Below are 461,373 nucleotides of genomic sequence, written 5' to 3'. Positions count from 1 at the left end.
TGGTGTTGATGGCCACGACGGACGGCTCGTTCAGGACGATGCCGCGCCCCCTGACGTACACCAGCGTGTTGGCAGTCCCGAGGTCGATAGCCATGTCACGGCCGATGAACGACATTGAGTTCCCCTTGTTCCCCATGAGGATGCGTCGGGCCTTCCCAGGAAGCGAAAAATGGCTTGTTCTAGGTAGGCGAGGGTGGCGCTGCGGGCCTGGAAGCTTCCATCGTAGTGCCGTATGCGCGGACACAGCGCGAGGGTCCTTCGCCATGGCGAGTGGAACGGCTGCCCGCTCCACCCATGGTGACGTTACGTCGGGGGGATGCGTTCCCGCGATACGTGACCCTATGCCGAAGGGCGACCGAATTACTTCGGTCGCCCCAGGTCATGAGCGCTGATTGGCGGAGCCGAAGTCAGGAAAGTCCGGGAAAGAAAAGCTTGAGTTCTCGCTCTGCGGACTCCTCGGAGTCCGAGGCGTGGATGAGGTTCTCCCGGGTGACCGTGCCGAAGTCACCACGGATCGAGCCGGGCGCGGCGGCGATCGGGTCGGTGGGGCCGGCCAGGGCGCGGACGCCTTCGATGACCCGCTCACCTTCGGCCACCAGGGCGACGACGGGGCCGGAAGCCATGAACTCGACGAGCGGCTCGTAGAACGGGCGGCCCTTGTGCTCGCCGTAGTGCTGCTCCAGGGTCTCCTGGTCGAGCGTGCGCAGCTCCAGCGCGGTGATCGTCCAGCCGGCCTTGCGTTCGATGCGGCCGACGATCTCGCCGATCAGCCCACGCCGTACGGCGTCGGGCTTGAGAAGGACGAGGGTGCGCTGAGTCATGTACGGCTCCTTGCAGACTTCCGGTGCGGGTGAGGGCGAGATTACAGGGGTACGCGACCGGCCTTACGCCCGGGCTTACGCTGCGTCATCCTTGGGCCGGGGCCTGCGGGCTCTCCTGCGCCCCGGCCTGGGCCGCCCACCGCGCCTTGGCCTCGTCGATCCTGCGGCCGTAGTGCACCGAGGCCCACCACAGGGCACCGAAGATCACGCCGAGGATGAACATCATCGGGACGAAGAAGCCGCTCAGCACGAGCAGGACCTGGAGCGCCCAGCCGAGCTGAATACCACCCGGCCGGGTGATCACACCGCAGAGCAGGACGGACAGCAGCATGCCGATGCCGCAGACCGTCCACACCGTGGTCATGGAGAGGTCGTCGGACTTCATCGCCACGAGTCCGGCGAAGCCGATGACGAAGAACTCACCGATCAGCGTCGATGCGCAGAGCACACGCACAGGTCAGCGCCTTCCCAGGAGGAGTCGGGCCTCGCCGACCGTGATCACGGATCCGGTCACCAGGACCCCGGCGCCCGCGTATTCGGCCTCTTCCTCGGCGAGGGTGATCGCCGCCTCCAGCGCGTCGTCCAGACGCGGCTCGACCTGGACGCGTTCGTGGCCGAACACCTCGACGGCGACCGCCGCCAGGGCGTCCGCGTCCATGGCGCGCGGGCTGGAGTTCTGGGTGACGACCACCTCGGCGAAGATCGGCTCGAAGGCTTCGAGGAGCCCCCGGACGTCCTTGCCGTCACTCGCACCGACGACCCCGATCAGCCGGGAGAAGCTGAACGCCTCCGAGATCCCCTCGGCGGCGGCGAGGCCGCCGGCCGGGTTGTGCGCCGCGTCGAGCACGACGGTCGGGCTGGACCGCACGACCTCCAGGCGACCCGGCGAGAGCACCGAGAGGAAGGCCTTGCGGACCACTTCGGCGTCGAGGCTGCGTGCCTGCTCCGCGCCGATGCCGAAGAACGCCTCGACGGCGGCGAGCGCCACCGCGGCGTTGTGCGCCTGGTGCGCCCCGTAGAGCGGCAGGAAGATGTTGTCGTACTCGCCGCCCAGGCCCCGCAGGGTGAGCAGCTGGCCGCCGACCGCGATCTCGCGGGAGACGACGCCGAACTCCATGCCCTCGCGGGCGACGGTGGCGTCCACCTCGACGGCCTTCTTCAGCATGACCTGCGCGGCGTCGACCGGCTGCTGAGCCAGGATCACCGTCGCGTCCTGCTTGACGATGCCGGCCTTCTCACCGGCGATCTCCGCCGCGGTGGAACCGAGGCGGTCCGTGTGGTCCAGCGAGATGGGGGTGACGACGGCGACCGAGGCGTCGATGACGTTCGTCGCGTCCCAGGTGCCTCCCATGCCGACCTCGACGACCGCGACGTCGACCGGCGCGTCGGCGAAGGCCGCGTACGCCATGCCCGTCAGCACCTCGAAGAACGAGAGCCGGTAGGGCTGCTGCGCGTCGACCATCTCGACGTACGGCTTGATGTCGTTGTACGTCTCGATGAAGCGCTCGGGATCGATCGGATCGCCGTCGAGGCTGATCCGCTCGGTGATCGACTGGACGTGCGGGGAGGTGTACCGGCCGGTGCGGAGCTCGAAGGCGCCCAGCAGGGCCTCGATCATGCGGGCCGTGCTGGTCTTGCCGTTCGTACCCGTGATGTGGATCGAGGGGTAGGCGCGCTGGGGCTCGCCCAGCACGTCCATCAGGGCAGCGATGCGGTCCACCGAGGGCTCGAGCTTGGTCTCGCCCCATCGGCCGGCGAGCTCCTGTTCCACCTCGCGCAGCGCCCGGTCGGTCTCGGGATCGGCGGGGCGGTCGGGGACCGCCTGTCCCTGGGGCGGGCCCGACTGGGCGCGCAGCGTCCGGCTCCCGGCCTCGATCACCGCCAGGTCGGGGTCGCGCTGGGTCTCTTCGTCGACGATCTCCGCGAAGGTGTCGTCGGGATCTGACGCGTCGTGCCGGTCTGAAGGGCGGGGCTCACTCACAGGGCCAGTCTACGGATGGCCACGGACATCGCACGCAGCGCCCGCTGCCGCGCTCCCCGCGGGTACGGCGAAGCCCCCGCGCACCCGGTCGGTCGGGGGCGCGGGGGCTCCGTACTCAGGTCATCAGCCCTTCGGGAGATTCGCCAGCTGGGCCGCGATCCGCTCGATGTCGGCCTCCGCCTTGGCGAGCCGGCCACGGATCTTGTCGACCACGTTGTCCGGGGCCTTGGCGAGGAACGCCTCGTTGCCGAGCTTGCCGGTGGCCTGCGCCTTCTCCTTCTCGGCGGCGCCCAGGTCCTTCGTGAGGCGCTTGCGCTCGGCCTCGACATCGATCGTGCCGGACAGGTCGAGCGCGACCGTGGCCCCGGCGACCGGCAGCGTGGCCGTGGCGTGGAAGCCGTCGCCGGCGGGCTGCAGGCGCAGCAACTGGCGGATGGCCGCCTCGTGCGGGGCGAGCACCGTGCCGGTGACCGTCAGCTCGGCCGGGACCTTCTGGCCGGGCTGCAGGCCCTGGTCGGAGCGGAAGCGGCGGACCTCGGTGACGACCTGCTGGACGAGCTCGATCTCCTTCTCGGCAGCCTCGTCACGGAAGCCGCTGTCCTTGGGCCAGTCGGCGATGACGACGGACTCCTGACCGGTGAGCGTGGTCCAGAGCGACTCGGTCACGAACGGGACGATCGGGTGGAGCAGCCGCAGCGTGACGTCCAGGACCTCACCGAGGACCCGGGCGGACACCCTCGCCTGCTCGCCGCCCGCGAAGAACGTGGTCTTCGACAGTTCGACGTACCAGTCGAAGACCTCGTCCCACGCGAAGTGGTAGAGGGCGTCGCTGAGCTTGGCGAACTGGAAGTCCTCGTAGAACGCGTCGACGTCGGCGACCGTCTTGTTCAGCCGGGACAGGATCCAGCGGTCGGTGGCCGAGAGCTGCTCGACGGGCGGGAGTTCGCCCTCCACCGTCGCGCCGTTCATCATCGCGAAGCGGGTCGCGTTCCAGATCTTGTTGGCGAAGTTGCGGGAGGCCTGGACCCAGTCCTCGCCGATCGGGACGTCGGTACCCGGGTTGGCGCCCCTGGCGAGGGTGAAGCGGACGGCGTCGGAGCCGTACGTGTCCATCCAGTCCAGCGGGTCGACGACGTTGCCGAAGGACTTCGACATCTTCTTGCCGCGCTCGTCACGGACCAGGCCGGTGAGAGCGATGGTCTTGAACGGGGCCTCGCCGTCCATGACGTACAGGCCGAACATCATCATCCGGGCGACCCAGAAGAAGATGATGTCGTGGCCGGTGACGAGGACGTCGGTCGGATAGAACTTCTTGAGGTCCGGCGTCTCCTCCGGCCACCCGAGCGTGGAGAACGGCCACAGTCCGGACGAGAACCACGTGTCCAGGACGTCGGAGTCCTGCGTCCAGCCCTCACCGGTGGGCGGCTGCTCGTCGGGACCGACGCAGACGACCTCACCGTCGGGGCCGTACCAGACGGGGATGCGGTGGCCCCACCAGAGCTGGCGCGAGATGCACCAGTCGCGGAGGTTGTCGACCCAGTCGAAGTACCGCTGCTCCATCTCCTTGGGGTGGATCGCGACCCGGCCGTCACGGACCGCGTCACCGGCCGCCTTGGCGAGGGTCTCGACCTTGACCCACCACTGGAGGGAGAGCCGGGGCTCGACCGTCGTGCGGCAGCGGGAGCAGTGGCCGACGGAGTGGACGTACGGACGCTTCTCCGCGACGATCCGGCCCTGCTCCCGCAGCGCGCCGACGATGGTCGAACGGGCCTCGAAGCGGTCCAGGCCCTCGAACGGGCCGGCGACGGTGATGACTCCCCGCTCGTCCATGACGGTCATCGACTCCAGGCCGTGACGCTGGCCGATCGCGAAGTCGTTCGGGTCGTGGGCCGGGGTCACCTTGACCGCGCCGGTGCCGAACTCCGGGTCGACGTGGTGGTCGGCGACGACGGGGATCGTACGGTCGGTGAGGGGCAGCTTGATCCGCTTGCCGATGAGGTGCGTGTACCGCGCGTCGTCCGGGTGGACGGCGACCGCGGTGTCACCGAGCATCGTCTCGGCGCGGGTGGTGGCGACGACCAGTGTCTCGTCGCCCTCGCCGTACCGGATGGAGACGAGCTCGCCGTCGTCGTCCTGGTAGTCGACCTCGATGTCGGAGATCGCGGTGAGACAGCGGGGGCACCAGTTGATGATGCGCTCGGCGCGGTAGATCAGCCCGTCGTCGTACAGCCGCTTGAAGATCGTCTGGACGGCCGCGGACAGCCCCTCGTCCATGGTGAAGCGCTCACGGGACCAGTCGACGCCGTCGCCGAGACGGCGCATCTGGCCGAGGATCTTGCCGCCGTACTCTTCCTTCCACTGCCAGACGCGCTCGACGAACTCCTCGCGTCCAAGGTCGTGACGGGACTTGCCCTCCTCGCCGAGCTGCTGCTCGACCTTGTTCTGGGTGGCGATCCCGGCGTGGTCCATGCCGGGCAGCCACAGCGCCTCGTGACCCTGCATCCGCTTGCGGCGCGTGAGGGCGTCCATGAGCGTGTGCTGGAAGGCGTGGCCCAGGTGGAGGGATCCGGTGACGTTGGGCGGCGGGATGACGATCGTGTACGGAGGCTTCTCGCTCTCCGGGTCGGCCGTGAAGTAACCGCGCTCCACCCAGCGCTCGTACAGCTTCCCCTCTACCTCGGCCGGCGCGTACTGGGTCGGCAGTTCGGGGGTGCTGGCTGGCTGCTGCGCTGCGTTCTCGGTCACGGCACACAGTTTAGGGGCGTCACAGTCGTGCACTGAAACCGGTTTGTTGAGTAACGGTGTACGACCGGATGCACTGAGAGGGCGCGGCTTCCGTCAGGATGTTCGGAACGCATAAGCATTCTGGAGGGGACAGCGCATGAGCCACAACCAGCCGGGTCCGTACGGCGGGCAGCCGCCGCAGGGCCAGCCCGGACCGTACGGCCAGCAGCCGGGGCCGTACGGGCAGCAGCCGGGCCCCTACGGTGGCCCTCCGCCGCAGGGACCGCCGCAGGGCCAGCCCGGCTACGGCTACCCGCAGCAGGCCCCTCAGGGCGTCCCGCCGCAGCAGCAGCCCCCGCAGGGTTACGGCTACCCGCAGGGCCAGCAGCCGGGGCCGTACGGCCAGCAGCCGCCCACGCCGCCGTACGGCGGCCAGCAGGCGTACCCCGGCATGCCGCCGCAGGGCGCGCCGAAGAAGAAGACCGGGCTGATCGTCGGCGCGGCCGTGGTCGCCCTGGCGGTCGTCGCGGGAGGGGTCTGGTTCCTGACCTCGGGCGGCGGCAGCAGCGACGTGGCCGATTCGACCAAGGGCTACAAGCTGACCCCGGCCGCGTCGGTGGACGACTACAAGAAGGGTGAGAAGACCTCCTCCTCGGACACGATGACGAGCAAGGAGAAGTCGGAGGCCGAGGCACTGGGCATCAAGGACGCCCACAAGGCCGAGGCCCAGTACCAGAGCGGCGACCTGGAGAAGAACCCCCTCACGGCCAAGATGCTGATGATGTACGGCAACTGGGGCGAGGTCAGCGACCCCGCCAAGGCCCTCGACGGTATGTTCGCGCAGGCCAAGCTGGGAATGGCCAAGAGTGACGAAGACGCCAAGACCTCATTGGTCGGCAGCCCCAAGAGCGTCACGCCCGCGGGCTTCGAGGGTGCGCTCATGAAGTGCCAGGACATCAAGACGGTGAACGACAAGGCCGACGGCACTCCGGCCGGCGGCCCCAAGGAAATGATCATGCCCGTCTGCATCTGGGCCGACCACAGCACTGTCGCTGCGGTCATCGGCGTCGACATCGGCGCGGCCATGACCAACAAGTCGATGTCGCAGGACGAGGTGGCGGCCCTCACGGCCAAGCTCTACAACACCTCGCGCACCAAGGTCTGATCCTCGACGCCGAAGGGGCGCCCGGCCGGTGGCCGGGCGCCCCTTCATGTGTGCCGCTTGCCGCTAGGCGGACTTCTCGTGGCGGCCGCCGTCGTTCTTGCCGATCGTGCGCGGCTCGCGCGGGACCAGCGTCGGGTTGACGTTGTTGCGGACGACGTCCGGGGTGATGACGACGCGGGCCACGTCCTTGCGGGACGGCACCTCGTACATCACGGACTGGAGGACCTCCTCCATGATGGCGCGCAGACCGCGCGCGCCCGTCTGACGGAGGATCGCCTGGTCGGCGATGGCCTCGAGCGCCTCACGCTCGAAGTCCAGCTCCACGCCGTCGAGTTCGAACAGGCGCTGGTACTGCTTGACCAGCGCGTTGCGCGGCTCGATCAGGATCTGGAGCAGTGCCTCGCGGTCCAGGTTGTGGACCGAGGTCAGCACGGGCAGACGGCCGATGAACTCGGGGATCATCCCGAACTTCACCAGGTCCTCCGGCATGACCTCCTGGAACTGGTCGCTCGCCTGGATCTCCAGCTTGGAGCGGATCGTCGCGCCGAAGCCGATGCCCTTGGCGCCGGCCCGCGACTCGATGATCTTCTCCAGGCCCGAGAAGGCGCCGCCCACGATGAACAGCACGTTCGTCGTGTCGATCTGGATGAACTCCTGGTGCGGGTGCTTCCGTCCGCCCTGCGGCGGTACGGAGGCGGTGGTGCCCTCCAGGATCTTCAGCAGGGCCTGCTGGACGCCCTCACCGGAGACATCGCGGGTGATCGACGGGTTCTCGCTCTTGCGGGCGACCTTGTCGATCTCGTCGATGTAGATGATCCCGGTCTCGGCCTTCTTGACGTCGTAGTCCGCGGCCTGGATCAGCTTCAGCAGGATGTTCTCGACGTCCTCGCCGACGTAGCCGGCCTCCGTCAGCGCCGTCGCGTCCGCGATGGCGAACGGGACGTTGAGCATGCGGGCCAGCGTCTGCGCGAGAAGCGTCTTGCCGGAGCCCGTGGGGCCCAGCAGCAGGATGTTGGACTTGGCCAGCTCGATCGCGTCGTCGCGATTCGCGCCGCCGCCGTTCTCCCCGGCCTGGACCCGCTTGTAGTGGTTGTACACAGCGACCGAGAGGGCCTTCTTCGCGGGCTCCTGCCCGACGACGTACCCCTCGAGGAACTCGTAGATCTCGCGCGGCTTGGGGAGCTCCTCCCACCGCACCTCGGAGGTCTCGGCGAGCTCCTCCTCGATGATCTCGTTGCAGAGATCGATGCACTCGTCGCAGATGTACACACCGGGTCCCGCGATGAGCTTCTTCACCTGCTTCTGGCTCTTTCCGCAGAACGAGCACTTGAGCAGGTCGCCGCCATCACCGATGCGTGCCACGAGGTGCTTCCCCTTCGCCTGGGAGCAGCCTGGTTCAGCGGCTCCTGGTGCCTCTCTCCGACGGTACCTTGCCTGGCCCCCCGTTCGGGCCCCCCTTGGCACGGTTCACACGGCCGGGGCCGTGCGGGTGGAACGTGCCAAGGGGAAAATACCGACGTCAGACGGACGCGCCGGCTGTGGTCTTACGGGTGGAGACAATCTGGTCCACCAGACCGTACGCGAGTGCGTCGTCGGCGGTAAGGATCTTGTCGCGCTCGATGTCCTCGCTGATCTTCTCCAGCGGGGTGGTCGAGTGCTTGGCCAGCATCTCCTCGAGCTGGGTGCGCATCCGCAGGATCTCGTTGGCCGCGATCTCCAGGTCGGAGAGCTGCTCACGGCCGGTCTGCGAGGACGGCTGGTGGATCAGCACACGGGCGTGCGGGAGCGCCATGCGCTTGCCCGGGGTGCCCGCGGCCAGCAGGACGGCGGCGGCGGAGGCCGCCTGGCCCATGCAGACCGTCTGGATGTCCGGCTTCACGAACTGCATGGTGTCGTAGATCGCGGTGAGCGCGGTGAACGAGCCGCCGGGGCTGTTGATGTAGATCGAGATGTCACGGTCCGGGTCCATCGACTCCAGGCACAGCAGCTGCGCCATGACGTCGTTGGCCGAGGCGTCGTCGATCTGGACGCCGAGGAAGATCACGCGCTCCTCGAAGAGCTTCGCGTACGGGTCGTACTCACGCACACCCTGCGAGGTGCGCTCCACGAAGCGCGGGACGACGTAGCGGTTGTCCACCTGCGGGCCGGTGTAGAGGCCGCTCGCAGAGGCGCCGGAGAAGTTGTTCATGTGGGTGTTCACCATCCTGGTGGCGTATCTGTGGGCTGGAGGTCTCGGCGTACGAGAGGGTGCGGGGTCGTGCACGCCCGGATCAGGCGCCGGTGCCGCCGCCGCCCGGGATGCCCGACGCGACCGAGATGATCTCGTCGATGAGGCCGTAGTCCTTGGCCTCCTCCGCCGTGTACCAGCGGTCGCGGTCGCCGTCGCGGATGATCGTCTCCACGGTCTGGCCGGAGTGGCGGGCCGTGATCTCGGCCATCCGCGTCTTCGTGCGGAGCAGGTACTGCGCCTGGATCTTGATGTCTGAGGCGGTGCCGCCGATGCCGGCCGAACCCTGGTGCATGAGGATGTCGGTGTTCGGGAGCGCGAAGCGCTTGCCCGCCGTACCACCGGTGAGCAGGAACTGGCCCATCGAGGCCGCCATGCCCATACCGATGGTGACCACGTCGTTCGGGATGTACTGCATGGTGTCGTAGACCGCCATGCCGGCCGTCACCGAGCCGCCGGGGCTGTTGATGTAGAGGTAGATGTCCTTGTCGGGTTCTGCGGCAAGGAGCAGCAGCTGTGCGGTGATCTTGTTGGCGATGTCATCGTCGACCTGCTGACCGAGGAAGATGATGCGCTCGCCGAGCAGTCGGCTGTAGACCTGGTCACCGAGGCCTCCACCGAGGGACGGCTCTCCGGCGGCGTAGGGCATCAGATTCGTCACGTATCCACCTGCTCGTCTCTGACGGCTCCGGCCGTCTCAGCGTCTTCGTACCGGGTGGGCCGGGACTACCCGACCCTTCCTCTTCATGGACCCTAACGCGCAGGTGGGACAACGCCATCCCGCTTCCCCAACTGTTCGCTGGGAGCGCAAGGTAAGCAGTCCGCACAAGGGTTCCACGGGTGCGCCACCGGGGCGCGGGCACCGATACGACGGCGGGCCCCGGACGCGCTACGTCCGGGGCCCGCCGTGCGGATCAGATCAACGATCGGAGCGGGGCTCAGGCCTCGTTCTTCTCGTCCTTCTTCTCGTCGGCGGCCTCGGTGGTGTCCTCGGCTGCCTCGACCGTCCCGGTGGTCTCGTCCGTGGTGTCCTCGGTGTCCTCGGTGTCCTCATCGTCTTCGAGATCGACGATCTCACCGTTGGTGTCGGTGACCTTGGCGGCCTCGACGACGACGGCGAGCGCCTTGCCGCGGGCGACCTCGCCGACGAGCATCGGCACCTGGCCGCCTTCGACGACGGCCTGGGCGAACTGGTCGGGGCTCATGCCGGAGGACTGCGCGCGCCGCATGAGGTGCTCGGTGAGCTCCTCCTGGTTGACGTTCAGCTTCTCCTTGTTGACGAGCTCGTCCAGGATGAACTGGGTCTTGATGCCCTTGACGGCCTGCTCGGAGGTCTCGTTCTCGAACTCCTCCAGGGTCTTGCCCTGGATCTCGAGGTACTTCTCGAGGTCGAGACCCATCTGGCCGAGCTGGTGGTGCTCCAGGTTGTGCTTGCGGGTCTGGACCTCGTCCGCGAGAAGCTTCTCGGGGATCGGGACCTCGGCCAGCTTCAGCAGCTCCTCGAGGACGCGCTCCTGGGCCTGGGTGGCCTGGTCGTACTGCTTGGTGTTCTCGAGACGCTTGCGGCTGTCCTCGCGGAGCTCGGCGAGCGTGTCGAACTCGCTCGCCATCTGCGCGAAGTCGTCGTCCAGCTCGGGCAGTTCGCGGGAGGCGACGGCGGTGACCTTGACGGTGACCTCCGCCTCCTTGCCCTCGGCGGAGCCGCCCTTCAGCTCGGAGGTGAAGGTGGCCTCGCCACCGGCCTCCAGGCCGGTCACGGCCTCGTCGATGCCTTCGAGGAGCTCGCCGGAACCGATGGTGTACGAGACACCCGCGGCCACGCCGTCCTCGAGGACCTCTCCGTCGACCTTGGCCTCCAGGTCGATCGTCACGACGTCGCCCTCGGCGGCGGCGCGCTCGACCGGGTTGGTCGAGGCGAAGCGCTCGCGGAGCTGCTCCACGGCCTTCTCGACCTCTTCGTCGGTGACTTCGAGTGCGTCCACGGTGACCTCGATGCCGGAGTAGTCCGGAATCTCGATCTCGGGACGGACATCCACCTCGGCGGTGAAGGCCAGCAGTTCGCCGTCCTTGAGCTCGGTGATGTCAACCTCGGGCTGGCCCAGAACGTTGAGCTCACCCTCGTTGACAGCCTCGGTGTAGAACTTCGGAAGGGCGTCGTTGACGGCCTCCTCCAGCACAGCACCACGGCCGAACCGCTGGTCGATGACGCGGTTGGGGATCTTGCCCTTACGGAAGCCCTTCACCGTGACCTGCTGGTTGATCTTCTTGTACGCCGCGTCGAGGCTGTCCTTGAGCTCCTCGAAGGGCACCTCGATGCTGAGCCGAACCCGAGTCGGGTTCAGGGTCTCCACGGCGCTCTTCACGGTTCGGTCTCCTTGGTGGCTGACTTCTTGGGGTTCTGCTGGGCCGCCGAGAGGCGGCTTCGCGGATCGAGCCCGGTACATCAGACACACGGGCACGCAATTTGCATAGTAACGGCAAGGTGGAGGACTCCCACAATGCGATCTTGCTGGTGGTCGGGGTGGCCGGATTCGAACCGACGACCTTCCGCTCCCAAAGCGGACGCGCTACCAAGCTGCGCCACACCCCGTCGGTGCGACACGAAGGGTACATGCAGACGCGGGCCGCGTCGGCCGCTTTGCTCCGGTCGTCGCCCGGGCCGTCACGGGGCACACCGATACGGGTGTGCGCGCACCGCCCCCGACCCGCTACGATGCTTCCCGTACCGCGGTCCACCGGACCAGCGACGCGGTGCTTGCGGGCGTAGCTCAATGGTAGAGCCCTAGTCTTCCAAACTAGCTACGCGGGTTCGATTCCCGTCGCCCGCTCCAACGGCTCAGGGCCAGGCAGGGGATTTCTTCCCCTGCCTGGCCCTGAGTGTTTCCCGGGGCCGTTCCCTGCGCCGCGCGCCGGCGGGAGGGGTGGCGGACGCCTCATGACCGCGGTGCCGCGCCCCCCGCCGGTCACCCGGGAGGCAGGGCGTCCCGGAACGCCTTGACGGTGGCGGCGGGATCGTAGCCCTCGGGGACACCGTCGACCAGGATGATGTCGCCCTCTATGTGCCGCGAGCGCAGCGGTGCGATCTCCCGGTACGCGGGCGAGTCCCACCAGGCACGGGCCTCGGCGATCCCGGGGAAGCCGATCACCACGACGTGACCGGGCCAGCTGCCCTCCTTCACCTCGTGCGGCGTGGCGTGCACGAGGAAACGCCCTCCGTGCTCCTCGAAGGTCGCGGGGAGCCGTTCGATGTACTCGGCGATCTCCGGGTGCGGTGCGGCCTCTTGCAGGTGAGCTATGGCATAGGCGGGCATGACGTCCTTCCGGTGGGCCGGTCTCCTGGGTCGGGAGCATGGCAGCCCGCGCACCGGGGGTCGATGACCTTTCAGGTAATCGGCAGTCCGGTCCGGGAGCGGCCGTCCGGAACGCCCACGCGGCGTCGTTCCCCCTCGCCCGCGCATGACTGCGGCCCGGCCGGCGGTCTGCTGCCGGGCCGGGCTCCGCCGCGTCGTCTCAGAAACTGATCTGATTGATCGTGTCGGCTATCGAGTTCATGAATCTGTTGATCGAGGGCGCCATGCCCGTCGAAGCGAGGAAGAAGCCGAACAGCACGGCGACGATCGCCGGCCCGCCCTTGATGGATCCGCCGCGGATGAACACCACCAGGACGATCCCCAGCAGAAGCACCACAGACAGTGAAATGGCCACGACTGATCACACCCTTGGTCGGTCCGCCTTGCCGGCCCGGTGGTGTGCGGCCCAGCACGCCACCGTCGCGACCATCGTGCCACCAACTCCCCGGTGTCTGCTGCCGGGTGATGGAGAGGGATGGCCGGATCGCGTCATCTTCATGCCCGCCCGCGCCCTGGTGCAACCCGCCGCGCGCCGCACCCGGCGGGGGCAGCACAGGCCCCGGGGAAAACTGTGCGCCCGCTGTGCGCAGGACGGTTCGAATATCGGCCGATGTGATCGTTTCCATATCCCCACACTTCATTCACAGCGCTTTGCCGGCAGTTCGTGCGACGAAATTCACTCTCACCAACCACTCGCCGATATGCACCATTTAAGCCGGATGAATCACCACGTAACGGTCGGTTGCCGGTGGTTTCGCTTTCGAATGACAGGGAACGCGCGATATTCCCTGAGGGTTTTACGCATACCGATCGACGGGTCTAAGGTGCATGAGATGTCCCAAGCTCCGAGCGAAATTCAGCGGGCCCCGATCACCCCGGAGAGCCGGGAGTCGGAGCCGAGACACCAGCAGACCCTGACGGCCTCCAGGGCGCCCTCCCCCGCATCGGAGACGGCTCCGGCCCGCACCGCCCCGCCCGCACCGGCCAAGCGCCGTGACGCGTACTTCGACAATGTGAAGTACCTCGCGATCGTGCTCGTCGCCGTGGCTCACGCGTGGGAGCCGGTGATGGACGGGAGCCGCACGACGCGAGCGCTGTACATGGTCGTGTACACGTTCCACATGCCGGCGTTCATCCTCGTCTCCGGCTACTTCTCACGGTCGTTCGACATGAGCTCGGCCAAGGTGAAGCGACTCGTCACCGGGGTCGTGGTGCCCTACGTGCTCTTCGAGACCGCGTACTCGCTCTTCAAGCGGTACGCCGGCGGCGTGCACGACACGTCCATCACCCTGCTCGACCCGCTGTTCCTCACCTGGTTCCTGATCGCCCTGTTCATCTGGCGGGTCACCACGCCGCTGTGGCAGTCACTGCGCCACCCGCTGCCGGTCGCTCTCGCCATCGCCGCGCTCGCCTCGGTGACTCCGGGCATCACCGACGACCTCGACCTCCAACGCGTCTGCCAGCTCCTGCCGTTCTTCGTGCTCGGTCTGCTGATGAAGCCCGAGCACTTCCAGCTGATTCGGCGGCGCGAGGTGCGGATGCTCGCCCTGCCTCTGGCCGCCGGGGCCCTGGCCTTCGCCTACTGGGCGGCGCCGCGCATGCAGCTCGGCTGGTTCTACCGCAGCAACAGCGCCCAGGAGATGGACTTCCAGTGGTGGACGGGGCCCGTGATGACCCTGGCGATGTTCGGCTGCGCGCTGCTCCTCACGATCGCCTTCCTCGCCTGGGTGCCGCGCCGCCACATGTGGTTCACCGCGCTGGGCGCCGGGACGATCTGCGGGTACCTGCTGCACGGTTTCCTGGTGAAGGGGGCGGGATACTACGGCCTGTTCGACCGCTACGAGTGGCTCACCGGGCCCGTGGGACTCGTCGTCGTCTCCCTCGTCGCGGCCGTTGCCGTGACCCTGCTCTGCACCCCACCGGTCCGGCGTGTGCTGCGCTTCGCGACCGAACCGGACATGAACTGGGCCTTCCGCCGGAGCCCGGTCAAGCGCTGAGCCTGTCCGGATCGGCCCCCTTCGGCCGGGGGCAGGTCCCGGCAGCGCGTCAGCCCGTGGCAGGGTTGGCTTGATCCCGCCGCTCAAGGGGCCTGACGCCACTGTCCAGCCCCAACAGGCCCCGCACCTGCGCATACTTGTCGGTCAGCCGGGTACGGGTCGCCGGCTCCAGCATCGCGAGCCGGTCCGGGTCCGCGTTGTGCGCCAGGTCCGCCTCCTTGATCAGCAGCGCGCCGGGCGTGGCGAGAATCCGCCCGGTGTACGTGGAGAGGTCCTCGCCGTCCCGCTTGGTGACGGCGAGGACCATGTGCTTCACCCGCCCGGGCAGTGACGCCTCGTCCAGCCACTGCCGGGACAGGACGCCGTCCTCGACCGCGTCGTGCAGCCAGGCGGCGGCCATCTGCTCCTCGCTGCCGCCCCGGACACGTACGCCCTCGGCCACCGCGGCCAGGTGCTCCGCATACGGACGCCCCGCCTTGTCGGTCTGTGCGCGATGGGCCTCGCGGGCGATCGCCTCCACCTGGGACAGGGTCAGATACGGGGTCGGCATGGACCGACTGTACGCCGGGCGGTGCGGCGCTCCGACGTCTCCACGGGGGCACCCCGAATCGTTCGGTAAACTAATTACTGACGATTTCTTGACGCGCCCTTGACCGATTGAAGGAGACAGGCTCATCGGACACGCAGACACGCTCATCGCCATGGGGGGCGCCTTCCTCGCCGCCGCCGTCCTCGCCCGCGTCGGCGGCCGCATCGGGCTGCCGACCATCCCCCTGTTCATCCTCGCCGGGATCCTGCTCGGCCCGTACACCCCCGGGGTCGTCCTCCTCGACGATCCGCATGACCTGGAGATGCTCTCCGCGCTCGGTCTGGTGCTGCTGCTCTTCTACCTCGGCCTCGAGTTCCACCTGGACGACCTGAAGACGGGCGGGCGCAAGATGGCGCTCGCCGGCGGCACCTATCTCGCCCTGAACGTCGGCGCGGGTCTCGGCTTCGGCTTCGCGCTGGGCTGGGGCACCTCGGAAGCCCTGGTGCTCGCGGGTGTGCTCGGCATCTCGTCGTCGGCCATCGTCACGAAGGTCCTGGTGGACCTCAACCGGATCGGCAATCCGGAGACGCGTCCGATCCTCGGCATCATCGTCGTCGAGGACGTCTTCCTCGCCCTCTACCTGGCCGCGCTGCAGCCGATCCTCTCCGGTGCGGACAGCCTCGGGGCGGCGGTGCTCGACGGAGGCAAGGCCTTCGGCTTCCTGCTGCTGCTCGCCCTCGCTGCCCGGTTCGGTACGAAGCTCATCGGCAAGCTGATGAACACCAGGGACGACGAGCTCCTCGTCATCTCCTTCCTCGGCGTCGCCGTCTTCGTGGCCGGGGTCTCGGAGTGGTTCGGGGTCGCCGACGCGATCGGCGCGTTCATGGTCGGTCTGATGCTGGGCAGCACCACCTCGGGCCCGCGCATCATGAAGCTGGTGCATCCCCTGCGGGACGCGTTCGGCGCGATCTTCTTCTTCGCCTTCGGGCTGTCCATCAACCCCGGCGACCTGCCGAGCGTGGTGTGGCCCGTGCTGGCGGCCGTCGCCGTGACCGTGGCGATGAACGTCTTCGCCGGGATGGCCACGGCCAGGATCTACGCCTTCGGCCCGAAGGCCACGGCGAACGTCTCCACCACCCTGCTGGCCCGCGGTGAGTTCGCCCTGATCCTCGCCACGATGGCGGCGGGCGCGGGCCTGGACGAACGGCTCTCCCCGTTCATCGCCGGCTACGTGCTCGTGCTCGCGGTCCTGTCACCTCTGGCGGCCGGCCGCTCGCACTGGCTCGCCCGGATCCTGCCCGGTGGGCGCACCCGCGACCAGGAGGCCGACAAAGAGGCGGTACCGGTCTGAGGTGCGGACGACCCGGGTGCGGGGACTCCGTCCGCGCACCCGGGATGACGCATCAGGGAGACGTGCCAGGGATGACCTGTCAGGGATGACGACTCCGGCTCGACGTGTCCGTGATGCCGCGTCGGAGACGCTCCGGATCGACGGAGACGGACTGGCTTCTCGTTCGGGTGACAGCTGAGCGCTCCGCTTGACGCCTGTACCGTTTCACCCGGTTCGCACCGTTCAGCCCCGGCGGGACAGCAGCAGGAGAGCACGGTCGTCGTTGACGTCCTTCGCGCAGGCCTCGATCAGATGCCACGCGGCGCCCTCGAAGCCCGTCGCGACATAGCGGTCCGCCTCGCCGGTCAGGCGGTCGATGCCCTCGGCGATGTCCCTGTCGGACGCCTCCACCAGGCCGTCCGTGAAGAGCATCAGGACGTCCCCGGGCGCCAGCGAGCCCTTCACCGCGTCGAACTGCGCTCCGTCGTACACACCGAGCAGGGGGCCCTCGGCGGCCATCTCCTCCCACCGTCCGCTGCCTGCGTGCAGCTGGAGCGCGGGGGGATGGCCTGCCGAGAGGAGTTCGTAGTCGCCGGAGTCGAGGTCCAGGACGAGATGGATGGAGGTGGCGAAACCCTCGTCCCAGTCCTGGCGCAGCAGGTAGCCGTTGGCGGCGGGCAGGAAGCCGTGCGGCGGCAGGGAGCCCAGGAGGCCGCCGAAGGCTCCGGAGAGCAGCAGGGCGCGGGAACCCGCGTCCATGCCCTTGCCCGAGACATCGGTGAGCACCACTTCCAGGGTGCGTCCGCCGTGGGTACGGGCGGCGACGACGAAGTCGCCGGAGAACGACTGGCCGCCCGCAGGGCGCAGCGCCATCTCGCGGTGCCAGCCCTCGGGCAGCCGCGGCAGGGCGCTCTGTACCCGGATCCGCTCGCGCAGGTCGAAGAGCATGGTGCCGCCGCGTCGCCACGGCACTCCGACCCGGGCCCGGAACTGGGCGAGGACCAGTCCGAAGAAGCCGCAGGCCGCGACGACCAGGACGGTGCCAGGCGTGACCCGGGCAGGCCCGTCCGCGTACGGGCCGAGGGCGATGGACTCCACGATCAGGGCGGCGGCGGCGGTCGCGTAGAGGCTCAGCAGGCTGGCCGGCCGCAGCAGCAGGCCGCCCGCGACGATCGGCAGGGCCAGGGCGGTCGGTGAGCACCAGACCGGGTTGAGCAGCGTGGTGGCGGTGATCACCGGAATGACGATCAGCAGACCGGCCAGGGCTATCCAGTCGGAGCCGTCACCGCGGAAGTAGTCGACGCCGGACCTGCGCAGCGCGATGCGCGCCCGGTGCGCCGATCTTCGCCACCGGGCGGTGTAGGTCTCTGCTCCTCTGCGACGGGCCATTGCCGGGACCTTATCCACCCGACGGCCTCCGGTGCAGGGGGACCCCGTGACAATGTGTTCGAAACTGGGTCGCCCGCGCCGCGCGGTCCTGGTAAGCAGGGGGCATGACCACGGAATTGCGGGTGCTGTCGGAGGCGGAACGGGACGCCTGGTTCGGCTGTCTCGAGTTGGCGTTCGGGGGCGTCCCCTTCTCTCCCGAGAGCCGCGAGATGTACGCCGCCCTCGCCGAGCCGCAGCGTGCCATCGGCCACTGGGACGGCGCGGACTGCGTGGGGACGGCCGGTGCGTACAGCTTCCGGCTGACCGTGCCCGGCGGGGCCGCGGTCCCGGCCGCCGGGGTCACGGGGGTGAGCGTCTCCGCGACGCACCGCAGACAGGGGCTGCTGACGTCGATGATGCGGCGCCAGCTGGACGACGTCCGCTCCTGGGGCGAGCCGCTCGCGGTGCTGCTGGCGTCGGAGCCCGGCATCTACGGCAGGTTCGGCTACGGTGCGGCCACGACGGAGATGAACCTGCGGATCGACACCTCCCGGGTCCGCCTCGCACTGCCCCCGGGCACGGACGGCGTGCGGGTGCGCCGGTCGTCCCCGGCGCAGGCGCTCGACGCCTGCGAGGCGGTGTACGGACGGCTGGCGGCGGACCGGCCCGGCACCCCCGTGCGTCAGCCCGGCTGGGAGCGGGTGCCGGTGAACGACCCGGAGAGCGGCCGGAAGGGCGGCTCCCCGCTGCAGTGCGTGCTCGCGGAGCGGGACGGCGAGGTGACGGGGTACGCGACGTTCCATCTGCGGCCCGCCTGGGACGATGCCGGCCCCCGGGGCGCGGTGGCGGTGCGTGACCTGGCGGCGCTGGACCCCGCCTCGTACGCGGCGCTGTGGCGCTTCCTGTTCGGGATCGACCTGACATCGGTGGTCGAGTGCCACAACCGGCCGGCGGACGACGCCGTGCTGCGGCTGGTCTCCGACGTCCGGCGCTGCGAGGTACGGCTGCGGGACGGGCTGTACGTGCGCCTGGTCGAGCTGGGCGCGGCGCTGGAGGCCAGGAGCTACCGGGCCCCGGTCGACGTGGTGCTGGAGGTGGAGGACGCCTTCTGCCCGTGGAACGCGGGGCGTTGGCGGCTGACGGTCGACGAGAAGGGTGCGGCCGTCTGCAGGCGGACGGACGAAGATCCCGAACTGGCCCTGTCGGTGAACGAGTTGGGCGCCGCCTATCTGGGCGGGGTGTCGCTGACCACTCTGGCGGCGGCCGGGCGGGTGCGGGAACTGCGAGCGGGTGCGCTGGCGGAGGCCGCTCTGGCGTTCTCCTCGGACGCGCAGCCGTGGTGCCCCCACGGTTTCTGAACCCGGACGGTCCTAGCGGCCCGGTACGGACGGCTGGCAGACCGGGCACCAGAAGAGGTTGCGGGCCGCGAGGCCGGCCGTACGGATCCCGGCGCCGCAGACGTGGCACGCCTGCCCGGTCCGGCGGTAGACGTACACCTCGCCGCCGTGGTCGTCGACCCGCGGAGGCCTGCCCATGGCCTCCGGCAGATGCTCGGGCCGGACGGTGTCGATGCGGTTGTTCCGCACGCCCTCGCGCATGAGGACGCCGAGGTCGGCCCAGACCGCGTCCCACTCGCCCCGCGTGAGGTCCCGGCCCGCGCGGTACGGGTCGATGCCGTGCCGGAAGAGGACTTCGGCGCGGTAGACGTTGCCGACGCCCGCGACGACCTTCTGGTCCATCAGCAGGGCGGCGACCGTGACGCGGCTGCGGGAGATGCGCTGCCAGGCCCGCTCGCCGTCCTCGTCGGCGCGCAGCGGGTCCGGGCCCAGCCGGTCGTGTATCGCGCGCTTCTCGGGGCCCGTGATCAGGGCGCAGGTGGTGGGGCCGCGCAGATCGGCGTGGTGGGTCTCGTTGACCAGGCGCAGCCGGACCGTGTCCGTGGGGGGCGGCGGCGGGGTCGTGCCGAAGCCGAGCTTGCCGAAGAGGCCGAGGTGGATGTGGACCCAGACCGATCCCTCGAAGCCGAGGAAGAGGTGCTTGCCGTGGGCGTCGACGCCGGTGAGGATCCGGCCGTCCAGCAGGGCCGCGCTGTCGGAGAACTTGCCCTGGGGGCTGCTCACCCGCACCGGGTCGCCCGCGAAGCGCTCGTGGTGGTCGGCGGCGAGGCGGTGGATCGTATGCCCCTCGGGCACGGCAGGTCTCCTGGTGACGCGCTTGTGCCGCCGGGCAGGGCCCGGCGGCACGGAGGAAGGGGTGCGGGCTGGAGGCCTGGCTCAGCCCTGCTGCGGGTGGTGGGCCGGGACCGGGGGGAGCTCGCCCGTGGCCTCGTACGCCGAGAGCATGTCGATGCGGCGGGTGTGGCGCTCCTCACCCGAGTACGGGGTGGCGAGGAAGATCTCGACGAACTTGGTGGACTCCTCCACCGTGTGCATCCGTCCTCCGATGGCCACCACGTTGGCGTCGTTGTGCTCACGGCCGAGCGCGGCGGTCTGCTCGCTCCAGGCGAGCGCGGCACGGACGCCCTTGACCTTGTTCGCGGCGATCTGCTCGCCGTTCCCGGAGCCGCCGATGACGATCCCGAGGCTGTCCTTGTCCGCGGCCGTCCGCTCGGCGGCGCGGAGGCAGAACGGCGGGTAGTCGTCCTGGGCGTCGTAGATGTGGGGACCACAGTCGACGGCCTCGTGGCCGTGGGCCGTGAGCCACTCGACGAGGTGGTTCTTCAGTTCGAAACCGGCATGGTCGGAGCCGAGGTACACGCGCATGGTGCGAAGTGTGGCACGGACCGGGCGGGGTAACCGTCAGCGGGGTCGGGACCCACACGGGTTCTGCGCGCGGGGTTCGGACCCGGAGCCTGTGTGCGATGCCACTCGGGCAACGATCGGGTCAAGGAACCGGATGAGGGGGTTCCGTTTCCTGTGCCGATCGGGCTTGAATGCGTGGCCTTGCCTCCGCACCACCCCCCGCGGAGGCAACACCGACCCACGTGATCAGAAAACGTAAGGATTCGATCCATGACGTCGCAGTCGACTCTGGCTGGACCGGGCCAACAGCCCGGTGAGCCGGGTAAGCCGGACTCCCCGGACGGTCTTCAGGCCGGTCTCAAGAACCGTCATCTCTCGATGATCGCCATCGGCGGCGTGATCGGGGCGGGCCTCTTCGTGGGCTCCGGCGCCGGCATCGCCGCCGCGGGACCGGCCATTCTGCTGTCGTACGCGCTGGTCGGCCTGATGGTCGTCTTCGTCATGCGGATGCTCGGCGAGATGGCCGTCGCCCGGCCGAGCTCCGGTTCCTTCTCCGCGTACGCCGACCGCGCCCTGGGCCGCTGGGCCGGCTTCTCCATCGGCTGGCTGTACTGGTTCTTCTGGGTCGTGGTGCTCGCCGTCGAGGCCACGGCGGGTGCCAAGATCCTGGAGAGCTGGGTCCCCGGCGTACCGCAGTGGGCGTGGGCCCTGATCGTCATGGTGGTGCTGACGGCGACCAACCTGGTCTCCGTCGGCTCGTACGGTGAGTTCGAGTTCTGGTTCGCCGGGATCAAGGTCGTGGCGATCGGCGCGTTCGTCGTCGTCGGCCTGCTCGCCGTCTTCGGCGTCCTGCCGGGCGCGGACAACGCGGGGTCGGGCCTCGCCCACCTCACGGACACCGGCGGGTTCTTCCCCGAAGGGCCGGGGGCCATCCTCACGGGTGTGCTGATGGTCGTCTTCTCCTTCATGGGCAGCGAGATCGTGACCCTGGCGGCCGGTGAGTCCGAGGACCCGCGGCGTGCCGTCTCCAAGGCGACCAACAGTGTGATCTGGCGTATCGCCATCTTCTACCTGGGCTCGATCTTCGTCGTCCTCACCCTGCTGCCGTGGAACGACCCCTCGATCGTCGAGGACGGTTCGTACGTCGCCGCACTGAACGTCATCGGCATCCCGCACGCCGGCCAGGTCATGGACGTCATCGTGCTGACCGCTGTGCTGTCCTGTCTCAACTCCGGCCTCTACACGGCCTCGCGCATGGCCTTCTCGCTGGGACAGCGGGGAGACGCACCCAAGGCGTTCGCCCGGGTCAACAAGCGGGGTGTGCCGCAGGCGGCGATCCTGTCGTCCGTCGTGTTCGGCTTCGTCGCCGTGTTCTTCAACTACCAGTGGCCCGACACGGTGTTCGCGTTCCTGCTGAACAGCTCCGGCGCCGTGGCCCTCTTCGTGTGGCTGGTGATCTGCTTCACGCAGCTGCGGATGCGCGGCATCATCCTGCGCGAGTCGCCCGAGAAGCTCGTCGTGCGGATGTGGCTCTTCCCGTATCTGACCTGGGCGACGATCGCGATGATCTCCTTCGTCCTCGTCTACATGCTGACCGACGACGCCGGGCGCGAGCAGGTGCTGCTCTCGCTGCTGGTCGCGGCCCTGGTCGTGGGGATCTCGCTGGTGCGCGAAGCCCGCAGCCGGAAGGCGAAGGCGGCGGCGCCGGTCGAGTGACCGTCACGCACGCCTGACGGCGGATGTCAGGCCCCCGGAAGGCTCTCCGCCGCCCGCGATCCCGCGGGCGGCGGAGGGCCTTCCGCATGCCCCGCCACGGTCGACAGCGTCCGGAGCGGCTTCAGACCGGCCCCGTCCCGGCCTCCTGCGTGGAGGCGGCCGGGGGGGCGCACGAGGCTCCACGAACCCCGCACGCGCGAGAGGCCCGCCGGTCCGTGTCGTGTCACGGTCCGGCGAGCCTCTTCGGGGAGTGCCTGCGGCGTCAGCCGCGACGTCCGATGAGCTTCCAGGAAGCGGGCAGCGCACCCATGGCCAGCGCGGCCTTGAGGGCGTCGCCGATGAGGAACGGCACCAGGCCGGCCGCGACGGCGGCGCTCATCGACATGCCGGTGGAGAGTGCCAGGTAGGGCACTCCGACCGCGTAGATGATCAGTGAGCCGACCGCCATGGTCCCCGCGGTGCGCAGGACGGAGCGGTCGCCGCCCCGGCGTGCGAGGCCGCCGACGACGGTGGCGGCGAGCAGCATGCCGAGGACGTAGCCGAACGACGCGCCGCCCGGGCCGGAGGTGCCCTCGGAGAACCACGGCATGCCGGCCATGCCGACGAGCGCGTACAGGGCCAGCGAGAGGAAGCCGCGGCGGGCGCCGAGCGCGGTGCCGATGAGCAGTGCGGCGAAGGTCTGGCCGGTGACGGGGACCGGGGAACCGGGGACGGGCACGGCGATCTGGGCCGCTATGCCGGTGAGGGCGGCACCGCCGACGACCAGCGCCGTGTCCACGGCGTAGCGGTGCCGGGCTGCGGGCAGCAGGTCGGCGAGGACCGCTCCGGAACGGACGGGGGCGGCAGCAGTACTCATCGGGACTCCGCGGGTGAGGTCGGCAGGCAGGGACGGACTGAGGGTGACGTTAGCCGACGCGATATCGCCGGAACACCATCAGCCGCCCACAAAGCGGCGGTTGAGGGGTTAGTCGGGTTCGGACAAAGAACGTCGCGCAATCACTCGTCGGCGTGATGCTGGTCACGGAGGTCGGGGTACGCCCGGCCCTCCGTTCGGTAAGGGATGTCGGCCCGTGAGACTGTAGGTTCCCCATAAATGATCCGAGAGTGATCCGCAGCTCATGCACGACGCGCCCCCCACGCACTCCCCCGTACCGTCCGAGCCCCTGGCCCACGGCCTGAAGCAGCGCCACCTGACGATGCTCGGCCTGGGCGGGGTGATCGGTGCCGGTCTCTTCGTCGGGTCCGGCGCCGGGATCGCGGTCGCCGGGCCCGCCGTCGTCGTCTCGTACCTGATCGCGGGCGCGCTCGCCATGCTGGTGATGCGGATGCTCGGCGAGATGTCGGCGGCGATGCCCGCGTCCGGGTCCTTCTCCGTCCACGCCGAGCGCGCACTGGGCCGCTGGGCCGGTTTCAGCGTGGGCTGGCTCTACTGGTTCATGCTGGTGGTGGTGCTCGCCGTGGAGGCGACGGCGGCCGCGCAGATCGCGCACGGCTGGGTGCCCGCGGTGGACCAGTGGCTCTGGGTACTGCTGTTCATGGTGGTGTTCACCGTGGCCAACCTGACGGCCGTGAAGAACTTCGGCGAGTTCGAGTTCTGGTTCGCCGCGCTGAAGGTGGCCGCGATCGTGGTCTTCCTGGCGCTCGGACTGCTGGCCGTCCTCGGCGTCCTCCCGGACACCGAACCCGTGGGGCTGACGAACCTCACCGGTCAGGGCGGCTTCCTGCCGAACGGCTGGGACGGTGTGGTCTCCGGTGTGCTCACCGTGGTGTTCGCCTTCGGCGGGCTGGAGGTCGTGACGATCGCGGCTGCCGAGACCGACGATCCGGCGCGCGCCGTGGGGCGTGCGGTGCGCAGTGCGGTGGTGCGCATCCTCTTCTTCTACGTGGGTTCGATGCTGGTGATCGTGACCGTTCTGCCCTGGACCGCGCAGCAGGCGGGTCTCAGCCCGTATGTGAAGGTCCTGGACTCGATGGGAGTGCCGTCGGCCGGGCAGATCATGAACATCGTGGTCTTCGTGGCACTGCTCTCGGCGCTCAACGCCAACCTGTACGGCTCGTCCCGGATGATCTTCTCGCTCGCCGAGCGCGGCGAGGCACCGCGCGGGCTGCTGAAGGTGTCGGGCGGACGGGGCGGCGGGGGCGGGGTGCCCCGTCGGGCGGTCCTGGCCTCGGTGGCCTTCGGCTTCGTCTCCGTACTGCTCAATCTGAAGTGGCCCGACACCGTCTTCCTCTACATGCTCAACTCGGTGGGGGCGGTCCTGCTCTTCGTCTGGGGCCTGATCGCCGCCTCGCAGCTGCGGCTGCGGCGCCTGCTGGAGCGTGATGCGCCGGGCGCCCTGGCGCTGCGGATGTGGTGCTTCCCGTACCTGACCTGGGTGACCCTGGCCGGTCTGCTGGCCGTCCTGCTGCTGATGCTCACCGACGACGTGGCCCGTCCGCAGGTCCTGTGGTCGGCCGGGGCCACCGGCCTCGTGCTGCTCGTCGCCTGGGTACGGGAGCTGCGGGCGAAGGCGTAGGCACGTGCACACCATGTGTGAGCCCGGTGACCGTATAGCGGACACCGGTTCCCCGTGGTCGGGGCGCGTGGCCAGACTGTGGGCCGATCCCTGTCCCGACCAGTGAACAGAGCCTGTCCATGTCCCGGACCTCCGCGCCGCCCCCCACGGACGCCGCCGCCCCCACGGCCGACTCCGCGCTCACCCACGGCCTCAAGCAGCGCCACCTGTCGATGATCGCCCTGGGCGGTGTGATCGGGGCCGGGCTGTTCGTCGGCTCGGGCGCGGGCATCGCCGCGGCCGGACCCTCGATCGTCGTCGCGTACGGCATCTCCGGCCTGCTGGTCATGTTCGTCATGCGGATGCTCGGCGAGATGTCCGCGGCCAACCCCGCGTCCGGTTCCTTCTCCGTCCACGCCGAACGGGCGATCGGTCCGTGGGCGGGTTTCACCGCCGGCTGGTCGTTCTGGGTGCTGCTCTGCGTCGCCGTCGGCCTGGAGGGCATCGGCGCCGCGCAGATCGTCTCGGGCTGGCTCCCCGGTACGCCGGAGTGGGCCTGGGTCGCGCTGTTCATGGTGATCTTCCTCGGCACGAATCTCGCCGCGGTCAAGAACTTCGGTGAGTTCGAGTTCTGGTTCGCGGCGCTCAAGGTCATCGCGATCACGCTCTTCCTGGTGCTGGGTCTCCTCGCGATCCTGGGCGTGCTGCCCGGCACGGACTCGCCCGGCACGAAGAACCTGACCGGGGACGGCGGCTTCATGCCGAACGGCTCCGAGGGCCTCATCATCGGTCTGCTCGCCTCCGTCTTCGCGTACGGCGGTCTCGAGACCGTCACCATCGCGGCGGCCGAGTCCGAGAACCCGGTGCAGGGCGTCGCCAAGGCGGTCCGTACGGCGATGTGGCGCATCGCGGTCTTCTACATCGGCTCGATGGCGGTCATCGTGACCCTCGTGCCGTGGGACGCCCCCGAGGTCGCCGAGGTCGGCCCGTTCTACGCGATGCTCGACCACCTCGGCATCAGCGGCGCCGCGGAGATCATGAACGTGGTCATCCTGGTCGCCCTCCTCTCCGCGATGAACGCCAACATCTACGGCTCCTCGCGCATGGCCTGCTCACTCGTCGCCCGCGGCCAGGGCCCGAAGGTGCTCGGCAGGATCTCCTCCTCGGGTGTCCCCCGGAACGCGGTGCTCGCCTCCTCCGTGTTCGGCTTCCTGTGCGTTCTGCTCAGCTACTGGCGGCCCGACGACGTCTTCCCGTGGCTCCTCAACATGATCGGCGCGGTGATCCTGGTCGTCTGGATCTTCATCGCCGTCTCCCAGCTGATCCTGCGCAAGCGGACGGAGCGCGAGGCCCCGGACCGGCTCGTCGTCCGGATGTGGCTGTTCCCGGTCCTGACGATCGTGGCGCTGGCGGCCATGGCCGGCATCTTCGTCCTGATGCTGCGGCAGCCCGACACCCGTGACCAGCTGTTGGCGACCGGTGCGCTCACCGCGCTGCTGATCGTGATCGGCCTGGTACGGCAGAAGCGGGCGGAGCGCGGCGCGCGCGCCGAAAACTGAGTGCACGAGGCACGGTCCTCCTGCGAGGGTGCCCCCTATGAATCCCCTCCCCGCAGATCCGACCGTGCTGCACCCGATGCCCGGTCAGCCGCGTGTGGTGCAGCTCCAGCCGCTGGTCACGTCCCCGCTCATCGAGGTCGGCGCGTACTCGTACTACGACGACCCCGATGACGCGACCGCGTTCGAGACCCGCAACGTGCTGTACCACTACGGCCCCGAGAAGCTCGTGATCGGCCGCTTCTGCGCGCTGGGCACCGGGGTGCGGTTCATCATGAACGGCGCCAACCACCGCATGGACGGGCCGTCCACGTTCCCGTTCCCCACCATGGGCGGCTCCTGGGCCGACCACTTCGACCTGCTGACCGGGCTCCCCGGCCGGGGCGACACCGTGGTCGGCCACGACGTGTGGTTCGGCTACCGGGTGACGGTGATGCCGGGCGTACGGATCGGGAACGGCGCGATCATCGCGGCCGGCTCCGTCGTCACCTCCGACGTACCGGACTACGGCATCGTCGGCGGCAACCCGGGGAAGCTGCTCCGCACCCGCTACGACGACGCGGACATCGCCCGGCTCCTCGCCGTCGCCTGGTGGGACTGGCCGGCCGAGCACATCACGGCGCACATCCGCACCATCATGTCCGGCACCGTCGACGACCTGGAGGCCGCCGCGCCGCAGCCCGGCTGAGCCCGCGGGACCGGTTCTCCTCCCCGGCGCGGTGCGTCGCTCAGGAGAACCGGCCGAGCGCGATCCTGAGCAGCGGCAGGTCGCGCCCCGGGATCGAATGCGACGGGGTCGCTCCGATCCGGGCGGCCCCCATCGCCGTGTAGAACGGCTCGGCGTTCGGGTCGGCGTCGATGGTGAGCGCCTCGAAGCCGAGCCGGCGGGCCTGCGCCATGGTGTGCTCGAACAGAAGCCTGCCCACGCCTCTGCCGATGGTGTCCGGCTCGACGAACATCATGCCGAGGGCGCCCTCGGGCGGTTCCCCGGACAGGGTGGTGAAGCCCAGGACACGGCCCCCCTCCTCCGCGACGGCCGTACGCCCGCCCGCCGTGTCGGCGGGACGGACGGTGAGTTCGTCGCGGCAGGCGGCCATGAACACCTCGTCGTAGCCCCAGTGGGCCTTGGAACGCAGAGCCAGCGCGGTCAGCGCCCCGGCCTCCCCCGGCCGCCCCGGTCGCAGCTTCATGGCCCGCCCCCTCCGTCGCCTGCCGACGAGCGTACCCCCGGGCGTACATGAGGCGGCAGGACGCCGTCCGTCCCGGCGTAACCCCGTGTGGCTTCGGTGGTTGTTCCGCGCCTACCGAGGAGCCCGCATGTCCTTCCCGCACCCGCGACGCCGCTCGATCCTCCTGGCCACCGCGGCCGTCTCCGCCGCCGCGGCGGCACCGGCCGCCGCCTCCGCACCGCACCGGGGCGGGGGAGGCCCGCTCGTCATCGGCCACCGGGGCGCCGCCGGGTGGCGGCCCGAACACACCGCCTCCGCCTACGCCTACGCGGTGCGGGCCGGGGCCGACTGGATCGAGCCCGACCTGGTCGCCACCAAGGACCACGTCCTGGTGGTCCGCCACGAGAACGAGATCTCCGGCACCACGGACGTGTCCCGGCATCCGGAGTTCGCCGCCCGCCGCACCACGAAGACGGTGGACGGCCGCGCGGTCACCGGCTGGTTCACCGAGGACTTCACCCTCGCCGAGCTGAGGACGCTGCGCGCGGTGGAACGGCTCCCCCTGGTCCGCAACCGCAACACGGTCTTCGACGGCCGGGAGCGGATCATGACCTTCCAGGAGGTCGTCGACCTGGCCCGGAGCCTGTCGAAGGAGCACGGCCGCCGGATCACGGTCTTCCCGGAGACGAAGCACCCGGCGTACTTCCGCTCGGTCGGCCTGCCCCTGGAACCGGAGCTCATCCGGACCGTCCGCCGCAACCGGCTGACCGCCCGCGACTGCGTCGTCCAGTCCTTCGACCCGGCCAGTCTCCGTCAGGTGGCCGCGGCACGCCTCGGTCTCCCGCTGTGGCAGGCGCTCGGGACGAGCGGCGCCCCGTACGGCCACCCGGTCACGTACAGGGAGATGATGACGCCGGCCGGGCTGCGCGAGATCGCCTCGTACGCCCGGTGGATAGGACCGGACAAGTCCTCGCTGGTCCCTCCGCTCACCCTGCTGGACGACGCCCACGCGGCCGGGCTCAAGGTCGGGGCGTACACCTTCCGCGCCGAGAACCAGTACCTCCCGGCCGAGTACCGGAAGGGCACCGCCCCGGCGGACTTCGGTGACGCGTTCGCCGAGTACGCCTTCCACTTCGGCCGGGGCGTGGACGCCGTCGTGACGGACTTCCCCGATCTCGCGGCGGCCGCACGTGACGGTTTCCGGTCCTAGGACGAACGGCTGATCACCTCCGGACCCTCCTCCTGCTAGCCTGCAATTGCGAACGACTTGCAATAACAACCAGGTAGCAGTTGGAGGGTCCGAACCCATGGCCACGTACACGCTTCCGGAACTCCCGTACGACTACGCGGCGCTCGAACCGGTCATCAACCCGCAGATCGTCGAGCTCCATCACGACAAGCACCACGCCGCGTACGTCAAGGGTGCGAACGACACCCTGGAGCAGCTGGAAGAGGCGCGCGACAAGGAGGCCTGGGGCGCGATCAACGGCCTCCAGAAGAACCTCGCGTTCCATCTCTCCGGCCACATCCTGCACTCGATCTACTGGCACAACATGACCGGCGACGGCGGCGGCGAGCCCCTCGCGGCTGACGGTGTGGGCGATCTGGCCGACGCGATCACGGAGTCGTTCGGTTCGTACGCCGGCTTCAAGTCCCAGCTGACGAAGGCCGCGGCGACGACGCAGGGCTCCGGCTGGGGCGTTCTCGCCTACGAGCCGGTCAGCGGGAAGCTGATCGTCGAACAGGTCTACGACCACCAGGGCAACGTCGGCCAGGGCTCGGTCCCGATCCTGGTCTTCGACGCCTGGGAGCACGCCTTCTACCTGCAGTACAAGAACCAGAAGGTGGACTTCATCGAGGCCATGTGGCGCGTCGTCAACTGGCAGGACGTGGCGAAGCGCTACGCCGCCGCCAAGGAGCGCGCGGACGTGCTGCTGCTCGCTCCCTGACGGAGCGGCCCGAGCGTCCTGCCTCGTGATCGTCTTCTCAACCTTCACCCGGCAGGCGGATGGACGGAGAACCCCCGCGAGGACGTGACTCGCGGGGGTTCTCCCGTGTTCCGGGCCCGTACCGCCTCAGATCCGGAAGACGGAACCGATGAACTCCGAGAGCAGCCGTTCCTTGAGCGCTCCCGGCAGCGCGTCCAGCAGCACCAGCACCGGTGCCATCCGTCCGGGCAGTCCCGCTCCCCCGCCCAGGCCGGCGAAGGCCAGGACGGCCGCCACCTCGTCCGGTCCGAGCGTCTCGGGGTCGAGCCCGGCGGCCAGTTCGGCGAGACCCGGGTCCACGGACACCGGTTCCAGGGTGCGGGCCTTCGCCAGGGCGGTCGCGATGTCGTCGAGCAGGGCGTCGACCTGGCCGGCCGTGGCGGGAGTGAGCGTGAGGTGGAGGTTGGGCGGAAGGCCGTCGAAGGAGAGCTGCGGCTGGAGGTACCAGCCCAGCTCGCGCATCTCGTCGGCGAGATGGAGCAGCAGGCCGAGATCCGGGGTGCCGCCCTCGTACCGTGCGACGGTGAACGCGACCAGCCCGGCGGCGGGTTCGCCCAGCACCCGTATGCCCTCGCTCGCCCGCAGCCCCGCGAGCAGCCGGTCCGACGCCTCGGCGACCCGGCCCGCCAGCGCGGTGTAGCCCTCCTCGCCCACGTACTGCAGGACCGCCCAGGCCTGGGCCAGCAGACCGCCGGACTTGGTGCCCTGCACGGTGGGGTTGACGACCGGATAGCCGGGCCAGCGGGCGTGCGCGAAGTACTGGTGCCTGCGGAGCCCGGCGTCGCGGTGGAGGAGCACGGACGCGCCCTTGTCGGCGTACGCGTACTTGTGCAGGTCGACCGAGAGGGAGGTGACGCCGGGCACGGAGAGGTCGAAGGGTTCCACCTCGCGCCCCGCGCGCCGCAGGTAGGGCAGGATCCAGCCGCCGATGCACGCGTCCACGTGGCAGAGCACCCCGCGTGCGGCGGCCGCCGCGGCGATCTCGGCGACGGGGTCGAGGACCCCGTGGGCGTACGAGGGTGCGGAGGCGACCACCAGTACGGTCCGGTCCGTCAGCGCGGCGGCCGTCGCGGGCGCGTCCGCGCGGAAGGTGACGGGGTCCACGGGTACGACGACCGGTTCCACGCCCAGGTAGGCGGCGGCCTTGTGGAAGGCGGCGTGGGCGGTGGACGGCAGCACCAGCTGGGGTTCGGTGATGCCGCGTACGGAACGGGCATGGTCGCGGGCGGTCTTGACGGCGAGCAGGATGCTCTCCGTGCCGCCGCTGGTGAACGTCCCCTGGGCTCCGGGGGCGCCGAGCAGCGCGGCGACGGCGCCGACCACGGCGTTCTCCAGCCGGGCCACGCTCGGGAAGACGGTGGGGTCGAGTCCGTTGACCGTCGCGAACGCGGTGTACGCCTCGGCGGCCAGCTCGTCGAGGCCCTCCAGCCCGGCGTCGTAGACGTAGGCGAAGGTGCGGCCCCCGCGGGTGGGCGCGTCCGCCCGTCGCAGGGCGCGCAGCTCGGCGAGCACCTCGGCCGCGGGACGGCCGTGGGGCAGGGCGGGATCAGTCGGCACGGGCGGGCCCTTCCTGGAGGGGGCGGGACACGGTCGAGGGCTCGCGGTAGCGGTGCAGCAGCAGGAGGCTCGCCGCGGCGAGCAGGGCGGGCAGCACGCTCATCCCGGCGGTGATCCCCGTCAGGGCGGCGGCCGGCTGATCCGCCTGGTGCGCGGCGTCGGAGGAACGGAAACCGGTCACGGTCAGGACGAGGGCGAAGACCCCCGCGCCCAGGGCGAAGGCGAGGGTCTCGGCCGCCGTCCAGAGCCCGGTGAACGTCGCGGCCCTGCGCCTGCCGGTGGCGAGGGCGTCGGCGGCCAGGGTGTCCGCGAGCATCGTCAACGGCAACAGCTGTAGCCCGGCGTAGGCGGTTCCCACGAGGACGACCGCCGCGTAGCCGACGGCGGGGCCCCCGATACCGGTGAAGGCGAGGAGCACCGCGCCGGCCGTGTAGAGCAGTGACGCACTCCACTGTGCGTACGTCGCGCCCTTGCGGCGGGCCAGCCGGTTCCACAGCGGCATGAAGAGGACGAGCGGGCCGATCAGGCAGGCGAACAGCGGGGTGACCGCGCCCGCCGAACCGAGCGTGTACGTCGCGAAGTACTGGACTCCGGCGAGCATCACGCCGATGGCGAGCGCCTGCAGCGTCCACATGCCGGCGAGATGGAGGAACGGTGTGCTGGAGCGGGCCGCGGCGAGCTGGGCCCGGAGCGAGGGTTCGGCCTCGCTGCGGGCGACGGCGGGGGCGCGGCGGGTGGCCGCCCACGCCCCGAACATGCCGAGGGCCAGCAGCACGGCGACGACGGCACCCATGAGCCGGTAGCTCTCCGGGGTGTCGCCGTCGGCGTGCGCGATCGCCGGGGCGAGCGCACCGGACAGCAGGATGGCCACGCCGAGGAACCCCACCCGCCAGCCGAGGACGCGGCCGCGTTCGTGCGGGTCCTCGGTCATCTCGGCGGGCATGGTCACGTACGGCACCTGGAAGACGGCGTAGGCGGTGGCGGCGAGCAGGAACAGGACCGCGACGTATCCGGCGGCCGGGGCGCCCCGCAGCGGCGGTGCGGCGAAGACGAGCGCGAAGAGCGGCGGCAGGGTGCAGGCGCCGATCAGCAGGAACGGCCGGCGCTGCCCGCCGCGGAACCGGCTGCGGTCGCAGACCGCGCCGACCAGCGGATTGATCAGGACGTCCCAGGCCTTGGGCAGGAAGACGGCGGCTCCCGCGACGGCGGCGGGCACGGCGAGCACGTCGGTGAGGTAGTAGAGCAGGATCAGGCCCGGCACGGTCGCGAAGGTGCCGGTACAGAGGGATCCGAGCCCGTATCCGATCCGCACGGTGCGCGGCAGGGGCGGAGCCGCGTGGTGATCCGTACCGGCAGCTGGCATGCGCAGATCATGAGGGACGTTCCACGCGGGCGGCAATACCCGGGCCGCGCCCGGCACATGGCCTCCGCCGCCCGGCCGCGCGGACACCCTCGGCCAGGTGGCTCAGGGGCCCCGCCCCGCGGCCGCGCGCACCGGACCCCGCTCCCTGATCCGGACGGAAGACCCCGGCCGTCCGCTCGGCGGAGCGCCTGCCGGACCGGCCGGTGGCCGATGTCCTGCTTCCCGTCGCGACCGGTGCCAGACTGGCAGGGTGACGGCGGACGAACGGCAGACGGACCGGCGCCTGGAACGAGCGATCCTGGAGCTGCTGGAGCGTCGTGCGCCGACCTCGACGATCTGTCCCTCCGATGCCGCGCGAGCGGTGTACGGAGGGGACGACGACGGCTGGCGGGCGCTCATGGAACCGGCCCGCCGCGCGGCCCGGCGGCTGGTCACGGCCGGCGAGGTGGAGATCACCCAGGGCGGCCGCCGCGTCGAACCGGCGGAGGCCCGCGGTCCGATCCGCATCCGCCGCGCCCGCTGACGCGCCACGGGCGTGGCACTGCCCGAACGGGCCGGGCCGCGGCCCGAACCCCGTCGGCTCGCCGGCCGGGGGCGGCTCCCCCGCCGTGTCCGGGACGCCCGGTGCGGGCTCCGGAGCCCGCACCGGCCGGCCGGGTCAGTCGAAGATCGGGCCCTGCGTACGGGTCCGCTTGATCTCGTAGAAGCCGGGGATGGACGCCACCAGCAGCGTGCCGTCCCAGAGCTTCGCCGCCTCCTCGCCCTTGGGGGCGGGGGTCACGACCGGGCCGAAGAAGGCGATCTGCTCACCGTCGGCCCCGGGCACGGCGATGACCGGGGTGCCGACGTCCTGGCCGACCTTGTCGATGCCCACCTGGTGGGAGGCGCGCAGCTCCTTGTCGTACGCGTCGGAGTCCGCGTACTCCAGGAGCTCCGCCGGCAGGCCGACGTCGGCCAGCGCGCCCGCAATCGCCTCACGGGTCGGGCCCTCGCCGTTGTTGTGGATGCGGGTGCCGAGGGCCGTGTACAGCGGGCCGACCACCTCGTCGCCGTGCTTCTGCTGGGCGGCGACGACGACACGGACCGGGGCCCACGCCTGGGTGCGCATCATGTCCTGGTATTCCTCGGGCAGCTCGTCCAGCCGGGGCTCGTTGAGCACCGCCAGGCTCATCACGTGCCAGCGCACCTCCACGTCACGGACCTTCTCCACCTCCAGCATCCAGCGGGAGGTCATCCAGGCCCAGGGACAGAGCGGGTCGAACCAGAAGTCGGCCGGGACCTTGCCGGACGTGCTGTTCTCGGGCATGTCTCTCCTCGTGAGGTCGGTCTGCACCTGAGAGTCCGAACACCACCGGCCCCTTCCGCCATTCCCGTGCGCCGCCTCCGATGCCCGCATGCGAGGATCAAAGGTCTGAGAACGAGACACAAAGGAGTGCTCCGTGCCCGGTGAGAACCTGTCCCGCGACGAGGCCCGCGAGAGGGCCGAGCTGCTGACCGTCGACGGTTACGAGGTCGCTCTCGACCTCCGCTCCGCCGTCGGTGAGCCCGACGGGGGCGACGAGGCCGGTCCGCGCACCTTCCGCTCGCAGACCACGATCCGTTTCCGCGCCGCCCGCTCCGGGGCCTCGACCTTCGCCGATCTGCTGGCCCCGTCCGTGAACGCGGTGACGCTGAACGGCAAGGACCTGGACCCCGCGTCCGTCTTCGACGGCACCAGGATCGCCCTGGAGGACCTCGCCGGCGGTGAGAACGTCCTGGTGGTCGACGCGCAGTGCGCGTACAGCCGGACCGGCGAGGGCATGCACCGCTTCGTCGACCCGGAGGACGGCGAGGTCTACCTCTACACGCAGTACGAGCCGGCCGACGCGCGACGCGTCTTCGCCAACTTCGAGCAGCCCGACCTCAAGGCGCCCTACCGCTTCGAGGTGACGGCGCCCGAGGGCTGGCAGGTCCGGAGCAACGGCGCGGAGGAGTCGCAGGAGGGCGAGGTCCACCGGTTCGCGGAGACCCTGCCGATCTCGACGTACATCACCGTGGTCGTCGCGGGCCCGTACCACTACGTGAGCGACCGCTACACCCGTACGTTCGACGACGGGTCGAAGCTGGAGATCCCGCTCGGCGCGATGTGCCGCAAGGGGCTCGCGCCCCACTTCGACGCGGACGACGTCTTCCTGATCACCAAGCAGGGCCTGGACTTCTTCCACGACCACTTCGACTACCCGTACCCCTTCGGGAAGTACGACCAGGCGTTCGTGCCCGAGTACAACCTCGGCGCCATGGAGAACCCGGGCCTCGTCACCTTCCGCGAGGAGTACATCTACCGGGGGAAGGTCACCTCGGCCTCCTACGAACGCCGCGCCAACGTCATCCTGCACGAGATGGCGCACATGTGGTTCGGCGACCTGGTCACCATGCAGTGGTGGGACGACCTGTGGCTGAAGGAGTCCTTCGCCGACTTCATGGGGACGTTCTCGATGGTGGAGGCGACCCGCTTCACCGACGGCTGGATCACCTTCGCCAACAACCGCAAGGCATGGGCCTACCGCGCCGACCAGCTGCCGTCCACGCACCCGGTCACGGCCGACATCCGTGACCTGGAGGACGCGAAGCTGAACTTCGACGGCATCACGTACGCCAAGGGCGCCTCGGTGCTCAAGCAGCTCGTGGCGTACGTGGGACGGGACGCGTTCCTGGAGGGCGCGCGCCGCTACTTCAAGCGGCACGCCTACGGCAACACACAGCTGGGCGACCTGCTGTCGGTGCTGGCCGAGACGTCCGGGCGCGACATGACGGCCTGGTCGCGCTCGTGGCTGCAGACGGCGGGGGTCAACGTCCTCACGCCGGTCGTGACCTACGACGGTGACGGCCGCATCGCGGAGCTCGCCGTGACCCAGGAGGCCGCCGCCTCCCACCCGGAGCTCAGGCCGCACCGGGTCGCGGTGGGCCTGTACCGGCTCTCGCCGGAGGGCGAGCTGGTGCGGTACGCCCGAGCCGAGACCGATGTCGCCGGGGAGCGCACGGTGGTCGCGGAGCTCGCCGGGGCCGGGAAGCCCGATCTGGTCCTCGTCAACGACGACGACCTCACGTACTGCAAGGTCCGCTTCGACGAGGTCTCCCTGGCCACCCTGCGCGAGCACCTCGGTGACATCACGGACCCGCTGGCCCGCGCGCTGTGCTGGTCCGCGCTGTGGAACCTGACGCGTGACGCGGTCCTGCCGGCCCGGGACTTCGTCTCCCTGGTGCTGTCGTTCGCCGGCCGTGAGTCGGACATCGGCGTCCTGCAGATGCTGCACGCCTGGGCCCGGTCGGCGCTGGTGCACTACGTGGCACCGGCCTGGCGTGAGGAGGGCGGCCGGGCGCTGGCCGAGGGCGCGCTGGCGGAGCTGCGGCGCGCGGAGCCGGGCAGCCAGCACCAGCTGACGTGGGCCCGGTTCTTCGCCGCCGTCGCGGCGTCGGACGCGGACTTCCGGCTGCTGGGCGAGCTGCTCGACGGTTCGGCCGTGATCGACGGCCTGGACGTCGACCAGGAGCTGCGGTGGGCGTTCCTGTCCCCGCTGGCCTCGCACGGCAAGGCCGACGAGACGGCCGTGGACGCCGAACTCGCCCGGGACGACACGGCGTCGGGCAAGCGGCACCACGTGCGGTGCCTGGCCTCACGCCCCTCTGCGGCGGTCAAGGCGCAGGCGTGGGCGACGGTGGTCGAGTCGGACAAGCTGTCCAACGCGCTCGCCGGGGCGACGATCGCGGGCTTCGAGCAGCCCTCGCAGCGTGAACTGCTGGCTCCGTACACGGCCTCGTACTTCGAGGCGATCGAACGGGTGTGGGCGGAGCGCTCCATCCAGATCGGCATCGACGTGGTCAAGGGCCTGTTCCCCGGACTGCAGGACGACCCCGCGACCCTCACCGCGACGGACGCGTGGCTGACCTCGCACCCGGACGCGGCACCGGCGCTCCGGCGGCTGGTCCTGGAGGCGCGGGACGATCTGGCACGGGCCCTGCGGGGGCAGGAGCGCGACGCGAGGGCGTGAGATTCCGGCGCACGCCCCGCACACGCGTGCGGGGCGTGCGCCGCCCAATCCTCGCGCGACCACCCTTTTCGGCATTCGAACTGCCGTACTTCAGGACGGCGTTGTCCTGAAATGTCGACGGACGTGTAACAGGGGTTAGCTCGCGACGGACCTGCGGGAACCTCCCCGGCATGAACCGGAACACCCCCTTGTCCCCGCGCCCCGTCCACGAAGTGAGCCACCGCGTGCAGTCCGCCGCGCAGCTGCGCGCCAACGGTGTGACCGCCGCGCGGACCGCCGCCCAGTGCCTGCCCGGCGGCCCGTGGCAGCAACTGCTCCCCGGCGTGTACCTCCTGCACCCGGGAACGCCCACGGACGACGACAGGGTGCGCGGCGCCCTGCTGTACGCCGGGCGGCCCCCGGCCGGCGCCCGCCGTACCGTGCCGGACCGGTCCGGGCCCGGCTACGGCGAGGCCATGGTCACGGGCCTGGCGGCCCTCGCCCTGTACGGCTTCACGTCCGCGCCCCCGGTGATCGCGCTGCACCGGATCGACGTGCTCGTGCCGCGTACCAGGCGGCTGCGCTCCACCCGGTTCGTCGAGGTGACCCGGGCCACCGTCCTGCCCCGTCCGCAGCACCGGCTCGGGGTGCCGCTGGCCCCGGTGGAGCGAGCCCTGGCCGACGCGGTGGCCTCGCTCACGGACGCCTCGACGGTGCGCCGGATCCTGACGGAGGCGGTGCGTGGCGGGCACTGCGAACCCACGTCCGTCGTGAGGGAGCTGAACGCCGCCGAGCTGCTCGGCCGCGCACACGTGGTGGACGCCGTCGACGCGTTGCTCATCGAGGGACGGGCCGTGGCGGAGGGCCGCCTGTACGAGACGGTGCGTACCCACGGCCTGCCCGAGCCGCTGTGGAACGTGGAACTGTCACTGCCGGGCGGCGGCTTCCTGGGCGGGGTCGACGCGTACTGGCCGGAGCAGGCGGTCGCGCTCGAACTGGGCACCCGCTCACCCCGTGAGGAGCGCGTCGCCTTCGCCGCGGAGCGGGAGCACCTGGAGCGGCTCGGCGTCACGGTCGTGCGGGTGACGCCGAAGCAGCTGCGGGAGTCGACGGCCCGGCTGTCGGTGGTGCTGCGCACGGCGATGATGGCGGCCGAGGACCGTGAACCGGCGGCGTACGTGGTGGTCCTGCCCCGGTAAGTGGCGCAATGACACAGGTGGCGGATCTACGCCATGTCCCGTTCTCGTCCTCGCCAACTCTCCACAAACACCTGTCTTTTACGAAATGCTGAGCGGTCATCGGGTACCGAATTCCGGACTCTCTCTTTCTTTCACAAAACAGGGATGCTGATGACCAAGGAATCCCCCAGCTCCATACCCGGGGCGAGACGCGCGGCACGCATCGCGGCCGCAGCCGGTCTGGCGGCCGCGCTGGCCGCCTCCGGCGCCGCGCCGGCCTTCGCGGCCGACGACCCGGCCACCTCCCCGGTGAAGCCCGCCGCCGCGAGCGCGAAGGGCGACAAGCTGGGCGAGGCGGACGCCGACGTGCTGGCGAAGGCCGAGGCCAAGGGCGAGAAGACCATCACGATGATGGTCGCCACCACCCCCGGCGCGACCGAGAAGGTCGCCGCCCAGCTGGACGCCGTCAAGGGGTCCGTGCCGGGGCGGACGTACGACAAGCTCGGCTACGTCCGGGCGACCGTGCCGACCGCGACCGCCGAGGCCACCATCAAGGCGGCACAGAAGCTGTCGTCCGTCCTCGGCATCGATCTCGAGCAGGAGGTCGAGCTCGACGACCCGACGCCCTCGGGCGACCGGGCAGCCGGGGTGAAGCAGCCCAAGGCAACCGGCAGTTACCCGGCACCGGACAGGAACACCCCGGCGAAGAACCCGTACAACCCGTCCTTCGAGACGGGCGCGGTCGACTTCGTCAAGCAGCACCCGAAGGCCGACGGCCGCGGGATCACCATCGGCGTCCTGGACTCCGGTGTCGACCTCGGCCACCCCGCGCTGCGGAAGACCACCACCGGCGAGCGCAAGATCGTCGACTGGGTGACGGCGACCGACCCCGTGGGCGACGACGACGGCACCTGGCTGCGGATGGACCAGGCCGTGTCCGGCCCGACGTTCACCAGCGGCGGCACGACGTACTCCGCGCCGGAGGGCTCGTACGGCTTCCGCGTCTTCAAGGAGTCCGCCACGCGCGGCGGCGACATGGCCGGCGACCTCAACCGCGACGGTGACACCACCGACCAGTGGGGCGTGCTCTACGACCCGGTCGCCGGCACCGCACGCGTGGACCTGAACGGCAACGCGGACTTCGGCGACGACACCGCCCTGAAGCCCTACAAGGACAAGCACCAGGTCTCCTACTTCGGTACGGACGACCCGCGGACACAGGTCGTCGAGCGCATCCCGTTCGTCATCGAGACCCGCAAGGACGTCGTCCTCGACGCGGCCGGCAACACCGCCGACTACGTCAACATCGGAGTCATCCAGAGCGAGCACGGCACGCACGTCGCCGGCATCACCGCGGCCAACGGCCTGTTCGGCGGCAAGATGAACGGCGCGGCGCCCGGCGCCAAGGTCGTCTCCTCCCGCGCCTGCACCTGGTCCGGCGGCTGCACCAACATCGCGCTGACCGAGGGCATGATCGACCTCGTCGTCAACCGCGGTGTCGACGTCGTGAACATGTCGATCGGCGGCCTGCCGCCCCTCAACGACGGCAACAACGCCCGCGCCGAGCTCTACAAGCGGCTCATCGACATCTACGGTGTCCAGCTGGTCATCTCGGCCGGCAACGAGGGCCCCGGCGTCAACACCATCGGTGACCCCGCCCTCGCCGACCACGTCATCTCCGTCGGTGCGTCCATCTCCAAGGAGACCTGGGCCGCCAACTACGGCTCGAACGTCTCCAAGAAGTACGACATGCTGCCCTTCTCCTCGCGCGGTCCGCGTGAGGACGGCGGCTTCGCGCCGATCCTGACGGCTCCGGGCGCGTCCATCAACACCACCCAGACCTGGATCCCCGGCGGTCCGGTCAAGGAGGCGGGTTACTCGCTCCCCGCCGGCTACTCCATGCTGCAGGGCACCTCGATGTCCTCGCCGCAGGCCGCCGGTGCGACGGCGCTGCTCCTGTCCGCCGCGAAGCAGAAGAACATCGAGCTGCCCCCGGCCGACCTGCGGACCGCGCTGACCAGCACCGCCACCCACATCGACGGCGTGCCCGCGCACGCCCAGGGTGCCGGTCTGATCGACATCGTCGGCGCCTGGAAGCAGATCGAGAAGAAGGGCGCCCCGGCACACGAGTACACGGTGAAGGCCCCGGTCGACACCGCGATCGACTTCGCGCTGAAGACCCCGGGCTTCGGCACCGGCCTGTACGACCGTGAGGGCGGCCTGAAGGCCGGCCAGAAGAAGTCGTACGACGTCACCGTCACCCGCACCACCGGTCCGGACAAGGCCGTGAAGCACAAGCTGTCCTGGAGGAACAACGACGGCACCTTCAGCCTGACGGGTCCGAGCACCGTCTCGCTGCCGCTCGGCAAGCCGGTGACCGTCAAGGTCCAGGCGAAGGCCCGCGCGGCGGGCGTCCACAGCGCGATCCTGCTGGTGGACGACGCGAAGACCGTCGGTGTGGACCACCAGGTCCTCTCCACGGTGGTCGTCGCCAAGGACCTGGTGAAGCCGGGTTACACGTTCTCGACGACCGGCTCGGTGAAGCGCAACGGCACCACGTCGTACTTCGTGAACGTCCCGGAGGGCGCAGAGACCCTCGAGGTCGCGATGAGCGCCCTGCGTTCGGGCAGCCAGACGCGGTTCATCTCCCTGCACCCGTACGGAGTGGCGGTGGAGGACAGCTCCACGATCTACTGCTACCCGAACTACGAGAACCCGGCCAACACCTGCCGCCCGGACACGCGCTCCTACAAGGACCCGCAGCCCGGCGTCTGGGAGATCGAGGTCGAGTCCCGCCGCACGTCGCCGCTGCTGGACAACCCGTACAAGCTGGATGTCTCGCTGCTCGGCGCCACCTTCGACCCGGCGGTGCAGACCATCGCCGAGGCGAAGATCGGCACCCCGGCCGCGGTGGACTGGACGGTCACCAACAACGCCGGTGACCTGGAGGGCTCCCTGAAGGGCGGCTCGCTGGGTTCGGCCGACGTCGAGCGCCCGTCGATCGCCACGGGTGAGGGGTACACCAAGGAGGTCACCATCGGTGAGGGCGTCGAGAAGCTGGACGTCGCCATCGGCAACACCTCGGACGCCAACGCGGACATCGACCTGTACGTCTACAAGGGCGACACCGAGGTCGGTGCCTCGACGACCGCGGGCTCGGAGGAGTCGGTCAGCCTGGTGAAGCCTGCGGCCGGCACGTACACCGTCGTCATCGAGGGCTACTCGGTCCCGGCCGGGACCACCGAGTACGACTACCGGGACGTGTACTACGCCCCGTCGCTCGGCGCGATCAAGGTCGACGAGTCCAAGGCCGTGAACCTGGCCAACGGCGCGTCCGCCCAGGTCGGCGCCGAGGTCCTGGTCGCCGGAGCGGCTCCCGAGGGCCGGCAGTTCTTCGGCGAGGTCCAGCTGGTGAACGCCCGCGGCACCGCGGCGGGCACCGGCAGCGTCGTGATCGAGAAGGTCGCGCCGTAACCACCGCGCCCGTGTGATCCGCACGACACGCGCGGACTGTGGGGCGGGGGCTCGCAAGGGCTCCCGCCCCACAGCTCTGTCCGGACCGCGTCCGCCTGGCGGACAATGGATTGGACAAGGGAGCCGTGGACATACGCATCATGGACCGGCAATCGTGCCCGTTCGCATCCGTGAGGGAGTTCCAGTGAAGGTCGGAATCGTCGGCGCCACCGGTCAGGTCGGCACAGTCATGCGCAGCATCCTGGCCGAGCGGAAGTTCCCCGTCGCCGAGCTGCGGCTCTTCGCCTCCGCGCGCTCCGCGGGCTCCACGATCGCTTACGAGGGCACGGACATCACGGTCGAGGACGCCTCCACCGCGGACTACACCGGTCTCGACATCGTGCTGTTCTCCGCGGGCGGCGCGACCTCGAAGGCGCTGGCCGAGAAGGTCGCCGCCCAGGGCGCCGTGGTGATCGACAACTCCTCCGCCTGGCGCAAGGACCCCGAGGTCCCGCTGGTGGTCTCCGAGGTCAACGCCCACGCGATCAGGAACCGCCCCAAGGGCATCATCGCCAACCCGAACTGCACCACGATGGCGGCCATGCCCGTGCTGCGCCCCCTGCACCAGGAAGCGCAGCTCGACGCGCTGACCGTCGCCACCTACCAGGCGGTGTCCGGTTCCGGTGTCGCCGGTGTCGCGGAGCTGCACGGCCAGGCGTCCAAGGTCGTCGCCGACGCGGACAAGCTGACGCACGACGGCGGCGCGGTCGACTTCCCCGAGCCGGGCGTGTACAAGCGCCCGATCGCCTTCAACGTTCTGCCGCTGGCCGGTTCGATCGTCGACGACGGTTCGTTCGAGACGGACGAGGAGCAGAAGCTCCGCAACGAGTCCCGCAAGATCCTGGAGATCCCGGAGCTCAAGGTGTCCGGCACCTGTGTCCGGGTCCCGGTCTTCTCCGGCCACTCGCTCCAGATCAACGCCCGCTTCGCCCGCCCGATCAGCGTCGAGCGCGCCTACGAGCTGCTGAAGGACGCCGAGGGCGTCGAGCTCTCCGAGATCCCGACCCCGCTCCAGGCGGCCGGCAAGGACGCCTCCTACGTGGGCCGCATCCGGGCCGACGAGACCGTCGAGCACGGCCTCGCGCTGTTCGTCTCCAACGACAACCTCCGCAAGGGCGCCGCGCTGAACGCGGTGCAGATCGCGGAGCTGGTGGCGGCGGAGCTCAAGGGCTGACACCCACACCACTCGCCACGAAAGGGCGGCCCCCGATGCCCGGGAGCCGCCCTTTCGCATGTCTCACAGGGCGAGGTGACGCCTCAGTGCGGTGTCGATGTCGACCATGCGCTGACGGGGGACGGTGCCGACGCGCCGGAGGAACCGCTCGTGAGCCATGGCACGCACCTGCTCGCACTGCACTTTGGAGTCCTTGGGCAGACCGGACTCGCCCGCCTGCAGCATCACCTGAAAGGGATAGACCCGCGAGGTGTTGGAGGTCAACGGCACCACCGTGACCACTCCTCGCCCGGTCCGGTCCACCACGGCGTTCGCGCCGTCGTTCGAGACGATCACCGAGGGGCGGGCCTTGTCGGCCTCGCCTCCACGCACCGGTTCGTATGCGACCAGGTAGATGTCACCGCGCTTCATCGGTCAACCCGTCCCCGGAGAACCGGTCCCAGAACGCGGCGTCCTCGCTCGCGTCCCACTCCGCGAAAGCCGCCTCGTAGTCGGCTTCCAGGTTGGAGGCGCGCAGAGCCTCGATGGCGGCGTGTATCACCGCCGAGCGGGAGTCCGCCTCGGTCTTCGCGGCGTACTCGTCGACGAAAGCGACATCCTCCTGCGGCAAGCTCACACTGATCTTCATGCCATCCATCCTACCGCGAGTAGGAAGGCTGTGCCCACCCGAATGCTACCGCTCTCGACGCGCCCGCACCTCGAAGTGGAAGCACCCGTACTCCACGGCCCGCACGTGCACCAGCGCCACCTCCGGGTCCGCGAAGGCTTCCGCGAACGCCTCGTCGTACCCCCTCTCCTCGTCGGCCGGGATCTCCAGCAGCCGGCCGCCCACGATCTCGCCCTCCGCGTTGTAGCGCCGGACCGTGCGCAGGGCGCCTGCCCGCGAGAACGGGTAGCCGGCCCGGTCCTCCGACGGGCCCTCGCAGTCGTCGGCGTGGATGAACACCGGCCCCTGCTCGTCGTACGCCCCCGGGCGCGCCCAGGTCTCCGCCGCCCAGCGCCGCAGCGGCGCGTAGGAGACCAGGGCGATCCGCTCCCCCGGCTCGGCGCCGCGCAGGCAGCAGCGCAGGGGGTCGCCGCCTTCCGCGGCCGTGTACGGGACGCAGGGGCGTCCGGCGTCGTCGGCCGTGCGGAGCTCTTTCAGGGTCCCTGGCCCGATGGCCCGTGCCTCGTAGATGGTCATGGTCCGAGGGTGGCCCGGATGCCTGCGCCGGTCCGGCGGAAAACGGACATCGCGCTGCGCCTGCCCCACGTGGAAGGATGACCAAAAACGTCGCATATCAAGGAGATGACCGCGTGCCTGGCACGAATCTGACCCGCGAAGAGGCACAGGAGCGGGCGCGCCTGCTGACCGTGGACGCGTACGAGATCGATCTCGACCTCTCCGGCGCGCAGGAGGGCGGCACCTACCGGTCCGTCACCACCGTGCGCTTCGACTCCGCCGAGGCCGGTGCGGAGACCTTCATCGACCTGGTCGCACCGGCCGTGCACGACATCGTGCTGAACGGCAAGGACCTGGACATCGCCGCCGTGTTCCGGGACTCCCGGATCGCGCTGAAGCACCTCCGGGCCGGCGCCAACGAGCTGAAGGTCGTCGCCGACTGCTCGTACACGAACACCGGCGAGGGCCTGCACCGGTTCGTCGACCCGGTGGACGAACAGGCCTACCTGTACACCCAGTTCGAGGTGCCTGACGCCCGCAGGGTGTTCGCCAGCTTCGAGCAGCCCGACCTCAAGGCGGCCTTCCGGTTCACCGTGAAGGCGCCGCCCGGCTGGACGGTGATCTCCAACTCGCCGACGCCCGAACCCCAGGACGACGTCTGGTCCTTCGAGCCGACACCGCGCATCTCCACCTACATCACGGCCCTGATCGCCGGTCCGTACCACGCGGTGCACAGCAGCTACGAGAAGGACGGCCAGTCCGTGCCGCTCGGCATCTACTGCCGGCCGTCGCTCGCCGAGTACCTCGACGCGGACGAGATCTTCGCGGTCACCCGGCAGGGCTTCGAGTGGTTCCAGGAGAAGTTCGACTACGCGTACCCCTTCGCCAAGTACGACCAGCTCTTCGTACCGGAGTTCAACGCCGGCGCGATGGAGAACGCGGGCGCGGTGACCATCCGCGACCAGTACGTGTTCCGTTCGAAGGTCACGGACGCGGCGTACGAGACGCGCGCCGAGACCATCCTCCACGAGCTGGCCCACATGTGGTTCGGCGACCTGGTCACCATGGAGTGGTGGAACGACCTGTGGCTGAACGAGTCGTTCGCCACGTACACCTCCATCGCGTGCCAGGCGGACGCCGAGGGGTCGAAGTGGCCGCACTCCTGGACCACGTTCGCCAACTCCATGAAGACGTGGGCCTACCGCCAGGACCAGCTGCCCTCGACGCACCCGATCATGGCGGACATCCAGGACCTCGACGACGTCCTGGTGAACTTCGACGGGATCACGTACGCGAAGGGCGCCTCGGTCCTGAAGCAGCTCGTGGCGTACGTCGGCAAGGACGCGTTCTTCCAGGGCGTGCAGGCGTACTTCAAGGCGCACGCGTTCGGGAACACGCGCCTGTCGGACCTGCTGGGCGCGCTGGAGGAGACCTCCGGCCGTGATCTGAAGGCCTGGTCGAAGGCGTGGCTGGAGACGGCCGGCATCAACATCCTGCGCCCGGAGATCGAGACCGACGAGAACGGCCACGTCACCTCGTTCACCGTCCTCCAGGAGGCCCCCGCGCTCCCCGCCGGGGCGAAGGGCGAGCCCACGCTGCGCCCGCACCGGATCGCCATCGGCTGCTACGACCTCGACGCGGCCGGGAAACTGGTCCGCACGGACCGGATCGAGCTGGACGTCGACGGCGAGCGCACCACCGTGCCGTTCCCGTCCGGCACGGCGCGCCCGGCGGTCGTCCTGCTCAACGACGACGACCTCTCGTACGCGAAGGTCCGCCTCGACGAGGAGTCGCTGCGGGTCGTCACCGAGCACCTCGGGGACTTCGCCGAGTCCCTGCCGCGCGCCCTGAGCTGGGCCTCGGCCTGGGACATGACGCGTGACGGCGAGCTGGCGACGCGCGACTACCTGGCGCTGGTCCTCTCCGGGATCGGCAAGGAGTCCGACATCGGCGTGGTCCAGTCGCTGCACCGTCAGGTGAAGCTGGCCCTGGACCTCTACGCCGCCCCGGAATGGCGCGAGGCGGGCCTGAACCAGTGGACCGAGGCGACGCTGGCGCATCTGCGCGCGGCGGAACCGTCCAGTGACCACCAGCTGGCCTGGGCCCGCGCCTTCGCCGCGACGGCGCGCAGCCCGCTCCACCTCGACGTGCTCCAGTCGCTGCTGGACGGCACCCAGGAGATCGAGGGGCTCGCCGTCGACACGGAGCTGCGCTGGGCCTTCGTGCAGCGCCTGGCCGCGACGGGTCTCCTCGACGAGGAGGAGATCGCCGCCGAGTACGAGCGCGACAGGACGGCGGCGGGCGAGCGCCACGCGGCGTCCGCACGCGCGGCCCAGCCCTCCGAGGAGGCGAAGGCCGAGGCGTGGGCATCCGTCGTCGAGTCGGACAAGCTGCCGAACTCCCTGCAGGAGTCGGTCATCGGCGGATTCGTGCAGACCGACCAGCGTGACCTGCTGGCTCCGTACACTGAGAGGTACTTCACGGCCGTCAAGGACGTCTGGGACTCGCGCAGCCACGAGATGGCCCAGCAGATCGCGGTCGGCCTGTACCCCTCGCTCCAGGTCTCGCAGGAGACCCTGGACGCCACGGACGCGTGGCTGGAGTCGGCACGGCCGAGCGCCGCGCTGCGTCGGCTGATGTCGGAGTCCCGGGCGGGCGTGGAGCGCGCGCTGAAGGCTCAGGCGGCTGACGCGGCGGCGGCCACCGCGTAGCGGACCGGCGCACGGACGGTGGGGGCGCTCCCGGTGGGGCGCCCCCTTCGCGTCGGCCGCACGCCCGGCACCTCGCCCCACCGGGCGGGCGACGTCGGCCCGACGCCTTCGTCGGATTCCTGCCGGACCCGACCGTCCTCGCCTGCTGGACTCGGAGCCCGAAGCGGCACCTCCGGCGACAGGACGAATCCATGCCCGCAGTCACCCCGGCCCTGGCCGTTCCCGCCCGTTCACCCGTGGCCGGCTGGCTGGGGGTGGTGTCCGTCATGGTGGGCATCTTCTCCCTGGTCACCACCGAGATCCTGCCGATCGGCCTGCTGACGCCCATCGGCGCCACCTTCGGGATCTCGGACGGCGGCGCGGGTCTGATGATGACCGTGCCCGGCGTGCTGGCCGCCGTCGCCGCCCCCGTCGTGACCGTCGTCACCCGGCGGATCGACCGGCGGGTGATGCTCTGCGCCCTGATGCTCCTGCTGACGGTGGCCGACTTCCTCGCCGCCGCGGCTCCCGCCTACTGGGTCATGATCTCGTCGCGTGTCCTCGTCGGACTGGCCATCGGCGCCTTCTGGTCCATCGGCGCGGGGATCGCGCCACGCCTGGTCCCCCCGCACCAGGTCGGGAGGGCGACCGCGGTGATCTTCTCCGCGGTTCCGCTCGGCTCGGTGATCGGCGTGCCCCTCGGGGTCCTTCTCGGCGACGCCGCCGGGTGGCGCACCGCGTTCACCGCGATGGGGATCCTCACGTCGGTCGTGTGCGGGGCTCTCGTCGTGCTGATGCCTCCGCTGCCGCCGGAGAGCACCACCGGGCTCGGCGTCCTGACCGGCCTGATCGGTGTGGCCCGGATCCGCGCCGGCCTGCTCGTCACGTTCCTCGTCGTACTCGCGCACTTCGGCGCGTACACCTACGTCACGCCCTTCCTGGAGCAGGAGACGCACGCGGGCCCGCGGTTCGTCACCGTGGTGCTGCTCGTCTACGGCACGGCGGGCGTGGTCGGCAACTTCGCCGCGGGCGCGCTGGTGCGGCGCTCACTGCGCGCCACCTTCGGCGTGGCGGCGGGCATGACGGCGGCCTCGACGCTGCTGTTGCCGGTCATCGGAACGGCCGAGGGCGGAGCGGTGGTACTGCTGATCGTCTGGGGACTGGCGTACGGCGCGGTGCCCGTGTGCAGTCAGATGTGGTTCCTGACATCGGCGCCCCGGACGCCCGAAGCGGCGTCCGTGCTGTTCACCTCGTCGTTCCAGGCGACCATCGCGCTCGGCGCGCTGGCGGGCGGAGTCGTGGTGGACGCGGTCTCCCCGGCGGCGGTGATGCTCCTGGGCGGTGCCACCGCGGCCCTCGCGCCGGTGCTGCTGCGGGTGACCGGCGGCCCGTACGGGCGCCCGTACCCATGACCGCCCGGCGGACGGGCGCCGGAGCGCAGCCGTCCGCCGGGCGGGAACCGGGGGGTGAGGGGTTACGCCGCCGACTCCTCGTACCGGCCGGCCAGTTCGGCCGCGCCCGCCTCGGTCAGGGATCCGTGGAGTCGCATCCGGGCCACTCCCCCGTCGGGGTACGTGTCCAGGCGTACGTGGGTGACCACGGCCTCGGTGTCCAGGACGAAGCGGTGCAGGGTGTCGGGCTGGAGCCGGGTGCGGGGAATGATCTCGGACCAATCGCCCGACTCGCCGTCGCGGCCGTGGAGGCTGATCCAGCCGGCCGCGTTGCCCTTCAGGTACGCGGTGTCGATCTCGACCGCCCGTACCGCACCCTGGGCGGGGAGCCGGAAACGCACCCAGTCGTTCGTGTCGCGGACCCTGCGGCGCCGGTTCTCCCAGCCGTCGTCCATCTTGCGGGAGGTGCCCGGCAGGATGATCTGGGCCGGCGAGGAGTAGAAGCGGTCCGAGGCGTCCTCGTACGTGCCGCCGTTCAGGATCGAGATCAGGTCGATCGTGCCCAGCGCCGCGAGCCAGGCCGGGTCGGGGACGACCTCACCGTGGACGCGGAGGCGGGCGATGCCGCCGTCGGGGTGCTGGCAGATCCGCAGATGGGTGTAGCGGCGGCCGCCCGTGATCTCGAAGCCGTTGGCGGCGTGGCCGCGCACGGGGGTCTGCGGGACCAGCTCCTCCCACTTCACGTCGTCGGCGAGAAGCTCCTCCGGCCCGGGGGCGCCTTCCACGGCCGTCGCCTGGACGGAGACGCGCTGGGGGTAGTTGCCGCGGAAGTGGGCGGTGTCGACGACGATGCCGCGGATGATCCCGGGCGTGCCCAGCCGGACGATCGCCCAGTCGTGGTCCTCGGGCGCGGGGAAGGGGTGCTCCGCGTCCGTGCCCCGGCGACGGCGGGTCTCCCAGCCGTCCATGATCTTGCCCTTGTGGCCGAAGCGCTCGGGGTCGAAGACGGCGGGCTCGCGGATCAGGAGGTTCTCCCGCTCGGCGAAGAACTCGTCGTTGGCCGCGATCACACCGGCGCCCAGGCGGCGGTCCGCGAGGTCGACCAGCTCGGTGAAGGGGAAGTCGCCCGCACGGTAGTCGGCGTACGGGTCGCCACCGCCGTAGGGGGCCGCGTCGTTGGCGTGCGGGTCGGTGGAATCGGGCTCCGTCTGGATCTTGTCGGTCGGCATGCGTCCACTGTGCCGCCGGACCACCGATCAGGTCCATCGAAAGTTTCCACACGGTTCATTCAGTTTCGCTTAACGAATGCCCGCTGCCACCTCCTGGAGGGCCGACAGCACCCGTGCGACCGCCGGGCCCCGTTCCGCACCCCGTCGCACCGCCGCCACGACGTGGCGGTACGGCTGGTCCGCCTCCAGGACCCGCATCACGACGCCGTCGCGGGGCCGGTCGGACGCCGAGACCATCCGGGGGACGAGGGCGACCCCCATGCCCGCCCTCACCATGGCGAGGATCGCCGTCCATCCGGCGGCGCTGTGAGCCTGCTCGGGGACGAAGCCCGCGGCCTCGCACGCGGCGGTGGTGATCTCCGACCACGGGCCGGACCCGCCGAAGATCCAGGCCTCCCGGGAGAGGTCCGCCAGCCGCAGGGCGGGCGCCGCGGCGAGAGGGTGAGCGGCGGGCAGTGCCACGTCGAGGGGGTCGGCCAGGAGCGGCAGCAGGGTGAAGCGGGGGTCCCCGGCCGTCGGGGCGTGCGCGGCCAGGGAGAGCGCGAGGTCCACCTCGCCGGCCGACAGCAGCTCGTAGGCCTGGGCCGCCTCCGCCTCGCGTACGCGCACCTGAGGGCCGGGCCTGTCCTCACCGCCCAGGAGCTGCACGGCCGGTACGACGAGGGCGGCCACCGCGGTCGAGAAGGCGCCGACCCGCACCTGCCCGGCCTCACCCCGCAGATAGCCGGTCAGTTCGGCGTCGGCCCGCTCCAGCTGGGCGAACACCGCCTCGGCGTGACGCAGCACCAGATGCGCCGCGTCGGTGAGCCGGACGCGGCGGCCCTGCGCCTCCAGCAGCGGCACGCCGAGCTGCCTGGCCAGGTTGGTGAGCTGCTGCGAGACGGCCGACGGGGTCATGAGAAGGGCTTCGGCCGTGGCTGTGACCGTGCCCCGGTCGCGCAGGGTGCGCAGGATGCGGAGCTTCTTGACGTCCCACTCGGTCATGGCCGAAACCTACCGGGCGTCCGGACATGCCGGTGCGCCGCGCGGTACGTCGTACCGGCGGCGCACGCGTCAGAACGAGGCGGTCAGGCCTGCTTCTTGGACTTGTCGAGGACCATGACGAGTCCCGCGATCACCAGGAACAGGACGATCGGTGCCGCGACGTAGAGACCGAGGGTCTCCATCACGTTCAGGCCCGGGCCCGGGTCGTCGCCGTCGTCGCGGGTCAGCGCGAGAGCGGGGGACGACATGAGCAGCATCATCAGCGTCGTACCGGCCGCGACGGCGCCGGCGCGCATAGCGTTCTTCTTGTCCACGGTGCAAACGTAGCGAACGCCTACGAGGGGCGCGCGCCCGGGGGTGCCGTACGAGCCTCGGCACCGTCCGTCAGGACGGCCATCAGCCTGTGCAGCCGGGGCGACGCGGCGATCTCCTCCAGGGTGACGGGGTGCCCCTCCGCGTCGGCGACCGGCAGGCGCCAGTTGGGGTACTGGTCCCAGGTCCCGGGAAGGTTCTGCGGGCGGCGGTCGCCCACGGTGTCCGGCAGCCAGACCCCGGCCATCCGGGCCGGGGTCCGTAGCAGGAAGCGGTGGACGGCGCGGACGGCCGCCTCCTCGTCGCCGTCGCCCTCGGGGAGCAGCCGGAGACGGGCCAGGTAGCCCAGCCACTCGGCCGTGTCGGCGGCGTCCTCGGCCAGCTCCTGCTCCAGGCCCCGGGTGAGCAGCCCGAGCCGGTGGCGGAGCGTCACGTGCTCGCCCGTCAGCCGGGCGGCGGTGGACGGCAGGTCGTGGGTGGTCGCCGTGGCCACGCAGTCCTCACGCCACTCCTCGGGGGCGAGCGGGCGCCCGGTGCCCGCCCAGTCGCGCTCGAACCAGAGCACGGAGGTGCCGAGCACCCCGCGCCGGGCGAGCGCCTCGCGTACACCGGGCTCGACCGTGCCCAGGTCCTCCCCTATGACGACGGCACCGGCCCGGTGTGCCTCCAGGACGAGGACGGCGAGCATCGCCTCGGCGTCCTGGCTGACGTACGCGCCATCGGTGGGCGGGCGCCCCTCGGGCACCCACCAGAGCCGGAAGAGGCCCATGACGTGGTCGATGCGCAGGGCTCCGGCATGGGCGAGGAGGCCGCGCAGGAGATGGCGGTAGGGCGCGTAGCCGGACGCCGCGAGGGCGTCGGGACGCCAGGGGGGCAGTCCCCAGTCCTGGCCGTGGGCGTTGAACGCGTCGGGCGGCGCGCCGACGGACATGCCGTGCGCGAAGGCGTCCTGCTGGGCCCAGGCGTCGGCGCCGTCGGGGTGGACGCCGACGGCCAGGTCGTGGACGATCCCGACGGTCATTCCGGACTCCCGCGCGGCGCTCTGGGCGGTGGCGAGCTGGGTGTCCGTGAGCCAGGCGAGACGGCAGTGGAAGTCGACCCGGTCCAGCAGGTCCGTGCGGGCCCGGGCGCTCTGCGGGGAGCGGGGGTCGCGCAGCCCGTCGGGCCAGTCGCGCCACCGGGGGCCGTGGACCTCGGCCAGGGCGCACCACAGGGCGTGGTCCTCCAGGGCCTGTCCCTGCTCGGCGAGGAAGTCGCAGTAGGCGGCACGGCGGCCGGGGGTCAGGGGGACCTCGTGGATGAGCTCGAGGGCCTGCTTCTTGAGGTCCCAGACGGCGTCCCGGTCGATCAGCGCGCCCTTGTTCAGCACGGCCTCGCGCAGTGCCGCGGCCTCCTGGCGCAGGTCGTCCAGGGCCGCCCTGCCGGGCTCGGCGACGTGGCCGTACTCCGGGACCGACTCGATGTGCAGATGGACGGGGTCGGGGAAGCGGCGCGAGGAGGGGCGGTACGGGGAGGGGTCGGTCGGCCTGCCGGGCACGGCGGCGTGCAGCGGGTTGACCTGGACGAAACCGCACCCGAGGGCCCGTCCCGCCCAGGCGGCGAGGTCGGCCAGGTCCGCCAGGTCACCCATGCCCCAGGAGCGGGCGGAGAGCATCGAGTAGAGCTGGACGAGGAATCCGTGCGTGCGTGCGGGTGCCTGGGGTACGCGGTCCGGAGCGACGACGAGCGTGGCGGTGGCCTGGCGGCGGTCCGGCGTACGGACGGTCAGCCGGTGGACGCCCAGGGGTGGTCCGGTCCACCAGGAGGGCGTCACCGGCGTGTTCCCGGCCGGGTCCGGTGCCGGGGACGGGAGCACGCGCATGCGCAGGGGCGGCTGCGGTCCGGCGGTCCCCGGCTCGGGGTCGACGGTCAGGACCGCGCCGGGCGGCAGTCCGGTGAGCGCGGCCGGCAGCGGCTCTCCCGACCAGGCGACCACCGTCGGCGGAAGCAGTCGGGAGGCCGCCGCCGATTCGGCTGCGGCGAGTGATCTCCCTACCGCCGCGGGTGTGGCGGCGTCGACGCCCAGCGCGGCGAGCACGGCCGTGACCGTGTCGTCGGGGACGGACACCGTGACATCCGCGGACGGGGAGAAGGAGGTGGCGACGCCGTGCAGTGCGGCGAGCCGGGACAAGCCCATTCAGACTCCTGGGGACTCCATGCCCCCTGCGGTGCCGGGTGCTGTCGGCTCGCTGGTCAGAGGGGCGACGGCGGCGAGCGGTGGCTCGCTCGTGAGAGGTGTGGCGTCGGCGAGCGGAGGCTCGCTGGTGAGCGGCGGCTCGCTGAGGAGCGGCGCACTGTCGGCGAACGCGGGGTCGCCGATCAGATGGGAGACGTCGGCGAGCGGCAGCTCACTGATCATCGGAGGGGTGGTGAGGGTCGGGGACTTCTCGCCTGCCAGCGGATCGGGGCCCGTGGGGCTCGGCACCTGTTTGGAGAGGGCGGAGAGCAGAAGCTGCGCGGAAGCGGGCATGTCGGCCTCCTGGCCGTGGACAACAGGACACAGCAGGCCTACCCAGCGGGCGCGGTAGCAGGCGTGGAAGTGACATAGGCGTTATGACAACGAGCCCAACGTGCCGTGGGTCACACTTCGTTCCCCCGCATGCCGGGTATGGGCTGTTTTCGGCCACTCGTCGAGTCTTCCCCGAACACCCACGCGCCACGCCTCACAACACACCGGGCATTTCCGGCGAAACGGCCACGCGCATTGACACCCCCGCCCCCGGGTGGTGGGCTCGGACGTCACTGCCGGGGCGAGGTCAGACGAAGGAGTACGGCGTGCAGCTCGGGCGCAGGAGGCATGCGACAGCCGTTGCCGTCGCTGTGATCGGCGGGCTGCTCGGCCCGTTCGTTCCGGCCGCCGTCGCGGCCCCCGTCACACCCCCCGGTCCCGCCGCGACCACGCCGGACCGCGCCGGTGACGCGCGGCTGCCCGACGTCTGGCCCCGGCCGCAGTCCATCAAGGCGTCCGGACAGGCCGTCGCCCTGGGGACCGAGGTCACCCTCCTCGCCGGACCGGAGGCCGATCCGTACGCCGTGGAGTCGCTCAGGGCACTCCTGCGCGACGCGGGTGTACGCACGGTGCACGAGGCCCTGCCCGGCAGGGGACCGGTGATCAGGCTCGGCGGCACCGACGCGGGCCGGGCGCTGCGGGCCCTGCGGGCACCTGAGCGCGCCGACCTGCCGTCCGGGGGCTACCGCGTCGGCGTGGGCCGGGTCGAGGACCGTCCCACGGTCGCCCTGGACGGCGTCGGTGAGGACGGCCTGTTCCACGGGGTCCAGACCCTGCGCCAGCTCGTCGGGAGCGGCACCGTCGCCGGGGTGGTCGTCCGCGACTGGCCGGGAACCGCCGTGCGCGGGACGGCCGAGGGCTTCTACGGGCAGCCGTGGACCCGCGAGGAGCGGCTCGCCCAGCTCGGCTTCATGGGGCGTACGAAGCAGAACCGCTACCTCTACGCGGCCGGCGACGACCCCTACCGGCAGGCCCGCTGGCGCGAGCCCTACCCCGCCGGCGAGCGCGCGGACTTCCGTGCACTGGCGGAGAAGGCGCGGGCCGAGCACGTGACCCTCGGCTGGGCCGTCTCGCCCGGGCAGGCCATGTGCATGGCTTCCGACGAGGACGTGCGCGCACTGACCCGGAAGACCGACGCGATGTGGGCACTGGGGGTGCGGGCCTTCCAGCTGCAGTTCCAGGACGTCAGCTACAGCGAGTGGCACTGCGACCTCGACGCGGAGACGTTCGGCAGCGGACCGGAGGCGGCGGCCAGGGCGCAGGCCCGGGTCGCGAGCGCGCTCGCCCGGCACCTCGCGGACCGGCATCCGGAGGCGGAGCCCCTGTCGGTGATGCCGACCGAGTTCTACCAGGACGGCGCCACCGACTACCGCACGGCGCTCGCCGCGGAGCTGGACGACCGTGTGCAGGTGGCCTGGACCGGCGTCGGGGTCGTACCGAAGACGATCACCGGGCGCGAGCTGGCCGGCGCGCGGGCGGCCTTCCGCCGCCCGCTGGTCACCATGGACAACTACCCGGTCAACGACTACGCGCAGGACCGCATCTTCCTCGGCCCGTACACCGGCCGCGACCCCGCGGTGGCAGGCGGGTCGGCGGCGCTGCTCGCCAACGCCATGGAGCAGCCCTCGGCGTCCAGGATCCCGCTGTTCACGGCAGCGGACTTCGCCTGGAACCCGAAGGGCTACCGGCCGCAGGAGTCCTGGCAGGCGGCGATGGACGACCTGGCGGACGGCGACCCGGCCGCCCGGTCTGCCCTGGGGGCCCTGGCGGGCAACAGCGCCACCTCGCTGCTGGGCGGGGACGAGTCCGCGTACCTCCGGCCGCTGCTGACCGCGTTCTGGACGTCACGCGCGGCCGCGGACACGCAGGACGCGGCGGTCCGCGACAAGGCGGCACGTGAGCTGCGCGCCGCCTTCGGTGTGATGCGGCAGGCCCCGGAGAAGCTGAAGGCGACCGCGAGCGGCCGGCTCCAGGACGAGGTGCGGCCGTGGACCGGGCAGCTGGCCCGGTACGGCGAGGCGGGCGAGCTCGCCGTCGACCTGCTGCGGGCGCAGGAACGCGGCGACGGGGCGGCGGCGTGGAAGGCGCAGCTGGCCCTCGAGTCGCTGCGCAAGAAGATCGGGTCGAGCACGGCGACGGTCGGCGAGGGTGTCCTGGACCCGTTCCTCGACCGGGTCGTTGAGGAGGCCGGCGCCTGGAACGGCACGGACCGCGACGCGGGGACGGTGAGCCGGGACGCGCACAGCCACACGCTCCGGCTCGACCGCGCCCGCCCGCTGGAGGCCGTCACCACGCTGACCCGGCCGGGTGACGGGTCAGCGGCCTCGGTGCTGGAGGCCCACGTCCCGGGCGAGGGATGGCGCCGCCTCGGCCCCCTGTCCGCGGAGGGCTGGACACAGACGGCGGTGAAGGGACTGCGGGTGGACGCGCTGCGGGTCACCGACCCGTCCGCCCGCCCGGTCCTCGTGAGCCCCCCGGCCCCGGGCATCCCGGGCACGCCCCCGACCTCGGAGACCCCTGACGTGCGGGCGCTCGTCCCGTGGTTCGGTGACGAGCCGGCGGCCCGGCTCGCGCTCGTCCGGGACCGGACGGACGCCGTGATCGGCGGCGGTCCGCAGCGGATCGAGGCCCGGCTGGCCGGAGGGCGCCCCGGCAAGGTGAAGGGGACGCTCACCGCGAAGGCGCCCAAGGGCATCGAGGTGACCCTGCCGGAGCAGACGACGGTGACGCGAGGCTCCCGCACCGACGTCCCCGTGGACATCACCGTGCCGGACGGCACCCCGGCCGGTGAGTACGAGGTACCGCTGCGCTTCGAGGGCGAGGAGAGCACGCTGACCGTACGTGCGTTCCCACGCACGGCGGGCCCCGATCTGGCGCGTACCGCCGAGGCGTCCTCGTCCGGCGACGAGACCCCCGACTTCCCGGCGGCGGCGGCCTCCGACGGCGACCCGGAGACCCGCTGGTCCTCACCCGTGGAGGACGGCGCCTGGTGGCAGGCCGAGCTGCCCGGACCGGTCCGCCTGGGCCAGGTCGTGCTGCGGTGGCAGGACGCCTACGCCTCCCGCTACCGCGTGCAGGTCTCGTCGGACGGCCGTACCTGGCGCACGGCGGCCACCGTGCGCGAGGGCCGGGGCGGGCGCGAGTCGGTCCGGATGGACGCGAAGGACACCCGGTTCATCCGGGTCCAGGGCGACGGCCGCGCCACGCAGTACGGCTACTCGCTCTGGTCGGTCGAGGCCTACGCCGTCGCCGGAGGGGACCAGGAGGCCCCCTGAGGGCCCGGAGAACGCGGAAGGCCCGGTTCCTCAGGCGGAGACGCCGTCGATCCGGGCCATCACGTCGTCCGCGCCGAACGGCTGCAAGTAGGGCAGCCAGCGCGGATCCCGGTGTCCGGTTCCGATGATCCGCCAGGCGAGACCGCTGGGCGGCGCCGGCTCGTGCCGCAGCCGCCACCCCAGCTCGGGCAGATGGCGGTCCGCCTTGACGTGGTTGCAGCGGCGGCATGCCGCCACCACGTTGTCCCAGGCGTGCCGCCCGCCGCGGCTGCGCGGGATGACGTGGTCGACGCTGGTCGCGGCGGCCCCGCAGTACATGCAGCGACCGCCGTCCCTCGCGAAGAGTGCCCGGCGGGTGAGCGGGACGGGCCCTCGGTAGGGGACCCGTACGAACCGCTTGAGGCGGACGACGCTGGGCGCCGGCACGGCACGGGTGGCACTGTGCATGAAGGCGCCGGACTCCTCGAGGCAGATGGCCTTGTTCTCGAGGACGAGGACGAGCGCGCGGCGGAGAGGTACGACGCCGAGCGGCTCGTACGAAGCGTTGAGAACCAGGACGTGCGGCACGGTGGATGCCTCCTTGTACGCCGGCGACGCGTGGCTCGCGCCGGGACGATCCGATCTCAGTCTCTCCTCATGCCTGGTCCGAGCGCCACCACGTGCGGGTAACGGGCCGGAAGGATTTTTCTCACCACGCGAGGGCCCGCACGGCCCCCACGCACCGGAACAGGTGCTTCCGCGGGCCGGCCGGGGGCCCTGTGGGATCGGCCACACCCCCCGCGCCCCTTGGTGAGACGTGTCTCTCCCTCATCGACGGCAACGAACCACTCCCCCCGCTTCGTTACTGTGGTTGGTCTGCCGTCGCCCCACCTGGAGGTCCCCGTCGTGTCCCTGTCCGCCCTCTTGACCGCGACTCCGTCACCCGGTGCCGCGGGCTCGCTGGACGAAGCCGCCGAGCGGGCCGGGAACGCCGCAGGCTGGGTCGAGGAGAACTGGTCCACCTGGCTGAACACCGGGCTTCGCATCATCCTCATCGCCGCCATCGCGATCGTGCTGCGCTACCTGATCCGGCGTGCCCTGACCAACCTCATCGACCGGATGAACCGCAGCGCCCAGGCGGTGGAGGGCACTGCCCTCGGCGGCCTGCTGGTCAACGCGGAACGCCGCCGCCAGCGCTCCGAGGCCATCGGTTCCGTGCTCCGCTCGGTCACCTCGTTCCTCATCCTCGGCACCGCGGCCCTGATGATCCTGGGAGCCTTCCAGATCAACCTGGCTCCGCTGCTGGCGTCCGCCGGGGTCGCCGGTGTGGCGCTGGGCTTCGGCGCGCGCAACCTCGTCACCGACTTCCTCTCCGGCGTCTTCATGATCCTCGAGGACCAGTACGGCGTCGGTGACACGGTCGACGCGGGTGTCGCCTCCGGCGAGGTCATCGAGGTCGGTCTGCGGGTCACCAAACTGCGCGGCGACAACGGCGAGATCTGGTACGTCCGCAACGGTGAGGTGAAGCGGATCGGCAACCTCAGTCAGGGCTGGTCCACGGCCGGGGTCGACGTCACGGTCCGCCCGACGGAGGACCTCGACCTGGTCCGCAAGACGATCGCCGAGGCCGGCGAGACCATGACCAAGGAAGAGCCCTGGTCGGAGCGGCTGTGGGGCCCGGTGGAGATCCTCGGCCTCGACGCGGTGCTGCTCGACTCCATGACCGTACGGGTCACCGCGAAGACCATGCCCGGCAAGTCGCTGGGCGTCGAGCGCGAGCTGCGCTGGCGGATCAAGCAGGCCCTCGACGCGGCCGGCATCCGGATGATCGGCCCCCTCCCCCTCCAGACCGACGGGGAGTCCACCGCCGACCCGACGGCGGCCATGGCTGCCCCCTCGGCGTACGCGTCGGCGACGTCACCGCAGTCGCTGGCGGCGACCCCGATACCGCCGCCGAACCTGTCCAAGTGACCGGTCGCGCACAGCGCCCCCGCAGGTAACGCTTTGGTTGCCTCGGGGGCGCTTCCCATTGACGGCTCCGTCACACCGTCCTACCTTCCTCTCATCGATAGGAAAGTTTACTAACAGAAGGCGGGCGTCGCTCATGGCCGGAACCACACCCGGTACCCCCCGCGTTCTGCGCGCCATGAACGACCGGGCGGCGCTCGATCTCCTGGTGAGCCAGGGGCCCCTCACCCGCACGCGCATCGGCGAGCTGACCGGGCTCTCCAAGCCCACCGCCTCCCAGCTCCTGGCGAGGCTGGAGGACGCGGGCCTGGTGCGCTCGACAGGCAGCCAGAGCGGGCGTCCCGGGCCCAATGCCGTGCTCTACGAGATCAACCCGGCCGCCGCCCACGTCGCGGCGCTCTCCGTCGGCCCCACCGGCATAGACGCCGTGGTCGCCGACATCACCGGCACCGTGGTCGGCTCCTGCCGCGTGGAGGCCGACGCCGTCGCGGAGGACGTACGCCACCGCACCGCGCAGCTCGTCGCCGAGGCCGTGGACGGCGCTCTGCGTCCGACCGGTCTCGGACACGACGACCTCGACGGCGTGGTGGTGGGAACACCGGGCGCGATCGACCCGCACACCGGACAGCTGCGCTACGCGCCCCATCTGCCCGGCTGGCACTCCCGCACCCTGCTCGCCGACCTCGCCGAGGTGGTCGGCAGACCGGTCGTCATCGAGAACGACGTGAATCTCGCGGCCGTGGCGGAACAGTACGAGGGCGTGGCCCAGGACCACGACCACTTCGTGCTCGTCTGGCTCGACGAGGGCGTGGGCGCCGCGATCGTGCTGGGCGGCACCCTCCTGCGCGGCGCCACGGGAGGCGCCGGGGAGATCGGCTACATGCCGCTGCCCGGCGCCCCGCTCGCCCGCGGCGGCGCGGCCGACTGGGCGGGCCCCGACGCGGGCGGCGGCTTCCAGAGCCAGGTCTCCTGCCCCGCCGTCCGCGACCTGGCCGGAGGCAGGTCCCTGCCGGATGCCCTCGCCGACGAAGCCGTCCGCGCCGAGGTCGCGCGCAGACTGGCCGTCGGCCTCGCCTCCGTGGTCGCCGTGATCGATCCCGAACTGGTCGTCCTCTCCGGACTCGTGGCCCAGGCCGGCGGGGAGGAGCTCCGCGAGCGGGTCGAGGCCGAGATGACCGGTCTGGCGCTGCCGAGGCCGCTGCTCCGCATCAGCGACATCGAGGGCGATCCGATACTGACCGGCGCGTTGCGGACCGCCCTCGCACAGGCGCGCGACAGCGTCTTCGACACAGCCTGACCACGCGTCTTCCCTGCCGTGCCGCCCGTCCGTGGCGGTGCGTACGGCACCCCCATGCCCCGTGAGCCTCTCCCCCGCTCCCCCGTCCCCTCCCCGCGAAGGAAGTCCGCCATGGCGCTCCGGCGCATTCGCACCCGCGTGCCCCTGGCGCTCGGCGCAGCCGTGTTGCTGCTGTCCGGGTGCGCCAATCCGAGTACCGGAAGCAATACCGACGACCCCACGAAGCCGGTCACGCTGAAGTTCTGGCACGGCTGGTCGGCCCCCGGCGAGGTCGAGGCGATCAACGAGAACATCGCCCGGTTCGAGAAGCTCCACCCCAACATCGACGTCGTCCCCACCGGCAACGTGAGTGACGAGACGATCAACCAGGCCCTGCGCGCCGGGGGCGGCGACGCACCCGACGTCGTCACGTCCTTCACCACCAACAACGTCGGGCAGTACTGCTCGTCGGGCATGTGGGTGGATCTCGACCCCTTCATGAAGAAGAGCGGGATCGACAAGGCGGAGGTCTTCCCCAAGACCCTGCTGGACTACACGCGGTACGAGGGCGTCCAGTGCGCGACACCCCTGCTCGCCGACGCCTTCGGCATGTACTACAACAAGGACGTCTTCGAGGCGGCGGGCATCACCCGGCCGCCGCGCACCATGTCCGAGATGAAGGCCGCCGCGGTCAAGCTGACGCAGAAGAACGAGGACGGCTCGCTGAAGCGCGCCGGCTTCATGCCGAACTTCCAGCTCTACCAGAACTCCCCCGACCGGATGTTCGCGCAGTGGGGGCCGGAGTACTTCGACGACGAGGGCAAGGCGAAGCTCGCCGACGAGCCCCGGACCGAGGACTTCTTCACCACCCTGCGCGAACTCAGCGACGCGCAGGGCGGATACGCCGCCCTGGAGCGGCTCCGCGCCCGCTTCGGTGACGAGATGTCGTCCCAGAACGCCTTCCTCACCGGGAAGCTGGCCATGCACCTGGACGGGGAGTGGCGCGGGCTGATGCTGGAGGAGGCCGGGGCCGGCTTCGACTGGGCGGTCGCCCCGCTGCCGGTCCCCGACGACCAGGCCGACACCTACGGACGCGGATACCTGACCGGCACCGTGGCCGGCATCGCGCACAGCAGCCGGCACCAGAACGCGGCGTGGGAGCTGGTGAGGTACCTGACGATCGACACCGAGGCGGTCGTCCACTTCGCCAACGCGATCCACAACGTGCCGTCCACGTTCGACGCGCTCGAATCGCCCGACCTGGACGCCGATCCGGCCTTCCGCGCCTTCATCGAGATCGCGCAGAACCCGCACAGCCAGGCCGTTCCGCCCTCGAACAACGGTGGTCAGTACATCACCTCGTTCGGCGACTTCTCGCACTCCGTCGAGGCGGGCAGGACGAAGGACCTGCACCGTGCCCTGAAGGAACTCGACGAACAGATCGACGCCGACAACGTCCAGTCGGAGAACTGAGGAGCCGAGTCATGGCAGTGTCCCTCTCCACCTCGGCGAAGTCCGCCGGGCGGGCGGCCGGACCGGCCCCCCGCAACTCCCCCCTGCGGCGCAAGCGGAACCGTCAGCGGTTGCGCACGCTGGGGTTCCTCTCCCCCTGGCTGGTCGGCTTCTCCGTCTTCTTCGGGTACCCGCTGATCGCGACCGTCTACTTCTCCTTCATGCACTACAACCAGATCAAGGAGCCCACCTTCGTCGGGCTGAGGAACTGGCGGTACGTGCTGGAGCAGATGCCGCTCTTCGGCCCCGCACTGTGGAACACGCTGTGGCTGGTCGTCGTGATGGTCGCCCTGCGCGTGGTGTTCGGCCTCGGAATCGGCCTGCTGATCACGAAGATCAAGTCGGGGGTCGGACTGTTCCGCACGGCCTTCTACATCCCGTACCTGGCCCCGCCGGTCGCCGCCACCGTCGCCTTCGTCTTCCTCCTCAACCCGTCCACCGGACCGGTCAACGAGATGCTGTCGTGGATCGGCCTGCAGGGGCCGGGCTGGTTCAACGACCCGGACTGGTCGAAGCCCTCGCTCGTGATGCTCTCCCTGTGGGGCATCGGCGACCTGATGGTCATCTTCATGGCCTCGCTGCTGGACGTGCCGAAGGAGCAGTACGAGGCCGCCGAGCTGGACGGCGCGGGCGCGTGGACGAAGTTCCGCTACGTCACCTGGCCCGCCATCACCCCGATCGTGCTGTTCGCCGTCGTCACCGGCGTCGTACAGACGATGCAGTACTACACGCAGGCCCTCGTCGCCGGGAAGCTCGCCTCGGGCGTCTCCATCGGTCCCGGCACGGTGATCCAGCCCGGGTATCCGGACCACTCCACGCTGACGGTGCCGCAGCTCGTCTATTCGATGGGCTTCCAGAACTTCAACACCGGTGCCGCGTGCGTGCTCTCGCTCGTGCTCTTCGCCATCGCCATGGCCGTCACCCTTCTGCTGATGCGCAAGAGCGTCGGCCTCATCCCGGCGGAGGACTGAGATGACCACCACCACCCTGACCAGGCCGGAAGCCGCCGTGCCCGGCCGGTCGAGCGGCTCCGACGCCGCCGGACACCGCCGCAGGCGCGTCCTCCACTGGATCGCGGTCCACTCCGTGGCCGTCGCACTCGCCCTGTTCTTCGTCCTGCCGTTCGTCTTCGTCTTCCTCACCTCGGTGATGAGCGACGGACAGGCGATGAGCGGTGACCTGTGGCCGGACTCCTGGCACTGGTCGAACTACACGGCCGTCCTCGACACCCCGGGTTTCCTCGGCTGGTGGCGCAACTCGCTGATGTACGCGCTGCTGGGCACCGTGTTCACCGTGTGCTCGTCGGTGCCGGTCGCCTACGCGCTGGCCAAGTTCCGCTTCCGTGGCCGGCGTACCGCGATGATCCTCGTCATCTCCACGATGATGCTGCCGCCGCAGGTCATCATCATCCCGATGTACCTGGTGTGGGCCCAGCAGTTCCACCTCTCGGGCTCCCTGTGGCCGCTGATCATCCCCATGGCGTTCGGCGACGCCTACTCGATCTTCCTGCTGCGGCAGTTCCTGCTCACCATTCCGCAGGAGTACATCGAGTCGGCGAAGGTCGACGGGTGCGGTGAGTTCCGCACGCTGCTCAAGATCGTCGTACCGATGGCGAAGCCGGGCATCGCGGCCGTCGCGCTCTTCCAGTTCTTCTACTGCTGGAACGACTACTTCGGCCCGCAGATCTACGCCGCGCAGAACCCGGGCGCCTGGACGCTGAGCTACGGCCTGGAATCCTTCAAGAGCGCCCACGCGGTCAACTGGAACCTGACCATGGCCGCGACGCTGCTCGTCATGGCGCCGGTCATCATCGTGTTCTTCTTCGCACAGAAGGCCTTCGTAGAAGGCGTCACCCTCACCGGAGTAAAGGGCTGAGATCCATGAAGCTCGCAGTAGTTGGTGGCGGGTCCACCTACACCCCCGAACTGATCGACGGATTCGCGCGGCTGCGGGACACCCTGCCGGTCGAGGAACTCGTGCTCGTCGACCCGGCCGCCGACCGGCTGGAACTGGTCGGCGGCCTGGCACGGCGGATCTTCGCCAAGCAGGGCCACCCGGGGAGGATCGTCACCACCTCGGACCTGGACGCCGGGGTCGCCGGCGCCGACGCGGTGCTGCTCCAGCTCCGGGTCGGCGGACAGGCCGCCCGCAACCAGGACGAGACCTGGCCGCTCGAGTGCGGCTGCGTCGGCCAGGAGACCACCGGGGCGGGCGGTCTCGCCAAGGCCATGCGCACGGTGCCGGTCGTCCTCGACATCGCGGAGCGGGTGCGCCGCGCCAACCCCGACGCCTGGATCATCGACTTCACCAATCCGGTCGGGATCGTCACCCGGGCGCTGCTCCAGGCCGGGCACAAGGCCGTCGGACTGTGCAACGTGGCGATCGGCTTCCAGCGCAAGTTCGCCGCGCTGCTCGACGTGACGCCCGCCGAGGTGCACCTCGACCACGTGGGGCTCAACCACCTGACGTGGGAGCTCGGCGTGCGCCTGGGCGGGCCGGACGGCGAGGACGTCCTGCCGAAGCTGCTCGCGGAGCACGGCGACGCGATCGCCGGCGACCTTCGCATGCCCCGGCAGGTCGTCGACCGCCTGGGCGTGGTCCCCTCGTACTACCTGCGGTACTTCTACGCGCACGACGAGGTCGTGAGGGAGCTCGGCACGAAGCCGTCCCGCGCCGCCGAGGTCGCCGCCATGGAGAAGGAACTCCTGGAGATGTACGGGGACCCGGCGCTGGACGAGAAGCCCGCGCTGCTGGGCAAGCGGGGCGGCGCCTTCTACTCGGAGGCGGCCGTGGACCTGGCGTCCTCGCTGCTCGGCGGGGGCGGTTCCGCGGTGCAGGTGGTCAACACGTACAACAAGGGCACGCTGCCCTTCCTGCCGGACGACGCGGTGATCGAGGTCCAGGCGAGGGTCGACTCCACGGGTGCGACGCCGCTCGCCGTGCCCGCGCTGGACCCGCTGTACGCCGGGCTGATCGGGCACGTCACCGCCTACGAGGACCTGGCCCTGGAAGCCGCCCTGCACGGGGGCCGCGACCGGGTCTTCAAGGCACTGCTGGCCCACCCGCTGACCGGTCAGTTCGAGTACGCCGAGGCGCTCACGGACAAGCTGATCGCGCACAACAGGGAGCACCTGGCGTGGGCCTGACCGCACACGTGCTCGCGATCGACGCGGGCAACAGCAAGACCGACGTGGCCGTGATCGGCGCCGACGGCACGGTTCTCGGTACCGCACGCGGGGGTGGCTTCCAGCCGCCCGTCGTCGGGGTCGGCGCGGCCATGGACGGGCTGGCGGAGGCGGTCCTGCCCGCGCTGGCCCGAGCCGGGGCGGACGGTGTCGGGCACGTGTCGGCCTGTCTCGCCAACGCCGATCTCCCGGTCGAGGAGCAGGGGCTGGCGGAGGCGCTGCGCGTCCGCGGCTGGGGCCGCACGGTCGAGGTGCGCAACGACACCTTCGCGATACTGCGTGCCGGGGTCGACGAGCCCCGTGGCGTGGCCGTGGTCTGCGGCGCGGGGATCAACTGTGTCGGCATGCGGCCGGACGGCGCCACCGCCCGCTTCCCCGCGATCGGCCGGATGTCCGGTGACTGGGGCGGCGGTTCGGGGCTCGCGGAGGAGGCGATGTGGTTCGCGGCGCGGGCCGAGGACGGCCGCGGTGAACCGACCGAGCTGGTACGCACGTTGCCCGGGCACTTCGGGCTCGACTCGATGTACGCGCTGATCGAGGCACTCCACCTGGGACACATCCCGTACGGACGCCGGCACGAGCTGACACCGGTGCTCTTCTCCACCGGCGCGGCCGGGGACCGCGTCGCGCGCGATCTGGTGGACCGGCTCGGCGACGAGGTCGTGGCGATGGCCTCGGTCTCGCTGGCCCGGCTCGGCCTGCTGGAGGAGGAGGTGCCCGTGGTGCTGGGCGGCGGTGTACTGGCGGCCCGTCACCCGGCGCTGGACGACCGGATCGCCGGACTCCTCGCCGTCCGCGCGCCGAAGGCCGTGATCCGGGTGGTCTCGGCTCCCCCGGTGCTGGGCGCCGCGCTCCTGGGTCTGGACCACACGGGGGCCGCGCCCGAGGTGCACGACAGGCTGCGGGCACAGTACGCCTGAGGGTTCCGCGGCGTCGGCGTCCCGTGGCGGTGCCGCCACGGGACGCTCTCGCGTGAGGGAACCGATCAGACGTCCCGGACGTGTTCATGATGGGGGGACAGACCACCGGAGGTGCGCCCGAGGCCTGCCCGGCCGAACCGCCTTGATCGCCCGCGCTCGTCCTGATCGAATACGGGGGACGACGCGGGATCCGGGCATTCCTGGTGGCCGGGGGTTCCGGGGGCGCATACTTCTGGCCAGGACCAGTCGTCCCCCGATCGGCCGGGGGGATCCGGCGTCGTCAGTGACCGAGGGGGAGGTCAAGTGACATACCCGCCGAGCGGGACCGCGCTGCGGGAGCCGGAGCCGGATCAGTCGTCCGCGCCCCCGGCCGTGCCCGCGCAGCGCCGTGGCGTCCCGTCCGTGGCCGTCGAGCGCCTGCGCGCCGCCGCCACGACCGAGCCGGGCAGGCTGCAGATCATCGGCGCCGCGCTGGCACTCCTGGTCGTGGTGTTCGGAGCGGTCACCTACCTGGAGATCTCCGGACGGGCCTCGGCCGCCCATGACGTGGTGGAGCGCAGTCAGCCGCTGAGCGCGGACGCCGCGAGCATCTACCGTTCGCTGGCCGACGCCGACACGATGGCCGCGAGCGGTTTCCTTGCCGGGACGGAGGAGCCGAAGGCGGTCCACGACCGGTACGAGGCGGACATCAAGGAGGCCTCGCGGCTGCTGGTGAAGGCCGCGGCGAGCACCGACGCCTCGACCTCGTCGCACCGGGAGATCACCACGCTGGGCGAGCTGCTCCCCGAGTACACGGGGCTGATCGAGCGGGCCAGGGCCAACAACCGGCAGGGACTGCCGCTGGGCGGCGCCTACCTCCGCTACGCCAACCAGAAGATGACAGCCGAACTCCTGCCTGCGGCCGAGCGGTTGTACGCGGCGGAGACCGGCAGGCTCGGCACCGACTCGGCCGACGCGCGGCGGTGGCCCTTCTTCTCGCTGTGCGTCGGGATCGTGGCGCTGGCCGCGCTGGTGTGGATGCAGCGGCGCAACTACCGCAGGACGAACCGTGTGTTCAACCGCGGGCTGGTCGCCGCGACCGCCGCGGCCACGGTGGTGCTGCTGTGGCTGGCCGTGGGACACACGGTGGCCAGGGCGGAGCTGCACGGCGCGATGGTGCACGGGCAGGAGTCCCTCGATGTCCTCAACAAGGCACGGATCAACTCCCTCAAGGCACGCGCCAACGAGAACCTCACGCTGGTCGCCCGAGGTGCGGTCCTCACCCCGGACGGCACACGGGACCAGTACGAGACCGACTACAGCACGGGCATGAAGGCCCTCGGCGCACAGCTCGAGAGCGCGGAGAAGCTCGCCGACGACGACACGGGGAGCAAGCCGGTGGCGGTCGCCATCGACACCGTGTCCGAGTGGCAGGACCGCCACAGGAAGGCCAGGGCGACGGACGACCGGGGCGAGTACGACAGCGCGCTCCAGCAGATCATCGGCGCGGAGGACTCCACGGGTGAGTCCTTCGAGAAGGTCGACGACGCGCTGGAGCAGGCGCTCGCCCTCGAACAGGACGATTTCGACGTGGCGGCCGAGGACGGGCGCAGGGCGCTGGGCGGGCTGCCGGCCGGGGCCGCCGTCCTCGCCGTCCTGGGCGCGGGCGCCGCGATCGCCGGGGTCAACCGCAGGCTCTCGGAGTACCGGTGAGGGGACGAGGGATGACGAGGGCGAGGAGCCGGGCCGCACGCGGCGGACTGCGCGGCTGGGGCGGCGTGACGGGCATGGCGGTGGCCTGTGCCGTCACCGCCTCGCTCACCCTGCTGCCGCTGGCGCACGGGGACGGGACGTTCGGCGGGCACAGCGCGGGCCATGGCACGACCTCCACGGTGCCCACCGAGGCCGAGGAGTGCGTGGACCCGGAGGCCAGCCTGCCGGCGTCGGACGCCGACGGGCCGAGCATCCGGAAGATCAGGGAGCGCGGGAAGCTGATCGCCGGTGTGGACCAGAACAGCTTCCAGTGGGGCTATCGGAACCCCCACCGGAATCCGGAGGCCGGCGGCACGCTCGAAGGCTTCGACATCGACCTGGTGCGGGCCATCGCGAAGGACATCCTCGGCGACCCGCAAGCGGTGATCTTCCGTGCCATCCCCACCAACCAGCGCATCGCGGCACTGGAGCACGACAAGGTGGACGTGGTCGTGCGCACGATGACGATCAACTGCAGGCGTGCCACCCAGGTGTCGTTCTCCACGGCCTACTTCCAGGCCGGCCAGCAGGTCCTGGCCCCAAAGGGATCTACGATCAGCGGGTACGACGAGTCGCTGAAGGGCAAACGGGTGTGCACGGCGGAGGGCTCGACCGCGTACGACGCGCTCGACGAGCAGTCCTTCGGCGCGGTCTACAAGGACGAGCACGACGAGACCGAGCTGGACGAGGACCTGCTGACCGTCCCCAACCAGCTGGACTGCCTGGTGCGGCTGCAGCTCGGTGAGGTCGACGCGGTGGTCACGGACAACGCCCTGGCGGCCGGCCAGGCCGCCCAGGACCCGGCCGTGGAGCTGAAGGGCGCCGGACCGTTCACCACCGAGTACTACGGCGTCGCCGCGAAGCTCGGTGCCGACGATCTGGTGGCGAGGATCAACCACGTGCTGGTCGCCTACCGCCAGGGCGGTGACAACAGTCCCTGGATGAAGTCGTACCGCGCGTGGCTGTCGGAGGGCCTGCCGGGGATCACGGGTCCCCCGGCGCCCAAGTACCGGAGCAACTGAGCCTGCCCGGGCCCCCGGGCCCGGCGGAACGAGCGGAGAGGTGATCGATGGGCGTCGCGGGTTCCTTCCCCAGCTTCGCGGGGAGGCCCCCCGACCCGGTCATGAACCGGGACGAGGCGGACCGTACGCTGGCCCGGCTCGGTGCGGAACACGAGGCCATCGAGTCCTCGCTCCTCGCCCTGGAGGAACATGCCGGCCGCCGGCTCCTGGAGGGCGCCACGCTGGCCGGTGTCACCAAGGAGCGCTGGGGCTCCACCAAGCGGTCGATCACGCTGCTCTGGCGGTACTTCGACGCCTACGCCGGGGCGCTGGCCTCGGCCCGTGAGATCCGGGCCAGGCGCCGCTACCCCGGCAGGAGCGACCTGGTGGCCCTGACCGACCTGCTGCGCGGCGACGGTGTGACCGTGGCGGACCAGGGAGCCGCCGGACCGGGCGTCTCGCTCACCCGTCCGGCCCGGCTCTCCGAGCGGTTCACGCTGGAGGAGCTGGTCGCCCGGATGAACGACCTGTACGCCCAGGCGCTGGACATGATCCTCGCGTCGGACTCCGTATGGTCGGCGCTGCCCGCCCGGATAGACCTGCTGGCCGCCGAGCTGCGCCGCACCGGCTCGCTGGCGCACTCGGTGGGGGTGCGGCCCGGTGAGCATCCGGCCGGTGACGACCTGGAGTCGATCGCCGAGGAGCTGGCCTTGCTGCGGGAGCAGGTGATCTCGGATCCGCTGGCGTTCTGGCTCCCGGGCCCCGGCAGTGCCGCGCCCGGCGGAGGGCGGCCCGACACCACGCGCTACGACCGTGCGGCCCGCGCGCTGGAGGAGGTGCGCCGGGAGATCGAGGCGGTGCTGGCGGTCCGGCAGGACGCCGAGCACCGCCTGCTCCAGGTGCGTGACCTGCTGTCGCGCGCGAACCGTACGCTCGCCGAGGCCCGGTTGGCGCGCGGCGAGGTGCTCGCCAAGATCGCCGCGTCGGAGGTGCCCGCCGTCAGCGGGCCTCCGACCGCGCTGCACGAGCGGCTGGCCACCGCCTCCGAGTACCGCAGGCACGCCCAGTGGAACCGGCTGTCGCCGCTGCTCGAGTCGCTGGAGCGGGAGGCCGAGGACGAACTGCTGCGCGCCCGTGACTCGCTGACGTCCGTCACCGCGCCGCTCGCGGTCCGGGCTGAGCTGCGCGGCAGGCTGGACGCGTACAAGGCGAAGGTGGCCCGGCACGGCCTGGCGGAGGACCCGCTCCTGATCGAGCGGTACGACGCGGCCCGCCGGAGGCTGTGGAGCGCCCCGTGCGATCTGCGCGTCGCCGAACAGGCGGTGCTGCGCTACCAGCAGGCCGCCACCGACCTGCTGGCACCGCGCCCGGCGGGCGAGCACGACGGACAGGGGGAGACACCATGAGTACGGAGTGCCAGCGCCCCTCGTGCGAGGGACGCTACGAGGACATGGGCGGAGGCGAGCTGTACTGCGACACCTGCGGCCTCGCCCCGGTCGTGTCACCGACGGGCATGGTGAGTTCGCCGCCCACCGGCATCGCGGGCGGCGGCAGGGCGAGCGGCAGCGGGGGAAGCGGCAGCACCTCACGGCGGACCGGTTCGCAGGCGTCCGCGCGCTCCTCGTCCCGCTCGTCGACCTCCCGGCGTTCGGTCTCGGGGCGGGTCTCCCTCTCCTTGTCGGGAAGCTCCACGTCCCGCTCCGTCTCGGTGCGCTCCTCCGGCACCTCCACGAGCTCCGCCTCGGGGCGCGGCAGGCTGGGCGCGGGACTCGTACTCGTGCCCGACGTACCGAGGCCCGACCCCCACACCGCGGTGATGGCGAACCCCGAGGTCCCCGAGCGGAAGCGGTTCTGCTCGCGCTCCGACTGCGGTGCGCCGGTGGGCCGGGCCCGGGGGGATCGGCCGGGCCGCACCGAGGGGTTCTGCACCAAGTGCGGTCACCCCTACTCCTTCGTGCCCAAGCTGCGCGGCGGCGACATCGTCCACGGGCAGTACGAGGTGGCGGGCTGCCTGGCGCACGGCGGGCTCGGCTGGGTCTATCTCGCGGTGGACCGCGCGGTCTCCGACCGCTGGGTGGTCCTCAAGGGCCTGCTGGACACCGGGGACCAGGACGCCATGGCGGCGGCCATCTCGGAGCGGCGCTTCCTCGCGGAGATCGAGCACTCCAACATCGTCCGCATCTACAACTTCGTGGAACACCTGGACCAGCGCACCGGTTCGCTCGACGGCTACATAGTGATGGAGTACGTCGGCGGGAAGTCGCTCAAGGAGATCGCCAACGAGCGCCGCACACCGGCCGGCAAGCGGGACCCGCTGCCGGTCGAGCAGGCCTGCGCGTACGGGATCGAGGCGCTGGAGGCGCTCGGCCATCTGCACAGCCGCAACGTGCTGTACTGCGACTTCAAGGTCGACAACGCCATCCAGACCGAGGACCAGCTCAAGCTCATCGACATGGGCGCGGTGCGCAGGATGGACGACGACCAGTCGGCCATCTACGGCACGGTCGGCTACCAGGCGCCCGAGGTCGCCGAGGTGGGCCCGTCCGTGGCCTCCGACCTCTACACGGTCGCCCGGACGCTCGCGGTGCTCACCTTCGACTTCCAGGGCTACACGAACGTCTTCGCCGACTCGCTGCCCGATCCTGACAACATCGACGTCTTCCGGAGGTACGAGTCGTTCTACCGGCTGCTCGTGCGCGCCACGGACCCCGATCCGGCACGCCGGTTCTCCTCGGCCGCGGAGATGGCGGAGCAGCTGACGGGTGTGCTGCGTGAGGTGGTGGCCCTGCAGACGGGGCGTCCGCGCCCGGCGCTCTCGACGCTGTTCGGTGTGGAGATGCGCGTGACGGACACGGCCTTGTTCGCCGAGCTGACCGACGAGGTGTCACGGCTCGGCGTCCGGACGGGCCCGTCCGGAGGCACGGGACGCTTCGGACGCCGCCGCGGGGCCGCCTCCACGGCAGCGGTCCTCCCCGCCACGGCCCTGACGGGCGCCCCCGCCGTCGCGCCCGCTCTCCCCGCCGCGTCCGCCGGCGCCGGTCCGCTGTACGCCCCGGACACCCATGTCCAGGGCAGCACAGGAGGCGGGGCCGCGGGCGGCGCGTCGCCGTACGCGCGGTCCCGGGCGGCGGTTCCGGTTCCGGCCCCCCGCGCGGCGGCCCAGGCCGCCGGGGCGCCCCCGGCGGCGTACGCGGGCACCGGCCCCCGGCTCGCCGCGTTCGACGCGCGGGCGACCTCGCTGGCCCTGCCGGTCCCCCGGGTCGACCCGAACGACCCGAACGCGGGGTTCCTCGCGGGGGTGATGGCCTCGGCGCCCGCGGAGTTGCTCTCCGCCCTGCACTCCGTGCCCGCCGCCTCGCTCGAGACCCGGCTGCGAGAACTCCGTGCCCGGCTGGAGATGGGCGAGACCGGATCCGCCTCGCGGGCGCTGACAGCGGTGGAGGCCGAGCACCCCGATGACTGGCGGGTCGTCTGGTACCGCGGGATCACCTCGCTGGTGACCGGTGACAACGAGGCCGCCGCGCTGTCCTTCGACGCGGTCTACGACGCCTTCCCCGGCGAGCCCGCGCCGAAGCTCGCCCTGGGTGTCTGCGCGGAGGTGCTGGGGCAGTTGGACAACGCCGCGGAGTACTACCGTCTGGTGTGGACGACCGACCCGGGCTTCGTCAGTTCGGCGTTCGGTCTGGCCCGCGTGCAGATCGCGGCCGGTGACCGGGTAGCGGCGGTGCGCACCCTGGAGTCCGTACCCGAGTCGTCGATCCACTACACGGCGGCCCGGGTGGCCGCGGTGCGGGCGCGGCTCCGTGAACGGTCCCCGCACGAGCCCCTCGTCGACGATCTGTCCGCCGCGGCCGACCAGGTGACGGCGCTCCAGGGATACGGCCTGGACGCGGTGAGACGTGAACAGTTGTCGACCGAGGTTCTGGGTACGGCACTTGACTGGGTACTCTCCGGTAGTCCCACGGCTCAGCCGGCGGTACCGGCCTCCCCCGCGACCGCGGGTCCGAGGAAGGTGCTGGGCAGCGAGCTGGACGAGCGGGGCCTCAGGTTCGGTCTCGAACGCTCGTACAGGATGCTCGCCCGGCTCGCGCAGCGGGGCGACGAGAGGATCGAACTGGTGGAGCGGGCCAACCGTCTCCGCCCCCGGACCTGGGTGTGAAGATGTCACAGAGCCACCAGCAGGCCTCCTTGCCGGGGTGCCCCAGCTGTGAGGAACCGCTGGAGCCGGGAGACCTGTTCTGCGGAGCGTGCGGGTACGACCTCTCGGCCGTGCCGGCGCCGCCCGGCGACCGTCCGACGGTCGCCATCACGGTGCCCGCGCAGGGTGCGGCGGAGCCCTCCGCCGCTCCCGTGGAGTGGCCTCCCGCCGCCGGGACGGACGGCTCCGACCGGTCGGCTCCCACGCACCGCCCGGCCGACCTGCCGGGCGTGGACTCGGGCGGCAGGCCCCTGGTCTCCGGGGAGCGGGCGGCTGTCCGCTTCGACGAGCCGGGCGCTCCGGTGGGCTCCCCGCCAGGTGCTCCGGACGACGTCCCGGGCGACTTCGAACTGGCCGCGCCGGACCCCCGTACGGTGGAGCACGCCCCCGCCGGCGCCTCGGCTGCTGGCGCCAAGGTCTGCGTCGCCTGCCGCTCGGGCCGGGTGGACACCGACGGCTACTGCGAGAACTGCGGCCACGCCCAGCCCCGCGAGCGCGACCACATGGAGGAGGAGCTGGGCGGGGTCGCGGCGGTCAGCGACCGGGGCCTGCGCCACCACCGCAACGAGGACTCGTTCGCGGTGTCCTGCACCGCCCTGCCGGACGGCTCACCCGCCGTCGTCGCGATCGTGTGCGACGGCGTCTCGTCGGCGAGCCGCCCCGACGAGGCATCGGCCGCGGCGGCGAGTGCCGCCAACGAGTCACTGCTGGAGTCGCTTCCCCGCGGAGCACATCCCCAGCAGGCGATGCACGAGGCGATCCTGGCCGCGTCCGAAGCCGTCAACGCGCTCGCGCAGGACCCCGGTCAGGCGATGGAGCACGATCAGCACCGCCATCAGAACGCCCCGGCCTGCACCCTGGTGGGCGCGATCATGGCAGGCGGTCTGCTCGTCGTCGGCTGGGTCGGCGACAGCCGTGTCTACTGGGTCCCCGAGGACCGCTCCAACCCGCCGGCCCGGCTCACGGAGGACGACTCCTGGGCCGCGCAGATGGTGGCGGCGGGTCTGATGAACGAGGCGGAGGCCTACGCCGACGAGCGCGCGCACGCCATCACGGGGTGGCTCGGCGCCGACGCGTACGAACTGGAGCCGCACACCGCGTCCTTCAAGCCGGACAGGCCCGGTCTGGTGGTGGTGTGCACCGACGGCCTGTGGAACTACGCGGAGGCGGCGGCGGAGATGGCCGCGGCCGTTCCGCCCGAGGCCCACGAACGCCCCCTGCACGGCGCCCAGGTGCTGGTCGGCCACGCGCTCGACGGTGGGGGCCACGACAACGTAACAGTGGCGCTGCTGCCGTTCGCCGTGACGGCACGAGGGGCAGGATCGGCCTGAGCCGCACTCGGTCCGCCGGCGCCCTGCCCGGCGGACCGCCCTGTACGTTCCCGCCCGCACCCCGCAACCCCGCGTCCGCGTCACCTTCCCGCCCGCACCCCGCGTCCGCGTTCCGCGACCCGGATCCTGACCGCACGTCTCTCTTCGTCTGACTCATGTGGAGCCTCAAGGAGCCGATCAGATGGCCAACTTCTCCAAGTCCAGCGTGCCGCAGTTCTCCGTCGAGGTGTACCAGAACGAGTTCCTGCCCGAGGGCGGCCGCGACGTCAACGCGATCGTCACCGTCACGTCCACCGGCGGGGGGACGACCGGCGGCGTGCCGCTGGCCGCCGGTGCCCCGGCGTCCGCGCGCGTCCCGGGGCGGGCTCCCGCCGCCGCCGTCGTGCTCATGGTCGACTGTTCGGGGTCGATGGACTACCCCCCGACGAAGATGCGCAACGCACGCGACGCGACGGCGGCGGCCATCGACACGCTGCGCGACGGCACGCGATTCGCCGTGGTCGCGGGAACGCATGTGGCCGACGACGTGTACCCGGGCAACGGGCGGCTGGCGACGGCAGGCCCGCAGACCAAGGCCCAGGCGAAGGAGGCCCTGCGCAGGCTGAGTGCGGGCGGGGGTACCGCGATCGGGACCTGGCTGCGCCTGGCCGACCGTCTGCTCGGGGCCGCCGAGGTGGACATCCGGCACGGCATCCTCCTCACCGACGGGCGCAACGAACACGAGTCCCCGGAGGACCTCCGGGCCGCTCTGGACTCCTGTGCGGGCCGGTTCACCTGTGACGCGAGAGGGGTCGGCACCGACTGGGAGGTGAAAGAGGTCACAGAGATCGCCGGCTCCCTGCTCGGATCGGCCGACATCGTGGCCGATCCGGCAGGCCTCGCCGCGGACTTCACACGGATGATGGAGAACGCGATGGGCAAGGAGGTCGCGGACGTCGCTCTGCGGCTCTGGACGCCCGTCGGTGCCGAGATCGTGTTCGTCAAGCAGGTCGCCCCCACGGTCGCCGACCTGAGCGGTCGCCGCACCGAGGCGGGGCCGCGCGCGGGCGACTATCCGACCGGCTCCTGGGGTGACGAGTCCCGGGACTACCACGTGTGCGTCAGGGTCCCGGAGGCCGGGATCGGCCAGGAGATGCTGGCGGCCCGGGTCTCGCTGATCCTGCCCCCGTCCCCGTCGGCCGGCGGCGTCCCGCAGACCCTCTCCCAGGGCCTCGTACGCGCCGTCTGGACGGACGACATGGCCGCGTCCACCTCGATCAACCCCCAGGTGGCGCACTACACAGGACAGGCGGAACTGGCGCAAGTCATCCAGCAGGGACTGGATGCGCGTAAATCGGGAGACTTCGACGGAGCGACGGCGAAACTGGGCCGCGCGGTGCAGCTCGCGTCGGCCTCCGGAAACGCGGATACTGCGAAGCTGCTTTCGAAGGTGGTCGACGTCGTCGACGCGGCGACCGGTACTGTGCGACTGAAAGCGAGGGTCGCGGAAGCGGACGAGATGACACTCGAAACGCGCTCGACCAAGACGGTTCGCGTCAAGAAATAGCGACTCGAACGACAACCCACCATCGTTCGGAGAGCCGCCCCGGCCGACCGGACGGTGCACCGACAAGCATGGCGGCCTCCGGGCCGGACGAGGAGAGGGGGAAGCGCCGACATGCCGACCTGCCCGAACGGACACCAGTCGGGTTCCGAGGACTGGTGCGAGGTCTGCGGACACCGCATGGCCGGGACGGGCGCGCCCACGGGCGCGGTCCCGCCGCCGCCTCCTCCGCCCCCCGCGCGCGGTTACGGCTACCCCCACGGTCCCGGCACCGGGGAGCCGACCGCACAGGCCGAGCTCTGCCCGCAGTGCCGCACCCCGCGTGAGGCGATGGCGCCGTACTGCGAGGAGTGCCGCTGGAACTTCCTCACGAACACGGCGACGTCGTACACGCCGCTGGCCCCGCAGGGCGGCGGCCCGGCGCCCGGCCTGAATCTGCCGCCCGGCTTCCAGGCGCAGCAGGGTCCGCCGCAGCAGCAACAGCAGCGGGACTCGTTCGAGTACCAGAGCTCCCGGCCCTCACAGATGAACCGGCCGGCGGAGCCGCTCTCGTCGGAGGAGGGCGGCCGCCCTGGTCCGCCGCCGCCCCCGCCCTCCTTCCAGCAGGGGCCGCCGCCTCCGCCGTCGTTCCAGCAGCAGTCGCCGTCCCCCTTCGAGGCGCAGGGCCGGCAGGGTCCCCCGCCGCAGTTCGATCCGCAGGGACGGCCGGGCCTGCAGGCCCCTGGCGAGAACGGCCCCGGTCCGCAGGGACCCGGCCCGCAGCGACAGGCCCCGCACGGCCCCGGCCCGCAGGGACCCGGCCCGCAGGGACAGGCACCACAGGAACAGGCACCGCACGGCCCCGGCCCGCAGGCGGGGCCTCCGTCGCCGTTCGAGCCGTCGCGGCAGGGGCCGCCTCCCCCGCCTTCGTTCCAGCAGCAGTCCGCACCTCCGGCGCCCCAGCGGCCCCAGGCGCCGCAGCCCGGTGGGGGTGACGACTGGATGCTGCCGCCGCCCTCGCAGCAGCAGCCTCCGCAGGCCTTCCAGCAGGGGCCGCAGACGCCGCAGGGGCCTCAGGCTTCCCAGGCGCCGCAGCAGCAGTTCCCCGGTCAGGGGCCCGGCCAAGGCCCAGCCCAGGGTGGAAGGGACCAGGGGCCTGGCAGTTGGTCTGCCGTGATCGCCCCGGACCGCGACTACTTCCTGGCGATGATGCAGCGCAGCGGTCCGGAGGCGACCGGGCTCAACCTGCCCGCGTACTCTCCGGAGCAGCACCTCCCGCTCAACGGCAGCCAGATCACCATCGGCCGCCGCCGGCACAGCACCGGCGAGTCCCCCGACATCGATCTCGCCGTGCCGCCCGAGGACCCGGGCGTCTCGCACCAGCACGCCGTGCTGGTGCAGCAGCCGGACGGCAGTTGGGCCGTCGTCGACCAGAACTCCACCAACGGCACCACGCTCAACGGTGCCGAGGACCCGATCCAGCCCTATGTCCCCGTCCCGCTCCAGGACGGGGACCGGGTCCACGTCGGGGCCTGGACGACCATCACGGTCCGCCGCGACTGATCCGGCGGGACCGCGACGCCCGCCGGCACGGACCGGGGTCCTAGGACCCCGGTCCTCGGCCGGCGCGTCTGCGACGATGGACGGGTGACAGAGATTCCGCGCGACACGCTTCAGGAGCAGACCTTCTACGAGCAGGTCGGCGGCGAGGAGACCTTCCGTCGCCTGGTCCACCGCTTCTACCAGGGCGTCGCGGACGACCCGCTGCTGCGGCCGATGTACCCGGAGGCGGATCTGGGCCCGGCCGAGGAACGGTTCGCGTTGTTCCTCATGCAGTACTGGGGCGGGCCCCGCACCTACAGCGACCAGCGGGGACATCCCCGGCTGCGGATGCGGCACGCCCCGTTCCAGGTGGACCGTGCGGCGCACGACGCCTGGCTCGGGCACATGCGGGCGGCCGTCGACGAACTCGGCCTTCCTCCCGAGCACGAGCGGCAGTTGTGGGACTACCTCGTCTACGCCGCCGCCTCGATGGTGAACACCCCGGACTGACCGTGTGCGGAATTCGGCGCTCCGTAACCGCATAACGGTCACGATCCCATCAAGGTGCCTCCACAAGCGGTTTCCAGGAGCCCGTGCCCTCTGAAAGCATCCGGTACACGCTGCGGGGCGTGCGGCTGCTGAGGGTGCGGGGGATCAGGTGACGGGGTTCGTCTTTCTGCGGGTGCGGGCGCACGGGCTCCTGCTCTCCGCAGCCGTCCTGGCCGTGCTGCTCACCACCTGTGTGCTCGCCGCGCTCACCGCGTTCTCCGGCTCCATGGGCGACGCCGCGCTCCGGCACACGCTCACCCACCGCTCCGCCGAGCAGGCCGCCCTCTTCGTCTCCGCCGACGTGGACCGTGAACGGCGCGCGGAGGCCGACGCCACGGTGCGCAGGGCGGCCCACGACACGTTCGACGGACTGCCGGTGACCGTACGGAAGCTGGAGAGCTCGGGGCCGTACGCCCTTCCGCCCGGCCTCCGGACCCCCGCCGCGCAGCGCGGTGAGCCCGATCTGACGCATCTCGCCTCGCTCGACCGCAGCCGTGTCCGCCTCGTCGCCGGCCGCATGCCGGATGCCGGGGCCGGGGGCCCGAAGGAGCCCGTGCAGGTGGCACTGCCCCGCGCCGCCGCGGAGGCACTGAAGCTGGAGCCTGGCTCCGCCCTCACGCTCACCGACCGGTTGAGCGAAGCGCCGCTGCCGGTCGAGATCACCGGTATCTACGAGGCGTCCGACCTGGACGACCCGTACTGGCGGCTGGACCCGCTGGGCGGGCGCGGTGCCCGCAAGGTCGTCTTCACCACCTACGGCCCTCTGCTCGCCGATCCCGCCGTGCTCGGTTCCGGCCGGACCAGCGCCGGCCCGGTGTCCTGGCTGGCCGGCGCCGACTTCCGCGCGGTGACGACCGACAGGACCGAGGCGCTGCGCCGGGCGTCGGCGGACGGGCCGAAGGCACTGTCCGCCTCCGCGGTGCTCGGGGGCGCGGCCACGGTGCGGACGGCGCTGCCGACCGTCATCGACCAGATCGACCGGGCGCTGCTGGTGTCCCGCTCGACGATCATGATCGTCGCCGTGCAGCTGGTCCTGCTCGCGGGATACACCCTGCTGCTCGTGGCCAGGCTGCTGAGCAGCGAGCGGGGCGGTGAGACCGAGCTGCTGCGCGCCCGGGGCGCTTCCAGGGGCCGGATCGCCTCGTCCGCCGCGATAGAGGCGCTGCTGCTCGCGGTGCCCGCCGCCGTCGTCGCGCCGTTGCTCGCCGGTCCCCTGACCAGGCTGCTCGCGGACCGGAGCGAGCTCGGCCGCATCGGGCTGCGCCTCGACGGCGGAGTGGACGGCACCGTCTGGCTGGTGGCGGGCGCCGTCGCGCTGGTGTGCGCGCTCGCCGTGGTCGCGCCCGCTCTGGCACCGGGGGCGGGCGGGCTCCGGGGGGCGCGCGCCTCGTCGCTGCCCACCCCGGTGCGAGCGGGCGCCGACATCGGGCTGCTGCTGATCGCCGGGGTCGCGTACTGGCAGCTGGACCGGCAGACCGGGGCGTCCGGCAGCGGTGCGCTCAGCGGCGACAGGGAAGGCGATCTGGGCGTCGATCCGCTGCTCGTCGCCGCCCCCGCGCTGGCCCTGCTCGCGGGTACCGTCCTGACCCTGCGCCTGCTCCCGCCCGCCGCCCGGCTCGCCGAGCGCAGGGCGGCGGGCGGCCGCGGGCTGTCCGCCGCCCTGGCGGGCTGGCAGTTCAGCCGGCGTCCGCTGCGGGGCGCGGGCCCGGTGCTGCTGCTGGTCCTGTCGGTCGCGATGGGCATGCTGGCCATAGGTCAGAGCGCGTCCTGGGACCGTTCGCAGCGTGACCAGGCCGATTTCAGGTCGGGTGCTTCGGTGCGCATCGTGGGCACCCTGTCCGGCGACCCGGCGAAGGCGGCCGCCTACACGGACCTGCCCGGCGTACGGGAGGCGGCTCCGGCGTTCCGCACGACGGCCGAGCTGTCCGGCGGGCGGACGGCCGAGGTGCTCGCCCTGGACACCGCGCACGCGGACGAGCGGATGCTGATGCGTGAGGACCTGGCCGGCACGTCACCGCGGGGGCTGTTCGAGGCGATCGCACCGCCGAGGACCGCCCGGACCGGGGTCGTCCTGCCCGACGGCAGTGAACGGGTGCTGTTCGATCTGCGCATCCGCGACACCTCGGCGCCCGGCGGGAAGTCCCCCTCGGACGCGACGGCGCTGGTCAGCGTGTTGCTGGAGGACCGTTACGGCATCGGGTACCGGGTCGGGGCGGGCACCGTCCCCGTCGACGGCCGTACGCACGCCGTGGCCTTCCCCGTGGCGGCGTCGGGCGAGCTGGCGGTGACCGGGTTCGAGCTGGACGGTGACGTACCCGCGGTCCGCTCCGAGGAGCGGCTGGTCTCCGTGACCCGGCTCCGCGCCCTGACCGCGGACGGCAGCGAGCGGCCGGCACCGGCTTCGCAGGGGGTGCGCTGGCGGGCCACGGCGACCGTGTCCCAGGAGGGTGAGACGCGCCCCGGCGAGACGGTCCGGGAGGTGACCGGCTCGGGGGCCTCCCCGGCCTTCCGGTACGGCACCGGAGCCACCTTGCCGGACGACTCGTTCTTCGGCAGCGGCGCCGCCTCCGGCACCCTCCGCATCACGGCGGCCCGTCCGGCGGCGCCCGCGCTGAAGGCCGTGGCCACCGACGCGTATCTGACGTACGCGGGGGCGAAGCCCGGCCAGGAGACCGACCTCACGCTGGCGGGCCACACGGTCCGGGTGACTCTGGTGGAGTCGGTGCGGCACCTCCCGACCACCGGCCCCGGAGCGGCCGCCGGCGCGCCCGAAGGCGCGCCCGAAGGCGCGCCCGAAGGCGCCTCGGACAGCACGGCCACGAAGACGGGTGGCGGTCTGCTGCTGGACCTCAAGGCGGTGTCGGAGGTGCTCGCCCACCGGCCGGGGGCCACCCTCGCGCCCACCGAGTGGTGGCTGAGCACCGCGCCCGGCGACGTCCCGGAGGTGGCGGCCGGGCTGCGCGGGCTGCCCGGCACCGATCCGGCGCAGGTGCGGGTGCGTGACGAGGTGGCACGGGAGCTGTCGGACGACCCGCTGGGGGCGGGGCCGCAGTCCGCGCTGCTGGCCGTCGCCGTGGTGGCCGGCGCGCTCGCCGCGGTCGGATTCGCCGTCGGCCTCGTGGGCTCGCAGCGCGAACGGGCCGCCGAACTGGCCGTGTTGCGGGCCCTGGGCGCGCCCCGCCGCCGGCTGGCCCGGATGATGGCCGCCGAACAGGGCGTGCTGATCACCCTCGCCCTGCTGATCGGCCTGGCCCTGGGGGCGGTGCTCACCCGGGCCGTCGTACCGCTCGTCGTGCTGACCGGCCAGGCCGCCAGGCCGGTGCCGGATGTGCTGGTGCTGCTGCCGGCCGGACAGGTCGCGGTCCTGCTCGCCTCGGTCGCCGCACTGCCGCTGCTGATCGTCGCCGCGATCACACTGCGCGGCACCGATCCGGCGGTATCGCTGCGCCACCGAGGGGACAACTGACATGAACGCCGCCAAGGTCCCTGCCGCCTGCGCGCCCTGGGTGCGTACGAGGCTGCGCACCGCCCCCGGCATCTCCGCCGCCCTCGCGGTCCTGGTGTTGTCGACCGCCTTCCTCGCCGCCGCGTTCACACGTTCCGTGGACGCGTACGAGACGCAGGCACTGCGCCACGACATCAGGACCGCCTCACCGGGGCAGAGCGTGCTCGAAGTCACGACGCCGCCGCCCCCGCTCGGGCAGACGCCCGCGGTCCGTGAGGGCGCGATGCGGGAGAACGCCCTCTCGTCGGCGCACGGTGCGCTGATCGGGGCGCTCCCGGACCCCGTGCGCGCCGATGTTCCCCGCTCCTCGTACGGGGTGCACACCACGAAGCCCCTGGTCGCCGATGAGGCCTGGCTGCCCCGCCCCGACGCCCTGCCACCGCAGCTCACGTACGCCGCCCCGTCGGCGCTCCCCGGCCACAGCACCCTGCGGTCGGGGCGGTGGCCCGTGGCACGGGGGACGGTGACGCCGAGGACCCGTGAGGTGGAGGCCGCCGTCACCGTGGAGACGGCGGCGGAGCTGAGGATGAAGCCGGGCTCCGCGGTCGCGGTGCCCACCCAGGGCGGTGGGACGCTCACCGTGCGCGTCACCGGCATCGTCGAGCCACTGCGTCCCGAGTCGGGCTACTGGGCGGTGGACCCGCTGTTGCGCGCCCCCTCCCTGGTCAGGGACCCCGGGTCCCCGACGCCCGTCTACTACTGGCGGGCGACGCTGCTGCTGCCCCCGGACACCGGTCCGGCGCTGCTGGGCACCACGGGCGAACCCGAGCTGTACTGGCGGCTCGCCCCCGACGCGTCGGGGCTGACCGCGTCCGACGTCACCGGGTTGCGGACCGGCGTCGCGGCCGTGGAGAACGGCCCCGGGCTGCTGAAGCTGCGCGGGATCACCGGGCCGAACACCACGCTCACCACCGACCTGGACGCGATCCTCGACGCCTACTCCGCGATGCGTCACGCCATCGGCCCCGTCGTCACCGTCGCCGCGGTCGGGATCGGGGCGGTCGCCGGCGTCGTCCTGCTGATGACGGGCGGGCTGATCAGCGCCCGCCGCCACCACGAGCTGGCCCTGCTGCGCTCCCGCGGTGGCTCGCTGAAGGGCATCGGCGGGCGGCTGCTGGCCGAGACGGCGGTGGCGGTCCTGCCCGCGGCGGCGCTCGGGCTGCTGCTGGCCGTCCTGCTCGTCCGCGAGGCCCGTTTCGTGCCCTCCCTGGCCGGTGCCGGTGCCGTCGCGGCGCTCGTGTGCGTGGTGCTGCCGCTCCGCACCGCGCTGCAGCACCGCAGGCCGTCGCTGCACGGCGCCCGCGACGACCTGATGAACGCCCGGCCCGGCAGGCGGCGCACGGTGGCCGAACTGACCCTGCTCGTCCTCGCGGCCGGAGCCGTCGCGGCGCTGCGCCGCCGGGGTACGTCGACGGGCTCGGGCACGGACCTGCTGGTCAGTTCAGCGCCCGTCCTGGTGGGGCTGATCGCCGCGCTCGTTCTCGTACGGCTGTACCCCCTGCCTCTGCGGCTGGCGGCCCGCCCCGTGGCCCGTCTGCGGGGAGCGGTCGGCTTCCTCTCGCTGGCCCGCGCGGGCCGGGCCTCGTCGAACGGCACGCTGCCCCTGCTCGCCCTTCTCGTCGCACTGACCACGGCCGCGTTCGGCGGTTCGGTGCTCGCGGGGGTCGCGGACGCCCGCGACGAGGCCGCGCTGCGGGCCGTCGGCGCGGATGCCCGGCTCAGCGGGGAGGGCGCGCTCTCCCCGGTCTCCGACGGGGTCCTCCGTCAGGTCCGGGCGGTGGACGGCGTCCAGGACGTCGCGGCCGTCCGCATCGAGTACAGAACGCCGCTGGCGTCCGGCCAGGACACCAGGTCCGACACGGAACGCGTGACCCTGATGGGCGTCGAACCGGAGTCGTACGCACGGCTGGCCCGCGGCACCGGGCTGCCCCCCTTCCCGACGGCCGAGCTGCGGAACGGGCCGGGGCAGGACGAGGTTCTCCCCGCGATCGTCTCGCCCGCGGTCGCCGAGCGGCTCGGTGAGCGGCCGCAGACCATCCGGTCGCAGGCGGGGGACATCACGGTGCGGGTCGCGGGGGTGCTCTCGCGGACGTCCGCGGTGAGCGGTTCGGACTTCCTGATCGTCGACGCGGAGGGGCTGGCGCTTCCGGATCCCACGACGCTGCTGGTCACCGGGACCTCGCTCGACGGACAGGAGCTGCGGGCCGCCGCGCGCGAGGCGGGTCCGGAGTTCGGGGTGCGGCTGCGATCGGCGGAGCGCGAGAGGTTCGTGGACACCCCGATGCAGTCGGGTGCCGAACGGATCTACGGGGCGGCCGTCGTGGCGGGCGCCGGGTACGCGCTGCTCGCCGTGCTCCTCTCCCTGCTGCAGACCGCGCCGGAGCGCACCACTCTCCTGGCACGGCTGCGCACCATGGGGCTCACCACCCGCCAGGGGCGGCGGCTGCTCGCGTTCGAGGCGATGCCGCAGGCACTGCTGGCCGCGTTCGGCGGGCTCCTCGTCGGCTGGGCGACCGTCGCCCTGCTGGCACCCGGCATCGATCTGGGCGCGCTGGCACTGGCCGGCGGCGACCCCTCGACGCCGGCCACCGCTTCCCTGCGGGCCGACCTCCGGTCGCTGGTGCCCCCGGCGGCCGGGGTGGTCCTCCTCGCCGCCACCGTCGCCGGCGTCCAGGCGTGGTGGGCGAGCCGTCGTGGATCGATCAAGGAACTCAGGGCAGGAGACACCCGGTGACGTCATCGACAGAGACCACCCTCGCGGAACTCGAACAACGGGCCGCCGCGCGCCGTGACAGGCCGTCGTACGGGCACGACGCCCTGATCGCCTGCGACAGGCTGGTCCGCATCTTCTCGACGGACGGCGTGGAGGTGCAGGCGCTCCAGGGGCTCGATCTGCTGGTCACCGAGGGGGAGTTGATGGCCCTGGTCGGCGCCTCGGGCAGCGGGAAGTCGACGCTGATGAACATCCTGGCCGGCCTGGACGTCCCCACGGCCGGCTCGGCGAAGGTGGCGGGCTGCGACCTGCTGGCGATGGGGCAGAAGGAGCGGCTGCGCTACCGCCGCGACGTCGTCGGTTTCGTCTGGCAGCAGACCTCCCGCAACCTGCTGTCCTACCTGACCGCCGCACAGAACATCACGCTCCCCATGCAGCTGCGCGGGGGCGGCCGGAACCGCGAACGGGCCGCGCGGGCCGAGGCGTTGCTGGAGATGCTGGACGTCGCGGACTGCCGCGACCGCCGCCCCGCCCAGATGTCCGGCGGGCAGCAGCAGCGGGTCGCGATCGCGGTGGCCCTGGCCAACAACCCCTCGGTGCTGCTCGCCGACGAGCCGACCGGTGAGCTGGACTCCGCGACCGGCGAGCAGGTGTTCGCCGCGTTCCGCCGCGCCAACGAGGAGCTCGGCACGACGATCGTGATCGTCACCCACGACCAGGCGGTGGCGGACGAGGTACGCCGTACGGTCGCCATCCGCGACGGCCGTACGTCCTCCGAGGTGCTGCGGCGCACCGAGGTGGACGCGGCGACGGGCAAGGAGTCCCAGGTGGCGAGGGAGTACGCGATGCTCGACCGTGCGGGCCGGCTGCAACTGCCCGCCGAGTACACCGAGGCGCTGGGGATGGAGCACCGGGTGGTGCTGGAGCTGGAGCAGGACCACATCGGGGTGTGGCCGGACGCGCCGAAGGAGCAGGGCGCGTCGAAGGAGTAGGACGCGCTCGAGGCCCGAGGAAGCCGTGTCAGCCTCGCGGCAGCGAGGACCGTGGGCGGGCGCTTCGGCTCTCCCGGCTGGGGGGACCGAGGGCTTCCTGGCGTCCGGGGCCTCGTGCGAGCGCGCCGGACACCCTGCCCGGCGACCTTCAGACGGTCCCGACGGTCACCGCGAGCGTGCCGAGGCCGCCGGAGCCCGCGCTCCTCAGGGCGATCGAACCGAACGGCGTCCGCAGCCGCAGCCATGAACCCGTCGTGAGCAGCGCGACGGGGAAGCCCGGCTCCTGGCGCAGGAAGCCGAGGGACTGGGCGGCGTGCACGGCGCGCAGGGGGAGTTCCGTGTCCCCGACCGTCCGGGACCAGATGTCACGGCCGATCAGGTCGCGTTCCGCGCGGGTGCGCCGCTCCTCGGGCAGCGCCGCGTCGCGGGCCCGGAACTCGGCCACGGCGTCGGCGAGCTCGGTGCGCAGGTCGACGGGGCCCGGCAGCCCGCGGCACTCCTGCCAGCCGCCGCGCGGCGGCAGCATCCCGGCCCAGGGCGGCCCGGTTACCGGCGCCGGCAGGGCGCTCACGCCGGCCGCCTCGTCGGCCCCGTCCGTGTTCAGCGCTTCGAGGAGTTCACCGGCCGAGACCGTGATGTCGAAGTCGTGGGACCCGGACAGCCGGACCGTCCGGATCGCCAGGACCTCGAACGACGGCGGGCGGCCGAAGACGGCCAGCGCACCGCCGCCCGCCTGGAGGCGGACGGCGGCGGCCCGGTCGTAGTGCAGCAGCCGGCCGAGGAAGGCGGCGAGGTCCGCCGCCTCCCTCGCGTCGGCGAACCGCGGCGACCGTACGGGCACTGTCATACGACGGCCGGCTCCTGGTCGAGGTACTCCTGGAGGAAGAGCTTCTCCTCGGCGGTGATCCGCCGGGGCCGCTCCTCGGCCAGGTTGTAGGGCACGACGACCGTCGACGCCCGTACGTAGACCTGGTCGGGGTCCTTGACCTCGTAGGCGATCGTCAGCGACGCCGCGGTTATCTTCGTGACCCAGGACTCGATGGTCACCGGCGCGTGCCGGTGGACGAGCGGGCGCACGTAGTCGATCTCGTGACGGGCCACGACGGAGCCGCCCGAGAAGGACGGCGAGCCGTCCCCTGGCGCCAGCCGGAACATGAAGTCGATGCGCGCCTCCTCCAAATAGCGGAGGAAGACCACGTTGTTCACGTGGCCGAAGGCATCCATGTCCGACCAGCGCAGGGGGCAGCTGTAGATGTGACGGGCCAAGTCGATCAGCCTCGCGTGAGCTTCTTGTACGTGGCACGGTGCGGGCGGGCCGCGTCCGCACCGAGGCGCTCGATCTTGTTCTTCTCGTACGACTCGAAGTTGCCCTCGAACCAGTACCACTTGGAGTCGCCCTCGTACGCCAGGATGTGCGTGGCGACGCGGTCCAGGAACCAGCGGTCGTGGGAGATGACCACAGCGGCTCCGGGGAACTCCAGCAGCGCGTTCTCGAGCGAGGACAGGGTCTCGACGTCGAGGTCGTTGGTGGGCTCGTCGAGGAGCAGCAGGTTGCCGCCCTCCTTGAGCGTCAGCGCCAGGTTCAGGCGGTTGCGCTCACCACCGGACAGGACCCCGGCCGGCTTCTGCTGGTCCGGGCCCTTGAAGCCGAACGCGGAGACGTACGCCCGCGAGGGCATCTCGACCTGTCCGACGTTGATGTAGTCCAGCTCGTCCGACACGACGGCCCAGAGGGTCTTCTTCGGGTCGATGTTGGCGCGGGACTGGTCGACGTACGAGATCTTGACCGTGTCACCGACCTTGATGGCGCCGGAGTCCGGCGTCTCCAGGCCCTGGATCATCTTGAACAGCGTGGTCTTGCCCGCGCCGTTCGGACCGATGACACCGACGATGCCGTTGCGCGGGAGCGTGAACGACAGGTCGTCGATGAGGACCTTGTCGCCGAAGGCCTTCGAGAGGTTCTCGACCTCGACGACGATGGAACCGAGCCGCGGGCCCGGCGGGATCTGGATCTCCTCGAAGTCCAGCTTCCGCATCTTGTCCGCCTCGGCCGCCATCTCCTCGTAACGGGCGAGACGTGCCTTGGACTTGGTCTGACGGCCCTTGGCGTTGGAGCGGACCCACTCCAGCTCTTCCTTGAGCCGCTTGGCGCGCTTCTCGTCCTTGCGGCCCTCGACCTTGAGGCGGGTCGCCTTCTTGTCGAGGTACGTCGAGTAGTTGCCCTCGTAGGGCAGCGCGCGGCCGCGGTCGAGCTCGAGGATCCACTCGGCGACGTTGTTCAGGAAGTACCGGTCGTGCGTGACGGCGACGACGGCGCCCGGGTACTTCGAGAGGTGCTGCTCCAGCCAGTTCACCGACTCGGCGTCGAGGTGGTTGGTGGGCTCGTCGAGGAGGAGCAGGTCCGGGGCCTCGATGAGCAGCTTGCAGAGCGCCACACGGCGCTTCTCGCCGCCGGAGAGGTTGTTGACGGGCCAGTCGCCGGGCGGGCAGCCCAGGGCGTCCATGGCCTGCTCCAGCTGGGCGTCGAGGTCCCACGCGTTGGCGTGGTCCAGGTCCTCCTGGAGCTTGCCCATCTCGTCCATGAGCGCGTCGGAGTAGTCCGTCGCCATGAGCTCGGCGACCTCGTTGAAGCGCTTGAGCTTGCCCATGATCTCGGCGGCGCCGTCCTGGACGTTCTCGAGGACGGTCTTGCTCTCGTCGAGCTTCGGCTCCTGCATGAGGATGCCGACGCTGAACCCGGGCGACAGGAAGGCGTCACCGTTGGACGGCTGCTCCAGGCCCGCCATGATCTTCAGCACCGTGGACTTACCGGCACCGTTGGGCCCCACGACACCGATCTTCGCGCCGGGCAGGAAGTTCAGATTGACGTCATCGAGAATCACCTTGTCGCCGTGCGCTTTGCGCGTCTTGCGCATGGTGTAGATGTACTCAGCCAAGAGAAACCGTCCGGCAGCAATAGAGGTGTGGGCAGATACACCCATCTTGCCTGACGTCCGCACCCGGATGGAAACCCGTCCGGCCCCCGGTGCGGTCCCGGTGCGTCCGCCCGGGCCGGCGGAGCGGCTCGTGGGACGACGTCGCAACGGGCTCCGGTACAGCTCAGGGGCCGGGGGCGGAACGCGCGGAGCCCGGCACGGAGGTCCGTACCGGGCTCCTCACCGGCGCAATTCCCGCTGCGCCTGTGGTCAGTCACTCACCGCTGTCCTGCGGCTGCTTGCGGCGGAGCAGGAAGACGGCGCCGCCGCCGAGGACGACGAGGGCGATGGCGACACCCGCGATGACGGGGGTGGCACTGGAGCCGCCGGTCTCGGCGAGGTCGCCCTCGGCTCCGGTGGAGCTGGTGCCGGTCTGGGCGGGAACGGGCTCCGCGCCACTCTGGGTGCTGATGTCGTCACCGGGGACGGGGGCGCCGGCGGTCGCGCAGTCGAGGACGCCCCTGAAGTTCTTGCTGAAGCCGCCGGGGCCGGTGATCGTGAAGTCGTACGCCTGGTCCTCGGCGACCGGGATCGTCACCGTGCGGGTCTCGCCCGCCGCGATGGTGTGTTCGGTGCCGGCCAGCTCGAAGGTGAAGGCCTCGTCGCCCTTGTTGCCCACCGTGATGTCCACGCCGCCCTCGGCGCAGTTCTTCCGGGCGGTGAGCGCGGGCACCGCGCCCTTCTCCGCCCAGGTGGCGCTCGCCGTCGCGGTGACCGTGGACTCGCTCGAGCCGGCGAGGATCATGGTCTGGCTCTTGGTCAGCCCGGCGAAGACCCGGCCGACGGGCACGGACGTGCTGGCCTGGACGGTCAGCGAGGCCGAACCGTCCGCGGCGTCCTCGGGGATGTCGAAGTAGAGGCCGGTGCCGTCGGCCGCTTGGGTGATGGGCTTGCCGTCCTTGTCGGTGACCTCGACCCCGCTCGCGGCGGCGTCGGCGGGCGGGGTCACGGAGACCTGGCCCGCGTCGGTACGCACGGTGACCGGGCCGACCCGCTCACCCGCCTTGCCGGAGACCGCAGCGGGTTCCAGCGCCACGGAGGCCTTGGGCTCCGCGACGCTCTTCGCCTCCTTCTCGAGCCAGTCGGCCAGCTTCTCCGCGTGCGCGTCCTTGGCCTCGACATCGGCCTCGTCGGAGAAGCGCCAGATCGCGACCTGGGTGCCCGCCGCCGCGGTCTTCGCGGTCAGCGGCCCGGTTCCGGCCTCGTCGGCGAGCTCGGCGAGGTCGTCGACCTGCGGGTACGAGTGCTGCAGGATCCAGCGGATCCTGCCGGCGTTCCCGTTGGCGCCGAGCGAGGTCTGGTCCCAGGGGGTCTCCAGATACTTCGCCTGGTCCTGGGTGGGGTTGTGGATGTCGATGCAGTACGTCTTCAGCTGGCCGCCGCCGTCGACGTCCAGCTCGAACAGGCCCGCGGGAAGCTCCTGCGTCGCGCCCGCCGCGCCGTCCTCACCGCCGGTGTGGAGCACGGCGGTGTCATAGGTCTTCAGCCCGTCCAGCACGGCGGTCGCCCCGCCCTGGTGCTGGCCCGCCTCGTCCGCCGTCGCCGCCGTGGCGCCGACGAGGGTGCCGGCGGCGACCAGCCCGCCGGCCAGCACCGCGGCTGCCGCTCTGACGAGACCGCGGCCCCGGCCGCCACCGGCAGGCCCCTGGCCGTGCCGCCCGCTTCCGCTCCGGCTCCCGCGGGAGCCCTCCGTCGCCGCCGTCGACGACGAAGTGGACGCTGAAGACACAGAAAACACAGAATTCCCCTCCGGGCGAGACCTCACGCATGATGCGCGTGTGGGAGGTGTCTCGCCAGCAAACTCAAGTGCCGCATGAGTACTGGGGAATCGTAAGGAGCGAGCGAAGAGGAATCCCCCGTCATGCCGTCAGACAACCATTCCGACTCATAATCGTTATAGCCCTGTTCGGCGCGCCCCCTCCCCTTCAGGACATCGATGCCATTTCTGTGGCCGGTTTCTGACGATGCGTAGGCGCCGTCAGTGCGGGATCACCTCTGACCACCCGCCGGAACGCCGCCGTTCCCCTGGTCAGGTCGTGCCCCACCGCCAGGGCGTCGATGTCCACGGAGGTCTTCCACGCCCCCTCGCGCTCCTCCTCACGCACCTTCAGCCGTCCGTGCACGACGAGCGGCTCCCCGACGGAGACCGAGCCGGACAGATTCGCCGCGAGTGTCCTCCGTGCCCATACCGTGTAGAAACTGGTGCGGCCGTCAGCCCAGATCTGCTGCTCCCGGTCCCACCGCCGGGGCGTCACCGCCAATCGGAATCGCGCCGTCGATCCGGCCGCCGTCTCCCGGAAGTCCACCGGCGTCGCGGCGTTTCCCACCAGCGTCACCAAGGTCTCGTTCATTTCCCGTCCCCCGATTCCCTGCCGTAATCCGTCCGCTTTCCGTACCGCTGCCCGCCCTGCACCGATGCGGTGCGATGGTGTGCGATCCGGTGCGTCTGTCTGATCCGCTGCGAACCATGCTGTACGGAAACCGGGAATCCCGCGGGGCCTGTGGATTACCCGCCGGTTGTGGAGAACTCCGTCACCGCCACATAGCGCTCCCGCACCTCGCGGTAGCGCGCCAGTTCCGCCGCCACCGGGTCCAGGACCCTTGCCCTGCCGCAGCCGGCCGCGACTTCACGGAGCCGCCGTTCCGCCTCCTGCCCGTACCGGCGGGCGGGCCCCCGGGCCGCGGCCGCGCAGGCCCACTCGACGAGCGGCCCGCCGACCACCCCGGCCAGCATGAGCAGCGCCGGGGTGAGCAGACCGGGTTCGAGGACCCCCACGATCTGGCCGAGCAGCCACAGACCACCGAAGAGCTGGAGCAACGTCATCGAGGCCTGGGCGAGCACCGCCGCCGGCCACCACGCCGGGCGCGGGGGCCTGGCACCACGGCCGCCCGGCACCCCCGCGACGGGGGTCACCGCTCTGCCCACGGAGCCGGGACCGCGCTTCGCCTGCCCCGCCGACGTACCCGGCCCCCCGCTCCGCCCGCCGGACACCCGCCCGCCCGAGCCCGTGGGAGCGGCCCCCGCGTCGCCCTTCCCCCCACGGCCCCGGCCGCCTGCCTGCGCGCTCCGCGCCAGCTCGTCCAGCGCCTCGGGCAGCCCCTCCGCCCCGTTCACCGCCGCCTCACGCACGGCCTGCGCCCACGGAGTGGGCAGCCCGTCCACCGCGTCGTCCGCCAGCTTCCGCACGGCCTGCTCCACACGCTGCCTGGCCGTGAGCTCCTCCTCCGGCGGCGCGAGCGCCTGCGCCATGAGGTCGAGGCCGCCCAGCTGCCGGCTGGACTCGTACCAGCGCCACAGCCGCAGCCAGGGTGTCCCGCAGGCCCGCCCCGCGTTCCTGCGCCACTCCCGCTCCGCCGCCTGCCCGGCCGCCGCCGCACCGACCGCTTCCGCGAGCCGGTCGGTGAACTCCTCGCGGGCCCGCTCGCCCAGCCCCGGCCGCCCCTCGGCGACGTACACCGGCCGGAGCCGCGCGGCGGCCGCGTCCACATCGGCGGACAGCCTGCGGGCCGCCGCCGTACGGTCCTGGACGAACCTGCCGAGCACCTCGCGCAGGTCGCCCACACCCGCGCCGGTGAGCGCGGACAGGGACATGACCGTGGCGCCCGGCTCGCCGTGCTCCCCCACCGCCATGCCGTCCTCGTCGATCAGCCGGCGCAGATCGTCCAGGATCAGGTCGGCGGCGTCGCCGGAGAGCCGGTCGATCTGGTTGAGCACGACGAAGGTGATCTCGGCGTGCCCGGCGAGGGGACGCAGATAGCGCTCGTGCAGGGCCGCGTCGGCGTACTTCTCCGGATCGACGACCCAGATCACGGCGTCGACCAGGGCCAGCACCCGGTCCACCTGCTCCCGGTGGCCGGTCGCCGCCGAGTCGTGGTCGGGCAGGTCCACCAGGACAAGCCCCTGCAACGCCTCGTCGATGGCCGTGCCGCCCTGCACCGGCCTGCGCCGGAGCCTGCCCGGGATGGCCAGCCGGTCGAGCAGCCCGGCGGCGCCGTCGGTCCAGCTGCAGGCGATCGGAGCCGAGGTGGTCGGCCTGCGCAGCCCCGTGTCGGAGATCTGGACACCCGCGAGCGCGTTGAAGAGGGTGGACTTCCCGCTGCCGGTGGCCCCGGCGACGGCGACGACCGTGTGCCGGGAGGAGAGCCGCTGACGGGCCGACGCCTCGTCGAGCACGCGTCCCGCCTCGGCGAGGGTGCTCCCGTCGAGGCGGGCGCGGGAGAGCCCGACCAGTTCACGCAGCGCGTCCAGCCGGGGCCGCAGGGGGCTGCCGGGGAGACCGTACGCCTCGACCTGGGGCTCGGGGTCGTCCTGGGCGGCGGGGCCCGTGCCGGCCTCCACGCTCTCCTGTGCGGCCTCGGCGGCACGGCGCGCGATGAGCCCGTCGTCCCAGCGCCGCCCGTCGTCACCCCGGGCCTCCCCCGCGCCTTCGCGCTCCGGTCGCCCGTCGTCCCGGCTCTGGTCAGTGACGGCAGTCATCGCTGCCACCTCTCCTTCTGCAGTACGGACAGCGCGGCGATCAGTTCGGCCTGCGGCTCGGGGGCGACTTCGAGCGCGTCGAGCGGGGCGAGCCGCCGGTCGCGTTCACCGTGCATGACCTGGTCCAGGCACTCGGTGAGCAGCGCCCCGCCCTTGTCACGGAGGCGCAGCGCCCCCTGGGCGCCGATCCGTTCGGCCAGTTGCTCCCCGGCACCCCGGGCGCGCCGACCGCCGAGGAGGGCGGCGGCGAGCAGCGCCGCCACCGTCTCGGCGTCGGGCGCGGCGTTGCGGTCGAGCAGCCGCGCCTCCTCCTCGGCCAGTTCCTCCAGCACACGCCGCCAGCGCCGCGCGGCCATGCCGATCCGGCCCTGGATGTCCTCGGCGGGCCCCCACCCGCCGGCCTCCCGGCCGGCGTCCTCGAACCGGAAGACCCCGGCGGCGGGCTCGCGCCGCCAGGTCGTCCGGATCTGCTCGTCGGAGGCCGCCACCGCGCACTGCAGCAGGGCCACCAGGCTCTCCACGAGCGCGTCCAGCAGCTCCCCCGCGGTGCTGTACAGCGGATATCCGCGCCAGCGGGTGCGGGCGCCGCCGGCGAGCACGGCCCCGTTCCGGAGCCGCCGCTGCACGCGTGCCAGCTCCTTCGCGTACGCCTCCTCGACCACGCCGGTCAGCCGCACGGCCGCGGCGTACTGCGCGGCCACCGCCCCGGCCAGCTCGGGCATCCGTACGTCGAGCGAGTCGATCACCCCGGACGCCGTGCGTCCCACGGCCTGCTGACGGGCCGCCGGGTCCTGGGCCCGGTGGGTGAGCCAGGCGCGCAGGGGTGCGACGGCGGTGGTGGGCAGGAGTCCGCTGCCGCCGCCCGCGGACTCGGGCAGCTCCGGAATGGTGAAGCGGGGAACCTCGCCCAGGCCGGCCCGGGTGAGCAGGGCCGCGTACTGCCGGGACACCTCGGCGATCACCTGGTGCGGTACCCGGTCGAGGACGGTGACCAGGGAGGCGTCGTACTCCTTGGCGGTACGCAGCAGATGCCACGGCACCGCATCCGCGTACCTGGACGCGGTGGTCACCATGACCCAGATGTCGGCGGCACAGATGAGTTCGGCGGCCAGGACCCGGTTGCGTACGACGAGTGAGTCGATGTCGGGGGCGTCCAGGAGCGCGAGCCCCCGGGGCAGGGTCGCCGCCGTCTCCACACGCAGCACGGTGTCGTCCCGGTCCCCCTCCACCCCGAGGTGGTCCAGCCCGTCCGGGTCCGGGACCTGCCCCGGGGGCAGCCACACCCGGGTCAGCTGCGGCAGCACCCGCACCCCGGCGAACCAGTGGTGGTCGTCGGGGTGGCAGACGAGTACGGGGGTCCGTGTGGTCGGGCGCAGCACCCCTGCCTCACTGACCCGGCAGCCCACCAGCGAGTTGACGAGAGTCGACTTGCCCGCGCCGGTGCTCCCCCCGATCACCGCGAGCAGCGGTGCCTCGGGGTCCTTGAGACGGGGTACGAGGTAGTCGTCGAGCTGGGCGAGCAGCTCGGTCCGCGTCTGCCGGGCGCGCGGGGCACCCGGCAGCGGAAGTGGAAGACGCACGGCAGCGACACGGTCGCGCAGGGCGGAAAGTGCGTCGATGAGCTGGGGCCGTACATCCATGGTTACCACATGTGAAGAATGCCCAATTTTGACGTCTTTTTGAAGCGTATAGGCCCCTCTGCGCGGCGGATCCATCCCGGGGGACAGAGGGGACGAGTGGGGCGCAGGCATAACGAGTGCACAACACCCGGGGCGCGAGGCGCGAAAAGCGATGCATGAATCGCACCTACCTGCGATTATCGGTTCGCTTCACCGAACCTCCACATCGTGCCACGCAGGTGAAGCAACCGGGACGAGGTGATCTGAGCCCTATCCTTGTCCCGGCAAGGTCACGAATGGCTTGAACCAACGCCCTCCGGGGCACCAGGCCGTCACCCGGCCCCCGTAGCTCAGTGGATAGAGCAGGCGCCTTCTAAGCGCTTGGCCGCAGGTTCGAGTCCTGCCGGGGGCGCACATCGCGCACCACTGTGAGGCCCTCCACCCCGGAGGGCCTTCTCGCTGCTCGGACGCACACTAGAGAGTCGCTCGTAGAGCGCGCGTAAGCGCCGGGCCGGCCTCGGGCAGCTGCGGGCGGTCCGGCGCTGTCCGGCTGTCACCAGGTTTCCACGGGTGGCCACGGAGAATGCACGGAGAAGCTCTCCGCACCCCCGTGGCCCTCGTCAGCAGCGCGGGGAGGTCTTCCCCGGCTTCCATCCGCTTCTTGAGTTCGGCGAGCTGACCGGATACGCAGCGGACGTACACGGCCAGGAGCACCGGCAGGCTGTTGTCCCAGGTCGTGGACACGCTTGCCTGCCCAGGGCGAGGCGCACCAGGGGTGATCGGGGATTCACCCTGGGCGAGGTTCACCCTGGGCGAGGAGTCCGCGCTTCGCCCGGACGACGCGGTCGCGACCTCGCCGCTTCACCGGCGGGCACGTACCCGTGTCCTCACCGATGGAATTGATCTCGGCGTTCGAGCGCGAGTCGCCCGCGTAGTCCACCTGGTCCGTGCACTTCGTACCGGGGTCCTTCGGCGTACCCGACGCCTCGTCGGAGCTCTGCACCGGCGGGCACGTACCCGTGTCCTCACCGATGGAATTGATCTCGGCGTTCGAACGGGAGTCGCCCGCGTAGTCCACCTGGTCCGTGCACTTCGTACCGGGGTCCTCTTCACCGGCGGGCACGTACCCGTGTCCTCACCGATGGAATTGATCTCGGCGTTCGAGCGCGAGTCGCCCGCGTAGTCCACCTGGTCCGTGCACTTCGTGCCGGACTCGGCGGGCGTGCCGGACGACTTGCCCTCCGCGGTGTCGGACTGCGGGGTGCTCGCGGCCGTCGCCGTCGCCGACGAGCTGCTCGCGGAAGAGGACGCGTTGTCGCCCCCGTCGTTGTTGCATGCCGTCAGCGCCAGGCTGAGGGCCACCGCGGTCATGGTCAGTGCCGAGATCTTGCGAGTGCGCATGCTGGTGTACGTCCTCTGTGTGGGGGCTGTCGCTCCTGGGGAGCGGGCGAGTGAGCGGGGCGACCGTTCGCCCGTGTGGCTTGCTGATTTCCCAGACGGCCGGTGTGGTTGCCCGAGTTGCCTCTTGATCGTCTTCAGGACACGTTCGTGACATGGCAGTTGTCGCGTCGTGAAGTCCGCATCGGGCGTGCCGCCCACTGAAGGATCACCTCGACCCGGGGTCACAGCGCGGTGGCGAGGGCGCCGTGGCGAACGCGTGAGCGCCGGGCCCCTCCCGTGGTCCGGGACGGGAAGGGTCCGGCGCGGACGTCCGGCTGTCACCGGGGTCCTGCCGTCACGCCGGGTAGGGATTCGCCTCCCGTGCCGTCCGGAGGGCGCCCGCCCACCAGGCCAACTGCTCGAGCAGCGTCGTGGCGTACCCGGGGGCCTCGGGGTCGAGAGGACAACCGTCCTCCCACGCCGTGCAGTAGTCGCCGTGGTGACCAACCGGCTGGGCGACGTCCTCGCCCGCACCAGCGCGTACGAGTCGGTGGCGGAGGGGACCGGGCTGCTCGACACCGACACCCCGGACCTCACCCGCTATGTCTTCACCGACCCCCGCGCCCGGACGTTCTTCGCCGACTGGGACGACGTCGCGGACGAGCAGGCCTTCGCCCCCTGGCTCGCACCCTCCGTCGGGAACACCGAGTGGTTCACATCGGGACTCGCCCCCGTCGCCGGCCCCCACTTCACCGGCCGCCTGAACGGTCATGTGGTCCTGCCACGCGGGGTCCTGCGTCTCAACCACCCGTCCAGGTGCGAACTCCGGCTGCTCCGCGAGACGCTCGACCTCCCCTCCGACTCCCAGCGGCTGGTCGTCCTCCACCCCTCGGACGGGAGAACAGCCCGGGCCGTGGACGGGCTGCGAGGCCTGCCAACGCACGGCCGGCTCCGGGCCGTCCAGCGCCCTGCCGAAGCGCGTCTCGTGGAGTGCCACGGATCTCGGCTCAGCGCCCCAGCCCTTCCAGCAGTGCGGGAACATCCGCGAACGAGTCCACCACGTGGTCCGGGGTGCCGTCCGCCGCCGCCTGGGTCTCGGGCCGGTACTTGCCGGTTCTGACCAGGACCCCGGTGATGCCGTGCCGCTGGGCGGCGAGCACGTCCGTGTCGATGTCGTCGCCGACCATCAGCGTCCTGCCCGGGTCGGCGCCGAGGTGGGTCAGCGCTGCGGCGAAGAAGGCCCGGGCGGGCTTGCCGGTGACGACGGCCTCGGTGCGGGCCGCGCGTTCCAGGCCGAGGAGGAAGGCCCCGGTGTCCAGGTCGTATCCGCCGGCGGTGCGCCAGTACAGGTTGCGGTGCATGGCGACGAGGGGCGCGCCCTGCTGGAGGAGGCGGAACGCGCGGTTGAGCGCCGCGTACGTGAAGGCGCCGCCCGCGCCGCCCAGGACGACGACGTCGGGCGCGGCACCCTCGGCGTCCTCCTCCTCGACGAGAGTCACTCCGGACAGGTCGCCCCGGACGTCACCGTCGTTGATCAGCAGGCATCGGGCTCCGGGGTGGTGCGCGCGGAGGTGCGCGGCGGTCACGGCGGGCGCGGTGAGGATGTCGTCGGGGCCGACGGGAAAGCCCGCGCCCGCGAGACGCTCGGCGATCCGGGCGCGCGTCCGCGACGTGGTGTTGGTGACCAGCGCCAGCGGGATGCCCTCGGCGCGCAGCCGTTCCATGGCTTCCACGGCGCCGGGCAGCGGCTCCCAGGACACCGTGAGTACGCCGTCGATGTCGATCAGGGCCGCGCCGGTTCGCTCCATACGACCGACCGTCCCCGACTTGCCGAACCGGCGCAAATGGGATTGTTTCGAAAGGTGGGGGTACGTGCGCGTGTTCCGCTCCCCCCCTCTGCTGGAGGTGAACCACCGTGCTGTTCACCGATCGCACGGATGCCGGGCGGCGGCTCGGCGTGGCACTGGGGCATCTGGAACGGCGCGATCCCGTCGTCCTGGGACTGCCGCGCGGCGGAGTCCCGGTGGCGTACGAGGTGGCACAGGCCCTCCGCGCCCCGCTCGACGTGATCGTCGTCCGCAAGCTCGGGGTGCCGCACCACCCGGAGCTGGGGTTCGGCGCCATCGGCGAGGGCGGGGTACGGGTCATCAGCGACGAGATCGTCCGTCACGCCGGGGTGCGGGAGAAGGATCTCGTGGCCGTCGAGCGCGCCGAGGAGGCGGAGCTCGCGCGACGGGCTCGCGCCTACCGTGAGGGCCGGCCCCGCCTGCCGCTGAAGGGACGGGCGGTGGTCGTGGTGGACGACGGGGTCGCCACCGGAGCGACCGCCAGGGCGGCCTGCCAGGTGGTGCGGGCGCAGGGCGCCGCCCACGTCGTCCTGGCCGTGCCGGTCGCGTCGCCGGATGTCGCCGTCAGGCTGCGCGACGACGTCGACGAGGTCGTGTGCCTCTCCACCCCGAGCCTGTTCTCCGCCGTGGGTGAGTGGTACCGGGACTTCTCCCAGACCTCCGACGAGGAGGTCATCTCCCTGCTGGCCCGGGTGTCGGGAGGCATCACCGCGTCCGAGGAGGTCGAGGTCGACGCGGGCGGGGTCCCGCTCCCCGGGGATCTCACCCTCCCCGGGAACGCGGGGGCGGTCGTGGTGTTCGCCCACGGCTCGGGCAGCAGCCGCCTCAGTCCGCGCAACCGCTCCGTGGCCTCGGCGCTGAACCGCGCCGGCCTGGGGACCCTGCTCTTCGACCTGCTCACGCCCGGGGAGGAGGTCTACCGGGCCAACGTCTTCGACATCGGCCTGCTGGCGGGACGGCTGGCGGACACCACCGGCTGGCTGAGGCGGCGCGTACCGCTTCCGGTCGGTTCCTTCGGCGCGAGTACGGGGGCGGCGGCGGCGCTGCGGGCCGCCGCAGCGGCGGACTCGGGTGTCGGCGCCGTGGTCTCCCGCGGCGGGCGGCCCGATCTGGCCGGGGCCGATCTGTCAGGGGTGCGTGCGCCCACCCTGCTCGTCGTGGGCGGTGACGACACCACGGTGGTCGATCTCAACCGGCAGGCGCAGGCGGCCCTGCGGTGCGAGAACCGGCTGGAGATCGTCCCGGGCGCCTCGCACCTGTTCGAGGAGCCGGGCACCCTGGACCGGGTCGCGGACCTGGCACGGGACTGGTTCACGGAGCACCTCCTCCAGGAGCCGTCCTAGCCTCCGCTCCCCTCCGGATCGGAGGGGAGCGGAGGTCCGGAGGGCCGGATCCGGCCCTGGCTACGGGAACGCGGGTCCCCGGGAGGGCCGGGCTCGTCGTCCTCCCGGGGCCGGACCATCCGGCGGCTGCCGGCCTCGCTCGCCCGCCGTGAACAAGGAACACCTGGTGCGCACGTATGAGTGGACCGATGCACGAGCACTCCATGAATCGATTCAAAAAGCGCGAAGATAGTGGTCCACCCTGACGACTGTCAAGGGCGCCTACCCATTCCCTCCCTTCAGCCCGCAGGTCGCTTCTCCCCCTGGAACTTCTCGCCTTCAACCCATTGACTGCGCCCGCAATCCCCGTTTAGCTTCCGAGCAACCTCATTGAAACCTTTCATGACAGGTGGAGCGACACGGTCCCACCGCTGAGGAGCTCCCATGAACCAGTCCGCCCCGGACCCGGTCCCGGTCCTGGCCCTGAAGGGCGTGAGCAAGTCCTTCGGTGCCGTACGGGCCCTGCAGGACGTGTCGCTGATGCTGCTCCCCGGCGAGGCCCACGCACTCGCCGGGGAGAACGGCGCGGGCAAGTCGACCCTGATCAAGGCCCTGGCCGGAGTGCACCGTCCGGACGGCGGCGAGGTGCTCCTCGACGGTGAACCCGTCGTCTTCCACGGCCCGGCGGACGCGCGTGACGCCGGCATCGCCGTCATCTACCAGGAGCCGACGCTCTTCCCCGACCTGTCCGTCGCCGAGAACATCTTCATGGGCCGTCAGCCCCGGCGTTCACTGGGCAGGATCGACCGCAAGGCCGTGCACGACACCACCGCCGCGTTGATGCGGAGGCTCGGGGTCGACCTGGCACCGGACCGGCCCGCCCGCGGACTGTCGATCGCCGACCAGCAGATCGTCGAGATCGCCAAGGCGCTCTCCTTCGACGCCCGCGTCCTGATCATGGACGAACCGACGGCCGCCCTGACCGGCAGCGAGACCTCCAGACTCTTCTCCGTGGTCCGTACGCTCCGCTCCGAGGGCGCGGCGGTGCTGTTCATCTCGCACCGCCTGGACGAGATCTTCGCACTGTGCCAGCGAGTCACGACCCTGCGCGACGGCCGGTGGATCTCCTCCGAGCCCCTGGAGGGGCTCACCGAGGACGACCTGGTGCGCCGGATGGTCGGCCGTGACCTCGACGACCTCTATCCGAAGCAGGACGCCGAGGTCGGCGAAGTGGCCCTCTCGGTCCACCGGCTGACCCGCGAGGGTGTCTTCCGCGACGTGTCCTTCGACGTCCGGCGCGGCGAGATCGTCGCGCTCGCCGGACTCGTCGGCGCCGGGCGCACCGAGGTCGCCCAGGCGGTCTTCGGTGTCGACCGCGCCGACGCGGGCGAGGTGAAGGTGGCGGGCACGGTGCTGCGCCCGGGTTCGCCGACCGCCGCGATGGACGCCGGGCTCGCGCTCGTACCGGAGGACCGGCGCCAGCGCGGACTGGTCATGGATATGTCGATCGAGCGCAACATCGGGCTCACCGGCCTCGGCGAGGTCCGCAGGCGCGGGCTCGTCAGCCGGGCCCTGGAGCACGACCGCGCCGCGGACTGGGCGGTGCGTCTGCAGCTCAAGTACAGCCGGCTGGCCGACACCGTGGGCGTGCTGTCCGGCGGCAACCAGCAGAAGGTCGTGCTGGCCAAGTGGCTCGCGACCGGCCCCGCCGTACTGATCGTCGACGAACCGACCCGCGGGATCGACGTCGGCACCAAGGCGGAGGTCCACCGGCTGCTCTCCTCGCTCGCGGCGGACGGCCTGGCCGTACTGATGATCTCCTCCGACCTCCCCGAGGTCATCGGCATGGCCGACCGGGTGCTCGTGATGCACGAGGGCCGGCTCGTCGCCGAGATCCCGCGCGGGAGCGCCACCGAGGAGTCGGTCATGGCCGCGGCAACCGGACGCAGCGAGAGGGCAGCGGCATGACCACCACCGTCGAGAGCCCCCCGGACACCGCGAAAGCGCCGGAGCGGAGTGCCTCCTCGCTCGTGGACGCGGTCTTCCGGGCGCGCGAGATCTCCATCGCCGGGGCGCTGGCCCTGCTGATCCTGGGCACCTACCTGGCCAACCCGCGTTTCCTGTCCGACCAGGGCATCAAGGATCTGCTGCTCAACGCGTCGATCCTGGTGCTGCTCGCGGTCGGCCAGTCCGCCGTCGTGGTCACCCGCAACATCGACCTGTCCGTCGGCTCCGTCGTCGGCCTGTCCGCCTTCGCCTGCGGCAAGTTCGTCGCGGGGAGCGACCACGGTGTGCTGACCGTGATGCTGCTCGGCATCGCGATCGGCGTGGTCTGCGGCCTGGTCTCGGGCGCCCTCGTCAGCTTCGGCAAGGTACCGGCGCTCGTCGTGACCCTGGGGATGCTCTACATCATCCAGGGCGTCGACTACTGGTGGGCGCAGGGCGAGCAGATCAGCGCGTCCGACGTGCCGGAGGCCGTCCTTGGCCTCGGGAGCGGCAGCGTGCTGGGCATCCCGTATCTGCCGTTGATCGCACTGGTCCTGCTCGCGGCGACCGCGTACTTCATGCGCAGCTACCGCTCGGGGCGCGAGCTGTACGCCATCGGGTCGAGCCCGGAGGCTGCCCGTCTCGCCGGCATCCCGATCCGCCGCCGGGTGCTCGCCGCGTACGCCTTCTCCGGGGCCGTCGCCGGCTTCGCCGGTGCCCTGTGGCTGGCCCGCTTCGGCACCGTCGTCGCGGACAACGCGCACGGCTGGGAGCTGACCGTCGTGAGCGCCGTCGTCGTCGGCGGTGTCGCGATCACCGGCGGCACCGGCACCGTCTGGGGGGCCGCGCTCGGTGCCCTGCTGCTCACCACCATCGGCAGCGTCCTGGTCGTGCTGAAGGTGGACTCCTTCTGGCAGGGCGCCATCACCGGTGCGCTCCTTCTGCTGGCCATCAGCGTCGACCGGATCGTGAACCTGCGGATGACCGCCGCACTGAGGAAGAGGAACGCCCGTCATGACCACGGCGCCTGACACCAAGACGGCTCCCGCTCCCCGGGCCGGCGGGAATCCCTCTCCCGTGCGCAGCCTGGCGCTGCGCTGGGACACCGCGGTCGGTGTCCTGCTGGTGGCGGTCCTCGTCGTCGGGCTCGGGAGCACCGAGGGCTTCGGCTCAGCTGAGAACCTCGCGTTCGCCTTCAACGACATCGCCGAAGTCGCCGTCATCGCGCTCCCGATGACCCTCCTGGTCGTCGCCGGGCAGGTCGACCTGTCGGTGGCCTCCATGCTGGGTCTGGGGAGCGCGCTGACCGGTGCGCTGTGGGAAGCGGGGTGGGCCTTCGAGATGATCGTGCCGGTGGTGCTCCTGGCGGGCGTCGCCGGAGGACTCCTCAACGGCTGGCTGGTCACCAAGGTTGGACTGCCGTCCCTGGCCGTCACCATCGGAACCCTGGCGCTCTACCGGGGTCTGGCCTCGGTGGCGCTCGGCAGCGACGCGGTGACGGACTTCCCGCAGGTGTACGCGGACTGGGCCGTCGACACCACGACCGTCCCCGGCACCTTCCTCACCTATCCGGTGCTGCTCTTCGTCATCCTGGCCGCGGTCACCGCGGTGGTGCTGCACGCCACGGGACTCGGCCGTGCGCTCTTCGCGATCGGGGCCCAGGAGGAGGCCGCGTACTTCGCCGGCATCCGGGTCAAGCGGATCAAGCTGCTGCTCTTCGTCGTGACGGGACTCTTCTCCGCCTTCGCGGGCGTCGTCTTCACCCTGCGGTACGGAAGTGCCCGCGCGGACAACGGACTCGGCTTCGAGATGCTCGTCATCGCGTCCGTCCTGCTCGGCGGCGTCGACTTCGACGGCGGGAAGGGCACGCTCTTCGGCGCGGTCGCCGGTGTGCTGCTGATCGGGCTGCTGCGGAACCTGCTGACGCTCAACGACATCGCCAACGAGGTGCAGGTCATCGTGACCGGGCTGCTGCTCGTGGCGTCGGTCCTGACCCCCCGGGTCATCGCCACGGTCGTCGAACGACGGCACAGGCGGGCCGCGAACGCCCCCGCATCCCCGTCGTCATAACGGCCCCTCCCCTCATACCTCTTCGAAAGGCACACCCCGCCATGATGCTCCGCAATGCCGCTGGGCGCCGCGCCGTCGCGACCGCAGCCACCGCCGTCTCCCTCGCCCTCGCCCTCACCGCCTGTTCCGGCACCACGAAGGACAGCGAGGTGAGCGGGAGCGCGAAGGCCGGCAGCTCCGCGAAGGCCGACCCGGACGCCCCGCTGAAGAAGGGCCTGAAGATCGCCTTCCTGCCCAAGCAGATCAACAACCCGTACGAGAAGATCGTCGACGAGGCGGGCATCGCGGCGGCCGAGGAGTACGGCGGCACGGGCAAGGAGGTGGGTCCGTCCGACGCGAACGCCTCCTCGCAGGTCTCCTACATCAACACCCTGATCCAGCAGCGCCAGGACGCCATCCTCATCGCGGCGAACGACCCCAACGCGGTGTGCGGTCCGCTCAAACAGGCCATGAAGAAGGGCATCAAGGTCGTCGCGTACGACTCCGACACGGCGAAGGACTGCCGTCAGCTCTTCATCAACCAGGCCAGCTCCGAGGAGATCGGCCGCAGCCTGGTCCAGCACCTCGGCGAGCAGATCGGCCACAAGGGCAAGATCGCGATCCTGTCGGCCACGCAGAACGCGACGAACCAGAACACCTGGATCGAGTACATGAAGGAGGAGCTGAAGCTCCCCGCGTACAAGGACATGGAGCTGGTGAAGGTCGCCTACGGCGACGACGCCGACCAGAAGTCCTTCCAGCAGACGCAGGGCCTCATGCAGGCCTATCCCGACCTCAAGGGCATCATCTCCCCGACGACGGTCGGCATCGCCGCCGCGGCACGCTACCTGAGCGACTCCTCGTACAAGGGCAAGGTCGTGCTCAACGGGCTCGGCACGCCGAACCAGATGCGCAAGTACGTCAAGGACGGCACCGTCGAGCAGTTCTCGCTCTGGAACCCGGAGGAGCTCGGCCACCTCGGCTCGTACGCGGCCGCCGCGCTGGCGTCGGGGCAGATCACCGGTGCGGAGGGCGAGAAGTTCGAGGCGGGGAAGCTCGGCGAGTACACCATCGGCAAGGACGGCGAGGTCATCCTCGGGGAGCCCACCGTCTTCGACTCCAAGAACATCGACACGTTCGACTTCTGATCGGGAGGATCTGTTCCATGCAGCGCGTCTGCTTTCTGCTGAAGGTCCGTGAGGACCGCAAGGACGAATACCGCGAGCGCCACGCCGCGGTGTGGCCGGACATGCTCGCCGCACTGTCGGAGGCGGGCTGGCACAACTACTCGCTGTTCCTGCGCGAGGACGGCCTGCTGGTCGGCTACCTGGAGACGGAGGACTTCGACGCGGCCCGGGAGGCGATGGCGGCCACGGACGTCAACGCGCGGTGGCAGCGGGAGATGGGTGAGTTCTTCGAGCAGTCGGAGGCCGCCGACGAGGCCATGGTCCCGCTGACCGAGGTGTTCCACCTGGCCTGAGCGGTGTCCGCCCCGGCTGTCCCCGACAGCCGGGGCGGACGTCCGTCGGGACGCGGCCGGAGCCCCCGCGCCTCCAGGGCTCCCCCTGGCCGGGGGGCGCGTGGCCGGGCACGGCGGACCCGGCGGCGTCGTCCGCGGGGCTCGGACCCTCCGGGGTCGCGCCGCGCAGGACCTTCCCGGGGGCGTCACTGCCTGGCCCGGACGGCGGCTGTGGAGGGCGCTCGCCCCGGCCGGACCCGTGTCAGCCGACTTCGCCTTCGTCCCCGTCACCCGTCGGTTCGTCGCCGCCGCCGTTCCTGATCCGGTCGGCCTGTTCGATCATCGTCGCGAGCTTCCCCACCGAGCTGTCCTCGGTCGAGGAGGCCAGCGCCTTCGCACGGGTCGCGAGTTCGCCCAGAGCGGGGGTGCCGGGCAGGTCACCGCCGCGCAGGGTGTCCGCGAAGTAGGCGGCCACCGCGGTCACCTGGAGCCGCTCGCTGCCACCGCCCCAGAGCTTCCCGTCGATCGCGCCGGTCTCCACCGACCCGGTCTCCTCGTGCGCCTTCCTCGTCCTCGGGTCGAGCCAGCGCACCGTCGCCGTCGCCACGTGGCCGGAGGCGCCCTCACGCAGCCGTACGGCATAGAGCGCGGTCACCGTGTGACCGGGGCCGACCTCGCCGCCGTCGACGCCGTCGTCCCTGAAGTCGTCGTCGGCGACCTTGCGGTTCTCGTAGCCCACGAGCCTGAACTGCTGGACCGTCTCACGGTCGAAGGCCACCTGGGCCTTGGCGTCCCGGGCCCGGAGTTCGACATGGGCGGGCAGCTGGTCGACGAAGACCTTCCGGGCCTGGGTCTCGTCGGCGATGTAGGTGGTGTTGCCGTCGCCCTTATTGGTGAGGCGCTCCATCAGCTCGTCGCCGTAGTCGCTGCCCACTCCGACGCCGAACAGGGTGATGCCGTACTCCTCGCGGGCGCCCCCGATCCGTTCCAGGATCGCGTCGGCGTCCGTCTCGCCGGTGTTCGCGAGCGCGTCGGAAAGCAGGACGACCCGGTTGGTGGCGCCCTTGCGATGGCCCTCGACAGCCTCGTCGTAGCCCCGCTCGACGCCGGCCGCCACATTCGTGGAGTCGGCGGGCTCCATCTCCTCGATGGCGTCCCGGACCTTGGTGCGGTTGCCCTGGAGGCGGGTCATCGGCAGCCGGGTCTCGGCCTGGTCGCTGAAGGTGATCAGGGATACGGAGTCGTCGTCGCGCAGTTCGTCGGCGAGGATGCCCAGCGAGGTCTTCGCCAGGTCGAGTCGGCCCGGTTCGGACATCGATCCGGAGATGTCGACGACGAAGGTCAGTGCGGCGGGCGGGCGTTCGCCGGAGTCCGGGGCGGCCTTGGTGGCCAGCCCGACCCGGACGAGCGACCAGTCGGCGGCGCCGGGCCGCGCACCGTCGACGCTCACCGAGAAGCCGTTGCCCTCCGGCCGCTCGTAGCCCTGCCGGAAGCTGTTGACGAATTCCTCGGGGCGCACCGTGCCGGCTGCGGGCAGCTGCCCGTCGCCCAGCGTGCGGCGCGCGTACCCGTAGCTCGCGGTGTCCACGTCGAGGGCGAAGGTCGACAGGTAGTCGGGCGCCTCGCTCTCGCGCGCCGCCCCGTCCTCCGCCCGGCTCGCCCCGTCCGCGTCCTGGCCCGGTACGGCGGACGGAGCGGCGGGAGGCTGTTTGCCCCCGGCCGGTCCGCCGCTGCCGGCGACGCCGCGTTCGGCCGCGGAGTCGTTGCTCGTACCCGTGCCACCGCAGCCGGTGATCAGGATCCCGCCCGCCAGGAGAAGCGCGAGCGCTCCCCGGTATGTCCGAGCCCTGCGTTCCATCGGTACCCCCCACGTCGTGGACATCTGTGAATGTGACGTGTGAAGCGGCCGGGCGGAGTCGTCAGAAGCGTTGCGGAACAGTCTCGATGGCGCAACAGCGGGCTCCGACGTGGCGGAACATCAACGTCAGGACACGATGTCCTTACGACTGAACCCGCGGAAGGCGAAGGCGAACAGGATCAGGGCATAGGTCACCGACACCGCAGCGCCCTTGACCATCCCGCCCCATTCGAGATCGGGCTGGAGGGCGTCGGCCCAGGCGAACTGCCAGTGCGCGGGCAGGAACTCGCGCCAGGTCCCGAGGGCGGTGACCGCGTCCAGGACGTTGCCGACGATGGTCAGTCCGACCGCGCCGCCCACCGCGCCGAGCGGTGCGTCCGTCTTCGTGGACAGCCAGAACGCCAGCCCCGCCGTGACGAGCTGGGAGACGAAGACGAAGGCGACCACCAGCGCGAGGCGCGGCACGGTGTCCGAGGAGCTCAGCGCACCCCCGGTGGGGAGCTTCAGCGGCCCCCAGCCGTACGCGACGGCTCCCGCGCCCAGTGCGACGAGCGGCAGCAGCACCATCGCGGCGAGGCTGAAGCCGAGCGCCACGACGAGCTTGCTCCACAGCAGCCTGGCCCGGGGCACGGGCGCCGCGAGCAGATAGCGCAACGAGGACCAGCTGGCCTCGGAGGCCACGGTGTCCCCGCAGAACAGGGCGACGGGCACCACGAGCAGGAAGCCGGCGGAGACGAAGAGGCAGGTCGCCGCGAAGTTCGCCGCGGACTCCGTCGCGACGTCCATGAGGTTGATCCGCGAGCCGCCTCCGCCGCCCCCTTCACCGCCGCCCGGGGTGCCGCCGATCGCGAAGGCGACGATCAGGACGAACGGCAGGGCGGCCAGCACCCCGCCCATGAGCAGGGTGCGGCGCCTGCGCAGCTGCCTCATCGCCTCCACGCGCAGCGGCAGGGTGCGTCGGGCGTGGTATCCGGGGGCTTCGGCCAGGGCCTGGATCTCTGTTGCGGAGCTCATGCGGATCCTTGGGAGATGAGGGTGAGGAACGCGTCCTCCAGGCGGCGGTGCGGCCCGACACCCGTCACCGGCACGTCGAGGCGCACCAGTTCGGAGACCAGCTGTGAGGCGGTGGCGCCGTCGAGACGGACCAGGAGGCCGTGACCGTCGTCCAGGCGGACGGCGGAGCCGATGCCCGGGAGGGCGGCCACCTTGTCCACGAGCGGTTCGGTCACCTCGGCGTCCGTGGTGACGAGCAGCATGTCGCCGGAGCCGGTGATCTCGTCGACCGGGCCGGCCTGGACGAGCTGCCCCCGGTCCATGACCACGAGGTGGGTGCAGGACTGTTCGACCTCGGAGAGGAGGTGGCTGGAGACGATCACGGTGCGGCCGCCGGCCGCGTACCGGATCATCACGTCACGCATCTCGCGGATCTGGGGCGGGTCCAGTCCGTTGGTCGGTTCGTCGAGGATGAGGAGGTCCGGCATGCCGAGCATGGCCTGGGCGATGGCGAGGCGCTGCCGCATGCCCTGGGAGTACGTGCGCACCGCGCGGGCCAGGGCGTCGCCGAGTCCGGCGATCTCCAGGGCCTCGTCGATGTGGGCGTCCTCGGCGGGCCGTCCGGTGGCCTGCCAGTACAGCTCCAGGTTGGAGCGGCCCGAGAGGTGCGGGAGGAAACCCGCGCCCTCGACGAAGGACCCCACGCGTGACAGCACGGGCGCGCCGGGGCGGATCGCGTGCCCGAAGACGCGGATCTCACCGGCGTCGGGGGTGATGAGCCCCATCAGCATGCGCAGGGTGGTGGTCTTGCCCGCGCCGTTCGGCCCGAGGAGACCGAGGACCTGGCCCTTCTCGACACGGAATCCGAGGTCGCGCACCGCGTACCGGTCGGTGGACTTGGCGTACTTCTTGGACAGGCCCGTGATCTGCAGCGGCACGCCGGTCAGTGCCGGGTCGGGGGCCGGGGTGGCGGTGCGCCGGCGTGCGGTGAGCAGGAGGACGGCGGCGACGACGAGCGCTGCCGCCGGGAGTCCCCAGGTCCACCAGGGCAGGGTGGCCGCCGCCGTCTTCACCGCGGGTGCGGTGGGGACGGTCAGCGGGCCGTCGAGGGAGACGCTGTACGTCGCGGGCTCGGCGGGGGACGCGTAGGCGAGGTCGGTGGCGGAGAGGACGAGGCGGAGACGGTGCCCCGCGTCGACCTCGTGGTCGACGGCGGGCAGTGTCAGCTCGACCGGCTTGCCCTGCTCGTCGGGGGTGATCCGGTAGGGGGAGACCAGCTGGGACGGCAGCACCTGCTGTTTCCCGTCGGGCGAGACGTCGTAGACCTTGCCGAACAGCACCGCGTCGCCCTGGTCCGCCTTCACGTTCACGCGGACCGTGGGCGATCCGGTGACGTGTACGGCGCTGTCCAGCGGGGCGGACTCGAAGCGCGCGTACTGCCCGGGGAAGTCGAGGGAGAGCCCCACGCCGAGCGAGGACAGCTGGGAGAGCCCGCCCCCGATGCCGGGGACGGCGGAGATGGAGGGCGGGTTCGCCCCGGCGGGGTTGCGGAAGGTCTGTGTCAGGCCGCCGGCGGGGGTGTCCTGTCCACCGGCCCCGAGCTCGTCCCGTCCGTCACCCGTTGCCGGGGCGCCCTGTCCTCCACCGGTCGCTGCTCCGTTCCCGCCACCGCCGGTCGCGGGTTCGTCCTGCTTGCCGCCGGCCGCGGGTTCGTCCTGCTGGCCGCCCGGCACGGGCTGCTGCCCTGCGCCGGTCAGGGCGATCTTCCGTCCGCCGCTGGTCAGGCCGGGGTACGTGGCACTGCTCGCGCCGCGCTTCAGGGCGGCGCCGTCGGTGGAGTCGACCCCGCCGGTCCGGGTCACACGGAACCCCGGCCCGGTGCCGGCGCCCTCGTCCTCCTTCAGGTACCGGTCGAACCAGTCACCGACCCGGCTCTGGACACGATCACCCTCGTCGTCCCCTCCGTCGTGCCCGCCGGAGATCCAGTCGACGGACACGGGCGCGCCGTTGGCCTTGATGGCCTTGGCCATGGCGTCGGCCTGACCGAGCGGGAAGAGCGAGTCGCTCTGGCCCTGGAGGATGAGCGCGGGTACGTCGATCCGGTCGGCCACGGCCTCGGGGGAACGTTCCGTCAGGAGTTCACGCGCTGCGGCGTCCGGCTTGCCGCTGACGGCGACCCGCTCGTACATCTCGCACAGCTGCTCCTGGAACTTCTCGCAGCCGCCGCCGGACGACACGAAGATCCCGGCCCAGAGTTTCTTGAACACTCCGTCCGGGAAGAGCGCGTCGGCCAGGTTCCAGTAGCTGATCACCGGTGCGATGGCGTCGACCCGCTCGTCGTGACCTGCGGCGAGCAGCGACACGGCGCCACCGTACGAAGCGCCCGTGACGCCGACGCGCGGGTCGCCCTTCGCGTCGAGCTCCACCTCGGGCCGGTCCGCCAGCCAGTCGATGAGCCCGGAGACGTCCTTGACCTCACCGTCGGGGGCGTTGAGCGTGATCTCCCCGCTCGTCCTCCCGAAGCCGCGGGCGGACCAGGTCATGACGGCGTACCCGTCGGCGGCCAGCTTCTCGGCCTGGGCGCGCACGTCGTCCTTGCTGCCGCCGAAGCCGTGGCCGATGAGGACGGCGGGCCGTCGCTGTGTGCCTCCGGACGTGAAGTACGAGGTGTCGACCGACACCCCGTTCATCTTCATCATCCGGTCGTGCCGCTGCACGGGCGGCACACTGTCGTCGGCGGCGGCGGTCCAGGTACCGGCACCCACGAGCACGGCGAGGGCGGCGACGACCGCGGCCCACCGGCCTCGGGTACGGGGCAGCCGGTGCCGCCACCGGGAAGTCGGGTTCTCCATGACTCGACCCTAAACGGAGCGGTGGCAGGGCCGAGGTGCCCCCGGGGTGAGGTACACGGCATCCCTGGGAGGTACGGCGGGCCCCTCCTCGTACTCCGCCTGCGGTACACCGCCGTCACGAAAGGCCCATAGATGGACATCCGTATCCGCCCCGCCACCACCACGGCGGAACTCCTGGCCGCCGCACATCTCCATGACGCCCCGCCCCGCCCCGAGTGGGCGGCCCGCTTCCTGGCGGCGGAGGGTCATCTGATGCTGATCGCGTACGCGGACGGCGCCCCGGCCGGATTCGTCTCGGGCATCGAGATGCTCCACCCGGACAAGGGCACGGAGATGTGCCTGTACGAACTCTCCGTCGACGAGTCGTACCGCCGGCGCGGCATCGGGCGTGCGCTGACGGAGGCCCTGGCCGCGGAGGCCCGGGAGCGCGGCTGCTACGACATGTGGGTGGGGGTGGAGCGGGACAACGAGGCGGCGCTCGCCACCTACCGCTCGGCAGGGGCGGCGGGCGACGGCGTGTTCGCCATGCTGACCTGGGAGTTCGGTGTCACGGGCGCTTGCGGGCGGGTCTGAGCGCAGGCGTCACCCCTGACGATCGACCAGTACGGGTCATGCCGTTCGGCGCGGGTGCCCGGCCTGCCGGCGCTCGTACGTTCGGCGGCATGAAGAACCCACATCCCCGGGCCACCCGCCTGCTGTGCGCGGCAGCCCTTCTGGCGGTGGCCGCCGGCTCCGTCGCACTCCTGTCACCGGGCGGGCTCGGCCGGGCCGAACCGACCGAGGTGACCCAGGGCGCCTCCGTCTCCCTGTACCGGTCGTTGACTGCGTGGGTCGCGGACGCGCCCGCCCCGCTGACTCGTCTCCTGGAACCGGTCACCGAGCTCACCCTGGTCGCCCTGGGCCTGCTGCTGCTCCTGCTCGGCTGGAGGGCGGTACGCCGCAAGGACGTACGCCTGGCGGCCGGAGCCGTCCTGACCGGAGCCGGGACGGTGGCGGCGTACGCCGTCAGCGAGGCGCTGAAGCTGGTGGTCGACGAGGAACGCCCGTGCCGGGCCGTGCCCGGGGCCGAGGCGGTCGCCGCGTGCCCGGAGGCCGGCGACTGGTCGTTCCCCAGCAACCACGCCACGCTCGCCACCGCGCTGGCGGTCGGGCTGGCGCTCCGGCGGCCTCGCCTGGCCGCCGTCGCCCTGCCGTTGGCCGTGGCAGCGGCCCTGCTGCGGGTCCTGACAGGAGTCCACTACCCGCACGACGTACTGGCCGGCGCACTGCTCGGCGCGGCCGTGGCGGCTGCCGTCCTGATCGTTGTCCGACAGCCGGCGGAGCGCGCCGCCTCAGCCGTCTTCCGCCGCATGCGCGGGCACGACGCCGGCCTCATGGGCCATGACGGCGGCAGCGGCCCGGTTGTCCACCCCGAGGCGGGACAGGACGGAGCTGACATGCGCCTTGACGGTCCCCTCCACCACATGGAGTCGCCGGGCGATCTGCCCGTTGGACAGCCCGCTGCCGAGGAAGGACAGCACCTGGCGTTCCCTCGGCGTCAGTCCGGCGACCTTCTCCCGGGCTGCGGCCCGGCGCCCGGCCCGGGCCCCGGCTCCGCCCGACGCCAGGTGCGCGACCACACGCGCGGCGACCTTCGGTGACAGATAGGCGGCGCCGTCGGCCACCGCCCGTACGCCCGCGATGAGTTCCTCGGGCTCACCCGATTTGATCAGGAAGCCGGCGGCTCCGCAGCCGAGCGCACGGAGGATGTAGTCGTCCTCACCGAAGGTCGTCAGCATGATGATGCCGGTGCCGGAAACGGTCCGGCTGATCTCCGCCGCGGCGTCGATGCCGTTGGTCCTCGGCATCCGTACGTCGAGCACGGCCACATCGGGACGGTGGAGCCGCACGAGCTCCACCGCCTCGTGGCCGTCGCCCGCCTCGGCGACGATCTCGATGTCCGGGTCGGTGGAGAGCACGGCCCGCACCCCCGCCCGGATCATCGGCTCGTCGTCGGCGATCAGCACCCGGGTCATCGCGCGCTCACCTGTCGAGCGTGTCGAGGGAGACCAGCGTGTCCTCGCGGAAGCAGAGCCGGTACACGTGCCCGGACCGGCTGTCGAAGCGGTCGGCCGTCACCGCGTAGTACTCGCACGTCACTCCTCGTCCGTCGGGCCCCTCGCCATACGGCGGCCGGTGGACCGACTGGCGCTTCGGCAGCACCTGTTCCACCTCCGCACGATCCTGCCCCACCCGCAGCCGGGCGTAGTCACCCGGATCGAGTGTCGACCGGGCCGCCGACACCATGTCCCACCCCGTCACCACGGCGCCCAGGACCGCGCCCGCGCCCAGCGGGACCAGGAGCGCGGCGGCCAGGGTGCGGCGCGCGCGCCGCCTTGCCGTGCGGAACTCGGCCGGAGCACCGTCCGCGCGGCCCCCGCCCCGGGCCGGCGCGGGGCGGTCCGGCAACCGTGCGGGGAGGCGGTGCGGCAGCCGGGCGGACACGGCGAAGCCGCCGTCGTCCCGGGGACCGTGCTCGAAGGTCCCGCCGGCGAGCCGGACCCGCTCGTCGAGCCCGATGAGCCCACGACCCCCCTGCCCCGGGGGCCGTCCGGCCGGAGTCTTCGGGGCACCGTTGACCACGACCACCTCGGTCTCGGTCTCCGTGTGGCTGACCTGGACGGTCGTCAGCGCGCGGGGCGCGTGCCTGGCCACATTGGTCAGTGCTTCCTGTACGACCCGGTGCACGGCCCGCCCGACGACGGGCGGAAGCCCGTCCGCCTTCCCTTCCTCCCGCAGTTCGACGCTGAGCCCGGACTCCGCGGCCTCCCCGACCAGCTCGGTCAGCTCCCGCCCTCGCGGCCGCAACGGCGGCCCCTCCGCGCTCTCGCCGTTCTCGCTCAGGACCCCGATCACTTCCCCCAGGCGCTCGACCGCCATGGCCGCCCGCGCCCTGATGTCCTGGGCGGCACGCCGCTGCTGCTCGTCGAGACCGGGTGCGAGCGTGAGCGCTCCCGCCGACAGGGCGATCAGGCTGAGGTCGTGGCCGAGCACGTCGTGCATGTCCTGGGCGATACGCGCCCGCTCCGCCATCCGGGCCTGTCCGGCGACCAGCTGCCGCTCACGTTCGAGCCGTTCGGCCTTCTCCCAGCCGGCCCGGACCAGCTCCTGGTACTGCCGCCAGAACCGCCCGGCGAACCAGGGCAGCAGGACGCCCAGAACCATCACCGAGACGAACCGGGTACCGAGAGCGAGCAGGGGCGGCACCAGTGAGGCGGCCACGACCCCTGCGGCGAGCACGGCGGCCAGTGACCGGACGACGGCTCCGGTGCGCCCGGGGCCCCGCCCCGCCAGGAACGCGGCGACCACCGTCGGCACGGCACACCACGGACTCGCCATGCTGAGTCCGCCGAACACGACGACAGCCGCCGGCACCAGGACAGCCGCCGCACGTGCCCGGCGCGGATTCGGGTTGGAGTTCACCGACCCGACGCTACGGAATCCTGGGCCCGCCCGGCACTGCCGAAAGTCAGGGGTGCCTCCGGCTACCCGATACCACCGTTGCTGTTCAGCAGCTGACCGTTGATCCATCCGCCCTCGGCCGAGCAGAGGAACGTGACCAGGTTCGCGCAGTCCTGCGGCACTCCGAGCCGCCCCAGGGGCGTGTAGCCGGCCGTCTCGGCCTTCTGTTCCTCGGTCATCCACCCCGTGTCGGTCGGCCCGGGGTTGATGGCGTTGCACGTCACTCCCAGGTGGGCGAGCTCGTGTGAGGCGGCCAGCGTGATCCGGTCCATCGCCCCCTTGCTCGCCCCGTACGGCAGGTTGCCGGCCGTGTGGTCGCTGGTCAGACTGACGACCCGTCCGGTTCCGTGCTGTCCCCGGAACCGGAGCCCGTACTCCCGGATCAGCAGCCAGGTCGCCCGTGCGTTGACCGCGAAGTGCAGGTCGAAGCTCTCCACCGTGGTGTCCAGCAGTCCGGAGTCGACCGACTCGGCGTGGCAGAGCACCAGAGCGGTGACGTTCCCCAGCTCGCCCTCGACGCTGTCGAAGAGCTGGGCCGGCACGGCCGGGTCGCTCAGGTCCGCCTCGACCGCGAAGGTACGCGCCCCGAGGGACGATGCAGCCTCGCGCAGCTCCCCGGGCGCGCCGGGGTCCTTGCCCCACCGCATCCTCGCGTCATATGGGGTCCAGTACGTGAAGGCCACGTCCCAGCCGGCCCGTGCCAGGTCCAGCACCACGGTGGCCGCGATACCCGCCGAACGTCCCGCGCCCGTGACCAGGGCCGACGGGCGGCTTGCGGCACTCATCGGCCGGCCAGGGCGGGGAGAGGCGCGCCGAGATCCGCGAGCGGGCTCTCCGCCGGGAGCAGGCGGGCCGCCCCGTCCAGGTCGCCCGACCGGACGAGCCCGTGGATCTCATGGGCCAGCGGCGTGACATCGGTGACGGAGACGAGCCACTCGTCCGCGTAACGCCGTACCGCCTCACCGCTCAGCCCGAGCTGGAGGGAGCGGTACGGCAACGGGTTCAGGTGCAGATCACGCTCCGGGTCCCACTGGACCCGGGCGGGGCTACGGCGCAGGCTGCGCTTCCAGTCGGCCTGGTCGGCGTGCACTCCCCGTACGTAGTGCGAGAGTTCGGCGTTCTCCAGCGCCCAGGCGAGACCATCGCGGGTGATCTCGACGGCGAGCACGGTCTCCTGGCCCTCCTTGGTGCCCCAGCCGCAGCGGTACATCATCCACAGGAAGCTCGGCTTGATCCAGGTCATGCGGTCGCGCTTCCAGGCAGGCGGGAAGCGCCCGTCACGGGCGGCGGGCAGTCCGATGGCCGGCCGGTAGGCCTGGTACACGGTGACGGTGGAGTCGGTGTGCTGCGCGCGGATCTCGTAACGGGGCGGACGGATCTGGTCGTTCATACGCCCCAGGATGCGGGAGCCCGGCGCAACCCAGCACCTGGTTTTCGCCGCGCGGAGCGGCCTCGCGGCTGACCGCGCCGATGACGCCTTCGACCCGCACCGTCATCATGACGGCGGAGGAGGTCCCGGTCGTGCTCCGTCATTCCTACTACCTCGGGCGCGAAAAGTACGAGGCACTGATGAGCCTCATGAGCGGTGCGATGGAAAACGCGGAGAACTGCTTCGTCCGGCCCCCGGGGAGCTAAGGGCGCCGCTTCGGCACGGGCCGCACCGCCGGCCAGCGGTCCATGACGGCGCGGCGCAGGTCCGCCGCGAGGGCGCCGAGGTTTCGCAGGTCCCCGTCGCCCGCAGCCAGGTCGGCGCCCGCAGCCATGCTGTCGCCCGTAGCCAGGTCGGCGACCACGCCGAGCCGGTGGGCGAGGCGCTGGCGGGCGGTGGCCGTGCCCCAGGTCCAGTCCTCGTCCGGGACACGGGCCAGGTGGTCGGTGGCGCCCCGGTGCGCTCGCTCGACCAGGGCGTCGCCGCGGATCAGCCAGCCCGCGCAGGCGTCGGCGAGGCCGGCGTCCGGGAGTACCGTGCCGGTCTCGGCGTGCCAGGCCGTGCGGTAGGCGATCTCCGCCCGCTCCAGCAGGGGGGCGGATGCCCTCGTGACGCACCAGCAGGTCGGGAAGCCGATGCGGAGGTACGCGAGTTCCATCAGGCCGCTGCCCAGGGAGGCCTGCTCGAAGTCGATGAACCTGACGCCGTCCGGGGTGTGCAGATCGTTTCCGGGGCACGGGTCGCCGTGGAGCAGGGCGGTTCCTTCCGCCCGGCCGAGGCGCTCCACCAAGGCGTCGAGCTCGTCCCGGGCTGCCGGTGGCGCTGGGACCCCGAGGGCCTCGGCAAAGGTGAGGAACGAGGTGGCGTCGGCACCGGTCGGGCCCTGCCAGCGTGGCAGGGCTCCGGTGTCGCCGGGGCCGGCGGTGGCGTGCAGCCGCGCGAGGGCGGCGGCGTAGTCGACGATCCAGTCGGCGGACGGCCGCCGGTGACCGAGGTGTTCGAGGACCAGGACCCGCTCGGCCGGATCGGTGCCGAGGAGCGCGGGTACGACCGGGGTGCCGGAGGCCCGGCCGGCGATGCTCAGGGCGGCCACTTCACGGGCGTACCGCTCGTCCGCCCCGGGGCCTGCCACCAGCTGTTTCAGCACGGCCGGGCGCCCGGCCAGCTCGATGCGCCAGACCTGTGAACGGGGGCTGCTCTCCAGGACGGAGGCGTGCGCGGGCGGGCCCAGACGGTCCCGCAGGGTCTCGCCGAACGGAAGCTGCGACGCCGTCTCCATGCGGTCAGTCTTCCATTCGGCGAGCGGCCGCGTCCGCCGTGTCAGTGATTGCGGGGGAAGCCGAGGTCCACGCCCGCCGGGGCGTCGGCCGGGTCGGGCCAGCGGGTGGTGACGACCTTGCCGCGGGTGTAGAAGTGCACGCCGTCGTTGCCGTAGATGTGGTGGTCCCCGAAGAGGGAGTCCTTCCAGCCGCCGAAGGAGTGGTAGCCCACCGGCACCGGGATCGGGACGTTGACGCCCACCATGCCGGCCTCGATCTCCAGCTGGAAGCGGCGGGCCGCACCGCCGTCCCGCGTGAAGATCGCGGTGCCGTTACCGAAGGGCGACGCGTTCATCAGGGCGACGCCGTCCTCGTACGTGTCGACGCGCAGGACGCACAGGACCGGGCCGAAGATCTCGTCGCGGTAGGCGTCGGAGTCGGTGGAGACGTTGTCCAGGAGCGACAGGCCGATCCAGTGTCCGTCCTCGAAGCCCTCGACCGTGTGGCCCGTGCCGTCGAGGACGACGTCGGCGCCCTGCGCGGCGGCCCCGGTCACGTAGGAGGCGACCTTGTCACGGTGTGCGGCGGTGATCAGCGGGCCCATCTCGGACGTGGGGTCCGTCCCGGGGCCGATCTTGATCTTCTCGGCGCGCTCGCGGATCTTCGCCACCAGCTCGTCGGCGACGGAACGCACGGCGACGACCGCGGAGATGGCCATGCAGCGCTCACCGGCGGAGCCGTACGCCGCCGACACGGCCGCGTCGGCCGCGGCGTCCAGGTCGGCGTCCGGGAGGACCAGCATGTGGTTCTTCGCTCCGCCGAGTGCCTGGACCCGCTTGCCGTTGGCGGAGGCGGTGGCGTGGATGTACCGGGCGATCGGGGTGGAACCGACGAAGGAGACCGCCGCGACGTCGGGGTGCGCGAGGAGCCCGTCCACGGCGACCTTGTCACCGTGCAGGACGTTCAGCACGCCGTCGGGCAGCCCGGCCTCCGCGGCCAGCTCGGCCAGCAGGACGGCGGCCGACGGGTCCTTCTCGCTGGGCTTGAGGACGAAGGTGTTGCCGCACGCGATGGCCAGCGGGAACATCCACATCGGCACCATGGCCGGGAAGTTGAACGGCGTGATGCCGGCGACGACACCGAGCGGCTGACGGATCGAGGAGACGTCGACGCGGCTGGAGACCTGGGTCGACAGCTCACCCTTGAGCTGCGTGGTGATACCGCAGGCCAGCTCGACGATCTCCAGGCCGCGGGCGACCTCGCCCAGCGCGTCGGAGTGCACCTTGCCGTGCTCGGCGGTGATCAGCGCGGCGATCTCGTCACGGTGGGAGTCGAGGAGGGCGCGGTAGCGGAAGAGGACGGCGGTACGGGCGGAGAGCGAGGAGGTGCCCCAGGTCTCGTACGCCGTCCTCGCGGCCTGGACCGCGGCGTCGACCTCCTCGGTGGAGGCGAGCGCCACCCGGGTCGTGACGGCTCCGGTCGCCGGGTCGGTGACCGGACCGAAATTGCCCGACGTGCCCTCGACGGTCTTTCCACCGATCCAGTGGTTGACGGTCTTCATGACAGTGCTCCTTCACAGGTGGCGGCGTCGGGCTGCGATCTGCCGGTCGTACTCTTTCCTGGCCTCGACCGCCGACGGGCGGGTCGCGGTTTCGGCTACGGGAACATCCCACCACGCCTGTGCCGGGGGAGGCCCCGACACTGTGTCTGCCGTTTCGGTCTCGACGTAGACACAAGTGGGACGGTCCGCGCCGCGCGCCTCGGCGAGAGCCCGGCGCAGCTCCCCCACCGATCCGGCGCGCAGGACCCGCATGCCGAGCGAGGCCGCGTTGGCGGCGAGGTCCACGGGCAGCGGGGTGCCGGTGAACGCGCCCTCCGCGGTGCGGTGCCGGTAGGCGGTGCCGAAGCGTTCGGCGCCGACGGACTCGGAGAGGCCGCCGATGGACGCGTATCCGTGGTTCTGCAGGATGACGAGCTTCACGGGCAGGCCTTCCTGCACGGCGGTGACGATCTCGGTGGGGTTCATGAGATAGGTGCCGTCGCCGACGAGGGCCCAGACGGGCCGGTCCGGGGCCGCGAGCTGGACCCCGAGGGCGGCGGGGATCTCGTATCCCATGCAGGAGTAGCCGTATTCGACGTGGTACTGGCGCGGGGAGCGGGCCCTCCACAGTTTGTGCAGGTCGCCGGGGAGGGAGCCCGCCGCGTTGATCAGGATGTCGTCCTCGGTGACCAGCTCGTCCAGCAGTCCGAGGACCTGCGCCTGGGTGGGGCGGGCGTCGGGGTCGCCGGCGGCGAAGGCCGCGTCGACGCGCTGCTCCCAGCGGTCCTTGGCGTCGGTGTACTCGCTCTCGTAAGCCGGGTCGACGCGGTGTCCACATGCGCCGAGGGCCTCGCAGAGCGCTTCGATCGCGGTGCGGGCGTCCGCGACGAGAGGGAGGGCGGCGAGCTTGTGGGCGTCGAAGCCGGTGATGTTGATGTTGAGGAAGCGGACGGACGGGTCGGCGAAGAGCGTGCCGGAGGCGGTCGTGAAGTCGGTGTAGCGGGTGCCGACACCGATCACCAGATCGGCCTCCCGGGCGAGCGCGTCGGCCGTGGCGGTGCCGGTGTGGCCGATGCCGCCCACATCGGCGGGGTGGTCGTGGCGCAGGGAGCCCTTGCCGGCCTGCGTGGAGGTGACGGGGATGCGGGTGGCGGCGGCGAACGCGGCGAGGGTCTCCTCGGCTCCGCTGTGGTGGACGCCGCCACCCGCGACGATCAGGGGGCGGCGTGCCGTACGCACCGCGCGGACGGCCTGTTCGAGTTCGGCACGGTCCGGGGCCGGCCGGCGGACGTTCCAGACGCGCGTCGCGAAGAACTCCGCCGGCCAGTCGTACGCCTCGGCCTGCACGTCCTGGGGCAGCGCCAGGGTGACGGCGCCCGTGTCCGCCGGATCGGCGAGGGTCCTCATGGCCTGCAGGGCTGCCGGGATGAGCGCCTCGGGGCGGGTGATCCGGTCGAAGTACCGGGAGACGGGCCGCAGGCAGTCGTTGACCGACACGTCGCCCGCGTGGGGCACTTCCAGCTGCTGGAGCACGGGGTCGGCGGGGCGGGTCGCGAAGGTGTCTCCGGGCAGGAGCAGCACGGGCAGATGGTTGACGGTGGCGAGCGCTGCACCGGTGACGAGGTTGGTGGCGCCGGGGCCGATGGAGGTCGTGACGGCGTGGGCCGAGAGCCGCCCCGACTGGCGGGCGTATCCGACGGCGGCGTGCACCATGGCCTGTTCGCTGCGGCCCTGGAGATAGGGCATCGCGGGGCCGGCTTCGACGAGCGCCTGCCCGATGCCGGCGACGTTGCCGTGTCCGAAGATGCCCCAGGTGGCGTCGATCAGGCGGTGGCGGCGGCCGTCGCGCTCGGTGTACTGGCGGGCCAGGAAGGCGATGAGGGCCTGGGCGGTGGTGAGCCTGCGGGTGGGCTGCGCGCCGGTGCGGGCCGGGGTGCGTGGTGTGGTCACCGGGCGGCCTCCGTGCCGTCGAGCGGCAGTCGTGGATCGACGGGCTGTGCGGGCCAGGTGTCGCGGATCCAGCGGTGGTCCGGGTGGTCGCGGATCAGCCACTCGCGCTGCTCCCCCGGGCCCGCCATCACGTTCAGGTAGTAGAGGGTGCGGCCGGGAGGGGCGATGGACGGGCCGTGCCAGCCGTCGGGGATGAGGACGGCGTCACCCGTGGCGACTTCGGCGAGGACGTCGGTGCCTCCGGGCCGGGACGGCGACACCCGGTGGTAGCCGAGGCCGTCGCCCTCGACCTCGAAGTAGTAGATCTCCTCCAGCACGGACTCGGTACCGGGGTGGTGCTCGTCGTGCTTGTGCGGCGGGTACGAGGACCAGTTGCCGCCGGGGGTGAGGACCTCGACAGCGATGAGCCGGTCGCAGTCGAACGTGTCGGCGGCGGCGAAGTTGTTCACCTGGCGCGAGCAGGTGCCGGCACCGCGGAGCTCGACCGGTACCTCCGGCGCGGGGCCGTAGCGAGCGGGGAGTCGTCGCTCGCACTTCGCTCCTGCCAGGGCGAAGCGGCCTCCTGCGCCGGAGGAGATCTGGGCGCGGGTGTCACGTGGGACGTAGGCGAAATCGGTTACTGAGCCGAACACGTCTTTCCTGCCCAGCAGTTCAAAGATCTCACCTGCCGCCTGCACCGTACAGCCACCGGACAACGGCAGAATGATCCATTCGCTCTCCCCGGTTACCAGGGTGTGAACGCCACCCGGCTCGAGCTCCAGGACGCGCAGGCTCGACCGCTCCCAGCCGGCCCGCTCCGGGTCGATGTCGAGGGCGTACGGGCCACGCGCGGCCCGGCCGGCCCTGAGGTGGTGCCTCTGCTGCTCGTCGGTCGTCGTCATGGCTCCATCCCTACCCGTCGTCCCGCCCGTTCACAGGAGTCCCGCGGTCGTGCGTCCGGGAAGCCCCCGGCCGCGCGGTCACAGAAGCCCCACGGCCGTGTCGACCGCGCCCGCCACGTCTCCGTCGGCGGGGTAGAGCAGCGAGCGCCCCACCACCAGCCCCTGGACGGTCGGCAGCCGCAGCGCCCCACGCCATTTCTCGTACGCCGTGTCCGGGTCCCCACCGACCTCGCCACCGAGCAGGACGGCGGGGAGGGTCGAGGCCCGCATCACCCGGTCCATGTCGTCGGGGTCGTCGGTGACGGGGACCTTGAGCCAGGTGTACGCGGACGTCCCGCCCAGGCCCGAGGCGATGGCGATGGAAGTGGTGACGGCGGTGGCGCCCAGGTCGGTGCGGAGCCCCTCACGGGTGCGGTGGCAGAGGAACGGCTCGATGAACACCGGCAGCCGGAGGGCGGCCATCTCGTCCACCGTGCGCGCGGCGGTGTGCAGGGTGTCCAGCGAGCCCGGGTCGTCGTGGTCGATCCTCAGCAGGAGTTTGCCGGCGTCGTAGCCGTGGCTCGCGAGGTCGGCGGGGCGGTGGCCGGTGAAGCGGTCGTCGAGCTCGAACGCGGCTCCCGCGAGACCGCCGCGGTTCATGGAACCGAGGACGACCTTGTCCTCCAGGGCGCCGAGGAGCAGCAGGTCCTCCAGGACGTCGGCGCCCGCGAGCACGCCGTCGACGCCCGGCCGGGCGAGGGCGAGGCGGAGGCGTTCGAGCAGGTCGAAGCGGTCGGCCATGGCCAGGTCGTCGTCACCGACGGCGAGGGCACCACGGGCCGGGTGATCGGCGGCGATGATCATCAGGCGGCCGGTGGGGCCGAGGAGGGGCCTTCTGCGGCGGGCGGCGGCAGCCTCCGCGACGGCCTCGGGGCGGTGGGCGCGGAGCCGGACGAGGTCGGTGAGGCCGGCGGCGGGCGGGGTCACGAGGTGTCTCCCACGGCTGCGCCGACCGCTCCGTCGGCGAGGGCCTGCTCGACCTCGTGCGGGAACGGCATCGCGGACGAACAGGCGAGGCGGGAGGCGACGATGGCGCCGGCCGCGTTGGCGTAGCGCATGACGTGTTCGGTGTCCCACCCCGCGAGGAGGCCGTGGCAGAGGGCGCCTCCGAAGGCGTCGCCTGCGCCCAGACCGTTGACGACGTCGACGGGGAGGGGCGGGATCTCCGCGGTCGTGCCGTCGCGGTGGGCGGCGAGGACGCCCGCCGGCCCCTGTTTGACGACGGCGAGTTCGGGACCGGCGGCGAGCAGGGCGCGGGCGGCAGCGTGCGGTTCGCGTTCTCCGGTGGCGATCTCGCACTCGTCGAGGTTGCCGACGGCGACCGTGGCGTGGGCGAGCGCCTCCCGGTAGCGGGCGCGGGCGGGCCCGTCACCGCCGTCCCCTTCCCCGCCCCAGAACATGGGGCGCCAGTCGAGGTCGAAGACGGTGATGCGAGGGGGGCCGGGCACATCCGGTGCCGGTGCCTCGCTGCGGGCCCGGAGCGCGGAGAGGGTCGCGGTGCGGCTGGGTTCGGCGCACAGTCCGGTGCCGGTCATCCAGAAGACGCGGGCGTCCCGCACGGCGTCCAGGTCGAGTTCCCCGCTGTGGATCTCCAGGTCCGGTGCCTTGGGCTGCCGGTAGAAGTAGAGCGGGAAGTGGTCCGGCGGGAAGATCTCGCAGAAGGTGACCGGGGTCGGGTACTCCGCCACGGCGCTCACCCACCGGTCGTCCACCCCGAACTCCGCCAGCGCCTGGTGGAGATAGTCGCCGAAGGCGTCCCTGCCGGTCCGGGTGATCACAGCCGTGCGCCGTCCCAGACGGGCGGCGGCCACTGCCACGTTAGACGGCGAGCCGCCGAGGAATTTACCGAAGGTCTCGACCCGGGACAGCGGTACACCGGTCTGCAGGGGGTAGATGTCCACCCCGATGCGCCCCATGGTGATCACGTCGTACGGCTCAGGCATACGCATCCCTTCGACCCGGTGCTCCGGCCCCGCACTCGCCCGGGAGCCGGCCACGGCCGGACGGCCGCTCCCAGGTGTAGCCCTCGCCCGGAACGCTGTCAACACTTTGTCCGGACATTCGGACGAACTCTTGACACCCCTCCCCGAGGACTGGAGGGTGGGCGATATGACCTCCTCCGTACCTTCTCCGGCCCGCATCCGCATCGGCTCGGCACCCGATTCGTGGGGAGTGTGGTTCCCCGACGATCCGCAACAGGTGCCCTGGGAGCGATTCCTCGACGAGGTCTGCGAGGCCGGCTACGAGTGGATCGAGCTCGGCCCGTACGGCTATCTGCCGACCGAACCCGCCCGGCTCGCGGACGAGACCGCCCGCCGGAATCTCGCCGTCTCCGCGGGCACCGTCTTCACCGGATTGCACCACGGTCCGGCGGTCTGGGACCGGACCTGGGAGCATGTCGCGGGCATCGCGGCACTCACCCGGGCGATGGGCGCCGGGTATCTGGTGGTCATCCCGTCGTTCTGGCGGGACGACAAGACGGGTGCGGTGCTGGAGGACCGCACGCTCACCCCCGCACAGTGGCGTGACCTCACCACCCAGACGGAACGTCTGGCCCGCGAGGTGCAGGACCGCTACGGGCTGCGGATCGTGGTGCATCCGCACGCCGACACGCACATCGACAGCGAGGAGAACGTCAACCGCTTCCTCGACGCGACCGACCCCGGCCTGGTCTCCCTCTGCCTCGACACCGGCCACTACGCGTACTGCGGCGGGGACAGCGTGAAGCTCATCCAGACCTACGGCGAACGGATCGGTTACCTGCACCTCAAGCAGGTCGATCCGGCGGTGCTGGCCGACGTCGTGGCGGACGAGGTGCCGTTCGGACCGGCCGTCGCACGTGGCGTGATGTGCGAACCGCCCGGCGGAGTGCCCGCACTGGAGCCCGTACTGGATGCCGCGCGTGCCCTGGGCACCGACCTGTTCGCCATCGTCGAGCAGGACATGTATCCCTGTCCGCCTGACAAGCCGCTGCCGATCGCCCGCCGTACCCGCGAGTTCCTCCGCACCTGCGGGCCCGCACGGCCGTCCTCCTGAGCCTCCTGGCCCCCTCCCGCCAGAACAGTCACTTCTCTGTCACGTATGTCCGCGTTCGGCTGAGCCTGTGTCACGGGCTCGCGACGCCCCCTGCCTCGTGGAGGACGCCCTCGTTCACCGGGACAGAGACGCACGGGCGTGCGGAGACACCGGCGTACGGGGGCACGGGTGCACAGAGAGGTGTCACACATGACGGACAGAACGCTCTGGTCGTACAAGGACATTGCGGCGCACATCCGGGTCCGGACGGACACGATCCGCTCGTACCGCAAGCACGGGCTTCTTCCGCCACCCGACGACGTCCGGAACGGGAAGCCCTACTGGTACGTGGACACCGTCCTGGCGTGGATCGCGTCCCGGCCCAGCAACCGGGGCCGTTGAGCCTCGCCGGCCCGGGAAGCTGAGCCCGGCCGGCCCGGGAAGCCTCAGGGCGCCTTCGCCGGTTCGATGATCGTGACGCCCGCTCCGGGCGCGGTGCCCATCGCGGTGAGGGCAGCCGGTGCGGCGTCCAGGGTGATGGTGGAGGTCACCAGCAGGTCCGGCCGCAGGGTGCCGGCCCGGACCATGTCCATCATCGGCGGGTAGTCGTGAGCGGCCATGCCGTGACTGCCGAGGATCTCCAGCTCCAGGGCGATCACCCGCGCCATGGGGACGACGGGGTCCCCGGCCGCCGACGGCAGCAGCCCGACCTGGACATGGCGGCCCTGCCGGCGCAGGCTCCGCACCGAGGCCGCGCAGGTGACGGGCGAACCCAGCGCGTCGAGCGACAGATGCACACCGCCTCCGGTCAGTTCGCGAACGGCCTCGTCCGCACCGGCGGGGTGCGCCGAGGCGTCCACGCACGCGGACGCGCCGAACGCCCGCGCCAGCTCCAGTGCCTGCCGCGAGATGTCGACCGCGACGACCCGGGCTCCGCACGCCACCGCGATCATCACCGCGGACAGCCCGGCCCCGCCGCATCCGTGCACGGCGACCCACTCCCCCGGCGACACCCGCCCCTGCCCCACCACGGCCCGGAACGCGGTGGCGAACCGGCACCCGAGACCGGCCGCCGTGGCGGACGACAGCCCTTCGGGCACCTCGACCAGGTTGACGTCGGCCTGTTCCAGCGCCACGTACTCGGCGAAGGACCCCCAGTGGGTGAAGCCGGGCTGTGTCTGCCGTTCACAGACCTGCTGGGCGCCGGCCGCGCAGGCGGAGCACCGGCCGCAGGCGCAGACGAAGGGCACGGTGACCCGGTCGCCGGCACGCCAGTTGTGGACGCCGGATCCCACCGCCTCGACCACTCCGGCCAGTTCGTGTCCGGGTACGTGAGGGAGGACGATGTCCGGATCGTGGCCCATCCAGCCGTGCCAGTCGCTCCGGCACAGCCCCGTGGCCTCGACCCGGACCACGGCGCCCCCGGCCGAGGGGGTGGGCTCCGGCAGGTCCCGGACACGGGCCTCCTGCCCGAACTCCTCGAACACCACTGCCCGCATCGGCCCCGCCTCCCCTGGTCCCGGCTCGCACCGTCCGGCTCCTCGCCCGCCGAATCTACGCCCCGTCCGTGACCTTGTCCCGCTCCCGGTCGCCCGCTCCGGAGACGCCCTGGACGACCCGGGACTCGGCCGCGGCCGGCCTGCCGTACGTCTGGCGCGGTTCCACCTTGCGCACCCCGTGTCCCGTTCTCCTTGACCGACCCGGCCCGGGCCGCGACGGTGCGGGAGGCGGTGAGGGCGGCAGGGGCAGGGCGGAGGTCAGCGGCGCAGGGTGAGGGGCAGCGCCTCCAAGCCGCGCAGCATCATCGTGTTGCGCCAGCGGAGGTCGCTCTCCTGGCAGGCCAGGGTCGTTCCGGGGAAGCGGGCGAGGAGCGCGGTGAGCGCGATCTCGGTCTCCAGCTTGCCGAGCAGGGCCCCGAGGCAGCGGTGGATGCCACCGCCGAAGGCGAGATGGCCGGCGTCCGGGCGGTCGAGGATGAGGCGGTCGGGGTCCTGGAAGCGCGCCGGGTCGCGGTTGGCCGCGCCGAGGGACAGCAGCACGAACTCGTCCTGCGGGATCTCCACCCCGCCGACGTCCACCGGCTCGGTGGTGAAGCGGGTGGTGGCCATACAGATGGGGGAGTCGTAGCGCAGGAACTCCTCGACGGCCCTGGGCATCCGGGTGGGATCGGCGCGCAGCCAGGCGGCCTGGCCGGGATCGCGCAGCAGCGCGAGGCAGGAGGTGCCCAGCAGGTTCACGGTGGTCTCATGCCCGCCGATCAGCAGCAGGGCGACCATGCCCACGATCTCGTCGTCCGTCAGCTCCCCGCGCTCGCGGGCCGCCAGCAGCTCGGTGAGCAGATCGGCGGGACGGTCATCGCGGCGGATACGCCGGTCGGCGATGGCCAGGACGTACGAGCCCATCTCCTGGACGGCTCGCCGGAACGCCGCGTGGCCGCCCTCCTGGGTGACGATGGCGGTCGACCACTTCCGGTAGAGGTCGCGGTCCTCGGGCGGGAAGCCGAGCAGTTCGCAGACGACAAGGATCGGCAGCGGGAAGGCGAAGTCACGTACCAGGTCCACCGTGGCGGTGGTGGTGCGGGTCGTGTGGCGCGCGGCTGCCGCGTCCAGCCCGTCGAGGAGTTCGAGGGTGATGCGCTCGACCATCGGCCGCATCGCCTCGACCCGCTTGCGGCTGAACGCCGCCTGGACCACGCGGCGGAGGCGGGTGTGGTCGGGCGGATCGCTGCTGAGCATATGGGTGATCTCGGCGCCCAGGTTGACGCCCTCGACCCGGCTGTCGGCCAGGGCCTGGGCGCGCCGCACGTCCTGCGCGAAGCGGCGGTCGACGAGCGCGGCCCGGACATCGGCGTAGCGCGGGATGATCCACAACCGCAGGCCGCCGTCGCTGTGCAGCACGGAGACCGGGGCCGATTGCCGCATCCTGGCCAGGGTCGGGTACGGGTCGCTGAGGAACGTCGGCGGGTTCTGGCGCGGTTCTGTCGTCTCGGGCTTGTCCGGCCGGGGACTGTTCGGCCGGGGTGCTGCCGTAGCTGTGGTCATGATGTTTTCCTGTCCTCACCGGTACGGCCGGCGCCGTAGCGGGGTGCCGGGCGTGGCACCCCGCTACGGCGCTGCCTGGGCTCACTGCAGAGGCGACTTCTTCTCCGTGTTCTTCTTCGTGCGGGTGGTGCAGCTCCGCGCCGGGGCGTTCGGCCGGACCGGGACCGCCTTGTCCAGGGCGGCCTGGGTGTCCGGATGAATGATGATCCCGCGCTCCCGCTCGGTGGCGCTGATGGGGTCGACGCGCAGTCCGTGACGCTTCATGGGGTTGACCTTTCTTCGGTATGGTGGACGGGGTGGTACGAGCCGGTCCGCCCGCTGTTGCGGCGGTCGGCGGTTCTGGGGGAGGCGCGCAGCGTGTCATCGGCGTAGCGCACCATGGCGGCCCAGGCGGCGGCGTGTCCGGCTGGGTCACGGCCCACGTCGTGTCCGCCGCCGAGCCACCGGACGCGATGCGGGACGTCACGGCGCCGCAGCGCGGCGAGATAGCGCTCGATCTGCTCCGGAGGGCACTTCTCGTCGTCCGCCGAGGCGGCGAGGAAGAGCGGGCCGCGTACGCGGCCCACATAGGTCATCGGGCAGGCCGCGCGATAGCGGTGTGGCACCTGCTCGGGGGTGCCGCCGAAGAGGCGGTCGTCGACCTCCCGCAGCGCCGGCGTCGTCGCCCGGTACGCCGCCGTGTAGTCGGCCACCGGGGCGACGGCCAGCCCCACGTCCCACAGCCGGGGCTGGACGCCCATCGCCAGCAGCGTCAGATAGCCGCCCCAGGAGTAGCCGCACAGGCCGGTACGGCCCGGCTCCGAGACTCCCGTGTCGATGAGGTGGCCGCGCACCGCGGCGAGGTCTTCGAGCTGGGCGAGGCCGACCCGGTGGCCGAAGTCGTCCCGCCAGCGGGGGCCGTAGCCCGTCGAGCCGCGGTAGTTGGTGCGCACCACGGCGAATCCGGCCCGGACCAGGGCCTCGGTCCGGGCGTCATAGGCGTCCCGGTCGTGGGTGTGGGGCCCGCCGTGGACGAGGAAGACCGTCGGCCAGGGGCGGTGGCCCGCCCTGCGGCCGGGCGGGGTGGCCACAAAGCTGTGGATCTGCCCGTACGGCCGACGTGTCCACAGCTCGCGGCGCCTGGATCCGGTCGTTCCGCCGGGCGCCGTGCCGCGTGACGCCGTCGTGGAGCGGCCGGAGCGGCCGGAGCGGTCGGGACGTTCCGGGGGTTCCGGGTGCTCCGCACTGTCCGGTCTTTCGGGGCTTTCCGGGCCTTCCGGGTGGCAGATCAGTGGCCGGGGCGGTTCGCCGTCGCGGCTCCACAGGCAGTGGACCGTGCGGTCGGGTGCGCAGGAGAAGTCGATGATCGTGCCCTCGGGCGTGGGAAGCACCGTCGTCGTACCGCGGTCGAGGTCGGCGAGGAGCAGGCGGCTGCGGCCCGCCCGGTCCTGCTGGACCAGCGCCGTGCGGTCGCGCCCGTACCAGCAGGCGGTGATCTCCGTATCGAAGTCGAGGGCGGAGCCGGGACCGTGCGTACGGATCCCCTCGCCCTGTCGCCAGAAGGCCAGGGTGTAGCGGCCCGCGCGTTCGAGGACGAGCAGCAGTTCCGGCCGTGCGGTGGTGAGGTCCGGGCGGAAGCCCAGCGCCCACACCGCGCCGCCGTCGCCGTCCTCCGCTGCACCGGGGATGGCGTCCACGAGGACGCCGGAGGCCGGTGACCACAGCCGGACCGCGGCCGGTCCGGCCGGGCACCCCGCGGTGGCCAGCAGTCGGCCGCCGGGGGCCAGGCCCACCACTGCCGCATAGCCGGGCTGTTCGGCCACCAGGCGGGCGCGCTCGCCCGGTCGGCCGAGGTAGTACCGCGAGCGGTCCGCGACCCCGACGCCGACGGCGGCGAGGCCGCTGCGGGGGTCGAAGGCCAGGCCGTGCATCCGTCCGGCGGGGACGCCGTCGAGCGCCGGGCGCGGGTGCCCGCCCTCGAACGGCCCGCGCAGCCAGCGTCCTTGACCGCTGGGAGCGGCGTCGAACCACCACAGGCCGTGGCCATCCGGCTCGATGGTGGCGGTCTCCACACCCAGCGGTGCGGTGGTCGCCTGGCGGCGATGGCCTGTCGTCAGATCCCAGGCCACGATCTGCGGGAGACCGTCCACATACCGGGTCTCGACCGCTCGCCGTACGTCGCGGGCGGCGAAGGACGGGACGTGCACCGGCGTTCCGATACCGCCGCTCATCGCCGTCCCTCCCTTCGTCGGTGTCCGCTTCCGCCGCCGGTGGCCTTGGCTGTGGTGGGCTCCGACGGCCATCACACTGCCGGACGGGCGGGCTGCGTGGCAGGGAAGAAAGCGCAGCGGCACCGACAGTGAGCTGCTGCCGGCCCTTCCCTGGCACCGGACGGTGGACGGGCGACAGGGTGCGGGGGCGACCACATGGCCCGGACCCACCGAGGAGAAAGGGGCGACCCGATGACGATCGCGGCGACCCGGCCCGGCGCAGCCCCCGTCCCACCCGGCGGAGCGCCGAAGGGCACAGCGGGTGGCAGGCCGAGCCGTGCGCTGACGACGGTCTATGTCGCGGGCGCGGTGTCGGCGTTGGGCACCCAGATGACCATGCTCGCGCTGCCCTGGCTGGTGCTGGAGACCACCGGCTCGGCCACCCGGGCCGGCCTGGTCTTCGCGGTCCAGGTGCTGCCCATGGCGCTGCTCGGCTTCGCGGGCGGAGAGGTCATCCAGCGCCTGGGCGCCCGCCGGACCATGGTCGTCTCCGATCTCGCCCGCGCTCCGGTGGTGGCGCTGATCCCGCTGCTGCAGACCATGGGCGCGCTCAATCTGGCCGTCCTCGTGGCGATCGTCGCGGCGCTCGGGGCGCTGGCCGTTCCGTACCACGCGGCACAGCGGGTGCTGGCGATGGAACTGCTGAGCCCGCACGCCCGCTCTCTGGCCCGCGCCAACAGCGCGCTGACAGGTGTGCAGCACGGCTCCGCGTTCGCCGGACCGGCGCTCGCGGGCGCGCTGATTCCGCTGGTGGGGACCACATCGGTGGTGTGGCTGGACGCGGCCACGTTCGCCTTCTCCGGGTTGCTGCTGCTGCGCCGCGTCCCGGCAGGGGGTGGCGGGGCCGGAGGGTCCGCGGCCGGGCCCCGCGGCCTGTGGGCGGGGGTGCGGCATCTGTGCGGCGACTGGTTCCTGAGCCGGGCGATGCTGTCCACCGTGGTGTTCGGGCTGATGCTGCGAACCCTGATGATCACCATGCCGGTGCTGGCGTTCGCCCGGTTCGAGGGGGACGCCAGGGTCGGCGGCCTGCTGATCGCCACCCTTGGTGCCGGTGGCCTGGTGGGCTCGGTGGCCGCCTATGTGCTGGCGGCACGGGTCGCCCCCGTACGACTCGCCTGTACGGCCCTGGTCTGCGTCGCTCTGCCCCTGTGGACGCTCCTGGTGCCCGTGCCGGCCAGCGTGCTCGTCGTCGCCGTCGGCCTGTCATCGGCCGCCGCGCCCCTGGCGAACGCGCCGCTGATGGGCCTGCTCTCCGCCCGGCTGCCGGACGGCTTCGGGCCCAAGGTGTTGCAGGCCGTGGTCACGATCAGCACCCTGGCCGGGCCGCTGGGCTTCCTGGCCGCGGGCGTCGTGCTGGACCGGGCCGGTGTCGCGGCGGCCCTGTGGGGCGTCGCCGCGCTCGCGACGTTCGGCAGCGGCAATCTGATCCTGGCCCTGCGCCGCCTCCAGGCCACCGGGGACCCGGACTGACCTGGCTGCCGCTCGACCGGATGCTGGACACGGTCCTCGACCCGTTGATCGCCTTCAACTGCGAGAACCCGGCCTTCGCCGTCCTCACCCACGGCTCCGAGATCCCGGGCGTGATCACCCGGGAGCACGACGCCGTGCACGCCACCATGCCCAGCAGGACCGAACAGCTCCTCAGCGCCTACCTGCCGGAACTCCCGGCCGGCCAGGCCGCGCGCACCGCCGAGATGGCCTTCGTCCTGTTCAAGGCCGGCCTCGACCTGAGCATGTCGCACGAGGGCGCCGAACGAGAGGCCCGTATCAAGGAGTTGAAGACCGTGGTGTACCGCTACCCGGAGCCCTTGGTGTGCGACTCGCCCGATGCGGGGACGTCGAGGGACGTCGATACCCCCTAGGGGTATAATTGAATGCGAGCAGGCGCACCGGGCTCCCCGGCGCCCTCTCGTGCCACACCCGCCACACCCGCCATATCTGCCACATTCACTGTGCCTGCGAAGAGGAGAACGTCATGACCGCCGAAACCGACACGCCCCGGACCACCGGCTCCTGCTGCTCGTCCACCGGTTCCTGCGACGACGGGGCGGCCGACGTCCAGGTGGGCGTCACCACCGTCTACGAGGTGAAGGGCATGACCTGCGGTCACTGCGAGGGGGCGGTGTCCGAGGAGATCTCCGGGATCGAGGGGGTCAGCTCCGTGAAGGCGGAGGCCGCGACCGGCCGCGTGACCGTCGCCTCCGCCGCGCCGCTGACCGAGGACGCCGTACGCGCCGCCGTCGACGAGGCCGGCTACGAGCTCGTGGGCCTCGCCTGAGACCCGCCGCCCACGGCAGGCGCGCACCGGCAGCCGGTGGCCGCGCGTCCCGCGCGCCGTCCAGCACCTCCCGTCGGGCCGGTTCCGTCACCAGGGACAGCGGATACTGGTGGGGAAACGGCCCGACTGCTCGACCCAGGAGTCCGCACACATGGCCAGCACCACGGCAGCCGAGGCCCCGGCCGCGGAGACCTCCGATGCCGAGCTCACGATCGGCGGGATGACCTGCGCCTCGTGCGCGGCCCGCGTCGAGAAGAAGCTCAACCGGATGGACGGAGTCACCGCCACCGTCAACTACGCGACCGAGAAGGCCCGCGTGTCCTACGGCGCCGGTACCACGCTGGACGATCTCGTCAGCACCGTCGAGAAGACCGGCTACACAGCCCGGCCCGTAGCCCGCCCCGCACCCGCGCCGCACGGCCCGGCACCCCAGGGCGAAGCTCCGGCCCGCACCACCTCGGCGGACCGGGCGGGCGAAGGCGTGAATCCCCGCGACGCGGCAGACCGCGAGGGCGCCGATGCCCCCGCCACGGCCGGCCACCACGCTCCCGAACCCGGCACCGCGGCCGGCCATCACACCGCCGATGCCTCCGTCGCTGCCGGCCACCACGCCACCGAACCCGGCGCCACAACCGAGAAGCACGCCGACGAACCCGGCGCCACAGCCGAAGAGCACGCCGAGGACCGGGAGGCCGACCTCGGCCTCACCGCGCTCCGGCAGCGCCTCCAGGTCTCGGGGCTGCTCGCCGTGCCGGTCGTCCTGATGGCCATGGTCCCCGCCCTCCAGTTCGACAACTGGCAGTGGCTCTCCCTCACTCTCGCCGCCCCCGTCGTCGTCTGGGGCGGGCTGCCCTTCCACCGCGCCGCCTGGGCGAACCTGCGGCACGGGGCCGCGACGATGGACACCCTGGTGTCGATCGGCACGCTGGCCGCCTTCTGCTGGTCGGTCTGGGCCCTGTTCCTCGGGGACGCGGGCATGCCCGAGATGCGGCACGGGTTCGACGTCACCGCCTCCGGGTCCGACCCCTCCTCGACCATCTACCTGGAGGTGGCGGCAGGCGTCGTCGGCTTCATCCTGCTGGGCCGCTATCTGGAAGCACGGGCCAAGCGGAAGGCGGGCTCCGCACTGCGCGCCCTGCTCCGTATGGGCGCGAAGGACGTCACGGTCCTCCGCCCGGCCGGGCCACCGGGGCACGGGACCACGGAGGTGCGCATCCCCGTCGGCCGTCTGCTCGTCGGCGACCGCTTCGTCGTGCGGCCCGGTGAGAAGATCGCCACCGACGGGACGGTCGTCGAAGGCTCCTCCGCCGTCGACGCCTCCATGCTCACCGGGGAATCCCTTCCGGTGGACGCCGCCCCCGGCGACTCCGTCACCGGCGCCACCCTCAACGTGTCCGGACGGCTGGTCGTCGAGGCCACCCGTGTCGGCGCCGACACCCAGCTGGCCCGGATGTCCCGGCTCGTCGAGGACGCACAGAGCGGCAAGGCGGCCGCCCAGCGCCTCGCGGACCGCATCTCCGCGGTCTTCGTCCCCGTGGTCCTGCTGATCGCCCTGGGGACTCTGGTCGCCCAGCTGCTCGCCACCGACGACATCACGGGCTCGTTCACCGCCGCCGTGGCCGTACTGATCATCGCCTGTCCCTGCGCCCTGGGGCTCGCCACGCCCACGGCCCTCATGGCGGGCACCGGCCGGGGCGCCCAGCTCGGCATCCTCATCAAGGGCCCCGAGGTCCTTGAGACCGCCCGGAGGGTCGACACGGTCGTCCTCGACAAGACCGGAACGGTCACCACGGGGCACATGACCCTCGGACGCGTCCACACCGCGCCCGGCACGGCCGAGGCCGACGTACTCCGCCTCGCCGGGGCCCTCGAACACGCCTCCGCGCACCCGGTGGCCCGCGCGGTCGCCGCCGGAGCCGCGGCCCGCACGGGCGCGACGCTCGCGGCCTCGGTGGACTTCACCGACGTCCCCGGCCTCGGGGTACGCGGCACCGTCGAAGGACACCACGTACTGGCCGGCCGGCCGCAGCTCCTCGCCGACGCCCGGATCGCCCTCCCGTCCTCCCTGGCCGACGCCCTTGCCGACGCGGCGGGCCAGGGACGCACGACCGTCGTCGTGGCCTGGGACGGACTGGCCAGGGCCGTGCTGGAGGTGGCCGACACGGTGAAGGAGAGCAGCGCAGAGGCCGTCGCGGAACTCCGCGCGCTGGGCCTCGACCCGATCCTGCTGACCGGCGACAACCGGGCCGCCGCGGACGCCGTTGCCCGCGCGGTCGGAATCGACACGGTCCACGCGGAGGTGCTGCCGGAGGACAAGGTCGAGGTCGTGCGGCGCCTCCAGGCCGAGGGCCGGTCCGTCGCGATGGTCGGGGACGGCGTGAACGACGCGGCGGCCCTCGCCGTGGCCGATCTGGGCCTGTCGATGGGGACCGGGACCGATGCCGCGATCGAGGCGGGCGACCTCACGCTGGTTCGTGGAGATCTCAAGGTGGCCCCTGCCGCCATCCGGCTGTCGAGGCGTACCCTGTCCACCATCAGAAGCAACCTCTTCTGGGCGTTCGGCTACAACGTGGCCGCACTGCCACTCGCCGCGTTCGGGCTGCTCAGCCCCATGATCGCGGGTGCGGCAATGGCGTTCTCGTCGGTCTTCGTCGTGACGAACAGCCTGAGGTTGCGCTCCTTCACATGATTTCCACAAAGAGACTTAGATCACACCGATTTGAGGGTAACCATCTGATGGGTTGGTGAGTCTAAGAGTGCGATGCCAAGGATGTCTTGGGGGACGTCCGATGGAGTGTCTTGGGGGACGCTCCTGGCAAGTGTTGGCCGGGGCACGTGCACCGGGGAGCTTTGAGCGGCCCTCCCGTACGTACCCCGGCGGCCGCACAGCAGGACCGAACTGAATACGTACCACCTGAATAACAACGGGAGTTCAGGCTCCCTGCAGACGCCCGGCCGGATCCCGTGGGGGGAATCCGCTCCGGGATATGGGAAACGCCCTGTCCGTCGACCCGTGGGGGGATCGACGGCGGGGCGTTTCTCGCGTGCGCGGCGCGAGCGCGGCAGCCGGGGCAGCCGGCTACCCGTGGAGCCGCGGAGCCTCCGTCGGACCGGGAGCCGCGCCCGGAACGCCGAATCGCCCCGGACACCGCGCTCTGGCTGGAACGAGCGCGGCACGCGGGGCGAAGGATGCCCGGCCGGAGCGGCCGGGGTACAGCAGCGGTTCTAAGGGCTTCAGCGGCCCTCGACCGGGACGAAGTCACGCAGGACCTCGCCGGTGTAGATCTGGCGCGGGCGTCCGATGCGGGATCCCGGCTCCTTGATCATCTCGTGCCACTGGGCGATCCAGCCGGGGAGCCGGCCGAGCGCGAACAGCACGGTGAACATCTCGGTCGGGAAGCCCATGGCCCGGTAGATAAGGCCCGTGTAGAAGTCCACGTTGGGGTAGAGGTTGCGCGAGACGAAGTACTCGTCGGAGAGCGCGTGCTCCTCCAGCTTGAGCGCGATGTCCAGCAGCTCGTCGGACTTGCCGAGCGACGACAGCACGTCGTGGGCGGCAGCCTTGATGATCTTCGCGCGGGGGTCGAAGGACTTGTACACCCGGTGGCCGAAGCCCATCAGGCGGACGCCGTCCTCCTTGTTCTTCACCTTCTGGATGAAGGAGTCGACGTCGCCGCCGTTGGCCTGGATGCCCTCGAGCATCTCCAGTACCGACTGGTTGGCGCCACCGTGCAGCGGGCCCCACAGGGCCGAGATGCCGGCGGAGATCGAGGCGAACATGTTCGCCTGCGAGGAGCCGACCAGACGCACGGTGGAGGTCGAACAGTTCTGCTCGTGGTCCGCGTGCAGGATGAGCAGCTTCTCGAGCGCGGAGACCACGACCGGGTCCGGCACGTACTCCTGGGCCGGGACGGAGAAGGTCATGCGCAGGAAGTTCTCGACGTAGCCGAGGTCGTTGCGCGGGTAGACGAACGGGTGACCGATCGACTTCTTGTACGCGTACGCGGCGATCGTCGGGAGCTTGGCCAGCAGCCGGATCGTCGAGAGGTGGCGCTGCTCCTCGTCGAACGGGTTGTGGCTGTCCTGGTAGAACGTGGACAGCGCGCTGACGACCGAGGACAGCATGGCCATCGGGTGGGCGTCGCGCGGGAAGCCGTCGAAGAAGCGCTTGACGTCCTCGTGCAGCAGCGTGTGCTGGGTGATCTCGTTCTTGAAGGCCGACAGTTCGTCGACCTTCGGAAGGTCACCGTTGATCAGCGTGTAGGCGACCTCGAGGAACGTCGAGCTCTCGGCGAGCTGCTCGATCGGGTATCCGCGGTACCGCAGGATGCCCTGCTCGCCGTCGAGGTAGGTGATGGCGGATTTGTACGCGGCCGTGTTGCCGTATCCGCTGTCCAGCGTGACCAGGCCCGTATTGGCCCGGAGCTTCCCGATATCGAAGCCCTTGTCGCCGACGGTGCTGTCGATCACCGGGTAGGTGTACTCGTCATCGCCGTACCGCAGTACTACAGAGTTGTCGCTCTCGCTCACGTCATCCCTCACCGACGTAGTGCCTCTTCTTCGAGGTGCCCTGACTGTCTCCACCCTCCCCCATTTGGCTCAGGAGAGTGCACTCGGGGTCGTCCATTGGACCTACTGGCGGCACTGAGTGCCGTCAACTTTCTCATCCTGCCCCCTGAGATCCGGTTCCGGAAGGGCTCAGTGATGTTTCCCACCGTTTTGATCGATCATTTTTTCGGAGGAGTCTTCGACCGTTCCGCCGCGGAGCCGGAAATCCAGCGCCGTACAGCGTCTGCCTGCGGAAACAGTGCGGACGGCCTGGCCGATGGCCTTGCGCGAACCGACGAGTACGACCAGCTTCTTGGCCCTGGTCACAGCGGTGTACAGCAGGTTCCGCTGGAGCATCATCCAGGCGCTGGTGGTGACCGGGATGACGACCGCCGGGTACTCGCTGCCCTGCGAGCGGTGGATGGTCATCGCGTAGGCGTGGGCGAGTTCGTCCAGTTCGTCGAAGTCGTACGCGATCTCCTCCTCCTCGTCCGTGAGGACCGTCAGCTTCTGCTCGTCGGCGTCGAGAGCGGTGACGACGCCGACCGTGCCGTTGAAGACGCCGTTCTCCCCCTTGTCGTAGTTGTTCCGGATCTGGGTCACCTTGTCGCCGACCCGGAAGACCCGGCCGCCGAACCGCTTCTCCGGCAGGTCGGGGCGGCCCGGGGTGATGGCCTGCTGGAGCAGCCCGTTGAGATGGCCGGCACCTGCCGGTCCCCGGTGCATCGGGGCGAGAACCTGCACGTCACGGCGGGGGTTCAGGCCGAACTTGGCCGGGATCCGACGGGCCGCGACATCCACGGCGAGCACCCCGGCGTCCTCCGTCTCGTCCTCCACGAAGAGGAAGAAGTCGTCCAGCCCCTGGGTCAGCGGCGGCACTCCGGAGTTGATGCGGTGGGCGTTGGTGACGACGCCGGACTTCTGGGCCTGCCGGAAGATGGTGGTCAGCCGGACCGCCGGGACCGGGCCGCCGTCGGCGAGCAGATCCCGCAGCACCTCCCCCGCTCCGACCGAGGGCAGCTGGTCCACATCGCCGACCAGCAGCAGATGGGCACCGGGTGCCACCGCCTTGACGAGCTTGTTGGCGAGCAGCAGGTCGAGCATCGACGCCTCGTCGACGACGACCAGATCGGCGTCCAGCGGCCGGTCACGGTCGTACGCGGCGTCCCCGCCCGGCTTCAGCTCCAGCAACCGGTGAACGGTGGACGCCTCGGCACCGGTCAGCTCCGAGAGCCGCTTCGCGGCCCGTCCGGTGGGGGCGGCCAGCACCACCTTGGCGTTCTTCGCGCGGGCCAGCTCGACCACGGAACGGACGGTGAACGACTTCCCGCAGCCGGGGCCGCCCGTGAGGACGGCGACCTTCTTGCTGAGCGCGAGCCGGACGGCCGCCTCCTGCTCGGGGGCCAGCGTCGCCCCCGTACGCCGCGCGAGCCAGGCCAGCGCCTTCTCCCAGTCGACGTCCTGGAAGCCCGGCATACGGTCCTCCGGCGTCCGCAGCAGGCGCTGCACCTGGGCGGCCAGGGAGATCTCGGCGCGGTGGAAGGGGACCAGGTACACGGCGGTGACGGGCTGCCCGTCCTCGGGACCCGGCACCTTCTCCCGCACGACGCCCTCGGGGTCCTCCGCGAGCTCGGCCAGGCAGTCGATGACGAGCCCGGTGTCGACCTGGAGCAGCTTCACCCCGTCGGCGATCAGCCGCTCCTCGGGGAGGAAGCAGTGCCCCTGGTCCGTGGACTGCGAGAGGGCGTACTGGAGGCCCGCCTTGACCCGCTCGGGACTGTCGTGCGGGATCCCGACGGCCTGGGCGATGCGGTCGGCGGTGAGGAATCCGATGCCCCAGACGTCGGCGGCCAGCCGGTACGGCTGGTTCTTCACGACCGAGATCGAGGCGTCCTCGTACTTCTTGTAGATGCGGACGGCGATGGAGGTGGAGACGCCGACGCTCTGGAGGAAGACCATCACCTCCTTGATCGCCTTCTGTTCCTCCCAGGCCGCGGCGATCATCTTCGTCCGCTTCGGGCCCAGTCCGGGCACCTCGACGAGCCTTTTGGGATGCTGCTCGATGATGTCCAGGGTGTCGACACCGAAGTGGGTGGTGATCCGGTCGGCCATGACCGGCCCGATCCCCTTGATCAGGCCGGAACCGAGGTAGCGGCGGATGCCCTGGATGGTGGCCGGGAGGATCGTCGTGTAGTTCTCGACGGTGAACTGCTTGCCGAACTGCGGGTGGGAACCCCAACGGCCCTCCATGCGCAGCGACTCACCGGGCTGCGCGCCCAGCAGCGAGCCGACGACGGTGAGCAGATCGCCCGCCCCACGGCCGGTGTCGACGCGGGCGACCGTGTACCCGTTCTCCTCGTTGGCGTAGGTGATCCGCTCCAGGACGCCTTCGAGGACGGCGGTGTTGGACATGGTGCCGACGGTACCGGGCGGGTCCGACAGCGGGACGCATCGGCCCGGAGCCGGTCGCCCGGATCCCGTCCGCCGGGCACGGACCGGCGGACGCCGGTCGCGTGTCAACGCGACCGTACGGGAGGGGGACGTACGAGCAGGGCCGATAAGCGCTGGTCCAGAACGCGCCCGACGGCCAATGATGTGCCCATGGCTCTGACCGACACCCTGCGGCGCGTGGACGCCGACCTTGCCGCCGGACGCATACCCATGGCCCGCATGCGTCTTCGCGGGCTGGTGGCCGCCTACCCCGCGAGCCGGGAGGTGCGCCGGCGCCTGGGGGAGATCTACCGCCTCTACGGCGAACCGGAGCAGGCCGGCCGGTGGATGTACCTGGAGGAGGACCGCGACCCGGCCGAGACGGCCGCCTTCGAGCAGCGGTACCACCTGCCCGCGCCGCGTATGAAGGCCGTGGCCTGGCGCGGACCGGAGTCCCTGGCCGGATCCGCCTTCGCCGAGGAGCAGTTGGCCGCGCTCCGCACAGCGTGCTCGACGGCGGCGGGCCGGCCCGTCGACTGGGACACGGTCACCGGTGAGGAGCAGCCGGAGAGGAGTGCCGCGCTACGTGCCGCAGGGTGCACGGGAGCGTTCCTGCTGGTCGCGGGCTTCCTGGCGATCTGGGTGAACGGGCTTGTCGACCTCTTCGACTGATCTCGCGGTCATGGATCTCGCCTTGCGGGGCTCTCGGTGTCCGGATCGAGGCTGTTCGCGTCCGGCCACGCCCCTCGGCACTCAGCGACCTGGAGAACCTCCCGCAGTGACTCACTGAGGCGACTGGCGAGGAAGTGCAGTTCCACCCCGGTGACCTTCCTGTCCGCCAGCAGGTCGGCGGCGTGGTCGATTAGGTCACCCGCCATGCCGAGCCGGATGTCTTCGATGCTCGCGGCCATCCGTGACACGGGACCGGTGCCGTCCCCCAGCACATAGCTGGGCTTCCCCTCCGCCCCCGTCCCGGGCAGCAACCTGAACGTGTGGCCTTCGTACCGCTTCCCGGTCACGCGGCTGCCTCCGCTCCGTGGGCGGACAGGACCAGCCCCACGTCCACACCCTGCACCGCGTGCCAGACGGTGCGCCGCCCGCGTCGGGCCTCGGCCACCTGCCGCTCGTGCGCGGCGAGGTAGGGCCGCACCAGCGGGCTGTCCTCCCCGCGCAGCGGACGTCGCCCGCTGCCGCGGGTGGTGGGGCCGGCCGCCTGCATGCCGGGTTCCGGTGGGGCGGGGGCGGGTGCGAGTGCCTTGCACAGCCGCCGCAACGGCGACTCTGCGAAGCGACGGACGAGTTCTCTCATGACGGCGTGCTCCTCACTCTGACTGCTTACCCACGAACGGATGCGTTCCGTAGCGAACTCATCACAGGGTGGGGCTGCGCGTGACTACGCTCCAGGGGTTCGGGCTTGACAGCCTGCCTGTCAGGAAAGGAACTGAGCCGGTGGCGGAGGAGCGGAAACCCCGCACGCAGAGGGAGAAGTACGGCGAGGAGATCAGGCTGCGACGAGTGGCGGCGGGCCTGACACAGGAGGCTCTGGGCGGCCAAGTCGTATGCTCACCGACGCTGATCAGCCACTACGAGGCGGGGCGACGGCTGCCGAAGCCGGACGACGCTCGCCGTATCGATGTCGCGCTGAACACTGATGGCTTCTTCGCCCGCTGGACGGAGGATCTGGAATCCAAGTTCCCCCACTACTTCGCGGAGGTGGCGGAACTGGAGCGCGAAGCTACGGAGATCCGTCAGTACGGAGCGGCGCTCATCCCTGGTCTGCTGCAAACAAGGGACTACGCCAGAGCCGTCTACAGGGCGTATCACCCCAACTATCGAACCGACGACCTTGACGAGTTCCTTGTCAACCGTCTTCAGCGCGGCCAGTTGCTCACCTCATCATCAACTCCCATCGCCTGGACACTGCTCGACGAGGCAGCGCTGAGGCGAAGGATCGGCGGACGTCAGACCATGGCGGACCAGCTGCACAAGGTGGCCGACATGGCCGAATCGGGTCGCCTGCGCCTTCACGTCCTGCCGTTCGCATCTGGGGCTCATCCGCTTCTCGAAGGTTCTGTCTACTTGCTGAAGTTCTCGGACGCAGCACCGCTGGCATACGTCGAGGGGCTGCACAGTGGACAACTGCTCGACAGTCCAGCACGGGTTGACGCCTGCCACACCGCCTACACACTCGCCCTGGGCGCTGCGGCCCCGAGCGAGGATTCCGTGGCCCTCGTCAGATCCATCGCAGAGGAGCACGAGCATGCCTAGCACCGACCATGGCATTGCCTACGCCGGAACACTCGGCAGTTGGCGCAAGTCCAGCTACAGCGGGGGATCGGGCGCCGAGTGCCTGGAAGTCGCCGTCGGAAACCCCGATGTCCCCGTGCGTGACAGCAACTCTCCACACGGGCCCGTCATCACCTTCTCCGCCCCCCACTGGACAACTTTCGTCGCCGCCGTCGTGGACGGTCAGTTCGACATCTGAGTGCCCCCGGCGCTCGGGCCCCGAAGCTCGGGATTCGAAGGCCGGAACGGGCCGGTTCACTCTTTCGTGGGTACGGGGACGAGTCCGGGCCCGACGCTTGAGCTTCGGGATTCGGGGGCCGGGACACGGGCCCCGAGGTTCGAGCGATGCTTACTTCCGGGAGGGAAAGGAAGGGGGTTGGGAAAACCTCCCCACCCTCCCGAACCCGTCACGGCCAGCAAGTATGACTAATCGTGACCAACTTGCAGCGCGGCGTCACGACTGCTTACGGTGCGCTCAACGAATCGACCCCGACGCGGTGTTGTCGCACCGGCCGGGGCCTCACCCCAAGATCGAAAGAGCGATCTCGTGGCTACCGAGAACCTTAGTCCCGCCCTGCCTGCACCCGCAGCTTCGCGCCCTTACGCCAAGGCTCACCCCGGCTACGGCAAGCGCACCACACCCGAACAACGATCGCCCCGACCCGATGACTTCGCGCTGCTCCCGGAGCGGGAGCGGTACGTCGCCGGGTACGTCGACCGGCTGCCCGAGGGGGGCGCCATGGACGTCAAGTCGCTGGCCAAGTCACTCCCCCTGTACGGCCAGATGGCCGTCGGCAGCGCGTTGCGCGCCCTGGGCGTGGCCGGTCATCTGCGGCGCGTACGGTGCCAGGTCGTGGGCGAGGGCGGCCAGAGCCGGTGGGTCACCCGCACCTTCTGGTCCCGCACCGCCCACGACAGCGAGTGGTGGGACACCTTCACCCGGACCGGTACCGTCGGCCACCAAGCCGCCTCAGTGAGCGGCCCGGATGAAGGCGAGCCGGTAAAGCCACCGCAGTCCTCCCCCGCATCGCCCCCGCCTCTCGTACCCCCGCAGCGGGCAGCCTCCACGAAGAGCCAGGCCGGTCACTCACCCGCCTACCTCGCCCTCGCCCGACTCGGCCGTACCGACCCGCGCCTGACCCTGTCCGCAGCTGACTGCACGGTGCTCGAAGGGCTGGCCGCCGCATGGCTGGACCGGGGCGTGAACACGGACTACCTCGTCCAGGCCCTCACCGCCGGACTTCCCGCCCAGGTCGGCTCGCCCATCGGCTTCGTACGCCGTCGGCTCACCGACAAGATCCCGCCACGCCTCCCTGTTGAGAATTCGACAGCCGCCCATGCGGCACATGTTCACCGCGTCATGATGGAGTGCACCGAATGCGGTGTGCCCGGCCCGCCCGAAGCCCTCCCCGACGGCCTCTGTCGCCCCTGCCGCACGTCGTCCGCGCCGAATGTTGACGCAGCAGCCTCGAGCGCCACCGCCGAAGGACCCGCAGGCCCGGACATCCACGCAACGGTCGCCAACCTCCGCAACCTGATGCGAACACCCTGACCCTGCCCGAAACCGGACGGCAACCCGGGCCGGCCTCGGGCAGACGGTAAAACTCGGCGATACCGTCTTGGTATGGCAACCGAGCGCTTCTCGATCAGCATGCCCGCCGAAATTCGTGACCGGATCAGAGAACACGCCGCAGACGCCGGACTCGATGTCTCCACATTCCTGACCATTGCCGCGCAGGCACAAATGGATCAACAGGATCGCGTCAGGGAGATCTTCAAGCCCTACAAGGAAGCCCGCACGGAAGCCGAGAAGCTGGCGGGTACCGGCACATGGGCAGGGGACGAGATCGAGCTGAGCAGGCAGGAGCAGGCGGAGGTGGACGCGCTTTTCGGCCGTCCGTCACAGGGTGAGGCCACGGCGTGAACCTGGTCGCCTACGACGGGGGCATGCTGCTGGCTCTGGTGGACCAGAACCCTCGGGCGCCCGCCCCGCACAAGGGCTTCGTCGCGGCCGGCGGGCACCAGCCGATCGTGCCCGGCCCCGCCCTGTCACAAGCCTGGCGTACGAGCCCGAAAACCGCTTACGCCTGGCGGTGGCGGCGGGAACGCACACCCGCCGCCACCGCCACCAGGCCGTCACGAAGCCCCGTCGGCTACGGGCGCTTCCCCTTCGCGTCCACGACCGCACGCTGGAGGACCGCTGTGGTCCCCAGCACCTGGCCGGCCTCGATCTTGTCGATCGCCTTCGTCGCCACGTTGCGCACCCCGATGAGTTCGAGGGTCTTCTTGTCGAAGATCAGCTCATCGCGGACCCCCGGGTTGTACGAGTCGTAGCGCGCCACCGCGACACCGTGACGGCCCTCTGCGTTGACCGCGTCGGGCACGACGACCACACCGGGGATCTTCGCGGCGGCGCGGAAGAACGCGGCGCTGACGTCCGGCGGCATCATCGACTCGTGGAGGAGGTCACCGACGAGGACGAACGCGTCCTGGTCGGGATTGCGCTCCTCGTCGCTCTCGTCCCCCTGGGAGCGCAGCCACTTCAGCATGGCGTCCGCGTCCGTCGGCAGCGCCTGGAGGCGCCGGTAGTGGGTGCTCGTCCCGTAGCCGGGCTCACCGGGCGCCGGGGCGGGTTCCAGCTCCCTCCCGTCGCTGAACTCGTCGCCCGGCTCCCGGGTCAGTCCCGGGCGGGTGCCGTCCACGGACCTCCAGATCTCGCGCTCGTGGAGGGGCTCGAGCTCGGCACCGATGTCGTCCGACATCGTCGCGTAGGCGACCAGGCTCCGGATGTAGACGAACTGGTCGTCCCGGATGTCGTCCGCCGGTGACTGCGCCGCGACCGTCGCGATGCGGTCGAGCAACGCCGCCGCACCGCCCTTGGTGTCGCCGTTGACCAGGGGGGCGAAGGCGTAGGTCGCCCTGCCGTCCCTGCCCACCGGGGTGCCGGAGCCGGAGCCGCCGTCCCCTCCGGTCACCGTCACTCCCGTGATCACGGCGAGGGCCAGTACGACCGCGATCGCGGGTCCCGCGACGACCGGCCGCGACCACCTCCTACGGCGGTTCGTCGTCCCGTCCTCGGCGTGGGCCTGCCTGATCTCGCGCATCACATGCTCCTTGAGCTGACGGTGACGGCCCGGGGGGAGGTCCCTCTCGGGGAGCGACGAGGTGTCGTGCGTCATCGGTTTCCCTCCTGCATGGGCAGGGCCGCATCGGTGCGGCCCTCTTTCATCTGTCCGGCGGCGCGCAGCGGTTCCCCCCGCTCGGCGGCTGCCGCGAGCTTCCGCCGGGCCCTGGACAGCCGCGAGCGCACCGTTCCCGTGGGAATGCCGAGCGCCTCGCCGGCCGCCGTGTAGTCGAGGCCCTCCCACACACAGAGCGCCAGCACCTCGCGCTCGTTGCGCCGCAGCGTGTCCAGGGCCAGCCGGACGGCGGCCAGCAACTCCGTGTCGTCGATCCGGCTCGCGACCTCGTCGGCGAAGTCCCCGACCGCGCCGCCCTGGGGGCCCGGGGGCAGACGTGACATCGCGGCGGCGTGCCGGGCCGCAGCCCGCCTGGTGTTGCGCACCATGTTCGTCGCGACCCCCAGTAACCAGGGGCGCAACGATCCGCCTTCGGCGTTCACCCGGCCCCGCAGCCTCCACGCTTCGAAGAACGTCAACGAGACCACGTCCTCGGCCATGGACCAGTTCCCCGTCAGCCGGAACGCGTGGTTGTAGACGGAACGCGCGTATCTGTCGAACAGGTCGGCGAAGGCATCCTCGTCGCCGTCCCGGATGCGGACCCGCAGTGGTCTCTCCATGTCCCCTTATCTGTCCGGGGGTTCGGGACGGTTCCCGTGACTCAAGTCACTGCAGCGGCTTCGGCCGACAGCATCTTCTGTGGGGTGGAACAAGCTGCCACCCTGGCCCCCTGGTGTCAGTGGGGACGTCTATCTTCGGCCCATGACACAGGTGGACACCGCAGCGTTCGATCACGAGTGGGCTCGCTTCGAGTCATGGCTTTCGGCGCATTCGCCCGCCGATCGAGCGGCCTTGAGAGAGCCGGCGGCCCCCAAGGCGATAGCCGGGCTGGAATCGCGGCTGGGCTTCGCCCTGCACCCGGAGCTGAGGAGGCTTCTGGAGCTTCATGACGGCGCGGCCCCGCCTGTTGCCGAGCCGGGCTCGTTCCCTCTGCCCGCCGGGACCTTTCTGCCGTTGGGGCACCGCCTGAGCGGTGTGGACGACATGGCGATGATGCACGAGATCCTCGTGGGCGTCGGCGAGAGCAACATCGAAGCCGATCTGTGGGAGGACGAGGAACTGGCTGTGAATCTGCACCTGTGCGTGCCGATCGCCCTGCCGAACGACGGGGGCGTCGCCTTCGTCGATCACCGCCCGGGGCCTTCGTACGGGCACGTGTACGAGATGGGCATCGGGTCGGGCGACCTCGACGGCACGCTCTGGGCCACCGGTCCGGCAGAGCTCTTCCGGGTCCTGGCCGACTCCCTGGAGACGGGTTCCCCCTTTCTGTACTACCGGCCGTCGACCTACGAACACGAGTCGGGCCACCACTGCGTCGAGTGGGAGATCGAAGCCTGACCCCCGGCACCCCCGGCACCCCCGGCACCAAGGCGACCGGGAGGCCGCTTCTCCCCTCAGGGCCCTTCGCGTGCGAAGGGGTCGAGAAACACACCTCGGCCACACCCAGGAAGGGCCCTCATCGGTCCTCGGACGGGTCTTGGGCAAGGGAACGAGTCCCGCACGGGGGGTCAGACCCTGGCGCTCCCCGGACGCTCCCGAACGGGACCCCAGGCAGCTCCCACACCGGCCCTGAGCTGCACAAATGGCCTCTCAGAGACTAGAGTCGGGGTCTCGGGAAGGGGGTTCCGGGTGGACCGGAACATACGCTCGGTGGACGACGTACTGAAGCTCATGGACAGCCTGTTCACGCCGGAGGCCGACCGGTGGACCGATGACGCGAGCGGCTGGTGGGACGGGTTCTACGAGGACCGCTCGAAGCCCGTGCCGTTCTTCGTGGCGAAGCCGGACGAGAGCCTCGTGTCCTACCTCGGCCAAGGTCTGATCACGCCCGGCCGTGCCCTCGATCTCGGCTGCGGACCGGGACGCAACGCGCTGCACCTCGCCTCGCGGGGGTTCGAGGTGGACGCCGTCGATCTGTCACCCCGGGCCATCGCCTGGGCCGGGGAGCGGGCCGGTGAGGCAGGAGCGGACATCCGCTTCCACTGCGGGGACGCCTTCGCCGAGGACGCGCCTGCCGGGCCGTACGACCTGGTCTACGACTCGGGCTGCTTCCACCACCTGCCGCCCCATCGGCGCGTCAGCTACCTCCAGTTGGTGGAGCGCAGCCTCGTCCCCGGCGGCCATCTCGCCCTCAGCTGCTTCGCGTCCGGCGCGATGGGTTCCGAGCTGCCCGACGCCGACTTCTACGGCGGTACGGGGCTTCAGGGCGGCCTCGCCTACACACCCGATTCACTGCGCTGGATCTTCTCCGGGATGGAGGAGATCGAACTGCGTCGGATGCGGGACGAACCGGCCGACTCCCCGTGCTTCGGTGAGGACTTCCTCTGGACCGCGCTGTTCAGGAAGCCGAACGGGCCCGATTCCCTCAGGCGTTGACCGTCGTGGCCTCGACCAGTCGTTGACCGTCGTGGCCTCGACCCCGGTGTGCAGCACGCGCAGCGGCAGCAGCGTGAGCGACGCCGCGCTCCTGGCGCTCGCTCCGGCGTGGTCCGCGTCCCCCGGGGGCCGGGCACGGCGAGCCCCCCGGTGACGACCAGGGGGCTCCTCCTCGCGGGCCGAAGCCCAGCGGTCACACCGTGAGCTTCACAGCCTCGAACCAGCTCTTGTTGTCGGTGGTGCCGACGAACATGTACTCGGGCCGGCTGTTCTTGCAGTACTGCGGGCCCCAGCCGCCGCCGCGCAACCTGGCCGAGTGGCAGACGCTGCCCTTGCCGACGTTCATGGCGAAGCCCGTCATGTACGGGGCGCCCTGCTTCGAACTGCCTATGTAGTTGTTCTTGCCGTCTGCGACGAGCGCCGTCCAGCTCGGGGCCCACTTGGCGTTGCCGCTCGTCGAACCCTGGTCGTGCAGCAGGGCGTTGGCGGAGGACCCGCCGACGTTCCACACCGCGATGTTGAGGGCCGTGATCCGCTTGCCCTGGCCCGCCGTCCCGGCCATCGTCCCGTCGCACACCGGAGCCTGCCAGCCGCTCCCGGACACGAAGGCCCGGTAACAGATGTGCCGCCCCTCGGGGTCGGCCTCGGCGAGGCTGCTCAGCGCGCCGGCAGCCGTGTTCGACGGCGCCTTCGCCGTCACGGTGGCAGGGGGCTTCCGCTCAGGCGTGACCGGCGGCGGTACGACCGCCGGTTTGGTGACCGGTGACTCGGACGGCTTCTCCTTCACCTTCACCTCCACCTGCTCCTTCTCCTTCTCCTTCTCCTTGCTCGGAGTCACGGAGGGGCTCGGCGACTTGCTGGTGTAGGTCTCCGGGTGCTCGGAGCGTTCGGTGCCCACGACCGTGCCTGCCACGTTCTGGGTGCGGTCCTTCTCGGGCTCGGGATCGTCCTGGCCCGCCACGAGGAACGGTACGGAGACCAGGATCGCGCCGATGATCGCCGCCGCCGCCAGTATCGATTTCTTCGGCCGGCTGCCGAGCGGCTCGGTTTCCGTGCGCGTACCCGCGCCCGCGCTGCCGCTGACCGCCGCCGCCGCGACTGCGGTGTCCGGGGACCCGTCGACGGTACCGGTGGCCGCGGGCGCCGCGGCCGGGTCGGAGGCGGACGCCGCCGGAGCCGAAGCCGGCTTGGTCTCCTCGGAGTTGGCCGGTGCCGGTTCTGGCGCCTCTGCCGCCGACGGCTCCGGGACACCGGTGCCCCGCGTGCCACCGGTGCCGGAAGCCGTGGCGGCGGCTCCGGCGGCACCCGCCCGCTTCGCGGTCCGCGTCCGGGCGTCCGCACCCTCGAGAGCCCCGCTCTCGGGGCCCCCGGTCTCGGGGCCCCCGCTCGTCATGCCCTGTGCGCCGGCGTCCGGGTCGGCCGCCGTGGACGACGTGTCCTTGCGGCCGGCCGTGCCGCCCGGCCTCAGGGCGTCACCGGGGTCCCCGGCCGCCCCTTCCCTCGGCACCGCCCGGCGGGCCGGATCCGGCGGGCTCCCGGACGCACCGGACGCACCGGAGGACGTGCCCGAACTCGGCGGTATGCGTCTGGAAGGATCATGCTCACGTGCCATGCAATTTCCTTACTCATATGTGGGTCCGGCGTCGTGCCGCACTCCGCACCCACGGACGACCGGACCTCAGTCTCCCCCGGCAGACAGGTGAGCGAAGTCCCCGGCTGAGCAAGCATATTGGCAGGCAGTGAGGGCTGCCACGCATGAACGGTCCGGGCCCGGGACGACGGTACGGGAACTCCGTCGGCCATGGTCGGCCGGCCGAGCCTGCCACCGGTGGCCGGCCGGCCCGGCACGCCGGCTGACCGGAGTCGGTGGAGCCCCCCTCGTCCCCGGCGGGGGACGGACCCGGTCGGGGACGGACCCGGCCGCCTCAGTCGATGACCGCCGTGACCTCGATCTCGACCAGGTGCTCCGGGATGTCCAGGGCGGCCACGCCCAGCATCGTGGCCGGCGGTGCCGAGGTGGTCCCCAGCCGTGCGGCCCCCCGGGAGATTCCCTCCAGGAGCAGGGGCATCTTGTCGGGGGTCCAGTCGACGACGTGGACGTTCAGCTTCGCCACGTCGTCGAAGGAGGCTCCGACACTCTTCAGCGCGGTGCCGACGTTCACGTAGCACTGCTCGACCTGGGCCGCGAGGTCGCCTTCGCCGACCGTGACGCCGTCGGCGTCCCAGGCGACCTGTCCGGCGACGTAGACCAGCTTCGAACCGGTCGAGACCGAGACCTGCCGGTAGACATCGATCTCCGGGAGTCCCGTGGGGTTGGTCATGGTGACGGCCATGCTGTTCTCCTCCTTGCCGCGAAGCCCTGACGGGCCGCACGTGCTCTCTTGTGGTTACTCAGGAACTGTAGGAGAGTGGCGGCTGACATGGAAGAACGCACTTTTTAGTGACAGGGGAACCTCATGGTGACCAAGCAGCTCAGCGGCTCGCCCGAGGAACAGGCCGACCTCAGGCGTGCGGATTCGCTGGCGCGGGAGATCTTCTCGGACGTCGCCAACAAGTGGGCGCTCCTGATCATCGAGGCCCTGGGCGACGGCACCCTGCGCTTCAGCGAGCTGCGGAGCGCGGTGGAGGGGATCAGCCACAAGATGCTCACCCAGAACCTGCGCATGCTGGAGCGCAACGGCCTGGTCGAGCGCACCGTGTACCCCACGGTCCCGCCGAAGGTCGAGTACACCCTGACCGGACCGGGTCAGGGGCTGCGGAAGACGGTCGACGTGATGTGCGACTGGACCCACCGGCACATCGGCCACATCGAGGCGGCCAGGAGCGGCTTCGACGGCGACTGAGGTCACGGACGAGTGCAGGGAGGTTCCGCGGACCGCCCGCCCCGGAACCCGGTCACCCGCCGCTCAGGGAAACGTCAGACCGAGGTGCCGGTGGAGCGCTTCCCTCTGCCCGGGTGTGGCGAGGACCATGATGCTGTCGTAGCCGGCGCCCGGCTCGCGCGCGAAGCCGACGTTCCGCCATGAGCGCGGGTCGTCGCCGTGTGCGGTTACGGCGATGGCCCGGCAGGCCGCCTCGTGGTCGTAGTAGTCCACTGCGAAGTGCTCGGCCGAGAGGGACACCGGCTCGCCGTCCCTCTCGAACTCGAGGGTGTCGAAGCGGCCGCCCTCGAATCCGCCTTCGCCCTCGACGACCCGGACCCCGGAAATGGCGACTCTGCCGCCGGCGGCCTCGGCGGCGTCCGCCAGAAGGCTCGCGTAACCGTCATGGATGGAGTCGATGTCGTCGGCGTGGACCGAGACCGCCACGCCGAAGCTCTCCAGCGCCTGGGCCGCCGCGTACTGGTCCAGTTCGTCGTCCGCGTAGACGGCGGCGCGATCGAGGACGCTGCGCATCTTCTCCTCGGACACCATGCCGGTCTCGTGGAGGAGCGCGCCGACGCGCCTGTAGGTCATTGACGGATGCTTCGGCATGCCGGTGATCCTGCCAGACCCGCGCCGGGCTCCGCCGCACCGCGGACGTACCAGGAAAGCGGAATGGGGCCCGGCCCACAGGCCGGACCCCCCTCGCTATCCCCCTCCGTCGGGCTTCCCGATCCCCCCGGACCCCTCCCCGGAAGTCCCGACGCTGAGTACGACCGGGGAGGGTACGCAAAGGTTGCACGCCTTTGCGATCTCTTTACCTCCGGTCGTTCGAACCGCTCTCAGCAGGCATGTTCCAGGTACCGGGCGGCGACCTCGCCGATCACTTCGGCGCCGTCACGGGCCCAGAGCTCCTCGTTGAAGATCTCGACCTCGATCGGCCCGTCGAAGCCCGTCGCCTCGACCTGCCGGCGCATCGTACGGAAGTCCACGCAGCCGTCGCCCAGTTGGCCACGGCCCACCAGGACGCCCGCCGGGAGCGGAGTGATCCAGTCGGCCAGCTGGAAGGAGTGGATCCGCCCGCCCGCGCCCGCCCGCGCGATCTGCGCGGGCACCTGGTCGTCCCACCAGATGTGGTAGGCGTCGACGACCACACCGACCTGCTCGGCCGGGAAGCGCTCCGCGAGGTCCAGGGCCTGGGAGAGGGTGGAGACCACGCAGCGGTCCGAGGCGAACATCGGGTGCAGCGGCTCGATCGCGAGACGGATGCCCCTCTCGTACGCGTACGGAGCCAACTCGCCCAGTGCGTCGGCGATGCGCTCCCGGGCGGCGTACAGGTCCTTCTCCCCTTCGGGGAGTCCGCCGGAGACCAGGACCAGGGTGTCGGTGTTCACGCCCGCGGCCTCGTCGACCGCCGCACGGTTGTCGTCCAGCGCGCGGGCGCGCTCGGCGGGGTCGGTCGCGGTGAGGAAGCCGCCGCGGCAGAGGCTGGTGACGGTGAGGCCCGCGTCCTTCATCAGCTGCCCGGCGCGCTCGACGCCGTACTCCTGCACAGGAGCGCGCCACAGGCCGACCTGGCCGATGCCGGCCTTGGCGCAGCCTTCGACGAGCTCCGGCAGGGACAGCTGCCGGACCGTCTCCTGGTTGATGGACAGGCGGGACAGCTCGGTGCTCATCGGCTTCCTCCTTGGACGGTCAGCAGCGCGCGCATGCGCGCCTCGGCCAGCTCGGGGTCCGGGAACAGGCCGAGACGGTCGGCCAGTTCGTACGCCTTCGCCAGGTGCGGCAGCGAGCGGGCGGACTGCAGGCCTCCGACCATCGTGAAGTGGTCCTGGTGGCCCGCCAGCCAGGCGAGGAGGACGACGCCCGTCTTGTAGAAGCGGGTCGGGGCCTTGAACAGATGGCGGGAGAGCTCCACCGTCGGGTCCAGGAGGGCACGGAAGCCGTCGACGTCCCCGGTGTCCAGGACCCGCACCGCGTGGGCGGCCAGCGGGCCGAGCGGGTCGAAGATACCGAGCAGGGCGTGACTGAAGCCCCGGTCGTCGCCCGCGATCAGCTCGGGGTAGTTGAAGTCGTCGCCGGTGTAGCAGCGCACCCCGCTCGGAAGCCGGCGCCGTACGTCGATCTCACGCTCGGCGTCCAGGAGCGAGATCTTGATGCCGTCGACCTTGTCCGGGTGCTCGCCGATGACCTTCAGGAAGGTGTCCGTGGCGGCGTCGAGGTCCGAGCTGCCCCAGTAACCCTCCAGTGCCGGGTCGAACATGGGGCCGAGCCAGTGCAGGACGACCGGTTCCGTGGCCTGGCGCAGCAGGTGCGCGTAGGTCTCCAGGTAGTCCTCGGGGCCCTTCGCGGCGGCGGCCAGCGCGCGGGAGGCCATCAGGATGGCCTGGGCCCCGGAGGCCTCGACCAGGGCGAGCTGCTCCTCGTACGCGGCACGCACCTCGGGCAGGGTCGCGGGCCCCGTGAGCTGGTCGGTGCCCACACCGCAGGCGATCCTGCCGCCGACGGACTTCGCCTCGGCGGCCGAGCGGCGGATCAGCTCCGCCGCGCCGGCCCAGTCCAGGCCCATGCCCCGCTGGGCGGTGTCCATGGCCTCGGCGACGCCCAGGCCGTGGGACCAGAGGTGGCGGCGGAAGGCGAGGGTGGCGTCCCAGTCGACGGCGACGGGGTCGTCGGGGCTGATGTCGGCGTACGGGTCCGCGACGACGTGCGCGGCGGAGAAGACCGTACGGGAGGCGAGCGGCGCCCCGGACGGCGCGAGGTCGAGCGGGGTGGCCCTGGGTTCGTACGGGCCCTGCGGCAGGTGGATGGTCACAGGCTCAGCTCCGGGACGTCGAAGCGGCGGCCCTCGGCGGAGGACTTGAGGCCGAGCTCGGCGAGCTGGACGCCCCGGGCTCCGGCCATGAGGTCCCAGGTGTAGGGCTCGTCGAGGACGATGTGGCGCAGGAAGAGCTCCCACTGGGCCTTGAAGCCGTTGTCGAACTCGGCGTTGTCGGGCACTTCCTGCCACTGGTCGCGGAACGGCTCGGTGACCGGGAGGTCCGGGTTCCAGACCGGCTTGGGAGTGGCCGAGCGGTGCTGGACACGGCAGTTGCGGAGGCCCGCGACGGCGGAACCGTGGGTCCCGTCGACCTGGAACTCGACGAGCTCGTCGCGGTTGACGCGGACCGCCCAGGAGGAGTTGATCTGGGCGACGGCTCCGCCCGCCAGCTGGAAGGTTCCGTACGCGGCGTCGTCGGCGGTGGCGGCGTAGGGCTTGCCCTGCTCGTCCCAGCGCTGCGGGATGTGCGTCTGCACGTGCGCGGAGACGCTCGTGACCTGGCCGAACAGCTCGTGCAGGACGTACTCCCAGTGCGGGAACATGTCGACGACGATGCCTCCGCCGTCCTCCGCGCGGTAGTTCCAGGAGGGACGCTGGGCGTCCTGCCAGTCGCCCTCGAAGACCCAGTAGCCGAACTCGCCGCGCACGGAGAGGATCTCGCCGAAGAAGCCGCCGTCGATGAGGCGCTTCAGCTTGAGCAGGCCCGGGAGGAAGATCTTGTCCTGGACGACGCCGTGCTTGATGCCGGCGTCGCGGGCGAGGCGGGCCAGGTCGAGTGCGCCCTCGACGTCGGTGGCGGTGGGCTTCTCGGTGTAGATGTGCTTGCCCGCGGCGATCGCCTTCTTGATCGCCTCGACGCGGGCCGAGGTGACCTGGGCGTCGAAGTAGATGTCGATCGATTCGTCGGCGAGCACCGCGTCCAGGTCGGTCGACCACTCGGTGAGGCCGTGCTGCTCGGCGAGCGCCTCCAGCGCGTGGGCGCGGCGGCCGACGAGGACGGGTTCCGGCCACAGCACCTCGCCGTCACCGAGATCGAGGCCGCCCTGCTCGCGGATCGCGAGGATCGAGCGCACCAGGTGCTGCCGGTATCCCATGCGTCCCGTGACGCCGTTCATGGCGATGCGCACTGTCCTGCGTGTCACGAAGTTCCTCCATACAGCCGTAGCAAGCGCTTTCTATGCGGTATGACGCTAGCCTGCCGACAGCGGCCCGGACAAGGGGGGCGCTCCACAACTCCTCGGAGGAGAGCGATGACAGTCACCCTGGCGGACGTCGCGGCCCGCGCCCGGGTGTCCCCGGCCACCGTGTCCCGTGTCCTGAACGGCAACTACCCGGTGGCCTCGTCCACGCGGGAGCGGGTCCTGCGCGCGGTGGACGAACTGGACTACGTGCTGAACGGCCCGGCCAGCTCACTCGCCGCCGCCACGTCCGATCTGGTGGGCATCCTGGTCAACGACATCGCCGACCCGTTCTTCGGCATCATGGCCGGGGCCGCGCAGAGCGAGATCGGCGGCCCGGGTGACGGATCGGGGCGCGGGGGCGGCGAGAAGCTCGCCGTCGTCTGCAACACCGGCGGCTCCCCCGAGCGCGAACTCACCTACCTCACCCTGCTGCAGCGCCAGCGCGCCGCGGCCGTCGTCCTCACCGGCGGCGCGCTGGAGGACCCGGCCCACCAGGCCGCCATGGCCGTCAAACTGGCCAGGCTCGCGGACGCCGGCACCCGCATCGTCTTCTGCGGACGCCCCCCGTTGCCGGACACCGACGCGGTGGTCGCCGCGCTGGCCTTCGACAACCGGGGCGGCGCCAGGCGTCTCACCGAGCACCTGATCGCCCTGGGACACCGCCGGATCGGCTACGTCGCCGGGCCGCTGGAACGCACCACGACCCGCCACCGGCTGGAGGGCCACCGCGAGGCCATGAAGGCGGCGGGGCTCTACGGGGACGAGGAGAGCGTCACCGTGCACGGCCCGTACGACCGGAGCTCCGGCTACGACGCCACCCTCGAACTCCTGCGCCGCGAACCCGAGGTGACGGCCGTGGTGGCCGCCAACGACACCGTGGCCCTGGGTGCCTGCGCGGCGGTGCGGGACCGCGGGCTGCGCATCCCCCAGGACATCTCGGTGGCCGGCTTCGACGACCTGCCGTTCTCGGTGGACGCCGTTCCCGCCCTGACGACCGTACGACTGCCGCTGTTCGAGGCGGGTGCGCGGGCCGGACGGCTGGCCATGGGCAAGGAGACGCCTCCTCCGGGAGGCATGGCGACCATCGCCGCGGAGCTGATGGAGCGGGGATCGACGGCGGCACCCGCCCGCTGACCGCGGACACCCCTGAACGCGGACGCCTCTGACCGCGGACGCCCCTGACCCCGCCCCCTGAACCCATGACCGCGGACGCCCCTGACCGCCCGCCCCCTGAACTCCTGGCCGCGGACGCCCCTGAGACCCGACCGCCCGGACGGAGGCACCTACGCGCCGGCGCGCCGAACCGGTACCGCCCGTACGGCTCGGGGCGCCGCGGACGGAAAGATGGGGGCCACTCCCCCATGTGCCCGTCCCGGCAGCCCTCCAGGATGGTCATCGGGAGAACCGCTGGGGCCTCCCTCGACCGGGGAGGTGAACGCGGTGGTGGAGAAGGAAGCGATCGGCGGAACGGACAGGGCGTCCGCACCACGCGTACCGGTGACCGCCGACGGCTCCGGACACGCCCCGGCGCCGGACCTGGCCCCGTTCTTCGCCCCCACGGAGCACGGTGACCCCTGGTGGGTCCCCGGCACCGTCGGACCGCGTCCGGCCGCCGAGCCCGACTGGGCCCGGTTCGTCCGGGAAGCAGTGGCCCTGGCGCCTCGGGAGGCACGGATCGCGGACCGGGCGTACCCGGACCTGACCGGCTTCGCCCTGGTCGTCGCGCCGTTCGCGTCCCGGGCCGCGGACCGGATGACGGACACGGTCGCGTCCCAGGCCGCGGACCGGGCGACGGACACGGCCGCCGGCCGGATGACGGGCACGGCGGACAGGGGAGCCGCACGACGGCGGACGGCCCCTTGCCCCGCCGGCGTGCTGGACGGTTTCCGGCACCACGTCGCGCGGCGTCTGGCCCTGCTGGCCGCGAGGACCCTCGTATCGGAGCTGCACGGGGCCCGGACCGGCGGCAGGCTGAGCGGTGCGGGGCCGCGTGAGCGCTTCCGCGACTTCCTGCGGCTGACCTCCGGCCGGGCCGGCCTCGCGAACCTGGTCACCGGGTATCCCGTCCTCGCCCGGATCCTCGCGCAGGGCGCCATGAACGCGGCCGACGCGTTCGCCGAGATGCTCGGCAGGCTCGCGGCCGACGGGGAGCTCCTGGGCTCCTCCGCGGTACTCGGAGACCGGGGCACGGGACGGTCCACCGCCTACGGGCCGCACACCCTGACCGGGGTCGACGCCGGCACGGGCGACAGCCATCGCGGGGGCCGGTCGGTGATGCTGCTGCGGTTCGCCGACGGAGCCCGGCTGGTCTACAAGCCGCGCCCGCCGGCCGCCCACCGGCACTTCGACACGCTGGTGGAGTGGTTCAACTCCCACACCGGAACGCCGGATCTGCGGGCGCCCCGGGTCCTCGACCGCGGTGCGTACGGCTGGGCCGAGTTCGTCGAGGAAGCGCCCTGCCGCTCGACGGCCGAGACCACGCTCTTCTACCGGCGGCTGGGCGCGCTGCTCGCACTGCTGCACGTCCTGGACGGCACGGACCTGCACCACGAGAACCTCATCGCCTGCGGGCCGCATCCGGTCCTGGTGGACGTGGAGACGCTGTTCCACCCGCCCCTGACCCAGACCCCGCCCACCGACCCGGCGGCCCGTGCCCTGCACGCCTCCGTCCACCGTGTGGGGCTGCTCCCGCAGTTGCTGGTCGGGGACGCCACCGCGCTCGACATGTCCGCCGTCGGCGGCGGACAGGCCGCCTCCTCCCCGCTGGAGACCGCCTCCTGGGCGGCGGCGGGCACCGACACCATGCACCTGGTGCGCACCACCGGGCGGTTCACCGAATCGGCCAACCGCCCCACCCTCGACGGGGCGCCGGCCGACCCGTTCCGGTTCACCGACGCGCTGTGCGACGGTTTCCGCAGCGCGTACACGACGGTCAGCGAGTCGCGCGACGAACTGCTCGGCCCGAAGGGGCTGTTGCGCCTCTTCGCCGACGACGAGATCCGCTTCGTCCCCAGGCCGACCTGGACGTACGCCACGATGCTGCACGAGTCGACCCACCCCGATCTGATGCGGGACGCCGCCGAGCGCCAGCAGGTGTTCGCGCTGCTGCGCACCGGGGCCCTGGGCACACCCGCGCTGCCCGGCCTGGAGGACGAGGAGATCGCGGAGCTGTGGCAGGGCGACGTACCGGTGTTCACCACCCGCCCGGACGTCACCGAGGTGTGGGGCGGCACCGGGCGGCCGATGCCCGGGCCCGCCGGGCCCACCGGCCTGGCGCGGGTGGAGGCCAAGATCCGCGCCCTGGACACGGTGGACCGGCAGGACCAGGAGCGGGTCATCCGCACCGCCATGGTGAGCACCTCCACCGAGCCCCCGCACCGGGCCGTCGGGGACGGCAGGCCGCGGACCGAGGCGACCGCACCGGAGCCCGAACACCTGCTCTCCGCCGCGCGCTCGGTGGGCGACCAGCTCGTCTCGCTCGCCTACCACAGCGGCAGCCGGACCAACTGGATCGGCCTGGAGCTGCTCGGCGAACGCTACTGGCGCCTCACGCCGCTGGCGGCCGACCTCGCGGGCGGCTACACCGGGCCCGCGCTGTTCCTGGCACAGCTGGCGTCCCTGACCGGGGCGCCCCGGTACGCCGACGCGGCCCGGGCCGCGCTGGCGCCCGTACCGGGCCTGTTGGACGCGTTGCACCAGCGCGGAGACGACCTCGGGCTGCTCGGTTCCGGCGCGTTCTCCGGCCTCGGCGGGATCGCGTACGCCCTGGCCGAGATCGGGACGCTGCTGGACGACAGCAGTGTCCTGGACTGGGCAGGCCCCGCCACCCGGCTGGCCTGTGCGGCGAGTTCCGCGGAGGAGGGGCTCGGGGTGCGCGGCGGTGCGGCCGGCGGCCTGGTGTCGCTGCTCGCCGTGCACCGGGCCACCGGCCGGGCCGAGGCGTGGCGTGGCGCGGAGCGCTGCGCCGAACGGCTCGCGGCGGCTCCGCCCCCCGCGCCCGGGGGGTTCGCGGACGGGGCAGCCGGCATCGGCTGGGCACTGCTGCGGTTCGCCGGGGCCGGCGGCGGCCCGCGCCACCTGAGCGCCGGGCTGCACGCCCTGCGGAGCGCGGCGCGCGACGCCGGCGGCGGTCAGGCCTGGTGCGAGGGGACGGCGGGGGTCGCACTGGCGGTCGCCGACAGCCCCGAGGCCCTGGCCGATCCGGAGCTGGGCGACTGGCTGGCGGTACGGGCCGATGACGTGGCCCGGTCCGCCCCGCCCGGGGACGACAGCCTCTGCCACGGCGAGCTGGGCGTGCTGGAACTGCTCGGCCACGCCGCCCTGCCCCTGCTGCGGCCCCACTGGCTGCGCCGTACCGGCACCTTGCTGGCCGCCGCCGACCGGGCGCAGGCGCACTGCGGGACGCCCGGACACACACCTCACCCGGGGCTGCTCACAGGGCTTTCGGGGATCGGACACGGGTTGCTGCGGGCGGGGTTCCCCGACCGTATCGGCCCGGTACTGCTCATGCGCCACTCCACGGGGGCCGACCGGTCCTCCGCACCCATGACGTTGTCGACCAACGACCAGTAGATGAGGCAGAGATGACGCAGATCAGCGATTCGGCCGGATACGCGGACGTCACCGCGGCGCACGAGGGAGTCCTGGAGCACCCCGCCGGCAAGATATCGCTCGGCAACCGCGGCGGGCTCGGTCTGCGCAGCCGGCTTCTGAGCGCCACGGACGGGGACCCCTCCGGCCCTGACCTCCCGTGGACCACCTTCACGGTCCCGATGTAGCCCTTTCCCCCGGGTCGCACCGTGATGCGCGGGAATATGCCTACTGCCGTACTCTGTACGGCTCCAGTAGCCTGCGGCCATGCGTGCGAATTCGCCGGTCGTCGTCGGACGTGACGAGGAGATCGGTTTACTGAGCAGCGCCCTGGACGCCGCACGACGGCGTTCGGGGCGCGCGCTGTTCCTCGTCGGTGAAGCGGGGATCGGCAAGTCCCGGCTGGTGGGTGAGTGCGCCTACCGGGCCTACGGGCTGGGCATGCCGGTGCTGCGCGGCCGGGCGGGGTCCACCGGCCTGGTGGTACCCCTCCGTCCCCTGGTGGAGGCCCTCTCGTCGCACTTCCGGGCCGCGGGCACGCCGACCGACCCGGAACTGGCGCCGTACCACCCGGCGTTGGCCAGGCTCGTGCCGGAGTGGCGGAGCGGGGCGTCCGCCGGCTACACGGAGACCGTCGTCGAGCTGGCCGAGGCCCTGCTGCGGCTGCTGTCGGTCCTGGGCCGGGAGACCGGCTGCGTGATGCTGCTGGAGGATCTGCACGACTGCGACACGGAGACCGTCGCGGTCGTCGAGTACGTCATCGACAACCTGGCGAACCTCCCGGTCCTGCTGCTGGGCACCCTGCGCCCCGAGCCGGGGACCGCGCTGGACCTCGTACGCTCCGCCGAGCAGCGTCACACCGCGGCGGTGCTGGAGTTACGGGGGCTGGCCGAGGCACAGGTGCGCACCCTGACCGGGGCCTGCCTGGAGACACCGCCCGAGCGTATCCCCGAGGCGGTCCAGCAGCGTCTGGTGGAACGGGCGGCAGGCAACCCCTACCTGGTCGAGGTGCTGCTCGACGACCTGCTCGACACGGGCAGGCTGCGGCGCGCGGGGGACGGCTGGGAAGTGGCGGACCAGCCGGACGGCACCCTGCCGTCGCGCATCCTCCGGAGCTGGTCCCACCGGCTCGACCGGATGGACGAGCCGGTCCGGGACCTTCTGCTGACGGCGGCCACCCTGGGCAGCCAGTTCTCCGTGTCGGTCCTCCAGACCGTCACCGGGCTGGAGGACCGCGCCCTGTTCACCCATCTGAGATCCGCCGTGGAGACGGGCGTGATCGCCCCCGACGGAGCGGCCCCCGACCGCTACACCTTCCGGCACACCCTGACCGCGGAGGCGCTGGTCTCCTCCCTCGCCCCGGCCGAGCGCGCCGCACTCGCCCGGCGTGCCGCCGCGGCCGTCGAGCACTCGGGGGAGCCGCTCGACGAGGACCGGCGGCAGCTGGTGGCCTCGCTGGAGCTCGCGGCGGGCAACCGCGCCGGTGCGGCCCTCCAGTTCGCCGAGGCGGGGCGCCGGATGCTCGCGTCGGGTGCGCACGGTTCCGCCGTGGTGCTGCTGGAACGTTCCCGCTCCCTGGCGGCGGAGGGCGACCTGGGCGCCGTCACCGAGTCCCTGGCGGTGGCCAGGGCCGAAGGCGGCGACCTGGACGGTGCCCTGGCGCTGGCCGACGCGCTGCCCCCGGTCCCCGCGCGCTCCGATGCGGCAGCCCGGCGGGGGGACGCCCACATCAAGATCGCCTGGGTGGCCGTCATGGCGGAGCGGGCCTCCGACACGGCCCGTCAGATCGACGCGGCACGAGCCCTGTTCGGACCATCGCCGTCCCCGGCGCGCCTCGCGTCACTCTCGGTCGTCGACGGTCACCTCTCGCTGCTCCCGGGCGAGGACCGGCGGGACGCGGAGGCGGCCGAGCGGGCCGCCCGCACGGCCGCGGAGACCGCCGAGGCGGAGGGACTCCCCGTGGTGGCCTGCCAGGCCTGGCAGTTGCTGGCGCTGCTCTCCAGGGAGAGGGGTTTCGACGCCGCCGACGCGTGCCTGGAGCGGATGCTGACCCTGTCCACCGAGCACTCCCTGCCGCTGTGGCGGGTGGAGGCGCTCGTCCGCCTGGGGGTGAACAGCTTCATGCGGACCGGTGACGCGGCCCGTCTCCACTCGGCGCGGGCGGCGGCGGCCGAGCTGGGTTCGCTGCTGCTGGCGCAGACGGTCGACGGACTGCTCGCGATGAACGCGGTGATGTGCGCCCGGTGGGACGAGGCGGAGGAGATCACCGGGCGGTCGGTGGAGGCGAGCGCCAGGATCGGCAACCACGGCGCCCACCGGTACCTGCTGCTGGCCGGAGCGGCGGCCGCGGCCCACCGTGGCCGCCGTCGGGAGACGGAGCGGTCCCTGACGGCGTTCCGCAGGGCGGGCGGCGACCGTTCCGCGCTGGTGCCCCTGCGCCTGGGCTTCTGCGGGGCGATCGGGGCGCTGCTGGAGGAGGACCGCCCCCGGGCCCTGGCCGAGCTGGACGCCGCCCTCGCGTGGGAGCGCGACCACCCGAGCTACTACTACCTGAGCGGCCGGTACGGACTGCGCCCGCTCCTGCGGGTGCTGGCGGGTGAGTCGGCGCGCGGGGAGTACGAGGAGGTGGCCGCTGCGCCCGGTGCCGCCCTGGCCTGGAACCGCCAGTTCCTCGAGCTGGCGGAGGCGGTGCTGCTCGGCCGGGAGGGCGACCCGGCCGGCGCCGCACGGCGGATGACCGCCTTCCACGCCCGGTCCGCGGCCTTTCCGGTGGCCCGCCATCTCGGTCTGCGGCTCGTCGCGGACCCCGCGCTCGCCGACGGGTGGGGCGAGCCGGTCCTGTGGCTGCGCACGGCGGAGGAGTACTTCCACGGGGCGGGGGTGCAGTCGGCGGCGTCGGCATGCCGGGCGGCTCTGCGGCAGGCCGGGGTGAGCGTGACCCAGCACCGCGGTGGCCGGGAACGGATCCCGCCACCGCTGCGGACGAGCGGGGTGACTCCGCGCGAGTACGAGGTGTTCGTGCTGCTGGCGGAGCGGCCGGGCAACCAGCAGATCGCCCAGCGGCTGTCCATCTCGCCCCGGACGGTGGAGAAGCACCTGGCCAGTCTGCTGAGCAAGACGGGACGGGCCAACCGCACGGCCCTGTGCGAGTTCGCCGCGGAGTGCGTGGTCGACCAGTCCTGAGCGCAAGGGCTTCCCCGCCGTCCTGAGCGCAGGGGCTCCCCGCCGTCCTGAGCGCAGGGGCTCCCCGCCCCGGTCGCGCGGGGGCGGGCCACCCCTACCGGGCACACGGCAGGCGGACGCCGCCGGAGCCCTTTCGGGCGCAGGGCACCCCTGATGCGGTCACCGGTCTCCGGGCAGGGGCGGCAGCCCGGCCGCGGTCAGGGGCTCCCGGGTACGGGGAGCCGGCCGGCAGGGTGGGGGAACGGCCCCGCAACATGGGGGCCTCGGGCGGCGGGGGCCGGGTGCGCGGCCCGGAAGATGCGGGGTGCACACCGATGTGTCCCGTTCCGCGTCGCGACAGGATCGACGGTGTACGGCAGCTCTTCGCCCCTCCCCAGGCCAGGAGGCCCGCTGATGCCCTTACCTCCCGTTCGCCCCGGCTCCGCCGGCACGGTGTACTTCTCGCTGCTCGGGCCGCTCTCGGCGGTGATCGACGGCAGACCGCTGCCGCTCGGACCACGGAAGCAGAGGCTGGTCCTGGCCACCCTGCTGTCGCGCCCCAACACCCCCGTGCCGGTCGGCGTGCTGACCGACGTGGTCTGGCCGGAGGGGCCGCCACGGACGGCGCGCAAGAACCTGCAGGTCTATGTCAGCGCCGCCCGTGGGCTGTTCGGGGCCGTGGACGGCGACGACCGGAACCGCGTGGTGCACGACTGCGGCGGCTACCGGCTGCGGGTGGAGGAGGGCGAGCTCGACACCCTGCGCTTCCGGGCGCTGGCCCGGGCCGGCCGCGCGGCCGGGGAGCGGGGGGACCTGCGCACCGCCGCACGGCTGCTCCGGGAGGCACTGGACCTGTGGGGGGAGCGTCCGCCGCTGCACGACCTCCGGGACTCCGCCGGGGTGGCGGAGGAGGCCGAGCGTCTGGAGGCCCGCTGCCTCACGGTCTACGAGGACTGGGCGGAGGCCGAGATCGAGACGGGCCGGGCCGGTGTGGCACTGGACGGCCTGCGGGACCTGGTGGAGCGCCACCCGTTCCGGGAGCGGCTCCGGGCGGCGTGGATGAACTCCCTGCACCAGACGGGGCGGCAGGCGGAGGCGCTGGAGGTGTACGACGACTACCGGCAGCTCCTCGCCAGGGAGCTGGGTCTCGAGCCCAGTCCGGCGATGGCGGCCCTCTACCGGGCGATGCTCGGCGGGGGCAGGGCCTCCCGTCCCGCCGCCTCCCGTAACGCCGCGTGCGGTGTGTCGCTGCCCGCGGACAGCAGGCGCTTCACCGGCCGGGGCGACGAACTGGCCCAGCTGCTCGACGTCGCGGGCGGCCCCGACGGCGCCGTGGTGATCGTCTCCGGACCCGCCGGGGTCGGGAAGTCGGCGCTGGCGGTCCGGGCGGCCCACCTGCTCGCCGAAGGCTTCCCCGACGGACGCGTCCATCTCCGGGCCCGGCGGGAGGACGGTACGGCACGCGCCCGCAACGACATGCTGGACGAGCTGGGGCGGCTGTGCGAGGTGGGCGGCGCGGGCCGGCCGGATCCGGCTCGGGCCGAGAACGCCTGGCAGGACTGGCTGTCGCGGCACCGGGCGCTGATCGTGCTGGACGACGTGGCGGACGAGGCGTCGGTGCGCGGGCTGCTGCCCCGGTCCGGACGGTGTTCGGTCCTGCTCACCGCCCGCGGTCAGCTGGCCGGGCTGGAGGCCGTGCACCGGACGGCGCTGGCGGCGCCCGAGGACGGCGAGGCGCTGGAGCTGCTGGGGAGGCTGATCGGTGAGGACCGGCTGCGGACGGACCCGTCGGCGGCCCTGCGTATCGTGCGGGCCTGCGGAGGACTGCCGTTGGCGGTGTCGGTGAGCGGGATGCGTCTGGCGGTGCTGCGGCACCTGCCGCTGGCGGAGTACGCGGACCGGCTCGACGACCCGACGGCGGCCCTGGACGAACTGGTGGCCGGAGACGTGTCCGTACGCTCCCGCCTCGCCGCGGGCTGGCAGGACCTGAGCGCCCGCGACCGGGGGGCGCTGGTCAGGCTCGCGGGCCTCGGGTGCGACGGGGTCTTCACCCTGGAGCGGGCGATGGCGGCGCTGGACAGCGACGAGCGGGGCACCATACGCGCGGTCGAGGCGCTCATCGACACCGGTGCGGTGACCTCCCCCGCGGGCGAGGTCACCGCTCACGCCGCGCTGTACGAGGTGCCGCGCCTGCTCTGTCTGTACGCCCGCGAGAACGTGGGCGTCGGTGAGGGTTCTCCCGGGGCGGTCCTGCCGGGCCGGGAGCCGGCCCGGCCTGCCGGGAGCGGTGCGTCCCGGCTCCTCAGCCGAGGGTGAGCAGGTCCAGCAGGCCCGGGAGGCTCCCGCCGGTCGCGTCACCGCCCGCCGTGTCCCGGCCCCCGGAGAGGAAGTTCAGGGCGAGCAGCAGCCCCGCCGCCCCGGTGGCGAGGTCGGCGGAGAAGCGCCGCAGCGTCGCGCCCGGGACGAGCAGCCGGTCCTCGTCGGCGACGAGATGCCAGGTGAGGTTGCGTACGGAGGCCAGGACCGCGGGCCCGGTCCGGGTCCCGGATCCGAGCTGGCCGGCGGCGGCGACGAGGCCCGCACGGCCGGTGAACAGCCCTGGTTCACGGACGAACTCCATGGCGCAGCCCTTGCGCACCCCTGGGATCAGGGCACTCAGGGAAGCGTCCTCGTACCGGGCGGTGTAGGCCTGGGCCACCAGCGCGACCCCTGAGCTGCCCTGGCCGAGGTAGAGCAGGTGGCGTCGGCCGTCCTTCACCTGGAGGGTGCCGTCGGGCATGGTGACGATGTGCCCGGCCTCGCGGTCGAGGGCGGTGCGTGCGGCCCGGCGCAGCCACCTCTCGCCCGTCAGTTCGTGCAGTTCCAGGTGGAGCAGGGCGGCGCCGCTCAGCCCGCGCAGCAGTCCCGCCGACTCGGGGAGGCGTACCCCGTCCACCTGCTCGCCCCGCACCAGCCGGTCCAGCTCCCGGGCGGTGCTGAGGGCCGTGTCGACCAGCCGCGTGTCGGGGGCCGTGCCGCCGGCACGGGCCATGCGGAGAGCGGCGAGCGCGAGGCCCGCGCGCCCGGTGAGCAGGTCCGCCGATGACGTCCGGGGGGCCTCGGACATCGCACGGTCCCACAGCTCCCGCCCCTGCTCGGTGCGGCCGAGGAGGGAGAGCACCAGGGCTGTGCCCGGCAGCCCGTCGAAGAGCCCGCCCGCCCCGGCGGGGTCCCTGCGGAGCGCCGCCGACGCCAGCCAGTCGGTCCACTCCCCGGGGACGGGGGCGCCCGCCCGGTGCAGGGCGTACAGGACACCGGCCGCACCGTTCGCGAGGTCGGTCCCCCCGGTGGCGAAGAGGTCGGGGCTGCCGGGGAAGAGGCGGTCCGCCCGTTCGGGGGTGGCTCCGGCGTGGATGCCGGCCAGGAGCCGGGTGCGGATCCCCGCCCAGTCCACCTCCGGCCCCTCGAACAGGGCGGCCACCTCGGCCTCGCGCCGTCGTGCGGCGTCCAGGCCGCTGAGCAGGCCGGGCCGGCGCGGGCCCGCACCGGCCGGCAGGCCGTACCTCCCGCGGGCCCAGGCCTCCAGGGTGAGGGCCTTCCCCTTCTCCAGTCCGGCCATCTCCATGACCGGCATCAGCATGGTGAGCCAGGTCGCCCAGAGCGCGTAGGCGTCGGCCTCCTCCCCGGGGGTGCCGGGGGGCGCCTGGAGACCCTGGGCACCGGCCAGGGGGGTGTCCTCGTCGTCGAGCGCGGTCGCGTACTCGAAGTCGACGAGGACGATCCGCCCGTCGGGCCGGACGATGATGTTGGAGGGGTGCAGGTCCCCGAAGCGCAGACCGCGCGCGTGGATCGCCTCCAGCGCCCGGGAGAGCTGGTCCGTCACCGCCTCGGTCCAGGCGACGTAGGGGGCGAGTTCGTCCGCCGAGTCCGCCCCCCGGACGAGGGCGAACCGGGCGACGATCTCCTCCAGCAGCGTGTTCCCCTCGATGTGCTCCTCGATCAGGAAGTGGTGCTCCCAGACGGTCCGTACGCCGTACACCTGGGGGACGCAGTCCAGTCCGGCCAGCACCGTCAGCGCCTGGTGCTCGCGGGTCAGGCGGGTGACGGCGTCGTCGCCGGCGGCGTCGAGGCCGCAGTGCGGGCGCGCCTCCCTCAGCACCACGCGCCGGCCCGTCTCCCGGTCCTCGGCCAGATAGATCCCGCCGGCGTTGGAGAACTGGAGGGCCTCGGTGACCGTGTACGGGAAGGTGTCGTCGCGGGCGGCGGCGCGCGCCGCGAGGTGCGGCCGCAGCACAGCGGGTACCTCGACCCAGTCGGGCACCCGGAAGACCACCCCGCGTTCGTCCGGTACGAGCTTCCCGGAGGGGTGCCGCAGGGCGAGGACCCGGTGCCCCTCGGCATCGAGGCACCAGCGGGGGAGGAAGGCGCCGTAGCGGGTGTACACGGGTGCGTCGCCGATCCGCAGGTCGCTGAGGACGTAGGGGCCGCTGCGCCCGGCCAGGGCCCGTGACAGTTCGCCGGCCAACGCCAGGAACACGGTCTCGTCGGGCGGGTAGACCGCGACGAACTTGCCCGCACCGCTGCGGTTCATGTGCTTGTCCGCCATCAGCCGCAACGCCTTCTCGCTGCGCAGGAACTTGAAGGGCACTCCGTGGCTGAGGCAGATGCGGGCGGTGTCGCGCAGGGTGGCCTCGGCCTCGTCGGGGACGGTGGACACGTGGATCTTCCAGCCCTGCTCGGCCGGCCGGACGTGCTCGGGTGTCAGCGAGGTCCACAGGCCCACGGCCTCGCGGCGCCAGCCCGCCGGGGGCGGGTCGGTGTCGAGCCGGTACCGCGACTCCTCGTCGGGCAGCCGGGCCGGCGTGTCGAAGTACCTGCGGTCGGCGAGGCAGTAGAGCTGGATTTCCTGGATGCCTGGCACGCTCGGCTCTCTCTTCTCGAAGCCCGCCGGAAGCGCGGACGGTGGGGTCGGACGGCGTGGGACTCTCCGGTGCGCTCGTCAGCCGCCCGGGGCGGCACGGTTCGCGCCGGCGGGTGTGTGACCGGCCTCCGGGACGTGGCCGGATCCGGGCCCCCGTGCGGGTTCGGCGACGGGCTCCGGCGGGCCGGCGGGCTCCCCCGCGTCGTGCGGGGACGGTTCCGCCCGCGCCGACGGGGCGAAGGTGACGAAGAGGGCGGACACGGCCAGTACGCAACCGGTCAGGCCGAAGGCCCAGCGGGCGCCGAAAGCGGTCAGCAGGGCTCCGCCGGCCAGCGGCCCGAAGGGCTGCACCATCGAGGACAGGAAACCGGCGGCGCTCTGCACCCGGCCGACCCGGTCCTCCGGGGTCACGATCAGGAGCTTCGAGAGGAATCCGATGCTGGCGATCGTCGACAGACACATGCAGAGCGCGCACATGACCCCGGCCACCAGGGGGACGCTGATCCAGGCCATCACCCCGGCGGCCGCCACACAGGTCCAGCAGGTGGCGACGATCAGGACCCGGGAGTGCCGGTCGGGGCTGATCCTCGGCGCGAGCAGCGCCCCGATCAGTGCCCCGGCGGAGACGCAGGTGATGACGAACCCGCCGCCGATGCCGGAGCGGCCCCCTTCGGAGAACGCGGTCAGGGCGGTGAACGTGAGGGCCCCGAACGCGAAGTTCATGCCCAGGCCGAAGACGAGAAGGACCGTACGCAGATAGGGGATCCGCCACAGGAACGTGAGGCCCGCCATGAGTTCGCCCTTGCTGAACACGGCGCCCGCGGTCTTCCGGGCCCGGGAGCGGGTGCGGACGAGGGCAACGCAGACGGTCGACAGGAGCAGGCCCAGTGCCTGGGCCGCGAACGGCAGGGCCGGGTGGATGCCGAACAGCGCGCCGCCGACGAGCGGTCCGACCAGCCGGGCCGTCTGGGTGCGTGCCTGGAGCCGTGCGGTGGCGGTGCCCATCTGTCCGGCCGGGACGACGGCGCGCATCAGGCCGAAGACGGCCGGCCCGTAGACGCTGCTGATCACCGCGCCCGCCCCGGCGACGAGCAGGACGAGGGGCATGGGTGCGTGCCCGGACCACACGGCCGCGGCGAGGACGGTGACGACGGTCAGGCTGCCGACGTCGCACACCCTCATCAGCCGACGGCGTTCGACACGGTCCGCCATCACCCCGCCGGGGAGCATGGTGATCAGTACGGCTCCCACGGACACCGTGCCGACGACTCCGGCCTGCACCGCGGAACCGGTCTCCTTGAGTACCAGCAGGGGAAGGGCGAGGGCACTCATCTGCCCTCCGAGGACGGCGAAGAGGCCGCTCAGCCAGAGCAGCCGGAAATCCCTGTTGCCGCGCAGCGGCATGGTCATCGTGAACTCCCGGTGGTGGTCGGGGTCGTGAGGAGCGGTGCCGGCCCGTTCGGCCGGTGGCGGAGGCGGGACGGGGTCCGGCGGGGAGCTGCTCGCACCGCGCGGAGCAGGAACCCGCGAAGAGCACGGGAGGGCCCGAGGACGGAACCGACGGCGGGGCGGCTCCGTCACGACGGAACCGACGGCGGGGCGGCTCCGTCACGACGGAACCGCCCCACATCACCGGTCGGCCGGGCGCCACGGCGGGAGGGCCTGCCTCAGCCTCCGTGGCGCCGCCGCGGTGCGTCCGGTCAGCCCCCCATGACGACGCTGATCACGCTGACACAGCTGCCCGGAGCCTCGATCTCCTTGTCGACGGACGTCTCCTGGAGGTCCAGCACGGAGTGCGCCTCGACCTCGGGGGTCTCGGTCTCGTTGTTGTCGTCGGCCGCGGGCTTCGTGTTCTCGGACATGGTGGTCTCCGTCCACTCGTGACTGCGCTGGTTCCGGGAGCCCTGAGGTGCCGGGTCCGGTGAGGCGGGCCGTTGCCTGCCGTTGCCGAGAAAGTTAGGAGGCCCCGCCTGGCGATCGCTTCGGCGGTGGTATGGCTCCGGTATCGGTCCAGCTCACAGCGGCTTCCCCCCGCCGGCCGCCAGGCCCCGAGGCGGGCCCGCACCCCGGCTGAGCTGGGCACATACCGCTCCTGAAGCGTTCGTGGACCGCCGTCGAACCGCCACGTCACACCCTGGGGACTCCGCGCACGCCGGCCGGGTCCACGGGAACCGGCCCTTCGGTACGCGCGCTCCCGGCCCCGAGAAGGAGGCGGCCCCGCATGGAACTCGGCGAACTCGTCGGACGGCGGCCCTTCCCCGCCGCCGGCGTGCTGCTCTGCCTCACCCGGCGCTGCCCGCTGAGCTGCGCCCACTGCTCGACCGGTTCGTCACTGACGTCACGCGAGGAACCGGGCGCGGACCGTCTGCTGCGCTTCGTCGGCTCGTTCACCGAGGAGAACCGTCCCGACGTGGTGATGCTGACCGGCGGTGAACCGCTGCTGCTGCCCTCACTCGTCGAGCGGCTGAGCGCACGGGCCCGCGCCGCCGGGTCCCGTACGGCGCTGCTCAGCGGCATGTTCTTCGCCCGCTCCCGGGACATTCCCGCTCCGCTCCTGCGTGCGATCACGGGGGTCGACCACTTCTCCGCCAGTCTCGACGCCCACCACGAGCGGGAGATCCCCCGTGCCGACGTCTTCCGTGCCGTGCACCGGGTCCGGGAGACGGGCGTGGCGGTGAGCTTCCACCTCACCGGCACGGGAGCCGGCGATCCCTATCTGGCGGACGTCACCCGGGACATCGAGAAGGAGTTCGGCGGCCGGGTGCCTTCGCTGGTCAACGAGGTGCGGGCGTTCGGACGGGCGGCTTCCTGGGCCGCGCCCGCCCGCACCGGCCCGGAGGCGGGCGCGGTCTCCCCGTGCGCCATGGCCGCCTGGCCGGTGGTCGCCTTCGACGGGGCGGTGCTGGCCTGCTGCAACCAGGACACCGTGGACCTGCGGCCGGCCCCCGCCCACCTGTACCTCGGGCACGTGGCCACCGACGACTGGGCGTCCGTCCGCCGGCGCGCGCTGGAGTCGCCCGTCCTGCGCATGATCCGCACGGTCGGCCCCGCGCATCTGGCCGCGCGCTCCGGTCTCCCCCCGCGCGGCGGTTCCTACTGCGACGGCTGCCGGGCCCTGGGCTCCGACGGCCGGGTGGCGGCCGACGCCGGTTCGGTCGCGGCGGGGGCCCCGGGAGCGCTGCTGGACCTGGCCGCCGCCCACCGCGGCGCGGCGGACGGGCCGGTGGGCGTCGTACGGCAGCACGGCTGCGCCCCGTACGCGCCCCTGGTCCTGGCGCGCGTCCCGGGCACGGACACGGTGCCCGCCGCGGGGGGTTCCCGGTGAGCGCCGCCGGGCCGAGCTCCTCGGCACGGCTGCGGGTCACCCTGCGCCTGGTGGACGCGGACCTGCTGCACGCGATGGAGCACATGTGGCGCGCCGAGGACCTGCTGCCGCGCTACCGCCGCTATCTGTGCACCATGCACGCGGTGGTGCGGGCCTCCGTTCCGCTGATGCTGCGCGCCCTGGAGCGGGCCAGGCTGCTGGAGGACCGCGGCGACCCGCTGGCCGGTCCGCTGGCGGCGTACCTGCGTGAGCACATCCAGGAGGAGGAGGGCCACGACGTCTGGCTGCTGGAGGACATCAGGGCGGCGGGATCGCTGCCGGGGGACGCGCTGGGCCCGATGCCGGGGCCGGTCGTCGCCGCCCTCGCCGGCTCCCAGTACTACTGGATCGAGCACCACCACCCGGTGGCCCTGCTCGGCTACATCGCGGTGCTGGAGGGCTACGCGCCCGCCGCCGGCCTCACCTCCCGCATCGCGCACACGACCGGCCTTCCGGACGCCGCCCTGCGGACGGTGCGGGAGCACGCGGCGCTGGACACGGGGCACCTGGACGAGCTGTACGCGCTGCTGGACCGGCTGCCGCTGACCCGTGGTCAGGAGTCCGACGTGACGGTCAGCGCCATGCACTCCCTCGACGCGCTCACCCGGCTGTTCGTCCGGCTCGGGCGCTCCGCGGCGGCGCCGCTGCCGCGGGGGGCCGGACCTTCCTCACCGACGGGAGTCACCCCATGACCCGACCACCCCCAGACGGCACCGGCGGCCCCCGGGCGCCGGGAGACGGTGAACGGCCGGTGCTGCCGGCCGCGTTGTACGAGGCGGGCCTGCCGGTGGACCTGCTCACCGACGAACAGCGCCTCGTCCTCAGCGAGCTCACGGAGGAGGAACTCGCGGTGCTGCTGGACATCAAGAGCCGTCTGGACGCGGTGGAGCCCGAGGTCCAGGCCCACGGAGAGATCGCCGGCGGCGCCCTGTTCTGAGCCGGGGCCGCGCGGCCCGCCCCGTCCCGGTCCGCACCGCTCCCGGACGGGTGCGGGCCGGCGTGGCCGGCCCACGGACGCACCGGCCCTGCCCGGCAGCGCAGCCCCACTTCCGGAGAGAAGGGATCGTCATGAACTGCCCCACGTGCCGCCAGGACCTGCCGGAGGACGCCAGGTTCTGCTCGTCCTGCGGGACGCCGTGCGCCGTCGCCGCCGCTCCCGTGGAGGACGAACGCAAGCCGGTGACGGTGCTCTTCTGCGATCTCGTCGGTTCCACCGCCCTGTCGGGCGTGCTGGACCCGGAGACCCTGCGCACGGTGACGCTCCGGTACTTCGAGGCGATGAGCTCGCAGATCGTGGCTCAGGGCGGCACTCCGGAGAAGTTCATCGGCGACGCCGTGATGGCGGTGTTCGGTGTGCCGGTGGTGCGGGAGGACGACGCCCGGCGCGCACTGGCCGCGGCGCTCGGCATGCGGGACGCGCTGGCCGCGCTCAACGAGGAACTGCACACCACGCTCGGCATCAGGCTCGCCACCCGGATCGGCGTCAACACCGGCCAGGTGGTGGCCGGCGGCGACGCGACGGCCCGCCAGGCCCTGGTGTCCGGGGAGACCGTCAACATCGCCGCGCGCCTGGAGCAGAACGCGGGCGCCGGGGAGATCCTCCTCGGGCCGGAGACCCTGCTCGCCGCCGGGCCCACGGTCTCCGCCGAGCCCACCGGGCCGCTCCGGCTCAAGGGCAAGCAGGACAGCGTCGAGGCCTACCGGCTGCTGGCCCTGGGAGCGGACGATCCGGCGCTGCTGCGCCGCTTCGACGTGCCCTTCGTCGGACGTCACGCCGAGCAGGGCGCACTGGACGCGGCCCTGTCGGACACGGTGAGCGAGGGGCGGGCCGGCCTGCTGCGCCTCACCGGCGAGCCCGGTATCGGCAAGACCCGGCTGGTGCGGGAGTGGCTGGCGCGGCGCTCCGCCTCGGGACTCCTCTCCTACGGTGCCGGCCGGTGCCGTGGCCACGGGGACCAGGGCACGCTCACTCCCCTCGCCGACGCCCTGCGCACCCTGCCGGCGCTCGCCGTTCCCCCGGAGCCGTCGGAGGGCGGCGCCCGTTCCGGCGCGGCGGCCGACGACGCGATGACCCTGCTGTCCGCGGGACTGCTGCGCGACGGTACGCCGAACGCCCCCTTCGAGGACATGTGCGCCGCGCTGGCGACGGCGCTGGGCCGGGCCGCCCGGAGACGGCCCTTCGTGCTGGTGCTCGACGACACGCACGAGGCGGCTCCCCTGCTGATGCGGACGCTGGAACGCCTGTCGGAGGGTCCGGGGCCCGCCGGTGTGCTGATGGTCTGTGTGGGCCGCCCGGACGGGACGGCCCACACGGAGGGCTGCCTCCAGCTGACGGGCCTGCCCCGCGAGGAGAGTGTCCGGCTCGCCGGCCTGCTGACCCGGCTCGACGGTGGTGCCGGGCCGGTGGACGAGCGGCTCCTGGTCCGCGCCGAGGGCAATCCGCTCCACCTGGAACAGCTGCTGGTCGGCGGCCGGGCGGACAAGGTCGCCTCGGACGGCCCCGACGCCGGACTGCCGCCCACGCTCCAGGCCCTGCTCGGCGCCCGGATCGGGGCGCTGGCGCGGACGGAGCGGGCCGTGGTCGACCTGGCCGCGGTCATCGGCCGCGAGTTCACCGCTGCGGAGCTCCTGCTGCTGGAGACGTCCGCGCGGCTGGCGGAGCGGCGGGGCCCAGCGGTGGTGAACGTCTCCTCCGCCGAGCGGGCACACCGGCTGGGGCGCATCGAGGAGGTGCTGGTCGCACTGACCAGGCGACGCCTCGTGGAGCCGGCGGGGACCGGCCCGGAGCCGGCGGCCTACCGGTTCAGCAGCGGGCTGGTGCACGAGGTGACGTACGCGTCGCTGTCCAAGCGCGCCAAGGCGGACCGCCACGCCTGGGCGGCGGAGTTGCCCAGGGTGCTGCGGGCCGGGGACGGCGCCGTCGGCGGCCACCTCGAACGCGCCTGCCGCTACCGGGCCGAGCTCGGGCTGCTGGACGACCGGACCGGGCGGTTGCGCGGCCGTGCGGCCGCCGCGCTGGGCCGCGCGGGGGCCCAGGCCGCGTCCCGGTCCGACCTGGCCTGGGCGGACGACCTGCTGGAGCGGGCGGTCGAACTGGACCCCGACGACGCGGGCTCGGTGCGCAGGCTCGGTGAGGTCAAGGTGGCTCTCGGGCAGACCGGGAGCGGGGCCGGTCTGCTGCGCCGGGTACGCGAGCTGGACTCGGCTCCGGTGGAGTCCGCGCACGCCAGGCTCGCACTCGCCGTGCTGGATCCGTCAGGCCCGGGCCCCGGGCCCGCGGCGACGGCGCGGGCCGTGCTGCCGGTCTTCGAAGCGGCCGGGGACGCGCTCGGCCGGGCCAGGTCGCACCTGAGGCTCGCCCAGCACCTCCAGCAGGCCGGCCGGCACGAGGAGGCGGAACGCGATCAGGCACGTGCCCTGGAGCAGGCTGTGCTGGCCGGCGCCGAGCCGGAGCGGGCGGGCGCCCTCGGAGCCATCGGCGTCTCCCTGTGGCGGGGTCCGGTGCCCGCCCCCGAGGCGGTGGCCCGCTGCCGCGCGCTGCTGGCCGCGCACGGGGAGGGCCGCCCGACGGTCAGGCTCACCCTCAACTGCCCCCTGGCGGTGCTGTACGCACTCCAGGACCGGCCCCGCGAGGCGCGCTCCTGCCTCTCCGAGGCCCAGGAGCTGGCCGGGAAGCTGCGGTTCGCCGAGGCCGAGGTGTTCCTCCCGGTGTTCCGGGCCCAGGTGGAGGCGTTGCTCGGACGCGGGGACGCCGCGCTGGAGCTGCTGGCGAGGGCGGACGAGGCGGCCCGGGACGCCGACGCGGGCGGGATGCGGACGGCCGTGGCGCTGGACGCGGCCCGGATCGAGCTCGACGAGGGCCGGACACGGCAGGCGGCGGCCTGGATCGCGGGCGTCGGGGAGGCGGCGGACCTGAGCCATGCGGACGCCGTCGACCTGAACGGGCTCCGGGGCCGGCTGGCCGCCGCCGGCGGGCGCCCGTCGGAGGCGGCCGACCACGCGGAACAGGCCGTGCGGGCATCGCTGCTCACGGACTCCCCGCTGGTACGGGCGACGGCCGAACTGGACCGCGCCCGCACCCTGTCCGTGCTGGGGCACAGGGCTCCCGCCCTCACCGCGGCCCGTACGGCACGGGAGTACTTCGCGGGCAAGGGGCACCTGCCGGGGGCCCGCCGGGCCGCCTCCTGCGTCCCGGCCGAAGCCATGGTCACCACGACGGAGAGGAGCTGACCGATGGGAACCAGCGGAACGGGCACGGTGCCGGGGCAGGGACTCACCTGGAGCCTGCGGGGGCGAGGACCGGAGGACCTGCCGGTACCCGCTGACGAGGGACCACCGGGCGGCCGGCCCGCGCGGCAGGCGACAGGACGCGGCGTGCGGGTGTGCGTGGTGGACTCCGGCGTGGAGCGCGACCATCCGCTGGTCGGCCCGGTGGAGAGCTCCTGGGTGGTCGTCAAGGACCCGGAGAGCCAGGAGATCACGGTCGAGCCGACCACCACGGGTGACACCTGCGGCCACGGGACGGCGTGCGCGGGCATCATCCGCCGTACCGCCCCCGACTGCGAGATCCACAGCGTCCGGGTCCTCGGTGAGCGCTTCTCCGGCACCGGAGACGTCCTGATGGCCGGGCTCCGGTGGGCCGTGGAGCAGCGCTTCGACATCGTGAACCTGAGCCTGTCGACCACCCGCTCCCGGTTCGCCGCCGAGCTGCACCAGCTGGCCGACAGCGCCTACTTCGGCCGCACGGTGATCGTGGCGTCGGCGCACAACACCCCGGTGGAGAGCTTTCCCTGGCGGTTCGCCTCGGTGATCTCCGTGGGGAGCCACCAGGAGGACGACGAGCTGCACCTCTACAACCCGGACCCCCCGGTGGAGTTCTTCGGCCCGGGGCAGAACGTGTCCGTGCCCTGGCTGGGCGGAAAGACGATCCGCACCACCGGCAACAGCTTCGCCACCCCCTACGTCGCGGGGCTCTGCGCCCGTGTCCTGTCCGGCCACCCCCGCATGACGGCCTTCCAGCTCAAGAACGCCCTCTATCTGTCCGCGGCCAACGTGCACGCCGGCCCGCGTCCTTCCACAGCGGCAGGAGATACCCGTGATGACTCCGAGAACTGATGCCACTCTCCCCTCCGCGTCCTTGCCCGCCCCGGGTGACGCCGCCCGGCACGAGCTGCTCCAGTCCGTGGTCGACGTGGCGCGCGCGATCTTCGGGGCCGCGGCCGGCTCCGTCTGTCTGCTGGACGAGGAAGCGGACGAACTGGTCTTCCAGGCGGTCTCGGGGAAGGGCGAGGAGTTCCTCGTGGGGCGCAGGTTCCCGGCGGGGCGTGGCATCGCCGGCTGGGTGGTGACCTCGGGTGAGCCGATGGTGGTGGACGACCTGAGCCAGAACGCGTCCTTCGACCGCTCCCTGGCGGAGTCCACCGAGTACGTCCCGGACGCCTTGATGGCCGCCCCGCTGATCAGTGACGGGCGCGTCCTCGGAGTGCTGGAGGTACTGGATCCTTCGCCCCAGGCCCGCTCGGGCGTCCGCGAACTGGACCTGCTGGCGATGTTCGCCCGGCAGGCGGCGGCCGCCCTGCGGGTGCTCGCCCCGCACCCCGCGGGCGCCGGAGGGCGGGCCCTGGACGGCGAGCGGCGTGAGGACGCGTTGCAGCTGCTCGGCAGCCTGGAGCGACTGCTGCGGGGCACGGACTGAGGGGCCCGTACGCTGGGGCGGCGCGCGGGAGTGACGGCCGGGTCCGGAGGGCAGGAGCCGGGAGAGTGCCGGGCCGTTCCCGCGCCGGCCCCCAGCGGAAGGACACATCGTGAAGCTCGCTTTCTCGACCCTCGGAGTGCCGGGCATGCCCGTCGCGGACGTGGTGCGGCTCGCCGCCGGGAACGGATACCAGGGGGTCGAGCTGCGCGCCCATCCGGAGGAGCCGGTCAACACCGGCCTCAGCCCGCTCGAACGGGCCTCCGTCGCCGAGGAGTTCAAGCGGGGCGGGGTCGAGATCCTGACCGTCGCCGGCTATGTGAGGGTGGCCGCCGGGGGTGAGGACGGGCCGGTGCTCGCCGAGCTCGCCGAGCTGGTGGAACTGGCACGCGACCTGGGCGCGGCGAACGTCCGGGTCTTCCCCGGTGGCGGGGACCAGGACCCCGCGGACGCCGACGCGATCGCCGCGCGGCGGCTGGGAGCCGCCGCCCCGCACGCCGCCGACCTGGGTGTGCGGATCCTCCTGGAGACCCATGACTCGCACCGCGCCGGTGCCGACGTGGCCCGGGTGGTGGGGACCGTCGGGCACGGGCAGATCGGTGCGATCTGGGACGTGATGCACGCCTGGCTGGCCGGGGAGGAACCCGCGGCCAGCCATGCGGTGCTGGCCCCGCACCTGGGATACGTACAGGTGAAGGACATCGCCTCCGCCGAGGACACCACGCCGCTGGCGCTCGGCACGGGGGTGCTCCCGCTGAAGGCGTGCCTGGACGCACTGGACCCGGAGAGCTGGGTGTGCTGGGAGTACGAGAAGCGCTGGTACGCCGAGGCGGCCGGTCTTCCCGAGCTGCTGGCGGCGGGGCGGGAGCACCTGCTGCGGCTCGGCGCGCCGAAGCAGTAGGCGGGACCCCCGTCTCCCGGCGGGTGCGGCGCCCCGCCGGGAGACCAGCCGCCTTCCGTGTGTCGTGCCCGTTCTCGGGCCGCCCCCTTGACTGGTAGTTACTTTCCATATATCCGTACCTTCTTGGAAGTTTCTTTCAGCATCGGAAGGGGCTCACGTGCACTACCGCACCTCCAGACGCACCCTCCTCACCGCCACCGCGGCAACCGCCGCGGCAGCGGCGACCGGCGTCGCCGCTCTGCCCGGTACGGCACAGGCGGCCGTCTCCGGCACCTCCACGGACAGCCGTCTCAAGCGGCTCATCGCCCGGATGAGCCTGGAGGAGAAGGTCGGCCAGCTCTTCGTGATGCGGGTGTACGGGCACTCCGCGACCGACCCCGACCAGGCGGACGTCGACGCCAACCTCGCCGAGATCGGCGTCCGCGACGCGGCCGAGCTGATCTCCACGTACCACGTCGGCGGCATCATCTACTTCGCCTGGGCGCACAACACCCGCGACCCGCACCAGATCGCCGACCTCTCCAACGGCATCCAGCGGGCCGGGCTCGCCGGACCCACTCCGCTGCCGCTCCTCGTCTCCACCGACCAGGAGCACGGCATCGTGTGCCGCGTCGGCGAGCCCGCGACGCTGCTGCCGGGAGCGATGGCACTCGGGGCGGGCGGTTCACGGACCGACGCGCGCACGGCGGGCCGGATCGCCGGGGCCGAGCTGGCGGCGCTGGGCATCAACCAGAACTACGCGCCGGACGCGGACGTCAACGTCAACCCGGCCAACCCCGTCATCGGTGTGCGCTCCTTCGGCTCCGACCCGGAGTCGGTCGCCGGGCTGGTCGCCGCGCAGGTGAAGGGGTATCAGAGCGCGGGTATCGCCTCCACCGCCAAGCACTTCCCCGGCCACGGGGACACCAGCACCGACAGCCACACCGGTCTGCCCGTCATCCACCACACCCGGGAGCAGTGGGCCGAGCTGGACGCCCCGCCGTTCCGGGCGGCCGTCGCCGCCGGTATCGACTCGATCATGACGGCCCACATCGTGGTGCCCGCCCTGGACCCGTCGGAGGACCCCGCCACCCTGTCCCGCCCGATCCTCACCGGCATCCTGCGCGAGGAGCTCGGCTACGACGGTGTGGTGGTCACCGACGCCCTGGGGATGGAGGGCGTCCGCACGAAGTACGGCGACGAGCGCGTCCCGGTCCTCGCACTGCTGGCCGGCGTCGACCAGCTGCTCAACCCGCCGGATCTCGGGGTCGCCTGGAACGCCGTCCTGAACGCCGTGAAGAGCGGCGAGATCAGCGAGGCCCGCGTCGAGGAATCGATCCTGCGCATCCTGCGGCTGAAGACGAAGCTCGGGCTGTTCCGCGACCCGTACGTCACCCACCGGGGCGTCGACCGCACGGTCGGCATCCGGTCGCACCTGGCCGCCGCCGACCGGATCGCCGAGCGCACGACCACGCTGCTGGCCAACACCGGCTCGCTGCTGCCCCTCTCCCGCCGGTCCCACAAGAACCTCCTGGTGGTCGGCGCCGATCCGGCCTCCCCCTCCGGCACGACCGGCCCCCCGACCACGACGATCGCCGGGGCCTTCGAGGAGCTGGGATACGCGGCGACCGCGCTGTCCACCGGCACGGCACCGTCCGCCGCGAAGATCGCCGAAGCCGTGGCGGCGGCCGAGGGCAAGGACGCGGTGATCGTGGGTACGTACAACGTCACGGCGACCAGCTCCCAGCGCACCCTGGTCAGCGCCCTCTCGGCGACCGGCGTGCCCGTGGTCACCCTCGCGATCCGCAATCCGTACGACATCGCCCACCTGGCCGGGACGGGGCATGCCGCGAGCCTCGCCTCGTACTCCTGGACGGACGTCGAGCTGCGGGCCGCCGCTCGCGTGATCGCGGGGCGGGCCCGGCCGGAGGGCAGGCTGCCGGTCCCGGTGCAGCGGGCGGACGCCCCCACGCAGGCGCTGTACCCGGTCGGCTACGGACTGTCGTACCGGAGTTACGCCCCACCCTCGCCGTAACCACCCCTATGAGCTAAAAACCCCCGTGCACCTGGCGTGTGCCCGCTCCGGCGGGTCACGCTGGGTGCACGTCCGTGTGGACGCACCGGGGGGTCGTTCGTGGAGAAACGCCGTGTCGCGGGGGTGGTGCACGCCCTGCTGCCCGTCGTCGTGGTGCTCTGCCTGGCGGCCTGCCTGCCGGGGGACGGCGCACCGGGCACGCCCGCCGGGGGACCGCAGGGCAGCGCCGGCCCTTCGGGGTACGGGCCGGTGTTCCTGGGGCCGGCCGACTGCAGCTCACGCGGAGAGGCGTTCCGTGAGGTGTGGTGCGGCAGCGAGAAGGCGGCCGCGCGGGTGCTGGCGCGTTACACCGGGGCGCCCGCCGACGGGCCGTCGTGTCCGCCCGCGACCGACTTCGTCCTGCACATCTCCCCGGGCCGCCCCCCTCCCCCGCAGGACGCCCCGGCCCCCTCGCGGAGCAGCCAGGCCCCCGCGCCGAGCAGCCCCGCCACGCCCCGCGGATACGCCTGCATGCGCAACCTGGAGTCCCCGCACCCGGGCGATCCGGGGCAGGGCGGCGGCCCGCTGACGGTCGTCGGGGACTGTGTCCACGGCTTCCGCGAGGGGGAGGTCAGGGAGACCGCCTGCGACGGCTCGGGCGAGCACCCGCCGGAGTTCGAGGTCGGCTCGGCGGTGGCACGACGCGCCCTCTGTCCCGGCACGACGGACCTGTACGTGGCGCTGGGCGGGGACAGACCGGTGGGCTGTGCGCACCGGGTGTGAGCGACACCCGGTGCGCACAGCCCACTTCGGCCCGGCGCGGTCCGTCCTACGGCCGCAGCGTGCCCCGGTCCCGCTGGAGTTCGGCATCCCGCACGTCGAGGCGCGCGTCGAACTTCGCGAGGGGCTTCGCCTTCGCCGGATCGGCCTGGACAGCCGCGGGTGCGACCCCCGCCCAGCGCAGGATGGCCGCGGTGGCCCTGGCCTTCTCGTCGGTGACCAGGCCGGCGACCTTGGCCCCGTGGTTCGCGCCCGGCGCGGTGTAGACGTAACTGTCCCGGGCGCCCTTGCCGAGACGGAAGGGCTCGGCGCCCCACGGGTCGTTCTCGCCGTAGACGTACAGCATCTGCCGGGCGTTGTTCCTGACCCAGCTGTCCACGTCCCGCATGGCCGAGGGCTGGAACTTCATCGGGATGGAGCGCGGCACGAAGTTGCGCGGCGGCTGGTAGCCGTAGCGGCTCAGGTCTCCGAGCCAGGGCTGCTCGATGTCGGGCGAACCGAGCTGGGTCCCCGCCTGGTAGTAGTACGGCGTGTAGGTCCCCAGGCCCTGGTCGGCGTAGGCGGAGAAGCCCGAGATGCCGTCGATGGAGTCCCAGATCTCCTGGTCGGTGGCGTTCGGGGCGTCGGCCGGGATCGACGCGCAGTCGGCGACCAGGCTGTACTGCCAGAACGCCCAGACGTAGTCCATGACGACGGCCTCGTACGCCTTGTCGAGCGTGCCGACGGTGTCGAAGGTCAGGCCGTTCTCGGCGGCGTACGCCTCGTACTTCTTCTCCAGCGGCTCACGGCGGACGAGGGCCTCGCGCTGGACGCCGCTCAGCCGGTCCCGGCACTCCTGGGTGCCGACGCGTGCGAAGAACCGGTCGTACGCCGAGTCCTCCTTGTTGACCACGTCGTTGGGGGCGACGTAGGCGACGACGCCGTCCATGTCCTTCGGGTAGAAGCGCTCGAAGTAGGTGGCGGTCATGCCGCCCTTGGAGCCGCCGGTGCTGAGCCAGTTCTCGGAGTAGATCTTCTTGAGCGCCTTGAAGACCCGGTGCTGGTCGCTGGCGGCCTGCCAGATGTCCAGCTTCGACCAGTCGGCGGGCGCCGGACGGGACGGGGTGAAGAACCGGTACTCCAGGGAGACCTGGTTGCCGTCGATGATCTGCGTCGGCTCGCTGCGGCTCGGGTTGGTCGAGACGTTGTAGCCGCTGGTGAAGAAGACCGTGGGCCGGGTCGTGTCCTTGTGCAGCAGGGTGACGCGCTGCTTGAAGGTGCCCTTCGACGGGCGCCTGTGGTCGACCGGCTGGGTGTAGCTGAGGACGAAGAAGCGGTAGCCGGGGTAGGGCTTCTCCTCGATCAGGCTCATTCCCGGGATGGCCAGGATGCGGTCCTTGATGTCCTCGCTGCTGGTGGAGCTGCTCTGCTTCGCGGCCGGTTCCGCGGCGGTGGCCGCTCCGGCCGAGGCTCCGGTCGCACTCACTGTGCCTATGAGCACCGCGAGCGACAGAACGCCTCTGAGCACCTTGCGCATGCACCCTCCCCTTGATTCACGACAGTCGCCGTGAACCTAGCGGGGGTACCACCTGCCACGCCAGACCCACCCGCACGTCAGCACAGGATCCACCCCGTCGAGCCGGAGGAGCTGCCGACGGAGCCCGTGGCGCGGACACAGCGGTTCAGGGCGTGCACCGTGACCGGGCCGGCCAGCTTGGTGAACCTGCCGCTGTCGACGGCCGCCCGGCCGCCGCGCGGCTGGAGCGACACCTTCATCGCCCGGCGTGCCCCCGGCTTCTTGGCGACGGTGACGGCGCACGCGTAGGCGCGGCTCTTGTAGACGCGCAGGGACCCGGTGGAGAACGTCACCGTCTTGACGAGCCGCCCCGAGCAGGCCGACGCGGCCTGCGCCGGTGCCGTCCCGGCGGGCCCCAGCACCAGGACGAGGGCCCCGAGCACCGGCAGGACCAGGAGCGCGGCCGCCAGGCGCCTGCCTGCTCGCCGCCCCTGCCGCCCCGATGACCTCAGCGGTCTCACCACACCGTCCACACCAACCACTCCGCCCGCTTCATCGAACACGCTGCCCCTCACCGGACACACGTACGCATGGGTGTACGACGCAGGAAGAGGGCCGCCGGGTTCCGGCGCGGCGGTACCGGGACGGCGACCGCACGGCGGACGTCATACGCCTGCCGGGGTGCCCTCCCCTATGTCCTCCCCTATGAAGGTGCGCCACAGCCGGGCGTACGCGCCTTCCCTGGCCAGCAGCTCGTCGTGCGTGCCGTCCTCGGCGACCCTGCCCCGGTCCATCACCACGACCCGGTCGGCGCGTGCGGCCGTCGTCAGCCGGTGGGCGACCACCAGGGTGGTGCGCCGGCCGGCCAGCCGGTCGGTCGCCTGGTTGACCTGTGCCTCACTGGCGAGGTCGAGGGAGGCGGTCGCCTCGTCGAGCAGCAGGATGTCGGGGTCGACGAGCTCGGCGCGGGCGAGCGCGATCAGCTGGCGCTGGCCGGCCGAGAGGTTGCGGCCCCGCTCGGCGACCTCGTGCAGATAGCCGTCCTCCAGGGTGGCGATCATGTCGTGCGCGCCGACCGCCCGGGCCGCCGCCTCCACCTGCGCGTCGGTGGCGTCCGGGAGCCCGTACGCGATGGCGTCGCGGACCGTCCCCTCGAAGAGGTAGGCCTCCTGCGGTACGACTCCGAGCCGGTGCCGGTACGCCGTCCTGTCGAGCCGGCGCAGATCCGTACCGTCCGCCGTGACCCGGCCGCTGGTCGGGTCGTAGAAGCGGGCGACGAGCTTGACCAGCGTGGACTTGCCCGCCCCCGTCTCGCCGACGAACGCGACCGTCTGGCCGGCCGGGATCCGCAGGTCGATCCCGGTGAGGGCCTCCTCCTCGCCGGCGTAGGCGAACGACACGTCCTCGAACGCGATCTCGCCGCGCAGCGACGTGACGTCCATCGGATCCTCGTGGTCGGCCGTGGACGTCGGCTCCCGCAGGAGTTCCTGGATCCGGCCGAGGGAGACACTGGCCTGCTGGTAGCCGTCGAAGACCTGGGACAGCTGCTGCACCGGGGCGAAGAACAGGTCGATGTAGAGCAGGTAGGCGACCAGCGCGCCCGTGGTCAGCGTGCCGTTGTCCACACGGCCCGCGCCGACGATCAGCACGGCGGCCGCCGCGACCGAGGCCAGCAGTTGCACGAACGGGAAGTAGACGGAGATCAGCCACTGCCCCCGCACCCTCGCCTGGCGGTAGTGGTCACTGCGCGCCGCGAACCGCTCGGCGCCGTCACGCTCGCGCCGGAACGCCTGGACGATCCGGAGCCCGGAGACGGACTCCTGGAGGTCGGCGTTGACGACGCTGATGCGTGTCCGGGCGAGCTCGTACGCCTTGACGCTCTTGCGGCGGAAGAAGAACGTGCCGACGATCAGCAGCGGAAGCGTCGCGAAGACGACCAGGGCCAGCTGGATGTCGAGGACGAGGAGCACGACCGTGATGCCGAAGAAGGTGACGAGGGAGACGAAGGCGGTGACCAGGCCGGTCTGCAGGAACGTGGACAGCGCGTCCACGTCCGTCGTCATCCGGGTCATGATGCGGCCCGTCAGCTCGCGCTCGTAGTAGTCGAGGCCGAGCCGCTGGAGCTGCGCGAAGATCTTGAGGCGCAGGGAGTACAGGACGCGTTCGCCGGTGCGGCCCGTCATCCGGGTCTCACCGATCTGGGCGGCCCACTGGACGAGGACGGCCAGCAGACCGAGTGCAGCCGCCGCCCAGACCGCGCCGAGCGCCATCTTCGTGACGCCGTCGTCGATGCCGTGCCGGATCAGCACCGGCAGGAGCAGGCCCATGCCCGCGTCGACCGCGACCAGGGCCAGGCTCACCAGCAGCGGACGGCCGAAGCCGTGCAGCAGCCTGCGAAGTCCGTACGACTTCTCGGGGCGCACCGCGCTCGCCTCGTCGATGCCGGGGGCGTCGGTGGCGGGCGGCAGCGCGTCGACCTGGGCGAGCAGCTCGGGAGTGGCGGGCATGCCGGCCGCCGCCGCGTCGCGCTCCTCCTCCTTGCGGATCCACAACCCGGGGGTGACACCGCGCTCGGCGTCGAACTCGGCGTCCAGCTCCTCCTGGAGCGCACGGTCGTCCTCGGGTGCCACGGCCGTTGCCGGCCGGTGCCCCGGGGAGGTGCCGCCCAGCTCGTCCGGGTCGGTGAGGAGCCGCCGGTAGAGAGCCGAGCGGCGCTCCAGCTCGGCGTGCGTACCGATGTCGGCGAGCCGCCCGTGGTCGAGGACCGCGATGCGGTCGGCGAGGCCGAGCGTGGACCGGCGGTGGGCTATCAGCAGGGTCGTGCGGCCGTCCATGACCCGCGCCAGGACCTCGTGGATCTCGTGTTCGACCCGCGCGTCGACCGCCGAGGTGGCGTCGTCGAGCAGCAGGAGGCGGGGGTCGGTGAGGAGGGCGCGGGCGAGCGCCACGCGCTGGCGCTGTCCGCCGGAGAGGGTGAGCCCGTGCTCGCCGACCTTGGTGTCGTAGCCCTCGGGGAGCGCGGAGATGAAGCCGTGCGCCTGGGCGGCACGGGCGGCCGTCTCGATCTGCTCCTGGGTGGCGCCCGGGTATCCGTACGCGATGTTGGCGCCGACGGATTCGGAGAAGAGGAAGCTGTCCTCGGGCACGAGCCCGATGGCGGCCCGCAGCGAGTCCTGGGTCAGCTCACGGACGTCGTGGCCGCCGACCAGGACCGCGCCGTGCGACACGTCGTAGAAGCGGGGCAGCAGGAGCGAGACGGTCGACTTGCCGCTGCCTGAGGCGCCGACCACGGCAACGGTCTCGCCCGGCTCGATGGTGAGCGAGAACCCGTCGAGGACGGGACGGTCCTCGTCGTAGCCGAAGCGGACGTCGTCGAACTCGACGCGCGCGGGGGCGTCGGCCGGGAGCGTCCTGGTGCCGTCCTCCATGGACGGCTCGGTGTCGATCAGCTCCAGGACGCGTTCCACACCGGCCCGTGCCTGCTGGCCGACGGTGAGGACCATGGCGAGCATCCGGACCGGGCCGACGAGCTGGGCGAGGTAGGTGGAGAAGGCGACGAACGTGCCGAGCGTGATCTCACCCCGGGTGGCGAGCCAGCCGCCGAGGGCCAGCATCGCGACCTGGCCGAGCGCGGGAACGGCCTGCAGCGCCGGGGTGTAGCGGGAGTTCAGCCGGATCGTGCGCAGCCTGCCCGCGAAGAGCCTGCGGCTGACCTCGCGGAGCTTGCCGGTCTCCTGCTCCTCCTGGCCGAACCCCTTGACGACCCGGACCCCGGAGACGGCCCCGTCGACCACTCCGGCGACGGCGGCGGCCTGGCTCTGGGCGTACCAGGTGGCGGGGAAGAGCCGGGCCTTCGAGCGGCGGGCGATGAACCACAGCGCGGGGGCGACGGCGAGGGCGACGAGGGTCAGGGGCAGCGAGAGCCACGCCATGATCACCAGGGAGATGACGAAGAGCAGGATGTTCCCGATGGTCATCGGGAGCATGAAGAGGAGCCCCTGGATCAGCTGCAGGTCACTGGTGGCCCGCCCGACGACCTGCCCGGTGGAGAGCTCGTCCTGCCGCTTCCCGTCGAGCCGGGTGAGGGTGCCGTACATCTCGGTCCGGAGATCGTGCTGTACGTCCAGGGCGAGCCGCCCGCCGTAGTAGCGGCGGACGAAGGTGGCGACGTAGACGATGACGGCCGCCCCGATGAGCAGTCCGGTCCACACGCCGAGGGAGCGGGTGTGGCTGCCGACGACGTCGTCGATGATCACCTTGGTGATGAGCGGAACGAGGGCCATCACGGCCATTCCCGCGAGCGACGACCCCAGAGCCAGCACGACGTTGCGGCGGTAGCGCCAGGCGTATCCGGTCAGCCGCCGGCCCCAGCCCTGTTCCTCTGCGGCCTGCTTCCGCGCGCCCTGCTGCCCTGCGCCCTGTTCCTCCGCGCCCTGCTGCCCTGCGCCCTGCTTCTCCGCGCCCTGTTTCTCCGCGCCCACCGCCCGTGCCTCCTGTTTCGCCCCGTCGCCCCGCCTGACCTACCGCATGTCCCCAACGCCGTCAGCTGCGGATTTCATCCTCCCGCAACAATTCCCGGCCGATCGGCCGAGTCGGCGCCGGGGTGGTCCCAGGACCGGCGGGGTAGGGATGACCGCCCGCAACGGGATCAAGGAACGGGGAAGCGGATGGCGAACGACCTCAACGCGGAGGCCTACCTCTGCGGCCGGCTGTACGCGGCGCTGGCGGAGCTGGAGAGACTCGGCGAGGGGGAGCATCACTCGCTCGGCCGGCCGGACGTCCTGCGGAAGCTCGCCCTGGAGCCGTCGAAGCACCTGACCAAGCACCTGCACGCGGCGGGGAAGTACCTGCTGGCGGCCCGGAACAGGGGGCAGGGTCGACCGGCGGCCACCGTGTTCAGGTCCCTCCCGGACCTGCTGCCCTGCGGAAGGGACCTGCCGGGCTCCCTGCGCGACACCGCGCTCCAGGAGCGCTTCCACGAGGGCCGCACGGCGCAGGAGGCCGCGATCGGCAGGACCGTCGGCACGGGGTGAGACGGGCCGGCCCCGGGGCTGTCGCGCCCCGGGGCCGGCACAGCCATCCGCTACAGATGCGTCGGCTCGAACATCCTCAGCAGCGCGGGGAGCACCACCACCGAGGGGCCGGGTGCCGCCAGGGCCCTGCCGAGGTCGGCGGCCAGGGTCTCGGGCGTCGTACGGACCGCGGGGACGCCGAAGGACTCGGCGAGGGCCACGAAGTCCGGGCGGGAGAGCTCGGTGGCCGTGGCTTCGCCGAAGGCGCCCGTCATGTACTCCCGCAGGATGCCGTAGCCCCCGTCGTCGACGATCAGCCAGGTGACGGGCAGGTCGTACTGCCGCACGGTGGCGAGTTCGGCGATCGAGTACATCGCGCCGCCGTCGCCGGAGACCGCGAGCACCGGCTTGGTCCGGTCGGCGGCGGCGGCACCGATGGCCGCCGGGAAGCCGTAGCCGAGGCCGCCCGCGCCCTGCGCCGAGTGCATCGTGTTCGGGTGGCGGGCGTCGAAGGCGGACCAGGCCCAGTAGGCGAGGATCGTCATGTCCCAGAAGCTGGGGGACGTGTCGGGCAGCGCCTCGCGGACCGAGGCCAGCACCTGCTGCTCCAGCGTGAGGTCCTGTGCGGCGATCCGGTCGTGGACCTTCTCCAGCAGCGCCCGGACACGCTCCGGCGCGGTGTCGTCCTCACGGGGCTCCACGGCGTCCAGGAGGTCGGCGAGGGCCTCGCGGGCGTCGGAGTGGATGCCGAGCGCGGGGTGGTTGGACTCCAGCTTCCCCGCGTCGGCCTCGATCTGGATGATCCGGCCGCGCGGGGCGAACGTGTGGTAGTTCGAGGAGAGCTCACCGAGTCCGGAGCCGACGACCAGCAGCACGTCCGCGGACTCCAGGAAGTCCGTGGTGTACCGGTCCTCCAGCCAGGACCGGAGCGAGAGCGGGTGTTCCCAGGGGAAGGCGCCCTTGCCGCCGAAGGTGGTGACGACCGGGGCGTCGATCTTCTCCGCGAGCGCGCGCAGCTTGCCGGCCGCGTCGGAGCGTACGACCCCGCCGCCCGCGATGATCGCCGGACGCTCGGCGTTCGACAGCAGGTGGGCCGCCGCGAGCGTCAGCTCGGGGCGCGGGTACAGCTCGCGCGGGGTGGCGTCGAGGGCGCTGACCACGGGGAGGACGGTCTCGGCGAGCAGTACGTCCTGCGGGATCTCCACCCAGACCGGGCCGTGCGGGGCGGTCAGCGCGGACTCCCAGGCGGCGGCGATCGCGGACGGGATCTGCGACGCCGTGCGCACGGTGTGGACGGACTTCACGATGTCGCGGAAGGACGCCTTCTGGTCGCGGAGCTCGTGCAGGTACCCGTGGCGCCCGCCGCCGAGCCCGGCGGTGGGGATCTGGCTGGAGATCGCCAGCACGGGTGCCGATGCGGCCGCCGCCTCCTGGAGCGCGGCCAGGGAGGTCAGGGCCCCGGGGCCGGTGGAGAGGAGCAGGGGCGCCACCTCCCCGGTGATCCGGCCGTAGGCGTCGGCGGCGAAACCCGCGTTGTTCTCGACGCGCAGTCCGACGTACGAGAGCGAGGAGCGGCGCAGGGCGTCGAACATCCCGAGCGCGTGCTGGCCGGGCAGCCCGAAGACGGTGGTGGCGCCGAGGCCCTGGAGGGTCTCGACGACGAGGTCACCGCCGTTGCGGCCGGGCGGAGGGTTCAGTGCCGCCTCGGCCTGCGCGGCCGTGAGCTGCGGCCTGTCGTCGTGGTCGTGACTCACTGGGTGCGGCCCTCCGCGATCTGGCGGGACATGATCGTCGTCAGCTCGTACGCCGTGTGCGAGGCCGCGACGGAGGTGATCTCCGCGTGGTCGTACGCCGGGGCCACCTCGACCAGGTCGGCCGAGACGAGGTGGCAGGAGGACAGCCCGCGCAGGATCTCCAGCAGCTCGCGCGAGGTGAGGCCGCCCGCCTCGGGGGTCCCGGTGCCGGGGGCGTGGGCCGGGTCGAGCACGTCGATGTCGATGGAGATGTAGAGCGGGCGGTCACCGATGCGCTGGCGCAGCTGGTCGGCGATCTCGTCGACGCCGCGCCGCATGACGTCGGCGGAGGTGACGATGCCGAAGCCCATCTTGGCGTCGTCGGTGAGGTCCTGCTTGCCGTACAGCGGGCCGCGCGTGCCGACGTGGGACAGCGCCTCCGTGTCGAGGATGCCCTCCTCGACGGCCCGCCGGAACGGCGTGCCGTGGGTGTACTCGGCGCCGAAGTAGGTGTCCCAGGTGTCCAGGTGGGCGTCGAAGTGGAGCAGGGCGACGGGGCCGTGCTTCTTGGCGACGGAACGCAGCAGGGGCAGCGCGATGGTGTGGTCACCGCCGAGCGTCATCAGCCGGGCACCGGTTCCGAGCAGGTCGTCGGCGGCGGCCTCGACGGTCTCGACGGCCTCGTTGATGTTGAAGGGGTTCGCGGCGATGTCACCCGCGTCGGCGACCTGGGCGAGCGCGAAGGGCGAGGCGTCCTGCGCCGGGTTGTAGGGGCGCAGGAGCCGCGAGGCCTCGCGGATCGCGTTGCCGCCGAAGCGGGCGCCGGGGCGGTAGGAGACCCCGCTGTCGAAGGGCACGCCGACGACGGCGACATCCGCGGAGCCGACCTCGTCGAGCCGGGGCAGCCGCGCGAACGTCGCGGGTCCGGCGTACCGCGGGACGCGGGAGGAGTCGACGGGGCCGCGCGGCGCTTCGTTGCTGCTCATGGGTGCGGGTGCCTTTCGTTGGGCCATGCACGCCTTGTGGGCGTTCATACGCTGTTGAGTCTCTCAGGAGCCGGAGCGGCCCCCTGTACCGGTGGACGCTCAGACGGAGACCGGATCCGGGGTGGCCGGATCGTGGTCGGTCCCCCGCCCGGCCAGCCGCTCGCGCCAGGCCGCCAGCACGGCGGCGTCGGTCGGCTTCGTCGCCAGTGAGACGACGACGTAGACGGCGAGCGAGGCGAGCAGCCCGTAGTAGACCGGCTGGTTGGCGAGGATTCCGTAGGCCGCCATCAGCGCGATCACCGCGACGCCGCCGACGCCCACGGCCGCCAGCGCGCCCGCCGCGGTGCCCCGGCGCCAGAGCAGACCACCGATGATCGGCACCAGCAGCCCGCCGACCAGGAGGTTGTAGGCGACGGTCAGCGCCTCGACGACGTCGTTGAGCGCGATGGCGATCACGATGACGGCGACGCCCATGATGAGGATGAACGCCCGGTTGCCCTTCACCTCGTCGCGTTCCTCGCCGCCGTCCTTCACCACCACACCGCGCAGCCGCGACCAGATGTCGTTGTTGGCCACGGTCGCGCAGGCGATCAGGGCGCCGGAGGAGGTGGACATCACCGCGGCGAGCGCGGCGGCCAGCACCAGCCCACGCACGCCGACGGGCAGTTCGTCCTTCACGATCGTCGCGAAGGCCGCGTCGGCGCTGGGCAGCGTCGGGTACATCACCTTGGCCGCGGTGCCGATGACGGCCCCGGCGACCGCGTAGACCAGGCAGTACGTGCCGGCGACGGTGCCGCCCCAGCGTGCCGTCCGGTCACTGCGGGCGGTGAACACGCGCTGCCAGATGTCCTGGCCGATCAGCATGCCGAAGGTGTAGATCAGGACGTAGGTGAAGATCGTCTCGCCGCCTATGCCCAGCGGGTCGAAGTACTCCGTGGGCAGCTGCGCCTTCATCTCGCTGAAGCCGCCGGCCTTGACCACGGCGATCGGCAGGAGGAGGAGCAGGACACCGATGGTCTTGACGACGAACTGCACCATGTCGGTGATCGTGATCGACCACATGCCGCCGAGCGTCGAGTACGCGACGACGATCGTGCCGCCCAGGATGATCGCGACGGTCCGGTTCACGTCGAACAGGACGTCGAAGATGGTGGCGTAGGCGATCGTCGAGGTGACCGCGAGCATCAGCGTGTACGCCCACATGACGACACCGGAGATGACCCCGGCCCGGCCGCCGTAGCGCAGGTCCAGCATCTCGGAGACGGTGTAGACCTTCAGCCGGGCGATGCGGGCCGAGAAGAAGACGGACAGGGCGAGCAGTCCGAGGCCGATCGTGAAGACCATCCAGGCGCCGGAGAGCCCGTACTGGTAGCCGAGGCCCACGCCGCCGATCGTCGAGGCACCGCCGAGGACGATCGCGGCCATGGTGCCGGAGTACATCCAGGGGCCGAGCCGCCGCCCGGCGACCAGGAACTCGCTCTTGGACTTGGCGCGGCGCATGCCCCACCAGCCCATGGCGAGCATGCCGGCCAGATAGACCACGATCACCGCGTAGTCGACAGCCATGGGCCTTCCTCCGTCTCGTCTTCGCTCAGGGGGTGTGGTGAGGAAGACGGTAGGTGGCCGGAAGCCGACGCTGAAGTGTACGTTTCATCCATCCTCAAGCCGCCGAGTGGATGGACCATCCATGCCGGACTCCCCAGCCGGGCCTCCCGCCCCTCCCATCCCCCTGGCCGAACTGCTCGGCCGGGAGGAGCTCGGACTGCGCCGTATCGCCGGTCCGGACCACGCGGATCTGCTGTGGGTGCACACCTCGGAGATGGCCGACCCGTATCCGTACCTGCTCGGCGGCGAGCTCCTGCTGACCGCCGGGGTCCAGCTCACGGACGCGGACACCTACGTGGCCCGGCTCGTGGAGGCGGGGGCGGCGGCCCTCGGCTTCGGGGTGGCGCCGGTGCACGACACGGTGCCGGCCGCCCTGGTGGAGGCCTGCGACAGGCACGGGCTGCCGTTGCTGGAGGTGCCTCGCGAGACCCGCTTCGCCGCGGTCGCCCGGGCGGTGTGGCGGCTCATGGCGGAGGCGCGCCACCGGGAGCTGCGCCGGGTGACCCGGGCCCAGCAGGCCCTGGCGACGGCGGCGGCCCGCCCGGACCCGGTGCCCGCGGTGCTGCGGCAGCTCGCCGTCCAGCTGGAGGGCCGGGTCGCGCTGCTCACGGTGGACGGCGGTGTGCTGCACGCGGCGGGCGGGCGCCCGGCACCGGACGCGCAGACGGCACTGGCCCGGCTGGCCCGGGTGGTGGCTCCCGCCACACCGTCCGCCGCCTCCCCCGCCACGCCGCCCGCCGCCTCCCCCGGCCGGAAGCCGAACCCGTCGTCGGCGACCGACACCCGGGGCGGCACCCACCTGTTCGCGTACGCGCTCGGCGGCGGGCGGGGACTGGCCCTCACCCTGGCGACGCCCCGGCGCGACTCCGGCGACCACACCGTCGCGGGAATCGCCGTCGTGCTGCTCTCCCTGCTCACCGCCCCGCACCAGGGCGCCGACGCCGCGGGCCGTTCGGCGGCGCTCGTACGGCTGCTGCTGGGCGCGGCCCCGCAGGACGTGGCGCCGCTGCTGGGCGACGGCGACTCGTGGACGGTGGTCCACGCCCGTCGCGCCGACGGCGCCCCGGCGGACCCGCTCAGCGCCGGGGCCCTCGGCACGGCGCTGGGCTCCGCACTGTCGGACGTGGACCGGGAGACCGTACGGGTCCTGCTCCCCGGCCCCCACGAGCCGGTGACCGCACAGCCCGGCTGGACCCTCGGCGTCTCCGAACGGGTCCCGGTCACCGCCCTGCCCGACGCCGACACCCAGGCGTCCCGCGCCCTGGGCCACGCGGAGGCGACCCGCACCCCGCTGACCGCGCACCGCCCCGGCGCCGGAGGCCTGGCCGGCCTGATCCCGGCCGACCGCGCCGAAGCCCATGCCCGCGCCCTGCTGGCCCCTCTCTCCGAGCCGTTGCCGGAGACCTTGCGCTGCTGGCTGAGCCTGCACGGCAGCTGGGACCGCACGGCGGTGGCCCTGCGCGTCCACCGCAACACGGTCCGCCAGCGCATCGCCCGGTGCGCGGCGCTGCTGGACATGGACCTGGACGACATGGACGTGCGGACGGAGCTGTGGTTCGCGCTGCGGGGGCGCGGGCCGGCGGGCTACGGCGGACGAGCTCACGGCCGATGAGGAACCCGGGCACGGTGACAGTGGCCCGGCCCGTCACCGCGTGGGCTCCGGACACCCGGCCGGCAGAGGTGCGGAAACCAGGCCGGCCGGCACTCGCGGCGTCAGCTCTTGACCGGCCACGACGCGCCCCCCCGCCTCGCCGCCGTCCATCAGACCTGAGCAGACTCCGGTCGACGCGTGCGAGGCCATCCGCATGGCCCACCACCCGCCCCTGTCTCCCGGCATGTACTCCCGCTCCCCCGTGCCTTATGTTTCGGAGCGAGGACGACTGACGTTACGGACGGCTGGGGCGCGGACGACGCATGGCACGGAATCACGACAGCCAACTGCCCGAATCGGTGGGGATACGCCGTCGGCGGATGCGGAACGCGCTCCTGTTCGGTGCGCAGAGGGCCGGGCGTACGGCGGACGAACGGCTCGGGAAGGCATTCGCGGGGATCGTCGTCACGGCCGTCCTGTGCGCGGGTTGCGTGGGATGGTCCTTTCTCCAGCACACCTGACGAAACAGCAGGCGGGGCGGGACGGACAGCGGCGTCGGGCCAGGAGTGCGAACAGCGCGTGAATACCCCGGAAACGGCGGGCCCCCTGCCCGGAGGCAATTCCGCGAAAGGGGCCGGGAAGAGGGCCCGGCTTCCCGTGCTCGCGGCAACCCTCATGGAATGGCCGGAGTCCGTGGGCAGTTGGCCCGGGAACTCCCCGAATCGCGATGATAGGTTGCCGTAAGTGGCGAGCACAGCAATGACATCCCGTTCGGAAGTGAGCCGGGTGACCCTGGTCGGCGAGCGGCGCCGGGCCGACGTCGTCCTGCCCTCCGACACCCCGATCGGGCAATTGCTGCCGGATATTCTCCAGTTGCTCGACGACCAGATCGCATCGCGCCCGCTGACACGGCAGTTGCTGACGTCCGCCGGCTCGGCCCTGGCGCACGACAGCACCCTGGCATCGGCCGGGATATCCGACGGCGCCGTGCTCCGGCTCGTCAGGTCCCGGGCCGCGCTTCCCGCCCCCGTCGTGCACGACGTCGCGGACCATGTGGCCGACGACCTCGATCTGCGGGCCTGGCGCCGGCGCCCTGCCGCGCGCCGGGCGGTCGCGGGCGCGGCGACCACCGTTCTCACGCTGACTGCCGCACTGCTCGCCCGCCGGGAGTTCCCGCTCGGTTCCCTCGCCGGCGTGCTCACCCTGCTCACGTCCGCTCTCCTGGCGGCGGGTGTGCTCGCCGCCAGGGCCCGGCAGGGCCACCGCACGCTCGCGACCGCGCTGCTGTCCGTCTCCGGCGGTCTCGGCGTGCTCACCGCGTGGACCGCGGCCGATGCGTACGACTGGCCACCAGCCGTGCGCCTGGGCGCCGTCTCGGGCGCGCTGGTCCTGACGCTGGTGCTCCTCGGCTGTTTCTCGCCGCTCGGCCGCGGCGGGCTGATCGGCGCCGCGGCGACCGCTTCGCTCACCGTGGTCTGGGAGGGCGCAGCAGCCGTCCAGCAGGACCCGGCCCGGCTCGGAGCCGTCATGGCGGTCCTCTCCGTCGTGCTGCTGGGACTGCTGCCGAGGATCGCCCTGACGGCGTCCGGACTCACCGCACTCGACGACCGCCGCGCCACCGGCGTCTCCGTCAGCCGTCACGAGGTGGGCAACGCTCTCGCGGCCACCCACCGGGGCCTGGCCCTCGCGACCCTGGTCACCGCGGTGTCGGCGGGCGCGGCGGGCTGGCTGCTCGCCTCGGCCGAGCGGTCGACCGCGTGGACGGTGGTGCTGGCCTCGGTCGTCGCCGTGCTGCTCCTGTCCGGGGCACGAGCGTTCCCCCTGGTCGTGGAGGTGGTGGCGCTCGTAGCCGTCGCCGGGATCCTCCTCGTACGCCTGATGATGCTGTGGATGCAGCACGCCGGGGGCGCGGGGGCGATCGCCGTGCTCGGTGCGGCAGCGCTGCTCCCCCTGCTGGTGCTGGCGGTGGAGCCGCCGGAGCACGTGCGGGTCCGGCTGCGCCGCGCCGCGGACCTGGTCGAATCCGCCGGCACGGTGGCGCTCTTCCCGCTCGCCGCAGGGGTGTTCGGCGTGTTCGGACAGCTGCTCGACAAGTTCTGAGTCAACGTGCGGGGCGCTCCGCCATGGCGGTGCGGTGGAGGGGAAAGGCAGACATGCCGAACACGGACAACTGGCAGGGCGACGTGCGGCGCGACAGGAGAGGCGCTGCGGCGTCCGCCGTGCGGAGCGACACCGGTCCGGCGCGGGGCACCGGCACCCCCGCACCGGGCCCCGGCCTGCCCCCGCCCGGCAGCAGGCCGCCCCGTACCGCGCCCGACGCCCGGCCCGTGATGGACGACGGCCTGGCCGAAGCGGTACGCGGACCGCGGCACGGAGAGCCCCTCGCGGCGCGGGTCGCACGCGGACTGCGCCGAATCGTTTCCTCCTCGGCGGCCCGCGAGGTCGCCGAGATCACCCGCACCGCCGAGCAACTCCAGCAGCCCGTGACGACCGGCCGGCAGATCGCCGTCACCTCGATCAGGGGCGGCGCGGGCAAGTCGACCGTCGCCGCGCTGCTCGGCACCACGTACGCGCATTACAGGCAGGACCCGGTGCTGCTCGTCGAGGCGGATCCGGCGCTCGGCTCACTGCCGCTGCGGCTCGGCGCCCGGTCGCTGCGCTGGACCGCCGGCGACATGGCGCACATCGTCGAACCGCAGATGTCCCTGCTCGACGTGACCGGCTACCTCGTCCAGCTCCCCGGCAACGCCTGGCTGCTGCCCGGCAGTCAGGGCCGGATCGGCGCGATGCTGGACGCCAGGGCGTACGAGCGGGTCATGGTCTCCCTGCGCCGCTACTTCGGTGTGACGGTCGTCGACTGCGAGACACTGCCCGCCGAGGTCGCCCGGGTCGCGCTCTCCGCGTCCCAGGCCCGTGTGCTGACCGCCCCGGCCACGCCGGAGGGCGTCACGAGCGCCCACAACGTGCTCGAGTGGATCCAGGCACTGCCCCGCCGTGTGATCGACGGCACGGTCGTCGTACTCACCGAACAGACGCCCCGTGCGGGGATCGACCTCGACAAGGCCGTGCAGAAGCTCGCGTCCACCGGAGCGAGCGTGCAGGTCCTCCCGTACGACCGTCACCTGGCCGCCGGCGGAGCGATCCGTACCGAACTGCTCGCTCTCCCGACACGGCAGGCCGCCACCCGCATCGCCGCGGACGTCTTCCAGCTGTCGCAGAAGCATCGCTGACCCCTTGCCGAGCCCGACCGTGAGTGACGGACGCCCATGAGCACCCGACTGATACACCGCCCGGCCAGGGCCACCCGGCCCCCGGCCGCCGCCCCTTCACGCACCATCGAGGCGCCGCCCACCCTCCCCGGGGGGAAGGCGGGCAGCGTCGCGGTGCCGTTGCTTCCCGTCGCGGCGGTCGTGTCGTCCCTCGTGCTGATGACCGCCGTACGCGACAGCAGGGTCGCCGCACTGGGCGCGATCGTCCTCGCCGTGACCGTCATCGGCTCCGGCGCGCTCCTCCTCTCCCCGTACGGCAGGGCCCGGCGCGCCCTCCGCGCCCGGCGGGAGGCCTACCTCGCCTACGTCGAGGGCCTGCGCGCAGAACTCTCCGCGGAGGAGCGCGCGCGCCGGGAGCGCGCCGACGTGCTCGATCCGCCGCCGTACGCCCTGTACGACATCGTGCGGGACCCCGCCCGCCGGTGGGAACGCCGCCGAGACGACCCGGACTTCCTGCGGGTGCGGGCCGGCATCGGGGAGATGCCCGTGTGCGACCTGCAGATCGCCGATGCGGGCTCCTCCGTCCTCACTCCGCCGGACCCGTTCATGCTCAACGAGGCCTCGGCGCTGCTCAGCCAGTTCCGTACGGGGGCCGAACTGCCCCTCACGGTGCCGCTCGACCGGGCCGGGAACATCAGCGTCATCGGCCCCCGCGAGGACTGCCTGCGGGTGGCCCGCGCCCTGCTCGTCCAGACCGCCGCGACGCACGCCCCCGACGACGTGGCGATGGCGCTCGCCGTGCCCGGCGACCGGATCGCCGACTGGGAGTGGGCGAAGTGGCTTCCGCACCTCCTGGACGCCGAACAGCTGGACGGGCAGGTCGCCGCGCGGCGTATCGCCCCGTCGGTCCTCCAGCTCGCGGACGGGATCGGCGCCGACCTGGGCCGCCGCGCGTCGCACGCGGCAGAGGCGAGCCGAGGCCTGGCCGGGCACACTGCCGAGCCCCCGGGGCCCCGGCTCCTCGTCGTCGCGGACGGACACGGCGAGTACGCCGTCGATCTGCCCCGCCCGGACGACGCGGTCGGCCTGCCTGACATGGGCGTCACCGTCCTGCACCTGCTCGAACAGCGCGTCCAGGAGCCGGGACACATCGGCATCCGGGTCACCGTCGAGGGCACCCAGCTGGTCATCGAGGATCTGCGCGGGCCCGAACCGGTCAGTGCGCACGGCACCGTCGACGAGGTCGGCCGCCCCTTCGCCGAGGGCCTGGCCCGGATGCTGGCGCCGCTGCGGCTGTCCGCCGAGGCCCTGGAGGGCGCCCCTCCGCCGGACACCGTCGACCTGGCCGGTCTGCTCGGCATCGACGACGTGGCGCGCCTCGACCTGTCACGGCTGTGGGCTCCACGCGGCGAACGCGCTTTCCTGCGCGTGCCCATCGGCATCGGCGACACGCACGAGCCGGTGCTGCTCGACCTCAAGGATTCCTCGGAGCTCGGCATGGGCCCTCACGGCCTGTGTGCCGGCGCCAGCGGTCCGGAAAGGTCCGAGCTGCTGCGCTCCCTGATCCTCGCCCTGGTGACCACACACCCGCCCGAGGACCTCGCCCTGCTCCTCATCGACTACGAGGACGGTGCGACCTTCGCGCCGTTCTCGATGCTTCCGCACGTCGCCGGTGTCATCACCGACCTGGAGAACGAGGCAGGCCTCGTCGAGCGCGTCGACGCCGCCCTCGCCGGTGAGGTGAACCGCCGCCGGCAGGCCCTCGAGGACGCGGGTGACGTCGCCGACATCGGTGCGTACGCCGTGCTGCGCTCCGGGGAACGGCCCGAACTGGAGCCGCTGCCGCACCTGTTCGTCGTCATCGACGAGTTCGGCGAGCTCCTGTCCGCCAAGCCCGACTTCGTCGACCTGCTCCTGTCCATCGGCCGCACCGGCGGCCCCCTCGGTGTGCATCTGCTCCTGTCCGGCCAACGGGTCGAGGGCGTCGGCCTCAAGGGCCTGGACGCCTGCCTCTCGTACCGGATCGGTCTGCGCACCTTCTCCGCCGAGGAGTCGCGCTCCGTCCTGGACACCACGGACGCGGTCCACCTGCCGCCGGGCTTCGGCTATGTCAAGGAGGGCACCGGTCTTTACGAGCGCTTCAGGACGGGCCATGTCTCCGGCGACCACCAGGAGCCCCCGCAGCGGGCGGCCGGGACGAGGAGCGGGCCCCTCGCGCTGGAGTACGCGGCCTTCAACAGCACGTCCGCACCGGCCGGTGCGGGCCAGGGGGAGCCGGCGCCCGGACGCCCCGGGACGGGGCCGACCGTCCTGGAAGCCGTGGTCGAACAGCTGGAGGACGCCGCCGCGGCGGTACGCGGCATCTGGCTGCCACCGCTGCCCGCAGCACTCGCCCTCGACAAGGCCGCCGGTCCGCTGGCAACCGGCCCGCGCGGACTGCAGCTGGCCGGGCGGCGGAGCCCGCTCCGGGTTCCGCTCGGCCTGCTCGACGATCCGACCGGTCAGTGGCAGGGACAGTGGTACCTGGACCTCACGGAGGGCGGTGGCCACGCCGCCGTCATCGGTGGTCCGGAGTCCGGGAAGACGACGCTCCTGCGCACGCTGGTCCTGTCGCTCGCGCTCACCCACACCCCGCAGGAGATCGGTGTCTACGGCCTCGACCTGAGCGGCGACGAACTCCAGGTCCTCTCCGGACTGCCGCACGTCGGCGGCATCGCGGACCGCGCCGAACCCGAACGCGCGGTGCGTACGGTCGAGATGGTGCGGAGCATGCTCGAAGCACGCGAGGATCTCTTCCGCGAGCACGCCGTCGACTCCGTCGAGCACCTGCGCACCCTGCACCGTGCGGGCCGGCTGCCCCAGCTGGCGTCCGCGGAGATCGTGCTGGTCGTCGACGGTTTCGACGCACTGCGCGAGGACTTCGGCGAGCTGTACGACTCGGTCGTCGACATCCTGGAACGGGGCGGTGACCACGGCATCCACGTCGTCGCCGGGATGCTCCACCGGAACGACGTGGACTTGGCCACCCAGGCGTCGTTCGGCACCCGGGTCGAGCTCTGTCTGAACGACCCCGGCGAATCCGGCATCGACCGCAGGCTCGCCGGGACGCTGTCACCCGACGTGCCCGGCCGCGTCCTGACCGACGGCGGGCTCTTCGCCCACACCGCGCTCCCCCGTACGGACGGGCTGGCGGACGACACCGGTCTGGACGCGGCCCTCGACCGCACGGCTCGTACGGTCCGCGCCGCCTGGAGCGGTGACGCCGCCCCGCCTGTCCACGTGCTGCCCCACGTCCTGGAACCGCACCTGCTCCCCGGCCCGGCCGCCGAGCCCCGGCGGGTGCCGATCGGCCTGGACCAGGACGCACTCGCTCCTGCTCTGCTCGATCTCTTCGACGAGGACCAGCACCTGCTGGTCCTGGGCGACAGCGAGTGCGGCAAGACGACTCTCCTCAGGACCGTCGCCGACGGTCTCATCGACCGCTACGACGAGGGCGAGCTGATCTTCGCCGTCATGGACCCGAGGCAGGGTCTGCGTGGCGCGATCCCCAAGGAGTTCGACGGCGGTTACGCCCACAACGCCAAACTGTGCGAGGGTCTCGCGGCCCGGATCGCCACCGAGCTGGAGAAGCGGCTGCCCGACGACACCACTCCCCCCGAGGCCCTGGAGCCCGGCGACCAGGGCACCGGCCCACGGATCGTGGTGCTCGTCGACGACTACGACGTACTGATGGCGGACGGCCATTCACCGCTCGCCGCGTTCGTGCCGTACATCCACGCGGCGCCGGCCATCGGCCTCCACTTCGTCCTGTCGCGCCAGGTGGCCGGAGCGTCGTGGGGCATGTACGAGCCGCTGGTGCACGGTCTGCGCGAGTCGGGAGCGACCGCCGTCCTCATGGACGGCGACCACAGCGAAGGCCGGCTGTTCCCCGGGGTGTACGCGAGCCGGCAGCCGGCGGGCCGAGGCCTGCTCATCCGCAAGGGCGAGTCGAGCCGCCTGATCCAGACGGTGTACACGCCCGGATGACACCCGCCTGCCGGTCGGCTCACCTCTGCCGATCATGCTCGGCACGGGTGAACCGCTCGCCGGACCGGCGCGGTCACGCCCCGGCCTTCGTCATCAGCTCCACCAGGCTGGAGAAGCTGTCCGCGGCGTGGCCGGAATCCATGCCGCGCCGGAAGAGGTCAACGACCGCGGCAGGAAGGGCGGTGTCGACGGCCGCGTCGGCCCTCGCAGAGCGCCCGGGAACTGGCGACCACCGTCATCTCCGCCCTGGAAGGCCCCGAAGTCACCGCCCAGGTCAACCGCAGCGAGGAACCACTACAGGTGACGGGCCGGCAACTCGCCCGCCTCGTACGCTCGTACGAGGTCTAGAACCTGCCCGGCCGATCTGGACCGGCAGGCGAGCTGCACTCATGTCACCCATCCTGGCAGCCTGTTCCTTCGCGGTGGGCAGGGAAAATGAAGGGCGTCCCCAAGCGGGATCTGCTAGGTATACGAGTTCCCGCCAACCGCCAGGACTTGGATGCCATGCCCCGCGCCGTCACGCTCATCCGTTCCACCGCCCTGTCCGACGTGGCGGAGTACGCCTACGCCGCCACCGCCCCCGCGGACGCACGGCTGATCTTCCTCGCCGGGGCGTGCCCGCTGAACGAGGACGGGTCCACAGCGGCCGTCGGTGACTACGCCGGCCAGGCGGCGAAGGCCGTCGAGAACATGAGGACCGCGCTCGGAGCGGCGGGGGCCGGCTTGGATGACGTCATCAGCACGCGCGTGCTGGTCGCCTCCGCGCGGCAGGAGGACCTGGTGACTGCCTGGAAGGTGGTCCGGAACGCGTTCGGTGACCACGACGTCCCGAGCACCTTGCTCGGCGTCACCGTTCTCGGGTACGCCGACCAGCTGGTGGAGATCGAAGGCGTGGCTGCCGTGCTCGACTCCTGACATCCCGGTCCTCCGCCGTGCCCCGGACAGGGTGCAGAGCGCTGCCTCGACCGGCCTGGGCCTACTGGCTCAACCCCACGACGCCCCACCTCCGCCGCGCGGCTTCGGCGAGGACGCGGCCCCAGTCCTCCAGCAGGGCCGTGAACTCGCCGAACTCGCCGACCCACCCTCCGGGAACGGCAGCGTGCTCGGCGAAGACCGGCCTCAGCCCACCGAGCAACTCGACCCGCTCCCAGGTCGCGGCCAGCTCCCGCACGCTCTCCGGCGACCGGGCCAGCAGCACGCCGTAGGAGACCTTGGGATCGTCGCAGAAGAAGCCCGGATCGGTGTGCGGCGCCTCACCGTCCGTCCCGTCCCAGACCAGCCCGAGCAGCAACGCCTCCAGGCCGGCGCGCACCTGCGGATCGGCGTGGTCACGGAGGGACTCCCACCTTTGCCCGGCCCAGAAGTGCGCCTTGAACGAGCCCAGGGTGCCGCGGAACTCGTAGAGGGCGAAGAAGGCACCATCGGGGCCCTGCGGCCACGTGAAGTCACCTTCGGGCTGCGGCGTTCCGTCATCCCACAGTCCCGTCTCGTCGGCGTACCAAGCGTCCCTCAGACGCACGAGCCGCTCAGGGGGCGGAACCTCCGCCAGCCAGGACCAGTCGGCGATCATCACGCTGATGTCCAACCCCATGGGGTGAGGTTACCGATCCGATCAGCCGGTGGCTCCCGGCTCCCCCGCCGCCACTCAAGCGGACGGGGCGGCAGGGGGCGGTGCGCCCCCGAGTCGCGCACCCCGGCTCTCCGCGATCCGGAGTACGTCGCGCAGCGCTTCGGCCATGCGTGCCACCACATAGCGGAGTTGCGCCGCCGAGACCTGGCGGTCGTCGAGCATGTCGACCGCGTGGTCGAGCAGTTCGACAGCCATCCCGAGCTGGATGCTCTCGACGTCGTCAGCGACCCGAGAGACGTATCCCGACCCGTCACCGAGGACGTAGCAGGGCTTGTCGTCCAGGCCGGCCCACGGCAGAAGTCGAGCCGCGCGGGGCTCGTGCCCGGTCACACCGCCCCCCTCGCACCACAGGTCGGGCAGGGCCTGGTGTCGATGCCGTACATCGCGAGCCACAGTCCTCGCTCCGGGGCGGGGTCGAGGCGCACGTCGGGTTCGGACGTCACATAGGCAGGAGGAGGGATGAGGTACGCCGGTGGGGCGGGCTGCAGATGCCGCAGCAGTGTCTCGAGCATGCGAATGATGCAGGGCAGCACGTCTTCAACTCCGTTGGGTGGGGGCGCGAGGGCGACGGCGGCAGCCGCGCCCAAGGGCCGGCACCTCGCCATCTGTCGCTGGGTAGTGATCCACTCACAGAGTGAGACGAGTCGGGCTAGGCTCGCCAGGGGGTCGGTGGTGACAAATGCTTCGTCACATGGGAGTCGACGTTGAGTAACATTTATGGGGAATGGCTCAAGGCGCAACGTCTGGCGGCAGAGCTGACCCAGCAGGAGCTGGCCGACGCATCGGTGATGACCCGTTCGCACATCTCGCACATCGAAGCGGGACGTCGCATTCCCTCGAAGGAGGACGCGCGACGGCTGGACATGGCCCTGAACACGGGAAATGTGCTGAGCAGCTTCCTGCCGGACGACGATGCGGCGGTGGCCGACTACTTCGAAGCGGCTCTGCTGCTCGAACAACAGGCGCTGATGCTTCGTGAGTTCGCGCTCTCGTTCGTCCCGGGCATCCTCCAGACGGAAAGGTACGCGCGTGCGGTCCTGAGCACGTCGTTCCCTCCGGTGAGTGAAGAGGAATGTGACAGGCTCGTTGTCACACGGCTCGATCGGGCGAAGGTCCTTGCCGGTCCGGTACGGCCTGTAGTTTGGGCGCTGCTCGACGAGGCGGTACTACGTCGTACCGTCGGTGGGCCGGATGTCATGGCAGAGCAGATCATGCACATCGTGGACCTGGTGGAGAGGCGGCGCGCACGCGTCTACGTGCTGCCCTTCGGCCTCGGCGTCCACCCACTCATGCAGGGCATGCTCACTCTGATGCGCTTCGAGGGCCAACCGCCTGTGGCCTACTCGGAAGGCGTACAGGTAGGCAAGGTGCACGACTCCCCGGCCATGGTCGAGCGGCTCGAAGGCGCCTACGATCTTGCGTTGGGCGACGCGATGCCGCTGCAGGAGTCATTGGCTTTCATGAGGGCTACCGCAAAGGACTACGGACACCGTGACCGAACACACCATCCCTGACGCCTCCGCCCTCGCCGGTTGGCGCAAGTCCACCTACAGCGGCAACGAGGGCGGCAGCTGCGTAGAGGTCCTGGACGGCCACCCCTCCGGCGTCCCCGTCCGCGACTCCAAGTCACCTCAGGGGCCCGCCCTGTTGATAGCGGCCGCAAGCTGGTCGTCCTTCGCCTCCGCCGTGAAGGCCGGGCACTTCTGCGTCTGAACCGCCCTGCTCCGCACCATGCGCCGAGACCATGACCGCCGAAGCAGGTCAGCGCAGCGCCTGCGGGCCGATGACCGCGAGGAGGCGCAGTCTGTCGTGGCTCTCGCTGCCCGGGACCGCCGTGTAGACGACCAGGCGGTGTGACTGTTCCGGGTCGAGGAGGGTCTGACAGTTCAGTTCGAGGGCGCCGACCTCCGGGTGGATGAAGCGCTTGACGTGATGGGGGTAGACGCCGACCAGCGCGGCGCATCTGGCAGGTCTCGGAGGAACTCGTGGGCGTCCGCTCCTGGGTGTAGGGCCGATCTCGCTGCGGCTCCGGACAGCGCCCGTTCACCCGGCTCGCCGGGAACAGCTCTGCTTCGCCGAGAACAGTCCTGCTCCCTCGGGCGAGACACCGAACACCTCCCCGCTCGACCCCACGACCCGCCCAGGCCCGAGCGGCGCGCCCCGCCCTCTGAGGTCACCGGCGTGCGTGGTGTGCGCATGACCCTCACCGAACGCCGCCCGAAATGTCGGGTCATCCAGCATGTGCAACCAGGGGTTGACCATTCCTTCCCCCGCCCCTAGGTTTCTCGCAACCCGCTGGTACATCGATTAACCACCCCGGTCAACGTCCTGGTTGGAGACATCCCGCTGTGCGCTCACCCCTGAGTCGGCGCGGTTTCCTTGTCGCTGGTTCCGGCCTCGCCGCCGCTACCGCGCTGCCCGCAATGTCCGGCTGTTCCACGCTCGCCTCGGCCGATTCCGACCCCGGCTCCCTACTCGTCCACACCCAGCTCGGCACCACCGCGCCGGGCTCCGCCACGTACACCGCCGTCGTCAAGGCCTTCGAGAAGGAGAACCCGGACATCCGGGTCAAGAACCTCGTCAACGGCGACGACCTCCCCCAGGTCTACGAGACCTCACGGCTGGCCCGTAAGGAGCCGGACGTGGTCATGGTCAACCTGTACGACAAGACGCTCGCCTGGACCGACGTCGGCGCCACCGTCGACGTGAAGGGCTACCTCGACGACTGGGGACTGCGCGAGCGCGTCCTGCCCGCCGCCCTGAGTGAGTGGACCGACGGCAAGGGCAGGCTCCGCGCCTTCCCGTACTTCGCCACCAACTGGCCCGTCGCCTACAACACCCACCTGCTCGACCGGGCCGGCATCGGTTCCGTCCCCACCACCGGGGACCAGCTCATCGGTGCCGCCCGGAAGCTGCGCGCGAAGGGCATCGCCCCCGTCACCGTCGGCGGCAACGACTGGACGGGGCAGAAGCTGCTCGCCCAGATCATCCAGACCTTCCTCACCCCCGAGGAGGCCCGGAAGGTCTACTCGACCGGGGACTTCAGCGGCAGCCGGGGCGCCCGCGAGGGCATCGACTACTTCGTGACCCTGCGGGACGCCGGAGTCTTCGCGGACAAGGCACAGGGGCTGACCTCCGACACGATGACCACGCAGTACAACACCGAGGCGGCGGCCATCCAGTCCGCGATGTCCTCCGCGCTGGCGAAGGTCCCCGCGAAGGCGGCCGGGCACACCGAGATCGGCGGCTGGCCGCTCGCCCCGGGCGCCGTCCACGAGAAGCCGACCATCCTGCGCTCGTACACCCTCATCGGTTTCTGGATCAGCCCCAACGGCGTGAAGAAGCTGTCCTCCGTCGAGAAGTTCATCCGCTTCATGTACCGCCCCGACGTGGTGTCGCGCTTCATCACCGAGAGCGGCCGGGACATGGCGCTCGTGACCGACACGGTCAGCAGGGACTTCCCTCTGGTGGCGAAGGCCCAGCAGCTCGGCGACCGGGTCGGCCAGGCGCTCCTGCCCGACCTGTACGTCCCTCCGACCGCCACCCAGCCGCTGATCACCGCCACCAGCACCGCCTTCACCCGGGGGACGAGCGCGGCCTCCGTGCGCTCCGCCCTGGAATCCGCCTACCGCACGGCCTGATCCGCGCGCCCGAGCCTTTGCGAGTCCTCCCATGACGATGCTCTCGTCCGCCCCGGGCGGCGCCTCGGTCCGCGGACCGGTCACTCCCCCGCCGTCCGCCCTCACCACGAAGCGCCGTACGCAGGGCGGGGTCATCCTCGCCGTGCCCGCGCTGGTCTGGTACCTGGTCTTCATGGTCGGCCCGCTGGTCGCCATCTTCGTGATCGCCGCCCTGCACTGGCCCGGCATGCTCCAGCCGGTCTCGTTCGCCGGCACCGGCAACATCAGCGCGGTCCTGGACGACCCGGTGTTCTGGGACGCGGTGCGCAACACCGCCGTACAGCTCGCCGTGGCCGTGCCCCTGATGATCATCGGGGCGTACATGCTCGGGTACTACGTCGCCCAGAAACCGCCGGGGCACCGCGTCCTGCGGTATCTGCTCTTCATCCCCGGGCTGATCTCGACCCCCGCCAAGGCGATGGTGTTCTACGCGGTCCTCTCCCCGGACGGCCTGCTCAACGGCGCCCTGGACAAGGCCGGCCTCGGCTCGCTGACCGACGCCTGGCTCGCCTCCCCCTCCACCGCGCTCGGCTCCCTCATCCTCCTCGACGTGTGGAGCGGCATCGGGTTCACCGCCGTGCTGTTCGCGGCCCGGCTCGGCAGCGTCCCGGACGAGATCGGTGAGGCCGCTCAGCTCGACGGCGCCGGCCACTGGCGCGCCATGTGGCGCATCCACTTCCCCGTCATCCGTGACTTCGTGGGCGTCGTGACGATGCTCCAGTTCCTCTGGACGCTCTTCGGCTCCGCGCAGAACGTGCTGCTGCTGACCCAGGGCGGCCCGGGGAGCTCATCGACGACGTTGTCCTTCCTGGTCTACCAGAAGGCGTTCATCGCGGCCGACCTCGGCTACAGCCAGACCGTGGGCGTGGCCCTGTTCCTGGTCGGTCTGGCCGGGCTGCTGACCATCCGTCGCGTCTTCCGCCAGAACTACTGATCGGAGCTGGTCCCATGAAGTTCGGAAGGTCCTGGCTGCCGGCGCACATCTTCGCCTGGCTGTACATGGTGCTGCTGGTCGTCCCCCTCTACTACCTGCTGGTCTCGGCGTTCAAGACGAACGACCAGATCTTCGGAAGCCCGTTCTCCCTCCCCACCTCCCTCTCCACGGCCAACTTCACCGAGTCGTTCTCCTCGGCGCACCTCGGGCCGGCGATCCTCAACTCGATGCTCGTGACCGTGCTGGCACTGGCCCTCACCCTGGTGCTCGCCATACCGGCCGCCTTCGCCATCGCCCGCGCGGAAGGCCGGCTCGGAGCCCTGGTGGAGCGGGTGTTCTCGCTCGGCTTCCTGATCCCGACGTTCGCCGCGCTCTTCCCGACGTTCCTGCTGGCCGCCGCCACCGGGCTGTTCCACACCCGCGCGTTCATGGTGCTGTTCCTGCCGGCCACGGCGATGCCGCTGTCCGTCGTCATCCTGGTGCAGTTCATGCGGACCATCCCGCGTGAGATGGAGGAGGCGGCGCGCATGGACGGCGCGTCCACCTTCGCCGTCCTGCGGCACGTCTACACACCGATGTGCATGCCGGGGATCGCGACGATCCTGCTGCTCAACTTCCTGACCTTCTGGAACGAGTACCTCTACTCGCTCGTCATCATCGGCCCCGACCCGGACCTGCGGACCGTGCAGGTCGCCCTGCCCACGCTCAAGTCCCTGACGGGTACGGACTACGGCATCCTTACGGCGGGCACGGTGCTGACCCTGGTCCCGGTCTGGGTGGTCTACACCGTGCTCCAGAAGCGGATGCAGCAGGCCCTCGTCAGCGGAGCGGTGAAAATGTGAACAAGCCCCTCGAAGGGCGTACCGCCGTACGCCCCACCATCAAGGCCGTGGCCGCCGCGGCGGGGGTGTCCACCGCCGCGGTCTCCCAGGCCGTCAACGGCACCGGCCGGATCTCGGAGGCCACCCGCCGCCGGGTCCTGGACGCGGCCACCGAGCTGGGCTGGTCCCCCAGCGCCTCCGCGACGGCGCTGCGCCGCGCGCGTACCCGTACGATCGCGCTCGTCGTCCGGCGTCCCACCGATGTGCTGGGCTCCGACCCGCACTTCAGTGAGCTGATCACGGGTCTGGAGGGCGAGCTGGCGCCGCGTGGCTACGGTCTGCTGCTCCACCTGGTCGCCGACATGGCGCAGGAGAACGCCCTGTACGAGCGGCTGGTCGCGGAGGGCCGCATAGACGGCGCCGTGCTCACCGACGCCCGCGCCGACGACCCGCGCCCGGCCCTGCTCCGGGGCCTCGGGCTGCCGGCCGTCCTGCTGGGTGCCCCCGACGCCGCCTCGCCCGTGCCCCGGGTGGGGCTCGGACAGCAGGGCGCGGGCATCCGGGAGGCGGTCGTTCATCTGCTGGAGCTCGGCCACCGCCGCATGGCCTACATCGCGGGCCCGGCCGAACTGCTGCACACCCGGCTGCGGTTGCACGCCTTCGAGGAGGCCCTCGCCGAGGCGGGGCTGCCCCCCGTCGCCGTACGGCACAGCGACTTCACCGAGCAGGCCGCCGTCGACGTCACCGAGAAGCTGCTCGCCCTGCCCGACCGGCCCACCGCCCTCGTGTTCCCCAACGACTCCATGGCCGTCTGCGGCATCGGCACGGCGCAGCGCGCCGGGCTCCGGGTGCCCGGCGACCTGTCGGTGGTCGGGTACGACAACCTCTCGCTCGGCCGCTGGGTCCACCCCCGGCTCACCACCGTGGACCAGCAGGTGCAGCGCGTCGGTGCCGCCGCCGCCCGCACCCTGCTCGCCGGGTGCGGGGAGGACGTACCCCCACCGGAGCTCGACGGCCGTCCCCGTCTGGTCGTACGGGAGTCGACCGGCCCGCTGACACCCCCGGCCTGAACCGCCGCACCACCCCGGCACCCCCCGCACATCGAAGAGGACCAGAACACCATGCGACGCCACAGCGCCCAGCTCACCCACGACTCCGCCGTCCTCCCGTGGCTCGGCGCCAACTTCTGGTCCCGCACCGGCGGTCCGCTGATGTGGCGGAACTACGAACCGAAGACGGTCCGCGAGGAGCTGGCCGTGCTCCGGGAGCACGGGCTGAACATGACCCGGTCGTTCTTCTACTGGCCCGACTTCCACCCGGAGCCCGGGCGGATCGACGAGGAGCTCTGCGACCGCTTCCGGGACTTCCTGGACGCCCACCAGGAGCTGGGGATGGGGACGGTCCCCACGTTCATCGTCGGCCACATGTCGGGCGAGAACTGGGACCCGGCCTGGCGCGGTGACCGGGACCTGTACGAGGACGTGTGGCTGGTCGGCCGGCAGGCGTGGTTCGTCGCCCAGATGACCCGCCGCTTCAAGGACCACCCCGCGGTCACCGGCTGGCTGATCACCAACGAGATGCCGGGTTACGGCCGGATATACCAGGTCGACCCGCCGTCCGGCGACGTCGTCACCGCCTGGGCGCAGTTCATGTGCGACGCCGTGCGCGCGGCGGGCGGCACCCAGCCGGTCTCGCTCGGCGACGGCGCCTGGGGCATCGAGGTGACCGGCCGGGACAACGGCTTCTCGCTGCGGGAGACCGCCGAGTACGTCGACTTCGTCGGGCCGCACGTCTACCGCTCCGACACGGACCGGCCGCGCCAGCACTACCGGGCCGCGTTCGAGTGCGAGCTGGCCGCCGTCACGGGTCAGCCGGTCGTCCTGGAGGAGTTCGGGCTCTCCACCGACACGGTCTCGGCCGCGAACGCCGGGATCTTCTACCGGCAGACCCTGCACAACTCGCTGCTCGGTGGCGCCACCGGCTGGATGGCCTGGAACAACACGGACTACGACGGCCTGTGGGAGCAGTCGCCGTACGACCACCACCCCTTCGAGATGCACTTCGGGATCACCGACGGTGCCGGCCGTCCGAAGGAGCCGCTGCGCGAACTGGCCGCCTTCGCGAAGGTCCTCGAGCAGGTCGACTTCCCGCGCTGCCGCCGCACCGACGCGGACGCGGCCCTCGTCGTGCCGGCCTTCCTGGAGCGCGGCTACCCCTACAGCCGGCCCGCCGACCGCCCGCTGATCTTCACCTCGCTGCACCAGGGTTACGTGGCCGCGCGCGGCGCTGATCTGCCGGTCGCGTTCGCCCGGGAGGCGGACGGGCTGCCGGACGACGCCTCGCTGTACCTGCTGCCGTCGACCCGTCAGCTGACCACCCGCACCCGCCGCGAGCTGGAGCGCCGGGCGAGGGAGGGGGCCACGGTCTACCTGTCCTTCTGCTCGGGCGAGTACCCGACGACGCGCGGCCCGTGGTTCCACGACCTCGACGGCCTCTTCGGGGTGGAGCTCCAGCTGTCCTACGGTGTCGCCGAGCCGATCGAGGACGACGTCCTGGAGATGACGTTCACCGAGGACTTCGGCTCGATATCCGCGGGCGAGGTGCTGACCTTCCCGGTCGCGGGCAACGAGGACAGCCGCGCCTATCTGCCCGTCGTCCCGGACGGCGCCCGGGTCGTCGCCACGGACGCGCACGGCCGTCCGGCTCTCCTGCGCTACGAGACGGGCACGGGACGCACCGTCCTGGCCACGTATCCGCTGGAGCACATGGCCGCCCGTACGGCCCGTGCCAACCCTGAGCAGACCCACCGGCTGTACGCGGCTCTCGCCGAACTCGCGGGGGCCGCACGCCCGGTGACGGTCGACACCCCCTACGTCAGCGCCGACACGCTCGTCCGCGAGGACGGCGCGCGTTTCGTGTGGCTGGTGAGCCAGTCCGGCGAGGAGCTGACCGTGCGCCCGTCGGCGGACGGGGAGCTGCGCGAGCTCTCCGGCGGGGACCCGGTGCGGGACGTGACCCTCGCCCCGTACGGCGTCCGCGTGCTCGAACTGCGCTGACGTTCCCGGACCCGTCTCTACTTCCGAGGTGAGCCACCCCATGTCCGAACCGCTGTTCCGCGACCCCGAGGCGTCGGTCGCCGACCGGGTGCGGGATCTCCTGTCGCGGATGACGCTCACCGAGAAGGTGGGCCAGGTCAACCAGCGGATGTACGGATGGGACGCGTACGAGCGCACTCCGTCCGGTCACCGGCTGACGGACGCGTTCCGCGCGGAGGTGGCGGCCTACGACGGGATGGGCGCGCTGTACGGACTCCAGCGCGCCGACCCCTGGTCGGGTGTGACGGCGGAGACGGGGATCGGCGCGGCGGACGGGGCGCGGGTCTCCGACGCCGTCCAGCGGCACGTCGTGGAGAACACCCGGCTGGGTGTCCCCGTCCTGCTCGTCGAGGAGATGCCGCACGGCATCCAGGCGCTGGACGGGACCGTGCTGCCGGTGAACCTGGCGGTCGGCGCCACCTGGAACCCGGAGCTGTACGAGGAGGCGGCGGCCCTCGCCGCGGCTCAGCTCCGGTCCCGTGGCGGCCATGTCGCGCTGGTCTCCGCGCTCGACCTGGTGCGGGACCCGCGCTGGGGCCGCGCGGAGGAGTGCTTCGGGGAGGACCCGTATCTGGCGGCGCGGTTCACCGAGGCACTGGTGCGCGGGGTGCAGGGTCCGGCCGGGGAGCGTATCGGGCCGGACCGCGCGGCAGTCGTGCTCAAGCACTTCGCCGGACAGGGCGCCACGGTCGGCGGCCGCAACAGCGCGGCCACCGAGCTGGGCGCGAGGGAACTGCACGAGATCCATCTCGTGGCGGCGCTGGCGGGCGTACGGGCGGGAGCGGCGGGCCTCATGGCCGCGTACAACGAGTTCGACGGCGTCCCGTGTGCGGCGAACCGCCACCTGCTGACCGGGATCCTGCGGGAACAGTGGGGCTTCGGCGGCCTGGTGATGGCCGACGGGCTCGCGGTCGACCGCCTGGTGCGGATGGCGGGTGATCCGGTGGCGGCGGGCGCGCTGGCGCTGCGGGCGGGGACCGACCTGAGCCTGTGGGACGACTGCTACCCGCGGCTGGCGGAGGCGGTCGGGCGGGGGCTGGTCGAGGAGTCCACGCTGGACACGGCGGTCGGACGCGTCCTGGCGCTGAAGTTCCGCCTCGGCCTCTTCGAGCATCCGTACGCCGGGGCCCGGGGTGCGGACCCCGCGCGCATGGAGGAGCTGAGCGAGCGTCTCGCCCGCGAGTCCGTCACCCTTCTCGAACACGACGGGGTGACGCTGCCGCTCGCCGGGCGCCGCGTCGGGACCGTCGCGGTCATCGGCCCGAACGCCGATTCCGTGCCGCAGCAGCTCGGCGACTACACCGCGCCGCAACGGCCCGGCACGGGCGGCAGCGTGCTCGCCGGCATCCGGGCCGCGGCGCCCGACGGCACCGTGGTCTCGTACGCCCGGGGCTGCGGCCTCATCGGCGGCGACCGGCCGGACCTGCCCGAGGCGGTGGCGCTGGCCTCCGCCGCCGATGTGGCGGTGCTGGTCCTCGGTGGTTCGAGCGCCCGCGAGTCGGACACGCGTTTCGACGCCAACGGGGCAGCCGTCGTCGCCTCCGGCAATCCGGTGGAGATGACCTGCGGCGAAGGCGTCGACCTGGCCGAACTCGGCCTGCCGGAGGGACAGTCGGCCCTGCTGGAGGCAGTCACCGCGACGGGGACACCGGTGGTCGTCGTGCTGGTCCAGGGCCGGCCGCACGCACTGCCGGATCTCACGGACAAGGCGGCGGCGGTGCTGAGCGCCTGGTATCCCGGCCCCTGGGGCGGCAGGGCGGTCGCGGACGTGCTGTTCGGCGCGGCAGGACCACAGGGGCGGCTGCCGGTCTCCGTGCCCCGCTCGGCAGCCCAACTGCCCGTCTTCTACAACGGCAAGGACCACGGTTACCGGGGTTACGTCGACCAGCCCGCCACGCCTCGCCATCCCTTCGGCCACGGGCTGTCCTACACGACGGTCGCATACGGCACGCCCCGGTTGTCCCTGCCGTCCGTGGCGGTGGACCGGTTCGACGGAGCGGCACCGACGAGCTGCACGGTCGGCGTCGTCAACACCGGCGGCCGGCCGGTGCGGGAGACCGTACAGCTCTACGTGCGCCGGGTGCTGGGCGGTACCTCCTGGCCCCGGGTACGCGAGCTGCGCGGCTTCGTCCGGGTGGAGCTGGCACCCGGCGAGAGCACCGAGGTCACCTTCCCGGTGGACGCGCCGGCCCTGGCCTCGTTCACGCAGGCCGGGGAATGGGCCGTGGAACCGGGCGAGTTCGCGATCGAGACGGGACCGTCCTCGCAGCGCACCAGGGCGGCCAGGCTCACGGTGACGGCGTGACCGGACGGCGTGACCGGACGGCGCGGAGTCCGTCTGCCGCCGCCTACCAGTCCCTGGGAGCGATGAGCTCCTCGACGTCCGCGTCCGTGAAGCCGTACGCCATGGCCACGGCCCAGAAGTCCTCGGCTATCTCCTCGCGTGCGACGGTCTCGATCTCGCTCCCCGCAGCCTCGAAGTCGGCCTGCAGGGCGTTGAACTCCTCGGTCGCCGCGTGTGTGAGCCCGTACAGCGCGGTGAGGTCCGCCGGCCGTTCCGCCTCGATGCGTTCGCAGAGCCGGACCAGCACGGCTCTGCCCCGGTCGACGACATGGCCGGGGTAGTAGCCGTCCCGGTAGAGCCCTCGCAGGAACCCGTACTCCGTCATGCGCAGGTTCGTGATGGACATGCGTGCCCCCGTCCGCCCGGTGGTCCACAGGACCCCCGGCCACTCGTCATCCGTCGGACCGATGGTGCACCACGCCACTGACAACGCCGTGGGCCCGGCGCCGGGCACGGCTGCGGGCGCCACCTTCACGCCGGTGCGCACAGGCGCGTGCCTCTGCGCCGGAAGGGCCTCGGGCGCCCCCCTTTCAGGGCTGTCTGCGCAGGTCACCGGGGTGCCACGCTGCTGTTGATCACCGGCACCGCCCGGATACCGAACAGCGAAAGGCCTCACTCGTGAACCGCATCACCGCCCTCGCCGCCACCGCCGTCGTCCTGGCCTTCGGACTGGGCACGGGACCCGTCTCCGCCACCGACGCCGGCAGGCCGGCCGTCAGCGAAGCCGCCGCCCCGGCCGCCGCGTTCGCCCGTTGCACCCATGGTTACTTCTGCGCCTTCGACGGCTGGAACGGTGAGGGGACCCGCTGTCAGTGGTCGGCTCGCGAGATGAGGAACACCGCCGACAACTGCTCGTTCATCCGGGAGGGCAGGAACGTCCTCTCGGTGTGGAACAAGACCGAACACCGCGTCCAGTACTACACGCAGACCAACTTCAACTCGCGCGTGGGTTCCACGCTCGCCGGACAGGGCGGCAACCTCCAGGGCAACTACCAGATCCGCTCGTTCAAGCCCCAGTAGCGGGGCCCTGACGGCAGGCCGGACCCTTCCGCCGGCTCCTGGGCGGGCGTCCGGGCGCGTGGCTCACTGCACGCGTGCGGACGCCCGGCCTCGGCTCTCCTCGTCCTCGTCGTCGTCGCCCGGCACGTGGACGTCGAAGACGTTGATGTTGATCTCGACGACCTCCAGCCCGGTCATCATCTCCACCGCGTCCGTCACATGAGTCCTGACCCGGTCGGCCAGCTCATGGATCGGGATGCCGTACTCCACTTCGATGTCGACATCGACCGCGGTCTGCCTCTCCCCCACTTCCACCTTCACCCCGCGTCCGCCACCGGAGGACCCGCCCACGCGTCCCGCGACGGCGCCCATCGCCTTGGACGCGCCCCGCCCCACCGAATGCACCCCGTCGGTCTCGCGGATGGCGATTCCGGCGATGGTCGCCACCACGCCGTCGGCGATGGTGGTCCTGCCCCGCCCGGACCGTTCCCCGTTCCTGCCTGTCGTTGAACTCCCGCCCAGGGACTCGACGTCAGCCATGACTGCCTCACAGAGGGTCGTTGCGACGAGGCTGCTCGCCGTCCTCGCCGGCTCCTCATCTCACTGTGCGCCTGCCCGCCACCGACCGCCATCGCGGCGTACGCAGCGTTGCGCACGGCGACCCTCCGCCACCGGCGTGCCCCTCGGCCGACGCCGCGATCCCATGCCGGAGCAAGGCGTGCTCAGCATCACCCTGGACAGTCGCCGTGACCGCCGGGTAACTTTTGACCAGGACTGAGCAAGCGCTTAGCCACTGCGACCGAAGCCGAAGCTGACACCAGGAGGCACCCCGTGCGCCGTACGGTTTACAACGAGGACCACGAGGCGTTCCGGGAGACCATCCGCGCCTTCATCGAGGCCGAGGTCGTTCCCGTCTACGACGAGTGGTTCGCGGCGGGCCAGGCGCCTCGCGACTTCTACTACAAGCTCGCCGAGCTGGGCATCTTCGGCATCGAGGTGCCCGAGGAGTACGGCGGCGCGGGCGAGGAGTCCTTCAAGTTCGAGGCGGTCCTCTACGAGGAGACCGCCCGCGCGGGCATCTCGTTCGGCGGCTCCGGCGTGCACGTCCTGCTCTGCCTGCCGTACCTCAAGGCGTACGCCACCGAGGAGCAGAAGAAGCGCTGGCTGCCGGACTTCGTCTCCGGCAAGTCCATGTACGCGATAGCCATGACCGAGCCGGGCACCGGTTCGGACCTGGCCGGCATGAAGACGACCGCCAAGCTCTCCGAGGACGGCACGCACTACGTCCTCAACGGCGCCAAGACCTTCATCACCGGCGGTGTGCACGCCGACAAGGTCATCGTCTGCGCCCGCACGGACGCCCCGAAGCCCGACGACCGCCGGCACGGCATCTCGCTCCTGGTGGTCGACACCAAGTCCGAGGGCTACTCGGTCGGCCGCAAGCTCGACAAGCTGGGCCTGAAGGTCTCCGACACCGCCGAGCTGGCCTTCGTGGACGTCAAGGTTCCCGTCGAGGACCTGCTGGGCGAGGAGAACAAGGGCTTCTCCTACCTCGGCCAGAACCTCCCCCAGGAGCGCCTGGGCATCGCCGTCGGCGCGTACGCGCAGGCGGCCGCCGCCGTGCGGTTCGCCCAGCAGTACACGCAGGACCGCACCGTCTTCGGCAAGACCGTCGCGTCCTTCCAGAACACCAAGTTCGAACTGGCCGCCTGCAAGGCCGAGGTCGACGCGGCCGAGGCCGTCTGCGACCGGGCGATCGAGGCACTGGACGCCGGTGAGCTCACCCCCGCCGAGGCCGCCTCGGCGAAGCTGTTCTGCACCGAGGTCGCGCACCGCGTGATCGACCGCTGTCTCCAGCTGCACGGCGGCTACGGCTTCATGAACGAGTACCCGATCGCCCGTCTCTACACGGACAACCGGGTCAACCGCATCTACGGCGGCACCAGCGAGGTCATGAAGTCGATCATCGCCAAGTCCATGGGCCTCTGAGAGCGGCTACGTTCTCTTCATGAGCGCAGCACTGGACTCCCTGCTCGATCTGCTCGACCTGGAGCAGATCGAGCAGGACATCTTCCGGGGCATGAGCCGTTCGGCGGTCGTGCCCCGCGTCTTCGGCGGCCAGGTGGCGGCCCAGGCCCTGGTCGCCGCCGGGCGCACGGTCCCCGACGACCGGGGTGCCCACTCCCTGCACGCGTACTTCCTGCGCCCCGGGGATCCCGGTGCGCCGATCGTCTACAGCGTGGACCGGATCCGCGACGGGCGGTCCTTCACCACCCGCCGGGTCGTCGCCGTCCAGCACGGCAAGCCGGTCTTCCACCTCTCGGCGTCGTTCCAGGTGCACGAGGAAGGCATGGACCACCAGGCGGTCATGCCCTCCGCCCCGGACCCGGAGACCCTGCCGACGGCGGCGCAGATGCTGCCCCGGTACGCGGACCGCTTCACCGACCCGCGCATGGCGGACCGGCTGCTGGAGGCCCGGGCCGCGGTCGACCTGCGGTACGTCGACGCCCCGCCGTTCGCCACCGCCGGGGAACCGCGCGAGCCGCGCTCCCAGGTCTGGTTCCGGACGCACGGCAAGCTGGCGGACGACCCGCTGCTGCACGTCTGCATGGCGACGTACGTCTCCGACATGACGCTGCTCGACTCCGTGCTGCTCGCCCACGGGCGCGGCGGCTGGTCGGTCGGCGACGTCGTGGGCGCCAGCCTGGACCACGCGATGTGGTTCCACCGCCCCTTCCGGGCGGACGAGTGGCTGCTGTACGACCAGGAGTCGCCCTCCGCGTCCGGCGGGCGTGGTCTCGGCCAGGCCAGGATCTACACGGCTGACGGGAAGCTGGCCATCACGGTCATCCAGGAGGGCCTGGTCCGCGTCCCGAGGGACTGAGGTCACACATTCGGGACATACTGCCCACCATGAGTGACGAGCAGACCGGTGCCGGCGAGTCCACGTCCACCGTCGTCGTCGCGGCGGCCGCCAATCTCGGGATCGCCGTGGCGAAGCTGGTGGCGGGGCTGATCAGCGGTTCGAGCGCGATGCTCTCGGAGGCCGCGCACTCGGTCGCCGACACCGTCACCGAGGTCATGCTCCTCACGGCGCTCAAGCGCAGCGAGAAGCCCGCCGACGAGGACCATCCGCTGGGCTACGGCCCCGAGCGGTACATCTGGGCGATGCTCGCCGCCGTCGCGACGTTCGTCGGCGGCGCGGTGTTCTCCCTGTACGACGGCATCCACACCCTGATCCGCGGCGAGGAGCTCGGCGACCCACTCGTCTCGTACCTCGTGCTCGCGGTCGCCTTCGCGCTGGAGGGCTTCTCGCTGCGCACGGGTGTGCGGCAGGTGCGCGGGGAGGCCGCGCGGCTCCGGGTGCCCGCGCCGCGCTATCTGCGCCGGACCCCCGACACGGCGGTCAAGGCCGTGGTGATGGAGGACTCGGCGGCCCTGGCCGGGCTGCTGCTGGCGGCCGGCGGCCTGCTCGGCGGGCAGCTCTCCGGCTCCGGGGTCTGGGACGGCGTCGCCTCGATCCTCATCGGCGTACTGCTGGTGTACGTGGCGTGGGTGCTCTGCCGGTCCAACGCCCAGCTGCTGATCGGCCGGCCGCTCCCCGCCGAGATGCGGACCGGGGTGCGCGAGGAGCTGCTGTCCGTGCCGCACATCGTCGAGGTGGTGGAACTGACCACGCTGATCCAGGGACCCTCGGAGCTGCTGGTCGCCGCGAAGATCGATTTCCGGGACGCGTCGACGGCCGCGCAGATCGAATGGGCGTGCGAGGAGGCGGAACAGCAGCTGCGGGAGCGCTACCCGTCGATCCAGCGGGTGTACCTGGATCCGACCCCGGGGCGCGCACAGCGGTCAGCGGCGCGCCCCGGCAGCTGAAAAGGGCGCGGGCGGTCGAATTCGGGCCGGCCATGCGCCGGAGTGTGCGAGTGCTGCGAGAGACGGGGTCCGCGCTCCTCGTGAGGGGTAGAACCGTCGCGAACTCCTTCCCTGCCCAGGAGAAGCGGCCGTGACTCAGCACCCCGCCCCCATCGTCCTCGACCCCGTCGCCCGCGACGCGGACGCCGAACACGAGCTGTTACGCGCGCATGGCCCCGCGACGCGCATCGACATACTCGGTGTGGAGGCGTGGTCCGTGTCCGACCCGGCCCTGCTGAAGGAACTGCTGACCAGTCCTGACGTGTCCAAGGACGCGCGCCGGCACTGGCCGGGCTTCGAGGAAGCCGTCCAGACCTGGCCGCTCGCCCTGTGGGTCGCCGCGACGAACATGTTCACCGCCTACGGGGGCGACCACCGACGCCTGCGCCGCATCGTCGCCCCGGCCTTCAGCGCCCGGCGCATCGCCGCGCTGAAGCCGACCGTAGAGGGCCTCGTGGAAGGTCTCCTGGACGCTCTGGAAGCCACTCCCCCGGGCGATGTCGCGGACGTGCGTGACCTGTTCGCCTATCCGCTGCCCATGGCGGTCATCAGCAGGCTCCTGGGTGTCCCGGACGACCGGGCCAACGAGTTCCGCGTCCTCGTCAACGACGTGTTCGCCACCACCCTGACCCCCGAGGAGGCCGCCGCCAACACCGAGCAGCTGTACGCCATGCTCGACGCCCTCATCGCCGCGAAACGGGCCGAGCCGGGCGAGGACATGGCGTCCGTCCTGATCGCCTTGGGCGAGGAAGGCGTCGACGGGCAGACGCTGGCCGAGGAGGAGTTGCGCGACACGCTCCTCCTGATGATCAACGCCGGATACGAGACCACCGTCAATCTCATCGACCAGGCCATCACGACGCTGCTCACCGATCGCGGCCAGCTCGCCCATGTCCGCGAGGGCCGCGCGTCGTGGCCGGACGTCGTGGAGGAGACCCTGCGTCACTCCCCGCCGGTGAAACACCTGCCCCTGCGCTACGCCGTCGCCGACATCCCGCTGCCCGACGGGCGGACCATCGCCAAGGGCGAGGCCATCCTCGCCTCCTACGCCGCCGCCAACCGCCACCCCGGCTGGCACGACGACCCGCACGCCTTCGACGTCACCCGGATCACCAAGGAGCACCTCGCCTTCGGCCACGGCATCCACTTCTGCCTGGGCGCGGCACTGGCCAGGATGGAGGGGGAGGTCGCGCTGAGCGCGTTCTTCGCCCGTTTCCCGGACGCCGAGCTCGCCCCCGAGGAGGGGGACATGGGACCGGTGGCGTCGCTGATCAGCAACGGCCACCGGTCACTGCCCGTCCGCCTTCGGCCACGCGAGGACTGATCCGGGGGGCGGCGGGGTCAGCCGGGACCCGGGAAACCGGCCTCCCGCCTGCGCGTCACGCCCGGTCGACGGAAGTGATCAGCCCCGCCGCGTCCAGCAGGTAGTCGGTCATCGGGTCGTAGTAGCGCGGGTCGGCGACATGGTCGTCCAGCGGCACGGTGACCTGGAGGGTGCCCTCCGCCTCACCCAGGAAGAGGGCGGGGTCGTTGCAGTCCGCGTAACCGATCGAGTCGATCCCGCGCTGCCCCGCACACCCGGCCCAGCCGTGGTCGGCGACGACCAGGTCGGGCCGGGGCCGCCCCTCGCGCTCCAGGCCGTCCAGGATGGCGGCCATCGGGGCGGGCGAGTGCGTGTGCCACAGGGTCGCGCCCCGCTCCAGGACGGCGACGTCGGCGAACTGGAAGACCATGCCCTCGTCCGCCATCAGGCCTCCGGGGATCCGTACGATCTCGCAGCCGGCGGCCCGCAGGGCGTCCGCGGTCTGCCGGTGCACGTCGAGCAGCCCGCCCGGGTGCCCGGTCGCGAACAGCACCCGCTCCTTCCCCGCCGCCGCCTTCCGCAGCCGGGCCGCCATCCGGTCGAGGGCGTCGACCGTCAGCTCCGGGTCGATGGTGTCCTGCCCCTGCCGGTGCTCGGGGTCGTCGTTGACGCCGCACCTCTCGGCCATGACGGCCAGCACGTCCTGCTCGTCGAGCCAGCGGTCACCGAGCTCCAGCCCCAGCCAGAAATGGCGGTTGCCGTTGGCGAGCTGACGGTAGTGGGAGAGGTTGTTGTCGCGGGGGGTGGCGACGTCGCCCGCGATACGGGTGCGGACGAGGTGCTCGACGAGGGCAGCGCGGCTGGGTATCGGCATGCACCCATTGTGCCGTCGGTGACGCGCTGCGTGCCCGATGTCCCGTACGGCGGAACGCTTCCGCCGGCCTGGCACCCTCCCCGCCTACGCGGCTCCCGCCCCCTGCAGGGGCCCGTCGCTTCGCGGCCGGACGGGGGCCGGGGCGGAGCCGCCGGCCCCGGCGGGCCGGAGCCGGCCCCGGCCCGCCATCCGGCAGCCGAGGCAGCCGGGGTGGCCGTGGCGGGCCGCGGTGTCGCGAAGCCGCCAGTCCTGACGGCCCTTCGGGCGTGGCCCGGTGGGCTTGCCCCAGCCCGCCAGATGCAGGGCCCAGCAGGTCAGCGCCGCCAGCGCGACGACCGCGAGGCCGAGCCCGAGCAGCGCGGCGGACGTGGTGACGACGGCCGCCCCCAACAGCACACCGCCCGCCGCACCGATTGCCGTGCCGGTCCAGCCGGCCACGGTGTGGCCCAGGTCGTGGTCACCATGTGCGCTCACGTCGGCTCCTCGGAGTGTGATAGTCCAGCGACCGGGACTCGACCCGACCGATAGCTTACGAGCTAAGTAACTTAGATGCTAAGGGGATTTGCCGTGGACGGCAAGAAGCGCCCGGAGGCGACGGCCGACCAGGCGCTGCAGGCGATGGACCGGATGATCGCGCTCGCACAGTTCGGGCAGCACGACATCGCCGGGCGGCTCGGCCTCAACACCACCGACCTGACCTGCCTCGGCTTCGTGATGGAGGCCACCCTGGCCGGAGGCGCACTCACCGCCGGCGACCTCGCCGAACGGGCACGGCTGACCACCGGCGCGGTGACCGGAGTGATCAATCGCCTGGAGAAGGCCGGGTACGCCCGGCGCCGGGCGGTCGCGGGCGACAGGCGCCGGGTGCACGTGGTGATGGAGGAATCCGCCCAGGCGCGCGTCCTCGAGGTGTACGGCCCGTTCTACGCCCGCCTGGGCGAACTGTTCGCCGACTACGGGCCCGAGGAGATCGCCGTACTGTCCGACTGGTTCACCCGCGCGCGGTCGGCCATGCAGGAATCGCTCGACGAGATCAGGGCCGGGGCGGACGGGAGGGAGGCCTGACCGCCACCGCGCTCAGGACCCCACCGCGCTCAGGACCCACCACGGCCAGGAACCCCACCGCGACCAGGACCCCACCGCGGCCAGGACGCCGCCGCGGTCAGGACGCCGCCGCGTCGAAGGCACCGCGCGCGAGCCGGTGCAGCAGGGCCGCCGTCGCCTCGCGGCCCGGGAGCGCTTCGGGGCGGGCCAGGTGCGGGGTGGAGTTGAGCAGCCCGAAGACGGCGTGCACGGTGACCCGGGCCTCGTTCTCCGCGAGGGCCGGGTAGCGGGCGCGGACGACCTCGACCCAGACCTCGACGTACTGCCGCTGGAGCTGACGGACCCTCTTGCGGTCGGTGTCGCGCAGGCGGTCCAGCTCACGGTCGTGGAGGGTGATCAGGGGGCGGTCGTCCAGGGCGAAGTCGATGTGGCCCTCGATGAGGGCGTCCAGGAGGGCCTGGGGGGAACTGCCCGGCGAGTCGGCGTCCTCGGTGACGCGGAGCCGGCCGCCCGCGAGCAGCCGCTCGCTGATTCCGACCAGAAGCTCGGCGAGCATCGCGTCCTTGCCGGGGAAATGGCGGTAGAGGCCAGGGCCGCTGATGCCGACCGCCGCCCCTATCTCGTCGACCCCGACCCCGTGGAAGCCGCGCTCGGCGAAGAGGCGGGCGGCCTCCCGGAGGATCTGCTCCCGGCGGGTGGGAGCCGCGACACGGGAGACGGCACGGGCGGCGCTGCGGTCGGCGGCATTGGTGCTCATGGAGATTCATTCTAGACAGGCGGGTTAGCGCTCGTTAACCTGGACGCAATGTGTTAACGCTCATTAACGGCGCCCCTCGCGACGATGCCACAAGCGGAGGAGCGGGACATCCGAAGCCCGCGCTCCGTCGCGGGGGACACCGTGACTCATGCGGTACGGGCAAGGGGGCTCGACAGGATGCAGCAGGCACCGGTCCTGGTGAGCGCGGCCGATCCCGCCTCGGAGGCCTGGCAGGCCAACGAGGCGGCGCATCACGCGCTCGCCGAGGAGCTGCGCACGCGGCTCGCCACGGCACGGCTCGGCGGGGGTGAGAAGGCCCGCGCCCGGCACGTGGCGCGCGGCAAGCTGCTGCCCCGGGAGCGGGTGGACACGCTCCTCGACCCGGGCTCGCCCTTCCTGGAGCTGGCGCCCCTCGCCGCCGAGGGGCTGTACGGGGGCGCGGCACCGGCGGCCGGGGTGATCGCCGGGATCGGGCGGGTCAGCGGCCGCGAGTGCGTGATCGTCGCCAACGACGCGACCGTCAAGGGCGGCACGTACTACCCGATGACGGTGAAGAAGCACCTCCGCGCCCAGGAGGTGGCCCTGGAGAACCGGCTGCCGTGCCTGTACCTGGTGGATTCGGGGGGCGCCTTCCTCCCGATGCAGGACGAGGTCTTCCCCGACCGGGACCACTTCGGGCGCATCTTCTACAACCAGGCCCGGATGTCGGGGGCCGGGATCCCGCAGATCGCGGCCGTGCTCGGTTCCTGCACGGCGGGCGGGGCGTACGTACCTGCCATGAGCGACGAGGCGGTCATCGTCCGGAACCAGGGCACGATCTTCCTGGGCGGGCCGCCGCTCGTGAAGGCCGCCACCGGTGAGGTCGTGACGGCCGAGGAGCTGGGCGGCGGCGAGGTCCACTCCCGGACGTCCGGGGTCACCGACCACCTCGCCGAGGACGACGCGCACGCGCTGCGGATCGTGCGGAACATCGTCGCGACCCTCCCGGAGCGCGGGCCGCTCCCCTGGTCGGTCGAGCCCGCCGAGGAGCCGAAGGCCGATCCGGCCGGGCTGTACGGGGCGGTGCCCGTCGATTCGCGTACGCCCTACGACGTGCGGGAGGTCATCGCCCGGGTGGTCGACGGCTCGCGCTTCGCCGAGTTCAAGGCGGAGTACGGCCAGACGCTGATCACCGGCTTCGCCCGGATCCACGGGCATCCCGTCGGCATCGTCGCCAACAACGGCATCCTGTTCTCGGAGTCCGCCCAGAAGGGCGCCCACTTCATCGAGCTGTGCGACCAGCGCGGCATCCCCCTGGTCTTCCTGCAGAACATCTCCGGCTTCATGGTCGGCCGGGACTACGAGGCCGGAGGCATCGCCAAGCACGGCGCCAAGATGGTGACGGCCGTGGCGTGCACGAGGGTGCCGAAGCTGACGGTCGTGGTCGGCGGGTCCTACGGCGCCGGGAACTACTCCATGTGCGGCCGGGCGTACGGGCCGCGCTTCCTGTGGATGTGGCCGAACGCCAAGATCTCGGTCATGGGCGGTGAGCAGGCCGCCTCCGTGCTGGCCACCGTCAAGCGCGACCAGATCGAGGGCCGGGGCGAGGAGTGGCCCGCCGAGGAGGAAGAGGCCTTCAAGGACCCGGTCCGCGCGCAGTACGAACAGCAGGGCAACGCCTACTACGCCACCGCCCGGCTCTGGGACGACGGTGTGATCGACCCGGTGGAGACCCGGCAGGTGCTGGGGCTCGCCCTGACCGCCTGTGCCAACGCCCCCCTGGGCGAACCCAGCTTCGGCGTCTTCCGGATGTGATGTGAGGACTTCCATGTTCAGCACTGTTCTGGTCGCCAACCGTGGCGAGATCGCGGTCCGGGTCATCCGGACCCTCCGCGAGCTCGGCGTGCGGTCGGTCGCCGTCTTCAGCGACGCCGACGCGGACGCCCGGCACGTACGGGAGGCGGACACGGCGGTACGGATCGGGCCCGCCCCGGCCGCGGAGAGCTACCTCTCGGTGGACCGGCTGCTGGACGCCGCCCGCCGCACGGGCGCCGAGGCCGTGCACCCGGGATACGGCTTCCTCGCCGAGAACGCCGGCTTCGCCCAGGCGTGCGCGGAGGCGGGGCTGGTCTTCATCGGCCCGCCCGCCTCGGCGATCTCGCTGATGGGCGACAAGATCCGGGCCAAGGAGACCGTCGCGGCGGCCGGTGTCCCGGTGGTGCCCGGCTCCTCCGGGAGCGGCCTCACCGACGCCCAGCTCGCCGTGGCCGCCAGGGACATCGGGATGCCCGTCCTGCTGAAGCCGTCGGCGGGCGGTGGCGGCAAGGGCATGCGGCTGGTGCGCGAGGAGTCGTCGCTGGCGGACGAGATCGCGGCGGCCCGGCGCGAGGCGCGCGCCTCCTTCGGCGACGACACGCTCCTCGTCGAGCGGTGGATCGACCGGCCCCGCCACATCGAGATCCAGGTCCTGGCCGACGGCCACGGCAACGTGGTGCACCTCGGCGAGCGCGAGTGCTCGCTCCAGCGCCGCCACCAGAAGATCATCGAGGAGGCGCCCTCGGTCCTGCTCGACGAGGCGACGCGCGCGGCGATGGGCGAGGCGGCCGTCCAGGCCGCCCGTTCCTGCGGATACGTCGGTGCCGGCACGGTCGAGTTCATCGTCCCGGGCAACGACCCGTCCTCGTACTTCTTCATGGAGATGAACACCCGCCTCCAGGTCGAACACCCGGTCACCGAGCTGATCACGGGCCTCGACCTGGTCGAGTGGCAGCTCCGGGTCGCCTCCGGCGGACGCCTTCCCTTCGGCCAGGCGGACATCACGCTCACCGGGCACGCCGTCGAGGCGCGGGTGTGCGCGGAGGATCCTGCCCGCGGCTTCCTGCCGTCCGGCGGCACGGTGCTGGCCCTGCGCGAGCCGCAGGGCGGCGGGGTGCGGACGGACTCGGGGCTCAGCGAGGGCGTGCCGGTCGGCAGCACGTACGACCCGATGCTCTCGAAGGTCATCGCGTACGGCCCCGACCGGCCCACGGCGCTGCGCCGGCTCCGGGCGGCGCTGGCGGACACGGTGGTGCTGGGCGTGCCGACGAACGCCGGGTTCCTGCGGCGGCTGCTGGCCCATCCCGCGGTGGCCGCGGGCGAGCTGGACACGGGCCTGGTGGAGCGTGAGGCGGACGGCCTGGTGCCGGACGGCGTGCCCGCTGAGGTGTACGCGACGGCGGCGCTGCTGCGGCAGCCTTCCCCTGTGCCCGCCGCCGGCTGGGTCGACCCGTTCTCGGTTCCCAGCGGCTGGCGGCTGGGCGGCACGCCCGCGGAAACCTTCCACCACTTCCGTGTTCCGGGCCGTGACCCGGTGCGCGTGGGCCTGCGTACGGGCGCGGAGGGCACGGCCGCGCTGACCTTCGGCCACGCCGGGGACCGGGAGGAGCCGGCCGACACCTGCGGTCCGGTGCCGTCGCTTCCGGGGGCGGAGACGTCCCGGCTCGTCGAGGTGTCCGGGACGCGTGTGGTCGTCGAACTCGACGGCCTGACACACACGTTCAGCCGGGCGACGTCCCCGGACGGGGTCTGGCTCGGGCGGGACGGTGACACCTGGCACGTCCAGGACCACGACCCCGTGGAGGCGTCCCTCAGTGGCGCCGCGCGTTCGGGCGCGGACACGCTCGCCGCACCCATGCCCGGCACCGTCACGGTGGTGAAGGTGGCGGTCGGGGACGAGGTCGTGGCCGGGCAGAGCCTGCTGGTCGTCGAGGCGATGAAGATGGAGCACGTCATCTCCGCCCCGCACGCCGGGACGGTCACCGAGCTGGACGTCACCGCCGGTGCCACGGTCGCCATGGACCAGGTCCTGGCCGTGGTGGCCCCGAGGGAGGACTCGTGACCGACACCGGACTGCCCATGAGGGTGCCCGCGCCCGGGCTGCCGCCCCGGATCCGTATCCATGAGGTCGGCGCCCGCGACGGACTGCAGAACGAGAAGTCCGTCGTGCCGACCGGGGTGAAGGCGGAGTTCGTCCGCCGCCTCGCGGAGGCCGGGCTCTCCACGATCGAGGCGACCAGCTTCGTCCACCCGAAGTGGGTGCCCCAGCTGGCGGACGCGGAGCAGCTGTTCCCGATGCTCGGGGACGTCGCGGACGTCGGGGACGTGGCCCTGCCCGTCCTCGTGCCGAACGAGCGCGGCCTGGACCGGGCGCTCGCGCTCGGCGCCCGCGGGATCGCCGTGTTCGGCTCGGCGACCGAGACGTTCGCCGCCCGCAACCTCAACCGCACGGTGGACGAGTCGCTCGCGATGTTCGAACCGGTCGTGGCCCGTGCCAAGGACGCCGGGGTGCACGTGCGGGGCTATCTGTCGATGTGTTTCGGCGACCCGTGGGAGGGCGCCGTGCCCGTCGCACAGGTCGTCCGGGTCGCGAGGGCGCTGATGGGCCTCGGCTGCGACGAGCTCTCCCTCGGCGACACGATCGGCGTGGCCACCCCGGGCCATGTGACGGCGCTGCTGGCCGCGCTGAACGAGGCCGGGGTCCCCACCGGCACGATCGGGGTGCACTTCCACGACACGTACGGTCAGGCGCTCTCCAACACCCTGGCCGCACTCCAGCACGGCGTGACGACGGTGGACGCCTCGGCGGGCGGTCTCGGCGGCTGCCCGTACGCGAAGAGCGCGACCGGAAATCTCGCCACCGAGGACCTCGTGTGGATGCTCGACGGCCTCGGCGTCGAAACCGGGGTCGATCTCGGCACACTCACCGCCACGAGCGTGTGGATGGCCGAACAACTGGGCCGCCCGAGCCCGTCCCGTACCGTCCGCGCGCTGTCCCACAAGGAGTGAAGCACCCATGTCCCTTGACCACCGGCTGACCGCCGAGCACGAGGAACTGCGCCGCACCGTCGAGGAGTTCGCACACGATGTGATCGCTCCGAAGATCGGCGACTTCTACGAACGCCACGAGTTCCCGTACGAGATCGTGCGGGAGATGGGGCGGATGGGCCTGTTCGGCCTGCCCTTCCCGGAGGAGTACGGCGGCATGGGCGGGGACTACCTCGCCCTCGGGATCGCCCTGGAGGAGCTGGCCCGGGTGGACTCGTCCGTGGCGATCACGCTGGAGGCCGGGGTCTCGCTCGGCGCCATGCCGGTATACCGCTTCGGGACCGAGGAGCAGAAGCAGCGCTGGCTGCCGAAGCTCTGCTCGGGCGAGGCGCTCGGCGCGTTCGGGCTGACGGAGCCGGACGGCGGTTCGGACGCGGGCGGCACACGGACGACGGCCGTGCTGGACGAGGCCACCGGTGAGTGGGTGATCAACGGCTCGAAGTGCTTCATCACCAACTCCGGCACGGACATCACGGAGCTGGTGACGGTGACGGCGGTCACCGGCCGCAAGGAGAACGGCACCCCGCGCATCTCCGCGATCATCGTCCCGTCCGGCACTCCCGGCTTCACGGTCGCCGCCCCCTATTCCAAGGTGGGGTGGAACGCCTCGGACACCCGTGAGCTGTCCTTCTCCGACGTCCGCGTCCCTGCGGCGAATCTGCTGGGCGAGGAAGGACGCGGGTACGCGCAGTTCCTGCGGATCCTGGACGAGGGCCGGATCGCCATCTCGGCGCTGTCGACGGGCCTGGCCCAGGGCTGTGTGGACGAGTCGCTGAAGTACGCGAAGGAACGGCACGCCTTCGGGAAGCCGATCGGCGCCAACCAGGCGATCCAGTTCAAGATCGCGGACATGGAGACCCGGGCGCACATGGCCCGGATCGGCTGGCGCGACGCGGCGTCGCGGCTGGTGGCGGGCGAGCCGTTCAAGAAGGAGGCGGCGATCGCGAAGCTCTACTCGTCGACGGTGGCGGTGGACAACGCCCGTGAGGCGACGCAGATCCACGGCGGGTACGGCTTCATGAACGAGTACCCGGTGGCCCGCATGTGGCGCGACTCCAAGATCCTGGAGATCGGCGAGGGTACGAGCGAGGTCCAGCGGATGCTGATCGCCCGGGAGCTGGGCATGGACGCCTGACGCCCAGGCGACGCGATATATATACTCGACCTCGGCGTATATATCACTGGCCCCAGGAGGTCCACCATGACGAAGACCCTCGTGGATGTGGACGACCAGATGCTGGCGTTCGCCCAACAGCAGCTCGGCACCTCGACCAAGCGGGAGACGATCAACCGGGCGCTGACGATAGCTGCCGCGGTCAGTGCGGACGACCGGACCCGGGCCCTGCGGTGGCTGCAGGACAACGCGGACCAGTTCCTGGACTTCGGCGTCCTCGAAGAGCGGGAGCAGTCAGGGCTGTGAGCTATCTCGCCGACACGTCGGTCGTCTGGCGTCTGCTCCGGCGCCAGGTAGGAGAGCCCTGGCCGATGCGCGTCGCCCAGGGGCTCGTGTCACTCTGCCCGCCCGTGGAGTCCGAGCTCATGCCGGCCCTCCGGGCGGACCGGGACCATGAACCGTTCTTCACCATGCTCGGTCAGACCTTCGGATGGGTGCCCGCACTCGAAGACCCCTGGCCGAGGATCATCGGAGTGCAGCGGGAACTCATGAGGATCGGCCACCACCGAGGGCCCTCGCCCATCGATATCCTCATCGCCCTCACAGCCCGGCAGCACCGGCTCACCGTGCTGCACGTGGACGATGACTTCGCCGCGATCGCGAAGGTGTGCCCGGACATCGACATGCTGCACCTCCAGCCGGTCACCGGCTGAGCCCGGACGCGCGCGCAGGCCGCCTCCCTGGTCACGGGAAGGCGGCTTTCCCTTTGCCCCGGTAACGGAACGGCTGCTCCCCCTTGCCCTCCCCGTCCACGGTATGTGAGGTTAGGCTAGCCTTCCCTCGAATCGCAGCGGGCGCCTCAGGCGCGTACGAAAGCAGACACACTCATGCCCAACCTCCGGACCAGCTCCCTCTCCCGCCGCGGCCTGCTGGCCGCCGGTGGCGCCGTCGGTCTCGGTGCCGTCCTCGCAGCCTGCGGCGACGGCGACGAGAAGGGCTCCGCCTCGGGTTCGGGTGCGGAGAAATCCGGCCCCTGGTCCTTCAAGGACGACCGCGGGCAGACGGCGAAGGCCGATTCCGCGCCGAAGAACATCGTCGCGTTCATCGGTGTCGCCGCCGCGCTCCACGACTACGGCGTCGAGGTGAAGGGCGTCTTCGGTCCGACGAAGACCTCCGACGGCAAGGCCGACGTACAGGCCGGCGACCTCGACATCAGCAAGGTCGAGGTGCTCGGCAACGTCTGGGGCGAGTTCAACGTCGAGAAGTACGCCGGCCTCGCACCCGAACTCCTCGTCACCGCCATGTGGGAGAAGGACGCCCTCTGGTACGTGCCGGACCAGTCCAAGGACAAGATCCTCAAGCTGGCCCCGAGCGTCGCCCTGTGGGCCGCGCAGACCACGGTCCCGAAGGCGATCCAGCGCCACGAGGACCTCGCCGCCTCCCTCGGCGCCGACGTCAAGTCCAAGAAGGTCACCGACGCCAAGGCCGCCTTCGAGAAGGCCGCGGCACGGCTGCGCGCCGCGGCCAAGTCCCAGCCGAACATCAAGGTCCTGGTCGGCTCGGCCAGTCAGGACCTGTTCTACGTCTCGCTCGCCAAGACGTCCGCCGACACCCTGTACTTCCAGGAGCTCGGCGTGCAGTTCGTCGAGCCGAAGGTCAACGCGGCCGGCTTCTTCGAGGAGCTGAGCTGGGAGAACGTCGACAAGTACGGCGCCGACATCATCATGATGGACAACCGCTCCTCGGCCCTGCAGCCCGACGCCCTGACCTCCAAGCCGACCTGGGCCGGGCTGCCCGCGGTGAAGGCCGGCCAGGTCATCCCGCGTACGACGGAGCCCATCTACTCCTACGACAAGTGCGCACCGATCCTCGACGCCCTCGCCGAGGCCATCGAGAAGGCCAAGAAGGTCAGCTGACCCTCCGGCCCGGCCGGGAGTGGCTCCCGGCCGGGCCCCGCCGTTCCGGTTCCTGGGAGGACCCCCGCATGACGACCGCGACCGCACCCGCCATCGCCCCTTTCCGGTTCTTCGAGCTGACGGTCCTGCGGACCGGCCGGCTGAGCCCCTCGATGCGGAGAATCACTCTCGGCGGACCGGGAAGCGAGGGCTTCGTCGCGGGGGGCCGGGACCAGAGCCTCTCGCTCTTCCTTCCGCATCCGGGCCAGACCGAAGCCGTGGTCCCGGTCGACGGGAACGGTGAGTGGTTCCCGGCCTGGCGCGCTCTGTCCCCCGATGTCAGAGCGGTCATGCGGTCGTACACCGTGCGCGCCCAGCGGTACGCCGCGGACGGCTCGACCGAGATCGACATCGACTTCGCACTGCACGAGCACGGCGGGCCGGCCTGCCGCTGGGCGGAGGCCGCCGTACCGGGGCAGCGGCTCCTGGTGCTGGGTCCCACCGGCGAGGACAACAACGGGGTCCGCTTCCAGCCGCCGCAGGACACCGGCTGGGTGCTGATCTGCGCCGACGAGACGGCGCTGCCCGCAGCCTCGGCGGCCCTGGAGTGGCTGCCGGCCGGGACGAAGGCCAGGGTGTGGCTGGAGGTCGCGCACCCCCAGGACCGGCTGGAGATCCGCACCGAGGCCGACGCGCACATCACCTGGCTCGTACGGGACGAGGGCGCCCCCTCGGCCGTGGACGCCGTACGCGCCGCCGACCTGCCCGGGGGCACTCCCTACGCCTGGATAGCCGGCGAGGCGTCAAGGGTGCGCGGGGTGCGCCGCCACCTCGTCCAGGAGCGGGAGTTCGACCGCGGGCGCGTCACCTTCGTCGGCTACTGGCGGCGCGGACTGAGCGAGGAACAGCTGAGGGAGGAAGCGGCGCGCGTGCCCGCGTAGCGCACCTGCGCGTCCGGTGGGGTTCCGGTGACCGGTCCCGGCCGTGTCGCCCCGTCCCGCACCGGACGCCCCCGGCCCGTCCGGACATCAGCGACGACGGCTTGCCAGCCAGGTGATCAGCGCCGCGAGGCCGACGAGAACGGCGACAGCACCCGCGACGTTGTACACGAACGCGTGGAGCACTCCCGGATGCAGCTTGCGGGGGTCGTCGCCCAGCGCCCGCCGGGCCCTGCGCCGGGGCCAGACCGTGAGAGCGCGCAGAAGCCACACCCGGGGGCCTCGAGCCGGCGGACGGGCGGCGAAGACGGTACGTCCCACCTGAACGGCCTTGCGCCAGGGCTGTTTCGCCCCTCCTCCCGGTGTGGCCGGCGACAGGGTGCTGTCCACGACGCGGATCACCGCGCCGGTCAGGTCACGCATCAGCTGCTTGCCGCTCGCGGTCTCCGCCTGCTCCCGCAGCAGGTCGGTGTCACACCTCTCCGCCTGGGCGAGGTGTTCCTTCAGCCATGCGAGCGCCTGCTCCTCGCCTGCGGGAGTCCCGTCCCCGTCGACGGCCCTCGGGGCCTCCTCCTTCAGGATGGCGCGGTGCAGCCGCCGCTCGAACTCCGGGCGGCTCCCGTCGGGGAGCGCGAAGAGCGAGAGGAGGTGGTGGGCGGCGTCCAGACGGCCCCAGACGAAGTCGGACTCGCGCCACTTCGGATCGATGAAGGCTCCGAAGTGCCCGAGTCGCAGGCCGTAGAGCTTCTTGTCCCCGAGACGCGCGAGACCGGGATCCTCGACCAGCGGGCTCATACTGCTGGGGCTGAGTCTCAGGAAGGCGAACTCCGGTGGCAGGGGCGCCAGAAGCCGTGCCGGAGACGCGTACACCCGTGTCACGACTTCGATGGCCAGGCAACGGGTGATGACGTCGTCCGCCGTCCAGCCGGCGCCCAGGCCGGCCCGCTCGACTGCCTCCACGTACGCGCCGCTCGCCTCCAGGACGAGCCGCAACAGCACGTCCGGCAGATCGAGATCCACGTACATCCTGTCCATCAAGGACGCCAGGGTGTCGATGTCAACAGGGCCGCTGCTCGCGCCTGCCTTGGTCTGCAGATCGGCATCGGCGCTCTCGATGGCGGCGAGCACCCTCCCGAGGGCGTCGGTGATGCGCCGGTCGCCTTCGACGAGGGCCCTCTGCGCGGCCTGAACGCCCGTCGGCCGGGCGGGAGCCTCGTGGTCGGCCAGATGGCGCAGGTGCACACTCAGGCACTGGAGCAGGCGCTCCGCAGCCGCGAGCCCCCACCGCCAGGTGCTCCAGACACCGGTCAGCTCGTCCGGTCTCCAGCGCGGGACCCAGGCGAGATCGTCCTGCTGGAGCAGAAGCCGGGCGCAGTCCTCGATCCCTCCGTCATCGCCATCGGCGTCGGCGAAGGTCACTTCGGCCGTGCCGTCGGCAAGCCTCCTCCGGGCGTCCAGCACGATGGCGTAGGCACGGTTGCGGCGGTACTCGCCCAGCAGGTCCTGCGCGGCCTCGATCAGGTGGTTCGCCAGCCCGGGGGGCAGCGGCGCGTCGCCGGCTTCGGTGGCCTCGTGCCACATCCGCGCGAGAAGGTCGCTGGGCATGTCCCGGGACCGGCCGTGCAGTCTGGCCTGCATCTCGTCCACCGACGACCGCAGGTTCGCCTCGCTCGGGTACTGGAGCGCGCTCCACGCCGGCTCGTAGATGGGGATGTTCGGGATGTCGTGCGAGCCGGCCCGGTCGCCTTTGCCTTTCTGTGCGCGCACGCCCGCCGACGGCACGACGTAGACCAGCACACGACGGACGGGGCTGAACGCGACCCCCCGCCCCGTGATGGCGGCCAGGACCGGCTCGAACGGTGCGTTGTTGAGGACTCCTCCGTCCATGACGCAGCTGGAGTCCGATTCCGACCAGGGGCGGCGGCGCTGCTGGAGGGCCAGCAGCGGTTTGTCGTCCACCGGAGGGAAGGCGGCCGGAAAGCTGGCGGAGGCCCTGGCGGCCAGCACCAGCCGCTCGGTGAAGTCCGTGCCGAAGTCCTTCTGCTTCTTCGTCTCGAAGCCCCACCCGTCACGGGTGTTGACGTACGTCCATCGCTCTCCGTGCCGGAACCGGTAGAGGCGGCGGTGATCCTGGACCTCGAACGGGTTGGAGAAGCTGTCCTTGAAGGCGAAGCCCGACCCGCCCAGCGCGGTGGCGGTCATGAGCAGTTCCACCGGGTTGCTCGCGCGGCTCCCGGACTCGTCGATGAGCTCGACGGCCTTCGCCACCTCGTGGGTGAAGGTCTCTCCGTTGAGGATGCTCGACGCGGTCGCGTCCTTGAGTAGACCGGCGAGTGAGGCCGACCTCTCCCACACGGCACGGAGCGAGGGAAGGGCACGCCCTCGGGCGATCGCCGTCGCCAGCAGCACTCCGTTGAGACCGCCGGCCGATGTCCCCGACACGACGTCGATGACCACGCGCTCGCCGGCCGCGGCCAGCACCTCGCTCCAGATCTGCTCGACCTCGCCGGGGCGGGCCGGTTCGCCTGCCGGAGGGTGGGCGGAGGCGTTGCGCAGGAGGTCGATCTCATGCGCGACACCGCCCATCCAGACGGCCAGGCTCACCCCGCCGTTCATGACCAGCGCGAGGCGGACCTCGCGGGGTGCTGCTGCCTGCTCGACGCCGTGCACACCGGAACTCGGTACTCCCATGGTGGGGCATCCTGCACTTCGTCAGGACGGCGGAGGGGCGTACGCGCTGACAGCTCCGCCGAACGGTCTACGTCGTCCGGCCGTGGGGGCGGCAAGGAGCAGTGGCACGCGCGCCGGTGGACGGGGCAGGGCACAGAGCCGGCACGGCGCGTGACCCGTGTGACGCCCCCGCACCCCTTGTGGGGTTCTTGTGACGGATCCCCCCGGGGGGTGAGGGGCACGAATATTGTTAAGTTAGGCTTGCCTAACCTAACTGTCGCGCCCTCGTCCCCCCTTCTCCGTCCGGAGGGCCGCGATGACGTCCCTACCCGGGAGGCCCCCCCCCACATGCGTTCCCACCTGCTCAATCACACGACGGCGGAGGACTACCGCCGCTCCGTCACCGCGGGAGTCGAACGGGTCGCAGCCAAGCTCGCCTCCACCGAGCGGCCTTTCACCGGCATGGGCGCCGACGGCCTCGCGCCCGTCGTCGACGCCATCGACCTCGACCGGCCGCTCGGCGACACCGCTGCCGCCCTGGACGAACTCGGCGAGATCTACCTCCGCGACGCCGTGTACTTCCACCACCCCCGCTACCTCGCCCACCTCAACTGCCCCGTGGTCATCCCCGCGGTGGTCGGCGAAGCCGTGCTCTCCGCCGTCAACTCCTCCCTGGACACCTGGGACCAGAGCGCGGGCGGCACACTGATCGAGCGCCGGCTGATCGACTGGACGGCCGCCCGCATCGGCCTCGGCCCCGCGGCGGACGGCGTCTTCACGAGCGGCGGCACCCAGTCCAACCTTCAGGCGCTGCTCCTGGCCCGCGAGGAGGCCAAACTCCGCCCGGAGGAGTTCACCAGGCTGCGGATCCTCACCTCCGAGTGCAGCCACTTCAGCGTCCAGAAGTCGGCCAAACTCCTCGGTCTGGGACCTGACTCCGTCGTGTCCGTGCCCGTCGACCGCGAGAAGCGCATGCAGACCGTCGCGCTCGCCGCGGCACTCGAACGCTGCCTCGCCGAGGGCGCCGTGCCGATGGCGATCGTCGCCACCGCGGGAACCACGGACTTCGGCTCCATCGACCCGCTGCCCGAGATCGCCGCGCTCTGCGACCGGTACGCCGCCTGGATGCACGTCGACGCCGCCTACGGCTGCGGGCTGCTCGCCTCACCCACCCGCCGCGGACTCGTCGACGGCATCGAACGCGCCGACTCGGTCACCGTCGACTACCACAAGTCATTCTTCCAGCCGGTGAGCTCGTCCGCCGTACTGGTCCGCGACCGGGCCACGCTGCGCCACGCGACGTACCACGCGGAATACCTCAACCCCGAGCGGACCGTCGAGGAGCGCATCCCCAACCAGGTGGACAAGTCCCTGCAGACCACCCGCAGGTTCGACGCGCTCAAGCTGTGGATGACCTTGCGCACCATGGGCGCGGACGGCGTCGGCGAGCTGTTCGACGAGGTGTGCGACCTGGCCGCCGAGGGCTGGCGGCTGCTGGCCGCCGACCCGCGCTACGACGTCGTCGTGGAGCCGCAGCTGTCCACCCTGGTGTTCCGTTACGTCCCGGCCCACGTCAGGACGCCCGCCGACATCGACCGGGCCAACCTCCACGCCCGCAAGGCCCTCTTCGCCTCGGGGGAGGCCGTGGTCGCGGGTACGAAGGTCGGCAACAGCCAGTACCTGAAGTTCACCCTGCTCAACCCTGGAACGACCGCGGCCGACATCGCCGCCGTCCTCGATCTGATAGCCGGCCACGCCGAGCAGTACCTGGGAGAGTCCCTTGACCGCGCTTCCTGAGCCCCTTGCCGCTCCGTACGACTTCATCGGGATCGGGCTCGGTCCGTTCAACCTCGGACTCGCCTGCCTGACCGAGCCCGTCGAGGAGCTGAACGGGGTGTTCCTGGAGTCCAAGCCGGACTTCGAATGGCACTCGGGGATGTTCCTCGAAGGCGCCCATCTCCAGACGCCGTTCATGTCGGACCTGGTGACCATGGCCGACCCGACCTCCCCGTACTCCTTCCTGAACTACCTGAAGGAGCGGGGCCGGCTCTACTCGTTCTACATCCGGGAGAACTTCTACCCGCTGCGCACCGAGTACAACGACTACTGCCGGTGGGCAGCGGCCAAGCTGAGCAGTATCCATTTCAACCAAACCGTACAGTCGGTTACGTACGACGAGGGCGACGGCCTGTACACCGTCCGCACCGCCGGCAGCGCCTTCCGCGCACGTCACCTCGTCCTGGGAACCGGCACCCCGCCGCACATCCCGGAGGCCTGCCGGGGCCTGGGCGGTGACCTCCTGCACAACTCCCGCTACCTGCAGGAGAAGGCCATGCTGCAGGCCAAGAGGTCCATCACCCTGGTGGGCAGCGGGCAGAGCGCGGCGGAGATCTACTACGACCTGCTCTCCGAGATCGACGTGTACGGCTACCGCCTGAACTGGGTGACGCGCTCCCCCCGCTTCTTCCCGCTGGAATACACCAAGCTGACGCTCGAGATGACCTCGCCGGAATACGTGGACTACTTCCACGCCCTGCCCGAGGACACCCGCTACCGGCTGGAGTCCGGCCAGAAGGGCCTCTTCAAGGGCATCGACGGCGAGCTGATCGACTCGATCTTCGACCTGCTCTACCGGAAGAACCTGCCGGGCCCCGTCCCCACCCGCCTCCTCACCAACTCCTCGCTGAACAGCGCGCGGTACGAGGAATCGACGGGGACGTACACACTGGGCCTGCGCCAGGAGGAGCAGGGCAGGGACTACGAGCTCGACACCGAGGGCCTGATCCTCGCCACCGGCTACCGGTACGCCGCCCCGGCCTTCCTGGAGCCCGTCACCGACCGCATCCGGCACGACGCCCGGGGCCGGTTCGACGTGGCCCGCAACTACAGCATCGACACGACCGGGCGGGGGATCTTCCTCCAGAACGCCGGGGTGCACACCCACTCGATCACCTCGCCCGACCTGGGCATGGGTGCCTACCGCAACGCGTACATCATCGGCGAACTGCTCGGCCGTGAGTACTACCCGGTCGAGAAGTCCGTCGCCTTCCAGGAGTTCGCCGTATGACCAGCACGAAACCCCTCGGGACGTTCACCGTCCGCCCCATGGACCCCTCCCCCGCCCGGGCAGGCCGGAGGTCCGACGCCGAACTGGTCCACGAGTGGGTCACCCACCCCAGGTCGGCCTACTGGATGATGGGTGACGCCCGGCTGGAGGACGTCGAGCGGGAGTACAAGGCGATTGCCGCCCACCCGCACCACGACGCCTTCATCGGGCTGCACGACGGGCACCCCGCCTTCCTGATGGAGCGCTACGACCCCACCGAGGTCGAGCTCAAGGGCCTGTACGAGGCGGAGCCCGGCGACGTCGGGATGCACTTCCTGGTCGCCCCGCCCGAGACCCCCGTGCACGGCTTCACCCGGGCCGTGATCACCGCCGTCATGGAGACGCTGTTCGCCGACCCGCGGGTGCGCCGGGTCGTCGTCGAACCGGACGTCAGCAACACCGCGGTGCACGACCTGAACAAGGCCGTCGGCTTCGAGGTGATCCGCGAGATCACCAAGCCGGAGAAGCAAGCCCTGCTCAGCACCTGCACCCGCGAGCAGTTCGAGGCCGCGACCACTGGAGCCGACCGATGACCACCCACCCCGCCACCGCCGCAGCCGTCCGACACCTGACCCCGGAGCGCTGGGCCGTCGCCAACCGGCTGCTGATCCGCAAGGCACTGGCCGAGTTCTCCCACGAGCGGCTGCTGGCCCCCACCCCGCTCGACGACGACGGCGGCTACAGCGTGCGCAGCGACGACGGGACGGTCGAGTACCGCTTCGCCGCCCGCCGCTTCGCCCTGGACCACTGGCAGGTCGACGCCGCGTCGATCACACGCCACCGGCACGGTTCGGAGCTCCCGCCGGACGCGCTGGAATTCTTCGTCGAGCTGCGCTCCACACTGGGCCTGTCGGCGGAGGTCCTTCCCGTCTACCTGGAGGAGATCTCCTCCACGCTGGCTGGAACCGCGTACAAACTGACCAAGGAACCGACCACCTCCGCACAGCTCGCCGTGGCCGGTTTCCAGGCCATCGAGACCGGCATGACCGAGGGCCACCCCTGTTTTGTCGCCAACAACGGCCGGCTCGGCTTCGGGGTCGGCGAATACCGCGCCTACGCGCCCGAGGCGGCGACCGGAATCCGGCTGGTCTGGCTGGCCGCCCGGCGTGATCGCGCCACCTTCACGGCGGGCGCCGGACTGGACTACCCGTCGCTGATCGCCGGCGAGCTCGGCGAGGAGACCCTCGGAAGGTTCGCCGCGACGATGAAGGAGCTCGGGCTGGACCTCGACGACTACCTGCTGATCCCGGTGCACCCCTGGCAGTGGTGGAACAAGCTCGCCGTCACCTTCGCCGGCGAGGTGGCGCAGCGGCACCTGGTCTGCCTGGGCGAGGGTGAGGACGCCTATCTCGCCCAGCAGTCGATCCGCACCTTCTTCAACACCGACCATCCCGGGAAGCACTACGTCAAGACGGCGCTGTCCGTGCTGAACATGGGCTTCATGCGAGGGCTCTCCGCCGCCTACATGGAGGCGACCCCCGCGATCAACGACTGGCTGGCCGGTCTGATCGAGCGCGACGACCTGCTGCGCGGGGCCGGCTTCTCGATCATCCGGGAGCGGGCCGCCATCGGCTACCGCCACCAGGCCTACGAGGCGGCGACCGCCAAGGGGTCCCCGTACCTGAAGATGCTCGCCGCACTGTGGCGCGAGAGCCCGGTCCCGGCCCTGTCCGGGGGCGAGCGGCTCGCCACGATGGCCTCGCTCATCCACACCGACGACGAGGGCCGCTCCGTGGCGGGCGCGCTGATCGCCGAGTCGGGACTGGACCCGGCCGACTGGCTGCGGCGCTACCTGGACGCCTATCTGGTGCCGGTGCTGCACAGCTTCTACGCCTACGACCTGGTGTTCATGCCGCACGGCGAGAACGTGATCCTGGTGATCGAGGACGGCGTCGTGCGCCGGACGGTGTTCAAGGACATCGCCGAGGAGATCGCGGTCATGGACCCCGACGCGGTGCTGCCGCCCCAGGTCGAGCGAATCCGTGCCGACGTCCCCGAGGACATGAAACTGCTGTCGGTGCTCACCGATGTCTTCGACTGCTTCCTCCGCTTCCTGGGGGCGGACCTGGCCACGGAGGGGGTTCTCGACGAGGAGACCTTCTGGCGGACGGTCGCCGCCTGCGTCAGGGGCTACCAGGACTCGGTGCCGTACCTCGCGGACAAGTTCGAGCGGTACGACATGTTCACGGAGGAGTTCGCGCTGTCCTGCCTGAACCGACTGCAGCTGCGGAACAACCAGCAGATGGTCGACCTGGAGGACCCGGCTGGCGCCCTCCAGCTCACCGGGACGCTGCGGAACCCGATCGCGGAGTACTGAGCCCGGCATCCGGCTCCGTTCCAGTGGGGCGGGGCCGGATGAGAACCTTAAGCGACATCTCTGACATAACCACCCCACCGGATGAGATCTCTGCCCGATTCCGGGCAGATTTCTTGCGTAGCGACACCGATCCACGCAATATCGACGAGTGCTCGAACGCCGCCAGACGCATGACGACCTCATCGACCACCTCGTACGCTCCACCGCGCTCCAGCGCGGCGAGGCCGCCAGGGTGATCCTCGACGTGCTGGCGTACTTCGACGAGACGACCGAGGACTTCGTCCGGCGCCGCCACCGCGAACTGCAGGCCGGCGGCCTGGTGAACACGGAGATCTTCGAGCGGATCGCGGCCGAGCTGCCGCACCGCGCGGTGGCGCCGCAGGAGCTCTCGCTCCGCCAGCTGCGCCGCATCGTCTACGGCTGAGCAGTGCGGGCGGCGGCCCGGGCACCGGACTTTTGTACGTCGATGGAGGGGCAGAGATATGTGCGGAATCGTCGGTTACATCGGGAAGCGTGACGTGGCCCCGCTGCTGCTGGAAGGCCTGCAGCGGCTGGAGTACCGGGGATACGACTCCGCGGGCATCGTGATCACGGGCAAGGCCCCGGCGGGCAAGCCCGGAACCCTGAAGATGGTCAAGGCCAAGGGCCGGGTCCGCGAGCTGGAGGCCCGCGTACCCAAGCGCTTCGCCGGCACCACCGGCATCGCCCACACCCGCTGGGCCACCCACGGCGCCCCGAGCGACGAGAACGCGCACCCGCACCTGGACGCGGAGGGCGAGGTCGCCGTCGTCCACAACGGCATCATCGACAACGCCTCCGAGATCCGCGCCAAGCTCGTCGCCGACGGTGTCGTCTTCCTCTCCGAGACCGACACCGAGGTGCTGGTCCACCTGATCTCGCGCTCCCAGGCGGTCACGCTGGAGGAGAAGGTCCGCGAGGCCCTGAAGTCCGTCGAGGGCACGTACGGCATCGCCGTCCTGCACGCCGGCTTCAACGACCGCATCGTCGTCGCCCGCAACGGCTCCCCGGTCGTGCTCGGCATCGGCGAGAAGGAGATGTTCGTCGCCTCCGACGTGGCGGCCCTGGTCGCGCACACCCGCCAGATCGTCACCCTCGACGACGGCGAGATGGCCACCCTCAAGGCCGACGACTTCCGTACGTACACCACGGAGGGCTCGACCACGACGGCCACGCCGACCACCGTGGAGTGGGAGGCCGAGTCGTACGACATGGGCGGCCACGACACGTACATGCACAAGGAGATCTCCGAGCAGGCCGACGCCGTGGACCGCGTGCTGCGCGGCCGCATCGACGACCGCTTCTCCACCGTGCACCTGGGCGGCCTGAACCTGGACGCCCGCGAGGCCCGCGGGGTCCGCCGGATCAAGATCCTGGGCTGTGGCACCTCGTACCACGCGGGCATGATCGGCGCGGGCCTCATCGAGGAGCTGGCCCGCATCCCCGCGGACGCGGAGCCCGCGTCCGAGTTCCGCTACCGCAACCCGGTCGTGGACCCCGACACCCTGTACGTCGCCGTCTCCCAGTCGGGTGAGACCTACGACGTGCTGGCCGCGGTCCAGGAGCTCAAGCGCAAGGGCGCCCGTGTCCTCGGCGTCGTGAACGTCGTCGGCTCCGCGATCGCCCGTGAGGCGGACGGCGGCATGTACGTCCACGCCGGCCCCGAGGTCTGCGTCGTCTCCACCAAGTGCTTCACCAACACCGTGGTCGCGTTCGCTCTGCTCGCCCTGCACCTGGGCCGCATCCGCGACCTGTCGGTCTCCGACGGCAAGCGGATCATCGAGGGGCTGCGCAAGCTGCCCGAGCAGATCGGTCAGATCCTCGAGTCGGAGGACGAGATCAAGAAGCTGGCCGAGGTGTACGCGGGCGCGCAGTCGATGATGTTCATCGGCCGCGTCCGGGGCTACCCGGTCGCACTGGAGGCCTCCCTGAAGCTCAAGGAGATCTCGTACATCCACGCCGAGGCCTATCCCGCCTCGGAGCTCAAGCACGGCCCTCTCGCGCTCATCGAGCCGGCGCTCCCCACCGTCGCGATCGTCCCGGACGACGACCTGCTCGAGAAGAACCGCGCCGCCCTGGAGGAGATCAAGGCCCGCAGCGGACGCATCCTCGCCGTCGCCCACCGCGAGCAGGAGAAGGCCGACCACACGATCGTCGTACCGAAGAACGAGAACGAGCTGGACCCGATCCTGATGGGCATCCCGCTGCAGCTGCTCGCCTACCACACGGCTCTGGCCATGGGCCGTGACATCGACAAGCCGCGCAACCTGGCGAAGTCGGTCACCGTCGAGTAGCCCCTCCGCCCCTTCGCGGACAGACACACGCAAAGGCTCCTGACATCCCGTCAGGAGCCTTTCGCCGTTCAGGGGATGACGATGACCGGGCGCTGGGCGCGGCGTGCGAGGCGGCCCGCCACGGATCCGAAGATCCGGCCCACGATGCCGTGGGTCGAACCGACGACGATCGCGTCGGCCGAGTACTCCCGGCCGACCTCCTCCAGCTCGTGGCAGATGTCCCCGCCGCGCTCCACGAGCACCCAGGGCACCTCGGCGAGATAGTCGGCGCACGCCAGCTCCAGGCCCAGGACCTCGGTGCGGTGGTCCGGCACGTCGACGAAGACGGGCGGCTCACAGCCCGCCCAGACCGTGGTCGGCAGCCGGTTGGCCACATGGACGATGATCAGCCCGGAGCTGTGCCGGCTCGCCATGCCGATGGCGTACGCGAGGGCGCGCTCGCTGGACATGGAGCCGTCGAATCCGACCACGACGCCATGCCGGAAGGCGGGATCGCAGGAAGGGCGTGGCTCTTCGACCGTCCGCGGCTCCGACCCGGGGTCGGCTACCTGCTTGCGGTCTGCGGGTTCGGGCATTTCGTGACCGGCCATCGGTGTCTCGGCGAAGAGAGTCCTCGTGAGGAGGGAGCGGCTGTGGAGGTGTGCCTGCGAGCGGTGAAGCTGTGTCCGGGAAACGTCTTCCCAACCCCCTACCCCCAAGGGTACGGCGCCACTCCTCCACTGCCCAGCCCTCGCACGACGCATGCGGCAATGGAGGGAGCATGCCGGAGACTGCCCCGTATGGCAATGCCGGTTGCGTCGTACATCCAGCTGGTGGACCCTCTGACGGGTCCCGGTCACGCTCGCCGGCCGGACCTCGCGACGCCCCGGGGAGGGCTGCCGAATGCGCCATCCGGTCTTCCTTTCCGGACCGTCACGCCCCGCCATCGCGTGACTGCGCATCGTTGACGCCCCGGTCCGGGCGGCTTCGAACCGCCTCGGAGGCGCACGGAAGCCCCCGACGGCAGGAGGCGTACGCCGGTCGCATGACTGGAATACGCGCACGCAACCATCGGTTTTCAGCCAACTTCGCCTACCCCTCCATTTCTTGGCATCACGGCCGCCCAACCCACGTGCCACCAGGCAGGAATAGACCGCGCGGTACGCTTTGACCCTATGGGGACGGGCCATGATCGCCACGCGCACTTCCCTGCGGGGCTCACGAGTGAAACGCTTCGTGATCGAACGCTTCGCGCCAAGTTGCCTTGTCGACATAGTGCCGGTGGGGGAACGTGTCACGTCGTGACCACGGGACGCAGTAGATTCGATCTTGAATCTCGAGGACTGGGGACGCGTGCGAGACCGAGGGGAAACGTGCAGGAGCGACAGGCCCGTAGGGACCAGAAAGACGCGAACACCGAGGGGGGCTTAGCGTCATGAGCCAGGACTCCGCCACCGCAACGGAGGCCGCACGGAAACTGACCGGGCGGCGACGCCGAGAAGTCGTAGCCGTGCTGCTGTTCAGTGGCGGCCCTATCTTCGAGAGCTCCATTCCGCTCTCAGTTTTCGGAATCGACCGGCAGGACGCGGGCGTTCCCCGCTACCGCCTGCTGGTATGCGGTGGCGAGGAAGGGCCGCTGCGCACGACCGGCGGGCTCGAACTCAGCGCGCCGTACGGCCTGGAGGCGATCAGCAGGGCAGGCACCGTCGTGGTGCCCGCCTGGCGTTCCATCACCTCCCCGCCGCCCGCAGAGGCCCTGGACGCGCTGCGCCGCGCCCATGAGGAGGGTGCCCGCATCGTCGGGCTCTGCACGGGGGCCTTCGTCCTCGCCGCGGCCGGCCTGCTGGACGGCCGCCCGGCCACCACGCACTGGATGTACGCGCCGACGCTGGCCAAGCGCTATCCGTCGGTGCACGTCGATCCGCGTGAGCTGTTCGTCGACGACGGCGATGTGCTCACCTCGGCCGGGACGGCGGCCGGAATCGATCTGTGCCTCCACATAGTCCGTACCGACCACGGCACCGAGGCGGCCGGGGCCCTGGCCCGCCGGCTGGTCGTACCGCCGCGGCGCAGCGGCGGCCAGGAGCGCTACCTCGACAGGTCTTTACCTGAGGAGATCGGCTCCGACCCGCTCGCCGAGGTCGTGGCCTGGGCCCTGGAGCACCTCCACGAACAGTTCGACGTGGAGACGCTGGCCGCGCGCGCCTACATGAGCCGACGGACCTTCGACCGCAGGTTCCGTTCGCTCACGGGCAGCGCACCTCTCCAGTGGCTCATCACCCAGCGCGTGCTGCAGGCGCAGCGTCTGCTCGAGACCTCCGACTACTCGGTCGACGAGGTCGCGGGCCGGTGCGGCTTCCGCTCGCCGGTCGCGCTGCGCGGGCACTTCCGCCGCCAGCTGGGCTCCTCGCCCGCCGCGTACCGGGCCGCCTACCGTGCCCGCCGTCCGCAGGGCGGGGCGCTGGAGAGCGTCGGCGCGGTGCTCGAGACGTCCGTACCCACCCAGGGCACGGCGTCGGGCCGGAGGACCGCCGCGGCGTCCTCACCCGGCCCTTCCCCGGTCACCGCGGCCGCCACTCCCGGCGGCCCCGTGGACCGCTTCGGACCGGGTCCCGAGGCGTACGCTCCGGGCCGCCCGGCCCTGCCGGGGCAGCGCAGCGCCCCGTAGGGTGGGGCCCATGAACGACCGTATGGTGTGGATCGACTGCGAGATGACCGGGCTCTCGCTGACGGACGACGCACTCGTCGAGGTGGCAGCGCTGGTCACCGACTCGGAACTGAACGTGCTCGGTGAAGGGGTGGACATCGTGATCCGCCCTCCGGACGCGGCCCTGGAGACCATGCCCGAGGTGGTGCGGCAGATGCACACCGCCTCGGGCCTCCTCGACGAGCTGGCCGGGGGCACGACCCTGGCCGATGCCGAGGAGCGGGTCATGGCGTACATCCGCGAGCACGTGAAGGAGCCGGGCAAGGCCCCGCTGTGCGGAAACTCGGTCGGCACCGACCGGGGCTTCCTCGCGCGTGACATGCCGTCGCTGGAGGGCTACCTCCACTACCGGATCGTCGATGTGTCCTCGGTCAAGGAGCTGGCGCGCCGCTGGTACCCGAGGGCGTACTTCAACAGTCCGGACAAGAACGGCAACCACCGGGCACTGGCCGACATCCGCGACTCCATCACGGAGCTGCGCTACTACCGGGACGCGGTCTTCGTGCCGCAGCCCGGCCCGGACTCGGCCCGCGCCAAGGAGATCGCGGCGCGCCACACGCCGCCCGCCGGACAGTAGGCGCACAACCGCTGGTCACGGGCCCTCCGGGGCCCGTGCACCCCTCCTGATGAATGCGGGCGCGAGCACCCGCTCGGACCCTGTACACTTTTTCTCGGCCGGTCAGAAAAAGACCGGGCGACATGGTGGGTATAGCTCAGCTGGCAGAGCACCTGGTTGTGGTCCAGGATGTCGCGGGTTCAAGTCCCGTTACTCACCCTCAATGATCAAGGCCCGACCTGCGAGAACAGGTCGGGCCTTCTTCGTGCCCCGAAGCCTTTGCCCTCCCCGAAGCCTTCGCCCTCCGAGGCGCCGACGGCGGACGGTCACCGCGGGACGTGATCCCGCACACCTTTTCGCCCGGTTCCGGGTACTCGCCGATGCCCGCCCTGTCACGGCGCGGCGCCGGCCGGCACCGGCCGGCACCCCAGATCGGGACGGGTCTCACGGAGGCCGGGGACCTCCGGTTCCTCGCTCATCGCGTCATCCCGTCGGCCAGCTCGACCGCCTTGGAGGCGTTCACCCGGCCGAAGCCGTAGTCGTCGTTGTGGCCGGCCGCGTCGTACCGGACGTCCGGTCCTCCGATCTTGTCCGCCGACCCGTGCATCACCTCACGCAGCTGGTCGCGGGTGAGGTCGCGGTTCACCGCCAGTGCCAGGGCCGCGCACCCGGCCGCGCAGGGAGCGGCGAAGCTGGTGCCGGTGCTGACTCCGTAGCCACCCCCGGACGTCGTGCTGAGGACATCGACCCCGGGCGCGATCAGCTCGACCTCAGGACCGCGTGCCGCATGGTCCTCCCGGTCCTGATTGTTCGACCGCACCACGGCGATCACATCCGCGTGGGAGACGACCTCGTCCTTGAGGATGTCGACGTTCCTCCCGTTGCTCGCCGCCCAGAAGACCGGCAGCCCCCTGCCCTGGCGTCCCTTCGTGGCGGCGAACTCGAGAGCGAGGTCGAGCGTGCTCGTCAGGTCCCAGTCCGCGCCGTTCGGGCCCAGGCTGCTGACCAGGATGTCCGCCCCGCCGCCGGAGTCGGCCCCGGGAACCTCCGTCGAGGGATCGGCCGCGTAACCCACGGCGCGGGCCAGCGTCGTCTGCGTACCCACCTGGTCTCCCAGGCACGCCAGCAGCATCAGGACGCACTCGGGCGCCGCTCCCGTACCGCCCGCACCGTTGTCGTGGCGGGCGCCGACCATGCCGGCGCAGAAGGTCCCGTGGTCGCTGTCGGGCATGTCCGAGACGCTCTGGGTGAAGTCGGTGCCGTGCGGGCCGTCGGTGAAGAAGCCCGTCAGCGGGTCCAGACCGGCGACCAGGTCCGGATGGCCCGCGTCGAAGCCGTTGTCGATGACGGCGACCCGGATCCCCTTTCCGAAGGTGCGGTCCCAGGCCGTCTCGACATGGACGTCGGCGTCCGCCACGCCACCGCCTGTGCCGGCGTTCCTCCACTGCCACTGCTCGGAGTAGCGGATGCCGGTGGGCCGGAACCGGGCGGGGACGTGCTCGACGAAGGACGGCTCGGCGAAGACGAAACGCCGGTTGTCGTGAAGCTCCACCGAGGCCATGAGGGAGTCCCGCCCCGCCGGGGCGCGCACCTCGTACAGGTTCTTCGCGAAGCCGAGCTTGTTGAGGACCGTCAGCCTGGCCGTCTCCAGCTCCCGCTCGGCCTCCTCCTCCGAGAGCGCCGGATCCAGCCGGACGGTCAGGGCGTCGGTCGCGATGCCGATCCTTCCGTTGGGCCGCCTGACGATGGTGCCGGTCGCCTCCGTCCCGGGGATCTCCTCGCCCGCGGTGAACGCCTCGCGGGTCTGCGGAGTCGGCCTGACGAGCAACCAGTTGGCGCGGGCGAAGGCGTCCGAGGTCTCCTCGTCGACGCCTGCCTCACGCATCGCGTCGGTGGCGCTGCTGCCCAGCTCCGCACCGATGCCGGCGCCGCCGGGGGCCTGGCTCTCCACCTTGACGGCGACGACGCCGCTGATCTCCTCCGCCTCGACGAGACGGCCGCGTTGGTAGTACTGGCGCGTCATGTCACTCGCCTCTCATGTCTGTCTGCGGGAAATCCCGGCGTCAACACGAACCCGCACCCGCGCCCCAGGGAATTTCTTCGGCTTCCAGTCTTCTCTCCCCCGCAATGCGCGGCAACATTTTGGGTTCGAGCGTTTCTGACGCCTCGTCGTGTGAAGCCGGCCACGAAGGATGCAGCACGTCGCATTGCACGCCCGGCAGGAGTCCTGTTTCGACATCCGGGAATTTGCCTGGTCAACGATTACCGGATCACCCGGACATGCATTTCGAGAATCCGGGAACGGGAGAGGGCCGAACCGTCCTCGCCTTCGATCCGCTCTGCCTCCAGGCCGCCCCGCCGGGTCCGTCCCCGGGCCGCCCCGCCGGGCGACGCCGACGCGGGGAACGGTACCGGGAACGCGGACATCGCCGACCTGGGCGCAGGTGTGTGGGGCACGCCTCGCTCAGGTCGGCGGCATCGCCGGGCGGGCGGGACGGTTCCTGTCCGTGCGCGGGTCTTGGTGACCGCCGGTCCAGGAAGGACACACGGTGACCGCTAGTCCGGGAAGGGCACGCGCAGCTTGTCCCAGGACGTCCGTCCCGGTACGCCGTTCGCGTCCGAGCCGCTGTAGCCCAGCTTGCGCTGCCACTTGGCGTAGGAGTTCCGGTGATCCTCGTCCCAACGCGGGCTGACACCCTCCACGTTGTCTGGATAGCTGTTGCATCCTTCGTCGATCAGCCGGTAGGCCATCATGAGAATGATGGGGCTGTTCGGCATACCCGCGAACCAGTCCTTCCCGGGGAAGGGGACGAAATCGTCATGCTTCGCGACGATGAGCCGCTGCCCGGGGTGAATGACGTCCACGTCGGCGATGTGGTTCCAGATCTGAAGCTGCTTCACAGTGGTGTCATAGCGCCTCGCGATGGCGGAAAGGGTGTCGCCCTTCCGTACGATGTAGTACGTGTCGTGCCGCGTTTCGTGTTGTGTCGTCATACCGCTTAGATTAGTCCCGTTCTGGGTGCCCAGCTATTTCTCCGGCGCGAATACGGCACGAGAATGTCAGGACCGATCCGCTTGTGGTTTCCATCGCCCACAGCACCGATTCCGCGCGCGCCCCAGGCGTTCTCAGACAGGAGGGATCTGCGGGTCCCTGGCCTGCTTGCCCGGGGTGGCGCTCGGTCCTCCGACGGAGTTCAGCACCGTCTGCGCCTGGTTGTCGACGAATCTCGTGAAGAGCTGCTGGGCGTAACCGAAGATCACGGCCCAGGCGATGATCTGGGCGGACGAGTCCAGCGACTGCAGCCCGGGAACGAACTCCCCGCGCATCAGGAGGAGCCCGAGTACGGCGGTCAGCGCGCCCGTCGGCAGCTTGAGCAGGGCCAAGGCCACCGGGACGTTGTACGGCGTGGAGCTGCCCCTGATCCGCCGCAGGGACGCCGCCGCGGCGATGGCCGCGGCAACGACCCCCACGAACTCGACGACGACGTAGTCCCAGGGGGACGCGGCCTGTGCGTAGAGCTCGTCGACATCGGGCCGGGGCCGCTGGAACTGGTCCACCGGCTCACTGCTCGTGGCACACACGACTCCGAAGCCCTCGGGCTGGAAGCACAGGGGAACCGTCGCCGGTGAGAGGGCGCCGAAGACGCCGACGAGGATCACGATGACGGTGAGTACGGCGAAGAGGCCGTACACGATGCGGCTGAAGCTCCGGACGCGGAGGGTCTCCCGCAGATGCGCCTGGCGCGCGACGCTCATCGTGTCGACGAGGACCAGGCGCTGCGCCTCGTCGAGTGCGCCCCCCGCCCGGACGGACGTGGCGATCTGCTCGGCCTGGACCCTCCGTTCGTCGCTCACGGTGAGGTGTTCGCGGGCGTACGCCAGCAGGCCGGGAACCATGGCGCCGACCTTTTCCAGCGGTGCCATGCGCAGCATCATGGTGTGGGCGACGTCGAAGTGAGCCTGTGCCACGGCCAGGTGCGCCGCGGGCTGACGCCGGGGGTGGTCGTGGCGGAGGGTTTCCTTCGCTTCCCCCAGTTCCTCGACCGCCTGCGCCAGCAGCGTCTCCCGCTCCGCGGAGAGCTGCCCGCCCGGGGCCCCGCACTCCGCGCGGAGCAGCGCCTCGAGTTCGCCGATGCGGGAGGTGAGGGCTTCTCTGAGCTCCCACAATCCCTTCTCGCGCTCGCTCGCCTCCCTGCCTTCTCGCGTGATTCTCATGTGCCGACTATTGCCGTCGCCCGGACGGAGATCCATCACCGTGCCTCGTGCTCCGACGAGGCGTAACCGCATGGCCCCGCACGGCCGCTGCCGTCCCGGTCCCGGTCCCGGTCCCGGTTCTGGTCACGGGAGGGAGCCCGCCGGACGGGGAGCCGCGTGCTCAGCGCCAGACACCGGAGAAGTCGACCTTCCGGCTCCACTCCGGGTGATCTATCAGAGGATTACGGTTCCCCTGTATCTCGGCGACAGCCGCGTTGCGGTGCGATTCGTACTCGCTCACCGGCTCGCTCTCGTGCCAGCCCAGGAGAACGGGAAGGCGGTCCTGGGGGAACTCTCCCTCCGCGTCTCCGATCAGTCCCGGATACCGGAGCAGGAAGTAAAGGGTGGCCCTGGCGACGGCGCCCTTGCTGTGCCCGGGCTCGAATCCCTCCCTCTCGCGCATTCCGCAGTCGTCCCGCACGGCCTCGTCGAAGCCGGGGAAGTCCGTGTACGGGATGTTGCTCCGGAAACTGTTGCAGGCCGGTTCGCACGCGAACAGGTGGTGCAGGTCACCGCGCATGGGCTCGCGCTTGGTGAACCAGGACTGCGGGACGACGTGCTCGCAGTTGAACGGGAGCGACGCCTCCAGTGTGTCGAGCTCGGCCGCGAACCGGTCCGGACCGACCGTGCTCTCGCGCACCATGAACGCCTGCATGCGGCCCAGCCGGGCCGCCTCCGCGGCGGCGTCGGCCCGGATGAGCTCCTCCGCCGTGAACGTCTTTCCGGAGTAGACGCTGCGCAGCAGGCGGTCGGGGTGCAGATCCACCCACGGGTACAGCATCCGGGCGGGGCTGTACGAGGGGCGACGCTCGTGGGTCTCCTCCAACAGGCCTGTCAGCGCATCCCGCAGGGCGTCGCCCGCCGAGTCCACGTCGATGCCGGCGTAGTAGGCGTCCCTGGCGGCGAGGTCGGCCTCGCGGTCGTAGTAGGGGCGTCCCTCCATGAGCCGGAGGTTGAGCAGGGCCGCGTTCAGGTCCCGTTCCGCGGCGCCGGAGGCGGCCGTCCCGTCGAGGGCCGGCCGCTCCGGAGCAGGGGTGACGACTCCGACGGTTATGCGCAGCGGCACGGTGACGTCCACAGCGGCTCCGGACACCGGCTGCGCCGTGAGGCCCGGCAGCGGCCCGCCGGGGCCCGGGACCTGCCCGTAGGCGGCCGGGCCCTGCCCGTCAGGGCCCGGGAGCAGCCCGTGCGCACCCGGGATCATCCCGTCAGGTCCTTGGGACGGAACGGGACCAGGCCCCGTAGCCGCCCCCGCGGCCGCCGCCGGCGGGCCCTCGCCCGGCAGGGGTGCGCCACCCTTCGGCTGGAACAGCTCGTCCCGCAGCCGGGCGGCGGTTCCGTTCAGGGTCAGCCGGCTCAGTGCCTGAAGGACGCGGCTGATCCGCACCCCCTCGTTGGCTTTCCACGCCAGCTTGTGCTCGCCCATCCACGGCTGCCACAGCGCCCCGTCGACGGTCAGGTGGCGTCCCTCCGGGTCGGTCTCCGGCACGGCCGAGTGGTGGAGCGCGACGACCTCCCACTGGTCGTTGCAGACCGGGGACCCCGAGGAACCCCGCGCGGTGTCGGTGTAGTAGTGGAGGAACCGGTCCAGCAGATCCACGACCTGGTTCTCCCGCAGCGCCAGTTGCTTGGGCTCGCCGTCAGGGTGCTGGATGATGTTGACGAATTCCCCGATGATGACCTTTCCCTGCGAACCGTCCAGCGGCAGCCAGTGGAAATCGGCCAGCCGCTCCCCCTGGTCGCCTGCCTCGGCCACGGCGACGACGCTGAAGTCGAGGTCGACGTCGGTCGCGAAGAACCTCTGCGGTTCGAGCGCGAAGGACGCCGGAGCCAGCGGACGCCCGTCGAGAGCCGCCTGGTAGTTGAACTCGACGAGGGCCCTCCCCGCCTCCTCCTGGCTGCTCAGCACGTGGTTGTTGGTCATCAGCAGCGACGGCGACACCATGAAGGCGGTCCCGTAGTGCCTGCTGCCCCCGGGGCCCGTCACCGTCACCCGCCCCACCGACCGGGCGGCCAGGTGTCCTCCCTCCAGGAAGGCCACTCCGGTGAGGTTGTTGCGCCCCATCAGGCGCTCCAGGCCGAGGACGTCGGCCGTGAACTCGGCGGGGCCCAGCGGGAGGGTGCTGCCCGTCGTCGTGGCGGGCTCGGAGGGCGTCCGCTCGATCGACCTGGCCAGCGACCAGTCCGCGTTCAACCGCGCCAGCCGCTTCTCGACCCGCTCGGGCTCGTCGGCGTACAGCACCCCCCGGCTCGCGACGGTGCGGCGGTTCTCCTCCCGCTGCGCGGTCCGGCTCTCGAATCGCAGCCCGGCGCGTTCCATCTGAGCCGCGTAACCGGTTTCGGCCCGGGCAACACGTCCTGAGGTGACCATGAGCGTTACCTCCGTCTCTTGGTTCCCCATTCCATTGTGTGCACGAGGACAACGGATTTCCTCTCGGAGCCGGTGGTCGCCTGTTCACATGTCACCTCCTCGATCAGGTACGCGTACCGCGGCTCGGCCCCGGCCGCCGAACCGGCGTCGAGGCGCTCGTCCTTCCCCTGCCGAGCCCCGGCAGACGCGGTGACTCCGGCCACACCGGCCCCAGGACGGCATGCGGAGTCCCCGTCCCGGGCACCCGGCTTCACGGGCCCTGCCGCGCTGTCCCCCGACGCGGCAGGGCCTTTCCGTGTCCCGGTCGGCGGTCCGGCCGGGCGGGGCGGCCGGGAGCCCATGCGTGCCGAAAATCCGCAGCTGTGTGGAAGGCGTGATGAGCCTTCATGCATACGTTCGGATCTCATGGGCACGCGAAGTTCAGCCCCGAACGGATGGCTGACCGAACGAGCCCGGCAGGAAGCCACGATGACGCACGGCAGGTGAAACACATGGCGACGACCGAGAACACCAAAAGCGATCACGGCAACGGCCGGGTCGATGTCTCCACGGCGATGCGAAACGCAGCCGAACAGCTTGCCGCACTCCTCCAGCGTGAACCCGATTCGGTGTCTTCGCTGAATGCGACGGACGACGGCTGGACGGCACATGTGGAAGTCGTCGAGATCGAGAAGATCCCGGACACCATGAGCGTCATGGCCTCCTATCGCGTGAGGCTCGACGGCCAGGGTCAACTCGTGGGCTACGAACGAATTCGACGGTACTCACGAGGACAGGTCGACCGCTGAGGCGGTCCGTCCTCCGAGCAGCCGTGTCCGTGTAGAACAACTCATTGGAAGGAAGACCGACCATGAGTCTCGTACAGCAGAGCAACGCCTCCAACAGCGGTGGCGGATCCGGAAATCTCTACGACGTTCTCGAGCTCATTCTCGACAGGGGGCTCGTCATCGACGCCTTCGTTCGTGTCTCGCTCGTCGGTATCGAGATCCTCAAGATCGACGTACGTGTCGTGGTGGCCAGCGTGGATACGTATCTGCGCTTCGCCGAGGCGTGCAACCGACTGGACCTGGAGTCGGGCCGCAAGGCTCCGGCCCAGCTCACCGACATAGTCGGGGACACGATGGAGAGCGGCGCCAAGGGCAAGTCGAAAGGCGCGCTGACCGGCGCCGTCGAGGCCTTCACGGACTCCCTCCAGGGCGGCCGTGACGACTCCGACGACAAGGAGAAGGAGAAGCGGCCGGCGCGCAAGACGTCCGCTTCGAGCAGCAGCCGTCGTACGTCCCAGCGAGGGGAGGAGTAACCCGTGCCGACCTACATCTACGCCATCACCGCGGCTGACCACCCACTCCGTCTGGACGGCCTGTCCGGAGTCGGGGAGCCGGCGTCGGACCTGCGCACCGTCAAGACGGGCGCGCTCGGCGCGGTCGTCAGCGACACCCCCGCCGAACTGCGCGCGAAGCGGCGTGATCTCGTCGCGCACCAGAGCGTGCTGGAGCGGCTGATGGCCGACGGCGCGGCACTGCCGATGCGCTTCGGCCTGGTGGGGCCCGACGACGAACAGGTACGCGCCGCTCTCGAGCAGGGGAAGGACGCCTACACCGCCCGCCTCTCCGAGCTGGACGGCCGTCTCGAGTACAACCTGAAGGTCTCCCGCGAAGAGCAGAGCCTGCTGCGGGAAATTCTCGCGGAATCGCAGGAGGCCCGGCGGCTCAGCGAGTACACCCGGGAGAATCCGGGGGCCCAGGACCAGATGATGGCCCTCGGCGAGCTCGTGTCGCGCGAGATCCAGGGACGGCAGGAAGCGGCGGGAAAGGAAGTGGCGGCCTCTCTGGCGGACGCCGCCGAGCGGATCTCCGAAGGAGAGCCCACGAAGACCCATTTCCTGAACGTCTCCTACCTCGTACGGCGTGACCAGGCGTCCGCTTTCGCACAGGCGGTGCACGAGGAGGCCGAGCGCCGGGGCGACGACTACACGTTCGCGCTCAACGGCCCTCTCCCGCCCTACAGCTTCGTCTGAGTACGGCCCTCGCAGACGGGAGTACCCACGTATGGGCCTCATTTCCCAGCTGCTCACCCTTCCTCTCGCCCCGATGCGGGGCACGGTCTGGGTTCTCGACCAGGTGGTACTGGCCGCCGAACGCGAACACTACGACCCCGGCCCCGTACGTACGCAGTTGGCCGAGCTGGAACGTGAATTGCTGAGCGGAAACATCGACGAGGAAGAATTCGACCGGCGCGAGGACGAACTGCTCGATTGGCTCGCGGAATGCGAGACCTATCAGAGACGCCTGAACGACAATTCCTGATCTTGGGAGATTGAGGTGCTCAACAGATGACCGGCAACGCGAAGATAGGCGCGGCCCTCGTGGGCGGCTACCTGCTGGGACGCACGAAGAAGGCCAAACTGGCGATCGGCTTCGGGATGTTCCTGGCCGGCAAGAAGCTGAACCTGGACCCGAAGCAGCTCGGCAGGATGCTGGCCGACTCGCCGCTCCTCGGCACAGTCAACGACCAGGTCCGCAAGGAGCTGGTGGGCGCCACGAAGACGGCCGCCACCAACGCCCTGACGCAGCGGGCGACCGGCCTCGCCGACTCCCTGCGCAAGCGCACCCTCGAACTCGAGGACCCCTCCGGCGCGAAGGCGCGGGACGAGGAGGACGAGGCCGGGGACGACGTGACGGACGAGGACCTCGACGCGCGGGACGACGTGGACGACGAGGACTCCGACGACGAGGCCACCGAGGAGAAGCCCGCGCCGCGCCGCAAGGCAGCAGCCAAGAAGACGGCCAAGTCCGCGGGAGGTGCCGCGTCCGGCGCCCGTCGCACCGCCTCGGGCGGTGCCCGGAAGAAGGCCGCCCCGGCCCGCAAGGCCGCCTCCGGGGCCCGCAGGACGGCTTCGTCCGACGCACGCCGGGACCGGGGTGGCAGCAATGGCTGACACCGCCTTCAGCAAGCTCAAGGACGACGTGGCGAAGAACCCCGCCACCGACCGCCTCAAGGACGAGCTGCAGAACTACGTCAGGGCACGCGCGCTGCACACGGTCACCAACCTCGGCCAGAGGCTCGGCGAGGGGGTCGGCAGACTCGCGGACGGCAAGGACGCCCCCGGTGGTGCGGTGAAGAGCCTCGCCAAGGGCGGCAAGGCGCTCGGCGAGGGCAAGTCACCGGCTCAGGCCGCCGTCAGCGCGGGTGCCTCCCACCTGAAGGACGCCGTCAAGGACAAGGTCAAGGGATTGTTCGGCAAGGGGCGCAAGGGCGGCGGAGGCAAGTCGAAGAGCGTCACGATCTCCGAGGACATCGACGTCGGTGTGCCGGTGCGCGAGGCGTACGACCAGTGGACCCAGTTCCAGGAGTTCAGCACCTTCGCCAAGGGCGTCGTGAGCGTCGAGAAGGCCGACGACACCAGCAGCAACTGGAAGGTGAAGGTCGCCAAGTCCACGCGCAGCTGGAAGGCGAACGTCACCGAGCAGGTCCCGGACGAGCGGATCACCTGGACCACCGAGGGCGCCAAGGGAACGGTCAAGGGCGTGGTGACCTTCCACGCCATCACCGACAACCTGACACGGGTCCTGCTCGTCCTCGAGTACTTCCCCAAGGGGCTGTTCGAGAAGACCGGCAACATCTGGCGCGCCCAGGGCCGCCGTGCCCGCCTCGACCTGAAGCTCTACCGCAAGTTCATCATGATGCGCGGCGAGGCGACCGACGGCTGGCGCGGTGAGATCCGCGACGGCGAGGTCGTCGTGGATCACGACGAGGCGGTCGAGGAGGAGGAAGCCCGCGCCGAGGAGGAGAACGGCTCCGAGGCGGAGGAGCCCGAGCGCGACGACGAGGCGGACTCCGGACACGCCGATGAGACCTACGGCGAGCCGGCCGACGGCGAGGACGAGGAACCCGCGGCGGAGTACGACGACGAGGAACTCCCCCCGGAGGACGAGGAACTCCCTGCGGAGGACGAGTCCTACGAGGACGAGGAGGACGAGGAGGACGAGGACCCGGAGGACGAGGGTCCCGCCGACGAGCCCCGGTCCGAGGAGGACTACGAGGAGGACGAGGACGCCGAGGAGGAGCCCCTTGAGGAAGAGGAAGAAGAGGAGCCGGCCCCCCGGCGCCGTACCGCTTCCGCACGCAGCTGACATGCTCCGCCCACAGCACGGATGGGACTGATCCGAAGTGACCGATTCACTGGCCGGCCGCATGGGGGCCACCTCGGCAGCGTCCCCGTACGGCCAGCAGCAGTCCTCCGCGAATCTGGCCGACATCCTCGAACGCGTCCTGGACAAGGGCGTCGTCATCGCGGGTGACATCCAGATCAATCTGCTCGATATCGAACTCCTGACGATCAAGCTGCGGTTGCTGGTCGCTTCCGTGGACAAGGCCAAGGAGATGGGCATCGACTGGTGGGAGCACGACCCCTCGCTCTCCTCCCGGGCCCGCCCCGGAGCGAGGACCGAGGTGCAGGGCGCGCCCCGGGAGGACGCCGCGGTGGATCGGGTGGAAGCGGAGAACGCGCGGCTGCGGGCCGAGATAGCCGAGCTGAGGGCCGCTGTGGGGCTGCCTGCCGCATCGGACGCCGGGGCGGGCCAGGACGCGCTCCCCCGGCGGGGCGAGGCGGAGAACGCTGAAGGTGAGGAGTCGAAGTGACTGCGGAAGTGGATCCGGCGACGGGCCCGGCGATGTCCTACGTCTACGCCGTCAGCCGCGCCGGTACCCCTCTCGGCGAGGCGCTCGCGGGCCTGCCCGGGCTGGAGGGAGGCCCGCTGCGGGCGGTTGCCGCCGGGGAGCTCGTCGCCCTGGTCTCGTCCGTACCCTCCGCCTCGTACGGAACCGAGGGCGTGAAGGCGCAGATGGAGGATCTCGACCGGCTCGAGGTGCTGGCGCGTACCCACCACGCGGTGGTCGAAGCGGCCTACGAGCACGCGACCGTACTGCCCATGCGCCTGGTGACCGTCTACCTCGACGACGAACGCGTGCGGGGAATGCTCGACGAGCGCGAGCCGGAGTTCTCCGCTCTGCTCGCCCGCCTCGAAGGTCACGTCGAGCTGGGTGTGAAGGTCTACGCGGACCCGCGCGAGGCGGTCACGGTGAGCAGCCGGGGGCCGGACACGGACACGGCTGCGAGCCCTGGACGGGCGTATCTGCAGAAGCGCCGCGCCCAGCAGCAGAACCACCGTCAGACCTATCGGGCGGCGGGTGCGGTGGCGGCCGAGGTGGCCGCCCGGGTGGCCGGCCTCGCCAGGGCGCACGTCACGCACCGCCCGCAGCAGGGGGACCTCGCCCAGGCCGCGGGCGAGAACATCGTCAACGACGCCTACCTGGTCCACGGCTCCCAGGCCGACGCCTTCCGCGCGGCCCTCACCGGGCTCGCGGACGACGCACCGGGTGTGCGCGTCGAGGTCACGGGCCCTTGGGCGCCGTACTCCTTCGCGACCCCGCCCGCCCCTGGCGGCGGTGAACCGCGATGAACGACGAACTCGGCGCGGCCATGCCCGGCGCGGGTTTCGCCGAACCCCGCGCCGGGCTTTCCGCCGCGCCCGACGACTCCGTCGAGTCACTGGCCGGACGCCAGGTGGCGCTCATCGACCTGCTGGACCGGTTGCTGAACGGCGGAGCGGTGCTCACGGGAGATCTGGTTCTCTCGGTCGCCGACGTCGATCTCGTGCACATCAATCTGAGAGCGGTGATCCGGTCGATCACCTCGGAGGAACCGGCGCCGTGGTGAGAGCCGTACGCACGCCCCGCACGGCAACGGCGGATGAACGAGGAGCAGTCCATGGTTGAGGAAGCCGGGGAGACGCAGCCGCGTACGCGGGCGGCGGACCTCCAGGAGGTCGCACAAGCGGCGGCCCGCGCATTCGATCTCGTACCCGCGGGACCCGACGAGCAGGGCACACGCAGCGGCCCGGCCCAGCGCCTGGCGACCGACCCGGACACGGTGGAACGCGACCTCATCAAACTGGTGCTGACGATCGTCGAACTGCTGCGCCAGCTCATGGAGCGCACCGCTCTGCACCGGGTCGACGTGGGCGATCTCCGCGAGGACCAGGAAGAACGCATCGGGATGACGCTGATGATCCTCCAGGACCGGATGTCGGAGCTCTGCGAGCGCTACGACCTCACCATGGAGGACCTCAACCTGGATCTGGGCCCGCTGGGTTCGTTGCTTCCACGGGATTCCGGCTGAACTCCGCCACACCGTTTCGAGCCGCGTCGAGGGGTAACACGAACACCATGACTGCAGAGAGCGAAGAAACCAAGAAGAATGTGAACGGTTCTGCGGCGAAGGCCGGTACGGGTGCCCGGACGGCCGCCGCCAAGGGGCGACAGACCACTGCGGCAGCCGGCAACCAGGCCAAGTCCGGCTCGGCGGTCGCGACCTCGAAGGCGAAGTCATCGGCGCAGGACGCCAAGTCCTCGGTCCAGGACGCCGCCGAGTCGGCGCAGACCGGTGTGCGGTCGGCCGGCCTGGCGACGAAGCGGGCCGCTGTCGCCGGCTGGGACACCAGCCGCCAGACCGTCATGGACACGGCCGGCAAGGTGACCTCGACCGCGACCACCGCCTGGACCGTGGTCAAGCACCGCAAGGCCATCGCCGTGGGCGCCGCCGCGGGCCTCGGTGGCCTGGTCGGTGGCGCGTTCGCCCTGGGACGCCAGACGGCCAGGACCCAGATGGGTCCGCTCACCCGCCTCACCGGTGGCCGGCTCTGACCGGTCCGCTGCAGACACCTGACCCCCGGAGGGCCGACAGACCACTGTCGGCCCTCCTTCCGTGGGTCACGGGCCCGCAACGTCTCCCGCCGGCCGCGACGACGAGCCGCGGGGCTTTTGGCAGACGCGGTGCACAGGTGTGGGCGAGCCGTGCGGACGGCGCAGCCACCACCGCAGCCACCGGAGAGGATGTCTGGCAGTACGGCCCCGGACTTCTCTGGGAGGAGATCGAGCAGGTCTGGCTGGAGTACGCCGCGCTGGGCCAACCCGACGCCGCCCAGTTCGGACTGACCGTGACCGACCGAGGGCCAGGCCTGGTCAGGCGACCCAGATTCGGTCGTCGGACCTGCCAGAAAGTAGCCCGGCTGGGTACCGGCGGGGTCGCCTGGGTCGATGCTCGACTCCGATCCTCGTCCCGCGAGACCCCGCCAGAAGCACTGGCATGACGATGTCTCCTGTGACGGTAGCCACCCTCGCCAGCTCCCAGCCGGCCGTCCGTATGAGTCAGCGCAGTCTCCCCGACGCGGCGGGGGCACGGCGAACCGCATCGGGTCAGCGGGCGGCCTCCACCTCGTCCCCTGTACGGCGTGTTCCACGCGTTTCCAGCTGAGCGATCACCAGGGCATGGAAGCGGTCCACCGCTTCGTCGACACTACGGATGAAACCGGACTCCGCACTGCCGCGCCCATTGCCCATTCCCTTGAACAGCGAGAGACGGAAGCCCACGATCTCCCCGCCGTCCTTCGGAAGGAGGTCGGCGGGCTCGGGGCGCAGTCTCTCCAGCGTTCCGCGTGGCCCCACTCCGTCGGCTGCGACGATTGTCTCGATATGCAGGTCTGCGGGTGCGGAGGCGAGTTGCCGGATCAGACGTTTCGCCCGGTTGAGCGGATAGCCCTGCTCGGACGCCGCCACCTCGATCGACGTACGCAGCTTCCCCGTGCGCAGATCAGCGGCGATGGCCAGAGTTCCCGGAGTGCCCTCGATCCGAAGCTCGGCGTCCAGCCGTCCGCGTGAACAGAGCGTGTCAGCGAGACCGGCGCGGCGGGTGCGGGGGTCGGTCCCTCGTTTGGCGCGTTGGACGGGGAGCACCTTCTGTCCGAGCTCACCGCCGAGCCGCAGACAGACCTGCCGGACCAGTCTTTCCCAGCTTTCGATGACTTCAGTCGCCCGCGGGTCACCCTGGCAGAGCGTTTCGTCATCGATCCCCTTACGGACGGGCACCCAGGCCGCACCCATGTTCTGAAATCCGTGACAGCCCGAATGCTCGTGCTGGAGATAGTGCAGAAGCTCCTGCAACAGCCACGCGTGCGTAGCGTTGTCCACTCCCTCGTGACGGATCAACATCTGCGCCTGGTGTGCGACTTCGGCCCAGGAGAGATGCCAGAGAGCGACCTTGTGCTTCCGTCGGCCGTCGATCCTGACGTCGACGAGAGGGCTGCCTTCGAGCGCCACATCGTTCGACAAGGTGATGACGGCCTCGTAGCCACGCCGGGCCGCGATATCCATGTACGCCTGCACCTGGTCCGGTTTGAGGGCGTTGCCGTTCGTCTTTGTCTCGACCAGAGCGGTCCACAGTTTGCCTGCCCGCTCGACCCGGATCACTCCGTCCGGACGGCGAGGTGAGTCGCCGTGCGGCAGTGAGACCTCGGTGAACGTCTCCATGCGCCCGGCCGGGGCGCCGAACCCTGCCATGAGACGGCGCCCGAACGCCGGCACCTGGGTCATCACCGACAACAGGACGGAGGTCGCACGCGTCTCACGTTCGCGATCGTTCTTGAGCGGAGACAAGGGGAACAACCGGGCCGTGCGCCAGGAATCGTTCTCGGCGAGGGACTTCTTCGCGGTCTTCGGGAGCGTGACCTTCTTCTTCGCCGTACGTGGCCTGGCTCGGCGCTTCGGCTCGGGCGGCGTCGTCTCGTCGTCGACTGCGGGAGCCGGTTCCGGGGCCCTTGGGGCGGGGACAACCGCCTGCGGAGCGTCGTCCTGGTGCTCCTGCTGCCCGGATTCCTTCTCGGAGAGTTGCTCCCGGTCTTCCTCTCCGGCATCGTCGTCGACGTCGACACCGAAATCCGTCGCCAGTCCGCCCAGACCGGATTCATAGCCCTGCCCGACGGCACGGAACTTCCACGCGCCGGTGCGCCGGTAGAGCTCTCCGAAGATGAAGGCGCTCACAGCACCCGCGTCCTCGATGGAGAACTGGACCAGACTGTCACCGGAGCTGTCCGCGAGTGTCAGATGCAGATCGTTCAGATCGCCGAACCGGGATCCGCCATAGCGGCTCGCGGCCACCACGATCTGCTCGACATCTGGTGGTACCGCGTCGAGATCGAAGCTGATCCGATCCTCGCTGCCGTCGGCCGTGGGCGTCTTCCCGAGCAGTTGAACGCTGCCGTCGCCCGCGATCGGGTTGTTGTAGAAGCAGAAGTCGGCGTCGCTACGTACCTTGCCGTTGCCGTCGAGCAGCAGCACGGAGACATCCGCGTCTCCCTCGCCCGTCGGGCTGCTCCAGCCCAGGCTCATCATCACGGAGCCGACGTCTTCGCTGAGCTCCGCCAGTCCGACGTTCGCGCCCTTGACCATCTTCTGCATGCGGCCCCCCAGATGCACTGCCGGGCCAGAACGCACGCACGGCAGATCATTGCGTGACGTTGTGTGGTGCGTCACACATTCGCCGGACACCGGGAACTTTAGCGGCCGCGCCGCCGCCTCATGGAGAACTGGTGAAAAATCTGCCCGTCACGTGCACGACACCGCCCTGGGTGACTACGAACCTCAGGAGGACTCCCGCACCACGAGCTCGGTGGGCAGCACGATCCTCGGTCGTTCCTCCGGGGCGGCACCCGACGAGCGGCTCGCGATCTCCTGGAGCAGGACGCGGGCCATCGTGCGGCCCATCTCCTCGATCGGCTGGCGCACGCTCGTGAGGGGCGGGTCCATGTGGCGGGCCACGGCGGAGTCGTCGAAGCCGATCAGGGCCACGTCGTCCGGGATGCGGCGGCCCGACTCGCGCAGGACCTGGCGGGCGCCCGCCGCCATCACGTCGGAGGCGGCGAAGACCGCGTCCACGTCGGGGCGGCGTTCCAGCAGCTCCCGCATCGCGCGGGCGCCGCCCTCCTCGCTGAAGTCCGCGGGCGCGATCAGCCGTTCGTCGGGGTCGTGGCCGGCCGCCGCGAGGGCCTTGCGGTAGCCGTCGAGGCGACGCTGGGCGCCGTAGACGTCGAGGCGGCCCGTGATCGTGGCGATGGAGCGGCGGCCTCGCGATATGAAGTGGTCGACGGCGGCACGGGCACCCTCGAAGTTGTCGGAGTCGACCGAGGGCAGCGTCTCCGCCGCGTGCCTGCGACCGCTGATCACGGCCGGCATGCCGAGCTGTTCCAGGAGGTCCGGCAGGGGATCGTCGGCGTGGACGGAGACCAGGAGCACTCCGTCGACCCGGTGCGCGGTCAGGTACTGGGCGAGCCGGCGGCGCTCGCGGTCGTTGCCCGCGAGGGTCAGCAGCAACTGCATCTCGGTGTCGGCGAGGGCCGCCCCGACCCCCCTCACGATGTCGGAGAAGTACGGCTCGGCGAAGAACCGGGTCTCGGACTCGGGCACGACGAGCGCGATGGCGTCCGTGCGGTTGCCCGCGAGCGCGCGGGCCGCGCGGTTGGGTACGTAACCGAGTTCGGCGACAGCCGCCTCGACGGCCTCCCGGGTCTGTGCGCTGACCCGGGGCGAGCCGTTGATGACGCGCGAGGCCGTGCCCCGCCCCACTCCGGCCCGGGCCGCTACTTCTTCGAGCGTGGGCCGCCCGCCACTCCGTACTCGCGCTGCCGCCATGGCTGCCTCCCGTTCGCGGTCAATTTCTCACAGCGGGTTGGCCAAACCAAGTCCCACCGTCCGATCCCTTGACACTTGTCCGGACTCACCGGTTCTCTGCAGCGCCACAACTCTTGGGAGCGCTCCCAAGCCTACGGGGTCCGGATGACGAACACATGGGGCGGGCACGGAAAGCGGGACCCGGCGGTGTGCCGGGTCCCGCTGTCCGTCCTCAGGAAGGTCAGACGGTGCCGCCCGGCGGCAGTGCGTGCCGGCGGATCACGTCGGAGTACCAGTGGGCACTCGCCTTGGGAATGCGGCGCTGGGAGGCGTAGTCGACGTAGACCGCGCCGAAGCGCTTCGAATAGCCGTACGCCCACTCGAAGTTGTCCATCAGGGACCAGAGGAAGTAGCCACGGACGTCCGCGCCGTCGGCGACGGCCCGCTGCACGGCGTCGAGGTGACCGTGCAGGTACGCGATCCGCTCGGGGTCCTCGACCTTGCCCTCGGGCGAGACGTAGTCGTCGAACGCGGCACCGTTCTCGGTGACCATCAGCGGAAGACCGGGGTGGTCCTTGGTGACGTCCATGAGCAGGTTGTAGAGCCCGTCGGGGTCGATCGACCAGTCCATCGCGGTGCGCGCCTTCCCCTCGCGGAGGTGGAAGGCGACGTGCTCGGAACCGGGCCAGGGGGAGTAGGCGCTGGTCCCGTGGGCGTCGCTGCGCGCGTAGCTGGCCCCTTCCACCGGGGTGGAGACCAGCGTCGGCGTGTAGTAGTTGATGCCGAGGGCGTCGACGGGGCGCGAGATGGTGGCGAGGTCGCCGTCCTGGACCAGCTTCGACCAGTCCACCAGGTGCGAGGTGTCGGTGATCAGGTCCTCGGGGTACTCACCGCGCAGCATCGGCCCGGTGAAGACGCGGTTGCCGACCGCGTCGATGCGACGAGCGGCGTCCGCGTCGGCCTCGCTGCCGGTGAGCGGGCGGACCTGGTGGAGATTGAGGGTGACCGAGGTCTGCGCGGCAGCGGGGAGTTGGGCGCGCAGAACCTCGATCGCCCGGCCATGGGCGAGGTTGAGGTGGTGGGCCGCCTGCAGCGCGGCTGCGGGCTCGGTGCGGCCGGGGGCGTGCACACCGGAGCCGTAACCGAGGTAGGCCGAGCACCACGGCTCGTTGAGGGTGGTCCACATGCCCACGCGGTCGCCGAGGGCGCCGGAGACGATGGCGGCGTAGTCGGCGAAACGCTCGGCGGTCACGCGCTCGGGCCAGCCGCCGGCGTCCTCGAGCTCCTGGGGCAGGTCCCAGTGGTAGAGCGTGGCCACGGGCATGATCCCGGCGTCCAGCAGCTCGTCCACGAGCTTGCGGTAGAAGTCCAGGCCGCGCTCGACGGCCGGGCCGCGGCCGGTGGGCTGGACCCGGGACCAGGAGACCGAGAAGCGGTACGCCTTGAGGCCGAGCTGCTTCATGAGGGCGACGTCGTCGCGGTAGCGGTGGTAGTGGTCGGCGGCGATGTCGCCGGTGTCGCCGTTGCGGACCTTGCCGGGCGTACGGCTGAAGGTGTCCCAGATGGACGGCGTGCGGCCGCCCTCTGCGGCGGCACCCTCGATCTGGTAGGAGGCGGTCGCCGCGCCCCAGATGAAGCCCGTGGGGAACTGTGCCTCGGGCGCCTGCTTCGGGGTGGTGTCGGGTCGTACGGCAGTCATGCGGGAGCGCTCCCATGGGTGGAGGGACAGGGACAGGAAGTGCGTGCGCCCCGGCCCCGTACGGCCTGTGGTCAGGTACAGGCCGTACGGGACGGCCGGAGGCCGACCGGGGACGGAACAGCGGGGCCGGTGTCGAGCCGGGAACAGCGGGGCCGGGATCGGACCGGGAGGTGCGGCGGGCCGTGTCAGCCCTTGACGGCGCCGGACATGATGCCCCCGACGATCTGCTTGCCGAAGATCACGAAGACGACGAGCAGCGGCAGGGTGCTGATCAGCGCGCCCGCCATCACGATGCTCTGGTCGGGCACATAGGCCGCGCTCAGCTGGCCGAGGGCCACCTGGAGCGTGGGGTTCTGCTGGTTCAGTGCGAGGTAGGGCCAGAAGAAGTCGTTCCAGGCCTGGACGAAGGTGAGCATGCCGAGCACCATCATGGCCGGACGGGCGACAGGAAGCACGATGCTCCACACGATCCGGAGGTTGTTCGCTCCGTCCACCCTGCCCGCCTCGATGAGCTCGTACGGCAGCGCCTCCAGGAGGTACTGGCGCATGAAGAACACACCGAACGCGCTGACCAGGGTCGGGAAGATCACCGACTCGAGCTGACCGCCCCATCCGATGTCCGACATCATCATGAACAGCGGGACGACACTGAGCTGCGGGGGGATCGTCAGCGTGGCGATGACCATGGTCATCAGCGCGCCGCGGCCCCTGAAGCGCATCTTGGCGAAGGCGTACCCGGCCAGGGTGCAGAAGAACAGGGTCGCCAGGGTGATGCTGGAGGACACGATCACCGTGTTGACGATGGCCTTGCCGAGGTTGGCCTGCTCCCAGGCCGCCTCGAGGTTGTGGAACAGGTTGCCGCCCGGGATGAGCGGCGGGGTGGTGTCCAGGATCTCGTCCTGGGTACGGGACGCGGCCACGAGCGTCCAGTACAGCGGGAACAGCGAGCCGATGCCGACGATGACGAGGGCGAAGTAGGCGAAGGGGCCCGCGTGGTGCTGACGGCCGGCGCCGGGCTTGAAGCGGCTGCGTCGCGGAGGCCCGTCGGATACCGGGGCCTTGGAGACGCGGCGGTCGGCCGGAGCGGTGACGGTGTTGGTGGTGGTCATGTGTATCGCTCCCCGTCAGGCCGCGGTCTTGCGCGCGAGGCGCCCGATGAGCCAGTTGATCGCGGCAATGAGCAGCAGCAGGACGAGCATGGCCCAGGCGACCGCGGCGGCCGTACCGAGGTGCCCGAGGTTCCAGCCGTAGTTGTAGAGGTAGATGCTGAGCGTCTCGTACTGGTGCTCGGTGCCGCCCTGCGCACCGTTGGTACCGCCCTCCAGCAGGAGGGGTTCACCGAAGAGCTGCATCGAACCGATGGTCGAGATGACGATCGTGAAGAGGATCGTCGGCCGCAGCGCGGGGATCGTCACGTTGCGGAACTGCTGCCAGCGCGAGGCGCCGTCGAGCGAGGCGGCCTCGTACAGATCGGACGGCACTGCCTGCATCGCGGCGAGGTAGATCAGGGTGTTGTAACCCGTCCAGCGCCAGATCACGATGATGGCGATGGCGATGTTGGACGTCCAGTGGCCGTTGACCCAGTTCGTCTCGCCGAAGCCGAAGAACCCGAGCACCCAGTTCAGCAGTCCGCCGTCGGCCCGGAACACCAGGGCGAAGACGAGGGCCGCGGAGGCCACCGAGGTGGCGTACGGGGTGAGGATCACCGTGCGCCAGAAGGTGCTCGCCCGCAGTTTGTAGTTCAGCAGGTGGGCGAGGCCCAGCGCGACCATCAGCTGCGGGACGGTCGAGATGACGCCGATGACGAACGTGTTGGTGACCGCGGTCCAGAACTCGGAGTCCTGCAGGATGGTGCTGAAGTTCTCCCAGCCGACCCATTCCATCTGGTCGAGGCCGGTCATCTCCACCTTGTGCAGGGCGATCCAGCCGGTGTAGACGAGCGGGTAGAGCCCGAAGGCTCCGAAGACGAGGAAGAACGGCGCGATGTAGGCGTACGGCGACGCCTTGTCGTCGAATCGCCAGAGGCGGCTGCGCCATGCCTGGCGGCCGGGAGTCATGGGCTTGGGAGCGCGGCGGTCGGGCCGACGGCCGTGCGCGTCCCGGGTGGGGGTCGTGGTTGCCACAGGTGGGAGTCCTTCCCTGGGGTGTACCGACACCTCAGGGGCAGGCCGGTCCTCTGGTCAGGTCCGGCGGGGTGTCGGAGAAGGTGCGCGGTGCCGGCGGGGAGCCGGAACCGGTGCGGGCCGGCCGGGACGCGTGGTCCCGGCCGGCCGCACGGTGGAAGATCAGCCGACCACCTTGTCGATGTCCTTGATGGCGGCGTCCCAGGCGTCATCCGGAGAGGTGCCCCGCTGCTCCATGTTGTTGATCTGCTTGGAGAAGGTGTCCTTGATCACGCCGTCCTTCGGGCCGAGCACCGCGGCCGGGATGATCTGCGCCTCTTCGGCGTAGATCTCACCGATGGGGGCGTTGTTGAAGTACTCGAGCTTGGCGGTCTTCACGTCGGGGAGATCGTAGGCGCCCTTGTTCGACGGGAAGAGACCGGCGGCCTTGAACACGGCGGCCTGCTGCTCGGGCGCGGTCAGCCACTTGACGAGCTCACCGGCCTCCTTGACGTGCTTGCCCTTCGCGGGCACGGAGAGGAAGGAACCGCCCCAGTTGGCCGCGGTCTCACCCGGGGTGCGGGCGATGTCCCACTTGCCCTTGTACTTGTCGCCGGAGTACGTGGCTATCTGGGCGGCCATCCACGCGGGACAGGCCACGGTGGCCATGGTGCCCTGGCGCAGAGCGGCCTTCCACGGGTCCTGGAACTGCGCGAGGCCCTGGGTCAGCTTCTTGTCGACCGCCTCGGAGGCGAGCTTCCAGCCCGCCTTGACGCCGGCGCTCTCCTTGTAGATCGGGTCGCCGTTCTTCGCGTAGTACTGCTCAGAGCCGGAGCTCACCACGCCGTTGTACATGGCACTGGCGGAGTCCATGAAGAAGGTGCCCTTGGGAGCCTTCTTCTTGTACTCCTCACCGAGCTTGAGGTAGTCCTCCCAGCCGCCGGCGAGCTTCGCGGCGACTTCCTCGCGGTCGGAGGGCAGTCCGGCCTGCTCGAACAGGTCACGGCGGTAGCAGATGGACATCGGTCCGATGTCGGTGCCCGCGCCGATGACCTTGCCGTCGTCGGTGGTCGCCTGCAGCGCCTTCCAGTTCACCCACTGGTCGGTGTCGATCACCTTGGACAGGTCGGCGAAGGCGTCCGCCTTCGTGTCGACGAGTTCCTTCGCACGGCCGACCTCGATGCCGTGCACGTCGGCCAGGCCGCTGCCGGTGTTGAGCTGCTGGAGGAACTTGGTGTAGTAGACCGGCTCTTCGGCTGCGGTGTTCGCCTTGACCGTGATGTTCGGGTGGAGCTCGTGGTACTTCTCGAAGAGCCCCGCCTCCTTGTAGCCGAACTGTCCGAAGTCGGCGACGGTCAGGGTGATGTTCCCGTTCGCGTCGGCCCCTTCCGAATCCGATCCGGAATCGCCGCAGCCGGTCAGCAGCAGGGCGGTGGCCGTGAGGCCCGTGGTAGCCATGACGGCGGTTCTGCGGCTTCGACCTGCGACGGTGCGGGTGATGCGCATTCCACTACTCCTTGTTCCAGGGTGGGACTGGCGTTCGATCTGCTCGGCATACGCGCTGGTGGGTGCGGGTGCCAGTGGTACGGAGATGACATGGGCGGTGCCGTCCCCGTACGAGCGAAAAACCTCGTTCGAAATGGGAGCGCTCCCATGCGCTGATGCCGGAAGGTTGCTGCCTCGGAGGGGTGGGTGTCAAGAGTTGAAGACGGTTCCGTTGCCCGAGCGTGTCCTGCAAGTCACGGGAACGTGTCCGACCGAGGGCTTGCCTTTGTCTTCGCTCCCTGCATGCGGGGTGGACAGAAGTCCCAATCCCCGCAGGTCAGTGGGGTGTTGGGCGGCTTTTTACCCGTCCGGCGCCGGCTAGGGGCGGTTCACGGCGCCATTTTCCGCGCCACCCTCGAAAGGGCGTGGACCGCCCTCGTCACCCGGAGATGCCCGCCGGAAAATGAACGGGGCAGGGCGTCACGAGGGGGCACAGAGGGGTCACAGGGCGTTTCCGTGTTCTTTCCCCGAACTCCACCGCGAGGCAGGGAGGTTCCGCTTCCGCCTCCCCCGGTGCCGTGAACGACCGGCCCCTCCGCGCACCGTGTGCGTGCGCGGAGGGGCCGCGTGGGGGGGGCGCGCCCCGGCCGGGTGTGGGGGGTGTGGGGGGCCGGCCGGGGCGCGCTGGTCGAGGTGGTGGCGGAAGGGGTGCCGGGGGCTACCCGAAGGCGCCGAACGCCTTGGTGAAGGCCAGCGGCTCCTGGAGGATCGAGCTGCAGGTCGCGTCCGCGGCCGGCTTCGCGCCACCCGCACACTGCACGTCCCGCGTGCCGGACCACATGGCCAGCCGGCCGATGCCCTTCTCCTGCGCGAACCCCACCAGCTGCGTGGCGTCCTCGACGGTGAAGATCTCGGTGACGACGTCGTTGACGCCGATCATCGGGGTGACCGCGACCGCCTTCCAGGCCGCCGCGTCCGAGAGCCCGAGCACACCCTTGAGCTGGGCCTGCGTGGCCGTGGCCGCCTGGGCTGCGTAATCGCCCATGTCCCCGCTGTACGAGGGGCCGTAGTCCATCGCCATGATGTTGACCGCCTCGATCGCCACGCCGTTCTTCTTCGCATCCGCGATCAGGTCCACGCCCGGCTGGGTCAGCCCCTCGGGCATCACGGGCAGGGTGAAGGACACGTCCAGCCCGGGGTGCGACTTCTGGAGCTGGGTGATGGCCTGCGAGCGGCGGGAGTTGGCGGCGGTGTCGGGCAGCGCACCGCCTTCGACGTCGAAGTCGACCTTGGTGAGTCCGTAGGTGTCGACGACCTTGCCGTACGCCGCGGCGAGCTCGTCCACCGAGGAGCAGTGCAGCGCCAGTTCCGCGCCTGCCGCCCCGCCGAAGGAGACCCGTACGTCGCCGCCCTCGGCCCGTAGCGCGGCGATCTGGGCGGCCACCTTGTCGTCGGCGAGTCCCGTCACCCCGCCCCAGAGCGGGGCGCAGCCGCCGCCCGAGGTGATGAACGCCAGGGTGAACTCCTTGACCCCCGTCTTCGACGCGGTGTCCAGCAGGTCGTAGGCGGGATGGAGGGACGTGTCGACGTACGGGGCGAATCCGGCCCCGCCGGCCGTACCGCCCAGCGTCCCGGACGGCTCGGCCGTCGGTGTCCGGGTCGGCTCGGCCGTCTCCGTGGGTTCCGGGGCCGACGTGGGAGCCGATGTGGGTTCCGGGGCCGACGTGGGCCCCGGGGTCACGGTCGGGCGCCCCCCGGGTTCGGGCGTCGCGCCGCCCTCGGCGGAGCACGCGGCGTCGTTGATGCGGCAGTCCTCCGGGTCGGCTGCGGCTCCGGTGGAGGTGGTGACGAAGCCGATCGTCACGGACGCGCCCGGAGCGATCTCCTTGTTCCAGCTCGCGGGCCTGACGGTGACGTGGTTGCCGCTGACGGTGTGCTCACCGTTCCAGAGCGAGTCGATCCTCGTACCGTCGGGCAGGTCGAATTCGAGTGTCCAGCCCGACCGGGCCGTCCCGGTGTCGTTCGAGACGACGTACTGCCCGGTGTAGCCGCCGGCCCAGTCACTGGCCCTCGTGTACGTCGCACCGACGGCCGCGGCCTGCGCCGTTCCGGTGAGTGCGAAGACGGTGCCGCCCACGACCGCCGCGGCGACGAGGGCGCCGGCCGCCTTCGTGCGGGTGCGCGTCGTGCGGCGGTGCGTGCTGGTGGCCATCGCGTTCCTGCCTCTGTCCTGCCGGGGGGTGATTGCGTCTGCACGCTAGCCGCCGCGAACCGGGCAAAGGGCACTTGCAGGACATGAGTTGCTGTTCTTAGGGTTTGCTTAAGGAGGGCATCGGTGCCGGTTAAAGATCCGGCCCGGCCCCCGGGGCGCCGCGGAACAGCGCGTTCCGCCCCTTGAGCCGCCGTGGCCCCCTTCTGGCGCTGCGCCGCCCCACCCGGTGTCCCCGCCGCGCACGTTCGGCCGGGCCGCCGTCGAGCCCTATCCAGATCCGCACCTCCGTGCCGCCGAGGACGGACCGCCCGATGCGCAGGTCGCCGCCGGTGGATTCGGCGACCCGGCGGACGATGTCGAGGCCGAGGCCGGTCGATCCCACCGTGCCCCGCGCTCCGTCCCGTCCGCTGGCACCCCGGGCCAGGGCGGATTCCGGGTCGGGTATGCCGGGTCCGGCGTCCGAGACCAGCACGAGCACCGCGTCGCCGCTGTGGTGCACATCCACGGCGAAGGCGGTGCCCTCCGGGGTGTGCCGGAAGACGTTGCCGAGCAAGGCGTCCAGAGCCGCGGCGAGTTCGGGCCTTGCGACGGGGATCCGTACCGTGCGGTCCACGCCCGCCAGCCGTACCGTGCGCCCCTCGTCCTCGGCCAGCGCCGACCAGAATCCCATGCGTTCCCTGATGACCTCGGACGCGTCGCATCCGGCTCCGGCGCCCGTCTGCCCGCCCTGGGTCTGCGGGCGCTGCTCCCGTGCCGTACGGATGATGGTGTCGACCTCGTGCTCCAGCTGTTCGACGGCGGCCCTGGTCTGCTCGGCGGCCGGGCCCTCGCCCAGTGAGGCGGCGTTGAGGCGGAGCACGGTCAGCGGGGTGCGGAGCCGGTGCGAGAGGTCGGCGGCCAGTTCGCGCTCGTTGGCCAGGAGCTGGACCACCTGGTCGGCCATGGAGTTGAACGCGACGGCGGCGGAGCGGAGTTCGGTGGGCCCCTCCTCCGGGACCCTGGTCCCCAGCCGGCCCTCCCCCAGGTCCTGGGCGGCGCCCGCCAGTCGCTGGGCCGGCTCCACCATCCGTACGCCCAGCCGGTCGGCCACGGCCACGGAGCCGACGATCAGCGCGATGCCCACGCCGGCGAGCACCAGCCAGGCCGTGCCGACGCCGTTGGAGACCTCGTCCTCGGGCACGAACACCTCGACGACCGCGATGCCTCCCGAGCCGAGGGCGGTGGGCTGGAGCAGCGCGGAGCCGCCGGGCACGTCCGCGATGGAGGCGCGCCCCGAGGTGCTGACGGTCTCCAGGTCCGCGCGGCTGGCACGCCGGGTGCCGATCTCCAGGCGGGATCCGCCCGGTTCGGTGGCGGGGACGTGGACCGCGAGCCGTCCCCGGCCGCCGGGCTCGGTGGACAGGGCGGCCCTGGTCAGCTCCTCACGGTCGGTGGTGATGGTGAGGGTGGGGCCGATCGTGGCCGCCTGACGCTCGGCGTCGGAGAACGCGCGGTCGCGGGCCATCTCCTTGATGACGAGCCCGAGCGGTACGGCGAACGCGATCACGACCATGGCGGTGACGGCCAGGCAGACCTTGACCAGGGCCCATCTCATGCGGGCTGTCCCGGGGCCGTGGCCGGTGGTTCGAGCTTGACCCCGACTCCGCGCAGCGTGTGCAGGTAGCGCGGCCGTGCGGCCGTCTCGCCCAGCTTGCGGCGCAGCCAGGAGAGGTGGACGTCGATGGTCTGGTCGTCTCCGTACGACTGCTTCCAGACCTCGGCCAGCAGCTCGCGGCGGGGTACGACGACGCCGGGCCGGCCCGCGAGGAAGGCCAGCAGGTCGAATTCGCGGCGGGTCAGGTCCAGTGCCGTGCCGTCGAGTTCGGCCTGCCGGCGCAGCGGGTCGATGGAGAGTCCGCCGACCTGGAGGACGCGTGGCGGCGGTGCCCCGGCACCGGCTCCGCGGGTGCGGCGCAGCACGGCCGCCATGCGGGCGGAGAGGTGCTCCACGGAGAACGGTTTGGTCAGGTAGTCGTCGGCGCCGTCGTTGAGCAGCCTGACGATCTCGGCCTCGTCGTCCCGCGCGGTCGCGATGATCACGGGTACGTCGGTGATGGAGCGCAGCATCTTCAGCGCCTCGGCTCCGTCGAGGTCGGGCAGCCCGAGGTCGAGGACCACGACGTCGAACCGGAAGTGGGCGACCTCCCGCAGCGCTTCGAGCGCGGTGCCGACACTCCGTACCGTGTGCGAGGCCTCGGTCAGGTGCCGGATGAGGGCGGAACGTACGAACTGGTCGTCCTCGACCACGAGCACACTTGGCATGAGCCGCACCGTAACCCATACGGAGCAACGGGGTCCCTCCAGGACAACGGCCGCCCGGGTGGTGCAGGATGTGCCCGATGCAACGAGGACTCGTACACGCGATCGCGTGGTCGCTCGCCACGGGTGCGGCGGTCACGCTGTCGTGGTGGGGCGTGCACACGGTCATGTCGGGGACGGCGTACGACCCTCCGCGCGCCGTTCCGATCTCGGTGGGGGCGCGGGGCGGACAGGCCACGGACGAGCCGCTGTCGTCCTCGACGCACCGGGCCCTGCCCTCGGCCTCGCCGAGTGCCACCGCCTCCCGTGCCGCCCCCTCGCGTTCTCCCCGGCCGTCCCGTCAGCCGTCCTCCCGCCCGCCTGCCGCGAGCCCCGGCCCGGCGAAGCCCTCGGCGCCCCCGTCCGCGGCGGGCGAGGTGAAGAGTTACCCGACGCGTGGCGGCCGGGTCGTCCTCGAGCTGGCGGACGACTCGGCGAAGCTGGTCTCGGCGACGCCGGAGCCGGACTGGTCGATGCAGGTGTGGACGAACCCGGAGTGGATCCGGGTGGACTTCAGCGACAGGGCCGGCGCGACCGTCTCCGTCTTCTGCACCTGGAACGGTCATCCGCCGATGGTGGAGACGGTGGACCAGTAGTCCGCCTACGTGAAGGTTCCGGGCGGCGGGGCGGGTGACGGCCTGGCGCCCGCGTCGGTGACGACGGCGGCGCCTCCCGTGAAGTCGGCGAGTGCCCGGCCGTGCTCGACGCGGCCGGGGTGCGGGTCGCCCGCGACCCGCCGGGTCAGCTCGGCGACCGCGATCGGCAGGCCGGAGGCGACCAGGACCGCGTTGCCGAAGCGGCGGCCTCGCCAGACGACCGGATCGGCGGCCAGGGCGAGCTCGGGGAAGACGGAGGCGGCCGTGGCTATCTGGCCGCGCAGGTGCGCCAGCGGCGGCCCGTCGGCGAGGTTGGCGGCGTACTGGCCCCCGGGCTTGAGCACCCGGCGCACCTCGGCGAGGAATTCGGCGGAGGTGAGATGCGCGGGCGTGCGGGCCCCGCCGAAGACGTCGGCGATGACGAGATCGGCCCAGCGGTCCTGGATCTTCCCGAGTCCGGCACGGGCGTCCGCCGAGCGGACCCGTATCCGGGCCTGCGGGTCCAGGGGCAGCTCCCGGCGGACCAGTTGGACGAGGGGTGCGTCGATCTCCACGATCTGCTGGGTGGAGCGGGGGCGGCTCGCGGCGACGTACCGGGCGAGCGTGAAGGCCCCGCCGCCGAGGTGGAGCGCCTGGAGGGGACGGCCGGGGGGCGCGGCGAGGTCGATGACGTGGCCGAGCCTGCGCTGGTAGGCGAACGAGAGGTACGAAGGGTCGTCGAGGTCCACGTGGGACTGCGGCGCGCCGTCCAGCAACAGCGTCCAGGCGCGCGGACGTTCACGGTCGGGCACGAGTTCGGCGAGACCGCCGTCCACCGTCGCGGAGACGGGCTCCTGCTGACGCTCCGGCCGCTTGCGGTCGCTCGCGCCCCGGGCCGCGCCTCTCCGTGCCACGCGCGCTCGCCCTCGCTGCCGTTCCGGGCCGGTCACCTGGGAGGACCGGCGGGGGCGGGAGATCCGCCCACCCGCCCATTATGGCCTCAGCGGCAGTTGTCGGCCGCCTCGATCAGCCGGGCGGCCTGGTCGAGGGCGGCCCGGAGCACGGCGGGATCCGTGACGGGCGCCTCCGCGACGGGCGGCAGGAGCCAGCCCCCTCCGACGACCGGCGGCTCGGCGGGGATGCGCAGCCCGCGGCCGTCCGTCCGCGTACAGGCGCTGCCGGGCACGTCCCAGGCCTCCGCCGTGCCGGGCGGCACCAGGAAACCGAGGACGGCACAGGCCCCGTCGTGCAGCACGGGGCCGACGGGCTCGCTGTCCGATCCCCTGCGCAGGATGTCGACGGCCTCCAGGCCCTGACGCGCCGGGACGGTCACCAGATCGCACGGTGTGGTTTCCGGGCCCATGTGAGGCAAGGGAACCCCTCCTCTCGTCTCGACGAGACGGTGCCGCGCCCCGTCTCCTCATGGACCAACGCGCCGACGGCGTCAAGGGCTACGGCGGCACGCCGCCGCAAAGGGTGGCAGTTCATGGCAGATTGCGGGCGAGATGCCCGGTTTGTCAGTAAACACAGCGTGTGCGACTCGTTACAGCAGGTACGTTCTTGCTCCGCCGGGACACCGGAAGCAGGCGCCCGGCTGCACCAGAGAGGGCCCCGCCATGGTGTCGACACGGGCAGTTCCCAACCTCGTCTTCCGTCGGCTGCGCGGACAGCGCTCCGCGGGAGAGTTCGCGGCCGCGGTCCGCAGGGCCGCCCGCGAGATCGGTGAACAGGTCGCGTGCGACGCCCGGTACATCGGACGCGTGGAGTCCGGGGAGATCCGCTGCCCCAACTACGCGTACGAACGGGTGTTCCTGCACATGTTCCCCGGGGCGGACCTCGCGGACCTGGGCTTCTCGGCCCGCGAGAGCGTGCGCGGCCGGGGGGCCCGCACGACACCCTTGCCCCCGCCCACCACACCCCCCACGCTCGACAGCGAGATCCACGAGGAGTGCGACGTGCTGCGTCGCGTGTTCATGACCAGCGGCACCACCACGGTGGCGGCCGCGTCCCTTGGCCTGGGCGGCCGTTCCGCCGCCGTGGGCCCCCTCGCCGTACCCGCGCAGCGCCGGGTGGGTGAGGCCGAGGTGAGCGCCGTGGAGAAGGCGGTGCGCGAGATCCGGCTGCTGGACGACCGGCACGGCGCGGACGGCCTGTACCGGCGGGCCTCCCAGCCCCTCCGTGCCGCGTACGCCCTGCTCGACTCCGGGACCACCACCCGGCGCAGCACGACGGACCGGCTGTACGCGGGCGCCGGCGAGCTGGCGATCTCCGTGGGCTGGCTGGCACATGATTCGGGGCGCTTCGACGACGCTCGCTCCCATTACGCGGAGGCGCTCGCGACGGCGCGGCTGGCCGGGGACGCCGCGCTGGAGGCGCACGCGTTCTGCAACGCTTCGTTCCTGGCCCGGGACACGGGGCGGGCCCGCGAGGCGGTCCGCGCCGCGGAGGCCGGGCAGCGTGCGGCCCGGCCGCTCGGTTCGCCCCGGCTGCTGGCACTGCTGGCGCTGCGGGAGGCGGGGGCGCGGGCGTGGCTCGGGGACCGCACGGGGTGCGAGCAGGCGATCGGGCGGGCGCAGACGGCGTTCGACCAGGGGCCGAGCGACGCGGACCCGGAGTGGATGACCTTCTTCCGCGAGGCGGAGCTGGAGCTGCTGGAGGCCCAGTGCTGGTCGGCCCTGGGCGACTGGCCGAGGGCGGCGCGGCATGCCCGGCGGGCGACCCGGCTGCAGGATCCGCACTTCACCCGGAACCTCGCGCTGTACCGCGCGCAGCTCGCCGGTGACCTGGCACGGGCGGGCACGGCCGACGAGGCCGCGGCGGCGGGCCACCAGGTGCTGGACCTGCTGGACCGGGTCCAGTCCTCCCGGATCCGCGGGATGCTGGCGAGCGCCGTACGGGTGCTCCGGCCGCGGGGCGGCCCGGAGGTGACGGCCCTCCTGGCCCGCTACGAGGAGCTGCCGCCGGGCACCTGAGGCTCCGGCGCCTCCAGCTCGGGCGGCTGGTCCAGGCCCGGGCGGCTGGTCCAGGCCCGGGCGGCTGGTCCAGGCCCGGGCCGGCGCCACCGGGCCCCTGGCCCCTGGGCCCGAGCCCGGCTTCTTCAGCTCGGGCCGGCCCGACCCGGAGAGGCCGGGCTCGGGCACCCCGGGTCAGCGGTCCAGGTGGCCCGTGTCGTTCCAGCGTTCCAGCGCGGGGAGGCCGTACGCCCACCCCAGCACCGACAAGGACGTCGGCTCCAGCCGGATCCGCGCGGCGAACGACACGTCCTCGCCCAGCCACCGCGCCCCCAGCGCCCGCAGGATGTGACCGTGGGCGAAGACCAGCACGTCGCGGTCGGCGGACCGCGCCCACTCGACGACCTCGTCCGCCCGGGCCGTGAGCCCGGCGAGGGTCTCGCCCCCGGGGACCCCGTCGCGCCAGATGAGCCAGTCGGGGCGATCCGCCTTGATCTGCGCCGGGGTCAGGCCCTCGTAGTCCCCGTAGTCCCACTCCATCAGTGCGTCCCACGGCTGGGCCCGCTCACCGAAACCGGCGATCGCGCAGGTCTCGGCGGCCCGGACGAGCGGACTGGTCCGCACCTCGACGCCGGGCAGGCCTCCCCAGGGCTCCCGGTGGAGCCGCTCGCCGAGCAGCTTGGCGCCCTCGCGGCCGGTGTCGAGGAGGGGGATGTCGGTCCTGCCGGTGTGATTGCCCTGGACCGACCACTGTGTCTGGCCGTGCCGGGCGAGCAGGATTCGCGGTGCCATGACGGCTCTCCTGAAAAATACGGAGATCCGAAGATCTGAGGACCCTAGGATCTGGTGGGTCCGGGACAGCGGTGTCCGGGACAGCGTCACGGGGCGGCGCCGCCGGCGGCCGGCTGGAAGACCGGCGCGGGCGGAGGCCCTGCTCCATCATCTCCCACCTGCTTCACGGGCAACCTGCGGGGCGGCGTCCGCGTCCCTCTCAGCGCATGACCAGGGACGGCCGCGTGGGACGGCCCCCAAGGGGAATCAGGGCATACGACCGCCGTACGGTTGAACGCCCGCCGACGACCGCATGAACCTGGGGAGAGCTACCGGATGCCGCACGCCACCGCCGCGACACCGTCCGGTCCCCGGCCCCGCTGGTGGACGGAGCTCCCTCTGATCGCGGTGGTGTACGGGCTGTACTCACTGGGCCGGCTGCTGGTCCACGAGAACATACCGGCGGCCGTGGAGAACGGTCTCGCGATACTCCGCCTGGAGAAGGCGCTGCATCTCAACGCCGAGCACCCGCTCAACCGGCTGCTCACCGCCCACCCCACGCTCGGGATACCCGCCGACTTCGCGTACGCCTCCCTGCACTACCTGGTCACCCCGGCCGTCCTGGTCTGGATCTTCCGGCGCCGTGCCGCCGCCTACCGGGCGGCCCGTACCTGGCTGATGACCTCCACGCTCCTCGGGCTGGTCGGCTTCACGCTGATGCCGACGTGCCCGCCCCGGCTGCTCGACGCCCACCACGGCTTCGTCGACACCATGGCGCAGTACAGCGCGTACGGCTGGTGGGGCGCGGGCGCGAGCGCCCCGCGCGGCCTCAGCGGGATGACCAACCAGTACGCGGCGATGCCGAGCCTGCACGTCGGCTGGGCGGTGTGGTGCGGCGTGCTGCTGTGGCGCCACGGCCGCCACCCGCTCGTCCGGGCAGCGGGTGTCGCCTATCCGCTGATCACCGTGCTCGTCGTGATGGGCACGGCGAACCACTATTTCCTCGACGCCGTGGCCGGCGCCGCCGTGATGGCCCTGGGGGCCCTCCTGACCAGGCCGTTCATGCGGCTCGCCGACCGCTTCAAGGACCGGGTGAGGGCGGTGTTCGCACGCGTGCCCGCCACAGTCACCCCCACGAGATCCACGATTGTCAGTGACGGATGCAAGACTTCCGCGGGTGAGCGAATACCCGGCCAGCGGACCGCCTCCGCAGATTCCAGCGACGCGAGACCCCGCTCGGCAGCCGAGGCCAGCGACGACGCTCCGGCAGCGGCTCGCTGAACTGCGCGGTCCGTCCGTCGCGCCGCATCCGCTCGACGCACGCGCACTGGCCGCGCTCGCGGCCAACCCGGGATGCAGACGGCGCGCCCTGCTCGACGGCGCGGGCGTCGACAAGGCCGTGCTGGCCACGGCGCTGGGTTCCCCCGCCGCGTTCGGCCAGTCCCAGTTCGCGTTCGTGCGGGGCAACGCCTTCGAGGCGAAGGTCAAGGCCGACGGCGGCACGGAGCTGCTCCGCCTCCTCGTCGAACGACTGGGCGGCGGTGCCGAGGCGGCGGCTGTGGCCGCGGTGCCCGATCTGACGGCCGCGGGCCCGGAGGGCCGCGCCGCGCGTACGGCGCTGGCGCTGCGCGAGGCCACGGCGGCGGGCAGCTGGACGCTGCTCGACCATCCGATGCTGGCCCTGGAGGTCGCGGGCTCGCCCGCCTACCTGGAGCCGGACGCCGTGGTGGTGCACCCCGACGGCACCTGGACGGTCGTCGAGATCAAGTCCTTCCCCATGATCGACAGTTCGGCGGACGCCGCGAAGGTCGGTGCCGCGGCCCGCCAGTCCGCCGTCTACGTCCTGGCGCTGGAGCGGGTCGCCGCGATGACCGAGGGCGCGGAGGTCGGGCACAGGGTCCTGCTGGTCTGCCCGAAGGACTTCTCCAACCTCCCGACCGCCTCGGTGGTGGACGTGCGCAAGCAGCGCGCCGTCACCAGCCGCCAGCTGACCAGGCTGACCCGTGTCGAGGACATCGCGGACGCCCTGCCCGAGGGCACGACCTTCGACCCCGGCTGCTCCGCCGAGGAGCTCGGCACCGCGGTCGAGTCGGTCCCCGCGGCCTACGCCCCCGAGTGCCTCGCCGCCTGCGAGCTGGCCTTCCACTGCCGGGCGAAGGCGCGCGCCGAGGGCGCGGTGGAAGCGCTGGGCCGGAGTGTGCGGGGCGAGCTCGGAGGCCTGACGACGGTCGCCGGGGTGCTGGCCGCGGCGGCCGGCAAGGAGGGCGACCCGGCCGACCCGACGGTGGCGGCCCTGCGCAGGGCGGCCGCCCTGCGGGCCGAGGCCCTGGCCGGAGTGGACGGCGGCGTCCCATGTCACTGATCAGCACCCTGGCCCGGCTGGAGGCGGTCGACAGCGGGCGGGCCCAGCCGCTGGCGACCGTGCGGCACCGCCATCTGACCGACGGGCCGCTCGTGCTGGTGCCGCTGACGACCGCCGGTGAGGCGGGCGCCCCGCTCGGCGCGCTCGTGGGCACGGACCGTGCGGCGCCCCGCCTGCTGGCGGTGGCCCAGCCGCGCGACCGCGATCTGCGGTTCGCGTTCCTCGCCGAGCTGGCCGAGGCGGTGCTGCCGCACATCGAGTCGTACGCCGATGTCGTCGAGCCCGCCGAGCGCAGCGAGGTCGATCCCGGGACCGGCAAGAAGGTCAAGGTCGAGGTCGAGCTGTGCGCGGACGCGGCCCAGCTGATCGTGCCGAGCAGGGCCGGAATCGACTTCGTGCGGCTGCTCGGGCGGTCCATGCGGTTCCGGCGTACCGCCGAGGACGACCCGGACACCCCCTATCCGGCCCCCGCCCGCGTGCCCCTGCTCGGCCGCTGGATGACGCACTACGGGGAGCGGGCCAGGGTGCCGGGTTCGTCGCTGCTGCTCGCCGCGACGGACCTGCTGAACCGCCACTGGGCGACGGGCCAGTCCAGCCTGGAGGACCAGCACCTCGGTGCGCTGCTCGCGTGGGTCGACCCGCCGGACGGGGAGCCCGGTGCGGCGGCGGCACTCCGGGCGGAGCTGGAGCGGGACCGTGACGGCCAGCTGGTGTGCCCGCCGGCCGGGCCGGCGACGGACCCGGCGTTCGACAACAGGCTGCTGGCGCCCGCGATCGAACGGTACGACCGGGCGCGCGCGGCGCTGGCCGCCGCGGAGGACGCCCTCGACGCCGACACCCGGCTCGGCGAGCTGAGCGGCGCCGAGCGGGAGATCAGGTCACTGCTCGCGGGCGTGCTGCTCCCCACCTGGGACGCCGTGTGGCGGGGGATCGACCTGCTGCGGGAGCTTCCGGAGGGTACGAGGGCCGAGGACCGCTGGACCAGGGACCGCTGGTCGTTCACCGCGCACCGGGACCGGGTGCGGGCGGGCGAGCCACCGCAGCCGCGCCGGGACGACGCGGTGACGGCCGCGCAGAAGCTGGCCGCGCGGGAGACGGCCCAGGCGCAGCTGGACGCCCAGGAGGCGCTGGACGATCCGCTGGTGCTGGCGGGGCGCAGGCTGGCGGGCGAGGCGTTCATCGGGGAGGTGACGGAGGTCGAGATGGCGTACAGCGAGTCGAAGCGGCCCTCGCCGCGTCCCCTGGTCACGGTGCGGACCGACGAACGCCCGCACCTCGGTGAGCGGACCAAGGTGTACCGCTCGCTGGACGGCAGGCCGCAGACGGCCGAGTTCGTGGGGTACGCGACCGAGGACGCCGGGCACGCGGAGCCCGAAGGCACGGTCCACCTCGTCCTGCGGATCACGGACCGGATGGGGCGGAGCAAGGAGCCCGCGCCGGGCTCGGTGCCCGAGCCCGGCGACCGGATCGCCTGGACCCTGTTCGAGCACGACCAGCGGGGCGGCCCGAAGCTGCCTGATCCGGAGGACACCCCGTGGACCCATGGCGGCCCGCCGGGCGCCGCCGGCGGCGGACATGCCGAGCAGCCCGATCCCGTGACCGCGGAGGACATCCTGTGACAGCCGTTCCCGACCCGGGTGCCGCGGCGGCGCGGGCGACCGACGCGATCCTCGGCGACACCTTGCACGGCACCGCGCGCGGCATCGTGGTGGATTCGCCGCCGGGCGCGGGGAAGTCGACGCTGGTCGTCCGCGCCGCGCTGGAGCTGGCCGCGGCGGGCCGTCCCCTCATGGTCGTCGCACAGACCAACGCCCAGGTGGACGACCTGGTGGTGCGGCTGGCGGAGAAGGCCCCCGAGCTGCCGTTGGGCCGGCTCCACAGCAGCGACTCCGATCCGTACGACAAGGTCCTGGACGGCCTGGACAACGTACGGAAGTCGGCGAAGGCGGCGGATCTGGCGGGCCTGGACGTCGTCATCTCGACGGCCGCCAAGTGGGCACACGTGAAGAACGTGGAGCCGTGGGGGCACGCGATCGTCGACGAGGCCTACCAGATGCGGTCGGACGCCCTCCTGGCCGTGGCCGGGCTGTTCGAGCGTGCGCTGTTCGTGGGGGATCCGGGCCAGCTGGACCCGTTCTCGATCGTGGGGGCCGACCAGTGGGCCGGCCTCTCGTACGACCCGTCGGCGAGCGCCGTCTCGACTCTCCTCGCCCACAATCCGGAGCTGCCGCAGCACAGGCTGCCGGTGTCGTGGCGGCTGCCGGCGTCGGCGGCGCCGCTGGTCTCGGACGCGTTCTACCCGTACACGCCGTTCCGCAGCGGCACGGACCACGGCGAGCGGCGGCTGTCGTTCGGTGTGCCTTCGGACGGATCGGGCCCCGACCGCGTGCTGGACGAGGCGGCGGAGTCCGGCTGGGGGCTGCTGGAGCTCCCGGCCCGGCACACACCGCGCACGGACCCCGAGGCGGTCCGGGCGGTGGCCCTGGTGGTCCGCCGCCTGCTCGACCGGGGCGGCGCCGCGACGAGTGAGCGGGGCCCGGAGCCGGTCCCGGTGACGGCGGAGCGGGTCGCGGTCGGCACGGCCCACCGCGACCAGGCCGCCGCGGTGCGGGCGGCGCTCGCGGAGCTCGGTGTGACGGGCGTGGCGGTGGACACGGCGAACCGGCTCCAGGGCCGCGAGTTCGACGTGACGGTGGTCCTGCATCCGCTGTCGGGCCGCCCTGACGCCACGGCCTTCCATCTGGAGACGGGCCGTCTGTGCGTGCTGGCCTCCCGGCACCGGCACGCGTGCGTCGTGGTGTGCCGCGCCGGGGTGGCGGACCTGCTGGACGAGCACCCGTCGACGGAGCCGGTCCAGCTGGGCGTGACGGTGAAGTTCCCCGACGGCTGGGAGGCGAACCACGCCGTCCTGGCGCATCTCTCCGAGCATCGCGTGCATTGGGCGCCCTGATCCTGGGAAGCGGTCTTGCGGCGGGCTGGACAATGGAAGGTGGCCGTCCGGCCGTACGAGGAAGGAACACCACATGGCACAACCCGAGCGGAACGAGCGGCAGCGGCTGCGTCCGGCGCCGCTGCTCTTCGAGCCGTCGGAGGCGGCAGCCGATCCGGAGCACTTCTTCGACCTGGAGTCGATGGAGGACCCGAAGGACCTGCTGGCCCGCGCGACGGAGCTGACGCTCGCCTTCCGGGCGGCGACCGACCGGGCCGTGGAGTTCCAGGCCGTGGCCGCCGCCCAGCTCGCCGATCCTCGCCGGTTCGACCGGCTCACGCCCGCGGACATAGCCGAGCGCGCGGAGTGGACCGAGGACTACGCGAAGAAGATGATCGAGTTCGGCCGGTCCCTGCTGAACGACCCCGCGCCCTGACCCTCGGCCGGGCGGGCGTCCGGCGCACCTCCGTCACCGCGGGTACACCCGTGGCATATGCCGCCGGGCAAGATACTCCGTCCTGGGCGCCCTGTCCGGCATTCCGGCAACTCTGTGAGACAGGAGCGTCACTGCCGGTAGACATGACTCCATGAGCGCATGGCTGAATGACGAAACGACCCTGCAGACCGCTGCCGCCCCGCGCCACGACGTCGACATCTTCGCCCTGCTGCGGGACCGCGCCGGCCTCCGGGCCGACGACAGGGCCGCGCAGGTCACGGCTTCCGGGGCCGCGTGGCTGGCGGGCGCGTCGGCCCACCCCCGCAGCACGCTCTCGCAGTGGGAGGCGCGGCCCTGCTCCCCCGGCGTACTGCCGTGCGGCTCCTCGTTCGACGTCGTGAACGTGCCCGCCCTCTTCGGCAGGCGCATGCTGGAGCAGCTCTGGGCGGAGGGTCCGGGATCGGGGCCGGTGGCCACCCACCGGGGCCGGATGCTGCTGTTCGCCTCCCCGGGCACCGCCCAGCGACTGCCGTCCCTGCTGGCGTGGGAGGAGTGGGGCACGGGTTCCGCCGGTGGCTCCCGCCGGCACCAGGGCGCCCTGCCGCCGGTGCTCTGTCACGGCACCGGGGACGCGGTCACCGTCCCGCCCCTGACCGGCGGCGCGGGCACCGGCGGGCCCCGCTGGCTGGTCGCTCCCGACACGCGCAGTCCCTGGCTCCCGGGCCCGGACGTGCTGCTGTGGGCCTGTGTCCGCGTGGGCAGGTCGGCAGCCCCGTCGACCACCGGATATTCGATTTTTCCTCCCGCCGATCCGGGTGCTAATGTCTACGACGTCAGCAGGCGCCGTTAGCTCAGTTGGTTAGAGCAGCTGACTCTTAATCAGCGGGTCCGGGGTTCGAGTCCCTGACGGCGCACCGACGGATGAAGCCCCCTCGCGGAAGCGAGGGGGCTTCTTCGTGTGTGCGTGCCCGGGTCAGGTGCCGGTGGCGATCCGGACGGTCCACGCTCCCGACCGGGTCCGGTCGGCGACGTCGATGCGGATGCGCTCGCCGGGGACGGTGTAGCGCTCGCCCTCCCGGAGCGGTGCGTCGGCGAGCGGCGGGTAGACCGACCGGTCCCAGCAGGCCTCGGACCCGGGGTGGGTGTCCAGCACCTCGACGGGACCGCCGCCGGACGGTGTGGCGTTGCGGATGCGGTAGACGAGCACACCTTCGGTACAGGTCGTCCGGTCGTTGCCCGTGGCGCTGCGGGCCTCGATGGCCAGCGCGCTGTCCGCGCCGGTCCTGACGACCGCGAGCCGGGTGCCGATGGACGCGCCCGGCACGGGCACCTCGGCCATGGGTTGAAGGGTGAGGTCGGCGGCGCCCTGCACGCACACGACCTCCCCGCCCTCCAGCCAGCCGAGCTTCCACTTGTGCCAGCCGAACAGGTCGGGGGAGAGTCCGAACTGGCTGCCCATCACGTCCCAGTCGCCGACGTAGGTGTCCCAGTCGCCCTTCCCGTCCTCCGGCCGGTGGTAGAGGTCGGCCAGGTCGAAGACGTGTCCGGTCTCGTGGGCGAGGACGTTCCGGTCCGGGGGGTGCTCCTCGAAGACGGTGACCACGCGCCTGATGTCGGTGTCGTCGGCGTGCAGGGGGCGGTCGAAGTTGACGACCTTGGTGGCGTCGGAGTCGACACCGGGGGCGTCCGGGTCGGCGACGAGGTAGACGATGTCGTACGCGGAGAAGTCGGTCTGTTCGTCGGCGGCCTCGATGGCGTCGCGGAGGTAGGCGCTGCGGCGGTCGGAGCTCCAGTCGCGCTGTATGCCGTACCGGGTGGACGGGTGCGGCATGGGGGTCCACCGCGGCTGCGGGTGGGCGCGCAGGGTGAACTTCCCGTACGAGGCGCGCTCGAAGAAGCGGGTCGTCGAGGGGAAGTAGTCGGCGGCGAGCACCTCGGGAGACACGACGGGGTCGGAGTCGGGGAACGAGAGGAAGATCATGACCGCGTCGAGGGTGCGGTCGGGGCGGGGGTAGGCGTCGTTCCAGGTGTCGAGGCCGAGCGAGTGGTGCGCTCCGGTTCTGGGCAGGGCGCACGGTCCCGCGTCGCGCGCGGACGCCACGGCGGGCCCGGCGACGAGTCCGGTGGCGGCGAGCGCCAGGAGGGAGGTGAGGGCAGCCGCCACACTGCGCAGACTCGGCCTCTCCACTCCCCCGGGTCCGTGCTGACGCGGCACATCTACCTCCGGGTGGCGAATGCGGGACTTCCCCCTCACCCTGTGCCGTTTCGGCGGCGTACGTCCTGTTGTGATGCCCCACACGGGTCAGTGGCGGCGGAGTGATCATCCGAAGAGGGATGATCCCCCTCACACACAGTCACATTCGCTCACCCGAGAGGCCTAAACAACCAGATCAGCTCAAAAGTGATCATCAATAGCCAAAATGGCATGAGGTCGCCACCCTTGGGACAGACGTGGGACAGACGTGGGCCATGCGCGTGCCGCGTGTCCGAAACGGCGGGCGCGCTGGAACGGCCGGCGCGCCACCCTCTATGCTTCACCTCGCTTTCCCGTGTGGTTCCCGCCTCTCGCGCGGCGCACCACTCCACGCCCCTGCCCGGCCACACCTGTTCACGACAATCTGCACAGCGGGAGCGAGCGGTGAGCGGAACCCCCGAAGGACCGACGGGCCGAGCCGGCACGACCCACGGCGCCGGGCCATCAGAGATCACGCAGTGTGATCATCGGACGGTGGGCGTCTCCGAGCTGCACGACTACCGCTCCGCGTTCGCGGCGGCCGCCCTCCCCATGGCCGTCGTCGACCACCGTGGCCAGGTCGTCAGGACGAACGGCGCCCTGGACGGACTGCTCGGCACCGACCCCTCGCACCTGGCCGGACAGCCCGCGGCCGACCTCGTCGGCCTCTCCTCGGACGGGCCCACCTGGCGCGCGTACACCGAGGTCCTGCGCGGCACCCGCCCCCGGCTCCGGTGCACCCGGCGGCTCAAGCACGCCGACGGCCGGCCGATGTGGGCCGAGGTCACCGTCGTGCCGATGGGCGGCCCGGACACCGGTCCGGGCCGTGTGCTGCTGTCCGTCTCCGACGTCAGTGACCGGCGCGAGCTGCGGGAGCGGCTGCGCCACCTGCGGATGCACGACCCCGTGACCCGGCTGCCCAACCGCACGCTGTTCTTCGAGCGGCTCGCGACCGCCCTGGAGAACCCGCCGGTCACGGACGGATCATCATCCCGGCAGGGCCGGATCGGCCTCTGTTACCTCGACATCGACGGCTTCAAGGCGGTCAACGACACCCTGGGGCACCGCACCGGCGACCGGCTGCTCGCCGCCGTCGCCGGACGGCTCACGGACTGCGCCGAGGCCGACGGCCACCGCACCGGCGGCCACCTGGTGGCGCGCCTCGGCGGTGACGAGTTCGCGATCCTGGTCGAGGACTCGTCGGGTACGCAACAGCTCACCGACCTCGCCCGCTCGGTGCTCACCGCCCTCCAGCAGCCGTTCGAGGTCGCCGGGCACCGCCTGTCGGTCTCCGCGTCGATCGGGGTGGTGGAGCGGGCGTCGGCCGGCACGTCGGCGACCGCGCTGATGCAGGCCGCGGACACCACCCTGTACTGGGCGAAGGCCGACGGCAGGTCCCGCTGGACCCTCTTCGACCCCGAGCGCAACGCGCACCGGATGACCCGGCAGGCACTCTCCTCCACGCTCCGCCCGGCCGTCGAACGCGGGGAGTTCACCCTGGAGTACCAGCCGCTGGTCGGGATGGCGGACGAGGTCGTACGAGGCGTGGAGGCCCTGGTCCGCTGGAATCACCCGCGGTTCGGCCTGCTGGCGCCGAGCCGGTTCGTCCCGATCGCCGAGGAGGACGGCACGATCGTCCAGCTCGGCCGGTGGGTGCTGCGCACCGCCTGCCTGCAGGCCCGGCGCTGGCAGCTGGAACACCCGGGCGAGCCCGCGCTGTTCATCAGCGTCAACGTCGCCGTGCGGCAGCTCTGGGACTCCGATCTGGTCGCGGACGTGGCGCAGATCCTCGCCGAGACGGGCCTGGAACCCGGGCTGCTGCAACTGGAGCTGACCGAATCGGCGGTCATGGGCTCGTCCGGCCGGCCCTTGCGGGTGCTCCAGGCGCTCAGCGACATGGGGGTCCGTATCGCGATCGACGACTTCGGCACGGGTTACTCCAACCTCGCCTATCTGAGCCGGCTGCCCGTATCCGTGCTGAAGCTGGACGGTTCCTTCGTGCGCGGCTTCCGCTACGAGGAGGGTGCGCACCCCAGCCCGGCCGACGAGACGATCGTCGAAGCGATGGTGCAGCTGGCGCACCGCCTGGGCCTGACGGTCACCGCGGAGTGCGTGGAGACCTCGGGCCAGGCGGAGCGGCTGCGCCGGATCGGGTGTGACACCGGGCAGGGGTGGCTGTACTCACGTGCGGTGGCCCCGGAGCGGATCGCCGAACTGATCGGCACCAGGCCACCCGAGGGCTGACCGGGGGCAGCCCTCGGGAGCTGACCGGCGGTCAGACCGCCCTGGGCAGCCCGTACGCGTCCGCGATGAGCTCGTACGAGCGCAGCCGGGCCTCTCCGCCGTGCGCGTTGGCCGTGATCATCAGTTCGTCCGCGCCGGTGCGCTTGGCGAGGTCGTCCAGACCGCTGCGCACCTCGTCCGCGGTGCCGTGGACGATGTCCTTCAGCCAGCCGTCGACGAATTCGCGCTCCATGGGACTGAAGTCGTACGCCTCGGCCTCCTCGGGGCTGGGCACCAGGCCGGGACGCCCGGTGCGCAGCCGGACCATGGACAGCGCGCCGGTGAGCACCTGGCGCCTGGCCTCGCGCTCGTCGTCGGCGGCCAGCGCCGCGACCCCGATGAGGGCGTAGGGCGCGTCGAGCACCGCCGAGGGCTTGAAGGACTCCCTGTACAGGTCCAGGGCGGGCACGGTGTTCCGGGCCGAGAAGTGGTGGGCGAAGGCGAAGGGCAGGCCCAGGACACCGGCCAGCCGGGCGCTGAAGCCGGAGGAGCCCAGCAGCCAGACGGGCGGACGGGCGGGCGACTGGACGCCGCCGGGAGACGTGGCCTGTACGGGACCGGGGACGGCGTGGATACGGGCGTAGGGATGCCCGTCCGGGAAGTCGTCGTCGAGGAAGCGGGTCAGCTCGGCCAGCTGCTGCGGGAAGTCGTCGGCACCCTCGTTCAGCCGGTCCGTGCGGCGCAGTGCCGCCGCGGTCGCTCCGTCGGTTCCGGGGGCCCGGCCGAGGCCGAGGTCGACACGGCCGGGGGCCATCGCCTCCAGGGTGCCGAACTGCTCGGCGATCACCAGCGGGGCGTGGTTGGGCAGCATCACTCCGCCGGAGCCGAGCCTGATGCGCTCCGTGTGTGCGGCCAGGTGCGCGAGGATCACCGCGGGGGACGACGAGGCCACACCGGGCATGGAGTGGTGTTCGGCGACCCAGTAGCGGTGGAAGCCGCGGCTCTCGGCAAGCTTGGCGATGTCCACGCTGGTGCGCAGGGCCTGGGTCGCCGTGCGGCCCACGCCCACGGTCACCAGGTCGAGCACGGAAAGCGGCACGGAGGCCGTGCCTCCCGTCGTACCGCGAATCTGGTCGCCTCGGTTCTCGTCCACGTGTGTCGGCCTCTCCGGTGCTACGTCTGCGTATCGGAGAGTGCCAACAGGAGGATGGCTCCGCTTATTCCCGGGCGGCACCCCTCCGGGAGCGGCCGGTCCGGAGCCTGCCACCGGCCGCCCGGAACCCGGACCGGCCCGTCAGGACGTACCGGACCGGCCGGAACGCGTGCCCGCGGCCGGTCGGCTCCGGGGCGCCTACTCCCTCACGCGCCTACTCCCTCACTTCGATACCCCGCGGCTCGGTCGCGCCCAGCGGCGGCTCGCGGGTGGCGAAGAGGGTGCCGAGGGTGGGAGCCCAGATACGGCGCTCGGCCAGCCGCAGCCCTTCCCAGACCGCCACCTGGTTGGCCGTGAGGACCGGCTTGCCGAGGAGTTCCTCCAGCTCGGGGACGTGCGCGGCGGTGTGCAGGGCGTTGTCGGGGAGCAGCACCACCTCGGCGTCGGGGTGGTCCCCCGCCACGGCCAGCTCCTTGACGAGGTCCACGTCCGCGGCGGCCGCCTCCGACGCGGTGATGATGCCGCTGCCCCGGGTGGCGGTCACCTCGACCCCTCCGGACCGCAGGAAGCCCGCGAACAGCGCGGCGATGTCCTCGGAGTAGGTCGCGGCAACCGCGACCCGGGAGGCACCGAGCTCGCGTACCGCGTGGACGAAGGCGACGGACGTGCTGGAGGCGGGCAGCCCGGCGGCCCTGGCCAGCCCTGCCGCCTGCTCGTGCGCTCCGTCCCAGCCGTAGGCGAAGCTGCCACCCGAACAGGCCCAGACCAGCGATTCGGCGCCGGCCATCCGCAGTTCCTCGACACCGGCGTTCAGGCGGTCGGGCGCGCCCGCCGCCCTCAGGTTCTCGGCCCTGCGGGCGTCCTCGTCGATGTCGGTGTGGAAGAGCGGCACTCTGATGTCGCTGTCGAGCATGACCTCGATCCGCGGGAAGTCGTCCTCCGCGGCGTGGCCCGGGTAGAGAAGTCCAACGGTCGTCATGTCCATCCTTCCGGTGCGTCCGGATGCCCTGCCGTCATTCCAGTCACCGCTGCCCCCACCTGGGACAAGTATTCCCCTTATGGCCCCATATCGTCGCCCGCAACGGGTGTGACCAGCGGTTTCTCCCACGGCGCGGAGGCCCTGTTGACGGGCGGGTGCCCCGGTGCGAGCGTGGTCATTCCTGATGACCACTCCCGTGATCCTCGTCCTGGACACCGACCCGTCACCGCGCCTGGGCCGGCTGACCGGCCGGGCCGTCGTCCGGTACGCCGACGAGCGGACGCTGGCCGGGCAGCTGGCCGACGCGGACGTGCTGCTGGTCTGGGACTTCACCTCCGACGCCGTCCGCGAGGCGTGGCCCGGCGACGGGCCCCGCCCCCGCTGGGTGCACACGGCGAGCGCCGGGGTGGACCGGCTGCTCTGCCCCGAGCTGGCCGCCTCCCCCACCGTCGTCACCAACGCCCGCGGCGTCTTCGAGCTGCCGATCGCCGAGTACGTCGCGGGGCTGGTGCTCGCCTTCGCGAAGGACCTCCCCCGCACGCTGGAGCTCCAGCGGCAGCGACGGTGGCGCCACCGGGAGACGCGGGGGCTCGCCGGCAGCCGCGCGGTGGTCGTCGGCGCGGGTCCCGTGGGCCGGGAGATCATGCGGCTGCTGCACGGCCTCGGCGTCCAGGTCGCGCTCGTGGGGCGTACGGCGCGGCGCACGATCCACGGCATCGAGGACCTGGACCGGCTGGCGGCCGGTGCCGACTGGGTGGTCTGCGCGGCACCGCTGACGGAAGAGACGCGCGGGATGTTCGACGCCCGCTTCTTCGGGCTGCTCCAGCCCTCCGCCCACTTCATCAACGTGGGGCGCGGTCCGCTGACCGTCGAGGAGGACCTCGCGGACGCGCTGCGGAGGCGCTGGATCGCGGGTGCGGCGCTCGACGTGTTCCAGGAGGAACCGCTCGGTCCGTCCAGCCCGCTGTGGGACGTGCCCGGCCTGCTGGTCTCCCCGCACATGAGCGGGGACACGGCCGGCTGGCGGGACCGGCTGGGCGAGCAGTTCGTTTCGATGTACGAGCGGTGGGCCGCCGGAGAACCCCTCCCCGACGCGGTGGACATGGCCCGCGGTTACCCGCCCTCTCCGGACGTCCCGTCCTGACGCTGCGGCGTGACGAGCAGTCATGAACCGGCGCGCGGCGGGGAACACGCCCCGCACACCTCTCGTCGCCCTCCGCCCATGACGAGACACGGGAAGGTCACCCTCCGGCCACTGTTCGGTTACATGGCAGCGCTTGCTGCATAGGTGCCCCGGATCGGGCAGGTGCTCACCCTGTCCGGACCGTTCGACACCCCGATTTCTCCAGGAGATTGCGAACATGGCTGACTTCCCTCACCTGTCCCGTCGGGGCTTCCTCAATCGCACGGCCGCGGTGGGAGGTCTGCTCGTCGTCCCCGGTCTGCTCTCCGCGTGCAGCAAGACCGACGCCGGCGCCGCGGACGGTGAGGGTGCGCTCGACAAGCTCCGCAAGCAGGGCTTCGTCAGGGTCGCGTACGCCAACGAGGCCCCCTACGGCTACATGGAGGGCAAGGAGCTCAAGGGCGAGGCCCCCACCCTGCACCGGGAGATATTCAAGGCACTGGGTGTCGACGAGCTGAAGCCCACCCTCTCGGAGTGGGACGGTCTCATCCCCGGCCTGCAGGCGGGCAAGTACGACGTGGTCAGCGCGGGCATGGCCATCACCCCCGAGCGCTGCGCCAACGCCCTCTTCTCCGAACCGGAGTTCATCTCCCCCACCGCCCTGATGGTGAAGAAGGGCAACCCGAAGAAGCTCACCGACCTGGCGTCCGCGAAGGCCGCCGGCGTCACCATCGGCGTGATGTCCGGTGCGGTCGAGGGCTCGTACGCCGAAGGCGCGGGCATCGCGGAGGGAAAGATCAAGACGCTGCAGAAGCCGCAGGACGGTGCGGACGCCGTCAAGGGCGGCCGGATCGACGCCTTCCTGCTCACCGGCATCTCACTGCGCTGGCTCGCGAAGACGAACCCGGACACCGAGGTCACCGAGGCCTTCGTCCCCGAGCTGGACGGGAAGAAGCAGTTCTCCCCGGGCGGCGCGGTGTTCCGTCAGGGCAACGAGGATCTGCGGGACTCCTTCAACCGCGAGCTCAAGAAGATCGTCTCGGACAGGTCCCGTTACGTGGAACTGCTGAAGGAGTACGGATTCGGCGCCACGGAGATTCCGCCGGCCACGCTCAAGACGGCCGGCCTGTGCAAGGGCTGACGAGGGCGGAGCACACCGTATGAGTGACTTCTTCTCCACCCTCCTCGACGAGTTCCCGCAGGTCAGATCCGGCCTGTGGGTGACCGTCCAGGCCACCGTCCTGGGCTCCTTGCTCGCCCTGCTCCTGTCGTTCGCCCTCGGCCTGGCGGCCGGCAGCAGACTGCTCCTGGTGCGCGGGGTCTCCCGGACCGTCGTCGAGTTCTTCCGCGGCACCTCGCTCTACATCCAGCTGTTCTGGCTCTACTACGCGATGCCGCAGCTGACGGGCTACGAGCTGACGCCGATCCTCTGCGGCGTCGTCGCCTTCGGCCTGAACTACGGGGCCTACGGCTCCGAGGTCGTGCGGGGCGCGATCAACTCCGTTCCCCGCGCCCAGTACGAGGCGGCGGTGGCGCTGAACATGACGCCCTTCCACCGGATGCGGAAGGTGATCCTGCCGCAGGCCTGGGTCCAGATGATCCCGTCCTTCACCAACCTGCTGATCCAGCTGCTGAAGTGCACGCCGCTGCTGTGGCTCCTCTCCGCGGCCGACCTGATGACCGTGATCCAGACGATCCGTGACCGCACGGGTGAGAGCCTCACCGCCTATCTGACGCTGCTGGCCGTCTACTTCGTCCTCGCCTACGCGCTGACCCTGCTGATGAACCTGCTGGAGCGGACCGCCAAGCGGCGGCTCGGCCTGCACACCGGCGGGAAGAGCCTGCTGAAGACGCGCAGCGCGGAGCCCGCCCCGACGGCCGGAGGTGCCCGGTGACCACGTTCGACTGGGACGCCGTCGGGGAAGCGCTTCCCCTGCTGCTCGAAGGATTCCGGGTCACGCTGCTCGCGACCGTGCTCGGCACGCTCGTGGCCGCGGTGCTCGGCCTGGCGATCGCCGTGGCCGGGCGGGCACCGTCCCGCTTCGTGACCGTGCCCGTGAAGGCGGTGATGGAGTTCATCCGCTCCACCCCGCTGCTGGTCCAGCTCGTCGGCGCGGCGGCCGTCTTCACCTCGGTGGAACCCCTGACCATCGGCATCGTCGTGCTGGGCGTCCACTACGCCACGTACACCTCCGAGGTGTACCGGGCCGGGATCGACGGCGTGCCCAAGGGGCAGTGGGAGGCCTGCCGGGCCCTCTCGATGTCCCCGCGGCGCACCTGGCAGGCGGTGATCCTGCCGCAGGCCGTGCGCAACGTGCTGCCCGCCCTCGGCAACTACGCCATCTCGATGTTCAAGGAGACCCCGTTCCTCGCCGTGATCACCGTGCAGGAAATGGTCTTCGAGGCCCGGAAGTACGGAGCCGACCACTTCGCGTACACCGAGGCATTCACGCTCGCGGGCCTGGTCTTCCTGGTCGCGAGCTACCCCACCTCGCTGCTGATGAGAAAGCTGGAGAAGCGCCTTGGCCACTGACTCTGCCCCCCTGAAGGAGCCCGCGGACCGGGCTCCGGTCACCGGGACGACCGGCGTGGAGCCGCTGGTCCGCTTCGACAAGGTCGTCAAGCGCTACGGCGACCACGTGGTCCTGGACGAGCTGGACTTCACCGTGCGGCGCGGCGAGCACGTCACGCTGATCGGTCCGAGCGGCTCGGGCAAGACCACCATCCTGCGGCTGCTGATGACGCTCGAGAAGGTCAGCGACGGCGTGATCTGGGTGGACGGCTCACCGCTGTCCCATGTGCGCGGGCCGGACGGCTCGTTGCGGCCCGCGGGCGAGAAGCAGTTGCGGGAGTCCCGGAAGAAGATCGGGATGGTCTTCCAGCAGTTCAACCTCTTCCCGAACATGAGGGTGCTCCAGAACATCACCGAGGCCCCGGTCAACGTCCTGGGCATGGACCGTGAACTGGCGGAGGGCAGGGCCCGTGAGCTGCTCGACCTGGTCGGGCTCTCCGGGAAGACCGACGCCCACCCCTCCCAGCTCTCCGGCGGTCAGCAGCAGCGCGTGGCCATCGCCCGCGCGCTGGCGATGGAGCCGGAGATCCTGCTCCTCGACGAGGTGACGTCGGCGCTGGACCCCGAGCTCGTGGCGGGGGTGCTCGAGCTGCTGGGTGACATCGCCAGAACCACCGACATCACGATGCTCTGCGTGACCCACGAGATGAACTTCGCCCGGGACGTGTCGGAAAAAGTCCTGATGTTCGACGCGGGGCGGGTCGTCGAGTCCGGAACCCCGGAAAAAATATTCACCGACCCCGAACACGAACGTACGCGCGAGTTCCTCAACGCGGTGCTGTGACCATGACTTTGGCATAACGCCCGTGCCCCTGGCATATGCCAGGCGGGTGCGCCCCAGCTGACGGAGCCGGGGCGCACCGTCAACTCCCCGACAGCCCCTGTCATTCAGCCACTTGGCGACTATCGTGGGTCGTGAGCTTGCGGTCACAACCTGGTAGAAGCCCTGAGGGGGAGCCGTGGCGTTGAAGCCCGAGCCGAAGGCGCCGTTCCATTCGGTGCAGTACGCCCTGCGTGTTCTCGAGTCCGTGTCCACCCACGGCAACGGAGTGACCGAGGCGCAGATCTCCCGGGAGACGGGCCTGCCCACCGGGCACCTCACGCCGCTCCTGCTGACGCTGCGCCGCGAGGGCTATGTCGAGCAGATCACCGACGGGGCGTACGTCATCGGCGCCTCGCTCCTCGAGCTCGGTTCCGGGGCCGCGCGCAGGCGGGCCGTGGAGGCGAAGCTCCAGCAGACCCTGGTGCAGCTGCGGGACTCGGTCGGTGCGGCGGTCTACGTCAGCCGCTACGTCGACGGGGAGATCCGCGTCACACAGATGGCCGACGGACCCCGCACACCCGCGGTCAACGAGTGGGTGGACTTCCGCTCGGCGGCGCACGCCAGCGCGATCGGCAAGTGCCTGCTGACGCAGCTCGACCAGAACGGCCGGCGCGATCACCTCTCCCGGCACCGGATCGCCCGGCTGACCTCGCGGACGATCACGAGCGAGAAGGTGCTCTTCTCGAAGCTGGACAGCCAGCCGGCCACGGTGCCGGTGCTCGACCTCCAGGAGTACGCCGTGGGTACGGTCTGCGCGGCCGTTCCGCTCACGGCGGGTTCGTCCGCCGGATGCCTGGCCCTGTCCCTGCCGATCGAGCACGCGCACCGTCTCCGGGCCGCGGCCGCCACGCTGAACCGGCGCGCGGCACCGGTCCTGCTGTCGCTGGCCCTCTGAGCCGCGCCCCATAGAGCCCGTACCGCGCCACACGCCACCCACGGGGTGGCGACGCGGACGCCTCGCTCGGTATACATGAGCGGTGCGGGCCCGCAGGTCAGGGGCGGGTCCGCACGTTCCGGAGGGCGCTCTCGGCCCTCCCGTGGGCACGTGTCATCAGCACCCCTGGGGACCAGGTATTATTTTTCTCGTCAACAGGCGCCGTTAGCTCAGTTGGTTAGAGCAGCTGACTCTTAATCAGCGGGTCCGGGGTTCGAGTCCCTGACGGCGCACGGACACCACAGTGGGCGGTCTCCCTCCGAGGAGACCGCCCACTGTGCGTTGTGCCGCGCCTGATCAGAACTGCACGTCGGAGCACGCGTAGAACGCGTTGGTGGTGTCGGCGACGTTCCACACCGCCAGGATGATGTGCTTGCCCGACTTCTGGGTGGGCATCGAGCCCTGGTGGGTCAGAGTCGCCGGGGGCTGCTGGTTCCCGTACGGCACCGTCATGAAGGGCTGCGATTCCAGTGCGGCCCTGGTGAGCGGCTTGGTGGAGTCCCAGCCGTTCTTGGTGATGTAGTAGCGGAAGTCGCTCGTGGAGTGCCGGGCAGTGAACTGCCAGCGGAAGCTGTAGCCCTGTCCCGCGGTGACCTTGGTGGCGGGCCAGTTGCCCCCGCGCGGGTCGTCGAGCTGGGCGAAGGTGCCGTTCCCGCCGGAGCAGATCTTGCCGTCCGCCGGTCCTGCCGCCGGGAAGCCCTTGGGCCCCTCGACGCTCTGCGGCTCCCACTGGATGTTGCCGCAGCCGGTGACCGTGCCGTTGGCACAGAGCTTCTGCCGGCTGATGGGGGAGTCCGTGTAGCCGTGGCTGCTGGCACTGCCGGTCGCGAACATGGAGACGCCCGCTATCGCCAGGCCGATGACGGCCGCGCTTGCCCTTTTCCGCATGCTGTGTCGCTCCTCGAGAACGTGGGGGAGGTTCTGGGGATGATCTGAGCTGTACTGCGCGCATCGCTCGTGCGGTCTAGACCAAGTCCAGATTATTGACGCGGCATGAACATGTCCAGACCAATGTGGATCGGGTTTCAGCGCACGCCCCCGTGCAAGCGGAGGCGGTCAGGCCCCTTCCCGACCGCCGCGTCCGGTGTAGAACGCCACCGTCAGGTCCCTGACCAGGGCCTTGTGTTCGTAGTCGTCGAGCTCGACGATGCCGCGCGCGGTCAGCCGGCCCACCGTGTCGTCCACCGCGTCGACCACGGAGGTCAGCACCTCGTCCCGGTGCTTGGCGTCGATGGCCGCCACCCGGCACCGCTGCATCGCGGCGGCTACCTCGGGGGCGTACTCGATCCCGGTCGGCTGCGCCGAGTACACCTCGATGCCCACGGACACGCAGTCCGCCCTCACCATGCGGGTCAGCGCGTCGCCCACCGCCTCCGCGTCGCGGAGGGTGCGGGTGTCCTCGTGGAAGGCGTCGGCGGGCAGCTGCGACAGCACCCTGGCCAGCGCCGCCTCCACCTGGTCGCGCAGATAGCTCTCGTGGTCCGCCACACCGAGCGCGGCCCGCGCGGTGTCCTTCACCCGCCAGACCACGAGGACGACGGCCCGCAGCGCCGTGCCGCTCGCGTCCACGGCGGGCATCGGCTCACTGCGCCAGTGCCGCAGGCGTACGTCGACCCGGCGGCGCCGCAGGAGCGGCGAGATCCAGAGGAGGCCGGTGCGCCGGACGCTGCCGCGGTAGTCACCGAAGAGCGTCAGCACGGAGGCGTGTCCGGCCCTGCCCCGCCCGAGGCCGTGGAGCGCGAACAGCACCACGGCCGCCAGCAGTGCGAGCAGGGCCCAGGCCCCGGCACCGACGCCGTCGTACGGGCGCGCCGCGAGTCCGATCCGGCCCGTCACGGCGGCGGGCAGGGCGCCCTGCCACCACAGCACGGCCACTCCGGCAGCCGTCCCCGCCGCCGCGGTGAACAGCGCGGCCCAGCCCGGCAGTGCGGGGCCCGGCCGCTCCAGGAGCCGGGGGTCGGCGAAGGGAGCGGGCCGGCCGGACCGCTGCCCCTGGGGGGAGCGCGGCTGCGGCGGACGGCGGTCACCGTGCCGCCGTGCGACCCCCGCCCCCGCGGGGGTGGTGCCCGTGCCGTCGCCGGTGCCGACGGGCCTGCTGCCGTCGCCGTCCTCGCGGAAGAGCAGGGGGACGGGAGCGGTGGACTCCGCGGAGATGACGGGCCGCCGGCGCCCGGCACCCCACCAGTCGGCCGGGTCAGCGGCGCCGACGGCGAGGGTCACCGGGGCGTGCTGCTTGTCGTCGGGGGTGTCGGGCACCCGGGTTCCGCCGGACACGGGCTCCCGGAGATCCGGCGCCGCGCCCTCCGGCCCGCGCCCCCGTTCCGCGGCGGCGGGCCCCGCCTCCTCCTCGACGCCGGAGACCGCATCCGGCGCGGGTGCCGGGGCCGGCAGCAGACCTGGCACCGGCTCCAGGGCCTGTGCCGGCGACGACGGGGTGTGCGCCGGCTCCGGACACGGGCCGGGATCCGGGGCCGCCGGCACGACCGCGCAGTCCACCGGCGCCACCCCGCCTGCCCCGGCCACGGCGTCCAGGGCAGGTTCCGGATCCGCGGGGACGTGCTCGTCCTCCACCCCCGCGGACGCGCGCACCGCCGAGGACGCCCGCACCACGGAGGCCTCGTGCGGGGACTCCCGCACCGCCGCGGGCGTGTGCGGCGCCGGAGGCGCGGACACCACCGCGGGCACGTCTGCCGGAGGAGGCACGTGCGTGACGGCGGACGCGCCGTCCCCCGCGGCCCCGGCAGGCTCCCTCACCCGCTCCGGGGCCGGATCCGGCTCCCTGCCGGGCCCCGGCAACCCGGCCCCGCCCGCCTCCGTCACCGGCGGCACCTCTCCCGGTGCCTCTCCCGGCACGTCCCCGAGGCCGGGCCCCGGAACGACGACCCGCACGTGCCGCTCGCCCAGCTCGTCCCATTCGCCCCGTACGTTCTCGATGGATCGCATTGCCGCCTCCTTCATGTCCGTTCCGTCACTTCAGCCGTCACGCGAAGAGCCGCCGCCAGGTCTCCGGCCCCGGGTATCCGTCGGCCGCGCTCCCGCTCCAGCCCTGGGCGCGCTGGAACGCCTCGATGTTGCGGCGGTCCGCCTCCGTCCAGCGCGGGCCGGGACCCGTCACGTAGTGCGCGCCGTATCCCTTGCTCACCAGCCGGTCGCCGAGCCGTTCGATGCGGCTGTCGGCCTGCCCCGGCCGGAAGAGGCTCCGCCCCGGGTACGCCACGGTCCCGCCCGGGGTGCCACCGGAGCCGGCGGCGGGGATCCCGTGCCCGGTGCCCTTGACCAGCAGGCTCCAGGTGACGGGGCCGGGGACGCCGTCCGCGTCCTTGCCCTTCCACCCCTGCGCCTGCTGGAACGCCTGCGTCGCCCGCCTGTCCGCATCACTCCAGCGCGGTCCCGCACCCTCCTGGTAGAAGCGCTTGCCGCCCTGCGCGATGAGCAGTTGCCCGAGCCGGGTCACGTACGCGTTGTCCGCACCCGGACCGAACTCCCCGGCCCCGGGGAACGCGGTGTCCGCGCCGCTGCCGCCCCCGCTCGTGCCCGCGCCGGTGACGACGCCCTTGTAGCGGTAGGCGACGTACTTCGAGGAGTTGCTCCAGTACGCCATCGGCGTCGTCGCCTTCCTCGCGCTCGGGCGGGTCAGCTCGTACGCGAGGTAGTGGCTGTGCGTGGAGTCGGTCCAGCCGCCGAAGACCGTGACGTGCGAACCCACCGCGGGGTCGGCCAGGTTGTGGAAGAGAAGGATGTCGCCGGGCTGGAGGTCGGCCCGGGCGATCTCCGTCCCGAAGGCGGCGAGGCTGCCGGTCCACTCGTTGGTGCCGAGGTCCCACGCCATCGACACGAAGCCCGAGCAGTCCTGCCGGTAGCCGTCCGACCAGTACGCCGTCATGTCGTACGGGACCTTCGCCGTCACCCACGCCTGGGCGCGGCTGACGATCTCGGCCCGGGTCGTCGTGCGCGACGCCGTGTCGCGGCCCGGCGCCGGCCCCGGGTCTCCGGCACCGTTCAGGGGCCCCACCGGGCCCTGCGGGGTGACCGGCTGCGGATCCACCACCGCGCGCGCACGGGTGTCACCTCCGGCGGCGGTGGCGCCGGCCTGGCCCGCCCCGCAGGACAGGACGACCCCCGCCGCGGTGACCAGCACCAGCGCACGCCGTGCACCGTGCCCGCCGGGGCGCCCGCCGTGGCGCACGGGCAGCGTGGCGACCGTACGACGACGTCGGGCGCAGCCCGGACAGCCGCAGTCGGCAGTGGGTGCGTACTCCTCGAAGACCGGCACAGTCATGCGACTCCTCTTCCCTCGGAAGCCGTCCATATCTTCCGTATCCAAACTTTCCCGGCAGAGCCCATGGTGACGGACTAAAGGGAAAAAACGACCATCCGACAGGCCGGGCGGGCGGGGGATTGGTCAGGAGCACTCCCCCACATCGGGTAAAGTTCTCCAGGTCAGCAGGCGCCGTTAGCTCAGTTGGTTAGAGCAGCTGACTCTTAATCAGCGGGTCCGGGGTTCGAGTCCCTGACGGCGCACGCAACAGCGAGGCCCCCTCACCGAGTGTGAGGGGGCCTCGCTCATGTCCGTCCCGGCGCGGAAGTACCCCCGGGCGCCTTTCGTCACCCCTGTGCGCCTCCTTCACGGTATTCCCGCAAATCGCACGTATGACGGGTAAACAGCCTGTTTCGCCCTTGCGTTCACGCCGCGATTCGGACAACCTGACCTGGTGTCGTCCGAGGGATCCGAGGATCCCCGGGCCGGGGGGACAGGGATCGGCTTTCTCGCGGGGTGGGGACCCCGCTCACGTACGCACAGGTGAACATCACGCAGAGTTCCTGCGTGCGGGGGGATGACCATGACGTCGACGCCGCCAGGCGACCGGCAGCACAGCGATGACCCCTCCCGGACGGTCCAGCTGCGACTGCCTCCGCAACTGAGGAGCGGGAGGGCGGGACGGCAGCCGCAGAAGCCACTGCCCCGCTACGACTACGAGCACTACAGCCGGCTCGCCGGGCCTCTGACCCAGCCCGACCCCGGCCGGCCGTACCGTGTCCGCTACCGCTCGCTCCTCTCGCAGGAGACGCACCGGATACGCGCGGCCCTCCTGCTCGGCGCGGCGCCGCTCGTCTCGCTGGGCCTCTTCGCGTGGCTCATGCAGCCGTCGCACTGGACGGAGCGCGACCCGAACCTCGAGAACGACACGCTGCTGATCCTCGACATCGTGATGCTCGTGTCGATCGGCCTCATCGAGCTCTTCCGCACGATGAACGTCCTGTCCAACGCGCACGCCACGCTGGTGGCCCGCGACCCGGTCCCCGTCATCCCGGAGAGCGGCACGAGGGTCGCCTTCCTCACCTCCTTCGTCCCGGGCAAGGAACCCCTGGAGATGGTGACGAAGACGCTGGAGGCCGCGGTGCGGATCCGGCACCGCGGGCTGATGCACGTCTGGCTCCTCGACGAGGGCGACGACCCCGCCGTGAGGGAGGTCTGCGCCCGGCTCGGCGTGCACCACTTCTCCCGCAAGGGCGTCGCCCACTGGAACCAGGCCAAGGGTCCGCACCGGGCGAAGACGAAGCACGGCAACTACAACGCCTGGCTCGACGCCCACGGTGACGCGTACGACTTCTTCGCCTCGGTCGACACCGATCACGTCCCGCTGCCCAACTACCTGGAGCGGATGCTCGGTTACTTCCGTGACCCGGACATCGGCTTCGTCATCGGCCCGCAGGTCTACGGCAACTACGACACCTTCGTCACGAAGGCCGCCGAGTCCCAGCAGTTCCTCTTCCACGCCCTGATCCAGCGTGCGGGCAACCGCTACGGCTCCCCGATGTTCGTCGGCACGAGCAACGCCGTACGGATCTCGGCGCTCAAGCAGATCGGCGGCCTCTACGACTCGATCACCGAGGACATGGCCACCGGCTTCGAGATCCACCGCCACCGCAACCCGCTGACCGGCAGGAAGTGGCGCTCGGTCTACACCCCCGACGTCCTGGCCGTCGGCGAGGGACCGACCGCGTGGACCGACTTCTTCACCCAGCAGCTGCGCTGGTCCCGGGGCACGTACGAGACGATCCTCAAGCAGTACTGGAAGGGCTGGTTCTCGCTCCCGGCGGGCAAGCTCTTCAACTACACGATGATGATCATCTTCTATCCGATGTCGGCCATGAACTGGATCCTCGCCGCCCTGAGCTGCGCCCTGTTCCTCGGCATGGGAGCCTCCGGTGTCCAGATCGACCCGGTGATCTGGATGATGCTGTACGGCAACGCCTCGGCGCTCCAGATCGGCCTGTACGTCTGGAACCGCCGCCACAACGTCTCGCCGCACGAGCCCGAGGGCTCCGGCGGTCTCGCCGGCATGGTGATGTCCGCGCTCTCCGCGCCGATCTACGCCCGCTCCCTGATGGACGCGGTGCTGCGCCGCAAGAGCTCGTTCGTGGTGACGCCCAAGGGTGACTCGTCCAGCCCGGACACCCTCTTCGGCACCTTCCGCATCCACCTCTTCTTCATCCTGGTCTTCGGCGGTTCGATCGCCGCGTCCCTCGTCCTCGGACACAGCCACCCGGCGATGCTCACCTGGGCCTGCCTGGCACTGCTGATCACCGCCGCGCCGCTCTTCGGCTGGCGGTACACGGTCCGCGCCGAGCGGAAGAAGCGCCGCCGGCGACGAGCGTCCGCACCGGCGCCCGCACCCGGGACCGTGCCGCAGCCCGAACCCTCGTGGGCGGGAAACGAAGACACCATGCAGATCGCCCTGGGGAGCCGTAACAGATGAAGTACCGTCCGAGCCGCCGTACCCGCCGCCTGGCGATCGGTACGGCGGTGGTTCTGGCGCTCGCGGGGGCGAACGGGCCGTGGCTGTACCGCTTCAGCACCGAGCGCTACCACGAATACGCCATCAACCAGCCGGATTACAAGGCGGAGAACGGCCACTGGGACTTCCTCGACGTCCCCGCCGAGTTCCGCATCAACACGATCCACGCCGCACTGCTGCACACCGGCAAGGTGCTGCTCGTCGCCGGCTCCGGCAACGACCAGAAGAACTTCGACGCGAAGAGCTTCCGCTCGGTGCTGTGGGACCCGGAGGAGAACACCTGGAAGAACATCCCGACGCCCGAGGACATGTTCTGCGCCGGGCACACCCAGCTCCCCGACGGGAAGCTCCTCATAGCCGGCGGCACGAAACGGTACGAGAAGCTCGAAGGCGACGTCACCAAGGCCGGCGGCCTGATGATCGTCCACAACGAGAACCCGGACAAGCCGGTCACCGTCCCCGCGGGCACCCGCTTCACCGGCAAGGACAACGGAAAGACGTTCGTCTCCAAGGACCCGGTGCTGGTCGAGAAGGCGACCAAGGTCTTCGACAAGGAGACCGGCGCGTATCTGCGGAACGAACCGGGGCTCGGCCGGATCTACGTCGAGGCGCAGAAGTCCGGGACGGAGTACGAGACGGGCACCGAGGACAACTACCGGATCTCGGGCCTCTCCGGCTCCGACACCCGCGACGTCTACGGGATCGCACAGAAGCTCGCCCTCGACAAGAAGGACTTCCAGGGCATCAAGGACGCCTACGAGTTCGACCCGGTGGCCGAGAAGTACATCAGCGTCGACCCGATGAACGAGGCGCGCTGGTACCCGACGCTCACCACCCTGGAGGACGGCAAGGTCCTCTCCCTGTCCGGCCTGGACGAGATCGGCCAGATCGTGCCCGGCAAGGACGAGATCTACGACCCCGAGACCAAGACGTGGGAGTACACCGGCGTCGTCCGGAAGTTCCCCACCTATCCCGCCGTCTTCCTCATGAACAACGGCAAGCTCTTCTACTCCGGCTCCAACTCCGGTTACGGCCCCGCCGACGTGGGCCGCGACCCGGGCGTCTGGGACCTGGAGTCCAACACCTTCGAGAAGATCCCCGGGCTCAGCGACCCGGACAAGATGGAGACCTCGGCGACCGTGCGGCTGGCCCCCGCCCAGGACGAGAAGTACATGGTGATCGGCGGGGGCGGGGTCGGTGAGTCGGAGAAGTCCAGCGAGAAGTCCCGGCTGGTCGACCTGACCGAGGAGGACCCGCGCTTCACGGACGGCGCCGGCCTCTCCGAGGGCACCCGCTATCCGAGCGCCTCCCTCCTCCCGGACGACTCCCTGCTGGTCACCGGAGGCTCCAGCGACTACCGGGGACGCGGTGGTTCGGACCTCCTTCAGGCCAGGCTGTACGACGCGAAGGCGGACGCCTACCAGCGGGTCGCGGACCCGGCGGTGGGCCGCAACTACCACTCGGGGTCCGTGCTCCTGCCCGACGGCCGGGTCATGATCTTCGGCTCCGACCCGCTGTACTCGGACAAGGCCAACACCCGGCCCGGCACGTTCGACCAGCGCATCGAGATCTACACACCGCCGTACCTGTACCGCGACGGGCGCCCGGAACTGACCGCGGGGCCGGGGCGCATCTCCCGTGGCGGGACGGGGCTGTTCACGACCCGGCACGCCTCGTCGATCACCTCGGCGAAGCTGATGCGCCCGAGCGCGGTCACACACGTCACGGACACCGACCAGCGGTCGATCGCCCTCGACCTGAAGAAGTCCGCCGACGGCATCACCGTGACCGTCCCGGAGAACCGGGCGCTGGTCCCGTCCGGCTGGTACATGCTCTTCGTCACCGACGCGGACGGCACGCCGTCCGAGGGCATGTGGGTGGAGATCCCCTGACGAGGACGCCGGCCGGGGCCGGCCCGCGCTTCACGGCGCGGGCCGGCCCCGGCGCGTACCCCGCCTACTTCGCGGCGCGGGCCAGCCCCAGCGCGTACTCCGGCCACCAGTCCCCGGCCTTCGGCCCGCCCTTGCATTCGCCGTCCGACTCGCCCGGACGCTTGATCCACAGGTAGGCGTCCACCAGTTCGTCGCCCGTCTCCGTCGTCGGAGGCTCGCCGAGCGCACGGCCCGGCGGGTTGCACCAGCTCTCCGCGGGATCGCCCCCGCCGTACGGGCCGTTGCCGTTACGACTGGTGTCGATCACGAACGGCTTGCCGCCCACCTTCGCCGACAGCCGCTTGCCGAAGTCCGTACTGTCCGCCGTCGTCCGGTAGTTCGACACGTTCACCGCGAAGCCGTCCGCCGCCGCGATCCCCGCCCGCTGGAGCGGCTCGAACAGCGCGTCGGGGGACTGCCACCCGGCGTTGCCCGCGTCCATGTACACCGCGGTGTTCGGCTGCTGCTTCAGGCGCTCGACCGCGCCCTTCAACAGGTCGTACCGCTCCTCGTGGAACTTCTGCGGTGTGCATCCGTCCACCAGGTGCAGCAGGGCGTCCGGCTCAAGGATCACCGTGGCCCTGCGGTCTCCGATGCCCTGGGCGACACCGTCGACCCACGTCCGGTACGCGTCGCCGTCCGCGGCCCCGCCCTTCGAGAACTGGCCGCAGTCACGGTGCGGGATGTTGTAGAGGACGAGCAGCGCCTCCCGGCCGGCCTTCTCGGCGGCCTCGGTGAAGCCCTGCGCCGCTTCCCGCGGGCCGTCCGGGCTGATCCACTCCCCCACGGGCTGTTCCGCGATCTTCCGGATCAGCTCGGCGTTCCCCTTCTCGCCGTCCTCCGCATAGGCGGCGACCTGCCGCGCGGCGTTCCCCTCGGGGTTGACCCAGAACGGGGCGGTGCCCTCGGGCTGCTGCCCGACCGCGGCGGGCGCGTCCTTCTCCCCGCCGCCCTTCGCCCCGCCGTCGGACGACCCGCCGTCGGACGACCCGGCGCCCTTCGCCCCGCCGTCGGACGAGCCGCCCCCGGACGAGGAACAACCGGCCAGCAGCAGAACCGCGACTGCCGCGGCTGCCGCACCCGCCCTCGGTCCGGTGTAACTGCCGTACATCCATTCCCCCTTGTACTGATGTACTGCCGGTCGCCCCATCCTGGCACAAGGGTCCGGGCCGGACTCTCCCGCCCGGATCCGGACATCCTGCGAAAACTCTCCGGAAGCCACGCGGCGTCGGCCTACAGTGTCCGTCAGTACGAACGACCCGACCTCCCGCGTCGCCCCCGGGCCACTCCCGCGGCCCGGACACCGCGGTCGAGGACCGGCCCGGCCGGCGGCCCGGAGAGGGAGCGGGCGCCGACCGGGCCAGGCTGTTCCGTGCGGGGCACCTCGGAAGCGGCTCGTCGCGGCACGCGTCCGCAGTCCTCCTACGCGCTCTTCTCCGCGCTCCCCGCGACGCCCTTCCCGGTGTGCTCCCCGGTGTCCTTCTCCGCCGTCAGATACGCGGAGACGACGACATTGGCGGTGTACGCACGGGACTTCCGGTCATAGGTACCACCACAGGTGATCAGCCGGAGCTCGGCCCGCCCGTCCTCGCGGGGCCCGTACGCCTTCTGCGCGTCGAAGCGTTCCCGGGTGAAGACCTGGACGTCGTCGATGGTGAACTCGGCGGTCCTCCCGTCGGACCGGCTCACCCGGACCTTCTCCCCCGGCCTCGCGGTGCTGAGCGCGTAGAAGACGGCGGGCTCCGCCTCGGTGTCGACGTGGCCGACGAAGAGCGCCGCACCCTCCGCGCCGGGCTCCGTACCTTCGGCGTACCAGCCGACGGCGCCGGGCGTCCCGAACGGCGGGGGCTCGATCGCACCCTCCTCGTCCAGCCCGCGCCGCACCACGGTCGCCTCGATGCCGATGGAGGGGATCTCGACCCGCTGCGGCACGGCACCGTCGAGCGGAGCGTGAGCAGGGGGGAGCGGTACGCCGAGAGGGCGGCCGACCGCGGCGACGTCACCGGTCGTCGGGGCCGAACTGCCGGCGGTGGCCGCACGGCCGAACAGCCACAGGCCCAGCAGGAGGACGGCCCACGCCACACCGGTCAGCAGGCGGCCGGTCCCGGCGGGACGGTCAGGGGCGGACATCTCAGTGCTGCGCCGGGCGGCGGCGGCGCGCGCCGCGGAACGCGACGGCGGCGACCGCGACGGCGCCCAGTCCGAGGCCGATCACCGCCTGCCGGGTGCCGGGGCCCTCGTCGGCCGCGGCCTCCTCGGCGAGCACCGCTGTACCTCCGCCGCCGGCCCGTACCGGGGCGACGGGCGAGGGGTGGCCGTGACGCACGACGGTGACCGTGCCGGTGGCCTTGCCGTGGCCGTCCTTGCAGGTCACCCAGATCTCGTAGTCGTCGGGTGCGGCGTCGGAGCGGATCCGCGCCCCGGCGACGAGCTCCTCGCCGCCGGCCCGCTCGAAGCGCGCCTCGGAAGCGAACGCCTCGGAGTTGCCCCGGGCCGACCTGCCCTTGCCGCAGGCGTCGGTCCGGAGTTCCACCTCCCCGCCCGGGGAGACGCGGGACGGGGTGACCGAGACCGTTCCCGGACGGTTCTCGCGGGAGTCATCGGCTGCGGGACCGGCCAGAGCGGCGGACGCGGGAAGGGCTATCGTCCCGGCCACCACTGCGGCACAGAACGTGATGTGCAGTGAACGCATCGTAAACCTCCTGAGGGAAGGTTCACGCGTGGGGCGGCATCCCGCATCCGCTGTAGCCCGGTCGGGTTACGGCACGGGCAGGTCGACCAGGTCGACCAGGTCCGCGATGGAGTCGACGACCGTGGAGGGCCGGAAGGGGTACCGGTCCATGTCGGTCTCCGTGGTCAGACCGGTGAGGACCAGGAAGGTCTGCATCCCCGCTTCCAGCCCGGCGAGCACGTCGGTGTCCATCCGGTCGCCGATCATGGCGGAGGTCTCGGAGTGGGCGCCGATGGCGTTGAGCCCGGTCCGCATCATCAGCGGGTTGGGCTTGCCCGCGAAGTACGGCGCCTTGCCGGTGGCCTTGGTGATCAGCGCGGCGACCGAACCGGTCGCGGGCAGCGGGCCCTCGGCGGACGGGCCGGTCTCGTCCGGGTTGGTGCAGATGAAGCGGGCGCCGCCGTTGATCAGCCGGATCGCCTTGGTGAGCGCCTCGAAGCTGTAGGTCCGGGTCTCTCCCAGGACGACGTAGTCGGGCTCGTGGTCGGTGAGGACGTAGCCGATGTCGTGCAGCGCGGTGGTGAGACCGGCCTCGCCGATGACGTACGCCGTGCCTCGCGGCCGCTGGTCGTCCAGGAACTGGGCCGTGGCCAGGGCGGAGGTCCAGATGTTCTCCACCGGCACGTCCAGCCCCATGCGCTTGAGGCGTGCGTGCAGGTCACGGGCGGTGTAGATGGAGTTGTTGGTGAGGACCAGGAACGGCAGTCCGGAATCCCTCAGCCGCTTGATGAAGGCGTCGGCCCCGGGGATCGGCGTGCCCTCGTGGATGAGGACGCCGTCCATGTCGGTCAGCCAGGATTCGATCGGCTTGCGCTCTGCCATGTGACGGGCTCCTGCCGTACGCGCTGTGCACTCGAGGTGCTGGACGCCGGCGGCACCGCGCTGTGCAGCGCCGACGCCCCGATATTAGGCCGCCCTGTCCGCCACACGGAACCGCCTGACCACGGAGAACCCGCTCCGCCGGATCAGCGGTGGCCGCCGCGCAGCCGCCTGGCGAGGATCACGGAGACGGATCCGGCGAGGACGAGCGCCCCGGACGCGAGACCGGCCCAGCGCGCGCGGGCCTGTCCGGTGCGGGCGAGTTCGGGCACGGGGGTGCCTTCCGCCTCCACAGTGGTCCCGGAGTCCTCGGGGGCGTCGAGACCGCCCTCGACGATGGCGAAGGCGTACGCGGCCGACTCGCCCACCCAGTCCCCGTCGGCTGCCTTGTCCGCCTGCTCCGCGTCGCTCCGTGCCGTGCGCCGCTGGACGATGGCGGCGTGCGCCGTGACCTTGCCCGGCCGGGTGTCCGAGGTGAACGCCATCCGCACCTCGACCGTCACGGTCTTCTTCGCGGGGACGGTGAAGCCGGGGAAGTCGTCGTCCTGCTCCCCGCCGCCGAAGACGCCGATCTGCTCGTCGCGCTCGGTGGACTCCCAGCTGACCCGGTGCTCCTCGTCGGGGTGCGCCCGCTCGGTGAACTCCAGTTGGATCTGTTCGGCCCTCAGCGCCCGGTCCTCGTCGGTGAGCACCAGGACGGGGTGGATGGAACGGCACGACTCGGAGGTGGTGTTCGTGAGGTCGAGGTACCAGGTCCCGTAGCCGCCGCCGGAGGCGTAGGTGTCGGGGCCGCCGTGGATCCGTGTCTCGATGGGGAAGTCCTCGCCCTCCGGATCACCGCAGGCGGTCAGCTCCGGGCCCGCGACGGCCACGGCCGCGACGCCGGTCGCTGCGGGGGCGGTGACCGGGATGGCGATGGCGGCCGGGACACCGAGGAGACCTGCCGGGACGACGAGTCCGGCGGCCAGTCCGAGGCGGGTGAGCGCACGGCCGTCACGCAGTCGTGCGGGGGGTCTGGTGGGCATGGGTGGCACCCTTCGCTGCTCGCGAACGGCCGGGGCGGAGGGCCACCGTCTCCGGTGGCGACGCCACCACGCGCGGCCGGACGTACGGCCATGGCGATGCGTTTCAGACGGCGACGCTGCCACGCGCGCGCGAGGGTCCGCCACCCGGGGACGGCGTACACCGCCCGTTCGGGCGGTGCGATCCGCTCGAACGGCTCCGTCCGGTGGCACGGCCCGCGCCCGGCCACGCGCGCCGCCGGCGCCCGCACGGCGTCGCGGGAGGCACGCGGGGCACGGCCCGCGCTCAGTCCCGTTCGCCGCCGTCCTCGCCGGCCCGGCCGAAGAGCGGGGCGAGGACCAGCTGGGCCGCGCCCTCCGCGACGGGGCGGTCGCCGCCGCCGGCCACGGTGACGGGCACGGCGGCGGTGACGCCCTCCCGCCGGGCGCGCTCCTCGATGACGGCGCGGACCCCGCCGACGTAGGCGGCCTCGTGGGCGGCGACGGTACGGCCGCCGAGGACGACCCGGTCGATGTCGAGCAGCCCGACGAGATTGGCGGCGCCCGCCCCGAGGACCCTGGCCGCCTCGGCGACGTCGCCCCGGGCGGCGGCTTCGAGACAGAGCGCCTCGATGCAGCCTCGCCCGCCGCAGCCGCACGGAGGGCCGTCCAGCTGGACGGTCTGGTGGCCGAACTCTCCGGCGCCCGTACGGGCTCCGCGGTGCAGGGCCCCTCCGAGGACGAGGCCGGCGCCGAGGCCGGTTCCCAGGTGGAGATAGGCGAAGTCGGCCTCGGCGCGGTCGCGCAGCGCGAGGCCGAGGGCGGCGGCGTTGGTGTCCTTGTCGACGACGACGGGCAGCCCGGTGTGCTCGGCGAGGGCGTCGCGCAGCGGGTAGCGGTCCCACTGGGGGAAGCCGGTGACCCGGTGCAGTACCCCGCTGCGGTGATCCAGCGGGCCCGGCAGGGCGGCGCCCACGCCGAAGACGTGTCGGGCTGCGGTACAAGTGGCCTGGGGGCCCTCCGCCCGTACCGTCCGCACCGCGTGGGCGGCCGTGGCGAGGACCTCGGTGGCCGGGGCGCCGAGGTCGAGCGGGAAGGTGCGGGTCGCGACGGTGGTGCCGGCGAGGTCGGCCAGGACGGCGGTGAGCTCGTCGCGGTCGAGGTGGAGCCCGACGGCGTATCCGGCGTCCGGCACCAGCCGGAGGACGGTTCGGGGCTTGCCGCCGGTGGAGGCGAGCCGGCCTGCTTCGGCGGCGAGGCCCTCCGCGCGGAGTCTGGCGGTGATCTTGCTGACGGCCTGCGGGGTGAGTCCGGTGTGCTCGGCGAGCTCCAGCCGGCTGATGCCCTGCTCACCGGCCACGCGCAGCAGGTCGAGGACGAGCGACGCGTTGTGGTGACGCAGGGCGGGCAGATTCGCCCCGCCGGTCCTGCTGTTGCTCATGTTCACCGCACCATTGTCTCCATCGCTTGCACTTTGGCAACAGCGTTGCTTAAGTGGATCGCATGACTGCCAACGCTCCTCTCCGCGTCGGGCTCGTCGGCTACGGCCTGGCGGGTTCCGTCTTCCACGCCCCGCTGGTCTCCGCGACCGAGGGCCTTGTCCTCGACACCGTCGTCACGTCGAACGAGGAGCGGCAGGCGCAGGCCCGCGCCGAGTTCCCCGGTGTGCGCCTGGTGGCCTCGCCCGACGAGCTGTGGCCGCGTGCGGGCGAGCTGGACCTGATCGTGATCGCCTCGCCGAACAGGACCCATGTCCCGCTCGCGAGGGCGGCGCTGGAGGCGGGGCTCCCGGTGGTCGTGGACAAGCCTCTCGCCGGTACGGCCGCCGAGGCCCGTGAGCTGGCGGCGCTGGCCGCGGAGCGGGGTCTGCTGCTCTCGGTCTTCCAGAACCGCCGCTGGGACAACGACTTCCTCACGCTGGCAGGGCTGATCGAGGACGGCGAGCTCGGTGAGGTGCAGCGCTTCGAGTCCCGCTTCGAGCGGTGGCGTCCGCAGCTGAAGGGCGGCTGGCGCGAGTCGGGCGACCCGGACGAGATCGGCGGGCTGCTGTACGACCTGGGCAGCCACGTCGTCGACCAGGCACTCACCCTGTTCGGGCCCGCGGTGCAGGTGTACGCGGAGTCCGACGTACGGCGCCCTGGTGCGGCGGCCGACGACGACACCTTCATCGCGGTCACGCACGCCAACGGGGTGCGTTCGCATCTGTACGCGAGCGCCACCACCGCGCAGCTCGGCCCCCGTTTCCGGGTGCTCGGCTCGAAGGCGGGCTATGTGAAGTACGGCCTGGACCCGCAGGAGGCCGCCCTGCGTGAGGGCGCGCGTCCGCTGCCCGGCGCGCCGTGGGGCGAGGAGCCGGAGGAGCTGTGGGGCCGGGTCGGGTCCGGCGAGTCCCCGCTGACCGGTGGCGGCGACCCGGTGCGCACACTGCCGGGTGACTATCCCGCGTACTACGCCGCCGTCGCCTCGGCCCTCCGCGGCAAGGGCGAGAACCCGGTGACGGCGCTGCAGGCCGCCGCCGCACTGGATGTCCTGGAAGCGGCGCGGCGCTCGGCCCGCGAGGGCGTGTCCGTGACCCTTCTTCCCCACCACGACGAGGAGCGGCACGCATGAGCAACGGTGTTCCGACCATCTCCGAGCTGATCGCACAGGAGCGGCGTCTGACGCTGCCGCGCTTCGGCTACGACGACGCGTACGCGCTGGGCGGCCTGCTGGTCGCGCTGGCCCGTGAGCGGCACGCCCCCGTCGCCATCGACATCCGGCGGGGCGGCCAGCAGCTGTTCCACGCGGCGCTGCCGGGTTCGAGCGCGGACAACGACGCCTGGATCGACCGCAAGCGCAAGGTGGTGGAGCGCTACGGGGAGAGCTCCTACCTGGTCGGTACGCGGTTCCGGGCGAAGGGCACCACGTTCGAGGAGTCCTCGCGGCTGGACCTGGACACGTACGCCGCACACGGCGGCTCGTTCCCCATCGCGGTGGAGGGTGCGGGGGTGATCGGGTCGGTCACCGTGTCCGGTCTGCCGCAGGCCGAGGACCACGCGCTGGTGGTGGAGGCCCTGGAGCAGTTCACGGCGCGCCCCCGGGACTGACGCCGTACGGTGCCGGGCCGCACCGCTCCCGGACCCCGGCAGCGGTGCGGCCGCCGGACGGTGGGCCCTGCGGGCGGTGCGGCCGCCGGGTGGTCCGGCTGCCGCACCGCGCCGGGGCGCGGAGGGCCTACGCGTCCTTGAGCTCCTGGCGCTGGCGCCCCAGGCCCTCGATCTCCAGCTCCACGACGTCACCCGCGCGGAGATACGGCTTCGGCTCGGGCCGGCCCATGGCCACGCCCGCCGGGGTGCCGGTGTTGATGACGTCGCCCGGGTAGAGCGTCATGAAGTGGCTCAGGTAGCGCACGACCTCGCCCACCGGGAAGATCTGCTCGGCCGTCGTGCCGTCCTGCTTCAGCTCCCCGTTGACCCACAGCCTCAGCGGCAGCGCCTGCGGGTCGGGCACCTCGTCGGCGGTGACGAGCCAGGGGCCCAGCGGGTTGAAGGTCTCGCAGTTCTTGCCCTTGTCCCAGGTGCCGCCGCGCTCGATCTGGAACTCCCGCTCGGAGACGTCGTGCGAGGTCGCGTACCCGGCGACGTGCCCGAGGGCCTCCTCGGCCGAGTCCAGGTAGCGGGCGGTGCGGCCGATCACGACGGCGAGCTCGACCTCCCAGTCGGTCTTCCGGCTGCCGCGTGGCACCAGCACGGTGTCCTCGGGCCCGACGACGGTGTCGGGGGCCTTGAAGAAGAGGATCGGCTCGTCCGGGATCGCCGCTCCTGTCTCGGCGGCGTGGTCGTGGTAGTTCAGCCCGATGCACACGATCTTGCCGATCCGGCCCAGGGGCGGCCCGACCCGCAGGCCGTCCGCGTCGAGCGGGGGCAGGACGTCGGGCGTCTGGGCCGCTTCCCGCAGCCGGGCCAGCGCCGAGGCGTCGGCGAGGAGCTCGCCGTCGATGTCGGTGACGAGGCCCGAAAGGTCACGCAGGGTCCCGTTACGGTCAAGCAGTGCGGGGCGTTCCGACCCCGCCGTACCCACTCGAAGAAGCTTCAACGGTCCATCTCCCCTTGGTCGAGATCGAGCCCGTCGATGGGTTGCGGCCAGCGAAAGGCTTGGCCGATCCTCCAAGACATCCGATCACTCCGCAAGACCCTGTTCACACACTGGACCGGTGCCCCCGTTCGCCGCCGCCCCGGACCGCTCAGACGGCCGGTGCGACGGCGGCCTCCGCCGCCGGGGTCTCCCGGTAGAGGTACGCGCGCTCGACGGCGGTCCAGGTGGTGCTCGTGACGATGTACAGCGCAGCCGCGAGCGGCACGAAGGCCACGGAGAAGAGGGTCAGGAAGGACATCAGCGGCATGACCTTCGTCATCGCCCCCATGCCGGGCACGGGCTGTCCGTCAGGCCCCGTGGCCGGTGTCATCGGGTTCGCGGCCATCTGCCGCTTGGTGCGGCCGTAGTTGAAGGTGGCGACGGCGATGACGACCACGGAGAGCGCGAGGTAGACGAGCCCCTGCTCACCGAAGGGACCGCCGGCGGCGAGCGCGTCGTGCCAGCGTTCGCCGAGCGGGGCGCCGAAGAGTTCGTGGCCGAGCAGCGAGTTGGGTTCGCCGCCGATCCTCTGGCTGGAGAAGAGGTGGTACAGCAGGAAGAAGGCGGGCATCTGGAGCAGGCTCGGCAGGCAGCCGGAGAGGGGTGAGACCTTCTCCTTCGCGTGGAGCTCCATGAGCGCCTTCTGCATCCGGTCGGGGTTCTTGGCGTGCTTCTTGCGCAGTTCGGCGATCTGCGGCTGGAGCTTCGTGCGGGCCTTCTGCCCGCGCGCCGCCGCCCGGGAGAGGGGGTGGACGGCGAGCCGTACGAGGGCGGTGAAGAGGATGATCGCGGCGGCGGTGGACGCGTGCTGGAAGAGCGGCTGGAGCAGGTCGGCGAACGCGCCGACCAGGCTCGCGAAGGCGGACATGAAAGCGGACATGGGTGAGCCCTCCGGGGGTCTCGTCGTGCCGGGGAGTAAGGAACTCGGCAGGACGACCCGCGCGGAAGGTCGTGGAAGGTGCGCCCTCTACGCGGCCGTCAGGAGGGCGGCCCCGGGCGCTCGGGGCCTGGTGCGTCCCCGGGCGTCGGGGTCGCGCTGCGGGAGGAACGCGGTGCGCTTCTCGCGGTCGCGGATGGCGGTGCGCACTCTCGTACGGGGTACGGGGGCGGCACAGCGGGCGCTGATGACCGAGCAGACCACGAGCGCCGAACCGGCGGCCGCGGTGGCGGCGAGCGCGAAGGCGGCGGAGAGGCTGCCGCCTTCGGCGAGGAGGACCTCGGTGAGGAAGAGGACGAGGAAGGCGGCGGGGCGGAAGAGGCGGACGACCGCACGGCGTACGCGGTTCATGTCGTCGTTCATCGGCCCTCCCCCTTCGCTTCGTACCCGTTCGTGTCCTCCAGCCGTTATACACGATCGGCCACCGGCGGCCGAAGGAGCCGGTGAAGGGGGCGGGCGGCCGACGGCCGAAGGAGCCGGCGGACGATCCCGGGAAGTGGCTGCGGAGCGGCGCTCGTGCCCACGGTGGGCGTCCTGTTCCGGAGGGAGCGCCGAGTGTTTCCCCCGCGGTCCTCCGGCCTTCACCAGCGCTCCGGTCCCGCTCTCTCTCACCTCACGCCCGTCCCGCAGTACCGTGTGGTCCATGCGCCCCGACACGCCTGCCGACCACATCGCCGAAGCCGAGCGCCTGCTGCGCACCGCGGCGCAGTACCCCGAGGACGACGAACCGCTGCTCCTCCAGGCCGCGGCCCATCTGGAGCTCGCCGGTGAGCGCGCCCGCGCGAGCACCCTCTACGACGAACTGCTCGGCTCCGCCGGGACCATCGAGCACCCGCACCTGGTCAAAGCACTCAAAGCGGCCAATCTGTGGGAGTACGGTCACGAGGCGGAGGCCCGCGCGATCATCGACGGCATCCGCGCCGCCGGCCCGCTCGAGGCGGCGCCGTGGGAGATCGCCGCGGAGACACTCGAAGCGCACGACGAGCTGGAGGCGGCCCACGACTTCTTCTCGACCGCGCTGACGCTCCTCATCGCGCCGGGTGAGGACGTCCCGTACGCCACCCAGTCGCTGCTGATCGGACGGCACCGGGTGCGCAGGCTCATGGGCGTCACGCACGACGCCTGGGACGAGCTTGCCGACGCGCTGCACACGGCCGCCGTCCCCCTCGACGAGCTCCACGACCCGAAGCGTCTGTGGGCCCTCGGCTCCTCGGACCCGGGCGAGCTGCAGGCGGAGATCACCCGGCTCCGTGCCGAACTGGGCACCTACCGCAGTGCGCTGTCCCGCCCGTTCCCCGTCGCGGTCCTGCACTGGCCCGAGGAGGAGCTGCGCGAACTCCTCACCGCCTACCCGGAGCTGGCCCAGGAGTACGTCTCGCACGCGGACCATCTGGCCCGCCTGGAGGCGGCGCTGCGGGATCTGCACGCGACGGGTACGCCCAACCTCGGCATGGTGACGGGCACCGTCCCCTCCTACGAGGCGTTCGCCGCGTCGGAGGCGGCGTCGCCGTCCGACCCCGATCTGCTCCCCCAGTACGCCACGACGCTGGCGGCCCGTGGCCGCGCCGTCCCGTGGCCCCCGGCGCGCAGTGCGGCGTGCTGGTGCGGCTCGGGGCGTTCGTACCGCGAGTGCCACGGCGCGGGCTGAGAAGGGGCCGCTCCCGTCATCTGCCCGCGAACACGTTCCGCAGGTCCTTGTCGAGCTGCTCGGCGGCCTCCGCGGTGTCGGGCCTCGTCCGGCCGAGCAGCGCGTGCACATGGGTCTGCAGCACCTGCGTGAACGCGCCGTAGTACGGGGTGCGCGGCCGCTGCACCGCCTCGGTCAGCGCCTCGCCGAGGATCCGGATGTACGCGGCACGCGCCTCCGGCGTCTGCCTCTCCGGCGCACCCTCCCCGGTGGCCGCCGCCCTGGGCACGTCACCGGCCGGCCGGAGCGCGGCGGCGACGCGGGGCCAGCAGGGCTTCGCGGTGCTCTCGTACACGGAGGCCCGGGTCGCCGCGAAACCCGCGTCGAGCAGGCAGCGCTCACTCTCCCGTGAGGTCAGGAAGGTGATGAGCGCGCGGGCGTTGGCGGCGCGGGGCGAGTCGGCGGTGACGGAGGTGACGGCGAGGTTCTGTCCGCCGAGCACGGCCTTCCCCGGCAGCCGGTTCACCGCGTACTGCTCCGCGCGGCCCATCAGACCCGCCAGCGCCCCGTACGCGTACGGCCAGTGCCGCAGGAAGACGGCGCGGCCCTCGGCGAAGTCGGTGAGGGACTCCGTCTCGTGGGAGCTGGTCGCGGCGGGCTGGACCTGGCCCTGGCCGACGCGGTCGAGGAGCTTGTCGAGCCCGTCCTTCAGCTTCCCCGCGCTGGAGCGGTACTTCCCCTCGCTGTCGGTCAGCTCCACGCCGGCGTCGGCGAACGCCTCGACGGTGTTGACGGTCAGCCCCTCGTACGGCGCCAGTTGTGTGGTCCAGCCCGCCCTCTCGTCGGCGCTCACCGGGTTCAGCCCGAGGGTCTTGACGGAGGAGTAGAGCTGGTCCCACGTCCAGTCGTCGTGGGGCTGCTTGTCCACCGTGATGTCCGCTGCGGTCAGCAGGTCGGGCCGGTAGTAGAGGAGCCCCACGTCGGTGTTGAAAGGCCGGGCGTAGGAGCGGCCCTTCCAGACGGTCGTGGCGTGGACCCGGCGGATGAAGTCACGCTCGTCCTCGGCGGCGACGCCGGTCTCCGCCACGGGCAGGGGGCTGATGAGTCCGGCCTCGGCGAATTCGGGGATCCAGGTGATGTCGAGGTTCACCACGTCGTAGCGCGCACTGCCGGACTGAAGGGCGCCGAGGAGCTGGCTGCGCTGCTGGTCGGCGGCGCCGGGCAGCTCGACGAGCTTGGCCTGCTCGGCCTTTGACCCCGCGTGCCGGCGGTTCCACTCCTCTATGAGCTGCTGCCGCACACTGCCGGAGCCGGTCACGTCGAGCCCGCTGGCGACGATGATCGGCCCCTCCGCCGCCTGCCCGCCCTGGCCGGACGGCACCGTGCCCCCGGGCCCTCCCGTACAGGCGGCGGAGAGGAACACGAGCAGGCCGACGGCGACGGCGGCCCTGGCCCGGCGGCGGCCCGTGTGACGGTGTCCGTAGGTCATTCCGCGTCCCCCGTACCGGCTTTGGCGACCTCCGCCGCCAGTTCGACGGCGATGTCGGCGGCCGGGTCCAGACACCGCCCGCCGCTCGCTGCGGCGAGGCGGTCCCCGAGCCGGCCGTCCGCGCAGGCGCCGCTCTGCAGCGACACCGTCACGATCCGCACGAGCGGCGTCCCCGCCGCCTTCGCGACCAGTTCCTTCCGCTCGTCCTCCTCGACGGCCTCGAGGTCCTCGCCGTCGGTGACCAGGACGAGGAGCCTCGGCTGCTCCGCGTCGGTGGTGCCGTTGCGCAGGGTGTCGAGCGCATCGCTCAGGCCGTCCGCGATGCGGGCGTCGAAAGCGGCGGTCCTCGCACCGGTGACCGCCTTCTGCGCACCGTCACCGTCCCCGGTCCGCAGCCCGAACGGCACGTGGTCCGTGGCGGGCTTCCCTTCCTCCACGGCCGCCAGCCAGACCCCGTACGCGTCCTTGGCGCCCAGGGAGCTCATCGAGCGGGCCACGAGTTCCTTGGCGCCGCCGGTGCCGTCCCAGACCCGCTTGTCCGCCGTCGAGGTCGAGTTGTCGAGGAGGTAGAGCACCCGGCCGGGCCCGAGCGCCCCTCGGTAGCGGTTGAGGGCGTCGTTCAGCGACGCGGACACGTCGGTGCTCGGGCCGGTCGCCGGGATCTGTTCGCGTACGGCCGTCGCGTTGTCCTCGGACCGCAGCACCGAGCCGGCTCCGGGCGGCGCCGGGCCGCTCTCCCCGGCGCCCCGGAAACCGTCGTCGGTGAAGGCCTTCTGCGCGTCCGGGTCCGTGGCCAGCCAGTCGTGGAACTCCTCGACGGCCGCCTTGCGCTCGTCGGCGTCACGGTCGGCCCCGGCCCAGGTGACCCGCACGAAGGGCAGGTCCAGCATCGGCACGTCGGAGGGGTAGTGGGCCACCCGGTGGGCCAGTGCTTCCGTCGTGCAGTCGGGTCGGCCGGCCTTGCCCGCCGACAGGTTGAACTGCGCCAGGGTCTGCTCCGGCACGAGGACGGCGGCCTTGTCCTCCAGGCCGTTGTTCGAGGACCTGGCCAGCGCGCACATCAGCTCCCTGGCGGTGGAGGGCATGCGCGGCAGGGCCTGCGCCATGCGTGTCTCCACCGTGGACACGTACCCGGCGCGCGAGGCGGTGTAGAGCGCGTCGGTGGCCAGCAGGGCGCCCTCGGTCCCCTCGGGGTCGGGGCGCAGGATCTCGGCCGGCTGTGCCTCCTGGAGCGCGGAGACGATCCTGTTCAGCGGATCGTCGGTCTGCAGGGACTGCGCCAGCCGCATGGTGTCCGGTACGCCGAGGACCATCGGTGTGTAGGCGACCGGACCGAGCCGGTCGAGGTCCACGACGCTCTTGGCCACGTCCGCGGCGGGCTCGCCCGTCCCGGTCGCGGCCGCGGTGGTGCCGCTCGCGCCCCCGGCCGTCGCACGCTGCCACGCACTGCCGGCCGCCGGGATCCAGATGTCCGGCTGGGCACCGACGTCCCGCTGGGGCCGCAGGCAGTCGCCGGAGGGCGGGCAGGCTGCGGGCGGCGCCTGCCAGAGCGAGGAGGACCTGAAGGCCTCCACGGCGTCGGTGGCCTTGGCGTCGTACACGGTGATGCCGACGGTCCGGCAGCCGGCGTCGTCCCGCTCCAGGTAGGCGTCGGCGGCCTTCTTCACGGTGGGCCGCAGATCGGGGTCCGTGAGTACGCGCAGCTCCAGGGGCGAGCCGCAGTCGTCGCCCTGGGTGGGCCCCAGGAGGAACCACGCCCCGGCCCCGGCGAGAGCGACGACACCCGCCAGGACGACCGCGGTCGTGCGTGTCATGCGACCGACCAGGGCAGACAGCGCGCGTCGCACGGAGGCAGCCCTCCGCTTCCTTCCCGTCGCGGCCACGGCCTGCGGGGCGTCCGCCGGAGGCGGTGGACCCGAGGAGGGCGACGGAGCCGGGGAGGTGGAAGGCGGCCCGGCCGGGGAGGGCGGGAGCGGTGGGGCCGGGGCGGGCGCGGGCTGCGAAGGCTCCGGGAGCGCCGCGAGTGCGAGGACCACGTCGTCGCCGTGCCGCCGCTCGTCCGGGATCCACGGGTGCCCGTCGACGGCCTTGAGCGGCGCCATCGCCCGGCGTATCCCGGTGACGATCCGGGTGAAGGTGACGGGCTCCCCCTCGCCCGTGGTCAGCAGCCGGTGGAGCGCCGCCGTGAACTCCGTGCCGGTGCCGGGATCGCCGGGCGGGATCTCCACCCCCGGCTCCGCGGCGGTGAGCAGGGCGAAGTTCTGCCCTGCGGCCGGGCTGAAGGCCGCGAGCGCGTTGCCCGCGAAACAGCAGTCGAGGATCACGACGACCCAGTCGGCCCGGGAGTTACGCAGCTCGGGCATGACGTCGTCACGCCAGGAGAGGGTGTCGACGAAGGGGTGGTGCCTGTCCCTGGTCACCCGGGAGTCGGTGAACATCAGGTTGAGGTCGCTGCCGTCGGGGCGCACGATGCCGTGCCCGGCGAAGTAGACGACCAGCAGTCCGTCCACCCCGTCCCGTGCCGAGCTCAGCGCGGCACGCACCCGCAGCGGGGAGACGGTGGCCGACGGACCGCCCTGGCCGGGGACGACGACGAGGTCCTCCGGGCGCATCACCCCCGTGGTGCCGTCGGTCAGGGCCTCGCGCATGAGGCGGAGATTCGTGGCGACGGCCGGAAGGTCGTTCCGGGTGCCCGTGTAGTGCTCCACCCCGATGAGCACGGCTCTGTTCCGCTTGGCCCCGTTCTCCTCGCCGCGCGCGTTGTACGGCGGCACCGCTGCTAGACCTCTCCGGACTCGTCGCCGCCCGTTCGGTTGTCCCCGCCGGACTCGGGCCCCGCGTCAGGGCCGCCGTCCCGGCCGGCGCCGGGTGCGGTGTCACGGTCGGTGTCGCGCCTCAGGTCGGAGCCCGGGCCTTCGGGCGGTCCCTCGAGCGTGACGCGGGGTGTCTCCTCGGGGTCGGCGAACCGGCGCCGGTTGCGCAGCCAGGTCTCCACGGACCGCCAGGCGTTGTCGGCCACGGAGCGCGCCAGCTCGACGGAGACGACCAGGATGATGTCCTGGATCAGCTCTCCGCCCATCGCGTCGACCTGTACGGCCGAGTCCTTGTGCTCCAGGGCGAGTTCGTTGCGTTCCAGCGCGTCCTCGAGGACCGGCGCCTTCTTCAGCCAGGCGCGCAGGGCCTTGAGGTCGTCGCGCCGCGTGTGCGTCCCGACGAGGCTGATGCGTAACTCGATCTTCTCCCGCCCCTGATCCTGCCCGCCCGTGCCCGCCCCGTCCGTCATGCCTGCCCCCATCGGCCCCGTCGACCCCGTCATCCTCGCCCCGCGAGGGACGGGCCACTGAACACGAAAGTATTTCACGGGTGTTGACACAGGGCACCCCTTTGTCCCGCTTCAACTGACGGCCGTTGCGCGGAAGGCCGTTGCGCTGAAAACAGTTGCGCGCACACCGATCACTTCCGCGCCTGCCGGCAGTCATGAGCACTGAGAGACTCGCGAGCACCTCGTGGTGCTCACCACGACCGACTCACCGATGGGACACGCGACATGACCGAAGCAGTGAAGGGCCCGGCGAGCTACTTCCCCTCGATCGAGCAGAAGTACGGCCGCCCGGTCGCGGAGTGGAAGGACCTCATACGGTCCTCGCCCCTGACCAGACACATGGAACTCGTCTCCTGGCTCAGGACCGAGCACGGCCTGGGGCACGGCCACGCCAACGCCCTGGTCGCCCACACACTCGCGGAGGGGAAGTAGGGCCGGGCGGGGCCGGCTTCAGGTCCCTTCCCCGGGGAGCGCCTGCTCCGACCAGACGGTCTTGCCCTCGGCGGCGTACCGGGTGCCCCACAGCGAGGCGAGCTGGGAGATGATGAAGAGCCCCCGCCCTCCCTCGTCGACCGCTCCGGCGTACTTCATGTACGGGGCGGTGGTGCTGCCGTCCCGGATCTCGCAGGTCAGACCACGGTCGAGGATGAGGCGCAGCTCCACCGGAGGGCGTCCGTAGCGCACGGCGTTGGTCACCAGCTCGCTGACGATCAGCTCGGTCGCGTCGCCCGTGTCGCCCTCCAGGTGCCAGTCGGCCAGCCTCTTGGACGTGAGGCGGCGCGCGGTCGCCGGGGCCGTCTTGTCGTAGGGGAGCTCCCAGGCGGCGTACCGGTCCGCGGGCATGGCGTGGGTACGGGCCAGCAGCAGGGCCGACCCGTGGAGGTCCGGGCTGTCCGGCAGGGCGTAGGCGACCGCGTCGCACAGGTCCCCCATCGGCCGGTCCGTGGGCATGAGCGCCTGGCGCAGCGCACCCGAGGTGGGCTGGGCGTGGCCCCGCAGCGCGTTGCTGTGGAGCGCGAGCAGGCTGCCCTCGCGCAGTCGGAAGGAGACCGCGGCGACGGGGCTCCGGTCCGAGGTCCCCAGCGCCGGCCCCACGGGCAGGCCGACCACGAAGGCCGCGCCGTCCGGTTCGACGACGAGGGGGGCGGGGTGGCCCGCGGAGGCCACGGTGCACATCTCGGTGAACGGGTCGTACACGGCGTACGCGCAGGTCGCGCCCAGCGGCTCCTCGTGCAGCGGGTCGCTCTGCGGCAGCTGGGCGCGTTCCACCGCCAGCCGCGCCGCCGTGTCGTACAGACGCGCGAGCAGCTCGTCGGGCTCCAGGTCCAGCGCGGCGAGGGTGTGGACGACGGTGCGCAGCTGCCCCATGGTGGTGGCCGCGTGGATGCCGCGCTCGGCCACTTCCCCGATGACGAGGGCCGTACGGGCCCCGGACAGGGCGATCGTGTCGAACCAGTTGCCGGCGACCCCGCCGGGCAGCAGCAGGTGGTCCGTCTCCACGGCGGGCTGCGGCACGGGGCGTTGCGGCAGCAGCCGGCGCTGGAGGGCGCTGGCGATCGTGTACTCGTGCACGTACCGGCGGGCGTTGTCGATGTTGAGAGCTGCCCGGGACGCCATCGCCGCCACCACCGGGACGTCCTCCTCGGTGAACGGCTCGGAGTCACCGCACCGGTAGAGGCTCACCAGCCCGAGGACCGCCCCGCGCAGGGTCAGCGGCGCCAGCAGCAGCGTGTGCGCCCCGATCTTCCGGATGGAACCGACGCGCGCGGCGTCGGCGTCGGCCCAGGGGGCGTCCGCCAGCGGAAGAACACGGATACGCAGGTCGGTCAGGGCCCTCTGGTAGGGGGTTCCGGGCAGCACGGACCGGACGTCCCCGACCGGGTGCGCGGCCTGGCCGGTACCCCCGTACGCGGCACGGCGCAGCGGTACGTCCAGGGCGAGCGGCCCGGGCTCGGGTGTCTCGCCGCGCAGGACCGAGTCGACGACCTCGACGACGCCGACGTCCGCGTAACCGGGAACCAGCGCCTCCACGAGGTCACGGCAGGTGGCGTCGACGTCCAGCGTCCCGCCCACGCTGTCGCGGACCGCGTCGAGCGCCGCCTCCCTGCCCCGGCGCCTGACCTGCTCGCTGATGTCGACGACGGAGACGGCGGCCCCCAGGACGGTGCCGTCGTCGCTCTGCCGCGCACCGCGCCCCTCCTGGAGCCGGAACGCCGTCAGTGCGAAGGTCCGCCGTCCGCCGGGCAGGTCGCCGCGGCGGGCGCGGAACGGCCGGTCGACGCCGGGAACACCGGTGCGCAGCACCTCCCGTACGAAGGCCTCCACCCGCTCCGGTTCCTCGAAGGCGCACACCTCGCGGAACGGCCGTCCGCGCAACCGCTCGCTCTCGTCCGCGTCGGAGGCGGCGGAGGGGTCACTGATCCGCAGGAGGCGTAGCTCCGGATCGAGTACGTGCATGCGTACGCGTGCCTGCGTGAACATCACGTCCAGCAACGCCGTACCGACGAGGTCGCCGCCCTGGCCCGGCCCGGCGCTCCCGTCGGACGCGGACGCCCAGAAGGCCCAGCCCGCTCCCGCCAGCGGCTCCATCCGCAGCCCGGCGGGCCCGTCGCCGCCTCCGCCCGCGCGCGTGGTGTCGAGCGCCAGTACGTCCATCACCCGAAGGCCGAGCGCGTCGGCGGTGGCCGGACCGAAGCGCCGCTCGGCGGCCCGGCTCCACCCGGTGACCACTCCGGCGCCGTCCACGACCATCAGGGGCGCGTCAGCCATCAGCCCAGCTCCTTCGCCCCCTCACGGGACCCGGTACCGAGCCTCCGCACACGTGGACACGTACGCAATCAGCATCGGTCCCCGGCCCGCCGCCCGCTACCGGAGCCGGTGCGGTTCTCGCGGAAGGCCACGCGACGACGCCGCGCCGGACGGCGGAGGAGATGGTCACGGAGGCCGGGCGGAGTTCCCCTCCTTCGCGGAGGACGTCTACGCGCTGTGCGGGTGACCTGCGGGCGGTCAGCGCTTGTCAGCAGGCCGACGCCGTCTGGCGGCTGTCGTCCGGGGACGACGGTGCGGAGGACGCCCGCTCGGACAGGCCGCGCAGGAAGCCGATGGAGAAGACACCCGCACCGGCCATGACCGCGGCCGCGCCGACCGCCGCGACGCCCAGCCCGTGGGTGAAGGCGTCGCGCGCGGCGGTCAGGACGGCGTCCGCCGTCGCGGCCGGCAGCTCCCCCGCGACCGCTGCCGCGCCGCCCAGGGTCTCGCGTACGGCGTCGGCGTGCGGCAGCCCCGCGGGCAGGGCGTCGGCCATGTCCCGGCTGTAGACCGCGGCACCGACGGAGCCGAGGACCGCCATGCCCAGGGCCCCGCCCAGTTCCTGCCCCGACTCCAGCACGGCCGCCGCCGATCCGGCACCCTCCGGAGGGGCCGCGCCCAGGGCGAGTTCGTTGGCGAGGGTCATGGCGGCGACCAGCCCGCCCGCATAGACGGCCGCGCCGACGAGTGCGAACCACAGGGGCGAGTCCGCACGCAGCTGTGTCATCCAGAGGAATCCGCACGCGGCGACGAGGAAGCCGCCCCCCATGACGTGAGCACGGTCGATCCGCTGGGCGAGCGCGGCACCGGTGGGTGCCATGAGGGCCACTCCGGCGGCCGGCACCAGGCTCCACAGCGCGGCGGTGAGGGGGCTCTGGCCGAGCACGGACTGCAGGTACTGGGTGAAGAAGACGGCCATCCCCACCGTGGCGAACATCGCGAGCAGATTGGCGAGCACCGGGCCACCGAAGGCACGCCGCCCGATCAGGGCGAGGTCGATCATCGGGTGGGCAAGGCGCCTCTCGCGGCGTACGAAGACGGCACCGAGCGCCAGCCCCACGGCGACGCAGATCGCGGGCAGCGGTTCGTAGCCGTGCCGGGCCCACTCCTTGATGCCGTAGATGACCGCGAGCAGGGCGCCGAGCGAGAGCACGGCACCGGACAGGTCGAAGCGGCCCCGGGCGGTGGTCGCGGTCTCCGGGACCAGGAAGGGCACCAGCACGAGCAGCAGCACCATGGCGGGCAGGTTGATGAGGAACACGGAGCCCCACCAGAAGTGTTCGAGCAGCAGCCCGCTGACGACCGGCCCCAGCGAGATACCGGTCGTCATGACGCCCGTCCAGATGGTCACCGCCTTCCCGCGCTGCTTCGCGTCGTGGAAGAGGCTGCGGATCAGGGCAAGGGTCGAGGGCATGAGGGCGGCGCCCCCGAGCCCGAGCAACGCACGTACGGCGATGAGCACTTCGGCGGAGTGCGCGTACGCGGCCGCCACCGAGGCCGCGCCGAAGACGACGGCTCCCGCGAGGACCAGCCTGCGCCGCCCGATCCTGTCACCGAGCGAACCCATCACGATGAGCAGGCCGGCGAGCACGAAGCCGTACATGTCCAGGATCCACAACTGCTGTGTGGCGCTGGGCTCCAGGTCCTGGCTGACGAACGGGATCGCGAAGTAGAGGACGGACACGTCCATCGAGACGAGGAGCAGGGGCAGCATCAGGACGGCAAGGGCGGTCCATTCCTTGCGGCCCGCGCGGGGGCCGGGTGTGTTCTCCATGCGTGTGTTCTCCATGCGTCGTACCGAAGCCGGATCCCCACGTACACCGCAAACAGCTGCCTAGTGCACCAGGCAGAAGGCCCAGCTGAGCAGGGCACGACGCGTCCAGGTGCACTAGTACGCTGGCATCATGACCACCGAACCGCCCTACCTCCGCATCGCCGGGGAGATCCGCCGCCGTATCGCCACGGGTGAGCTCGGTCCCGGCGATCCGGTCCCCTCCACCCGCCGGATCACGCAGGAGTGGGGCGTGGCGATGGCCACCGCGACGAAGGCCCTCGGCGCACTGCGCCAGGAGGGTCTGGTGCGGGCGGTTCCCGGCATCGGCACGGTGGTCGCGGAGAGCGGCGGCCGGGAACGCGCCACACCGCCCGGCCGGCAGCTCAGCCGCGAACGCATCATCCGTGCGGCGATCGAGCTCGTGGACACGGAGGGCCTCGCAGCGCTCTCGATGCGGCGCGTCGCGACGGAGTTCGGCACCTCCACGATGGCGCTGTACCGCCACGTCCCGAGCAAGGGCGAGCTGGTCCGCCTGATGGCGGAAGCGGTGTTCGGCAGCGGCCCCGCCGGCCCACGGCCGACGGGCTGGCGCCCACTGCTGGAGCGGGAGGCACGCTGGCTGTGGAAGCAGTACGAACAACACCCCTGGCTGGCCCGGGCCATGGCCCACCTGACCCGCCCGATGGTCTCCCCGAACGCGATGCTCTACGCCGAGCGCGTCCTGAGCGCCCTGACCGGCCTGGGCCTCACCCCGGAGCAGATGCTGCACATCCACCTCACGGTGCTCGGCTACGCCCAGGGCCTCGCGATGGCCGTCGAGCTGGAATCCCAGGCACGGCAGGACAGCGGCATGGCGGCGGACGAGTGGATGACCTCCATGGAGCCACGCATGGACGCGCTCCAGACACCCACGGCCTACCCGGTGCTGTCCACACTCTTCGGTTCGGACAGCTTCGACCTGGAACTGGGCACCCTCTTCGAGTTCGGGCTGGGGCGGGTGCTGGACGGGGTGGAGGTGCTGGTGGAGGGGGTCCGGAGGGAGGCGGGCGCGGAGTGAGGGCTTGATGCGCCGTCTCACATCAGCCGTTGGCCGAATTCGCCGAGCATTCCCCTATGTCTCACCTTTGCAATACGATCACATTCAACAATTAGCTCCGGGCCGTTCCCCCCACGCAGGCCCCGTTCCGTCTGTGCGAGGAAGCCCATGCCGCCCTATCAGCCGTCCTCGGACTGGCAGTACGAGATCCCGACGGCCGGCAGCAAGAAGCTGCCGCCCGCCGCCCGCTACGTCGAGTCGCTGACACACCAGGGGTACGGCTTCGAGGCGGCGATTGCCGACCTCGTCGACAACTCCATCGACGCGGGTGCGCGCAACGTCGTCATCAGCTTCCTGCGGGACGAGGACCGCCTGGTCAGTCTCCTGGTCGTCGACGACGGGCGGGGCATGAACGACGACACCCTCGACACCGCGATGACGGTGGGCGGCCGGCAGGAGTACGAGGAAAACGCGCTAGGCCACTTCGGCGCGGGCCTCAAGGCCGCGTCCCTCTCGCACGCCGACTCGCTCACGGTGATCAGCCGCACCAAGCGCAGCCCGTCCACCGGCCGCCGGTGGCTGACGGCCCGCGCCCAGGCCGACTTCACCTGCGACATCGTGGACCCCGGCTACTGCCAGGACCTCGTGGACCGCTACGACGGCCTGATCGAGTGGCACGGCACCATCGTCCGCTGGGACAAGGTCCGGGCGTTCGACACGGTGACCGCCGGGCAGGCCGACCGCTACCTGAACGACGCGATCGAGAAGCTGGAGACCCACCTCGGGCTCCATCTGCACCGCTTCCTGGCTGACGGCGCCTTCAACATCGACATCGTGGTCGAGGACGTGACGACCAAGGAGGAACTGGACCACCGAGGCGTCGAGCCGATCGATCCGTTCGGCTACCGTGTCCCCGGCCGGGCCGGGTACCCGCGTACGTACACCGCCCCCGTCGAGGGCGTCGGTGATGTGGCGTTGACCGCGCACATCTGGCAGCCGAAGTCCCCGTTGGTCAGCTTCCGCGGGATCGGACCGCTCGCCGAGCGGCAGGGCTTCTACATCTACCGCAACAACAGGCTGGTGCAAGCCGGTGGCTGGAACAGCACCCGCAGCGCCGAGGGGCACCTCGCACTGGCCCGTATCGCGATCGACCTGCCGTCCGAGGCCAACGACGTCTTCAGCCTCACGGTCAAGAAGGACGGCGTGACGGTCACCCCGGCCTTCGCCCGGGGGCTCGAACAGGCCACGGACGCGGCGGGGCACACCTTCGGCGAGTACGTCCAGGAGGCACAGACGACGTACCGGGAAGCTGCCAAGCGGGTCACCGAGGTGACGCGCGACGCGGTCATCCCTGCCGGGAAAGGGCTCGACCCGAAACTGCGGCGGACCCTACGGGACGAACTGCCGGAGCTGGAGGGGGAGGAACCGATCACCTTCCGCTGGGCGTCCCTGGCACCGGACCTGTTCTTCGAACTCGACCGCGATGTGCGTGAGATCAGGCTCAACAAGCTGTACAGGACGGCCTTCAACGGCGGGCGCAGGGGCGGGCTCAACGATGCCCCGGTCGTGAAGAGCATGCTCTATCTGATGGTGGAGGAGATCTTCCAGAAGTCCCGGGTCCGGGCCACGCGCGCCGACAAGATCGCCCTGTGGAACAGCGTCCTGGTGACAGCGGCACGCTGCGAAATGACCCGCTGATCCCTGCCGCGTCCCACTCGTGCCACGCCTTCGAGAAAGCCGTCTCGCCATGACCGACCACCTGTTCAACCTGCACGGCGACGTCCTGGCGGCCATGCGCCGGGGACCGAAACCATTCGCGAAGCTTGCCTTCGTGCTCTCGGAGGCGGCGGAACCGGCCGACATCGACCTCGGCCACTTCAGGGAGCGGATCATCGCGGCCGGCCCAGGGGACGAGCTCATCGCACTGTGGCACCGCACGCTGACCGCCTGGGACCTGGCGGAGCAGTCGGACTGGTCCGATGCCCCGCCCCGGACGGACGCCCGGCGAACCGACACCTACGACCGCCTCGGCTTCGGTGCGGACCTGCGCAAAGCCCTGGACGAAGCTGTGCCGGTGTTCAAGGAGCCCGGGGCCACCGTCATCAGCAAGGAGTTCACGTCCTGGTACTCCAGGGACACCGCGGCGGCACGCGCCTTCTACTGGAACTCCTACGAGCAGACACTGCGCCGCAAGGGCTGGTCGGACGCTGCCGTGTCGAGCCTGGACGAAGCCAGCCACGCCGTGGTCGAGCGTCTCTCCGACCCCACCCGCGCCGAGGCATACGGGGCCAGGGGCCTGGTCGTCGGCTATGTCCAGTCGGGAAAGACTGCCAACTTCACCGGTGTCACCGCGAAGGCCATCGACGCGGGCTACCGCCTGGTCATCATCCTCGGCGGCACCCTGAATCTTCTGCGGAGCCAGACCCAGCGCCGACTGGACATGGAGCTGATAGGGCGGGAGAACATCCTGAGGGGCGCCGACCCGGCTGACACGGACGCGCTCGTCGGTGTCGACTACCAGGACGACGAGGACTGGCCCGCGAAGTTCGTCAGCCACGGCGGCCGTCCGTCCACGCTCGGTGCCTTCGACATCGAGCGCCTCACGACGCGCGACGACGACTACAAGAGCTTGCTGAACGGCATCCGCACGCTCGAATTCGAGAAGCAGGCCCGCACGCAGCCGCTGTACGATCCGGCCAACCTGCACCACGCCGCCGCACGCGTGATGGTCGTGAAGAAGAACGCGGACGTGTTGGAGAAGCTGCTCAGGGACCTCAAGAAGATCGGTCCGATCCTCTCTGAGATCCCGGCGCTGATCATCGACGACGAGTCGGACCAGGCGTCGGTGAATACGACGGATCCGAAGAAGTGGGAGAACGGCAAGGTCGCCCGCAAAGCGATCAACGGCCAGATCACGCAGCTTCTCAGCCTGCTTCCGCGCGCCCAGTACGTCGGCTACACGGCAACGCCCTTCGCCAACGTCTTCGTCGACCCGGGCGACGAGGAGGACATCTTCCCCCGCGACTTCCTGATCTCGCTGCCCCGGCCGGCCGGCTACATGGGCGTGCAGGACTTCCACGACCTCGAAGGCGAAGGCGCGGCCGAGGAAACGCACGTACGCGGTATCTACGACGACACCGGGGACCGGCTCCAGGAGGCTATGGACGCCTTCGTCCTCACTGGTGCGCTGAAGCTGTACCGGGCTGCTCGGGGCGTGCCCGAAGAGCCGTTCCGCCACCACACGATGCTCGTCCACGAATCCGTGCAACAGCGGGAGCACGCGTCCCTCGCTCTGCGGATCAACTCGATGTGGCACCGGTCTGCATACACGGGCCAGGAAGGTCACGCACGCCTCGCCACCCTGCTGACCACAGATTTCCAGTGCTTCGTGGACGACGGCCTGCCGACCCCCACGTCGTACGACGATCTGAAGCCGTACGTCTCCCGCGCCCGCCAGCTCATCAACTCGGGCGGCGAGCCCGTGATCATCGTCAACGGCGCCACCGAACGCGACTACGAACAAGCGGAGCTCGACTTCGACCGGACACCACACGTGTGGAAGATCCTGGTCGGCGGCACGAAGCTCTCCCGCGGCTTCACGATCGAAGGCCTCACGGTCACGTACTACCGCCGCACGACCCAGCAGGCCGACACCCTCATGCAGATGGGCCGCTGGTTCGGCTTCCGCCCCGGTTACCGCGACCTGGTGCGCCTCTACATCGGCCGCGAAGTACCGATGGGCAAGAAGAAGACCGTCGACCTCTATGAGGCCTTCGAGGCGATCTGCCGCGACGAGGAGACTTTCCGCTCCCAGCTCACCCGCTACGCCGCGCTGGTGGACGGCAAGCCGCAGGTCACGCCAGCGCAGATCCCGCCGCTGGTCTCGCAGCACCTGTCGTGGCTGAAGCCGGCGGCCCGCAACAAGATGTTCAACGCGGAGCTGGTGGAGATCCGGTCGCCAGGGCAGTGGGTGGAACCGACGGCGTACCCGACGAGCGCGGCGGACCTTCGGCACAACACGGAGGTCTGGCGGCCCGTCCTCGAAGGGCTGGCCCCCTCTCCGGTCACACTGAGGTGTCGCGCCCACGGCCGGGACGACAGCTACCAGGCAGTGCTCGGGACGCTCGACCACAGTGCACTCGTCGGGCTTCTGCGCGATCTGCGGTGGTCCACCCCCACCCAGTTCTCGCCCCACCTCGAGTCCCTCGTCCATGCAGGTAGCTCGATCGACGAATGGCTCGTCATCGTTCCGCAGCAGACCTCGAAGCGAAGCATCGAGGCGAGCATTCTCGCTTCACGTCCGCTCACATTGGCCGGCCGTACCCGACGACGGGGCGACTTCTTCGGCGCCATCAGTGAGCCCAAGCACCGTGGGGTCGCCTTGCGCGTGGCGGGCGCCCTGCAGGACTCCCAGGACCCCCTGGTCGAGTCGCTCGCGCGCCCCCGACGCGGTGTCCTGGTCCTCTACCCACTCGTCGAGGAGGAGCCTCGGCTCTCCTCCGACGGCGCGGTGGATCCCGGGAAAGTGGTCATGGCTTTCTCTCTGGTCGCCCCGACCTCCCCGGACGGCGAGCGGAGGAGTCTGGTGCGCTTCCGTGCCATCGATTCGAGCAGGAGCAATTTCGCCGTCATCGATCGTGAAGAGGACTCAGCGTAGGAAACTGGGCAGTGATGAGCACCGCCAAACCGTCCTCCCCTGGCGTCTCGGCCCGGATGAGCCGCCAGGCACGCCGCGACACCGCCCCCGAGGTGGCGGTCCGGAAGCTGCTGCACGCGACCGGCTACCGCTACCGCCTCAACGAGCGCGTACCGGGTATGTCCAGGCGCACCATCGACATCGCATTCACGCGGGTCAAGGTAGCCGTGATGATCGACGGGTGCTTCTGGCACGGCTGCCCCGAGCACGCTACGCAGCCGAGCGCCAACTCCGAGTGGTGGCGTCAGAAGCTCGATCGCAACATGGCGCGGGACATCGAGACGACCGAGCATCTCACCGGGGCGGGGTGGACTGTGCTGCGATTCTGGGAGCACGAGTCGCCCCGGGACGTAGTCGAACGCATCACAACCACCGTCAATTGCAGGAGGAAGCAGTGATGTAGAGATCGCGCCAACCACCGGGCACTTCACGCAGAGCCAGGGTGTTTGTCAGACCCTCCCACTAGTCTCTCCCGCAGGGCGACTACGCGGGGGAGACAACGGCATGCTGAGCGGAGACACTCTGACGTCGGTGGAGATATGCGCCGGGGCAGGGGGGCAGGCGATCGGATTGGAACAGGCAGGTTTCCGACACCTGGGCCTCGTGGAATACAACAGCGATGCCTGCCGCACTTTGCGTCACAACAGGCCGGAGTGGAACGTCATTGAAAAGGATGTTCGCGAATTCGACCCGGTCCGAGAACTTGCATCACCCCACGTCGACCTACTCGCTGGCGGGATTCCCTGCACGCCATACTCCGTGGCCGGCAAACAATTGGGCGCCGACGACCACAGAGATCTGCTCCCCGAAGTCATCAGACTCACCGCAGCCCTGCACCCAAAAGCCGTTATGCTCGAGAACGTTTCATCTCTGGTGAAAGGCGCCAGATTCACTTACACCCGAAAAGCTCTTGTGGACAAATTCGCCGAACTGGGCTACAAGGTCCAGATGGAGATCTTGGATGCACAACATTTCGGGGTCGCCCAGCGAAGGAAGCGCGCGCTGGTAGTCGCCACACGTAACGATGTCGTCCAGAAGTTCCAGTGGCCCATCCGTCTGTGGGAACTACCTCCGACCGTGGGCGAGACCCTGGAGACATCCATGGCTTCGAATGGCTGGCCAGGTGCGTCGGAGTGGGCTCGCCTCGCCAACGGCATAGCCCCCACACTTGTGGGCGGTTCGACGAACCATGGTGGAGGTGATCTTGGCCCTGACCGCGCCAAGCAGGCGTGGGCGAGGCTTGCAGTGAACGGCGACGCCCTCGAACTCGAACCTCCCGGCCCTGAGTTCCGCCTGCGCCACGGGGTCGGCCGAGGTGGGTGGAAGGGCTATCCGAAGCTCACGGCAGGGCAGGCGGCGATGCTCCAGGGCTTCCCCCAGGACTGGCACTTCACCGGCGGAAAAACCGCCAGGTACAGGCAGGTCGGCAACGCCTTCCCCCCTCCTGTGGCTCGTGCAGTGGCAGCGTCGATCATGAGCTCCTTGTCGGGCTCGCACGCCGACGAGCCGATGTGAAACCATACGGCCCAGGGCGGTGCCAGGCGTGCGATCGGTTCGAGCCAAACCTGGGAGCCACCGCCCGGCCAAGGTCTGTAGTCTGTCGGGCATGACCGCCAGCACCACAGCCGAGTTCAACGTCGTAGATCTCTTCGCCGGCTGCGGCGGTTTCACACAAGGATTCCACGAGTACGAGCCCACGCCCGGGAGCGGCTCCCCCTTCCGTTCCATAGCCGCAGTCGAGTTCGACAGAGCTGCAGCCTCCACGTATGCCGCCAACTTTGGTGAAGGCACCGCCAACGACGGCGATGTCTATCCGGGAGACATCAAGAGATGGGACCCTAACCCATACAAGGGTCGGGTCGACGTCATCCTGGGCGGGCCGCCGTGCCAGGGTTTTTCAGGGCTCGGCAAGGAAAACCCTCTGGATCCACGGAACAAGCTATGGCGCGAATACGTGAAGGTAGTCGCAGCGCTACAGCCGAAGATTTTCGTGATCGAGAATGTCGACCGGTTTTTCAGATCACCTGAATACAGGGCCCTACAAGGATCCAACGAACGAGGGTTGCTTCGCAATTACACCCTGACCGAGGGAATTCTCAATTCGGCCGACTTCGGCGTCCCCCAAGCGCGTAAGCGAGCAATCGTGATCGCCACACACAAGAGCCTACCTCCCCTGGGGCATCCGACACCCACTCACGAGAAGAAGAATCCGAAGAAAAATCCGGAACTATTCGACCCGTCCGGTCGAGCGGCCTGGGTCAGCGTGGAAAAGATCTTCGCAAACAGTGCATCGATTTCAACGACGTCACTTCCTGACCGAGAAGTGAAAATCCTCGGAGAAGCAATTTCCGGAACCTACCTGACACGCGATCTACATATCGGTCGACACCCTACACCCCTCTCGATGGCCAGATATGACGCCATCAGGCCGGGTGGAAACAGGAACGACCTGCGGGGAAAGTGGGTGGTGATAGATGGCGAGCGTACCCCGCTGTCGACCCCCAGTTGGGACGACCACAACAAAGGCTCCGGCGACGTGATGGGAAGACTTCGCCTCGAATCTCCATCAGTTACGATTCGAACTGAATTTTTCAAGCCCGAAAAGGGTCGCTACCTACACCCCACCGAGAACCGCCCGATCACGCACTACGAAGCCGCCACCATCCAAGGATTCCATGAGGAATTCAAGTGGTGCGGATCCAAGGTGCAAATTGCACGGCAGATTGGCAATGCGGTCCCGGTAGGCCTTTCGAAAGTACTCGCGGAGCACATTTACAAGCACTTGTCCGTTCATCGCTGACAGAACAGGTTCCACCACCCGCTTTCGGGAAGGACGGAACCTGTCGTCGCAACTACTGCGCGTTGGACCTGCTGCCGAAAAGCCCTCCACCCTGGGTGAGGATGCGCTGCTCCACATTGACAAGGCCTAGCAAGGCCGCAGAAAGTGCCTGCGGTGTCAGCAGCTCACTGACATCCTCCCGGCCGATGGCTACAGGCTCGCCGTCTTCAGTCCTCGCCACCAAGGTTCCGTTGAGGCTCTGCGCGTGCACGACGTGCGCAACGGCCTCCTCACCGTACACTCGCTGCACCAACCCCCTCACGTGGTCCGCCGTGGCCTTGGGCCACACGCTCTCCGACCAGTAGTTGAATTCCTGCTGGAACACCGGGTGAGACGAATTGAGGTGCACAACACCTCGATGCTCGGCCCCATCGACATCCTGCGTCTCATTCTGAGCGTAGCGCGCGAGGAATTTAGCCTCGCTGGAATCAAAAGGCTCCCACACGAATGCAGGGTAGCCGCCGCGCATCAGCGAGGTACTTCCGAGAGTAGTTCCGCTGCGCGTCGGCAAAAGAATCCGCTTGGACGTCGATTCGCTTTTGCCGGCGCCGTTGCCCCGAACCTCTACGCCTTCCCGTGTCCGCGCACCCGCCACAGCCACTGCTGCACCAGCAGGGACGCCACGTATCTTGCCCGCAGTGGTCGTCATCACGCGGGACGCCTTGAATCGCGAGTTGAGCCGATCAAGAATTCGCGAGAGGTTCTTACCCATCGAGCTCTCCGATCTGGCACTGCTCTGGGCACGTGCCTCTTCGAGAGCTTCCTTCAGTTGCTGCGGGAAGTTACCGAAAAACGTGTCCCCCCACTCATCCCACGGCAGCTCGGCACCACCCTTTGCCATGAGGATGTGCCGGGATGCTTGAGTCAACACTCCCCACTCTGTCGGGCGGCTGTCACTGAAGACGGGCGGGCGAAGGATCATCCAGGTGCGGCCCTTGATCTCATCAGTGATCCCGAACTGCCGGTACCGACTTTTACTATGATCGGCGTGGTACGCCTCGCCCTGATAATCGACGACGACGACCGGATGCTGTTCGATGTAGTCGTTGGTACCTTTGACCGGCGCCTCAGGCTCCGCTACATAAAACCATTCTGCGACAGTCCCGTGCTCGTCAACTGTCACTTCACCGGTCAGCGGCGTGCTCGGGATGTAGTGCCGCATCCCGTAGACGCGCCGAGGGCGCCAGACCACGGACCCGCCATCAGGCAACCGAACCGTCTTGTCCCTGGTCTCTCGCCGGCCGCTTTCCCCTTTTCGGTAGAGATCGACCACCGTGGTCTCCACCCGTTTTCCGTTGCTTCGCTCCGGAACCTCCATCAAACGTCCGTTCAGATACCGAACGAGGCCGTCCACGCTTTCACTCCGCGCCGGCTCGGGGTCTCCCATCCAGGTATCGCTTCGTTCTGAGGCTCCAAGGAGGACCATGATCGTGCCGTGGGTCATCCAGTCAGGCTTGATCCGACCCCAGTGGCAGCCGTGCTCCTCGTCGTCGTACGGAGGGACCACGTCCTGACGACCCAAGTAGCTCTCCCCATCTTCCGCGTACACGTCCCACTCCCGGAACGTGTAGCTGTCTCCTTCGCGACGGATCCACACCATGTAACCGTCAGGTTCCGTCTCGGTGTAGCTGATGACTACCACGCCGTAGGGATTCCATGGCAGCACTGACGACTTGAAGCCTTGACCGAAGTTCCCGTCGACCCCGATGGGCTTCCCACCACCACCGAAGGACGAGAGGAAAACAAGGAGATCATCGGGCGCCATTCCAGAACCGTCGTCCATGATCGTTCGGCGCAGCACGCCCTGGCTCTCGGCTGCTTGCTCCTCGATCCCGAAGTGGATGACCGAGGCGCCACTCTCCTCCGAGTTTCGCCAGGCCTCGCGGGCCCACTGATAGCGGCCACCGGCCTCGTAAGCCTGACGAATCAAATTTCCCACAGCCTCCGGGGGCACGTGGACACGCCTAGCCATGAGCGAATCTCCTCTGTCTCCCTAGAGCTGGGCCCTAGAAAACGCACAAGGGGTCGTCCCCTTGCTGATTCACCCTAGGCCAGGCGCCCTCCCGTTGCCCCTGAGTTGCACCAACAGGGCGTGTTGGAACGGGTCATGAATCGCCATCCGCCCTACCCAGTGGTCATCGGTGCGACGTGCGCCAGGAAACGGTGCAGCATCTGATCCGTGCTGCGTATGGAGCCCGTTTCGAGGACCGACAGAATCGCTGCCTCCTCCCGAAGCTCGGCTTCGCCCCGCCCTTCGCGCGATCTGCCGTGACGGCACTCGCGTAACAGGAAGCGCCTACGCCTGACTCCTGTTGAACCAAGCGCTGATCTAGATCGCTGTGCAACGGGGCCCTGTTTCCACTCGCACGCGTCGTCACTCATGGTGTGAGTGTGTGGGCCGCATCTGACACACCGCGCCGGCCGTGTCAACGTTCAATCGGCCGTGCTTGGGGGAGCGGTTCAGACGGGTGAGTCGGCCGCGAGCTCCGTGAACGCGACCCATGCGTGCGGAGAGACCGTCAGAGCATGCCCGAGCGTGTCCTTCGAGTCCCGGACGAGTACAGCCTCGGTACCGACGGCGATCTCGATGCAGTTGCCGCCGCCGCCACCGCTGTAGCTGCTCTTGAACCAAGCAAGTTCGGTGGTGCTCATAGCGCTCCTCGCATCTGCTCCAGCAGGCTCGTGGTGGCTTGATGGCTCAAAGCCTGCGAGCGCATCTTGCCATAGCGCTGAAGCATTGCGCTTGCGGCTTTTGGGTCGGTGATCAGCATGCTGCTGTCGTGAGCCTCGACGTAACCCACCCATTGGTTCTCTGCCGTCTCGGCCAGGGAGAGCGGGCCCTCGAAGCCCGAGTGATCCTCTTGAATCAGAGGCACTGCCTGAATCTCCACGTTACGCAGGCGGCCTACCGTGAGCAGATGGTCGATCAACGCTCGCGTGACCTCGTTGCCTGCCATACGCCTTTCCAACATGGCCTGTTCGATGATGAAGCTGAACGTTGTGTTCGGCCTCTCGGTCAGGAGACACTGCCGCGCCAGTCGGGCGGTGACCTGATGCTCGAACTGCTCCTCCGCGAGGGGCGGCAGGCGCCGTTCAAAGATCGCACGAATGTACGACTCGGGTTGCAGCAGGCCCGGGATCACGCTCGACTCGTACGAGAAGAGCGTGACCGCCTCTTCCTCAATGGCCGCCCACTGCAGGAACCACGACGCCAGCCCCACCTTCCGCGTCAGGCTCTTGGCCGCCGCCGCCAGGACCCGTGCTGCTACCGCTCCCAGCACCTCCTCCGAGCGGTCAAGCAAGTCTCTCGGCGGGAATCGCTTGCCTTGCTCGATCTTGGCGATGTACGCCGCCGAGTACCCGACGCGAGGGGCGAACTGCTCCTGCGTCAGGCGCGCTTCGTCACGCAGCGCCTTGAGTACGGCCCCGAACGTCTTGAGACTGTCAGAGGACTCCGGTTCGCCACAGTGTCCCCCGCCGCCGTTGTCCGAAGCCATGCCCGGCCACCCTTCCACTGCGCTGCGCCCGCCTGCGGGACCACCCATACCGCCGGCCACCAAGGGTTACGTACGGTGACCCTCCCAGTCCAGCCGGTGAGCAAGTACAAGACGATCTGTATCAGTGCCGTGCCTGCCGTCCGGCGTCACGCCCCTCCAGGCTGAGCCCATGCCAACACCCCCCACCCATCCGCCCGCCCCGGCACGCGAGTTCTTTCAGCGCTTCTCCGCCACCCGGCGCGGAGCGCGCCTCGCCCGGCTGCTTGCCGCGCTTCAGCTCATCGAGTGGGGGCACCCACGCGGGACGGGCGACCACGACGCGGTCACGATCGTGGTCGCGGAGCTCGCGGCGAACGCCGTACTGCACGGGCGCGTACCGGGCCGGGACTTCGCCCTGCTCGTCCGTCATGACGACACCCGGAGCGTCATCCGTGTCGAGGTATCCGATACCCGGTCCGAACTGCCCACGCACGTCATTCCCGCCTTCGACGAGGACCACGGTCGAGGGCTGGTGCTCGTCGACGCCCTCGCCGCCCGATGGGGCGTACATGACCGCGTCGGCCCAGGCAAGACGGTCTGGGCTGAGTACGCTCTCTCCCCAGGTCCTGGAAGTCCGGCGTCCGGTCAAGCCGCTCAGCGACGGAAGCCAGGCCAACAGCCCGCTCGCCTCTGAGCCAAGGCCCGCCGCCTCCTCACACGGACGCCCTGGCGGCTTCTGACCGTCGACGCCGAAACGCTCGACGCGCGAGAGGCCTACGCCCATACCCGCCGCCTCCTCACCGCGGACTTGGGCCCCGCCGCATCGGCCGCCCTGGAGCGGTAGCGGCTGCCGCTCGTCGCCAAAGCTCGCCACGACCACCACTGTTAAAATTTGAACGATTTTGTGGGAGTGGTGTGGCGGTCGCAGGCGAAGGGCCCAAGGGGAGACATGGGTAAGCGCAAGATCCAAGATGAGGCCGAGGTCATCCGGTGGTTCGAGGAAGGTCGCACCTACCAGTGGATGATCGACGAATACCGGCGCAAGTACGGCATCGACGCAGTCTCTTCGATGTGGGGGAACTTCAGGAACCGGAGAGGCCTCGACCGTCGCATCACTCGTGACGACGACCTCATCCCCTGGTTCGTCAGGGTTGAGCACCGCCACCTCTACCCGTTGATGATGCTCAGGGCAGAAGCACGACGCCGGGACGGACGCGAACTGACCGAAAGTGACCGTGCCCGTCTGGACAGTTGGCGGAGGACGCTCACGAAGGATGGTGTCGTGGTGCACTACGACCCCGACACCGCCGGCGGTTTCTCCTACGTCAAGCGACGAGCGGAGGACCACGACCTCATCCGACAGCCCGCGAGGAAGACCACCCCTCGGCGTCGGTCCGGTTGAGCTGCAGCATCTGACCGGCAGCGAGCGGCTTCCTGTACCTACGGCATCCCGTGGCGCGGCCACTCCCCCGGAGACGGGCACTGAAGCCGAGCAGGCAGGGGCTCCCGTCGGCCTACAAGCCCTGCCCGCCGAAGCGCCGCGCGCCCCTTATCACGACGCCCACCGCCAGGTGCAATCTGTGTAAAACCCATAGCCCTCTGTGATCGTTTGCTCTAGAGTCTGGCGCCTCACAGCAATCGATGTGCCGCAACTCGCGGCTATAAACAGGAATTGGGGCCACCTTGACGGTTCCTGCCCAGCCGGATCCACCTCAGGGTCCGCAGCCGTCCTCCGGCCGGTACTCCCGTACCGGGACCACCCGCCTGCTCTGTGCGGGCCCGTATCTCCAGGCGCGTTTCCGGCGGCGTGTCGTGGAGGAGCTGGTCGAGCACGACGGAAGGGCGGTGGCACCTTCGGTCGGGGTCGACGTGGTGCCCGTGCTGGCGCACGCGTTGCGGGCCCGCAAGCTCGAGTTACAGGCCGGCGGCTTGATCGCGCTCCTGTGGACCTTGTTCTGGCTGGCGGATCTCTACGGGGACGGTTTCGGCTGGATGACCTCCTGGAGCCTGGCCGACGCGTACGGCCAGAGCTACACGGAGCGGAAGTTCTTCCTCCCGACGGACCTGTTCGAAGAGGGGGACAACGTCCTGCGCTACCCGGGCTCCGGTGTCTGGGCGCTGAACTACGCGATCATCTGCGGACTGCTGTGGCTGGTGCGGAACGTGTCGGGGCGCGGCACCAGCGTGTACTCCCTGGACGGTCTGCTGCCTGCGGGCAGCGGCTGGGTCCGGCTCGCACCCTTGGCGCCCCGGCTTCTGCTGGCCCTGTACTGGGCAGCCGCGCTCGCCGCCCTGTGGAACGCTTCCGCGAACTGGATGGCCGTGGTCTTTCCGCTGCTGCTGGTCATTCCTGTGTGGAGGCACCGCAGCGCGGTGGAGGCGGTGATGTGCGACCGGCTCCGCGCGGAAGTCTTCGAGCAGGAGCCCCGGGAGGAGCTGACCGGTCCGGAATGGCTCCGGGAGATCGGCCTGGCCATCGACAGGGAACAGAACTCGGGGATCGTCCTGTACGAACCGGCCCGTCCGTTCGTCGGGTCCGGCCGTGCCCTGAAGCCCTGGTCTCTCGTGATGGACCTGCGCCGCAGGCCGGAAGCCGGCTCGGAGCCGCTGACCGCCGCCGGGGTGCTGAACTGCGTACAGGACCGGCTGGCCGATCTCGGCCGGCTTCCGGTTCCCCCGTCCGGTCTGGACCGCCTCAGGGAGGTGGAGATCGACGAGCTGGTCTACCTGCCGTCCGGACCTCCGAGGCACGAGGTCGACCACGGGGAGACCGCGACCACGATGCACCGGCTCGCGTCGGTCGGCGAGGGCGGCGAGGCACGGCGGCATTTCCTGCGGGTCCGGGTCAGCGCCTGGGAGCACCAGGTGGTGGTCTCGGTCCTGATCCGTGTGCACACTCAGGGCGAGTTGCTGGTGCTGGAGGTCGTCCCGCACGTACTGGACCCGCTCAAGCCGGAGTTCGGTCTCGTCGACGCCATTGTCGAACGGGGCCGCGAGTTTCCGGCGATCGCGGCGGGCCGAGCTCTGGTGACCGCGCCGGCCGCCGGGGTGGCGGCGGCCTTCTCCGCCGCGCGTTCGCTCGACAGCGCATTCCGCTGGGCGACGCGCCACGCCGGACACGTGCGTACGCCGGAGGCCTCCGCCGAGGGAGCTGCGGCGTCCGTACGCGAGATGGCCTCGGTGCGCGGCGAGTCACCGCTCCAGCAGATGGATGTGAGCCGCTACCTGCGGACCATTCAGGAGCGCATCGGTACGGGGGCTCTCCAGGCGCTGAGCGAGAAGGGCCATGACACCGGGCAGCTGGAACAGCAGATCATCCAGGTCACCAACGGCGGCGTCTACGTCGGGACGATGAGCGGCGGCGCGGTGGCGACGGGCCGAGGCGCCAGGGCACGGGCGGACGGGGCGTTGCAGCAGGTACTCGGCCGCCAGGACGCCCGGTAACGGCCGGCAGGAAGACCCCGTCCAGGAACGGCGGTCACGGGGACCGCCCCGGGGGCATCGCGGGGCGGCGGACAAGCGAGCAGGGAGCGGGGACATGGGCGGCGGAAACAGCGAGGCGGGGCGTGCGGGCCGGGAGCCGGGAGCCGACGAGGAGCCGACCGGTGCGGGACCTGATGATGCGGGACCGGCCGGTGCGGGACCGGCCGGTGCGGGACCTGATGGTGCGGAACCGGATGGTGTGGGACCGGCGGGTGGCATCGTCGTCGGCGAGTTCGACGGAGGGGCTCTCGCGGCCGGGCTGCGGGCGGAGGCCGAGGACGCCGGCAGGCGGATCGGCCGGCCGCGCGCAGGGGACGTGGCGCCGCCGCCCGTGGTGCCTCCGGTACCGGGCGGCATCGCCATCGGCCGGATGACCGGGGGCGCGGCGGCGTCGGGTGCTGGTGCGCGGTCCACCGACCGGTCCGAGCGGCTCATCGAGACGACGCCCCAATTGGTCGACGCGCTCCGGTTGTTGCGCGGCGAGTCGGGTGAGCTGCGGGCAGAGGCAGCCGAAGCCGAGCGGGAGATCCAGGCCACCGGCGGGGTGGAGCCGGGCCGGCTGCGGCGGCTGGCTGCGCTGGCGGGCCGGGCCGCCGGGTCCGTGGGCGGGCAGACGGCTGCCGGGGTGGCCTCCGGAGTGCTCACGGGAATGCTGTCATGAGGGGGTGGGATGCCAAGGGGCAGCTGTGGCAGCCCGCCCCGGCCCCGGACACCGGGCAGCCGCACGCCCTGGAACGGGGTCTTCGGATCGCGGCCGTCGCGCTGGCGGTGGCGGTGGTGGGCACGGTCGCCTTCGGGGGCGGACGGCTGCTGTTCCGCGACGACGAGGTGCAAGGGGTCGAGGCGTCCGCGGAGGCCACCCCCGGCGGGACCGTCGAGGGCGGAACCGCGCCGGGAGACCCCGGGAGCAAGGAAGGCGCCTCCGGGAGCGAGTCCCCCACCGCCGAGGAGCCACCGCCCGGCTATGTGGTGGAGGAGGATGCCGAGGGCTTCAGTGTGCAGGTCAGGGAGGGCTGGCAGCGCCGGGAGGAGCAGCGGGACGAGGGAGTCGTCGTCTACTACGAGACGGACGGCGGGGAGGGGTTCCTACAGGTCTACCGGATCTCCGAGCCGGGCTACACGCCGTACGACGCCTTGGCGGAGACGGACCGGCTGGTGGGCGAGGTCGAGGGCTACCAGCGTCTGAGACTGGACGACCTGGCTCCGGCCGACGGATCGCAGGCGGCTGAACTGGAGTACCTGGTGCCGCGCGAGAACGGGGTGGTCCGGCAGTCGCTGCTCAGGGCCTTCGTCGCCGAGGACGGGGTGCGATGGGTGATCCTGGTCGCCGGCCCTCAGGACGAGTGGGACGGCACGTACGCGGAACCGGCATCGGTGGCGGCCGACTCGTTCTGCCCGCAGGGCTACTGCCCGGCCACACCCTGAGCCCGTACGCACACCAGCGGCCATGGACCGGATCCGCCGCGCTCGCCCAGGGGCCGGGTGTCTGCCCCCCCTGGGCGGGGCAGACACCGTCGTGCGGTGGGAGTCGTCCCCCACGTCGTTTCCTGGAGAAATCCCGTGGAGCCCTCCCCTGGAGCCGTCCCGTGCAGTGCAGCCGTCCCCTGGGAGAGGTCGGCACGCCGGTCGGTTCCCGGGGCTTCCGGCAGCTGATCCGCGCGACTCCCCCGTCCTGGATCGCGCGCCCGTAGGCTCCCCGTTCCATGAACGTACTCATATCCGTCGACATGGAGGGTGTCTCGGGGATCGTGCACCCCTCCGAGACCAATCCCGATCGCTACGACTACGAGCGCGGCCGAGCGCTGATGACCGCCGAGGCCAACGCGGTCATCGCCGGTGTCCTGGACGCCGCACCCGCCGCGGATGTCCTGGTCGCCGATGCCCACGGACCGTTCCGCAACCTCCTGCCTGAGCAACTCGACCGGCGGGCGCGCCTGGTGCGGGGCAAGCCGCGGCCCCTCGGCATGCTCGCCGGGCTCGACGCCGACACCGACGCCGTCCTGCTCGTGGGCTACCACGCCCGTGCGGGTTCCGGGCCGGGTGTCATCACCCACACCATGAGCGGGGACATCCTGGACGTCCGCGTGGACGGGCGGTCCCTGGGGGAGATCGGGCTCAACGCCGCCCTGGCCGGGCACACGGGCGTGCCCGTCGTGCTGCTCAGTGGTGACGACGCCGCCTGCGCGGAGTTCGAGGAGCTGGTCCCCGGCGCGGTCACCGTGGCGGTCAAGGAGGCCCTCGCCGCGGCTGCCGCCGTCGCGCTGCACCCCGAGGTGGCGCGTGAGCGCCTCCGCGAGGCCGCGGCCGAGGCCATCAGACGACGTACACGCGTTTCGCCGCTGAGCATCGCCGGACCGCTCACCGTCGAAGTGGACCTGTACAGCCCCGTCTCGGTCGACCTGGCCATGCTGGTGCCGGGCGTCTCACGCGCCGGGGGCGGCCGTACGGTCGCCTTCTCCGCCACCGATTTCGCCGAGGCGTACCGGCTGGTGCTCCTGCTCGTGCAGCTCGCCTCGATCAAGCCCGGCTAGAACGAGGGCCCCGCCTCAGTGGAAGGTGCCGTGCCGGCCCAGGGTCTCCACGGGGGTCGCGCCGGGGCGGGTCCACTGCGGCACGGGCCGGCTGGTCGGGCCCCAGGTGGCGACGCCGTCGGCGTCCGAGCGCCAGTACCAGCATGACTCGTGGCCCTCGGACGGTTCCCCCTCGTGGAGCTCACCGGGCACGGTCCTGCCCTCGGGGCGGTCCTCCCAGGCCTCGCCGCGGCCGTAGGGCGTCATGTCGAGCAGGCTGAGGGATCCGTTGATCCCCTCGTTGCCACGGGCCGTCGTGGAGTAGGTGAGGAACACGCGGTCGCCGTCGCGCAGGAAGCAGACGATGTGCCCCGGTTCCCCGCCGATCGGCGCCTCCAGGCCCACGGCCGAGTACCAGGGCTGGGTGTAGCCCATGAACTCGGTGTAGCGGGCGACCTCCTCCCACGGCCCCGCGGTCAGGACGGCGAACGAGACGCCGCGGGCGTTGAGGTAGACGGCGTCCTTCATGTGCCAGACCGTGGTGGTGCAGCCCTCGCACTGCCCCTGGTGGGGCGCGCCGTCGTACCACATGTGCTGGTAGACCACGAGTTCGTCGCGGCCCTCGAACAGGTCGAGGAAGGGGACAGGACCGTCCTTGCCGGTGATCTCGACCGTGCCGTCGATCTCGACCATCGGCAGCCGCCGCCGGGCCGCCGCGATCGCGTCGCCCTCACGGGTGTGCGCCTTCTCGCGGACCAGCAGTTCCTCGCGTGCCGCCTGCCAGGTGGCCAGGTCGGTCACCGGGGGCTTGCCGGGGAGGCTGCCGCTCGGCTTGCCGGGCGTCGTCGTCATGGTGTCCTCCGTGGTGTCTCGCGCCGGGCGGCGCCGCACGGCGTTCCGCGGCGCCCTACGACGTTCTACGGCGTCCTACGGCACTCACCGGTTCAGACTCGCGGGACGGCCGGAACTCATCGCGGCAGGCCCGGCACCCTCGGCGTCCGCACCGGGCGCCTGCCCGCCGCCCCGGCACCACCGGCAGCGTCCGCACCGAGCACCTGCCCGCCTGCCCGCCGGCCCGCCGGTCCGCACCCTCGTGGCGCACGCCCGCCCACGTCACAGCCAGCCGTGCTCCCGCGCGATGCGGGCGGCGACGTGGCGGTTCTCCGCGCCCAGCTTCGTCGCCGCCGCCGAGAGGTAGTTGCGGACCGTTCCGCTGGACAGCGAGGCGCGGGAGGCGATGTCCGCGACCGGTGCCCCGTCCTCGGCGTACGACAGGAGTTCCGCCTCGCGGGGTGTCAGGGGTGACTCGCCCGCGGCGATGGCGTCGGCCGCGAGTTCCTGGTCGATGTAGCGGCCGCCGCTGTGGACGGTGCGGATGATCTGTGCCAGGTCGTGCGCGGACACCGTCTTGGGTACGAAGCCGCGCACCCCGACGCTCAGCGCGCGCTTGAGGGCCCCTGCCCGGGCGTGGCTGGTGACGATCATCGCGGCGCAGCCGGGCACGGAGTCGCGCAGCTGTCCGGCGACCGCCACGCCGTCGAGGCCGGGCATCTGGAGGTCGAGCACGGCCACGTCGGGGCGGTGCGCCCTGGCCATGGCCAGGGCTTCGTCGCCGGTCCCGGCCTGTGCGACGACGGTGATGTCGTCCTCCAGGACGAGGAGGGAGGCGAGCGCGCCCCTGATGAGGTGCTCGTCGTCCGCGAGCAGGACCGTGATCATTCGCCGTCCTCCCAGGGGACACGTGCGGTGAGGCGGAAGTGTCCGCCGGAATGCTGTTCGGTGGTCAGTGTGCCGTTCAGTCCGGCCAGGCGTTCCTTCAGCCCGGTCAGTCCTGTGCCCGCGCCGGGTGTCACCTCGGACGCGCCGTCGTTCTCCATCACGAGCAGGGCCTCGGCCGGGCCCGCGGTGCGCAGTGACATGGTGCAGGCGGCCGCGCCCTGGGCGTGCCGGAGCACGTTGGTCGTCCCCTCGCGCACCACCCAGCCGAGGGCCGACTGCACGTCGGACGGCAGGCGGGCCGCAGGCCCGTACTCGATGCGGCAGTCGATACCCGCGGCCTCCAGGACGGAGCGTGCTCCCGCGAGTTCGGTGTGCAGGTCGGCGGTGCGGTAACCGCGGACCACCGAGCGGATCTCCCGTTGCGACTCCCGCGCGATGCGCTGCACCTCCACCATGTGCTCCACGGCCTCGGGCCGGCCGCGCTGCGCCAGCTGTGCGGCGAGTTCGCTCTTGAGCGCCACGACCGCGAGGTTGCGGCCCAGTACGTCGTGCAGGTCACGGCCGAAGCGGAGCCGTTCCTCGGCGACGGCCAGGCGTGCCTGCGTCTCGCGGGCGGCGGCCAGTTGCTCGATCAGCCGGACGCTCCAGCCCGAGGCACGGGAGGCGATGGCCATGAAGGGCACCATGACCACGGTGGCACTGATGACGAGGACCAGGGAGGACCCCGTCAGCCCCGCTGCGAAGGCCCCGGCCAGGCAGGCGACCGCGACGGCTGCCACGAGCGCCGCCCCCGCACGGATCGGCAGCGCCAGCGCCGGCGGTCCGGCGAAGAACATCAGGAGCCACACCGTGAGGGACGTCAGGTCGCCGTCGTCGATCCGGCCGGATGCCAGCAGCACACATCCCAGAGCCCCCATGGCCACGGTCACCGCCGTGTACACGACCATGAGCGGGACGGGCCGGGGGCCGACGGCGAGGTAGTGGCTCAGCGCGGAACGCCAGAGCAGGAACTGGATGAGCGCGTGGACCACGCCCAGTACGGCCACGGATGCCAGCGGGAGCGCCGCGGAGTCCGTCTGCACCACCCAGACGGCCCACAGACCCACCTCGCTGACGGCGAGGAAGCCGACGCTGCCCAGGGCGTAGCGGCGGTACCGTTCGGGGCCGTCCTGACCGCCGAGCCGCTCCACCCAGTCCTCCACGCTCATGCTCATGCTCATGGTCCCCCACTTCCCCGGATCCCCGGCCGCCCACGCGATGGCCGTCGTGTTCAGTGGCGCGGGCTCCACCGGAACCACTTCCGCACGCCGAGGGCCGCCACGGCCGTCCACGCCAGGGCCATGAGCAGCGCGCGGCCCTGGTCCATGCCGCCGAGGTCGCCCGTCCATCCGCCGCGCAGGAGGTCCATCACCGGGGAGAAGGGCAGCCAGGCGCTGATGCCGGCCACGGCGTCGGGCAGGACCTCGCGCGGCAGGAAGAGCCCGGACCCGGCCATGCTCGCCATCATGAACGGCAGGAACGTCAGCTGCGCGCTCTCCGCCGTCCGGGTGAAGGCGGCCGTCAGCGCGGCCCCGACGACGAGCAGCGCCATGCCCAGCAGCAGACCGACGACCACCAGGTGCGGGGCGTCCGGTGCGGGGGCGTCCAGGACCACGGTCAGTCCGACGGCCAGCAGCACGCACTGCACCACCGCCAGCACCACCGCGGGCAGCGCGCCGCCGGCGAGGATCTCCCAGTCGCGCACCTCCCCGGTGCGCAGCCGCTTGAGCACCAGGCTCTCGCGCCGGGTGACGTACACGCCGACCAGGTTCGTGTAGATGGAGAAGAACAGGGCCATGGCCAAGGTCCCCGGCAGCAGGACGGTCGCGATGGACAGACCGGTGCCGCCCAGGTCGAGGCTCTTGACCAGGCCGCGCATCGAGACGGCCATGACGCCCGGCAGGACGACCGCGGTGAACAGGGCCGCCCTGCTGCGCAGGAGCAGGGTCAGTTCCGCGCGGCCGAGGGCGGCCATGCGGGAGGCGGGGCCGCGCCGCACGGGCCCGGCGGTGGTCATCGGTCGGGCGGGGGCGGTGGTCGTCATCGTGTCTCCTCCTCGTCGAGGCCCTTGGCGATCTCCATGAAGGCCTCCTCCAGTGATGCGGACCGGACGTCGAGGGCGTGCAGCGCGACCCCGGTGTGGTGGGCCCAGGTGAGCAGTTCGGTCGCTGTGCGTTGCAGGTCCCGGGTCTCCAGGAGGACCGTCCCTCCCTCGTTCGAGTGCCGGGTCACACCCATCGGCGCGAGCGGCGGCAGTTCGCCGAGGAAGCGGTCCTGGGGAAGCTGGAAACTGATCCGGGAGGGCCGCTCGGACACCACGTCCTCCACCCGGCCGGTGGTCGCGATCAGCCCCTTGTGCATGATCGCCAGCCGGTCGGCGAGCTGTTCGGCTTCCTCGAGGTAGTGCGTGGTGAGCAGCACGGTCGTGCCCTGGGCCTTCAGTTCGCGGATCAGGTCCCACGTGTCGCGGCGGGACTGGGCGTCCAGGCCGGTCGTGGGCTCGTCGAGGAACAGCACCTCGGGGCGCCCGAGCAGGGCCAGCGCGAGATCGAGGCGGCGGCGTTCACCTCCGGAGAGCTGCTTGACCCTCACCTTGCTCCGGCCGGACAGGTCGGTCAGTGCCAGGGCCTCGTCGGCGGGCCGGGCGCCGCTCGTGCAGCCCGCCCACATCCGTACGGTCTCCAGGACGGTCAGCTCCGGCGGGAAGCCTCCCTCCTGGAGCATCACGCCGATGCGGTGCCGCACGGCGGCCCGGTCGCGGAACGGGTCGCGGCCGAGCACCTTGACGGTGCCTCCGCTGGGAACGGCCTGGCCCTCCAGGAGTTCGAGCGTGGAGGTCTTGCCGGCCCCGTTGGTCCCCAGCAGGGCGAACAGTTCTCCGCGAGCGACCGTGAAGTCGATGCCGCGTACGGCGTCGAAGTCCTGGTAGCTCCTTTTCAGTCCGACGGTTTCGATGACTGTGTTCATGCGTTCCACACTCCCCGCGGCAGAGGCCGCGCGGCAGTGCGGTGTGTCATCAGCTCTCTGTGACGCCTGTAACGGGGCGGTATGACAGGTGTCATGCGGGCGGCTCGCCCTGAGGGCGCGGGGCGGGCGCACACCCCCGTCGCGGGCCGGGCGCACACCCCCGTGGCCCCGTCCGCCGCCCGCTCCGCGGCGGGAGCAGGAAATCCCCGGTCCGCAATTGCGGACCGGGGATTTCCTCACGTATATTGAATGTTTCTGTGTGCCCACAGAAAAGGCCCCGCACGGGGGCCACTAAGCAACACCATATGCGGCAGGGAGCGATTTTGTCAACTCGCGAAAACGTCGAATTGCAGAAGGAGCAGCAATTCATCGACCGGCTCTACGACCGTGTCGACACGCTGCGCGGGGTCACCGCGCAGCACGTCGAGGACGCCTTGACGCCGGTGGGGAACGGCCTGCAGGCCCGGCACGAGCGCGATGTGCTCGTCGCCGAGCGTTCCGGTCTGCTGGCGGCCCTGAACGCGGTGGACGGCTCGCTGTGTTTCGGCCGTATCGATCTCCACGACGGATCCGCGCACCACATCGGCCGTATCGGAATTCGTGAGGACGACACCGAACACACACCCCTTCTGATCGACTGGCGTGCACCGGTCGCGCGGCCCTTCTACCTCGCCACCGGGCATACGCCCATGGGGCTGCGGCGGCGCAGACACCTCACCACCGAGGGCCGCACGGTGACCGAGCTGCACGACGAGATCCTCGATCTCGGGGACCGCGAGCGCAGCGGCTTCGAGGACCCGAGCGGTGACGCCGTCCTGCTCGCCGCGCTGAGCTCCGCCCGCACCGGCCGCATGGGCGACATCGTGCGGACGATCCAGGCGGAGCAGGACCGCATCATCCGCGCTCCGCACCGTGGTGTCCTCGTCGTCGAGGGCGGCCCCGGCACCGGCAAGACCGCGGTGGCGCTGCACCGGGCGGCCTTCCTGCTGTACGAGCACCGTGAGCTGCTGGCCAAGCGCGCGGTCCTGGTCGTGGGCCCCAACCCGGCCTTCCTGCGCTACATCGGCGAGGTGCTGCCCGCCCTCGGCGAGACCGGCGTCATGCTCGCCACGCAGGCCGAGCTCTTCCCCGGGGTCCACGCCCACGGCACCGACACCCCCCGCGCGGCGGCCGTCAAGGGCGGCTCCGCGATGGCCGAGGCGCTCGCGCTCGCCGTACGCGACCGGCAGGCGCTGCCCGAGCCCGGCGAACCGGTCGTCATCCCGCACGACGACGGTGACCTCGTCCTGGACTGGGAGATCGCCTACGAGGCCCGTCAGGCGGCCCGCGAGACCCGCCTGCCGCACAACCTCGCCCGGCCCTACTTCACGTTCCACGTCATCGACGCCCTCACCGCGCAGCTCACCGAACGCATCGGTGCGGACCCGTACGGCGGCCCGAACTTCCTGGGTCCGGACGACGTCGCCCAGCTCGGCAAGGGCGTCGCCGCGAGCGAGGAGGTGCACGCCGCCGTCGGAGAGCTGTGGCCGGTGCTCACCCCCGAGGAGTTCCTCGCCGGCTATCTGGCCGAGCCGGTGTACGTACCGGACGAGGACGCGGAGGCCATCCGGCGCGCTCCCGGCGGCGGGGACCCGGCGTGGACCCCGGCCGACGTGCCGCTCCTCGACGAAGCCGCCGAACTGCTCGGGTCCGACGACAGTGCCGAGCGGGCCGCCGCCGAGGCCGAGCGCCAGGAGCGCGTCGCCTACGCACAGGGCGTCCTGGAGCTGTCCCGGGGCTCGGAGTCGTACGAGTTCGAGGACGAGGAGTCCGAGTTCCTGGCCGCCCACGACATCATCGACGCCGAGCGGATGGCCGAGCGGCAGGAGGAGGCCGACCACCGGAGCGCGGCCGAGCGGGCCGCGGCCGACCGGACCTGGGCGTTCGGCCACATCATCGTCGACGAGGCGCAGGAGCTCTCCCCGATGGCCTGGCGGCTGCTGATGCGCCGGTCGCCGACCCGCTCGCTGACCCTGGTCGGCGACCCGGCGCAGACGTCCGAGGAGGCCGGCGTCGGGTCCTGGGAACGCATCCTGGAGCCGTACGTCGGCGACCGCTTCGAGCATGTGCGGCTGGGGGTCAACTACCGTACGCCCGCCGAGATCATGGAGCTGGCCGCCAAGGTCGTGCGGGCGCAGGACCCGTCGTTCGAGCCGCCCGGGTCGGTGCGGTCCACCGGCGAGACTCCGTGGACACGGGATGCCGGTGCGGATCTGGCGGGCGCGGTGGCGCGGGCCGTCGAGGAGCTGACGCCCGAGGAGGGACGCCTCGCGGTGATCGCGCCGCGCGAGCTGCACGAGGAGATCGCGGCTCCGCTCGACGGGATCACGGCGGGCGCCGAACCCGACCTCACCCGTCCCGTGGTGCTGCTCGGCCCGCGCGAGGCCAAGGGGCTGGAGTTCGACCACGTGCTGGTCGTCGAGCCCGGCCGGTTCGGGACGAGCGACCTGTACGTGGCACTGACCCGCGCGACGCAGCGCCTGGGCATCGTCCACCGGGAGGAACTGCCGGAGTCGCTGCGCTGAGCGGCGGTACCGGGAGGTCACGCGGCGGCGCTTCTCCCCAAGGGGGCAAGGGGGAGTGTCCGCCGCACACCGGGCGGTGCGGCGGACACGTTCAGCGGGTCAGTCGCAGTGGAGGGCCCACGAGTTGTTGGGACGCCAGGTCTTCTCGCCGGAGGAAGCACCCTTCCAGCTGAACGTCGCCACCACGCCGAAACTCGACTTCGGCCATGCGCACGGGTTGACGGTGGTGGTGCCTGCCAGGTCCTGGGTGTCGTGCCAGCCGTCGCCGTCCTTCGCGGTCCGCATGGTCACCCAGCCATCGCCGCTGAAGCGCTGGAGCTTCACGTCGGTGACCTTGACCTGGTAGCTCCCGCCACCGGCGACGTCGGTGATCTTCGCCCGCGCCCGGTAGGTGTCGGCGGACTCGTCCCACCAGACGGCGGCACAGCGCTTGACCTGGGTGCCGTAGCACTCCCACGCGCTTTCCGCGGACGCCGATGCCGGAGTGAGGACGATCGACGCGCCGAGCGCCGCGGCGGTCAACGCGCCGGTGGTACCGATTCTGCCCACACGCCTGAACCTCATGGGGATCCTTCCTCCACTGCCGGATGATTGCGGGAACCGTATCCAGCAATTCGGGACAACGGCCTTGGCGTGCGGGGCGGTTGCGCTGCTGTGACAAAGTCAGAATTCGGTCCCTGTTCGCGGGAGCGCAGGCCCCGGCGCTCGGGGCCCGAGACCCGGGTTTCGAGCGTCGGTTCACACTTTCGGGGCGCGGAATCAGGGCTTCCGCCCGGCGCCCGAGCTTCGGGATCCGGGCGTCGGGATCCGGGCGTCGGGATCCGAGGGCCGGGATTCGAGCGATGCCTTTGACCCGGTAGGGAAAGAAGGGGGTTGGGGGAACCTCCCCACCCTCCCTGACCCCCTCCCTGACCCGTCGCGGCCAGCAAGTATGACTAATCGTGACCGACTTGCGGCGGAGCGTGGCGACTCCTTACGGTGCGAACACAGAACGACCCCGACGCGGTGTTGGCACACCAGGCCGGGGTCTCACCGCAAGATCGACGGAGACCGATCCCGTGGCTATCCAGCACCTTAACTTCGCCCTGCGCGCCCCCGCAGCCTCGCGCCCGTACCCGATGGCCAAGCCCGGTTACGGCAAACGCTCCATGCCGGACCAACGGCCGCGCAATGCCGACGACTTCGCCCTGCTCCCCGCCCGCGAGCGGTACATCGCCGGGTTCATCGACCAGCTGCCCGACGGCGCCTCGATGGACGTCAAGAGCCTCGCCAAGCAGCTGCCGCTGTACGGACAGCAGGCAGTCGGCTCGGCGCTGAAGGCGCTGGCCACCGCCGGACACCTTCGCCGCGTACGGTGCCTCGTCGGCGAGCTGGGCCAAGTGCGCTGGGTCTCGCGGACGTTCTGGTCGCGTACCGCCCGCGACAACGAGTGGTGGGCCGCCACCGAGGTCACCCCGGCAGCCGCACCGGCCACCGCGCCGCAGCCGCTCCAGGTCCCTGCGGAGGCCCCGGAGGCCGTGGCCGCCCCGCCCGCCGCGCCGCCTGCAGCGCCCACACCGGCCACGCCCGCAGCGCCCGTCGCGCCTCCCGCACCCGCCGTGTCCGCCGCGCCTCCCGCACCCGCCGTGTCCGCCGCGCCCGCCGTGCCCCAGCAGCGGATCCCGGCTCCCGAAGGCCCCTCCCCCGCGTACCTCGCGCTGGCACAGCTCGGCCGCGTCGACTCCCGCCTGACCCTGTCCGCCGCCGACTGCTCGGTCCTGGAGGCCCTGGCCGCCGGATGGTTCGCGCGCGGTGTGAACGCGGACTACCTCACGCAGGCCCTCACCGCCGGACTCCCCGCCCGGGTCGACTCCCCCGTCGGCTTCGTCCGCCGCCGCCTCACCGACAAGATCCCGCCGCACGTCCCCACCGCCCCGGCACCGCCCGCACCGGGTGCGCCCGTGCACCGCGTGATGCTGGAGTGCACCAAGTGCGGCACCCCGGGCCGCCCGGAGGCCCTGCCCGACGGCCTGTGCCGGCCGTGCAGGCAGCCCGTGGAGGGTGCCGCACCTGAGACGCCCCCCGGCCTGCCCACCGAGCGGGATGTCCGCACGCTGGCCGCCGGGCTCAGGGATCTGCTCAAGTCCCCCTGATCAGAAGGCAGTCACACCCGCTTGATCAGGCGTACGAGTTCACGCTGACGGGGCGGGTCCCGGTGTACGGCGTCCACCCCTGGAGGGTGGCGGGCAGGCCCACGCGCGTGTTGCAGTCGATCACCTGGAAGTGCAGGTGCGGCCCGGTGGAGGCGCCTGTGCTGCCCGAGTAGCCGACGATCCGGCCCTGGGGGACCCAGTCGCCCGGCTCGTAGAAGGACTGGTTCAGGTGCGCGTAGTGGGTGCACTGCCCGTTCGAGTGCCTGATGATCACCTCGATGCCGTTCTGCCAGTACGGCGACCAGTTCGAGATGACGATCGTGCCCGCTTGCGCGGCGGACACCTCGTAGTTGGCCGGGAGCCCGAAGTCCCAGGCGTACTCGTTGTAGGGGCCGGTGTGCGAGTACGTCCCCTCCGGCCCCTGGGTGACCGTGTAGGCCTCCCCCGCCGGGTAGGGCAGCTCGTAGTAGTAGTCCACGGCAGCCGCCGGGGACGCCACCGTCATCGTGACGCCAACCGCCGTCAGTAACGCACTCACCCCTACCGCCACGCGGCACAGAACCCTCTTCTTTCCGCCCATACGTGTCTCCGTTCGTGTGTCACGAGCACCGGACTCCGCCTCCCGTCGGGGGCGGAGGAGTGCAAGGATCCGGCCCCGGCCGCCCTTCCGGCAAGGGCCGCAGGGCCCGGAGGCGGGCCCGCCTCCGGCTGCCGCCGTGGTGCGGATTGGGCCCCCCTACCGGGCCGCAGGGCCCTTGACGGGGACCACGGCCGGATACAGGCCGGGGGCGCCGCGCGGTGGGCGGCGCCTCGTACGCGGGACGCCGGACGACGTGGGCGGAGCGGCGTTCACCCAGCGGCTTCGCCGACGGGATACGGGTCGTCAGCCCCAGGTGAGCGGGTCGAGATGGAGGTAGAAGCGCAGGCGGCCGGGGTCCAGGGCGATGCCGTACCGCTCGGCGAACGCCGCGTCCGCGGCCCGTGCCTGCCCCTCGTCGGTCCATGTCTCCCGCGCGTTGGCGAAGAGCAGTGCCAGGTCGGCGTGGCGGTCGGCCCGCCCGAGGCGGCCCAGGTCGACGAAGCCCGACACCTCCAGGGTCCGCGGATCGAGGATGATGTTGGGCAGGCACAGGTCCCCGTGGCAGACGACCGTGTCGGCGGCCTCCTGATCCCGTCGTCGCGCGACCTGTCGGGTGAGGCGGGCCAGCAGCTCCGCGGAGGGCGTGTGCTGCTGCTCGACGGGGAGGAACTCCGGGTTCACGGCGTCGCGGGCCACGACGTCGCGGGCCACGGCGACCACGGCGTCCAGGCCCCGGCGGAACGGGCACCGGGACACCGGCACCTCGTGCAGCCGACGGACCGCGTCCGCGATGCTCGCCCAGGAGGCACGCAGGTCCTCGGCCGGCACCTGATCTGCGGGTACGCCGGCGACGGCGCCGGTCACCAGGCAGGCGCCCGCGTCACCCTCGTGCCAGTCGAGCACTCGCGGCCCCGGGACGCCCTGGCCGCTCAGCCATGCGATCCGGTCACGCTCGGCCCTCAGGTCGGCCGCCTCCGCGGCGGGTACGCACTTGGCATACCGGGTGGCGTCCGCGCTGCGGTGGACGGAGGCTCCCGACTCGCCCGAGGTGACCGGCAGCCAGTCACCGCCGGCCATGCCGAGCGGCGCCGCCGACGCGCTCCGTGGCCCGGAGAGATCGCTCATGGCGACAACTGTAGCCAGCGCGGAGTCCCCGTTCCGGGCCGCAGGCTCCCGACGCTCGCACCCCACCGCATCGGGCACAGGATGTCGGGTCCGGCAGGGTGGGTCCTTCCTAACGTGAGGAAGCGAAAGGGAAGGAGTCCGGAATGCTGGACCGGCTGAACCAGGCCATGGAGCACATCGAGGCCCACCTCGACCAGCCGGTCGACGTGACGGATCTCGCCCGCATCGCGGTGACGTCGGAGTACCACTTCCGGCGGATGTTCTCCGCGCTGGCGGGCCTCCCGCTGTCGGAGTACATCCGGCGCAGACGGCTGACCGTGGCGGGCGCCGAGGTGCTCGCCGGCGAGCGGACGCTGCTGGAGATCGCGACGCGCTACGGCTACGGCTCGGGCGAGGCCTTCGCCCGAGCGTTCCGCACCATGCACGGTGTGGGTCCGGGCGAGGCCCGGCGCACGGGTGCGGCGCTGCACTCCCAGCAACGGATGTCCTTCCGCCTCATCGTCGAAGGGAACAGCAGCATGCGATACAGGATCGTGGACAAGGACGCCTTCCGTGTGGTGGGCAGGAAAGCCCGCGTACCGCTCGTCCACGAAGGGGCGAATCCGGCGATCGGCGACTTCATCCGGAGCATCGCCCCGGACACGATGCGGCGCATCGCCGCGCTGGCCGACCAGGAGCCGGCGGGGATCGTCGGGGTCAGCGACCAGCTCGACCCGAGCCGGGCGGAGGGGACCGAACTCGACTACTACCACGGGGTGGTGACGGGCGCCGATGTGCCGGAGGACATGGACGCCCTGGACGTCCCGGCGGGCACGTGGGCCGTCTTCGAGAACTCCGGCCCGTTCCCGCAGGCGCTCCAGTACCTGTGGCGGGACGTCTTCACCCAGTGGTTCCCGTCGAATCCGTACGGGAGCAGGCCGGGGCCGGAGATCCTGAGCGTGAGCCTGTCCGAGGACGGTACGCAGGCGGACGCGGAGCTGTGGATCCCCGTGGAGCGGTCCGCCGCCTGAGGCGTGCCGGGCACCGGGGCGTGAGGGGGCCGCCGGGGCCCGGTGGGAGGCGCCGGCGCGTGGGGGCCGCCGGGGCCCGGTGGGAGGCGCCGGGGCGTGGGGTGGCTCGGCCCGTACCGCTAGCGGGCGCCGCCCAGCTTCTCCTGGATCCAGGCGAGACCAAAGTCCAGCACCTCGCCCGCCTCGAACAGGTGGCTGTCGGCCGCACCGACCCTGCCGCGGCGGCCGATCCCGGCGGCCAGCATGTCCCGGACGATCGTCTCGAAGGGATCCTGGCCGCCGGGTGTGACGGAGGAGTAGTCGAAGGCCCCGTCCGACGAGTCGATGTCGCGGAAGCGGCGCCAGACGCGCTGCCCGCCTTCCAGGATCGGCTGCTCGTACTCCACGAAGCGCTTGCCCGGCGCGTCGGCGAGCGCCTCGGCGTGGTGCAGGAGGGTGAGGGTCTCCAGCGGCGCGCCCAGCATCAGCACCCGCCCGCCCAGAGCGACCAGCCGGGCGAGCGGACTGCCCGGCCCGTGCGGGTCGTCCCACGGATGATCGGCCGTCAGCTCGGTGGCCGCCGCCCCGAGCGCCGCGAAGCTCACGTCGGGGTGCCGGCTGCGGACGGCACCCGGCCACCGGCGCAGCGCCTCGGGGAGGCGGCCGTTGTCGTGGTCCGCCTCGCTGACCACCGGGTCGTACGCGGGATGCCCTGCCCGTACGGCGTCCTGCCAGGGCCGCGGCCAGTCCGTGAAGCCGTACGGCGGGGCGTCGTTCCAGCCGCAGGTCACCATCAGGGTCCCCCGCTCCCCCACGACGTCGCGGAGGGCGCCGATGAGGGCCGGGGGGCCGCCTGCCACGTATCCGATGGCGGACATCCGCGTATGGAACATCACCGTGTCGCCCTCGCCGAGACCGAGCGCGGTCAGATCGTCGCCGAGCCGGGCGCGTGTGACGGGGCCGTCGGCGCGCGCGAGGAGGGCGGTCTGGTCCGGGGGCGTCGCGTCCATGGAAGGACCGTATCGCCGCCGGGGCTGGCGGGGCGGCCGTTGTCCCGATCGTCGCGTGGACTGCTCGGCAGCCTCGGGGAACCGCGTCGCGTGGTTCGGCCGTCCTCACGCCCGAACAACCGCGCGGGTCACAGTGAGTGCCGCGCGGGACACGCCATGTATCCAAGGAGCAGCATGACCGCCCACGGCAGTACGCGAACCCGGAACAGCCGCCCGGCGAGCACCGGTTCCCCGGCCGCGCGCAGCACGCGCTCGGCCCTCCGGGACTGCGCGAAGGGGGTCCTGGTGCTCACGCTCGTACTCGGAGCCACCGCGGCGTGCGGCCCGCTGTCGGACAGCGGCAGCGGGACGTCGAAGAGGGGTGGCTCGTCGAACGGCGGCAGCCAGGAGGCCAGGGAGTGGAAGGTCGGCGACTGTGCCGGGCCGGACACGAGCCAGTCGAAGGACGGCTTCCAGGGACTCGACTGTGACGACCCGAAGGCGACGATCAAGGCACTCGCCGTCAAGGACGGGGAGATATTCGCCGGAGCGGTCGAATGCCCCGCCGGGACCGACGAGATCATCTCGGTGAAGGTGTCCTTCGGCGGCGACGCGACCGCCGGCCTCCCCAGCAAGACGATCTGCGGCCGCAACCTCTCCGGCGACCACCCCGGGGACGCGGGCGCCGGCGGCGGCCAGCTGGTGGTGGGTGACTGCGTGGACGACCAGGCGAAGGAAGTGGCCTGCGCGAGCGGCGGCGGGAACAAGGTCCTCGCCCTGACCAAGACCGCCGAGGAGTGCCCGGCGAACGCGGACAACCCCATCGAGCTCTTCCCGAGCCCCGGCCGCCCGTACAACGCGATCTGCACCAGCAAGGCCTGACCGACGGGGCGGCGGCGAGGCCTGACGGACCAACGGCCGGGCCCCGCACCGACGCGTGCCGGGCCCCGCACCGGCGGGTGCCGGGCCCCGCACCGGCGGGTGCCGGGCCCCGCACCGGCGGGTGCGGGGCCGGGCGGCCCGGGGTGAGGAACGGCCGGGCGGCAGAAGTGTGCGCGATGTCTTGACGTGCCCCTGCCGAGATGGCTTTATGGGAGCGCTCCCACGTCCCAGTCGAGTCTATGTGCACGTCACCCGGCACCCACTTTCTGGAGTCGCAAGTGAGATCAGCAACGAGTACGGCACGACAGAGCCCCTTAACCCTCCTGCTGAAGGGCGTGGCGGCCCTTCTCGGCGTCGTCCTGCTGGGCGCGCTCGGGCCCGCCGCGGCGCAGGCCCGCCCGGCGCAGGCGGAAGCAGCCGCCACCGGCCTGCACATCAGCGACGGCCGCCTGCTGGAGGCCAACGGGAACGACTTCGTCATGCGCGGCGTCAACCACGCGCACACCTGGTACCCGGGCGAGACGCAGTCGCTGGCCGACATCAAGGCCTTCGGCGCGAACACCGTCCGCGTCGTCCTCTCGGACGGCCACCGCTGGACGAGGAACGGCCCCGACGAGGTCGCGGGGATCGTCGACGACTGCAAGACCAACCGGCTGATCTGCGTCCTGGAGGTGCACGACACCACCGGTTACGGCGAGGACGCCGCGGCGGGCACCCTGGACCACGCCGCCGACTACTGGATCAGCCTCAAGGACGTACTCGCGGGCGAAGAGGACTACGTCGTCATCAACATCGGCAACGAGCCCTGGGGCAACACCGACCCCGCCGGCTGGACCGCGCCGACGACCGCCGCCGTACAGAAGCTGCGCGGCGCGGGATTCGCCCACACGATCATGGTGGACGCGCCCAACTGGGGCCAGGACTGGCAGGGCGTCATGCGCGCCAACGCCCGGACCGTGTACGACGCCGACACCACGGGCAACCTGATCTTCTCGATCCACATGTACAGCGTCTACAGCACGGCCCATGCGATCACCGACTACCTGAACGCCTTCGTCGACGCCGGACTGCCCATCCTCATCGGCGAGTTCGGCGGCCCCGCCGACCAGTGGGGGGACCCGGACGAGGACACCATGATGGCCACCGCCGAGGCCCTCGACCTCGGCTACCTGGCGTGGTCCTGGAGCGGCAACACCGACCCGATCCTCGACCTGGCCATCGACTTCGACCCGAGCCGCCTGAGCTCATGGGGCGAGCGCATCTTCCACGGCGCCGACGGCATCGCCCAGACCTCTCAGGAGGCCACAATCTTCGGCGACGGCGGCGACCCGGACGACACCGAGGCACCCACCGCCCCCGGCACCCCGACCGCCTCCGCGGTGACGGCCACCTCAGCGACCCTGACCTGGCCCGCGGCGACGGACAACGTTGCCATCGCCGGTTACGACGTCGTCCGTGTCAGCGGCGGCGCCGAGACCGCCGTCGCCTCGTCCACCACCACCGCCGTCACCGTGACCGGCCTGACCGCGGACACGGCGTACGCGTTCGCGGTCTACGCCCGCGACGCGGCGGGCAACCGCTCGGCGCGGTCCGGAACGGTGAGCGTCACCACCGACGAGAGCGGCCCCACGCCGGGCGTGGGCTGCTCCGTCGGGTACCGGGTGGTCGGCGAGTGGCCCGGCGGCTTCCAGGGTGAGATCACCATCCGCAACACCGGCACCACCGCCATCAACGGGTGGAACCTCGCCTTCGCCTTCGCCAACGGCCAGACCATCTCCAACATGTGGGGCGGGACCCCCACGCAGAGCGGCTCCTCGGTGAGCGTCGCCCCCGCCGGATACACGGCGTCGATCGCCGCGAACGGCTCGGTCACGCTCGGCTTCACCGGTACCAGGAGCACCTCGAACGCGGCCCCGACGGCCTTCACGCTCAGCGGCAACACCTGCAAGGCGGCCTGACCCGGCCGTACCGCCGGCCGGCGGGGCCCCACCCCCTCCCGGCCGGCGGGCTTCCCCCTCCCCGGGCTCCGACGGTCCGTCACGATCCCGGGATGCGGGCTGGAATGCGGGTAACGCCCCGCACACGTGACAGCAGGCCATCATTACGGCATGACCTCGCCCGCAACACCCTTGCACGCACTCATCGTTGTCGACGTACAACAGGCCTTCGTCCGTGGTGACGGCGCGCTGCCCGGGGCAGCGCGCCTCGTGGACCGGACGGCGGACCTCATCACGCGGGCACGGGCGGCCGGGGCGCTCGTCGTGCACGTCCAGAACGACGGACCGGCCGGTGCGGACGACGAGCCGCACACCCCCGGCTGGGAGCTCCACCACCCGGTCGAGGCGGGGCCCACGGAACACGTGATCCGCAAGACGCATGACGACGCGTTCCAGGAGACCACGCTGCAAGCCCGGTTGACCTCGTCCGGAGTGCGATCGCTCGCCGTCTGCGGCCTGATGTCCGAGATGTGCGTACAGGCGACGGCCCGTACGGCCGTGGCGCTGGGCTACCGCGTGGTCCTGCCGCACGACGCCCACGCGACGCACGACATCCCGGCGGAGCCCGGTATCAGCGCGGCGGTCCCGGCGGCCACGGTCTCACGGGTCGCCGCCTGGGCCATCAGTCAGGATGCCGATGTCACCACCCGCACCGCCGACGTCACGTTCACGGCCACACCTCCGGCGGGTCGGCCGGTCGGCGGGCCGGCGCGGAACTGAACGAAACTTTTCGAAGCTTTCGGACTGTTGACCGAAATTTATCGGAACGACTAGCCTGCCGACCGGATCCTCGGACGCCGGTGAAGTCGCCGTGCCCCGCCATGGATTCACTCTGCTTCCCCACCCGGCCAGAGGGAGCACCACCGTGATCCGAAGACCGTCGATCGTCGGCCTGTTCGCCGCCGCCGCGCTCACCGCCGCCGTCGTGTCCCCCGCGCTCGGCGCCGGGGACGGCCACGGTCCGGGCAGCTCACCGGCGCCCGGCGAACGCAACGCCCGCTGGGTGAGCACCTGGACGTCCATGCCGCAGCTGACGGAGCCGGGCAACATGCCACCGGCGCCGTTCACCCAGGCCGGCTCGGTCCTGACGGACGCCACCCTGCGCCAGACCGTCCACGTCTCCGCGGGCGGTGAGCACATACGGCTGCGCTTCTCGAACGCTTTCGGTGGCGCCGTACTGCCGATCACCAAGGCGTCGGTGGCCCTGCCGCTCGACGGCAGGGCGGGAACCAGCGCGGTGGAGGCGGGGACCACACGGCCGCTGACCTTCCAGGGCCGCTCCTCGGTCTCGGTCCCGGTGGGCGCCCAGGTGGTCTCCGACCCGCTCGGCTTCACCCTCGCGCCGGGCTCCGACCTCACCGCGACGGTGTACCTGGCGACCGGTCAGGCCTCGACGTCCATCACCTCGCACCCCGGGTCCCGCACGACCTCCTACCTGCGGGCCGGGGACCACGTGACCGACGCGGACCTGCCCGGGGCGACGCCCACCGACCACTGGTACTTCCTCAGCGGCGTCGAGGTCTGGTCCAGGAGCACCACCTCGGCGGCCGTCGTGCTCGGCGACTCGCTCACGGACGGCCGGGGCTCCACCACCAACATGAACGACCGCTGGCCCGACCTGCTGCACGAACGGCTGAGGGCTGGTGCCGCCACGTCGAAGACCGCCGTCGTCAACCAGGCGGCCGGCGGCAACCGGCTGCTGAACGACGGCCTGGGTCCCAACGGCCTGGCCCGGCTCGATCGTGACGTCCTGGCCCAGAGCGGCGTGGACTGGCTGTTCGTCTTCGAGGGCGTCAACGACATCGGCACCGCCGAAGCCACGCCCGCCGCCCAGAAGCAGGTCGCGGCCGACGTGATCGCCGCGTACGAGCAGATCATCACCCGGGCCCACACCCAGGGCATCCGTGTGTACGGGGCGACCCTCACCCCGATCGGCGGCAACACGGGGTACGACGACCCGGACGGCCACCGCGAGCAGGCCCGGCAGACCGTGAACACCTGGATCCGCACGAGCGGGCGCTTCGACGGCGTGGTCGACTTCGACCGCGCCGTACGTGACCCGAAGGCGCCCCGGCGGCTCCGGGCCGAACTGGACACCGGCGACCACCTCCACCTCAACCCCGCGGGGTACCGGGCCATGGCCGACGCGGTCCCCACCCGCCTGTTCCGGCAGGCCCCGCTCCCCCGGGGCTTCGGCTTCGACTGACGCCGGGGGTGTCCACGGGCCCGGCGGCGCATCTGCTGACAGGCTGCGGTCATGGCCTCTCTGCCCCGGATCGCGCCCATGCTCGCCACACCGGGCCGCCTGCCGCCCGCGGCCGCCGACGAGCAGTGGGCGTACGAGGTGAAGCAGGACGGACAGCGCGCCATGGCCTATCTGCCGGGGGACGGTTCGCTCACGCTGCTGGCCAGGTCCGGGGCCGTCATCACCCCCGCGTACCCGGACCTGGCGGCGCTCGGGCCCGCGCTCGGCGGCGTGGCGGCGGTGCTGGACGGCGAGATCATCGCGCCGGACGAGCAGGGGCGCGGCGACTTCGAGCGGCTGCAGTCGCGGATGGGGCTCTCCGGATCGCCTGCGAAGGCCGCCCGCATGGCGCAGCGGGTGCCGGCCCATCTGGTGCTGTTCGACGCCGTGTTCCTGCGCGGCCGGAGCCTCGTACCGCTGCCCTACTCCGAGCGGCGGGCGGCGCTGGAGGAACTCGGGCTGAACGGGCCGCGCTGGTCGACACCCGCCGTGGTCGTCGGGCACGGGGAGGAGGCCCTGACCATGACACGGGAGGCCGGGCTCGAGGGCCTCATCGCCAAGCGGCTGACCTCGGTGTACGAGCCCGGGGTCCGCGCCCGTACGTGGATCAAGATCCGCCATGCCCACACGGTGGACGTGATCGTCGGCGGCTGGGTGCCCGGACGCGGCCGGCTGGGCGGCCTGCCGGGTGCACTGCTGGTCGGCGAGCGGCACCCGGGCGGACTGCGCTACGCGGGCAGCGTCGGCACGGGGTGGAGCGACGCCGAGCGGACCAGGCTCGCGGAACTGCTCCGCGTCGCCGCGGCCGACACGTGCCCCTTCGACGAGACGCCCCCGGTCACCGGCGCCCGCTGGGTGCTGCCGCGGCTGGTCGGCGAGGTGCGGTACGCGACGCGGACGAAGGCGGGGCGGCTGCGCCACCCCTCGTGGCACCGGCTGCGACCGGACCTCGCACCGGACGACCTGGCGCCCGGTGACCCCGGTTGACGGTGCGGAAGCGGCATCCGCTCCCGGACCCCGAGCGGCCTGCGCCCAGGCCGGCGGTGAGGGTCAGGACGCGGTCCGCTTCTTCGCGGCCGTCTTCCTGGCCGGCTGCTTCCTGGCCGCCGTCTTCCCGGCCGCGGTCTTCTTCGCGGCCGTCTTCTTCGCGGCCGGAGCGGCCTTCTTCCGGGTACGGGGCTTGCCGGGCGTCATCTCGTGCACGGTCGCGTCCTCGCCCCGCGTCTCCTTGGCCGCCTTCACCGACGCGTTCAGCGCGGCCATCAGGTCCATGACCTTCCCCGGCTCCTCCTCTTCCTCCGGCGCCGCCGGAAGCGCCTTGCCCTCGGACTTGGCCGCGAGCAGTTCCTCCAGCGCCTCCCGGTAGCGGTCGCGGAAGCCGGAGATGCCGTCCAGGGCCATGCTGTCGGTGAGCTGCACGGCGCGTTCGATCTCGTCCTCGTCCAGCTCGGTCTCCCGGGGCGCGAGGGACTCCGGGCTGCGGATCTCGTCCGGCCAGCGCATCGAGTGCAGCACGATCGCGTCCTCCCGCACCCGCAGCAGCCCGAGCCGCTCACGGTTGTGCCAGGCGAACTTCGCCACGGCGACCTTGTCGCTGCGCTCCAGCGCCTTCCGCAGCAGGGCGTACGGCTTCGCCGCGACCTGGCCGTCGACCGCCAGGTAGTAGCTGTCGCTGATGCGCACGGGGTCGATGCTGTCGGCTTCGACGAACGCGACGATCTCGATGGCCTTCGCGGTCGGCAGCGGCATCCGGTCCAGTTCCTCGTCGGTGACGGGCACGGTCCGGTCCTTGGCGACCTCGTACCCCTTGCCGATCTCGTCCTGCGAGAGGACCTCGCCGTCGAGCTCGCACACCTTGCGGGTGCGGATCCGGCCCATGTCCTCCCGGTGGTACTGGTGGAAGGAGATCGAGTGGTTCTCGGTGGCGGACACCACCTTGATCGGGATGGTCACCAGCCCGAAGCTGATGGCTCCGGTCCACAGGGGCCGCGGCATCCGTACCTCCAGACCCCCCGAACGGTTCGGCCGGGAGGCGGACCGGAGCGCCTGGAAGGGAGAACCGACCCGAGAGGGCCGAGGCGCGAGCCGGGCCACCGCCCGTACCCCCGATCCTCGCGCCCCCGCCCGTGGACCGCATGTGGATCACCAGGGGGTCACCCGCGCGGCAGGCCCATCCCGCCGACCACCTCGTCCTCGCTCATCTCGCCGGTCCTGCGGAAGCCGAGCCTCAGCCGCCTCCGGCCCTCACCGGAGGGCGGCTGCTCTTTTCCAACCTGCGCGGAACGCGCTATAAATGAGCAACTTCGAGCACCGTTCGCCTGGGTTCACGCAGCCCGCACCCGCGAAGGAAGCCCATGCCGCTCATATCCACCGGTGACATCACGCACGGCGCCCGGACCGGCGCGGCCGGCGTCGGCGCCTTCAACGTCGTACAGATCGAACACGCGCAGGCCATCGTGAGCGGAGCGGAAGCCGCCGGGCTGCCGGTGATCCTCCAGGTCAGCGAGAACACGGCCCGCTACCACGGCGCCCTCGAACCGATCGGGCTCGCCTCACTGGCCGTCGCACGGGCGGCGGCCGTGCCGGTGGCCGTGCACCTCGACCACGCCGAGTCGGCCGGACTGGTGCACGAGGCCGTCCGCCTGGGCTTCACCTCCGTCATGTTCGACGCGTCGGCGCTCCCCTACGCCGACAACGTCGCGGCGACACGTGAGATCACCGCCTACTGCCACGGTCACGGGGTCTGGGTGGAGGCGGAGCTCGGCGAGATCGGCGGCAAGGACGGGGCGCACGCCCCGGGAGTACGCACCGATCCGGACGAGGCGCGGGACTTCGTGGAGGCCACGGCCGTCGACGCGCTCGCCGTGGCCGTCGGCAGCTCGCACGCGATGCTGACCCGTGACGCCGTCCTCGACTTCGCACTCATCTCCCGGCTGCGCGACGCGGTACGGGTCCCGCTCGTCCTGCACGGGTCCTCGGGCGTCGGGGACACGGGCCTCGCGGCGGCGATCGGCGCCGGAATGACCAAGGTCAACATCTCCACGCACCTGAACAAGCTGTTCACCCGGGCCGTCCGCGCCTACCTGGACACCCACGCCGAAGCCGCCGACCCCCGCGCATACCTCGGCCCGGCCCGCGACGCGGTCGCCGCGGAGGTGGCGCGCCTGCTGGACGTGCTCGCCCGGCCCGGGAGATAGGGTTCCTGCGAGCGAGGAGGACCAGGTGGCGGCACACACACGATGGACCCGGCTGCTGGAGATACTCAGCGACCAGGGCCACCTCGACGTACTCGAGGCCGCCGGACAGCTCGGCTGTTCCGCCGCCACCGTGCGCCGCGACCTGGACGAGCTCGCCCGGCAGAACCTGTTGACCCGCACCCGGGGCGGCGCGGTGGTGAGCGCCGTCGCCTACGACCTGCCGCTGCGCTACAAGGCGGCCCGCAGAGCGGACGAGAAGCAGCGCATCGCGAAGGCCGCGGCCGAGCTGGTCCCGACGGGCTCCACCGTCGGCCTCAACGGCGGCACGACGACCTCCGAGGTGGCCAGGGAGCTGGCGCTGCGGCCGGAGCCCTCGGGCGGGGGCGTGGCGCTGACCGTGGTGACCAACGCGATCAACATCGCCAACGAACTGGCGGTCCGCCCCCAGGTGAAGATCGTCGTCACGGGCGGGGTGGCCAGGCCCAACTCGTACGAGCTCGTCGGCCCCCTGGTCGACTCCGTCCTGCGTACGTTCGCCCTGGACTACACGATCCTCGGCGTGGACGCGGTGCACCCCCGCTTCGGAGCCGCCACGCACGACGAGTCCGAGGCCGGCGCCAACCGTGCCCTCGCCGAGTGCGCGGGCACGGTGATCGTGGTGGCCGACTCCTCCAAGCTCGGACGCCGGGCCTTCGCCCAGGTGTGCGAGACCGGCGCCGTATCGGTCCTGGTCACGGACCGGGACGCGCCCGAGGACGTCGTCGAGGAGTTCACCGGCCTGGGAATCGACGTCCTGCGGGTGTGAGCCGGGCCGCCGGTCAGCGGTGGCCCCCCTCCGGGTGGCCCCGCATCCACGTGCTGACGCGGTCGCGGGTGCCGATCAGCTCGGTCCGGTGCCTCTCCAGGTTCGGTGTGGAGACGTCGCCGTCGAGCGTCGTACGCAAGGCACCGATCCAGGCGATGGGCTCCTCGAAGTGGCCGGGGCCCTTCTTGTCCGCCTTCATCGACCGGTCCAGCCGGTTCAGTTCGTCCTTGACCCTGCCCAGGAAGTGGGCGCAGTCGCCGTCCCCGGGGGTGCAGTCGCCGTCCAGTGTCGCCTGGAGCCCGGCGAAGGCGTCGCGGACCAGCTCCGGGTCGCCCGGGTCCGTCTGGATGATGAGCGTCGGTGTCGGCGGGGGCGTGGGCATCAGGGAGACGCCGGCCCCGGCCTCCGCCGCGGCGGCCACGGACGGGTCGACGTACGGGACGTCACCGCCGGGCCCGTCGGTGACGGCCGCGCCGCAGTCCACCAGGAAGGCCCCCAGAACCACGGCCGGTATCGCGGCTCGCAGGCCGGTACGGATCAACATGAGGCCCCCCCTCGTCGTGTCGGCCCTGACCTTATCGCCGCGGGCGGGTCCGGCACGCCGGACGATCCGCACCGCCGGCCCGCGGCTCCGCGAGGCGGCGACGGCGGGCCCCGAAGCCCGGATCGGGCCGCCACACCGCCCCGTGGCAGCCTCCAGCGACACCATTTGCATATACATGCGAGGCAATGCATACTCTTCCCATGTCTAAGGTTCTCACCTCCCTGCCCACCGGCGAGCGCGTCGGCATCGCTTTCTCGGGCGGCCTCGACACCTCGGTCGCGGTCGCGTGGATGCGCGACAAGGGCGCCGTCCCGTGCACCTACACCGCCGACATCGGCCAGTACGACGAGCCCGACATCGCGTCGGTGCCCGGCCGCGCCAAGGCGTACGGCGCCGAGATCGCGCGTCTGGTCGACTGCCGGGCGGCACTGGTGGAGGAGGGCCTGGCAGCGCTCGCCTGCGGCGCGTTCCACATCCGCTCGGGCGGCCGTGCCTACTTCAACACCACGCCGCTCGGCCGCGCCGTCACCGGCACGCTGCTGGTGCGGGCGATGCTCGAGGACGACGTACAGATCTGGGGCGACGGCTCCACGTTCAAGGGCAACGACATCGAGCGGTTCTACCGCTACGGCCTCCTCGCCAACCCCCACCTGCGCATCTACAAGCCGTGGCTCGACGCCGACTTCGTCACCGAGCTGGGCGGCCGCAAGGAGATGTCGGAGTGGCTGGTGGCCCACGGGCTGCCCTACCGCGACAGCACCGAGAAGGCGTACTCCACCGACGCCAACATCTGGGGCGCCACCCACGAGGCCAAGACGCTGGAGCACCTCGACACCGGTGTGGAGACCGTCGACCCGATCATGGGCGTCCGGTTCTGGGACCCCTCGGTCGAGATCGCCACCGAGGACGTCACGATCGGCTTCGAGCAGGGCCGCCCTGTCACGGTCAACGGCAAGGAGTTCGGCTCCGCCGTCGAGCTGGTGATGGAGGCCAACGCGATCGGCGGCCGCCACGGCCTGGGCATGTCGGACCAGATCGAGAACCGCATCATCGAGGCGAAGAGCCGCGGCATCTACGAGGCGCCCGGCATGGCGCTCCTGCACGCCGCCTACGAGCGCCTCGTCAACGCGATCCACAACGAGGACACCCTCGCCCAGTACTACAACGAGGGCCGGCGCCTGGGCCGCCTCATGTACGAGGGCCGCTGGCTGGACCCGCAGGCGCTCATGGTCCGCGAGTCACTGCAGCGCTGGGTCGGCTCCGCCGTCACCGGCGAGGTGACGCTGCGGCTGCGGCGCGGTGAGGACTACTCGATCCTGAACACCACCGGCCCCGCGTTCAGCTACCACCCGGACAAGCTGTCCATGGAGCGCACCGAGGACTCGGCGTTCGGACCGGTGGACCGCATCGGCCAGCTCACCATGCGCAACCTCGACATCGCCGACTCGCGCGCCAGGCTCGAGCAGTTCGCCGGCCTCGGCCTCGTCGGCACGAGCCAGCCCTCCCTGATCGGTGCCGCACAGGCGGCGGCGACCGGCCTGATCGGCGCCATGCCCGCGGGCGGCGCCCAGGCCATCGCCTCGCGCGGCGAGGTATCCGGCGACGAGGAGCTGCTGGACCGCGCCGCGATGGAGTTCGGCACCGACTGACGGGTGCCCGGGCCGGCCGCCCGGCCCGGGACCTTATCCTCGGACTCACGGCGGACACGCAGGAGAGCGAAGGTGGCGGCAATGGCGAAGGTCCCGGCAGCGGCAGTGGCGGCGGGCGGTCTCGTCGGCGGGTACGGAATCGCCCGCTGGACCGGGAAGCGCCCCCTGGGCGGCATCGCGCTGGCCGCCGCCGGGTCGGTGGCGGCGTACGAGTGGAACCGGCAGGCGGGAGCCCGCGCGGCCACCGGGCTGACCGCCGCCTACGTCGCCGCCTTCGCCGGTTCGCACCCCCTGGCCAAGAAGGTCGGCGCCTGGCCCGCGGTGTTCACGGTGGCGGGCGGGGTCGCCGCGGCCTCGTGGGCGGTCACCCGGCGCACCGCCCGGTAGACGGCGAACCCGGCCCCGGCGCACCGCCCGGTAGACGGCGAACCCCGTAACCGGCACGGAGACCACGCGCCCCCGGGACGGCGCGGGGCACGACGCGCGCCCGGGGGAACGGCGCTCCGAAAAAGTCCGGCCCAGGGGATTGAACACGGGCGCCGCGGGGTGCGTACTGAAGAGCAACTCCCCGCGTGACCCGGGGGCGTGCCCGTACGACAGGACGGGCACGCCTCCGGTCAGCCTCCCAGGGCGTGGGACACCGAGTAGATCGCGAGGCCGGCCAGCGCGCCCACGACGGTGCCGTTGATCCGGATGAACTGCAGGTCTCGGCCGATGTGCGCCTCGATCTTCTTCGAGGTCTGGTCCGCGTCCCAGCCGGCCACCGTCTCGCTGATCAGCGAGGTGATCTCCGAGCGGTACGTCGTGACGACGTACGCCGCCGCGTCCTCCAGCCAGCCCTCCAGCTTGGCCTGCAGCCGCTTGTCCGTGGACAGCTTGGCTCCCAGGGACATCAGCGAGGCCCGTGCCCGCAGCCGCAGCTCGCTCCGCTCGTCCTCGGCCGCCGCGATGATCATCGTACGGACGGAGGACCAGGCGGAGGCGATGACGTCCTGGACCTCACCACGCCCCAGGATCTCCGACTTCAGCCGCTCCACCCGGGCCCGGGTGTCCGAGTCCGTCTGGAGGTCGGCGGCGAAGTCCGACAGGAACGTGTCGATCGAGCCGCGTGCCGGGTGGCCCGGCATGTCACGCATCTCCGTGACGAAACGCAGCAGCTCCTTGTAGACCCGCTCCCCCACGCGCTTGTCGACGAACCTCGGCGTCCAGCCGGGCGCCCCGCCCTGCACCGCGTCCATCACGGAGTCGCCGTGCAGGACGAGCCAGTCGTGCGCCCGTACGCAGACGAGGTCGACGACCCTGCGGTGGCCGCCGTCCGAGACGATCTTCTCCAGCATCTTGCCTATCCCCGGGCCGACTTCCGCCGCGTCCGCCCGCCGGGTGATCGCCTCCCCGACCACCGCCTGCACGTCCGAGTCCCGCAGCACGGTCAGCGCACCGCGCAGCGCGGTGGCCAGCTCGGCGGTGACCCGGTCCGCGTGTTCCGGCTCCGCGAGCCAGGTTCCGAGCCGCGAACCGACGCCCAGGGCGTGAATTCGGTCACGAACGACGTCCCCGGAGAGAAAATTCTCGCCGACGAAGGAACCGAGTGACTCTCCCAACTGGTCCTTCTTGGTGGGAATGATGGCGGTGTGGGGGATGGGCAGACCGAGCGGACGCCGGAAGAGCGCCGTGACGGCGAACCAGTCCGCCAGGGCACCCACCATCCCCGCCTCGGCAGCCGCAGCGACGTAGCCCGGCCAGCCGCCCACACCCGCGTTCTCCGCCCAGGTGGCGAGGACGTACACGAGCGCGACGAGCAGGAGCAGACCCGTGGCGGTGGTCTTCATACGGCGCACGCCGCGCCGCTTCTCCTCATCGGCGGCGGTGTACGCGAACCCGCCCGGCGTCGGCCGCGGCCGGCCGTCGGGCGACCCGGACGCCGCCGAGGGCCCCGCCTCGCCGGCACCCGCAGCGAGCGCCGGCCGCCCGCCGGGCGCAGCCCCGGCGGGCGGCGGCGCGGCCCCGGACCGTCCGGAGCCGTGGTCCTCCGGCCCGGATGCCGTTCCCTGTCCCGCGTCCTGTTCCATCCACTCCACCCGTCCGCGTACGCGTCACGCCGTGCCGTACGCATTGTCCCTACCTCACCTACTCCTGGGCCGCACGTCGAGTTCCCCAGGGCCTGTCGCATCATGAGAGCAACCCGAACACCGGGCCGAACATTGCAAGGAGAATCACCGCAGATGCCCAGGCGCCAGGGGTATGCCCTGCTCATCGCCCTCGTAGCAGGCACCGCCGCGCTCGCCGCCGTCATCGCGTTCGGGACATCACTGATCGCCGACAGGCGGCAGGCGACGTTCAACGGGCCCGCGTCCCAGACGGCGGCCCGCAATCCCGCCGCACCGGCCAACACCACCGGCACCTGGGTCGCCACCTGGACCGGAGCCCCCGTCAGCGCGGAGCCGAACGCGGGGCAGGGCTACCCCGGCCGCACCATCCGCAACATCGTGCACACCAGTGTCGGCGGCGACGCCGCCCGCATCACCCTGTCCAACCTCTTCGGCGCCGCCCCTCTCGTCATCGACCAGGCAACCGTCAACACCCGCCAGGTGACCTTCGGCGGTCTGCCCGCCGTCACCGTCGCCGCGGGCCGCCAGGTCGTCAGCGACCCCGTCCTCGTGCCCGTCGCCCCCGACGCCGACCTGGAGGTCACCCTCCGCACCCCGTACGCCTCCGGACCCGTCACCCAGCACCCCAACACCCACCAGACGTCCTACCTCGCCGACGACGAGGGCACCTGGAGCACCACCCGGTGGCGCTACCTGACGGCCGTCGACGTCCGCAACGAGACCTCGCCCGGAGCGATCGTCGTGATCGGCGACTCCCTCACGGCGGGCAGCGGCTCCACCACCGACGCCGACAGCCGCTGGACGGACGTCCTCTCCGACCGGCTCCGGCACGCCTACGGGGTCGCCAACCAGGGCATAGCAGGCAACCGCCTCCTGCGGGACAGCCCGCTCACGAAGAGCGGCGTGAAGAACCTGGGTGGCCTGAGCGGCGCCCACCGCTTCGAGCGCGACGTCCTGTCCGTCGCCGGAGCGAAGACCGTGATCATCGCTCTGGGCATCAACGACGTACAGCAGTACCCCCAGGAGACGGACCCCCGGCGCATCACGACCGGGCTCCGGGCCCTCACCGAGCGCGCACACGCCCGGGGGCTACGGGTCGTCGGAGCGACGCTGACACCCTTCCGGGGCTACGCCACCTGGACTCCCGAGCGCGACAGCGTACGTCTGGCGGTCAACGAGGAGATCCGCTCCGGCCGGATCTTCGACGCCTTCATCGACTTCGACCGGGCCGTACGCGACCGCTACGCACCCAACCGGATCCTGCCCGAGTACGACTCGGGCGACCGCCTGCACTTCAACGACGCCGGCTACCGTGCCCTGGGCCACGCCATCGACCTCGGCGCGGTGGACGGGACACCGAAGGCCGACGCCTTCTGACACCCGCGGCACACCCGGGCCGGGCGGACGGACGGTCACCGCGGAAGCGGAGGCACCGCCGGCGCGAAAGGCCGGGCGGGCGACGGACGCCCGGCGGCTGCCGCACAGCGCCCGGCCCCTGCCCACGAAGCGTCCGCGCCCCGCCCGCCGTGAACCGCCGGGCGCCCGGGACGCCCACCGGCCGGCTCAGCCGAGCCCTTTTCGCCCGTCCCCGGAATCCGGCCCTTGCAGGCGCATCCGCTCCTGCTCCTGCAACCGGCGCTTCTCCGCCTTGCTCCGCTTGCGTTCCACACCGACCCCGCCCATCAGGGCGAAGCCGGTGATCCTCACCCGGGGGGAGTCGGGGGCCGGTTCCGGCTCGTCCTCGACCTGGGAGTGCTCGCCGAATCCGCCCATGATGCCCAGACCGTCGACCTGGATGTTGAGGTCGGGCGGCACGACCACCTGCATGCCCCCCATGATCGAGAAGCAGCGGATCACGACGTCGCGCTCCGCGAAGTGGGCCTCGCGCAGATCGATCTCGCCACCGCCCCACATCGCGAACGCCGTGAACTTCGGGCCCACCGTCCAGCGGCCCTTGCGGCTGAACCCGCCCCAGAAGGCGATCGCCCCCGTCGAGGTGGCGGCGCCCCCGATCCGCGCGGGCCAGTCGGCGGACGATCCCCGCCGCCCGGCCACCGCCCCGGCCACCGGCGGCACGAGCCCGCCCGGCGCGGGAAGATCGCTCACGAGCGGCACCAACTCCCCGTGCGTGCGCGCCTTGTACGTCGCGTCGAGCCTCTGCTCGAACTCGTCCATCTCCAACCGGCCCTCGGCCACGGCCTCCCGCAGGGTCTCGACGACCCGCTCACGTTCCGCGTCGGAGGCACGCATGTCCGGGTTCTCACTTGTCATGACACGCACCCTATAGAGCAATCGCCGGACGGGCCTAGAGAGCAGAACCGGGTGCGCGCGGCAGGAGACAGACGGCGGAAGGGCGAAAGAACCGGCCGGCCTCTCCGGGCCCGCTGACAGCCCATGGCGTCCTGCTCCGGGGCCGTGCCCGCTGCCGGTGCCGCGTCCTGGACCGCGACTCCTCAGACCCGGGAATCCGTCACGTACATCTTCGCGATCACGGACTCGATGTCCGGCTCCCGCACCGACAGATCGACCAGCGGATAGTCCGCCGCGATACGCGCCACCAGCGGCGCCGCCGACACCGCCGCCGGGAACGCCAGCCACTGCCGGGGGCCCTCCACCTTCACCACCCGCACCGACGGCTCCGACCCCAGCTCGATGGGCGGCAGCTCCCGCTCCAGGTCCACCACCAGGGTCCGCTCGCTCTCCCCCACCTCGTGCAGCCCGGCGAGCGCACCGTCGTAGACCAGACGTCCGTGGTCGATCACCATCACCCGCTTGCACAGCTGCTCGATGTCGGTCAGGTCGTGCGTGGTCAGCAGCACCGTCGTGGACCGCTCCGCGTTCAGGTCGCGCAGGAACTCACGCACCTTGGCCTTGGAGACCACGTCGAGCCCGATCGTCGGCTCGTCCAGATACAGCACCTCCGGGTCGTGCAGCAGCGCCGCCGCGATGTCGCCCCGCATCCGCTGGCCCAGTGACAACTGACGCACCGGCACGTCCAGCAGCGCTCCCAGGTCCAGGAGTTCGACGCACCGGTCCAGATTCTCCCGGTACCGGCTGTCCGGGATCCGGTACATCCGGTGCATCAGCCGGTACGAATCCCGCAACGGCAGGTCCCACCACAGCGTCGTGCGCTGCCCGAACACCACACCGATCCGGTGCGCAAGCTTCGTGCGCTGCCGGGAAGGATCGATCCCCGCGACCCGCAGCCGCCCGCCGCTCGGCGTGAGAATGCCCGTCAGCATCTTGATCGTCGTCGACTTGCCCGCCCCGTTCGGCCCGATGTAACCGACCATCTCGCCGCGCGGGACCCGGAAACTGATGCCGTCCACCGCCCGTACCTCACGCCGTTCACGGCGCATGAAGCCCGTCCTGCGCCGTACGTCGAACACCTTCTCGACACCGTCTAGCTCGATGAAGTCCATGTCGTCCACGCCCACTCCTCAGCTTCCCGTACTGCGGTACGCCCGCAGCCCCGCCCGCCACGCCAGGCCCGCGAGCACCCAGCACACCGCTGCCACCACCGGCGGCAGGAACGCCACCCACCGAGGCAGATCGACCGGGTAGTCCCGGCCCAGCACGTACAGCGCCGGCAGCCAGCTCACGAAGGCCAGCGGCACCACGAACGTCACCCCGCGCACCAGGTCCTGCGCGAAGATCGACGGCGGATACTGCAGCAGCGTCGTCCCCCCGTACGTGAACGCGCTCTGCACCTCCGACGCGTCCTGGGCGTAGAACTGGAACGCCGCCCCCGCCACGAACACGGCTCCGAAGATGGCCGCCCCGCTCAGCACCATCAGCGGCAGCATCACCACCTTCAGCGGCGTCCACGCGATGTCGAGCGTCAGCAGCGCGTAGCCCAGCACCAACAGGCCCTGAGTGATCCGCCCCAGCCTGCGCAGAGCGAACCGGTCCGCCGCCACCTGAGCCAGCACCGGCACGGGCCGCACCAGCAGCGTGTCCAGCGTCCCGTCCCGCACCCGCCGCCCCAGCCGGTCCATCGAGCCCAGCACCAGATCGGACAGCCCGAACGCGGTCGCCGACGCGCCGTACAGCAACGCGATCTCCGGCAGGGTGAAACCACCCAGCGCGTCGACATGCCCGAACATCAGCATGATCGTGACGAAGTCGAACCCCGTCACCAGGAAGTTCCCGAGAGCCGTCATCACGAACGACGCGCGGTACGCCATCGTCGAGCGCAGCCACATCGCCACGATCAGCCCGTACGCCCGCACCCCCTCGACCAGCCGCGACCGCTCGGCGAACTCGGTCTCCGGCTCCCGGACCTCCCGTCCGGCCCGCACCTCAGCCACCCTGGACCACCACCCTCCTGGTCGCCACCGACTGCAGCATCCGCCCCGCCAGCAGCAGCGCCACCGCCCAGCCGCCCTGGAAGGCGTACGCGCGCAGCAGGTCCCAGCCCGCGTACCTGCCGAGGAACACGTCGGCCGGCACCTGCAGGAGCGACGACCACGGCAACGCCCGCGCCACCTCCCCCAGCACGCCGGGGAACAGCGGCAGCGGCAGCAGCATCCCGGAGAAGAACAACCCGGCCAGCCAGGCGATCTGCATCGCCCCCGCCCCGTCCAGCAGCCAGAACGCCGAGAGCGCCACCAGGAAACGCACCCCGAAACTCACCACGACACCGAGCGCCACGGACACGAGGAAGGCGAGCCAGGTCCACGGTGACCCGGGCAGCGCCAGATCGAAGGCCAGGGCCCCCAGCACCATCGGCACGATCCCGCGCCCCAGCAGATGGAACGCCGCCCGGCCGAGGTCCCCCGCCAGCCACCACAACTGCAGGTCGGCGGGCCGGTACAGGTCGACCGCGATGTCACCCGTACGGATCCGCTCCATCAGCTCGTCCTCGAAACCGCCGCCCATCATCGCGCAGGTCATCAGCAGCGCCTGACCCAGCCACACATAGGTCAGCGCCTGCGACATGTCGTAGCCGCCGAGGTGCGGACGCTCGTCCCACAGGGCGATGTAGGTGTACGCCAGGATGAAGCCGAAGACGGTGTTGGTGAACACCCCCGCGAACGTCGCCACCCGGTACGTCGCATGCCGCCGGAACCCACCGGCCGCCACCACGGCATAGAGCCGCACGTCGCCCCCCTCATTCCGCCAAAGCGCACGAGCGTAGTGCGCGGGCATCTGCCGCCGCGACCCCATTTCCGCGGAGGATCCAAGGGATATCCGCCCGAAAAGTGCACTATAGGAAAATCATCCGCAGTCGAGGAGCCTCCACAGTCATGAGCCACGAGCCACCGCAGCACGGCGGAGACCCTGGTCAGCAGGGCTCCGAGAGCTGGCCCCCCCGAGACCCCTCGGCCGCGGCCCCCGCCCCGGACACCCAGCACCCGGACGGCGCACAAGCCTCCGAACGGCGCACGAAACGCCCCAAGCGGCCCAAGCGCACCGGCTGGCGCCGCGCCGTCCCCACCTGGCGCATGGTCCTCGGCGGCGTACTCCTCCTCGCACTGCTCCTCGTCGGCGGATTCATCGCCGGCTACCAGATCGTCGACATCCCCCCCGCCAACGCCAGCGCGACCGCCCAGTCCAACGTCTACCTGTACGAGGACGGCACGGTCATCGCCCGCGACGGCGAGATCAACCGCGAGAACATCCCCCTCCGCCGCGTCCCCCGCCCCATCCAGCACGCCGTACTCGCCGCCGAGGACCGCGACTTCTACTCCGAGGACGCCATCGACATCAAGGCCACCCTCCGCGCCGGCTGGAACACCGTCACCGGCAAGGGCAGACAGGGCGGTTCCACCATCACCCAGCAGTACGTCAAGAACTACTACCTCGGCCAGGAACAGACCGTCGTCCGCAAGGCCAAGGAATTCTTCATCTCCATCAAGCTCGACCGCGAACAGAGCAAGGACGAGATCCTCGAGGGCTACCTCAACACCAGCTACTTCGGCCGCAACGCCTACGGCATCCAGGCCGCCGCCCACGCCTACTACGGCAAGGACGTCGAAGACCTGGACGCCGGCCAGGGCGCCTACCTCGCCTCCCTGCTCAACGCCCCCAGCTCCTACGACGTCGTCGCCCACCCCGAGAACAGGAAAGCCGTCCTCGCCCGCTGGAACTACGTACTCGACGGCATGGTCAAACACCACTGGCTCACCCGCGCCGACCGCGCCGCCATGACCTTCCCCGTCCCCGGCGAGGCCAAGCCCGCCACCGCACTCTCCGGCCAGCGCGGCTACATCGTCCAGGCGGTCGAGAACTACCTCACCGCCAACAGGATCATCGACGAGAACACCCTCTCCACCGGCGGCTACCGCATCACCACCACACTCCAGAAGAAGAAGCAGGACGCACTCGTCGAAGCCGTCCAGGACAACGTCCTGTCCCAGACCAGCGACGAACGCGAGGCCGACCGCAACGTCCGCGCAGGCGGCGCCTCCATCGACCCCGCCACCGGACACGTCGTCGCCCTCTACGGCGGCGTCGACTACACCAAGCAGTACGTCAACAACGCGACCCGCCGCGACTACCAGGTCGGATCCACCTTCAAACCCTTCGTCCTCGCCGCCGCCCTCGCCAACGGGTCCACCACCCAGAAAGACCGCGCCATCACCCCCAACACCCGCTACGACGGCGACAACAAACGCACCGTCCAGAGCGCCGCCGGCTCCACCGGCTACGCCCCCGCCAACGAGGACGACGTCGACTACGGCTCCATCACCGTCCGCGAAGCCACCGACAAATCCGTCAACGCCGTCTACGCCCAGATGGCCCAGGACGTCGGCCCCGACCAGGTCAAGGAAACCGCCGTCGCCCTCGGCATCCCCCAGGACACCCCCGACCTCACCGCCTCCCCCTCCATCGCACTCGGCCCCGCGACAGCCAGCGTCCTCGACATGGCCTCCGCCTACGCCACCCTCGCCGACCACGGCAGGCAGCGCCCCCACACCCTCGTCGCCAAGATCAGCAAGAACGCCACCGAGCTCGAACTCCCCGCCAGGAAGACCCGCCGGGCCATCAGCCGCGAAGCCGCCGACACCACCACCTCCGTCCTCCGCAGCGTCGTCGACGGCGGCACCGGCACCGCCGCCCGGAACGCGGGCCGCCCCGCCGCCGGCAAGACCGGCACCGCCGAGGAGGACAAGGCCGCCTGGTTCGCCGGCTACACCCCCGACCTCGCCACCGTCATCGCCGTCATGGGCCAGGACCCCGACACCGGCGTACAGAAACCCCTGTACGGCGCGCTCGGCCTGGCCCGCATGAACGGCGGCGGCCCACCCGCCCAGACCTGGGCCGCCTACACCCGGGCCGCACTGCAGGACAGCGAGGTGAAGGCATTCGACCTCCAAGCCGACGAAGGACCCGAAGAACCCGAGCCGGACGAGAGCGCGGAGGGCGAGGACACCGAGGAAGCCGGAGGCACCGAGGAACCAGGGGAGGGCCGGGACAGCCAGGAGCCCGGCACCGGAGACACCCGCGAGGAACGCGACGCCACCCGCCCCCGCACACCGGACGCCACCTCCGACGCCCTCACCTCCCCGCGCACACCCCGCACCGCCACCCCCGCCGACGGACCCCGGCGCGCACCCGCCCCCCAGGGAACCGCCGCCCGGGAGACAGACGGACGACGGGAAGCCGCCGCCCGGGCAGCGGACGGACGACGGGAAGCAGCCGCCCGCGAAACCAGCCGCAGGGAAAACGCCACCCGGGAAGCCGCCGGACCGGAAGCCACCACCCCCCGGGAAAACCGCTCCGCCGGCCGACGGAACAGGGACGGGCAGGGCCCCGACGGCCCCACCCGCCCCTGAACACTCAGTGCCCCGACGTCGCCTTCAGCCCCACCACGGCGACCAGCAACAGACACACGAAGAAAATGCGGGCGGCGGTCACCGGCTCGTTCAGCACCACCATGCCCAGCACCGCCGCACCGGCCGCACCGATCCCCACCCACACGCCGTAGGCCGTACCGATCGGCAGCGTCTTCGCCGCCTGCGACAGCAGCACCATGCTGGCCACGATCCCCAGACCGGTGAACACACTCGGCCACAGCCGGGTGAACCCCTCGGTGTACTTCATCCCGATCGACCAGCCCACTTCCAGCAGACCGGCCACGATCAACAGAACCCACGCCACGACGGCACCTCCACGACGGAACACGCGAACAACACGGGTGCGTCGTCTTTGCGGAAACCCGGTACGGCGCGTCTCGTCGGGGTCCCACCACCGTAGCAACAAACAGCCGAAAGGCCTGGTGACAGCCGTCACCAGGCCCACTCCCCCACACCTGTCTACAGATACAGCCCGGTCGAATCCACCGAACCCTCGAAACGGTCGGCAGCCACCGCGTGCAGATCCCGCTCCCGCATCAGCACGTACGCCACACCCCGCACCTCCACCTCGGCACGGTCCTCCGGGTCGTACAGCACCCGGTCACCCGGCTCCACGGTCCGCACGTTCTGGCCGACCGCGACCACCGCGGCCCACGCCAGACGCCGGCCGACCGCCGCGGTCGCCGGAATCAGGATGCCACCGCCCGACCGCCGCTCACCCTCGGGCGAATCGGACCGGACCAGCACACGGTCGTGCAGCATGCGGATCGGCAGCTTGTCGTCGGTGTTGCTCATGCCGTTGTCGCTCACGCTCCGAAACCTACCTGCCCCGAAGCGGTCCGCACGCCCCAGGGCCCGCCCGGAACCCGCCCTCAGCGCCTTTTGCGCCGCCCGGACACCGACAGCAACGCCACCGCCCCGACCACCACCAGCGCGGCCGGAATCACCCGCTCCAGCCGCGGCGACCCGTCCTCGGCCACGAACTGCGCCCTCACGTCCGAGACCGAACGGTTCACCGCGACGAAAGCACGCCCGGCAGTCCGGTCCACCGTCGACGCGACCCTGGCCTTCGCGTCGCCCATCATCGTCTTCGGGTGCATCCGCACCCCGATCTCGTCCAGCACCACCGCAAGCTGCTCACGCCTGCTGATGATGTCCGCCTCGATCTGCGCAGGGGTCCTGGTATCCGACACTGCGCCGCCTCCGTGGTCGTCGTCGGGTAAGCCTTCATCGACAGTCTGTCAGCTCGGCCGCCCCTACACCCGGCGGCACCCCCTATTACGCTCGGTGCCACACAGCCCGCGTGCCACTCGAGGAGAAACATGAGCGAGCGACTGCAGACCGGCGACACCGCCCCCGCCTTCACCCTTCCGGACGCCGACGGCAACGAGATCTCGCTCGCGGACCACAAGGGCCGCAAGGTCATCGTCTACTTCTACCCCGCGGCGCTCACCCCCGGCTGCACCAAGCAGGCCTGCGACTTCACCGACAACCTGGACGTCCTCGCCGGCGCCGGCTACGACGTCATCGGCGTGTCGCCCGACAAGCCCGAGAAGCTCGCGAAGTTCCGCGAGAAGGAAGACCTCAAGGTCACGCTCGTCGGCGACCCCTCCAAGGAGACCCTGGCGGCGTACGGCGCGTTCGGCGAGAAGAAGCTCTACGGCAAAGTGGTGACGGGTGTGATCCGCTCCACGATTGTGGTCGACGAAGAGGGCAAGGTGGAGAGGGCCCTCTACAACGTCAAGGCGACCGGCCACGTCGCCAAGATCATCAAGGACCTCGGAATCTGACCCCGTCCGGGGGGGGCGGCCCGGTCCTGCCCGAAAAAAGGTGTGACCGAGATCGCAATCCCCTGTTGATTCGGTTTGCAACCGCCATGACTGCGCAGAAGCCTTTCCTGGAACACCGTTCGACGAAAGGAACCGGCCATGGCGGCCTCCGACCCCCACCAGGCGGCCGACCCTGATGCGGTCAAACGCCATCCAGCGCTCTTCCGGGCCGTCCGGAAGCGCCGGAACCCCCGGCTCCGTCGGACGGACATCACCGTCACCGACGACCAGGCGGTCAAGCGCGCGGTGAAGGCGGCGTCGCTCGGTAACGCCATGGAGTGGTTCGACTTCGGTATCTACTCCTACCTGGCCGTCACCATCGGGCACGTCTTCTTCCCCTCGGGGAACGACACCACCCAGCTCCTCTCGTCGTTCGCCACCTTCGCCGTGGCCTTCCTCGTCCGGCCTCTCGGCGGCATGTTCTTCGGCCCCATGGGTGACAAGATCGGGCGCAAGAAGGTCCTGGCCCTCACCATGATCCTCATGGCGATCGGCACCTTCGCGATCGGCCTCATCCCCTCCCACGACACCATCGGCGTCTGGGCCGCGGTCCTGCTCATCTTCTTCCGGATGCTCCAGGGCTTCTCCACCGGCGGCGAGTACGGCGGCGCCTCCACCTTCATCGCCGAGTACGCCCCCGACAAGCGCCGCGGCTTCTTCGGCAGCTTCCTCGAATTCGGCACCCTGGCCGGCTACGTCGGCGCCGCCGGACTCGTCACCCTCCTGTACGCCGTCCTGGACACCGGCCAGATGGAGTCCTGGGGCTGGCGCATCCCGTTCCTGGTGGCCGGCCCCCTCGGCCTCGTAGGCCTCTACCTGCGACTGCGCCTGGACGAGACCCCCGCATTCCAGAAGCTGGAAGGCGGCACCACCCACGCCACGGAGGCCGCCGACCACGTCGAGAGCACCGCCAAGGGCGACCTCGCGAAGATCTTCCGCCAGTACTGGCCGACGCTGATCCTCTGCATCGCCCTGGTCGGCGCGTACAACATCACCGACTACATGCTGCTGTCGTACATGCCGACGTACCTCTCCGACGAGCTCGGCTACAGCGAGACCCACGGCCTGCTCATCCTGCTCGGGGTGATGGTCTTCCTGATGATGATCATCAGCCAGTTCGGCAAGCTCTCGGACCGCTTCGGGCGCAAGCCGCTCCTGATGACCGGCATGCTCGGCTTCCTCTTCCTCTCCCTGCCGTCGTTCCTCCTGATCCGTCAGGGAAGCATCCCGGCGATCATCATCGGCATGCTGATGATGGGCCTCTCCCTGGTCTGCCTGCTGGGCACGATGTCCGCGGCCCTCCCGGCCCTGTTCCCGACCAACGTCCGCTACGGCTCCCTCTCGGTCGGCTACAACCTCTCGGCCTCGATCTTCGGCGGCACGACCCCGCTGGTGATCACCGCCCTGATCAGCTGGACCGGATCGAACCTCATGCCGGCGTACTACGCCATGGCGGCGGCCCTGGTGGGCGTGATCGCGGTGGCCTGCATGAAGGAGACCGCCAACCAGCCCCTCGCCGGCTCCCCGCCCTCGGTGGAGACGGAGGACGAGGCGGCCGAACTGGTCCACGCCCAGAGTCCTGACCCGAAGTTCTGACACACACCCCACGGAGAAGGGCCCGTACCGCTTCACAGGAAGCGGTACGGGCCCTTCCGCATCTCGTCACATTCCGGACGTGACCATCCGATAACCGGTTCGTTGCTCCGTACGAGGCCGCGAACGCGCGGCCGGATGCGGAGGGGGACATGCCGGTAAGCCCGTACACGCGGGAGCGCCTCGCAGAGGCGGCCTCGTCCTCACGGACACTCTCGGAGGCACTGACGAAGCTCGGGGTAGACCCCAAGAGTCCGACACGGCGGTACCTCCTCGCCCGCATGCGCAGACTCGGCGTGGGCACTCAGCACTTCGAGAGCGAAGGCGCGCGCTGGACGAAGGAGGTCCTTCAGGAGGCGGTCGCGGCGTCCACCACAATGTGCGACGTACTGCGCCGCCTCGGCCTTGAGGTGGTAGGGGGTCAGCACACCCACATCAGCCGACGCGTCAAGGCGCTGGGGATCGACACGTCGCACTTCGCGGCCCCGTCGAGGAAAGGTGAGGTACGCCGTCGGCGTCCGGAGGAACTGCTCGTCGACCGGACCCAGACGCTCGCTCGCCGCATACCTGGCGAGCGACTCAAGCGAGCCATGATCGCCATGGGAGCCTCCGAACACTGCGCCCGTTGCGGCATCGGGCCCACTTGGCGGAACCGGCCCCTGCCGCTCGAGGTCGATCACGTCGACGGCAATTGGCGAAACAATCAACCGCAGAATCTTCGGCTGCTCTGTCCCAACTGCCACTCGACGACCGACACCTATCGAGGTCGCGGCAAAGGGCGACGCACGTCGGCGCGGGGTGAGGACCGATGAGTACCGGCAACTACTACACCCGGGAGCGGCTGGCCGAAGCAGCCAGCAGATGCGCCGACATCCAGGAGGTCATCAACTTCCTGGGTACCCGTCCCTACGGCCGGCTCAGCCGCTATCTGTTCGATCGCTTCGAGCATTTCGGGATCGATGTGTCCCACTTCCCCCGCCGCGTCTACCGCCGGGCCGGAGAACGGCCCTCCACCACAGACCTTGCCGAGGCCGTCGCTGCTGCCGTTTCCATCGCCGACACCCTCAGGCGACTCGGCCGGACGGACAACGCCGGCCAGCGGAGGCGGTTGCGCGAGTGGATGGCCGAGGACGGCCTCACCAGCGCGCACTTCCTGGGCCAGGGTCATCAGCGAGGACGGGTCGGGACCACTCCGCTCAGGACTGCCGAACAGATTCTGGTGAAGCACGACGGCAGGCGCCGTACGAAGACGGTCCAACTACGACGTGCGCTGCGAGAAGTCGGCATCCCTGAGGAGTGCGCCGAATGCGGGACCGGCTCCGTCTGGCTGGGCGATCCCATGACACTGGAGGTGGATCACATCAACGGCGACTGGAGCGACGACCGGAGGGAGAATCTGCAACTCCTCTGCCCGAACTGCCACGCGGTGACCCGTACCTGGTGCAGAGGCGGCAACCTCGCGAGGCCCTGAAAGACTCCCCTGGTACTCGCCGCACTCCCTCTCGGAGAGGGCAGTAAGCTGAGTTCTGTCATGCGGCCGTAGCCAAACTGGTATCGGCGGGTGTTTTAGGGGCATCTGGGAGAAATCCTGTGTGGGTTCGAATCCCACCGGCCGCACGTAAACGAAGAGGGTCGTCCCGATGGGACGGCCCTCTTCGGGCCTCAGCCCACCAGCTCCCGCACCACCGGCACCAGCGCCCGGAACGCCTTGCCCCGGTGGCTGATCGCGTTCTTCTCCGCGGGTGTGAGCTCCGCGCAGGTCCGGGTCTCGCCGTCCGGCTGGAGGATCGGGTCGTAGCCGAAGCCGTACGCGCCGGCCGGGGCGGTGCGCAGGGTGCCTTCGAGGCGGCCCTCGACCACGCGTTCCGTGCCGTCGGGGAGGGCCAGGGCCGCGGCGCAGGCGAAGTACGCGCCTCGGTGAGGGGCGTCGATGTCGGAGAGCTGGGCGAGGAGCAGGTCCAGGTTGGCCCTGTCGTTGCCGTGGGCGCCGGCCCAGCGGGCCGAGAAGATGCCGGGGGCTCCGCCGAGCACGTCCACGCAGAGGCCGCTGTCGTCGGCGACGGCCGGGTGGCCGGTGGCCCGGGCCAGGGCGTGGGCCTTGAGGAGGGCGTTCTCGGCGAACGTGACGCCGGTTTCCTTGACGTCGGGGATGTCGGGGTACGCGTCCGCGCCGACGAGGTCGTGGGTGAGGCCCGCGTCGGCGAGGATCGCGTGGAGTTCGGTGATTTTCCCGGCGTTGCGGGTGGCGAGGATCAGGCGCGTCATGCCTCGATTATCGCCGCACGGTCACGGGGTGCAGACCTTGCCGATCTCGGTGGCGGCGTCCGTGACCGGGGTGATGTCGGGGGTGGCGTCGCCCTTCTCGATGGAGTCGCGGACGTTGGTGACGCCGGCCTGGAGGTCGTCGACGGCCTTGTTGAGGTCGGCGTTGTCCGTGGTGTCGCCGAGGTCCTTGAGTTCCTTGTCGATCTGGTCCAGGGCTTCCGAGGCCTGCGTCGGGTCGTTGGAGGCGTCGGAGATCGCCTGCTGGAGGTTGTCGACGCTGGTGGCGATGGCGTCGGCGGTGCGGACGCAGTCCATGGCCTTGTCGACGGCGGCGCAGCCGACGGCGGTGGTGAGGGTCAGCAGGGTGGCCGTGACGGCGAGTGCGGTGCGGTGGTGGCGCGAGGCCATGGTGCGGTCCCTCCCCAGGGGCGGATACGTGGACGGACGCACGGTTCGACCCGTGCGCCCGTACCCGTTACGACGCTGTGCGCTGCGTATTTGGTTGCTTCTTTACTCGCCTTTACTCGCCGAGTGTGCGGGCGAGCGCCGCTTCCTGGAGCTGGGCCAGGTCGGCGCAGCCGGCGGTGGCGAGGTCGAGGAGGGCGTTGAGCTCGGCGCGGTCGAAGGGTTCGGCCTCGGCGGTGCCCTGGACCTCGACGAAGCGGCCGTCGCCGGTGCAGACGACGTTCATGTCGGTGTCGGCGCGGACGTCCTCCTCGTAGCAGAGGTCGAGGAGGGGGGTGCCGTCGACGATGCCGACGCTGATCGCGGCGACGGTGCCGGTGAGGGGCTTGCGTCCGTGCTTGATGATCTTCTTGCCCTGGGCCCAGGCGATGGCGTCGGCGAGGGCGACGTAGGCGCCGGTGATGGCTGCGGTGCGGGTGCCGCCGTCGGCCTGGAGTACGTCGCAGTCGAGGACGATGGTGTTCTCGCCGAGGGCCTTGTAGTCGATCACGGCGCGCAGTGAGCGGCCGATGAGGCGGCTGATCTCGTGGGTGCGGCCGCCGATCTTGCCGCGTACGGATTCGCGGTCGCCGCGGGTGTTGGTGGAGCGGGGCAGCATGGAGTACTCGGCGGTGACCCAGCCTTCGCCGCTGCCCTTGCGCCAGCGCGGGACGCCTTCGGTGACGGAGGCGGTGCAGAAGACCTTGGTGTCGCCGAAGGAGATGAGCACGGAGCCTTCGGCGTGCTTGCTCCATCCGCGTTCGATGGTGACGGGGCGGAGCTGTTCGGGGGTGCGGCCGTCGATACGAGACATGGCGTCGAGCCTATCGGCTGACGGGGCCGGGTCCGTTCGGGTGCACCGCAGGCCCCGCTCCGGGCCGGTGGGGGCGGGTGGAGCGGGGCCTGCGTGCGGACCTGGGTGGGCCGTCCGGGTCAGCCGGTCACATCATGTCTTCGATGTCGGCGGCGATGGGGTCGGCGTCGGTTCCGATGACGACCTGGATCGCGGTGCCCATCTTGACGACGCCGTGGGCTCCGGCGGCCTTGAGCGCGGCTTCGTCGACCTTGCTGGGGTCGTGGACCTCGGTGCGGAGGCGGGTGATGCAGCCTTCGATCTCGTCGATGTTCTCGATACCGCCGAGGCCGGCGACGATCTTCTCTGCCTTGCTGGCCATGTCCTTCTCCCTGGTCTGTGCGTGCGTGGGGCGGCCCACCGTGGGTCCGTTTCGTCACGGTAACGCACGGTTGGCCCAACTTCACGAGCGGGTAACCGCGCAGTCCCCAATGATGACGATCACCGGCGCCATGCCTCACGGCAGGGCTCCGCTCCGTATCGCGACTGGTCTACACCAGTTTGCAACGACCGCCAAACCTGGCGTGTTCCGGGAGGATGCCGATGAGTTCGAGCGCGGCCACACAACCACAGCGGAAGTGGTGGAACGGGCCGGTCCAGGGACTGCAGAAGGTCGGCCGCAGCCTGCAGCTGCCGGTGGCCGTCCTGCCCGCGGCGGGCCTCCTCGTCAGCCTCGGCAATCTCTTCGACTCCTCGCTGCACGGCGCCTTCTGGGACAAGTTCGCGAAGGTGCTCCTCAACGGCGGCACCGCGATCCTCGACGGAGAGGTGGGCCTCCCCCTCCTCTTCTGCATCGGCGTCGCGATCGGCTTCGCGAAGAAGGCGGACGGCTCGACGGCGCTCGCCGCCGTCGTCGGCTTCCTCGTCTACCGGGGCGTGCTGGCCGCCTTCCCGGTGGACGACTCGGTGACCGAGGCCACCCCGGACGGCGTTCCGCAGAACCCGGGCGTCCTGGGGGGCATCCTCATCGGCCTGCTGACCGCCGTGGTCTGGCAGCGCTACCACCGCACCAAGCTGGTCGACTGGCTCGGCTTCTTCAACGGGCGCCGCCTGGTCCCGATCCTGATGGCGTTCCTCTGCGTGATCCTGGGCGTGCTGTTCGGTCTGCTGTGGCAGCCGGTCGGTGACGCGCTGACCTGGTTCGCCAAGCAGCTGATCGACCTGGGCTCCTGGGGTGCGGCGATCTTCGGGTTCGCGAACCGGCTGCTGATCCCGATCGGCATGCACCAGTTCCTGAACACGTTCTTCTGGTTCCAGGCGGGCGAGTTCACCGGCACCGACGGCGGCACGGTCCAGGGCGACATCTCCCGCTTCTTCGCAGGGGACCCGTCGGCGGGGCAGTTCACCTCGGGGTTCTTCCCGATCATGATGTTCGGCCTGCCGGCCGCCGCCCTGGCCATCGCCCACACCGCACGGCCGGAGCGGCGCAAGGAGGTGTCCGGGCTGATGCTGTCCGTGGCGCTGACGTCGTTCGTGACGGGGGTGACGGAACCGCTGGAGTTCTCGTTCCTCTTCGTGGCGCCGCTGCTGTACGGGGTGCACGCGATCCTCACCGGGGTGTCGATGGGCGTCACCTGGGCGTTCGGCGTGCACGCGGGGTTCAGCTTCTCCGCCGGGCTGATCGACTACGTCGTCAACTGGCACCTGGACACGAAGCCGTGGCTGATCATCCCGATCGGGCTCTGTTTCGCGGTGATCTACTATGTGATCTTCCGGTTCGCGATCACCAAGTTCAACCTCCAGACACCCGGGCGCGAGCCCGTCGAGGAGGAGGAGAAGATCGAGGACGACCTGACGAAGTAGGACCTCCCCGGCTCTTCGCGCGGCCCCCGGACCAGACGGTCCGGGGGCCTTCGCCGTGTCACCGAGGGTGGCGGCGGAACTACGCGGCACATGGGAGGGAATTGCAGGTTCCTTATCTAACCCTCACCGTGCTAAAACTGGTCTACACCACTGAGTGGTCCAGACCACGCGGCCGATCCCCCGCCGCGTTCCTCGAGTCGTCGCCCTCCGAAACCCTGTCCCCGGCGGCGCCTTGCCTACTGGAGGAAGTTGATGAGTACGGACACCGCTCCGGCCGCGCCCGCAAAGAAGCGGGGCGCCGGTGTGATGGCTGTCATGCAGCGCATCGGCCGCAGCCTCATGCTGCCGGTCGCCGTCCTGCCCGCGGCAGCGCTGCTGGTCCGGCTCGGCAATGCCGACATGCTCGGCCGCGAGTCGTTCCCCACCGTCATCACGAAGCTGGCCGGCTACATGGCGGCCGGCGGTGGCGCCATTCTCGACAACATGGCCCTGCTGTTCGCCGTCGGTATCGCCATCGGCTTCGCCAAGAAGTCGGACGGCTCGACCGCCCTCGCGGCGGTCACCGGTTACCTGGTCTTCCAGAAGGTGCTGGCCACCTTCACCGACAGCAACCTGCCGCAGGTCGCCAGCGTCGCCGACGGCAAGATCGTCATGAGCGACGCCCCGGTCAACGCGGGCGTGCTCGGCGGTGTCGTGATGGGCATAGTCGTGGCCCTGCTGTACCAGAAGTTCTACCGGACGAAGCTGCCCGACTGGGCGGGCTTCTTCAGCGGCCGTCGCCTGGTCCCGATCCTCTCCGCCTTCGCGGGCCTGGTCATCGGTATCGTCTTCGGGCTGATCTGGCCGGTCCTCGGCACGGGTCTGCACAACTTCGGTGAGTGGCTGGTCGGCTCCGGCGCGGTCGGCGCGGGCATCTTCGGTGTCGCCAACCGTGCGCTGATCCCGGTCGGCATGCACCACCTGCTGAACTCCTTCCCCTGGTTCCAGGCCGGCGAGTACAACGGCGCCCACGGCGACATCGCCCGCTTCCTGGCAGGCGACCCGGAGGCCGGACAGTTCATGACCGGCTTCTTCCCGATCATGATGTTCGCCCTCCCGGCGGCCTGCCTCGCGATCGTGCACTGTGCCCGTCCGGAGCGCCGCAAGGTCGTCGGCGGCATGATGTTCTCGCTCGCGCTGACCTCGTTCGTCACCGGTGTGACCGAGCCGATCGAGTTCACCTTCATGTTCATCGCCCCGGTGCTGTACGCGATCCACGCGGTGCTGACCGGTGTGTCGATGGCCCTGACCTGGGCGCTCGGCATGAAGGACGGCTTCGGCTTCTCGGCCGGTCTGGTCGACTTCCTGCTGAACCTGGGCATCGCGTCCAAGCCCTGGCTGCTGGTGCTGGTCGGTCTCTGCTTCGCTGTCGTCTACTACGTGGTCTTCCGGTTCGCGATCACGAAGTTCAACCTTCCGACGCCGGGCCGTGAGTCCGACGAGGAGCTCGCCGAGCTCCAGAAGGCCGAGGCCAAGTAGTCCGGCCCCGCCTGTGGCAACGGCGAAGCCCCGTCCTCTCCGCAGGGAGGACGGGGCTTCGCCGTTGCCACGAGCCCTAGATCTCGTACACCGCGCCGGGGACGGCCAGCTCCACCGGCCCGTCGTAGACCTCGCGTGCGTCGGCGAGGTTGCGTTCGGCGTCCGTCCACGGCGGGATGTGGGTGAGGACGAGGCGTCCCGCTCCGGCGCGTGCGGCGTACTCGCCTGCTTCGCGCCCGTTGAGGTGGAGGTCCGGGATGTCCTCCTTGCCATGGATGAACGATGCTTCGCAGAGGAACAGGTCGGCGCCCTCGGCGAGTTCGGCCAGCGCCTCGCAGGTGCCCGTGTCACCGGAGTACGTGAGGGCGCGCCCGTTGTGCTCGACCCTGATGCCGAAGGTGTCGACGGGGTGGCAGAGCTTCTCCGTACGCACCGAGAAGGGGCCGATCTCGAACGAACCGGACTTCAGCGTGTGGAAGTCGAAGACTTCGCCCATCGCGTGGTCGGACGGAGTGTCGGCGTGGGCCGTGGTGAGCCGCTGCTCGGTGCCTTCGGGGCCGTAGACGGGGATCGAGGCGGGGCGTCCGCCGTCGAAGCGGTAGTAGCGGACGACGAAGTACGCGCACATGTCGATGCAGTGATCGGCATGGAGGTGGCTGAGGAAGATGGCGTCGAGGTCGTAGAGACCTACGTGGCGCTGCAGCTCGCCCAGGGCGCCGTTGCCCATGTCGAGGAGCAGCCGGAAGCCGTCGGCCTCTACGAGGTAGCTCGAGCATGCCGAACCCGCGGACGGGAACGAGCCGGAGCAGCCGACGACGGTGAGCTTCATGGAGCGTGAACCTCCGAGGCATGGGACGGGGAGGGTTCGTGCGGTCCGTCGAGCGTAAGGCGCGAAACCGGTGGTCGCTCCTCCACGGCCTGTCGTTGTGGGGGAACTCACCTGTGCTGTCACCGGTTCGATGGAAGGCCGGCTGTCGCCGGGCGCCGGTACGGTCGGGTCATGAACACGTGGTGGTGGGTGGCACTGGCCGCCGTCGTCCTGCTGGCTCTGGTGGCGACGGTCTCCGATGCGCGGGGCCGGGGCGGGCGCGGGCCGCGTCGGCCGGGTGGGCGGACACGGCCGCCGGGGCGGGCTCCGGGGCGGGCTCCCGAGCGGAAGAAGGGGCGGCCGCAGGGAGATCCCAGGCCCGGGGAGATCTGGTGGGCGGATGTGCCGTTCGAGGACGGGCCCGGGTCCAAGGACCGGCCGTGTCTCGTGCTGTCGGTGCGGGGCGGCACGGCGGTCGTCGCCAAGATCACCAGCAGGCACCATGAGGAGCGGCCGGGGGTGATCGCGCTGCCGCCGGGTTCGGTGGGGGACGCGCGGGGCCGGCGGAGCTTCCTGGAGACGGACGAGCTGCGGGATGTGCCGGTGTCGGGTTTCCGCCGGAAGGCGGGCGAGCTCGATCGGGGGGTGTGGGGGCGGGTGCGCGGGCTGGGGTGAGCACGCGGGAGGCGCGGGACGGGATGTCCTCCCGTCCCGCGCCTCCTGGAGCGCGCGGCCGCCGGTTCCGGGCGGTTCGCAGGGCCGTTCGGGTGGTGTGAAGCCCCGTCAGGCCCAGAGCTGGCCGTGCAGGGTCTCGATGGCGGCCTCTGTCGTGGGGGCGGTGTAGACGCCTGTCGACAGGTACTTCCAGCCGCCGTCCGCGACGACGAAGACGATGTCGGCGGAGTCTCCGGCCTTGACGGCCTTGCGGCCGACGCCGATGGCGGCGTGGAGTGCGGCGCCGGTGGAGACGCCCGCGAAGATGCCCTCCTGCTGGAGGAGCTCGCGGGTGCGGGTGACGGCGTCGGCGGAGCCGACGGAGAAGCGTGTGGTGAGCACGGAGGCGTCGTAGAGCTCGGGGACGAAGCCCTCGTCGAGGTTGCGCAGGCCGTAGACGAGGTCGTCGTAGCGCGGTTCGGCGGCGACGACGGTGACGTCCGGCTTGTGCTCGCGGAGGTAGCGGCCGACGCCCATGAGGGTTCCGGTGGTGCCGAGGCCCGCCACGAAGTGCGTGATGGAGGGGAGGTCGTTGAGGATCTCCGGGCCGGTGGTGGCGTAGTGGGCGCCGGCGTTGTCGGGGTTGCCGTACTGGTAGAGCATGACCCAGTCGGGGTGCTCGGCGGAGAGTTCCTTGGCCACGCGTACGGCGGTGTTGGAGCCACCGGCGGCGGGGGACGAGATGATCTCGGCGCCCCACATGGTGAGCAGGTCGCGCCGTTCCTGTGAGGTGTTCTCCGGCATGACGCACACGATGCGGTAGCCCTTGAGCCTGGCCGCCATGGCGAGCGAGATGCCGGTGTTGCCGCTGGTGGGTTCGAGGATGGTGCAGCCCGGTGTGAGGCGGCCGTCCTTCTCCGCCTGCTCGACCATGTGGAGCGCGGGGCGGTCCTTGATCGATCCGGTGGGGTTGCGGTCCTCGAGCTTGGCCCAGATGCGGACGTCGTCGGACGGGGACAGCCGCGGGAGGCGGACCAGGGGGGTGTTGCCCACGGCCGCCAGCGGGGAGTCGTACCGCATCAGCGCATGCCGCCGGCGACGGCCGGGAGGATGGTGACGTTGTCGCCGTCGGCGAGCTTGGTGGAGATGCCGTCGAGGAAGCGGACGTCCTCGTCGTTGAGGTAGACGTTGACGAAGCGGCGGAGCTGGTCGCCGTCGACGATGCGCTCGCGGATTCCGTTGTGGCGGCTCTCCAGGTCGACGAGGAGGTCGGCGAGGGTGTCCCCGCTGCCTTCGACCGCCTTGGCGCCGTCGGTGTAGGTGCGGAGGATGGTCGGGATGCGGACCTCGATGGCCATGGCGTGGGCTCCTGTCGAAAGCGTGGAGGTGGCGTGGGGCGCGCGTTCGCGCCCCCGCGCAGGGGTGGTGCGTACGTGGTGCGCTCGGACCGCGGCTCAGGCCGTGCGGTTCACGGGCGGGCGGCAGCCGGACAGATCGCGCTGGACAGCCTGCACAGGTCGACGTGCAGCCGCGCGACGAGCAGCATGCCCGGGGCCTTTTCGCTCACGTCATGGGGAACCATGCGCTCATCGTATCGATTCCCCACGCCGAATCCGGAGTGTGATCCCACATCGTGGATGGTGAGCGGTCACCATGTGGACAAATGGCGGGTGCGCGGTACATCCGGAGCCGCCCCCGGCCGGTCAGGCTGCGGTGGGGTAGGCCGCCACGACCTCGACTTCTTCCTCGGTGATCTCGCCGTCCACGATGCGGTACGAGCGGAACTGGAAGGGACCCGCGTCGTCGGTGTCCGCGGTGGAGACCAGTACGTAGTGGGCGCCGGGCTCGTTGGCGTAGGTGAGGTCGGTGCGGGAGGGGTAGGCCTCGGTCGCGGTGTGGGAGTGGTAGATGATCACCGGCTCCTCGTCGCGGTCGTCCATCTCGCGGTAGAGCTTCAGCAGGTCCGCCGAGTCGAACTCGTAGAACGTGGGTGAGCGGGCGGCGTTGAGCATGGGGACGAAACGCTCGGGGCGGCCGGTCCCGGCCGGGCCGGCGACCACGCCGCACGCCTCGTCGGGGTGGTCCGCGCGGGAGTGCGCGACGATCCGGTCGTAGAGCTCCTGGGTAAGGGTCAGCATGTGGCCCAGGATAAGCAGACGGGCCCTCGCGTACCGAGGAGTGGTACGAGAGGGCCCGTATGCCGGACAGGGCCGTTGGGGCGGCCGGTGTCCCGGAGGCGCCGTGGCGCGGGTCAGCGCTTGGCGAAGGCGGTGTTCTCGGGGTTGCGGGCCTTCAGCACCAGGTAGGAGACACCGAGGATGAGACCCCACACAGGCGCGCAGTAGAGCGAGATCCTCGCGTCCTTGTCTATGGCCATCATGACGATGACGAGGCCGATGAACGCGAGCGCGAACCAGCTGGTGAACGGCGCCCCGGGCGCCTTGAAGGTGGACTGGGGCAGTTCACCGCGGTCGGCCTTGGCGCGGTAGCGGATCTGGGAGATCAGGATCATGATCCAGGCCCACATGCCGGAGATGGTCGCGAAGGAGACGACGTAGTTGAAGGCCTCGCCCGGCCACTGGTAGTTGATCCAGACGCCGACGAGCATCAGCACGGCGGAGAACGTGGTGCCGACCAGCGGGAGCCCGTTCTTCGTGAGCTTGGTGAACGCCTTGGGGCCCTGCCCGTTGAGTGCGAGGTCCCGCAGCATGCGCCCGGTGGAGTACATGCCGGAGTTGCAGGAGGAGAGCGCGGCGGTGAGCACGACGAAGTTGACGATCGCCGCGCCGATGCCGAGGCCCATCTCCTCGAACGCGGCGACGAACGGCGAGACGCCCGGCTCGAAGGTGCTCCACGGGACCACGGACAGGATCATGATCAGCGCGCCGACGTAGAAGACGGCGATGCGCCACGGCACGGTGTTGATGGCCTTGGGCAGGACGGTCTTCGGGTCCTTGGACTCACCGGCGGTGACACCGACGAGCTCGACGGCGAGGAACGCGAACATGACGATCTGGAGGGTCATCAGCGTGCCGCTGATGCCTTCGGGGAAGAAGCCGCCGTCGTTCCACAGGTTGGCGACCGTCGCGGTGTCACCGGCGTCGGAGAAGCCGATCGTGAGCACTCCGGCACAGATGAGGATCATGCCGAGGATCGCGGTGACCTTGACCATCGAGAACCAGAACTCGAGCTCGCCGAAGAGCTTCACCGAGATCAGGTTCGCGCCGTACAGAATGACGGTGAACACGAGCGCGGACAGCCATTGCGGGATATCCCACCAGTACGTCATATAGGTGGCCGCGGCGGTGACTTCGGTGATTCCCGTGACGACCCAGAAGAGCCAGTACGTCCAGCCGGTCACGAATCCGAAGAAGGGCCCGAGGAATTCACGCGCGTACTCCGCGAAGGAGCCGGAGACCGGGCGATACATGAGGAGCTCGCCCAGGGCGCGCATGATGAAGAAGATGACCAGGCCCGCGATGGCGTACGCCAGGATGAGACTGGGCCCTGCCCGGTCGATGGCCTTGCCGGCGCCGAGGAAGAGCCCCGTGCCGATGGCTCCGCCGATGGCGATCATCTGGATCTGGCGGGCGCCCAGGCCACGCTGGTAGCCCTCGCCCGCTGAGGCGTCGGCGGCCTCGGGGCCGTCCGCCTGTCCGTTGTCGACCTGCGCCGATGTCATGGTGGTGCGCCTTTCTCCACGCCGATCCGCGCCGTCGTCGGCGTCGGATCAGGTCCTGATCCCCCCGGATATGGATGGAGTGCCGCCGGCGTTCGGCCGGCTCGTAGCGCCCCCGGGGACAGGGGTGGCGTCCCCGGGCGGTCGTGAAGATTTATCACGAGCGCCAGGTGGGTCCACCGGACACTGTGTGGCGTACACCACAAGAAAAAGCGGACAAGCGTTTCCAGGCCCTGCAAAGAAGGCCATTCAGGTGACAGGATCGTTATTCGGATTTGAGCATCCGTTGAGCGAACCCGGCCGGCCTCAGGGCATCAGCGTTTCGACGAGCGTTTCCTGCAGCGCGCCGAGCCAGAGATAGGCCATCACCATCGGCTTGCGGGGATCACTGTCGGGGAGCCGGTAGAGCGAGCCGTCCTGCCCCTCGTCCTCGTCGGACACCTCCAGACGGGTGCCGATCGTGAGCCGCAGGTCGTTGAGGGAGCCCAGCCAGTGGTGGCACTCGTCGGCGGTGAGGGTGAGCACCGCGCCGCCGTCCGCCGCGGGCGAGAGGGCGTCCAGCGACCGCACGACGGCGAGGGCGTCGTCCCGCTTGCGGGTGCGCAGGTCGTTCTCGGTGAAGCGGCGGAATTCGGCGGACGCCTCGCGCAGCTCCTTGTCCTCGTCCCCGTACGCCTCCGGGAAGAGCCGGGCCAGCGCCGGGTCGGAGGGCGGTTCGCTGGGCCCCTCGGCGAACAGGGCGGCGAGCGGGTCCTCACCCTCCGCGGGTTCGTCTCCGGGGCCGATCAGTTCGAGCAGCTGGACGGCGAGGGAGCGCAGGATGGCGATCTCGACCTCGTCGAGCGCGACGGACGCGCCGCCGCCTGAAGTGGCCTCGAAGTGGCCGGCCATGAATTCTCCGATGGTGGGTCGGACGGAGGGGCAGCGGTGGGTCAGTTGCGGTCCTGGGTCAGCGTGGCCCACAGCCCGTAGCCGTGCATGGCCTGGACGTCGCGTTCCATCTCCTCGCGGCTGCCGCTGGAGACGACCGCGCGGCCCTTCTGGTGGACGTCGAGCATCAGCTTGTGCGCCTTGTCCTTGGAGTAGCCGAAGTAGGCCTGGAAGACATAGGTCACATAGCTCATGAGGTTCACCGGGTCGTTGTGCACCAGCGTCACCCAGGGGACATCGGGTTCGGGGACGGCGAAGGTCTCCTCGGCCGATTCGGGACGTTCGATCTCTACGGGGGCAGCAACGCTCACCTACCCCATGCTGCCACCAGGAGGGGTCCCGCGCATAAACGGAGGCCACATCTCGTCAGTCTGACGAATAGGGGGTAGCATCCCCGTCATGAACTCAGCGGACCTTGGGCGACGGGTCGGTGTTCCGTCGACCGCGCTCTTCACCGACCAGTACGAGCTCACGATGGTGCAGGCCGCACTGAAGGCGGGCACCGCGGACCGGCGCTCCGTCTTCGAGGCCTTCACCCGCCGGCTGCCCGAGGGGCGGCGCTACGGCGTCGTGGCCGGAACCGGGCGGGTGCTGGACGCGGTGGAGAACTTCCACTTCGACGACGAGATGCTCACCTTCCTGCGCGACCAGCGGATCGTCGACTCCCCCACCGTCGACTGGCTGGCCGACTACCGCTTCAGCGGCGACATCTGGGGCTACCCGGAGGGCGAGGTGTACTTCCCCGGCTCGCCGCTCCTGCGGGTCGAGGGCTCCTTCGCCGAGTGCGTGCTGCTGGAGACCGTGATCCTGTCGATCCTGAACCACGACTCGGCGATCGCCGCCGCCGCGTCCCGGATGTCGGCCGCGGCGGGCGGGCGCCGGCTCATCGAGATGGGCGCCCGGCGCACGCACGAGCTGTCGGCGGTGGCGTCGGCCCGCGCCGCGTACATCGGCGGCTTCCACACGACCTCGGACCTGGCGGCCGGCTTCCGGTACAACATCCCGACCGTCGGGACGAGCGCGCACGCCTTCACACTCCTGCACGACAGCGAGCGGGACGCCTTCCGGGCACAGGTGGACTCGCTCGGCCGGGGCACCTCACTGCTGGTCGACACGTACGACGTGACCGAGGCGGTCCGGACGGCGGTGGAGGTCGCGGGGCCGGAGCTGGGGGCCGTGCGGATCGACTCGGGCGACCTGCTGCTCGTCGCGCACCGGGTCCGGCAGCAGCTGGACGAGCTGGGAGCCACGGAGACGAAGATCGTGGTGACGTCCGACCTGGACGAGTACGCGATCGCCTCGCTGGCAGCCGCGCCCGTCGACGCCTACGGGGTGGGCACGCAGCTGGTCACCGGGAGCGGGCACCCGACCTGCTCCATGGTCTACAAGCTGGTGGCGCGTGCCCGGTCCGCCGATCCGGCCGACCCGCTGCTGCCGGTGGTGAAGAAGTCGCTGGGCGCGAAGTCGTCGAGGGGCGGCCGCAAGTGGGCGGCCCGCCGGCTGGACGAGGCCGGAGTGGCGGAGGCCGAGGTGATCGGCAGCGGAGAGGTCCCGCCGGAGCTGGTGGACCGGCAGATGCTCGTGGAGCTGGTCAGGGGCGGCGAGGTGGTCGGCAGGGAGCCGCTGGAGACCGCGCGGGAGCGGCACGTCGCGGCGCGTGCGGGGCTGCCGATGTCGGCGATGCAGCTGTCCCGCGGGGAGCCGGTGCTGCCCACGGAGTACGTGTGAGGGGGGCCGTCCCCGGGCCCGTCGTCCGTCGTGCGCCGGGCAGGGCGCGAGAGCGACGTGTGTGCCCCCTCCCGCGGGGTGCGCCGAGTCTCTAGGCTCGGAGGCATCCCCACCGTTCCTGTCCGTACGCCCCGCCGAACCCCCACCGAAGGACAACCGTCATGCATCGCGCCTTGATCGTCGTCGACGTTCAGAACGACTTCTGCGAGGGCGGCAGCCTCGCGGTGGCGGGCGGCGCAGATGTCGCCGCCGCCATCACCGACCTGATCGGTGAGGCCCAGCCCGGATACAGTCACGTCGTGGCCACCCGGGACCACCACGTCGATCCCGGGGACCACTTCTCCGCGACCCCCGACTTCGAGCACTTCTGGCCGCCGCACTGCGTCGCCGGCACGGAGGGCGTGGGCTTCCACCCCAACTTCGCCCCCGCCGTGGCGTCCGGTGCGATCGACACCGTCTTCGACAAGGGCGCGTACGCGGCCGCGTACAGCGGGTTCGAGGGCGTCGACGAGAACGGCACCGGGCTCGCCACGTGGCTGCGGGAACGGTCGGTCACCGCCGTCGACGTCGTCGGCATCGCTACGGACCACTGCGTGCGGGCCACCGCTCTGGACGCCGCCCGGGAGGGCTTCGTCACGCACGTACTGCTGGACCTCACCGCCGGAGTCGCCGAGGGGACCACCGAGCGGGCCCTGGAGGAGATGCGCACCGCCGGCGTGGAGCTGTCGGGCAAGCCGGTCGTCTGACCGTGCCCGGCGCGCTCAGGCCGCCGGGCGGGCCGGTCCCGCGTAGCCGGAGGACCCCAGCAGCGCCCGTATCGGGTGCCAGAGCTCCTGGCCGGTCTGGGGCGCCGTACGCCAGAGCAGCCCGTCCGGGTGGTGGAGGACCGCCGTGATCTCGTCCGGGGTGGGCGGCTGGGCGTTGCCCCTGAGGTAGACGGCGCGCAGTCCGAGGTTGCGCAGCCTGGTCAGGGCGCGCGCCCGGTTCGCCGCGTGGACGAGCACGCGTACCGGCTCGCCGGGGCCGGAGACACCTGCCGGACCGTTCAGGGTCAGCGCCACCACCACCGTGCCGTTGGGCAACCTGCAGAAACCTCCGCCTGCCATGCTTCGCGCTCCCCCGTAAGACTTCGTGTCAATAAGGATCCGGTAGGAGGCACCTAAACACGATCGGCCGCCGCCCGCCAGAGGGCAACGGCCGATCATGTTTCGACCTGCGGCTTTACCGGCTAATTGGTCGAGGGCCCGACCTTCACGGTGATCGTGGAGCCGCTGAGCGGCTCGTTCACGATGGAGATCCGGGTGTTGGTGTCGGAGACGTCGACACTGCCGGTCGGGTTCTCCTCGTACCAGTAGGTGCCCTTGCGGTCGTCGAAGACCGGGACGCCCAGCGACGGCTTGATCTTCAGCGGGACGCCCGCGTCGTGCAGCGTGAAGCCCTTGTTCGGGTACCAGCTGAACGGCGCGTCGAAGGGCTGGATCTTGTTGCGCAGGAGCTTGCCGTTCGTCCACTTCAGCGGCTTGGCGTGGGAGTCCACCGGCAGGATCAGCCCCTTACCGGGGTGGACCGAGGTGTTGTTGTCCTTCTGGGAGGTGTCCCAGAGCCACACCATCAGGCCGTTCTGGTACGAGTAGTGCTCGACCCAGTCCGGGCGGGTGGTGGAGAAGCCGAAGTTGTACGGGCCGACCTCGAGGGTCTTGTCGTACGAGACGTACTGGCGGTTCTCGGCGATGTAGTACTGCGGGTAGTCGTCGGTGAACGACTCACCGGTCCGCGAGAAGCCCTCGGCGGTCCAGCCGTTGTCGTCGCCCTCGGCACCGTCCGTGAAGATCGCGGCGCCGTCCGCCGTGATCGTGAGGGCGTCGGCCGCGAAGCCCTTGCCCCCGGCGCCGCCGTCCGTCTGGTAGCGGAAGCGGAGGTCGATCTTCTTGCCCGCGTAGGCGTCCAGCGGGAACGCGAGCTTCTTGTACGCGCCCGAGACGCCGGTCAGGGCCGGCTTGTCGCTGGCGTCGCGCGGGATCGCCCCGCCGTCGGCCGTGCCGTCGAGCGCGGTCCAGCTGGTGCCGCCGTTCTCGGACACCTCGGTGTAGAGGTAGTCGTAGTCGGCCTCGATGTCGTACCAGCCGGAGAGGTCCAGCGAGGCGGACGTCCTGCCGGTGAGGTCGACCGAGCGGGTCAGGGTGTTCGACAGGTCGTCACCCATGTCGCTCCACCACTGCCTGGAGCCTTCCGCGGGCTTCGTGACGGTGGTGGTGACGGCCTTCTCGGGCAGCTCGACGACGAGCGCCTGCTTGTCCTTGGTGTTGTACTCCGCGACACCCAGCTTGTGGGTCGACTTCGTGGCGGCCTTGGCCTGCGCGTAGTCGAGCCAGCCGAGCTGCAGCTTGTCCCAGGCGGTCATGTCGCCGGGGAGGTTGCCTATCTCGCCGTCGCCGGTGCCGAGCCAGGAGCCCGCCGACATGAGCGACCAGAAGCCGACGGAGTTCTCGCCGCCGCCGGAGGTGTCGTACAGGTCCGGGAGGCCGAGGTCGTGGGCGTACTCGTGGGCGAAGACGCCCAGGCCGCCGTTCTCGGGCTGCGCGGTGTAGTCGCCGACCCAGATGCCCGTGTCGCCGATCTCGGCGCCTCCGGCCTTGTTGCCCTCGGGTCCCGTCGCACCCGCGTCGGTGCCGTACGCGTACCAGCGGTGCGCCCAGAGGGCGTCGGTGCCCTGGGCGCCGCCGCCCGCCGACTCGTCCTCGCCGGCGTGGACCAGCTGGAAGTGGTCGATGTAGCCGTCGGGCTCGTTGAACTCTCCGTCACCGTCGAAGTCGTAACGGTCCCACTCGTCGTACCGCGCCAGATCGGCCTTGATCTCGGCGGTCGTGCGGCCCTCGGCCTTCTGGCCGGCCACCCAGGCGGTGACGCCGTCGCGGACCGTGTCCCAGACGTTGGCGCAGTTGGTCGAGCCGCAGTAGTTGGAACCGTAACGGGCCTCGTTGTACGGGACCTTGACCCAGTCGGAGACCGCACCGTCGACGGAGTAGCGCCCGGAGGACGTCTTCTCGTAGTACGTCTTCAGCGATTCCTTGCCCTTGCCCTCACCGAAGTACAGGTCCTGGAAGTGGGCCTGGTCGTAGTCGGCCTGCCAGGCGGTGCTGTTGTCCTTCGCCGGGTCAGGCTCGGCTATCTCGTTGTGCAGCGGTCCGGGTGTGCCGCCGTACTTCTTGACCGGCGGCTTCGGGCCGTCGCCGTCGGGGTCGAACATCGTGGTGTCGTCGACCCGGTCGCCGAACTCCACGAGGATGGTGAAGATCTTGTCGGTCTTCTCGCGGCCGAGCTCGACGTACTTGCTCCTGCCGAGCTTGACGACCTTGGAACCGCCCTTGACGGTCACCTTCTTGTCGCCGGAGAGGACCTGCTCCAGCGCGGCCTGCCGCTGGGCGTCCTGCTCCTTGCTGAAGGGGCCTTCCAGGTCGTGCTCGTGCGCCTTGACCGGCGCGGGGTCGCGCCGGTCCACGATGGATGCGCCCGGCTCCGGTGCCCTGTCGTCCGCCTGTGCCGTGGCGAAGGCGGATGCCGTCGCGGCGGTGGCGGCCAGGCACACGGCCACGGCGGTGGCGCGTAGCGCCCGTCTCTGAGTGGTCACTTGATGCAGTCCTCCCCGGCGTTCGCGTCCGCGGCCAGGGGGTGGATACGAGGCCGCGCGCGTTCAACGCGTCACAAGTGACGACATTCGATCGGAGTTATGAGAGAAAAGACAGATCTTGACTTGGACACACCAACTGCACTATGCGGGAGGCCTCTTCCGGTATCCGGACACACATCAGGGGCGACCGGCCGCCGACCGGCGCGTCGCATACTTCTGCCGGCCTCGGCGTGACTCCGTGCGCCCCCCGTGCACCGGTACCGTGGGTTAGGTCACGCTTACCGCCCGTTCCTCCCGGGCATCCACCGTCGTAGAGTCGATTGACAGTGCGAACGTGTTGAGAGACTTCCCTATCCGACGCCCCGAGGACGGATACCGCCATGCCGCGTCCGACTGCCGCACAGTTCTTCTACGGTTCGGCCACCGTCGTCTTCTCCGCCCTCGCCATGCTGTTGCTGTTCCGTACGGAATCGGGCTTCGGTGTCGCCGCTGTCGGCACCGCGGCACTGGCGCTGGGACTGCTGGTGGCCTTGGCCCTGCCGCCCCGTACGAAGGCCGCCCGGAAGGCGACGTCACCGCCCACCGCCGCCCGCACGCACCGCACGATCGAGGACATCGAGATCGCCGCCGCACAGCGTGAGCGCGTGGGCGAGCACTCGCTGCACCGCTGAACGCCCCTGGTTCAGGGGACGGTGACGACCACCGTCTTGCCCGCCTTGTCCTGCAGACCCTGCCGGTAGGGCTTGTCCGTGAACATCAGCACGATGTTGATGAGCCACCACAGGCAGGGGCAGCACAGCAGGGCGGGGAGCCAGAGCACGACGGCCCGCATCAGCGAGGAGCTCGTGTCGGGGACCGAGCCGTCGTTGAGCATCGCGACGCGCATCTTCAGCAGCCGCTTGCCGGGCGTCCGGCCGTCCTTGTGCGTGAAGTACGTGTCGTAGGCGACGTAGACCACCAGGCCGATCAGCGACCACAGCAGCTGGTGACCGCTGTAGGTGTTGCCGATGGCGTTACCGAAGTCGTCGTTGCCGTCGTCCGACGAGACGTCGACCGCCCCGCCGAAGGGCAGCGAGATCAGGTACAGCGGGATCGAGATGATGAGGAAGTCGATCAGCCGCGCCAGGATCCGCTTGCCCGGTTCGGCGAGCGGCGGCATGCCGGCCAGCGGATCCGCACCGCCGTAGGGGCCACCGCCGCCGTACGGGTCGTTCGGCGGCCGGGGCGGGGGCGGCCCGCTGTCGTAGGGCGAACCGCCCGAGGGGGGCGGCGGCCCCTGCGGCGGCCGCTTCGAGAAGGGGTCGTCGTCGGGCGGCGGAGGCGGCGGCACGTTGCTCATGGGGGCAGTGCACCCCGGCCCGCGAAGCCCCGCAACGGCTGGGGTCCCTTCGGGGGACGGGGCGTCAGCACACGAGCGTACGGAGCCCTTACCGGCCCGCGACGAAGGTGCGGGCCGCCTTGTCGTGCCAGCACTGGCGCCACGGGCGGTCGATCAGGCACCACAGCACGTTGACCACACCGACGACGATCAGCCCCAGCACCCCGTAGACCAGCCAGCGGCGCAGTGCGGCGCCCAGAGCCGGCGCGTCGTGGGACTCGATGTCCCGCACCTCGAGACCGCACAGCTTCTTGCCCAGCGTGCGGCCCCACTTGGCGGTGGGCACGGCTTCCAGGAGGAAACCGAGGATCAGGAAGGCGGCGAGCACCCCGCCGAACAGGCCCGCCGTGGTGGAGTCCAGGAGCCAGACGGTGACCGTCTCGCCGGACATCTTCGCCGCTTCGATCTTCTGGTCGATGTGGTCCATCGCGCTGGTGACCAGTGGGAAGCCGATCGCGCCGACGAGGGCGCCGAGCACGACGGTGTCCAGGATCCGGGCCGCCAGCCGCTTGCCGAGCCCGGCGGGCCGTGCGGAGGCCTGGGACCGGGCGAGCTGCTGGAAGGGGTCCTCCACCACGGGCTTCCAGGGCGTGACCGGCTGCTGCTGTTCGGGCCCGGCGCCCTGCATCCGCGCGGGCGTCGGGCCCTGCATCTGCGCGGGCGTCGGGCTCTGCTGCTGGGGCCCCGGCTGCTGCGGACGGACCGTCTGCTCGGGCCGGGCCAGCTGGTGGGCCTGCTGCGGCCAGGACGCGGAGCCGCCACCGGGCCCCTGGGTCAGAGGCGTGTTCAGCCCCGGCGGCTGCGCCTGTGCCTGCGGCGGGGTGGGCGCGGTGGCGGAGGGCTGCGGTGTGCCGCCGGGGGACGGCGCCCGGATCGTCATCGTCCCCTCGGCGGGGGCAGGCCTCTCCTCACGAGGACGCGGCGGACGGGCCGGGCCGGGCCCCACCGCGCGGATCGTGACCGTACCGTCGGCCGGCGGGCGGGTGTCGCCACCGCTGCCGGACCGGTCGAGGCGGATGGCGACGGTCCCGTCGGTCACCTCGTCGTTGCCGTCGCGCATCCCGGGCAGAGCACCGCGCGTCGGGTCCGGCTCGCCCGGCTGCCGGGTGTCGGACGGTGTGCGGCCGGAAGGTACGCCGTCAGCCGGGGCGGAAGCCGCGGGCGGCGCCGCGGACCGGTCCGGGGCGGAAGCCGCGGGCGGCGCCACGGGTTCAGGCGCGGGCGCCTCGGGCGTACGCGGATCCGGACCGCCCCACGAGACCCGGTGGTCGCGCTCACCGCCGAATCCGGTCTGCCGGGAGGTGTCGGCCTGCCAGGCGGTCGCCGGCAGCGGGCGGCCGGGGGTCACCGGTGCCTCACCGCCGGCTGCTCCGCCGTCCCGGCCGGCCGCGTCCGCCGCCTCGGCCTCGTCGAAGTACATCGGCCCCGTCTCGTCCACCGGGGCAGGGGACTGCGGGGCTGCGTCGGCCGCCGGCGCAGGGGGCGCGGCAGGAGCCGTCCCGCCCTGCTGGGGCGCGGGCCGGCTCGTGCCGGGGACCCACGAAGCGCCGTTCCAGTACCGGACGTATCCGGGAATGGACGGGTCTGGGTAGTAGCCCTCGCGGGGGCTTTCGTCACCGGGTGCCGGGGTTGGGGCGCTCATCACCGTGGTCCCGTATCTCTTCGAGGCCTCAATACAAGGGTCCACATCTATCAGACCGCCGAGCCCCGCCGTGCCCGTCCTGTCGTTTGGACCACTTTCAGGGTCCGGACAAGTTTTTCTGGGAAGTCGCGTCATAGACGTCGGGGAGGGCGCTCTCTCCTTGTGCGGACCGGTCACGGGACCGGCCCCTACGAGCACCGGAAGGTCGTGCACCCTCATGCAGAACGCCGTGGAACGGGAACTGGAAGTGAAGCTGGTCCTGTCGCCCGAGCGGTCCGTCCCCGTACCGGCCCGCCTGTCCTACTTCACCGACGACCCGTACGCCGTGCACATCACCTTCCACGTCGGCTCCGAGTCGCCCGTGCACTGGACGTTCGCCCGTGAGCTCCTCGTGGAAGGGGTGTTCCGGCCGAGCGGGCACGGGGACGTGAGGATCTGGCCGACGAAGGTCCACGACCAGGGCGTCATCTGTGTCGCGCTCACCTCGCCCGACGGCGACGCCCTGCTGGAGGTGCCGTCGGCAGCGGCGGCCGCCTGGGTGGAACGCACCCTGCGGGTGGTGCCGCCGGGTACCGAGAGCACGCTGCTCGGACTGGAGGGGGCCCTCGCCGAGCTGCTCACCCCGCTGCCGGCCGACGACCTGTGGCTGAGCGATCCCTGGTCCCAGGAAGACCAGCAGGACGGCGAGGCCTGAGCGGAGGGACGCGGCCGTCAGAAGAGCTTGCCGGGATTGAGCAGCCCGAGCGGGTCGAAGGCCGCCTTGATGCCGCGCTGCAGCTCCAGGCCCACCTCACCCAGTTCGCGGGCGAGCCACTCCTTCTTCAGGACGCCGACGCCGTGTTCGCCGGTGATGGTGCCGCCCAGTTCGAGTCCCAGCGCCATGATCTCGTCGAAGGACTCACGCGCCCTGCGGGACTCGTCGGCGTCCGTGTGGTCGAAGCAGACGACGGGGTGGGTGTTGCCGTCCCCGGCGTGGGCGCAGAGCCCGATGGTGAGCCCGAACTTCTCGGCGACGGCGGCGGTCCCCTCGATCATCGCGCCGAGCCGGGAGCGCGGCACGCACACGTCGTCGATCATCGTGGCGGAACTGACGGTCTCCAGGGCGGGGAGGGCCAGGCGGCGGGCCTGGAGCAGCAGTTCGGACTCGGCCGCGTCGTCGGCGGGCACGACCTCGGTGGCCCCGGCCTCGGTGCAGAGCTCCCCCACGGCGGCGAGGTCGGCCGCCGGGTCGGGCGTGTCGAAGGCGCAGAGCAGCAGTGCCTCGGTCGTCCCGGGCAGGCCCATGGAGGCCATGGCGTTGACGGCGCGCACCGTCGTACGGTCCATCAGTTCGAGGAGTGACGGGGTGTGCCCCCGCTCCATGATCCGGCACACGGCGTCGCAGGCGGTGGCCGCGGAGGGGAACTCGGCGGCGAGCACGAGCTGCTGCGGGGGTCGGGGCCGCAGCGCCAGGACGGCCTTGACCACGATGCCGAGGCTTCCTTCGGACCCCACGAAGAGCCGGGTGAGGTCGTATCCGGCGACGCCCTTCGCGGTGCGCCGCCCGGTGTTCAGCAGCCGCCCGTCGGCCAGGACGACCTCCAGGCCCAGGACGTATTCGGCGGTGACGCCGTACTTCACACAGCACAGCCCGCCGGACGCGGTACCGATGTTGCCGCCGATCGTGCACGTCTCCCAGCTCGACGGATCCGGCGGGTAGTACAGCCCGTGCTCGTTGACGGCGCGTGACAGCGCGGCGTTGACGACGCCCGGTTCGACGACGGCGATCCGGTCGACCGGGCTGATCTCCAGGATCCGGTCCATCCTCACCAGGGAGAGCACGATGCAGCCGTCGGAGGCGTTGGCCGCGCCTGACAGCCCGGTCCTCGCGCCCTGGGGCACGACGGGTACCCGCAGTGCGGTGGCGGTCCGCATGACGTGCTGGACCTCCTCGACCGTGCGCGGGAGCACCACGACGGCGGGGTCGCCCGCGTCGCAGAAGCTCGCCATGTCGTGGGCGTACGAAGCGGTGACGTCCGGGTCGGTGATCAGCGCTTCGGCCGGGAGACCCGCGCGCAGTCGTTCGAGGAGAGCGTCCATGATCCAAGCGTGACACCCGGGGCCAATGGTGTGAACCCGTCTGCGTCAGCCTTCATGGAGCGCGATGCGATCTTCGTACTGACGCAGAGTGATGGCCATGGATGCCATGCCGCAGCAGAACCCGGAGCCACCCCCCTCCACCCTGCCGCCCCAGGGTGCGACGTCCGTCCCACCGCCTCCCGTGCCGATGCGCACCACGCTGCGCAGGGCGGCGTTCGGTGCGGTCGCCGGAGCCGTGCTCGTGGCCGGTGCGGTGATCGCCGTACCGGACGGCGCCGGGGAGGACGAGCCGCCCACGCCGGGACCCGTGGCACGGGCCGAGGCCGCGGCGGCGGCCGGCTCCCCGGCGTCCCTGTCCGACCTGACGGCCCTGATCGGCGACCGGCAGAAGTGGGTCGAGACGCACCCGGCGGACGCCCCGTCCTGGGCGGTGCTCGGTACGGCGTACGTGGAGTGGGGGCGGCGGTCCGCGGACGCGGCGTACTTCACCCGCGCCGAGCAGGCCCTCCAGCGTTCGCTGGCCGCACAGCCCGGTGAGCGCGGGAACACGGAGGCCTGGGTGGGCCTCGGGGCGCTCGCCAACGCCCGGAACGACTTCGTCGCCGCGAAGAAGTGGGGCGAGACGGTCCGCGCCCGGCAGCCGAAGAGCTGGACGGCGTACCCGGTGCTGATCGACGCCTACAACGGCCTCGGCGAGTACGCGGCGGCCGCCAAGGCGACGGAGAAGTTCGGCGCCCTGCGCAAGGGTGCCCCCGCCCTGGCCAGGATGTCCGAGATGTACCGCAACCAGGGCTGGCGTGAGGATGCCCTGGCCACCGCCCATGAGGCGGCGGACCGCGCGGCCACGCCGGCCGAGAGGGCGGCGGCCCTGCACCGGCTCGGGGACCTCGCCGCGGAGCGCGGGGAACCGGCGGAGGCCCTGGCGCAGTACGACGCGGCCCTGCGCACGGACCGCGGCCACCTCGCCTCCGTCGCGGGCCGGGCCCGCGCCCTGGTGGCCCTGGACCGCACGGACGAGGCGCTGGCGGAGTACCGGACGGTGACGACGAAGCTGCCGCGCCCCGAGTACGTGCTCGAACTGGGCGAACTGTACGAGTCCCTGGGGCTGGACGGCGACGCGCGAACCCAGTACGCGAAGCTCCGTGACCTCCTCACCCGGGCGAGGACGGCCGGGGTCGACGAGGCGCTGACCGAGGCCCGCTTCGAGGCCGACCACGGCGACCCGGAGGCAGCGGTGGAGCTGATGCGCACCGAGTGGGAGGCGCGGCGCCGCAGTTCGGCGGTGGCGGACACCCTGGCCTGGTCGCTGCACCGGGCGGGCCGGAGCGAGGAGGGCATGCAGTACGCGGAACGGGCGGTCGGGACGGGCGTGCGGAATGCCTCGTACGCCTACCACCTGGGGATGATCGAGAGTGCCCTCGGCCAGGACGGCCCCGCCCGGGGGCATCTGGAGGAGGCTCTCCGCACCGACCCGGGCTTCTCGCCGCTGGCCGCTCCGCTGGCGCGGGAGGCCCTGGACGCCCTGGGCGAGCCCGCGGCGGGCGGCCCGGCCCAGATGGAGCCGCCGGAGCCGGAGCCCTCCGCGGAGCCCGAGCCCCCCGCAGAGCCCGAGCCCTCGCGGGAGACCCGGCCGGAACCCTCACCGGAGCCCTCACGGGAGGGCGGGAAGAAGGACGGCCAGGAGCCCGCGCGATCGGCCGCCCCGTCCCCGCGGCCCGGGGCCGGCGCCCCGGCGACCCCGTAACCGCACAGGTGAGGGGCCCTTCTCCCGGCCGGGAGAAGGGCCCCTCACCTGTGACGGCTACAGGTTGCCGCGCTTCTCCTGCTCGCGCTCGATCGCCTCGAACAGGGCCTTGAAGTTGCCCTTGCCGAAGCCCATCGAGCCGTGCCGCTCGATCATCTCGAAGAAGACCGTCGGGCGGTCCTGGACCGGCTTGGTGAAGATCTGCAGCAGGTAGCCGTCCTCGTCGCGGTCGACGAGGATCTTCAGCTCGCGCAGCGTCTCCACGGGCACACGGGTCTCGCCCGCCCACTCCCCCAGCGTGTCGTAGTACGAGTCCGGGGTGTCCAGGAACTGCACGCCGGCCGCCCGCATCGCCTTCACGGACGCGACGATGTCGTTCGTGGCGAGCGCGATGTGCTGGACGCCCGCGCCGCCGTAGAACTCCAGGTACTCGTCGATCTGCGACTTCTTCTTCGCGATCGCCGGCTCGTTGATGGGGAACTTCACCTTCAGCGTGCCGTCGGCGACGACCTTCGACATCAGGGCGGAGTACTCGGTGGCGATGTCGTCGCCGACGAACTCCTTCATGTTGGTGAAGCCCATGACCTTGTTGTAGAAGGTCACCCACTCGTTCATACGGCCCAGCTCGACGTTGCCGACGCAGTGGTCGATGGCCTGGAAGGTCCTCCTGTCGGCCGGCTCGACCATCGGCTCCGCTGCCGCGTAGCCGGGGAGGTACGGCCCGTCGTAGCCGCCGCGCTCGACCAGCGTGTGGCGGGTCTTCCCGTACGTGGCGATGGCGGCCAGGACGACCGTGCCGTGCTCGTCCTTGACCTCGTGCGGCTCGGTGATGCCCCGGGCACCGTGCTCGACGGCGTACGCGTAGGCCGCGCGGGCGTCGGGGACCTCGATGGCGAGGTCGACCACACCGTCGCCGTGGGCGTGCACGTGGTCGGCGAGGAAGGTGCCCCATTCGGTGGACGCCTTGATGACGGAGGTGAGGACGAAGCGGGCGGAGCCGTTGGTCAGGACGTAACTCGCGGTCTCGCGGCTGCCGTTCTCCGGTCCGGAGTAGGCGACGAGCTTCATGCCGAAGGCGGTCGAGTAGTAGTGCGCGGCCTGCTTGGCGTTGCCCACGGCGAAGACGACCGCGTCCATTCCCTTGACCGGGAAGGGATCGGCCTGCCGGGCGGTGTCGGGGGTGGTGTGCACAGTCTCAGTCATGTCCGAAGGTTCCCGCCGCTTCGCAAGGTGCGCAACAGTTCGCCGGTCCACTGGTCAATCCGTCCACCGGAAGGCCAGGATGAGCGGGCTGTCTGTACAGGCTGACCACAGGGAGACGGATCATGGGGATCGACCGGCTGGACGGCCGGCTCATCACGCTGCTGGCCCGCGAGCCCCGTATCGGGGTACTCGAGGCGTCGCGGCGGCTCGGGGTGGCGCGCGGGACGGTGCAGGCGCGGCTGGACCGGCTTCAGTCCAATGGCGTCATCCGCGGGTTCGGCCCGGACGTGGACCCGGCCGCGCTCGGCTACCCGGTCACGGCCTTCGCCACGCTGGAGATCAAACAGGGCCAAGGCGTGGACGTACGCGCCCATTTGAGCGGCGTGCCCGAGGTCCTGGAACTGCATACGACGACGGGCCACGGGGACATGTTCTGCCGGCTGGTCGCCCGCTCGAACGCCGACCTCCAGCGGGTGATCGACCTGGTCGTCGGCTTTGATGGCATCGTCCGGGCCTCCACGGCGATCGTCATGGAAAACCCGGTGCCGCTGCGTATTATCCCGCTGGTTGAGCAGGCTGCAGAGGACACCGACTGAGCCTAGGGAGCAACATGTGAACTTCTGGGAATATCTGGGTACCAGGCATCAACAGCTGCTCACCGACACGTACCAGCACGCCAGCGCCGTCTTCCAGTGCATGGTCATCGCCACCGTGCTCGGCGTCCTGATCGGTGTCGTCAGTTACCGCAGCGGCTGGGGCGGCTCCCTGGCGATCACGTCCACCTCGGCGGTCCTGACCATCCCCTCGCTCGCGGCGATCGGCCTGCTGATCCCGCTGGTCGGCCTCGGGGTCCCGCCCACCGTGATCATCCTGACCCTGTACGGGCTCCTGCCCATCGTCCGCAACTGCATCGTCGGGCTGCGCGGGGTCGACCCCTCCCTCGTCGACGCGGCGAAGGGCATCGGGATGTCCCGGACCAGGCGGCTGTTCAAAGTGGAACTGCCGCTCGCGTGGCCGCCCATCCTCACCGGCATCCGTGTGTCCACCCAGATGCTGATGGGAATCGCCGCCATCGCCGCGTACGCCTCGGGCCCCGGTCTCGGCAACGAGATCTTCCGCGGGCTCGCCTCACTCGGAAGCGCCAACGCCATCAACCAGGTCCTCGCCGGCACGATCGGCATCGTCATTCTCGCTCTGCTCTTCGACGCCGCGTACGTACTGCTCGGGCGGCTCACCATCTCCAGGGGGATCCGTGCCTGAGACCGCCGCCGGGCCGACGGAGTCGGCCCCGCCCCGCCCCGCCACCTCGGGCGCCACCATCCAGCTGGAGGACCTCAGCAAGTCCTACCCGGGCAGTCCCGCCCCCGCCGTGGACGAGGTGTCCATGGACATCAAGGCCGGTGAGACCGTGATCCTCGTCGGCCCCTCCGGCTGCGGGAAGTCCACCACCCTGAAGATGATCAACCGTCTGATCGAGCCGACGTCCGGGCGGATCAGGATCAACGACGAGGACGTCACCGACATGGACCCGGTGAAGCTGCGCCGCAAGATCGGCTACGCCATCCAGTCCTCCGGTCTCTTCCCGCACATGACGGTCGCGGAGAACATCGCCCTCGTGCCGAAGATGACCGGCTGGTCGAAGTCCGGGGTGAAGGACCGGGTCGAGGAGATGCTCGACCTGGTCGGACTGGACCCCCGGGAGTTCCACGGCCGCTATCCGCGCCAGCTCTCCGGGGGCCAGCAGCAGCGTGTGGGGGTGGCGCGGGCACTGGCCGCCGATCCGCCGGTCCTGCTGATGGACGAGCCGTTCGGGGCGGTCGACCCGATCACCCGCGACCACCTCCAGGACGAGCTGATCCGGCTCCAGCACGAGCTGCACAAGACGATCGTCTTCGTCACCCACGACTTCGACGAGGCGATCAAGCTGGGCGACCGGATCGCGGTGCTGCGGGAGCGGTCGCACATCGCGCAGTTCGACACCCCGGAGGCCATCCTCACCAACCCGACGGACGACTTCGTCTCCGGCTTCGTGGGGGCGGGCGCCGCCCTGAAGCGGCTCAACCTCACCCGCGTACGGGACGTGGGGATCGCCGACTTCCCGACGGTGACCGTCGAGGACCCGCTCCAGTCGATCTTCAACAAGCTGCGCGACGGACAGCACAACGAGCTCCTGATGCTGGACCGCAGGAACCGCCCGTACAAGTGGCTGCGGCGCGGGGACCTGATGCGGGCCAAGGGCTCGCTCGCGAGGGCCGGCCAGCTGGTGCACGACACCGTGACGCGTGACGCGACGCTGCACGACGCGCTGGAGGCGGTACTGACCGACAGCGGCGGGCGGGTCGCGGTCACCGGGCGCCGCGGCGAGTTCATCGGCGTCGTCGACATGCACACCCTGATGAATTCCGTACAGGAACTCCTGGAGGCCGACCGGCTCGCCGCGATGGAGCACGAACACGATCTGGAGCATCTGCGTGCCCATCGGACGGAGCACGAGCTGGAGGGCGGTGGCAGCGGGCTATGACCCCCAGTCATCAGGCGCCCCCCAAGGGGGAGCGGCCCCCCGGAGAGCACGACGTGGGAGGCCATGCCTTCCGTGACGAGGAGGCGGAGCCCTCTCCGCCGCCGTCCGGTCCGAAGCGCCGCATCACCTGGAAGAAGCTCGTGCTGGTCCCGGCCGTCTGCGCGGTCGTCCTGGTCGCGACCTATCTGTGGATCACCAACGTCGACCTCGACTCCGTCGCGCAGAACTCGCTGGCCGGCGACACCGTACAGCTGCGCTGGTGGCAGCACGTCCGGCTGACCGCGATCTCCACGTTCTGGGTGCTGATCATCGCCATCCCGCTCGGCATCGCACTGACCCGGCGCGGCCTGAAGAAGGCCGCGCCCGGCGTCACGGCCCTCGCCAACATCGGCCAGGCCACCCCCGCGATCGGGCTGCTGGCCCTGCTGGTGATCTGGCTGGGCATCGGCCCGTCGACCGCGATCATCGGAATGGTGATCTACGCGGTCCTGCCGGTCCTCTCCAACACGGTGGCGGGACTGAACTCGATCGAGCCGACGCTCGTGGAGGCCTCCCGGGGCATCGGCATGTCGGCGATGGGCACGCTCACCAAGGTCGAGCTCCCGCTCGCGGTCCCGCTGATCCTGGCGGGTGTACGCACGGCGCTGGTGCTCAACGTGGGCACGGCGACCCTCGCCACCTTCGGCGGTGGCGGCGGGCTCGGTGACCTGATCACCTCGGGCATCCAGACCCAGCGCATGCCCGTGCTGGTGCTGGGATCCGTACTGACGGTGGTGCTGGCCCTGCTGGTGGACTGGCTGGCCTCGCTGGCCGAACTGTGGCTGACGCCGCGCGGACTGGAGGAAGCGTGAGGGTACGTACGGGCCTGGCATCGGCGGCCGCGCTCGCCCTCCTGCTCACGGGGTGCGGGCTGAAGAGCGGATCGCCGCTGGTAGACGAGGTGGAGCCGGGATCGGTCGGCCAGGGGCAGCCGCTCAAGGGCGCGTCGCTGACGGTGACCTCGAAGAACTTCAGCGAGAACATCATTCTCGGGCACATCATGGGCCTGCTCTTCAAGGCTGCCGGCGCCGAGGTCCTGGACCGGACGAACCTGCCGGGTTCGATCAGCGCGCGCGAGGCGGTCGTCAAGGGCGAGGCCGACGCCCTGTACGACTACACGGGCACGGCGTGGATCACCTATCTGGGCCATGCCGAGCCAGTCGTCGACCCGCAGAAGCAGTACGAGGTGGTCCGCGACGAGGACAAGGGCAACGGGGTGACCTGGCTCCCGCCGTCCACGCTCGACAACACCTACGCCCTGGCCATCAGCAAGAAGAACAACGCCACGTACAAGCTGAAGACGCTCTCGGACGTGGCCGCGCTCGCGAAGAAGGACCCGAAGGCCGTGACGGTCTGCGTGGAGAACGAGTTCGCCTCGCGCGACGACGGGCTGCCGGGCATGCAGAAGAAGTACGGCATGAAGCTGCCCGCGTCGAACATCCAGAAGATGGACGCGGGGATCATCTACACCCAGGTGTCCGAGTCCGACTCCTGCCTGCTCGGCGAGGTGTACACCACCGACGGCCGCATCAAGGCGATGAACCTGGACGTCATGGAGGACGACAAGCAGTTCTTCCCCAACTACAACGCGGCCCCCGCCATCCACACGGCGACCCTGAAGGAGTACCCGGAGATCGCGGAACTGCTGGCCCCGGTCACCGAGAAGCTGACGACGCCGCTCGCGCAGGAGCTGAACTCCAAGGTGGACGTGGACGGAGAGGACCCGCACGAGGTGGCGAAGGACTGGCTGGTGAAGGAAGGATTCATCAGGGAGGGCTGAGCGGAACCCGGAGTTCCAAAGAGTTCGTTGCAAAAAACGTGTTGCAAAGCAGTCTTTGCAAGACTATGGTCGTCGCATGCCACCGAACGAGCCCGAAGGCCGGCCGGCGTCGTACGCCGACGACCCCAGGATCCACCACGTCGACACCCGCACCCTGCGCGGACTCGCCCACCCTCTGCGCATCCGGCTGCTGAACGCCCTGAGGGAGTTCGGCCCCGCCACCGCCTCTGGACTCGCCGACCGGCTCGGCGAGTCCAGCGGCGCCACCAGCTACCACCTGCGCCAGCTCGCCGCGTACGGCTTCGTCGAGGACGACCCGGAGCGCGGCAAGGGGCGGGAGCGGTGGTGGAAGGCCGTCCACACGGGCACGGTCTTCGGACACACCGAGAACTTCCTGCAGCACCCGGACCCCGAGGTGCGCGGAGCCATCGGAGTCGTACTCCACGAGGTGGCGACCACGCACGCCCAGGAGCTGAACACCTGGCTCGGGACGCTGCACGAATGGCCCGAGGAGTGGCGTCAGGCCTTCGACCTCAGTGACTTCAAGCTGCGCCTCACCCCTGAACTCTCCCTGGAGCTGGCGGAGAGGATGCAGGAGCTGGTGAACAGCTACCGGGGCCGCGTCCCCGAGGGCACCGAGGGATCGGCCGTCGTCCGCACCCACGTGCACGTGTTCCCGCGCCCCGCCGACTGAGGGGATCCGTCATGCACAGCGACATCCATCACCTGCTCCACGCCTACCGCGCCACCGAACTCCACCGCGAGGCAGCGCAGTTCACCCACGAGCGGCCCGGACTGCGCCACCGGGTGGGCTGGACGATGATCGAGCTGGGCCTGCGTCTGACGCAGGCCGGGCCGGCCCCGGCCCGCGCCACGCGAACGGTCTGACGGTGGACGGGGGGAAACCGGCCCGGAACCGTACGCCGCTCGCAGCCGTACTGGCGGCCAACTCCATATCGACTGCGGGCACTTCACTGACCCTGATCGGGGTTCCGTGGTTCGTCCTGGAAACCACCGGGAGCGCGGGCCGGGCCGGTGTCGTCGCCTTCTGCGCGACCCTGCCGATCGTCGTCGCCGCCCTGGTGGGCGGGCCCCTCATCGACCGGGTGGGGCGGCGGCGCGTCGCCGTCACCTCCGACACGGTCTGCGGCGCGGCCGTCGCCGCCATCCCGCTGCTGCACCACGCGGGCGCACTCGAATTCTGGATGCTGTGCGCGCTGATGGCGCTGAACGGCCTGGCCCACACACCCGGCAACACGGCGCGCTACGTCCTGGTACCCGACCTCGCCGAGCACGCGGGCACCACGCTCACCCGCGCCGCGAGCCTCTTCGACGCGGTGTCGCGCGGCGCCCGCATGGTCGGTGCCGCACTGGCGGGCGTACTGATCGCCTTCGTCGGGGCCGAGACGGTACTCCTGCTGGACGCCGCCACGTTCGCACTGTCCGCGCTGCTCGTCGCGACGGGCGTACGAGGGGTCAGTGCCGCCGAACCCCGCACGGCTGAGGCCCCGGTCTCCCTGCGCGCGTACCGGACCGAACTGAGGGAGGGCTACGCCTACTTGCTGGGCAACCGGCTGCTGCTCGCCGTCGTCGTCATGGTGATGTTCATGAACGGCACCGACCAGGGCTGGAACGCCGTCCTGCTGCCCGTGCACGCCGAGGGCGAGCTGGGCGGGGCGACCGACCTGGGCCTGCTCACCGCGCTGTTCGGAGCGGGCGGGCTGACCGGCGCGCTGCTGTACGGAGCGGTGGGACACCGCTTCTCGCGGCGGACCGTCTTCACGGTGTGCGTGGTGCTGTGCGGTGCACCGAGGTTCGCGGTCGCGGCGCTGACCGGGACGACGTTGCCGCTCGCGGTCACGATGGCGCTGGGCGGCGTCGCGGGCGGCATGCTCAACCCGATCCTGACGACGTTGACGTACGAACGCGTCCCCGAGGAGCTGCGGAGCCGGGTGTCCGGCGCGCTCACGGCGGGCTGCGAGCTCGCCATGCCGGTGGGCGGCCTGGCCGCAGGTCTGCTGGTCGAGGGGATGGGCGCGGCAGGGGCTCTGCTCGCGATGGGCGGGGTGTACTTCCTGGCGACGCTGAGCCCACTGGTCTTTCCCGCGTGGCGCGGCATGGAGGGCCCGAAGCCGCAGGTCAGCAGCTCGGAACCTTCCCACCCTGGTCCAGGGCCCGCAGCGAGGACACCGCGCCCTTCAGCGTCGTGACGGGGATCAGCCGCAGGCCCTCGGGCCGCTCGGCCTTCGCCTGCTTGCACTCGGCCTTCGGCACCAGGAAGACGGTCGCGCCGTCGCGCCGGGCGGCCTGCGTCTTGAGCGAGACCCCGCCGACCGCGCCGACCGTACCGTCCGCCTCGATCGTCCCCGTGCCGGCGACGGTGCGCCCGCCGGTCAGATCACCGCCGGAGCCGTTGCCGACCAGCTTGTCGATGATCCCCAGCGAGAAGAAGAGGCCCGCGCTGGGCCCGCCGACGTCGGCGAGGTTCAGGGTGATGTCCACCGAGCCCGGCTTCCTGTCCAGGTAGTCGAGAGCCGCGTCGACGGCGACGTTCTGCGACTCCTTCATGTCCTGGAGGTTGTGCTGCTCGATCTCCTTCTCGGAGTCGCCCGTCGGGTAGACGGAGTCGCGCGGCATGACCGCCCGGTCCGCCCTGAACCAGCTGTCCACCACGTCCCCGACCCCGACGTCGGCGGTCGGGGCCGTCGCGAGGATCGTGGTCATCCGCAGCTCACCGTCGGTGGTGCGGGTCGGCGCGCCCTTGATGGTGATGACCGGCTTCCCCTTGTCGTCCCCCAGGACGTCGGCGGTGCTGCCGGGCTGCGCCACGGTGAACGGCAGGGGCGCGAAGGCGGCCGTAGCGAACAGTGCGAGGACGGGCAGCGCACAGAGGGCGAGAGCGCGGGGGCGGGAGAGACGAATGGCCACCCGCCCAATCTATCCGCCGTACGTCTCCGGCTCGACCCGCCCCGGCGCCACCGGGGCGGGTCGGGCCGAGGCCGTCGGGTGCGGTCCCTAACGAAGGGCGTCGGCGACCTCACGGGCCGCGTCGAGGACCCGCGGTCCGACCCGTTCCGGTACGGCGTCCGCGAGCATCACCACACCCACGCTGCCCTCCACGCCGGAGACCCCGACCAGCGGTGCCGCCGCCCCGCAGGCACCGGCTTCGAGCTCGCCCTGGGTCAGGGTGTAGCCGGGGTGCCCGGCCGTCTTCTGCCGGGCGGTGAGGATCGCCCGGCCTGCGGCGCCCCTGTCCAGGGAGTGACGGAAACCGGCCCGGTAGGCCACGTGGTAGTCGGTCCAGGTCGGCTCGACGACGGCCACCGCGAGCGCGTCCGCCCCGTCGACGAGCGTGAGGTGGGCGGTGGCCCCTATGTCCTCGGCCAGGGAACGCAGCGCGGGCAGTGCCGCCTCCCTGACGAGCGGGTGCACCTGCCGGCCGAGGCGCAGCACCCCCAGGCCCACCCGGGCCCGGCCGCCCAGGTCACGCCGGACGAGCGCGTGCTGTTCCAGGGTGGCCAGCAGTCGGTAGACGACGGTGCGGTTGACGCCGAGTCTGTTCGACAACTCGGTGACCGTCAGGCCGTGATCGGTATCGGCGAGCAGTTTGAGGACACGCAGTCCCCGGTCGAGCGTCTGAGAAGTCTCCGCGGTCACGACGCCCTCTCCCTCGTGGTGAGCGGGGCGGTTGTCTCTCCGGATGCCGACGCCGGTCCCACGGCGACGCACCGAGAGGCCGCCGACTGGCCATGGCACCGGCTGCGCTCCGCGGCCACGCTGCCACGGGGCGTTCATGTTTCGGGGACATTAGCGAGCGGGTCCGCTCAGCGGAAGACCTCGTCCAGAATCCGGTCTCCCCTCGGAACGGCGGCACATAACCGCCGGTCAGCGAGGAACCGTCCGGAACGCGAACATCTACGCGCGTTCAAGTCGGGTGACTCGGCGGCAACGCTCCGTGCATGACATGTGAACGATTGTTAACCCCTCGTGAAGAAGTGCGTCAAAAATCTTTTTCGCAGGGGCGCTCGACACCTTCGCACGCGCCCCGCCTGCCGGTCGCGCACCTCCCGCACCACCCGGCACCCCGGCCGCTTGCCACCCCCATGCGGCTGCGACGAGACGGGGGCCGCGACTTCGCGCGCCCGGTCCCGCCTCGCACGGCGTCACAGGTTCTCCACGCTTCCGTTGCAGTTGATCATTTCTATTCATGGTCAACTCTTCGGGCAACGTACCGGCACGATCGGTAGATTGATACACCGTATAGCCATCGCAAGAGGGACATACGGGAATGATCAATGCTACGGGGAAGGTAATAGCCAATGGCGTGGGACGAATGGGAGCAACTGAAATCCGAAGCGGCGGAGAAGCACTCCGCACGGATGCAGTTGAACCAGGTGCCGCCGGAAGCGGGAGGAGGGCCGCCGCCCCAAGGAGACCTGAAGGTCAACCAGCAGGACCTGGCCGCGATCGGTAACTCCGCCTACAAGCTGTACGGCGACCTCGAGAAGGCGGGCGACCACGCCCGCGCCTCCACGCAGAAGGCAGCCGGAACCCTGAAGACGGAGACGTTCGCCCTCGGCGGGGCCCTCGATCACGTGGCCTCGCGCTGGATCGACCAGGTCCGCTCCCTGCTGGATGCCTGCGCCCACATCTCCAACCACCTCGACTACACCAAGGGCGCCCACGCGGGCGACGAGGCCTACATCGGCACGGTCATCAGCAACATCGACTCCCTCGACAAGGGCTTCGACGAAAGGGCCGGCAGCTGATGGATCTCGACTCCCTGCGTTTCGCGAACTTCTCCGACCTGGACGCGGCGATCACCGACTGGGGGCAGATGGTCGCCAAGCTCAAGATTCTCCAGGACGACGCGAAAGACGATCTGAAAGCCAAGTCGGACAAGGCGAACTGGGCCGGTGACAACGCCACCGTCACCCGCGCTTTCGTGGACAAGACAGCCGGCGAGTTCGCCGATGCTCACACCCAGGCCGAGACGATCAGGAAAATCGTCACGGACACCCGTGGTGAACTGGTCGGCTACCGCAAGCAGCTGATTGCGGCCATCGACCGTGGCCAGAAGAAGAACCTCACCGTGCGTGACACGGGCGAAGGATCCTTCACCGTCACCATGAACATCCACCCCGACCGGGCCGCGAAGGGCACCACGGTGCCCGAGCACACCCAGCAGGACGTGGACGCGTTCCGGGACGAGATCCAGAACATCCTGAAGCAGGCCACGGAGAGCGACACCTCGGCGGCCAAAGTTCTCACGCTCCTGGTCGACCAGGCCAAGTACGGCTTCTCCGACGCCACCTACGCGGACCGGGACTCCGCGGCCAAGGCCGTCGCGGAGGCCGAGAAGGTCGCCAAGATCCTCAAGAAGAACCCGCACGACGTCACGCTGACGGAGCTCAACACCCTCAACACCACTCTCGCCTCCTACAAGAACGACCCGCTCTTCGCCGAACGGTTCGCGACGCAGGTGGAGCCGAAGAAGGTGCTCGAGTTCTACGCCGGCGTCGCCGACCCGTACCAGGGCATGGGCAGGGACCCGAAGTTCGGCGAGCAGGCGAAGCAGCTCCAGAAGAACCTCGGTATCACGCTGGGCACAGCCACCCTCTCCGACAGCGACAAGATGCAGGCCTGGGAGGAGAAGATGGTGAAGCTGGGCCCGGACCGGCTCGGCATCGACGACGCCAACGACCCCACAGGCTTCGGGGTCATGAGCAACCTCATGCGGTTCGGCGACTACGACGACCAGTTCCTCAATTCCTACGGCGACAAGCTCATCGCGTACGACAAGGAACGCAACGTCGAGGACATGAGCCCCTGGATCAACAACTGGAACCACGGCGACCTGAACTTCTGGGACAAGAACGACCGGGGCCGCGACCCGATGACGGGCTTCATGCAAGCCCTCGGCCACAACCCGGACGCCTCCACCCAGTTCTTCGCCCAACCGGAGGGCGCGGGGGGATCGGTCGACAAGGACGGCGAGGTCAACGAGCACCTCAAGTACCTGACGCAGGACCGCATCTGGCTCGCGGACCCGACGCTCGACGGGGACGACAAGTTCAACGCCGGGAAGGACGCGCTCGGCCACGCCCTGGAGTCGGCCACTACCGGTTACGCGTACGACTCCGACCCGATGACGGGCAAGGACCCCCTGCACCCCGGCAGCGGGGACCACCGCACGGCGGCGACAGCAGGGGTCATGGAGCAGGTGGCGTACCTGTACGGGAGCGAGAAGGGCCCCGAGATGCTGCACAAGCAGTCGGAGCTCGCGGACAGCCTGGGCAAGATGGGCGCGGCGTACATCGACGACATCGACTACAGCCTGTCGGGGCTCGGAAACCAGAAGGACACCGACAGCGCGTTTCCGGCCAAGTACGACGGGCGCGCAAACTTCAGCGAGCAGGGCGCCATCAATTTCCTCAGCGTCCTGGGACAGAACGAGACCTCGCACGGGGTTGTATCGGCAGCCCAGCACCTGTACACGCTGAGTGCGCTGGATGCCTATCCCGCCACCAGTGACGAGAACATCGGTTACGCCAAGGACGCCCTGACGACGGGCGGCGAGGCGCGCGGCATCCTGGACCACGCGCGCGTGCAGCAGGCCGAGACCGACTTCACGAAGGACTCCGAGGACGCCAACAAGTCGCTTGGCCGTTCCGGAGACTGGATCACGCTGGGTGCCGGAGTGGTGGTCGGAGGTGGCATCGCGGCGATCCCCGTACCCGGCAGTACCGCGGCAGCAGTGGTCATCGCACCGGTGGTGGCGGACGCGGCAGGCGAGGCTCTCAACACCTTTATCGGGCACCAGGTCGACAAAGGTATCGAAGCGGCCGAGGAAGACCCCACGAAGCAGGCGCAGACGACCAGCGCCGAGTTCTACCAAAAGGGCGCAGAAGACCTGGGCAAGGCCTACGACACCTATAGCGAGAGTAATCCGAAGTGGGACAACCCTGACCGCACCGAGTGGGCGCGGGATATCGAGAGCAGCTACATCAACACCGGCTCCAATCAGGACGACTTCCGCGGGCGCGCCCCGTACGAGGACTGACAGATGGAGCGGACTGCAGAGCCCACGGAGGCGAGGGACCGATGAGGAACATACTGCGCTGGAGCCTGTGCGGAGCGCTGGTGATGGCTGCGGCGAGTGGATGCAGCGGCGATGGCGCACAGGAACCGGAAGGGCTGGCCACGTCCGCGGTGTGCGACGGAACACTGACCGGGCCTGCGGCGGAGGCGCTCGAACGAATCGGCGGCACGAAACAGTTCACCGAACTCACCGGCACCAATGACATCGGCGACCCGAGCAAGTTCTCGTTGGACCTGGCAGTCAGACGTCTCCATACCGAACTCGGCCAGCGGAGTGAATGCACCCTGTACAAGGCTGACAACGACAGTGGGATCTACCTGATGAAAATCCGGTTCGAGCCCACGGCGGAGCGTCCGGCTCCGGAGAAGGCCTCGAAAGCTCAGAACGCAGGCGACGACCGGCTGGTTTTCCCTCTCGGCCTGTACGCATACACGCCTGAGGAAAACGGCGCCTCCCTGCTTTTTTCATGCGCCACGAAAAGCCCCGAAGAGAACACGCCCTACGTAATGGCCAGCATGTTCACCAACAAGAACCAGGTCAATCCAGGCAGTACGGCCAAGGATCGCATGACGGTGCTCAATGCCGTATCCCGCGCCTTGGCCGAGAAACTCGGCTGCGCCGCACAGGCGCAACTTCCAGCCGAAGTGCCCGACGCACTGCCCGGGTGACACGACGGCCCCGGTGCACAGGCTGATGACACCGCCGCCCGCGCACCGGGGCCGTCAGGGCCAAGCTCACCGCATCCGGGTGGCCCACTCCTGGACCTTCTTGATCCGGTCCTGGATCTGCCCGGCCGTCGCCTCGGCGCTCGGCGGGCCGCCGCACACCCTCCGCAGCTCGGTGTGGATCACGCCGTGCGGCTTGCCGCTCTGGTGCGTGTACGCCGACACCATCGTGTTGAGCTGCTTGCGCAGTTCCAGCAGCTTCTTGTGGGTGACCACCGGCCGCCCCTCGGCCGGCTTCTCCAGCAGATCCGCCTCTTCCGCGGGCTTCTGCCTGCTGTGCGCGATCTGCCGGGTCTGCCGCTTCTGGAGCAGCAGCTGCACCTGGTCCGGTTCGAGGAGGCCCGGGATGCCCAGGTAGTCCTGCTCCTCCTCGCTCCCCGGGTGCGCCTGCATGCCGAATTCGGCGCCGTCGTACAGCACCCGGTCGAAGACCGCGTCCGATTCCAGCGCCTCGAAGGGCAGCTGGTCCTCGGTCTCCTCGTCCTCCAGCTTCTCCGCGTCCGCGAGGAGCTGGTCCTCCTCGGCGAACGGGTTCTCCTCGTCGCTGCCCTTCTTCGGCTTGTCCAGCACGTGGTCGCGCTCGACCTCCATCTCGTTCGCGAAGTCGAGGAGCATCGGGATGGTCGGGACGAAGACGGAGGCGGTCTCACCCCGGCGCCGCGACCGGACGAAACGGCCGACGGCCTGGGCGAAGAAGAGCGGCGTGGAGATGGTCGTGGCGTACACGCCGACCGCGAGTCGCGGGACGTCGACGCCCTCGGACACCATCCGCACAGCGACCATCCAGCGGGAATCGTCCTGGCTGAACTTGTCGATCTTCTTCGACGCGGCCTTCTCGTCGGAGAGGACCACCGCCGGGGACTCCCCCGTCACCTTCTTCAGGATCTTGGCGTACGCGCGGGCCGACTCCTGGTCCGTGGCGATGACGAGCCCGCCGGCGTCCGGAATGCCCTTGCGGACCTCGGTCAGCCGCTTGTCGGCGGCGGACAGCACGTTGGGGATCCAGTCGCCGGTGGGCGAGAGTGCCGTGCGCCAGGCCTGACCGATGGCGTCCTTGGTCATCGGCTCGCCGAGCCGTGCGGCGATCTCGTCCCCCGCCTTGGTGCGCCAGCGCATGTTGCCGCTGTAGCTGAGGAAGATCACGGGGCGGACGACACCGTCGGCCAGGGCGTTCCCGTAGCCGTAGGTGTAGTCGGCCGAGGAGCGCCGGATGCCGTCGTTGCCCTCCTCGTACGCGACGAAGGGGATCGGGTTGGTGTCGGACCGGAAGGGCGTACCGGTCAGGGCGAGCCTTCGCGTCGCCGGGTCGAACGCCTCCTGACAGGCCTCGCCCCAGGACTTCGAGTCACCGGCGTGGTGGATCTCGTCGAGGATCACGAGCGTCTTGCGCTGCTCGCACCGGTTGCGGTGCAGCATGGGGCGGACGCCGACACCGGCGTACGTGATCGCGACCCCGTGGTACTCCTTGCTCACGGGGCCGGCGCTGTACTCGGGGTCGAGCTTGATGCCTATGCGGGCCGCGGCCTCCGCCCACTGCTTCTTGAGGTGCTCGGTCGGCGCCACGACGGTGATCTGCTGCACCACGTGGTGGTGCAGCAGCCATGAGGCGAGGGTCAGCGCGAAGGTGGTCTTCCCGGCGCCGGGGGTCGCGACCGCGAGGAAGTCGCGCGGCTGATCCTGGATGTACTTCTCCATGGCACCCTGCTGCCAGGCTCGCAGCTTCCCGGCCGTCCCCCAGGGGGCGCGGCCGGGAAAGGCGGGTGAGAGGTGGTGGGAGGCGGTAGTAGTCACGGTCTCCGGTTCGGGGCACTCGGGTACGTGGGGCGCTGTCCGTGCGGGCCGGAGCCGGCCCGTACGCGATACGACAACCGGGCCACCCTACCGGCGGGCGGGACGGAGCCCGCCCTCGACGACGCCGCTCCGGAGCATAGTGCGACACCTCTCACACCTCGGCGACGACCAGCTCGCGCAGCCCCTGGCGATGGGCTTCACCTCGTCACCTCACCGGTCGCCACCGCGATGACCAGGCGTTCCGCCGCGTCGATGTCCGGGCGCCGGTCCGCTACGTTCATCGCCAGGAACGAGCGGTATCGCGTGCATGCTGGTGCCTTCCTGCTCGGCCCGCCGCTCGAGGGCCTCGGTCCGGTCGTCACGGAGGCGCAGGTTCACAGCCGTACCGAAACGGCAAAACCGCGTGAGGTCGACCAGCAAGCACCACAGCCGCTACCGGGGCTGCACCCGGCTCGCCACCCACACCCCCGTGAGCGCCACCGCCGCCATCGGCAGGAACACCACCATGAACGCCCCCGGATGCGCCGGGGCCGTACCGCTGCCCACGGCGCCGTGCGCGGCCGCGCCCACCGCGCCACCACCGAGCGCGGCGAACGCCGCACCGCCCGCGGCGAGGAGCAGCGCGTTGGCCAGGCCGTCCGAGATCTGGAGGGCGGCCGAATTGGCACCCGCCTCGTGCGGGGCCGACAGCTTCAGCAGCAGCACGCTCGTCGACGCGATCACCATGCCCATGCCGAAGCACCCGAATCCCCAGACCAGCGCCAGGGTCCACACCGGTACCGCCTGGATCAGCACGCTCGGCGCGGCGAGGATCGACAGGGTCACGCACACCATGCCCGCCATCATGAGCGTCCCCCGGTGAGTCTCCATCCGGGGCCGCGCGAGTACGTACGAGCCGAGAGCCCAGGTCAGACCGCCGGCGGCCAGGGAGAGGCCGGCCAGCGTCGGGGAGAGGCCGCGCTGGGTCACGAGCATCAGCGGGACGAAGGACTCGGCGACGATGAAGGAGCCGGCAGACATCCCCCGCAGCAGGATCACGGCGGGCAGCCCCCGCGCGGCCCGGACGGTACCCCGGGGCAGCAGTCCGCGCACGGCGGGGACGAGCAGCGCGGCGCCCGCCAGTGCCGGCACCAGCGAGACCCACCGCAGCTCCTGCCCCGCGTACTGGAGCAGCCCCGCGCCCACCGAGATCCCGAGCGCGAGCCGGATGCGGCGCCGGTCGAACGGCTCCGCCGCGGCCTCCGCGTCCGTGGGCCCTCCCGCCATCCGCCGTATCGCGGGGAGTGCCAGGCCCAGCGGCAGGAGAATGAGGACCGGGATGCCGACGAAGACCCAGCGCCACCCGAGGTGTTCCGTCACGGTCCCCGAGGCGAGCGGCCCGACGACGGACGGGACGATCCAGGCCGCCGAGAAGCCGGCCATGATGCCCGGCCGGATCCGCTCCGGGTACGCCCGCCCGATGACCACGTACAGCGCCACGATGACGAGCCCGCCGCCTATGCCCTGGACGGCCCGTCCCAGGACGAACATCCACATGCTCCCCGCGGTCCCGGAGAGCACCAGCCCGGCCCCGAAGGCGCCGATGCCGGTGGCGAGCGGGGCGAGCGGCCCGCGCCGGTCGGCCCACTGCCCGGACAGCACCATGGCGAAGAGGCTGGTGGTGAAGTACGCGGAGAAGGCGAACGCGTAGAGCGGGATCCCGTGCAGCTCCCTGGCCGCCACCGGCATCGCAGTCCCGACGGCGGTCGCCTCGAAGGCGATGAGCAGGACGACGGAGACGATCCCGACGCTGAGCGCCCGGTAGGTCCGCCCCAGGACGCCTTCCGCCGGTTCGGCGACGGTGGTCTCCACAAGGGCGGCGGTGACCTCGGCGTCACGGGGTTCCAGGGCAGTCATGCGCACCAGGGTAAGGGCCGTCGCGCCGGGTGACCCCTGTCGGTGGTCGGTACCCGGCCGGTCCCATGGACCTACGACCGCGGCCCCAGCCCCCAGCGACCCGACTTGCCCGGGAGGGTGCCGGAAGGGCGCGCCCGCCCGTCAGGGAGGGGCGGGCGCACCCGAGTCCGGGTTACGCCGGGTCCAGGGACGGCCGCGCTTCCAGCCCTCCGTCGTTCTCGCAGTCCAGTTCCTTCGCCATGGCCAACGAGAAGGAGTGGGCGACGGTGGCGTAGGCGTTCTTCAGCGCCTCGGGGTCGCCCTCGGGTTCCGTGGGCATGCCTCCGCGTTCGACGCCGATGTCGATGCGGGCCGGGGCGGAGCCGGGCAGCTCCCCGCTCCGGCAGGCGAACCGGAGGTACGCGCCGTCCGTCGCGGCCAGGGCCCGCTCCCCCATCTTCAGCACCGTGAACTTCGGGGCCGGGTCGTCCACGGGGGCGCTGCCGGACAGCTGCCAGGTGATCCGGAGGTCGTCGTCCGACGTCCCGGTGGTCGGATAGACGCGGCAGACCTCCCCGTCGCCGGTCGCGGAGGATGCGAACCTTTCACTCAGGGCCTGTACGGCCCGCACCACCGTGGACTCGTCGTCCTCGAACCGGGATGAGCCGGTGATCACCTTCAGCGCCTTGCCCGCCTCGGCCGACACCGCCTCTCCCCCCGCAGAGCCGTTCGGCCCCGACGGCCTCGTCGGCTGCCTTCCCGGCCTCGTCGTCCCCTCCCCCGCAGCCGGTGGCCCCGAGGACCAGGGAGCCGGCCATGGCCGCACCGAGGAATCCGCCACGTACAGCCCTACGACTGATCACCATCTGCATCGTTCTTGTCCTCGGCCGGCCACCGGGCTCAGCCGGTCTCCGGGTCGTTGCCCTGCTGGTTCTCGCGGTCGTTGCCCGTGCCGTAGCCGACCCGCATGGATTCCTTCAGGTCCTGTCCGAACTCGCTGTCGGAGGTCACCCCGTTGCGCCGCATGAAATCCTCCATCGGGGACTCGGCCATGCTTTCACCTGAGGAGTAGACCTTGGTCTTCTCCTCCCGGGTGAGCTCCTCCACCTTCTCCTTGTGCTCGCCCACCGACTTGTCGGACATGTCGCCGACCACCTGGCCGATGACCTGCTCGGCAGCCCCGCTGGCCGTGTCGGTCGCGAGCGGGATGAGGATCGCCGCCGTGCCCACGGCCGCGGTCGCGGGCAGGAAGGCGACGCCTGCCGCCACGCCCGCAACGGCACCGAACTCGATCCAGCCGGACCGCTTGGCGACCGCCTTCCCGTAGTCCTCGTGGGTCTTCAGGTTCGTCGCCTCCACCTGGTCGGCCCGCGACTGGTCGAGCATGCCCTGCATCTCGGCACCCACGTGCACCGTCGCTCGGGCCGCGCCCTCGTCGATCTTCCCGTCCGGGCCCACCTGCCCTTCCAGCACACTGCGCGTGTACACCTGCTCCGCGGTCGAGACGGTCGCGTAGGCGTCCGGGTGCTGACCAAGGGTGCTGAGGAAGCCCCGGGCGATGCTGCGGCCGGGGCGGTCGTCGGTGTCCGAGAAGTCGAGATGCCCTTCCGGGTTCCTGCCGTTTCCGATAGCACCGAGGTCGTCACGATGGACCACCAGGTCGCCACCCCCGCCTCCTGCGGCCGGAATGCTGTTGATCTGCACGGCGCTCCGCTGGGCCGCAGCCGCGCGCAGTTCGGCCCACTCTTGCTCGAACGTCACGAATTCCCCCAAGTTCTTCCGGGAAGGCCGCTTCGTCCTGAACGCGCGACCACCGGCCCACTCACCGGATCGCCGGCATCTCCGCCGTCGCCCAGGCGCCCGGCCATGGATTCTCCGAATTCCGGACGAAAGCAGCCGAGTGCCGTTGCCCCGGGCTCAGTTCCGTCATCGTCCGGTCCCGCCGCCGTTCATGAACGGCGTGTGGCAGTCGCGTTGCGGCAGGCCCCCGTCCCTTGATGGCGCCACGGCGCAGCCGTACGGTCATGAGCACGGGGAAGCGACACCACCCGACCGTGTGCCCGAGAGGCTCAGGGGCTCGACTGCAACTCGAGTTACACCGGTTCGAATCCGGTCACGGTCTCCACCTACGGCGCCGGCGCGGGACATCCGCCCGGCGCCGCCTCGTTCCCGTCGGCCACAGGGCTGCGCGTAGGATCTGGCCCCTTGTCCGGTGCACGGGTCCGCAGGGACCGGGATCACGGGGAGCGCGCGCATGGCCGTCGTCATCTTCTTGTTCGTCATAGCCGCGGCGTTTCTCGTCGTGGCGCTGGTCGGCCCCTACCGGCTCTACTGGCGGGCCCGGCCGCAGGCGGCACGGCAGCCGTCGGACACGGCTCTCGCAGTGGGGCGGGTCGCCGCGTTCGGGGCCGCCGGGGTGTTCGTCTTCGGGGGCTGTTCGGTCCAGGCAGGCATCGACAGGGCCTCCTGGAGCGCGAGCGAGGTCCGGGAGGCCGCCGAGGAGGCGGCCGACTCCATGGCCGCCGACACGCAGATCCGCCGCGACCCGGCGGACGGCTACACCTCGCTGATCAAGGCGGGCGTCATGAGGGCGGGTGACGACCAGGGGCCGCTGTACAGGGTTTCCGTGGAACGGGCGGCCGGGGGCGGGCACGACTACGAGATATCCGCGGGTGGTGCTGCCACGACCGTCTGCATGCACGTCACGGAGGAGAAGTCCGCAGAGGGCGGGGTCTTCGTCCCGGGAGCGGACGGCGGGAGCAGCAGCTCCATCCCCGAGTACGACCTGACCGCCACGGTCGACGACGGCGCCTGCTGACGCAGACGGCCGGGGCAGGAAGTGCCTGGGGTCGGATTCCGGTCACAGCATTCCGGCGGGACACCCTCATCAGACCGCGCGAGTCACCCGGCGCCCGGGCGCCGCACGCCCGCCGGGCCTCGCGGACTCAGGCGGCCGGACCTTGGCCTGGAGGGCCGCCGTACGGTGTGCCGGTCCCCGGACCACCGGGCGGGGGCCCGTACGCCGGGTACGGCGGCTGCGGTTGCTGCTGGTACGGGTGCGGCGGCTGGTACGGGTGCGGCTGCGGGACGGCGCGGGCGGCGCTCCGGCGGCGGGAGCGGACGACCACGACAGCCGCTGCGGCACCGATGAGGGCTGCTGCGCCGATGCCCAGGCCGATCCAGAGGGTGGTGTTGCCGCTGTCGCCGGCGGCCGGTGCTGCGGAGGCCGGCTCATCGCTCTTCTCGGAGCCCCCCGTGGCCTTGGAAGGGGCGGCGGAGGGCGCCGGGGACTCGGCCGCGGCGAGGTCAGGGAGCGGGTACTCGTCGGCGGGGCCCGGGTCGCCCGGGGTCTTCAGAGCGATGCGGGGGCGGACGATGCCGTAGCCGATGTCGTCCGCACGCTCCTCGCCGGTCGTGGGGCCGCCTGCCGTGTTGAGCAGCACTCGCAGCACCTGGTTGTTGGTCCAGTCCGGGTGCTTGGACCAGATGAGTGCGGCGGAGGCTGAAGCGAGGGCTGTGGCATCACTGGTGCCATGCGATTTGCAGAGTCCTGTCTCACTCGGACAGGCGTGGATCATCTCCTCGCCCGGCGCGGAAAGGTCCACCTGGGGGCCGAACTGGGATTCCTCCGTCCGCTGCAGGTCCTTACCGATGGCCGCCACGCCCACGGCCCCGGGAGTCGCTCCCGGGTACTTGACACTATTGGTGCTCTTGGCATCGTTACCCACTGCTGCAAAGACCAACGAGCCCTTGTCCAGCGCGTACTTGACCGAGTCCGTCAGCTTTTGGGAACCCCCGCTCGTCCCCAGCGAAATGTTGATGACCTGAGCACCTTTGTCGGCCGAATATCGGATGGCCGCAGGAACCGTGGCGTTGAACTGTTCGATATCTTCCGCAAGGTTGGCAGCCTTGTCGGGGACCCGGACAGGAAGAATCTTCACGCCGGGAGCCAGCCCGAACGCACCATCTCCGCCCCGGCTGTCACCAGTTCCGGCGATCAGGGCAGCGATACCCGTGCCGTGACCGTCGTAGCCCGTGTGCTCGTCACCGGATTCCCCCGGAGCGAAGTCCTTCCCGTCGAGGACCTGCCCTTCCAGATCAGGGTTTGACCTGTCGACCCCTGAGTCGATCACCGCAACAGTGACGCCCTTCCCTGTACTGGTGCGCCACATCTCCTCGGCCTTCATCGCTGTCAGGTGCCACTGATCCGAACGGATCGAATCCGCCTGGGCATGACCTCCCGAAGCAGCTACCAGAAGTGCTGCAAGGGCCGTCGACAGCACGGCCCTCTGCCGTCCTTTGTGCACACTTCTGGTAAGCATTCGCATCCTTGTCCGGGAACTTTCCATCAGTCGATAACAGGAGGTACGACGCGCCGTCCACCCTGCTGCCAAGTCTCTTCGTCTTCAACCAGGTAATCGGGACGCTCGCCACCTTCATCCCTACGGGGAGCTTGCGGCCGAGACCCGGACGGCCCTGCCGTTCCACGTCCCGCCTGTCCAGCGGCACGCCCGGCTTCGTTGCCCCGGACAAGGCCTGTGCCACCGGGCGTGAAGGGACGTTCACCTGAACGCGCCGTCTGCTGGGGTCGGCCACCGACGATCCCGTTGCTTCCGCCGGCCGGAAGCCGTCCGCCCGTGGCCCCACTCCCGCCCCGGGCAGCGCCGCCGCCGCTCATACCGCCGTGGCCCACGGGGGCGCGTCCCTGGGTCCCCTCACCGCCGACAACGGTTCCGCCCGGAAGCCCTCGCCCGGTGGGCTGGGCTGTCGGCCTGCCACCGTAGATGCCCGCATCACCGCGCGGCGGGCGGCTTGCCTGGCCCGAGCCGGGCACGCTCTGGCCAGGTAGCAACGGCGACCGGACACCCGGCCCCGAACTCTTCGCGCTGCCGTGAGGGCCTGGAAACGGCCGTGAGCCGCCGAGCGTGGGTGGCACAACGGGGAACCCCGAGGGGAGACCCCCGTCCGGCTTGCCCGTCACCGGCGGCCCTGGCAGTGGCGCTGATGGCGCGGACGGGGGCTGCGGCAGAGTCGCTGTGCTGTTGACCTCCATACTGACCGGGGTTTCGAGGTGGAGCGGCGCGCGGACCGCTGGGAGCTCAGGAGCGACCGGGCTCCCAGGAGCCGTTGCCTGCGCGGACACGGAGTGCCTGGGCTCCCCACGAGGGGTGCCCTCGTCCACGGCCCCGCTGCCGCCAGCTGGTACGCCGTACGTCTCGGAGCCACCGTAGCCACCTGCTCGCTCCGGCACGATCTCCCCCGGCGGAGGCGGAAACGCCGGCTTCTCCAGGCCGTCCATCTGCGAGGCCGACAACGCGTACGCCTGCGCCAGCTTCCGCATCTCCGCCGCAGCCTCCTGGCGGTTCGCCTCCTTCGCGGCGACCAGCGTTTCTGCCGACTTCTGCGCCACCGCCGACGCGTCCGGGTCGTTCCGTGCCGCCAGCGCGGCGTCCAGGTTCGCCTGCGCCCCCGCGTGGGTGCGCGGGATGGACACCTGGGCCGAGGCGAGGGAGTCGGAGGCGCGGGCCAGCCACTTCGCCGCGCCCTCGCTGTAGGCACCCAGCCGCAACGTCGCGTTCACCAGATCCGCGCTCCAGGTGCGGAACGCGTCCGCGCCCTCGCCCTTCCACTCGACCGTCTGCGGACGGCCCCTGAGCTCTTCCGCGATCTCGCGGATCTTCTTCGCCGCGCTCACCAGCCGGTCCGACGCGCCCTGGATCGCCCCGCTGTTGGCCACATCCAGCCACGCGAGCATCTCCTCGTGCGACATTGTGTCGAACGGCGTGCCCTGCCCTGCTTCCCCGTGGTCCATCCCTAGCCCCCGCCTGTCCCCCGTGCCGTTCTCGTGCACGTCGTCATCATCAGATCGCTCCGGTGGTCGGCTTCGGCTTGGGCACGTCCGGGGTCGCCTGCCCGTTTCGCTGCCCCGTCGGGTCGTACTCCCCGCCGTAGTGCTCTTCCACCCCGTCGCTGATCGCGAGCATGCGGCGGCGGAGGTCGTCGTCGATGTTCGCGTAGCCGTTGTGGGAGGCGAGCACCGCGATGCTCATGCCCTCGATGCAGTCCGAGAGCAGCTTCGAGAGCGACTCCAGCTCCGTGATCACCGTCTCGTACGACATGAACAGCGAAGCGGCCTCTGCCCACCGGCTGTCGCCCCCGCCGAACTGCCGGCGCGACATGGGGTCTTCCGCCAGCTGCCTGGGTCCCGCCGGGGACTCCTTCAGGTCGCGCAGGACTTCTTCTATGTGGTTACGGAACTTCGTGAACGACGTGAGCTCCGTGACCAGGGACGCCACCGCGATGCCCGCCATGAATCCCGGCATCGCCACCGGTCCCACTCCACCCTCGCTCGGCAGCACAGCGCCCTCCCCCGGATACAGACTGCTGCAGCCTCTGGGTCACTGTAGCCAGCATCTGTGTCACACCGCGCCCGCGAGTTACGCGTCTGCGCACGTCTGTACCCGGAGCGTCACGCCTTCGGCGTGGCCACCGCCGCCTGAGGCCTGATCGGGAGCCTGTTGACCGGGCGGCCCGTCGCCGCGCGGACCGCCGACGCCACCGCCGCGGGGGACGTCACCACCGGGACGGCCGAGGCGGGCTTGGCCCCGAAGGGGGCCACGACGTCGCGTTCCTCGATCAGTTTGACGATGTGGATGTCCGGCGCGTCCAGGGACGTCGGAAGGGCGTACCCGGTGAGGTCCGGGTGGCGGATCAGACCACGGGCGGTGCGGAGGTTCTCCGTGAGGGCCGCGCCGATGCCCTGGGTGACGCCCGCCTCGATGCGGGTCGCCAGCTGGGACGGGTTGAGGATCCGGCCGACGTCCTGAGCGACGGCCATCTCGACCACCCGGACCGAGCCGAGTTCGATGTCGACGTCGACCACCGCGCGGACCGCGCAGAAGGCCAGGCCCACGAAGGCGTCACCCTGGCCGGACTCGTCCAGGGGCTCGGTGGGGTGAGGGCGGCACTGGGCGGTGGCCCAGAGTTCCTTGCCGTCCATCGCCTCCATGACCGTCGTGGACAGCACACCGTCGTACGAGGTGATCTTGCCGTCGGCGATCTGGAGGAGCTCCGTGGACATGCCGAACTTGTGGGCCAGCGGCTGGAGGAGCTGGGTGCGGACCATCTTGGCGGCGCGTTCGATCGCCCCGCCCGAGACCCAGGTGTGGCGGCCGTGCGTCGCCGGGCCGGCGGGGGGCTGGTCGGTGTCCACCGCCGCGACGTGGACCTCTTCGACGCCCAGGGTCTCCTGGACGATCTGGCGGGCGAGCGTGGTGAAGCCCTGCCCGGTCTCGACGGCCGCGCAGATGACGGTGGCGACGCCGTCATGGATCCGGACCGTGGCCGTGGAGACCTCGTCGGCGCCCTCGGCACCCAGCATGTGGACCATGCCGAGGGCGTAGCCGACGCCCCTGCGTACGGCTCCGGGCTCCCCGGCACCCTCCGGGCCCCCGGGGAGCAGCCAGTCGTCCTCCGGGACGTCCTTGGGCAGCGCGGGGAGCGGGAAGCCGCGCAGCGCACCGAGGAGTTCGGCGACAGGGGCGGGGCAGGTCACGGTCTGGCTGGTGGGCAGGATGTCGCCCGTGGAGAGGGCGTTGCGCAGGCGGAGTTCGACCGGGTCGATGCCCAGCTTCGCCGCCAGCTTGTCCATCTGGCCCTCGTACGCGGCGCAGACCTGCATCGCGCCCTCGCCCCGTACGTGCCCCGAGGGCGGATTGTTCGTACGGACCGCCCAGCCCTCGATGAACGCGTGGGGGACGACGTACGGCCCGCAGGCGAAGGCCACGGCGGCGGCCAGGGATTCGGACGAGGAGTCGGCGTACGCGCCCGCGTCGAGGAGGATCTGCGCCTCGACCTTGACCAGCCTGCCCTCGGCGTCCGCGTGGTGGCGGTACCGCAGCAGGGTCGGGTGGCGGTGGGCGTGCCCGAGGAAGGACTCCTCGCGGGTGGCGGCCAGTTTGACGGGGCAGCCGGTGCGCAGGGCGAGCAGTCCGAGCGGGATCTGGAAGCCGGGGTCCTCCCGGTCGCCGGTCGCTCCGGGGACACCCGTCACGACGACCTTCACCCGCTCGGGGGCCAGGCCGAAGCACGCGGCGGCCAGGTCGCGGTCGGTGTGCGGGTCGGTGGACGCCGTGTAGAGCTCCACGCCTCCGTCAGGGCGGGGCACGGCGAGGCCGGCCTCCGCACCGATCGGTGCGGGGTCCTGACGGCCGATGCGGTACAGGCCCTCGACGATGACCTCGCCCACGGTGTCCGGGTCGCCGTAGCGCAGCGGGATGTGGCGGATCAGGTTGCCGTCGGGGTGCAGTGGTTCGGCGGCGAAGGCCTTCTCGGGGTCGGTGACCGGTTCGAGGACCTCGTACTCCACGGCGATCGCCGCGGCGGCCAGCCTGGCGGTGTCGGGGTGGTCCGCGGCGACGGCGGCGATCGCCTCGCCGTGGTGGCGTACGAGCTCGGATGCGAACACCGGACGGTCGACGACCCGGCGGCCGTACGAGCCGTCCCCGGGGATGTCCTCGTGCGTGACGACCGCACGTACCCCCGGCATGCCGGCGGCGGCCGTCGTGTCGATCGACAGGATGCGCGCGTGCGGGTGCGGGGAACGCAGCACAGCGGCCCACAGCAGTCCCTCGGCCCACAGGTCGGCCGCGTACGGGAAGGTGCCCTCGGTCTTGGCCCGTGCGTCGGCGGGCGGGAGGGAGGCGCCCAGTCCGTGCGCGGGCAGCCCCTGGTCCGGGTCGGGGCCCTCGGGCGGCGGTGTCGTCGTGTGGGTGGTGCTGGTCGCGGTGGCTGCGTCGCTGGTCACGCCGCCTCCTTGTCGTTCGCTCCGCTGCGGCGGCGGCTGGTGGTGGTGGGGATGACCGGTGGTGCGGGAGACGGCGCGGTGTTCACCGGACGTCTCCCTCGTGTGCCCGGGCGCTGCCCGCGCCGGGGGCGGCCTGGTGCGGGATGCGCGGTTCGGCGTCGTCCGGAGCGGTGGCTGCCGCCTCAGCGGTCGCCTCCCGGGCCGCGACGACGTCGCGGACGGCGTCGAGCACACCCCGGTAGCCGGAACACCGGCAGAGGTTGCCGCACAGGGCCCGGCGGGTCTCCAGCTCGCTGGGGGCGTGGTTGCCCTCGAGGAGGTCGTGGACGGTCATGGCCATCCCGGGGATGCAGAAGCCGCACTGGACGGCGCCGCAATCGGCCAGCGCCCGCTGGACGTCGGACGGTTCGCCGTCCACCGCGAGGCCCTCGACGGTGCGTACCTCGCTGCCCGCCGTCGTTGCGGCGGGCACCAGGCAGGAGGCCACCAGGCGGCCGTCGACCTGGACGTTGCAGGCACCGCACTCGCCCTGGGAGCAGCCGTCCTTGGCGCCGGCGAGACCGAGACGCTCCCGGAGTACGTACAGCAGCGACTCGCCGATCCAGGCGTCGCTGACGGGGCGGTCCACGCCGTTCACATGGAGGGTGTACGAGACCGAGGGGTGCTCGCTCGGACCGCCCGTGGAGACGGGAGCGGCGGCCTCGTCCGTGGGCACGAGACCGTGTTCGGGGGCGTGTTCGAGGCCGTGCCCGGGGGCGTGTCCAGGGGCGTGCTCGATGCCGTGCTCGAGGCCGTGCTCGGGGGCGTGTTCGAGGCCGTGCCCGGGGGCGTGTCCAGGGGCGTGCTCGATGCCGTGCTCGAGGCCGTGTTCGGGGGCGTGTTCGGCCTCTGCTGCGGGCGCCTCGTCGGCTGCCGGGTCAGTGGCGGTCGGCTCGGCTTCGCCCGCCGGGGCTTCGGCCGCCTGAGCCTCCGCCTCCGCAGGCTCTTCCGGCTCGCTCACGGCCTCCGTGACGGCCTCGGCGACCGCCGGGGCCTCCTCGGCCCCTTCCGCGGCCTCCGAGGGCTCCACGGGCGCCGGGGGCCCCACCGGTGCCTCCTCCGCAGCGGCCTCGGGCTCGGCCGCCGGCTCCTGCGTCGCCCACGGCGCGGGCGCTCCGCCCGGCAGCGTGTCCGGCGGCGTGTTCGCGTACCACTGGGACGCCGTCGCCGACGCCGCGAACTCGCCGGACTCCTCCGGGAGGTCGCCGTCCGCGACCGGGATCGTCCACTGACCGGTGTGGCCGGCGGGCTCGGGAACCGGTTCGGGCTCGAGCTCGGCGGGGACGGCCTCGGGGAAGTGCCACTGGGCCGTCGTGGCGGACGTCTGCGCGTACTGCGACGTGTCCGGGTACGGCTGCAGGTACGGATCCTGCTGCTGGTTCGGGTCGGGCCAGTGCACCGCCTCCGGCGCGGCCTCCGCGCTCGCGGCGTGGCCGTCGGGCCGCTCCTGCCGGCCCTGCGTCCGCACGACCCAGCTGCCCGTCGCCGCGGGGTCGAGGCCCGCGGCCGGGGTGAGCGGCAGGATCATCGGCGGCACATAGCTGTGCCCGGGGGCGGCCAGCGGGTCGCTCCCGAGGTCGGCGAGGTCCTCCGGGGGCAGATGGACGAAGGCGGTCGCCTCGGCGTCGTACTCACCGCCCTGCGGGGTCGGCTGCCAGCCGGCGTACGGGTCGGGCTGCCCGTGCTGCTGCTCGGGGTTCTCTTCATTGCTCACGACAGTGCCCTCCCCAGTGCGCGTCGGGCGAGCGCGGCGACCGTGCGCCGCAGGTGCAGGACTGCGGGCGACAGCGGAGGAGCCTCTCCCCCGTCGTCCGGTGGAGCCTGGTCCGGGATGCAGGCCGCCGCGACGTACTCGCCGAAGGCGGCCAGCGCGTCGGGGGCCAGGCCGCGTTCGCCGTCCCAGTCGATCAGGGAGGCGATCCAGCGTTCCGCCTCCAGGGGCCGCAGGGGCATCGGGGCGATCGCGCCGACCGCGCAGCGCACCCCGCGGCGGGCCGGGTCCAGCACGATCGCGACGGAGGCGGTGGCGCGGCCGGGGCCCGTGCGGCCGGTCGCCTTGAGGAAGACCTGGGGGGCGTGCAGCAGCGGCACGCGGACGAAGCCGATCAGCTCGGCGGGCTCGAGCATCTCGCGGCCCGCCAGCAGGTGCGAGACGGGAATCTCCCGGCGGGAACCCCCGGTGCCCGCGATGACCAGCTCGGCCTCCAGGGCGGCCAGGACCGGCAGGGCGTCACCGGTGGGGGCCGCGGTGGCGATGTTGCCGCCGAGCGTCCCGGCGTTACGGATCTGCGGCGGGCCCGCCGCACGCGCGGAGGCGGCCAGCGCGGGAATGAGGGCGGCGAAGTCGGGCCGCCCCATGCGCGCGTGTGTGAGACCGGCCCCGAGCAGGGCGTGGCCGTCCTGGTAGTGCCAGCCGCGCAGCTCGCTGATCCGGCCGAGGCCGACCAGTCCCGAGGGCCGCAGCAGGCCCTTGTTGACGGCCGACATGAGGTCTGTGCCGCCGGCCACAGGAACGGCGGCGGGCATGGCGCCGAGAGCCGCCACGGCCTCGTCGAGCGAGGCCGGCAGCGTCACCGACTGCATCGCCTGCGGTGCGTGCGTGGTCAACCCAGCTGCCCCTTCCCGGTGTCCCGGCAGTCCCGCCTGTCCGCCGTACGGTACGTGCTCACGGCCGGGACGTGGCAACTCTGGCACATCTTCCGGGCAGTCCGACGCGAGGGTCCACGAAGGGTGTTTCCGTCCCCGACCAGGGGAAAAGTCCCGTTTGGCAGCCCTTCCGCCCTGCGTACGAATTGCCAAGATTCAGCAAGTTCGTACGAATTATTCGGTTCCCCTGGCCGGCACGTGGGGCAGCGGTCACACGGTCGGGGGCGGTCCCTCGATCGGGCGACCCAGGACGCCGGGCCTGCGTTGCCACGGCAGCGGCCCCGAGGGCGGCCGGTAGGCGACACCCAGGGCGTCGAGCCGGGCGTAGTGCGTGTTCATCCTGCGGGCGAAGTCGGCGAAGTCCCGCTCACCGGGGGCCGGGAGGCGCGACCAGGCGACCTCGGCGAAGGCGGCGAGCCTCGGGAACACCTGGTAGTCGACGCGGTCCCGGTTCTGCATGACCTCGGTCCAGACGTTGGCCTGGGTGCCCATGATGTGTCCGGCCGCCTCCTCCGAGAGGCCGGGGGGCACGGGTTCGAAGCGGTAGACGTCCTCCAGGGTCCGGACGTACCCGATGGGCATCGGCTCGTCGGGGCCGCCGTCCTGACGGTAGTCCAGGTACACCTGCTGCACGGGGCACATCACGACGTCGTGCCCGGCCTCGGCGGCGGCGATCCCGCCCGCGTAGCCCCGCCACGACGTCACTGCCGCGCCCTCGGCGAGGCCGCCCTCCAGGATCTCGTCCCAGCCGATCAGGCGGCGGCCCCGGGCGGTCAGCCAGCGGTCGAAGTGGCGGATGAACCAGGACTGGAGCTCGTCCTCGTCGGCCAGGCCGGCTTCGGCCATGCGGGCCTGCGCCGCCGGTGACGCCTTCCACTGGTCCTTGGGGCATTCGTCACCGCCGATGTGGATGAACGGCGAGGTGTCGGCCGGGAAGAGGTCGAGCAGTTCTTCGAGTACCCCCTCGAAGAAGCGCAGGGTGTTGTCGGTGGGGGCGAGTACGTTCGGGTTGACGCCCCAGGTGTCCCACACGGAAAGCGCGGAGGTGTCGATGACGTCGGTGTTGCCCAGTTCCGGATACGCGCTGATCGCCGCCTGCGAGTGCCCCGGGATGTCGATCTCGGGGACGACCCGGATATGCCGCTCGGCGGCGTAGGCGACGATCTCGCGGATGTCGTCCTGCGTGTAGAAGCCGCCGTGCGGCGTCTCGTCCCACAACTCGGAGGCCCGGTGGCCGTATTTGGTGCGTGGACGCCAGGCGCCGGTCTCCGTGAGCCGGGGATGACGCTTGATCTCGACGCGCCAGCCCTGGTCGTCGGTGAGGTGGAAGTGGAAGACGTTCAGTTTGTGGGCCGCCATCAGGTCGAGCATGCGCAGCACGCCGTCCTTCGGCATGAAGTGCCGTGCCACGTCGAGCATCAGACCGCGCCAGCCGAAGCGCGGGCCGTCCTCCACCTCCGTGACGGGGACGAGCCGGTCGGCGCCGGGGTTCACCGGCGCCCGGCGAAATGCCTCGGGACCGAGGAGCTGGCGGAGGGTCTGCGCTCCCCAGAAGACCCCGGCGGCGCTTCCGCCGGCGATCCGCACGCCCCGGTCCGGCTCCACGTCGAGCCGGTAGGCCTCTGGCTCCAGGGCGGAATCGATGCGCAGGTCGACGGTGTTCGCGCTGCCCGCGGGGGCCGGGGCGAGCGGCAGGCCGAAGGCCGCCCCGAGCGTGGCGCGCAACCAGCGTTCCGTGCTCTCGGTGCCGGGACCTGCCGTGAGGGTGGTGGCTCCGTCGAGGCGGAATCCGCGGCGTCCGTCGCCGCCGGTACGTGCGGGCGCCGGAATCAGGTTGTCCATGTCAGTCCTTCACCGCGCCGCCGAGTCCGGAGACCAGGCGTCGCTGTACGAGGACGAAGAAGACCAGCACGGGAATGGTCATCACCGTCGAGGCGGCCATGATCCCTCCCCAGTCGTTCTCGTCGGGTTTGAAGAAGACCAGCAGCGCCATGGGGAGCGTCGACTGGGAGGTGTCGCTGATGATGAACGACTTCGCGAACAGGAAGTCGTTCCAGGTCGAGATGAAGGAGAAGACACTGGTGGCCACGAGGCCGGGGAAGACCAGCGGGAAGAGGATCTGCCACAGGAAGCGGGTACGGCTCGCGCCGTCGATGTAGGCGGCCTCCTCCAGGGCCTCCGGGACCGCCTTGACGAAGCCGCGCAGCATCCAGATCGCGAACGGCAGCGAGAAGGCGAGGTGCGGCAGGATCAGGGATCCCAGCGTGTTCAGCTGGCCGAAGTCCCGCATGAGGAAGAACAGCGGGATGGTCAGCGCCTCGACCGGCACCATCTGCGCCACGAGGAACATGATGAGCAGGGTCGTGCGGAACTTGAAGCGGAATCGGGTCACCGCCGTGGCTGCGAGGAAGGCGATCAGCGCGGAGGCGATGACGACCGTGCCGGCGACGAGCAGGCTGTTGAGGAAGTAGCGGCCGAAATCCTGCTGTTCGAAAACCCGTCGGAACGAGTCGAGGGACGGGGCCAGGGTCCAGGGACGGGCCTCGGTTGACTGGATCTCGCCCGCCGGCTTGAAGGCGGAGAGCACCATCCAGTACAGCGGGAAGGCGACCGCCGCGGCGACGACGAGGGCCGCCGCCTCCGCCGCCAGCCTTCCCGGACGGCGGACCCGCAGAAGCGCGCGTGTGCTCACAGTTCCTCCCCCTGGCGCCGTACCAGGCGCAGATAGACCAGCGTCACGGCCAGCAGGATCACCAGCATCACGACGCCGATCGCCGATCCGAGGCTGTACTGCGAGGACGCGAACGCCTTCTGGTACGCGTACACGTTGAGCACCAGGTTCTGGCCGGCGATGCCGCCGCCGTTGGTCATGACGTAGATCTGGGTGAAGACCTTGAAGTCCCAGATGACCGACTGGATGGTGACGACGATCAGGATCGGGCGCAGCATCGGCGCCATGACCGACCGCCAGATCCGCCACTGCGAGGCACCGTCCAGCGAGGCGGCCTCCAGCACCTCCGTGGGGATCGCCCGGATGCCCGCGTACACCGTCACCATCACGAACGGGAACGAGCACCAGAGCACTTCGAGGAGCACCAGGGCGAAGGCGCTGTAACGCCCGTACGTCCACGAGAAGTCGCCGAGCCCCAGCACCCTGTTGACCGGGCCGAAGTCCGGATCGAACAGGAAGACCCAGACGGTGGAGCCGGTGATCGCCGGCGTGGCCCAGGCTCCCAGCGCGGCCATCATCAGCGCGAGCCGGGGCAGGGCGCGGATCCGGGTCAGCAGGACGGCGAGGGCGCAGCCGACGAAGAGGGTGGCGAGCACGCATGCCGTGGCGAAGAGCACGGTCGCGAGGAGCACCTGCCAGAACTGGCTGTCGCCGAAGAGCGTGGCGTAGTTGCCGAAACCCTGGAAGGTCGTCGGCTCGCCCCCACTGACCTGGGCCTGGGTGTACTCCAGGAAGGAGATCAGGCCCAGCTGGTAGATCGGGTAGACGAGCAGTCCGCCGAGCAGGACCAGCGCGGGCAGCAGGTAGAGCCACGGGGTCCAGCCGGAGCGGCGCGCGGGTGAGGCCGGGCGGCGCCGGGGCGTGCGGGCCGGTGCCCCGCTCGCCCCGGGCGCGGCGGGGGCCTTGTGCAGTGTGGTGTGCGCGGTCATGTCAGCCCGCTTCGGCGAACGCCGCGTCCATCTTCTTCGCCGCGGCCTCCGAGGCGGCGGCCACGTCCTTACGGCCGCTGACGATCTCCTGGAACATGGTCGGCAGGACCAGCGAGGCGTCGATCTGGCCCCAGGCCGGGGAGGCCGGGACGAACTTCGCGCCCGCGCCGAGCGTGTCGACGAAGGGGCCGACGAACGGCTCCTTCTCCGCGGCGGCGTCACGCACGTCCGTGTAGGTCGGCAGGAAGCCCATGGCGTCGAACATCTTCGCCTGGGTCTTCTTGCCGGTCAGCGACTTCATCAGGTCGACGGCGAGGGTGCGGTGCGAACTGCTCTTGAGGACACCGATGTTGTTGCCGCCGGCGAACGCCGGGGCGATCGAGTCCTTCTCCACTCCGGGCAGCGGTACGACGGCGTACTTGCCCTTCACCGCGCCCGCCTCGACCGCGGCGTGGCTGAAGTCGCCGCCGATCGCCATGGCCGCCTTGCCGGACGCGAAGGCGGTGACGGTCGCGTTGCCGCCCATGGCCGCGCACTTGGCCGCCGGGCAGTTGTCGTCGCCGAAGAGCGAGGTGTAGGCCTCGATGCCCTTGCGGGCCTTCTCGCCGTTGATGGCCGACTCGTAGGTCACCCCGGTCTCGTCGGCCAGTTCGCCGCCGTGCGCCCAGATGAAGGGCATCGCGCCGTAGGTGTAGGCGCCGCCGACCGCGAGACCGTACAGGTCCGGCTTCTCCTGGTGGATCTTCTTGGCGGTGGAGATCAGCTCGTCCTGGGACTTCGGGGGCTCGATGCCGAGCTCCTCGAAGACGTCGGTGCGGTAGTAGAGCGCCCGTACGCCGACGAAGAGCGGCGCCCCGTACACCTTGCCGCCCACCGTCACGGACTGCTTGGCGGTGGGGTCGGTGTCCTTGGCCTCGTCCCAGGCGGCGAACTCCTTGCTGACATCGGCCAGTCCGCCGTCCTTCACGTAACCGGCGGTGTCGGTGTTGCCGTACTCGATGAGATCGGGGGCGCTCTTCGGGTCGTTGAAGGCGGCCTTGATGCGCTGGGCCCGGGTGTCGACGGGTATGTACTCGACCTCGACCTCGGCCCCCTCGTGGGACTTCTCGAAGTCGGCGACAGCGGCGTCGACGACCTTCTCCTTGGGCTTGTTGCCGACCTCCTGGAAGAGCCAGACGCGGAGCGTCCCGGTCTTCTCGTCGCCCTCGGCGCTGGTGTCGGAGGTCTGCGGCGCGCAGGCGGTGGCGGTGAGGCCCGCCAGCACAAGAGCCGCGGCCGGGGCGACAATTCGGGCAGAAAGCTTCATCCGGGACCCCTACCGGTCAATCGTTGCATTGCATGCAACGTGCGTTTCGTTCTGCACAACTGGCAGGAGACTAAGGGCGCCTCAGCACGCCGACAAGTGGTCTCAACCACTCTGTGACCACGTGGTGCAGTCCGTGCAACGCGTGCCCCCGGACGCCCGCCCCGCCCCGGTGGCGGCCGGAGCCCGGCACCGGGACATGCGGACGGCCCCCGGGGTGCGCGGTGACGCGCACCCCGGGGGCCGGGGTCGGGGCCGGAAGGGGGTGAAGGGCGGAGGCCGGGTGGGCTACGTCCCGGCTGCCTCCCGGCTACTTCTTGCCGCTGTCCTTGCCGCCCTTGCCCTTGTCCTTGTCGCCGCCGGCGCCCATGGACTCGTAGATCTCCTTGCACATGGGACAGACCGGGTACTTCTTGGGGTCGCGCCCCGGGACCCAGACCTTGCCGCAGAGTGCCACCACGGGAGTGCCCTCGAGGGCACTCGCCATGATCTTGTCCTTCTGGACGTAATGGGCGTAGCGCTCGTGGTCCCCGTCGCCGTTCGACACCTGTGGCGTCGGCTCTACGAGGGTCCCCGTACCTGCCCCGCGATCGGGCTCAAGAGTGCTCATAACTGCCAAGCGTACTGAAAGCCCCGCGCATCAGTTCAGCGAAGGGTCGTCCGGATACGTCGCGATCATCGCCAGTTCGCTGCGCTGCCGCCGCAGAACCGCGCGCCAGAGGTTCTCCGGGCGCGGCGACGAGACGTCACCGGGCTCCGACTCGACCACGTACCAGGCGCCGTCCTTCAGCTCCGCCTCCAGCTGACCCGGGCCCCATCCGGCGTATCCGGCGAAGATCCGCAGCGAACCGAGCGCGGCCGCCAGCAGCTCCGGCGGCGCGTCCAGGTCCACCAGACAGATCGCCCCGTGCACCCGGCGCCAGCCGATGGGGGCCCCGCCGTCCGAGCGGATCCGGGAGCCGGGGGAGGGCTCTCCCCCGTCCGAGCGGATCCGGGAGCCCGCGGAGGGACCCTCGTCCCCGGGGATCACCGCCACGCCCAGCGCCGAGTCGAGCGAGACCGGGCCGCCCTGGAAGACCACGTCCGGCTCGCCCGTCAGGCCGGCCCAGGACGCCAGGATGTCCCCGACGCCGACCGGAGTCGGGCGGTTCAGGACCACGCCGAGCGAGCCCTCCTCGTCGTGGTCGAGGAGCAGCACCACCGCACGGTCGAAGTTCGGGTCCGCCAGGGCGGGTGCGGCCACGAGCAGCCGTCCTGTGAGCGAGGACACCTCCGTCATGGCACAGATGATCCCGCATCTTCGCCCTCCGCGGGGGCCAAGTGGCCCGCCCGGCCCCGCCCGGCGTCCGTCCGCAGCTCAGGGCGCACGGAGGCCGCACGGGCGCACGGGGAGCGCACGATCGCGGGGCACCCGGAGGACCCTCCCGGACGGTGACCCTCCGCAAGGCAGGGGGAGCAGAGCGTGTTGTGGCGGATTCATGACGTTCGTATACCCCCCGTCGCCTTACGGAAGGGGGGCCGGAGGCCATTACCCTTTTCATGGCCCCCTGCCCGACCACTCCGGAACGCGAGATACATGACCGGCACAGACGATGTCCTGCTTGTCCACGGCGGCACCCCGCTGGAGGGCGAGATCCGCGTCCGAGGCGCCAAGAACCTGGTGCCGAAGGCAATGGTCGCCGCGCTGCTCGGCAGCGGGCCCAGCCGGCTCCGCAACGTGCCCGACATCCGCGATGTGCGGGTGGTCCGGGGGCTGCTGCAGCTGCACGGCGTGACCGTCCGCCCCGGCGACGAGCCGGGCGAACTCATCCTCGACCCCTCCCACGTCGAGAGCGCGAACGTCGCCGACATCGACGCCCACGCGGGCTCGTCGCGCATCCCGATCCTCTTCTGCGGCCCGCTGCTGCACCGCCTGGGCCACGCCTTCATCCCGGGTCTCGGCGGCTGCGACATCGGCGGCCGGCCGATCGACTTCCACTTCGAGGTGCTCCGCCAGTTCGGCGCGACCATCGAGAAGCGGGCGGACGGCCAGTACCTGGAGGCTCCGCAGCGGCTGCGGGGCACGAAGATCCGGCTGCCCTACCCGTCGGTGGGCTCCACCGAGCAGGTGCTGCTGACCGCCGTACTCGCCGAGGGCGTCACCGAGCTGTCCAACGCGGCCGTCGAGCCGGAGATCGAGGACCTCATCTGCGTACTGCAGAAGATGGGCGCGATCATCTCCATGGACACCGACCGGACCATCCGGATCACGGGTGTCGACAGGCTCGACGGTTACACCCACCGGGCGATCCCGGACCGCCTGGAGGCCGCCTCCTGGGCGTCCGCCGCACTGGCGACCGAGGGCAACATCTACGTGCGCGGCGCCCAGCAGCGCTCGATGATGACCTTCCTCAACACCTTCCGCCGGGTCGGGGGCGCCTTCGAGATCGACGACGAGGGCATCCGCTTCTGGCACCCGGGCGGCGCGCTGAACGCCATCGCCCTGGAGACGGACGTGCACCCCGGCTTCCAGACCGACTGGCAGCAGCCGCTCGTGGTGGCCCTGACGCAGGCCGCCGGCCTGTCGATCGTCCACGAGACGGTCTACGAGTCCCGGCTCGGGTTCACCTCGGCGCTCAACCAGATGGGTGCGCACATCCAGCTCTACCGCGAGTGCCTCGGGGGCTCCGACTGCCGGTTCGGCCAGCGGAACTTCCTGCACTCGGCGGTCGTGTCCGGGCCCACGAAGCTCCAGGGCGCGGATCTGGTCATCCCTGACCTGCGCGGCGGATTCTCGTACCTGATCGCCGCCCTGGCGGCCCAGGGCACGTCCCGGGTGCACGGCATCGACCTGATCAACCGCGGCTACGAGAACTTCATGGACAAGCTCGAGAAGCTCGGTGCGAAGGTCGAGCTCCCGGGCGGCTCACTCGTCTGACGCCCCACCCGACGCGCTCCGGCGCGCGCACAGTGCTGCCGCACACAGCATTGCGCACCCCCGCACCACAGTCCGCCGCCCCGGCCCCTCCTGCGAGGGACCGGGGCGGCGGGCTTTTCCGTCGCCCGTCCCGCATCGGGGGCGGGCTCTTCCGTCGCCCCGCCCCGCATCGGGGCGGGCCTTCCCGTCGACCGCCCCGCCCCACAACGGAGCGGACGCCGCAGAACGCCCGTACAGCGCCGTAGGGGGCGTCCCGCCCCCACCGGGCCGCCGGAGGGCGCCGGGGCGCCGCAGTCCGCCGCAGAGCGCCCGCACGGCCGACGTACGCGGGAGCGAAGGCTCCGGATACGGGATCCGGAGCCCTCAGGACATCGAGAAGGGCGGCCGCCCCGGTGGGGACGGCCGCCCTTCCTGATGCCTCTGAGGCCTTACTTGCCCTTGGCGGCTTCCTTGAGCTTCGAGCCCGCGGAGACCTTCACGCTGTAGCCGGCCGGGATGTTGATCGGGTCGCCGGTCTGCGGGTTACGAGCGGTGCGAGCGGCACGGTGGGTGCGCTCGAAGGTCAGGAAGCCGGGGATGGTGACCTTCTCGTCGCCCTTGGCGACGATCTCGCCGACGGTCTCGGCGAGGGCGGCCAGAACGGCGTCGGCGTCCTTGCGGGTCACCTCGGCACGGTCGGCCAGGGCGGCCACCAGCTCACTGCGGTTCATGTTTGTACTCCCGTGTTCTTCTTGCCTGTGAGGCGTGAGATCGAAGCCGATGCTGCCAGGGCCCTCTGACAGCCCCCGGACCCGGGTCTGATGTCAGACCCTCGCGCCCGAATACGCATCCTGCCCCCACCTGCGGCGCTAACGCCAATCCGGAACCCCTCGGCGTCACACGAAATGCACCACCGACTGCCTGTGATGACGTTCCGTCGACTTGTTGGAGCGGTCCGCAGCGGATGCCGGGCCTGTGGGGCTCGCTGCCCGCCCACCCTAAAGGGGCGTTTGGGACGCCGCGACCCGCGACGCGCCGTAGGCAGCGCCCGGACGTGAGCTACGGCACCGTCCGCGGGAGCCGTGGCCGACCCCCGCGGACGGCGTGTGACAGGGCCGTCCGGAGACACGGTCCTACACCGGGTCGGGCGCCGCCTCGGCGACTCCGGCCGCCTTCGCGGCCTCCCGGACGGCGCCCGCGACGGCGCCCGCGACCTTGTCGTTGAAGACCGACGGGATGATGTAGTTCGCGTTCACCTCGTCCTCCGCGACGACATCGGCGAGGGCGCGTGCGGCGGCGAGCATCATCTCCGTGTTGACGGTGCGGGACTGAGCGTCCAGCAGACCGCGGAAGACACCCGGGAAGACCAGCACGTTGTTGATCTGGTTCGGGAAGTCGGACCGCCCGGTGGCGACAACGGCCGCCGTCTCGCGGGCGATTGCCGGGTCCACCTCGGGGTCCGGATTCGCGAGCGCGAACACGATCGCACCCTCCGCCATGGCCGCGACGTCGGTGCCGTCCAGGACGTTGGGAGCGGAGACGCCGATGAAGACGTCGGAGCCGGCGACGGCCTCCTTGAGGGTGCCGGTGACGCCCTCGGGGTTGGTGTTGTCGGCGATCCAGCGCAGCGGCGAGTCGGGGGTGGCGTCCACCAGGTCCTCACGGCCCGCGTGCACCACGCCGTGGATGTCGGCGACGACCGTGTGCTTGACGCCCGCGGCGATGAGCAGCTTCAGGATGGCCGTACCGGCCGCACCGGCGCCGGACATGACGACCCGCACGTCGCCGATCGCCTTGTCCACGACGCGCAGCGCGTTGGTCAGCGCGGCCAGGACGACGATCGCGGTGCCGTGCTGGTCGTCGTGGAAGACCGGGATGTCCAGGGCCTCGCGCAGCCGTGCCTCGATCTCGAAGCAGCGGGGGGCGGAGATGTCCTCCAGGTTGATGCCCGCGAAGCCGGGGGCGATCGCCTTGACGACGGCGACGATCTCGTCGGTGTCCTGCGTGTCCAGGCAGATCGGCCATGCGTCGATGCCGGCGAAGCGCTTGAACAGGGCGGCCTTGCCCTCCATCACGGGGAGCGAGGCCATCGGGCCGATGTTGCCCAGGCCGAGCACCGCGGAGCCGTCCGTGACGACCGCGACGGAGTTGCGCTTGATGGTGAGGCGGCGGGCGTCCTCGGGGTTCTCGGCGATCGCCATGCAGACCCGCGCCACACCCGGGGTGTAGATCATCGACAGGTCGTCACGGCTGCGGATGGGGTGCTTGGACGCCATCTCGATCTTGCCGCCGAGGTGCATCAGGAACGTACGGTCGGAGACCTTGCCGAGGACGACGCCCTCGATGCCGCGCAGGCCTTCGACGATCTCGTCCGCGTGCGAGGTCGAGGAGGCCGCGATCGTGACGTCGATCCGCAGCTTCTCGTGGCCGGAAGCGGTCACGTCGAGGCCGGTGACGGAGCCGCCGGAGGACTCCACGGCCGTGGTGAGGTGGGAGACCGCTGTGCCGCTCGCGGGCACCTCCAGCCTGACCGTCATCGAGTACGAGACGCTGGGCGCCGTTGCCATGGCCGAGTCCTTCGCTTTCCTGAGCTTCATTGCCGCGCGCGGCCGGGGCGGGGCCCCGTACGCGCGTTCCGATCGTCGCACCTACCGACCGGTAGCAGGTAATGACTGCCACCTTTCGGAAAGTTTCTTCCACCATACGAGAAGTGATCCTCCCGCGTAACCCCGGCAAGCCCTGAAAAAGGACGGGCCGCACGGCGGATCGCGGGAAAACAGAAACAGACCCGCGCCACCAACAGGTGACGCGGGTCTGTCTTCTTCCAGTCAGGTGACACCGGCCCGCCATGCTCGCCTCGCGGCAAGTGGTCGCTCGAAGCGACGAAGGTTGGGCCCGGGGGCTTGGATCGAGCCGGTGCCGACTCCAGGCTAACAAAGACCCCGGAGAAGTGATTCCCGTGCGACGGGTTGACTCGGAAAAGTACGCCGCACGGGGCGCCGGCAGGCCCCGTTCAGTCCCTCAGCAGGTCCGGTACACCGCCCTCGTCCGGCATGTCGCGCTCCCCCGACACCACGGTGAGCTGCTGCGTCGCCCGGGTGAGTGCCACGTACAGCACCCGCAGCCCGGCCGGGGACTCGTCGGCGATCTCCGCGGGGGAGACCACCACCGTGGCGTCGTACTCCAGACCCTTCGCCTCCAGGCTGCCCAGCGCCACGACCCGCTCGCCGAGCTCCTCCAGCCAGGTGCGGGCCTCGGCGCGGCGGTCCATGGCGACGACCACGCCGACGGTGCCGTCCACCTCCGCTAGCAGCCTGCGGGCCTCCTCGCGGACGGTCGAGGCGAGGTCACCGTCCCGCACCGTCTCGAAGCGGGGCTCGACGCCCGTCGAGCGGACCGCCGTCGGTGACTCCATCCCCGGCATGGCCAGCGCCAGCACCTTGGCCGCGAGCTCGGCGATCTCCGCCGGGTTGCGATAGTTCACGGTGAGGGTGAACTGACGCCGCGGCCGGCGGCCGAGCGCCTCGTCGCGGGCGGCGGACGCCTCGTCCGGGTCCGACCAGGAGGACTGCGCCGCGTCACCGACGATCGTCCAGGTGGCGTGCCGGCCCCGCCGGCCGACCATCCGCCACTGCATCGGTGTGAGGTCCTGCGCCTCGTCGACGATGACGTGGGCGTACTCGGTGCGCTCGGCCGCCAGCCGTTCGGCCCGCTCACGCTGCGTCTCCTCGCGCTGCGGCATCAGCTCCTCCAGACCCGTCAGCTGGTCCAGCGGGTCGGCCTCCCGCTTCCTCTTCGGACGGGCCGGGGTGCCCAGCAGGGTCTGCAGCTCGTCCAGGAGCGCCACGTCGTGGACGGAGAGCGGGCCCTTGCCGTCCTCGTCCAGCCGTCTCAGCGAACGGGCGAGGCGGCGCACCTCGCCCTGGTTGAGGATCCGGCGGGCCCATCTGCTCAGCCGCCGTTCGTCGGACATCGCGGCCAGCACCCTCCGAGGGGTGAGTTCCGGCCACCAGGCGTTCAGGAAGGCGAGGAACGGGGTCTCGGTGGACACGTCCTCGTCGAAGGACGCACGCAGTTCCGCGGCGAGCTCCGGGTCGGTGTAGCGGCCCCGGCCCGACGACTTGCTCCACAGGGCGTCCAGGAGCAGTTTCCGGGCGCGCGGGCGCAGCAGGTTGACCGGTGCCGTGCCGCCGAGGACGTTGTGCCGGATCCGCCGGAGCTCGTCCGCCTCCAGCTCGACGCGGGCACCGAAGGCCACCACTCTCAGACGGGTGGGGGTGCCCGCCTCCGCCGGGGCCTCCCCGAACTCCAGCTGCCCCTCCTGGGGGGCCTGCCTGGGCGCGGGCTGCTCCAGCGCCCCGCGGGCCGCCTTGCGCACCACGTGGAGCATCCGGGACGAGCCCTTGATCCGGGCGACGGCGGGCTCGTCGTACGTGGTCGCCCCCTCCACCCCCGCGGCCTCGTCGGACAGCGAGCCGACCGCGCGGATCGCGACCTGGCCCTCCTCACCGAGCGAGGGCAGCACCCCTTCGGTGTACGCGACCAGGAGCGGGGTCGGCGAGACCACGAGGATGCCGCCCGCGTAGCGGCGCCGGTCCTGGTAGAGCAGGTACGCCGCCCGGTGCAGGGCCACCGCCGTCTTGCCGGTGCCGGGGCCGCCGGAGACCTCGGTGACGGACGCGGCGGGAGCCCGGATCACGAGGTCCTGCTCGGCCTGGATCGAGGAGACGATGTCCCGCATCGTGTGACTGCGGGCCTGGCCCAGCGCGGCCATCAGGGCGCCGTCACCGACCACGGGCAGCGACTCGCCCTTCAGCCGGGCGGTCAGCTCCGGGCGCATGAGGTCGTCCTCGACGCCGAGAACCCTGCGGCCCTTGGAACGGATGACCCGGCGGCGCACGACCCGCCCCGGGTCCTTCGGCGTCGAACGGTAGAACGGTGCGGCGGCCGGCGCCCTCCAGTCGATCACCAGGGGGGTGTAGTCGGAGTCGAGTACTCCTATGCGGCCGATGTGGAGGGTCTCCGCGATCTCAGCGGTGCCGTCCTCCCCCACGGCGTCGTCGGCCGCCTCCACGGAGGTGAAGGCGCCGTCCGGGCCGCGTTCGCCGTCCTTCCCGCGCAACAGGTCGATCCGCCCGAACAGGAAGTCCTCGAACTCACTGTTCAGCCGGTTGAGATGAACTCCGGCACGGAAGACCTGCGCGTCCCGTTCGGCGAGTGCCCCGGGGGTGCCTACCTGGCCCCGTTTACTGGCGTCCTGCATGAGAAATTCCGCCTCGTCGATCTTCTCTTCGAGACGGCGGTAGACCCGGTCCAGATGTTCTTGTTCGACACCGATTTCCCGGTCCCGCAACGAATCGACAGCGGCATCCTGCGCGGCCACCGAGGCCCCCTTCTGACGTGCATCGGGCAGCCGTCAACCGTACGCGAAAGGGGGGCCCGAGCGCACCTGCCGCCCGGATCTCGTTCACGCGTCGATCTCCACCAGCCGCTCGCCGTCGAAGGTGCGGACCTCGAAATGGTCGATGTCCCCGCGCGCCATGGCCGCGCCGCCGTGCACATACAGCGGGCGCACCGCGCTCGGGTGCGGGGAATCCTTGATCCCGTATCCCCATTTCGGTACGGACCAGGAGGTGACGACCTCCTCGTCACCGGATGTGGACACGGCGATCAGGCTGCATTTCTGCGGCCCCTTGACGTTTTTCAGTTCCAGGACCGTGTGGGTGCCCCAGGCCTTGGGCTCCATGCCGACCGTGGCGTCGACCCGGGTGACGGGATCGGTCGCCCGCAGTTTCTCCGGCATGTGGTGGAAGAAGGCGTCCTCGGCGGGGCTCGTGGGATGGGGGCCGGCCGCCTCGACCCGGGGGCCCGGGTCCTCGCCGGCCGTGGCGGTGACCGCGATCACCGGGCCGCCGATCACGAGGACCGCCGCCGCTGCGACCAGGTAGCGGGCACGCCGCCGTCGCTGCGACCGCTTCCGTGCGACCTCGTCGACCAGACCGTCCAGCAGCCGGGGCGCGGGGCGCTCCGGTACGTGCGGGACCGGACGCGCGCCCGGGACCGCGGCCGGTGCCTCCGCCAGCATCGCGAGCATCGGCTCCATCCCGGCGAACTCGTCGAGATGCGCCGCGCACCGCGCGCAGCCGGCCAGATGCGCCTCGAAGGCACCCGCGTCGGCGTCGTCGAGGATGCCCAGCGCGTAGGCGCCGGCGGCGTCGTGCCCGGCTCCCTCCGCGGGGACGGTGAAGAGACCGTCGGACTCGCCCGGCGGGCCTGACGGGCCGCGGGGACCGGCCGGCCGGGGCCCGAAGGGCTGCCAGTCGTCGCTCATGCCGTGATCCCCCTCTCCTCGAGTGCGAGCTTCATGGAACGGAGTGCGTAGAACACCCGGGACCGCACGGTCCCGCCGGGGATGCCCAGTACCTCCGCGGCCTCGTTGACCGTCCGGCCCTTGAAGTAGGTCTCGACCAATGCTTCCCGGTGGGCCGGGGTCAAATCGTCGAGCGCGTCCGAGAGCGTCATCAGCCACAGCGCCTTGTCGATCTCGTCCTCCGCGGGGATGACCTCCAGCGGCGACGGGTCGACCTCACGCGGCCGGGCCTGCCGGCTGCGGTGGCCGTCGATGACGATGCGCCGGGCGACCGTCACCAGCCAGGGGCGGACCGAGCCGGTCGCCCGGTTGAGCGAACCGGCGTTCTTCCAGGCACGGATGAGCGTTTCCTGCACCACGTCCTCGGCCCGCTGGCGGTCACCCGCGACGAGACGCAGGACGTAGGCGAGCAGCGGGCCGGCGTGTTCGCGGTAGAGCGCCCGCATCAGCTCCTCGTCGGGGACGGCGGAGGGTGGGCGGGGCGGTGCACTGCGATGTCGAGCCCTGTGCGGACGGTCATCGGCCACGGCCGCATCCTTGCGCACCCGAACCTCCCGGTCGAGACCCTGTCGAGCTCTGTGGCCATCGGTACGGAAGCGGAGGACGGTTCATTCAAAGTGCGCGCAACTTTCTTTCCAGGGCGGGGATTTGAGACCGTTCGCGACGTTCGAGGCGTCACGGCGTCACGGCGTCGGCCTTCACCCGGCGCCGGTGCCGGGCCACCCGCTCGCGGTTGCCGCAGACCTCGCTGGAGCACCAGCGGCGCCGCCGGCCCCGGGACGTGTCCAGGTAGAGCCGCCGGCAGGCATCGCCCTCGCACCGGCGCAGCCCGGCCCGCGCGACCGGGTCCGTCAACAGGTCCACCGCGTCCCTGGCGACCGCGGCGAGCAGCGCCCCGCACGCCGGGGCCGCGCTCAGGGTCCGTACGAGCGCCCCGCCCCGCCCCCGCACGGCCCGCAGGCCCGGTGGCGGGCCCGCCGCCAGCACGTTGACCCGTTCCAGGGCGTCATCGGCGCTCCCGCCGGCCAGCTGCGCCGTCATCAGCCGGTCGATGCCCGTGCGCAACTGGCGGAAGCGCGCCACCCAGGTCTCGTCCACGGCTGCCAGCGGCGTCCCGCACGGGACCAGCCGTGAGACCACCAGCCACTCGGCGAGACGCGCGGGGCAGTCGAGCTGTTCGCACCCTCCCGAGGTCCCGGCACCCGTCGCCACCAGGTCCAGACAGACGCGACCGGAGTCGAACCGCCGGCCGTACGCGCCCGTTCCCGCCGCCATGAGCCTGTCACCGCCTCGGGGGTCACCTGTGAGGGAGGGTCATCACCAGAGTGCCCGCATCGGGCCCGGCCCGGAACCCCTCCTGCCCGCCCCGCCGTATCGTTTCCGCATGAACAACCGGACGGTCACGCTCACGGCAGGCCCCCTGCTCCTGCGCCGTTGGAGGCGCGACGACATACCGGCGCTGCTCGCGGCGTACGAAGACCCGGCGATGCGGCACTGGCTGCGGACACAGGTCCCCGACGCCGATGAGGCCGAACGCTGGATGACGGTCCAGGACGAGGGGTGGGAGTCCGGCCGCCGGTTCAGCTTCGCCGTGACCGATACGGCCCGGGAGGGGGAGCTCGTCGGCCATCTCGCGCTGAACCGCGTTCCCGGCGCCGGGAGCGCCGAGGCCGGCTACTGGACCGCGGCGTCGGCGCGCGGCCGTGGCGTGGCGCCGCGGGCTCTCGGGGCGCTCACCGACTGGGCGTTCGCCACGTTCGCCGAGGACGGCCTCCGGCGCCTGGACCTGCTCCACGCGGTGGGCAACGAGGCGTCCTGCCGCGTCGCGGAGAAGTCCGGTTTCGCACCGGCCGAGTTCGTCCCCGCCCAGCCGCCGCGCTATCCGCTGGGCGGCCATCGGCACTCCCGGCGGGCACCGCTCAGCGCTGCGGAGGAGCGTCGTGCAGGATGCGCTGGAACATCCGGTGGTCCTGCCACGCGCCGTTGATGTGGAGATAGCGCGGCGCCGTGCCGTAGAGCTCGAATCCGCACTTCGCCAGCACCCGCTGCGAGGCCGCGTTGTCCAGGACCGTCCCGGCTTCGATCCGGTGCAGTCCGAGCCCGTCCCGTGCCAGCTCGCAGACCTGGGCGACGGCGGCCGTGGCGAGGCCACGGCCCGCCCGGTCGACGTCGATCCAGTAGCCGAGCCGGGCGTTGCGGAACACCCCGAGCTCGATGGAGGCGAGCGTCATCGCCCCCACGACGCGGTCCTCGTCGTCGGCCAGCACCCAGGGCATCGCGCGCCCCGCCTCCCGCTCGGCCAGCAGGGCGGTCAGCCGCCGCACCTGGCCCTCGGGGGTGTAGAAGGCTTCAGGGCGCACGGGGTCCCAGCGCCGCATGTACGCGCGGCTCCGGGTCAGGGTCTCGGCGAAGGACTCCGCGTCACCGAGGGTCGCGGGCCTCAGCCGGACGCCCTCGGCCAGGGGGTGGATGTCGTTGATCACCCCCGCACCGTAGCGGCCCGTCAGGAGCCGTCGTACTTGGTGTCCGCCGAGGGGTCCAGCGCCAGCCGGTAGCCCCGCTTGACGACCGTCTGGATCAGCCGTGGCACCCCCAGAGCCGTACGCAGCCGGGCCATCGCCGTTTCCACCGCGTGCTCGTCGGTGCCGCTGCCGGGCAGCGCCCGCAGCAGGTCGGCCCTGGAGACCACCCACCCCGGCTTGCGGGCCAGCGTGTGCAGCAGGGCCATGCCGGCCGGGGGCACCGGGCGCAGGGCGCCGTCGACCAGCACCGCGTGGCCGCGGATCTCGACCCGGTGGCCCGCGACGGGAAGGGCTCGGGCCCGGGCCGGCAGCTGGGCGCAGAGCACCTGGACGAGCGGGCCCAGCCGGAAGCGTTCCGGCTGGACGGTGTCGATGCCCCTGGCCTGCAGCGGCAGCGCGGTGACCGGCCCGACGCAGGCGGTGACGACGTCGTGGCTCAGGGCCGCCAGCACCTCCGGGAGCATGCCTCGGGCCTCCGCCCGGTTCAGGTAGGAGGCCGCGGCGGGGGCACTGGTGAAGGTGAGGGCGTCCAGTCCCCGGGAGACGGTGACGTCGAGCATGCGGTCGAGCGGGGCGATGTCCTCCGGGGGCATCCACCGGTAGACGGGTACGCCGACGACCTCGGCTCCCGCCGCCCGGAGCGACTCGACGAAGCCGGGCAGCGGTTCGCCGTGCAGCTGGAGGGCGATCCGGCGGCCCGAGACCCCCTCCCCCAGCAGCCGGTCGAGGACCTCGGCCATCGACTCCGACTGCGGGGACCACGCCTCGGTGAGCCCGGCGGCGCGGATGGCGCCCTTGACCTTCGGGCCGCGGGCGAGCAGCTCGACACCGCGCAGCAGTTCGAGGAGCTCGTCACCGATTCCCCACCCGTCGGCGGCCTCCACCCAGCCCCTGAAGCCGATGGCGGTGGTCGCGATCACGACGTCGGGGGCGTTGTCGACCAGTTCCTTGGTGGCGGCCAGGAGTTCGCTGTCGTCCGCGAGCGGCACGATCCGCAGTGCGGGCGCGTGCAGGACCGCGGCCCCCCTGCGCGTGAGGAGCGTGCCGAGCTCCTCGGCGCGACGGGCTGCGGTCACCCCGACCGTGAAGCCCGCCAGGGGCCCGTGCTGTGCGTCGTCGTCGTGCATGGCGTGATACCCGGCTCTCGTCCCGCTGTTGCTCGATGATGCGGAGGACGAGACTGTCAACCCTGCGTGACAGTCTCGGTTCTCCTGTATTTCCCGCCCGTTACGTCCTGCGACGCGCTGTGGTCATCCTCACACCTCGGCATAGCTGAGCTGGGGCTTCGCGGCCACCGCTTGCGTACGCCGAAGGTATACCGCCCACGTGAGGGTGAAGCAGACGGCGTAGAAGCCGAGGAAGCACCAGAACGCGGCCGTCCCGGTGCCCGAGGACGCGAAGGACTGGCGGAACGCGAGGTTGATCGCGAGACCGCCCAGCGCCCCGATCGCCCCGATGAGCCCCATGGCCGCACCGGAGAGCCGGCGCCCGTACGCCGCGGCCTCCTCGCCGCGCAGACCCCTGCCGATCCCCTGCGCGTGGAAGATGCCGGGGATCATCTTGAACGTGGAGCCGTTGCCCAGTCCCGTCAGCACGAACAGCGCGATGAAGCCGACGAGGAACACCGTCAGGGACTCGATGCCGGAGGCGTGGACGACGACACCGGTCGCGGCGGCCATGGCGGCGAAGTTCCACAGGGTGATCCGGGCGCCGCCGTACCGGTCGGCGAGCCAGCCGCCCGCGGGCCGGATCAGGGAGCCGAGCAGCGGGCCGATGAAGGTGAGTGAGGCGGCCTGCAGCGGCGTCCGGCCGAACTGGGTCTGCAGGACGAGTCCGAAGGCGAAGCTGTAGCCGATGAACGAGCCGAAGGTGCCGATGTAGAGCACCGCCATGATCCAGGTGTGCGGCTCGCGAGCGGCCTGCAGCGCCGCCCCGGTGTCGTTCTGGACGGGCCGGAGGTTGTCCATCTTGAGGGCGGCGCCCAGCGCGGCGACGACGATCAGCGGTACGTACACCCCGAGCACGATCCGCGGGTGCGCGGCGCCGGCCGTGCTGATCACCAGCAGGCCGATGAGCTGGACGACCGGTACGCCGATGTTGCCGCCGCCCGCGTTGAGGCCGAGCGCCCAGCCCTTCTTGCGCAGCGGGAAGAAGGCGTTGATGTTCGTCATCGACGAGGCGAAGTTGCCGCCTCCGATGCCGGTGAGCGCGGCGACGACGAGGAACGTGGTGTACGAGGTGCCGGGCTCCATCACCCAGAAGGCGGCGATGGTCGGCACCAGGAGGGACAGCGCGCTGAAGATCGTCCAGTTGCGCCCGCCGAACACCGCGACCGCGAAGGTGTACGGCACCCTGACGATGGCGCCGACCAGGGTGGCCGTGGAGATCAGGAAGAACTTGCCGGCCGGGTCGATGCCGTACTCCGGCCCCATGAACAGGACCATGACGGACCACAGGGACCAGATCGAGAACCCGATGTGCTCGGAGAGCACGGAGAACCACAGGTTCCTCCGGGCGGTCTTCTCGCCCGTCTCGCGCCAGAAGGTCTCGTCCTCCGGCTCCCACTGCTCGATCCAACGACCGGCCATCACGCGCCTCCACAGGGGTCGGGGTGTTGTCCTGCCGACGCTAGGGAGTCCGCGTTTCGGTGCCGTGCCCTGAGGTGACCGGTGCGCAACCTTGCTCTCACTCGGGCGGGAGGGGTGCGGTGAGCCGGGCCGAGGGGACGCGCCGGGCCCGGCCCGGGGGGCGCGGTGAGGGGGTGCGATGGGTCCGGCGCCGCACCCCCTCGGCCGGTCAGGCCCTGCGCGTCCGGTCCGCCCCGTTCGGCCACAGGCGTGGCCGGCGCTTGGCGGCTACGTCCTCGACCCAGCCGAACGCCAGGATCGCGAGCCCGATCAGCGGCCAGATCACGATCAGGACGAGCACCTCGAACGACTGTTCTATGTACGTGCTGAAGGTGTCGCCGAACCACGGAACGGACCAGAGTTCGTTCACGAGGTGCGCCGCCGCCATCAGCAGCAGGTTGTGCCAGAGGTAGATCGTCACTGCCCTGTTGTTGGCCAGCGTGACCAGGCTGTCCCACCCGGCGAGCCGGCCGGGCAGCTTCTTCCAGGACGGCGCGTAGACCAGGAGGATCGCGCAGAAGCCGAGCGACCAGGTGGCCTGGGCGAGCGGGATCTCGTCCAGGTTCCAGCCCTCCTCGGTGAGGTGGCCGGACGCCCACCACAGGCCGAAGCCCATGACGATGGCGGCGGACGACACCGCCAGGTAGCGCGGGATCTCCTTCAGCAGTCCGTCGTTGTGGGCGAATCCCAGGATCCAGCAGGACCCGAAGACGGCGAAGTCGACGAGCCCCTCGCCGAAGGTGCCCGGAACCGTCACGAGGCCGGTGCCGATCACGGCGGTCAGGGCGACCGGGGCGAGCAGCGTGACCCACGGCAGCCTGCGGAACGCCTTGAGCAGCAGCGGCGAGGCGATCACGAACCAGAGGTAGGCCCGGATGTACCAGAGCGGCCCCGCCGCCTGGTCCGCCCACGTCAGCTCCAGCCATCCACCGGCCGAACCGCTCTCCTCGGGGTACGGGGGCGAGCCGATCGGGAAGAGATAGCTGCCGATCTTGATGAACCACCACAGCCCCTCCTCGCGGACGGGCTTCCAGCTCAGCGCGAACATCGCCGGCACGACGACCAGCGAGAACGCCCACATCGGGGGGAGCAGCCTGCGCAGCCTGCTGCGGATGACGCTTCCCGCCGGCCGGGCCAGCGAGCGGGCCATCAGCGAACCGGCCAGGGCGAACATCACGCCCATGGACGGGAAGAGCACCGTCAGCCAGGCCCAGCCGAAGAGGTGGAAGACCACGACACGGACGAGGGCCACGGCCCTGAGCAGGTCGAGGTAACGGTCCCGGCCGGGCTTGGCGCGGGACGCGGGGGCCCCGGATTCCGGGGCGTCGGGCGTCTGCTCCGGGTACACCGGGGCCGGGACGGTGGGGGCCGCCACATGCGCCGGGTACGCCGCCGGGGCGGAGGCGTAAGGGGCGGAGGCGTAAGGGGCGGAGGCGTAAGGGGCGGCGCCCGGCGGCACGGTGTGCGCGGCGCCGGCGTCCGCCGGAGGGGCACTGCCCCACTGCTGCGGCCAGGCGCCGCCGGGGGACGGCCGGAGGCCGTCGTCGTGTGCGGGGCGGTCCTGCGGGGGCGGGTCGGGGTAGGTCATGCCACCGGCCTCCGGTCCCTGTCCGTGCCCTTGCGCCGGTTCGGGGTGCCGCCCGGCGCTTCCACCACGCCTGTGCGCCGCAGCTTCTGCCAGCGCAGCCGGCCGCCGGTGAGAGCGGTGATCCAGGACTGGAGCAGGACGACGTACATCAGCTGCCGGTAGAGGATCTGCTGGAGTGGCAGGGAGATCAGATGGGTCATCCGCTCCCGGTCGAGCCGGAAGGCGTACGCGGCGCAGACGGCCTGCACCAGCAGGACCCCGAACCAGGCCGCGACCGTCTTCCCCGTCGGGCCGAAGACCAGTCCGTACAGCAGGAAGACGTCGATGAGGGGCGCCAGCAGCGGGGCGACGACCATGAACAGGGAGACGAACGGCAGTCCCACCCGTCCGAAGCGGCCGGAGGGTCCCCGCTCGATGACCGCGCGGCGGTGCTTCCAGATGGCCTGCATCGTGCCGTACGACCACCGGTAGCGCTGCGACCACAGCTGCTGCACGGACTCGGGCGCCTCCGTCCACGCGCGGGCGTTCTCCGCGTAGACGACGCGCCAGCCGTCGCGGTGCAGCGCCATCGTGACGTCGGTGTCCTCGGCGAGGGTGTCCTCGCTCATGCCGCCGATCCGGTCCAGCGCGTCCCGGCGGAAGGCGCCGACCGCCCCCGGGATGGTGGGCATGCAGCCCAGGAGGTCGTACATCCTGCGGTCGAGGTTGAACCCCATCACGTACTCGATGTGCTGCCAGGCGCCGATCAGCGAGTCGCGGTTGCCGACCTTGGCGTTGCCCGCGACCGCTCCGACCCGCGGGTCGGCGAACGGCTGCACGAGCTCGCGCACGGTGGAGGGTTCGAAGACCGTGTCGCCGTCCATCATCACGACGATGTCGTAACGGGCGTTCGCGATGCCGTTGTTGAGCGCCGCGGGCTTGCCGGCGTTGCGCTGGCGCACGACGCGGACGTTCGGGATCCACATCGCTTCGACGAGGTCCGCCGTCCCGTCCGTCGAGCCGTCGTCGATGACGATGACCTCGATCGGGTAGTCACTGGCGACCAGCGACCGGACGGTGGCCTCGATGCACTCGCGCTCGTTGTACGCCGGCACGAGGACCGACACGGGCCGGCTGAACGGCTCACCCCAGCTGAAGTCCTTGCGGCGCACCTTCCTGGCGTGCAGGAAGGAGAGGAGCAGCATCAGCCCGAAGCGGACCATGACCAGGACGCCGATGACCGCGAGGCCGGCCACCAGGACACCGGTGACGTTCTCGGAGATCCCCACCGCTCCTATGAACGCCTTGCCCTTCCAGAGCGCGAAACCGGTGACCGGTGTGTGTGCGCTGGGGGCGCCGAGCGCCGAGGTCAGGTTGGTGAAGTCGTAGCCCCGGTCCTGCATCTGCGGCAGGAACTTCCCCAGGGCGGCCACGGTCTGGGAACGGTCGCCGCCGGAGTCGTGCATCAGGATGATGGCGCCCTTGCCGTGCTCGGGCGTGGCGCGCTCGATGATCGCCTCGACGCCGGGACGCTTCCAGTCCTCGCTGTCGGTGTTGTTCACGACGGTGAGGTAGCCGCGGCTGCCTATGTACTGCGTGACCGGCCAGGTCTTGTTGTCCATGGCGTCGGAGAACGAGGAGTAAGGGGGCCGGAAGAGGGACGTACGGATGTCGGCCGCGCCCGCCAGGACCAGCTGGTTCTGGGAGAGCTCCCAGTCGATGCGGCTGGTGGACTGGAAGGACAGGTCGGGGTGGTTGAAGGTGTGCAGCCCGATCTCGTGCCCCTCGTCGACCATCCGCCTCACGAGGTCCGGGTAGCGCGAGGCCATCGTGCCGGTGACGAAGAAGACCCCGTGCGCGTCGTACTTCTTGAGCTCGTCCAGGACCCGCGGGGTCCAGACCGGGTCGGGGCCGTCGTCGAAGGTCAGGACGATTCTGTGGTCGGGTATCCGGAGCGTCCGGGCAGCTTCGCCCGCCCTGCGGGCGTCGATGACCGGCCCGCCTTCGAGCACGTGGTCCGGCACCTGGGTGGTGGGAGCCGGGGCCTGGACACGGTGGTCGGCGAGGATCTCGCTGTGCACGTATCCACGCAGCATGAGCATGGCGAGCAGGGCCACAAGGAGGAGCGACGGAAGCAGATAGCGCATGGGAAGTCTGCGCCTGACGGTCCGCTTCTTCTTCCGGTTGTGCCTGCCCCGCGAAACGGGGGTTGTCATTTACTGAGCGCCTTCTTGTGGTTGCACAGGTGATTCCGAGGGGTCCGGGGACGTCGGCGGACTCTCTTCGACGGGCGGCTCCGGGGTGACTGACGGAGTCGGCTCGCCGGCCGGCTGCTCAGAGGCGGAGACTCCCGGAGCGGGGGCCGAAGACGTGACGTCCCGGGGAGGCTCGCTGGACGCGGAGGCCGAGGCGCTGACGCCGGGCTCGGCCTGACGTGATGCGGTGGCGTCGTCCGACGGGGAGACCGCGGCGTCGCCCGAGGCCGGGGCGGAGGCGCTGGGCGTTGCTCCGGGGCTCTCGGACACGACGTCGTCACTCGGGGCGGGCCGCACCTCCACCTCTTCCGAGCGTTTGTCCTCCGGCCCGGAGAGCGGGAGCCAGGGGGCGGAGGAGTTCCCGCCGAGCACGGCGACCACGAGCGTCACCGCGTACACGGCACAGATCGTGGCGAGCACCCAGCCCACCCGCCGGTACGTCTTGCTGCGGCGGCCGCTCTCGTCGACGAACACCGGACCGTCGGAGAGGTCGGGAGGGCTGGGTTCCACGGGTAGTTCGGAGAGCTGACGTCCCAGTCCGTCCAGCTGGACGGTGACGTCGTTCGGCTCATGGGTGTGCCCGGTTCGGGTACCTTCGCGCCAGTTTTCCACAGGTGTTCGCACTTCCCCCACTCAATGAACAGGTGCGCGGGGAATGACTGGAATCCTGCTGTCGGACCGGGCCCCCACCCGTCCGCGCGCCACCTGCCACCGTGCACCCGAAACCCTGAATGTAGCGCACGACAGCGACGGACAGAGGGCCGTATCGCCTGTTGTTCATGAACAGTGACCCATGAGTGACGCATCGGTTTCCGGGAGCCAGGATGTCGATGGCCGTACCATCCATCCCTCCCTCCCAGCGAGTTCGGTCACCGCAGCCCGCAGTGCGACCAGGCCGGGGTGGTCGAAACCCTTACGCCAGACCATCAGCAGCGGGGAGAGCGGCACCGGCCGCACGAGCGGCCGCAGCACCGTCCCCGGCAGCGGCGGGAAGCCGGCGACGGCCAGCACGGGGTTCCCCGTCTTCGCCATGACCCGCTGGAATTCGGCCACTCCGACGGCGAGCGGGGCCGGCGGAGCCAGGACGACGTCCCACTCCGCGAAAAGCGCGGCCGCGAGGTCCGTCCACTCGAGCGTGCGCGTATTGCCCGCCCCCGCGTAGACGGTCTCGCCGGTCAGGTCACTCATGGCGACCTCCTCGCGTCCGGCCAGAGGGTGATCGCGCGGCAGGAGAAGAGCCATCGGCTCGTACCGCACCGGCTGTACGGAGAGCCGGCCGAGCACGGCGGGCCCCAGTCCGGCGGCGCGCCCGAAGGAGACGTCGAGCCGCCCGGCGAGCAGCTCGCCCGCCGCCCACGTCAGCCCGCTCTCGAAGCGCGCCATCAGCTCGCACTCCGGCGCGAGCTCCCGCGCGCGGGCCAGCACCCGGGCCGCCGTCATCCCGTCGGTGTTCAGATCGACGAGCAGCGGGCGGTCCGCCGGGTCCGCGAAAGCGGCCGACAGCTCGGCATGCGCGTCGAGCACCCGGCGGGCGTGCGGCAGGAGGCGCTCACCGTCCGGGGTGAGCGACACCTGCCGGGTGGTGCGGACGAAGAGCTCGCGGCGCAGCTCGCGCTCCAGCCTGCGGATGTCCCGGCTCAGCGCCTGCTGCGCGACGTAGAGCCGGGCGGCGGCACGGGTGAAGTGCAGCTCCTCGGCCACGGCCACGAAGGCGCGGAGGAGCCGGGGATCGGTGTCGGATGCGACCACGGACCCAATTTACAACAGGAGTGCGTCAATGGCCCCGGATCAGGTGTTGGACGCACGGAGCGCGCGATCCGAGGGTGGACGCGTGTCCCACGAAACCGCCACCCCGGCCCTCGCCTCCACCACGCCCCGCACCGCCCCGTCCAATCCGTACCTCCGGCTGCTCGCCACACCCGGGGCGCGCGCGTTCACCGCGGGCAATCTCCTCGCCCGGCTGCCGATGGGGATGTTCAGCGTCAGCGCCGTCATCATGATCGCCGGGGCGCACGGTTCGTACGCCCTGGCCGGCGCCGTCACCGCGACCGGGCTGGCCGCGACCGCCGTGGTCGCCCCCTGGACGGCGCGCCTCGTCGACCGGTACGGCCAGGCCAGGATCGCGGTGCCCGCCACCGCGGTCGCCGTGCTCGGCTCGCTGGCCCTGGTGCTCTGCGTGCACTACGACGCACCGGTGTGGACGCTCTTCGCCGCCTACGCCGCCACGGCCACCACCCCGAACACCGGCGGGATGTCGCGCGCCCGCTGGGCCCATCTGCACCGGGGCGACCGGGCGGCGCTGCACACCGCGAACTCCTTCGAACAGGCCGTGGACGAGCTGTGTTTCATGCTCGGCCCGGTCCTCGCCGCATCCCTGTGCGGGGCGCTCTTCCCCGAAGCCGGCACACTCACCGGCGCGGTCCTGCTCATGACCGGTGTCCTCCTCTTCGCGGCCCAGCGGGCGACCGAGCCGCCGGTGGCCGTCGGCACCCGGGCACCCTCCCCCTTGCGCACACGGGGCGTACCCGCCCTTCTCACCGTCTTCCTGGCGACGGGGGCGGTGTTCGGAGCGATGGAGGTCGTCTCCATCGCCCACGCCGGAGGCGCGATCCTCGCTCTCCAGGCCGGCGGCTCCTGTGCGGCGGGGCTGCTGTACGGCTCGCTGCGCCCTGCCGTCCGCGTCGGGCGCAGGCTGCTGCTCTGCCTCACGGGGATGACCGCACTGATGTCCCTCCCCCTGGTCGCCGCTACCACCAGCGACTCGCTGCTCGTCCTGGCGGGCTGCCTGCTGCTGGCGGGGGCGGCCACCGCTCCCACCATGGTCACCGGCATGACCCTGATCCAGCGCCTCACCCCGCAGGCACAGCTGAACGAGGGCATGACACTCGCCGTCACCGCTCTGCTCGGTGGCATAGCGGCGGGTTCGGCGGTGGGCGGCTGGACGGTCGAGCACGCCGGGACGGCGACCGGATACGCGGTGCCGATGTGCGCCGCGGCCCTCGCCCTGGCCGTCGCGGCCATGGGGACGCGCAGAGCCTGAACGGACAAAAACGAGGACCCCGCTGCCAGGGCAGCGGGGTCCTCGTTCACATGGGAACTGTGGAGATGGCGGGAATCGAACCCGCGTCCAACGGTGCGGAACCAGGGCTTCTCCGAGTGCAGTTCGCTACGCCTTTCTCGGCCCCGGAGGTCACGCGAACAAGCCTCCGACAGGCCCAGTCACTGTTTGATTTCCTTCCAGGCCCCGTGACCGGGCTTAGAAGTTTAGATCCCTAGTTGATGCCAGGATCCGGGTCGGGATCACCCCCGGGCTGACACTCCGCAGAGTCTTCGCTAGCTGCTAATTAGGCAGCGAGGGCGAAGGCGGAGGAATCGCGCTTGGAATTGGCGATTATTGTTTGCGACATATGGTTTACGAGATCATTGCCGCTTCCTCGACTCGCTTCCCCTGCTTCGACATCCGCTGTCGAAACCGATCATCCCCATGTTGATTTTTCAAAACGCGCACCTTCTGTGAGGTGCACGGCCCATCGTACGTGACCAACGCACGCGAAGGCCACCGTATTCCGGCGGCGCCGGGGCACGGGCCCCGGGCCGGTGGCGGCTACGCGCTGCGCTGGCGCCGGCGGGCCGCCGAGATCGCGCGGTTCGTCTCCCGCGTGTCCTGCTTCTCCCTCAGCGTCTGGCGCTTGTCGTACTCCTTCTTGCCCTTCGCGAGCGCGATCTCGACCTTGACCCGGCCGTCCTTGAAGTACAGGGCGAGCGGCACGATGGTGTGGCCGGTCTCCTGCGACTTGGACGCCAGCTTGTCGATCTCGGCCCGGTGCAGGAGCAGCTTGCGCTTGCGCTTGGCGGAGTGGTTGGTCCAGGTGCCCTGCACGTACTCGGGGACGTGGATGTTGTGCAGCCACGCCTCTCCGTCGTCGATCTGGACGAAGCCGTCGACCAGCGACGCCCTGCCCATCCGCAGCGACTTGACCTCCGTGCCCATCAGCACGAGACCGCACTCGTAGGTGTCGAGGACGTGGTAGTCGTGCCGCGCCTTCTTGTTCTGCGCAATCATCTTGCGCCCGGTGTCTTTTTCCTTGGCCATAGTGCGGTCATTTTCGCACTACGACCCACCCCCGAGGCCACTCAATACCGTCTCGCCCCGCTGCTGGGCCTCCGGGCCGGCCCCGACGTCCGGTGTGATGCCGCTTCCCTCGACGCTGCGGCCCGCCGGAGTGCGGTAGTGGCCGACGGTCAGCTCGGCCACCGAGCCGCCCGGGAGCTTGCTGGGCATCTGCACGGAACCCTTGCCGAACGTGCGCGATCCGACGGTCACGGCCCTCCCCCGGTCCTGCAGCGCGCCGGTCAGCAGTTCGGCGGCGCTCATCGTGCCGCCGTCCACCAGCACGACCACGGGGCGGTCGGTGTCCCCGCCCGGCTCGGCGTACAGGGCGCGCTGCTCGCCGTGCACGTCGTAGGTGGCGACGAGCCCGCCGTCGAGGAAGGCGGAGGACGCGGTGACGGCCTCGGTGACCAGGCCCCCCGCGTTGGCACGGAGGTCAAGCAGGATCCCGGCGTCCCCGGGCGCCTCGTCCACGGCGTCGCGGACCGCGGTGCCGGCGCCCTTGGTGAACGCGGCCACCTTGATCAGCACGGCGGAGGAAGGACTGCGACCGAGGCGCCGGACGCTCACCGGGTCCGTGCTGAGCCGCGCCCTGGTCAGCGTGGCGGTCCAGGAACGCGCCCCGCGGCTCAGCCCGAGGACCACGGAGGAGCCCTCGGCAGCCTTCGTCCGGTCCCCGCGCAGCAGCGCGACCACTTCGGCGACGGGCCGCTTCCCGACCTGACGGCCGTCCACGGTGCGCAGCAGGTCGCCCTTGCGCACGCCCGCCCGGTCCGCCGGTCCGCCGGGCTGGACCCCGGTCACGGTGATCTCGTCGCGGGCCGAGCGGCGGGCGGAGACTCCCACCCCCGTGTACGAGCCGTCGAGGGCCTGCTCGAACTCCTCGTACTCCCGCTCGTCGTACACCGCGCCCCAGCGGTCCCCGCTGCGGCTGACGACCTCTTCGGCGGCGTCCGTGCCGGACTTCCCGTCGGCCTCCGCCTCGGCGACCGCGTCCGCGATCTCCTCACGGTCGACTGATCCGACGGCGGAGGACACCGAACGGGACCGGATCTCCGTCCCCGCACCGTCCTCGCGGGGCAGCGACCCGGTGGCCGCGGCAGTGGCCAGCGCGCTCGCGAACACCACCGTCAGGGCCGCCCCGCGGCAGACGCCGCGGGGTTTCAAATGGTACGTATGGCCCAGCATGTGGCCGAGTGTAGGACAACGCCCCGTCCGCACACGGCTCGTTGGCCGCACGCGGGACGGGGCGCTCGTCACACCTTGAGGTACTTGCGCAACGCGAACAGAGCGGCAACGGCGGGCATCAGCAACCCGATCGCGAGGACGAGCGGAAGCTTCGTGAGCACCGCCTCCCAGCCGATGAAGTCGATCAGGTTCAGCTTCTCCTGGAGGGCGAGACCGCCGTCGATCAGGAAGTACCTGGCGGCTATCAGGATCACGCAGGCGAGCAGTCCGCCGATCAGGCCGGCGAAGGCGGCCTCCATGATGAACGGCATCTGGATGTAGAAGCCCGAGGCACCCACCAGCCGCATGATGCCCGTCTCCCGTCTCCGGCTGAACGCCGAGACGCGGACGGTGTTCACGATCAGCATCAGCGCGATGACCAGCATCAGCCCCATCAGGAAGATGGCGGCCACGTTCATGCCGTTCATCAGCTCGAAGAGGTTGTCCAGGATGCTCCGCTGGTCCTGGACGGACTGCACCCCGTCACGGCCCGCGAAGGCCGTCGCCACCACCTTGTACTTCTGGGGGTCCTTCAGCTTGACCCGGAACGACTCCTGCATCTGGTCCGGCGTGATGTTGCCGGCCATCGGCGAGTCGCCGAACTGCTCCTGGTAGTGCTTGTACGCCTGGTCGACCGTCTCGAAGAGGACCGGCTTCTCGACGGCCTCCATCTTCTCGAGGTCGGCCTTGATCTCCTTCTTCTGCTCCGCCGTGACGGCACCCTTGGCGCACTTGGGCACGTCCTTGGCGTCGTTCTTGTTGCAGAGGAAGATGGAGACGTTGACCTTGTCGTACCAGTAGGTCTTCATCGAGCTGACCTGCTCGCGCATCAACAGCGCACCGCCGAACAGGGCGAGCGAGAGGGCGACGGAGACCACGACCGCGAAGGTCATCGTGAGGTTACGACGAAGACCGACGCCGATCTCCGACAGGACGAACTGGGCGCGCATGGCGTCCTTTCAGTACTCGATGCTCAGTGCTGGTAGCCGTAGACGCCACGCGCCTGGTCCCGTACGAGACGGCCCTGCTCGAGCTCGATGACGCGCTTGCGCATCTGGTCGACGATGTTCTGGTCGTGGGTCGCCATGATCACGGTGGTGCCGGTCCGGTTGATCCGGTCCAGCAGCTTCATGATGCCCACGGAGGTCTGCGGGTCGAGGTTGCCGGTCGGCTCGTCCGCGATCAGCAGCATGGGGCGGTTGACGAACGCCCGCGCGATCGCCACGCGTTGCTGCTCACCACCGGAGAGCTCACCGGGCATCCGGTCCTCCTTGCCCCCGAGACCCACGAGGTCGAGGACCTGCGGGACCGCCTTGCGGATCTCACCGCGGGGCTTGCCGATGACCTCCTGCGCGAAGGCCACGTTCTCGGCGACGGTCTTGTTGGGGAGGAGGCGGAAGTCCTGGAACACCGTGCCCAGCTGGCGGCGCATCTGCGGCACCTTCCAGTTGGACAGCCGCGCGAGGTCCTTGCCGAGCACGTGGACCATGCCCTGACTGGCGCGCTCCTCCCGGAGGATGAGCCGCATGAAGGTGGACTTCCCGGAGCCGGAGGAGCCCACCAGGAAGACGAACTCACCCTTCTCGATGTCGAGTGAGACGTCCCGGAGAGCGGGGCGGCTCTGCTTCGGGTAGGTCTTGGAGACGTTGTCGAATCGGATCACGGATGCACCACGGTCGGCCGGGGGTAGGTGAGCGTGACCATACGCGAAGCCGGTGAGCACGTGCAGTCGGCGTCCGGCAATGAGGGATTTGTGACGGAAAGCGTCACGGAACGAAACGGGCGGGCCGGACCTTGTCCGGCGGGCCGCGCCGAAATGGGCGCGAGCTGGCACAGTGGTAGGGGGAACGGTTGCGGTTCCCTGAGCGTTGTGCGGAGAGAACGTGAAGGCGGCTCCCGCCGCGCGGGAGGAGGAATGCGCATGACCTATGACCGACTGGTGTGCGCGAACTGCGCGGCGCCCGTGAACGAGGGCCGCTGCCGCGTCTGCCGGGCGAGCCGGGAGCGGATGCAGGACCAGGGGCCGTTCGCGGGGCTCAATCCGGCGATGCTGATAGCGCTGATGGTGATCCTGGTGGCGGCTCTGGCACTGCTGGCGCACCAGGCCGTCTGAGCCGGAGGGCGCATCCCCGCCGTCGGGCGGGGCGAAGACGTGCGCGTACGGCCGCAGGAGCGGTCCCGGTACGCGAAGGGGCCCGGGAGGCCATGTCGGCTCTCCCGGGCCCTTCAGCGTGCCCCTAAGGGCGTCAGGCGGTCGCGCGACCGCTGCCGGCCAGACGCGGCAGGATGCGGAAGCCGATGCCACCGGCGATCATCGTCGCGGCGCCGACCAGCAGGAACGTGGTCTCGGCCGCACCGGTCTCGGCGAGCTCGTCCTTGCCCTTGCTCTGCTCGACCGGCTGGTTGCCGACACTGTCCGTGTCGGTGTTGTCGGCGCAGTTGGCGCCTTCGGCACCGACGACGCAGTTGCCGGCACCGTTGTCCGTGCCACCGGTCGTGGCACCGCTGTCCGGGCCACCGGCCGTGGCACCGCCGTCAGCACCGCCATCGGCGCCACCGTCAGCGCCACCATCGGCACCGCCGTCAGCACCACCGTCAGCACCACCATCGGCACCGCCGTCAGCACCACCATCGGCACCGCCGTCAGCACCACCATCGGCACCGCCGTCAGCACCGCCGTCAGCACCACCATCGGCACCGCCGTCAGCACCACCATCGGCACCGCCGTCAGCACCGCCGTCAGCGCCACCATCGGCACCGCCGTCAGCACCGCCGTCAGCGCCACCATCGGCACCGCCGTCAGCGCCACCATCGGCACCGCCGTCAGCACCGCCGTCAGCACCACCATCGGCACCGCCGTCAGCGCCACCATCGGCACCACCATCGGCACCGCCGTCAGCACCGCCGTCAGCACCACCATCGGCGCCACCGTCAGCACCGCCGTCAGCACCGCCATCGGCGCCACCGTCAGCACCACCATCGGCACCGCCGTCAGCACCGCCGTCAGCACCGCCGTCAGCGCCACCATCGGCACCGCCGTCGACGCCACCGGCCCCGCTGTCGCCGCCACCGTCGACGCCACCGGCGCCACTGTCGCCGTCGTCACCGAAGGCGCTCACGCCGACCTCGAGGCCCTCGTTGTCCGCCTCGGCGTTCACGCCGACACCGGCGATGTTGACGTCGATGCCCACGGCCTGAGCCGCACCTGCGGCGGTGAGCGAGGCACCTGCGGCGATAACCGCGCCAGCGGCTATCCGCGCGACGCGGATTCGCGTCTTCTTCGTCATCTGTTGCTACCCCCAGTAGCTGATCTCGTCAATAGAGCAGCCCTATGCGGTCCACGGCCCTGCGGGGTCACACTCTCTGCAGGGCCACGCCGTACCGTGGTCATCCCGCCCGCCCCCGATCACACCTGTCCCAGACATACGCGTGCTGCTCTAGCACCCTGTCCAGAGTTAAGAACTACGTCAAGGCCGTTCCGGGGGTAAATGAGCCGCTATGAGGGTTCTTGACGGCTATTCGGAATCACGACTGTGACTCATTCCCCACATCTTCCCTTCAACTCCCCTGAGCCACCGGCGAGGTGAAAAGGCGAGGGCCCGGACAGGAAATCCTGCCCGGGCCCCGAAGCCTTACGGCTGCGGCTACTTCTCGCTCTGCTTGCGCCAGCGGATGCCGGCCTCGACGAACCCGTCGATCTCGCCGTTGAAGACCGCCTCCGGGTTGCCCATCTCGAACTCCGTACGCAGGTCCTTGACCATCTGGTACGGGTGAAGGACGTACGAACGCATCTGGTTGCCCCAGGAGTTGCCGCCGTCGCCCTTGAGCGCGTTCATCCTCGCCTGCTCCTCCTGGCGGCGGCGCTCAAGGAGCTTGGCCTGGAGGACGTTCATCGCGGACGCCTTGTTCTGGATCTGCGAGCGCTCGTTCTGGCAGGAGACGACGATGCCGGTGGGCAGGTGCGTCAGACGCACCGCCGAGTCCGTGGTGTTGACCCCCTGGCCCCCGGGACCCGAGGAGCGGTACACGTCCACGCGCAGCTCGGATTCGTCGATCTCGATGTGGTCGGTCTGCTCGACCACGGGCAGCACCTCGACACCCGCGAAGGACGTCTGGCGGCGGCCCTGGTTGTCGAACGGCGAGATCCGCACGAGGCGGTGCGTGCCCTGCTCGACGGAGAGCGTGCCGTAGGCGTACGGCACCTCCACCGCGAAGGTGGTCGACTTGATGCCGGCCTCTTCGGCGTACGCGGTCTCGTAGACCTCGGTCTTGTAGTTGTGCCGCTCGGCCCACCGGAGGTACATGCGCTGGAGCTTCTCCGCGAAGTCCGCGGCGTCGACGCCACCGGCCTCGGCCCGGATGGTGACCAGGGCCTCGCGCGCGTCGTACTCGCCGGAGAGGAGTGTGCGGACCTCCATCTCGTCCAGCGCCTTGCGGACGGACACCAGCTCGGTCTCCGCCTCGGCGAGGGCATCCGCGTCGCCCTCGTCCTCGGCGAGCTCGAACATGATGCCGAGATCGTCGATACGGCTCCGCAGGGCCTCGGCCTTGCGGACCTCCGCCTGGAGGTGCGAAAGCTTGCTGGTGATCTTCTGCGCCGCCTCGGGATCGTCCCAGAGGGACGGCGCCGCCGCCTGCTCCTCGAGCGCGGCGATGTCGGCCCTCAGCGCATCCAGGTCCAGGACGGCCTCGATCGACCCCATGGTCGAGGAGAGGGACTTCAGCTCTTCGGAAATATCGACGACTGCCACGGGTCCAGCGTAACGGGTGGGCGGGCGAACCTGTCCCTCCCCCGTTTGCCGGCCCGTACCGGACGCTTCTCAGGGGGCCGTGGGAGCCGAATTCCTCGTGTCCTCGGGTGCGACACCCGGGTCGTCCCCACTGGTGGCGAGCCAGCCGCCCACTCCT

The 461,373-nt window shown here is 71.2% G+C and carries 392 protein-coding genes, 9 tRNA genes, 1 other RNA gene, 9 pseudogenes and 1 riboswitch (2 of these 412 running past the window's edge); of the genes and pseudogenes, 205 read left to right on the top strand and 206 right to left on the bottom strand.

Features of this window, described 5'->3' with window-relative positions; translation table 11 throughout:
* The 5 genes from OO67_RS11400 to OO67_RS11380 form a co-directional block, all read right to left on the bottom strand.
* A protein-coding gene (locus OO67_RS11400) for a rod shape-determining protein (protein WP_033299404.1) crosses the window boundary here: on the bottom strand, positions 1 to 115 show its beginning. Its footprint begins 905 nt before the window's first position; 115 of the gene's 1,020 nt are visible here — the first part of the coding sequence; its start codon is at positions 113 to 115; its stop codon lies beyond the left edge, outside the window.
* Between the two features lie 292 nt (positions 116 to 407).
* Complete coding sequence (ndk, locus tag OO67_RS11395; protein ID WP_033299402.1) at positions 408 to 821, bottom strand: nucleoside-diphosphate kinase; 414 nt, start codon at positions 819 to 821, stop codon at positions 408 to 410.
* Between the two features lie 85 nt (positions 822 to 906).
* Positions 907 to 1,275: a DUF4233 domain-containing protein gene (locus OO67_RS11390; RefSeq protein WP_033299400.1), complete on the bottom strand. Its 369-nt coding sequence runs from the start codon at positions 1,273 to 1,275 to the stop codon at positions 907 to 909.
* A gap of 3 nt (positions 1,276 to 1,278) precedes the next feature.
* The gene (folC, locus tag OO67_RS11385) at positions 1,279 to 2,802 is read right to left on the bottom strand and encodes a bifunctional tetrahydrofolate synthase/dihydrofolate synthase (protein ID WP_033299398.1); all 1,524 of its coding nucleotides are present in this window, start codon (positions 2,800 to 2,802) and stop codon (positions 1,279 to 1,281) included.
* A gap of 123 nt (positions 2,803 to 2,925) precedes the next feature.
* Complete coding sequence (locus OO67_RS11380; RefSeq protein WP_033299396.1) at positions 2,926 to 5,547, bottom strand: valine--tRNA ligase; 2,622 nt, start codon at positions 5,545 to 5,547, stop codon at positions 2,926 to 2,928.
* Positions 5,548 to 5,683: 136 nt separating this feature from the next.
* On the opposite strand from OO67_RS11380, the gene OO67_RS11375 reads away from it, so the two are divergent.
* Positions 5,684 to 6,691, top strand: a complete 1,008-nt coding sequence (locus tag OO67_RS11375; RefSeq protein ID WP_033299394.1) for a hypothetical protein — start codon at positions 5,684 to 5,686, stop codon at positions 6,689 to 6,691.
* 63 nt (positions 6,692 to 6,754) lie between these two features.
* On the opposite strand, the gene clpX is transcribed toward OO67_RS11375, so the two are convergent.
* From clpX to OO67_RS11350, 5 genes are all read right to left on the bottom strand, one after another.
* Positions 6,755 to 8,053 carry an ATP-dependent Clp protease ATP-binding subunit ClpX gene (gene clpX, locus OO67_RS11370; RefSeq protein ID WP_033299392.1) on the bottom strand — a complete coding sequence of 433 codons (1,299 nt, stop codon included), beginning with the start codon at positions 8,051 to 8,053 and terminating at the stop codon, positions 6,755 to 6,757.
* 157 nt (positions 8,054 to 8,210) lie between these two features.
* Entirely contained in the window at positions 8,211 to 8,894 is a 684-nt protein-coding gene (locus tag OO67_RS11365; protein ID WP_031091966.1) for an ATP-dependent Clp protease proteolytic subunit, read from the bottom strand.
* Positions 8,895 to 8,961: 67 nt separating this feature from the next.
* Positions 8,962 to 9,567, bottom strand: coding sequence for an ATP-dependent Clp protease proteolytic subunit (locus tag OO67_RS11360; protein WP_167748643.1), 606 nt, complete (start codon positions 9,565 to 9,567; stop codon positions 8,962 to 8,964).
* Between the two features lie 289 nt (positions 9,568 to 9,856).
* Positions 9,857 to 11,281: a trigger factor gene (gene tig / locus OO67_RS11355; protein WP_033299390.1), complete on the bottom strand. Its 1,425-nt coding sequence runs from the start codon at positions 11,279 to 11,281 to the stop codon at positions 9,857 to 9,859.
* 150 nt (positions 11,282 to 11,431) lie between these two features.
* Positions 11,432 to 11,508: transfer RNA gene (locus tag OO67_RS11350), tRNA-Pro, on the bottom strand.
* A 167-nt stretch (positions 11,509 to 11,675) separates the two neighbouring features.
* Between OO67_RS11350 and OO67_RS11345 the strand changes: the two genes are divergently transcribed.
* A tRNA-Gly gene (locus OO67_RS11345) sits at positions 11,676 to 11,749 on the top strand.
* Positions 11,750 to 11,881: 132 nt separating this feature from the next.
* On the opposite strand, the gene OO67_RS11340 is transcribed toward OO67_RS11345, so the two are convergent.
* Both OO67_RS11340 and OO67_RS11335 read right to left on the bottom strand, forming a co-directional pair.
* On the bottom strand, positions 11,882 to 12,229 hold the full coding sequence (locus OO67_RS11340) for a DUF1330 domain-containing protein (RefSeq protein ID WP_033299387.1): 348 nt from the start codon (positions 12,227 to 12,229) through the stop codon (positions 11,882 to 11,884).
* Between the two features lie 199 nt (positions 12,230 to 12,428).
* Positions 12,429 to 12,623 (bottom strand): hypothetical protein, encoded by a 195-nt coding sequence (locus OO67_RS11335; protein ID WP_033299386.1) that lies wholly within the window; start codon positions 12,621 to 12,623, stop codon positions 12,429 to 12,431.
* A gap of 478 nt (positions 12,624 to 13,101) precedes the next feature.
* Here OO67_RS11335 and OO67_RS11330 point away from each other — a divergent pair, with 478 nt between their 5' ends.
* Positions 13,102 to 14,265, top strand: a complete 1,164-nt coding sequence (locus OO67_RS11330; RefSeq protein ID WP_033299384.1) for an acyltransferase family protein — start codon at positions 13,102 to 13,104, stop codon at positions 14,263 to 14,265.
* A 49-nt stretch (positions 14,266 to 14,314) separates the two neighbouring features.
* Here the strand turns inward: OO67_RS11330 and OO67_RS11325 are convergent, their stop codons facing one another.
* Complete coding sequence (locus OO67_RS11325; protein WP_033299382.1) at positions 14,315 to 14,815, bottom strand: HD domain-containing protein; 501 nt, start codon at positions 14,813 to 14,815, stop codon at positions 14,315 to 14,317.
* A gap of 151 nt (positions 14,816 to 14,966) precedes the next feature.
* On the opposite strand from OO67_RS11325, the gene OO67_RS11320 reads away from it, so the two are divergent.
* Positions 14,967 to 16,145 (top strand): cation:proton antiporter, encoded by a 1,179-nt coding sequence (locus OO67_RS11320; protein ID WP_033299380.1) that lies wholly within the window; start codon positions 14,967 to 14,969, stop codon positions 16,143 to 16,145.
* 222 nt (positions 16,146 to 16,367) lie between these two features.
* On the opposite strand, the gene OO67_RS11315 is transcribed toward OO67_RS11320, so the two are convergent.
* Positions 16,368 to 17,513: a PP2C family protein-serine/threonine phosphatase gene (locus OO67_RS11315; protein WP_033299378.1), complete on the bottom strand. Its 1,146-nt coding sequence runs from the start codon at positions 17,511 to 17,513 to the stop codon at positions 16,368 to 16,370.
* Positions 17,514 to 17,617: 104 nt separating this feature from the next.
* On the opposite strand from OO67_RS11315, the gene OO67_RS11310 reads away from it, so the two are divergent.
* Positions 17,618 to 18,850: a GNAT family N-acetyltransferase gene (locus tag OO67_RS11310; protein WP_033299375.1), complete on the top strand. Its 1,233-nt coding sequence runs from the start codon at positions 17,618 to 17,620 to the stop codon at positions 18,848 to 18,850.
* A 12-nt stretch (positions 18,851 to 18,862) separates the two neighbouring features.
* Here the strand turns inward: OO67_RS11310 and OO67_RS11305 are convergent, their stop codons facing one another.
* Positions 18,863 to 19,684, bottom strand: a complete 822-nt coding sequence (locus tag OO67_RS11305; RefSeq protein ID WP_033299374.1) for an Fpg/Nei family DNA glycosylase — start codon at positions 19,682 to 19,684, stop codon at positions 18,863 to 18,865.
* 81 nt (positions 19,685 to 19,765) lie between these two features.
* Positions 19,766 to 20,254, bottom strand: a complete 489-nt coding sequence (locus tag OO67_RS11300; protein WP_033299372.1) for a ribose-5-phosphate isomerase — start codon at positions 20,252 to 20,254, stop codon at positions 19,766 to 19,768.
* Positions 20,255 to 20,503: 249 nt separating this feature from the next.
* Between OO67_RS11300 and OO67_RS11295 the strand changes: the two genes are divergently transcribed.
* Entirely contained in the window at positions 20,504 to 21,949 is a 1,446-nt protein-coding gene (locus OO67_RS11295; protein ID WP_033299371.1) for an amino acid permease, read from the top strand.
* 262 nt (positions 21,950 to 22,211) lie between these two features.
* On the opposite strand, the gene OO67_RS11290 is transcribed toward OO67_RS11295, so the two are convergent.
* On the bottom strand, positions 22,212 to 22,805 hold the full coding sequence (locus OO67_RS11290) for a biotin transporter BioY (RefSeq protein WP_033299369.1): 594 nt from the start codon (positions 22,803 to 22,805) through the stop codon (positions 22,212 to 22,214).
* A gap of 262 nt (positions 22,806 to 23,067) precedes the next feature.
* Between OO67_RS11290 and OO67_RS11285 the strand changes: the two genes are divergently transcribed.
* The 3 genes from OO67_RS11285 (at position 23,068) to OO67_RS11275 (ending at position 26,688) form a co-directional block, all read left to right on the top strand.
* Positions 23,068 to 24,465, top strand: a complete 1,398-nt coding sequence (locus OO67_RS11285; protein WP_033299368.1) for an amino acid permease — start codon at positions 23,068 to 23,070, stop codon at positions 24,463 to 24,465.
* A 119-nt stretch (positions 24,466 to 24,584) separates the two neighbouring features.
* A complete protein-coding gene (locus tag OO67_RS11280; RefSeq protein ID WP_033299367.1) occupies positions 24,585 to 26,003 on the top strand; it encodes an amino acid permease in 1,419 nt (472 codons plus the stop codon).
* A gap of 37 nt (positions 26,004 to 26,040) precedes the next feature.
* Positions 26,041 to 26,688, top strand: coding sequence for a CatB-related O-acetyltransferase (locus OO67_RS11275; protein ID WP_033299366.1), 648 nt, complete (start codon positions 26,041 to 26,043; stop codon positions 26,686 to 26,688).
* A gap of 40 nt (positions 26,689 to 26,728) precedes the next feature.
* Here OO67_RS11275 and OO67_RS11270 read toward each other — a convergent pair whose 3' ends face one another.
* Positions 26,729 to 27,190, bottom strand: a complete 462-nt coding sequence (locus OO67_RS11270) for a GNAT family N-acetyltransferase (protein ID WP_033299365.1) — start codon at positions 27,188 to 27,190, stop codon at positions 26,729 to 26,731.
* Positions 27,191 to 27,317: 127 nt separating this feature from the next.
* On the opposite strand from OO67_RS11270, the gene OO67_RS11265 reads away from it, so the two are divergent.
* Together OO67_RS11265 and OO67_RS11260 are read left to right on the top strand one after the other, a co-directional pair.
* Positions 27,318 to 28,379, top strand: coding sequence for a glycerophosphodiester phosphodiesterase family protein (locus OO67_RS11265; protein ID WP_033299363.1), 1,062 nt, complete (start codon positions 27,318 to 27,320; stop codon positions 28,377 to 28,379).
* 97 nt (positions 28,380 to 28,476) lie between these two features.
* The gene (locus OO67_RS11260) at positions 28,477 to 29,118 is read left to right on the top strand and encodes a superoxide dismutase (RefSeq protein ID WP_033299361.1); all 642 of its coding nucleotides are present in this window, start codon (positions 28,477 to 28,479) and stop codon (positions 29,116 to 29,118) included.
* Positions 29,119 to 29,244: 126 nt separating this feature from the next.
* On the opposite strand, the gene OO67_RS11255 is transcribed toward OO67_RS11260, so the two are convergent.
* Together OO67_RS11255 and OO67_RS11250 are read right to left on the bottom strand one after the other, a co-directional pair.
* Positions 29,245 to 30,714, bottom strand: a complete 1,470-nt coding sequence (locus OO67_RS11255; protein WP_033299359.1) for a pyridoxal phosphate-dependent decarboxylase family protein — start codon at positions 30,712 to 30,714, stop codon at positions 29,245 to 29,247.
* Positions 30,704 to 32,077, bottom strand: coding sequence for an MFS transporter (locus OO67_RS11250; protein WP_033299358.1), 1,374 nt, complete (start codon positions 32,075 to 32,077; stop codon positions 30,704 to 30,706). Before OO67_RS11250 ends, OO67_RS11255 begins: the two co-directional genes overlap by 11 nt.
* Before the next feature lie 250 nt (positions 32,078 to 32,327).
* On the opposite strand from OO67_RS11250, the gene OO67_RS11245 reads away from it, so the two are divergent.
* On the top strand, positions 32,328 to 32,600 hold the full coding sequence (locus OO67_RS11245) for a DUF3253 domain-containing protein (RefSeq protein ID WP_033299357.1): 273 nt from the start codon (positions 32,328 to 32,330) through the stop codon (positions 32,598 to 32,600).
* A 135-nt stretch (positions 32,601 to 32,735) separates the two neighbouring features.
* On the opposite strand, the gene OO67_RS11240 is transcribed toward OO67_RS11245, so the two are convergent.
* Entirely contained in the window at positions 32,736 to 33,383 is a 648-nt protein-coding gene (locus OO67_RS11240) for a mycothiol-dependent nitroreductase Rv2466c family protein (RefSeq protein WP_033299355.1), read from the bottom strand.
* Positions 33,384 to 33,516: 133 nt separating this feature from the next.
* On the opposite strand from OO67_RS11240, the gene pepN (OO67_RS11235) reads away from it, so the two are divergent.
* The 4 genes from pepN (OO67_RS11235) (at position 33,517) to OO67_RS11220 (ending at position 41,949) form a co-directional block, all read left to right on the top strand.
* Entirely contained in the window at positions 33,517 to 36,105 is a 2,589-nt protein-coding gene (gene pepN / locus OO67_RS11235; RefSeq protein WP_033299354.1) for an aminopeptidase N, read from the top strand.
* Positions 36,106 to 36,275: 170 nt separating this feature from the next.
* A complete protein-coding gene (locus tag OO67_RS11230; protein ID WP_033299353.1) occupies positions 36,276 to 37,283 on the top strand; it encodes a hypothetical protein in 1,008 nt (335 codons plus the stop codon).
* 144 nt (positions 37,284 to 37,427) lie between these two features.
* The gene (locus OO67_RS11225) at positions 37,428 to 40,736 is read left to right on the top strand and encodes a S8 family serine peptidase (protein ID WP_208860999.1); all 3,309 of its coding nucleotides are present in this window, start codon (positions 37,428 to 37,430) and stop codon (positions 40,734 to 40,736) included.
* Between the two features lie 184 nt (positions 40,737 to 40,920).
* Positions 40,921 to 41,949, top strand: a complete 1,029-nt coding sequence (locus OO67_RS11220) for an aspartate-semialdehyde dehydrogenase (RefSeq protein WP_033299352.1) — start codon at positions 40,921 to 40,923, stop codon at positions 41,947 to 41,949.
* A 63-nt stretch (positions 41,950 to 42,012) separates the two neighbouring features.
* On the opposite strand, the gene OO67_RS11215 is transcribed toward OO67_RS11220, so the two are convergent.
* From OO67_RS11215 to OO67_RS11205, 3 genes are read right to left on the bottom strand one after another with little or no spacing between them, the layout of a single operon-like run.
* Positions 42,013 to 42,360: a type II toxin-antitoxin system PemK/MazF family toxin gene (locus OO67_RS11215; RefSeq protein ID WP_033299351.1), complete on the bottom strand. Its 348-nt coding sequence runs from the start codon at positions 42,358 to 42,360 to the stop codon at positions 42,013 to 42,015.
* Positions 42,347 to 42,577 (bottom strand): ribbon-helix-helix domain-containing protein, encoded by a 231-nt coding sequence (locus OO67_RS11210; RefSeq protein WP_033299349.1) that lies wholly within the window; start codon positions 42,575 to 42,577, stop codon positions 42,347 to 42,349. Before OO67_RS11210 ends, OO67_RS11215 begins: the two co-directional genes overlap by 14 nt.
* A 45-nt stretch (positions 42,578 to 42,622) precedes the next feature.
* Complete coding sequence (locus OO67_RS11205; RefSeq protein ID WP_033299347.1) at positions 42,623 to 43,132, bottom strand: DUF1203 domain-containing protein; 510 nt, start codon at positions 43,130 to 43,132, stop codon at positions 42,623 to 42,625.
* A 113-nt stretch (positions 43,133 to 43,245) separates the two neighbouring features.
* On the opposite strand from OO67_RS11205, the gene pepN (OO67_RS11200) reads away from it, so the two are divergent.
* Together pepN (OO67_RS11200) and OO67_RS11195 are read left to right on the top strand one after the other, a co-directional pair.
* The gene (pepN, locus tag OO67_RS11200) at positions 43,246 to 45,822 is read left to right on the top strand and encodes an aminopeptidase N (RefSeq protein ID WP_033299345.1); all 2,577 of its coding nucleotides are present in this window, start codon (positions 43,246 to 43,248) and stop codon (positions 45,820 to 45,822) included.
* 191 nt (positions 45,823 to 46,013) lie between these two features.
* Complete coding sequence (locus OO67_RS11195; RefSeq protein WP_033299343.1) at positions 46,014 to 47,213, top strand: MFS transporter; 1,200 nt, start codon at positions 46,014 to 46,016, stop codon at positions 47,211 to 47,213.
* Positions 47,214 to 47,275: 62 nt separating this feature from the next.
* Here the strand turns inward: OO67_RS11195 and alc are convergent, their stop codons facing one another.
* From alc to OO67_RS11170, 5 genes are all read right to left on the bottom strand, one after another.
* Complete coding sequence (alc, locus tag OO67_RS11190) at positions 47,276 to 48,421, bottom strand: allantoicase (protein ID WP_033299341.1); 1,146 nt, start codon at positions 48,419 to 48,421, stop codon at positions 47,276 to 47,278.
* A 69-nt stretch (positions 48,422 to 48,490) separates the two neighbouring features.
* On the bottom strand, positions 48,491 to 49,405 hold the full coding sequence (locus tag OO67_RS11185; protein WP_033299339.1) for a LysR family transcriptional regulator: 915 nt from the start codon (positions 49,403 to 49,405) through the stop codon (positions 48,491 to 48,493).
* Between the two features lie 83 nt (positions 49,406 to 49,488).
* Entirely contained in the window at positions 49,489 to 49,719 is a 231-nt protein-coding gene (locus OO67_RS11180; RefSeq protein ID WP_244300127.1) for a hypothetical protein, read from the bottom strand.
* Between the two features lie 20 nt (positions 49,720 to 49,739).
* Positions 49,740 to 51,893: a 4-alpha-glucanotransferase gene (gene malQ / locus OO67_RS11175; protein ID WP_033299337.1), complete on the bottom strand. Its 2,154-nt coding sequence runs from the start codon at positions 51,891 to 51,893 to the stop codon at positions 49,740 to 49,742.
* Positions 51,894 to 52,226: a hypothetical protein gene (locus OO67_RS11170; RefSeq protein ID WP_033299335.1), complete on the bottom strand. Its 333-nt coding sequence runs from the start codon at positions 52,224 to 52,226 to the stop codon at positions 51,894 to 51,896.
* A 305-nt stretch (positions 52,227 to 52,531) separates the two neighbouring features.
* On the opposite strand from OO67_RS11170, the gene OO67_RS11165 reads away from it, so the two are divergent.
* Positions 52,532 to 55,540 (top strand): beta-N-acetylglucosaminidase domain-containing protein, encoded by a 3,009-nt coding sequence (locus tag OO67_RS11165; RefSeq protein WP_033299333.1) that lies wholly within the window; start codon positions 52,532 to 52,534, stop codon positions 55,538 to 55,540.
* A gap of 30 nt (positions 55,541 to 55,570) precedes the next feature.
* Here OO67_RS11165 and OO67_RS11160 read toward each other — a convergent pair whose 3' ends face one another.
* Positions 55,571 to 56,107, bottom strand: a complete 537-nt coding sequence (locus tag OO67_RS11160) for an HNH endonuclease (RefSeq protein ID WP_033299331.1) — start codon at positions 56,105 to 56,107, stop codon at positions 55,571 to 55,573.
* A 318-nt stretch (positions 56,108 to 56,425) separates the two neighbouring features.
* Between OO67_RS11160 and OO67_RS11155 the strand changes: the two genes are divergently transcribed.
* From OO67_RS11155 to OO67_RS11065, 18 genes are all read left to right on the top strand, one after another.
* Positions 56,426 to 57,490: a mechanosensitive ion channel family protein gene (locus OO67_RS11155; RefSeq protein ID WP_033299330.1), complete on the top strand. Its 1,065-nt coding sequence runs from the start codon at positions 56,426 to 56,428 to the stop codon at positions 57,488 to 57,490.
* Positions 57,491 to 57,623: 133 nt separating this feature from the next.
* The gene (locus OO67_RS11150; protein WP_033299328.1) at positions 57,624 to 58,784 is read left to right on the top strand and encodes an ROK family transcriptional regulator; all 1,161 of its coding nucleotides are present in this window, start codon (positions 57,624 to 57,626) and stop codon (positions 58,782 to 58,784) included.
* A gap of 111 nt (positions 58,785 to 58,895) precedes the next feature.
* Positions 58,896 to 60,236, top strand: a complete 1,341-nt coding sequence (locus OO67_RS11145) for an ABC transporter substrate-binding protein (RefSeq protein WP_033299327.1) — start codon at positions 58,896 to 58,898, stop codon at positions 60,234 to 60,236.
* 11 nt (positions 60,237 to 60,247) lie between these two features.
* Entirely contained in the window at positions 60,248 to 61,246 is a 999-nt protein-coding gene (locus tag OO67_RS11140) for a carbohydrate ABC transporter permease (RefSeq protein WP_078597827.1), read from the top strand.
* 1 nt (position 61,247) lies between these two features.
* Entirely contained in the window at positions 61,248 to 62,150 is a 903-nt protein-coding gene (locus OO67_RS11135) for a carbohydrate ABC transporter permease (RefSeq protein WP_033299326.1), read from the top strand.
* 5 nt (positions 62,151 to 62,155) lie between these two features.
* Positions 62,156 to 63,421 (top strand): 6-phospho-beta-glucosidase, encoded by a 1,266-nt coding sequence (locus OO67_RS11130; protein WP_033299325.1) that lies wholly within the window; start codon positions 62,156 to 62,158, stop codon positions 63,419 to 63,421.
* Complete coding sequence (locus OO67_RS11125) at positions 63,412 to 64,380, top strand: N-acetylglucosamine kinase (RefSeq protein WP_033299324.1); 969 nt, start codon at positions 63,412 to 63,414, stop codon at positions 64,378 to 64,380. The genes OO67_RS11130 and OO67_RS11125 overlap by 10 nt, the downstream gene beginning before the upstream one ends.
* Before the next feature lie 303 nt (positions 64,381 to 64,683).
* Entirely contained in the window at positions 64,684 to 66,072 is a 1,389-nt protein-coding gene (locus tag OO67_RS11120) for a hypothetical protein (RefSeq protein WP_033299322.1), read from the top strand.
* 11 nt (positions 66,073 to 66,083) lie between these two features.
* Positions 66,084 to 67,133 (top strand): glutamate ABC transporter substrate-binding protein, encoded by a 1,050-nt coding sequence (locus OO67_RS11115; protein WP_033299320.1) that lies wholly within the window; start codon positions 66,084 to 66,086, stop codon positions 67,131 to 67,133.
* Between the two features lie 47 nt (positions 67,134 to 67,180).
* Positions 67,181 to 68,518: a coiled-coil domain-containing protein gene (locus OO67_RS11110; RefSeq protein WP_033299317.1), complete on the top strand. Its 1,338-nt coding sequence runs from the start codon at positions 67,181 to 67,183 to the stop codon at positions 68,516 to 68,518.
* Positions 68,515 to 71,271 (top strand): serine/threonine-protein kinase, encoded by a 2,757-nt coding sequence (locus OO67_RS11100; protein ID WP_078597825.1) that lies wholly within the window; start codon positions 68,515 to 68,517, stop codon positions 71,269 to 71,271. The genes OO67_RS11110 and OO67_RS11100 overlap by 4 nt, the downstream gene beginning before the upstream one ends.
* 2 nt (positions 71,272 to 71,273) lie before the next feature.
* Positions 71,274 to 72,641, top strand: a complete 1,368-nt coding sequence (locus OO67_RS11095) for a PP2C family protein-serine/threonine phosphatase (RefSeq protein ID WP_033299499.1) — start codon at positions 71,274 to 71,276, stop codon at positions 72,639 to 72,641.
* A gap of 181 nt (positions 72,642 to 72,822) precedes the next feature.
* On the top strand, positions 72,823 to 74,187 hold the full coding sequence (locus OO67_RS11090; RefSeq protein ID WP_033299313.1) for a vWA domain-containing protein: 1,365 nt from the start codon (positions 72,823 to 72,825) through the stop codon (positions 74,185 to 74,187).
* A gap of 111 nt (positions 74,188 to 74,298) precedes the next feature.
* Positions 74,299 to 75,726, top strand: a complete 1,428-nt coding sequence (locus OO67_RS11085; protein ID WP_033299311.1) for an FHA domain-containing protein — start codon at positions 74,299 to 74,301, stop codon at positions 75,724 to 75,726.
* 84 nt (positions 75,727 to 75,810) lie between these two features.
* Positions 75,811 to 76,215: a globin gene (locus OO67_RS11080; RefSeq protein WP_033299310.1), complete on the top strand. Its 405-nt coding sequence runs from the start codon at positions 75,811 to 75,813 to the stop codon at positions 76,213 to 76,215.
* A gap of 148 nt (positions 76,216 to 76,363) precedes the next feature.
* Positions 76,364 to 79,720, top strand: a complete 3,357-nt coding sequence (locus OO67_RS11075) for an FtsX-like permease family protein (RefSeq protein ID WP_033299309.1) — start codon at positions 76,364 to 76,366, stop codon at positions 79,718 to 79,720.
* A gap of 1 nt (position 79,721) precedes the next feature.
* On the top strand, positions 79,722 to 82,493 hold the full coding sequence (locus tag OO67_RS11070) for an FtsX-like permease family protein (RefSeq protein WP_033299308.1): 2,772 nt from the start codon (positions 79,722 to 79,724) through the stop codon (positions 82,491 to 82,493).
* A complete protein-coding gene (locus tag OO67_RS11065) occupies positions 82,490 to 83,464 on the top strand; it encodes an ABC transporter ATP-binding protein (protein ID WP_033299306.1) in 975 nt (324 codons plus the stop codon). The genes OO67_RS11070 and OO67_RS11065 overlap by 4 nt, the downstream gene beginning before the upstream one ends.
* Positions 83,465 to 83,612: 148 nt before the next feature.
* Here OO67_RS11065 and OO67_RS11060 read toward each other — a convergent pair whose 3' ends face one another.
* The 7 genes from OO67_RS11060 to OO67_RS11030 form a co-directional block, all read right to left on the bottom strand.
* The gene (locus tag OO67_RS11060; protein WP_033299305.1) at positions 83,613 to 84,311 is read right to left on the bottom strand and encodes a DUF8010 domain-containing protein; all 699 of its coding nucleotides are present in this window, start codon (positions 84,309 to 84,311) and stop codon (positions 83,613 to 83,615) included.
* On the bottom strand, positions 84,308 to 84,730 hold the full coding sequence (locus OO67_RS11055; protein ID WP_033299304.1) for an acyl-CoA thioesterase: 423 nt from the start codon (positions 84,728 to 84,730) through the stop codon (positions 84,308 to 84,310). The genes OO67_RS11060 and OO67_RS11055 overlap by 4 nt, the downstream gene beginning before the upstream one ends.
* A gap of 5 nt (positions 84,731 to 84,735) precedes the next feature.
* Positions 84,736 to 86,400, bottom strand: coding sequence for an energy-dependent translational throttle protein EttA (gene ettA, locus OO67_RS11050; RefSeq protein ID WP_078597823.1), 1,665 nt, complete (start codon positions 86,398 to 86,400; stop codon positions 84,736 to 84,738).
* A 253-nt stretch (positions 86,401 to 86,653) separates the two neighbouring features.
* Positions 86,654 to 88,177 carry an LAETG motif-containing sortase-dependent surface protein gene (locus OO67_RS11045; RefSeq protein ID WP_033299302.1) on the bottom strand — a complete coding sequence of 508 codons (1,524 nt, stop codon included), beginning with the start codon at positions 88,175 to 88,177 and terminating at the stop codon, positions 86,654 to 86,656.
* Between the two features lie 187 nt (positions 88,178 to 88,364).
* Positions 88,365 to 88,790: a single-stranded DNA-binding protein gene (locus OO67_RS11040; RefSeq protein ID WP_033299301.1), complete on the bottom strand. Its 426-nt coding sequence runs from the start codon at positions 88,788 to 88,790 to the stop codon at positions 88,365 to 88,367.
* A gap of 155 nt (positions 88,791 to 88,945) precedes the next feature.
* The gene (locus OO67_RS11035) at positions 88,946 to 90,916 is read right to left on the bottom strand and encodes a YfjP family GTPase (RefSeq protein WP_033299299.1); all 1,971 of its coding nucleotides are present in this window, start codon (positions 90,914 to 90,916) and stop codon (positions 88,946 to 88,948) included.
* Positions 90,913 to 92,556: a dynamin family protein gene (locus tag OO67_RS11030; RefSeq protein ID WP_033299298.1), complete on the bottom strand. Its 1,644-nt coding sequence runs from the start codon at positions 92,554 to 92,556 to the stop codon at positions 90,913 to 90,915. The genes OO67_RS11035 and OO67_RS11030 overlap by 4 nt, the downstream gene beginning before the upstream one ends.
* A gap of 318 nt (positions 92,557 to 92,874) precedes the next feature.
* On the opposite strand from OO67_RS11030, the gene OO67_RS11025 reads away from it, so the two are divergent.
* Positions 92,875 to 92,947 (top strand) — tRNA-Arg (locus OO67_RS11025).
* A gap of 375 nt (positions 92,948 to 93,322) precedes the next feature.
* On the opposite strand, the gene OO67_RS40610 is transcribed toward OO67_RS11025, so the two are convergent.
* Both OO67_RS40610 and OO67_RS39650 read right to left on the bottom strand, forming a co-directional pair.
* Complete coding sequence (locus OO67_RS40610) at positions 93,323 to 93,658, bottom strand: hypothetical protein (RefSeq protein WP_341864639.1); 336 nt, start codon at positions 93,656 to 93,658, stop codon at positions 93,323 to 93,325.
* 612 nt (positions 93,659 to 94,270) lie between these two features.
* Positions 94,271 to 94,408: pseudogene (locus OO67_RS39650) on the bottom strand (NADPH-dependent oxidoreductase); the annotation flags it as partial.
* A gap of 3 nt (positions 94,409 to 94,411) precedes the next feature.
* Between OO67_RS39650 and OO67_RS39645 the strand changes: the two are divergent.
* A complete protein-coding gene (locus tag OO67_RS39645; RefSeq protein WP_341864640.1) occupies positions 94,412 to 95,035 on the top strand; it encodes an MmyB family transcriptional regulator in 624 nt (207 codons plus the stop codon).
* On the opposite strand, the gene OO67_RS11010 is transcribed toward OO67_RS39645, so the two are convergent.
* Positions 94,923 to 95,723 (bottom strand): HAD-IIA family hydrolase, encoded by an 801-nt coding sequence (locus OO67_RS11010; protein ID WP_033299296.1) that lies wholly within the window; start codon positions 95,721 to 95,723, stop codon positions 94,923 to 94,925. The two genes, OO67_RS39645 and OO67_RS11010, sit on opposite strands and share 113 nt — an antisense overlap.
* A gap of 107 nt (positions 95,724 to 95,830) precedes the next feature.
* Between OO67_RS11010 and OO67_RS11005 the strand changes: the two genes are divergently transcribed.
* The 6 genes from OO67_RS11005 to OO67_RS10980 all read left to right on the top strand — a co-directional run bounded on the left by OO67_RS11005 (position 95,831) and on the right by OO67_RS10980 (position 102,599).
* Positions 95,831 to 97,105 carry a phosphoribosyltransferase family protein gene (locus OO67_RS11005; RefSeq protein ID WP_033299294.1) on the top strand — a complete coding sequence of 425 codons (1,275 nt, stop codon included), beginning with the start codon at positions 95,831 to 95,833 and terminating at the stop codon, positions 97,103 to 97,105.
* Positions 97,106 to 97,528: 423 nt separating this feature from the next.
* A complete protein-coding gene (locus OO67_RS11000; RefSeq protein WP_033299292.1) occupies positions 97,529 to 99,052 on the top strand; it encodes a sugar ABC transporter ATP-binding protein in 1,524 nt (507 codons plus the stop codon).
* A complete protein-coding gene (locus OO67_RS10995; RefSeq protein WP_033299290.1) occupies positions 99,049 to 100,101 on the top strand; it encodes an ABC transporter permease in 1,053 nt (350 codons plus the stop codon). Before OO67_RS11000 ends, OO67_RS10995 begins: the two co-directional genes overlap by 4 nt.
* Entirely contained in the window at positions 100,085 to 101,140 is a 1,056-nt protein-coding gene (locus OO67_RS10990; RefSeq protein WP_033299288.1) for an ABC transporter permease, read from the top strand. The genes OO67_RS10995 and OO67_RS10990 overlap by 17 nt, the downstream gene beginning before the upstream one ends.
* Positions 101,141 to 101,181: 41 nt before the next feature.
* A complete protein-coding gene (rhaS, locus tag OO67_RS10985; RefSeq protein WP_033299287.1) occupies positions 101,182 to 102,267 on the top strand; it encodes a rhamnose ABC transporter substrate-binding protein in 1,086 nt (361 codons plus the stop codon).
* Positions 102,268 to 102,284: 17 nt separating this feature from the next.
* Complete coding sequence (locus OO67_RS10980; protein ID WP_033299285.1) at positions 102,285 to 102,599, top strand: L-rhamnose mutarotase; 315 nt, start codon at positions 102,285 to 102,287, stop codon at positions 102,597 to 102,599.
* Positions 102,600 to 102,840: 241 nt separating this feature from the next.
* Here OO67_RS10980 and OO67_RS10975 read toward each other — a convergent pair whose 3' ends face one another.
* From OO67_RS10975 to OO67_RS10965, 3 genes are all read right to left on the bottom strand, one after another.
* Positions 102,841 to 104,436 (bottom strand): vWA domain-containing protein, encoded by a 1,596-nt coding sequence (locus tag OO67_RS10975; protein WP_033299283.1) that lies wholly within the window; start codon positions 104,434 to 104,436, stop codon positions 102,841 to 102,843.
* A gap of 126 nt (positions 104,437 to 104,562) precedes the next feature.
* On the bottom strand, positions 104,563 to 105,450 hold the full coding sequence (locus OO67_RS10970; RefSeq protein WP_033299281.1) for an ABC transporter permease: 888 nt from the start codon (positions 105,448 to 105,450) through the stop codon (positions 104,563 to 104,565).
* The gene (locus OO67_RS10965) at positions 105,447 to 108,281 is read right to left on the bottom strand and encodes an alpha/beta fold hydrolase (RefSeq protein ID WP_033299279.1); all 2,835 of its coding nucleotides are present in this window, start codon (positions 108,279 to 108,281) and stop codon (positions 105,447 to 105,449) included. Before OO67_RS10965 ends, OO67_RS10970 begins: the two co-directional genes overlap by 4 nt.
* Positions 108,282 to 108,419: 138 nt before the next feature.
* Here OO67_RS10965 and OO67_RS10960 point away from each other — a divergent pair, with 138 nt between their 5' ends.
* Positions 108,420 to 108,854, top strand: a complete 435-nt coding sequence (locus OO67_RS10960) for a GNAT family N-acetyltransferase (protein WP_033299494.1) — start codon at positions 108,420 to 108,422, stop codon at positions 108,852 to 108,854.
* An 89-nt stretch (positions 108,855 to 108,943) separates the two neighbouring features.
* A pseudogene (locus OO67_RS39640) lies at positions 108,944 to 109,615 on the top strand (phosphatase PAP2 family protein); the annotation flags it as partial.
* Here OO67_RS39640 and OO67_RS39635 read toward each other — a convergent pair.
* The 10 genes from OO67_RS39635 to iolC form a co-directional block, all read right to left on the bottom strand.
* Positions 109,613 to 110,296, bottom strand: coding sequence for a response regulator (locus OO67_RS39635; RefSeq protein WP_033299277.1), 684 nt, complete (start codon positions 110,294 to 110,296; stop codon positions 109,613 to 109,615). The pseudogene OO67_RS39640 and the gene OO67_RS39635 overlap by 3 nt on opposite strands.
* A gap of 7 nt (positions 110,297 to 110,303) precedes the next feature.
* A complete protein-coding gene (locus OO67_RS10945; protein ID WP_341864638.1) occupies positions 110,304 to 111,743 on the bottom strand; it encodes a sensor histidine kinase in 1,440 nt (479 codons plus the stop codon).
* A gap of 62 nt (positions 111,744 to 111,805) precedes the next feature.
* The gene (locus OO67_RS10940) at positions 111,806 to 112,567 is read right to left on the bottom strand and encodes an SDR family oxidoreductase (RefSeq protein WP_033299275.1); all 762 of its coding nucleotides are present in this window, start codon (positions 112,565 to 112,567) and stop codon (positions 111,806 to 111,808) included.
* Positions 112,564 to 113,172, bottom strand: a complete 609-nt coding sequence (locus OO67_RS10935; protein WP_033299274.1) for a DUF4291 domain-containing protein — start codon at positions 113,170 to 113,172, stop codon at positions 112,564 to 112,566. The genes OO67_RS10940 and OO67_RS10935 overlap by 4 nt, the downstream gene beginning before the upstream one ends.
* Positions 113,173 to 113,413: 241 nt before the next feature.
* Positions 113,414 to 114,490, bottom strand: a complete 1,077-nt coding sequence (locus tag OO67_RS10930; protein WP_033299273.1) for a phosphotransferase family protein — start codon at positions 114,488 to 114,490, stop codon at positions 113,414 to 113,416.
* 41 nt (positions 114,491 to 114,531) lie between these two features.
* Complete coding sequence (locus OO67_RS10925) at positions 114,532 to 116,031, bottom strand: CoA-acylating methylmalonate-semialdehyde dehydrogenase (RefSeq protein ID WP_033299271.1); 1,500 nt, start codon at positions 116,029 to 116,031, stop codon at positions 114,532 to 114,534.
* A gap of 12 nt (positions 116,032 to 116,043) precedes the next feature.
* A complete protein-coding gene (gene iolD, locus OO67_RS10920; protein WP_033299270.1) occupies positions 116,044 to 117,960 on the bottom strand; it encodes a 3D-(3,5/4)-trihydroxycyclohexane-1,2-dione acylhydrolase (decyclizing) in 1,917 nt (638 codons plus the stop codon).
* Positions 117,957 to 118,841, bottom strand: coding sequence for a 5-deoxy-glucuronate isomerase (gene iolB, locus OO67_RS10915; protein ID WP_033299268.1), 885 nt, complete (start codon positions 118,839 to 118,841; stop codon positions 117,957 to 117,959). Before iolB ends, iolD begins: the two co-directional genes overlap by 4 nt.
* Positions 118,842 to 118,919: 78 nt before the next feature.
* Positions 118,920 to 119,807: a Cgl0159 family (beta/alpha)8-fold protein gene (locus tag OO67_RS10910; RefSeq protein WP_033299266.1), complete on the bottom strand. Its 888-nt coding sequence runs from the start codon at positions 119,805 to 119,807 to the stop codon at positions 118,920 to 118,922.
* Positions 119,804 to 120,823: a 5-dehydro-2-deoxygluconokinase gene (gene iolC / locus OO67_RS10905; protein ID WP_033299264.1), complete on the bottom strand. Its 1,020-nt coding sequence runs from the start codon at positions 120,821 to 120,823 to the stop codon at positions 119,804 to 119,806. Before iolC ends, OO67_RS10910 begins: the two co-directional genes overlap by 4 nt.
* Positions 120,824 to 120,989: 166 nt before the next feature.
* On the opposite strand from iolC, the gene OO67_RS10900 reads away from it, so the two are divergent.
* A complete protein-coding gene (locus OO67_RS10900; RefSeq protein WP_033299262.1) occupies positions 120,990 to 121,916 on the top strand; it encodes a sugar phosphate isomerase/epimerase family protein in 927 nt (308 codons plus the stop codon).
* A 189-nt stretch (positions 121,917 to 122,105) separates the two neighbouring features.
* A complete protein-coding gene (locus OO67_RS10895) occupies positions 122,106 to 122,297 on the top strand; it encodes a helix-turn-helix transcriptional regulator (protein ID WP_033299260.1) in 192 nt (63 codons plus the stop codon).
* Positions 122,298 to 122,341: 44 nt separating this feature from the next.
* On the opposite strand, the gene OO67_RS10890 is transcribed toward OO67_RS10895, so the two are convergent.
* The 4 genes from OO67_RS10890 to OO67_RS10875 all read right to left on the bottom strand — a co-directional run bounded on the left by OO67_RS10890 (position 122,342) and on the right by OO67_RS10875 (position 127,146).
* Positions 122,342 to 123,394 (bottom strand): zinc-dependent alcohol dehydrogenase family protein, encoded by a 1,053-nt coding sequence (locus OO67_RS10890; protein WP_033299259.1) that lies wholly within the window; start codon positions 123,392 to 123,394, stop codon positions 122,342 to 122,344.
* Positions 123,395 to 123,652: 258 nt separating this feature from the next.
* Positions 123,653 to 124,936, bottom strand: a complete 1,284-nt coding sequence (locus tag OO67_RS10885) for a cytochrome P450 family protein (RefSeq protein WP_244300126.1) — start codon at positions 124,934 to 124,936, stop codon at positions 123,653 to 123,655.
* An 81-nt stretch (positions 124,937 to 125,017) separates the two neighbouring features.
* Positions 125,018 to 125,200 carry a hypothetical protein gene (locus OO67_RS10880; protein WP_033299258.1) on the bottom strand — a complete coding sequence of 61 codons (183 nt, stop codon included), beginning with the start codon at positions 125,198 to 125,200 and terminating at the stop codon, positions 125,018 to 125,020.
* Positions 125,197 to 127,146, bottom strand: a complete 1,950-nt coding sequence (locus tag OO67_RS10875; RefSeq protein ID WP_033299257.1) for an alpha/beta hydrolase family protein — start codon at positions 127,144 to 127,146, stop codon at positions 125,197 to 125,199. Before OO67_RS10875 ends, OO67_RS10880 begins: the two co-directional genes overlap by 4 nt.
* Before the next feature lie 231 nt (positions 127,147 to 127,377).
* Here OO67_RS10875 and OO67_RS10870 point away from each other — a divergent pair, with 231 nt between their 5' ends.
* From OO67_RS10870 to OO67_RS10855, 4 genes and pseudogenes are all read left to right on the top strand, one after another.
* A complete protein-coding gene (locus OO67_RS10870) occupies positions 127,378 to 128,655 on the top strand; it encodes an MFS transporter (RefSeq protein WP_033299256.1) in 1,278 nt (425 codons plus the stop codon).
* A 5-nt stretch (positions 128,656 to 128,660) separates the two neighbouring features.
* Positions 128,661 to 129,047, top strand: a pseudogene (locus tag OO67_RS10865) (TetR/AcrR family transcriptional regulator); the annotation flags it as partial.
* Positions 129,048 to 129,160: 113 nt separating this feature from the next.
* A complete protein-coding gene (locus OO67_RS10860) occupies positions 129,161 to 129,463 on the top strand; it encodes a heavy-metal-associated domain-containing protein (protein WP_033299255.1) in 303 nt (100 codons plus the stop codon).
* Between the two features lie 151 nt (positions 129,464 to 129,614).
* A complete protein-coding gene (locus tag OO67_RS10855; RefSeq protein ID WP_033299254.1) occupies positions 129,615 to 132,152 on the top strand; it encodes a heavy metal translocating P-type ATPase in 2,538 nt (845 codons plus the stop codon).
* Between the two features lie 545 nt (positions 132,153 to 132,697).
* Here the strand turns inward: OO67_RS10855 and OO67_RS10850 are convergent.
* On the bottom strand, positions 132,698 to 133,993 hold the full coding sequence (locus OO67_RS10850; RefSeq protein WP_033299253.1) for a citrate synthase: 1,296 nt from the start codon (positions 133,991 to 133,993) through the stop codon (positions 132,698 to 132,700).
* Positions 133,994 to 134,161: 168 nt separating this feature from the next.
* Positions 134,162 to 136,423, bottom strand: a complete 2,262-nt coding sequence (recD2, locus tag OO67_RS10845) for an SF1B family DNA helicase RecD2 (protein ID WP_033299251.1) — start codon at positions 136,421 to 136,423, stop codon at positions 134,162 to 134,164.
* 189 nt (positions 136,424 to 136,612) lie between these two features.
* Here recD2 and OO67_RS10840 point away from each other — a divergent pair, with 189 nt between their 5' ends.
* The gene (locus OO67_RS10840) at positions 136,613 to 137,113 is read left to right on the top strand and encodes a DUF6584 family protein (protein WP_033299249.1); all 501 of its coding nucleotides are present in this window, start codon (positions 136,613 to 136,615) and stop codon (positions 137,111 to 137,113) included.
* An 8-nt stretch (positions 137,114 to 137,121) separates the two neighbouring features.
* Here the strand turns inward: OO67_RS10840 and OO67_RS10835 are convergent, their stop codons facing one another.
* On the bottom strand, positions 137,122 to 137,460 hold the full coding sequence (locus OO67_RS10835) for a hypothetical protein (RefSeq protein WP_033299247.1): 339 nt from the start codon (positions 137,458 to 137,460) through the stop codon (positions 137,122 to 137,124).
* On the bottom strand, positions 137,457 to 137,750 hold the full coding sequence (locus OO67_RS10830) for a hypothetical protein (RefSeq protein WP_033299245.1): 294 nt from the start codon (positions 137,748 to 137,750) through the stop codon (positions 137,457 to 137,459). The genes OO67_RS10835 and OO67_RS10830 overlap by 4 nt, the downstream gene beginning before the upstream one ends.
* 140 nt (positions 137,751 to 137,890) lie before the next feature.
* On the opposite strand from OO67_RS10830, the gene OO67_RS10825 reads away from it, so the two are divergent.
* The 4 genes from OO67_RS10825 to OO67_RS10810 all read left to right on the top strand — a co-directional run bounded on the left by OO67_RS10825 (position 137,891) and on the right by OO67_RS10810 (position 140,651).
* Positions 137,891 to 138,709 carry a helix-turn-helix domain-containing protein gene (locus OO67_RS10825; RefSeq protein ID WP_033299487.1) on the top strand — a complete coding sequence of 273 codons (819 nt, stop codon included), beginning with the start codon at positions 137,891 to 137,893 and terminating at the stop codon, positions 138,707 to 138,709.
* A complete protein-coding gene (locus OO67_RS10820) occupies positions 138,702 to 138,926 on the top strand; it encodes a DUF397 domain-containing protein (RefSeq protein ID WP_033299243.1) in 225 nt (74 codons plus the stop codon). The genes OO67_RS10825 and OO67_RS10820 overlap by 8 nt, the downstream gene beginning before the upstream one ends.
* Positions 138,927 to 139,274: 348 nt before the next feature.
* The gene (locus OO67_RS10815) at positions 139,275 to 140,279 is read left to right on the top strand and encodes a hypothetical protein (protein ID WP_033299241.1); all 1,005 of its coding nucleotides are present in this window, start codon (positions 139,275 to 139,277) and stop codon (positions 140,277 to 140,279) included.
* 72 nt (positions 140,280 to 140,351) lie between these two features.
* Positions 140,352 to 140,651, top strand: a complete 300-nt coding sequence (locus OO67_RS10810; RefSeq protein ID WP_033299240.1) for a hypothetical protein — start codon at positions 140,352 to 140,354, stop codon at positions 140,649 to 140,651.
* A gap of 229 nt (positions 140,652 to 140,880) precedes the next feature.
* On the opposite strand, the gene OO67_RS38545 is transcribed toward OO67_RS10810, so the two are convergent.
* Together OO67_RS38545 and OO67_RS10800 are read right to left on the bottom strand one after the other, a co-directional pair.
* Positions 140,881 to 141,906: a CU044_5270 family protein gene (locus OO67_RS38545; protein WP_033299238.1), complete on the bottom strand. Its 1,026-nt coding sequence runs from the start codon at positions 141,904 to 141,906 to the stop codon at positions 140,881 to 140,883.
* Positions 141,903 to 142,526 (bottom strand): RNA polymerase sigma factor, encoded by a 624-nt coding sequence (locus tag OO67_RS10800; protein ID WP_033299237.1) that lies wholly within the window; start codon positions 142,524 to 142,526, stop codon positions 141,903 to 141,905. The genes OO67_RS38545 and OO67_RS10800 overlap by 4 nt, the downstream gene beginning before the upstream one ends.
* 232 nt (positions 142,527 to 142,758) lie before the next feature.
* Here OO67_RS10800 and OO67_RS10795 point away from each other — a divergent pair, with 232 nt between their 5' ends.
* Both OO67_RS10795 and OO67_RS10790 read left to right on the top strand, forming a co-directional pair.
* Complete coding sequence (locus OO67_RS10795) at positions 142,759 to 143,304, top strand: SMI1/KNR4 family protein (RefSeq protein ID WP_244300125.1); 546 nt, start codon at positions 142,759 to 142,761, stop codon at positions 143,302 to 143,304.
* A 291-nt stretch (positions 143,305 to 143,595) separates the two neighbouring features.
* A complete protein-coding gene (locus tag OO67_RS10790) occupies positions 143,596 to 144,342 on the top strand; it encodes a class I SAM-dependent methyltransferase (RefSeq protein ID WP_033299235.1) in 747 nt (248 codons plus the stop codon).
* 193 nt (positions 144,343 to 144,535) lie between these two features.
* On the opposite strand, the gene OO67_RS10785 is transcribed toward OO67_RS10790, so the two are convergent.
* Together OO67_RS10785 and OO67_RS10780 are read right to left on the bottom strand one after the other, a co-directional pair.
* A complete protein-coding gene (locus tag OO67_RS10785; RefSeq protein WP_051709271.1) occupies positions 144,536 to 145,954 on the bottom strand; it encodes a hydrogenase expression protein HypA in 1,419 nt (472 codons plus the stop codon).
* 313 nt (positions 145,955 to 146,267) lie between these two features.
* A complete protein-coding gene (locus tag OO67_RS10780; protein WP_033299233.1) occupies positions 146,268 to 146,675 on the bottom strand; it encodes a RidA family protein in 408 nt (135 codons plus the stop codon).
* A 123-nt stretch (positions 146,676 to 146,798) separates the two neighbouring features.
* On the opposite strand from OO67_RS10780, the gene OO67_RS10775 reads away from it, so the two are divergent.
* Positions 146,799 to 147,185, top strand: a complete 387-nt coding sequence (locus OO67_RS10775) for a winged helix-turn-helix transcriptional regulator (protein ID WP_033299232.1) — start codon at positions 146,799 to 146,801, stop codon at positions 147,183 to 147,185.
* A 63-nt stretch (positions 147,186 to 147,248) separates the two neighbouring features.
* Here the strand turns inward: OO67_RS10775 and OO67_RS10770 are convergent, their stop codons facing one another.
* From OO67_RS10770 to OO67_RS10755, 4 genes are all read right to left on the bottom strand, one after another.
* On the bottom strand, positions 147,249 to 147,797 hold the full coding sequence (locus tag OO67_RS10770; protein ID WP_244300123.1) for a hypothetical protein: 549 nt from the start codon (positions 147,795 to 147,797) through the stop codon (positions 147,249 to 147,251).
* Between the two features lie 248 nt (positions 147,798 to 148,045).
* Positions 148,046 to 148,879: a sugar phosphate isomerase/epimerase family protein gene (locus tag OO67_RS10765; protein WP_033299229.1), complete on the bottom strand. Its 834-nt coding sequence runs from the start codon at positions 148,877 to 148,879 to the stop codon at positions 148,046 to 148,048.
* On the bottom strand, positions 148,876 to 150,018 hold the full coding sequence (locus OO67_RS10760; protein ID WP_033299228.1) for a dihydrodipicolinate synthase family protein: 1,143 nt from the start codon (positions 150,016 to 150,018) through the stop codon (positions 148,876 to 148,878). Before OO67_RS10760 ends, OO67_RS10765 begins: the two co-directional genes overlap by 4 nt.
* Positions 150,015 to 151,166 (bottom strand): Gfo/Idh/MocA family protein, encoded by a 1,152-nt coding sequence (locus OO67_RS10755; protein ID WP_033299226.1) that lies wholly within the window; start codon positions 151,164 to 151,166, stop codon positions 150,015 to 150,017. The genes OO67_RS10760 and OO67_RS10755 overlap by 4 nt, the downstream gene beginning before the upstream one ends.
* A gap of 108 nt (positions 151,167 to 151,274) precedes the next feature.
* Between OO67_RS10755 and OO67_RS10750 the strand changes: the two genes are divergently transcribed.
* The 5 genes from OO67_RS10750 to OO67_RS10730 all read left to right on the top strand — a co-directional run bounded on the left by OO67_RS10750 (position 151,275) and on the right by OO67_RS10730 (position 161,273).
* The gene (locus OO67_RS10750) at positions 151,275 to 152,339 is read left to right on the top strand and encodes a LacI family DNA-binding transcriptional regulator (protein ID WP_033299224.1); all 1,065 of its coding nucleotides are present in this window, start codon (positions 151,275 to 151,277) and stop codon (positions 152,337 to 152,339) included.
* 309 nt (positions 152,340 to 152,648) lie between these two features.
* Positions 152,649 to 155,777 (top strand): type 2 lanthipeptide synthetase LanM family protein, encoded by a 3,129-nt coding sequence (locus tag OO67_RS10745; protein WP_033299485.1) that lies wholly within the window; start codon positions 152,649 to 152,651, stop codon positions 155,775 to 155,777.
* Between the two features lie 11 nt (positions 155,778 to 155,788).
* Positions 155,789 to 155,983 carry a hypothetical protein gene (locus OO67_RS10740; RefSeq protein WP_033299223.1) on the top strand — a complete coding sequence of 65 codons (195 nt, stop codon included), beginning with the start codon at positions 155,789 to 155,791 and terminating at the stop codon, positions 155,981 to 155,983.
* Between the two features lie 79 nt (positions 155,984 to 156,062).
* Positions 156,063 to 158,978, top strand: a complete 2,916-nt coding sequence (locus tag OO67_RS10735; protein ID WP_033299220.1) for a helix-turn-helix transcriptional regulator — start codon at positions 156,063 to 156,065, stop codon at positions 158,976 to 158,978.
* 393 nt (positions 158,979 to 159,371) lie between these two features.
* Positions 159,372 to 161,273, top strand: coding sequence for an AfsR/SARP family transcriptional regulator (locus tag OO67_RS10730; RefSeq protein ID WP_033299218.1), 1,902 nt, complete (start codon positions 159,372 to 159,374; stop codon positions 161,271 to 161,273).
* On the opposite strand, the gene lanKC is transcribed toward OO67_RS10730, so the two are convergent.
* From lanKC to OO67_RS38955, 3 genes are all read right to left on the bottom strand, one after another.
* On the bottom strand, positions 161,260 to 163,857 hold the full coding sequence (lanKC, locus tag OO67_RS10725; RefSeq protein ID WP_033299217.1) for a class III lanthionine synthetase LanKC: 2,598 nt from the start codon (positions 163,855 to 163,857) through the stop codon (positions 161,260 to 161,262). The two genes, OO67_RS10730 and lanKC, sit on opposite strands and share 14 nt — an antisense overlap.
* Positions 163,858 to 163,935: 78 nt before the next feature.
* Positions 163,936 to 165,267 (bottom strand): MFS transporter, encoded by a 1,332-nt coding sequence (locus OO67_RS10720; RefSeq protein WP_033299216.1) that lies wholly within the window; start codon positions 165,265 to 165,267, stop codon positions 163,936 to 163,938.
* A gap of 290 nt (positions 165,268 to 165,557) precedes the next feature.
* The gene (locus OO67_RS38955; protein WP_167748641.1) at positions 165,558 to 165,719 is read right to left on the bottom strand and encodes a hypothetical protein; all 162 of its coding nucleotides are present in this window, start codon (positions 165,717 to 165,719) and stop codon (positions 165,558 to 165,560) included.
* 359 nt (positions 165,720 to 166,078) lie between these two features.
* Here OO67_RS38955 and OO67_RS10715 point away from each other — a divergent pair, with 359 nt between their 5' ends.
* From OO67_RS10715 to OO67_RS10675, 9 genes are all read left to right on the top strand, one after another.
* Positions 166,079 to 167,182, top strand: coding sequence for a radical SAM protein (locus OO67_RS10715; protein ID WP_033299214.1), 1,104 nt, complete (start codon positions 166,079 to 166,081; stop codon positions 167,180 to 167,182).
* Complete coding sequence (locus OO67_RS10710; protein WP_033299212.1) at positions 167,179 to 167,913, top strand: iron-containing redox enzyme family protein; 735 nt, start codon at positions 167,179 to 167,181, stop codon at positions 167,911 to 167,913. The genes OO67_RS10715 and OO67_RS10710 overlap by 4 nt, the downstream gene beginning before the upstream one ends.
* Positions 167,910 to 168,158 (top strand): aroma-sacti cluster domain-containing protein, encoded by a 249-nt coding sequence (locus OO67_RS10705; protein WP_033299211.1) that lies wholly within the window; start codon positions 167,910 to 167,912, stop codon positions 168,156 to 168,158. Before OO67_RS10710 ends, OO67_RS10705 begins: the two co-directional genes overlap by 4 nt.
* A 131-nt stretch (positions 168,159 to 168,289) precedes the next feature.
* Positions 168,290 to 171,451, top strand: a complete 3,162-nt coding sequence (locus OO67_RS10700; protein WP_033299210.1) for an adenylate/guanylate cyclase domain-containing protein — start codon at positions 168,290 to 168,292, stop codon at positions 171,449 to 171,451.
* Positions 171,452 to 171,454: 3 nt separating this feature from the next.
* The gene (locus OO67_RS10695) at positions 171,455 to 172,336 is read left to right on the top strand and encodes a S8 family peptidase (RefSeq protein ID WP_033299209.1); all 882 of its coding nucleotides are present in this window, start codon (positions 171,455 to 171,457) and stop codon (positions 172,334 to 172,336) included.
* Positions 172,320 to 172,916 carry a GAF domain-containing protein gene (locus tag OO67_RS10690; protein ID WP_033299207.1) on the top strand — a complete coding sequence of 199 codons (597 nt, stop codon included), beginning with the start codon at positions 172,320 to 172,322 and terminating at the stop codon, positions 172,914 to 172,916. Before OO67_RS10695 ends, OO67_RS10690 begins: the two co-directional genes overlap by 17 nt.
* A gap of 109 nt (positions 172,917 to 173,025) precedes the next feature.
* A complete protein-coding gene (locus OO67_RS10685) occupies positions 173,026 to 173,814 on the top strand; it encodes a sugar phosphate isomerase/epimerase family protein (protein WP_033299206.1) in 789 nt (262 codons plus the stop codon).
* Positions 173,815 to 173,971: 157 nt separating this feature from the next.
* Complete coding sequence (locus OO67_RS10680; protein WP_033299205.1) at positions 173,972 to 175,828, top strand: glycoside hydrolase family 3 protein; 1,857 nt, start codon at positions 173,972 to 173,974, stop codon at positions 175,826 to 175,828.
* 99 nt (positions 175,829 to 175,927) lie between these two features.
* Positions 175,928 to 176,590 (top strand): hypothetical protein, encoded by a 663-nt coding sequence (locus tag OO67_RS10675; RefSeq protein WP_051709270.1) that lies wholly within the window; start codon positions 175,928 to 175,930, stop codon positions 176,588 to 176,590.
* A gap of 46 nt (positions 176,591 to 176,636) precedes the next feature.
* On the opposite strand, the gene OO67_RS10670 is transcribed toward OO67_RS10675, so the two are convergent.
* From OO67_RS10670 to OO67_RS10660, 3 genes are all read right to left on the bottom strand, one after another.
* On the bottom strand, positions 176,637 to 178,103 hold the full coding sequence (locus OO67_RS10670) for a S28 family serine protease (RefSeq protein WP_033299202.1): 1,467 nt from the start codon (positions 178,101 to 178,103) through the stop codon (positions 176,637 to 176,639).
* 77 nt (positions 178,104 to 178,180) lie between these two features.
* A complete protein-coding gene (locus tag OO67_RS10665) occupies positions 178,181 to 178,645 on the bottom strand; it encodes a hypothetical protein (RefSeq protein ID WP_033299199.1) in 465 nt (154 codons plus the stop codon).
* Positions 178,646 to 178,747: 102 nt separating this feature from the next.
* Positions 178,748 to 182,440 carry an ABC transporter ATP-binding protein gene (locus OO67_RS10660; RefSeq protein ID WP_051709282.1) on the bottom strand — a complete coding sequence of 1,231 codons (3,693 nt, stop codon included), beginning with the start codon at positions 182,438 to 182,440 and terminating at the stop codon, positions 178,748 to 178,750.
* Between the two features lie 309 nt (positions 182,441 to 182,749).
* Between OO67_RS10660 and OO67_RS10655 the strand changes: the two genes are divergently transcribed.
* Positions 182,750 to 183,115: a hypothetical protein gene (locus tag OO67_RS10655; protein ID WP_033299198.1), complete on the top strand. Its 366-nt coding sequence runs from the start codon at positions 182,750 to 182,752 to the stop codon at positions 183,113 to 183,115.
* Between the two features lie 50 nt (positions 183,116 to 183,165).
* On the opposite strand, the gene OO67_RS10650 is transcribed toward OO67_RS10655, so the two are convergent.
* From OO67_RS10650 to OO67_RS10640, 3 genes are all read right to left on the bottom strand, one after another.
* Positions 183,166 to 184,848 (bottom strand): thiamine pyrophosphate-binding protein, encoded by a 1,683-nt coding sequence (locus OO67_RS10650; protein ID WP_033299197.1) that lies wholly within the window; start codon positions 184,846 to 184,848, stop codon positions 183,166 to 183,168.
* Positions 184,845 to 185,813 carry an agmatinase gene (gene speB, locus OO67_RS10645; protein WP_033299195.1) on the bottom strand — a complete coding sequence of 323 codons (969 nt, stop codon included), beginning with the start codon at positions 185,811 to 185,813 and terminating at the stop codon, positions 184,845 to 184,847. The genes OO67_RS10650 and speB overlap by 4 nt, the downstream gene beginning before the upstream one ends.
* A 99-nt stretch (positions 185,814 to 185,912) precedes the next feature.
* Positions 185,913 to 187,379, bottom strand: coding sequence for a sodium:solute symporter family protein (locus OO67_RS10640; RefSeq protein ID WP_033299194.1), 1,467 nt, complete (start codon positions 187,377 to 187,379; stop codon positions 185,913 to 185,915).
* Positions 187,380 to 187,500: 121 nt separating this feature from the next.
* Here OO67_RS10640 and OO67_RS10635 point away from each other — a divergent pair, with 121 nt between their 5' ends.
* The 5 genes and pseudogenes from OO67_RS10635 to OO67_RS10615 all read left to right on the top strand — a co-directional run bounded on the left by OO67_RS10635 (position 187,501) and on the right by OO67_RS10615 (position 196,244).
* On the top strand, positions 187,501 to 189,030 hold the full coding sequence (locus OO67_RS10635; protein WP_051709268.1) for a PucR family transcriptional regulator: 1,530 nt from the start codon (positions 187,501 to 187,503) through the stop codon (positions 189,028 to 189,030).
* Positions 189,031 to 189,332: 302 nt separating this feature from the next.
* Positions 189,333 to 189,592 (top strand): annotated as a pseudogene (locus tag OO67_RS10630) (hypothetical protein).
* 176 nt (positions 189,593 to 189,768) lie between these two features.
* Positions 189,769 to 191,109, top strand: coding sequence for a type VII secretion integral membrane protein EccD (gene eccD, locus OO67_RS10625; protein ID WP_033299192.1), 1,341 nt, complete (start codon positions 189,769 to 189,771; stop codon positions 191,107 to 191,109).
* 53 nt (positions 191,110 to 191,162) lie between these two features.
* A complete protein-coding gene (locus OO67_RS10620; protein WP_033299191.1) occupies positions 191,163 to 192,239 on the top strand; it encodes a MinD/ParA family ATP-binding protein in 1,077 nt (358 codons plus the stop codon).
* Positions 192,240 to 192,275: 36 nt separating this feature from the next.
* Complete coding sequence (locus tag OO67_RS10615) at positions 192,276 to 196,244, top strand: type VII secretion protein EccC (protein WP_033299190.1); 3,969 nt, start codon at positions 192,276 to 192,278, stop codon at positions 196,242 to 196,244.
* A gap of 73 nt (positions 196,245 to 196,317) precedes the next feature.
* On the opposite strand, the pseudogene OO67_RS39630 reads toward OO67_RS10615, so the two are convergent.
* Positions 196,318 to 196,446 (bottom strand): annotated as a pseudogene (locus tag OO67_RS39630) (imine reductase family protein); the annotation flags it as partial.
* On the opposite strand from OO67_RS39630, the pseudogene OO67_RS39625 reads away from it, so the two are divergent.
* Positions 196,446 to 196,592 (top strand): annotated as a pseudogene (locus OO67_RS39625) (LmrA/YxaF family transcription factor); the annotation flags it as partial. The pseudogenes OO67_RS39630 and OO67_RS39625 sit on opposite strands and share 1 nt — an antisense overlap.
* 156 nt (positions 196,593 to 196,748) lie before the next feature.
* Positions 196,749 to 197,159, top strand: coding sequence for a RidA family protein (locus tag OO67_RS10610; protein ID WP_033299189.1), 411 nt, complete (start codon positions 196,749 to 196,751; stop codon positions 197,157 to 197,159).
* Positions 197,160 to 197,220: 61 nt separating this feature from the next.
* Here the strand turns inward: OO67_RS10610 and OO67_RS10605 are convergent, their stop codons facing one another.
* Genes OO67_RS10605 through OO67_RS10595 form a run of 3 tightly spaced genes read right to left on the bottom strand, consistent with a single transcriptional unit; the run spans position 197,221 to position 198,386 of the window.
* Positions 197,221 to 197,835 carry a hypothetical protein gene (locus OO67_RS10605; RefSeq protein ID WP_033299187.1) on the bottom strand — a complete coding sequence of 205 codons (615 nt, stop codon included), beginning with the start codon at positions 197,833 to 197,835 and terminating at the stop codon, positions 197,221 to 197,223.
* A 54-nt stretch (positions 197,836 to 197,889) separates the two neighbouring features.
* Positions 197,890 to 198,204, bottom strand: a complete 315-nt coding sequence (locus tag OO67_RS10600; RefSeq protein WP_033299186.1) for a hypothetical protein — start codon at positions 198,202 to 198,204, stop codon at positions 197,890 to 197,892.
* Positions 198,201 to 198,386, bottom strand: a complete 186-nt coding sequence (locus OO67_RS10595; RefSeq protein ID WP_244300116.1) for a hypothetical protein — start codon at positions 198,384 to 198,386, stop codon at positions 198,201 to 198,203. The genes OO67_RS10600 and OO67_RS10595 overlap by 4 nt, the downstream gene beginning before the upstream one ends.
* A gap of 192 nt (positions 198,387 to 198,578) precedes the next feature.
* Between OO67_RS10595 and OO67_RS10590 the strand changes: the two genes are divergently transcribed.
* Complete coding sequence (locus OO67_RS10590; protein ID WP_033299184.1) at positions 198,579 to 199,388, top strand: helix-turn-helix domain-containing protein; 810 nt, start codon at positions 198,579 to 198,581, stop codon at positions 199,386 to 199,388.
* Complete coding sequence (locus OO67_RS10585; protein ID WP_033299182.1) at positions 199,366 to 199,587, top strand: DUF397 domain-containing protein; 222 nt, start codon at positions 199,366 to 199,368, stop codon at positions 199,585 to 199,587. Before OO67_RS10590 ends, OO67_RS10585 begins: the two co-directional genes overlap by 23 nt.
* Before the next feature lie 48 nt (positions 199,588 to 199,635).
* Here OO67_RS10585 and OO67_RS36410 read toward each other — a convergent pair.
* A pseudogene (locus OO67_RS36410) lies at positions 199,636 to 199,824 on the bottom strand (MmyB family transcriptional regulator); the annotation flags it as partial.
* Between the two features lie 398 nt (positions 199,825 to 200,222).
* Here OO67_RS36410 and OO67_RS10580 point away from each other — a divergent pair.
* The 6 genes from OO67_RS10580 to OO67_RS10555 are packed head-to-tail and all read left to right on the top strand — an operon-like array spanning position 200,223 to position 208,709.
* Positions 200,223 to 201,515 (top strand): ABC transporter substrate-binding protein, encoded by a 1,293-nt coding sequence (locus OO67_RS10580; RefSeq protein ID WP_033299180.1) that lies wholly within the window; start codon positions 200,223 to 200,225, stop codon positions 201,513 to 201,515.
* 31 nt (positions 201,516 to 201,546) lie between these two features.
* The gene (locus tag OO67_RS10575) at positions 201,547 to 202,488 is read left to right on the top strand and encodes a carbohydrate ABC transporter permease (protein ID WP_033299177.1); all 942 of its coding nucleotides are present in this window, start codon (positions 201,547 to 201,549) and stop codon (positions 202,486 to 202,488) included.
* 14 nt (positions 202,489 to 202,502) lie between these two features.
* Positions 202,503 to 203,330 (top strand): carbohydrate ABC transporter permease, encoded by an 828-nt coding sequence (locus OO67_RS10570; protein ID WP_033299176.1) that lies wholly within the window; start codon positions 202,503 to 202,505, stop codon positions 203,328 to 203,330.
* Positions 203,327 to 204,379 carry a LacI family DNA-binding transcriptional regulator gene (locus OO67_RS10565; RefSeq protein WP_033299175.1) on the top strand — a complete coding sequence of 351 codons (1,053 nt, stop codon included), beginning with the start codon at positions 203,327 to 203,329 and terminating at the stop codon, positions 204,377 to 204,379. Before OO67_RS10570 ends, OO67_RS10565 begins: the two co-directional genes overlap by 4 nt.
* 51 nt (positions 204,380 to 204,430) lie before the next feature.
* Positions 204,431 to 206,365 (top strand): cellulase family glycosylhydrolase, encoded by a 1,935-nt coding sequence (locus OO67_RS10560; RefSeq protein WP_033299174.1) that lies wholly within the window; start codon positions 204,431 to 204,433, stop codon positions 206,363 to 206,365.
* Between the two features lie 40 nt (positions 206,366 to 206,405).
* A complete protein-coding gene (locus tag OO67_RS10555; protein WP_033299172.1) occupies positions 206,406 to 208,709 on the top strand; it encodes a glycoside hydrolase family 3 N-terminal domain-containing protein in 2,304 nt (767 codons plus the stop codon).
* Between the two features lie 43 nt (positions 208,710 to 208,752).
* Here OO67_RS10555 and OO67_RS10550 read toward each other — a convergent pair whose 3' ends face one another.
* Entirely contained in the window at positions 208,753 to 209,094 is a 342-nt protein-coding gene (locus OO67_RS10550; protein WP_033299480.1) for a DUF5713 family protein, read from the bottom strand.
* Between the two features lie 272 nt (positions 209,095 to 209,366).
* Between OO67_RS10550 and OO67_RS10545 the strand changes: the two genes are divergently transcribed.
* The gene (locus OO67_RS10545) at positions 209,367 to 209,768 is read left to right on the top strand and encodes a peptidase inhibitor family I36 protein (protein ID WP_078597815.1); all 402 of its coding nucleotides are present in this window, start codon (positions 209,367 to 209,369) and stop codon (positions 209,766 to 209,768) included.
* Between the two features lie 63 nt (positions 209,769 to 209,831).
* On the opposite strand, the gene OO67_RS10540 is transcribed toward OO67_RS10545, so the two are convergent.
* Positions 209,832 to 210,287 (bottom strand): Asp23/Gls24 family envelope stress response protein, encoded by a 456-nt coding sequence (locus OO67_RS10540; RefSeq protein ID WP_033299170.1) that lies wholly within the window; start codon positions 210,285 to 210,287, stop codon positions 209,832 to 209,834.
* Between the two features lie 291 nt (positions 210,288 to 210,578).
* Between OO67_RS10540 and OO67_RS10535 the strand changes: the two genes are divergently transcribed.
* The 4 genes from OO67_RS10535 to OO67_RS10520 all read left to right on the top strand — a co-directional run bounded on the left by OO67_RS10535 (position 210,579) and on the right by OO67_RS10520 (position 214,983).
* Complete coding sequence (locus OO67_RS10535; protein ID WP_033299168.1) at positions 210,579 to 211,736, top strand: acyl-CoA dehydrogenase family protein; 1,158 nt, start codon at positions 210,579 to 210,581, stop codon at positions 211,734 to 211,736.
* A 19-nt stretch (positions 211,737 to 211,755) separates the two neighbouring features.
* Positions 211,756 to 212,631, top strand: a complete 876-nt coding sequence (locus OO67_RS10530) for an acyl-CoA thioesterase (RefSeq protein ID WP_033299166.1) — start codon at positions 211,756 to 211,758, stop codon at positions 212,629 to 212,631.
* A 29-nt stretch (positions 212,632 to 212,660) separates the two neighbouring features.
* The gene (locus OO67_RS10525; RefSeq protein WP_033299165.1) at positions 212,661 to 213,620 is read left to right on the top strand and encodes a cation diffusion facilitator family transporter; all 960 of its coding nucleotides are present in this window, start codon (positions 212,661 to 212,663) and stop codon (positions 213,618 to 213,620) included.
* A gap of 130 nt (positions 213,621 to 213,750) precedes the next feature.
* On the top strand, positions 213,751 to 214,983 hold the full coding sequence (locus tag OO67_RS10520; protein ID WP_033299163.1) for a cytochrome P450 family protein: 1,233 nt from the start codon (positions 213,751 to 213,753) through the stop codon (positions 214,981 to 214,983).
* Positions 214,984 to 215,038: 55 nt separating this feature from the next.
* On the opposite strand, the gene OO67_RS10515 is transcribed toward OO67_RS10520, so the two are convergent.
* Together OO67_RS10515 and OO67_RS10510 are read right to left on the bottom strand one after the other, a co-directional pair.
* Positions 215,039 to 215,836 (bottom strand): phosphatase, encoded by a 798-nt coding sequence (locus OO67_RS10515; RefSeq protein WP_033299162.1) that lies wholly within the window; start codon positions 215,834 to 215,836, stop codon positions 215,039 to 215,041.
* Between the two features lie 84 nt (positions 215,837 to 215,920).
* The gene (locus OO67_RS10510) at positions 215,921 to 216,310 is read right to left on the bottom strand and encodes a hypothetical protein (RefSeq protein WP_033299160.1); all 390 of its coding nucleotides are present in this window, start codon (positions 216,308 to 216,310) and stop codon (positions 215,921 to 215,923) included.
* A 93-nt stretch (positions 216,311 to 216,403) separates the two neighbouring features.
* Between OO67_RS10510 and OO67_RS10505 the strand changes: the two genes are divergently transcribed.
* A complete protein-coding gene (locus OO67_RS10505) occupies positions 216,404 to 216,901 on the top strand; it encodes a MarR family winged helix-turn-helix transcriptional regulator (protein WP_033299159.1) in 498 nt (165 codons plus the stop codon).
* Between the two features lie 97 nt (positions 216,902 to 216,998).
* On the opposite strand, the gene OO67_RS10500 is transcribed toward OO67_RS10505, so the two are convergent.
* On the bottom strand, positions 216,999 to 217,637 hold the full coding sequence (locus tag OO67_RS10500) for an SACE_7040 family transcriptional regulator (protein WP_033299157.1): 639 nt from the start codon (positions 217,635 to 217,637) through the stop codon (positions 216,999 to 217,001).
* 177 nt (positions 217,638 to 217,814) lie between these two features.
* Here OO67_RS10500 and OO67_RS10495 point away from each other — a divergent pair, with 177 nt between their 5' ends.
* The 8 genes from OO67_RS10495 (at position 217,815) to OO67_RS10460 (ending at position 226,429) form a co-directional block, all read left to right on the top strand.
* Positions 217,815 to 219,431, top strand: coding sequence for a carboxyl transferase domain-containing protein (locus OO67_RS10495; protein WP_033299156.1), 1,617 nt, complete (start codon positions 217,815 to 217,817; stop codon positions 219,429 to 219,431).
* Between the two features lie 13 nt (positions 219,432 to 219,444).
* Positions 219,445 to 221,493 (top strand): acetyl-CoA carboxylase biotin carboxylase subunit, encoded by a 2,049-nt coding sequence (locus OO67_RS10490; protein WP_033299155.1) that lies wholly within the window; start codon positions 219,445 to 219,447, stop codon positions 221,491 to 221,493.
* Between the two features lie 17 nt (positions 221,494 to 221,510).
* Positions 221,511 to 222,440 carry a hydroxymethylglutaryl-CoA lyase gene (locus OO67_RS10485; RefSeq protein ID WP_051709279.1) on the top strand — a complete coding sequence of 310 codons (930 nt, stop codon included), beginning with the start codon at positions 221,511 to 221,513 and terminating at the stop codon, positions 222,438 to 222,440.
* A 7-nt stretch (positions 222,441 to 222,447) separates the two neighbouring features.
* Positions 222,448 to 223,614 (top strand): acyl-CoA dehydrogenase family protein, encoded by a 1,167-nt coding sequence (locus OO67_RS10480; RefSeq protein WP_033299151.1) that lies wholly within the window; start codon positions 222,448 to 222,450, stop codon positions 223,612 to 223,614.
* Positions 223,615 to 223,680: 66 nt separating this feature from the next.
* Complete coding sequence (locus OO67_RS10475; RefSeq protein WP_033299149.1) at positions 223,681 to 223,899, top strand: type II toxin-antitoxin system VapB family antitoxin; 219 nt, start codon at positions 223,681 to 223,683, stop codon at positions 223,897 to 223,899.
* Complete coding sequence (locus OO67_RS10470) at positions 223,896 to 224,306, top strand: PIN domain-containing protein (RefSeq protein ID WP_033299147.1); 411 nt, start codon at positions 223,896 to 223,898, stop codon at positions 224,304 to 224,306. Before OO67_RS10475 ends, OO67_RS10470 begins: the two co-directional genes overlap by 4 nt.
* Positions 224,307 to 224,480: 174 nt before the next feature.
* Positions 224,481 to 225,509 (top strand): ABC transporter substrate-binding protein, encoded by a 1,029-nt coding sequence (locus OO67_RS10465; protein WP_033299145.1) that lies wholly within the window; start codon positions 224,481 to 224,483, stop codon positions 225,507 to 225,509.
* A 68-nt stretch (positions 225,510 to 225,577) separates the two neighbouring features.
* Complete coding sequence (locus OO67_RS10460) at positions 225,578 to 226,429, top strand: siderophore-interacting protein (RefSeq protein WP_033299144.1); 852 nt, start codon at positions 225,578 to 225,580, stop codon at positions 226,427 to 226,429.
* A gap of 87 nt (positions 226,430 to 226,516) precedes the next feature.
* Here OO67_RS10460 and OO67_RS10455 read toward each other — a convergent pair whose 3' ends face one another.
* Positions 226,517 to 229,117 (bottom strand): DUF3376 domain-containing protein, encoded by a 2,601-nt coding sequence (locus OO67_RS10455; RefSeq protein WP_078597813.1) that lies wholly within the window; start codon positions 229,115 to 229,117, stop codon positions 226,517 to 226,519.
* A 327-nt stretch (positions 229,118 to 229,444) separates the two neighbouring features.
* Between OO67_RS10455 and OO67_RS10450 the strand changes: the two genes are divergently transcribed.
* From OO67_RS10450 to glmS, 6 genes are all read left to right on the top strand, one after another.
* Entirely contained in the window at positions 229,445 to 230,893 is a 1,449-nt protein-coding gene (locus tag OO67_RS10450) for a pyridoxal phosphate-dependent decarboxylase family protein (protein ID WP_033299141.1), read from the top strand.
* Positions 230,877 to 232,163: a lysine N(6)-hydroxylase/L-ornithine N(5)-oxygenase family protein gene (locus tag OO67_RS10445; protein WP_033299140.1), complete on the top strand. Its 1,287-nt coding sequence runs from the start codon at positions 230,877 to 230,879 to the stop codon at positions 232,161 to 232,163. Before OO67_RS10450 ends, OO67_RS10445 begins: the two co-directional genes overlap by 17 nt.
* Entirely contained in the window at positions 232,160 to 232,735 is a 576-nt protein-coding gene (locus OO67_RS10440) for a GNAT family N-acetyltransferase (protein ID WP_033299139.1), read from the top strand. Before OO67_RS10445 ends, OO67_RS10440 begins: the two co-directional genes overlap by 4 nt.
* Complete coding sequence (locus tag OO67_RS10435) at positions 232,732 to 234,519, top strand: IucA/IucC family protein (protein ID WP_033299137.1); 1,788 nt, start codon at positions 232,732 to 232,734, stop codon at positions 234,517 to 234,519. Before OO67_RS10440 ends, OO67_RS10435 begins: the two co-directional genes overlap by 4 nt.
* A gap of 148 nt (positions 234,520 to 234,667) precedes the next feature.
* Entirely contained in the window at positions 234,668 to 234,943 is a 276-nt protein-coding gene (locus OO67_RS10430; RefSeq protein WP_031092215.1) for a hypothetical protein, read from the top strand.
* 58 nt (positions 234,944 to 235,001) lie between these two features.
* Positions 235,002 to 236,831, top strand: coding sequence for a glutamine--fructose-6-phosphate transaminase (isomerizing) (gene glmS / locus OO67_RS10425; RefSeq protein ID WP_033299134.1), 1,830 nt, complete (start codon positions 235,002 to 235,004; stop codon positions 236,829 to 236,831).
* A 68-nt stretch (positions 236,832 to 236,899) separates the two neighbouring features.
* On the opposite strand, the gene OO67_RS10420 is transcribed toward glmS, so the two are convergent.
* On the bottom strand, positions 236,900 to 237,421 hold the full coding sequence (locus tag OO67_RS10420; protein WP_033299132.1) for a universal stress protein: 522 nt from the start codon (positions 237,419 to 237,421) through the stop codon (positions 236,900 to 236,902).
* A gap of 824 nt (positions 237,422 to 238,245) precedes the next feature.
* Between OO67_RS10420 and OO67_RS10415 the strand changes: the two genes are divergently transcribed.
* From OO67_RS10415 to OO67_RS10405, 3 genes are all read left to right on the top strand, one after another.
* Entirely contained in the window at positions 238,246 to 239,478 is a 1,233-nt protein-coding gene (locus OO67_RS10415; RefSeq protein ID WP_033299130.1) for a helix-turn-helix domain-containing protein, read from the top strand.
* 10 nt (positions 239,479 to 239,488) lie between these two features.
* The gene (gene orn / locus OO67_RS10410; protein ID WP_033299129.1) at positions 239,489 to 240,094 is read left to right on the top strand and encodes an oligoribonuclease; all 606 of its coding nucleotides are present in this window, start codon (positions 239,489 to 239,491) and stop codon (positions 240,092 to 240,094) included.
* 125 nt (positions 240,095 to 240,219) lie between these two features.
* A tRNA-His gene (locus OO67_RS10405) sits at positions 240,220 to 240,292 on the top strand.
* Positions 240,293 to 240,548: 256 nt separating this feature from the next.
* Here the strand turns inward: OO67_RS10405 and OO67_RS10400 are convergent.
* The 4 genes from OO67_RS10400 to OO67_RS10385 form a co-directional block, all read right to left on the bottom strand.
* Entirely contained in the window at positions 240,549 to 242,096 is a 1,548-nt protein-coding gene (locus OO67_RS10400; protein WP_033299127.1) for a S8 family serine peptidase, read from the bottom strand.
* Positions 242,097 to 242,629: 533 nt separating this feature from the next.
* Positions 242,630 to 243,067: a peptidoglycan-binding protein gene (locus tag OO67_RS39275; protein ID WP_033299126.1), complete on the bottom strand. Its 438-nt coding sequence runs from the start codon at positions 243,065 to 243,067 to the stop codon at positions 242,630 to 242,632.
* A gap of 132 nt (positions 243,068 to 243,199) precedes the next feature.
* Complete coding sequence (locus OO67_RS10390; protein ID WP_157841661.1) at positions 243,200 to 244,288, bottom strand: hypothetical protein; 1,089 nt, start codon at positions 244,286 to 244,288, stop codon at positions 243,200 to 243,202.
* 160 nt (positions 244,289 to 244,448) lie between these two features.
* Positions 244,449 to 246,698, bottom strand: a complete 2,250-nt coding sequence (locus OO67_RS10385) for an endonuclease (RefSeq protein WP_033299125.1) — start codon at positions 246,696 to 246,698, stop codon at positions 244,449 to 244,451.
* A gap of 491 nt (positions 246,699 to 247,189) precedes the next feature.
* Between OO67_RS10385 and OO67_RS10375 the strand changes: the two genes are divergently transcribed.
* The 11 genes from OO67_RS10375 (at position 247,190) to OO67_RS37870 (ending at position 253,403) form a co-directional block, all read left to right on the top strand.
* The gene (locus OO67_RS10375; RefSeq protein WP_033299122.1) at positions 247,190 to 247,486 is read left to right on the top strand and encodes a gas vesicle protein GvpO; all 297 of its coding nucleotides are present in this window, start codon (positions 247,190 to 247,192) and stop codon (positions 247,484 to 247,486) included.
* A 62-nt stretch (positions 247,487 to 247,548) separates the two neighbouring features.
* Positions 247,549 to 247,998, top strand: a complete 450-nt coding sequence (locus tag OO67_RS10370) for a gas vesicle structural protein GvpA (protein ID WP_033299120.1) — start codon at positions 247,549 to 247,551, stop codon at positions 247,996 to 247,998.
* A 3-nt stretch (positions 247,999 to 248,001) separates the two neighbouring features.
* Positions 248,002 to 248,715, top strand: a complete 714-nt coding sequence (locus OO67_RS10365) for a GvpL/GvpF family gas vesicle protein (protein ID WP_033299118.1) — start codon at positions 248,002 to 248,004, stop codon at positions 248,713 to 248,715.
* A gap of 31 nt (positions 248,716 to 248,746) precedes the next feature.
* Positions 248,747 to 249,004, top strand: coding sequence for a gas vesicle protein GvpG (locus tag OO67_RS10360; protein ID WP_033299116.1), 258 nt, complete (start codon positions 248,747 to 248,749; stop codon positions 249,002 to 249,004).
* A gap of 26 nt (positions 249,005 to 249,030) precedes the next feature.
* The gene (locus OO67_RS38540) at positions 249,031 to 249,636 is read left to right on the top strand and encodes a hypothetical protein (protein ID WP_051709264.1); all 606 of its coding nucleotides are present in this window, start codon (positions 249,031 to 249,033) and stop codon (positions 249,634 to 249,636) included.
* Positions 249,629 to 250,831, top strand: a complete 1,203-nt coding sequence (locus OO67_RS10350) for an SRPBCC family protein (protein WP_033299114.1) — start codon at positions 249,629 to 249,631, stop codon at positions 250,829 to 250,831. The genes OO67_RS38540 and OO67_RS10350 overlap by 8 nt, the downstream gene beginning before the upstream one ends.
* A 37-nt stretch (positions 250,832 to 250,868) precedes the next feature.
* Positions 250,869 to 251,339: a gas vesicle protein gene (locus OO67_RS10345; protein WP_382204178.1), complete on the top strand. Its 471-nt coding sequence runs from the start codon at positions 250,869 to 250,871 to the stop codon at positions 251,337 to 251,339.
* Positions 251,336 to 252,160: a GvpL/GvpF family gas vesicle protein gene (locus tag OO67_RS10340; protein WP_244300115.1), complete on the top strand. Its 825-nt coding sequence runs from the start codon at positions 251,336 to 251,338 to the stop codon at positions 252,158 to 252,160. Before OO67_RS10345 ends, OO67_RS10340 begins: the two co-directional genes overlap by 4 nt.
* The gene (locus OO67_RS40780; RefSeq protein WP_382055711.1) at positions 252,157 to 252,417 is read left to right on the top strand and encodes a gas vesicle protein; all 261 of its coding nucleotides are present in this window, start codon (positions 252,157 to 252,159) and stop codon (positions 252,415 to 252,417) included. The genes OO67_RS10340 and OO67_RS40780 overlap by 4 nt, the downstream gene beginning before the upstream one ends.
* A gap of 51 nt (positions 252,418 to 252,468) precedes the next feature.
* Positions 252,469 to 252,879, top strand: coding sequence for a gas vesicle protein K (locus tag OO67_RS10330; RefSeq protein ID WP_033299468.1), 411 nt, complete (start codon positions 252,469 to 252,471; stop codon positions 252,877 to 252,879).
* 47 nt (positions 252,880 to 252,926) lie between these two features.
* Complete coding sequence (locus tag OO67_RS37870; RefSeq protein ID WP_157841660.1) at positions 252,927 to 253,403, top strand: hypothetical protein; 477 nt, start codon at positions 252,927 to 252,929, stop codon at positions 253,401 to 253,403.
* Positions 253,404 to 253,955: 552 nt separating this feature from the next.
* Here the strand turns inward: OO67_RS37870 and OO67_RS10320 are convergent.
* From OO67_RS10320 to OO67_RS10280, 9 genes are all read right to left on the bottom strand, one after another.
* Positions 253,956 to 255,992 (bottom strand): TerD family protein, encoded by a 2,037-nt coding sequence (locus OO67_RS10320; RefSeq protein WP_033299111.1) that lies wholly within the window; start codon positions 255,990 to 255,992, stop codon positions 253,956 to 253,958.
* Positions 255,993 to 256,175: 183 nt separating this feature from the next.
* A complete protein-coding gene (locus OO67_RS10315; protein ID WP_033299110.1) occupies positions 256,176 to 257,222 on the bottom strand; it encodes a LacI family DNA-binding transcriptional regulator in 1,047 nt (348 codons plus the stop codon).
* A 220-nt stretch (positions 257,223 to 257,442) separates the two neighbouring features.
* A complete protein-coding gene (locus tag OO67_RS10310; protein ID WP_033299109.1) occupies positions 257,443 to 258,900 on the bottom strand; it encodes a GH1 family beta-glucosidase in 1,458 nt (485 codons plus the stop codon).
* A gap of 185 nt (positions 258,901 to 259,085) precedes the next feature.
* Positions 259,086 to 260,009 (bottom strand): carbohydrate ABC transporter permease, encoded by a 924-nt coding sequence (locus OO67_RS10305; RefSeq protein ID WP_033299107.1) that lies wholly within the window; start codon positions 260,007 to 260,009, stop codon positions 259,086 to 259,088.
* Positions 260,010 to 260,024: 15 nt separating this feature from the next.
* Complete coding sequence (locus OO67_RS10300) at positions 260,025 to 261,023, bottom strand: carbohydrate ABC transporter permease (RefSeq protein ID WP_033299105.1); 999 nt, start codon at positions 261,021 to 261,023, stop codon at positions 260,025 to 260,027.
* A 162-nt stretch (positions 261,024 to 261,185) separates the two neighbouring features.
* Positions 261,186 to 262,508 carry an ABC transporter substrate-binding protein gene (locus tag OO67_RS10295; RefSeq protein WP_033299104.1) on the bottom strand — a complete coding sequence of 441 codons (1,323 nt, stop codon included), beginning with the start codon at positions 262,506 to 262,508 and terminating at the stop codon, positions 261,186 to 261,188.
* 697 nt (positions 262,509 to 263,205) lie between these two features.
* The gene (locus tag OO67_RS10290) at positions 263,206 to 264,699 is read right to left on the bottom strand and encodes a cellulose binding domain-containing protein (protein ID WP_033299103.1); all 1,494 of its coding nucleotides are present in this window, start codon (positions 264,697 to 264,699) and stop codon (positions 263,206 to 263,208) included.
* 130 nt (positions 264,700 to 264,829) lie between these two features.
* Positions 264,830 to 266,293, bottom strand: a complete 1,464-nt coding sequence (locus OO67_RS10285; RefSeq protein WP_033299102.1) for an ATP-binding protein — start codon at positions 266,291 to 266,293, stop codon at positions 264,830 to 264,832.
* A complete protein-coding gene (locus OO67_RS10280) occupies positions 266,290 to 267,000 on the bottom strand; it encodes a response regulator transcription factor (protein ID WP_033299097.1) in 711 nt (236 codons plus the stop codon). Before OO67_RS10280 ends, OO67_RS10285 begins: the two co-directional genes overlap by 4 nt.
* A gap of 77 nt (positions 267,001 to 267,077) precedes the next feature.
* Between OO67_RS10280 and OO67_RS10275 the strand changes: the two genes are divergently transcribed.
* Complete coding sequence (locus OO67_RS10275; protein WP_033299096.1) at positions 267,078 to 267,632, top strand: hypothetical protein; 555 nt, start codon at positions 267,078 to 267,080, stop codon at positions 267,630 to 267,632.
* A gap of 5 nt (positions 267,633 to 267,637) precedes the next feature.
* On the opposite strand, the gene OO67_RS10270 is transcribed toward OO67_RS10275, so the two are convergent.
* Positions 267,638 to 268,525 (bottom strand): spermidine synthase, encoded by an 888-nt coding sequence (locus OO67_RS10270; RefSeq protein ID WP_033299094.1) that lies wholly within the window; start codon positions 268,523 to 268,525, stop codon positions 267,638 to 267,640.
* A gap of 86 nt (positions 268,526 to 268,611) precedes the next feature.
* On the bottom strand, positions 268,612 to 268,974 hold the full coding sequence (locus OO67_RS10265; protein WP_244300114.1) for a hypothetical protein: 363 nt from the start codon (positions 268,972 to 268,974) through the stop codon (positions 268,612 to 268,614).
* Positions 268,975 to 269,227: 253 nt separating this feature from the next.
* On the opposite strand from OO67_RS10265, the gene OO67_RS10260 reads away from it, so the two are divergent.
* Positions 269,228 to 270,583 carry an NsdA family TPR-like regulatory protein gene (locus tag OO67_RS10260; RefSeq protein ID WP_033299090.1) on the top strand — a complete coding sequence of 452 codons (1,356 nt, stop codon included), beginning with the start codon at positions 269,228 to 269,230 and terminating at the stop codon, positions 270,581 to 270,583.
* Positions 270,584 to 270,757: 174 nt separating this feature from the next.
* Here the strand turns inward: OO67_RS10260 and OO67_RS10255 are convergent, their stop codons facing one another.
* On the bottom strand, positions 270,758 to 271,354 hold the full coding sequence (locus OO67_RS10255; protein ID WP_033299088.1) for a histidine phosphatase family protein: 597 nt from the start codon (positions 271,352 to 271,354) through the stop codon (positions 270,758 to 270,760).
* A gap of 315 nt (positions 271,355 to 271,669) precedes the next feature.
* On the opposite strand from OO67_RS10255, the gene OO67_RS10250 reads away from it, so the two are divergent.
* From OO67_RS10250 to OO67_RS10220, 7 genes are all read left to right on the top strand, one after another.
* Entirely contained in the window at positions 271,670 to 272,614 is a 945-nt protein-coding gene (locus OO67_RS10250; RefSeq protein ID WP_033299086.1) for a phosphatase PAP2 family protein, read from the top strand.
* A complete protein-coding gene (locus OO67_RS10245) occupies positions 272,511 to 273,695 on the top strand; it encodes a hypothetical protein (RefSeq protein WP_078597807.1) in 1,185 nt (394 codons plus the stop codon). Before OO67_RS10250 ends, OO67_RS10245 begins: the two co-directional genes overlap by 104 nt.
* On the top strand, positions 273,686 to 275,314 hold the full coding sequence (locus OO67_RS10240; RefSeq protein WP_033299084.1) for a hypothetical protein: 1,629 nt from the start codon (positions 273,686 to 273,688) through the stop codon (positions 275,312 to 275,314). The genes OO67_RS10245 and OO67_RS10240 overlap by 10 nt, the downstream gene beginning before the upstream one ends.
* On the top strand, positions 275,311 to 276,645 hold the full coding sequence (locus tag OO67_RS10235) for an AAA domain-containing protein (protein ID WP_033299083.1): 1,335 nt from the start codon (positions 275,311 to 275,313) through the stop codon (positions 276,643 to 276,645). The genes OO67_RS10240 and OO67_RS10235 overlap by 4 nt, the downstream gene beginning before the upstream one ends.
* A 73-nt stretch (positions 276,646 to 276,718) precedes the next feature.
* Positions 276,719 to 277,060: a hypothetical protein gene (locus tag OO67_RS10230; protein ID WP_033299081.1), complete on the top strand. Its 342-nt coding sequence runs from the start codon at positions 276,719 to 276,721 to the stop codon at positions 277,058 to 277,060.
* A gap of 151 nt (positions 277,061 to 277,211) precedes the next feature.
* The gene (locus OO67_RS35960; protein ID WP_063746135.1) at positions 277,212 to 277,910 is read left to right on the top strand and encodes a hypothetical protein; all 699 of its coding nucleotides are present in this window, start codon (positions 277,212 to 277,214) and stop codon (positions 277,908 to 277,910) included.
* Positions 277,901 to 277,974: transfer RNA gene (locus OO67_RS10220), tRNA-Lys, on the top strand. Before OO67_RS35960 ends, OO67_RS10220 begins: the two co-directional genes overlap by 10 nt.
* Positions 277,975 to 278,033: 59 nt before the next feature.
* Here OO67_RS10220 and OO67_RS10215 read toward each other — a convergent pair.
* Positions 278,034 to 279,275 (bottom strand): M6 family metalloprotease domain-containing protein, encoded by a 1,242-nt coding sequence (locus OO67_RS10215; RefSeq protein WP_033299079.1) that lies wholly within the window; start codon positions 279,273 to 279,275, stop codon positions 278,034 to 278,036.
* Positions 279,276 to 279,698: 423 nt separating this feature from the next.
* Between OO67_RS10215 and OO67_RS10210 the strand changes: the two genes are divergently transcribed.
* The gene (locus tag OO67_RS10210; RefSeq protein WP_033299078.1) at positions 279,699 to 281,537 is read left to right on the top strand and encodes a putative bifunctional diguanylate cyclase/phosphodiesterase; all 1,839 of its coding nucleotides are present in this window, start codon (positions 279,699 to 279,701) and stop codon (positions 281,535 to 281,537) included.
* A gap of 31 nt (positions 281,538 to 281,568) precedes the next feature.
* Here the strand turns inward: OO67_RS10210 and OO67_RS10205 are convergent, their stop codons facing one another.
* On the bottom strand, positions 281,569 to 282,669 hold the full coding sequence (locus OO67_RS10205) for an LLM class flavin-dependent oxidoreductase (protein WP_033299077.1): 1,101 nt from the start codon (positions 282,667 to 282,669) through the stop codon (positions 281,569 to 281,571).
* Between the two features lie 214 nt (positions 282,670 to 282,883).
* Positions 282,884 to 283,648, bottom strand: a complete 765-nt coding sequence (locus tag OO67_RS10200) for a maleate cis-trans isomerase family protein (protein ID WP_033299075.1) — start codon at positions 283,646 to 283,648, stop codon at positions 282,884 to 282,886.
* A 184-nt stretch (positions 283,649 to 283,832) separates the two neighbouring features.
* Here OO67_RS10200 and OO67_RS10195 point away from each other — a divergent pair, with 184 nt between their 5' ends.
* The 7 genes from OO67_RS10195 to OO67_RS10165 all read left to right on the top strand — a co-directional run bounded on the left by OO67_RS10195 (position 283,833) and on the right by OO67_RS10165 (position 289,333).
* The gene (locus OO67_RS10195) at positions 283,833 to 284,792 is read left to right on the top strand and encodes a D-2-hydroxyacid dehydrogenase (protein ID WP_033299074.1); all 960 of its coding nucleotides are present in this window, start codon (positions 283,833 to 283,835) and stop codon (positions 284,790 to 284,792) included.
* Between the two features lie 217 nt (positions 284,793 to 285,009).
* Positions 285,010 to 285,912, top strand: a complete 903-nt coding sequence (gene ehuB, locus OO67_RS10190) for an ectoine/hydroxyectoine ABC transporter substrate-binding protein EhuB (protein ID WP_033299072.1) — start codon at positions 285,010 to 285,012, stop codon at positions 285,910 to 285,912.
* Between the two features lie 19 nt (positions 285,913 to 285,931).
* A complete protein-coding gene (ehuC, locus tag OO67_RS10185) occupies positions 285,932 to 286,666 on the top strand; it encodes an ectoine/hydroxyectoine ABC transporter permease subunit EhuC (protein ID WP_033299070.1) in 735 nt (244 codons plus the stop codon).
* Positions 286,663 to 287,304, top strand: a complete 642-nt coding sequence (ehuD, locus tag OO67_RS10180) for an ectoine/hydroxyectoine ABC transporter permease subunit EhuD (protein WP_033299068.1) — start codon at positions 286,663 to 286,665, stop codon at positions 287,302 to 287,304. Before ehuC ends, ehuD begins: the two co-directional genes overlap by 4 nt.
* Entirely contained in the window at positions 287,294 to 288,127 is an 834-nt protein-coding gene (gene ehuA, locus OO67_RS10175) for an ectoine/hydroxyectoine ABC transporter ATP-binding protein EhuA (RefSeq protein WP_033299066.1), read from the top strand. Before ehuD ends, ehuA begins: the two co-directional genes overlap by 11 nt.
* Before the next feature lie 175 nt (positions 288,128 to 288,302).
* Positions 288,303 to 289,061: an IclR family transcriptional regulator gene (locus tag OO67_RS10170; protein WP_033299065.1), complete on the top strand. Its 759-nt coding sequence runs from the start codon at positions 288,303 to 288,305 to the stop codon at positions 289,059 to 289,061.
* A gap of 198 nt (positions 289,062 to 289,259) precedes the next feature.
* Positions 289,260 to 289,333: transfer RNA gene (locus tag OO67_RS10165), tRNA-Lys, on the top strand.
* 64 nt (positions 289,334 to 289,397) lie between these two features.
* Here the strand turns inward: OO67_RS10165 and OO67_RS10160 are convergent.
* The 3 genes from OO67_RS10160 to OO67_RS10150 form a co-directional block, all read right to left on the bottom strand.
* A complete protein-coding gene (locus OO67_RS10160) occupies positions 289,398 to 289,988 on the bottom strand; it encodes a lytic polysaccharide monooxygenase auxiliary activity family 9 protein (RefSeq protein ID WP_033299064.1) in 591 nt (196 codons plus the stop codon).
* Positions 289,989 to 290,156: 168 nt separating this feature from the next.
* Positions 290,157 to 292,043, bottom strand: a complete 1,887-nt coding sequence (locus OO67_RS10155; RefSeq protein WP_033299063.1) for an SPFH domain-containing protein — start codon at positions 292,041 to 292,043, stop codon at positions 290,157 to 290,159.
* Between the two features lie 37 nt (positions 292,044 to 292,080).
* Positions 292,081 to 293,379 carry a peptidoglycan-binding protein gene (locus OO67_RS10150; RefSeq protein WP_033299062.1) on the bottom strand — a complete coding sequence of 433 codons (1,299 nt, stop codon included), beginning with the start codon at positions 293,377 to 293,379 and terminating at the stop codon, positions 292,081 to 292,083.
* A gap of 168 nt (positions 293,380 to 293,547) precedes the next feature.
* On the opposite strand from OO67_RS10150, the gene OO67_RS10145 reads away from it, so the two are divergent.
* The 3 genes from OO67_RS10145 to glxA all read left to right on the top strand — a co-directional run bounded on the left by OO67_RS10145 (position 293,548) and on the right by glxA (position 297,792).
* Positions 293,548 to 293,621 (top strand) — tRNA-Lys (locus tag OO67_RS10145).
* Between the two features lie 320 nt (positions 293,622 to 293,941).
* Positions 293,942 to 295,861, top strand: a complete 1,920-nt coding sequence (locus OO67_RS10140; RefSeq protein ID WP_033299463.1) for a glycosyltransferase family 2 protein — start codon at positions 293,942 to 293,944, stop codon at positions 295,859 to 295,861.
* A complete protein-coding gene (gene glxA, locus OO67_RS10135; RefSeq protein ID WP_033299061.1) occupies positions 295,858 to 297,792 on the top strand; it encodes a radical copper oxidase GlxA in 1,935 nt (644 codons plus the stop codon). Before OO67_RS10140 ends, glxA begins: the two co-directional genes overlap by 4 nt.
* Before the next feature lie 64 nt (positions 297,793 to 297,856).
* Here glxA and OO67_RS10130 read toward each other — a convergent pair whose 3' ends face one another.
* From OO67_RS10130 to OO67_RS10105, 6 genes are all read right to left on the bottom strand, one after another.
* Complete coding sequence (locus OO67_RS10130) at positions 297,857 to 298,942, bottom strand: glycoside hydrolase family 6 protein (RefSeq protein ID WP_033299059.1); 1,086 nt, start codon at positions 298,940 to 298,942, stop codon at positions 297,857 to 297,859.
* Positions 298,943 to 299,253: 311 nt separating this feature from the next.
* Positions 299,254 to 299,961: a class F sortase gene (locus OO67_RS10125; RefSeq protein WP_051709262.1), complete on the bottom strand. Its 708-nt coding sequence runs from the start codon at positions 299,959 to 299,961 to the stop codon at positions 299,254 to 299,256.
* Between the two features lies 1 nt (position 299,962).
* Positions 299,963 to 300,523, bottom strand: a complete 561-nt coding sequence (locus OO67_RS10120; protein ID WP_033299057.1) for a hypothetical protein — start codon at positions 300,521 to 300,523, stop codon at positions 299,963 to 299,965.
* 66 nt (positions 300,524 to 300,589) lie between these two features.
* On the bottom strand, positions 300,590 to 301,384 hold the full coding sequence (locus tag OO67_RS10115) for an HAD-IIA family hydrolase (RefSeq protein ID WP_033299056.1): 795 nt from the start codon (positions 301,382 to 301,384) through the stop codon (positions 300,590 to 300,592).
* Positions 301,385 to 301,527: 143 nt separating this feature from the next.
* Positions 301,528 to 302,406 (bottom strand): hypothetical protein, encoded by an 879-nt coding sequence (locus OO67_RS10110; protein ID WP_033299055.1) that lies wholly within the window; start codon positions 302,404 to 302,406, stop codon positions 301,528 to 301,530.
* Between the two features lie 283 nt (positions 302,407 to 302,689).
* Positions 302,690 to 303,823: an ROK family transcriptional regulator gene (locus tag OO67_RS10105; RefSeq protein ID WP_033299460.1), complete on the bottom strand. Its 1,134-nt coding sequence runs from the start codon at positions 303,821 to 303,823 to the stop codon at positions 302,690 to 302,692.
* Positions 303,824 to 303,885: 62 nt separating this feature from the next.
* Between OO67_RS10105 and OO67_RS10100 the strand changes: the two genes are divergently transcribed.
* Together OO67_RS10100 and OO67_RS10095 are read left to right on the top strand one after the other, a co-directional pair.
* A complete protein-coding gene (locus tag OO67_RS10100) occupies positions 303,886 to 304,992 on the top strand; it encodes a Gfo/Idh/MocA family oxidoreductase (RefSeq protein ID WP_033299054.1) in 1,107 nt (368 codons plus the stop codon).
* Positions 304,989 to 305,468 (top strand): heme-degrading domain-containing protein, encoded by a 480-nt coding sequence (locus OO67_RS10095; RefSeq protein WP_033299053.1) that lies wholly within the window; start codon positions 304,989 to 304,991, stop codon positions 305,466 to 305,468. Before OO67_RS10100 ends, OO67_RS10095 begins: the two co-directional genes overlap by 4 nt.
* A 127-nt stretch (positions 305,469 to 305,595) precedes the next feature.
* Here OO67_RS10095 and OO67_RS10090 read toward each other — a convergent pair whose 3' ends face one another.
* The 3 genes from OO67_RS10090 to OO67_RS10080 all read right to left on the bottom strand — a co-directional run bounded on the left by OO67_RS10090 (position 305,596) and on the right by OO67_RS10080 (position 307,795).
* Positions 305,596 to 306,456, bottom strand: coding sequence for a fumarylacetoacetate hydrolase family protein (locus tag OO67_RS10090; protein WP_033299051.1), 861 nt, complete (start codon positions 306,454 to 306,456; stop codon positions 305,596 to 305,598).
* 148 nt (positions 306,457 to 306,604) lie between these two features.
* Entirely contained in the window at positions 306,605 to 307,375 is a 771-nt protein-coding gene (locus tag OO67_RS10085; protein ID WP_033299049.1) for a YidC/Oxa1 family membrane protein insertase, read from the bottom strand.
* An 87-nt stretch (positions 307,376 to 307,462) separates the two neighbouring features.
* Positions 307,463 to 307,795 (bottom strand): DUF6412 domain-containing protein, encoded by a 333-nt coding sequence (locus OO67_RS10080; RefSeq protein WP_033299048.1) that lies wholly within the window; start codon positions 307,793 to 307,795, stop codon positions 307,463 to 307,465.
* Positions 307,796 to 308,075: 280 nt separating this feature from the next.
* On the opposite strand from OO67_RS10080, the gene OO67_RS10075 reads away from it, so the two are divergent.
* Complete coding sequence (locus OO67_RS10075) at positions 308,076 to 309,080, top strand: SEC-C domain-containing protein (protein WP_033299047.1); 1,005 nt, start codon at positions 308,076 to 308,078, stop codon at positions 309,078 to 309,080.
* Positions 309,081 to 309,096: 16 nt separating this feature from the next.
* On the opposite strand, the gene OO67_RS10070 is transcribed toward OO67_RS10075, so the two are convergent.
* Genes OO67_RS10070 through OO67_RS10060 form a run of 3 tightly spaced genes read right to left on the bottom strand, consistent with a single transcriptional unit; the run spans position 309,097 to position 313,831 of the window.
* Positions 309,097 to 310,548 (bottom strand): extracellular solute-binding protein, encoded by a 1,452-nt coding sequence (locus OO67_RS10070; RefSeq protein WP_033299046.1) that lies wholly within the window; start codon positions 310,546 to 310,548, stop codon positions 309,097 to 309,099.
* Complete coding sequence (locus tag OO67_RS10065) at positions 310,545 to 313,322, bottom strand: caspase family protein (RefSeq protein ID WP_033299045.1); 2,778 nt, start codon at positions 313,320 to 313,322, stop codon at positions 310,545 to 310,547. Before OO67_RS10065 ends, OO67_RS10070 begins: the two co-directional genes overlap by 4 nt.
* 5 nt (positions 313,323 to 313,327) lie before the next feature.
* Positions 313,328 to 313,831, bottom strand: coding sequence for a hypothetical protein (locus OO67_RS10060; protein WP_244300113.1), 504 nt, complete (start codon positions 313,829 to 313,831; stop codon positions 313,328 to 313,330).
* A 264-nt stretch (positions 313,832 to 314,095) separates the two neighbouring features.
* Here OO67_RS10060 and OO67_RS10055 point away from each other — a divergent pair, with 264 nt between their 5' ends.
* Positions 314,096 to 314,302, top strand: coding sequence for a DUF4287 domain-containing protein (locus tag OO67_RS10055; protein WP_033299043.1), 207 nt, complete (start codon positions 314,096 to 314,098; stop codon positions 314,300 to 314,302).
* An 18-nt stretch (positions 314,303 to 314,320) separates the two neighbouring features.
* Here the strand turns inward: OO67_RS10055 and OO67_RS10050 are convergent, their stop codons facing one another.
* Both OO67_RS10050 and OO67_RS10045 read right to left on the bottom strand, forming a co-directional pair.
* Entirely contained in the window at positions 314,321 to 316,639 is a 2,319-nt protein-coding gene (locus OO67_RS10050) for an ATP-binding SpoIIE family protein phosphatase (RefSeq protein ID WP_033299042.1), read from the bottom strand.
* Between the two features lie 247 nt (positions 316,640 to 316,886).
* Positions 316,887 to 318,452: an MFS transporter gene (locus OO67_RS10045; protein ID WP_033299041.1), complete on the bottom strand. Its 1,566-nt coding sequence runs from the start codon at positions 318,450 to 318,452 to the stop codon at positions 316,887 to 316,889.
* Positions 318,453 to 318,582: 130 nt separating this feature from the next.
* Here OO67_RS10045 and OO67_RS10040 point away from each other — a divergent pair, with 130 nt between their 5' ends.
* From OO67_RS10040 to OO67_RS36390, 6 genes are all read left to right on the top strand, one after another.
* Positions 318,583 to 319,509: a TetR/AcrR family transcriptional regulator C-terminal domain-containing protein gene (locus tag OO67_RS10040; RefSeq protein ID WP_033299040.1), complete on the top strand. Its 927-nt coding sequence runs from the start codon at positions 318,583 to 318,585 to the stop codon at positions 319,507 to 319,509.
* Between the two features lie 147 nt (positions 319,510 to 319,656).
* Entirely contained in the window at positions 319,657 to 321,186 is a 1,530-nt protein-coding gene (locus tag OO67_RS10035; protein ID WP_033299039.1) for an ATP-binding protein, read from the top strand.
* A 49-nt stretch (positions 321,187 to 321,235) separates the two neighbouring features.
* Positions 321,236 to 324,145, top strand: coding sequence for a Z1 domain-containing protein (locus OO67_RS10030; RefSeq protein WP_033299038.1), 2,910 nt, complete (start codon positions 321,236 to 321,238; stop codon positions 324,143 to 324,145).
* A gap of 14 nt (positions 324,146 to 324,159) precedes the next feature.
* Positions 324,160 to 324,582 carry a very short patch repair endonuclease gene (locus OO67_RS10025; protein ID WP_208860997.1) on the top strand — a complete coding sequence of 141 codons (423 nt, stop codon included), beginning with the start codon at positions 324,160 to 324,162 and terminating at the stop codon, positions 324,580 to 324,582.
* Between the two features lie 106 nt (positions 324,583 to 324,688).
* Entirely contained in the window at positions 324,689 to 325,699 is a 1,011-nt protein-coding gene (locus OO67_RS10020) for a DNA cytosine methyltransferase (RefSeq protein WP_033299036.1), read from the top strand.
* A 91-nt stretch (positions 325,700 to 325,790) separates the two neighbouring features.
* Positions 325,791 to 326,984: a DNA cytosine methyltransferase gene (locus OO67_RS36390; RefSeq protein ID WP_078597805.1), complete on the top strand. Its 1,194-nt coding sequence runs from the start codon at positions 325,791 to 325,793 to the stop codon at positions 326,982 to 326,984.
* A gap of 52 nt (positions 326,985 to 327,036) precedes the next feature.
* On the opposite strand, the gene OO67_RS10015 is transcribed toward OO67_RS36390, so the two are convergent.
* The 3 genes from OO67_RS10015 to OO67_RS10005 form a co-directional block, all read right to left on the bottom strand.
* Positions 327,037 to 328,962, bottom strand: coding sequence for an ATP-binding protein (locus OO67_RS10015; protein ID WP_157841659.1), 1,926 nt, complete (start codon positions 328,960 to 328,962; stop codon positions 327,037 to 327,039).
* Between the two features lie 521 nt (positions 328,963 to 329,483).
* On the bottom strand, positions 329,484 to 329,675 hold the full coding sequence (locus tag OO67_RS10010; RefSeq protein WP_033299034.1) for a DUF397 domain-containing protein: 192 nt from the start codon (positions 329,673 to 329,675) through the stop codon (positions 329,484 to 329,486).
* Positions 329,672 to 330,520 carry a helix-turn-helix domain-containing protein gene (locus OO67_RS10005; protein WP_033299033.1) on the bottom strand — a complete coding sequence of 283 codons (849 nt, stop codon included), beginning with the start codon at positions 330,518 to 330,520 and terminating at the stop codon, positions 329,672 to 329,674. Before OO67_RS10005 ends, OO67_RS10010 begins: the two co-directional genes overlap by 4 nt.
* A gap of 169 nt (positions 330,521 to 330,689) precedes the next feature.
* On the opposite strand from OO67_RS10005, the gene OO67_RS36385 reads away from it, so the two are divergent.
* The 6 genes from OO67_RS36385 to OO67_RS09975 all read left to right on the top strand — a co-directional run bounded on the left by OO67_RS36385 (position 330,690) and on the right by OO67_RS09975 (position 336,513).
* Entirely contained in the window at positions 330,690 to 331,193 is a 504-nt protein-coding gene (locus OO67_RS36385; protein WP_078597837.1) for an ATP-binding protein, read from the top strand.
* Between the two features lie 198 nt (positions 331,194 to 331,391).
* Positions 331,392 to 331,901, top strand: coding sequence for a hypothetical protein (locus OO67_RS09995; protein ID WP_208860996.1), 510 nt, complete (start codon positions 331,392 to 331,394; stop codon positions 331,899 to 331,901).
* A gap of 281 nt (positions 331,902 to 332,182) precedes the next feature.
* Positions 332,183 to 333,943 (top strand): hypothetical protein, encoded by a 1,761-nt coding sequence (locus tag OO67_RS09990; protein WP_033299028.1) that lies wholly within the window; start codon positions 332,183 to 332,185, stop codon positions 333,941 to 333,943.
* A 94-nt stretch (positions 333,944 to 334,037) separates the two neighbouring features.
* Entirely contained in the window at positions 334,038 to 334,643 is a 606-nt protein-coding gene (locus OO67_RS09985) for a hypothetical protein (RefSeq protein ID WP_078597803.1), read from the top strand.
* Entirely contained in the window at positions 334,640 to 335,407 is a 768-nt protein-coding gene (locus tag OO67_RS09980) for a hypothetical protein (RefSeq protein WP_033299026.1), read from the top strand. Before OO67_RS09985 ends, OO67_RS09980 begins: the two co-directional genes overlap by 4 nt.
* Before the next feature lie 278 nt (positions 335,408 to 335,685).
* Positions 335,686 to 336,513 carry a M55 family metallopeptidase gene (locus OO67_RS09975; RefSeq protein WP_033299024.1) on the top strand — a complete coding sequence of 276 codons (828 nt, stop codon included), beginning with the start codon at positions 335,686 to 335,688 and terminating at the stop codon, positions 336,511 to 336,513.
* 15 nt (positions 336,514 to 336,528) lie between these two features.
* Here OO67_RS09975 and OO67_RS09970 read toward each other — a convergent pair whose 3' ends face one another.
* The 5 genes from OO67_RS09970 to OO67_RS09945 form a co-directional block, all read right to left on the bottom strand.
* Complete coding sequence (locus OO67_RS09970; RefSeq protein WP_033299022.1) at positions 336,529 to 337,344, bottom strand: DUF899 domain-containing protein; 816 nt, start codon at positions 337,342 to 337,344, stop codon at positions 336,529 to 336,531.
* A 261-nt stretch (positions 337,345 to 337,605) separates the two neighbouring features.
* Positions 337,606 to 338,211 carry a response regulator transcription factor gene (locus OO67_RS09960; protein ID WP_033299019.1) on the bottom strand — a complete coding sequence of 202 codons (606 nt, stop codon included), beginning with the start codon at positions 338,209 to 338,211 and terminating at the stop codon, positions 337,606 to 337,608.
* The gene (locus tag OO67_RS09955; protein ID WP_244300112.1) at positions 338,208 to 339,431 is read right to left on the bottom strand and encodes a sensor histidine kinase; all 1,224 of its coding nucleotides are present in this window, start codon (positions 339,429 to 339,431) and stop codon (positions 338,208 to 338,210) included. The genes OO67_RS09960 and OO67_RS09955 overlap by 4 nt, the downstream gene beginning before the upstream one ends.
* Positions 339,432 to 339,481: 50 nt before the next feature.
* Entirely contained in the window at positions 339,482 to 340,294 is an 813-nt protein-coding gene (locus tag OO67_RS09950) for an ABC transporter permease (RefSeq protein ID WP_033299017.1), read from the bottom strand.
* Positions 340,291 to 341,217 carry an ABC transporter ATP-binding protein gene (locus OO67_RS09945; RefSeq protein WP_033299016.1) on the bottom strand — a complete coding sequence of 309 codons (927 nt, stop codon included), beginning with the start codon at positions 341,215 to 341,217 and terminating at the stop codon, positions 340,291 to 340,293. The genes OO67_RS09950 and OO67_RS09945 overlap by 4 nt, the downstream gene beginning before the upstream one ends.
* Before the next feature lie 347 nt (positions 341,218 to 341,564).
* Here OO67_RS09945 and OO67_RS09940 point away from each other — a divergent pair, with 347 nt between their 5' ends.
* A complete protein-coding gene (locus tag OO67_RS09940) occupies positions 341,565 to 343,781 on the top strand; it encodes a HelD family protein (protein ID WP_033299015.1) in 2,217 nt (738 codons plus the stop codon).
* A gap of 99 nt (positions 343,782 to 343,880) precedes the next feature.
* Here OO67_RS09940 and OO67_RS09935 read toward each other — a convergent pair whose 3' ends face one another.
* Positions 343,881 to 344,345, bottom strand: a complete 465-nt coding sequence (locus OO67_RS09935; protein ID WP_033299013.1) for a hypothetical protein — start codon at positions 344,343 to 344,345, stop codon at positions 343,881 to 343,883.
* A gap of 494 nt (positions 344,346 to 344,839) precedes the next feature.
* Between OO67_RS09935 and OO67_RS09930 the strand changes: the two genes are divergently transcribed.
* Positions 344,840 to 345,913, top strand: coding sequence for a hypothetical protein (locus tag OO67_RS09930; protein ID WP_033299011.1), 1,074 nt, complete (start codon positions 344,840 to 344,842; stop codon positions 345,911 to 345,913).
* Positions 345,914 to 345,938: 25 nt separating this feature from the next.
* Here the strand turns inward: OO67_RS09930 and OO67_RS09925 are convergent, their stop codons facing one another.
* Positions 345,939 to 346,493 carry a M23 family metallopeptidase gene (locus OO67_RS09925; protein ID WP_033299009.1) on the bottom strand — a complete coding sequence of 185 codons (555 nt, stop codon included), beginning with the start codon at positions 346,491 to 346,493 and terminating at the stop codon, positions 345,939 to 345,941.
* A 303-nt stretch (positions 346,494 to 346,796) separates the two neighbouring features.
* Positions 346,797 to 347,618 (bottom strand): APH(3'') family aminoglycoside O-phosphotransferase, encoded by an 822-nt coding sequence (locus tag OO67_RS09920; protein WP_033299007.1) that lies wholly within the window; start codon positions 347,616 to 347,618, stop codon positions 346,797 to 346,799.
* Positions 347,619 to 347,761: 143 nt separating this feature from the next.
* Between OO67_RS09920 and OO67_RS09915 the strand changes: the two genes are divergently transcribed.
* Positions 347,762 to 348,628: an AraC family transcriptional regulator gene (locus tag OO67_RS09915; RefSeq protein WP_033299005.1), complete on the top strand. Its 867-nt coding sequence runs from the start codon at positions 347,762 to 347,764 to the stop codon at positions 348,626 to 348,628.
* Positions 348,629 to 348,747: 119 nt separating this feature from the next.
* Here OO67_RS09915 and aac(3) read toward each other — a convergent pair whose 3' ends face one another.
* Positions 348,748 to 349,617 (bottom strand): aminoglycoside 3-N-acetyltransferase, encoded by an 870-nt coding sequence (aac(3), locus tag OO67_RS09910; protein WP_033299003.1) that lies wholly within the window; start codon positions 349,615 to 349,617, stop codon positions 348,748 to 348,750.
* A gap of 174 nt (positions 349,618 to 349,791) precedes the next feature.
* Between aac(3) and OO67_RS09905 the strand changes: the two genes are divergently transcribed.
* From OO67_RS09905 to OO67_RS09885, 5 genes are all read left to right on the top strand, one after another.
* Positions 349,792 to 350,478, top strand: a complete 687-nt coding sequence (locus OO67_RS09905; RefSeq protein WP_033299002.1) for a hypothetical protein — start codon at positions 349,792 to 349,794, stop codon at positions 350,476 to 350,478.
* A 278-nt stretch (positions 350,479 to 350,756) separates the two neighbouring features.
* Positions 350,757 to 352,436 (top strand): cellulase family glycosylhydrolase, encoded by a 1,680-nt coding sequence (locus tag OO67_RS09900; RefSeq protein WP_033299001.1) that lies wholly within the window; start codon positions 350,757 to 350,759, stop codon positions 352,434 to 352,436.
* 150 nt (positions 352,437 to 352,586) lie between these two features.
* Positions 352,587 to 353,195, top strand: coding sequence for a cysteine hydrolase family protein (locus tag OO67_RS09895; RefSeq protein WP_033298999.1), 609 nt, complete (start codon positions 352,587 to 352,589; stop codon positions 353,193 to 353,195).
* Positions 353,196 to 353,340: 145 nt separating this feature from the next.
* A complete protein-coding gene (locus OO67_RS09890; protein WP_033298998.1) occupies positions 353,341 to 354,681 on the top strand; it encodes an SGNH/GDSL hydrolase family protein in 1,341 nt (446 codons plus the stop codon).
* Between the two features lie 51 nt (positions 354,682 to 354,732).
* The gene (locus OO67_RS09885; protein WP_033298996.1) at positions 354,733 to 355,707 is read left to right on the top strand and encodes an ATP-dependent DNA ligase; all 975 of its coding nucleotides are present in this window, start codon (positions 354,733 to 354,735) and stop codon (positions 355,705 to 355,707) included.
* A 63-nt stretch (positions 355,708 to 355,770) separates the two neighbouring features.
* Here the strand turns inward: OO67_RS09885 and ku are convergent, their stop codons facing one another.
* A complete protein-coding gene (gene ku, locus OO67_RS09880) occupies positions 355,771 to 356,715 on the bottom strand; it encodes a non-homologous end joining protein Ku (RefSeq protein WP_033298995.1) in 945 nt (314 codons plus the stop codon).
* A gap of 359 nt (positions 356,716 to 357,074) precedes the next feature.
* On the opposite strand from ku, the gene OO67_RS09875 reads away from it, so the two are divergent.
* Positions 357,075 to 357,917 carry a class II fructose-bisphosphate aldolase gene (locus OO67_RS09875; RefSeq protein WP_033298993.1) on the top strand — a complete coding sequence of 281 codons (843 nt, stop codon included), beginning with the start codon at positions 357,075 to 357,077 and terminating at the stop codon, positions 357,915 to 357,917.
* A gap of 25 nt (positions 357,918 to 357,942) precedes the next feature.
* Positions 357,943 to 358,722: a DeoR/GlpR family DNA-binding transcription regulator gene (locus OO67_RS09870; protein WP_033298992.1), complete on the top strand. Its 780-nt coding sequence runs from the start codon at positions 357,943 to 357,945 to the stop codon at positions 358,720 to 358,722.
* Positions 358,723 to 358,735: 13 nt separating this feature from the next.
* Here OO67_RS09870 and OO67_RS09865 read toward each other — a convergent pair whose 3' ends face one another.
* On the bottom strand, positions 358,736 to 359,266 hold the full coding sequence (locus tag OO67_RS09865) for a hypothetical protein (protein WP_051709256.1): 531 nt from the start codon (positions 359,264 to 359,266) through the stop codon (positions 358,736 to 358,738).
* Positions 359,267 to 359,466: 200 nt separating this feature from the next.
* Here OO67_RS09865 and argG point away from each other — a divergent pair, with 200 nt between their 5' ends.
* Positions 359,467 to 360,915 (top strand): argininosuccinate synthase, encoded by a 1,449-nt coding sequence (gene argG, locus OO67_RS09860; RefSeq protein ID WP_033298990.1) that lies wholly within the window; start codon positions 359,467 to 359,469, stop codon positions 360,913 to 360,915.
* A gap of 81 nt (positions 360,916 to 360,996) precedes the next feature.
* Entirely contained in the window at positions 360,997 to 361,302 is a 306-nt protein-coding gene (locus OO67_RS09855) for a hypothetical protein (RefSeq protein ID WP_033298989.1), read from the top strand.
* Positions 361,303 to 361,532: 230 nt separating this feature from the next.
* Here OO67_RS09855 and OO67_RS09850 read toward each other — a convergent pair whose 3' ends face one another.
* Positions 361,533 to 362,984: a DUF445 domain-containing protein gene (locus tag OO67_RS09850; protein ID WP_033299453.1), complete on the bottom strand. Its 1,452-nt coding sequence runs from the start codon at positions 362,982 to 362,984 to the stop codon at positions 361,533 to 361,535.
* Positions 362,985 to 363,137: 153 nt separating this feature from the next.
* On the opposite strand from OO67_RS09850, the gene OO67_RS09845 reads away from it, so the two are divergent.
* Complete coding sequence (locus tag OO67_RS09845; RefSeq protein WP_033298988.1) at positions 363,138 to 364,400, top strand: SGNH/GDSL hydrolase family protein; 1,263 nt, start codon at positions 363,138 to 363,140, stop codon at positions 364,398 to 364,400.
* Positions 364,401 to 364,586: 186 nt separating this feature from the next.
* On the opposite strand, the gene OO67_RS09840 is transcribed toward OO67_RS09845, so the two are convergent.
* The 4 genes from OO67_RS09840 to OO67_RS09825 form a co-directional block, all read right to left on the bottom strand.
* Positions 364,587 to 365,273, bottom strand: coding sequence for a DUF1707 domain-containing protein (locus OO67_RS09840; RefSeq protein WP_033298986.1), 687 nt, complete (start codon positions 365,271 to 365,273; stop codon positions 364,587 to 364,589).
* A 203-nt stretch (positions 365,274 to 365,476) separates the two neighbouring features.
* Positions 365,477 to 366,445: an ABC transporter ATP-binding protein gene (locus tag OO67_RS09835; protein ID WP_051709276.1), complete on the bottom strand. Its 969-nt coding sequence runs from the start codon at positions 366,443 to 366,445 to the stop codon at positions 365,477 to 365,479.
* An 18-nt stretch (positions 366,446 to 366,463) separates the two neighbouring features.
* Positions 366,464 to 367,333, bottom strand: coding sequence for an ABC transporter permease (locus OO67_RS09830; RefSeq protein WP_051709255.1), 870 nt, complete (start codon positions 367,331 to 367,333; stop codon positions 366,464 to 366,466).
* Positions 367,326 to 368,126 (bottom strand): ABC transporter permease, encoded by an 801-nt coding sequence (locus OO67_RS09825; RefSeq protein ID WP_033298984.1) that lies wholly within the window; start codon positions 368,124 to 368,126, stop codon positions 367,326 to 367,328. Before OO67_RS09825 ends, OO67_RS09830 begins: the two co-directional genes overlap by 8 nt.
* Before the next feature lie 146 nt (positions 368,127 to 368,272).
* On the opposite strand from OO67_RS09825, the gene OO67_RS09820 reads away from it, so the two are divergent.
* A complete protein-coding gene (locus tag OO67_RS09820; protein WP_078597799.1) occupies positions 368,273 to 370,804 on the top strand; it encodes a transglycosylase domain-containing protein in 2,532 nt (843 codons plus the stop codon).
* 4 nt (positions 370,805 to 370,808) lie between these two features.
* Here OO67_RS09820 and OO67_RS09815 read toward each other — a convergent pair whose 3' ends face one another.
* The 3 genes from OO67_RS09815 to OO67_RS09805 all read right to left on the bottom strand — a co-directional run bounded on the left by OO67_RS09815 (position 370,809) and on the right by OO67_RS09805 (position 372,018).
* Positions 370,809 to 371,129: a DMT family transporter gene (locus OO67_RS09815; RefSeq protein ID WP_033298982.1), complete on the bottom strand. Its 321-nt coding sequence runs from the start codon at positions 371,127 to 371,129 to the stop codon at positions 370,809 to 370,811.
* A gap of 36 nt (positions 371,130 to 371,165) precedes the next feature.
* Positions 371,166 to 371,231, bottom strand: a riboswitch (guanidine-III (ykkC-III) riboswitch).
* Between the two features lie 53 nt (positions 371,232 to 371,284).
* Positions 371,285 to 371,620 (bottom strand): GroES family chaperonin, encoded by a 336-nt coding sequence (locus tag OO67_RS09810; RefSeq protein WP_033298980.1) that lies wholly within the window; start codon positions 371,618 to 371,620, stop codon positions 371,285 to 371,287.
* Between the two features lie 77 nt (positions 371,621 to 371,697).
* Positions 371,698 to 372,018: a DUF3618 domain-containing protein gene (locus tag OO67_RS09805; RefSeq protein ID WP_033298978.1), complete on the bottom strand. Its 321-nt coding sequence runs from the start codon at positions 372,016 to 372,018 to the stop codon at positions 371,698 to 371,700.
* Between the two features lie 129 nt (positions 372,019 to 372,147).
* Here OO67_RS09805 and bcp point away from each other — a divergent pair, with 129 nt between their 5' ends.
* From bcp to OO67_RS09780, 5 genes are all read left to right on the top strand, one after another.
* On the top strand, positions 372,148 to 372,615 hold the full coding sequence (gene bcp / locus OO67_RS09800) for a thioredoxin-dependent thiol peroxidase (protein WP_033298977.1): 468 nt from the start codon (positions 372,148 to 372,150) through the stop codon (positions 372,613 to 372,615).
* Positions 372,616 to 372,753: 138 nt separating this feature from the next.
* Positions 372,754 to 374,250: a glycine betaine/L-proline transporter ProP gene (gene proP / locus OO67_RS09795; protein WP_033298976.1), complete on the top strand. Its 1,497-nt coding sequence runs from the start codon at positions 372,754 to 372,756 to the stop codon at positions 374,248 to 374,250.
* 149 nt (positions 374,251 to 374,399) lie between these two features.
* Entirely contained in the window at positions 374,400 to 375,059 is a 660-nt protein-coding gene (locus tag OO67_RS36380) for an HNH endonuclease signature motif containing protein (protein ID WP_033298975.1), read from the top strand.
* A complete protein-coding gene (locus OO67_RS09785) occupies positions 375,056 to 375,718 on the top strand; it encodes an HNH endonuclease signature motif containing protein (protein WP_033298974.1) in 663 nt (220 codons plus the stop codon). Before OO67_RS36380 ends, OO67_RS09785 begins: the two co-directional genes overlap by 4 nt.
* Before the next feature lie 62 nt (positions 375,719 to 375,780).
* Positions 375,781 to 375,864 (top strand) — tRNA-Leu (locus tag OO67_RS09780).
* Positions 375,865 to 375,909: 45 nt separating this feature from the next.
* Here OO67_RS09780 and rdgB read toward each other — a convergent pair.
* From rdgB to OO67_RS09760, 4 genes are all read right to left on the bottom strand, one after another.
* Positions 375,910 to 376,512 carry an RdgB/HAM1 family non-canonical purine NTP pyrophosphatase gene (gene rdgB / locus OO67_RS09775; RefSeq protein ID WP_033298973.1) on the bottom strand — a complete coding sequence of 201 codons (603 nt, stop codon included), beginning with the start codon at positions 376,510 to 376,512 and terminating at the stop codon, positions 375,910 to 375,912.
* Between the two features lie 21 nt (positions 376,513 to 376,533).
* Positions 376,534 to 376,920, bottom strand: a complete 387-nt coding sequence (locus OO67_RS09770) for a hypothetical protein (protein WP_033298971.1) — start codon at positions 376,918 to 376,920, stop codon at positions 376,534 to 376,536.
* A gap of 112 nt (positions 376,921 to 377,032) precedes the next feature.
* On the bottom strand, positions 377,033 to 377,770 hold the full coding sequence (gene rph, locus OO67_RS09765; RefSeq protein WP_033298969.1) for a ribonuclease PH: 738 nt from the start codon (positions 377,768 to 377,770) through the stop codon (positions 377,033 to 377,035).
* A 127-nt stretch (positions 377,771 to 377,897) separates the two neighbouring features.
* Positions 377,898 to 378,170, bottom strand: coding sequence for a PTS sugar transporter subunit IIB (locus OO67_RS09760; RefSeq protein ID WP_078597797.1), 273 nt, complete (start codon positions 378,168 to 378,170; stop codon positions 377,898 to 377,900).
* A 182-nt stretch (positions 378,171 to 378,352) separates the two neighbouring features.
* Between OO67_RS09760 and OO67_RS09755 the strand changes: the two genes are divergently transcribed.
* Both OO67_RS09755 and OO67_RS09750 read left to right on the top strand, forming a co-directional pair.
* The gene (locus OO67_RS09755; protein WP_033298967.1) at positions 378,353 to 379,612 is read left to right on the top strand and encodes a PTS transporter subunit EIIC; all 1,260 of its coding nucleotides are present in this window, start codon (positions 378,353 to 378,355) and stop codon (positions 379,610 to 379,612) included.
* A gap of 252 nt (positions 379,613 to 379,864) precedes the next feature.
* Complete coding sequence (locus tag OO67_RS09750) at positions 379,865 to 381,130, top strand: PTS transporter subunit EIIC (protein ID WP_033298966.1); 1,266 nt, start codon at positions 379,865 to 379,867, stop codon at positions 381,128 to 381,130.
* Between the two features lie 76 nt (positions 381,131 to 381,206).
* Here OO67_RS09750 and OO67_RS09745 read toward each other — a convergent pair whose 3' ends face one another.
* Entirely contained in the window at positions 381,207 to 381,959 is a 753-nt protein-coding gene (locus OO67_RS09745; protein ID WP_033298965.1) for an MBL fold metallo-hydrolase, read from the bottom strand.
* 171 nt (positions 381,960 to 382,130) lie between these two features.
* Here OO67_RS09745 and OO67_RS36375 point away from each other — a divergent pair, with 171 nt between their 5' ends.
* Positions 382,131 to 382,613, top strand: coding sequence for a type II toxin-antitoxin system PemK/MazF family toxin (locus OO67_RS36375; RefSeq protein ID WP_078597795.1), 483 nt, complete (start codon positions 382,131 to 382,133; stop codon positions 382,611 to 382,613).
* A gap of 108 nt (positions 382,614 to 382,721) precedes the next feature.
* Here the strand turns inward: OO67_RS36375 and OO67_RS09735 are convergent, their stop codons facing one another.
* From OO67_RS09735 to clpS, 7 genes are all read right to left on the bottom strand, one after another.
* Positions 382,722 to 383,672, bottom strand: coding sequence for a PLP-dependent cysteine synthase family protein (locus OO67_RS09735; RefSeq protein WP_033298964.1), 951 nt, complete (start codon positions 383,670 to 383,672; stop codon positions 382,722 to 382,724).
* A complete protein-coding gene (locus OO67_RS09730; protein ID WP_033298962.1) occupies positions 383,672 to 383,950 on the bottom strand; it encodes a MoaD/ThiS family protein in 279 nt (92 codons plus the stop codon). Before OO67_RS09730 ends, OO67_RS09735 begins: the two co-directional genes overlap by 1 nt.
* Positions 383,951 to 384,060: 110 nt before the next feature.
* On the bottom strand, positions 384,061 to 384,174 hold the full coding sequence (locus tag OO67_RS40605) for a putative leader peptide (RefSeq protein ID WP_341864637.1): 114 nt from the start codon (positions 384,172 to 384,174) through the stop codon (positions 384,061 to 384,063).
* Positions 384,175 to 384,295: 121 nt separating this feature from the next.
* The gene (locus OO67_RS09725) at positions 384,296 to 384,730 is read right to left on the bottom strand and encodes a M67 family metallopeptidase (protein ID WP_033298961.1); all 435 of its coding nucleotides are present in this window, start codon (positions 384,728 to 384,730) and stop codon (positions 384,296 to 384,298) included.
* Between the two features lie 113 nt (positions 384,731 to 384,843).
* On the bottom strand, positions 384,844 to 386,274 hold the full coding sequence (locus OO67_RS09720) for an amino acid permease (RefSeq protein WP_033298959.1): 1,431 nt from the start codon (positions 386,272 to 386,274) through the stop codon (positions 384,844 to 384,846).
* A 303-nt stretch (positions 386,275 to 386,577) separates the two neighbouring features.
* Positions 386,578 to 387,162, bottom strand: a complete 585-nt coding sequence (locus OO67_RS09715) for a DUF2017 domain-containing protein (protein ID WP_033298957.1) — start codon at positions 387,160 to 387,162, stop codon at positions 386,578 to 386,580.
* A 41-nt stretch (positions 387,163 to 387,203) separates the two neighbouring features.
* On the bottom strand, positions 387,204 to 387,512 hold the full coding sequence (gene clpS, locus OO67_RS09710) for an ATP-dependent Clp protease adapter ClpS (RefSeq protein WP_031100168.1): 309 nt from the start codon (positions 387,510 to 387,512) through the stop codon (positions 387,204 to 387,206).
* Between the two features lie 88 nt (positions 387,513 to 387,600).
* Between clpS and OO67_RS09705 the strand changes: the two genes are divergently transcribed.
* The gene (locus tag OO67_RS09705) at positions 387,601 to 388,929 is read left to right on the top strand and encodes a nicotinate phosphoribosyltransferase (protein WP_033298956.1); all 1,329 of its coding nucleotides are present in this window, start codon (positions 387,601 to 387,603) and stop codon (positions 388,927 to 388,929) included.
* Between the two features lie 161 nt (positions 388,930 to 389,090).
* Positions 389,091 to 389,675, top strand: coding sequence for an isochorismatase family protein (locus OO67_RS09700; RefSeq protein ID WP_033298954.1), 585 nt, complete (start codon positions 389,091 to 389,093; stop codon positions 389,673 to 389,675).
* A gap of 15 nt (positions 389,676 to 389,690) precedes the next feature.
* On the opposite strand, the gene OO67_RS09695 is transcribed toward OO67_RS09700, so the two are convergent.
* Positions 389,691 to 390,035 (bottom strand): hypothetical protein, encoded by a 345-nt coding sequence (locus tag OO67_RS09695; protein WP_078597793.1) that lies wholly within the window; start codon positions 390,033 to 390,035, stop codon positions 389,691 to 389,693.
* 122 nt (positions 390,036 to 390,157) lie between these two features.
* A complete protein-coding gene (locus tag OO67_RS09690; RefSeq protein ID WP_051709253.1) occupies positions 390,158 to 392,557 on the bottom strand; it encodes an immune inhibitor A domain-containing protein in 2,400 nt (799 codons plus the stop codon).
* A gap of 380 nt (positions 392,558 to 392,937) precedes the next feature.
* Between OO67_RS09690 and OO67_RS09685 the strand changes: the two genes are divergently transcribed.
* Complete coding sequence (locus OO67_RS09685; RefSeq protein ID WP_033298951.1) at positions 392,938 to 393,228, top strand: hypothetical protein; 291 nt, start codon at positions 392,938 to 392,940, stop codon at positions 393,226 to 393,228.
* 11 nt (positions 393,229 to 393,239) lie between these two features.
* Here OO67_RS09685 and OO67_RS09680 read toward each other — a convergent pair whose 3' ends face one another.
* On the bottom strand, positions 393,240 to 393,896 hold the full coding sequence (locus OO67_RS09680) for an RDD family protein (protein ID WP_033298950.1): 657 nt from the start codon (positions 393,894 to 393,896) through the stop codon (positions 393,240 to 393,242).
* 88 nt (positions 393,897 to 393,984) lie between these two features.
* The gene (locus tag OO67_RS09675) at positions 393,985 to 395,577 is read right to left on the bottom strand and encodes an RDD family protein (RefSeq protein ID WP_033298949.1); all 1,593 of its coding nucleotides are present in this window, start codon (positions 395,575 to 395,577) and stop codon (positions 393,985 to 393,987) included.
* A 217-nt stretch (positions 395,578 to 395,794) separates the two neighbouring features.
* On the opposite strand from OO67_RS09675, the gene OO67_RS09670 reads away from it, so the two are divergent.
* Entirely contained in the window at positions 395,795 to 396,271 is a 477-nt protein-coding gene (locus OO67_RS09670; protein WP_033298948.1) for an SsgA family sporulation/cell division regulator, read from the top strand.
* 17 nt (positions 396,272 to 396,288) lie between these two features.
* Here the strand turns inward: OO67_RS09670 and OO67_RS09665 are convergent, their stop codons facing one another.
* A complete protein-coding gene (locus tag OO67_RS09665; protein ID WP_033298947.1) occupies positions 396,289 to 397,656 on the bottom strand; it encodes an FAD-binding oxidoreductase in 1,368 nt (455 codons plus the stop codon).
* 97 nt (positions 397,657 to 397,753) lie between these two features.
* On the opposite strand from OO67_RS09665, the gene OO67_RS09660 reads away from it, so the two are divergent.
* On the top strand, positions 397,754 to 399,400 hold the full coding sequence (locus OO67_RS09660; RefSeq protein ID WP_033299446.1) for a tetratricopeptide repeat protein: 1,647 nt from the start codon (positions 397,754 to 397,756) through the stop codon (positions 399,398 to 399,400).
* Positions 399,401 to 399,457: 57 nt separating this feature from the next.
* Here the strand turns inward: OO67_RS09660 and hppD are convergent, their stop codons facing one another.
* Positions 399,458 to 400,603: a 4-hydroxyphenylpyruvate dioxygenase gene (gene hppD, locus OO67_RS09655; protein WP_033298945.1), complete on the bottom strand. Its 1,146-nt coding sequence runs from the start codon at positions 400,601 to 400,603 to the stop codon at positions 399,458 to 399,460.
* Between the two features lie 122 nt (positions 400,604 to 400,725).
* On the opposite strand from hppD, the gene OO67_RS09650 reads away from it, so the two are divergent.
* The 8 genes from OO67_RS09650 (at position 400,726) to OO67_RS09615 (ending at position 407,153) form a co-directional block, all read left to right on the top strand.
* Positions 400,726 to 401,199 (top strand): Lrp/AsnC family transcriptional regulator, encoded by a 474-nt coding sequence (locus OO67_RS09650; RefSeq protein ID WP_033298944.1) that lies wholly within the window; start codon positions 400,726 to 400,728, stop codon positions 401,197 to 401,199.
* A gap of 16 nt (positions 401,200 to 401,215) precedes the next feature.
* Positions 401,216 to 401,863 carry an ABC transporter permease gene (locus tag OO67_RS09645; RefSeq protein WP_033298943.1) on the top strand — a complete coding sequence of 216 codons (648 nt, stop codon included), beginning with the start codon at positions 401,216 to 401,218 and terminating at the stop codon, positions 401,861 to 401,863.
* On the top strand, positions 401,856 to 403,124 hold the full coding sequence (locus tag OO67_RS09640) for an ABC transporter ATP-binding protein (RefSeq protein WP_033298942.1): 1,269 nt from the start codon (positions 401,856 to 401,858) through the stop codon (positions 403,122 to 403,124). Before OO67_RS09645 ends, OO67_RS09640 begins: the two co-directional genes overlap by 8 nt.
* Positions 403,121 to 403,975, top strand: a complete 855-nt coding sequence (locus tag OO67_RS09635; RefSeq protein WP_033298941.1) for an ABC transporter permease — start codon at positions 403,121 to 403,123, stop codon at positions 403,973 to 403,975. The genes OO67_RS09640 and OO67_RS09635 overlap by 4 nt, the downstream gene beginning before the upstream one ends.
* A complete protein-coding gene (locus tag OO67_RS09630) occupies positions 403,972 to 404,943 on the top strand; it encodes a glycine betaine ABC transporter substrate-binding protein (RefSeq protein WP_033298940.1) in 972 nt (323 codons plus the stop codon). The genes OO67_RS09635 and OO67_RS09630 overlap by 4 nt, the downstream gene beginning before the upstream one ends.
* Before the next feature lie 76 nt (positions 404,944 to 405,019).
* Positions 405,020 to 405,637 carry an ArsR/SmtB family transcription factor gene (locus OO67_RS09625; protein WP_033298939.1) on the top strand — a complete coding sequence of 206 codons (618 nt, stop codon included), beginning with the start codon at positions 405,020 to 405,022 and terminating at the stop codon, positions 405,635 to 405,637.
* Between the two features lie 11 nt (positions 405,638 to 405,648).
* Positions 405,649 to 405,831: a hypothetical protein gene (locus OO67_RS09620; RefSeq protein WP_033298938.1), complete on the top strand. Its 183-nt coding sequence runs from the start codon at positions 405,649 to 405,651 to the stop codon at positions 405,829 to 405,831.
* Between the two features lie 2 nt (positions 405,832 to 405,833).
* Positions 405,834 to 407,153 (top strand): MFS transporter, encoded by a 1,320-nt coding sequence (locus tag OO67_RS09615; protein ID WP_033298937.1) that lies wholly within the window; start codon positions 405,834 to 405,836, stop codon positions 407,151 to 407,153.
* Here OO67_RS09615 and OO67_RS09610 read toward each other — a convergent pair.
* Both OO67_RS09610 and OO67_RS09605 read right to left on the bottom strand, forming a co-directional pair.
* Entirely contained in the window at positions 407,083 to 407,871 is a 789-nt protein-coding gene (locus tag OO67_RS09610; RefSeq protein WP_033298936.1) for a S16 family serine protease, read from the bottom strand. The two genes, OO67_RS09615 and OO67_RS09610, sit on opposite strands and share 71 nt — an antisense overlap.
* 87 nt (positions 407,872 to 407,958) lie before the next feature.
* Positions 407,959 to 408,600, bottom strand: a complete 642-nt coding sequence (locus tag OO67_RS09605) for an IclR family transcriptional regulator (RefSeq protein WP_033298935.1) — start codon at positions 408,598 to 408,600, stop codon at positions 407,959 to 407,961.
* Between the two features lie 662 nt (positions 408,601 to 409,262).
* Here OO67_RS09605 and OO67_RS09600 point away from each other — a divergent pair.
* Genes OO67_RS09600 through OO67_RS09590 form a run of 3 tightly spaced genes read left to right on the top strand, consistent with a single transcriptional unit; the run spans position 409,263 to position 412,713 of the window.
* Positions 409,263 to 409,712, top strand: coding sequence for a hypothetical protein (locus tag OO67_RS09600; RefSeq protein WP_033298934.1), 450 nt, complete (start codon positions 409,263 to 409,265; stop codon positions 409,710 to 409,712).
* Positions 409,712 to 412,006 carry a hypothetical protein gene (locus OO67_RS09595; RefSeq protein ID WP_033298933.1) on the top strand — a complete coding sequence of 765 codons (2,295 nt, stop codon included), beginning with the start codon at positions 409,712 to 409,714 and terminating at the stop codon, positions 412,004 to 412,006. The genes OO67_RS09600 and OO67_RS09595 overlap by 1 nt, the downstream gene beginning before the upstream one ends.
* Positions 412,007 to 412,047: 41 nt before the next feature.
* Complete coding sequence (locus OO67_RS09590; RefSeq protein WP_033298932.1) at positions 412,048 to 412,713, top strand: hypothetical protein; 666 nt, start codon at positions 412,048 to 412,050, stop codon at positions 412,711 to 412,713.
* A gap of 66 nt (positions 412,714 to 412,779) precedes the next feature.
* Here OO67_RS09590 and OO67_RS09585 read toward each other — a convergent pair whose 3' ends face one another.
* The 5 genes and pseudogenes from OO67_RS09585 to OO67_RS09570 all read right to left on the bottom strand — a co-directional run.
* Complete coding sequence (locus OO67_RS09585; RefSeq protein ID WP_033298931.1) at positions 412,780 to 414,561, bottom strand: DEAD/DEAH box helicase; 1,782 nt, start codon at positions 414,559 to 414,561, stop codon at positions 412,780 to 412,782.
* A gap of 276 nt (positions 414,562 to 414,837) precedes the next feature.
* Positions 414,838 to 414,939: pseudogene (locus tag OO67_RS39615) on the bottom strand (CopG family transcriptional regulator); the annotation flags it as partial.
* Between the two features lie 54 nt (positions 414,940 to 414,993).
* Positions 414,994 to 416,457: an MFS transporter gene (locus OO67_RS09580; RefSeq protein WP_033298930.1), complete on the bottom strand. Its 1,464-nt coding sequence runs from the start codon at positions 416,455 to 416,457 to the stop codon at positions 414,994 to 414,996.
* A gap of 172 nt (positions 416,458 to 416,629) precedes the next feature.
* Positions 416,630 to 417,142, bottom strand: coding sequence for a hypothetical protein (locus OO67_RS09575; protein WP_033298929.1), 513 nt, complete (start codon positions 417,140 to 417,142; stop codon positions 416,630 to 416,632).
* Between the two features lie 194 nt (positions 417,143 to 417,336).
* Positions 417,337 to 418,056: pseudogene (locus OO67_RS09570) on the bottom strand (hypothetical protein); the annotation flags it as partial.
* Positions 418,057 to 418,486: 430 nt separating this feature from the next.
* Here OO67_RS09570 and OO67_RS09565 point away from each other — a divergent pair.
* Positions 418,487 to 418,561 (top strand) — tRNA-Cys (locus OO67_RS09565).
* 129 nt (positions 418,562 to 418,690) lie between these two features.
* A complete protein-coding gene (locus OO67_RS09560; protein WP_033298927.1) occupies positions 418,691 to 419,254 on the top strand; it encodes a hypothetical protein in 564 nt (187 codons plus the stop codon).
* Between the two features lie 127 nt (positions 419,255 to 419,381).
* Here the strand turns inward: OO67_RS09560 and mycP are convergent, their stop codons facing one another.
* The 12 genes from mycP to OO67_RS09500 all read right to left on the bottom strand — a co-directional run bounded on the left by mycP (position 419,382) and on the right by OO67_RS09500 (position 434,169).
* Positions 419,382 to 420,758, bottom strand: coding sequence for a type VII secretion-associated serine protease mycosin (gene mycP, locus OO67_RS09555; protein WP_051709251.1), 1,377 nt, complete (start codon positions 420,756 to 420,758; stop codon positions 419,382 to 419,384).
* 26 nt (positions 420,759 to 420,784) lie between these two features.
* Positions 420,785 to 422,248, bottom strand: coding sequence for a hypothetical protein (locus tag OO67_RS09550; protein ID WP_033298926.1), 1,464 nt, complete (start codon positions 422,246 to 422,248; stop codon positions 420,785 to 420,787).
* Between the two features lie 49 nt (positions 422,249 to 422,297).
* Complete coding sequence (locus OO67_RS09545; RefSeq protein WP_244300110.1) at positions 422,298 to 422,795, bottom strand: hypothetical protein; 498 nt, start codon at positions 422,793 to 422,795, stop codon at positions 422,298 to 422,300.
* Between the two features lie 110 nt (positions 422,796 to 422,905).
* Positions 422,906 to 425,242, bottom strand: coding sequence for a xanthine dehydrogenase family protein molybdopterin-binding subunit (locus OO67_RS09540; RefSeq protein ID WP_033298925.1), 2,337 nt, complete (start codon positions 425,240 to 425,242; stop codon positions 422,906 to 422,908).
* 82 nt (positions 425,243 to 425,324) lie between these two features.
* Positions 425,325 to 426,995 (bottom strand): (2Fe-2S)-binding protein, encoded by a 1,671-nt coding sequence (locus OO67_RS09535; RefSeq protein ID WP_033298924.1) that lies wholly within the window; start codon positions 426,993 to 426,995, stop codon positions 425,325 to 425,327.
* On the bottom strand, positions 426,992 to 427,888 hold the full coding sequence (locus OO67_RS09530; RefSeq protein ID WP_033298923.1) for an FAD binding domain-containing protein: 897 nt from the start codon (positions 427,886 to 427,888) through the stop codon (positions 426,992 to 426,994). The genes OO67_RS09535 and OO67_RS09530 overlap by 4 nt, the downstream gene beginning before the upstream one ends.
* Positions 427,889 to 428,137: 249 nt before the next feature.
* Complete coding sequence (locus tag OO67_RS09525; RefSeq protein ID WP_033298921.1) at positions 428,138 to 429,769, bottom strand: beta-N-acetylhexosaminidase; 1,632 nt, start codon at positions 429,767 to 429,769, stop codon at positions 428,138 to 428,140.
* Position 429,770: 1 nt separating this feature from the next.
* Positions 429,771 to 430,619 (bottom strand): carbohydrate ABC transporter permease, encoded by an 849-nt coding sequence (locus OO67_RS09520; protein WP_033298919.1) that lies wholly within the window; start codon positions 430,617 to 430,619, stop codon positions 429,771 to 429,773.
* On the bottom strand, positions 430,616 to 431,587 hold the full coding sequence (locus tag OO67_RS09515; protein WP_033298916.1) for a carbohydrate ABC transporter permease: 972 nt from the start codon (positions 431,585 to 431,587) through the stop codon (positions 430,616 to 430,618). The genes OO67_RS09520 and OO67_RS09515 overlap by 4 nt, the downstream gene beginning before the upstream one ends.
* A 1-nt stretch (position 431,588) precedes the next feature.
* Positions 431,589 to 432,893, bottom strand: coding sequence for an extracellular solute-binding protein (locus OO67_RS09510; RefSeq protein WP_033298915.1), 1,305 nt, complete (start codon positions 432,891 to 432,893; stop codon positions 431,589 to 431,591).
* A gap of 307 nt (positions 432,894 to 433,200) precedes the next feature.
* A complete protein-coding gene (locus OO67_RS09505; protein WP_033298914.1) occupies positions 433,201 to 433,500 on the bottom strand; it encodes a DUF3039 domain-containing protein in 300 nt (99 codons plus the stop codon).
* Between the two features lie 30 nt (positions 433,501 to 433,530).
* A complete protein-coding gene (locus tag OO67_RS09500) occupies positions 433,531 to 434,169 on the bottom strand; it encodes a YqgE/AlgH family protein (protein ID WP_033298913.1) in 639 nt (212 codons plus the stop codon).
* A gap of 297 nt (positions 434,170 to 434,466) precedes the next feature.
* On the opposite strand from OO67_RS09500, the gene murA reads away from it, so the two are divergent.
* A complete protein-coding gene (gene murA / locus OO67_RS09495) occupies positions 434,467 to 435,807 on the top strand; it encodes a UDP-N-acetylglucosamine 1-carboxyvinyltransferase (RefSeq protein WP_014155976.1) in 1,341 nt (446 codons plus the stop codon).
* Between the two features lie 428 nt (positions 435,808 to 436,235).
* Here the strand turns inward: murA and OO67_RS09490 are convergent, their stop codons facing one another.
* From OO67_RS09490 to OO67_RS09465, 6 genes are all read right to left on the bottom strand, one after another.
* Entirely contained in the window at positions 436,236 to 436,517 is a 282-nt protein-coding gene (locus OO67_RS09490; protein ID WP_003968811.1) for an HU family DNA-binding protein, read from the bottom strand.
* Positions 436,518 to 436,919: 402 nt separating this feature from the next.
* Positions 436,920 to 438,353 carry an NAD-dependent malic enzyme gene (locus tag OO67_RS09485; RefSeq protein WP_033298910.1) on the bottom strand — a complete coding sequence of 478 codons (1,434 nt, stop codon included), beginning with the start codon at positions 438,351 to 438,353 and terminating at the stop codon, positions 436,920 to 436,922.
* Positions 438,354 to 438,799: 446 nt separating this feature from the next.
* On the bottom strand, positions 438,800 to 441,169 hold the full coding sequence (locus OO67_RS09480; RefSeq protein WP_033298909.1) for a HelD family protein: 2,370 nt from the start codon (positions 441,167 to 441,169) through the stop codon (positions 438,800 to 438,802).
* A gap of 84 nt (positions 441,170 to 441,253) precedes the next feature.
* The gene (locus tag OO67_RS09475; RefSeq protein WP_033298908.1) at positions 441,254 to 442,117 is read right to left on the bottom strand and encodes an anti-sigma factor family protein; all 864 of its coding nucleotides are present in this window, start codon (positions 442,115 to 442,117) and stop codon (positions 441,254 to 441,256) included.
* Positions 442,114 to 442,701 carry a sigma-70 family RNA polymerase sigma factor gene (locus tag OO67_RS09470; protein WP_078597791.1) on the bottom strand — a complete coding sequence of 196 codons (588 nt, stop codon included), beginning with the start codon at positions 442,699 to 442,701 and terminating at the stop codon, positions 442,114 to 442,116. Before OO67_RS09470 ends, OO67_RS09475 begins: the two co-directional genes overlap by 4 nt.
* A 130-nt stretch (positions 442,702 to 442,831) precedes the next feature.
* Positions 442,832 to 443,431, bottom strand: a complete 600-nt coding sequence (locus OO67_RS09465) for a CGNR zinc finger domain-containing protein (protein ID WP_033298905.1) — start codon at positions 443,429 to 443,431, stop codon at positions 442,832 to 442,834.
* Positions 443,432 to 443,540: 109 nt separating this feature from the next.
* Between OO67_RS09465 and OO67_RS09460 the strand changes: the two genes are divergently transcribed.
* Entirely contained in the window at positions 443,541 to 444,143 is a 603-nt protein-coding gene (locus OO67_RS09460) for a GNAT family N-acetyltransferase (RefSeq protein ID WP_033298904.1), read from the top strand.
* On the opposite strand, the gene OO67_RS09455 is transcribed toward OO67_RS09460, so the two are convergent.
* The 7 genes from OO67_RS09455 to OO67_RS09425 form a co-directional block, all read right to left on the bottom strand.
* A complete protein-coding gene (locus OO67_RS09455; protein ID WP_033298903.1) occupies positions 444,076 to 444,639 on the bottom strand; it encodes a GNAT family N-acetyltransferase in 564 nt (187 codons plus the stop codon). The two genes, OO67_RS09460 and OO67_RS09455, sit on opposite strands and share 68 nt — an antisense overlap.
* Positions 444,640 to 444,659: 20 nt before the next feature.
* The gene (locus tag OO67_RS09450) at positions 444,660 to 445,805 is read right to left on the bottom strand and encodes a uroporphyrinogen-III synthase (protein ID WP_033298902.1); all 1,146 of its coding nucleotides are present in this window, start codon (positions 445,803 to 445,805) and stop codon (positions 444,660 to 444,662) included.
* A 129-nt stretch (positions 445,806 to 445,934) separates the two neighbouring features.
* Positions 445,935 to 447,266 carry a nitrate/nitrite transporter gene (locus OO67_RS09445; RefSeq protein WP_033298900.1) on the bottom strand — a complete coding sequence of 444 codons (1,332 nt, stop codon included), beginning with the start codon at positions 447,264 to 447,266 and terminating at the stop codon, positions 445,935 to 445,937.
* 208 nt (positions 447,267 to 447,474) lie between these two features.
* Positions 447,475 to 448,893: an acyltransferase family protein gene (locus OO67_RS09440; protein WP_078597789.1), complete on the bottom strand. Its 1,419-nt coding sequence runs from the start codon at positions 448,891 to 448,893 to the stop codon at positions 447,475 to 447,477.
* Complete coding sequence (locus OO67_RS09435; RefSeq protein ID WP_078597787.1) at positions 448,890 to 451,088, bottom strand: bifunctional polysaccharide deacetylase/glycosyltransferase family 2 protein; 2,199 nt, start codon at positions 451,086 to 451,088, stop codon at positions 448,890 to 448,892. The genes OO67_RS09440 and OO67_RS09435 overlap by 4 nt, the downstream gene beginning before the upstream one ends.
* Entirely contained in the window at positions 451,089 to 451,739 is a 651-nt protein-coding gene (locus OO67_RS09430) for a hypothetical protein (RefSeq protein ID WP_033298897.1), read from the bottom strand.
* A gap of 165 nt (positions 451,740 to 451,904) precedes the next feature.
* Positions 451,905 to 452,876, bottom strand: a complete 972-nt coding sequence (locus tag OO67_RS09425) for a LysR family transcriptional regulator (RefSeq protein ID WP_033298896.1) — start codon at positions 452,874 to 452,876, stop codon at positions 451,905 to 451,907.
* A gap of 82 nt (positions 452,877 to 452,958) precedes the next feature.
* Here OO67_RS09425 and OO67_RS09420 point away from each other — a divergent pair, with 82 nt between their 5' ends.
* Positions 452,959 to 454,167: an MFS transporter gene (locus OO67_RS09420; RefSeq protein ID WP_033298895.1), complete on the top strand. Its 1,209-nt coding sequence runs from the start codon at positions 452,959 to 452,961 to the stop codon at positions 454,165 to 454,167.
* A 57-nt stretch (positions 454,168 to 454,224) separates the two neighbouring features.
* Here the strand turns inward: OO67_RS09420 and ssrA are convergent.
* From ssrA to ftsE, 5 genes are all read right to left on the bottom strand, one after another.
* Positions 454,225 to 454,611, bottom strand: a transfer-messenger RNA (tmRNA) gene (gene ssrA, locus OO67_RS35955).
* Positions 454,612 to 454,731: 120 nt separating this feature from the next.
* A complete protein-coding gene (gene smpB / locus OO67_RS09415) occupies positions 454,732 to 455,220 on the bottom strand; it encodes an SsrA-binding protein SmpB (protein WP_033298894.1) in 489 nt (162 codons plus the stop codon).
* An 18-nt stretch (positions 455,221 to 455,238) separates the two neighbouring features.
* Positions 455,239 to 456,426 (bottom strand): S41 family peptidase, encoded by a 1,188-nt coding sequence (locus OO67_RS09410; protein ID WP_051709249.1) that lies wholly within the window; start codon positions 456,424 to 456,426, stop codon positions 455,239 to 455,241.
* A gap of 68 nt (positions 456,427 to 456,494) precedes the next feature.
* A complete protein-coding gene (ftsX, locus tag OO67_RS09405) occupies positions 456,495 to 457,415 on the bottom strand; it encodes a permease-like cell division protein FtsX (protein WP_033298891.1) in 921 nt (306 codons plus the stop codon).
* 23 nt (positions 457,416 to 457,438) lie between these two features.
* Positions 457,439 to 458,128: a cell division ATP-binding protein FtsE gene (gene ftsE, locus OO67_RS09400; protein ID WP_014046319.1), complete on the bottom strand. Its 690-nt coding sequence runs from the start codon at positions 458,126 to 458,128 to the stop codon at positions 457,439 to 457,441.
* Positions 458,129 to 458,386: 258 nt separating this feature from the next.
* Here ftsE and OO67_RS09395 point away from each other — a divergent pair, with 258 nt between their 5' ends.
* Positions 458,387 to 458,578, top strand: a complete 192-nt coding sequence (locus OO67_RS09395; protein WP_033299438.1) for a hypothetical protein — start codon at positions 458,387 to 458,389, stop codon at positions 458,576 to 458,578.
* 198 nt (positions 458,579 to 458,776) lie between these two features.
* Here the strand turns inward: OO67_RS09395 and OO67_RS36365 are convergent, their stop codons facing one another.
* From OO67_RS36365 to OO67_RS09380, 3 genes are all read right to left on the bottom strand, one after another.
* Positions 458,777 to 459,547 carry a hypothetical protein gene (locus tag OO67_RS36365; RefSeq protein WP_208860995.1) on the bottom strand — a complete coding sequence of 257 codons (771 nt, stop codon included), beginning with the start codon at positions 459,545 to 459,547 and terminating at the stop codon, positions 458,777 to 458,779.
* A 562-nt stretch (positions 459,548 to 460,109) separates the two neighbouring features.
* Positions 460,110 to 461,216 (bottom strand): peptide chain release factor 2, encoded by a 1,107-nt coding sequence (gene prfB, locus OO67_RS09385; protein WP_033298889.1) that lies wholly within the window; start codon positions 461,214 to 461,216, stop codon positions 460,110 to 460,112.
* A 69-nt stretch (positions 461,217 to 461,285) separates the two neighbouring features.
* Positions 461,286 to 461,373: the 3' portion of a serine/threonine-protein kinase gene (locus OO67_RS09380; protein WP_033298888.1), read on the bottom strand. 1,151 nt of this gene lie beyond the right edge of the window; the window shows 88 of its 1,239 coding nt (coding positions 1,152–1,239); the start codon falls outside the window, past its right edge; it ends in the stop codon at positions 461,286 to 461,288.

Origin of the sequence: Streptomyces atroolivaceus (genome assembly GCF_000717025.1) — a bacterium.
Taxonomy (GTDB): domain Bacteria; phylum Actinomycetota; class Actinomycetes; order Streptomycetales; family Streptomycetaceae; genus Streptomyces; species Streptomyces atroolivaceus.
Note: the sequence above shows the minus strand (reverse complement) of the source record. Positions and strands in the feature narration are given on the sequence as shown.

Coding starts and splice junctions, on each gene's coding strand:
- ndk (WP_033299402.1), bottom strand. CDS start 821: ATGACTCAGCGCACCCTCGTCCTTCTCAAGCCCGACGCCGTACGGCGT.
- OO67_RS11375 (WP_033299394.1), top strand. CDS start 5,684: ATGAGCCACAACCAGCCGGGTCCGTACGGCGGGCAGCCGCCGCAGGGC.
- OO67_RS11365 (WP_031091966.1), bottom strand. CDS start 8,894: ATGGTGAACACCCACATGAACAACTTCTCCGGCGCCTCTGCGAGCGGC.
- OO67_RS11360 (WP_167748643.1), bottom strand. CDS start 9,567: ATGCCCTACGCCGCCGGAGAGCCGTCCCTCGGTGGAGGCCTCGGTGAC.
- OO67_RS11340 (WP_033299387.1), bottom strand. CDS start 12,229: ATGCCCGCCTATGCCATAGCTCACCTGCAAGAGGCCGCACCGCACCCG.
- OO67_RS11330 (WP_033299384.1), top strand. CDS start 13,102: ATGTCCCAAGCTCCGAGCGAAATTCAGCGGGCCCCGATCACCCCGGAG.
- OO67_RS11325 (WP_033299382.1), bottom strand. CDS start 14,815: ATGCCGACCCCGTATCTGACCCTGTCCCAGGTGGAGGCGATCGCCCGC.
- OO67_RS11320 (WP_033299380.1), top strand. CDS start 14,967: ATGGGGGGCGCCTTCCTCGCCGCCGCCGTCCTCGCCCGCGTCGGCGGC.
- OO67_RS11315 (WP_033299378.1), bottom strand. CDS start 17,513: ATGGCCCGTCGCAGAGGAGCAGAGACCTACACCGCCCGGTGGCGAAGA.
- OO67_RS11310 (WP_033299375.1), top strand. CDS start 17,618: ATGACCACGGAATTGCGGGTGCTGTCGGAGGCGGAACGGGACGCCTGG.
- OO67_RS11300 (WP_033299372.1), bottom strand. CDS start 20,254: ATGCGCGTGTACCTCGGCTCCGACCATGCCGGTTTCGAACTGAAGAAC.
- OO67_RS11295 (WP_033299371.1), top strand. CDS start 20,504: ATGACGTCGCAGTCGACTCTGGCTGGACCGGGCCAACAGCCCGGTGAG.
- OO67_RS11290 (WP_033299369.1), bottom strand. CDS start 22,805: ATGAGTACTGCTGCCGCCCCCGTCCGTTCCGGAGCGGTCCTCGCCGAC.
- OO67_RS11285 (WP_033299368.1), top strand. CDS start 23,068: ATGCACGACGCGCCCCCCACGCACTCCCCCGTACCGTCCGAGCCCCTG.
- OO67_RS11280 (WP_033299367.1), top strand. CDS start 24,585: ATGTCCCGGACCTCCGCGCCGCCCCCCACGGACGCCGCCGCCCCCACG.
- OO67_RS11275 (WP_033299366.1), top strand. CDS start 26,041: ATGAATCCCCTCCCCGCAGATCCGACCGTGCTGCACCCGATGCCCGGT.
- OO67_RS11270 (WP_033299365.1), bottom strand. CDS start 27,190: ATGAAGCTGCGACCGGGGCGGCCGGGGGAGGCCGGGGCGCTGACCGCG.
- OO67_RS11265 (WP_033299363.1), top strand. CDS start 27,318: ATGTCCTTCCCGCACCCGCGACGCCGCTCGATCCTCCTGGCCACCGCG.
- OO67_RS11260 (WP_033299361.1), top strand. CDS start 28,477: ATGGCCACGTACACGCTTCCGGAACTCCCGTACGACTACGCGGCGCTC.
- OO67_RS11250 (WP_033299358.1), bottom strand. CDS start 32,077: ATGCCAGCTGCCGGTACGGATCACCACGCGGCTCCGCCCCTGCCGCGC.
- OO67_RS11240 (WP_033299355.1), bottom strand. CDS start 33,383: ATGCCCGAGAACAGCACGTCCGGCAAGGTCCCGGCCGACTTCTGGTTC.
- OO67_RS11230 (WP_033299353.1), top strand. CDS start 36,276: ATGAACCGGAACACCCCCTTGTCCCCGCGCCCCGTCCACGAAGTGAGC.
- OO67_RS11225 (WP_208860999.1), top strand. CDS start 37,428: ATGCTGATGACCAAGGAATCCCCCAGCTCCATACCCGGGGCGAGACGC.
- OO67_RS11215 (WP_033299351.1), bottom strand. CDS start 42,360: ATGAAGCGCGGTGACATCTACCTGGTCGCATACGAACCGGTGCGTGGA.
- OO67_RS11210 (WP_033299349.1), bottom strand. CDS start 42,577: ATGAAGATCAGTGTGAGCTTGCCGCAGGAGGATGTCGCTTTCGTCGAC.
- OO67_RS11205 (WP_033299347.1), bottom strand. CDS start 43,132: ATGACCATCTACGAGGCACGGGCCATCGGGCCAGGGACCCTGAAAGAG.
- OO67_RS11195 (WP_033299343.1), top strand. CDS start 46,014: ATGCCCGCAGTCACCCCGGCCCTGGCCGTTCCCGCCCGTTCACCCGTG.
- alc (WP_033299341.1), bottom strand. CDS start 48,421: ATGCCGACCGACAAGATCCAGACGGAGCCCGATTCCACCGACCCGCAC.
- OO67_RS11185 (WP_033299339.1), bottom strand. CDS start 49,405: ATGACCGAGTGGGACGTCAAGAAGCTCCGCATCCTGCGCACCCTGCGC.
- malQ (WP_033299337.1), bottom strand. CDS start 51,893: ATGGGCTTGTCCCGGCTCGCCGCACTGCACGGCGTCGCCACCTCCTTC.
- OO67_RS11170 (WP_033299335.1), bottom strand. CDS start 52,226: ATGCCCGCTTCCGCGCAGCTTCTGCTCTCCGCCCTCTCCAAACAGGTG.
- OO67_RS11150 (WP_033299328.1), top strand. CDS start 57,624: ATGGCCGGAACCACACCCGGTACCCCCCGCGTTCTGCGCGCCATGAAC.
- OO67_RS11145 (WP_033299327.1), top strand. CDS start 58,896: ATGGCGCTCCGGCGCATTCGCACCCGCGTGCCCCTGGCGCTCGGCGCA.
- OO67_RS11140 (WP_078597827.1), top strand. CDS start 60,248: ATGGCAGTGTCCCTCTCCACCTCGGCGAAGTCCGCCGGGCGGGCGGCC.
- OO67_RS11135 (WP_033299326.1), top strand. CDS start 61,248: ATGACCACCACCACCCTGACCAGGCCGGAAGCCGCCGTGCCCGGCCGG.
- OO67_RS11130 (WP_033299325.1), top strand. CDS start 62,156: ATGAAGCTCGCAGTAGTTGGTGGCGGGTCCACCTACACCCCCGAACTG.
- OO67_RS11115 (WP_033299320.1), top strand. CDS start 66,084: ATGACGAGGGCGAGGAGCCGGGCCGCACGCGGCGGACTGCGCGGCTGG.
- OO67_RS11110 (WP_033299317.1), top strand. CDS start 67,181: ATGGGCGTCGCGGGTTCCTTCCCCAGCTTCGCGGGGAGGCCCCCCGAC.
- OO67_RS11100 (WP_078597825.1), top strand. CDS start 68,515: ATGAGTACGGAGTGCCAGCGCCCCTCGTGCGAGGGACGCTACGAGGAC.
- OO67_RS11095 (WP_033299499.1), top strand. CDS start 71,274: ATGTCACAGAGCCACCAGCAGGCCTCCTTGCCGGGGTGCCCCAGCTGT.
- OO67_RS11090 (WP_033299313.1), top strand. CDS start 72,823: ATGGCCAACTTCTCCAAGTCCAGCGTGCCGCAGTTCTCCGTCGAGGTG.
- OO67_RS11085 (WP_033299311.1), top strand. CDS start 74,299: ATGCCGACCTGCCCGAACGGACACCAGTCGGGTTCCGAGGACTGGTGC.
- OO67_RS11070 (WP_033299308.1), top strand. CDS start 79,722: ATGAACGCCGCCAAGGTCCCTGCCGCCTGCGCGCCCTGGGTGCGTACG.
- OO67_RS11060 (WP_033299305.1), bottom strand. CDS start 84,311: ATGACAGTGCCCGTACGGTCGCCGCGGTTCGCCGACGCGAGGGAGGCG.
- OO67_RS11040 (WP_033299301.1), bottom strand. CDS start 88,790: ATGAACGAGACCTTGGTGACGCTGGTGGGAAACGCCGCGACGCCGGTG.
- OO67_RS11035 (WP_033299299.1), bottom strand. CDS start 90,916: ATGACTGCCGTCACTGACCAGAGCCGGGACGACGGGCGACCGGAGCGC.
- OO67_RS11030 (WP_033299298.1), bottom strand. CDS start 92,556: ATGGATGTACGGCCCCAGCTCATCGACGCACTTTCCGCCCTGCGCGAC.
- OO67_RS11010 (WP_033299296.1), bottom strand. CDS start 95,723: ATGGAGCGAACCGGCGCGGCCCTGATCGACATCGACGGCGTACTCACG.
- OO67_RS11000 (WP_033299292.1), top strand. CDS start 97,529: ATGAACCAGTCCGCCCCGGACCCGGTCCCGGTCCTGGCCCTGAAGGGC.
- OO67_RS10995 (WP_033299290.1), top strand. CDS start 99,049: ATGACCACCACCGTCGAGAGCCCCCCGGACACCGCGAAAGCGCCGGAG.
- OO67_RS10990 (WP_033299288.1), top strand. CDS start 100,085: ATGACCACGGCGCCTGACACCAAGACGGCTCCCGCTCCCCGGGCCGGC.
- rhaS (WP_033299287.1), top strand. CDS start 101,182: ATGATGCTCCGCAATGCCGCTGGGCGCCGCGCCGTCGCGACCGCAGCC.
- OO67_RS10980 (WP_033299285.1), top strand. CDS start 102,285: ATGCAGCGCGTCTGCTTTCTGCTGAAGGTCCGTGAGGACCGCAAGGAC.
- OO67_RS10975 (WP_033299283.1), bottom strand. CDS start 104,436: ATGGAACGCAGGGCTCGGACATACCGGGGAGCGCTCGCGCTTCTCCTG.
- OO67_RS10970 (WP_033299281.1), bottom strand. CDS start 105,450: ATGAGCTCCGCAACAGAGATCCAGGCCCTGGCCGAAGCCCCCGGATAC.
- OO67_RS10965 (WP_033299279.1), bottom strand. CDS start 108,281: ATGGAGAACCCGACTTCCCGGTGGCGGCACCGGCTGCCCCGTACCCGA.
- OO67_RS39635 (WP_033299277.1), bottom strand. CDS start 110,296: ATGACCCGGGTGCTGATCGCCGACGACGAGCCGATGATCCGGGCGGGG.
- OO67_RS10940 (WP_033299275.1), bottom strand. CDS start 112,567: ATGAGTGCCGCAAGCCGCCCGTCGGCCCTGGTCACGGGCGCGGGACGT.
- OO67_RS10935 (WP_033299274.1), bottom strand. CDS start 113,172: ATGAACGACCAGATCCGTCCGCCCCGTTACGAGATCCGCGCGCAGCAC.
- OO67_RS10930 (WP_033299273.1), bottom strand. CDS start 114,490: ATGGAGACGGCGTCGCAGCTTCCGTTCGGCGAGACCCTGCGGGACCGT.
- OO67_RS10925 (WP_033299271.1), bottom strand. CDS start 116,031: ATGAAGACCGTCAACCACTGGATCGGTGGAAAGACCGTCGAGGGCACG.
- iolB (WP_033299268.1), bottom strand. CDS start 118,841: ATGACGACGACCGACGAGCAGCAGAGGCACCACCTCAGGGCCGGCCGG.
- iolC (WP_033299264.1), bottom strand. CDS start 120,823: ATGCCTGAGCCGTACGACGTGATCACCATGGGGCGCATCGGGGTGGAC.
- OO67_RS10900 (WP_033299262.1), top strand. CDS start 120,990: ATGACCTCCTCCGTACCTTCTCCGGCCCGCATCCGCATCGGCTCGGCA.
- OO67_RS10895 (WP_033299260.1), top strand. CDS start 122,106: ATGACGGACAGAACGCTCTGGTCGTACAAGGACATTGCGGCGCACATC.
- OO67_RS10890 (WP_033299259.1), bottom strand. CDS start 123,394: ATGCGGGCAGTGGTGTTCGAGGAGTTCGGGCAGGAGGCCCGTGTCCGG.
- OO67_RS10885 (WP_244300126.1), bottom strand. CDS start 124,936: ATGACCACAGCTACGGCAGCACCCCGGCCGAACAGTCCCCGGCCGGAC.
- OO67_RS10880 (WP_033299258.1), bottom strand. CDS start 125,200: ATGAAGCGTCACGGACTGCGCGTCGACCCCATCAGCGCCACCGAGCGG.
- OO67_RS10875 (WP_033299257.1), bottom strand. CDS start 127,146: ATGAGCGGCGGTATCGGAACGCCGGTGCACGTCCCGTCCTTCGCCGCC.
- OO67_RS10870 (WP_033299256.1), top strand. CDS start 127,378: ATGACGATCGCGGCGACCCGGCCCGGCGCAGCCCCCGTCCCACCCGGC.
- OO67_RS10860 (WP_033299255.1), top strand. CDS start 129,161: ATGACCGCCGAAACCGACACGCCCCGGACCACCGGCTCCTGCTGCTCG.
- OO67_RS10855 (WP_033299254.1), top strand. CDS start 129,615: ATGGCCAGCACCACGGCAGCCGAGGCCCCGGCCGCGGAGACCTCCGAT.
- recD2 (WP_033299251.1), bottom strand. CDS start 136,423: ATGTCCAACACCGCCGTCCTCGAAGGCGTCCTGGAGCGGATCACCTAC.
- OO67_RS10840 (WP_033299249.1), top strand. CDS start 136,613: ATGGCTCTGACCGACACCCTGCGGCGCGTGGACGCCGACCTTGCCGCC.
- OO67_RS10830 (WP_033299245.1), bottom strand. CDS start 137,750: ATGAGAGAACTCGTCCGTCGCTTCGCAGAGTCGCCGTTGCGGCGGCTG.
- OO67_RS10820 (WP_033299243.1), top strand. CDS start 138,702: ATGCCTAGCACCGACCATGGCATTGCCTACGCCGGAACACTCGGCAGT.
- OO67_RS10810 (WP_033299240.1), top strand. CDS start 140,352: ATGGCAACCGAGCGCTTCTCGATCAGCATGCCCGCCGAAATTCGTGAC.
- OO67_RS38545 (WP_033299238.1), bottom strand. CDS start 141,906: ATGACGCACGACACCTCGTCGCTCCCCGAGAGGGACCTCCCCCCGGGC.
- OO67_RS10800 (WP_033299237.1), bottom strand. CDS start 142,526: ATGGAGAGACCACTGCGGGTCCGCATCCGGGACGGCGACGAGGATGCC.
- OO67_RS10785 (WP_051709271.1), bottom strand. CDS start 145,954: ATGGCACGTGAGCATGATCCTTCCAGACGCATACCGCCGAGTTCGGGC.
- OO67_RS10780 (WP_033299233.1), bottom strand. CDS start 146,675: ATGGCCGTCACCATGACCAACCCCACGGGACTCCCGGAGATCGATGTC.
- OO67_RS10775 (WP_033299232.1), top strand. CDS start 146,799: ATGGTGACCAAGCAGCTCAGCGGCTCGCCCGAGGAACAGGCCGACCTC.
- OO67_RS10770 (WP_244300123.1), bottom strand. CDS start 147,797: ATGACCTACAGGCGCGTCGGCGCGCTCCTCCACGAGACCGGCATGGTG.
- OO67_RS10765 (WP_033299229.1), bottom strand. CDS start 148,879: ATGAGCACCGAGCTGTCCCGCCTGTCCATCAACCAGGAGACGGTCCGG.
- OO67_RS10750 (WP_033299224.1), top strand. CDS start 151,275: ATGACAGTCACCCTGGCGGACGTCGCGGCCCGCGCCCGGGTGTCCCCG.
- OO67_RS10740 (WP_033299223.1), top strand. CDS start 155,789: ATGACGCAGATCAGCGATTCGGCCGGATACGCGGACGTCACCGCGGCG.
- OO67_RS10735 (WP_033299220.1), top strand. CDS start 156,063: ATGCGTGCGAATTCGCCGGTCGTCGTCGGACGTGACGAGGAGATCGGT.
- OO67_RS10730 (WP_033299218.1), top strand. CDS start 159,372: ATGCCCTTACCTCCCGTTCGCCCCGGCTCCGCCGGCACGGTGTACTTC.
- OO67_RS10720 (WP_033299216.1), bottom strand. CDS start 165,267: ATGACCATGCCGCTGCGCGGCAACAGGGATTTCCGGCTGCTCTGGCTG.
- OO67_RS38955 (WP_167748641.1), bottom strand. CDS start 165,719: ATGTCCGAGAACACGAAGCCCGCGGCCGACGACAACAACGAGACCGAG.
- OO67_RS10715 (WP_033299214.1), top strand. CDS start 166,079: ATGGAACTCGGCGAACTCGTCGGACGGCGGCCCTTCCCCGCCGCCGGC.
- OO67_RS10705 (WP_033299211.1), top strand. CDS start 167,910: ATGACCCGACCACCCCCAGACGGCACCGGCGGCCCCCGGGCGCCGGGA.
- OO67_RS10700 (WP_033299210.1), top strand. CDS start 168,290: ATGAACTGCCCCACGTGCCGCCAGGACCTGCCGGAGGACGCCAGGTTC.
- OO67_RS10695 (WP_033299209.1), top strand. CDS start 171,455: ATGGGAACCAGCGGAACGGGCACGGTGCCGGGGCAGGGACTCACCTGG.
- OO67_RS10690 (WP_033299207.1), top strand. CDS start 172,320: ATGACTCCGAGAACTGATGCCACTCTCCCCTCCGCGTCCTTGCCCGCC.
- OO67_RS10670 (WP_033299202.1), bottom strand. CDS start 178,103: ATGCGCAAGGTGCTCAGAGGCGTTCTGTCGCTCGCGGTGCTCATAGGC.
- OO67_RS10655 (WP_033299198.1), top strand. CDS start 182,750: ATGGCGAACGACCTCAACGCGGAGGCCTACCTCTGCGGCCGGCTGTAC.
- speB (WP_033299195.1), bottom strand. CDS start 185,813: ATGAGCAGCAACGAAGCGCCGCGCGGCCCCGTCGACTCCTCCCGCGTC.
- OO67_RS10640 (WP_033299194.1), bottom strand. CDS start 187,379: ATGGCTGTCGACTACGCGGTGATCGTGGTCTATCTGGCCGGCATGCTC.
- OO67_RS10635 (WP_051709268.1), top strand. CDS start 187,501: ATGCCGGACTCCCCAGCCGGGCCTCCCGCCCCTCCCATCCCCCTGGCC.
- eccD (WP_033299192.1), top strand. CDS start 189,769: ATGACATCCCGTTCGGAAGTGAGCCGGGTGACCCTGGTCGGCGAGCGG.
- OO67_RS10620 (WP_033299191.1), top strand. CDS start 191,163: ATGCCGAACACGGACAACTGGCAGGGCGACGTGCGGCGCGACAGGAGA.
- OO67_RS10615 (WP_033299190.1), top strand. CDS start 192,276: ATGAGCACCCGACTGATACACCGCCCGGCCAGGGCCACCCGGCCCCCG.
- OO67_RS10610 (WP_033299189.1), top strand. CDS start 196,749: ATGCCCCGCGCCGTCACGCTCATCCGTTCCACCGCCCTGTCCGACGTG.
- OO67_RS10605 (WP_033299187.1), bottom strand. CDS start 197,835: ATGGGGTTGGACATCAGCGTGATGATCGCCGACTGGTCCTGGCTGGCG.
- OO67_RS10595 (WP_244300116.1), bottom strand. CDS start 198,386: ATGCTCGAGACACTGCTGCGGCATCTGCAGCCCGCCCCACCGGCGTAC.
- OO67_RS10575 (WP_033299177.1), top strand. CDS start 201,547: ATGACGATGCTCTCGTCCGCCCCGGGCGGCGCCTCGGTCCGCGGACCG.
- OO67_RS10570 (WP_033299176.1), top strand. CDS start 202,503: ATGAAGTTCGGAAGGTCCTGGCTGCCGGCGCACATCTTCGCCTGGCTG.
- OO67_RS10560 (WP_033299174.1), top strand. CDS start 204,431: ATGCGACGCCACAGCGCCCAGCTCACCCACGACTCCGCCGTCCTCCCG.
- OO67_RS10555 (WP_033299172.1), top strand. CDS start 206,406: ATGTCCGAACCGCTGTTCCGCGACCCCGAGGCGTCGGTCGCCGACCGG.
- OO67_RS10550 (WP_033299480.1), bottom strand. CDS start 209,094: ATGTCCATCACGAACCTGCGCATGACGGAGTACGGGTTCCTGCGAGGG.
- OO67_RS10540 (WP_033299170.1), bottom strand. CDS start 210,287: ATGGCTGACGTCGAGTCCCTGGGCGGGAGTTCAACGACAGGCAGGAAC.
- OO67_RS10530 (WP_033299166.1), top strand. CDS start 211,756: ATGAGCGCAGCACTGGACTCCCTGCTCGATCTGCTCGACCTGGAGCAG.
- OO67_RS10525 (WP_033299165.1), top strand. CDS start 212,661: ATGAGTGACGAGCAGACCGGTGCCGGCGAGTCCACGTCCACCGTCGTC.
- OO67_RS10515 (WP_033299162.1), bottom strand. CDS start 215,836: ATGCCGATACCCAGCCGCGCTGCCCTCGTCGAGCACCTCGTCCGCACC.
- OO67_RS10500 (WP_033299157.1), bottom strand. CDS start 217,637: ATGAGCACCAATGCCGCCGACCGCAGCGCCGCCCGTGCCGTCTCCCGT.
- OO67_RS10495 (WP_033299156.1), top strand. CDS start 217,815: ATGCAGCAGGCACCGGTCCTGGTGAGCGCGGCCGATCCCGCCTCGGAG.
- OO67_RS10490 (WP_033299155.1), top strand. CDS start 219,445: ATGTTCAGCACTGTTCTGGTCGCCAACCGTGGCGAGATCGCGGTCCGG.
- OO67_RS10485 (WP_051709279.1), top strand. CDS start 221,511: ATGAGGGTGCCCGCGCCCGGGCTGCCGCCCCGGATCCGTATCCATGAG.
- OO67_RS10480 (WP_033299151.1), top strand. CDS start 222,448: ATGTCCCTTGACCACCGGCTGACCGCCGAGCACGAGGAACTGCGCCGC.
- OO67_RS10475 (WP_033299149.1), top strand. CDS start 223,681: ATGACGAAGACCCTCGTGGATGTGGACGACCAGATGCTGGCGTTCGCC.
- OO67_RS10465 (WP_033299145.1), top strand. CDS start 224,481: ATGCCCAACCTCCGGACCAGCTCCCTCTCCCGCCGCGGCCTGCTGGCC.
- OO67_RS10460 (WP_033299144.1), top strand. CDS start 225,578: ATGACGACCGCGACCGCACCCGCCATCGCCCCTTTCCGGTTCTTCGAG.
- OO67_RS10455 (WP_078597813.1), bottom strand. CDS start 229,117: ATGGGAGTACCGAGTTCCGGTGTGCACGGCGTCGAGCAGGCAGCAGCA.
- OO67_RS10450 (WP_033299141.1), top strand. CDS start 229,445: ATGCGTTCCCACCTGCTCAATCACACGACGGCGGAGGACTACCGCCGC.
- OO67_RS10440 (WP_033299139.1), top strand. CDS start 232,160: ATGACCAGCACGAAACCCCTCGGGACGTTCACCGTCCGCCCCATGGAC.
- OO67_RS10435 (WP_033299137.1), top strand. CDS start 232,732: ATGACCACCCACCCCGCCACCGCCGCAGCCGTCCGACACCTGACCCCG.
- glmS (WP_033299134.1), top strand. CDS start 235,002: ATGTGCGGAATCGTCGGTTACATCGGGAAGCGTGACGTGGCCCCGCTG.
- OO67_RS10420 (WP_033299132.1), bottom strand. CDS start 237,421: ATGGCCGGTCACGAAATGCCCGAACCCGCAGACCGCAAGCAGGTAGCC.
- OO67_RS10415 (WP_033299130.1), top strand. CDS start 238,246: ATGAGCCAGGACTCCGCCACCGCAACGGAGGCCGCACGGAAACTGACC.
- orn (WP_033299129.1), top strand. CDS start 239,489: ATGAACGACCGTATGGTGTGGATCGACTGCGAGATGACCGGGCTCTCG.
- OO67_RS10400 (WP_033299127.1), bottom strand. CDS start 242,096: ATGACGCGCCAGTACTACCAACGCGGCCGTCTCGTCGAGGCGGAGGAG.
- OO67_RS39275 (WP_033299126.1), bottom strand. CDS start 243,067: ATGACGACACAACACGAAACGCGGCACGACACGTACTACATCGTACGG.
- OO67_RS10390 (WP_157841661.1), bottom strand. CDS start 244,288: ATGAGAATCACGCGAGAAGGCAGGGAGGCGAGCGAGCGCGAGAAGGGA.
- OO67_RS10385 (WP_033299125.1), bottom strand. CDS start 246,698: ATGGTCACCTCAGGACGTGTTGCCCGGGCCGAAACCGGTTACGCGGCT.
- OO67_RS10375 (WP_033299122.1), top strand. CDS start 247,190: ATGGCGACGACCGAGAACACCAAAAGCGATCACGGCAACGGCCGGGTC.
- OO67_RS10370 (WP_033299120.1), top strand. CDS start 247,549: ATGAGTCTCGTACAGCAGAGCAACGCCTCCAACAGCGGTGGCGGATCC.
- OO67_RS10360 (WP_033299116.1), top strand. CDS start 248,747: ATGGGCCTCATTTCCCAGCTGCTCACCCTTCCTCTCGCCCCGATGCGG.
- OO67_RS38540 (WP_051709264.1), top strand. CDS start 249,031: ATGACCGGCAACGCGAAGATAGGCGCGGCCCTCGTGGGCGGCTACCTG.
- OO67_RS10350 (WP_033299114.1), top strand. CDS start 249,629: ATGGCTGACACCGCCTTCAGCAAGCTCAAGGACGACGTGGCGAAGAAC.
- OO67_RS40780 (WP_382055711.1), top strand. CDS start 252,157: ATGAACGACGAACTCGGCGCGGCCATGCCCGGCGCGGGTTTCGCCGAA.
- OO67_RS10330 (WP_033299468.1), top strand. CDS start 252,469: ATGGTTGAGGAAGCCGGGGAGACGCAGCCGCGTACGCGGGCGGCGGAC.
- OO67_RS37870 (WP_157841660.1), top strand. CDS start 252,927: ATGACTGCAGAGAGCGAAGAAACCAAGAAGAATGTGAACGGTTCTGCG.
- OO67_RS10320 (WP_033299111.1), bottom strand. CDS start 255,992: ATGCAGAAGATGGTCAAGGGCGCGAACGTCGGACTGGCGGAGCTCAGC.
- OO67_RS10315 (WP_033299110.1), bottom strand. CDS start 257,222: ATGGCGGCAGCGCGAGTACGGAGTGGCGGGCGGCCCACGCTCGAAGAA.
- OO67_RS10310 (WP_033299109.1), bottom strand. CDS start 258,900: ATGACTGCCGTACGACCCGACACCACCCCGAAGCAGGCGCCCGAGGCA.
- OO67_RS10305 (WP_033299107.1), bottom strand. CDS start 260,009: ATGACCACCACCAACACCGTCACCGCTCCGGCCGACCGCCGCGTCTCC.
- OO67_RS10295 (WP_033299104.1), bottom strand. CDS start 262,508: ATGCGCATCACCCGCACCGTCGCAGGTCGAAGCCGCAGAACCGCCGTC.
- OO67_RS10290 (WP_033299103.1), bottom strand. CDS start 264,699: ATGGCCACCAGCACGCACCGCCGCACGACGCGCACCCGCACGAAGGCG.
- OO67_RS10285 (WP_033299102.1), bottom strand. CDS start 266,293: ATGAGATGGGCCCTGGTCAAGGTCTGCCTGGCCGTCACCGCCATGGTC.
- OO67_RS10280 (WP_033299097.1), bottom strand. CDS start 267,000: ATGCCAAGTGTGCTCGTGGTCGAGGACGACCAGTTCGTACGTTCCGCC.
- OO67_RS10275 (WP_033299096.1), top strand. CDS start 267,078: ATGCAACGAGGACTCGTACACGCGATCGCGTGGTCGCTCGCCACGGGT.
- OO67_RS10265 (WP_244300114.1), bottom strand. CDS start 268,974: ATGGGCCCGGAAACCACACCGTGCGATCTGGTGACCGTCCCGGCGCGT.
- OO67_RS10260 (WP_033299090.1), top strand. CDS start 269,228: ATGGTGTCGACACGGGCAGTTCCCAACCTCGTCTTCCGTCGGCTGCGC.
- OO67_RS10255 (WP_033299088.1), bottom strand. CDS start 271,354: ATGGCACCGCGAATCCTGCTCGCCCGGCACGGCCAGACACAGTGGTCG.
- OO67_RS10250 (WP_033299086.1), top strand. CDS start 271,670: ATGCCGCACGCCACCGCCGCGACACCGTCCGGTCCCCGGCCCCGCTGG.
- OO67_RS10240 (WP_033299084.1), top strand. CDS start 273,686: ATGTCACTGATCAGCACCCTGGCCCGGCTGGAGGCGGTCGACAGCGGG.
- OO67_RS10230 (WP_033299081.1), top strand. CDS start 276,719: ATGGCACAACCCGAGCGGAACGAGCGGCAGCGGCTGCGTCCGGCGCCG.
- OO67_RS35960 (WP_063746135.1), top strand. CDS start 277,212: ATGAGCGCATGGCTGAATGACGAAACGACCCTGCAGACCGCTGCCGCC.
- OO67_RS10200 (WP_033299075.1), bottom strand. CDS start 283,648: ATGACGACCGTTGGACTTCTCTACCCGGGCCACGCCGCGGAGGACGAC.
- OO67_RS10195 (WP_033299074.1), top strand. CDS start 283,833: ATGACCACTCCCGTGATCCTCGTCCTGGACACCGACCCGTCACCGCGC.
- ehuB (WP_033299072.1), top strand. CDS start 285,010: ATGGCTGACTTCCCTCACCTGTCCCGTCGGGGCTTCCTCAATCGCACG.
- ehuC (WP_033299070.1), top strand. CDS start 285,932: ATGAGTGACTTCTTCTCCACCCTCCTCGACGAGTTCCCGCAGGTCAGA.
- OO67_RS10160 (WP_033299064.1), bottom strand. CDS start 289,988: ATGCGGAAAAGGGCAAGCGCGGCCGTCATCGGCCTGGCGATAGCGGGC.
- OO67_RS10155 (WP_033299063.1), bottom strand. CDS start 292,043: ATGCGATCCATCGAGAACGTACGGGGCGAATGGGACGAGCTGGGCGAG.
- OO67_RS10150 (WP_033299062.1), bottom strand. CDS start 293,379: ATGACTGTGCCGGTCTTCGAGGAGTACGCACCCACTGCCGACTGCGGC.
- OO67_RS10140 (WP_033299463.1), top strand. CDS start 293,942: ATGACGTCGACGCCGCCAGGCGACCGGCAGCACAGCGATGACCCCTCC.
- glxA (WP_033299061.1), top strand. CDS start 295,858: ATGAAGTACCGTCCGAGCCGCCGTACCCGCCGCCTGGCGATCGGTACG.
- OO67_RS10130 (WP_033299059.1), bottom strand. CDS start 298,942: ATGTACGGCAGTTACACCGGACCGAGGGCGGGTGCGGCAGCCGCGGCA.
- OO67_RS10125 (WP_051709262.1), bottom strand. CDS start 299,961: ATGTCCGCCCCTGACCGTCCCGCCGGGACCGGCCGCCTGCTGACCGGT.
- OO67_RS10120 (WP_033299057.1), bottom strand. CDS start 300,523: ATGCGTTCACTGCACATCACGTTCTGTGCCGCAGTGGTGGCCGGGACG.
- OO67_RS10115 (WP_033299056.1), bottom strand. CDS start 301,384: ATGGCAGAGCGCAAGCCGATCGAATCCTGGCTGACCGACATGGACGGC.
- OO67_RS10110 (WP_033299055.1), bottom strand. CDS start 302,406: ATGCCCACCAGACCCCCCGCACGACTGCGTGACGGCCGTGCGCTCACC.
- OO67_RS10105 (WP_033299460.1), bottom strand. CDS start 303,823: ATGAGCAACAGCAGGACCGGCGGGGCGAATCTGCCCGCCCTGCGTCAC.
- OO67_RS10100 (WP_033299054.1), top strand. CDS start 303,886: ATGACTGCCAACGCTCCTCTCCGCGTCGGGCTCGTCGGCTACGGCCTG.
- OO67_RS10095 (WP_033299053.1), top strand. CDS start 304,989: ATGAGCAACGGTGTTCCGACCATCTCCGAGCTGATCGCACAGGAGCGG.
- OO67_RS10085 (WP_033299049.1), bottom strand. CDS start 307,375: ATGTCCGCTTTCATGTCCGCCTTCGCGAGCCTGGTCGGCGCGTTCGCC.
- OO67_RS10080 (WP_033299048.1), bottom strand. CDS start 307,795: ATGAACGACGACATGAACCGCGTACGCCGTGCGGTCGTCCGCCTCTTC.
- OO67_RS10075 (WP_033299047.1), top strand. CDS start 308,076: ATGCGCCCCGACACGCCTGCCGACCACATCGCCGAAGCCGAGCGCCTG.
- OO67_RS10070 (WP_033299046.1), bottom strand. CDS start 310,548: ATGACCTACGGACACCGTCACACGGGCCGCCGCCGGGCCAGGGCCGCC.
- OO67_RS10060 (WP_244300113.1), bottom strand. CDS start 313,831: ATGACGGACGGGGCGGGCACGGGCGGGCAGGATCAGGGGCGGGAGAAG.
- OO67_RS10055 (WP_033299043.1), top strand. CDS start 314,096: ATGACCGAAGCAGTGAAGGGCCCGGCGAGCTACTTCCCCTCGATCGAG.
- OO67_RS10050 (WP_033299042.1), bottom strand. CDS start 316,639: ATGGCTGACGCGCCCCTGATGGTCGTGGACGGCGCCGGAGTGGTCACC.
- OO67_RS10045 (WP_033299041.1), bottom strand. CDS start 318,452: ATGGAGAACACACCCGGCCCCCGCGCGGGCCGCAAGGAATGGACCGCC.
- OO67_RS10040 (WP_033299040.1), top strand. CDS start 318,583: ATGACCACCGAACCGCCCTACCTCCGCATCGCCGGGGAGATCCGCCGC.
- OO67_RS10035 (WP_033299039.1), top strand. CDS start 319,657: ATGCCGCCCTATCAGCCGTCCTCGGACTGGCAGTACGAGATCCCGACG.
- OO67_RS10030 (WP_033299038.1), top strand. CDS start 321,236: ATGACCGACCACCTGTTCAACCTGCACGGCGACGTCCTGGCGGCCATG.
- OO67_RS10025 (WP_208860997.1), top strand. CDS start 324,160: ATGAGCACCGCCAAACCGTCCTCCCCTGGCGTCTCGGCCCGGATGAGC.
- OO67_RS10020 (WP_033299036.1), top strand. CDS start 324,689: ATGCTGAGCGGAGACACTCTGACGTCGGTGGAGATATGCGCCGGGGCA.
- OO67_RS36390 (WP_078597805.1), top strand. CDS start 325,791: ATGACCGCCAGCACCACAGCCGAGTTCAACGTCGTAGATCTCTTCGCC.
- OO67_RS10010 (WP_033299034.1), bottom strand. CDS start 329,675: ATGAGCACCACCGAACTTGCTTGGTTCAAGAGCAGCTACAGCGGTGGC.
- OO67_RS10005 (WP_033299033.1), bottom strand. CDS start 330,520: ATGGCTTCGGACAACGGCGGCGGGGGACACTGTGGCGAACCGGAGTCC.
- OO67_RS36385 (WP_078597837.1), top strand. CDS start 330,690: ATGCCAACACCCCCCACCCATCCGCCCGCCCCGGCACGCGAGTTCTTT.
- OO67_RS09985 (WP_078597803.1), top strand. CDS start 334,038: ATGGGCGGCGGAAACAGCGAGGCGGGGCGTGCGGGCCGGGAGCCGGGA.
- OO67_RS09980 (WP_033299026.1), top strand. CDS start 334,640: ATGAGGGGGTGGGATGCCAAGGGGCAGCTGTGGCAGCCCGCCCCGGCC.
- OO67_RS09975 (WP_033299024.1), top strand. CDS start 335,686: ATGAACGTACTCATATCCGTCGACATGGAGGGTGTCTCGGGGATCGTG.
- OO67_RS09970 (WP_033299022.1), bottom strand. CDS start 337,344: ATGACGACGACGCCCGGCAAGCCGAGCGGCAGCCTCCCCGGCAAGCCC.
- OO67_RS09960 (WP_033299019.1), bottom strand. CDS start 338,211: ATGATCACGGTCCTGCTCGCGGACGACGAGCACCTCATCAGGGGCGCG.
- OO67_RS09955 (WP_244300112.1), bottom strand. CDS start 339,431: ATGAGCATGAGCATGAGCGTGGAGGACTGGGTGGAGCGGCTCGGCGGT.
- OO67_RS09950 (WP_033299017.1), bottom strand. CDS start 340,294: ATGACGACCACCGCCCCCGCCCGACCGATGACCACCGCCGGGCCCGTG.
- OO67_RS09945 (WP_033299016.1), bottom strand. CDS start 341,217: ATGAACACAGTCATCGAAACCGTCGGACTGAAAAGGAGCTACCAGGAC.
- OO67_RS09935 (WP_033299013.1), bottom strand. CDS start 344,345: ATGAGGTTCAGGCGTGTGGGCAGAATCGGTACCACCGGCGCGTTGACC.
- OO67_RS09925 (WP_033299009.1), bottom strand. CDS start 346,493: ATGGGCGGAAAGAAGAGGGTTCTGTGCCGCGTGGCGGTAGGGGTGAGT.
- OO67_RS09920 (WP_033299007.1), bottom strand. CDS start 347,618: ATGAGCGATCTCTCCGGGCCACGGAGCGCGTCGGCGGCGCCGCTCGGC.
- OO67_RS09915 (WP_033299005.1), top strand. CDS start 347,762: ATGCTGGACCGGCTGAACCAGGCCATGGAGCACATCGAGGCCCACCTC.
- OO67_RS09905 (WP_033299002.1), top strand. CDS start 349,792: ATGACCGCCCACGGCAGTACGCGAACCCGGAACAGCCGCCCGGCGAGC.
- OO67_RS09895 (WP_033298999.1), top strand. CDS start 352,587: ATGACCTCGCCCGCAACACCCTTGCACGCACTCATCGTTGTCGACGTA.
- OO67_RS09885 (WP_033298996.1), top strand. CDS start 354,733: ATGGCCTCTCTGCCCCGGATCGCGCCCATGCTCGCCACACCGGGCCGC.
- ku (WP_033298995.1), bottom strand. CDS start 356,715: ATGCCGCGGCCCCTGTGGACCGGAGCCATCAGCTTCGGGCTGGTGACC.
- OO67_RS09875 (WP_033298993.1), top strand. CDS start 357,075: ATGCCGCTCATATCCACCGGTGACATCACGCACGGCGCCCGGACCGGC.
- OO67_RS09865 (WP_051709256.1), bottom strand. CDS start 359,266: ATGTTGATCCGTACCGGCCTGCGAGCCGCGATACCGGCCGTGGTTCTG.
- argG (WP_033298990.1), top strand. CDS start 359,467: ATGTCTAAGGTTCTCACCTCCCTGCCCACCGGCGAGCGCGTCGGCATC.
- OO67_RS09855 (WP_033298989.1), top strand. CDS start 360,997: ATGGCGAAGGTCCCGGCAGCGGCAGTGGCGGCGGGCGGTCTCGTCGGC.
- OO67_RS09850 (WP_033299453.1), bottom strand. CDS start 362,984: ATGGAACAGGACGCGGGACAGGGAACGGCATCCGGGCCGGAGGACCAC.
- OO67_RS09845 (WP_033298988.1), top strand. CDS start 363,138: ATGCCCAGGCGCCAGGGGTATGCCCTGCTCATCGCCCTCGTAGCAGGC.
- OO67_RS09840 (WP_033298986.1), bottom strand. CDS start 365,273: ATGCGTGCCTCCGACGCGGAACGTGAGCGGGTCGTCGAGACCCTGCGG.
- OO67_RS09835 (WP_051709276.1), bottom strand. CDS start 366,445: ATGGACTTCATCGAGCTAGACGGTGTCGAGAAGGTGTTCGACGTACGG.
- OO67_RS09820 (WP_078597799.1), top strand. CDS start 368,273: ATGAGCCACGAGCCACCGCAGCACGGCGGAGACCCTGGTCAGCAGGGC.
- OO67_RS09810 (WP_033298980.1), bottom strand. CDS start 371,620: ATGAGCAACACCGACGACAAGCTGCCGATCCGCATGCTGCACGACCGT.
- bcp (WP_033298977.1), top strand. CDS start 372,148: ATGAGCGAGCGACTGCAGACCGGCGACACCGCCCCCGCCTTCACCCTT.
- proP (WP_033298976.1), top strand. CDS start 372,754: ATGGCGGCCTCCGACCCCCACCAGGCGGCCGACCCTGATGCGGTCAAA.
- OO67_RS36380 (WP_033298975.1), top strand. CDS start 374,400: ATGCCGGTAAGCCCGTACACGCGGGAGCGCCTCGCAGAGGCGGCCTCG.
- OO67_RS09785 (WP_033298974.1), top strand. CDS start 375,056: ATGAGTACCGGCAACTACTACACCCGGGAGCGGCTGGCCGAAGCAGCC.
- rdgB (WP_033298973.1), bottom strand. CDS start 376,512: ATGACGCGCCTGATCCTCGCCACCCGCAACGCCGGGAAAATCACCGAA.
- OO67_RS09770 (WP_033298971.1), bottom strand. CDS start 376,920: ATGGCCTCGCGCCACCACCGCACCGCACTCGCCGTCACGGCCACCCTG.
- rph (WP_033298969.1), bottom strand. CDS start 377,770: ATGTCTCGTATCGACGGCCGCACCCCCGAACAGCTCCGCCCCGTCACC.
- OO67_RS09755 (WP_033298967.1), top strand. CDS start 378,353: ATGAGTTCGAGCGCGGCCACACAACCACAGCGGAAGTGGTGGAACGGG.
- OO67_RS09750 (WP_033298966.1), top strand. CDS start 379,865: ATGAGTACGGACACCGCTCCGGCCGCGCCCGCAAAGAAGCGGGGCGCC.
- OO67_RS09745 (WP_033298965.1), bottom strand. CDS start 381,959: ATGAAGCTCACCGTCGTCGGCTGCTCCGGCTCGTTCCCGTCCGCGGGT.
- OO67_RS36375 (WP_078597795.1), top strand. CDS start 382,131: ATGAACACGTGGTGGTGGGTGGCACTGGCCGCCGTCGTCCTGCTGGCT.
- OO67_RS09735 (WP_033298964.1), bottom strand. CDS start 383,672: ATGCGGTACGACTCCCCGCTGGCGGCCGTGGGCAACACCCCCCTGGTC.
- OO67_RS09730 (WP_033298962.1), bottom strand. CDS start 383,950: ATGGCCATCGAGGTCCGCATCCCGACCATCCTCCGCACCTACACCGAC.
- OO67_RS40605 (WP_341864637.1), bottom strand. CDS start 384,174: ATGGTTCCCCATGACGTGAGCGAAAAGGCCCCGGGCATGCTGCTCGTC.
- OO67_RS09725 (WP_033298961.1), bottom strand. CDS start 384,730: ATGCTGACCCTTACCCAGGAGCTCTACGACCGGATCGTCGCGCACTCC.
- OO67_RS09720 (WP_033298959.1), bottom strand. CDS start 386,274: ATGACATCGGCGCAGGTCGACAACGGACAGGCGGACGGCCCCGAGGCC.
- OO67_RS09715 (WP_033298957.1), bottom strand. CDS start 387,162: ATGGCCGGCCACTTCGAGGCCACTTCAGGCGGCGGCGCGTCCGTCGCG.
- OO67_RS09705 (WP_033298956.1), top strand. CDS start 387,601: ATGAACTCAGCGGACCTTGGGCGACGGGTCGGTGTTCCGTCGACCGCG.
- OO67_RS09700 (WP_033298954.1), top strand. CDS start 389,091: ATGCATCGCGCCTTGATCGTCGTCGACGTTCAGAACGACTTCTGCGAG.
- OO67_RS09695 (WP_078597793.1), bottom strand. CDS start 390,035: ATGGCAGGCGGAGGTTTCTGCAGGTTGCCCAACGGCACGGTGGTGGTG.
- OO67_RS09685 (WP_033298951.1), top strand. CDS start 392,938: ATGCCGCGTCCGACTGCCGCACAGTTCTTCTACGGTTCGGCCACCGTC.
- OO67_RS09680 (WP_033298950.1), bottom strand. CDS start 393,896: ATGAGCAACGTGCCGCCGCCTCCGCCGCCCGACGACGACCCCTTCTCG.
- OO67_RS09675 (WP_033298949.1), bottom strand. CDS start 395,577: ATGAGCGCCCCAACCCCGGCACCCGGTGACGAAAGCCCCCGCGAGGGC.
- OO67_RS09670 (WP_033298948.1), top strand. CDS start 395,795: ATGCAGAACGCCGTGGAACGGGAACTGGAAGTGAAGCTGGTCCTGTCG.
- OO67_RS09665 (WP_033298947.1), bottom strand. CDS start 397,656: ATGGACGCTCTCCTCGAACGACTGCGCGCGGGTCTCCCGGCCGAAGCG.
- OO67_RS09660 (WP_033299446.1), top strand. CDS start 397,754: ATGGATGCCATGCCGCAGCAGAACCCGGAGCCACCCCCCTCCACCCTG.
- hppD (WP_033298945.1), bottom strand. CDS start 400,603: ATGACTGAGACTGTGCACACCACCCCCGACACCGCCCGGCAGGCCGAT.
- OO67_RS09650 (WP_033298944.1), top strand. CDS start 400,726: ATGGGGATCGACCGGCTGGACGGCCGGCTCATCACGCTGCTGGCCCGC.
- OO67_RS09635 (WP_033298941.1), top strand. CDS start 403,121: ATGACCCCCAGTCATCAGGCGCCCCCCAAGGGGGAGCGGCCCCCCGGA.
- OO67_RS09625 (WP_033298939.1), top strand. CDS start 405,020: ATGCCACCGAACGAGCCCGAAGGCCGGCCGGCGTCGTACGCCGACGAC.
- OO67_RS09620 (WP_033298938.1), top strand. CDS start 405,649: ATGCACAGCGACATCCATCACCTGCTCCACGCCTACCGCGCCACCGAA.
- OO67_RS09600 (WP_033298934.1), top strand. CDS start 409,263: ATGGCGTGGGACGAATGGGAGCAACTGAAATCCGAAGCGGCGGAGAAG.
- OO67_RS09595 (WP_033298933.1), top strand. CDS start 409,712: ATGGATCTCGACTCCCTGCGTTTCGCGAACTTCTCCGACCTGGACGCG.
- OO67_RS09590 (WP_033298932.1), top strand. CDS start 412,048: ATGAGGAACATACTGCGCTGGAGCCTGTGCGGAGCGCTGGTGATGGCT.
- OO67_RS09580 (WP_033298930.1), bottom strand. CDS start 416,457: ATGACTGCCCTGGAACCCCGTGACGCCGAGGTCACCGCCGCCCTTGTG.
- OO67_RS09560 (WP_033298927.1), top strand. CDS start 418,691: ATGGCCGTCGTCATCTTCTTGTTCGTCATAGCCGCGGCGTTTCTCGTC.
- mycP (WP_051709251.1), bottom strand. CDS start 420,758: ATGCTTACCAGAAGTGTGCACAAAGGACGGCAGAGGGCCGTGCTGTCG.
- OO67_RS09550 (WP_033298926.1), bottom strand. CDS start 422,248: ATGGACCACGGGGAAGCAGGGCAGGGCACGCCGTTCGACACAATGTCG.
- OO67_RS09525 (WP_033298921.1), bottom strand. CDS start 429,769: ATGGACAACCTGATTCCGGCGCCCGCACGTACCGGCGGCGACGGACGC.
- OO67_RS09515 (WP_033298916.1), bottom strand. CDS start 431,587: ATGACCGCGCACACCACACTGCACAAGGCCCCCGCCGCGCCCGGGGCG.
- OO67_RS09510 (WP_033298915.1), bottom strand. CDS start 432,893: ATGAAGCTTTCTGCCCGAATTGTCGCCCCGGCCGCGGCTCTTGTGCTG.
- OO67_RS09505 (WP_033298914.1), bottom strand. CDS start 433,500: ATGAGCACTCTTGAGCCCGATCGCGGGGCAGGTACGGGGACCCTCGTA.
- OO67_RS09500 (WP_033298913.1), bottom strand. CDS start 434,169: ATGACGGAGGTGTCCTCGCTCACAGGACGGCTGCTCGTGGCCGCACCC.
- murA (WP_014155976.1), top strand. CDS start 434,467: ATGACCGGCACAGACGATGTCCTGCTTGTCCACGGCGGCACCCCGCTG.
- OO67_RS09490 (WP_003968811.1), bottom strand. CDS start 436,517: ATGAACCGCAGTGAGCTGGTGGCCGCCCTGGCCGACCGTGCCGAGGTG.
- OO67_RS09485 (WP_033298910.1), bottom strand. CDS start 438,353: ATGGCAACGGCGCCCAGCGTCTCGTACTCGATGACGGTCAGGCTGGAG.
- OO67_RS09475 (WP_033298908.1), bottom strand. CDS start 442,117: ATGAGCGACGACTGGCAGCCCTTCGGGCCCCGGCCGGCCGGTCCCCGC.
- OO67_RS09465 (WP_033298905.1), bottom strand. CDS start 443,431: ATGGCGGCGGGAACGGGCGCGTACGGCCGGCGGTTCGACTCCGGTCGC.
- OO67_RS09460 (WP_033298904.1), top strand. CDS start 443,541: ATGAACAACCGGACGGTCACGCTCACGGCAGGCCCCCTGCTCCTGCGC.
- OO67_RS09450 (WP_033298902.1), bottom strand. CDS start 445,805: ATGCACGACGACGACGCACAGCACGGGCCCCTGGCGGGCTTCACGGTC.
- OO67_RS09445 (WP_033298900.1), bottom strand. CDS start 447,266: ATGGCCGGTCGTTGGATCGAGCAGTGGGAGCCGGAGGACGAGACCTTC.
- OO67_RS09440 (WP_078597789.1), bottom strand. CDS start 448,893: ATGACCTACCCCGACCCGCCCCCGCAGGACCGCCCCGCACACGACGAC.
- OO67_RS09435 (WP_078597787.1), bottom strand. CDS start 451,088: ATGACAACCCCCGTTTCGCGGGGCAGGCACAACCGGAAGAAGAAGCGG.
- smpB (WP_033298894.1), bottom strand. CDS start 455,220: ATGGCCAAGGAAAAAGACACCGGGCGCAAGATGATTGCGCAGAACAAG.
- OO67_RS09410 (WP_051709249.1), bottom strand. CDS start 456,426: ATGCTGGGCCATACGTACCATTTGAAACCCCGCGGCGTCTGCCGCGGG.
- ftsX (WP_033298891.1), bottom strand. CDS start 457,415: ATGCGCGCCCAGTTCGTCCTGTCGGAGATCGGCGTCGGTCTTCGTCGT.
- OO67_RS09395 (WP_033299438.1), top strand. CDS start 458,387: ATGACCTATGACCGACTGGTGTGCGCGAACTGCGCGGCGCCCGTGAAC.